This window comes from Streptomyces sp. NPDC111744 (genome assembly GCF_055634995.1).
In genome coordinates this window covers 172,780-520,977 of sequence record NZ_JBVKCG010000005.1, presented here as the reverse complement: position 1 = coordinate 520,977, position 348,198 = coordinate 172,780, and the positions used below count along the sequence as shown (strand labels likewise).

General features: G+C 70.9%; 298 protein-coding genes, 4 tRNA genes and 10 pseudogenes (1 of these 312 only partly in view). 174 read left to right on the top strand and 138 right to left on the bottom strand.

The window, feature by feature from the left end:
- Positions 1-91: 91 nt before the first annotated feature.
- From ACZ7OO_RS15035 to ACZ7OO_RS15015, 5 genes are all read right to left on the bottom strand, one after another.
- Positions 92-457, bottom strand: a complete 366-nt coding sequence (locus tag ACZ7OO_RS15035) for a hypothetical protein (protein ID WP_352221007.1) — start codon at positions 455-457, stop codon at positions 92-94.
- 263 nt (positions 458-720) lie between these two features.
- Complete coding sequence (locus ACZ7OO_RS15030; protein ID WP_471504909.1) at positions 721-2,061, bottom strand: DEAD/DEAH box helicase family protein; 1,341 nt, start codon at positions 2,059-2,061, stop codon at positions 721-723.
- Complete coding sequence (locus tag ACZ7OO_RS15025) at positions 2,058-3,647, bottom strand: hypothetical protein (RefSeq protein ID WP_471504908.1); 1,590 nt, start codon at positions 3,645-3,647, stop codon at positions 2,058-2,060. Before ACZ7OO_RS15025 ends, ACZ7OO_RS15030 begins: the two co-directional genes overlap by 4 nt.
- The gene (locus ACZ7OO_RS15020; RefSeq protein WP_471504906.1) at positions 3,638-4,843 is read right to left on the bottom strand and encodes a hypothetical protein; all 1,206 of its coding nucleotides are present in this window, start codon (positions 4,841-4,843) and stop codon (positions 3,638-3,640) included. Before ACZ7OO_RS15020 ends, ACZ7OO_RS15025 begins: the two co-directional genes overlap by 10 nt.
- Positions 4,740-5,693, bottom strand: coding sequence for a phosphatase PAP2 family protein (locus tag ACZ7OO_RS15015; RefSeq protein ID WP_471504904.1), 954 nt, complete (start codon positions 5,691-5,693; stop codon positions 4,740-4,742). Before ACZ7OO_RS15015 ends, ACZ7OO_RS15020 begins: the two co-directional genes overlap by 104 nt.
- Positions 5,694-5,904: 211 nt before the next feature.
- On the opposite strand from ACZ7OO_RS15015, the gene ACZ7OO_RS15010 reads away from it, so the two are divergent.
- On the top strand, positions 5,905-6,501 hold the full coding sequence (locus ACZ7OO_RS15010) for a histidine phosphatase family protein (protein WP_471504902.1): 597 nt from the start codon (positions 5,905-5,907) through the stop codon (positions 6,499-6,501).
- A gap of 223 nt (positions 6,502-6,724) precedes the next feature.
- Here the strand turns inward: ACZ7OO_RS15010 and ACZ7OO_RS15005 are convergent, their stop codons facing one another.
- Positions 6,725-8,203 (bottom strand): hypothetical protein, encoded by a 1,479-nt coding sequence (locus tag ACZ7OO_RS15005; protein WP_471504901.1) that lies wholly within the window; start codon positions 8,201-8,203, stop codon positions 6,725-6,727.
- 255 nt (positions 8,204-8,458) lie between these two features.
- On the opposite strand from ACZ7OO_RS15005, the gene ACZ7OO_RS15000 reads away from it, so the two are divergent.
- Both ACZ7OO_RS15000 and ACZ7OO_RS14995 read left to right on the top strand, forming a co-directional pair.
- Positions 8,459-8,863, top strand: coding sequence for a hypothetical protein (locus ACZ7OO_RS15000; protein WP_471504899.1), 405 nt, complete (start codon positions 8,459-8,461; stop codon positions 8,861-8,863).
- A gap of 36 nt (positions 8,864-8,899) precedes the next feature.
- Entirely contained in the window at positions 8,900-9,772 is an 873-nt protein-coding gene (locus ACZ7OO_RS14995) for a spermidine synthase (RefSeq protein WP_471504897.1), read from the top strand.
- A gap of 4 nt (positions 9,773-9,776) precedes the next feature.
- On the opposite strand, the gene ACZ7OO_RS14990 is transcribed toward ACZ7OO_RS14995, so the two are convergent.
- Entirely contained in the window at positions 9,777-10,295 is a 519-nt protein-coding gene (locus ACZ7OO_RS14990; protein ID WP_471504896.1) for a hypothetical protein, read from the bottom strand.
- Between the two features lie 98 nt (positions 10,296-10,393).
- Between ACZ7OO_RS14990 and ACZ7OO_RS14985 the strand changes: the two genes are divergently transcribed.
- The 4 genes from ACZ7OO_RS14985 (at position 10,394) to ACZ7OO_RS14970 (ending at position 15,489) form a co-directional block, all read left to right on the top strand.
- Entirely contained in the window at positions 10,394-11,104 is a 711-nt protein-coding gene (locus ACZ7OO_RS14985) for a response regulator transcription factor (RefSeq protein WP_352221016.1), read from the top strand.
- Positions 11,101-12,537 (top strand): sensor histidine kinase, encoded by a 1,437-nt coding sequence (locus tag ACZ7OO_RS14980; RefSeq protein ID WP_471504894.1) that lies wholly within the window; start codon positions 11,101-11,103, stop codon positions 12,535-12,537. Before ACZ7OO_RS14985 ends, ACZ7OO_RS14980 begins: the two co-directional genes overlap by 4 nt.
- A gap of 131 nt (positions 12,538-12,668) precedes the next feature.
- Positions 12,669-14,135, top strand: coding sequence for a glycoside hydrolase family 18 protein (locus tag ACZ7OO_RS14975; RefSeq protein ID WP_471504893.1), 1,467 nt, complete (start codon positions 12,669-12,671; stop codon positions 14,133-14,135).
- A 229-nt stretch (positions 14,136-14,364) separates the two neighbouring features.
- Positions 14,365-15,489: an endonuclease/exonuclease/phosphatase family protein gene (locus ACZ7OO_RS14970; RefSeq protein WP_471504891.1), complete on the top strand. Its 1,125-nt coding sequence runs from the start codon at positions 14,365-14,367 to the stop codon at positions 15,487-15,489.
- Between the two features lie 85 nt (positions 15,490-15,574).
- On the opposite strand, the gene ACZ7OO_RS14965 is transcribed toward ACZ7OO_RS14970, so the two are convergent.
- The 6 genes from ACZ7OO_RS14965 to ACZ7OO_RS14940 form a co-directional block, all read right to left on the bottom strand.
- A complete protein-coding gene (locus ACZ7OO_RS14965) occupies positions 15,575-18,148 on the bottom strand; it encodes a glycoside hydrolase family 3 protein (RefSeq protein WP_471504889.1) in 2,574 nt (857 codons plus the stop codon).
- Between the two features lie 22 nt (positions 18,149-18,170).
- The gene (locus tag ACZ7OO_RS14960; protein WP_471504888.1) at positions 18,171-19,784 is read right to left on the bottom strand and encodes a PIG-L family deacetylase; all 1,614 of its coding nucleotides are present in this window, start codon (positions 19,782-19,784) and stop codon (positions 18,171-18,173) included.
- Complete coding sequence (locus tag ACZ7OO_RS14955; RefSeq protein ID WP_471504886.1) at positions 19,678-20,997, bottom strand: sugar efflux transporter; 1,320 nt, start codon at positions 20,995-20,997, stop codon at positions 19,678-19,680. The genes ACZ7OO_RS14960 and ACZ7OO_RS14955 overlap by 107 nt, the downstream gene beginning before the upstream one ends.
- Complete coding sequence (locus tag ACZ7OO_RS14950; protein ID WP_471504885.1) at positions 20,994-22,571, bottom strand: FAD-dependent oxidoreductase; 1,578 nt, start codon at positions 22,569-22,571, stop codon at positions 20,994-20,996. The genes ACZ7OO_RS14955 and ACZ7OO_RS14950 overlap by 4 nt, the downstream gene beginning before the upstream one ends.
- Positions 22,572-22,607: 36 nt before the next feature.
- Complete coding sequence (locus tag ACZ7OO_RS14945) at positions 22,608-23,945, bottom strand: radical SAM protein (RefSeq protein WP_471504883.1); 1,338 nt, start codon at positions 23,943-23,945, stop codon at positions 22,608-22,610.
- A 162-nt stretch (positions 23,946-24,107) separates the two neighbouring features.
- The gene (locus ACZ7OO_RS14940) at positions 24,108-24,923 is read right to left on the bottom strand and encodes an AfsR/SARP family transcriptional regulator (protein WP_471504882.1); all 816 of its coding nucleotides are present in this window, start codon (positions 24,921-24,923) and stop codon (positions 24,108-24,110) included.
- 634 nt (positions 24,924-25,557) lie between these two features.
- Here ACZ7OO_RS14940 and ACZ7OO_RS14935 point away from each other — a divergent pair.
- The 8 genes from ACZ7OO_RS14935 to ACZ7OO_RS14900 all read left to right on the top strand — a co-directional run bounded on the left by ACZ7OO_RS14935 (position 25,558) and on the right by ACZ7OO_RS14900 (position 35,058).
- Positions 25,558-26,520, top strand: a complete 963-nt coding sequence (locus ACZ7OO_RS14935; protein ID WP_471504880.1) for an aldo/keto reductase — start codon at positions 25,558-25,560, stop codon at positions 26,518-26,520.
- A gap of 927 nt (positions 26,521-27,447) precedes the next feature.
- A complete protein-coding gene (locus ACZ7OO_RS14930; RefSeq protein ID WP_471504879.1) occupies positions 27,448-28,404 on the top strand; it encodes a UbiA prenyltransferase family protein in 957 nt (318 codons plus the stop codon).
- 33 nt (positions 28,405-28,437) lie between these two features.
- Complete coding sequence (locus tag ACZ7OO_RS14925) at positions 28,438-29,454, top strand: glycosyltransferase (RefSeq protein ID WP_471504877.1); 1,017 nt, start codon at positions 28,438-28,440, stop codon at positions 29,452-29,454.
- Positions 29,451-30,455, top strand: a complete 1,005-nt coding sequence (locus ACZ7OO_RS14920; RefSeq protein WP_471504875.1) for a lysylphosphatidylglycerol synthase domain-containing protein — start codon at positions 29,451-29,453, stop codon at positions 30,453-30,455. Before ACZ7OO_RS14925 ends, ACZ7OO_RS14920 begins: the two co-directional genes overlap by 4 nt.
- Positions 30,452-31,882 (top strand): aspartate aminotransferase family protein, encoded by a 1,431-nt coding sequence (locus ACZ7OO_RS14915; protein ID WP_352221030.1) that lies wholly within the window; start codon positions 30,452-30,454, stop codon positions 31,880-31,882. The genes ACZ7OO_RS14920 and ACZ7OO_RS14915 overlap by 4 nt, the downstream gene beginning before the upstream one ends.
- A 5-nt stretch (positions 31,883-31,887) precedes the next feature.
- Entirely contained in the window at positions 31,888-32,961 is a 1,074-nt protein-coding gene (locus tag ACZ7OO_RS14910; RefSeq protein WP_471504942.1) for an NAD-dependent epimerase/dehydratase family protein, read from the top strand.
- A gap of 46 nt (positions 32,962-33,007) precedes the next feature.
- Positions 33,008-34,039 (top strand): glycosyltransferase family 2 protein, encoded by a 1,032-nt coding sequence (locus ACZ7OO_RS14905; RefSeq protein ID WP_471504872.1) that lies wholly within the window; start codon positions 33,008-33,010, stop codon positions 34,037-34,039.
- Positions 34,036-35,058, top strand: a complete 1,023-nt coding sequence (locus tag ACZ7OO_RS14900; protein WP_471504870.1) for an endonuclease/exonuclease/phosphatase family protein — start codon at positions 34,036-34,038, stop codon at positions 35,056-35,058. The genes ACZ7OO_RS14905 and ACZ7OO_RS14900 overlap by 4 nt, the downstream gene beginning before the upstream one ends.
- Positions 35,059-35,115: 57 nt before the next feature.
- On the opposite strand, the gene ACZ7OO_RS14895 is transcribed toward ACZ7OO_RS14900, so the two are convergent.
- The 4 genes from ACZ7OO_RS14895 to ACZ7OO_RS14880 form a co-directional block, all read right to left on the bottom strand.
- Positions 35,116-36,552 carry a GH1 family beta-glucosidase gene (locus ACZ7OO_RS14895; protein ID WP_471504869.1) on the bottom strand — a complete coding sequence of 479 codons (1,437 nt, stop codon included), beginning with the start codon at positions 36,550-36,552 and terminating at the stop codon, positions 35,116-35,118.
- A 98-nt stretch (positions 36,553-36,650) separates the two neighbouring features.
- Entirely contained in the window at positions 36,651-37,556 is a 906-nt protein-coding gene (locus ACZ7OO_RS14890) for a carbohydrate ABC transporter permease (protein ID WP_471504868.1), read from the bottom strand.
- Between the two features lie 11 nt (positions 37,557-37,567).
- Entirely contained in the window at positions 37,568-38,578 is a 1,011-nt protein-coding gene (locus ACZ7OO_RS14885; RefSeq protein WP_471504866.1) for a carbohydrate ABC transporter permease, read from the bottom strand.
- A 5-nt stretch (positions 38,579-38,583) separates the two neighbouring features.
- Positions 38,584-39,909 (bottom strand): ABC transporter substrate-binding protein, encoded by a 1,326-nt coding sequence (locus ACZ7OO_RS14880; protein WP_471504864.1) that lies wholly within the window; start codon positions 39,907-39,909, stop codon positions 38,584-38,586.
- A gap of 340 nt (positions 39,910-40,249) precedes the next feature.
- Here ACZ7OO_RS14880 and ACZ7OO_RS14875 point away from each other — a divergent pair, with 340 nt between their 5' ends.
- Entirely contained in the window at positions 40,250-41,305 is a 1,056-nt protein-coding gene (locus ACZ7OO_RS14875) for a LacI family DNA-binding transcriptional regulator (RefSeq protein WP_471504863.1), read from the top strand.
- A gap of 197 nt (positions 41,306-41,502) precedes the next feature.
- On the opposite strand, the gene ACZ7OO_RS14870 is transcribed toward ACZ7OO_RS14875, so the two are convergent.
- On the bottom strand, positions 41,503-41,922 hold the full coding sequence (locus ACZ7OO_RS14870) for a PIN domain-containing protein (protein ID WP_471504861.1): 420 nt from the start codon (positions 41,920-41,922) through the stop codon (positions 41,503-41,505).
- Positions 41,922-42,176, bottom strand: a complete 255-nt coding sequence (locus ACZ7OO_RS14865; RefSeq protein ID WP_471504860.1) for a type II toxin-antitoxin system VapB family antitoxin — start codon at positions 42,174-42,176, stop codon at positions 41,922-41,924. The genes ACZ7OO_RS14870 and ACZ7OO_RS14865 overlap by 1 nt, the downstream gene beginning before the upstream one ends.
- A gap of 424 nt (positions 42,177-42,600) precedes the next feature.
- On the opposite strand from ACZ7OO_RS14865, the gene ACZ7OO_RS14860 reads away from it, so the two are divergent.
- The 4 genes from ACZ7OO_RS14860 to ACZ7OO_RS14845 are packed head-to-tail and all read left to right on the top strand — an operon-like array spanning position 42,601 to position 50,974.
- A complete protein-coding gene (locus ACZ7OO_RS14860) occupies positions 42,601-44,133 on the top strand; it encodes a TIGR02677 family protein (protein WP_471504859.1) in 1,533 nt (510 codons plus the stop codon).
- Positions 44,134-44,164: 31 nt separating this feature from the next.
- Positions 44,165-45,589: a TIGR02678 family protein gene (locus ACZ7OO_RS14855; protein ID WP_471504858.1), complete on the top strand. Its 1,425-nt coding sequence runs from the start codon at positions 44,165-44,167 to the stop codon at positions 45,587-45,589.
- Entirely contained in the window at positions 45,586-49,698 is a 4,113-nt protein-coding gene (locus tag ACZ7OO_RS14850; RefSeq protein WP_471504856.1) for a TIGR02680 family protein, read from the top strand. The genes ACZ7OO_RS14855 and ACZ7OO_RS14850 overlap by 4 nt, the downstream gene beginning before the upstream one ends.
- Positions 49,688-50,974 (top strand): TIGR02679 family protein, encoded by a 1,287-nt coding sequence (locus ACZ7OO_RS14845; protein ID WP_471504854.1) that lies wholly within the window; start codon positions 49,688-49,690, stop codon positions 50,972-50,974. Before ACZ7OO_RS14850 ends, ACZ7OO_RS14845 begins: the two co-directional genes overlap by 11 nt.
- Before the next feature lie 233 nt (positions 50,975-51,207).
- On the opposite strand, the pseudogene ACZ7OO_RS14840 reads toward ACZ7OO_RS14845, so the two are convergent.
- From ACZ7OO_RS14840 to ACZ7OO_RS14815, 6 genes and pseudogenes are all read right to left on the bottom strand, one after another.
- Positions 51,208-51,427, bottom strand: a pseudogene (locus tag ACZ7OO_RS14840) (transposase); the annotation flags it as partial.
- A gap of 205 nt (positions 51,428-51,632) precedes the next feature.
- Positions 51,633-52,232: an endonuclease domain-containing protein gene (locus tag ACZ7OO_RS14835; protein ID WP_471504853.1), complete on the bottom strand. Its 600-nt coding sequence runs from the start codon at positions 52,230-52,232 to the stop codon at positions 51,633-51,635.
- Between the two features lie 417 nt (positions 52,233-52,649).
- Positions 52,650-52,722, bottom strand: a tRNA-His gene (locus tag ACZ7OO_RS14830).
- A 114-nt stretch (positions 52,723-52,836) separates the two neighbouring features.
- Entirely contained in the window at positions 52,837-53,439 is a 603-nt protein-coding gene (gene orn / locus ACZ7OO_RS14825) for an oligoribonuclease (protein WP_471504852.1), read from the bottom strand.
- 118 nt (positions 53,440-53,557) lie between these two features.
- The gene (locus tag ACZ7OO_RS14820; protein ID WP_352220759.1) at positions 53,558-54,727 is read right to left on the bottom strand and encodes a helix-turn-helix domain-containing protein; all 1,170 of its coding nucleotides are present in this window, start codon (positions 54,725-54,727) and stop codon (positions 53,558-53,560) included.
- Positions 54,728-55,104: 377 nt separating this feature from the next.
- Positions 55,105-55,434: a hypothetical protein gene (locus tag ACZ7OO_RS14815; RefSeq protein WP_471504850.1), complete on the bottom strand. Its 330-nt coding sequence runs from the start codon at positions 55,432-55,434 to the stop codon at positions 55,105-55,107.
- A 349-nt stretch (positions 55,435-55,783) separates the two neighbouring features.
- Between ACZ7OO_RS14815 and ACZ7OO_RS14810 the strand changes: the two genes are divergently transcribed.
- On the top strand, positions 55,784-56,311 hold the full coding sequence (locus ACZ7OO_RS14810) for a universal stress protein (RefSeq protein ID WP_384998628.1): 528 nt from the start codon (positions 55,784-55,786) through the stop codon (positions 56,309-56,311).
- A gap of 153 nt (positions 56,312-56,464) precedes the next feature.
- Entirely contained in the window at positions 56,465-57,031 is a 567-nt protein-coding gene (locus ACZ7OO_RS14805) for a GPR1/FUN34/YaaH family transporter (RefSeq protein ID WP_471504849.1), read from the top strand.
- 185 nt (positions 57,032-57,216) lie between these two features.
- On the opposite strand, the gene glmS is transcribed toward ACZ7OO_RS14805, so the two are convergent.
- The gene (glmS, locus tag ACZ7OO_RS14800) at positions 57,217-59,034 is read right to left on the bottom strand and encodes a glutamine--fructose-6-phosphate transaminase (isomerizing) (protein ID WP_471504847.1); all 1,818 of its coding nucleotides are present in this window, start codon (positions 59,032-59,034) and stop codon (positions 57,217-57,219) included.
- A gap of 19 nt (positions 59,035-59,053) precedes the next feature.
- Complete coding sequence (locus ACZ7OO_RS14795) at positions 59,054-59,311, bottom strand: hypothetical protein (protein WP_471504845.1); 258 nt, start codon at positions 59,309-59,311, stop codon at positions 59,054-59,056.
- A gap of 164 nt (positions 59,312-59,475) precedes the next feature.
- Between ACZ7OO_RS14795 and ACZ7OO_RS14790 the strand changes: the two genes are divergently transcribed.
- Positions 59,476-61,041, top strand: coding sequence for a purple acid phosphatase family protein (locus ACZ7OO_RS14790; RefSeq protein ID WP_471504843.1), 1,566 nt, complete (start codon positions 59,476-59,478; stop codon positions 61,039-61,041).
- Positions 61,042-61,089: 48 nt separating this feature from the next.
- Here ACZ7OO_RS14790 and ACZ7OO_RS14785 read toward each other — a convergent pair whose 3' ends face one another.
- Positions 61,090-61,947, bottom strand: coding sequence for a DUF4429 domain-containing protein (locus tag ACZ7OO_RS14785; RefSeq protein ID WP_471504841.1), 858 nt, complete (start codon positions 61,945-61,947; stop codon positions 61,090-61,092).
- A gap of 165 nt (positions 61,948-62,112) precedes the next feature.
- Between ACZ7OO_RS14785 and ACZ7OO_RS14780 the strand changes: the two genes are divergently transcribed.
- Positions 62,113-63,684: a beta-N-acetylhexosaminidase gene (locus tag ACZ7OO_RS14780; RefSeq protein ID WP_471504840.1), complete on the top strand. Its 1,572-nt coding sequence runs from the start codon at positions 62,113-62,115 to the stop codon at positions 63,682-63,684.
- A gap of 76 nt (positions 63,685-63,760) precedes the next feature.
- On the opposite strand, the gene ACZ7OO_RS14775 is transcribed toward ACZ7OO_RS14780, so the two are convergent.
- The 6 genes from ACZ7OO_RS14775 to ACZ7OO_RS14750 form a co-directional block, all read right to left on the bottom strand.
- A complete protein-coding gene (locus ACZ7OO_RS14775; protein ID WP_471504838.1) occupies positions 63,761-65,530 on the bottom strand; it encodes an IucA/IucC family protein in 1,770 nt (589 codons plus the stop codon).
- On the bottom strand, positions 65,527-66,069 hold the full coding sequence (locus ACZ7OO_RS14770) for a GNAT family N-acetyltransferase (RefSeq protein WP_471504836.1): 543 nt from the start codon (positions 66,067-66,069) through the stop codon (positions 65,527-65,529). The genes ACZ7OO_RS14775 and ACZ7OO_RS14770 overlap by 4 nt, the downstream gene beginning before the upstream one ends.
- A complete protein-coding gene (locus tag ACZ7OO_RS14765; RefSeq protein ID WP_471504835.1) occupies positions 66,066-67,343 on the bottom strand; it encodes a lysine N(6)-hydroxylase/L-ornithine N(5)-oxygenase family protein in 1,278 nt (425 codons plus the stop codon). Before ACZ7OO_RS14765 ends, ACZ7OO_RS14770 begins: the two co-directional genes overlap by 4 nt.
- Positions 67,327-68,772 (bottom strand): lysine decarboxylase DesA, encoded by a 1,446-nt coding sequence (gene desA / locus ACZ7OO_RS14760; protein ID WP_471504833.1) that lies wholly within the window; start codon positions 68,770-68,772, stop codon positions 67,327-67,329. The genes ACZ7OO_RS14765 and desA overlap by 17 nt, the downstream gene beginning before the upstream one ends.
- A gap of 132 nt (positions 68,773-68,904) precedes the next feature.
- The gene (locus ACZ7OO_RS14755; protein ID WP_471504831.1) at positions 68,905-69,738 is read right to left on the bottom strand and encodes a siderophore-interacting protein; all 834 of its coding nucleotides are present in this window, start codon (positions 69,736-69,738) and stop codon (positions 68,905-68,907) included.
- Positions 69,739-69,781: 43 nt separating this feature from the next.
- Entirely contained in the window at positions 69,782-70,828 is a 1,047-nt protein-coding gene (locus ACZ7OO_RS14750; protein WP_471504829.1) for an ABC transporter substrate-binding protein, read from the bottom strand.
- Between the two features lie 142 nt (positions 70,829-70,970).
- Between ACZ7OO_RS14750 and ACZ7OO_RS14745 the strand changes: the two genes are divergently transcribed.
- On the top strand, positions 70,971-71,369 hold the full coding sequence (locus ACZ7OO_RS14745) for a nuclear transport factor 2 family protein (RefSeq protein WP_471504828.1): 399 nt from the start codon (positions 70,971-70,973) through the stop codon (positions 71,367-71,369).
- 16 nt (positions 71,370-71,385) lie between these two features.
- On the opposite strand, the gene ACZ7OO_RS14740 is transcribed toward ACZ7OO_RS14745, so the two are convergent.
- From ACZ7OO_RS14740 to ACZ7OO_RS14725, 4 genes are read right to left on the bottom strand one after another with little or no spacing between them, the layout of a single operon-like run.
- A complete protein-coding gene (locus ACZ7OO_RS14740) occupies positions 71,386-72,546 on the bottom strand; it encodes an acyl-CoA dehydrogenase family protein (protein ID WP_471504826.1) in 1,161 nt (386 codons plus the stop codon).
- A 5-nt stretch (positions 72,547-72,551) separates the two neighbouring features.
- Positions 72,552-73,481 (bottom strand): hydroxymethylglutaryl-CoA lyase, encoded by a 930-nt coding sequence (locus ACZ7OO_RS14735; RefSeq protein WP_471504940.1) that lies wholly within the window; start codon positions 73,479-73,481, stop codon positions 72,552-72,554.
- 8 nt (positions 73,482-73,489) lie between these two features.
- The gene (locus ACZ7OO_RS14730) at positions 73,490-75,406 is read right to left on the bottom strand and encodes an acetyl/propionyl/methylcrotonyl-CoA carboxylase subunit alpha (RefSeq protein ID WP_471504825.1); all 1,917 of its coding nucleotides are present in this window, start codon (positions 75,404-75,406) and stop codon (positions 73,490-73,492) included.
- An 11-nt stretch (positions 75,407-75,417) separates the two neighbouring features.
- On the bottom strand, positions 75,418-77,034 hold the full coding sequence (locus tag ACZ7OO_RS14725) for a carboxyl transferase domain-containing protein (RefSeq protein WP_471504823.1): 1,617 nt from the start codon (positions 77,032-77,034) through the stop codon (positions 75,418-75,420).
- A gap of 87 nt (positions 77,035-77,121) precedes the next feature.
- On the opposite strand from ACZ7OO_RS14725, the gene ACZ7OO_RS14720 reads away from it, so the two are divergent.
- The 6 genes from ACZ7OO_RS14720 to ACZ7OO_RS14695 all read left to right on the top strand — a co-directional run bounded on the left by ACZ7OO_RS14720 (position 77,122) and on the right by ACZ7OO_RS14695 (position 81,914).
- Positions 77,122-77,724, top strand: a complete 603-nt coding sequence (locus ACZ7OO_RS14720; RefSeq protein ID WP_471504822.1) for an SACE_7040 family transcriptional regulator — start codon at positions 77,122-77,124, stop codon at positions 77,722-77,724.
- Positions 77,725-77,775: 51 nt separating this feature from the next.
- On the top strand, positions 77,776-78,351 hold the full coding sequence (locus tag ACZ7OO_RS14715; protein WP_471504939.1) for a Uma2 family endonuclease: 576 nt from the start codon (positions 77,776-77,778) through the stop codon (positions 78,349-78,351).
- Positions 78,352-78,477: 126 nt separating this feature from the next.
- The gene (locus tag ACZ7OO_RS14710) at positions 78,478-79,635 is read left to right on the top strand and encodes an acyl-CoA dehydrogenase family protein (RefSeq protein ID WP_352220738.1); all 1,158 of its coding nucleotides are present in this window, start codon (positions 78,478-78,480) and stop codon (positions 79,633-79,635) included.
- Positions 79,636-79,670: 35 nt separating this feature from the next.
- The gene (gene tesB / locus ACZ7OO_RS14705) at positions 79,671-80,537 is read left to right on the top strand and encodes an acyl-CoA thioesterase II (protein ID WP_471504820.1); all 867 of its coding nucleotides are present in this window, start codon (positions 79,671-79,673) and stop codon (positions 80,535-80,537) included.
- Positions 80,538-80,546: 9 nt separating this feature from the next.
- Positions 80,547-81,500, top strand: coding sequence for a cation diffusion facilitator family transporter (locus ACZ7OO_RS14700; protein ID WP_471504819.1), 954 nt, complete (start codon positions 80,547-80,549; stop codon positions 81,498-81,500).
- Positions 81,501-81,623: 123 nt separating this feature from the next.
- Entirely contained in the window at positions 81,624-81,914 is a 291-nt protein-coding gene (locus ACZ7OO_RS14695; protein WP_471504818.1) for a hypothetical protein, read from the top strand.
- Between the two features lie 103 nt (positions 81,915-82,017).
- On the opposite strand, the gene ACZ7OO_RS14690 is transcribed toward ACZ7OO_RS14695, so the two are convergent.
- Both ACZ7OO_RS14690 and ACZ7OO_RS14685 read right to left on the bottom strand, forming a co-directional pair.
- On the bottom strand, positions 82,018-82,806 hold the full coding sequence (locus ACZ7OO_RS14690) for a phosphatase (RefSeq protein ID WP_471504816.1): 789 nt from the start codon (positions 82,804-82,806) through the stop codon (positions 82,018-82,020).
- Positions 82,807-82,872: 66 nt separating this feature from the next.
- Positions 82,873-84,339: a PucR family transcriptional regulator gene (locus ACZ7OO_RS14685; protein WP_471504815.1), complete on the bottom strand. Its 1,467-nt coding sequence runs from the start codon at positions 84,337-84,339 to the stop codon at positions 82,873-82,875.
- 124 nt (positions 84,340-84,463) lie between these two features.
- Between ACZ7OO_RS14685 and ACZ7OO_RS14680 the strand changes: the two genes are divergently transcribed.
- The 4 genes from ACZ7OO_RS14680 to ACZ7OO_RS14665 all read left to right on the top strand — a co-directional run bounded on the left by ACZ7OO_RS14680 (position 84,464) and on the right by ACZ7OO_RS14665 (position 89,492).
- Positions 84,464-85,921, top strand: coding sequence for a sodium:solute symporter family protein (locus tag ACZ7OO_RS14680; RefSeq protein ID WP_471504813.1), 1,458 nt, complete (start codon positions 84,464-84,466; stop codon positions 85,919-85,921).
- A 57-nt stretch (positions 85,922-85,978) separates the two neighbouring features.
- The gene (gene speB / locus ACZ7OO_RS14675; RefSeq protein WP_471504812.1) at positions 85,979-86,947 is read left to right on the top strand and encodes an agmatinase; all 969 of its coding nucleotides are present in this window, start codon (positions 85,979-85,981) and stop codon (positions 86,945-86,947) included.
- Positions 86,944-88,629 (top strand): thiamine pyrophosphate-binding protein, encoded by a 1,686-nt coding sequence (locus ACZ7OO_RS14670; protein WP_471504810.1) that lies wholly within the window; start codon positions 86,944-86,946, stop codon positions 88,627-88,629. Before speB ends, ACZ7OO_RS14670 begins: the two co-directional genes overlap by 4 nt.
- A gap of 83 nt (positions 88,630-88,712) precedes the next feature.
- The gene (locus ACZ7OO_RS14665; protein WP_471504809.1) at positions 88,713-89,492 is read left to right on the top strand and encodes an SDR family NAD(P)-dependent oxidoreductase; all 780 of its coding nucleotides are present in this window, start codon (positions 88,713-88,715) and stop codon (positions 89,490-89,492) included.
- 47 nt (positions 89,493-89,539) lie between these two features.
- On the opposite strand, the gene ACZ7OO_RS14660 is transcribed toward ACZ7OO_RS14665, so the two are convergent.
- The 6 genes from ACZ7OO_RS14660 to ACZ7OO_RS14635 all read right to left on the bottom strand — a co-directional run bounded on the left by ACZ7OO_RS14660 (position 89,540) and on the right by ACZ7OO_RS14635 (position 96,039).
- Positions 89,540-89,896 carry a peptidase inhibitor family I36 protein gene (locus ACZ7OO_RS14660; RefSeq protein ID WP_471504808.1) on the bottom strand — a complete coding sequence of 119 codons (357 nt, stop codon included), beginning with the start codon at positions 89,894-89,896 and terminating at the stop codon, positions 89,540-89,542.
- Between the two features lie 142 nt (positions 89,897-90,038).
- On the bottom strand, positions 90,039-90,845 hold the full coding sequence (locus tag ACZ7OO_RS14655; RefSeq protein ID WP_471504806.1) for an endonuclease I family protein: 807 nt from the start codon (positions 90,843-90,845) through the stop codon (positions 90,039-90,041).
- Between the two features lie 136 nt (positions 90,846-90,981).
- Positions 90,982-93,279, bottom strand: a complete 2,298-nt coding sequence (locus tag ACZ7OO_RS14650; protein WP_471504805.1) for an ArnT family glycosyltransferase — start codon at positions 93,277-93,279, stop codon at positions 90,982-90,984.
- A 129-nt stretch (positions 93,280-93,408) separates the two neighbouring features.
- Positions 93,409-94,464, bottom strand: coding sequence for an esterase-like activity of phytase family protein (locus ACZ7OO_RS14645; protein ID WP_471504804.1), 1,056 nt, complete (start codon positions 94,462-94,464; stop codon positions 93,409-93,411).
- A gap of 64 nt (positions 94,465-94,528) precedes the next feature.
- Entirely contained in the window at positions 94,529-95,374 is an 846-nt protein-coding gene (locus tag ACZ7OO_RS14640; protein ID WP_471504802.1) for a serine hydrolase, read from the bottom strand.
- A 62-nt stretch (positions 95,375-95,436) separates the two neighbouring features.
- Positions 95,437-96,039, bottom strand: a complete 603-nt coding sequence (locus tag ACZ7OO_RS14635; RefSeq protein WP_471504937.1) for a dihydrofolate reductase family protein — start codon at positions 96,037-96,039, stop codon at positions 95,437-95,439.
- 191 nt (positions 96,040-96,230) lie between these two features.
- Between ACZ7OO_RS14635 and ACZ7OO_RS14630 the strand changes: the two genes are divergently transcribed.
- Positions 96,231-99,965 carry an ABC transporter ATP-binding protein gene (locus ACZ7OO_RS14630; RefSeq protein ID WP_471504800.1) on the top strand — a complete coding sequence of 1,245 codons (3,735 nt, stop codon included), beginning with the start codon at positions 96,231-96,233 and terminating at the stop codon, positions 99,963-99,965.
- A 183-nt stretch (positions 99,966-100,148) separates the two neighbouring features.
- Complete coding sequence (locus ACZ7OO_RS14625) at positions 100,149-100,541, top strand: hypothetical protein (RefSeq protein ID WP_471504798.1); 393 nt, start codon at positions 100,149-100,151, stop codon at positions 100,539-100,541.
- 70 nt (positions 100,542-100,611) lie between these two features.
- Here the strand turns inward: ACZ7OO_RS14625 and ACZ7OO_RS14620 are convergent, their stop codons facing one another.
- The 3 genes from ACZ7OO_RS14620 to ACZ7OO_RS14610 form a co-directional block, all read right to left on the bottom strand.
- A complete protein-coding gene (locus ACZ7OO_RS14620) occupies positions 100,612-100,728 on the bottom strand; it encodes a LacI family DNA-binding transcriptional regulator (protein ID WP_471504796.1) in 117 nt (38 codons plus the stop codon).
- 53 nt (positions 100,729-100,781) lie between these two features.
- Positions 100,782-101,399, bottom strand: coding sequence for a hypothetical protein (locus ACZ7OO_RS14615; RefSeq protein ID WP_471504795.1), 618 nt, complete (start codon positions 101,397-101,399; stop codon positions 100,782-100,784).
- A 76-nt stretch (positions 101,400-101,475) separates the two neighbouring features.
- The gene (locus ACZ7OO_RS14610) at positions 101,476-103,308 is read right to left on the bottom strand and encodes a glycoside hydrolase family 3 protein (protein WP_471504793.1); all 1,833 of its coding nucleotides are present in this window, start codon (positions 103,306-103,308) and stop codon (positions 101,476-101,478) included.
- A gap of 617 nt (positions 103,309-103,925) precedes the next feature.
- Here ACZ7OO_RS14610 and ACZ7OO_RS14605 point away from each other — a divergent pair.
- Positions 103,926-104,075: pseudogene (locus ACZ7OO_RS14605) on the top strand (3-phosphoshikimate 1-carboxyvinyltransferase); the annotation flags it as partial.
- Between the two features lie 84 nt (positions 104,076-104,159).
- On the opposite strand, the gene ACZ7OO_RS14600 reads toward ACZ7OO_RS14605, so the two are convergent.
- Positions 104,160-104,960, bottom strand: coding sequence for a sugar phosphate isomerase/epimerase family protein (locus ACZ7OO_RS14600; protein WP_471504791.1), 801 nt, complete (start codon positions 104,958-104,960; stop codon positions 104,160-104,162).
- A gap of 17 nt (positions 104,961-104,977) precedes the next feature.
- Entirely contained in the window at positions 104,978-105,913 is a 936-nt protein-coding gene (locus tag ACZ7OO_RS14595) for a bifunctional helix-turn-helix transcriptional regulator/GNAT family N-acetyltransferase (RefSeq protein ID WP_471504789.1), read from the bottom strand.
- 378 nt (positions 105,914-106,291) lie between these two features.
- Here ACZ7OO_RS14595 and ACZ7OO_RS14590 point away from each other — a divergent pair, with 378 nt between their 5' ends.
- Both ACZ7OO_RS14590 and ACZ7OO_RS14585 read left to right on the top strand, forming a co-directional pair.
- On the top strand, positions 106,292-106,684 hold the full coding sequence (locus ACZ7OO_RS14590; protein ID WP_471504787.1) for a hypothetical protein: 393 nt from the start codon (positions 106,292-106,294) through the stop codon (positions 106,682-106,684).
- A gap of 128 nt (positions 106,685-106,812) precedes the next feature.
- Positions 106,813-108,063 (top strand): FAD-dependent monooxygenase, encoded by a 1,251-nt coding sequence (locus tag ACZ7OO_RS14585; protein WP_471504785.1) that lies wholly within the window; start codon positions 106,813-106,815, stop codon positions 108,061-108,063.
- A gap of 290 nt (positions 108,064-108,353) precedes the next feature.
- Here the strand turns inward: ACZ7OO_RS14585 and ACZ7OO_RS14580 are convergent, their stop codons facing one another.
- The gene (locus tag ACZ7OO_RS14580) at positions 108,354-109,400 is read right to left on the bottom strand and encodes a LacI family DNA-binding transcriptional regulator (RefSeq protein ID WP_471504784.1); all 1,047 of its coding nucleotides are present in this window, start codon (positions 109,398-109,400) and stop codon (positions 108,354-108,356) included.
- A 227-nt stretch (positions 109,401-109,627) separates the two neighbouring features.
- Between ACZ7OO_RS14580 and ACZ7OO_RS14575 the strand changes: the two genes are divergently transcribed.
- Genes ACZ7OO_RS14575 through ACZ7OO_RS14565 form a run of 3 tightly spaced genes read left to right on the top strand, consistent with a single transcriptional unit; the run spans position 109,628 to position 112,766 of the window.
- Complete coding sequence (locus ACZ7OO_RS14575; protein WP_471504782.1) at positions 109,628-110,785, top strand: Gfo/Idh/MocA family protein; 1,158 nt, start codon at positions 109,628-109,630, stop codon at positions 110,783-110,785.
- On the top strand, positions 110,782-111,933 hold the full coding sequence (locus ACZ7OO_RS14570) for a dihydrodipicolinate synthase family protein (protein WP_471504781.1): 1,152 nt from the start codon (positions 110,782-110,784) through the stop codon (positions 111,931-111,933). Before ACZ7OO_RS14575 ends, ACZ7OO_RS14570 begins: the two co-directional genes overlap by 4 nt.
- Before the next feature lie 32 nt (positions 111,934-111,965).
- Entirely contained in the window at positions 111,966-112,766 is an 801-nt protein-coding gene (locus tag ACZ7OO_RS14565; RefSeq protein ID WP_471504936.1) for a sugar phosphate isomerase/epimerase family protein, read from the top strand.
- 88 nt (positions 112,767-112,854) lie between these two features.
- On the opposite strand, the pseudogene ACZ7OO_RS14560 reads toward ACZ7OO_RS14565, so the two are convergent.
- The 3 genes and pseudogenes from ACZ7OO_RS14560 to ACZ7OO_RS14550 all read right to left on the bottom strand — a co-directional run.
- Positions 112,855-113,415, bottom strand: a pseudogene (locus tag ACZ7OO_RS14560) (transposase); the annotation flags it as partial.
- Positions 113,416-113,757: 342 nt separating this feature from the next.
- Positions 113,758-113,982 (bottom strand): DUF397 domain-containing protein, encoded by a 225-nt coding sequence (locus ACZ7OO_RS14555; RefSeq protein ID WP_471504779.1) that lies wholly within the window; start codon positions 113,980-113,982, stop codon positions 113,758-113,760.
- The gene (locus tag ACZ7OO_RS14550; protein ID WP_471504777.1) at positions 113,972-114,793 is read right to left on the bottom strand and encodes a helix-turn-helix domain-containing protein; all 822 of its coding nucleotides are present in this window, start codon (positions 114,791-114,793) and stop codon (positions 113,972-113,974) included. The genes ACZ7OO_RS14555 and ACZ7OO_RS14550 overlap by 11 nt, the downstream gene beginning before the upstream one ends.
- A gap of 129 nt (positions 114,794-114,922) precedes the next feature.
- Here ACZ7OO_RS14550 and ACZ7OO_RS14545 point away from each other — a divergent pair, with 129 nt between their 5' ends.
- The 3 genes from ACZ7OO_RS14545 to ACZ7OO_RS14535 are packed head-to-tail and all read left to right on the top strand — an operon-like array spanning position 114,923 to position 116,548.
- Positions 114,923-115,147 (top strand): hypothetical protein, encoded by a 225-nt coding sequence (locus ACZ7OO_RS14545; RefSeq protein ID WP_471504776.1) that lies wholly within the window; start codon positions 114,923-114,925, stop codon positions 115,145-115,147.
- On the top strand, positions 115,144-115,419 hold the full coding sequence (locus ACZ7OO_RS14540) for a hypothetical protein (protein ID WP_471504774.1): 276 nt from the start codon (positions 115,144-115,146) through the stop codon (positions 115,417-115,419). The genes ACZ7OO_RS14545 and ACZ7OO_RS14540 overlap by 4 nt, the downstream gene beginning before the upstream one ends.
- 49 nt (positions 115,420-115,468) lie before the next feature.
- The gene (locus tag ACZ7OO_RS14535; RefSeq protein ID WP_471504772.1) at positions 115,469-116,548 is read left to right on the top strand and encodes a DNA polymerase III subunit beta family protein; all 1,080 of its coding nucleotides are present in this window, start codon (positions 115,469-115,471) and stop codon (positions 116,546-116,548) included.
- Between the two features lie 284 nt (positions 116,549-116,832).
- Here ACZ7OO_RS14535 and rbsD read toward each other — a convergent pair whose 3' ends face one another.
- The 5 genes from rbsD to ACZ7OO_RS14510 form a co-directional block, all read right to left on the bottom strand.
- The gene (gene rbsD, locus ACZ7OO_RS14530; RefSeq protein ID WP_471504770.1) at positions 116,833-117,222 is read right to left on the bottom strand and encodes a D-ribose pyranase; all 390 of its coding nucleotides are present in this window, start codon (positions 117,220-117,222) and stop codon (positions 116,833-116,835) included.
- Positions 117,219-118,121 carry a ribokinase gene (locus ACZ7OO_RS14525; protein ID WP_471504769.1) on the bottom strand — a complete coding sequence of 301 codons (903 nt, stop codon included), beginning with the start codon at positions 118,119-118,121 and terminating at the stop codon, positions 117,219-117,221. The genes rbsD and ACZ7OO_RS14525 overlap by 4 nt, the downstream gene beginning before the upstream one ends.
- A gap of 72 nt (positions 118,122-118,193) precedes the next feature.
- Positions 118,194-120,140: an ABC transporter permease/substrate-binding protein gene (locus ACZ7OO_RS14520; RefSeq protein WP_471504767.1), complete on the bottom strand. Its 1,947-nt coding sequence runs from the start codon at positions 120,138-120,140 to the stop codon at positions 118,194-118,196.
- Positions 120,130-121,653 (bottom strand): sugar ABC transporter ATP-binding protein, encoded by a 1,524-nt coding sequence (locus ACZ7OO_RS14515; protein WP_471504766.1) that lies wholly within the window; start codon positions 121,651-121,653, stop codon positions 120,130-120,132. Before ACZ7OO_RS14515 ends, ACZ7OO_RS14520 begins: the two co-directional genes overlap by 11 nt.
- A complete protein-coding gene (locus ACZ7OO_RS14510) occupies positions 121,650-122,681 on the bottom strand; it encodes a LacI family DNA-binding transcriptional regulator (protein WP_471504764.1) in 1,032 nt (343 codons plus the stop codon). Before ACZ7OO_RS14510 ends, ACZ7OO_RS14515 begins: the two co-directional genes overlap by 4 nt.
- Before the next feature lie 212 nt (positions 122,682-122,893).
- On the opposite strand from ACZ7OO_RS14510, the gene ACZ7OO_RS14505 reads away from it, so the two are divergent.
- A complete protein-coding gene (locus ACZ7OO_RS14505; RefSeq protein WP_471504763.1) occupies positions 122,894-123,127 on the top strand; it encodes a hypothetical protein in 234 nt (77 codons plus the stop codon).
- Here the strand turns inward: ACZ7OO_RS14505 and ACZ7OO_RS14500 are convergent.
- A complete protein-coding gene (locus ACZ7OO_RS14500; protein WP_471504762.1) occupies positions 123,120-123,977 on the bottom strand; it encodes a PhzF family phenazine biosynthesis protein in 858 nt (285 codons plus the stop codon). The two genes, ACZ7OO_RS14505 and ACZ7OO_RS14500, sit on opposite strands and share 8 nt — an antisense overlap.
- A gap of 91 nt (positions 123,978-124,068) precedes the next feature.
- On the opposite strand from ACZ7OO_RS14500, the pseudogene ACZ7OO_RS14495 reads away from it, so the two are divergent.
- Positions 124,069-124,314 (top strand): annotated as a pseudogene (locus tag ACZ7OO_RS14495) (LysR family transcriptional regulator); the annotation flags it as partial.
- A 95-nt stretch (positions 124,315-124,409) separates the two neighbouring features.
- On the opposite strand, the gene ACZ7OO_RS14490 reads toward ACZ7OO_RS14495, so the two are convergent.
- The 8 genes and pseudogenes from ACZ7OO_RS14490 to ACZ7OO_RS14455 form a co-directional block, all read right to left on the bottom strand.
- Positions 124,410-125,192 carry a VOC family protein gene (locus ACZ7OO_RS14490; protein ID WP_471504760.1) on the bottom strand — a complete coding sequence of 261 codons (783 nt, stop codon included), beginning with the start codon at positions 125,190-125,192 and terminating at the stop codon, positions 124,410-124,412.
- Positions 125,193-125,466: 274 nt separating this feature from the next.
- Complete coding sequence (locus ACZ7OO_RS14485; RefSeq protein WP_471504759.1) at positions 125,467-125,880, bottom strand: arsenate reductase ArsC; 414 nt, start codon at positions 125,878-125,880, stop codon at positions 125,467-125,469.
- A 25-nt stretch (positions 125,881-125,905) separates the two neighbouring features.
- On the bottom strand, positions 125,906-126,631 hold the full coding sequence (locus ACZ7OO_RS14480) for an aquaporin (protein WP_471504757.1): 726 nt from the start codon (positions 126,629-126,631) through the stop codon (positions 125,906-125,908).
- 28 nt (positions 126,632-126,659) lie between these two features.
- Positions 126,660-127,005 (bottom strand): annotated as a pseudogene (locus ACZ7OO_RS14475) (ATP-binding protein).
- Between the two features lie 146 nt (positions 127,006-127,151).
- Positions 127,152-127,676, bottom strand: coding sequence for an AAA family ATPase (locus ACZ7OO_RS14470; RefSeq protein WP_471504755.1), 525 nt, complete (start codon positions 127,674-127,676; stop codon positions 127,152-127,154).
- Entirely contained in the window at positions 127,673-128,773 is a 1,101-nt protein-coding gene (locus tag ACZ7OO_RS14465) for a hypothetical protein (RefSeq protein WP_471504754.1), read from the bottom strand. Before ACZ7OO_RS14465 ends, ACZ7OO_RS14470 begins: the two co-directional genes overlap by 4 nt.
- Positions 128,770-129,222 carry a hypothetical protein gene (locus ACZ7OO_RS14460; RefSeq protein WP_471504753.1) on the bottom strand — a complete coding sequence of 151 codons (453 nt, stop codon included), beginning with the start codon at positions 129,220-129,222 and terminating at the stop codon, positions 128,770-128,772. Before ACZ7OO_RS14460 ends, ACZ7OO_RS14465 begins: the two co-directional genes overlap by 4 nt.
- 279 nt (positions 129,223-129,501) lie before the next feature.
- Positions 129,502-130,443: an RNA-binding protein gene (locus tag ACZ7OO_RS14455; protein WP_471504751.1), complete on the bottom strand. Its 942-nt coding sequence runs from the start codon at positions 130,441-130,443 to the stop codon at positions 129,502-129,504.
- Positions 130,444-130,778: 335 nt separating this feature from the next.
- Between ACZ7OO_RS14455 and ACZ7OO_RS14450 the strand changes: the two genes are divergently transcribed.
- The 4 genes from ACZ7OO_RS14450 (at position 130,779) to ACZ7OO_RS14435 (ending at position 135,762) form a co-directional block, all read left to right on the top strand.
- Entirely contained in the window at positions 130,779-131,618 is an 840-nt protein-coding gene (locus tag ACZ7OO_RS14450; RefSeq protein ID WP_471504750.1) for a DUF5753 domain-containing protein, read from the top strand.
- A gap of 8 nt (positions 131,619-131,626) precedes the next feature.
- Positions 131,627-131,821 carry a DUF397 domain-containing protein gene (locus tag ACZ7OO_RS14445; protein WP_471504748.1) on the top strand — a complete coding sequence of 65 codons (195 nt, stop codon included), beginning with the start codon at positions 131,627-131,629 and terminating at the stop codon, positions 131,819-131,821.
- A gap of 142 nt (positions 131,822-131,963) precedes the next feature.
- A complete protein-coding gene (gene recD2 / locus ACZ7OO_RS14440; protein ID WP_471504747.1) occupies positions 131,964-134,294 on the top strand; it encodes an SF1B family DNA helicase RecD2 in 2,331 nt (776 codons plus the stop codon).
- Positions 134,295-134,472: 178 nt separating this feature from the next.
- Positions 134,473-135,762, top strand: a complete 1,290-nt coding sequence (locus tag ACZ7OO_RS14435; RefSeq protein ID WP_471504745.1) for a citrate synthase — start codon at positions 134,473-134,475, stop codon at positions 135,760-135,762.
- A gap of 599 nt (positions 135,763-136,361) precedes the next feature.
- Here ACZ7OO_RS14435 and ACZ7OO_RS14430 read toward each other — a convergent pair.
- From ACZ7OO_RS14430 to ACZ7OO_RS14420, 3 genes are all read right to left on the bottom strand, one after another.
- Positions 136,362-138,638, bottom strand: a complete 2,277-nt coding sequence (locus tag ACZ7OO_RS14430) for a heavy metal translocating P-type ATPase (protein ID WP_471504743.1) — start codon at positions 138,636-138,638, stop codon at positions 136,362-136,364.
- A 118-nt stretch (positions 138,639-138,756) separates the two neighbouring features.
- Complete coding sequence (locus tag ACZ7OO_RS14425; protein ID WP_471504741.1) at positions 138,757-138,996, bottom strand: heavy-metal-associated domain-containing protein; 240 nt, start codon at positions 138,994-138,996, stop codon at positions 138,757-138,759.
- 73 nt (positions 138,997-139,069) lie between these two features.
- Positions 139,070-140,020, bottom strand: a complete 951-nt coding sequence (locus tag ACZ7OO_RS14420) for a PrsW family intramembrane metalloprotease (protein ID WP_471504739.1) — start codon at positions 140,018-140,020, stop codon at positions 139,070-139,072.
- 381 nt (positions 140,021-140,401) lie between these two features.
- Between ACZ7OO_RS14420 and ACZ7OO_RS14415 the strand changes: the two genes are divergently transcribed.
- Positions 140,402-141,445, top strand: coding sequence for a zinc-dependent alcohol dehydrogenase family protein (locus tag ACZ7OO_RS14415; RefSeq protein ID WP_471504737.1), 1,044 nt, complete (start codon positions 140,402-140,404; stop codon positions 141,443-141,445).
- 40 nt (positions 141,446-141,485) lie between these two features.
- On the opposite strand, the gene ACZ7OO_RS14410 is transcribed toward ACZ7OO_RS14415, so the two are convergent.
- A complete protein-coding gene (locus ACZ7OO_RS14410) occupies positions 141,486-141,686 on the bottom strand; it encodes a helix-turn-helix transcriptional regulator (RefSeq protein WP_471504735.1) in 201 nt (66 codons plus the stop codon).
- A 387-nt stretch (positions 141,687-142,073) separates the two neighbouring features.
- Between ACZ7OO_RS14410 and iolC the strand changes: the two genes are divergently transcribed.
- The 10 genes from iolC (at position 142,074) to ACZ7OO_RS14360 (ending at position 157,362) form a co-directional block, all read left to right on the top strand.
- Positions 142,074-143,024, top strand: coding sequence for a 5-dehydro-2-deoxygluconokinase (gene iolC, locus ACZ7OO_RS14405; protein WP_471504733.1), 951 nt, complete (start codon positions 142,074-142,076; stop codon positions 143,022-143,024).
- Between the two features lie 59 nt (positions 143,025-143,083).
- Positions 143,084-143,959, top strand: a complete 876-nt coding sequence (locus tag ACZ7OO_RS14400) for a Cgl0159 family (beta/alpha)8-fold protein (RefSeq protein ID WP_471504935.1) — start codon at positions 143,084-143,086, stop codon at positions 143,957-143,959.
- A 7-nt stretch (positions 143,960-143,966) separates the two neighbouring features.
- Entirely contained in the window at positions 143,967-144,791 is an 825-nt protein-coding gene (gene iolB / locus ACZ7OO_RS14395; RefSeq protein WP_471504731.1) for a 5-deoxy-glucuronate isomerase, read from the top strand.
- On the top strand, positions 144,788-146,665 hold the full coding sequence (gene iolD / locus ACZ7OO_RS14390; RefSeq protein WP_471504729.1) for a 3D-(3,5/4)-trihydroxycyclohexane-1,2-dione acylhydrolase (decyclizing): 1,878 nt from the start codon (positions 144,788-144,790) through the stop codon (positions 146,663-146,665). Before iolB ends, iolD begins: the two co-directional genes overlap by 4 nt.
- Before the next feature lie 14 nt (positions 146,666-146,679).
- Positions 146,680-148,182, top strand: a complete 1,503-nt coding sequence (gene mmsA, locus ACZ7OO_RS14385; protein ID WP_471504727.1) for a CoA-acylating methylmalonate-semialdehyde dehydrogenase — start codon at positions 146,680-146,682, stop codon at positions 148,180-148,182.
- A gap of 329 nt (positions 148,183-148,511) precedes the next feature.
- A complete protein-coding gene (locus ACZ7OO_RS14380) occupies positions 148,512-149,909 on the top strand; it encodes an APC family permease (protein WP_471504725.1) in 1,398 nt (465 codons plus the stop codon).
- A 237-nt stretch (positions 149,910-150,146) separates the two neighbouring features.
- Positions 150,147-152,795, top strand: a complete 2,649-nt coding sequence (locus tag ACZ7OO_RS14375; protein ID WP_471504723.1) for a CocE/NonD family hydrolase — start codon at positions 150,147-150,149, stop codon at positions 152,793-152,795.
- Positions 152,792-153,646, top strand: coding sequence for an ABC transporter permease (locus ACZ7OO_RS14370; RefSeq protein ID WP_471504721.1), 855 nt, complete (start codon positions 152,792-152,794; stop codon positions 153,644-153,646). The genes ACZ7OO_RS14375 and ACZ7OO_RS14370 overlap by 4 nt, the downstream gene beginning before the upstream one ends.
- A 157-nt stretch (positions 153,647-153,803) precedes the next feature.
- A complete protein-coding gene (locus tag ACZ7OO_RS14365; protein WP_471504719.1) occupies positions 153,804-155,300 on the top strand; it encodes a vWA domain-containing protein in 1,497 nt (498 codons plus the stop codon).
- Positions 155,301-155,451: 151 nt separating this feature from the next.
- On the top strand, positions 155,452-157,362 hold the full coding sequence (locus tag ACZ7OO_RS14360) for an AMP-dependent synthetase/ligase (protein WP_471504717.1): 1,911 nt from the start codon (positions 155,452-155,454) through the stop codon (positions 157,360-157,362).
- 51 nt (positions 157,363-157,413) lie between these two features.
- Here ACZ7OO_RS14360 and ACZ7OO_RS14355 read toward each other — a convergent pair whose 3' ends face one another.
- Positions 157,414-157,812, bottom strand: coding sequence for a rodlin (locus ACZ7OO_RS14355; protein WP_471504716.1), 399 nt, complete (start codon positions 157,810-157,812; stop codon positions 157,414-157,416).
- Positions 157,813-158,057: 245 nt separating this feature from the next.
- On the opposite strand from ACZ7OO_RS14355, the gene ACZ7OO_RS14350 reads away from it, so the two are divergent.
- From ACZ7OO_RS14350 to ACZ7OO_RS14340, 3 genes are all read left to right on the top strand, one after another.
- Complete coding sequence (locus ACZ7OO_RS14350; RefSeq protein ID WP_471504714.1) at positions 158,058-158,456, top strand: rodlin; 399 nt, start codon at positions 158,058-158,060, stop codon at positions 158,454-158,456.
- A 288-nt stretch (positions 158,457-158,744) separates the two neighbouring features.
- Positions 158,745-158,972, top strand: a complete 228-nt coding sequence (locus tag ACZ7OO_RS14345; RefSeq protein ID WP_471504934.1) for a chaplin — start codon at positions 158,745-158,747, stop codon at positions 158,970-158,972.
- Between the two features lie 118 nt (positions 158,973-159,090).
- Positions 159,091-159,798 (top strand): chaplin, encoded by a 708-nt coding sequence (locus ACZ7OO_RS14340; RefSeq protein ID WP_471504712.1) that lies wholly within the window; start codon positions 159,091-159,093, stop codon positions 159,796-159,798.
- 169 nt (positions 159,799-159,967) lie between these two features.
- Here the strand turns inward: ACZ7OO_RS14340 and ACZ7OO_RS14335 are convergent.
- Positions 159,968-160,353 (bottom strand): annotated as a pseudogene (locus ACZ7OO_RS14335) (FAD-dependent oxidoreductase); the annotation flags it as partial.
- 91 nt (positions 160,354-160,444) lie between these two features.
- Complete coding sequence (locus ACZ7OO_RS14330; RefSeq protein ID WP_471504710.1) at positions 160,445-161,806, bottom strand: carboxylate--amine ligase; 1,362 nt, start codon at positions 161,804-161,806, stop codon at positions 160,445-160,447.
- A gap of 170 nt (positions 161,807-161,976) precedes the next feature.
- Here ACZ7OO_RS14330 and ACZ7OO_RS14325 point away from each other — a divergent pair, with 170 nt between their 5' ends.
- The gene (locus ACZ7OO_RS14325; protein WP_471504709.1) at positions 161,977-163,317 is read left to right on the top strand and encodes a glycoside hydrolase family 26 protein; all 1,341 of its coding nucleotides are present in this window, start codon (positions 161,977-161,979) and stop codon (positions 163,315-163,317) included.
- Here the strand turns inward: ACZ7OO_RS14325 and ACZ7OO_RS14320 are convergent.
- From ACZ7OO_RS14320 to ACZ7OO_RS14280, 9 genes are read right to left on the bottom strand one after another with little or no spacing between them, the layout of a single operon-like run.
- The gene (locus ACZ7OO_RS14320; RefSeq protein ID WP_471504707.1) at positions 163,314-164,432 is read right to left on the bottom strand and encodes a GNAT family N-acetyltransferase; all 1,119 of its coding nucleotides are present in this window, start codon (positions 164,430-164,432) and stop codon (positions 163,314-163,316) included. The genes ACZ7OO_RS14325 and ACZ7OO_RS14320 overlap by 4 nt on opposite strands.
- Complete coding sequence (locus ACZ7OO_RS14315) at positions 164,429-165,076, bottom strand: YveK family protein (protein ID WP_471504705.1); 648 nt, start codon at positions 165,074-165,076, stop codon at positions 164,429-164,431. The genes ACZ7OO_RS14320 and ACZ7OO_RS14315 overlap by 4 nt, the downstream gene beginning before the upstream one ends.
- The gene (locus ACZ7OO_RS14310) at positions 165,073-166,224 is read right to left on the bottom strand and encodes a glycosyltransferase (RefSeq protein WP_471504703.1); all 1,152 of its coding nucleotides are present in this window, start codon (positions 166,222-166,224) and stop codon (positions 165,073-165,075) included. Before ACZ7OO_RS14310 ends, ACZ7OO_RS14315 begins: the two co-directional genes overlap by 4 nt.
- Positions 166,225-166,914, bottom strand: coding sequence for a polysaccharide deacetylase family protein (locus ACZ7OO_RS14305; protein ID WP_471504933.1), 690 nt, complete (start codon positions 166,912-166,914; stop codon positions 166,225-166,227). It abuts the gene before it with no gap.
- A gap of 49 nt (positions 166,915-166,963) precedes the next feature.
- The gene (murJ, locus tag ACZ7OO_RS14300; RefSeq protein ID WP_471504701.1) at positions 166,964-168,652 is read right to left on the bottom strand and encodes a murein biosynthesis integral membrane protein MurJ; all 1,689 of its coding nucleotides are present in this window, start codon (positions 168,650-168,652) and stop codon (positions 166,964-166,966) included.
- Positions 168,649-169,944, bottom strand: a complete 1,296-nt coding sequence (locus tag ACZ7OO_RS14295; protein WP_471504699.1) for an O-antigen ligase family protein — start codon at positions 169,942-169,944, stop codon at positions 168,649-168,651. The genes murJ and ACZ7OO_RS14295 overlap by 4 nt, the downstream gene beginning before the upstream one ends.
- A 2-nt stretch (positions 169,945-169,946) precedes the next feature.
- Positions 169,947-171,368, bottom strand: coding sequence for an exopolysaccharide biosynthesis polyprenyl glycosylphosphotransferase (locus tag ACZ7OO_RS14290; protein WP_471504698.1), 1,422 nt, complete (start codon positions 171,366-171,368; stop codon positions 169,947-169,949).
- Positions 171,365-172,498: a glycosyltransferase gene (locus ACZ7OO_RS14285; protein WP_471504696.1), complete on the bottom strand. Its 1,134-nt coding sequence runs from the start codon at positions 172,496-172,498 to the stop codon at positions 171,365-171,367. The genes ACZ7OO_RS14290 and ACZ7OO_RS14285 overlap by 4 nt, the downstream gene beginning before the upstream one ends.
- A gap of 56 nt (positions 172,499-172,554) precedes the next feature.
- Positions 172,555-173,655, bottom strand: a complete 1,101-nt coding sequence (locus ACZ7OO_RS14280; RefSeq protein ID WP_471504695.1) for a DUF3344 domain-containing protein — start codon at positions 173,653-173,655, stop codon at positions 172,555-172,557.
- Between the two features lie 258 nt (positions 173,656-173,913).
- Between ACZ7OO_RS14280 and ACZ7OO_RS14275 the strand changes: the two genes are divergently transcribed.
- The 8 genes from ACZ7OO_RS14275 to ACZ7OO_RS14240 all read left to right on the top strand — a co-directional run bounded on the left by ACZ7OO_RS14275 (position 173,914) and on the right by ACZ7OO_RS14240 (position 179,059).
- Positions 173,914-174,153 (top strand): chaplin, encoded by a 240-nt coding sequence (locus tag ACZ7OO_RS14275; protein ID WP_471504932.1) that lies wholly within the window; start codon positions 173,914-173,916, stop codon positions 174,151-174,153.
- 267 nt (positions 174,154-174,420) lie between these two features.
- Complete coding sequence (locus ACZ7OO_RS14270) at positions 174,421-175,260, top strand: hypothetical protein (protein ID WP_471504693.1); 840 nt, start codon at positions 174,421-174,423, stop codon at positions 175,258-175,260.
- 161 nt (positions 175,261-175,421) lie between these two features.
- Positions 175,422-175,712 carry a hypothetical protein gene (locus tag ACZ7OO_RS14265; protein ID WP_471504691.1) on the top strand — a complete coding sequence of 97 codons (291 nt, stop codon included), beginning with the start codon at positions 175,422-175,424 and terminating at the stop codon, positions 175,710-175,712.
- A gap of 128 nt (positions 175,713-175,840) precedes the next feature.
- Positions 175,841-176,140, top strand: a complete 300-nt coding sequence (locus ACZ7OO_RS14260; RefSeq protein WP_471504690.1) for a DUF5949 family protein — start codon at positions 175,841-175,843, stop codon at positions 176,138-176,140.
- Positions 176,140-176,724, top strand: a complete 585-nt coding sequence (locus ACZ7OO_RS14255) for a vitamin K epoxide reductase family protein (RefSeq protein ID WP_471504689.1) — start codon at positions 176,140-176,142, stop codon at positions 176,722-176,724. The genes ACZ7OO_RS14260 and ACZ7OO_RS14255 overlap by 1 nt, the downstream gene beginning before the upstream one ends.
- A 117-nt stretch (positions 176,725-176,841) precedes the next feature.
- Positions 176,842-177,357, top strand: a complete 516-nt coding sequence (locus ACZ7OO_RS14250) for a hypothetical protein (RefSeq protein WP_471504687.1) — start codon at positions 176,842-176,844, stop codon at positions 177,355-177,357.
- Between the two features lie 366 nt (positions 177,358-177,723).
- Entirely contained in the window at positions 177,724-178,209 is a 486-nt protein-coding gene (locus ACZ7OO_RS14245; RefSeq protein ID WP_471504686.1) for a tyrosinase family oxidase copper chaperone, read from the top strand.
- On the top strand, positions 178,193-179,059 hold the full coding sequence (locus ACZ7OO_RS14240) for a tyrosinase family protein (RefSeq protein ID WP_471504684.1): 867 nt from the start codon (positions 178,193-178,195) through the stop codon (positions 179,057-179,059). Before ACZ7OO_RS14245 ends, ACZ7OO_RS14240 begins: the two co-directional genes overlap by 17 nt.
- A 64-nt stretch (positions 179,060-179,123) precedes the next feature.
- Here ACZ7OO_RS14240 and ACZ7OO_RS14235 read toward each other — a convergent pair whose 3' ends face one another.
- From ACZ7OO_RS14235 to ACZ7OO_RS14220, 4 genes and pseudogenes are all read right to left on the bottom strand, one after another.
- Positions 179,124-179,408: a chaplin gene (locus ACZ7OO_RS14235; RefSeq protein WP_471504682.1), complete on the bottom strand. Its 285-nt coding sequence runs from the start codon at positions 179,406-179,408 to the stop codon at positions 179,124-179,126.
- 122 nt (positions 179,409-179,530) lie between these two features.
- A pseudogene (locus tag ACZ7OO_RS14230) lies at positions 179,531-180,489 on the bottom strand (D-2-hydroxyacid dehydrogenase family protein).
- Between the two features lie 224 nt (positions 180,490-180,713).
- Entirely contained in the window at positions 180,714-181,643 is a 930-nt protein-coding gene (locus ACZ7OO_RS14225; protein ID WP_471504680.1) for an NAD-dependent epimerase/dehydratase family protein, read from the bottom strand.
- A gap of 27 nt (positions 181,644-181,670) precedes the next feature.
- Entirely contained in the window at positions 181,671-182,639 is a 969-nt protein-coding gene (locus ACZ7OO_RS14220) for a ScbA/BarX family gamma-butyrolactone biosynthesis protein (protein ID WP_471504678.1), read from the bottom strand.
- A gap of 459 nt (positions 182,640-183,098) precedes the next feature.
- On the opposite strand from ACZ7OO_RS14220, the gene ACZ7OO_RS14215 reads away from it, so the two are divergent.
- Together ACZ7OO_RS14215 and ACZ7OO_RS14210 are read left to right on the top strand one after the other, a co-directional pair.
- Positions 183,099-183,905 carry a response regulator transcription factor gene (locus ACZ7OO_RS14215; RefSeq protein ID WP_471504676.1) on the top strand — a complete coding sequence of 269 codons (807 nt, stop codon included), beginning with the start codon at positions 183,099-183,101 and terminating at the stop codon, positions 183,903-183,905.
- 158 nt (positions 183,906-184,063) lie between these two features.
- Positions 184,064-184,672, top strand: coding sequence for a ScbR family autoregulator-binding transcription factor (locus ACZ7OO_RS14210; protein WP_471504674.1), 609 nt, complete (start codon positions 184,064-184,066; stop codon positions 184,670-184,672).
- Between the two features lie 138 nt (positions 184,673-184,810).
- On the opposite strand, the gene ACZ7OO_RS14205 is transcribed toward ACZ7OO_RS14210, so the two are convergent.
- Positions 184,811-185,392, bottom strand: a complete 582-nt coding sequence (locus ACZ7OO_RS14205; protein WP_471504672.1) for a TetR family transcriptional regulator — start codon at positions 185,390-185,392, stop codon at positions 184,811-184,813.
- A gap of 470 nt (positions 185,393-185,862) precedes the next feature.
- Here ACZ7OO_RS14205 and ACZ7OO_RS14200 point away from each other — a divergent pair, with 470 nt between their 5' ends.
- The 41 genes and pseudogenes from ACZ7OO_RS14200 (at position 185,863) to ACZ7OO_RS14000 (ending at position 228,412) form a co-directional block, all read left to right on the top strand.
- Positions 185,863-186,414, top strand: coding sequence for a hypothetical protein (locus tag ACZ7OO_RS14200; protein ID WP_471504670.1), 552 nt, complete (start codon positions 185,863-185,865; stop codon positions 186,412-186,414).
- Positions 186,411-186,617 carry a hypothetical protein gene (locus tag ACZ7OO_RS14195; protein ID WP_471504668.1) on the top strand — a complete coding sequence of 69 codons (207 nt, stop codon included), beginning with the start codon at positions 186,411-186,413 and terminating at the stop codon, positions 186,615-186,617. Before ACZ7OO_RS14200 ends, ACZ7OO_RS14195 begins: the two co-directional genes overlap by 4 nt.
- A gap of 390 nt (positions 186,618-187,007) precedes the next feature.
- Positions 187,008-187,379 carry a dehydrogenase gene (locus ACZ7OO_RS14190; protein WP_471504666.1) on the top strand — a complete coding sequence of 124 codons (372 nt, stop codon included), beginning with the start codon at positions 187,008-187,010 and terminating at the stop codon, positions 187,377-187,379.
- A complete protein-coding gene (locus tag ACZ7OO_RS14185; protein ID WP_471504664.1) occupies positions 187,376-188,398 on the top strand; it encodes an ester cyclase in 1,023 nt (340 codons plus the stop codon). The genes ACZ7OO_RS14190 and ACZ7OO_RS14185 overlap by 4 nt, the downstream gene beginning before the upstream one ends.
- 102 nt (positions 188,399-188,500) lie before the next feature.
- Entirely contained in the window at positions 188,501-188,911 is a 411-nt protein-coding gene (locus tag ACZ7OO_RS14180) for a nitroreductase family deazaflavin-dependent oxidoreductase (protein ID WP_471504662.1), read from the top strand.
- Positions 188,908-189,501, top strand: a complete 594-nt coding sequence (locus tag ACZ7OO_RS14175) for an NADPH-dependent FMN reductase (protein ID WP_471504660.1) — start codon at positions 188,908-188,910, stop codon at positions 189,499-189,501. Before ACZ7OO_RS14180 ends, ACZ7OO_RS14175 begins: the two co-directional genes overlap by 4 nt.
- Before the next feature lie 217 nt (positions 189,502-189,718).
- Complete coding sequence (locus ACZ7OO_RS14170) at positions 189,719-191,026, top strand: cation:proton antiporter (protein WP_471504659.1); 1,308 nt, start codon at positions 189,719-189,721, stop codon at positions 191,024-191,026.
- Between the two features lie 410 nt (positions 191,027-191,436).
- Positions 191,437-192,909, top strand: coding sequence for an MFS transporter (locus tag ACZ7OO_RS14165; RefSeq protein ID WP_471504657.1), 1,473 nt, complete (start codon positions 191,437-191,439; stop codon positions 192,907-192,909).
- Between the two features lie 201 nt (positions 192,910-193,110).
- Positions 193,111-194,028 carry a MarR family winged helix-turn-helix transcriptional regulator gene (locus ACZ7OO_RS14160; protein WP_471504656.1) on the top strand — a complete coding sequence of 306 codons (918 nt, stop codon included), beginning with the start codon at positions 193,111-193,113 and terminating at the stop codon, positions 194,026-194,028.
- Positions 194,029-194,171: 143 nt separating this feature from the next.
- The gene (locus ACZ7OO_RS14155) at positions 194,172-195,884 is read left to right on the top strand and encodes an NAD(P)/FAD-dependent oxidoreductase (protein ID WP_471504654.1); all 1,713 of its coding nucleotides are present in this window, start codon (positions 194,172-194,174) and stop codon (positions 195,882-195,884) included.
- An 802-nt stretch (positions 195,885-196,686) separates the two neighbouring features.
- Positions 196,687-197,559 (top strand): glucose-1-phosphate thymidylyltransferase RfbA, encoded by an 873-nt coding sequence (rfbA, locus tag ACZ7OO_RS14150; protein ID WP_471504652.1) that lies wholly within the window; start codon positions 196,687-196,689, stop codon positions 197,557-197,559.
- A gap of 501 nt (positions 197,560-198,060) precedes the next feature.
- On the top strand, positions 198,061-198,720 hold the full coding sequence (locus tag ACZ7OO_RS14145; protein WP_471504650.1) for a hemerythrin domain-containing protein: 660 nt from the start codon (positions 198,061-198,063) through the stop codon (positions 198,718-198,720).
- A gap of 446 nt (positions 198,721-199,166) precedes the next feature.
- Positions 199,167-200,435 (top strand): nucleotide disphospho-sugar-binding domain-containing protein, encoded by a 1,269-nt coding sequence (locus ACZ7OO_RS14140; RefSeq protein ID WP_471504648.1) that lies wholly within the window; start codon positions 199,167-199,169, stop codon positions 200,433-200,435.
- A 6-nt stretch (positions 200,436-200,441) separates the two neighbouring features.
- The gene (locus tag ACZ7OO_RS14135; RefSeq protein WP_471504646.1) at positions 200,442-201,041 is read left to right on the top strand and encodes a dTDP-4-dehydrorhamnose 3,5-epimerase family protein; all 600 of its coding nucleotides are present in this window, start codon (positions 200,442-200,444) and stop codon (positions 201,039-201,041) included.
- A 205-nt stretch (positions 201,042-201,246) separates the two neighbouring features.
- Positions 201,247-202,842 carry an MFS transporter gene (locus tag ACZ7OO_RS14130; protein ID WP_471504645.1) on the top strand — a complete coding sequence of 532 codons (1,596 nt, stop codon included), beginning with the start codon at positions 201,247-201,249 and terminating at the stop codon, positions 202,840-202,842.
- A 1,030-nt stretch (positions 202,843-203,872) separates the two neighbouring features.
- Positions 203,873-204,838 (top strand): dTDP-glucose 4,6-dehydratase, encoded by a 966-nt coding sequence (gene rfbB, locus ACZ7OO_RS14125; RefSeq protein ID WP_471504643.1) that lies wholly within the window; start codon positions 203,873-203,875, stop codon positions 204,836-204,838.
- 53 nt (positions 204,839-204,891) lie between these two features.
- On the top strand, positions 204,892-205,833 hold the full coding sequence (locus ACZ7OO_RS14120; protein ID WP_471504642.1) for an NAD-dependent epimerase/dehydratase family protein: 942 nt from the start codon (positions 204,892-204,894) through the stop codon (positions 205,831-205,833).
- A gap of 126 nt (positions 205,834-205,959) precedes the next feature.
- Positions 205,960-206,787 (top strand): NmrA family NAD(P)-binding protein, encoded by an 828-nt coding sequence (locus tag ACZ7OO_RS14115; RefSeq protein ID WP_471504640.1) that lies wholly within the window; start codon positions 205,960-205,962, stop codon positions 206,785-206,787.
- Between the two features lie 205 nt (positions 206,788-206,992).
- On the top strand, positions 206,993-208,180 hold the full coding sequence (locus ACZ7OO_RS14110; RefSeq protein ID WP_471504638.1) for an acyltransferase family protein: 1,188 nt from the start codon (positions 206,993-206,995) through the stop codon (positions 208,178-208,180).
- A gap of 194 nt (positions 208,181-208,374) precedes the next feature.
- Positions 208,375-209,181, top strand: a complete 807-nt coding sequence (locus tag ACZ7OO_RS14105) for an SAM-dependent methyltransferase (RefSeq protein WP_471504637.1) — start codon at positions 208,375-208,377, stop codon at positions 209,179-209,181.
- 76 nt (positions 209,182-209,257) lie between these two features.
- A complete protein-coding gene (locus ACZ7OO_RS14100) occupies positions 209,258-209,389 on the top strand; it encodes a hypothetical protein (protein WP_471504635.1) in 132 nt (43 codons plus the stop codon).
- A gap of 146 nt (positions 209,390-209,535) precedes the next feature.
- A complete protein-coding gene (locus tag ACZ7OO_RS14095) occupies positions 209,536-210,117 on the top strand; it encodes a flavin reductase family protein (protein ID WP_471504633.1) in 582 nt (193 codons plus the stop codon).
- A 1-nt stretch (position 210,118) separates the two neighbouring features.
- Positions 210,119-211,583 (top strand): annotated as a pseudogene (locus ACZ7OO_RS14090) (acetyl-CoA carboxylase biotin carboxylase subunit); the annotation flags it as partial.
- 62 nt (positions 211,584-211,645) lie between these two features.
- Positions 211,646-211,876 (top strand): annotated as a pseudogene (locus tag ACZ7OO_RS14085) (acyl-CoA carboxylase biotin carboxyl carrier protein subunit); the annotation flags it as partial.
- Between the two features lie 55 nt (positions 211,877-211,931).
- Positions 211,932-212,846: a hypothetical protein gene (locus ACZ7OO_RS14080; protein WP_471504632.1), complete on the top strand. Its 915-nt coding sequence runs from the start codon at positions 211,932-211,934 to the stop codon at positions 212,844-212,846.
- A 59-nt stretch (positions 212,847-212,905) separates the two neighbouring features.
- On the top strand, positions 212,906-214,372 hold the full coding sequence (locus tag ACZ7OO_RS14075; RefSeq protein ID WP_471504630.1) for an FAD-dependent monooxygenase: 1,467 nt from the start codon (positions 212,906-212,908) through the stop codon (positions 214,370-214,372).
- 110 nt (positions 214,373-214,482) lie between these two features.
- Positions 214,483-214,812 (top strand): TcmI family type II polyketide cyclase, encoded by a 330-nt coding sequence (locus tag ACZ7OO_RS14070; protein ID WP_217549284.1) that lies wholly within the window; start codon positions 214,483-214,485, stop codon positions 214,810-214,812.
- Positions 214,809-216,083 (top strand): beta-ketoacyl-[acyl-carrier-protein] synthase family protein, encoded by a 1,275-nt coding sequence (locus ACZ7OO_RS14065; protein WP_471504629.1) that lies wholly within the window; start codon positions 214,809-214,811, stop codon positions 216,081-216,083. Before ACZ7OO_RS14070 ends, ACZ7OO_RS14065 begins: the two co-directional genes overlap by 4 nt.
- Positions 216,080-217,288 carry a ketosynthase chain-length factor gene (locus tag ACZ7OO_RS14060; RefSeq protein ID WP_471504627.1) on the top strand — a complete coding sequence of 403 codons (1,209 nt, stop codon included), beginning with the start codon at positions 216,080-216,082 and terminating at the stop codon, positions 217,286-217,288. The genes ACZ7OO_RS14065 and ACZ7OO_RS14060 overlap by 4 nt, the downstream gene beginning before the upstream one ends.
- 232 nt (positions 217,289-217,520) lie before the next feature.
- On the top strand, positions 217,521-217,796 hold the full coding sequence (locus ACZ7OO_RS14055; protein WP_471504625.1) for an acyl carrier protein: 276 nt from the start codon (positions 217,521-217,523) through the stop codon (positions 217,794-217,796).
- 108 nt (positions 217,797-217,904) lie between these two features.
- Positions 217,905-218,690, top strand: coding sequence for a 3-oxoacyl-ACP reductase FabG (fabG, locus tag ACZ7OO_RS14050; RefSeq protein ID WP_471504624.1), 786 nt, complete (start codon positions 217,905-217,907; stop codon positions 218,688-218,690).
- Positions 218,691-218,723: 33 nt separating this feature from the next.
- The gene (locus tag ACZ7OO_RS14045) at positions 218,724-219,662 is read left to right on the top strand and encodes an aromatase/cyclase (RefSeq protein WP_471504622.1); all 939 of its coding nucleotides are present in this window, start codon (positions 218,724-218,726) and stop codon (positions 219,660-219,662) included.
- Positions 219,663-219,665: 3 nt separating this feature from the next.
- Positions 219,666-221,930, top strand: coding sequence for an SDR family oxidoreductase (locus ACZ7OO_RS14040; protein WP_471504620.1), 2,265 nt, complete (start codon positions 219,666-219,668; stop codon positions 221,928-221,930).
- A 4-nt stretch (positions 221,931-221,934) separates the two neighbouring features.
- Positions 221,935-223,461 carry an MFS transporter gene (locus ACZ7OO_RS14035; protein WP_471504619.1) on the top strand — a complete coding sequence of 509 codons (1,527 nt, stop codon included), beginning with the start codon at positions 221,935-221,937 and terminating at the stop codon, positions 223,459-223,461.
- Between the two features lie 2 nt (positions 223,462-223,463).
- Positions 223,464-223,919: an acyl carrier protein gene (locus ACZ7OO_RS14030; protein WP_471504617.1), complete on the top strand. Its 456-nt coding sequence runs from the start codon at positions 223,464-223,466 to the stop codon at positions 223,917-223,919.
- A gap of 8 nt (positions 223,920-223,927) precedes the next feature.
- Entirely contained in the window at positions 223,928-224,773 is an 846-nt protein-coding gene (locus ACZ7OO_RS14025; RefSeq protein WP_471504615.1) for a 4'-phosphopantetheinyl transferase family protein, read from the top strand.
- 103 nt (positions 224,774-224,876) lie between these two features.
- Positions 224,877-226,388: an acyl-CoA carboxylase subunit beta gene (locus ACZ7OO_RS14020; RefSeq protein WP_471504931.1), complete on the top strand. Its 1,512-nt coding sequence runs from the start codon at positions 224,877-224,879 to the stop codon at positions 226,386-226,388.
- Positions 226,385-226,630, top strand: coding sequence for an acyl-CoA carboxylase subunit epsilon (locus ACZ7OO_RS14015; RefSeq protein ID WP_471504613.1), 246 nt, complete (start codon positions 226,385-226,387; stop codon positions 226,628-226,630). The genes ACZ7OO_RS14020 and ACZ7OO_RS14015 overlap by 4 nt, the downstream gene beginning before the upstream one ends.
- A gap of 35 nt (positions 226,631-226,665) precedes the next feature.
- Positions 226,666-227,241, top strand: coding sequence for a nuclear transport factor 2 family protein (locus tag ACZ7OO_RS14010; RefSeq protein ID WP_471504611.1), 576 nt, complete (start codon positions 226,666-226,668; stop codon positions 227,239-227,241).
- Between the two features lie 4 nt (positions 227,242-227,245).
- Complete coding sequence (locus ACZ7OO_RS14005; protein ID WP_471504610.1) at positions 227,246-227,554, top strand: acyl carrier protein; 309 nt, start codon at positions 227,246-227,248, stop codon at positions 227,552-227,554.
- A 168-nt stretch (positions 227,555-227,722) separates the two neighbouring features.
- Complete coding sequence (locus ACZ7OO_RS14000; RefSeq protein ID WP_471504608.1) at positions 227,723-228,412, top strand: GAF and ANTAR domain-containing protein; 690 nt, start codon at positions 227,723-227,725, stop codon at positions 228,410-228,412.
- A gap of 220 nt (positions 228,413-228,632) precedes the next feature.
- On the opposite strand, the gene ACZ7OO_RS13995 is transcribed toward ACZ7OO_RS14000, so the two are convergent.
- From ACZ7OO_RS13995 to ACZ7OO_RS13985, 3 genes are all read right to left on the bottom strand, one after another.
- Positions 228,633-228,806, bottom strand: coding sequence for a hypothetical protein (locus ACZ7OO_RS13995; protein WP_471504607.1), 174 nt, complete (start codon positions 228,804-228,806; stop codon positions 228,633-228,635).
- A gap of 238 nt (positions 228,807-229,044) precedes the next feature.
- Positions 229,045-230,106: a sodium:calcium antiporter gene (locus ACZ7OO_RS13990; protein WP_471504605.1), complete on the bottom strand. Its 1,062-nt coding sequence runs from the start codon at positions 230,104-230,106 to the stop codon at positions 229,045-229,047.
- Between the two features lie 327 nt (positions 230,107-230,433).
- Positions 230,434-230,820, bottom strand: coding sequence for an ArsR/SmtB family transcription factor (locus ACZ7OO_RS13985; RefSeq protein ID WP_471504604.1), 387 nt, complete (start codon positions 230,818-230,820; stop codon positions 230,434-230,436).
- 95 nt (positions 230,821-230,915) lie between these two features.
- Between ACZ7OO_RS13985 and ACZ7OO_RS13980 the strand changes: the two genes are divergently transcribed.
- The 3 genes from ACZ7OO_RS13980 (at position 230,916) to ACZ7OO_RS13970 (ending at position 234,236) form a co-directional block, all read left to right on the top strand.
- Entirely contained in the window at positions 230,916-232,913 is a 1,998-nt protein-coding gene (locus tag ACZ7OO_RS13980; RefSeq protein ID WP_471504602.1) for a heavy metal translocating P-type ATPase, read from the top strand.
- On the top strand, positions 232,910-233,323 hold the full coding sequence (locus ACZ7OO_RS13975) for a (2Fe-2S) ferredoxin domain-containing protein (protein ID WP_471504601.1): 414 nt from the start codon (positions 232,910-232,912) through the stop codon (positions 233,321-233,323). Before ACZ7OO_RS13980 ends, ACZ7OO_RS13975 begins: the two co-directional genes overlap by 4 nt.
- Positions 233,324-233,705: 382 nt before the next feature.
- A complete protein-coding gene (locus ACZ7OO_RS13970) occupies positions 233,706-234,236 on the top strand; it encodes a tyrosine-type recombinase/integrase (RefSeq protein WP_471504599.1) in 531 nt (176 codons plus the stop codon).
- Between the two features lie 249 nt (positions 234,237-234,485).
- Here the strand turns inward: ACZ7OO_RS13970 and ACZ7OO_RS13965 are convergent.
- Positions 234,486-234,561 (bottom strand) — tRNA-Arg (locus ACZ7OO_RS13965).
- A 320-nt stretch (positions 234,562-234,881) separates the two neighbouring features.
- Here ACZ7OO_RS13965 and ACZ7OO_RS13960 point away from each other — a divergent pair.
- From ACZ7OO_RS13960 to ACZ7OO_RS13930, 7 genes are all read left to right on the top strand, one after another.
- On the top strand, positions 234,882-236,489 hold the full coding sequence (locus ACZ7OO_RS13960; protein ID WP_471504597.1) for a dynamin family protein: 1,608 nt from the start codon (positions 234,882-234,884) through the stop codon (positions 236,487-236,489).
- A gap of 3 nt (positions 236,490-236,492) precedes the next feature.
- Positions 236,493-238,736, top strand: coding sequence for a YfjP family GTPase (locus tag ACZ7OO_RS13955; RefSeq protein WP_471504595.1), 2,244 nt, complete (start codon positions 236,493-236,495; stop codon positions 238,734-238,736).
- Between the two features lie 791 nt (positions 238,737-239,527).
- Complete coding sequence (locus ACZ7OO_RS13950) at positions 239,528-239,998, top strand: single-stranded DNA-binding protein (RefSeq protein ID WP_471504594.1); 471 nt, start codon at positions 239,528-239,530, stop codon at positions 239,996-239,998.
- Positions 239,999-240,369: 371 nt separating this feature from the next.
- Positions 240,370-241,752 carry a Cys-Gln thioester bond-forming surface protein gene (locus ACZ7OO_RS13945; protein WP_471504592.1) on the top strand — a complete coding sequence of 461 codons (1,383 nt, stop codon included), beginning with the start codon at positions 240,370-240,372 and terminating at the stop codon, positions 241,750-241,752.
- A gap of 348 nt (positions 241,753-242,100) precedes the next feature.
- On the top strand, positions 242,101-243,765 hold the full coding sequence (gene ettA, locus ACZ7OO_RS13940; protein WP_471504591.1) for an energy-dependent translational throttle protein EttA: 1,665 nt from the start codon (positions 242,101-242,103) through the stop codon (positions 243,763-243,765).
- A 6-nt stretch (positions 243,766-243,771) separates the two neighbouring features.
- Complete coding sequence (locus tag ACZ7OO_RS13935; RefSeq protein ID WP_471504589.1) at positions 243,772-244,185, top strand: acyl-CoA thioesterase; 414 nt, start codon at positions 243,772-243,774, stop codon at positions 244,183-244,185.
- A complete protein-coding gene (locus tag ACZ7OO_RS13930) occupies positions 244,182-244,850 on the top strand; it encodes a DUF8010 domain-containing protein (protein WP_471504587.1) in 669 nt (222 codons plus the stop codon). Before ACZ7OO_RS13935 ends, ACZ7OO_RS13930 begins: the two co-directional genes overlap by 4 nt.
- A gap of 15 nt (positions 244,851-244,865) precedes the next feature.
- Here ACZ7OO_RS13930 and ACZ7OO_RS13925 read toward each other — a convergent pair whose 3' ends face one another.
- Positions 244,866-245,270, bottom strand: coding sequence for a globin (locus ACZ7OO_RS13925; protein ID WP_352220601.1), 405 nt, complete (start codon positions 245,268-245,270; stop codon positions 244,866-244,868).
- Positions 245,271-245,349: 79 nt separating this feature from the next.
- Between ACZ7OO_RS13925 and ACZ7OO_RS13920 the strand changes: the two genes are divergently transcribed.
- Entirely contained in the window at positions 245,350-246,342 is a 993-nt protein-coding gene (locus tag ACZ7OO_RS13920; protein ID WP_471504586.1) for a methyltransferase domain-containing protein, read from the top strand.
- A 23-nt stretch (positions 246,343-246,365) separates the two neighbouring features.
- On the opposite strand, the gene ACZ7OO_RS13915 is transcribed toward ACZ7OO_RS13920, so the two are convergent.
- The 4 genes from ACZ7OO_RS13915 to ACZ7OO_RS13900 form a co-directional block, all read right to left on the bottom strand.
- Positions 246,366-248,063 (bottom strand): FHA domain-containing protein, encoded by a 1,698-nt coding sequence (locus ACZ7OO_RS13915; protein ID WP_471504584.1) that lies wholly within the window; start codon positions 248,061-248,063, stop codon positions 246,366-246,368.
- A 64-nt stretch (positions 248,064-248,127) separates the two neighbouring features.
- On the bottom strand, positions 248,128-249,468 hold the full coding sequence (locus ACZ7OO_RS13910) for a vWA domain-containing protein (RefSeq protein WP_471504583.1): 1,341 nt from the start codon (positions 249,466-249,468) through the stop codon (positions 248,128-248,130).
- A gap of 140 nt (positions 249,469-249,608) precedes the next feature.
- The gene (locus ACZ7OO_RS13905) at positions 249,609-250,961 is read right to left on the bottom strand and encodes a PP2C family serine/threonine-protein phosphatase (RefSeq protein WP_471504581.1); all 1,353 of its coding nucleotides are present in this window, start codon (positions 250,959-250,961) and stop codon (positions 249,609-249,611) included.
- Positions 250,962-253,109 (bottom strand): serine/threonine-protein kinase, encoded by a 2,148-nt coding sequence (locus tag ACZ7OO_RS13900; RefSeq protein WP_471504580.1) that lies wholly within the window; start codon positions 253,107-253,109, stop codon positions 250,962-250,964.
- Positions 253,110-253,119: 10 nt separating this feature from the next.
- Here ACZ7OO_RS13900 and ACZ7OO_RS13895 point away from each other — a divergent pair, with 10 nt between their 5' ends.
- Entirely contained in the window at positions 253,120-253,479 is a 360-nt protein-coding gene (locus tag ACZ7OO_RS13895) for a hypothetical protein (protein ID WP_471504578.1), read from the top strand.
- A 7-nt stretch (positions 253,480-253,486) separates the two neighbouring features.
- On the opposite strand, the gene ACZ7OO_RS13890 is transcribed toward ACZ7OO_RS13895, so the two are convergent.
- The 10 genes from ACZ7OO_RS13890 to ACZ7OO_RS13845 all read right to left on the bottom strand — a co-directional run bounded on the left by ACZ7OO_RS13890 (position 253,487) and on the right by ACZ7OO_RS13845 (position 265,407).
- Positions 253,487-254,815 carry a hypothetical protein gene (locus ACZ7OO_RS13890; protein ID WP_471504576.1) on the bottom strand — a complete coding sequence of 443 codons (1,329 nt, stop codon included), beginning with the start codon at positions 254,813-254,815 and terminating at the stop codon, positions 253,487-253,489.
- Between the two features lie 46 nt (positions 254,816-254,861).
- Positions 254,862-255,899 (bottom strand): glutamate ABC transporter substrate-binding protein, encoded by a 1,038-nt coding sequence (locus ACZ7OO_RS13885; protein ID WP_471504574.1) that lies wholly within the window; start codon positions 255,897-255,899, stop codon positions 254,862-254,864.
- 14 nt (positions 255,900-255,913) lie between these two features.
- Positions 255,914-257,335: a hypothetical protein gene (locus tag ACZ7OO_RS13880; RefSeq protein ID WP_471504572.1), complete on the bottom strand. Its 1,422-nt coding sequence runs from the start codon at positions 257,333-257,335 to the stop codon at positions 255,914-255,916.
- Between the two features lie 236 nt (positions 257,336-257,571).
- Positions 257,572-258,543 (bottom strand): N-acetylglucosamine kinase, encoded by a 972-nt coding sequence (locus tag ACZ7OO_RS13875; RefSeq protein WP_471504571.1) that lies wholly within the window; start codon positions 258,541-258,543, stop codon positions 257,572-257,574.
- Positions 258,534-259,802, bottom strand: a complete 1,269-nt coding sequence (locus ACZ7OO_RS13870; protein ID WP_471504569.1) for a 6-phospho-beta-glucosidase — start codon at positions 259,800-259,802, stop codon at positions 258,534-258,536. Before ACZ7OO_RS13870 ends, ACZ7OO_RS13875 begins: the two co-directional genes overlap by 10 nt.
- 7 nt (positions 259,803-259,809) lie before the next feature.
- The gene (locus ACZ7OO_RS13865; RefSeq protein WP_471504567.1) at positions 259,810-260,706 is read right to left on the bottom strand and encodes a carbohydrate ABC transporter permease; all 897 of its coding nucleotides are present in this window, start codon (positions 260,704-260,706) and stop codon (positions 259,810-259,812) included.
- 2 nt (positions 260,707-260,708) lie between these two features.
- Positions 260,709-261,650 carry a carbohydrate ABC transporter permease gene (locus ACZ7OO_RS13860; RefSeq protein WP_471504566.1) on the bottom strand — a complete coding sequence of 314 codons (942 nt, stop codon included), beginning with the start codon at positions 261,648-261,650 and terminating at the stop codon, positions 260,709-260,711.
- A gap of 2 nt (positions 261,651-261,652) precedes the next feature.
- Positions 261,653-262,990, bottom strand: a complete 1,338-nt coding sequence (locus tag ACZ7OO_RS13855; RefSeq protein WP_471504929.1) for an ABC transporter substrate-binding protein — start codon at positions 262,988-262,990, stop codon at positions 261,653-261,655.
- Positions 262,991-263,080: 90 nt separating this feature from the next.
- Positions 263,081-264,292, bottom strand: a complete 1,212-nt coding sequence (locus ACZ7OO_RS13850) for an ROK family transcriptional regulator (protein ID WP_471504564.1) — start codon at positions 264,290-264,292, stop codon at positions 263,081-263,083.
- A 281-nt stretch (positions 264,293-264,573) separates the two neighbouring features.
- Positions 264,574-265,407, bottom strand: a complete 834-nt coding sequence (locus ACZ7OO_RS13845; protein ID WP_471504563.1) for a hypothetical protein — start codon at positions 265,405-265,407, stop codon at positions 264,574-264,576.
- Between the two features lie 252 nt (positions 265,408-265,659).
- Between ACZ7OO_RS13845 and ACZ7OO_RS13840 the strand changes: the two genes are divergently transcribed.
- The gene (locus ACZ7OO_RS13840; protein WP_471504561.1) at positions 265,660-266,196 is read left to right on the top strand and encodes a hypothetical protein; all 537 of its coding nucleotides are present in this window, start codon (positions 265,660-265,662) and stop codon (positions 266,194-266,196) included.
- A gap of 12 nt (positions 266,197-266,208) precedes the next feature.
- On the opposite strand, the gene ACZ7OO_RS13835 is transcribed toward ACZ7OO_RS13840, so the two are convergent.
- On the bottom strand, positions 266,209-266,829 hold the full coding sequence (locus ACZ7OO_RS13835; protein ID WP_471504559.1) for a Uma2 family endonuclease: 621 nt from the start codon (positions 266,827-266,829) through the stop codon (positions 266,209-266,211).
- Positions 266,830-266,962: 133 nt separating this feature from the next.
- Positions 266,963-268,066 carry a mechanosensitive ion channel family protein gene (locus ACZ7OO_RS13830; RefSeq protein WP_471504557.1) on the bottom strand — a complete coding sequence of 368 codons (1,104 nt, stop codon included), beginning with the start codon at positions 268,064-268,066 and terminating at the stop codon, positions 266,963-266,965.
- 320 nt (positions 268,067-268,386) lie between these two features.
- Between ACZ7OO_RS13830 and ACZ7OO_RS13825 the strand changes: the two genes are divergently transcribed.
- Positions 268,387-268,923: an HNH endonuclease gene (locus ACZ7OO_RS13825; protein WP_181805740.1), complete on the top strand. Its 537-nt coding sequence runs from the start codon at positions 268,387-268,389 to the stop codon at positions 268,921-268,923.
- A gap of 89 nt (positions 268,924-269,012) precedes the next feature.
- On the opposite strand, the gene ACZ7OO_RS13820 is transcribed toward ACZ7OO_RS13825, so the two are convergent.
- Genes ACZ7OO_RS13820 through ACZ7OO_RS13810 form a run of 3 tightly spaced genes read right to left on the bottom strand, consistent with a single transcriptional unit; the run spans position 269,013 to position 271,611 of the window.
- Complete coding sequence (locus ACZ7OO_RS13820; RefSeq protein WP_471504555.1) at positions 269,013-270,386, bottom strand: ABC transporter permease; 1,374 nt, start codon at positions 270,384-270,386, stop codon at positions 269,013-269,015.
- Positions 270,383-271,081 (bottom strand): ABC transporter ATP-binding protein, encoded by a 699-nt coding sequence (locus tag ACZ7OO_RS13815; protein WP_471504554.1) that lies wholly within the window; start codon positions 271,079-271,081, stop codon positions 270,383-270,385. Before ACZ7OO_RS13815 ends, ACZ7OO_RS13820 begins: the two co-directional genes overlap by 4 nt.
- The gene (locus tag ACZ7OO_RS13810) at positions 271,078-271,611 is read right to left on the bottom strand and encodes a PadR family transcriptional regulator (protein WP_471504552.1); all 534 of its coding nucleotides are present in this window, start codon (positions 271,609-271,611) and stop codon (positions 271,078-271,080) included. The genes ACZ7OO_RS13815 and ACZ7OO_RS13810 overlap by 4 nt, the downstream gene beginning before the upstream one ends.
- 32 nt (positions 271,612-271,643) lie before the next feature.
- Here ACZ7OO_RS13810 and ACZ7OO_RS13805 point away from each other — a divergent pair.
- From ACZ7OO_RS13805 to ACZ7OO_RS13790, 4 genes and pseudogenes are all read left to right on the top strand, one after another.
- Positions 271,644-271,784: pseudogene (locus tag ACZ7OO_RS13805) on the top strand (XRE family transcriptional regulator); the annotation flags it as partial.
- 303 nt (positions 271,785-272,087) lie between these two features.
- The gene (locus ACZ7OO_RS13800; RefSeq protein ID WP_352220787.1) at positions 272,088-272,297 is read left to right on the top strand and encodes a hypothetical protein; all 210 of its coding nucleotides are present in this window, start codon (positions 272,088-272,090) and stop codon (positions 272,295-272,297) included.
- A complete protein-coding gene (malQ, locus tag ACZ7OO_RS13795; RefSeq protein WP_471504551.1) occupies positions 272,298-274,388 on the top strand; it encodes a 4-alpha-glucanotransferase in 2,091 nt (696 codons plus the stop codon).
- 105 nt (positions 274,389-274,493) lie between these two features.
- Positions 274,494-274,760: a hypothetical protein gene (locus ACZ7OO_RS13790; protein ID WP_352220583.1), complete on the top strand. Its 267-nt coding sequence runs from the start codon at positions 274,494-274,496 to the stop codon at positions 274,758-274,760.
- Positions 274,761-274,872: 112 nt separating this feature from the next.
- Here the strand turns inward: ACZ7OO_RS13790 and ACZ7OO_RS13785 are convergent, their stop codons facing one another.
- A complete protein-coding gene (locus ACZ7OO_RS13785; protein ID WP_471504550.1) occupies positions 274,873-275,472 on the bottom strand; it encodes a TetR/AcrR family transcriptional regulator in 600 nt (199 codons plus the stop codon).
- Positions 275,473-275,700: 228 nt separating this feature from the next.
- Here ACZ7OO_RS13785 and ACZ7OO_RS13780 point away from each other — a divergent pair, with 228 nt between their 5' ends.
- Entirely contained in the window at positions 275,701-277,179 is a 1,479-nt protein-coding gene (locus ACZ7OO_RS13780) for an FAD-dependent monooxygenase (protein ID WP_471504548.1), read from the top strand.
- A 26-nt stretch (positions 277,180-277,205) separates the two neighbouring features.
- Here the strand turns inward: ACZ7OO_RS13780 and ACZ7OO_RS13775 are convergent, their stop codons facing one another.
- The 5 genes from ACZ7OO_RS13775 to ACZ7OO_RS13755 all read right to left on the bottom strand — a co-directional run bounded on the left by ACZ7OO_RS13775 (position 277,206) and on the right by ACZ7OO_RS13755 (position 286,140).
- Positions 277,206-277,658 (bottom strand): DUF5707 domain-containing protein, encoded by a 453-nt coding sequence (locus tag ACZ7OO_RS13775; RefSeq protein ID WP_471504547.1) that lies wholly within the window; start codon positions 277,656-277,658, stop codon positions 277,206-277,208.
- A gap of 190 nt (positions 277,659-277,848) precedes the next feature.
- On the bottom strand, positions 277,849-280,431 hold the full coding sequence (gene pepN, locus ACZ7OO_RS13770; protein WP_471504545.1) for an aminopeptidase N: 2,583 nt from the start codon (positions 280,429-280,431) through the stop codon (positions 277,849-277,851).
- Between the two features lie 115 nt (positions 280,432-280,546).
- Complete coding sequence (locus tag ACZ7OO_RS13765) at positions 280,547-281,335, bottom strand: SDR family NAD(P)-dependent oxidoreductase (protein ID WP_471504544.1); 789 nt, start codon at positions 281,333-281,335, stop codon at positions 280,547-280,549.
- A gap of 85 nt (positions 281,336-281,420) precedes the next feature.
- The gene (locus ACZ7OO_RS13760; protein ID WP_471504542.1) at positions 281,421-282,440 is read right to left on the bottom strand and encodes an aspartate-semialdehyde dehydrogenase; all 1,020 of its coding nucleotides are present in this window, start codon (positions 282,438-282,440) and stop codon (positions 281,421-281,423) included.
- 400 nt (positions 282,441-282,840) lie between these two features.
- Positions 282,841-286,140, bottom strand: a complete 3,300-nt coding sequence (locus ACZ7OO_RS13755) for a S8 family serine peptidase (RefSeq protein ID WP_471504541.1) — start codon at positions 286,138-286,140, stop codon at positions 282,841-282,843.
- Between the two features lie 227 nt (positions 286,141-286,367).
- On the opposite strand from ACZ7OO_RS13755, the gene ACZ7OO_RS13750 reads away from it, so the two are divergent.
- The 6 genes from ACZ7OO_RS13750 to ACZ7OO_RS13725 all read left to right on the top strand — a co-directional run bounded on the left by ACZ7OO_RS13750 (position 286,368) and on the right by ACZ7OO_RS13725 (position 293,312).
- A complete protein-coding gene (locus tag ACZ7OO_RS13750; protein WP_471504927.1) occupies positions 286,368-286,814 on the top strand; it encodes an NUDIX hydrolase in 447 nt (148 codons plus the stop codon).
- Between the two features lie 267 nt (positions 286,815-287,081).
- The gene (locus ACZ7OO_RS13745) at positions 287,082-288,860 is read left to right on the top strand and encodes a TIGR03767 family metallophosphoesterase (protein ID WP_471504540.1); all 1,779 of its coding nucleotides are present in this window, start codon (positions 287,082-287,084) and stop codon (positions 288,858-288,860) included.
- A gap of 102 nt (positions 288,861-288,962) precedes the next feature.
- Entirely contained in the window at positions 288,963-290,114 is a 1,152-nt protein-coding gene (locus ACZ7OO_RS13740) for a serine hydrolase domain-containing protein (protein ID WP_471504538.1), read from the top strand.
- 118 nt (positions 290,115-290,232) lie between these two features.
- Positions 290,233-290,652, top strand: a complete 420-nt coding sequence (locus ACZ7OO_RS13735; protein ID WP_471504536.1) for a YciI family protein — start codon at positions 290,233-290,235, stop codon at positions 290,650-290,652.
- The gene (locus ACZ7OO_RS13730) at positions 290,649-291,797 is read left to right on the top strand and encodes an RNA polymerase sigma factor (protein WP_471504534.1); all 1,149 of its coding nucleotides are present in this window, start codon (positions 290,649-290,651) and stop codon (positions 291,795-291,797) included. The genes ACZ7OO_RS13735 and ACZ7OO_RS13730 overlap by 4 nt, the downstream gene beginning before the upstream one ends.
- Before the next feature lie 312 nt (positions 291,798-292,109).
- Positions 292,110-293,312, top strand: a complete 1,203-nt coding sequence (locus ACZ7OO_RS13725) for a glycosyltransferase (RefSeq protein WP_352220571.1) — start codon at positions 292,110-292,112, stop codon at positions 293,310-293,312.
- A 76-nt stretch (positions 293,313-293,388) separates the two neighbouring features.
- Here ACZ7OO_RS13725 and ACZ7OO_RS13720 read toward each other — a convergent pair whose 3' ends face one another.
- Complete coding sequence (locus ACZ7OO_RS13720) at positions 293,389-294,426, bottom strand: hypothetical protein (RefSeq protein ID WP_471504533.1); 1,038 nt, start codon at positions 294,424-294,426, stop codon at positions 293,389-293,391.
- A gap of 219 nt (positions 294,427-294,645) precedes the next feature.
- Complete coding sequence (gene pepN / locus ACZ7OO_RS13715; RefSeq protein ID WP_471504532.1) at positions 294,646-297,225, bottom strand: aminopeptidase N; 2,580 nt, start codon at positions 297,223-297,225, stop codon at positions 294,646-294,648.
- Between the two features lie 136 nt (positions 297,226-297,361).
- Here pepN (ACZ7OO_RS13715) and ACZ7OO_RS13710 point away from each other — a divergent pair, with 136 nt between their 5' ends.
- A complete protein-coding gene (locus ACZ7OO_RS13710) occupies positions 297,362-298,024 on the top strand; it encodes a mycothiol-dependent nitroreductase Rv2466c family protein (protein ID WP_471504530.1) in 663 nt (220 codons plus the stop codon).
- A gap of 104 nt (positions 298,025-298,128) precedes the next feature.
- Here ACZ7OO_RS13710 and ACZ7OO_RS13705 read toward each other — a convergent pair whose 3' ends face one another.
- From ACZ7OO_RS13705 to ACZ7OO_RS13675, 7 genes are all read right to left on the bottom strand, one after another.
- On the bottom strand, positions 298,129-299,517 hold the full coding sequence (locus ACZ7OO_RS13705) for an amino acid permease (protein ID WP_471504529.1): 1,389 nt from the start codon (positions 299,515-299,517) through the stop codon (positions 298,129-298,131).
- A 113-nt stretch (positions 299,518-299,630) separates the two neighbouring features.
- Positions 299,631-300,530: a TauD/TfdA dioxygenase family protein gene (locus ACZ7OO_RS13700; protein WP_471504528.1), complete on the bottom strand. Its 900-nt coding sequence runs from the start codon at positions 300,528-300,530 to the stop codon at positions 299,631-299,633.
- Positions 300,531-300,552: 22 nt separating this feature from the next.
- A complete protein-coding gene (locus ACZ7OO_RS13695) occupies positions 300,553-301,887 on the bottom strand; it encodes an LLM class flavin-dependent oxidoreductase (RefSeq protein WP_471504526.1) in 1,335 nt (444 codons plus the stop codon).
- Positions 301,884-302,597: an ABC transporter ATP-binding protein gene (locus ACZ7OO_RS13690; protein ID WP_471504525.1), complete on the bottom strand. Its 714-nt coding sequence runs from the start codon at positions 302,595-302,597 to the stop codon at positions 301,884-301,886. The genes ACZ7OO_RS13695 and ACZ7OO_RS13690 overlap by 4 nt, the downstream gene beginning before the upstream one ends.
- On the bottom strand, positions 302,573-303,415 hold the full coding sequence (locus ACZ7OO_RS13685; protein ID WP_471504523.1) for an ABC transporter permease: 843 nt from the start codon (positions 303,413-303,415) through the stop codon (positions 302,573-302,575). The genes ACZ7OO_RS13690 and ACZ7OO_RS13685 overlap by 25 nt, the downstream gene beginning before the upstream one ends.
- Positions 303,412-304,479, bottom strand: coding sequence for an ABC transporter substrate-binding protein (locus ACZ7OO_RS13680; protein ID WP_471504522.1), 1,068 nt, complete (start codon positions 304,477-304,479; stop codon positions 303,412-303,414). The genes ACZ7OO_RS13685 and ACZ7OO_RS13680 overlap by 4 nt, the downstream gene beginning before the upstream one ends.
- A 206-nt stretch (positions 304,480-304,685) precedes the next feature.
- Positions 304,686-305,870, bottom strand: coding sequence for an ROK family protein (locus ACZ7OO_RS13675; RefSeq protein ID WP_471504521.1), 1,185 nt, complete (start codon positions 305,868-305,870; stop codon positions 304,686-304,688).
- A gap of 443 nt (positions 305,871-306,313) precedes the next feature.
- Here ACZ7OO_RS13675 and ACZ7OO_RS13670 point away from each other — a divergent pair, with 443 nt between their 5' ends.
- Positions 306,314-306,898, top strand: coding sequence for a biotin transporter BioY (locus ACZ7OO_RS13670; protein ID WP_471504519.1), 585 nt, complete (start codon positions 306,314-306,316; stop codon positions 306,896-306,898).
- Between the two features lie 65 nt (positions 306,899-306,963).
- On the opposite strand, the gene ACZ7OO_RS13665 is transcribed toward ACZ7OO_RS13670, so the two are convergent.
- A complete protein-coding gene (locus tag ACZ7OO_RS13665) occupies positions 306,964-307,674 on the bottom strand; it encodes an LPXTG cell wall anchor domain-containing protein (RefSeq protein ID WP_471504518.1) in 711 nt (236 codons plus the stop codon).
- A gap of 233 nt (positions 307,675-307,907) precedes the next feature.
- Here ACZ7OO_RS13665 and ACZ7OO_RS13660 point away from each other — a divergent pair, with 233 nt between their 5' ends.
- A complete protein-coding gene (locus tag ACZ7OO_RS13660; protein WP_471504516.1) occupies positions 307,908-309,626 on the top strand; it encodes a serine/threonine-protein kinase in 1,719 nt (572 codons plus the stop codon).
- Between the two features lie 3 nt (positions 309,627-309,629).
- Here ACZ7OO_RS13660 and ACZ7OO_RS13655 read toward each other — a convergent pair whose 3' ends face one another.
- The gene (locus ACZ7OO_RS13655) at positions 309,630-311,102 is read right to left on the bottom strand and encodes an amino acid permease (protein WP_471504514.1); all 1,473 of its coding nucleotides are present in this window, start codon (positions 311,100-311,102) and stop codon (positions 309,630-309,632) included.
- 204 nt (positions 311,103-311,306) lie between these two features.
- Here ACZ7OO_RS13655 and ACZ7OO_RS13650 point away from each other — a divergent pair, with 204 nt between their 5' ends.
- Both ACZ7OO_RS13650 and ACZ7OO_RS13645 read left to right on the top strand, forming a co-directional pair.
- On the top strand, positions 311,307-311,792 hold the full coding sequence (locus ACZ7OO_RS13650) for a ribose-5-phosphate isomerase (RefSeq protein WP_352220556.1): 486 nt from the start codon (positions 311,307-311,309) through the stop codon (positions 311,790-311,792).
- Positions 311,793-312,104: 312 nt separating this feature from the next.
- Positions 312,105-312,908 carry an Fpg/Nei family DNA glycosylase gene (locus ACZ7OO_RS13645; protein WP_471504512.1) on the top strand — a complete coding sequence of 268 codons (804 nt, stop codon included), beginning with the start codon at positions 312,105-312,107 and terminating at the stop codon, positions 312,906-312,908.
- A gap of 9 nt (positions 312,909-312,917) precedes the next feature.
- On the opposite strand, the gene ACZ7OO_RS13640 is transcribed toward ACZ7OO_RS13645, so the two are convergent.
- Entirely contained in the window at positions 312,918-314,159 is a 1,242-nt protein-coding gene (locus ACZ7OO_RS13640) for a GNAT family N-acetyltransferase (protein WP_471504510.1), read from the bottom strand.
- Between the two features lie 175 nt (positions 314,160-314,334).
- On the opposite strand from ACZ7OO_RS13640, the gene ACZ7OO_RS13635 reads away from it, so the two are divergent.
- Together ACZ7OO_RS13635 and ACZ7OO_RS13630 are read left to right on the top strand one after the other, a co-directional pair.
- On the top strand, positions 314,335-315,498 hold the full coding sequence (locus tag ACZ7OO_RS13635) for a SpoIIE family protein phosphatase (protein WP_471504508.1): 1,164 nt from the start codon (positions 314,335-314,337) through the stop codon (positions 315,496-315,498).
- Positions 315,499-315,853: 355 nt separating this feature from the next.
- Positions 315,854-316,321, top strand: coding sequence for an HD domain-containing protein (locus tag ACZ7OO_RS13630; RefSeq protein WP_471504506.1), 468 nt, complete (start codon positions 315,854-315,856; stop codon positions 316,319-316,321).
- A 6-nt stretch (positions 316,322-316,327) separates the two neighbouring features.
- On the opposite strand, the gene ACZ7OO_RS13625 is transcribed toward ACZ7OO_RS13630, so the two are convergent.
- On the bottom strand, positions 316,328-317,446 hold the full coding sequence (locus ACZ7OO_RS13625) for an acyltransferase family protein (protein WP_471504504.1): 1,119 nt from the start codon (positions 317,444-317,446) through the stop codon (positions 316,328-316,330).
- 460 nt (positions 317,447-317,906) lie between these two features.
- Here ACZ7OO_RS13625 and ACZ7OO_RS13620 point away from each other — a divergent pair, with 460 nt between their 5' ends.
- A complete protein-coding gene (locus ACZ7OO_RS13620; protein ID WP_471504502.1) occupies positions 317,907-318,101 on the top strand; it encodes a hypothetical protein in 195 nt (64 codons plus the stop codon).
- Positions 318,102-318,318: 217 nt separating this feature from the next.
- Here ACZ7OO_RS13620 and ACZ7OO_RS13615 read toward each other — a convergent pair.
- Positions 318,319-318,389: transfer RNA gene (locus ACZ7OO_RS13615), tRNA-Gly, on the bottom strand.
- 162 nt (positions 318,390-318,551) lie between these two features.
- Here ACZ7OO_RS13615 and ACZ7OO_RS13610 point away from each other — a divergent pair.
- The 5 genes from ACZ7OO_RS13610 (at position 318,552) to clpX (ending at position 323,401) form a co-directional block, all read left to right on the top strand.
- Positions 318,552-318,628 (top strand) — tRNA-Pro (locus ACZ7OO_RS13610).
- Positions 318,629-318,815: 187 nt separating this feature from the next.
- Positions 318,816-320,210 carry a trigger factor gene (gene tig, locus ACZ7OO_RS13605; RefSeq protein WP_471504500.1) on the top strand — a complete coding sequence of 465 codons (1,395 nt, stop codon included), beginning with the start codon at positions 318,816-318,818 and terminating at the stop codon, positions 320,208-320,210.
- A gap of 371 nt (positions 320,211-320,581) precedes the next feature.
- Positions 320,582-321,187: an ATP-dependent Clp protease proteolytic subunit gene (locus ACZ7OO_RS13600; RefSeq protein WP_390040446.1), complete on the top strand. Its 606-nt coding sequence runs from the start codon at positions 320,582-320,584 to the stop codon at positions 321,185-321,187.
- A gap of 72 nt (positions 321,188-321,259) precedes the next feature.
- Complete coding sequence (locus tag ACZ7OO_RS13595; protein ID WP_471504498.1) at positions 321,260-321,925, top strand: ATP-dependent Clp protease proteolytic subunit; 666 nt, start codon at positions 321,260-321,262, stop codon at positions 321,923-321,925.
- Positions 321,926-322,114: 189 nt separating this feature from the next.
- Complete coding sequence (gene clpX, locus ACZ7OO_RS13590) at positions 322,115-323,401, top strand: ATP-dependent Clp protease ATP-binding subunit ClpX (RefSeq protein WP_351319384.1); 1,287 nt, start codon at positions 322,115-322,117, stop codon at positions 323,399-323,401.
- A 79-nt stretch (positions 323,402-323,480) separates the two neighbouring features.
- On the opposite strand, the gene ACZ7OO_RS13585 is transcribed toward clpX, so the two are convergent.
- The gene (locus ACZ7OO_RS13585; protein WP_471504496.1) at positions 323,481-324,485 is read right to left on the bottom strand and encodes a hypothetical protein; all 1,005 of its coding nucleotides are present in this window, start codon (positions 324,483-324,485) and stop codon (positions 323,481-323,483) included.
- 137 nt (positions 324,486-324,622) lie between these two features.
- Here ACZ7OO_RS13585 and ACZ7OO_RS13580 point away from each other — a divergent pair, with 137 nt between their 5' ends.
- The 12 genes from ACZ7OO_RS13580 to ACZ7OO_RS13525 all read left to right on the top strand — a co-directional run bounded on the left by ACZ7OO_RS13580 (position 324,623) and on the right by ACZ7OO_RS13525 (position 342,684).
- Positions 324,623-327,247 carry a valine--tRNA ligase gene (locus ACZ7OO_RS13580; protein ID WP_471504494.1) on the top strand — a complete coding sequence of 875 codons (2,625 nt, stop codon included), beginning with the start codon at positions 324,623-324,625 and terminating at the stop codon, positions 327,245-327,247.
- Between the two features lie 165 nt (positions 327,248-327,412).
- The gene (locus ACZ7OO_RS13575) at positions 327,413-329,911 is read left to right on the top strand and encodes a SpoIIE family protein phosphatase (RefSeq protein WP_471504493.1); all 2,499 of its coding nucleotides are present in this window, start codon (positions 327,413-327,415) and stop codon (positions 329,909-329,911) included.
- A gap of 9 nt (positions 329,912-329,920) precedes the next feature.
- Positions 329,921-331,423, top strand: coding sequence for a bifunctional tetrahydrofolate synthase/dihydrofolate synthase (gene folC / locus ACZ7OO_RS13570; RefSeq protein ID WP_471504491.1), 1,503 nt, complete (start codon positions 329,921-329,923; stop codon positions 331,421-331,423).
- A gap of 2 nt (positions 331,424-331,425) precedes the next feature.
- Positions 331,426-331,791: a DUF4233 domain-containing protein gene (locus ACZ7OO_RS13565; protein ID WP_471504490.1), complete on the top strand. Its 366-nt coding sequence runs from the start codon at positions 331,426-331,428 to the stop codon at positions 331,789-331,791.
- 68 nt (positions 331,792-331,859) lie between these two features.
- Positions 331,860-332,273: a nucleoside-diphosphate kinase gene (gene ndk / locus ACZ7OO_RS13560; protein WP_471504488.1), complete on the top strand. Its 414-nt coding sequence runs from the start codon at positions 331,860-331,862 to the stop codon at positions 332,271-332,273.
- 326 nt (positions 332,274-332,599) lie between these two features.
- Positions 332,600-333,619, top strand: coding sequence for a rod shape-determining protein (locus tag ACZ7OO_RS13555; protein ID WP_189314032.1), 1,020 nt, complete (start codon positions 332,600-332,602; stop codon positions 333,617-333,619).
- A 161-nt stretch (positions 333,620-333,780) separates the two neighbouring features.
- Complete coding sequence (gene mreC, locus ACZ7OO_RS13550; RefSeq protein ID WP_471504487.1) at positions 333,781-334,728, top strand: rod shape-determining protein MreC; 948 nt, start codon at positions 333,781-333,783, stop codon at positions 334,726-334,728.
- 13 nt (positions 334,729-334,741) lie between these two features.
- On the top strand, positions 334,742-335,419 hold the full coding sequence (gene mreD / locus ACZ7OO_RS13545; RefSeq protein ID WP_471504485.1) for a rod shape-determining protein MreD: 678 nt from the start codon (positions 334,742-334,744) through the stop codon (positions 335,417-335,419).
- 94 nt (positions 335,420-335,513) lie between these two features.
- Complete coding sequence (gene mrdA / locus ACZ7OO_RS13540) at positions 335,514-337,763, top strand: penicillin-binding protein 2 (RefSeq protein WP_471504483.1); 2,250 nt, start codon at positions 335,514-335,516, stop codon at positions 337,761-337,763.
- Positions 337,764-337,791: 28 nt separating this feature from the next.
- Positions 337,792-338,991 carry a rod shape-determining protein RodA gene (gene rodA, locus ACZ7OO_RS13535; RefSeq protein WP_471504481.1) on the top strand — a complete coding sequence of 400 codons (1,200 nt, stop codon included), beginning with the start codon at positions 337,792-337,794 and terminating at the stop codon, positions 338,989-338,991.
- A 130-nt stretch (positions 338,992-339,121) separates the two neighbouring features.
- The gene (locus tag ACZ7OO_RS13530; RefSeq protein WP_471504479.1) at positions 339,122-340,627 is read left to right on the top strand and encodes a CYTH and CHAD domain-containing protein; all 1,506 of its coding nucleotides are present in this window, start codon (positions 339,122-339,124) and stop codon (positions 340,625-340,627) included.
- 74 nt (positions 340,628-340,701) lie between these two features.
- Complete coding sequence (locus ACZ7OO_RS13525; RefSeq protein ID WP_471504477.1) at positions 340,702-342,684, top strand: TIGR03960 family B12-binding radical SAM protein; 1,983 nt, start codon at positions 340,702-340,704, stop codon at positions 342,682-342,684.
- Positions 342,685-342,797: 113 nt separating this feature from the next.
- Here the strand turns inward: ACZ7OO_RS13525 and ACZ7OO_RS13520 are convergent, their stop codons facing one another.
- Entirely contained in the window at positions 342,798-343,421 is a 624-nt protein-coding gene (locus tag ACZ7OO_RS13520; protein WP_471504926.1) for an SDR family NAD(P)-dependent oxidoreductase, read from the bottom strand.
- Between the two features lie 168 nt (positions 343,422-343,589).
- Between ACZ7OO_RS13520 and ACZ7OO_RS13515 the strand changes: the two genes are divergently transcribed.
- Genes ACZ7OO_RS13515 through ACZ7OO_RS13505 form a run of 3 tightly spaced genes read left to right on the top strand, consistent with a single transcriptional unit; the run spans position 343,590 to position 345,525 of the window.
- Entirely contained in the window at positions 343,590-344,105 is a 516-nt protein-coding gene (locus ACZ7OO_RS13515) for an isochorismatase family protein (RefSeq protein ID WP_471504475.1), read from the top strand.
- Positions 344,095-344,847, top strand: a complete 753-nt coding sequence (locus ACZ7OO_RS13510) for an SDR family oxidoreductase (RefSeq protein ID WP_471504473.1) — start codon at positions 344,095-344,097, stop codon at positions 344,845-344,847. The genes ACZ7OO_RS13515 and ACZ7OO_RS13510 overlap by 11 nt, the downstream gene beginning before the upstream one ends.
- A gap of 60 nt (positions 344,848-344,907) precedes the next feature.
- Positions 344,908-345,525, top strand: coding sequence for a VOC family protein (locus ACZ7OO_RS13505; RefSeq protein ID WP_471504471.1), 618 nt, complete (start codon positions 344,908-344,910; stop codon positions 345,523-345,525).
- A gap of 189 nt (positions 345,526-345,714) precedes the next feature.
- Here the strand turns inward: ACZ7OO_RS13505 and ACZ7OO_RS13500 are convergent, their stop codons facing one another.
- Entirely contained in the window at positions 345,715-346,323 is a 609-nt protein-coding gene (locus tag ACZ7OO_RS13500; protein WP_471504469.1) for a DJ-1/PfpI family protein, read from the bottom strand.
- 128 nt (positions 346,324-346,451) lie between these two features.
- On the opposite strand from ACZ7OO_RS13500, the gene ACZ7OO_RS13495 reads away from it, so the two are divergent.
- Positions 346,452-346,688: a DUF6400 family protein gene (locus ACZ7OO_RS13495; protein WP_471504468.1), complete on the top strand. Its 237-nt coding sequence runs from the start codon at positions 346,452-346,454 to the stop codon at positions 346,686-346,688.
- Positions 346,689-346,817: 129 nt separating this feature from the next.
- Positions 346,818-347,279 carry a hypothetical protein gene (locus tag ACZ7OO_RS13490; protein WP_471504466.1) on the top strand — a complete coding sequence of 154 codons (462 nt, stop codon included), beginning with the start codon at positions 346,818-346,820 and terminating at the stop codon, positions 347,277-347,279.
- A gap of 53 nt (positions 347,280-347,332) precedes the next feature.
- Here the strand turns inward: ACZ7OO_RS13490 and ACZ7OO_RS13485 are convergent, their stop codons facing one another.
- A complete protein-coding gene (locus ACZ7OO_RS13485) occupies positions 347,333-347,686 on the bottom strand; it encodes a DUF805 domain-containing protein (protein ID WP_471504464.1) in 354 nt (117 codons plus the stop codon).
- Positions 347,687-347,867: 181 nt separating this feature from the next.
- Between ACZ7OO_RS13485 and ACZ7OO_RS13480 the strand changes: the two genes are divergently transcribed.
- Positions 347,868-348,198, top strand: partial view of a hypothetical protein gene (locus ACZ7OO_RS13480; protein WP_471504462.1) — the start only. It continues 515 nt past the right edge of the window; 331 of the gene's 846 nt are visible here — the first part of the coding sequence; its start codon is at positions 347,868-347,870; its stop codon lies beyond the right edge, outside the window.

The window sequence follows — 348,198 nt, the reverse complement described above, 5'->3', positions numbered from 1 at the left end:
ACACCTGGCACCTCGCCCCGGCCACCGCATAACGAAAGAGGGCCGCCCGGCCTACGGCCGGACAGCCCACGACAAGATCTTCAGCAACCTTCTAGACGGGCTCTGCCGGCTCCGCGTCCTCGCTGCCCGTCAGCAGGTCCCGGCCGAACTCGACCATCTTCTTCGCGTAGTCCTCGGTCCACTCGGCCTGCTCGGCGATGTCGGCCGGGGTCAGACGGTCGAAGCGGCGCGGGTCGGCGAGCTGGGCGGCGGCCATGGCCTGGAACTCCACCGCCCGGTCGGTGGCCACGCGGAACGCCTGGGTCAGCTCGGTCGCACGGGCCAGCAGCGCCCCGGGGTCGTCGATCGACTCCAGACCGAAGAAGTGCTCCGGGTCGGCGACCGCTTCCACTGGCTCGAAGAGCAGGGGCGCGGGGCGTAGCCGCGGTTCGTTCCGACGCGGCGTGGGCTCCGCCATGTCTGGTCCTCCTCGTACGGTTCGGTGCCTACGTTTCGATGGCCACCGTCCATTCTCTCGCGCCCGCGCAAGCCCACCCCAAGGCCGTCGGCTCACTCTGCGCACGGCCGGGTGTCCGTCAGGGTCGTCGGGTCACTCGGTGCCCGGTCAGGTGGGCCGTGACCGCGTGGTTGGCCTCCCAGCCGTCCGGGCTGTATTGATCGGCCGCCTGCGGCGGCGTGCCGGACTCCGTCCGGCGGATGGGCCGGTGAGCCGGGCCTCCGTCAGGGTCGCCAAGTCACTCGGTGCTCGGCCAGGTGGGCCATGACCGCGTGGTTGGCCTCCCAGCCGTCCGGGAACTTCACGATCGTGCCCAGCTGGACGGGTTCCGTCGACGGGTAGTCGTCCAGGAGGTCGGTCACGCCGGCGCGGCAGACGACGATGCAGGCCTGGCGGTGCCGGGAGGCGAGGACGCACAGGCGGCCCGTCTCCAGGTGGAAGGCGGTGGCGTCGGGGCGGCCGGAGAGGGGGTGGAGGACGACTGTGACGTCGTACTCGCGGCCCTGGAGGCGATTCGCGGTGTCGACGGTGACCTCCGTCACGCCCAGCTCCGCCAGGGCCGCGCGGACCGCCGCCGCCTGGTCCCGGTGGGCCGTGCCGACCGCGATCCGGTCGGCGGTGAGCGGGGACGGGTCGGGCGAGCGTTCGGAGAGAGCCGCCCCGCCACGGCCGAGGAGCCGTCGTACCACCGTCGCCACCGCCCGGACCGCCTCCGGGTCGGTGCGCGGGGTGTGCCGGGCGGGCAGCTCCAGCAGGCCCCAGCCGGACTCCGCCGCCTCGTCGATCACCCGGTCGGGTCCGGAGCCGTCGGAGGGGACGGCGAAGGTCAGCCGCCGGTCGCCGTGGTCGGTGCCGCTGCGGAACGGGGTGTACGGGTAGAACGCGCCCGAGACGAGAGGGGCGGCGGAGGCGGGCAGCCGCCAGGAGACCGGGAGCCGGTGCTGGGGGAGGCCCGGGTTGTGGGCGAGCAGTGTGGAGACCGCCGACGCCGAGGGGTCGTACGACAGGCCCGCCCACTGCTCGCTGCCCACGGTCGCGAACGGGTCCAGCTGGCCGGGGTCGCCCACGAACAGCGCCCGTTCGAACAGCCCGGCCACCGCGAGCAGCGAGTCCGAGCGCATCTGGTACGCCTCGTCGACGATCGCGTGCCGCCAGGGCTCGTCCACGGTGACGTGCGCCCACTTCGCGGCGGTGGACAGCACGACCGACGCCTCCTTGAGGTCGGCCGCCTTCGCCGACTTGCGGACGTTCGGCAGGTCGTCCAGCGCCTTGTCGTACGGGTCGGCGTCACTGCTGTGCAGCCGGCCCACGGGCAGCTCCGGATTCTTCTCGGCGAGCCTGAGGACCAGGTCGTCGACCTGCGCGTTCGTCTGCGCGACCACCATCAGCGGGCGGCCCGCGTCGGCGAGTTCGAGCGCGGCGCGGACCACCAGCGTGGACTTGCCGGCGCCCGGCGGGGAGTCCACGACCACGCCCCGGTCGGTGCCGTGCAGGGTGTCGTGGAGGATCGCGGTGGTGGCGCGGGTGGCGGCCGCACCCGGGTCGAGATCGACGTCGGCCGTCACAGCACATCCTCCTCGGTCACCGTGTCGGCCGCCTCCGGTGCGGCCTCGCCCGGCGGGCCGCCGTGGGTCCACGGGGTCGCCTCCGGGTCGGGCAGCTTCGCCCCGCCGCGCTGCTCGTGTTCGAACAGGGTGAAGGTGAGCCGGTCGCCCTTCTCCGGGACGGACCCCTCCTCCGGCTCCCTGCCCCGGCCCATCTTGTCCAGGACCCGGAGCACCAGGACTCCCTCGGCCTCGTACCCGACGAACTCCATCGACTGAGGCTTGCCGCCCAGCGAGCGGTACGCCTTCGCACGCTCCCCGAGATGCGGCCGGTCGTCCGTGCGCACGGTCACCAGCGGGCGCGGGCTGGGCCGCTTGCCCTCGCTGTACGCCATGACGACATCGAGGACCTCCCCCGCGAACGCCTCCCCCGTCAGCCGCCGCCCCGCCATCACCAGGGGATCGTCCAGTGCCTCCTGGGCGTCCAGGCGAGCCTGTTCGCGCTCGCGGGTGGCCAGCTTGTTGGCGGCGGTGACCGCGTCGTCGCGGCGCGGCTGCGGCGGCTCACCGGCGAGCACCCGGTCGCGGTGGCCGGTGAACGACCAGCGGTCGCGGGTCCACCGCTCCTCGACCCGGGCGCCCTCCGGTAGCCGGTGCAGCAGATCCAGCCCACGCCAGACCGCGTCCCAGGTGGGCCGGGTCCGGCTTGCGACGAGGTCGCGGATCTCCCGCTCGGCGGCGGTGAGGATGGCCAGCCGGTTGTCGGCCTGGAGGCCGTCCTCGGCGCCGGCCAGGGCGGTGCGGGCGCGGTCGTAGCGCTCGAAGGCGGGGGCCAGCAGCTTGTTGTCGAACGCCGGGTCGGTGGCCGGGCCGGCCGGCGGGCACAGCAACTGCCCTTCGCCGTCCCGCGCCAGCTCGGCGTGGCGCGCCGCCTCCGCGCCCGAGGTGCCGGCCGGCGGGCTGATCCACGCGAGCAGCGCGCCCAGGTGCTGGTCCTCGACGCCGGACTGCCCGGTCGCCCAGTGCCGGGAGAGCAGGTCCGTCATGGCGAGGAGGAGGGAGGAGCCGGGGACGCGGGCGCGCTCGCCGAAGTGGGTGAGCCAGCGGCCGAGCAACGGCACGCGGGGCGGGGCCGGGTAGGGCGCCTCCGGGTCCTGCTCCGCCGTGCGCCTGAAGCGCATCGACCGCCCCAGCAGCCGTACGTACTCGATGCCCGTGCGGCCCGGGACGATCAACTGGGGGGCGTCCGCGCACAGTTCCACCTCGACCTTGACCCGCTTTCCGGTCTCCGGATCGGTCTCGGTGCGCTCGGCGGCCTCGACCGAGTCGGCGTAGGAGTCCAGGTACGGCAGGACGATGTCGGCCAGCTCGGCGAGGAACGCGAACCGCAGATCACGGTCGCGCGGCTGCGGTACCACCAGCAGGCGCGGGGCGTCCCGGTCGGTGCCGACCAGGGCGCCGAGGGGTGCTCCCGCCTCACCCGAGGTGGTGAGCGGCACGAAGACGAGGGGGCGCTCGGACAGGTGCCGGTGGCGGACGGTCGCGGCGGGCTGGGCGGTGCCCGTGCTCACGGCTTCGAGACGGGCGAGGGTGGTGATCAGGGACACGCGGCCTCCTGGAGGGCCTCGGCGCGCAGGGCAGCCGCACGGCGCAGGGCCGCGACCGCCGGATCGCCGGGGTCGCCGCTCTCGCCGCGTGCCGCCGACAGGACGTCCTGGACGGTGGTCAGCCCGCCCAGCTCGGCCCGGACCGCGCGGCCGAGCGTGGTGACCTCGTCGGCCGCGCGGGAGCGCTGCCGGCAGTGGAAGGCCAGTTCGCAGGCGGACAGGCACTCGGGCGCGTAGGCCGCCGGGACCGCGTCGACGGCCGCCGTCAGTTGCTCGGTGGGCAGACCGGGGGCGAAGCAGGTGCCCTCCGGAAGGGTGTCGGCGATGTCCTGGACGCGGGTGAGCCGGGCCAGTTGGCGGGCGGTGACCGCGCGCTGCTTGCGGACGTCGACGGCGGAGGCGGTGGGCAGGTTGGAGAAGTCCTTGGGGCAGACCAGCAGCACGTCGTGCCGCACCCGCGGGGTGGGGTCGAGCCGGGCCGCGACCTCCTCAAGGGCCAGCACGTACACCGCCGCCTGCCGGGCGGCCGCCCCCACCTTCGCCGGGTCCGCCGAACCGTCCAGCATCGGGAAGGACTTGATCTCCACGACCGTCCAGCTGCCGTCGGGGTGCACGACCACCGCGTCCGGCTCCAGGAACGCCGGGGAGCCGGCCACCTGGAGGGCCAGCATCGGATGGTCGAGGAGAACCCAGCCGCGTGTCCCGTCCGCCTCGCCGTGCGTCTCGCTGGTCTCGGCGGCCTCGCGCAGCGCCAGTGCCGTACGGGCCGTACGCCCCTCGGGGCCGATCGCGGACAGGTCGGGCACAGCGGCCCGCTCGGCCGGCTCGGCGCCCGGATCGAGGTGCTTGCGCACCAGCCGCAGCAACTCCGCACCGCCGTCCGCCTTCACCCTCGCCTCGAAGGCGTTGCCCCGGGTCAGCGCGAACTGCGACTGGCCGAAGGCCGACGGTGAGCCGAGGGCGCTCGCCAGCGCGGTCTTGTCCACCCCGGCCCCGTCCAGGATCGCCCGCCGCCTGCACCCGGGGTTCGCGGCGAGCGCCGCGAGGGCACGCGCGTCGAGGGCCTTGGCGGGGACGTCGGGGCCGCGCAGCTCAGCGAGCCGGTGCCGGAGCGCCGTCCCCCGCGTCGGTGGGGGAGACGTCCGGTTCGGCTCCGGAGGCGAGCCGGGACTCGCGCTGCGATGGAATTCGCTCACCCGCCGAAGTCTGGCATCCACCACTGACAATCGGGGAAACTGCGCCGCCGGAGCGTGCTGCGACCAGTGAGGTGCCCCGGGTCACCCGGACCCGGATGAGGTCCGCGACCCGCGTCACGTACGGCGAGATCAGGTAACCGACGCCCATCACGAACACGCCCGCGACCGCGTCCAGGAAGTAGTGGTTGGCGGTGCCCATCACGACGATCGCCGTCAGCAGCGGGTAGGCCACGCCGAGCACCTTGGTCAGCCGGTTGCCGCCGTGGCGCCACAGCATCACCCCGCACCACAGCGCCCAGCCGCAGTGCAGGCTCGGCATCGCCGCGTACTGGTTGGTCATGCCGCCGAGACCGCGCGGGGCGCTGGCGTCGCCGCCCCACCAGCCGTACGAGCTGTACTGCGCCATCGAGTCGACGAAGCCGTACTTCGTGTCCAGCAGCCGGGGCGGGCAGGTGGGCAGCAGGGTGAAGCCGATCAGACCGATGAACGTGGACGTCATCAGCCAGGTGCGGGCCCGCCGGTAGGCCTCGGCGCGCATGCGGAACAGGAAGACCAGGATCACCGGGGTGACCAGGTAGTGCAGTGAGGCGTACCAGAAGTCGGCCGGTATGCCGAGCCATGCCTCGCGCGTGAGCAGGCGGTTGAGCGGGTGCTCGGCGTTGAGGTGCAGGGCCTTCTCGACGCGCAGGATGGCCAGGCCGTGGTCGATGGCGGTGGCGTTGTCGCCACGGGCGAGCAGACGGCCGGCCGTGTAGCAGCCGTACACCAGCAGGATCAGCGGCAGTTCGGTCCACCAACGCAGCGGGGTTCGCGCAGTCACCTCGGTGCCCGGTTTCTCGGTCTGCGGCATCCGACTGCCTCCCCCTTCTCGTCCCTGTCTGCGCGGCGCCCGGCTGGCCGACCGTGACACTTTACGTTGCGCGCATTCCCGCCCATGCGGGGCGCTCAGCCCTCAAAGACGCGGAGACCGGCCGCCGGGTTGCCCGCTCCCTGCGTCTTCCCGGCGTGGGTGATGATGGAGGTGTCCCGCTTCCGAATTTCTCCCGAAAGGCTCACTCTCCATGGCACCGCGCATCCTGCTGGCCCGGCACGGACAGACGGAGTGGTCGCTGTCCGGCAAGCACACCGGCAGGACCGACGTACCGCTTCTGGAGGAGGGCCGGCGTGGGGCCAAGCTGCTGGGTGAGCGCCTGCACCGGCCGCCGCTCGACGGCCTCGCGGACGCCGAGATACGCACCAGTCCGCTGGCACGCGCGCGTGAGACCTGCGAGCTGGCGGGGTTCGGCGACCGTGCGATCCACTGGGACACGCTGATGGAGTGGGACTACGGCGCGTACGAAGGCCTGACCCCGGCCGAGATCCAGGCGTTCCGGCCGGGCTGGCTGATCTGGCGCGACGGTGTCCCCGAGGGCGAGACGATCGCGGAGGTCACCGCGCGCGCGGACGAGGTGGTGGCGTGGGCGCGCGCCGCCGACCGGGACGTACTGGTCTTCGCCCACGGGCACATACTGCGGTCGATCGGGGCGCGGTGGCTGGGGCTGGGGCTGGACTTCGCGGCGCGGATCCGCTTGAACCCGACATCGCTGTCGGTGCTGGGGTGGGCTTACGGGGAGCCTGCGATCGAGAGCTGGAACGACTTGGGGCACCTGGCCGGCTGAACGGCGGGGTGTCGCTTACCGGCGCCGGCCGGTGCCGCTGCGCCCACCCTCCCCCACTCTCGGCTTCGCTTAAGCGGGGGGACCCCCATCGCCCAAGCGGCACGACTGCCCGCAGCTGTGCAGCGGACGCGACTGCAGCCCCCTCAGGGGCGCGGGGAACTGCGCGACCGGCCCCCACCGGCCCGCAGTCGCCGCCCACCGGCCCTCACCACCGGTCTCGGCCCTACACCCCCCGCGGTGTAGACGCATGCCGGTCCAGGAACTCCTGGACCCCGCTCGCCCGCCGATGCGGCAGCAGTACCCGCGCCGTGCCCGCCAGCATCCCCTGGATCCGGGACGACTGGACCTGGTCCAGCAGGTCCAGGACCCGCAGCCCCGCCATCGCCGCCTCGTCGGGGCGCCCCCCGCGGGCGAGGTCGTCCGCGAGCTCCGCCGTGTACAGCGCGATGTTCCTCGTGAAGTGCGGATTCTGCAGCTCGGCGGCCCTGCGCGCATGCCGTGAGGCCCGCCGCCAGTCGCCCAGCGTGGACCAGCACTGCGCCTCCAGGCCCTCCAGCTCGGCCTCTCCGTAGAAGCTCATCCACTCGGGGTCGGCGTCCGAGTGGCCCCGCTCGAAGAGGGCCTGCGCACGGGCCAGCGCCTGCTCGCAGCCCGTGCGGTCGGCGAGCCCCGCCCAGCCGCCCGCCTCGCGCAGCGCGAGCAGGGACATCAGGCGGGCCGAGCCCAGGGGCCGGCCGACCCGCTGCGCGGCCTGGGCCGCGCGCACCGCTTCCCTCGGCCGCCCCGCGTCCCGCGCGAGGAACGCCGTGTTGCAGAAGGCGTGCGCCTCCAGCCCCGGGTCCCCGGTCATCCGCGCCGTCGCCAGTGCCTCCGCGTAGTGCGAGCGGGCGTCGTCGAAGCGGCCGGAGTCATGGGCCAGCCAGCCCACCGAGATGGCCAGTTCACCGGCGCCCGAGTGCAGCCGGTCGGCGGTCGTCTGCCGGGTCGCGCCCGCGTCCAGCAGCGCGTACGCCGCGCGCAGCGGAGCCGCCGCGCGCCGGTACAGTCCGTCCGCGCCGTGCCGGTCGTCGAGCAGCCGGATCCGGCGTACGGCCTCTTCCAGGGCGGCCGCATGCGAGGACCCGGCCCGGTGTACCGGCCGGTTCGCCGCCACGGCGTCGATGGTGGACCCCAGGGGGCCCAGCGTGGCGGCGGCCACTGTGGCGCCTCCGCCGGTCATGAATAGGCGACGCAGCACGTCGCTCTCCTCGTAGTTGTCGTGCGTCTCGTACGTGTCCTGCGGGTGATGCGTGTCCTGCGGTTGAAACGTGTCCTGCGGCTGAATCCCGTCCTGCGGGTGATACGGCGCGGTGGCCCCTTGCGTCTCACCTCTCACGAGTGCGAGAGGCGCGTCGTCGTTCGGCCGTGCCCCGCGTCCGCGGACGGACGAGCGGGGCGCGAAGCCGAGGTCGGCGAGCGTGCGACCGGGGAACATGTGCAGGAACACCCGTTCGTACGCGTAGTTCGGGCAGCGGATCTCACCCGCCTCGACCCGGCCGATATAGCGCGCGTCACAGCTCACCCGCTCGCCGATCTCGCGGGCGGCACGCCGAACCAGCGCGGCGAACTCGGCCGGCGAGTGCCGGCCGCGCAGTTGCCGGAAGGCGAGGTTCGGCCGTACCGGCCGATCGGGCTGCGACGGGGTCGTGGTTGACGACGCCATGGCCGGGTCCTCTCGTGCGAACCGTCGAACCATGCCGGGCTCATGGTGAGTTGTCCGAGTGGACCCTTGATTCCGGCGGGCAAGAACGTACCTGCTGTGTCGGACCCGTGACGCTGCGTTTGGCTACAAACCGGATATCTCATGCACGATCTGCCATGAACTGCCATCCTTTGCGGCTGACTTCCGCCGTAGCCGTTGACGCGCTGGCGCGTTGGACGTCATGGACCACAAGAGGGCTGCGCGGTGGAGGCCGGGATGGAGACCAGCCAGAGCAACGATCCTTGTACGCCGTCGAGGACTTCGGCGGCAGACGATGCGGGATGTGACCTTGTGACGGTGCCGGCCCGGCAGGGCCTGGAGGCGGTCGACATCCTGCGCCGGGGGGCCGGGGACGCGGTGGGGCCCGTGCTTCACGACGACGGGGCGGACACGCTCGGCTTCGTGGTGCCGGCCGGTACGGCGGCGGGCTGGGACGTCCCCGGCAGCACCTGTACCGGGACCGACGGGCGCGGACTGCGGCTCAACCCCGAGCCGCCGGTCGAGGGCTCCGACTGGCTGCTGCCCCCCGACGAGGCCGACCTCGCGACGGACCCGGTGCTGCTGCGCCGGGCGCTCGGGGAGGCGGCACGGCTGATCAAGGCCGCGGACAGCTGCTGCTGAATTCCCTGTACGGCTACTGCCTGCGAAGATGGCGGGATGGGCAAGTCCAGGAACTCACGGCGCCGGTCGGCTGCCGCTGCCGAGGCCGTGGTCGAGGCCGTCGACGGCGGCCTCGCCCAGCTCATACCCGACCCCGAGCGCAGCCGCGCCTGGACCCTGCTCATCGACGGTGCCCCGCAGTCGCACGTCGACCTCGACGATCCCGCGTACCTCTCCTTCGAGTACCAGCGCCGCCTCGGCCATGTGATCGACCTGGTCGCACCGCCGGGCAAGCCGGTGCAGGTCCTGCACCTCGGGGGCGGGGCGTTCACGCTGGCGCGGTATGTCGCGGTGACCCGGCCCAGGTCCACGCAGCAGATCGTGGAGCGGGACGCGGCCCTCGTCCAACTGGTCCGGCGGGAGCTGCCGGTGGATCCGACCGCGCGGATACGGGTGCGGTCCGTGGACGCCCGGGAAGGGCTGGCCAAGGTGCCGGAGGGATGGGCGGACCTGGTCATAGCGGATGTGTTCAGCGGGGCACGCACGCCCGCGCACTTGACGTCCACGGAGTTCCTCGACGAGGTACGGAGGGTGCTGCGGCCGGGGGGTGTGTACGCGGCGAACCTCGCGGACGGGCCGCCGCTCGCGCACCTCAGGGGGCAGATCGCCACGGCGGTGGCGCGGTTCGCGGAGGTCGCGGTGGTGGCGGATGCGGGGGTGTGGCGGGGGAAACGGTTCGGCAACGCGGTGCTGGTCGCGGCCGACGTCCAGCTGCCTGTGGGGGAGCTGACCCGGCGCTGTGCTTCCGACTCTCACCCCGGGCGCGTCGAACACGGGCGGGCGTTGAGGGACTTCACCGGTGGGGCGGTCGCCGTGACGGATGAAGTGGCTGTGGCTTCGCCCTATCCGCCGCCTTCGGTGTTTCGGTGAGCGATCAGTAGGTCTCGACCTGCACTTGCGGCGGGCCGTTGTGCCATGTGCAGAACACCGACACCCGGTCCGTGCTCTTGCCGAACTCGATGCGGATCCAGGACTCCGTCTTCCACACCTGCATCGACCAGCCCGTCCCCGGTGTCGCCGAGACGAGGGTCGCGCTGGTCTTCCCCAGATCGAAGACCGCTCGGCCACCGTCCGTGTCGTAGGCCTTGACCTCCCCGGACGCGGTGGCGGACGGGGCCGGAGTGGCCGCGGGGGTGCGGGAGGGCGTCGGGGTGGGAGTCGCCGACGGGCGGGGGGAGACGGTGGGCGAGGGCCTCGGCGGGCGGGACGTGGCCGACGCCGGCGGCTTGGAAGCCTGCGTCGTCGGGTCGTCGCCCACCGCCGTGATGGGCAGGGCGCGCGGCGGGTCGTAGGCCGTGCCCGCCATCACCGTGTGGACCCCCCACCACGACAGCGTGACCGCCGCGCCCGTGGCGAGCAGCCAAGCCAGTACGTGTACGAGTCCTCTGCGCATCGCGGGCCATACTGCCTCAGGGGTACCGCCGTGCGCACCCGACCCCAGTTGTCCACAGGCTCCGACCGGCGCCGACCGCATGGCGTACGGTGCGGCGCATGGCAAGTGTGCTCGTGGTCGAGGACGACCAGTTCGTACGCTCGGCGCTGATCCGGCATCTCACCGACGCCTCGCACACCGTGCGCAGCGTCGGTACGGCACTGGAGGCGCTGCGCGAGGTCGCCCATTTCCGTTTCGACGTGGTCGTCCTGGACCTCGGGCTGCCGGACCTGGACGGCTCCGAGGCCCTGAAGATGCTGCGCGGGATCACCGACGTACCGGTGATCATCGCCACCGCCCGGGACGACGAGACGGAGATCGTCCGGCTGCTCAACGCCGGTGCGGACGACTATCTGACCAAGCCCTTCTCCGTGGAGCACCTGTCGGCGCGGATGTCCGCCGTGCTGCGCCGGGCGCGGTCGGGCGGGGGAGAGGCGGCGCCGTCCAGTGTGCTGCGGGTCGGCGGGCTGACCGTCGATCCGCTGCGCCGGCAGGCCGAGTTGGACGGGGTACGGCTGGATCTCACCCGGCGCGAGTTCGATCTGCTGGCGTTTCTGGCCGGGCGGCCCGGTGTCGTCGTACCGCGCAAGGAACTGCTGGCTGAGGTGTGGCAGCAGTCCTACGGGGACGATCAGACCATCGACGTGCACTTGTCCTGGCTGCGGCGGAAGTTGGGGGAGACGGCGGCCCGGCCGCGTTATCTGCACACACTTCGGGGAGTCGGTGTGAAGCTGGAGCCACCGGGCGGGGAAGCGAGGCCGGTCGGATGAGATGGGCACTGGTCAAGGTCTGTCTGGCGGTCACCGCGATGGTCGTGGTCGCCTTCGCGGTCCCGCTCGGTCTGGTCGTAAAGGAGATGGCCCGGGACCGCGCCTTCTCCAACGCCGAGCGGGAGGCGGCCGCCGTCGCCCCCGCCCTGTCCATCACCACCGACCGGGACAAGCTGGAGCGGGTGGTGGCCTCGGCCGGCGCCGACCGGGGGATGGCCGTGCACATACCCGCGTCGGGAGACGGTGCCGCCGTCGACATAGGCCGGCAGCGCGCCGCCGACGGGGACATCGCGACCGTACGGAAGCTGGGGCGTGCCTCCACGACCGGGGTCGCGGGCGGCTCGACCCTGTTGCAGCCCGTAGCGCTCAGCTCCGGTGCCATCGCGGTCGTCGAGGTGTACGTCCCCGAGTCCGAGGTGACCAACGGCGTCTCCACGGCCTGGGCTGTGCTCGCCGCCGTCGGCCTGGCGCTGATCGTCGGCTCAGTCGCCGTCGCCGACCGGCTGGGCGTACGGATGGTGCAGCCGGCCCAGCGGCTGGTCGAGGGTGCACATGAACTGGGGGAGGGCAAGCTGGGGTCGCGGGTGCCCGAGGAGGGGCCGACCGAACTGCGGCTGGCGGCAGTCGCGTTCAACTCGATGGCCGACCAGGTCGTACAACTCCTGGCGAACGAGAGGGAGCTGGCAGCCGATCTGTCGCATCGACTGCGGACCCCGCTCACCGTGCTGCGGCTCAACACCGCCTCGCTCGGGGACGGGCCGGCCGCCGAGCAGACCCGGGCCGCCGTCGCCCAGTTGGAGCGTGAGGTCGACACCATCATCCGGACCGCACGGGAGGCCAAGCCGCAGACGGCGGCCGCCGGGCCGGGCGCCGGATGCGACGCGGCAGAGGTGGTGCGGGAGCGAATGGGGTTCTGGTCGGCGCTCGCGGAGGACGAGGGCCGCAAGTGGCGGGTGGCCGGTGTCGACCGGCCGGTGCGCATACCCGTGGCCCGCGCCGACCTGGCCGCCGCGCTCGACGCGCTGCTCGGCAATGTCTTCCGGCACACCGCCGAGGGCACCGCCTTCGCGGTGGACGTGCACAACGGGGACGACGCCGTCATCGTGCTGGTCTCCGACGCCGGGCAGGGCATCCGGGACCCGGAGGCGGCGATGGCCCGCGGGCGGGGTTCGGGGTCGGCCGGGTCGACCGGGCTCGGCCTGGACATCGTGCGCCGGCTCGCCGAGTCGACCGGCGGGGACGTGCGGATCGGCTCGTCGGTGCTCGGCGGGACCGAGGTGCGGATCTGGATCCAGCTGGACGGCAGGAAGCCGGAGCGGAAGGGGCATCGGGGGTCGGTGCGCAGGCGCCGTTCGCGCAGGCAGCCGGGGGAGGCGGGGGAGGCGGGCAGGAGAGGAACCGGGGAGACCAGGAAAATTGGTCTTGACCTTTAATCGGTCCCGATCCCTTCCTTAAGCGCACCCTAAGATCCCCAACGCCCGTCCCTATCAGGCCGTTTGTCCGTTTCTCGGTCGCTAGCGTGCTGCCGCACCCCCCATTTCGGCAGGCGAAGGCAGGCACGCGCATGAGCACGCACCGGCGCAGCATCAGTGGCAGGAACAAGGCGATAGGCGGTCTGGTCGCCGCGGCCGTGGTCGGTGGCGGGGCGATCCTGTTCACCGGGATCGCGCAGGCGGCCGGGGTCGGCGCCGCGTACACCAAGACCAGCGACTGGTCGACCGGGTACACCGCGCAGTACGTCGTGACGAACAACAGCGGCGCGACGGAGAAGGACTGGACCCTGGAGTTCGACCTGCCGGCCGGCGCGAAGCTCAGCTCGCTGTGGAACGCCGAGTCCACGGTCAGCGGTCAGCACGTGACCGTGAAGCCGGCGAAGTGGGACACGGACGGCCTCGCGGCCGACGAGTCGGTCACCGTCGGCTTCGTGGTCAACGGCAGCGGGGACCCGACCGGTTGCCGTATCGACAACGCGAGCTGTTCGGCGGACGGCACGGCGACCCCGGAGCCCAGTGGCCGCCCGACGCAGTCCACCACGCCGACCGCGACCCCGACCGCCACGACCCCGACCCCGACCGCCACGGCCTCCGCCACCTCAACCCCCACCGCCCCCACGCAGAGCAGCGGCACCGGCACCACCGCCTCCGCCGGCTTCGCCCCGTACGTCGACACCTCCCTCTACCCGGCGTTCGACCTCCTCGCGGCCGCCGACGCGACCGGTGTGAAGAACTACAACCTCGCCTTCATCACCGACGGCGGCGGCTGCACGCCCAAGTGGGGCGGGGTGACGGACCTGGCCAGTGACGGCGTCGCCTCCCAGATCGGCGCCCTGCGCGCCAAGGGCGGTGACGTCCGGGTCTCCTTCGGCGGTGCCTCCGGCTCGGAGCTCGCGACCACCTGCTCCTCGGCGGACGCGCTGGCGACGGCGTACGGCAAGGCTGTGGACGCCTACAAACTGACCAAGGTCGACTTCGACGTGGAGGGCGGCGCGCTGCCCAGCACCACGGCGAACACCAACCGCGCGAAGGCCATCGCCAAACTCCAGGCGAGCCACCCCGACCTGGACGTCTCCTTCACCCTCCCGGTCATGCCGGAGGGCCTCACCCAGGACGGCGTGAACCTGCTGTCCAACGCCAAGGCCAACGGTGTGAGGATCAGCACCGTCAACATCATGGCGATGGACTACGGCGCCTCGTACAACGGCGACATGGGCACCTACGCCACCCAGGCCGCCACCGCCACCCAGGCCCAGGTCAAGAGCGTGCTCGGCCTCTCCGACGCCGCTGCCTGGAAGACGGTGGCCGTCACCCCGATGATCGGCGTCAACGACGTCTCCACCGAGGTCTTCAAGGTGGACGACGCCACCCAGCTCGTCGACTTCGCCAAGTCCAAGGGCCTCGGCTGGCTGTCGATGTGGTCGGCCACCCGCGACAAGCAGTGCGACGGCGGCGCCAAGCCCACCGCCGACGCCACGTGCAGCTCGATCGCCCAGGACAAGTACGCCTTCTCGAAGGCGTTCGCCGCGATCGGCTGACGCGACCGCCAGGGCCCAGAAGCTCCGGCCCTCCGAAGCCCCCGAACCCGCCAGGTCCGCCCGGCCCGCCCATGGGCGGGCCGTGGTGGTGGAAGCCCGGTTGCTGTGAGGTGCCCAGAGGGACGCAAGAGAGGCGCGGCAGGGGAGCAGGACCGTCGTTGCCGTACCCGACGGTGGCTCACATGCTGGGTTCGGTGCCCGTCGCGGAGCGCCGGAGAGAGGTGGTCAGGTGTCCGTCGGGACGAGTGACGAGGTGTCCGTCGAGACGAACGGCCCAGCCGTGCCCGGGCGTTCGGGCCGCTGGGGCGCCCTGCTGACCCGGGTGTCGGTGGGCGTGGCCGCGGGCTGGCTGGTGCTGCTTGCCGTCCGGCCGCTGCTCGGCGGCCGGGTGTGGTGGTGGGTGCTGGTCGACCTGCTGCCGCCGCTCGCCCTGCTCCTGGTGCCGGCCGGGTTCCTGGTGGCCGAGGGTGTGGTCCTGCTGCGCCGGCGCGGCCGTCCGAGCCGGCGGCACCGCCGGCTCGTCGGACTGGCCGCGCTCGGCCTGGCCCTCGCCGTCCCGCAGTCGGGAGTGAACTGGCGAGCCCTCGGGCCCCACGACCGGGCCCCTGCCGACGCGCTGAAGGTGGTCTCCTGGGACACCCTGGAGTGGCACCAGGGCAATGACCCCGACGCCTTCTACCGCTATCTGAAGAGCAGCGGGGCGGACGTCTACGTGCTTCAGGAGTACATGGAGATACGCGACGGCGAGCCGGTACCCGTGGACGACTCCGCCCGGCTGCGTGCGGCCTTCCCCGGCTATCACTTCGCCTCCGCCGGGGAACTGCTCACCATCTCCCGGTATCCGATCACGACCCGGACCGTCGTCCGGGCGCCGCTGCCCGCACCTCTGACGTCCTGGGACGACTACTGGAACATCAGGGCGCTGCGCACGGACATCGAGGCCGACGGCAAGGAGATCTCCCTCTACAACGTCCATCTCCCCGACCAGTTCTCGCTGGAGTCCAGCCCGCTCTCCACCGGGTTCTACCGGATCGTCGACGACCTCGACCACCGCCGCCGGGCGGTGCTGCGGGCGCTCCAGGAGGAGATCGCCGGCAACCCCCGGCCCAAGCTGGTGGCCGGTGAGTTCAACGTGGTGCCGGGCTCCGGCGAACTGCGTTGGCTGGACGGCCTGACGGACGGGGCGCACTCCTCGCGTTCCCTGTACCCGGTGTCGTTCTGGGTCGGCAAGCTCCAGGCCTGGCGGCTGGACTGGGCCTTCTCCGGTTCCGGGGCCCGGATCGACGAGTACCGGCTGACCGATCCCGGGCCGCTGTCGTCGCACCGGGCCCAGGAGTTCCGCTTCTCCGGCTGAGGGCCGAGGGCCGAGCAGCACGCGCCGACGCCGCAACGCTCGTACGACATCGACGTCGTACGACCGTTGCGGCGTTGCCCGTCTCTCAGTCCGTGCCGTCGGCGGACTCCGGCGGCAGCCAGCGCACCCGGCCGAGGTCGAGCCGGGCCGTGCCGTCGGTGTAGAGCATGAATGGCACGTCCACATGGCGCAGATCGGAGCCGATCGCGCGCAGCGCCTCCACCGGCACGGTCACCGTCGACCACTCGCCCGTGGGCAGTTCGGCCAGGGTGGTGGAGATGTCCACGGCCGGCTGGGCGGGATAGTCGTCGTGGCAGGCGAGGTAGAGCGACTCGGACGGCGCCTCCCACACCCGTACCTCGGCCTCGACCAGCGCCCCGGCGTCGGCGTACCCGCGCAGGTCGGCGGGGTCGCCGGAGGCGAACTGGGCGTAGACGAAGGCCGGCAGGCCCGGGCCCTTGAAGCGCAGCGCGAGGGCGTTCGGCCGGTCCGGCTCGGTCAGCGGTTCGCTGCCCACCACCAGGACCTCCGTCGGTTCGGCGAAGGAGATCTCCGGGCGCGACCAGGTGTTGTGGCCGCCGATGCGGTAGACGACGTCGGTGCCCGTGCCGCCGTGGATCTCCAGCGGGCCGGTGACGGGGGGCACGGGGGTCGTGTCCTGGTAGGTGTCCTCGGGCAGCGGGCCGGCCGGTGAGCTGTCGGTCATGCTCAGGCCGTAGCCGTACGGGAAGAGCGGCTCGTGTTCGCCCTCGGGGGCCTGTTCCTCCGCGGGCACCCGATAGCCGGGGATGTGCGGCGGGACGCGGTTGACCGCGTGCGAGCGGGTGGTGCGCGGCCAGGAGGAGCCGAGCCTGCCCTGGAAGTCGTGCCCGGTGCCGCCGTCGGCCGCGCGGAACAGCACGTCCGTGATCCCGCCGGCCTCGGTGCCCGGCAGCCAGGCCGCCACGAAGGCGTCCGAGAGGTTGATCTCCTTGGTGAGGTAGAGCGCGCGTCCGCCGAAGTAGACCGTGACGACGGTGATCCCCTGCTCGCGCAGGCGGCGCAGGATGTCCAGGTCGCGGGCGTACGACTGCTTGAGGCCCGCGTACGACAGGGTCCCCCACGGTTTGATCGTGCCGCGCATCTCGGCGTAGGAGTCCTCGCCCAGCACCATCAGGGCCACGTCGTGGCCGGCCAGGTCCGCGGTGTTCAGGCCGGGGTCGACCGTGCAGTTGGCGTCGCCGACCACCGTGCGGACCGCCTGTGCCACGGTCGTCGCGCCGGGCAGGTCGTCCAGGTTGACGTCGTTGCCCTGCCAGGTGAGGGTCCAGCCGCCGGCCTGCTTCTGGATGTCGTCCGCGCCGCTGCCCGTGACGAGCACCCGCGCGGAGCGGGACAGCGGCAGCGTTCCCGCCCGGTGCTTGAGCAGGACCAGCGACTTGCGCACCGCCTCCCGGGCCAGCGCCCGGTGCTCCGCGCAGCCGAGCACATCGGTGCGCACGGCCAGCGACCGCTCCCGGGGCCGGGGCTTCTCCCACAGCCCGGCCCGCGTCTTCACCCGCAGCACCCGGCGTACGGCGTCGTCGATCCGCTCCTCGGGGATCCGGCCCGCGCGGACGTGTGCGCAGGCCGTGCGGTGCACGGACTGCCAGGCGTCCCGTCCGGCGACCATCAGCACGTCGATGCCGGCGTTGATGGCGTACCCGGCGTCGCCGACGGTGCAGCCGGCGACCTCCGCGTGCGCGTCCCAGTCGCTGATGACGATCCCGTCGAAGCCCATCTTTCCCTTGAGCACGTCGGTGATCAGATAGCGGCTGCCGTGGACCTTGTGGTTGTAGGCGGGGCCGGTGTCCGGGCTGTGGTCGTAGTTGGCGGGAGACTCCCAGCTGCTGAAGGAGACCATCACGGACTGCGCGCCCGAGGCCAGGCCGGAGAAGAATCCCACCGCGTGGATGTTGCGGACCAGGTCCTCGGCGCAGACGGCGGTGCCGCGGTCGGCCCCGTGCACGGTGCCGCCGTCGGCGACCCAGTGCTTCACACAGGCCACCACGCGGGTGTCGGCGGTGAGTTCGCCCGCCTCGCCCTGCAGACCCCGCACCATGGCCGGCGCGTAGTCGTGGACGACCTCCGGATCCTCGGCGTAGCCCTCGTAATAGCGGCCCCAGCGGCGGTCCCGGGGAGTGGTGACCGTGGGAGCGAACGTCCAGTCCATGCCGGTGGCGGCGATCTCGCGGGCGGTCGCCTCCCCGATCCGGCGCAGCAGGTCGGGGTCGCGGGCCGCGCCGAGGCCGATGTTGTGCGGGAAGACGGTGGCGCCGCGGACGTTGTTGTGGCCGTGCACCGCGTCGGTCGCCCACATGAACGGGATACGGAACGGCCGCCCCTCGTACCTGCTCTCGGCCGCCTCCCAGAAGGCGTCGACGGTCTTGATCCAGTCGTCCTGGCCGGCCTGCCGGTTGCCCTCCGGCCAGATGCCGGCGCCGTTGAGCGCGGAGCCGATGTGGTAGTCCCGCACGTCCTGCGCGGTCAGTTCGGCCAGTTCGGGCTGGATCATCTGGCCGATCTTCTCCTCCAGCGTGAGCTGGGCGAGGATCTCCTCGATGCGCCGCTCCCGTTCGGGCGGCAGCGGGATCGCGGAGCCGGCCTTGGGCCAGTCGGTGTGGTGGGTCAGTCGGCTCATACTCGTCTCCTGCTGCGTGTGCTCAGTGGTCGGCAACCCAGAACTCCTCGATGTCGCGTTCGCAGACCCGCTCGACGAACTCCGGGGGCACGACGGTCCGCGTCTGGCCCGGCGCGTAGAGGTCGACCTGGGTGCGGTGTTCCTGGAGCGCGGTCCGTTTGACGGGCAGCTGGGGCGCGATGTCACGGACGAGGAGCCGCTCGTCGGTCCTCCGCTCCGGGGCCGGCTCGTTGCGGTTGACGAACACGAACTCGGCCTCGGTCCGCTCGTCCCACACCACGTACTTGTGGACCCGCGGGGTCATGCCGAGGGCGGCGAGGCAGTCGAGGACGATCTCGCCGGTGAGCCGGTGGTCGGCGTTCAGCTCCTTGACGTCGTGCGGCAGATAGACCTCGGCGACCTCGCGGTTCTCCGCGAGGAGTTTGAGGACCTGGGCGCGGAAGTCGGGCAGGCTGTCGGCCAGGGCGGTGTCGGTGAACCCGAGGAAACGCAGGTCGGCGTCGTCCACCCCGAGCCGGCGGGCGGCCGCCCGGGCCTCGCCCTCGCGTATGACGGTCAGCTCCTCGGGGCTGGGGGTGTCCATACCGAGGACGGCGGAGTGCGAGCGGGAACCGTCGGTCGAGTAGACGATGCCGACCCGCCGGCCGCACGCGGTCCGGCGGGCGATGGTGCCGCCGCAGGCGATCACGTCGTCGTCGGGATGCGGCGCGAACACCAGGACGGATCCCGCCTCGGGGTCGGCGGAGGCCAGGTACTCGGGGCAGGACGGGAGCCGTCGCTCGGCCACGATGTCGTTGATCTCGAAGAAGTGGTTGTCCGGGACCAGCCGGGTGATCGGGGTGTCGAACTTCTCCGCGAAGTAACGGTAGTTGGCGGCGACCGCCCGCATGTTCTCGCTGTAGCTCTTGGGATGCGGCACATGGATCGCGGCGGCCGCCCGGTTCAGCACGAAACGGGCCCCGGCCCGGTGCAGCCGGTAGCTCAGGTCGATGTCCTCGGCGCCCCAGGCCCGGTAGGCCTCGTCGAAGCCGCCCACCGCCCGCAACCGGTCGGTGCGCGCCGAGACGTTGCAGGTCCACCAGACCAGCCAGGGCGCCGGCAGCCCGGCGAAGTCGTCGCCGTACTTGGCGTAGAACTCCTCCCGGATGTCCAGCCAGCGGCCCCGCCCGGCGAGGTCCGCCATGGTGGCGTCCGGGTCGGCGTAGTCGATGGCCCGCTCGATGAGCGCGCCGTCCTCGTTGTCCTCGTTGAAGCAGTACACGTATCCGCACACGGCGACCGGTCCGGCCGGGTCGCGGTGGCTGTCCAGGTGCGCGGCTAGGGCACCCGAGTGCAGGATCACCCCGGAGTCCACGAACACGGTGACGGGCGCCTGGGCGTGGGCCAGCCCCAGGTTCCGCGCGGCGGCGACCCGGTAGCCCTCGTCCTCCTGGCGCAGGTAGCTCAGCCGCAGCCGCTGCCCGAACTCGGCGGCCACCTCGGCGCTGTCGTCGCTCGACCCGTCGTCGGCGACCAGCACCTCGAAGTCGTCAGTCGGCAGCGTCTGCCGGGTCAGCGACTCGAGGGTGAGCCGCAGCAGCCGTGCCCGGTTGTACGTCGGCACGACCACGCTGCACTGCGGTGTTGTCGGTTCCATGGCCCCTCCCGAGAGCGAGTAGCAGGGTGGCCGCCGCCGCCAGCAGGGCGCACACCCAGAAAACGTTGGTGAAGCCGGCCCACTCGGTGACCACCCCTGTGGTGGCGCCGCCCAGCAGGATCCCGGCCTTGAACGCCCCGGAGTACAGCGAGGAGGCGACCCCCACGCGTTCGGTCATGGCGTCCTGGAGGATGGTCACGGGGACGCTGAGCACGACCGAGGTCCACAGGGCGTTGAGCAGCTGGAGCGCGATCAGTTCGGCCGTCGACCGGGCCAGCGGCAGCAGACAGAAGAACAGTGCGGCGCACGCGGCGGCGGCCGCCGTCACCCGCCACAGCCCGAGGCGTTCGGCCCGCGCCCCGAGGACGAACATCACCGGCACCTCCAGCGCCGCGGCCACGCCGAGCAGCACCCCGGTGAAGCCGGTACCGAGGCCGAGGTCCCTGGTGACGAACAGGGAGATGTCGATCTGGTAGGCCTGGTTGACGGCGAGCAGCAGCACGATCGCGGTCAGCAGCAGCCAGATACGGGGTCCGAGACCGGCGTACGGCCGGCGCACCCGGTCGCGGTCGCCCAGGGCCAGGTTGGGCAGCCCCCACAGGCACACCGCCCCAGCCGCGAGATAGAGCAGCCCGGCCGTGCAGAACAGCACGGCGAAGCCGCGCGCGGCGATGAGGAAGAACGCCAGCGGCGGGCCGACGATCCAGGCGACCGAGGTGACCGAGCGCAGGGCCGCGTTGAAGAAGGCCGGATCGAGCGCCCGGTGGTCGGCGAACTCCCTGGTGTAGGCGAACAGTTGAGAGAAGCAGGCGCTGCCGAGACCGAAGAAGACCGCACCGGCCGCGAAGAGCAGGTAGTAGTCGCGCAGGACCATGTAGCTGAACGCCCCGGCCGCCGACAGCGCCGAGCAGATCGCGAGCAGGGTGCGGCGGTTGCCGATCCGGTCCGACAGCACACCGACCACAAGGTCGGAGCTGATTTCCAGGACGGCCCGGCCGGCGAAGAACAGGCCGATCAGCAGCGGGGCCGCCCGCACGTCGTCGGCGAGGAAGAGACTGACCGACGAGGTCACCATGGCCCCGCCGACCCCGATCAGCCCGGTGGAGCCGACCAGCCCGCCGAGCGCCCGGTCGCCGAGCAGTTCGGCGGCGCCCGCGCGCACGGCGGCGAACCGCCCCCGCGCGGGCACCCCTGGCTCGGCCGCCGCGCTCACCCCCGGCCCCGCGGTGCCGCGTCCGCGAACACCTCGTCCGCCGCCTCGCGCTGGCGGTACGGCAGCTCCGGGCCGATCCGGCGTCCGGGCGGAACGCGCTCGGCCCCGGCGGCCTCCTCGGCCGTGATCTGGCCGCAGGCCAGCAGGCCGGCGCGCGCGCCTGCGGGCAGTGCGGCCAGCACCCGGTGCTTGAGGGCAGCCGGGTCGAACAGGGCGTGGTCGTGTGCGGCGGGCCGCGGCTCGGGGCCGTCCGGCCGCAGCCCGGCCGGGTCGACCTGGTGGGAGACGATCCGCCAGTACGCCGTGAAGTCCCGCTCGGGGTCGGGCAGGGTGCCGGCGGCCAGGCCGATCCGGACGGTCTCCAGCCAGCAGTCGTAGTAGCGCCGGTCGGTCAGCCGGGCCATGTGCCGCGCACACCAGTCGGCCCGCTCCGCGAGCGGCGGCAGCACGGCCTCGCCGGTGAACACCCGCAGCGCCCAGCCCGCGATGGCCTCGAAGTACGGGCAGGCGGTGCCGAACGCCTCGGTGTCGACCGGGGTGTTGATCACCGCGAGGGTGGGGTCGGGCAGGTGGAAGAAGTGCTCGTACAGCTCCTCTCTGCGCAGCTCGGGCACGAAGTCGTAGTTCGGCATCCCGTATCCCATGCAGAGCAGCACGGTGTCGTAACGGCCCTCGAAACCGTCGGCGAGGACGACCCGGCCGTCCTCCTCGAAGCGCTCGAAGGCGGGTACGACCGTCACCGCGCCGCTGTGCACGGCGGGCACGATCCGGTCGTTGACGTGGACCGCGCCGTGGAAGCCGCTCTCGGGCAGCAGTCCCGTCGCCCGGTACTGGGCGAAGTACTCCGGCAGCAGGCTCTCCAGCCACTTCAGGTAGTCCTGGTAGGACAGCTCCTCGACGGCGACCCGGCCGATGTAGGAGAGCAGGGCGTCGTTGTAGTGGTCCCCGCACCAGCGGGGCAGGAACAGGGCGCGGCGCCGCACCGACCAGTCCACCGGGGTGCCGTGGGCGGCGAGTTCGGCCGCGATGTCGGCGCCGCTCACCCCGCCGCCCACCACGAGCACCCGCCGCCCGGCCAGGTCCTGCGGCCGCCGGTAGTCCTTCGCGGTGAGGACCCGTACGCCGGTCGAGGCGTCCGGGACGAAGGCGGGCCGCCGGGGCTCCCACAGTTCGCCGCTGGCCACCATCACCGCGTCGAACGCGTCGGTGGCCGGGCCCCGGAGGGAGTCCGCCGTCACCTGCCAGGCGCCGTCCCGCTTGACCACCTCCGTCACGGTGTGGCCGAACCTGATCGTCTCCAGCGCGCCGGACCGCCGCGCGTAGTCGCGGAGGTAGCCGTGGAGTTCGCCGCGGGTGGCGAAGTCCGTGCCGAAGCCCGGCGCGAAGTCCGAGTACGGGAAGCTCATCCGGGAGCTCTGCATGCGGACGCCGTCGTAGGCGCCGCCCGAGTCGGGGTTCCAGATGCCCCCGACGGTGTCCGTCCGCTCGTACAGGACGACCCGGTGTCCGGCCGCCAGCGCCTGCTTGGCGCTGGTCAGTCCGGCCGGACCCGCGCCGATCACGCCGATTCGCACAGCGGTGCCCCTCCTTTCCTTCGGTGCGGGAACGGGTCAGATGAAGGGATCGAAGTCCGGCACCAGCGTGTGCGGCCGGTTCCGCGGCTCGGCGAGGTGGCCGATCGCGGTGTTGGTGGCGTGCCGGGCGCACTGGAACCGGCAGTCCTTGCGCGGGTCGATGACCGTGGTGTCGGCCTGCCGCCACAGTTCGGCGAAGGACGTCTCCCTGATGTCGCCGATCCGCCCCTTGGGGTTGCCGCGGTGGTAGGGGCAGACGTAGACACCGGTCGGGGTCACCGTGGTCCGCAGTTCCGCGACGGCGCAGGTGGCGTACTCCTTGGGCTGGTAGGGGTCCGCGCCGTGCCGCACGGCCTCCCAGTTGGACGACCGCAACAGGTGGAACGAGTCGTCCTCCAGTTCCTTCAGCCGCTCCCACTGCTCGTTGACCCGGTCGACGTACTGCTCGTCCTGGTTGACCGTGTAGTGGTCCTGGTCGAGCATCGCCTTCAGCTCGAAGTAGTCGCAGCCGGTCTCCTTGGCCAGCCGGCCCGCCGTGTACACCTCGTCGTAGTTGGAGGCCTCGACTGTGCCGTCCTTCCCGAAGCGCTGCATCAGCAGGAACGAGTAGCCGAGCCGTCCCGCCTTGCGCTCGGCGAGCAGCCGCATGTTCCCCACCACGAGCGGGAACATGCTGCGCCCGCCGCGGCTGGGACGGAACTTCGGGTACGTCTCCTCGGTGCCCGCGTCCACCGACACCCGGACCCACGACAGCATCTCGGCGAGCCGGTCGATGTGCCGGTGGATCTGGGTGCCGTTGGTGACCAGACCGATCCGGATACCGGCCCCGTGCAGGGTCTCGATCACGGTGCCGATGGCCCGGTGCAGCAGCGGCTCACCGCCGCCGATGAGGATGACGGCCCGTACGCCGGTCCGGGTCAGCTCCTCGGCGAGTTCGACGATCCGGTCCTTGGACAGTTGCCCGTGGTGCAGCACGTCGGCGCTGATGCACTCGGGGCAGGCCAGGTCGCACACCGTGGTGGGGTCCAGGTCGACCACCAGCGGCGAGTCCAGGCGCTCGCTCCTGGCGACGCTGAGCACGCTGGGGAAGACGGACTCCTGGTAGATCTTGCCGACCAGGTCCAGGTTGTCGGCCACCTGAGCGGTCGCGAGCGGCACGGCCGGCCGCTGTGGCGCTTCCGGCTGTTGCGGGGTTTCGGGCCGCGGCGCGTCCGGAGCATGGGGCTCGTCGGGGTGGTCAGGGACGTCGGGCCCGTGCTGGGCGGGCGCGGTCGGTTCGGCCGGGTGCTGCTTCCCCGCGAGCCAGGCGGCGCGCAGTGAGGCGCCGTGGGCGAATGCGTTCCCTGCGGGTGCGGGATTTCGTTCCTTGGGCATGGATGTAGTCCCCCTGTGGATACCTCTGGACCTCTGGATCGGCCGGTCGGTCAGCTGCGAGGACCGGCCAGGTGAATTTCTGGGCAACCGTGCACGGCCGCGCGAGGAACTCGCTCGGTGACTTCCGCCATACGAATGCCGTAAGAAGTGGAATAACCGGTGTCAGGTGCTGACCTGGAGATCCCGGTAGTCGATGCGATCCAAATTCTTGGGTCTTGTTTTGATGATTTCCTGCTGCAACAGGGTGAGCCGCGCGGACGGTTCCAGACCGAGTTCCCCGACGATGCGCTTGCGCAGCGAGTGATAGGTCTCCAGCGCCTCGTTGCGCCGGCCCGCCTGGAACAGGGCGATCATCAGCTGTCCGTGCAGGTTCTCGTGGAGCGGGTGGCTGGCAGCCAGTTCGCGCAGATCGCTGAGGACCTCGAGATGGTTGCCGAGCCGGAGCTCCAGCGAGATCAGCTTCTCGGTGACGTTCAGATGCGACTCGTCGGCGCGGTCGGCCCACACCCGCAGGACGGAGCCGCAGTTGATGTCCGCCAGGGCCGGCCCGCGCCACAGCCGCAGCGCCGCCCGGTAGTGAAGAACCGCCTGCTCCGCCTGGCGGGCGTGGCGGGCCGCGTCCGCCTTCTCCAGCAGTTCGTGGTACTTCGCGGCGTCGTGCAACTCCGGTGCCACCCGCAGCAGGTAGCCGCCGGGGTGGGTGGTCAGCACCCGCTCCGAGACGTCCTGTGGGGCGGCTTCGAGGGCCCGGCTCAGGGCGCGGCGCAGTTGGCCGACGTAGGTCTGCACGGTGGCGGCGGCTGTACGCGGGGGTCGGTCTCCCCACAGCTCCCGGTAGAGGTCTTCGGCGAGGGTGAGCCGGTTGGCCCCGACCGAGAAGAGGGCCAGGACCTGGCGCTGCTTCGGGGCACTCGGTGTTGCGTTGCGCTGTGCCGCTGAAACGGCTAAGGATCCCAGAACGTTGGCTGATATTTCCATGACGAACTCTCCCCGTTGTACTGGCCCGCAGGGGGCCCGTGACACCGTTGTCGTGGCCCTGCAGTGCCGTAACGTGACGTGCTTGAGATCGTGTCGCTGGACCAGCTCCCCCTCGTCGTCAATGCCTGGAAACTATCATCCTTCGATAGTGGGGGGCGATAATTTTTCGCTTTTCTGGAATTGCTTTACGTTGGCTGGATCGGCTTCTTTTTCGGGCGGTTCCGCCGCGGACTCCAGAGATATTGAGGTGTCTCCGGGGGCGGAATTCCAGATTCCCTTGGGTCGCGCTGTGCGGATCCGGGGGGCGCCCGCCCGGGCCTGTCGGGTGGCGGGGAACGATCGTCCGCTGCCGGGGTGATCGCGGTGGACGCGGCATTTGCGCTGGTGGATGTGTGGGGTGAGCGGGTCCGGTGGGGGCGTGGAGGAGGGGGCGGGGGCACGGGAGCGCTCCCACCGTACATGGGAGCGCTCCCCTTCAAGGGTCGGCCGCCGACCGGCCGACAGACGTCCGTCGACTTTCGGCCATGTGTTCCGCGCGCATTGTGACGCGAGGGCGACGATCACGCCCGGGCTGCTTGCCAGGATCCCCTACAGTGCCCACGCCCTATCGGCGAGGAGAGGACGAGGACAGAGCATGAGGCAGTTACGGATCGGCGGGGACCGGGGTCTGGACGTCAGCGCCCTGTGTCTGGGAGGCATGCATTTCGGGACCTCGACCGACGAGGCGACGGCGTTCGCCGTGCTCGACCGGTTCCTGGAGGCCGGAGGCACCTTCATCGACACCGCCAACACCTATGCCTTCTGGCCGGAAGGCGGCACCGGCGAGGAGAGCGAGGAGCTGATCGGCCGCTGGCTGCGCAGCCGCGGGGTCCGCGACCGGGTCGTGCTGGCCACCAAGGTGGGCGCCCTGCCGGTGCCCCTGGACGCGCCGTGGCCGGAGGCCGCCGAAGGGCTGTCGGCGGAGGTGATCGGGCGTCAGGCCAAGGCCAGCCTGGAACGACTGGGCACCGACCGGATCGACCTCTACTACGCGCACATCGAGGACCGGCACACCCCCCTGGAGGAGACGGTCGCGGCCTTCGGCGAGCTGGTGGAGCACGGCACCGTCCGGTTGCTCGGCTGCAGCAACCACGCGGCCTGGCGGATCGAACGGGCCCGCACCCTCGCCCGGGAGGCGGGGGTGGCCGGCTACACCTGCGTCCAGCAGCGGGTCACCTACCCGCGACCCCGGCCGGGCGCGGACTTCGGCGTCAACCCGCACGTCAGCGACGAACTCCTCGACTACGTGGCCGCGGAGCCGGACCTGACCCTGCTCGGCTACTCCACCCTGCTCGGCGGTGCGTTGTCGCGGCCGGACCGCCCCGTCCCGGAGCAGTACGACCACCCCGGCACCCCGGCACGGCTGGCGGCGCTGGCCCGGGTCGCGGACGAGGTCGGCGCCACCCCCAACCAGGTGGCCCTGGCCTGGCTGATGAGGGGCACACCCGCCGTCCTTCCGGTCATCGGCGTCAGCTCGGTGGCCCAGCTGGAGGAGTGCCTCGCCGCGGTGGACCTGGAACTGGGCTCCGGCCACCTGGCACGCCTCGACGCGGCCTGACGGCCCGGAGGCACCCCGGCCCGACCCGCTGCCCCGCGCCGCACTCCGGCCGGGGCAGCGCCGTGTGCGCCGCCCGGCCGACGCCCGCAGCACCGCACCAGCCGCGGGTGTGGCGTGGCCGCAGGCGTTCCAGAGCCGGGGCGGGCGACGGGCTGGAGAGCCACCAGAGGACGACATGCGAAACGCCTCAGGGGCGGTCGGCCGCCCGGTCCGGCGCCGGTCCGGAAAAACGTTTCCGACCGGGGAGTTCGTGTTCGGCGGGAGGAGCGGTGGGCGGGGGGCGGCGGACCGGGCCCGGTCGTGGTGAGGCCGGGCGCGGCGCGGGGAGCGTACTTGTCGGCCTCCGCACGGCAGTGCAGTCTCGGCACGTCTCCCCGGAGCCGACCGCGCCGGCCACGGCCGTACCCCGGCCGGCGCGGCACGGCTTCGGCGGTACGACCAAGGCCGTCCAACCCGGTCCGGCACGGCCACGGTCGTACCGGCACGGCCACGGTCGTAGGGCCAGGGCCACGGTCGTACGGCCAGGGCCAGGGCCACGGTCGTACGGCCACGGCCACGGTCTCCGGCCGGTGGCCATGGCTTCGGTGGTCGGACTGGGGCCACGGCCGTGACTTCGGTCGTCGGAACACGGCCATGGCCTTGGGCGTTCGACCGCAGCCGCAGCCGCAGCCGCAGCCGCAGCCGCAGCCGCAGCCGCAGCCGCAGCCGCGGTTCCCGGCCCCGGATCCACCCGGGCCGGTGCTGTGACCGCCGTGTGCCGCGGCCGGCCTTGGTCGCATGCCCGTCCGTAACTCCTCCCTTCCCCGGCGTCGCGCGAGTGCGCGTTCGGCCGGGCCGCCCGCAAAGGAGAGTCATGACCATGCGCCACCCGCTCGCGGCCCTACCCGTGAACCGTTTCCGCCGAGCCGACTCCGGTTGGGCGCCGCGATGACCTTCACGGCGGAACCGCGCCTGCGCGAGCCCACGGCCGCGCGCACCGGCCGGGCGCGGGATCTCCTCCGGCTGCTGCGCCCCCGCCAGTGGCCGAAGAACGTGGTCGCCGTCTCCCTGTCACTGGCCGGCGGCGGCCACTGGAACTGGTACACCCTCTCCCGCACAGGCTGGGCGATCGGGGTGTTCGTACTGGCCTCCTCGATCGTCTACGTCGTCAACGACGTGGCCGACCGGGAACGCGACCGGCTGCACCCCGTCAAGCGGTCCCGGCCGATCGCCGCCGGCCGTGTCTCCGTCCGGCGGGCCCTGCTGTGCGCGGTGGTGCTCGCCGCGGCGCTGGCCGCGCTCACCGCCGTGGGCCCGTGGCGGACCGCCTGGCCGGTCGTCGGCTACGTCGTGCTCAACGTGCTGTACAGCCACCGGCTCAAGCACATCGCCCTGGTCGACGTCTTCGTCGTGGCGGCCGGCTTCGCACTGCGGGTCGTCATGGGCGCCCTGGCGGGCGGTATCCCGCTGTCGGTGTGGCTGGTCCTGTCCGTGTACGCGGCCTCGGTGATGCTGAGCCTGGGCAAGCGGCGTCACGAGCTGGAGCTGGGAGCCGGCGCCGGCCGCCACCGGCCAACCCTGGAGGGGTACTCGCGCCCGCTGCTGGACCAGGCGGTGCTGGTCAGCGCGGGCGTCGCGATGCTGGGCTACACCTGCTTCCTGCGCAGCGACGCGACCCAGCCCTTCGGTCAGGTGGCCCTGCTGCTGACCATTCCATTCGTGCTGTACGGGCTGTTCCGCTACCTCCAGATCGTCATGGTGGAGGGCGGCGGCGGTGACCCGGCGGAGACGCTGTTGCGGGACCGCCCCGTGGTCATGAGCGCGCTGCTGTGCTGCGCCTGCCTCGCCCTCACCACGCTCCTGTCCGCGCATCCGGGACTCGTCGCCGGACTTCCGAGCCACTGACCCATGCCCCGGACAAGCCCTGGGAAAGGCGAGATGCGACCCGAGAAACCGACCGTTTCCGTCATCATCCCCAACTACAACTACGAGAAGACGCTCCCGGCGTGCCTCGACGCCGTCTTCGCCCAGACCCTCCAGCCGCTGGAGGTCATCGTGGTGGACGACGCCAGCACCGACCGCTCCAGGGACATCATCCGCAGGTACTCCTGCACCCTGATCGAGAACGCCGGCAACAGCGGTGTCTCGGCGGTGCGCAACCGGGGCGCGGCGGCGAGCCGCGGAGACATCCTCTTCTTCGTCGACTCCGACGTGGCGCTCGCCCCCGACGCGCTGGAGAACGCGGTCCGTGTCCTCACCGAGGACCCCGGCTGCGGCTTCGTACACGGAGTGCCCGCCGACCGGCCGCTGTACGACGACGGTCCCGTCGAGCGCTACCGGGTGCTGCACGCCCACTACTTCCACCGGCGCAGCGTCGGCGTGGTGGACTCGGCGTTCTTCATGCTCGGCGCGGTGCGCCGGGAGGTCTTCGAGGCCGTCGGCCCGCTGAACGAACGGCTGCGCGACTCCGAGGACCTGGAGTACAGCGACCGGTTGCACGGCCGCTGCCGGATCCGGCTGACCGAGACCGTCACGGGCCGGCACGACGACGCCGACCGGCTGTGGGGCCTGCTGCGCGAACAGGCCCGGCGCGCCCAGCTGCTCATCCCGTTCGCCGCCGCGCACCGGGCCCGGAAGAACGCGATCCGCGCGCACAGCATGACCGGTGTCCTCGGCGCCGCCCTGACCATGGCGACCCTGCCGCTGGTCCCGTTCGCACCGCTCCTCCCGGCCGCGTGCCTGGTGGTCGCCGTCTGCTCGGAACCCCGGCTGTCCCGCTTCGTACTGAGGGAGCGCGGCCCCGCGTTCCTCGTCTACTTCACCGGCGTCCATCTGCTGGTGCAGTCGGCGATCGCGCTGGGCGCCGCCTGGGGCGGGCTGCGGATGCTCACCGACCGGGGCTTCGGCCGGCCGTCCCTCGCCCCGCCCGGCCGGGACACCAGGGTGTCGGCATGACCACGGCCACCGAGTCCGAGACGGTCGGCCAAGGACGGGGGATCCGGCGGACGGTGCTGTCGGCGGTGTTCTTCCTGGCGGCCACGGCAGGGCTGTGGCTGTCGCTGCACGACCGTATCGGCACGTTCGCGGACCTGGCGCTGCGCCCGCACTCCGTGCCGTACCTGCTGGCCGCCTTCGCCGTCAACGGGGTGGGCGTGCTGATCTCCCTGCTGACCTGGCGCGCCCTGCTGACCGGCCTGGGACCGCCGACCCCGCTGCCGGTCGCCGCCCGTATCTACTTCACCTCCTTCCTCGGCAAGTTCGTCCCCGGCCGGGTCTGGGGCCTGCTCGCCCAGCTCCGGCTGGGCCGGGCCGCCGGTTTCTCCAACGCGGTCATGACCGGGGTGTTCCTGCTGAACCTGATGGTCGGAACCCTGACCGGGCTCGCCCTGGGCCTGGTCTGCGGTCCGGCGCTGCTGGGCGGCCGGGTCTGGTGGCTGGCGGTGCCGACCGGCCTGCTGGTGGTGTGGTTCGTCCGGCCGGCCCTGCTGGGCCGGTTCGTGCGGGCCGCCCTGCGCCTCGCGCGCCGCAGGCCGCCCGAGGCGTTCGCGACCGAGGCGGGCATGCGGCGCAGCATGGCCGCCGCCACCTCCTCCTGGCTGGTGTCCGGGCTCCATCTGTGGCTGCTGGCCATCCTGTTCGGCGCCGACGTGCCGCGCGCACTGCCGCTGTGCGTCGGCGGGTTCGCCCTGGCCACCGCCCTCAGCAGCCTCGCCGTCGTCCTGCCGGACGGCTGGGGCGCCCGCGAGGCGATCCTCATGCTCGCCCTCTCCGCCGTACTGCCGTGGTCCACGGCCGGTGCGGTCGCGCTGACCAGCCGGGTCGTCTGCACCGCGAGCGAGGTCGCCGTCGCCGGCGGCGCACTGCTCTACGCCCGCACCCGCACCGGAGGCGGTACCGCCGCCCGCCCGGATCCCGCTCCCGTACCCGAACCGCACTCACCACGAGGGGAACGATGACCAAGCTGCTGTCCATCGACGACGCCCAGGCCATGACGGCGAAGCAGGTCCACGACCTGTACCGGCGGCATGTCAACCGCAGTCAGGTGTCCTTGATGACCTCCTTCGGGTTCGGCCGGGAACTGGTCGACCACGCCGAGGGCGTCTGGCTCCACCAGCGCGACGGCCGCCGCATCCTCGACTTCACCGGCGGGGTCGGCGTCCTCAACCACGGCCACAACCACCCGCGCATCCTGGCCGCCCGCCGGCGCTTCCAGGAGGAGCACCGGATGGAGGTGCACAAGACCTACTTCTCGCCCTACGTCGCCGCCCTCGGCCACAACCTGGCCCAGCTCCTGCCCGGCGACCTGAACATGTCGTTCTTCCCGAACTCCGGCGCGGAGGCGGTCGAGGGCGCGGTCAAGCTCGCGTACAAGTACCACAACGGCACCCGGCAGCGGGTCCTGCGCGCCGACATCGCCTTCCACGGCAAGCTGCTCGGCTCGGGCAGCCTCACCGGACAGGCCCAGGAGACCTTCAGGTTCCCCGGGATCAACGGCGTGTCCGTCTTCCCGTACGGCGACCTGGACGCGATCCGTGCCGAGGTTCGCGCGTCCCGTACCCGCGGCGGCGAGAGCGATGTGTACGCCATCCTCGTGGAGCCCTTCAGCGCCTCCACCATGCGCTGGTGCTCGGAGGAGTTCCTGCGCGGCCTGCGCGCCCTGTGCACCCAGGAGGACATCGTCCTGGTCTTCGACGAGATCTACACCGGCTGGGGCAAGACCGGCAGCCTCTTCTACTTCATGCGCTACCCGGACCTCGTCCCGGACATCGTGACGACGTCCAAGTCCTTCGGCGGCGGCAAGTCCTCCGTCTCCGCCTACGTCGCCCGCGAGTCCGTCTTCCGCAAGGCGTACGACAACATGATGGACGCCCTGCTGCAGAGCACCAGTACCACCTACTACGGCTTCGGCGAGGAGACCGCCACCGCCATCGAGGCCGTCAACATCGTGGTGGAGGACGACTATCCGGCCCGCGCCCGCGCCATCGAGCGGGTGCTCGGGCCCGGTCTGGAGCGCATCGCGAAGGAGCACGCGGAGACCGTCGACGACGTCCGCGGCGCCGGGGCACTGCACGGCGTCTTCCTCCGGGAGGGCCCGAAACTCCTGGAACTGGCGGCCCGGCTGGTGCCCGGCGGCATGACCAAGGACCCGCGGTTCCTCACCAAGCTGATCACCTCCTCGGTGGTCAACGCCTTGTACCGCGAGCACGACATCTATGCGTACTACACCCTCAACGGGAAGAACCCGCTGGTCGTTGGCCCCTCCCTGATCGTGGAACAGCCCGAGCTGGAACGGTTCCTGGAGGCCCTCGACCAGACCCTGGCCAAGGGACTGCCCCGGCTGCTCACCAAGTTCGTCCAGGAGAAGGTGTCGTCGCTGTGGTGAACGCCGTGGTGAACAGGGTGGTGGTGACCGGCGGGGCCGGCATGCTCGGCGGCACCCTCATCGGCCGGCTGCTCGCGGAGGGGCACCACGTCCGCTGTGTGGACCTGCGCGCCCCCGACCCCTCCCGCTGGGCGGGCACCACCGGTGAACTCGCCGTGACGGTCGCCGACGTCCGCGACGGCGCGGCCATGAAGGACGCCCTCGCGGACGCGGACGCGGTGGTGCACTGCGCCGCCGCGCTGCCCAGCTACCCGGCGGACCAGATCCGCTCGGTGATAGTCGGCGGCACCCGCAGCGTCCTCACCGCGGCCGCCGCCCAGCGGGTGCCCCGCTTCGTGCACATCTCCTCGACGGCCGTCTACGGCCTCCCGACGGTGGTGCCCACCCCCGAGACCTACCCGCGCCGCCCGGTCGACACCTACAGCGCCGCCAAGGCCGAGGCGGAGGAGGTGTGCGAGGAGTTCCGCGGCCAGGGCATGTGCCTGCCGATCCTGCGCCCGAAGACCTTCCTCGGACCGGGCCGGATGGGGTTGTTCGCGATGCTCTTCGAATGGGCCGAGGAGGGCCGCAACTTCCCCGTGCTGGGACGCGGCGACGTCCGTATCCAGATGTTCGACGTGGACGACCTCGTCGGTGCCGTGGTCACCGCGCTGCACGCCTCCGCCGAACTGGCCGACGACACCTTCAATCTGGGCGCCACCGACTTCGGCACCATCCGGGAGGACTTCCAGGCGGTCCTGGACGCGGCCGGCCACCGCCGCCGTGTGGTGTCGCTGCCCGCCCGGCCCGCGCTGGCCGCGCTGCGCCTGCTGGAGCGCAGCCGGCTCTCCCCGGTCTACGGCCGCCTGCTGCACAAACTCCTCGACGACTCCTTCGTCAGCACCGCCAAGGCCCAGGAGCGCCTGGGCTTTCGCCCCCGCTACTCCAACCAGGAGTCCATCCTCCGTACCTATGACTGGTGGCGGGAGCAGCGGCGCCGCACCGGGCCCGCCGACGGCCGCACCCCGGCAGCAGGCGGCGTCACCAGCGTCGAGCCCTGGCGGCAGGGCGCCCTCTCCCTCGCCAAGGTCTTCTTCTGATCCCCGTCCACCGCCCCCGTCCGACCACGAATCGAAGGGCAGACTCTTGTCCGACCATCAGCCCCTGGTATCGGTCATCGTGCCGAACTACAACTACGCCCGTTCCCTGCCGCTCTGCCTCGGCGCGATCCAGGACCAGGACTACCCCGCCATAGAGATCGTCCTGATAGACGACTGCAGCACCGACGACTCCGTGGCCGTCGCCGCGGCCATGGGAGTCACCGCGATCAGCACCCGTGGCAACGGGGGCGTGGCGGTGGCCCGCAACCTCGGCGCGGAGCGGGCCACCGGGGAGATCCTGGTCTTCGTCGACTCCGACGTGGCCCTCGCCCCCGACGCCGTCTCCCAGTCCGTCCGGCTGCTGCTCGCCGACCCGTCCCTCGGTGCGGTCTGCGGCATCTACCACCCCGACCCGCTCATCCGGGACAGCCGCATGGAGGAGTACCGCTGCCTCCAGCAGTACTACGCGCTCATCGAGTCCGAGGGGCGCATCAGCACCGTGCACACCAACACCTTCGCCATCCGGGCGGAGGTCTTCGCCGAACTCGGCGGCTTCAACCCGCTGCTCCGGCACACCGAGGACCAGGACTTCGGGCTGCGGCTCTCCTCCCGGTACGCGGCGCTGAGCACCTCCGCCGTGGTGGGCCGGCACGACAACGACGACACCCTGCGGCTGGTCCTGCGCAAGGTGTACCAGCGCACCTACCTGGCCATCCCGCTGTATCTGCGGCGGCGCGGCCTGCCCGGCGGATACGCCACCGGCCCGCGCGCCTGGGCCAGCGCGGTCACGCTGCTGTGGGCGGCCACCCTCCCGCTGCCGTTCCTGCTGGGCCCCGCCTGGTGGGTGCTCCCGCTGCTCCTGCTGGTGGCCGCCCTCGCCTGCGACACCGGCCTGTACCGGTGCGTGCTACGGCACCGGGGGTGGGGCTTCCTCGGTTTCTTCGCCGCGGTCAACGTCCTGGTGAACCTGGCGGTGGCGGCCGGGGTGATCGCGGGCGGCCTGGGCTGTCTGTTCTCCCGCCGGTTCCGGGCCGTCTACGACTCCGCGCTGACCGCCGGGGTGGCGACGCCCGCATGACACGGTTCGACGCCGTGCTGACGGCCGTCGCCGTCGGCTGGCTGCTCTTCCAGCTCGCGGACCGGCTGCTGACGAACGGGCCCTGGTGGTGGGCCCTGACGGACGTCCTGCCGCCGCCGGTCTTCCTCGTGGTGCCCGCCGCTCTGCTGGCGGGCACCACGGCGGCGTCGGCCGGCGTCCGCCCGTGGACCGCCGCCCTCGCCGTGCTGTCCCTGCTCCTCGGGGCACGGCACTGCGGACTGAACCCACGGGCACCGCTCGCCCTCCGCCGCACCCCCGCCGACGGCGTCCGCGTCGTGTGCTGGAACACCCAGCACTGGGACGAGGAGGTCGACACGGAGGCCTTCTACGCCTTCCTGCGCCGGCTCGACGCGGACGTCTACCTCCTCCAGGAGCACATATACGACGCGGGAGTGCACGCGCCGCCGGTGCCGGTCGACTTCCGCGCCCGGCTCGAGCGGGAGTTCCCCGGCCACCGGGTGCTGATCCGGGGGCAGTTCGTCACGCTGTCCCGCTTTCCCGTGGTGGCCGTCCCCGACCTGGGGGCGCCCGAGGTGTTCCGGGTGGACCTGCGGGTGGACGGCCTGCCGGGCGCGCCGGTGCTGTCCACCTACAACGTGCACCTGCCGGTCCACGTCTTCCTGGAGAACCCGCTGCGCCGGGCCCTCCGCCAGGAGGTCAGGGACCGGCTGGCCAGCCGCAACCGGCAGCTCGACCGGCTGATCGACGACCTCCGCGACAACGGCCTCCCGGCGGTGGCGGCGGGGGACTTCAACCTCAGCCGGTCCCAGGGCGACATCGCCCGCCTCTCCACGATCGCCACCGACGCGCTGCGCGCCTGCCCCGCCGCCTACCCGCTCAGCTGGCACCGCGGCACCTGGTGGCTGCGCTGGTGGCGGCTGGACCTCGCTTTCACCGGCAACGGCGCGAGCGCCCACCGCTACCGCTTCCTCGACCCGCGTGGCCTGTCCGACCACGCAGTGCAGGAACTGGTCCTCGGGGTGCGCAAGGACCCCTGACCGGTGGGGCGTTCCGGAGGACTCCCCACTGTCCCCCGGAACGCCCCGTCCCCGGACTCACGCCACCGGGACCTCCGGCAGCGCCCCCGTGCGGGCCACCTCCCCGTACCAGCGGGCGCTCGACTTCGGCGTCCGCTCCAGCGTCGCGTAGTCGACGTGCACCATGCCGAACCGCTTGGCGTAGCCGTACGCCCACTCGAAGTTGTCCATCAGCGACCACAGGTAGTACCCGCGGACGTCCGCCCCGTCGGTGATGGCCCGGCGCACCGCGGTCAGATGCGCGCGCAGATAGGCGATGCGCTCCGGGTCGTGCACTCGTCCGTCGGCGTCCACCTTGTCCTCGTAGGCCGCGCCGTTCTCCGTGATGTACAGCGGCAGACCGGGCGCCTCCCGCGCGTACCGCATGATCAGCTCGTGCAGGCCGGACGGATCTACCGACCAGCCCATCTCGGTCCGCTCGCCCGGCGTCTGATGGAACGCCACGTCCTCCGCCCCCGGCCACGGCGAGAAGGAGCTGGCCCCGTGGCCGTCGGCGCGAGGGCCGTCCGGGGCCCCGTCCGCCGCCGACACCAGCGTCGGCGTGTAGTAGTTGAGCCCGAGCGCGTCCAGCGGCTGCTGGATCGTACGCAGATCGCCGTCGAGGACGTACGACCAGTCGGTGACCGTCGAGGTGGCCTCCAGCAGCGTCGCCGGATACGCCCCGTGCAGCACCGGCCCGTGGAAGACCCCGTTGGCGAGGTCGTCGATCCGGCGGACCGCGGCCAGGTCGGCGGGGCTTGGCGAAAGCGGCCGTACCACCGAGGAGTTGAGGCTGATCGCCACCTGGTTGCGGGTCGGCATCACCGAGCGCAGGGCCGAAGTCGCCAGGCCGTGCCCCAGGTTGAGGTGGTGCGCGGCGCGCAGCGCGGCCGCCGGATCGGTCCGGCCGGGGGCGTGCACCCCGGAGCCGTAGCCCAGGAAGGCGCTGCACCACGGCTCGTTCAGAGTGATCCACTGCTCGACACGGTCGCCGAGCGCCTCCCCGACGATCTGCGCGTACTCGGCGAAGCGCCGCGCGGTGTCCCGCTCCGGCCAGCCGCCCGCGTCCTCCAGTTCCTGTGGCAGATCCCAGTGATAGAGGGTGAGCGCCGGCCTGATGCCGCGCGCCAGCAGCTCGTCCACCAGCCGGCGGTAGAAGTCCAGCCCCACCTGGACGGCCGGACCGCGCCCCGTCGGCTGCACCCGCGACCAGGAGACCGAGAACCGGTAGGCGTTCAGGCCGAGTCCGGCCATCAGCGCCACGTCCTCGGGATAGCGGTGGTAGTGGTCGACAGCGATGTCACCGTGGTCACCGTCGGCGGTCTTGCCCGGGGTATGGCTGAAGGTGTCCCAGATGGAGGGGGTGCGGCCGTCCTCCCGCACCGCCCCCTCGATCTGGTACGCGGAGGTCGCGGCGCCCCAGACGAAGGCGGGAGGAAAGGTCACCGGGGTCGCCGGCTGTGCGGAATCGGACATGGAAGCGCTCCCATGAGGGTCGTGGAAACCGACGGACAGGATGGGGATGGGACGAACGGGGCCGGGGCGGCGCTGCCCCGGCCCGGGCGAGGCGCGGCTCAGCCCTTGACCGCGCCCTGCATGATGCCGCCCACGATCTGCTTGCCGAAGATCGCGAAGACCAGCAGCAGCGGCAGCGTGCCGAGCAGCGCACCCGCCATGATCAGGGACTGGTCGGGGGTGAAGCCGCGGCCCAGCCCCGCGACGGCGACCTGCACGGTCGGATTGCCGTTCTGGGACAGCACCAGGAACGGCCACAGGAAGTCGTTCCACGCCTGCACGAACATCAGCATGCCGAGCACGGCCATCGCCGGCCGCGCCGCCGGGAACACCACGTGCCACACCACGCGCCAGCTGCTCGCGCCGTCCACCCGGGCGGCCTCGATCAGCTCGTCCGGCAGCGCCTGCAGCAGGTACTGCCGCATGAAGAACACACCGAACGCGCTCACCAGCGACGGCAGGATCACCGCCTGCAGCTGGTCGGACCAGTTCAGCTTCGCCACCATCATGTACAGCGGGATGATGCTGAGCTGCGGCGGCACCATCATCGTGCCGATCACCACCAGCATCAGTCCGTTACGGCCCCGGAAGCGCAGCTTGGCGAAGGCGAACCCGGCGATGGTGGACAGGAACACGATGGTCGCCGCCGACACCCCCGCCACGATGGTCGTGTTGAGGAAGGCCTTGCCCAGATTGGCGTCCGACCAGGCCACCTTGAGGTTGTGCATCAGGTTCGAGCCGAACCAGAACGGCGGCGGGGTCTGCGCCAGCCGGTTGTTGTCGCGGGACGCGGCGATCGCCGTCCACACCAGCGGGAACAGCGAGCCGATGGTGAACAGCACCAGGACCGCATAGGCGACGGGACCGGCGTACGACTGGCCGCCGGCCCGCCCGGCCTTGGTCCGCCGTACGCGCGCCGCCTTGGGCGGCGCCTCGCCGGAAGGGTTCGTCAGGGTCGTCGTCACGGCTGGTTCTCCTAACTGCTGGCACGCAGCCGGCGCGAGATGACGTAGTTGACGACCCCGATCACGATGAGGATCAGGAACATCGTCCAGGCGATCGCGGAGGCCCGGCCCAGGTGCTGGTTGATCCAGCCCTGCTCGTACAGGTACAGGCCCAGGGTCTGGAACTGGTGGTTCGCACCGCCGGACGCGCCCTTGATGGAGTCGAACATCAGCGGCTCGCCGAACAGCTGGCTCGCGCCGATGGTGGACACCACGGCGGTGAACAGGATCGTCGGCCGCAGCTGCGGCAGCGTCACATGGAAGAACTGCTGCCAGCGGTTGGCGCCGTCCAGCGCCGCCGACTCGTACAGGTCCTGCGGGATCGCCTGCATCGCGGCCAGGTAGATCAGCGCGTTGTAGCCGGTCCAGCGCCAGATGACCACGGACGAGACCGCGATCTGCGAGGACCACTTGTCGTTCTGCCAGTCGATCTTGTCGACGCCGACGAAGTGCAGCGCCCAGTTGATCACGCCGTAGTCACGGCCGAACAGCAGCACGAAGACCAGGGAGGCCGCGGCGATCGAGGTGGCGTACGGCGCGAGCATCGCGACCCGGAAGAAGGTGGAGCCGCGCAGCTTGTAGTTGAGCAGGTGGGCGAGTCCCATCGCCATCAGCAGCTGCGGGACCGTGGAGATGATGCCGATGGTCAGGGTGTTCTTCGCCGCGTTCCAGAAGAAGTCGTCGTCGAAGATCCGGGTGTAGTTGTGCAGGCCCGCCCACTGCATGTCGGTGGGCGCGGTCAGCTCCACCGTGTGCAGCGAGGCCCAGCCGGTGTAGATCAGCGGGAACAGGCCGAACGCGGCGAAGAGCAGGAAGAACGGGGAGACGAAGGCGTACGGGCTCCAGCGCATGTCCCGCTGCCAGCGCCGGGACAGCCGTGACCGGCGCTTCTGCTCCGTCGGTGCGTCGGGTGCCGCAGGACCGCGGGCGGGGGCCGCGCCCCTGTCCTGCACAAGGGGCGCGGCGGTGTCGTGCCGGGACATACCGGTCACTTCTCCAGGTTGTTGTCGATCGTCTTGGTGGCCGTCTTCCAGGCCTCCTCGGGAGACGTGCCCTTGGCCACGAGGATCACTCCGTTGTCACCCAGACCGGCCCCGATGATCTGGTCCTTCGGGCCGATGGGCTGGAGCGGGATGGCCTTGGCGGCGTCGGCGAAGATGGTGCCGATCGGCGAGTCACCGGTCATCGCGTTCTTGGCGTCCTTCACCTGGGGCAGCTCGTAGGCGGCCGGAGCGCTCGGGAAGCTGCCCTGGACGCTGAAGAGCTTGGCCTGCTGGGCCGGTGCGGTGAGCCAGGCGGCGAGCTGCTCCGCCTCCTTCACGTGCTTGCCGCTCTTGGGTACGGCGAGGAAGGTGCCGCCCCAGTTTCCGGCCTGGGGTGCGGCGGCCACGTCCCACTTGCCGGCGGCGTCGGGCTTCGACTGGCCCTTGAGGTAGCCGAGCATCCACGGCGGGCAGGCGACCGCGGCGAACTTGCTGTTGGCTATCGTCTGGTTCCAGGACGGCTGGAACTGGGTCTCCGAACCGGCCAGTCCCTCCTTGGCGGCTTTGGCGGCCAGGTCGAAGCTGGTCTTGACGGCCGGGTTCGTCTTGTAGACGACGTTGCCGGAGGAGTCGTAGAACTTCTCCTTCAGGCTGGAGAGGATCGCGTTGAGCAGACCGCCGGGGGAGTCCATGAAGTAGGTGCCGCCGGGGGCCTTCTTCTTGTACTGCTCGCCGACGGTGACGAGCTTGCTCCAGTCGCCCGCCCACAGCTTGCCGACCGCGTCCCGGTCGGTGGGCAGACCGGCCTTCTGGAAGAGGTCCTTGCGGTAGCAGATCGCCATCGGGCCGATGTCGGTGCCGAGGCCGATGGTCTGGCCGTCCTTGGTGGTGGCCTGCTGCCACTTCCAGGCCAGCCAGCTGCTCTTGTTCACCCCGGCGACCTTGGAGAGGTCCTCCAGCTTGCCCGCCTGGGTCTGCACGACCTCGGCGATGTTGCCGACCTCGACCGCCTGGATGTCCTGCAGTCCGCTGTTGGTGGTGAGGTGGTTGACCAGAGCGGGGTAGTAGTTCTCGTTCCGCTCGGTGACGTTCTCCGTGATCTTGATGTCGGGGTGGAGCTTCTCGTACTCGGCGTACAGTCCGGCCTCCTTGAAGCCCTGCGTGCCGAAGAGACCCATGCTGATCGTCGTCTTGCCGCTGCCTCCGCCGCTGGTGTCGTTACTGCCGCCACCACTGTCGTTGGCACAGCCGGCCAGCAACGCTCCGCCCAGCGACACGACGGCCGCCAGTACGACCGCCCTGCGGGAGGCGGTTCGGGTACGTGCTCGCATTACGTCCTCCTGTTGCCCTGACGTGCCGACCCCCCGGCCAACTGCACTGTTGGGCCCGTATGTTTCTCGCTGCGGCTCGGGCGGGGAACGTGCGGGATGTGTATGAGTCAGGTACTGTGGGAGCGCTCCCACCAGTGATGTGTTGAAGAGTCGTCGGTTCGAGGCGGGGTGTCAAGGGAGTGGGCGCGGCGAACCGGCTCCAGTTATCGGCCCGTTAGCTAACTCCGACGGGTGAGCGGACAGCGGAACATGTCATGACAAAACGGCCGCGATCGCACCGGCGGACGGCACTGTTAGATTCCAGGCCAGCGAGTTAACGTCGGCGAGGAGGGCAAAGCCCATGGCAAGCCACGGAGCGCGGGGGCGTAGCGGTGGTCGGCCCACCCTCGAAGAGGTCGCCGCCCGGGCCGGGGTGGGGAGAGGGACCGTGTCGCGGGTGATCAACGGCTCGCCCCGGGTCAGCGACGCCACCCGGGCCGCCGTCGAGGCCGCGGTCGCCGAACTCGGCTACGTTCCGAACACCGCCGCCCGCGCCCTCGCGGCCAACCGCACCGACGCCATCGCCCTCGTCGTCCCCGAGCCGGAGACCCGGTTCTTCGCGGAACCGTACTTCTCGGACATGCTCCGCGGTGTCGGCGCCGAACTCTCCGACACCGAGATGCAGTTGCTGCTGATCTTCGCGGGCAGCGACCGGGAGCGGGAACGGCTCGCCCAGTACCTCGCGGCTCATCGTGTCGACGGCGTGCTCCTTGTGTCCGTCCACGCCGACGACCCGCTGCCCGACCTCCTCGCCCAGCTGGAGATCCCCGCCGTGATCAGCGGCCCGCGCTCCGCCGCCGAGACGCTGACCTCCGTCGACTCCGACAACTACGGGGGTGGCCGCTCGGCCGTCGAGCACCTGCTGGCCGGCGGCCGCCGGACGATCGCCCACATCACCGGCCGCCTCGACGTGTACGGCGCCCAGCGCCGCGTCGACGGCTACCGCGACGCCCTGCGTGACGCAGGCCAACGGGTTGACGAACTCCTCGTCGAGCCGGGCGACTTCACCGAGGAGGGCGGCCGGCGCGCGATGACCCGGCTGCTGGAACGCGAGCCCGCCGTGGACGCCGTCTTCGCCGGCTCGGACGTGATGGCGGCGGGCGCCCGCCAGGTGCTGCGGGAGCTGGGCCGCCGGATCCCCGACGACGTGGCGCTGGTCGGATACGACGACTCGGCCATCGCCCGCCATATGGACCCACCGCTCACCAGTGTCCGCCAGCCCATAGAGGAGATGGGCCGCGCGATGATCGACCTCCTCCTCGCAGAGATCGCCGACCGCCGCCCGGCCGCGTCCCGGGGCCTGGAGCGCCGGCAGGCGGTACTGCCGACGAAACTGGTGGCCCGCGCGTCTTCCTAGTCTGCGCAGGGGCGGCCCGTGTTGCGGTTCGTGGCGGACTTGCGGCTATCGCTCTTCCCCGGACGACTCGAATCGCGCGCGGTTGGGCCGTGGTTCGGCCGTGGCCAAACGCCGGACAATGGCATGGCTGATGTCGCTACGGAACGCGTGACCGAGGCTTCCGGCCGCCGACCTCGCCCGGTAGACGGGCGGCCCGCTCAACGGTCGGCGCTGCCGGGCGGTACGACCCATTCGGCGGGTTGTCCCGTCAGGGAGGCGATCATGTCGAAGTCGCCGTCGTAGTGGAGGACCGTCCGCTGGTGCAGTTCTGCCGTGGCGGCGATCAGTAGGCCGGGGAGGGACAGTTCGCGGTGGAAGCCTGCGTTCAGAGCGTGGCGCTGAACTTCCAGGGCGCGGACGAAGGTGTGGTCGTCAGCGTGGATGTAGTCGAAGGCGTGGAGCCAGGTGCTGATCCGGGTCACCTCGGAGCTGTCCCGTGCGGAGTGGATCATCTCGTACTCGGTGGGCTGGCACACTGCGAGAAGGTAACGCTCGTGGAGGGGCTTGAGCACCTCCTTGACACCCGGTTTCGTCCAGCGGGCGAGGGCGGACTTGTCGATCAGGTAGCGGTCCTGCATCAGGCGGCCCGGCCTCCGTCGCGGTCGCCGTCGTGCTTGAGAGAGCCGTCAGCGTTGCGGGGGCCGGTGTTCTCGACGATCTCACCGAAGTCGAACTCGCCGGCCTCCATGGCGTCGAAGCCCTCCTGTCGCAGGTGCCTCTTGACGGCGTCTTCCATGGCGAGGCGGACGGCTTTGGCCTTCGTTTTGGCTCCGAAGATGCGCATGGCCTCGGTGACCATGTCTTCATCGAGGTCGATGACTGTTCTGGCCATGTGGATGGTCCCTCCGCTGCTAGCCCTGCCAATGAAACGATACCTTTTATTGTCCAAAATCGATGTCGTTTCGGTCGGAGGTCTCATCGTGGATGGACGACCCTGGCACCGCGACAGCGCTGGGGAAGGCGGACCGCAGCGAGGTTTGCCGCGGCGAAGATGGGGGTGGCTGGCCGCGGGCGGCTCATCGGTGTGGCTGGGGGGCGTACGCAGCGATCTGCCGCTGAGCCGGCCGCCGGGTGGATCCCCGACGGCACCCACCGCCCGGTAGGTGGTGTGAGAGGGGCGGACGCATAGCACAGATGGAAAGAGTCGGGGTGCGACTTACCCGAGCTGGTCGGGGTACGGCAGACTGGTGCGGATCCGGTGGTGTCCGGCGGACGTGCACCGGCCGAAACAGGGGAAAAGGGAAGCCTGCAGATCCGTGAGTGACGAGCTCGACGCCTCGGAGCCCGTTGACGAGGGCGCGTTCGGCATCGACGCGTTCTCCGTCGACGACCGGCTGCGGTTGTTCCACTTCGCCGCCGCCGAGAAGCGCCACGAGTACCTGTGGCTGCTGCGGGCATTCGACCGCGGGCGTGCCAACTACCAGGTGCTGCTGCACGCTTCGGACGTGGTGAGGCTGCTGGAGCGGCTCGCCGTCGACCACCCCGCTGCGGGCGCCGTCGGCGGGCCCGCCGGTGTGCAGCCGCTGCTCGACGCGCTCGCGGAGTGGCAGGTCCTGGACCGGTCATACGACGGGACGCGCGCCGCGAACCTTGCCGAGTACCGCAACCGCCACTACGTGTACCAGTTCACCCAGGCCGGATACCGGGCTTACCGGGCGGTGGAGGACGTGCTCGGCGCCAGCCTGGAGGACGCCCAGCTCTCCCGCCTCGTCTTCCCCGACATTCTCGGCGACCTGCGCGCCCTGGCCGAGGCCAACACCGCGGGCGACGGCGAGGAGGTGTACCGCAAGCTCGGCCGTCTCGACTCGGTGCTGAACGAGATGGCGCAGCGCGCCGCCCGCTTCTATCTCATGCTGGGCGACCTGGCGCGCACCAACGACACCCGGCCCGAGGTGTTCCTCGCCCACAAGGACACGCTCCTCGCGCACATGCGGGAGTTCACCGCCGAACTCGGCCGCTACGCCCCGCTGCTTGCCGAGGCCGTCGAGAAGGCCGCGGCCACCGGCGTGGACCGCATGATCGAGTACGCGGCCGAGGCCGACGAGCGGCTCTTCCGCAGCCCCGCCGAGCGCCTGGCGGACTGGCGGCATCGGTGGGACGGCATCGTCCACTGGTTCGCGGAACGCGAACACAGCGAGACCGAGCGGCTGCAGAACGCCACCGTCACCGCGATCCGCTCCGTCCTCGCTCTGCTGCGCCGGGTCACCGAGGCGCGCCGTGGCGGAGTGAGCCGGGAGAGCCAGCTGCGCCATCTCGCCCAGTGGTTCACCTCCTGCGAGAGCGACGAGGACGCGCATGCCCTGTTCCAGGTGGTTTTTGGACTCGGTGCACCCCGCCACATCGCCGTCCCTTACGCCGATCCCGAGCTGATCCCGGGGCGTACGTCCTGGTGGGAGGCGGAACCGGTCGAACTCGCCCGCACTCTGGTCCAGTCCGGCCGCACCCCCGCCCTGCACGGCCCCGGCCGCATCGAACGCGACGACGACCGGCGGGCCCTGCTCCGCGCCGAACAGCTCAAGGAACAGGCCGAGCGCCGGGGTGCCGCGAACTCTCTCGCCTCGGACGGTGTGTACGGCCGGACGCTCGACGAGCCCGAGACACGGGCTCTGCTGGCCCTGCTGGACGTGGCCCTCGCCGCCCGCGTCCCCGCCAGCCGCCGGGTCACCGCCGCTTCCGGCTCGGCCCACGGGGTACGGCTCACCCTCGCCCCCGCCGAGGGTTCCACCACCGTTGACACCGTGCGCGGGCGTCTCCATCTCGACGGGCTGCGCCTGGAGGTCACCGCATGAACCGTACGAGCCGTCACCTCGGCAGGACCGCATGAGCCGTGTCGCAGGGGGCGTCTCCCCGCTCGAACTCGCCGACTACCAGAAGGCGGTACGGCTCGTCCTGCGGCATCCGCTGATCACACCCGGGTACCCGGACAAGGTGGCGCTGGCGACCGTGCGCCGCTGGGCCGATCAGCTGCGCACCGACCTGATGGAGGTGCTCGGTTACCGGCTCGTGACCACCGCTGACACCGCCCGGCTCCAGCGCGCCCAGGACGGCCTGGACGCCACCCGCCCGGCCCTCACCCGCGCGGGACGCCCCTTCGACCGCCGCCGCTACGCCTACCTCGTGCTCACCCTCGCGGCGCTGGGCCGCCACGGCGCGCAGGTGGCGCTCGGTGAACTGGCCGACGCGGTCGCCGCCGACGCCGTACGCATCGACGGACTCGGCCTCGACACCGCGCGCAAGCCCGACCGGGACGCCTTCGTCGACGCCGTCACCTGGCTCACCGAGCGCGGCGCGCTCACCCTCGCCGACGGCTCCGCCACAGCCTGGGCCAGCGACCCCGAGCGGGCCGAGGCCCTGTACGACATCGACCGGGAGATCCTCCTCGCCGTCCATCACCCGACCCGCGTCCTGCAGCACCTGACCTCGGTCACGGCGCTCCTGGACTCGGCCGGTGCGCTGGGCATGTCCGCGGGGCGTGCGGCCCAGCGTCGCGACCAGGCCCGCCGGGCCCGCCGTCTGGTGCTGGAGAATCCGGTCGCGTACTACGCCGACGCCGACACCGAACTCCTGGGCCAGCTGCGGGCCCCCGCCCTCGCCGAGGACTTGGAGCGCCTGACCGGGCTGACGGTGGAGCGGCGGGCCGAGGGCGTGGCGCTCATCGACACCTCCGGCAGGCTGTCCGACATCCGTTTCCCCGGCGGCGGTACCGTCGCGCAGGCTGCGCTGCTGCTGGCCGCCCGGATCAGCGCCGCCATCCAGCGTTCCGGACGGCACGCCCTCGAACTGCTGCCCGCGCCCACCGCCGCCGAACGCCTCGCGGCGCGCGCCCGGCGTATCGACGCGGCTCTGCCGTCGCGTGGTCCGGTCGCCGAACTCGCCGGACTCGCAGAGCCGGACGAGGCGTCAGCGTACGCGGCACCCGGTGACGAGGGGGAGGAGCCGGAGGAGACCCGATACCCCTTCGTCACGGACTCCTGGCTGCGGGGCAAGCTCAAGGAGATCACCGCCGAGTACGGCGCGGGCTTCGCCGCCGACCTGCGCGGCGACCCCGACCGGCTGCTGGACCAGGCGCTCGGTCTGCTGGCCGCCATGTCGCTGATCGCCCGGGTCGACGGCGGGGCCCTCGCGCTTCCCCTGCTCGCCCGCTACCGGGGGGTCACCGCCCGCGTGAGAACCCGCACGGCAGCCCAACCGCCCTCCCGGACACCCCTGTTCACCGACGACATCGCCAAGGACCCGACTCCGTGAGCACCCCCGCTCCCACCCAGGCCCCCGCCTCCTCAGCCCGGTTCGTCCCCACCCGCGCCGGGATCATCAACCTGTGGGACTACCGGGACGAGGAGTTCTCCTTCGCGGGCGGCTGGTTGGTGCTGCGGGGCCCCAACGGGTCCGGGAAGACCAAGGCGCTGGAGGTTCTGTTCCCGTTCGTCCTCGACGGCCGTATCGACCCCAAGCGGCTCAACCCGTTCGCCGCCGAGGACCGCACGATGAAGTCCAACCTGCTCTTCCGCGGGCAGGACAGCGCGCTCGGCTACGTCTGGATCGAGTTCACCCACCGGGAGACCGGCGAGGCCGTCACCTGCGGCATCGGGCTGCACGCCCAGCGGCACCGCGACACACCCGCCCGCTGGCACTTCGTCGCCGACGGCCGCGTCGGCGAGGACTTCTCCCTCCTCACCCGCGACGACCGGCCGATGACGAGGAAGCAGCTCGCCGCCGAGCTCGGACGTGAGCTGATCACCTCCGCGGCCGACTACCGTGCTGCCGTCGACCAGCGCCTGTTCGGCCTCGGCCCGGAGCGGTACGAGCAACTGCTCACCCTGATCCTCACCCTGCGCCGCCCGCAGCTCGCCAAGAACCTCGACCCGGCCAAGCTCTCCGACACCCTCACCGCCGGCCTGCGCCCGCTCGACGACGACCTGATCGCCGAGGCAGCCCGTTCCTTCGACGACATGGAGTCCGTGCAGCGCACGCTGGAGGGGCTGGCCGCCGCCGACGACGCCACCCGCGCCTTCCTCGCGAGCTACTCCACCTATCTGCGGGTCCATGCCCGCTCCGCCGCGGACCGGCTCACCGCCCGCCGCGCCGAGACCGCCGAGCGCGCCGCCGCGCTGCGCACCGCCACCACGGACCTGGCGGCGGCCCGGGAACAGCAGGCCGCCGCCGAGAAGCGCGCCGAGTCGGCCGACGCCTCGCTCGCCGCCCAGCGCGCCCGTCTCGACCAGCTGCGCTCCTCCGCCGCCTATCAGGCCGTCGAGCAACTGGCCGACCTGGAACGCCTGGTGCGCACCTGCGAGCAGACCGCCAGGCAGGCGAGCGCCGAACGTGAACGCCGCACGGCAGCCACCGGCCGCGCCCGCGCCGAGGCCGAACACGCCGCCCGGCTCGCCGCCGAACTCGACGCCGCTGTCTCCCGGGACGCCGCCGCCGTCGCCGACCACGCCCACTCCGCCGGCCTCCCCTGGACCCCGGCCGACGCCGAGCCCGCCCACCTCGCCGAACGCTCCGCCGCACTCGCCGCCGCCCGCCACGAGGGCGTCCGGGCCGTGCGCGCCGCCCAGCAGGCGGCCCGCGGCGCCGAGCAGACCCGTGACCTTGCCCGGGTCTCCCTCGACCGTGCGCAGGAGGCCGTCACCGCGGCCGAGACCGCGGAGACCGCCGCCGAGTCGGCCCTCGAATCCGCCCGCGAGCAGGCCCGTACGGCACTTGGCCAGTGGACGCAGGCGCACGGCGAGCTCCTGGCCGAGGAGGGGGCCGGCCGACTCGCCGAAGCCCTCGAACGCACCGGCGAGGCCGAGGCGGTCACGCTCGCCGACGCCTTCACCGAGGCCACCGCTCCCGCCGTGCAGGAACTGCGCGACACCCTCGCCTCCCTGCGCGCACGGCGCACCGACGTCGAGCGCCGCCGTGCCGAGACGGAGGCCGAACGCGACCGGATCGCCGCCGAACACGACGACGCCCCGCCCCCGGCCCGTGGCCGCGGCGCCGACCGGGCGGCTGGTGACGGCGTCCCGTTGTGGCAACTCGTCGACTTCGAAGAGAACCTGACAGAACGTCAACGAGCGGACCTGGAAGCGGCCCTGGAGGCGTCGGGCCTCCTTGACGCACTCGTCACCGCCGAGGACACCCCCGTGGCGGCCGGGCGTAGCGAAGGCTACCTGCGTGCCGGCGCCCCGGTGAACGGACCGAGCCTCGCCGATCTCCTGAGCCCCGAGAGCCCCGAGAGCTCTGGAGTCGGCATCGCGATCCCGACCGCCGCCCGGATCACCGCCGTACTGCGCTCCGTCGCCGTCACCGGCGACCTCGACACCGGCATCCCGCACATCGGCCCCGACGGCCGGTACGCGGCCGGTGTCCTGGTCGGCGCCCACACCAAGGAGCACGCCGAGTACGTCGGAGCGACCGCCCGCGCCCGCCGGCGCGCCGCCCGGATCGCCGCCTGCGTGGCGCTGCTGACCGAACTCTCCGCCCAGCTCGACGAGTTGGCGCGCCTGCAGGCCCGTACGGACGCCGCCCTGGAGGCGTACGCCGCCGCCCGCGCCGCCCTGCCCCGCACCACCGGCATCACGCAGGCGCTGCGCGAGCTCGACCGGGCCGCGGCGAGGCTGCGCGCCACCCGCGACGCCGCCGACGCCGCCCAGGGCTCGTACGACGAGTCGGTGGCCGCCTGCTCGGTCGCCGAACGCGCTCTGCGCCGCACCGCGGCCGAGCACGCCATCGAGACCGAACGCGTCGACGCCGTCGAGACCGCCACCCGAGCCTTCGAGACGACGGTCCGCGAACTCGCCGCCCGCCGCCGCGAACACGCCCGCCAGAGCGAGGCGGCCGAGGCCGCCGCCGAGCGGCTCGGCGCCGCCGCCGAGGACGAGGAGGCGGCGGCGGACACCGAGCGCGCGGCGCGCCGCAGGCACACCGAAGAGGCCGCGGGACTCGAAGCCCTCCACACGGCCGTCGGGGCCGAGGCACAGGAGGTGATGCGCCAGGTGCAGGAGACCGAGGACGGGGTCGACGCCCTGGCGAGGGAGGCCGAGGCGGCCCGTACGGCCCAGCACGCCGCCATCGCCGGCACCGCGGCGGCCGAGGCCCGCCGTACGGCCGCCGCCGAGGCCGGCGCGGTCGCGGCGGCGGAGGAGAAGGACACCGCCCGCGGGCTGCGCCCGTACGCCGCCCGTGAACTCCTCGACATCCTGCGCTGCCCGCCCGGCCTCGCCTGGCCCGCCCAGGAGGCCGACTGGACCGGAGAGACACTCCCGCCGGCCGTGGTCGCCGTCCACGAGGCGATCCTGTCCGCCACCCGCGACCTCACCCCCACCGAGACCAGCCTCAAGCAGTCCGTCACCCGTCTCACCAGGGCCCTGGACGACCTGCAGGCACAGCTCGCCGCCGCCGGACAGGACTACCGGCCCGAATGGGACGGATCCGACGGCGTCATCGTCGTCCGCGTGGCCGACGAGGAGGGCCCGCTGCCCGTGGCGGCCTTCGCTGAGAAGATCGCCTCCCACCGCCGTGACCAGGCCGAACTGCTCTCCGAGTCCGAGCAGCGCATCCTGGAGGACGCCCTGCTCACCCGGCTCGCCCAGCAGATCCACGACCGCACCGTCGACGCCCGCGACCTGATCAGGCGGATGAACACCGACATGCGCCGGCGCACCATGTCCTCGGGGACCACGGTCGGGGTGAGCTGGCTGCTCGCCGACCACCTCGACGACGAGCAGCGCGCCGTCTGCGCCCTCCTCGACGCCGACGCCGCTCGCCTCGGCCCCGACGGTCTCGCCCGGGTGCGCACCCACTTCGCCGCGCAGATCAAGACCGCCCGTGCCCGCCACCGCGACCAGCCCTACCGCGAACTGCTCGCCGAGGTCCTCGACTACCGGAGCTGGCGGCAGTTCGCGTTCCAGCTGGTACGCCCCGACAAGACGGAGGAGAGGCTCACCCGCGCCCGGCACAGCCGCCTGTCGGGCGGTGAGCAGTCCGTGTCGCTGCACCTGCCGCTGTTCGCCGCCGCGCACGCCATGCTCAACTCCGCCGACCCGCACGCCCCGCGCCTGCTCGCCCTCGACGAGGCCTTCGCCGGAGTGGACGACACCGGGCGCGGCGAACTCATGTCACTCGCCGCCCAGTTCGACCTCGACCTGTTCATGACCGGCTACGACCTGTGGGCCGCCCACGCCTCCGTGTCCGCCGCCGCCCACTACGACCTCGCGCACACCGCCGTCGACCACACCGTCTCCGCTCTTCTGCTCGTCTGGGACGGCGACCGGCTCCTCACCGACGACACCGGCGACCTCACCGCCGCCCTCGGCTCGCCCGGCACCCGACGCGCCTCGACGCCCGAGGAGGCCGCGGTTGTCGGCTGAGCAGCGTGAAAGCCATGGGTACAACGAGTTGCGGGGCGAGGGATGGACCCGTCTGCTCGCCGCCGCCCGCCGCAGACTGGAGCGCACCGGCGGCGCGCTCGACGGCGACATCGGGCTCATGGGGCCCAGCGAGGCCGAGCGCCGCACCGTCATCGGCATCACCGGCCGCTACCGGCCCGAGACCGTCAAGCGCCTCGCCGTACCCCTGCGTGACCTGGACGGGTATCTGTACGACCGTTATGGCACCGGTCTCCTCCAGACCCTCGGCCGGCTCCACGGTCCGCTGCGCGACCGGCCGGCCGAACGGGCCGACGAACAGGCCCGCCGGGAGCAGGCCCTGACGTCGGCCCACTCCAGCCGGCTCGCCGGGCAGGGGTGGTTCGCCGCCTGGCTTGACCGCATCGCCGCCGACGGCACTCTCACCCGTCTTGTACGCCGGGGGGACGCGCCGCTCCTGGACGCGGCGGTACGCGTCCTGGAGAGACTGACCGGTGACGGGGACCACCGTGCGGGCTCCCCGAGCCGGGGCCCCGGTGTCCTGCCGCTTCCGGTGCTCGCCGAGTGGGCCACCGGCGACACCAAGGCCCTCGTGCCCGGCGCCCCGCTCGAACAGCTCGTCCTGCGCGCCCTCGCCCAGCGCGCCGGCGACGGCCGCGACGTCCCGCGCGAGCGGGCCGGGCGGCGAGCCCTGTGGGAGAGCGCCGGGGCCATCGCCGACGACCTCGCCAGCCAGGTACTCGTCCTCAACATCGGGGCCGAGGGCGACACCGTGGTCTGCGACTGGCTGCGCGATGCCGCCGACTTCGGCATCCCCTTCCGGCTCACTCTCCACCAACTCGCCACCGCCCCCGTCGTCCCCGCCGCCCGCACCATCTACGTCTGCGAGAACCCGGCCGTACTGCGCGCCGCCGCCGGTGAACTCCAGGACACCGGTGCCGCCCTCGTGTGCACCGAGGGCGTCCCGTCCGCCGCCTGCCACAAACTGCTCGGCGACGCCGTACGAGCGGGATCCCGGCTGCACTGGCGCGCCGACTTCGACCGGGCCGGACTGCGCATCACCGCGGACGCCGTGGCCCGCCACGGTGCCCAGCCCTGGCGGATGACCGCCGCCGACTACACGGCGGCACTCGTCGAGGGCGAGTCCACCCCGCTCGCGGGACCGCCCGCGGCCAGCCCCTGGGACCCGGGACTGACCCTCGCGATGGAGGAGTCGGGCAGTGCGGTCATGGAGGAACGCCTCCTGACCGCGCTCCTGTCCGACCTCACCCGCGCCTGAACCGGCGTCCGGTGGTGGTCGGATCGATCCGTCCACCACGGTGTGCCGGTCGGCATCCACCGGCGAGTCGGCGTCAGTGCCAGAGCCCCCTGGGGCTGACTGGAACGACGGTGTCATCTCAGGGAGCGGGCGACGTCGAGTCCACGCTGACCAGGCTGAGATCGACGTCGTCGCGGGCCGCCGCCTCGGCGATCACCGCTTCCATGAGGGCCTGGAAGGTCTCGTCACACGGCACCCGGATGCTCGCGCAGCCACGTGTCCAGCGTGTCGGCCGTGCGGTCGGGCAGCACGTCGATCCGCTCATGGGTCTCGGCGTCGATCACCACGGTGGCATGGCGGTGCCGCCGGCGCAGGGCGAAATCGTCGACGCCGATCACGCGGGGCACCCCCGGTGGGCAACGGGATGCGCAGCAGGGTACGCGGGGCCGTGTGACGGGACAGGCCCACCGCGAGTGCGACGGCGGCGATTCCATCGTGACCGAGTCGCCGGGTCTCCGCCCCGTTACGGCAGCTGCCGCTGACGCTCGTTCAGATGCGGTGGGACCGCTCGCGGCTTCGCCCGCAACGGACCGATCAACTCATCGAAATGCCGCACACCACGTCAACAAGTCGAAGTGCCGGAAGCAACCCGTAGATCTTCGACGGCTCCGGTGCCCGCTCAAAACAGTTCCAGGTCCTTGCCGCCGGTGTCCGCGATGACTGGCCGGAAGTGGTCAGGGAGGTCGTCCAGGCGGTCAGGACCGGCCGCGGCGGCCACGGCGGGGGCCGTCTCGGCCAGCCAGGCACGAAACCGCTCGACGGCTTCGCGGTAGGGGACTCGCGCCAGGACGCGGTGCTCGCCGGAGGGGCAGAAGTCGACGGCGACGGTGAGCAGGCAGGAACGGGGCGCCTTCTGACTGCCCGTCCAGGACACGCGCAGGACACCGCAGGGCTTGCGCCCGCGGGGGGCGCGGTGGGTCGGGCGCAGCGGTCGGCAGGCTATGTGGGCGGTCCATGCGGCGAGGTGCGGCAGGGGCAGGGTGGCGCGTGCGCGGCAGCCTGGGCAGCGGTGCCAGTGGTGGAGCCAGTCGTCGGTGTAGGTGTGGAAGAGGCGTGTGTAGCGGTTCGCCACGCGGACGTCGTTGCTGTACAGGTGGTCGGGGCGTTCCAGCGTGTTGCAGGACTGGCAGACGGGGGCGCGGATGTAGCCGTGTTCGTGGCAGTGGTCGAGCACGGTGGCGGGTGCGGTGCGGCAGACGGCGCACGCCCACCCGGCCACCCTGCGGGGAGGTACCGGGCTTCCTGCTGAGCACCGAGTACAACTGGCCTTCCAGCTCCTTGTCGTACGGGCGCGGTGAGGTGGCGGGGCCCTCGGGGCTCGTCGTCTGCCGATCGTCGGCGTCTCGGGCCTGCCGGGGGTGGGAGGGCGGCTCGGTGACGGCTGCGCAGGCCTGGCGGGTCCGCGCGGCTTGCACCCACTGCGTTTCGGCGTGCTCGGCCGCGTCGAGCAGCCTGACCACAGCGCGCGGCAGCCACCATGTGCGCTGCGTCCCGTCGCGGGTCTGCTCCACGAGTATCTGTCGCCAGTCGATCCCCGACGTACCCCACCCGTGCATGGGCAGGAGAGCAGGGCCACGGCCGAACGCCGGACAGGCCCGTGATCTGCGTTTCCGCAGGTCACGGGCCTGTCCCGAAGGGTGAGTGACGGGACTCGAACCCGCGACATCCTGGACCACAACCAGGTGCTCTACCAGCTGAGCTACACCCACCACGACCGGCGGTGATTCTGTGGTTTCTCCGACCGGCCGAGAAAAAGTGTACAGGGTCCGAAGGGGTGCTCGCGCACGGCTTTCCGGGGGCCCCTTCGGGGGCCTCCTGAACGCCTATTCCGCAGGCAGGACGTGCTTGGCCGCGATCGCCTTCGCGGTGTCCGAGTCCGGGCCGGGCTGCGGTACGAAGATGGCCTCGCGGTAGTAGCGCAGTTCGGCGATCGACTCGCGGATGTCGGCGAGGGCGCGGTGGTTGCCGTTCTTCTCCGGGCTGTTGAAGTACGCCCGCGGATACCAGCGCCGGGCCAGCTCCTTGACGCTGGACACGTCGACGATCCGGTAGTGGAGGTATCCCTCCAGGGCCGGCATGTCCCGGGACAGGAAGCCGCGGTCGGTGCCGACGGAGTTGCCGCACAGCGGGGCCTTGCTCGGTTCCTTCACGTGCTCCCGTACATAGGCCAGGACCTGCTCCTCGGCCTCGGCGAGCGTCGTGCCGCCGGCCAGCTCGTCGAGCAGGCCTGACGTGGTGTGCATCTGCCGCACCACCTCCGGCATCGTCTCCAGTGCCTTGGCCGGCGGACGGATGACGATGTCCACGCCATCGCCGAGCACGTTCAGCTCGGAGTCGGTGACCAGTACGGCCACCTCGATGAGCGCGTCGTCGGACAGCGAGAGGCCGGTCATCTCGCAGTCGATCCACACCATGCGATCGTTCATGCGACCACCCTAAAGCTGACGTCGGCTTTTGTGGCCCCCGCGGTCGGCGCCGAGGCTTCCCGGGCCGGGAAGGCATGGCCGCGGCCCACCCGAGCGGGTCGGGTGGGCCGGTGGGACGTCAGCTGCCGGTGCGCGGGCCCGGCAGGCTGGGCGACAGGCCTACCGCCGCTGTCCTGCGGGTCTGCATCGGCAGTACCCCCTCGGGGTACTGGATCAGCGGGCCCGTCGGTGGCAGCGGTGCCGGTTCCGGGGTGTCGGGGCGGTCGGACTGCGGCCGGCGTGCCCGGTAGGCCGCCCGGTACGCCGCCGGAGACGAACCCAGCTGGCGGCGGAAGTGGCCGCGCAGGGCGACGGGGGAGCGGAAGCCGCAGCGGCCCGCCACCTCGTCCACCGAGTAGTCCGACGTCTCCAGCAGACGCTGCGCCTGGAGCACCCGTTGCGTGATCAGCCACTGCAGCGGGGCGCTACCGGTCAGCGAGCGGAAGCGGCGGTCGAAGGTCCGGCGGCTCATGTACGCGCGTGCCGCCAGCGTCTCCACGTCGAACTGCTCGTGGAGGTGCTCCAGCGCCCAGGCGACGACCTCGGCGAGCGGGTCGGCGCCGATCTCCTCTGGTAAAGATCGATCGAGGTAGCGCTCCTGACCGCCGGAGCGGCGGGGCGGGACCACCAGGCGCCGGGCGAGCGCACCGGCCGCCTCGTTGCCGTGGTCCGTCCGCACGATGTGGAGACAGAGGTCGATTCCGGCCGCCGTACCGGCGGACGTCAGGACGTCGCCGTCGTCCACGAACAGTTCGCGTGGGTCGACGTGCACCGACGGATAGCGCTTGGCCAGCGTCGGCGCGTACATCCAGTGGGTGGTGGCCGGGCGGCCGTCCAACAGTCCGGCGGCCGCCAGTACGAACGCGCCGGTGCACAGCCCGACTATGCGGGCCCCTTCCTCATGGGCGCGGCGCAGCGCGTCCAGGGCTTCTTCGGGCGGTGGCGCGGTGATCGAACGCCAGGCCGGTACGACGACCGTGCCGGCGCGGGAGATCGCCTCCAGGCCATGTGGCGCGGTGAGTTCCAGGCCCCCTGTGGTCCGCAGCGGGCCTTCCTCACCACCGCACACCAGCAGTCGGTAGCGTGGCACTCCGGCGTCCTGGCGGTCTATCCCGAACACCGACAGTGGTATGGAACTCTCGAAGATGGGGCCGCCGCTGAACAGCAGCACCGCGACGATCTCCTTGCGGCGTCGCCCGGAAAGTTTCCGGGCCGCGGCTTCCGGCGCGGCAGTGGAGTCGTGGCTCATCCTGCTAAGCCCCCCTCGGTGGTCGCGGCTCCTCGGTTGTGTCGCTCCTGCACGTTTCCCCTCGGTCCTGCACCAGTCCCCCGCCGTAAGACGTCAAGATCGAATCTACTGGTTTCCGCGGTGTCGCGGTGACCAGTTCGACACGCCGTAGATTGTCGACATGACAACTTGGCGTGAAGCATTCGATCACGAAGCGTTGCACTCACGGGCCGTGCAGGGAAGTGCGCCTCGCGGCAGTGGCCAAACCGCGTAGGGCGCGAAGGGTCCCCTGGACCCTTTCCGTGCAGGTGGAACGGGGGTTGGAGGGTGGTCGGGGCCCCTCTTGCACAGGGTCGGGAAGTTGGCTGAAAAGAAGCGTTCCCGTGCGCGGAAACCGGTCAGTCGACCGGTGTAGTGCCCCTAGTGTGACGTCCGCCTCCCCGGCCCGCTCCGCGGGGTGCCCGGTGCGGGGTCCGGTGCGGCGCCGCGTGGCGTGTTCCGTGGCGTGTCTCCTGTGCCCTCCCGCGCTCCGAGCGGCGCAGCAGATACCGGCATACGGCGGTCACGGCGGCCAGCCCGAGGGCGGTGCCGGCGGTGCCGGCCAGCGAGGTGCCGTACCAGAGGAGCACCACGGGGACGAGGACGCAGGAGAACGCGGCCCAGCGGACGACGTCACCCGTAGTGTCCTGGGCGGGGCGCGGGCGGGGTTTCGCGCGCGGTCCGGGCATGTGTGTGTCTCCCTGGCTGGTGCTCCTGCCGGCTCCCTGGTGGTACCTCTCCGGGGTTCAACGCGTGTTCGAGCGGTCGGTCACCGTGCGTGGCCCAGCTCCTGTCCGAATCCTGTGCAAACCGCCTGTACGGGGCAGCAACCATTGCGTTACGGGTGCGGCTCGTGCATGCTCCCTGGAACCCCTAACCGACTCCGGGGAAGGTCCCCTACGGAGAGTGCGCGGGATCTGGGCTGAGGAGGCGTGCCGCCGTACCCTTGGGGGTATGGGGTTGGGAAGATGTTTCCCGGACACAGCTCCGCCGCACACTGTCGTCCCTCCCACAAAGGATCACAACGCCGAGACAGCCATGGCCGGTCACGAATTCTTCGATCCAGCGGACCGCAAGCGGCCGGTCGCCGATCCCACGGCGGCCGATGCGCTGGCGGCGGAAGAGCCACGCCCTTCCTGCGACCCCGCCTTCAAACACGGAGTGGTCGTCGGCTTCGATGGCTCCACCTCCAGTGAGCGCGCTCTCGCCTATGCGATCGGGATGGCACACCGCTCCCGCGCAGGGCTGATCATCGTCCATGTCGCCAACCGACTGCCGACCACCGTGTGGGCCGGCTGCGAGCCGCCCGTCTTCGTCGACGTGCCGGACCACCGCACCGAGGTGCTCGGTCTCGAACTCGCCTGCGCCGACTACCTGGCCGAGGTGCCCTGGATCCTCGTCGAGCGCGGCGGTGACATCTGCCACGAACTCGAAGAGGTGGGGCGGGAGTACGAGGCCGACGCGATCGTCGTGGGCTCGACCCACGGGATCGTCGGGCGGATCTTCGGCTCCGTCGCGGGCAGACTCGCCAAGCGGGCCAAGCGGCCCGTCGTTGTCATTCCGTAACTCCGCCTTCTCCCAGGTGAGATGCGCCGTGGGAACGGTCCGGCTCCCTTTGTGCCGTGCGTAAACCTACTCGCGCGTAGAGGTGTTTGTGCCCTTGTGAAGGGCATATATCGGTCACCGCGCGCAACTGCACAAGCATGAAGGGAGCCCGCCGTGAACAATGACGTCTCTGCGGGAAGCGGAACCACTACCGTGGCCGGCCGACTCGCCCTGGGGATCACCCTGTTGGCGTTCGGCCTCGGCACCACCGGCGTGATCGACGGCGTCACCACGTCCGACGCCGTGTCAGTCGCCCACTACGTGGGCGGAGTCGCCCTCTTCCTCGTCGGCCTGCTGGCCTTCCGTGACCGTGACACCGTGAACGGCACGGGCTATGTGGCCCTCGGCGCCCTCTGGTTCACCTGGGCCGTCTCGTCCGGCGGCAACGCCTCGGCCAACGCGGCCGGGCTCTTCCTGGTCCTCTTCGCCCTCGTGGCACTGTCGTTGACCCTCGCGGGCGGCGACACGCTCGGACAGGCCATGCACGGGCTGCTGTTCCTGTCGATGCTGCTGCTCGCTGTCGCGAACTTCGCCGACAGCTCCTCGCTGGTCAAGGTGGGCGGCTGGGTCGCCGCGGCGGCGGGGGCGGTGGCCTGGTACGCCGCGACGGCCGCGCTCGCGCACTGGCCGACGGTCCTTCCCAGGCGGGCTGCCGGTCGGGGGGTGACGGCCCACGGCTGATACGGCAGCCGACGCCGGGGAGTTGGGCGTCCCCGGCGACATATGGAGCGGACCCCCTGGTGGCCGGTGGCCCACCTAGGGGTCCGCTCCCCTTTTTGCGCCTGAACCGGCGCCGCTCTCGCGGACCTGGTTGCTCGCCGTGGGGGTTACTCAACTGTCGCTACGGCCGTCGGGGCGAGAAGAACCTATTCAACCGTCACCGACTTCGCCAGGTTCCTCGGCTTGTCGATGTCCCTGCCCAGGGCCTTCGCCGTGTGGTACGCGAGGAGTTGGAGGGGGATGCCCATCAGGATGGGGTCGAGTTCGTCCTCGTTCTTCGGGACGACGATCGTGCGGTCCGCCTTCTCCTGGTGCTGGTGGGCCACCGCCAGGATCTTGCCGCTGCGGGCCTTGATCTCCTCCAGGGCCGCGCGGTTCTTCTCCAGGAGGTCGTCATCGGGGACGATCGCCACCGTGGGGAGCGCCGGCTCGATCAGGGCCAGCGGGCCGTGCTTCAGCTCGGACGCCGGGTAGGCCTCCGCGTGGATGTAGGAGACCTCCTTGAGCTTCAGGGAGGCCTCGCGGGCCACCGGGTAGCCCCTGACGCGGCCGATGAAGAGCATCGAGCGGGCGTCGGCGTACTCCTTCGCCAGCTTCTCGATCTCCGCCTCCTGGTCGAGGATCTCGGCGATCTGGGCGGGCAGCCTGCGCAGGCCGTCGATGACCCGCTTGCCGTCGCGGACCGAGAGGTCCCGGATGCGGCCCAGGTGCAGGGCGAGGAGTGCGAAGGCGACCGTGGTGTTGGTGAAGCACTTCGTCGAGACGACGCAGACCTCCGGCCCGGCGTGCACGTACATGCCGCCGTCCGCCTCACGGGCGATCGCCGAGCCGACCACGTTCACCACGCCCAGCACCCGCGCGCCCTTGCGCTTCAGCTCCTGGACGGCGGCGAGGACGTCGTACGTCTCACCGGACTGGGAGACCGCGATGTAGAGGGTGTCGGGGTCGACGACCGGGTTGCGGTAGCGGAACTCGGAGGCGGGCTCGGCGTCCGCGGGGATACGGGCCAGCTCCTCGATCATCTGGGCGCCGATCATGCCCGCGTGGTACGAGGTGCCGCAGCCGAGGATCTTCACCCGGCGCACGGCACGCGCGTCGCGGGCGTCCAGGTTGAGGCCGCCGAGGTGCACGGTGGAGAAGCGGTCGTCGATCCGGCCGCGCAGCACGCGGTCGACCGCGTCGGGCTGCTCGAAGATCTCCTTGTGCATGTAGGTGTCGTGGCCGCCCATGTCGTACGACTCGGCCTCCCACTCCACTGTGGTCGGCTCGGCCGTCGTCCGGGTGCCCTCGGTGGTGTAGGTCCGGAAGTCGTCGGCCTTGAGGGTGGCCATCTCGCCGTCGTCGAGAGTCACTATCTGGCGGGTGTGGGTGACCAGGGCCGCGATGTCGGAGGCGACGAACATCTCCTTGTCGCCGATGCCGAGGACGACCGGGGAGCCGTTCCTGGCCACCACGATGCGCTCGGGGAAGTCGGCGTGCATCACCGCGATGCCGTAGGTGCCCTCGATCAGGCGCAGGGCCTGGCGGACCTTCTCCTCCAGGGTCTCCGCCTGGGAGCGGGCGACGAGGTGGACGAGGACCTCGGTGTCGGTCTCGGAGAGGAACTCGACGCCGTCCGCCTCCAGCTTGCGGCGGAGGTCGGAGGCGTTGTCGATGATGCCGTTGTGGACGACGGCGACCCTCTGGTCGGCCGACATGTGCGGGTGGGCGTTCACGTCGGAGGGTGCGCCGTGGGTGGCCCAGCGGGTGTGGGCGATACCGGTGGTGCCCTTGAAGCGCGCCGGTACCTTGGCCTCCAGGTCCCGGACCCGGCCCTTGGCCTTGACCATCTTCAGGCCGGCCGCCTTCGGCGAGGTGACGACGATGCCCGCCGAGTCGTAGCCGCGGTATTCCAGTCGCTGCAGCCCCTCGAGGAGAAGGGGAGCCACATCACGCTTACCGATGTATCCGACAATTCCGCACATATATAGGTGTTCCGTATTCTCAGCCGTAGACCATGCGGCGCAGTTGCCGGAGGGTGAGCTCCGGCGGGGCGACCGCCCTGTACTTCAGATCCGCCTCGATCCGTTCGAAGATCTCCGCGTTCACCAGGCCTTCCGCCTGCAGTTCGCGGTGGCGGCGCCGGACGTAGTCCCCGGCCGTCTCGTCGAAGTAGGCGAGCACGTCCTGTACCACCCGCAGCGCCTCGCCCCGGCTCAGGAGCGTGGACCGCGTCAGATGATCAACCAGTTCGTCGTGCACCCGTAGATCCTGGAGTACGGGATGGCGGTTACGCAAGAATCCTGCCCGATTCCGGGCAACGGCCTGTTGAATCTCTTTTGGGTTCTGTTCGTAGCCTGTCCATCCTGTGTCTTGCGCGACGTTGCTTGTGAAGACGAGTTTCAGACGTCATGGACATTCCTCGTATGGGAGTACCCGAACAGCTGGCCGAGCGTATGAGCATGGCCGAGCAGCACGAGTACCTGCGCGCCAAGTTCTCCCGGCGCTCGATGATCAGAGGCGGCGCCGTGACTGTCGGCGCCGTCACGGGTGGCTCGTTCGTGCTGGGCGGCACCGCCCGGGCGGCCGTTCCCACCCAGGCCTCCGCCCCGGCCGCCGAGTACGTCGACGGCGCCTTCGTGGCGCCGTTCGGCCGTCACCTCGCCTACGGTAACGACGCCAGCACGGAGATGACGATCTCCTGGCAGGTCCCGGTCGCGGTGAAGAAGCCCTTCGTCCGCATCGGCACCCACGCCTCGCACCTCTCCGTCAAGATCCCGGCAGAGATCCGTGCCCTCTACACCCCGGCCGGGGTGGGCGCGAGCGGCGACCACACCCAGTACTACGTGCACGCCAAGCTGGCCAACCTCAAGCCGGGCCGCACCTACTTCTACGGCGTCGGCCACGACGGCTTCGACCCGGCCGCCACGCAGTTCGCCGGCACCATAGGCACCTTCACCACCGCGCCCTCGCACAAGGAGCCGTTCACCTTCACGGCCTTCGGCGACCAGGGCGTCAGCTACCACGGCCTGGCCAACGACAGCCTGATCCTCGGCCAGAACCCCAGCTTCCATCTGCACGCCGGCGACATCGCGTACGCCGACCCGGCCGGCCAGGGCAAGTCCGCCGACACCGGCTTCGACTCGCGGGTGTGGGACCAGTTCCTGGCCCAGACCGAGTCGGTCGCCAAGTCGGTGCCGTGGATGGTGTCGTACGGCAACCACGACATGGAGGCCTGGTACTCGCCGAACGGCTACGGCGGCGAGGAGGCCCGCTTCACCCTGCCCGACAACGGGCCGGACAAGAAGAACCTGCCGGGCGTCTACTCCTTCGTCCACGGCAACACGGCGATCATCTCGCTGGACCCGAACGACGTCTCCTTCGAGATCCCGGCGAACCTGGGCATCTCGGGCGGCACGCAGACCACGTGGTTCGAGGGGCAGCTGAAGAAGTTCAGGGCCTCGAAGGACATCGACTTCATCGTCGTGTTCTTCCACCACTGCGCCTACTGCACCTCCACGGCGCATGCCTCGGAGGGGGGCGTGCGACAGGAGTGGGTGCCGCTGTTCGAGAAGTACACGGTGGACCTGGTCATCAACGGCCACAACCACCAGTACGAGCGCACCGACGTCATCAAGGGCAACCAGGTCGTCAAGAAGCTCCCGATCGGCGAGACGGCCTACTCCGAGACCGAAGGTGTCGTCTACGTCACCGCGGGCGCGGCCGGCCGCAGCCTCTACGCGTTCACCGCGCCGGACTCCTACGAGGGCCACCTGAACGAGGTCGACTCCGTGGCCTCCTTCATCAACACCAAGAACGGCAAGGTCAACGAGACCGTCACCTGGTCCCGGGTGCGCTACCTCAACTACTCGTTCCTGCGCGTGGACGTCGAGCCGGCGCCGCGCGGCCAGTACGCCAAGCTGAAGGTGTCGGGCATCGCCGAGACCGGCGACCGCATCGACCACTTCACAGTGGCCCGCAAGGCCAAGTAAGGGCCTACGCCCGGAAGGCAGGGCGTAAGGCGCACCCGCAGGCGGTCCTCACATGCGTTTGAGGACCGCCTGTTTGGCCATCGCGAACTCCTCGTCCGTGAGCACGCCCTCGCGATGCAGCTCACCCAGTTCGCGCAGGCGCCGCAGCAGCGCGTCATGATCGGCCTCGGGCTCCTCCACCGCCGTGGGCGCAGGCGGTACGGCCGTCGACGGATGCGGCAGCCGCGCCTGCACCGCCGCCGCGACCAGCGCCATCAGCGGATCCCGCTTGAACCCCCACAGCTCCACCGCGTTGGGGTCGTACTTGGCCCGTACCCTGGCCGGCGCGCCGCGCACCCGGAACCGCAGATGGCCGTTCTCCAGCCCGGCGGAGGGCTGCCACTCCACGGCTAGGATGTCCGCCAGGGCCAGCGTGCGGGGACCGGCGGCGGCCTTCGTGTCCTCCGTCTTCCAGTTCCACTCCAGCCGCACCCGCTCCCCGTCGAAGCCGGCCGTGCCGTCCCCGGCGGAGACCGACAGCGGCAGCCGCGGACCGGGCAGCAGATACCCGCTCACCGGCGTGTTCGGAACCTGCTCCAGCACCAGCGCGTCACGCACCTCGTCCGTGAAGTACTCGGCGACGCCGTACCGGTCCGGCTCCACGGCCAGCTGATACGGGTCGTGGGTCTCGGCGAGACGGCCACCGGTGGCGTGCAGCAGCGGATCGGCGCCGTCCCGCAGCCGCAGCCTCAGCCGCCCCGACCTACGGCCCTGCTCGAACGAGATCCCCGCCAACGCACCCAGCGGGACGTCCAGTTCACCCAGCATCCGGCGCAGCACACTGACGTTCTTGTCCCGGCCGGGGGTCAGCCGCAGGGCGTCCCCGTCGAAGACCCAGATGCCGTCCTTCTGGATGATTTCCGCCATGCGGGGATTGTTCCACCGGAAGTACCGCCGGTTGGTCTCGACCAATCCCGCACTGTGGTGCATCCTCGGCCGAGGCCCCTGCACTGAGTTCTGTCGAAGGGAGCGCACGTGAGACGGCACCACAGAACGACTCCCCGAACTTCCCGCACCTCCCGTACTCCCCGCATGGCCCGCGTCCTCGGGTCCCTGCTGCTGGTCGCGGCGGCCGGCACCTTCACGGTCGGCGCCACCCCGGCGACACCGAGGCCCGCGCCGGCCCCACTGGACCGGGTCGTCCCGGCGCCCGCCTCGGTCAAGGCGGGCGGAGCGCCGTACCGCATCACCCGCGACACCGCCATCCGCGTCAACGGCTCCCGGGAGGCCCGCCGGGTCGCCGAGTACCTCGCGGACCTGCTGCGCCCGTCGACCGGCTACCGGCTGCCCCTGACCACCCATGGCGGCTCGGGCATCCAACTCCGTCTGACCAAAGGCCCGTTCGGCGCCGAGGGCTACCGCCTCGACAGCGGCCGCGACGGCGTCACCCTCACCGCCGCCGAACCCGCCGGCCTCTTCCACGGCGTCCAGACCCTGCGCCAGCTGCTCCCGGCCGCCGTCGAGAAGGACACCGCGCAGCCCGGCCCCTGGCTGATCGCGGGCGGCACCATCACCGACCGCCCCCGCTACGCCTACCGGGGGGCGATGCTCGACGTCTCCCGGCACTTCTTCACCGTGGCCCAGGTCAAGCACTACATCGACGAGTTGGCCCTCTACAAGATCGACGAGCTGCATCTGCACCTCAGCGACGACCAGGGCTGGCGCATCGCCATCGACTCCTGGCCCCGCCTGGCGGCCTACGGCGGCTCCACCCAGGTCGGCGGCGGCAAGGGCGGCCACTACACGAAGGCCGACTACCGGGAGATCGTCCGCTACGCCGCCTCCCGCTATCTCGAAGTCGTCCCCGAGATCGACATGCCCGGCCACACCAACGCGGCCCTCGCCTCCTACGCCGACCTGAACTGCGACGGCACCGCACCGCCGCTGTACACCGGCACGGAGGTCGGCTTCAGCTCGCTGTGCGCGTCGAAGCAGGTGACGTACGACTTCGCGGACGACGTCATCCGCGAACTGGCCGCCCTCACCCCGGGCCGCTGTCTCCACATCGGCGGCGACGAGGCGCACTCCACCAGCCACGAGGACTATGTGGCCTTCATGGACCGGGTGCAGCCGATCGTCGCCGAGTACGGCAAGACGGTGATCGGCTGGCACCAGCTGACCGGCGCGCACCCGGCGCCCGGGGCCATCGCCCAGTACTGGGGGCTGGACGACACCAGTGCGGACGAGAAGGCCCAGGTGGTCAAGGCCGCGCAGCACGGCACCGGGCTGATCCTCTCGCCCGCCGACCGGGTCTACCTCGACATGAAGTACACCGAGGACACCCCGCTCGGCCAGGACTGGGCCGGTCTGGTCGAGGTGAAGCGGTCGTACGACTGGGATCCTGGCAACTACCTTGCCGGAGTGCCCGGTTCGGCCGTCCGGGGCGTCGAGGCGCCGCTGTGGACCGAGACCATCGTGACCAACGCCGACATCGACTACATGGCCTTCCCGAGGCTGCCCGGGGTGGCCGAGCTGGGCTGGTCGCCGTCCGCGAGCCACGACTGGGACGCCTACAGGGTGCGGCTCGCCGCGCAGGCGCCCCGCTGGGACGCTCTCGGCATTGACTACTACCGCTCTCCGCAGGTGCCCTGGCCTGCGAAGTAAGCTGAAGAACAAGCTGAACCGGAAAGACCGGCGGGCTCCCCCGAGGACCGTACTCGGGGGAGCCCGTCCGCCTGGATCAGAACCCCGCGACGGGATTTTTCAGGGTTCCGACCAGCTGGAGGGCGCCTGACGGGTCCGCCAGGTCCACCATCTGCCTGTTGTTGCGCAGCTGGAGCCGGTTGAGGCAGGACAGCGCGAACTCGGGCGCGAACATGTCGTACTGCGCGAACCTGTCGGCGAGTTCGGGCGCCGACTCCTGGTACTCGCGGGTGACCTCGGCGACCGTCCGCCAGAAGTCGTCCTCCTCCAGGACCCCTTCGGCCGCGAGGTTCGCGGCGAGGAAGCGGAAGAAGCAGTCGAAGACGTCCGTGAAGACGGAGAGGAGTTTCTTGTCCTCGGGGACCTCGACGCGCAGCCGCTCGACCGTCGGCGGCAGCACCGCGTCCGGGTCCATGACCGCGATCTCCTCGGCGATGTCCTTGTAGACCGCCCGCTGGACCACGCCGTCCTTCAGGACCAGGATGACGTTCTCGCCGTGCGGCATGAACACCAGGTCGTAGGCGTAGAAGCTGTGCAGGAGGGGCGTGAAGTAGGCCCGCAGGTAGGCGCGCAGCCACTCCCGCGGCGGCAGCCCGCTCTGCTCGACCAGCGCGGCCGCGAAGGAGGCGCCCTCGTGGTCCACGTGCAGCAGGGAGGCCATCGTCGCGAGCGACTCACCCTCCTGGAGGGACGGCACCGGGCTCTCCCGCCAGAGCGCGGCCAGCATCTTCCGGTACGGCGAGTAGCGGTCGGTCGCCTGCTCGTACTCAAGGTGCCGGTAGCCCACGGCCGCCCGCTCCCGGATGATCGACAGTCCGGTGGACCTGAGCACCGGGTCGTTGTCGATGAGCTGGGCCAGCCAGTCGTTGATCGCCGGGGTGGCCTCCATGTAGGCGGCCGAAAGGCCGCGCATGAAGCCCATGTTGAGGACCGACAGGGCGGTCTTCACGTAGTGCTTCTCGGGGTGGCTGCTGTTGAAGAAGGTCCGGATGGACTGCTGGGCCAGGTACTCGTCGTCGCCCTCGCCCAGGCACACCAGGTGACCGCGCGCGACCTCGGCGGCGAAGGTGACGGTGAGCTTGTTCCACCACTGCCAGGGGTGGACCGGGATGAAGAGGTAGTCGGCGGGATCCAGGCCCCGGTCGCGCAGGACACCGTGGAAGCGCTCGACGGTCTCCTCGCCCAGCTCGTCGCGTACGAAGGACTCGTACTCGATGCCGACCCCCGCGGTGAACGCGGCGCGCGAGGTGTGGGCCGCCAGCCAGACCAGCCGGACCGGGCTCGCGGTCTCGGGGGCGTACGACAGGTACTCGTGGATGCCGAAGCCGAGCCGGCCGTTGTTGGCGACGAAGCAGGGGTGGCCCTCGGTCATCCCGGTCTCGATCGCCTGGAAACCGGCCCGCGCCAGCTCGGCGGCCGGTATCTGCGGCTTGGTGAGCTTGTAGCAGGTACCGGAGAGGGTGGAGGAGATCTCCTCCAGATAGACCGGCAGGATCTCGTCGCTCAGGCCCAGGGACTTCTTCAGCTCGATGAAGAAGTCCAATGCGGCGAGGGGGAGTTCGACCCCGTCGCGGACCCGGCTGATGGAGTCGGCGTCCACCTGCCAGTGGTCCAGGGCGCGACGGACGGCGGTGAAGCGGTAGCGGGTGAACCCGTCGTCGCTGCGGATGACGTAACCGGTCCCCTCCTCCTCCGGGGTGATCAGGCGCTCGTGGGCGAACTCCGCGAGCGCCTTGCGTATCAGGAGCCGGTTGGCCTTCTCCCAGCGCTCGGGCGAGAGATGGGAGACCGTGTCTGCGAGGGTCATACGGACACCGCCTTCTCGAACTGCTCCCGGGTGCAGAAGCTCAGCAACGCCTTCTTCTCCGGCTTCTGTATCTCGCGTACGGGCACGAACCCGACGGCCTCGTTCAGCGCGAGCACGGCCGTGTTGCGCACATCCGGCTCGACGACGATCCGCCGGGTCGCGGGGTCCTCGAAGAGGTGGGCCACCACGGCCGTGATGACGGCCTTGGTGAAGCCGTGTACGGGCGTGTCGGTGGCCGGGGTCAGGAAGTGCATCCCGACGTCCCCCGGCTCGGGCTCGTACAGCCCGACCAGCTCGCGGTGGGCGGGGTCGTACTTCTCCATCAGGAAGGCGGGCTCACAGTCCTCGCCGAGCCCCAGCAGCGCGTGGTGGTGCTCGTCGGCCGCGATCTCCATGTACGCCCGCTCGACGTCCTCCAGTTTCGCGCCCTGCATCATCCAGTAGGCCGCCTTGGGGTGCGTCACCCAGCGGTGCAGCAGCTCGGCGTCCTTGAGGGGGTCGAGGGGGCGGAAGGTGAACGTCGTGGTCATCGTGCTCATATCGCGAACTCCTGGAAGGCGATCGTCTTCTCCACCGGGTAGTACTCCGAGCCGAGCAGCTCGCGGATGATGTACGCGTTCCGGTAGGGGCCCATGCCCAGGTCGGGGCTGGTGATGCTGTGGGTGTGGACGCCGGCGTTCTGCAGGAACACACCCCGGCCGGTGACGTCGATGGCGTAGTTGCGGGCCACGTCGAAGTTGCCGTGGGTGTCGTAGCGCAGCCGGTCCCGGACGGGCTTGAGGAACTCGGGCTCGGCGTACCTGTAGCCGGTGGCCAGGACCAGACCCTGGGTCTCGATCTCGTAGTCCTTGCCCTGCTCCTCCTGGCGGAGGGAGAGGGTGTAGGTGCCGTTGTCGTAGGCTGCCGCGTTCAGCGAGGAGTTGGTGAGCAGCCGGGTGGGGACCGGCCCGCCGAGGCTCTTCTGGTAGAGCAGGTCGAAGATCTCGTTGATCAGGTCGCCGTCGATCCCCTTGAACAGGCCCTTCTGCTCGGCGGTGAGCCGGTAGCGGGTCTGCTCGGGCAGGGCGTGGTAGTAGTCGATGTACTCGGGGCTGGTCATCTCCAGCGTGAGCTTGGTGTATTCGAGGGGGAAGAAGCGCGGGGAGCGGGTCACCCAGTTCAGCCGGTAGCCGTGGACGTCGATCTCCCCGAGCAGGTCGTGGTAGATCTCGGCGGCGGACTGGCCGCTGCCGACCAGCGTGATCGACTCCTTCGACTGGAGCGCCTCGCGGTGCCGCAGGTACTGCGAGTTGTGGATGAAGTCCCCGTTCAGGCCCTGGCAGGCCTCCGGGATGTGCGGTGGGGTGCCGGTGCCGAGGACCAGATGGCGGGCGCGGTAGGTGTCACCGGCGGCCGTGGAGACGACGTACAGGCCGTCGTCGTACCGGACGTCGGTCACCGTCGTGCCGAAGCGGACGTTGGTCAGTTTGTTCGCGGCCCAGCGGCAGTAGTCGTCGTACTCGACCCGCAGCGGATAGAAGTTCTCGCGGATGTAGAACGAGTACAGTCGGCCCTTCTCCTTCAGGTAGTTGAGGAAGGAGTACGGCGAGGTGGGGTCCGCCAGGGTGACCAGGTCCGACATGAACGGGGTCTGGAGGTGGGCGCCGTCGAGGAACATCCCTGCGTGCCACTCGAAGTCGGGCTTCGAGTCCAGGAAGACACCGTCCAGTTCGGCGATCGGCTCGGTCAGACAGGCGAGGCCGAGGTTGAAGGGGCCGAGCCCGATACCCACGAAGTCATGGGCTTTGGACGGGCGTTCAGGACGCGCGGTCAAGGGACTCTCCTCCCAGGTACTGCTCGGCGTGGCCGGCGATCAGGTCGAGGACGGCGGCGATGTCGGCCGTCGTGGTCTCGGGGTTGAGCAGGGTGAACTTGAGGTAGTGGCGGCCGCCGACCTTGGTGCCCGCGACCACGGCGTCGCCGGAGGCGAACAGGGCCTTGCGGGCGTACAGGTTGGCGCGGTCGGTCTCGGCCGGGTCGGTGACGGCCGCCGGGATGTACCGGAAGACGAGGGTGGACAGGGTCGGCTCGACGACCACGTCGAAGCGGGGGTCGGCGGCGAGCAGCTTCCAGCCCTCCGCCGCCAGGTCGCAGACCTCGTCGAAGAGTTCGCCGATGCCGTCGGCGCCCATGGTGCGCAGGGTCATCCACAGCTTGAGGGCGTCGAAGCGGCGGGTGGTCTGCAGGGACTTGTCGACCTGGTTGGGGATGCGCTCGGTGACCATCCGGCGCGGGTTGAGGTACTCCGCGTGGTAGGTGGCGTGGCGCAGGGTGGAAGCGTCCCGGACCAGCACGGCGGACGAACTCACCGGCTGGAAGAAGGACTTGTGGTAGTCGACGGTGACCGAGTCGGCGCGCTCGATGCCGGCGATCCGGTTCCGGTGCTTCAGGGAGGCGAGCAGACCGCAGCCGTAGGCCGCGTCCACGTGCATCCAGACGCCGTACTGCTCGCACAGCTCGGCGATCTCCGGCAGCGGGTCGATGGAGCCGAAGTCGGTGGTGCCGGCGGTGGCGACGACCGCCATGGGGATGCGGCCGTCGCGACGGCAGCGCTCCAGCTCACGGGCGAGGGCAACGGTCTGCATCCGCTTGTCCTGGCCGACGGGGACGCAGACCACCGCGTCCTGGCCGAGGCCCAGCAGTTTCGCCGACTTCCTCACGCTGAAGTGGCTGACCTCGGAGGCGAAGATCCGCGGTTTGGCCGGACTGTCGGTCTTCGCCTCCTCGCGGGCCAGCAGCAGCGCCTGGAGGTTGGACTGGGTGCCGCCCGAGGTGAAGACACCGTCGGCGGCCTCGCCGAGGCCGATACGGGCGGTCGTCCAGTCGATCAGTTTCCGCTCGATGAGGGTGCCGCCGGCCGACTGGTCCCAGGTGTCCAGGGAGGAGTTGACCGCGGTGAGCACCGCCTCGCCGAGCACCGCCGGGATGACCACCGGACAGTTGAGGTGGGCGAGGTAGCGGGGGTGGTGGAAGTAGACGGCGTCCCGGAGGTAGACGTCCTCCAGCTCGTCCAGGACCGCGGTGGTGTCGTGCAGCGGCTGGTCGAGGTCGATGCCGTCGATGAGCGGGGAGAGGGTGTCGACGGTGACACCCGTGAACGGCCGGTCGGTGGTGGCGAGTTTGGCCGCCACCCGCTCCACTCCTTCGGTCACGGAGCGGCGGTAGTGCTCCGCGGTGAGGTCATTGAGCAGGTGCGAGCGCATAGGGGGGTCCTCCGGGGACGATCCGGGCGGGGGAGGGGAGTGGAGCTCCTGGATGAAACTTAGGTTAGCCTAACCTAAGTAACGTGATGGAAACGCTGCCCGCCCGTGACAGCCGTCACTTCGGCCGCGCAACTACTCGCCCGCGGCCCGGAGCTGCTCCTCCGTCAGGCCCCGCCGCCAGTAGCCGACGAAGGTGACCCGGCGCCGGTCCACCCCGCGCTCCCCGACGAAGTGCCGACGCAGCTCCTTCACCCGGCCGGACTCACCGGCGATCCAGACGTACGGGCGTACCGCGGGCGGGAGTTGGGCGTGGCGAAGCGCTTCCATGGAGGTGCCGCCCACTGCCCACTCGATCTCCGCGTCGGCGAGGGTGACCACGTCCTGGACGTCCCCGGCGTGCGGCACCTCCAGCCAGGCGCGGACCGGGGTGCCTGCGGGGAGGGATTCGAGGATGGCGGTCGCCGCGGGTACGGCGGTCTCGTCGCCCCAGATCAGCACAAGATCGGTGTCCTCGGGCGGCCGGAAGCGGATCGCCCGGTTGTCGGCGACCGCCGGGCCGAGCAGGATCACCCGGTCCCCGGCGGCGGCCCGCGACGCCCAGCGGGACGCGGGCCCGGCGGGGGTGGCTGCGTCCGGCCCGACGCCGTGCAGCGCGAAGTCGATGTCGACCTCGTCCGGATCGCGGCGCAGTTCCCGGAGCGTGTACGAGCGCATCACGGCCCGTACGTCGTCCGGGAGTTCACGCCACCCCTGCCACCAGCCGTCGCCCAGTTCGATGGGCACGGCGGGATCGGTGTGCCCATCGGCGGGGATGAACAAGGACAGGGACTGATCGCGTCCGTGGGAGTGGAAGTGCTCCAGATCGGCGCCGCCGAAGGTGACGCGGACCAGAGACGGACCGAGCCGCCTCGTCCGTACGACCTGGAGGGAGAAGAAACGGAACGGGGCGGCTACGGCCGTCGCCATATGAACTCCTGGGGCTCAGGAAGTGTGTGCATTATTTGAGAGGTCAGCTGACCTTCTTCGCCGTCTCCAGCGCCTTGGCGAGGTTCTCCACCATCGCGACGCACTTGTCGTAGGAGAAGATCGGCTCGGGGGAACGGGCGATGACCTGGCCGGCCTTGACCGCGGGGAGCTTCTTCCAGGTGGCCTCGGTGATGTCGGCCGGCTGGATGGCCGCCGAGCGGTCGTCCATCATGATCACGTCGGCCTTGTACTTGTCGACGTTCTCCCAGCTCAGATCCTCGTACCAGCCGCCGCTCGCCTTCAGCACGGACGCCGACGGCTCGACGAAGTTCACCCCGAGGGCCTTGAAGTACTCCAGGTCCACCGAGAGGTTGGTGCCGGAGACGTAGAACAGGTCCTGGGCGGCCGAGCCGGCCAGCACCTTGATGTCGGGGTGTGCCTTGGCGGCGGCGCGCAGCCGGGAGGACGCCTTCTCGAAGCGCTTCTTGGCGTCCGTGACCTTGCTGGCCGTCATGTCCGCGCCGAGCGACTCGGCGAGGGCCCAGACGCGCTGGAGGGGGACGGTCAACTGGCGGTCGTAGGCGGAGATGCCGACGCTCGGAGCCAGTTTGGCGATCTTGTCCTTGGACTCGTCCGGGACGTACCAGAGGGTGCCGGCGCCGTCGAACATCGTGGTGACGAGGACCTCGGGGGCGAGGGCCGCGTACTTCTCGACGTTGAACTGACCCCAGGTGTTGCCGAGGACGGTCACCTTGCTGATGTCCATGTCACCGGCCTGGACGTCGGCCTTGCCGTCCTTGGTCTTCGTCGGAGCGAACACGCCCTTGACGCCGATGCCGTAGTCGTACAGCGCGGCGGCGACGCCGGTGAACGCGACGATGTTCGTCGGGACCTTGTCCAGCTTCACCGTGGTCCCCCGGTCGTCCTTGAACGTCCAGGGACCGGACTTGGCGGCCGTCGCCTCCTTGCCGGAGGAGCCGCTTTTCGCGTCGCCGTCACCGCAGGCCGCGAGCACGGCGCCGAGACCGAGGGCGCCACCGGCGGCGAGGATGCCACGGCGGGTGAGGTGGGCTGCTCTGACGTTGGACATAGGTGTGGCTGCTTTCGGACGTGCGGAAACACCGCCGGACAAGTCGCTGCTTAGGTTAGCCTAACCTTATGAGCTGTCCAGTGCCCGGAGTGCATGCAGAGGGCGTTCAGCGGGTACCTCGGGTGCTCAGGAGGTCGCCACCATGACGGACGCTGCACACGCCACCGCCGTACCCGACTGGGTGCTGGAGTTCATGAAAGCCATCGACACCCTGGAGTTCGGGGACGGTTTCGCACCGCTCACCGAGGACACCGAGATGTACTTCGGCACCGCGCACCTCCACGGTGCCGAAGCCATCAATGAGTTCTTCGTCAAGATCGACGGCCCGCTGGACATCGCCCACGAGGTCCTGGAGTTCTGGACCGCGGGCGACGGTGTCCGACTGCTGCGCGGCGAGGCGACCATGGCGAAGAAGAGCGAACCGGACCGGGTGGTCCGCGCTCCCTTCATGCACGTCTTCTACCTCGACTGCGAGGACCCGGTGCGCATCCGCACGCTCCGCGTCACCGCGGGCCCGCTCCAGACCGACGCGGTGCTGTGATCCGGCCCGGGCCGCCTCAGCCCACCAGCCCCAACTCCCGTGCGATCAGCATCCGCTGGACCTCGCTCGTGCCCTCGCCGATCTCAAGGATCTTGGAGTCGCGCCACATGCGGGCCACCGGGTACTCGTTCATGAAGCCGTAGCCGCCGTGGACCTGGGTGGCGTCGCGGGCGTTGTCCACGGCGACGGTGGAGGAGTAGAGCTTGGCGAGTGCCGCCTCCTTCTTGAAGGGGTCCCCGGCGACCAGTCGCGATGCCGCGTCCCGCCAGGCCAGACGGGCCGTGTGGGCCTTCATCTCCATGTCGGCGATCTTGAACTGGATGGCCTGGTTGGCGCCGATCGGGCGGCCGAAGGCGTGGCGTTCCTTCGCGTAGCGCACCGACTCGTCGACGCAGCCCTGGGCCAGTCCGGTGGCGAGGGCCGCGATGGCGATCCGGCCCTCGTCCAGGATCCGCAGGAACTGGGCGTAGCCGCGCCCCTCCTCGCCGAGGAGGTTGGCGGACGGGACCCGGACGTCGGCGAAGGACAGCTCACGCGTGTCCGAGGCGTTCCAGCCGACCTTCGAGTAGGGCGCGGCGACCGTGAAGCCCGGCGTGCCCGAGGGGACGATGATCGAGGAGATCAGCGGCTTGCCGTCGGGCTTGCGGCCGGTCACGGCGGTGACGGTCACCAGACCCGTGATGTCCGTGCCCGAGTTGGTGATGAAGCACTTGGTGCCGTTGATCACCCATTCGTCGGTGGCGGGGTCCAGCCGGGCCGTCGTACGGGTCGCGCCCGCGTCGCTGCCCCCGTCGGGTTCCGTCAGTCCGAAGGCGCCCAGGATCTCGCCCGCGCACAGGCGGGGGAGCCACTCCCGCTTCTGCTCCTCCGTGCCGAAGAGATGCAGCGGCATCGCGCCCAGCGAGACCCCGGCCTCCAGGGTGATCGCCACCGACGAGTCGACCCGGGCCAGTTCCTCCAGGGCGATACCGAGCGCGAGATAGTCGCCGCCCATCCCGCCGTACTCCTCGGGGAACGGCAGCCCGAACAGGCCCATGCGGCCCATCTCGCGGACGATCTCGTACGGGAACTCGTGCCGCTCGTAGAAGTCGCCGATCTTCGGCGCCACGACGTCGTGCGCGAACTCCTCCACCGTGCGGCGGAGTTCTTCCAGTTCGGGGGAGAGGCGGTGGTCCATGGTCGTCACTCCTGGTGGGAGAGGGCGCGGACGGTACGGGACGGGCTGGGTCGGCCCAGTTGTTCGGCCATCCACACGCTGGTGGCGGTGAGTCTGCCGAGGTCGACTCCGGTCTCGATGCCGAGGCCCTGGAGCATCCAGACCAGGTCCTCGGTGGCGAGGTTGCCGGTGGCGGACTTGGCGTACGGGCAGCCGCCGAGCCCGCCGGCGGACGCGTCGACCGTCGTCACGCCGTGTTCCAGGGCCGCGTAGGTGTTGGCGAGCGCCTGGCCGTAGGTGTCGTGGAAGTGCACGCCGACGACGTTCGTCGGCACGCCTTCCTCGTTCAGCAAAGAGAGCAGTTCGAGGACATGGCCGGGGGTGGCCACGCCGATCGTGTCGCCGAGGCTCAGCTCGTCGCAGCCCATGTCCCGCAGCGCCTTGCAGACGCGGACCACCTGGTGGAGCGGGACGGCGCCCTCCCAGGGGTCACCGAAGCACATCGACACATAACCGCGGACGTGCGCGTCGGCGTCCTTCGCCTGGCGCACCACCGGGTCGAAGACCGCGAGGGACTCGTCCACCGTGCGGTTGAGATTGGCCTTGGCGAAGGACTCGGTGGCGCTGGCGAAGACGGCGACCCGGCGGGCGCCGAGAGCGAGCGCCCGGTCCAGGCCGCGCTGGTTGGGCACGAGGACGGGAAGCTCGGCCCCGAGATCGGTGACGAGGGGGAACAGCTGCTCCGCGTCGGCCAGTTGGGGCACCCACTTGGGGTGGACGAAGCTGGTCGCCTCGATCGTCGTCAGTCCCGCGTCGGCCAGGCGGTGGATGAACTCGGCCTTGACCTCGGTCGGCACGGTCGACTTCTCGTTCTGCAACCCGTCGCGCGCGCCGACCTCGTGGATCCGTACCCGCGCGGGCAGATCCGTCGCCGGTACGACCATGGGAAGCGGCATGGGGAGCGTCATTTCTCCTCCTCGTGCGGGGCGATCACGGCCAGCACCTGGTCCATGGCGACCGTGGCGCCCGGTTTCACATCGAGCTCGGCGACCGTGCCGGCGTGCGGGGCGGAGATGACGTGCTCCATCTTCATCGCCTCCACCACCAGCAGGCTCTGCCCGGCGGTGACCTCGTCGCCGACGGCGACCTTCACCACCGTCACCGTGCCGGGCATGGGCGCGGTGAGGGAGTCGGCACCGGCGTGGGCGGTGCGGTTGAGGGACGCGGCGACCGGGTCGTGGTCGCGCACCTGCCAGGCGTCGCCGTCGCGGCCGATCCAGTCGGCGGCGCGGTGGAAGGTGTGGCGGACTCCGTCCAGGGTGACCGACACGCGGTCCACCGTGACCGAGTGGGTGCCGCGCGGGACGTACTCCACCGGCTCCTGCACCCGGAGGTGGAAGCCGACCGGCTTCGGCCTGCCGCCGAGCCGCCAGCCGCTCGGCACGGAGAACGGATCCGTCCAGCCCCCACCGACGACGGGCTTCAGCGCCTCCAGGCGTACGGCCGCCGCCGCCTCGTACACCTCGTCCGGTACGTCGGTGGAGACCAGCTCGTCCACCACCCGCTCCACCAGCCCGGTGTCCAACTCACCCGCCACCACCGCCGGATGGCCCAGCAGCCGGCGCAGGAACCCGGCGTTGGTCTGCACGCCCAGCGTGACCGTCTCCGCGAGGGCCCCGCGAAGCTTCCGGAGCGCGGTCTCCCGGTCCGGGCCGTAGGCGATCACCTTGGACAGCATCGGGTCGTAGAGGCTGCCGACCTCGGTGCCCTCGCTGAGACCGGAGTCGGTGCGGATGCCGTCGCCGTCAGGCTCCCGCAGAAGGATCACCGTGCCGCCGGTGGGCAGGAAGCCGCGCGCGGGGTCTTCGGCGCAGATCCGGGCCTCGACCGCGTGCCCGGTCAGCCGTACGTCTGGCTGCCCGAAGGGCAACGGCTCGCCGGCCGCCACCCGCAGCTGCCACTCCACCAGGTCGAGGCCGGTGACGAGTTCGGTCACCGGGTGCTCCACCTGGAGGCGGGTGTTCATCTCCATGAAGTAGTACGACGAAGGGTCACCGCCCGGCACGATGAACTCCACCGTCCCCGCGCCCCGGTACCCGCACGAGCGCGCCGCCTGCACCGCCGCCTCGCCCATCGCGGCCCGCGTCTCCTCGTCCAGCAGGACCGACGGCGCCTCCTCGATCACCTTCTGGTGCCGGCGCTGCAACGAGCACTCGCGCTCGCCCAGATGCACCACGTTCCCGTGGCCGTCGGCCAGCACCTGGATCTCGATGTGCCGGGGCCGGTCGACCCACCGCTCGACGAGCAGGGTGTCGTCGCCGAAGGAGGCGCGGGCCTCGCGGCGGGCGGCGGCGATCTCCTCGTCAAGGAGCGTCAGGTCCCGCACCAGCCGCATGCCCTTGCCGCCCCCGCCCGCCGAGGGCTTGAGCAGCACGGGTGCCCCCAGCGCGCGGGCGGCCTTTGCGAGTTCGGGATCACGGCCACCGGGCACCACCGGCACCCCGGCCGCGCTCACCGTCTCCTTCGCGCGGATCTTGTCGCCCATCAGCGCGATCGCGTCCGCGGGCGGGCCGACGAAGACCAGCCCCGCCTCCTCGCAGGCACGCGCGAACCCGGCGTTCTCGGCGAGGAAGCCGTACCCGGGGTGGACCGCCTGGGCGCCGCTCACGGCGGCCGCCGCCAGCAGCCGCTCCACCGACAGGTAGCTCTCGCTCGCCGGCGCCGGCCCGAGCCGTACCGCCGTGTCGGCCTCCCGGACGTGCCGTGCGTCCGCGTCGGCGTCGGAGTAAACCGCCACCGAGCGCACGCCCAGCGACCGCAGCGTACGGATGACCCGGACGGCGATCTCGCCCCGGTTGGCCACGAGTACGGTGTCGAACACGAGTCCCCTCCTCACATCCGGAAGACGCCGAACTGGGGGTCGCCCAGCGGCGCGTTGCCACAGGCCGTCAGAGCGAGGCCCAGCACCTGGCGGGTTTCCAGGGGGTCGATGACCCCGTCGTCCCAGAGCCGGGCGGTCGCGTAGTAGGCGTTCCCCTGGTGTTCGTACTGCGCGCGGACGGGAGCCTTGAAGGCCTCTTCGTCCTCGGCCGGCCAGGACTCTCCCCGCGCCTCCAGCTGGTCCCGCTTCACCGTCGCGAGGACCGACGCGGCCTGCTCGCCGCCCATCACCGAGATCTTGGCGTTCGGCCACATCCACAGGAAGCGGGGGGAGTAGGCCCGGCCGCACATGGAGTAGTTCCCGGCGCCGTACGAGCCGCCGACGACGACGGTCAGCTTCGGGACCCGGGTGCACGCCACCGCCGTCACCATCTTCGCGCCGTGCTTGGCGATGCCGCCGGCCTCGTAGTCCCTGCCCACCATGAAGCCGGAGATGTTCTGCAGGAACACCAGCGGGATCCCGCGCTGGTCGCACAGCTCGATGAAGTGGGCGCCCTTCTGGGCTGACTCGGAGAAGAGGATGCCGTTGTTGCCGACGATCCCGACGGGATGGCCGTGGATCCGGGCGAAGCCGGTGACCAGGGTCTGCCCGAACTCGCTCTTGAACTCGGCGAAACGGGAGCCGTCCGTGATCCGGGCGATGATCTCGCGGACGTCGTAGGGGGTGCGGGAGTCGACGGGGACGGCGCCGTAGAGGCCGTAGGGGTCGACCTTCGGCTCGACCACCGGGGCGACCTCCCAGGGCAGGTCGCGGCGGGCGGGGAGGGTGGCGACGATGTTCCGCACGATCCGCAGGGCGTGCGCGTCGTCCTCGGCGAGGTGGTCGGTGACGCCGGAGACGCGGGAGTGGACCTCGCCGCCGCCCAGCTCCTCCGCCGTGACCACCTCACCGGTGGCCGCCTTCACCAGCGGCGGGCCGCCGAGGAAGATCGTCCCCTGGTTCCGGACGATCACCGCCTCGTCGCTCATCGCCGGTACGTAGGCGCCACCGGCGGTGCACGAGCCGAGGACGGCCGCGATCTGCGGGATCCCCGCTCCCGACATCCGGGCCTGGTTGTAGAAGATCCGCCCGAAGTGCTCGCGGTCCGGGAAGACCTCGTCCTGCATGGGCAGGAAGGCGCCGCCGGAGTCCACGAGGTAGAGGCAGGGGAGCCGGTTGTCGAGAGCCACCTCCTGCGCCCGCAGGTGCTTCTTCACGGTCATCGGGTAGTACGTGCCGCCCTTGACCGTGGCGTCATTGGCGACGATCACGCACTCGCGTCCGCTGACCCGTCCGATCCCGGCGATCACTCCGGCCGCCGGGGCCGCCCCGCCGTACATCCCCTCGGCGGCCAGCGGGGCCAGCTCCAGGAACGGCGACCCGGGGTCGAGCAGCGCGTCCACCCGGTCCCTGGGCAGCAGCTTTCCGCGCGCGGTGTGCCGGGCGCGGGCCTTCTCGCCGCCGCCGAGCGCGGCCGCGGCGAGCTTGGTGCGCAGCTCCTCGACGAGGACGCGGTGCGCGTCCTCGTTGGCCCGAAAGGCCTCCGAGGCGGGGTCTGCCGCGCTCGTCAGCTCCGGTGCCTGGTCCATGCCGCGATCCCCTCACCTTGTTAATGAGCGTTAACGCATTTCCCCTCAGGTTAACGACCGCTAACCGCCCTGTCTAGAATTGCCTTCATGGTCACGAGAACCGATGCCCCGACCCGTCGCGAGCAGATCCTCAAGGAGGCTGCCCGGCTGTTCGCCGAGCGCGGCTTCCACGGTGTCGGCGTGGACGAGATAGGCGCCGCGGTCGGCATCAGCGGGCCCGGTCTCTACCGGCACTTCGCGGGCAAGGACGCGATGCTCGCGGAGCTGCTGGTCGGGATCAGCGGGCAGCTGCTGAAGGGCGCGAAGCGCCGCCTGGCGGAGGCCGACGGGGACAGCGTGCCCGCGGCGGTCCTGGACTCCCTCATCGAGGGCCATATCGACTTCGCCCTCGACGACCGCCCACTGATCACCCTGCACGACAGGGAGCTGGACCGCTTGCGCGAGAGCGACCGCAAGCTGGTACGACAGCTGCAGCGGCAGTACGTCGAACTGTGGGTGGAGGTCCTCCGCGAGGTCTACCCCACCCTTCCGGAACCCGCTGCCCGCTCGGCCGTCCACTCGGTCTTCGGCCTCCTCAACTCGACCCCGCACCTGGGCCGGCCGGGCTCCCTGCCGGGGCGGGGGGCGACGGCGGTGCTGCTGCACCGGATGGCACGGGGTGCGTTCGAGGCGGCGGCGGACGGCGGCTGAGCCGAGGCGCGGGGCGGTGTCGGACGGTCTCGCTACGCTGGGTCCATGGGCATGGACTACGCGAAGATGCGCGCGATCGCCGAGGACCTCGGGGCCTACGCCGAGCGCCTTGAAGGGGCTTGGAGCGTCGAGATCGGGCCGTCAGGTCCGATACTGGCCATGATGTGCCCCTCGAAACGGCACGAGGGCACGGCCCACCGCATCCGCGAGCAGCTGAACAAGCAGGTGCCGATCACTCATCCGGGTTACATCTGCGCCACCGGCCCCGAGATCGAGCATCCCGCACTCGGCCGGATGCGCCTCCCCGACGCGGTCGTCATTCCTGAGGAGACTCTCGATGAGGAGGGCATCGCCGTCGATGCGACCCGGGTGCTCGCGGCTGTCGAGATCGTCTCGCCGTCCAATCCGAACAACGACTACGTCGAGAAGCTCGACGACTACCCGGCCATGGGTATCGCCCACTACATGATCGTCGACCCGCGCACCGGCACGATCGAGGTGCACTCCGATCCGTACAAGGGCCGCTACACCCGGAAGGACCCGTATATCTACGGGGACTCGGTACCGTTCGGTCCCTGGACGGTGGAGACCTCCGCCTTCCGCCGCTACGGCAAGGCCGGGGACTGACATCTCGCATCCCGCCATCCGTGCCCACGGGTGGGCAAGGTCACCCTGGACGCCTGAACGTACTCGCCGGTACCTTGGTGTCTGAGCAAGCGCTTAGACATACCGAAGCCGGTGGAGGTGGCGGCCGTGCGCCGTACGTTGTTCAACGAGGATCACGAGGCGTTCCGGGAGACCCTCCGCGCCTTCATCGAAGCCGAGGTCGTACCCGTGTACGACGAGTGGTTCGCGGCCGGCCAGGCGCCCCGTGACTTCTACTACAAGCTCGCCGAGCTGGGCGTCTTCGGGATCCGTGTCGACGAGGAGTACGGCGGCGCCGGCATCGACTCCTACAAGTTCGAGGCCGTCCTGTACGAGGAGACCGCCCGCGCCGGCGTCTCCTTCGGCGGTTCCGGCGTCCACGTGCTGCTCGGCCTGCCCTACATAAAGCTGCTCGCCACCGAGGAGCAGAAGAAGCGCTACCTGCCGAAGTTCGTCTCCGGCGAGGAGATGTGGGCCATCGCGATGACCGAGCCGGGCACCGGCTCCGACCTCGCGGGCATGAAGACCACCGCCAAGCTCAGCGAGGACGGCACGCACTACGTCCTCAACGGCGCCAAGACCTTCATCACCGGTGGCGTCCACGCCGACCGCATGATCGTCTGCGCCCGCACCTCCGCGCCCACCAAGGAGGACCGCCGTCACGGCATCTCCCTGTTCGTGGTGGACACCAAGGCCGAGGGCTACTCGGTGGGCCGCAAGCTCGACAAGCTGGGCCTGAAGACCTCCGACACCGCCGAGCTCGCGTTCGTCGACGTCAAGGTGCCCGTCGAGGACCTCCTCGGCGAGGAGAACAAGGGCTTCTACTACCTCGGCCACAACCTCGCCTCCGAGCGCTGGGGCATCGCCTTCGGCGCCTACGCGCAGGCCAAGGCCGCGGTCCGGTTCGCCAAGGAGTACGTGCAGCAGCGCGTCGTCTTCGGCCAGCCCGTCGCCGCCTTCCAGAACACCAAGTTCGAGCTGGCCGCCTGCCAGGCCGAGGTGGACGCGGCCGAAGCCGTCGTCGACCGCGCCACGGAGGCCCTCGACGCCGGTGAGCTGACCCCGGCCGAGGCCGCCAGCGCCAAGCTGTTCACCACCGAGGTCGCCCACCGCGTGATCGACCGCTGCCTCCAGCTGCACGGCGGCTACGGCTTCATGAACGAGTACCCGATCGCCCGCCTGTACGCGGACAACCGCGTCAACCGCATCTACGGCGGCACCAGCGAGATCATGAAGACGATCATCGCGAAGGACATGGGTCTGTAAGGTCCACGTAATTACCGGACAGTAGAAAAGGTGCCATGAACGAGGCACTGAATGATCTCCTCGATCTGCTCGACCTGGAGCAGATCGAGGAGAACATCTTCCGCGGCCAGTCCCGGTCCGCCGTCGTCCCGCGTGTGTTCGGCGGGCAGGTCGCGGCCCAGGCGCTGGTCGCCGCCGGGCGCACGGTCCCGGCGGACCGGCACGCCCACTCGCTGCACGCGTACTTCCTGCGCGCCGGCGATCCGGGCGCGCCCATCGTCTACAACGTCGAGCGGATCCGCGACGGCCGCTCCTTCACCACCCGGCGCGCGGTCGCCGTCCAGCACGGCAGGCCGATCTTCGCGCTCTCGGCGTCCTTCCAGACGTACGAGGACGGCCTCGACCACCAGACCCCGATGCCGCCCGCGCCCGACCCGGAGACCCTGCCCACCTCGGCGCAGCGGCTGCGCGGCTACGACCATCTGCCGCCCGCCGTCGTGGAGAAGTTCCTGGAGGCCCGCGAGGCGATCGACCTGCGGTACGTCGACGAGCCGCCGTACGGGAAGTTCGGCGAGCCGCGTGAGCCGCACAGCCAGGTGTGGTTCCGGACCGACGGCAAGCTCGACGACGACCCGCTGCTGCACGTCGTCCTCGCGACCTACGTCTCCGACATGACCCTGCTCGACTCCGTCCTGCTCGCGCACGGCCGCGGCGGCTGGGCCGTCGGGGACGTGGTGGGGGCGTCGCTGGACCACGCCATGTGGTTCCACCGGCCGTTCCGCGCCGACGAGTGGCTGCTGTACGACCAGGAGTCCCCGTCGGCGTACGGGGGCCGCGGGCTCGGCCAGGCGCGGATCTACACCCAGGACGGTTCACTGGCCATTTCCGTGATCCAGGAGGGTGTCGTCCGCGTCCCCCGGTAGAACTGGGGCATGTCCCAAGCCGAACAGAGTGGCGGCGAGAGCACCGTCACGGTGATCGTCGCCGCCGTCGCCAACCTTGGGATCGCCCTCGCCAAGGTGGTCGCCGGGTTGATCAGCGGGTCCAGCGCGATGCTCTCCGAGGCGGCGCACTCGGTCGCCGACACGATCACCGAGCTGCTGCTGCTCACCGCGCTCAAACGCAGCGAGAAACCCGCCGACGAGGAACACCCGCTCGGCTACGGCCCCGAGCGGTACATCTGGGCCATGCTGGCCGCCGTCGCCACCTTCGTCGGCGGCGCGGTCTTCTCCTTCTACGACGGCGTCCACACCCTGGCCGCGGGCGAGGAACTCGGCGACCCGCTGGTGTCGTACATCGTCCTCGCGGTCGCCTTCGTCCTCGAGGGGTTCTCCCTGCGCACGGGGCTCAAGCAGGCGTACGGGGAGGCGGCCCGGTCCCGGGTGCCGTTCAGGCTGTATCTGCGGCGCACCCCCGACACCGCCGTGAAGGCCGTGGCGATGGAGGACTCGGCCGCGCTCGTCGGCCTGGTGCTCGCCGCGGGCGGTCTGCTCAGCGGGCAGCTCACCGGCTCCGGCGTCTGGGACGGCCTCGCCTCCCTCCTCATCAGCCTGCTCCTGCTGTACGTCGCCTGGGTGCTGGGCCGGTCGAACGCCGAGTTCCTCATCGGGCGGCCGCTGCCGAGGCCCGTGCGGGAGCGCATCCGGGCGGAACTGCTGAAGTCCGATCACATGGTGGCCGTACTGGAGCTGACCACCCTGGTGCAGGGCCCGCAGGAGGCGCTGGTCGCCGCCAAGGTGGACTTCCGGGACGTGTCGACGGCGGCCGAGGTCGAGTGGGCCTGCGAACGGGCCGAGCAGCGGCTGCGGGCCGCGTTCCCCATGATCGGCCGCGTCTACCTGGATCCCACCCCGGGGCCCGGGACCTCGGTCGATCACGGTCGGTGAACACTCGAAGTGCCGGGCGGCTTGTCCGAGATTAAGCTCTATGAGTGAAATGCCGCACAGTGCATGTGCCGCATAGCGGACGTGCCGCGTAGCGGACGTAAGTCCGGCAGAAAGGTATTTCCCATGCGAGTACAGCGCGCGAGGCGCATCGCCGCGATGTCCGCCGCCGGCCTGCTGCTGGCCGGTGGGGCCGCGATCGGCGCCGCGGGTACCGCCTCGGCGGCCCCCGCCTCCCACCAGAACGTGGTCGCCGGCGGTTACGGCTGCAACTCCCGGTTCGGCGGCGGGTTCTACAACAACTGCCGTTACGGCGGCTACGGGTACTACCCCGTCGCGGTCGTCCCCGTCGTGGTCGTCCCCGCATACGGCTACGGCTACGGCTACGGCGGCTTCGGGTTCGGCGGCGGGTTCTGAGCCACCGACCGCGCAGACAGACCAGGGATTCAGGATCCAGGACCAGGCCACGAGGTGCGGTTCCCCTCCCCGGGGGGCCGCACCTCGCCCGGTCCGGCCCGTGTTACGCCAGTCCCGCTTCCGCCAGCAGGTACGCGGTCATCGGGTCGTAGTACCGCGGGCTGAGCACGTGGTCGTCGAGCGGTACGGCCACCTGGAGGGTGCCCTCCGCCTCGGCGAGGAACAGCGCCGGGTCGTTGCAGTCGGCGTATCCGACGGAGTCCAGGCCCGCCTGCGCCGCGTACCCGGCCCAGCCGTGGTCGGCGACGACCAGGTCGGGCAGCGGACGTTCCCCGCGCTCGAGCCCGTCCAGGACGGCCTTCATCGGGTCACCGGAGTGGGTGTGCCACAGCGTCGCCCCGTGCTCGAGGACGGCCACGTCGGCGAACTGCATGACGTATCCCTCGTCCGTCTGCAGCAGGTCCGGGATGACCACGATCTCGCAGCCGGCGGTGCGCAGCGCGGCCGCCGTCGCCCGGTGCACATCCAGCAGGCCGCCCGGGTGCCCGGTCGCGAACAGCACCCGCTGCCGGCCCTCGGCCGCCTTGCGCAGCCGTGCCGCCAGCCGGTTCAGGCCGTCCACGGTCAGCTCGGGGTCGATGGTGTCCTGGCCGTACCGGTACTCGGGGTCGTCGTTCACTCCGACCCGCTCGGCCATCACGGCCAGCACGTCCTGCTCGTCGGTCCAGCGGTCGCCGAGTTCCAGTCCCAGCCACCAGTTGCGCTCGCCGTTGGCCAGCTTGCGGTAGTGGAGCAGGTTGTTCTCGCGGGGCGTGGCGACATCGCCCGCGATGCGGGTCTTCACAAGGTGCTCGACGAGCTCGGCGCGGCTGGGTGTCCCGGGTATCGGCATGCCCTCCATTGTGAGGCAGGGCGCTGTGCGATTCCCCTGCGTATCGCCCGCTGGGACGTGGGTCACTCAGTCCTGTCCGAGTGCGAACCACAGCTCCATCCGGACGTCCGGGTCGTCGAGTTCGGCATCGAGCAGTGCCGCGCAGCGGGCGATGCGCTGTCGCACGGTGTTGCGGTGGACGGACAGCGCCACCGCCGTCCGGTCCCAGCTGCCGTGCAGGGAGAGCCAGGTGCGCAGGGTCCCGGCGAGGGCGGGCTGTGCGGCGAGGGGTGCGAGGAGGGCGCGGGCGTGCGCTCGCGCCTTGTCCCTGGGAACCAGGTCGTCGAGGCCGGGGCGGGCGCCGTGCCGGGCCAGCGGGGCGCGCGTCGCGCGGGCGCGGGCCAGGGCGCGGCCGGCCTGGGTGTCGGCGGCGGCCCACTCGGACGGCTCGACGGCCGCGCTCACCCCGAGCGTCCAGCCAGGCTGCGGCTCCGGTTCCCGGGCCGCGGGGACGAGGAGTCGTACGACGTCGGGCCCCAGGTCGAGCAGCGCGGACCCGAGGGCCGCGCCGAGCGCGGAGGCGGCGACCGCTTCCGGTGCCCCCGGCGTCTCCGGCCGTGCGTGTACGACCAGCCAGCGGCCCTCGCCCAGGAGCGGCGCCACCTCCGACGGGCGCTCGCCCAGCAGCAGGCGTACCAGCGCGGAGGAGCGGGCCGCGCCCGCCGTGCTCTGCTGCTCGCCGGTGAGCAGGGTCAGCAGGACCGCCGCCACCGAGGCGATCGTGTGGTCGCCGGGTTCGCGGCCCGGGGCGGCGACACCGAGGACGAAGCCCCGGCCGGTGCCGAGGGCGTAGGCGGCGAGGTGGGTGCCGGCGGTGGCATGGGTGGCGGAGGTGGGAGTTCCGGGGCCCGACGGCCGTACGACCTCGGACAGCTCGGACAGGGACGCGCGTGCCGGCTCGTCGGTCGTGCGGCCCGCCGACGCGATCTCCGTGCCCTCCGGACCGTACAGCGCCGCCCAGCCGCCGAGCCGGGTCGCCAGCTGGCGCAGCACCGAGGGGACCGGGTCGGGGCGGGCCGCGGCGGCCGCGAGGCTCTGCTGGGCGTCCGTGACCCGGCGCAACTCGGCGAGGCGGGCCTGCGCCATCAGCTGCCACACCGCACGGGCGACGGCGGAGAAGGTGGTCTGCGGCGGCACCTCTACGAGCGGGAGGTCGTACGCCTCGCAGGCCGCGACCAGGGCGCGCGGCACCGTGTCGTGCACCGGAGCCACCCCGAAGCCGAGGGCGGCGCCGCCCGCCGCCACGATCCGTGACACATAGTCGTCGAAGTAGGTGCCCGAACCCGCCGCGTCCGGGATGTGCACCCCGGCCGTCAGCAGCAGCTCACCGCCCAGCAGATACGGGTACGGGTCGGCCATCTCCGAGGTGTGCACCCAGTGGACGACCAGGGACGGGTCGGACGGTCCGGCGATCTGGCGCAGGGCCAGGTCCTCACGGGCCAGAAGGGCCGCGAGGGGCACCGGGGGCGTGGGGGGAACAGCGGGGTCCGGCATGGTGTGCGTTCCCTCCATCCCGTGGGGCTCGAATGGATGAAACGTACACTTCGCAGTCGCTTTCCGGCCACCTAGTGTCGGTGACCGTCACCCACCGGCGAGACCCCCAGTGAAGGAGGGCCCTGTGGCCGTCGACTACGCAGTGATCGTGATCTATCTGGCCGGCATGCTGGCTATGGGCTGGTGGGGCATGCGCCGCGCCAGGTCCAAGAGCGAGTTCCTGGTGGCGGGCCGCCGCCTGGGCCCCGCCATGTACTCCGGCACCATGGCCGCGATCGTCCTCGGCGGCGCGTCCACCATCGGCGGTGTGGGCCTCGGCTACCAGTACGGCCTCTCCGGCGCCTGGATGGTCTTCACCATCGGCCTCGGACTGCTCGCCCTGTCGGTCTTCTTCTCGGCCCGGATCGCCCGCCTCAAGGTGTACACGGTCTCCGAGATGCTGGATCTGCGGTACGGCGGCCGGGCGGGCGTGATCTCGGGCCTCGTGATGTGGGCCTACACGCTGATGCTCGCCGTCACCTCCACCATCGCGTACGCCACGATCTTCGACGTCCTCTTCGACATGAACCGGACGGTCGCGATCGTCATCGGCGGCTCGATCGTCGTCGCCTACTCGACGCTCGGCGGCATGTGGTCGATCACGCTGACGGACATGGTGCAGTTCGTCGTCAAGACGATCGGCGTGCTGCTTCTGCTCCTGCCCATCGCGGTGGTCAAGGCGGGCGGCTTCTCCGAGATGAAGGCCAAGCTGCCGACGTCGTACTTCGACCCGCTGGGCATAGGCGGCGAGACGATCTTCACCTACGTACTGATCTACACGTTCGGGATGCTCATCGGGCAGGACATCTGGCAGCGCGTGTTCACGGCCCGGGGCGACCGGACGGCGAAGTGGGGCGGCACGGTCGCCGGCACCTACTGCCTGGTGTACGCCCTCGCCGGTGCCGTGATCGGTACGGCCGCCAAGGTGCTGTACCCGAAGCTGGGCAGCCCGGACGACGCCTTCGCGACCATCGTCAAGGACGAACTTCCCATGGGCGTGCGGGGGTTGGTGCTGGCCGCCGCGCTCGCCGCCGTGATGTCGACGTCCTCCGGCGCGCTGATCGCCTGCGCGACCGTCGCCAACAACGACATCTGGTCGCGGATTCGCGGAAAGGCCAGGTCCGGTGACCATGACGAGGTGCGGGGCAACCGCGTCTTCATCCTGATCATGGGCGTCGGGGTGATCGGCACGGCCATCGCGCTCAACAACGTCGTCGAGGCGCTGACCGTCGCCTACAACCTGCTCGTCGCCGGCCTCCTCGTCCCCATCCTCGGCGGACTGCTCTGGAAGCGCGGCACGGTCCAGGGCGCCCTCGCCGCCGTGACCGTCGGCGGCCTCGCGGTGATCGGCCTGATGGCGGGCTACGGCATCCTCGCCAACGAGCCCGTCTACTACGGCCTTCTCTCCTCGCTGGCCGCGTATGTCGCCGTCTCCCTGGCGACGAAGCCCACCGACGCGACCGTGCTGGCCAACTGGCGCGAGCGGCTCGCGGGCCGCGGTGCTCCCGAACTCGTGTCCGAACCGGTCCCGGCCGCCCAGTAAAGTCGTAGACAGAAGCAGTACATACGCGACCAAGCGTAGGAAAGAAGGCATTCCCTCATGAGCAGCAACGAGACGCCCCGCGGCCCCGTCGACTCCTCCCGCATCCCGCGGTACGCCGGTCCCGCGACCTTCGCCCGGCTGCCCCGCCTCGACGAGGTCGGCACCGCCGACGTCGCGGTCGTGGGCGTGCCGTTCGACTCCGGTGTCTCGTACCGGCCGGGCGCCCGCTTCGGCGGCAACGCCATCCGCGAGGCGTCCCGGCTGCTGCGCCCCTACAACCCGGCGCAGGACGCGTCCCCGTTCGCGCTGGCGCAGGTCGCGGACGGCGGGGACATCGCGGTGAACCCGTTCAACATCAACGAAGCGGTCGAGACGATCGAGGCGGCGGCCGACGACCTCCTCGGCACCGGCGCCCGCCTGATGACCCTGGGCGGAGACCACACCATCGCCCTGCCGCTGCTGCGCTCGGTGGCCAAGAAGCACGGTCCGGTCGCCCTCCTCCACTTCGACGCCCATCTCGACACCTGGGACACCTACTTCGGCGCCGAGTACACGCACGGCACCCCGTTCCGCCGGGCGGTCGAGGAAGGCATCCTCGACACCTCGGCCCTCTCCCACGTCGGCACCCGCGGCCCGCTGTACGGCAAGCAGGACCTCACCGACGACGAGAAGATGGGCTTCGGCATCGTGACGTCGTCGGACATCTACCGCCGGGGCGCCGACGAGGTGGCCGACCAGCTCCGCCAGCGCATCGGCGACCGCCCGCTGTACATCTCGATCGACATCGACTGTCTGGACCCCGCCCACGCTCCCGGCACCGGCACGCCGGAAGCGGGTGGTATGACTTCCAGGGAGCTGCTGGAGATCCTGCGCGGACTCTCCTCCTGCAACCTCGTCTCGGCGGACGTCGTCGAGGTGGCCCCCGCGTACGACCACGCGGAGATCACGTCGGTGGCGGCCTCGCACACGGCGTACGAACTGACCACGATCATGACCCGTCAGATTGCCGAGGCTCGTTCGAAGTGACCCACGACCACGACCTGGTACTCCGCCCGACGGAGGCGCAGACAGCCGCCGCCCTGAACCCTCCCGCCGGCCGCAACGGCGGAGACCTGGTCGTGGAGACGCTGGCCGGGCTCGGCGCGACCACCGTCTTCGGCCTGCCCGGCCAGCACGCCCTCGGCATGTTCGACGCACTGCGCCGCTCGCCGCTGCGCTATGTCGGCCTGCGCGTGGAGAACAACGCGGGCTTCGCGGCGGACGCCTACGGCAGGATCACCGGCGAGGCGGCCCCGCTGCTGCTGTCGACGGGGCCGGGCGCCCTGACCTCGCTGGCCGCGCTCCAGGAGGCGGCCTCGGCCTCCGCCCCCGTGCTGGCGATCAGCAGCCAGATCCCCACGGCCGGCCTGGGCGGCGGCAGGCACGGGTATCTGCACGAACTGCCCGACCAGGCGGCCTCCTTCCGGGGCGTGGTGAAGTCGGTCCACACGGTCCGCACCCATTCGCAGATCCCGTCGGCGCTCGCGGCGGCCTGGAAGTCGGCCCTTTCCGCCCCGCACGGCCCGGTGTGGGTGGAGATCCCGCAGGACGTGCTGCTGTCCGCGACGTCGATCCCGGTGGTGACGGCGATGGACGCGACCCCGGACGAGCTGGCGCCGCGCCCCGAACTGACCGCGGTGGCCGCCCACTTGCTCTCGCACGCCACCCGCCCGGCGATCATCGCGGGCGGGGGAGTGGTACGGGCGGACGCGTCGGGCAAGCTGAGGCAGCTGGCCGAGACGCTGAACGCCCCGGTCGTCACCACCTTCGGCGGCAAGGGCGCCTTCCCCTGGCACCACCCGCTCTCCCTCCAGTCCTGGCTGGAGGACCGCCACACCACGGACTTCCTGGAGGACGCGGACGTCCTCCTGGTCGTGGGCTCGGGCCTGGGCGAACTCTCCTCGAACTACCACACGTTCAAGCCACGGGGCCGGGTCGTCCAGATCGAGGCGGACCTCGGCAAGCTGGAGTCCAACCACCCGGCACTGGGCATCCACGCGGACGCCCGGCCGGCGCTCCAGGCCCTGCTGGAAACGGTGTCGCCCCGCGAGGACGACACGGCGGCCGACCGGGTACGGGACCTGCTGTCCCGCGTCTCGGAGCGCATCACCTCCCAGGAACTCACCCTGGAACAGGACATGTTGGCGTCGGTCCGGCGCGCCCTCCCGGCCGGCTCCCCGTCCTTCTGGGACATGACGATCCTGTCCTACTGGGCATGGTCGGCGTTCGACGCCCAGGCTCCGAACCTCATGCACTCGGCCCAGGGTGCCGGCGGCCTCGGCTACGGCTTCCCGGCGGCGCTCGGCGCGGCCGCGGCCGACCCGACCCGCCCGGTCCTCGCGGTGTCCGGCGACGGCGGCGCCCTCTACTCCATCGCGGAACTGGCGACGGCGAGGCAGCACGACCTCCCGGTCACCTGGCTCATCGTGGACGACGGCGGCTACGGCATCCTGCGCGAGTACATGACGGACACCTTCGGCGAGCCCACGGCGACGGAACTGACCCGCCCCGACTACGTCGCCCTGGCGGAGTCCTTCGGCGTCCCCGGCATCCGCACCACGCCCGAAACCCTGGAAACGGACCTGGCGAAGGCCCTGTCCACACCCGGCCCTTCGGTGGTGGTGCTCCCGGCGCTGCTACGGATGTTCGCGCCGACGCATCTGGGCTGAGTACCCGTCCGGCGGAGGCGGTCCCGCGCTCCGGAGGGAAGGCTCGGGGAGTGGCAGGACCGAGCGGGACGAGGAGCGGGCGCATGACAGGTGAACTGCAGGACAGGACGGCCGTGGTCACCGGCGCGAGCAAGGGCATCGGCCTGGCCGTGGCCGAGGCGCTGGTGGCGGCGGGGGCCGAGGTGATCGCGGCGGCCCGGACCTCGTCGCCCGGGCTCGACGCCCTGGCGAAGGCGGGCGGCGCCCGGTGGGTCGGGGTCGATCTGACCGAGCCGGACGGCGCGGAGCGCCTGGCGGAGGCGGCCGGGCCGCGCATCGACGTCCTGGTCAACAACGTGGGCGCCGCCCCGGCCCGGCCGGGCGGCTTCCTGGGGGTGAGCGACGCCGAGTGGCGCCGGACGTTCGAGGTCAACTTCTTCGCCACGCTCGCGGTCACCCGGGCGGTCCTGCCGCGCATGCTGGAGGCCGGCCGTGGCTCCATCGTGAACATCGGCTCGGTCAACGCCGAACTGCCGGATCCGCTGGTGGTCGACTACAGCGCGGCCAAGGCGGCGCTGGTCAACTTCTCGAAGGCCCTGTCGAAGGAGTTCGGGCCCCGGGGTGTACGCGTCAACAGCGTCAGCCCCGGGCCGGTCGAGACGGACCTGTGGCTCGGCGGCGGAGGCGTTGCCGACACGGTCTCGGCGTCTTCGGGCCTGCGCCCCGACGAGGTCATGGCACAGGCCGCGGCGGCGACCGCCAGCGGCCGCTTCTCGCGGCCGTCGGAGATCGCCGACCTGGTCGTGTTCCTGGCCGGTGACCGTGCGGCCAACATCGTCGGCAGCGACGTGCGGATCGACGGCGGCTTCGTCCCGACCTGGTGAGCGCGGCCGTACGGCCCGGCTCACCAGGTGCCGGGACGGTGACCGGTTCAGCAGGCGCCCGCGCCCACTCCGTCGATGCGGCCGCCGAAGTCGCCGAGGTACTGGGAGCGCCAGTCGCCGTTGAAGACGTCGCGCTTCTCGGTCGGGGACCAGTTGACGAGGCAGGCGCGGGTGGAGGCGACGAAGGAGCCGACGTGGTCGTGGAGGCCCGGCGGCATGTCGCGGTAGCCGCTGCGGGCCGTCCACTCCCAGTAGTCGCCGCCGAATCCCTCCCCGCTCCAGAAGCACACCGAGCCGTCGGGGCAGGAGGGGGCGGCGGCCGACTGCGCGGAGGCGCTCTGCGCGGGTAGCACCAGGGCAGTCAGGGCGAGAACGGCGGCGACGGACCGGGTACGAAGCTTCACGGGGCTCTCCGGTGACGGGAGTTGGGGACGCCCCGGCGGAACTGCCGGGGCGCCCTCATGCTCCTGGGCGGTCACGCGGACACGCCCGAGCCCAAGATCGGCCCCAACTGTGTGGGTGAACTAGTCGTTCAACCTCACCGGCTCACCAGATCGCGTCGACCCACTCCGGGTGGTCGATGAACGGGTTCCGGTTGTGCTGGTAGGTGCTGTAGATGACGTTGTTTCGGTTCTCCTCGAAGGAGTCCGGCGGGTCCTCGTCGTTCCACTGCTTGAGGACCGAGAGCCTGCCGATGTACGGGGTTGAGCCGTTGTTGACCTTGTCGTCGGGCTCCAGGTCGGCGAAGCCGTCGCCGCCCTCGTAGCGGACCGCCATGTAGAGGATCATGCGGGCCACATCGCCCTTGACCGCGCCGCGCGGCTCGAAGGAGTCCGAGTCGGCCTTGCTGCCGCCGCTGTTGGTGAAGGTGGAGCCGCCCTCGTCGAAGTCGAGGTTGCCGCGCTTGCCGTTGACCGCCACGTCCTCGGGACGGATGTGGTGCAGGTCCGTGCCGGGGCCGGTGGAGGTGGTGAGGTCGCCGTGCGAGATCGCCCACACGTGCTCACGGTTCCAGTCGCCGCTGTCACCGCCGTTGAGGGTCTTGCTGCGCGAGATGCCCGAGTACAGCAGGATCACGTTGTTGCTGTTGTCCGGGTCCTGGTCGGTCTTCTTCAGGGCATCCCACAGGGCCGAGTACGACAGCTTGGTGACGTTCGCGCTGATGATCGTGTGCAGGGACGACTTCAGGCTCGTCCCCGACTTGCCGATCGCGTTCTTGTAGTACGTCGAGTCGTACGCGGTCGTCGTGGCCGCGGCCGGGGTCGCCGTCAGTGCCGGGGCGGTCAGGCCGACCAGGACGGCGGCGGTCGTCAGTGCCACCGACTTCCAGCGCCGGATGTGTGTCGCCAGCATAAAGAGTTTCCCATCTACGCGGGTTGATGAGGCGGCAGGATGAGAGTGACATGAACATGAGAACAGCGCGGTGAACGGGACGTGAAAAGAGGCCCCCGACCGTGTGGTCGGGGGCCTCTTCCGATGCCGGATTACGTCAGCTGACGTCCGACGGGTCCAGCCGGTAGAGCGTCGAGGTGTTGCTCCGGGTGGTGGAAGTGGAGCCGGAGGATTTGGAGTTCGAGGTCGAGCTCCCCGTCGTGGACTTGCTGTACGCGCTCTCCTTCACCACCGTCCCGTTCTTCTGCACCCAGCTGGTCACCTCGGAGTTGAGCGTGCTGTTGCCGCCCATTCCGCCCCCGCCGAGCTGGATGTAGTGCAGCTTGCCCGCCTTCACCAGTTCCTTCAGCTTGGCGACGGTCATCGCCTTGTCGGATCCGGTGAAGCCCCACATGGAGATCACGGGCTCCCGCGCACTCAGCTCGATCTGGGCCGCGGACTGGGAGTTGGAGACCGCGAGCAGCCAGGTGGCGCCGTCCATGTGCTTCTTCAGATACGCGATCAGGTCGCTGCTCACGCTGCCACCCATACCGCCGCCGAAACCGCCTCGCCGACCGGCGCCGCCTGCCTCACCGGTGCTGCCGGTTCCGCCCGTGCCGTTCGGTGGGGTGCCACCGGTACCGCCGGCTGCACCGCCCGGCATCTCGCCGTTCGTGCCGCCGGGGAAGCCGCCGCCCTGCTGGGTGCCGCCCGGCGCCTGGCCGTTCGTACCGCCAGGACCGCCGGTGCCGCCGGTCGCGCCCGTACCGCCGCCCGGCGCCTGGCCGTTCGTGCCGCCGGGGAAGCCGCCGCCCATCTCGCCGCGGGCCTCGGCGTTCCGGCCGCCCGGGAAGCCGCCCCGGCCGCCGCCGCCGAAGCCGCCGCTGCCCGTCGAGGGGCCGGCCGTCGGGTTCGTACCGCCCATGCCACCGCCGCCGGAGCCGCCGAACGGCTCCGCCGCCGCGTACGCCGTCGGGCCGGCCAGCGCCGCGATCACGGCTGCCGCCACCGAGGCGGTGAGCAGCCGGGCCCGGTTGCCGGGCCGGAAGAGGATCATGCCGACGATGCCGGCCACCGTCAGCACGCCGATCGTCGGCCACAGCCAGGTGTTCCAGCCGGAGGCGCGACGGAGGAGGACGATCGCCCAGATGCCGGTCACGCCGAAGGCGGCCGGGAGGACCCAGATCCACCGCTTGTCGGTGCGGAACGCGTGCAGCAGCATCACGCCACCGCCGCCGCACAGCGCCGCGATGCCGGGGGCCAGCGCGGTCGTGTAGTACGGGTGCATGGTGCCCTGCGCGGTCGCGAAGATCACGTAGTGCAGCAGGGTCCAGCCGCCCCACAGGACCAGCGCCATCCGGCGGAGGTCCGTGCGCGGGGCACGGCCGCACAGCACCAGGCCGCCGACCAGGGCGATCGCGGAGAAGGGGAGCAGCCAGGAGATCTGGCCGCCGAGGATGTCGTTGAACATCCGGCCGAGACCGGCGGAGCCGGAGAAGCCGCCGCCACCGCCTCCGCCACCGGCGCCGTTGCCCTCGCCGCCGAAGACGCGGCCGAGACCGTCGTACCCCATGATCAGGTTCCAGGCCGAGCCGTCCGTGGAGCCGCCGATGTACGGGCGGTCGGAGGCCGGGACCAGGGAGACGGCGATCGCCCACCAGAAGCTGGAGACGGCCAGCACGACCGCGGCGAGCGCGAGGTTGACGATCCGCTTCACCCAGGGGGCCTTCGACGCGTACAGGTAGAGCGCGAAGACGGCCGGGAGCGCGATCCAGCCCGCGAGCAGCTTGGTGTTGAAGGCGAGGCCGAAGCAGGCCGCCGAGCCGAGCAGCGGAAGCAGCTTCTCGTCACGGGTGGCGCGGAACGCCAGCGCCGCGCCCGCCACCATCAGGAAGACCAGGAGCGTGTCGGGGTTGTTGTCGCGGTTGATCGCGACGGTGATCGGGGTCAGCGCGAGCACCAGCGAGGCGACCGTCGCCGCGCCGTGGCCCCAGATCCGCTTCACGTTCGTGTGCAGGATCCAGATCGCGGCGAGGCCGGCCGCGACCTGCGGCAGCATCATCTGCCAGGTGCCGAAGCCGAAGATCCGGCACGACAGGCTCATGACCATGGTCGCGAACGGCGGTTTGTCGACGGTCAGGAAGTTGCCCGGGTCCAGCGAGCCGAAGAACCAGGCCTTCCAGCTCTTCGTACCGGCCCAGATGGCGCCGCTGTAGAAGGTGTTCAGGCTGGAACCGGAGAGGTTCCAGGAGTAGAGCACCGCCGCCAGGATCAGGATCGCGATCAGCGCGGGCAGCGACCAGCGTGGTGCCTTGTCCGGCAGGGGAGCCGCGGGGGTGGCCGTGGGGGACGCCGTGGGCGGGCCCCAGTCGGGGGACACGGGCGTGTGGGGGACGGGATCGGTGGCAGATGTCACCATCCCACCATGCAGACGGCCGATGGGTGAGGGCTGTGCCGATCCTGGGCGCAGGCTGTGGGTGGATGAGATGTGGGTAAGAGAGCGGCCGGTGATCCTCGGGTACGACCGCCCTCCGAGGCCGCTGTCTCAGTGTGTGCGGACCGACAGCCGGTAGAACCGCGTCGTCTGGGCCGCGTTCTGGTTGTCGTCGCTGACCAGGAGGACCTTGTACGCGCCCTTCGAGCGGCCCGTGACCACCATGCCCTCGATGTTGTCGAGGAGCGGGTTGGGCTGTGGCTGCTTGGCCGTGGCGCCCAGGGTCGGGCAGGTCGCGATGTCCGTGAGCAGCGTCTTCTTGACCAGGCGGACGCCGGCCTGTCCGGTGAGGTTCTCGATGTCGCTGGTGTCCGTGGCGTGCCGCGGGTCGGCCACGAAGAGGCGGACGGTGTTGCCGACACCGGCGGTGAAGCCGCGCTCCAGGACGAGGAGGCGGCCGTCGGGCAGCGCCTGGACCTCGGGGACGCCGAGGATCGGGTCGTCGGTGCGGTAGGCGTACTGGGCCGACAGCCTGAAGTGGTCGCCCTTGGTGCGCTGCCAGGTCTGGAAGCGGACGATCCCGGCGGTGTCGCCGGAGAGGGCGTACTCCATGGAGGCCAGCAGGGTGCGGCCACCGTTGAGGAGGGTCAGGCCCTCGAAGGTCCGGTTGGTGGTGGCCCGGCCGGCCGGGGAGACCAGCAGCGACGACGGCACGGGGAGCCGGTCGAGGATCTTGCCGTCCACCGAGTAGCGGCGGATCGACGGCTCGGTCTCGGAGGTGATGAGCCGGGTGCCGTCGCGGTCCACGACCAGACCCTCGGAGTCCAGCGCGGCGCCGTTCTCGTCGGCGAGCTGGACGACCTTCCTCGGCGCGAGCGTCTTCGCGTCGAGGTCGAAGAGGGAGGACCGGTCGGAGAGGGCGACGAGGGAGCCGTGCCGGTCCAGGGCGAGCGCGGAGAAGTTGCCGACGAAGGTGCCGTCGAAGGTCGTCTTGTCGAGGGCGTCGGAGAACCCGTCGATGGAGACCGAGGACGAACACGCGTGGGCGGTGCCGGTGTTGGTCGCGTCGGTGCCGGTCGCGACGGCGTTGGCGGACCCGGCGGCGGACAGACAGGTGGCCGCCGCCAGGCCGGCGGTGACGGTGGCGAGTACGGTTCGCAGGCGCATGGCCGTCACCGTATGGGGATTCGGTGACGGGCGGGAGGCCCGTCAATGAAAGATCGGACCGGGGTCAGCTCGCGGCCAGGTCCTTGTGAACGACCTTTGCGATGCCCTGGATCGTGGTGATCCCGTAGTTCATGGTGCTGTTGTCGTGGGTCAGCACGGACATCATGTAGTCGTGGCCGCCGCCGGTGAACGTGCCGAGGCTGTGCACCCGCCAGCCGTGCGTGGAGCGCTGCAGCCAGCCGTTCTTGACGTGCACGGAGACCCCGGACGGGGCGCCGTACGGCGTGCCCCACCGCTGGGACGAGATGACCTGCCCCATCAGCTTCAGGATGTAGGCCCGCGAATTGTCGCTGAGCACAGTGTTCTTGGCGGTGACGAGCGCGAGCAGCCGCTGCTCGTCGTGCACGTCGATCTGGGTGAGGCCCCAGTAGCCGTTGGCGCCCGGGGTGGTCTGGGTCATCCCGGCGGCCGTCAGGAACGCCTTGATCTTCGTCAGGCCCAACTGCTTCCACAGCTTGCTGGTCGCGTCGTTGTCCGACTTGGTGATCATGGCCTTGGTGAGCGTCTGCTCGGTGGTGGTCAGGTACCGGTTGTGCTTCTTCGCGTCCCACAGCAACGTGGCGAGGACGGTCACCTTGACCGCGCTGGCCGAGTCGTAGTGCGTGGTGTCGCGGAGCGTGCAAGTCGTCTTCGTGGAACGGTCGTAGAGTCCGACGGCGATGGTCCCCTTGCGGTTCGCCATCGCCGCGGTGATGTCCTTCTTCAGCTTCGCGGCCAGGCCCGCCTTCGCGGACGTGCAGCTGATGGTGGGAGCGGCTGCCGAGGCGGGTGCGGCCACCCCCGCGGTGAACGCGGCCCCGCCGACAATCGTCGCCAGCACCCTGGCGCGTCTGGATATCCGGTGAGTCATAACCGGATTGACACGTGAGTCCGCACGAATGGTTGTACGGGCTGGGAGGGTTTGACGAGTCGTTATCGGCCGCCGTCAGCTGTTCGGCCCACGCAGCCCCGTCCTGGCGCCACGCGGTAGCGGAGGTGGACGACCCTTGAGCCGAAGGTGCGGGTCCCGACGAGTTCGAGGTCCACCCGGCGCTCGCGCCGGGGAAAGAACGGAATGCCACCGCCGGCCGGCACCGGGTGGACCCTGGCCCGGTACTCGCCGATCAGACCCGGCGCTGCCGCCTCGGCGGCGAGAGCCGCGCCGCCGATCGCGATGTCGCCCTCCTCGGGCTCGGCTCGCAACCGCTCGATCTCCTCCACCAGGCCGCCGGAGGCCAGGCGGGCATTGCCCTGCACCGCCGAGGGCGTGGTGGAGAAGACCACCTTGGGGAGCGGCTTCGAGAGCGCGGCCCACTCGAGCATTGGGCCGTCGAGCGAGGGATCATGGTCGGCGGTCTCCCGGTACAGCATCGTCTCGTACAGCCGTCGTCCCAGCAGGTGGACGCCGACCTCTCGAATCTCGTCGGTGACGAAGCGGAAGACCTCCTCGTCGGGCGCCGTCCAGTCGAAGCCGCCGTCGGGCCCGACGACGTAGCCGTCAAGTGAGACGCCCATCGAATACGTCACGCTGCGTATCGGACGTCCTCCGCGGCAGGGGTTCGACAGTACGGCCGACGGACGCCGCAGGACTCGTCGCCGCTCGCGGGGTGCCCTCGGATCTCCAGCCCTCCTCGTCCCCAGGTCCCGGATTTGTTGCGGAGGGATGAAATCCGGTTCCGTCCGTGTTGTGGTCATGCGGCAGAGCAGGGCGAACGGAGGGCGGTCGCGTGGCAGCGCAACAGGGGGAACCACAGGGCTGGGCGCGCAGGCTGGCAGGGTACGCCTGGCGGCACCCCAAGGACGTCGTACTCGCGCTCGGGTCCTCGCTGGCCGGCATGGCCGTACTGGCCCTCGTGCCCCTGATCACCAAGGTGATCATCGACGACGTGATCGGCGACCACAGCCGGTCCATGGGCCCCTGGGCCGCCGCCCTGATCGGCGCCGCCGTCCTTGTCTACGCGGCCACCTACGTCCGCCGTTACTACGGCGGCCGGCTCGCCCTCGACGTCCAGCACGACCTGCGGACCGAGATGTACGGCACCATCACCCGGCTCGACGGACGGCGGCAGGACGAGCTGTCCACCGGCCAGGTGGTCGGCCGCGCCACCAGCGACCTCCAGCTGATCCAGGGCCTGCTCTTCATGCTGCCGATGACCATCGGCAACGTCCTTCTCTTCCTGATCTCCCTCGGGATCATGGCCTGGCTGTCGCTGCCGCTCACCCTGGTCGCCCTCGCCGTCGCCCCGGCCCTGTACTGGATCGCCAAGCGCAGCCGCAGCAAGCTCCACCCCGCCACCTGGTACGCCCAGGCCCAGGCCGCCGCCGTCGCCGGCGTGGTCGACGGCGCCGTGAGCGGTGTACGCGTGGTGAAGGGCTTCGGGCAGGAGGAGCAGGAGACCGGCAAGCTCCGGGAGGTCGGGCGGAAGCTGTTCGCGGGGCGGCTGCGCACCATACGGCTGAACAGCAGGTTCACCCCGGCCCTGCAGTCCGTCCCGGCTCTCGGCCAGGTCGCCATGCTGGCCCTCGGAGGCTGGCTGGCCGTCCGCGGTCACATCACCCTCGGCACCTTCGTGGCCTTCTCCTCCTACCTCGCCCAGCTGGTCGGCCCGGTCCGGATGCTCGCCGTCGTCCTCACCGTCGGCCAGCAGGCCCGCGCCGGCACCGAACGCGTCCTGGAGCTGATCGACACCGAGCCGACCCTGCGGGAGGGGACCAGGACCCTGCCCGCCGACGCGCCCGCGACCGTCGAGTTCGACGACGTGTCCTTCGGCTACGACCATGAGCGCCCGGTCCTCAAGGGGCTGAGCTTCGAGATCCGGCCGGGCGAGACCCTCGCCGTCGTCGGCTCCTCCGGCTCCGGCAAGTCCACGGTCTCCCTGCTCCTGCCGCGCTTCTACGACGTCACCCACGGTGCCGTCCTGGTCGGCGGCCACGACGTCCGCGAGCTGACCTCCGACTCGCTGCGGGCGGCCATCGGCCTGGTCCCGGAGGACTCCTTCCTCTTCTCCGACACGGTCCGCAACAACATCGCCTACGGCCGCCCCGACGCGACCGACGAGGAGATCAAGGAAGCCGCCCGCGCCGCCCAGGCCGACCGTTTCATCACCGAGCTGCCCGAGGGCTACGGCACCAAGGTCGGCGAGCAGGGCCTCACCCTCTCCGGCGGCCAGCGCCAGCGCGTCGCCCTCGCCCGCGCCCTGCTCACCGACCCCCGGCTGCTGGTCCTCGACGACGCCACCTCGGCGGTCGACGCCCGCGTGGAGCACGAGATCCACGAGGCGCTCAAACACGTGATGCGCGGCCGCACCACCCTCCTCATCGCGCACCGCCGCTCCACCCTCAACCTCGCCGACCGCATCGCCGTACTCGACGGCGGCCGCCTCGCCGACATCGGCACCCACGAGCAACTCCAGGAGCGGTCCCCCCTCTACCGGCGGCTGCTCACCGACCCCGACGAGCTGGGCGGTGTCTCCCCGGGCCACGCCCTCCCCGAGATCCCGCACGAGGACACGTCCGTGCGGGACGAACTGGACGCGGAGTTCGACGCCGAGCGAGGAGTGACCCCGCGCCTGTGGACCGGCGACCGTACGCCCAGGGACCTCGCCCTCGCCGGCACCCCGGCCACCCCCGAACTCCTCGCCCAGGTCGACGCGCTGCCCCCGGCCACCGACACCCCCGGCATAGACGAGGCCCGGGCCGTACGCCCCGAGGACTCCTACGGTCTGCGCCGGCTGCTGCGCGGCTTCGGGCGCCCCCTTCTCGTCAGCCTCGCCCTGGTCGCCGTGGACGCGGGCATGGGCCTGCTGCTGCCCGTGCTGATCCGGCACGGCATCGACCAGGGCGTCACCAAGATGGCGCTCGGCGCGGTCTGGGCGGCCTCGCTGCTGGGGCTGGTCGCGGTACTCGCCCAGTGGGCGGCCCAGGTCGGCGAGACCCGGATGACCGGCCGTACCGGCGAACGCGTCCTCTACTCCCTCCGGCTGAAGATCTTCGCCCAGCTCCAGCGGCTCGGACTCGACTACTACGAGCGGGAGTTGACCGGCCGGATCATGACGCGGATGACGACCGACGTCGACGCCCTGTCGACCTTCCTCCAGACCGGGCTGGTCACCGCTTTCGTCTCCGTCGTCACCTTCTTCGGCATCATGGTCGTCCTGCTGGTGATCGACATCCAGCTCGCGCTGGTCGTCTTCGCCACCCTGCCCCCGCTGATCGTCGCGACCTTCTTCTTCCGCCGGGCGAGCGTGAAGGCGTACGAACTCGCCCGTGAGCGGGTGTCGGTGGTCAACGCCGACCTCCAGGAGTCCGTGTCGGGCCTGCGGATCGTGCAGGCCTTCCGGCGCGAGCGGGACAGCGGCCGCCGTTTCACCGAGCGCAGCGAGAGCTACCGCAAGGCCCGCATCCGCGGCCAGTGGCTGATATCGGTCTACTTCCCGTTCGTCCAGCTGCTGTCGTCGGTGGCCGCGGCGAGTGTGCTGATGGCGGGCGCCCACCGGGTGGAGGCGGCGACGCTCACCACCGGTGCGCTGGTCGCCTACCTCCTCTACATCGACCTGTTCTTCGCGCCCGTCCAGCAGCTCTCCCAGGTCTTCGACGGCTACCAGCAGGCGACCGTCTCCCTCGGCCGTATCCAGGAACTGCTCCGCGAGCAGACGACGACGCGGGCGGCGGACCAGCCGCTGGAGGTGCCCGAACTCCGAGGCGAGATCGCCTTCGAGGACGTGCACTTCGCGTACGGCGACGACGAAGAGGCCCTGAGCGGCATCGACCTGACCATCCCCGCCGGGCAGACGGTCGCCTTCGTCGGCGAGACCGGCGCCGGCAAGTCGACGCTGGTCAAGCTGGTCGCACGGTTCTACGACCCGACAGGCGGCCGGGTGACGGTCGACGGCACGGATCTGCGCACCCTGGACCTCACCTCGTACCGCCATCGCCTCGGGGTCGTTCCGCAGGAGGCGTACCTCTTCCAGGGGACCGTCCGGGACGCCATCGCCTACGGCCGCCCGGAAGCGACCGACGCCGAGGTGGAGGCGGCGGCCCGTGCGGTCGGCGCCCACGAGATGATCGCCACCCTCGAGGGCGGCTACCTCCACGAGGTGGCCGAGCGCGGCCGCAACCTCTCGGCGGGCCAGCGCCAGCTGATCGCCCTGGCCCGCGCGGAACTCGTCGACCCCGACGTCCTCCTCCTCGACGAGGCGACGGCGGCCCTGGACCTGGCGACGGAGGCCCAGGTCAACCTGGCAACGGACCGGCTGGCGGGCCGTCGTACGACGCTCGTGGTCGCCCACCGGCTGACCACCGCCGCCCGCGCCGACCGGGTGGTGGTCATGGACCACGGCCGGGTCGCCGAGGACGGCACCCACGACGAACTCCTCGCCCGCGACGGCCGTTACGCCGACCTGTGGCGCACCTTCATCGGCCAGGCAGAGGAGCCGGAGGAACCGGTGGGCGCGACCCGCTGACCTCTCTTGTGGCACGACTGCTCCTGGTTTCCGGCTCGAAGCAGGGCACGCAGCCGATCAACACATCGCAGGGGGGGCGGACTCGCGTTCCTGACGGACGTGCAACCATCCGACATACGTCGGGCGTCCGTACATCAGTACGGCCATGGCTGGTGCGCGGTTGCGGTACAGGAGGGGACGACTGTGGACAGAGGGGTCATACGCCGGGGGCTCGCGCTCGGCGCGGCCGTGCTGGCCGCCTCCGGGGCGCTCGCCCTCGTGGCACCGGCCGAGGCCCAGGCCGTGACGGCGGCCGACTGCGCCGGACGCGAGGTGCGGACCCTGCCCTTCGCCACCGGCACCGTGCACATCTACCGGCAGGGCGCTTACGTCTGCGCGATCACGCTCCCCAAGAAGTCCGGCGGCAAGCGCGTGATGTCCGTCAGCGTCCAGGCCCGCGGCAACCGCCCGGTCGTCGACAAGGGCGAGTACAGGTACCACGCGGGCCCGGTGACCGTGCACGCCGGGCATCGGTGCGTGTGGGTGAAGGGTGCGGTCGGCCGCAGCTCGGCGAGTTCCGGCTGGATTCTGTGCTGAACGCCCTTACGTCCCCTCAATCCCCCCTGGTGTGACGGCAGTTGCTCCGATAGCTTCCGGCGCACATCTGTCACACAGATTCCAGGGGAGTGCGCAAACGCCCGGTGTCCCGGACCACGTGGGACACGGTCCGCATGGACACCCCGGCCCGCTCGGCCACCGCCTTGAGCCCGATCTCCGCACGCATCGGGCCACTTCAGGGGGCGGAACCCGGCTGTGGCCGAGGCCGACATGGAGCGTTCACAAGCGGCGGGCGCAGCCCACCGGCCGTTCGCCGCCGAGCTGGACGTACAGGGCCGTCGACGCCGGGCACCGGTCCCGCGCGGTCACCGCCCGCACCACCTTGTACTGCGGTTTCCGCTTCCCCGAGCCGTCACAGGCGGTCTCCCGGACCTGGCCGTGGCCCGAGCCGTAGACACAGTCGCCGACGATCGTGCGCGGCCCGCCGCCCCCGCCGGGGTCCCCGGGGTGCGGCGGCTCCAGGTTGCGCATACAGGCATAGCCCTGCGGGATCGTTCCGTCACCGCCCACGTCGCCGCTGGTGCGCTGGGCGCCGATGTGCAGCACGAAGTCGGTGGTGGCCGGGCACGCCGATCCGGCGGCGATGCCGCCGTCGTACCGGGCGACGACCCGGGCCGCCGCCCGCTCGCTCGTGCAGGGCACCTCGGTGAAACTGGCGGTCCCGAACGAGCTGCACTCGTCGACCGCGAGAAACCGTGCACCGTACCCGGACACCGTCGGACGCGCCGTCGACCGCGCGCTGCCCGCCGGCTCCCCTGGCGAGGACGGCCGGCACCCGGCCGACAGCAGGGCGACGGCGAGCGTCACCAGCACCCCCGAAAGACGTCTGCTCCTCATACCCACCCCCTGCCAGCGTGGCCCGTGACCACGGCCCATGCCAGCTGTGCGGCAGGCTTTCCGCCTGTTAGGGGTATTACGCCCGATCCATTACGTACGTCTCATACGTCAGCCCATGGCCGATCGGGTACAGCACCTGCGCCGGATCGTCCGCCCGCTGCACCGGCACCGGCAGCCTGCCGCGCGGCGCGACCCGCCCGGCGATCACCCGCGCCGCGGCCCGCAGTTCGACGTCCGTCCAGGAGTAGGACGCCAGACAGGCCTTCACAGTGGGCAGTTGGGCGATGTCGTACGGATTGCGCACGGCCACCGCCACCACCGGCCGGCCGGTCGCCACGAGCTGCTCCACCAGCCGCTGCTGTCCGCCGGCCGCCGTCACGTTGTACGTCCCGACCACCACCGCGTCCACCCCCTGCGCCGCCGCGACCGCCTTGTCGATCGTCGCCGCGGAGGGTGCCGTACCGGTGGACAACGCGCTTGCGGCGAAGCCGAGTTCGGTGAGGGCGGAGGCGAGCACGCCGGTGGGCGGGCCCGTCGTACCGGACGGGGAGGCCGGGTCGGCGCCCACCACCAGCACCTTGCCGTGCGTGCGGCGGGACAGCGGGAGCAGCCCGCCCTCGTTGACCAGCAGGGTGGTGGTGCGCTCGGCGATCCGGTCGGCGGTGGCGAGGTGCCGGGCCGTGCCCACCACCCGGCCGACCTCCTTGGCGTTGACGTACGGCCGGTCGAGCAGCCCCAGCCGGGACTTCAGCCGCAGGATCCGCAGGATCGACTCGTCAAGGCGCGCCTCGGTCAGCTCCCCGTCCTGTACGGCCTTCAGGACGGCGTTCCAGGCCACGTCCAGGGTCGGCGGGTTGAGGAGCTGGTCGGCGCCGGCCTTCAGGGCGAGCACGGGCACGCGGTCGTCGCCGTACTTGGTGCGCACGCCCTCCATCCCCAGCGAGTCGGTCACCACGACCCCGTCGTAGCCGAGTTCGCCGCGCAGGATGCCGGTGAGGACGGGGTGGGAGAGGGTGGCCGGGTCGCCGGAGTCGTCCAGCGCCGGGAACTGGATGTGCGCGGTCATGATCGAGTCGATGCCTGCCTTGACCGCCGCCCGGAACGGGACCGCGTCCAGCTTCTCCCACAGCTCCCGGCTGTGCGTGATGACCGGGAAGCCGAAGTGGCTGTCCACGGAGGTGTCGCCGTGCCCCGGGAAGTGCTTGGCGGTGGCCGCGACCCCGGCGTCCTGGTAGCCCTGCACCTCGGCGGCGACAAGCGCGCCGACCGCGTCCGGGTCGGCACCGAAGGACCGTACGCCGATGATGGGGTTGGCCGGGTTCACGTTGACGTCGGCGTCGGGGGAGTAGTCCTGACGGACGCCCATCGCCCGCAACTCCGCGCCGGAGACCCGGCCGAGGGTACGGGCGTCGGCGCGTGAGCCGCCCGCTCCCATGGCCATCGCACCCGGGAAGAGCGCGGCGGGCCTGCCGATCCGGCAGACGGCGCCGTGCTCCTGGTCGGTGGCGACGAGGACGGGGAGGCCGCGCGGCTGGTCCAGGGAGGCCCGCTGGATCCCGTTGGACAGTTCGGCGATCTGCCGCGGATCCCGGGTGTTGTGCGCCCAGGTGAAGTAGATGATCCCGCCGACGCGGTACCGGGCGATCAGCTCGGCGGCGGTACGGACACCGATCTCCTTGAGGTTGGCGTCGATGTCGGCCTGGTCGGGGGCGGTGGCGGAGTGGCCGTAGACCCGCATCACGAACAGCTGGCCGACCTTCTCCTCAAGGCTCATACGGGAGATGAGGGAGCGGAGCTTCGCGTCGTCGGAGCTCTTGTCGTCGGAGCCGAAGGCGTACGCGCTGTGGCCGACGGTCAGTCCCGCGGTGACGCCCGCGGTCGCGGCGAGGACGGTGCGTCTGGAGGGCACGTGCGCTCCTTCCGGTGGAGAACCGGCTGAAGGAAACTTCCGTAGGCACACCAATATTCGGGAAGTTTCTTTCCGTCAAGGTAATGCACAGGGCCTGCCCGGTGCGTCAGCCCGAAGGACAGGAACGGCACCCGTTCGGCGGACGTGGGCGGGGTGTGGTGCGTGCGGCTGCAAGGCGGAGGAGGCGTGGACATCAGCCGCTGCCGCGGCGGGCGACGCGGTGGGGGCACCCCCGGCCGAAGACCGGGGGACGTCGGCGAGTGACGACAACGCCGCTGGGGGTCCCCCCCCTCTGGGGGAGCGCGTGCCACACCCCGCGTCCTCGGGCTGACGCACCGGGCAGGCCCCGACCGGAAAGGGGCCGCCATCGGCGCATTGGAAGGGGGGCACGTCGATGGCGGCGGGCCGGCGGCCGTGGTGCGGCGGAGAGGGTGGGTCAGCGATCGCAGCCAGCAGCGAGGGCCGACACCACACCACGGAGACTCTTCCGACAGCCTGAGGGTTGGACGGACGGGGCGGATGCCGGGTTCCCGACTTCGGGAAGTCGGGAGCGGAGGGATTGAAGGTACGTCAGTGAAGCGCCCCGGAAGGGGCGCGGTGCTGCGTCGACATGCGGCATCGCCGCGGACCGGACGACCGTCCGCGGCACTGGGCGGCTCCACGGCCTCACCGTCAACATGCGGGACTTCTCCGACACCATGTCCACCCTCGCGGCGATCGCCCCGTTCGCGGATGGTCCCGTACGGATCGATGACGTGGCCAACACGGTGGCGGAGTGGCCGCGGTGCCGTAAGCGACTGGAGGACCGGGTGGCGAGGTTCACCGCCCCACGCTGAGCCGACGAACCGTGCTCACGCCGACTCGTTGAGCAGCCGTGCCAGGTGCTCCCGGCCCGCCGGCAGCAGGCCGGGCAGCGGGGCCGCCGCCTCGTACCAGCGCTTCTCGTACTCCCAGCACAGCCAGCCGTCCCAGCCGTGCCGGGAGAGCACCTCCACGCAGTCGGAGAGCGGCAGTATCCCGGCGCCGAGCGGCAGCGGTGTGGTGTCCTCGGCCGAGGCGATGTCCTTGACCTGCACATAGCCGAGGTGCGGGGCGAGGGCCGCGTAGGTCTCCGCGGGCTGCTCGCCGCCCAGCCAGGTGTGCATGACGTCCCAGAGGGATCCGACCATGCGGTGGCCGACCGGGCCGAGCACGCGGATCGCGTCGGCGCCGGTGCGATGCGAGTCGTGTGTCTCCAGCAGGACCCGGACACCGAGCGCGGAGGCGTCCTCGGCGACCGTGCCGAGCCGCCGCGCGGCGATCGCGTCGGACTCGGCGGTGGGCAGTGCCGGATCGGCGCCGGGGAAGACCCGGACGAAGGGGGCGCCCAAGTCGTGGGCCAGCTGGAGGAGTTGGCGTACCTCGTCGAGGACCGGGGCGTCCTCGCCGGGGGCCGCGACACGCGCGTACCCGGCGACGCCCAGGACCTCCACCCCGGCCGCCTTGAACTCGGCGGCCACGTCCGCCCGCGCGGCCGGGCCGAGGCCGGGATGCACCGGTTCCTCCGGATGGGCGCGCAGTTCGACGCCGTGATAGCCGTGGGCGGTGGCGAGCGCCAGCACGTCCGACACCGGCAGACCGGGAACCCCGAGGGTGGAGAAGGCGAACCTCATGCTCACCAACCTACTTCTCACTCGCCGGTTCCGTGCAGATCCAGTCGCCAGTCCTGCCCGACCAGATCCCTGCCGAAGGAGCGGTGAGGTGTCTCGGCGGTGAGGACGAAGCCGTGCCGCTGGTAGAGACGGCGGGCGGCGGCGAGGACGTCGTTGGTCCACAGCACCAGCTCCCGGTAGCCGACCCCTCGCGCGAAGCCGATCACGGCGCCGACCAGCCGGTCCCCGATGCCGAGCCCCCGGGTCTCCGGCTCGACGAGCAGCAGCCGCAGCCGTGCGGTGCCCGGGGCGTCGTCCCGTACGCACATCACACAGCCCACCGGCCGCCCGGCCCGCTCGGCGATCCAGGTCCGCTCCAGATGCGGGTCGTGGTCCTCGGCGTAGTCGGCGACGATCCGCGCCACCAGGCCCTCGTAGTCGGTGTTCCAGCCGTACTCGGCGGCATACAGCGCGGCGTTGCGCTGCACGATCCAGCCCAGGTCGCCGGGGTGCGGTTCGCGCAGCACGACCTCGCCGGCGCCGTCGGGGGCGTGCGCGTCGCCCAGGATCGTACGGATGGTGCGCATGGCCTCGGCCAGCCGTGGCCGCTCACCGGGGTCGACAGCCCCCAGCAGCGAGCCGACCGTCTCCCGGGCCCGCTCGTCGAGCAGCTCGGCGGCGGACCGGCCGCCCGCGGTGAGCGACACCCGCCGGCGCCGCGGGTCCTTCTCCGAGGGTGAGCGCTCGATCAGCCCGGCCTCCTCTAACTTGTTGAGGATCCGGCTCAAGTACCCCGCGTCCAGTGCGAGGTCGGCCCGCAGGTCGGCCGCGTCGGTGTCGGCGGAGTGCGCGAGCTCGTACAGCACCCGGGCCTCGGTGAGGGTGTACGGGGCGTAGAGGTGGCGGCCGTAGTCGAGGGCGCCGATGACGTTGGTGTAGAAGCGGTTGAAGGCACGGATGTCCTGGACGGTCATGGCTGGACCCCGATGGTTGACTGAGTCAGAGATGCCGTGCCTCCGAGGCTATCCCGCCATCCCGCCCGGCCGGAAGGTCCGAACGGCGGTCCCGCGGCCTTTACTTGTTCTCGCTGTCCGGCTTCTGTCGTGCTTTTGACTTCGTGTCGCCTGCGCCGTAGGTTTATACACGAACGTCACTAATGTCCGTTTCAACCTCGGATATGGCGTGGTCCGCCAGAGAGAGCCCGTGCGGTGCGGAGAACCGGCATCAAGGGCGGCGGACGCGCTCAGAGCTGCGCGCAGGCTCTGGAGCGCACGCAGGGCGGCCCCTTCTGCGGTCGCCGTAAACACCATACCCTCGGAGAGGGGCGAACCATGCGCGCGCACAGCAGACGTATGAAGAGAGCGGCCATCGCTGCGATCTCGGCACCCATCCTGGCGCTCGCTGCCGGAGCCGGAGTCGCCAGCGCAGCCACCAGTTCCGCGCCCGACCACGTCGTCACTTACCAGGACGACGGCGGCGGCGGTCACGGTGGCGGCGGCCACGGCGGCGGCGGCGACCACGGCGGCGGCGGCGGCCACGGCGGCGGCGGAGACCGCGGCGGCGGCGGCCACGGCGGCGGCGGAGACCGCGGCGGCGGCGGCGACCACGGCGGCGGAGACCGCGGCGGCGGCTGGGGTGGCGGAGACCACGGCGGCGGCTGGGGCGGCTGGGGCGACAGCTACCGCGACAACGGCGGCGGCTGGGGTGGCGGCGGCGGTGGCTGGGGCGGCGGCTGGGGAGACTAGCCAAGCCACAGCCATTGACGCTCTCTGACAGCAAAGGGTGGATCCGGGTGCCCGGCCTTCGGGCACCCGGACCCATGCATCAAAACCCCTGCGGGCCCCGGCCCGGGGGCCGTGGAGGCGGTGACCGGATGAGGATCGTCTGTGTGGGCGGAGGCCCGGCCGGCCTGTACTTCTCGATCTCGGCGAAGCTGCGGGACGCCGGGCACGAGATCATCGTTGTGGAGGCGGACCCGCCCGAGGCCACCTACGGCTGGGGCGTCGTCTACTGGAACGATCTGCTGGACATCCTGTACCGCAACGACCCCGAGAGCGCACGGGCGGTGAGCGCCGGCTCCGTGCTCTGGCAGCAGCAGGACATCCACGTGCACGGCAACCGTTACGACGGCACCGCGCACTTCGGCGGCTACGGCTACAGCATGGGCCGCGCGGCCCTACTCGGCGTCATGACCCGGCGCGCCCAATCCCTCGGCGTGGACGTACGGCAGGGCGAGCGCCTCGCCGACCCCGCCGACCTGCCTGACGCCGACCTGGTCCTGGCCGTCGACGGTGCGGGCAGCCGGCTCCGGCAGAGCCGCGCCGAGCACTTCGGCCCGCGCATGGAGACCGGCCGCAACCCCTACATCTGGCTCGGTACCGACCGGCAGTTCGACAGCTTCGTGTTCGCCTTCGAGGAGACCGAGGCCGGCTGGATCTGGTTCCATGCCTATCCGTCGTTCAAGGGGATCAGCACCTGCATCGTGGAGTGCTCCCCCGAGACCTGGCAGGGCCTCGGCCTCGACACGATCGACGAGGAGGACGCAGTACCCCTGCTGGAGAAGATCTTCCACCGCGCCCTGGACGGCCACTCCCTGATCAGCAGATCACGCGGTGCGCCGGCGAAGTGGCAGCGGTTCACGCACATCAGCAACAAGACCTGGGTCGACGGCACCGACGCAGGCCCGCCCGTCGTACTGGCCGGCGACTCCGCCCACACCACCCACTTCACCCTGGGTTCCGGTACCCGGCTCGCCATGATCGACGCGATCGTACTGGCCTCCGCCCTGAAGGAGTTCCCGGATCCTCGGACCGCGCTGCGCGAGTACGACAAGCGCCGCCGCGCGGAACTGCACCCCGTCCAGGCGGCGGCGCGCACCAGCATGGCCTGGTTCGAGCACCTCGACGACTACCTGGACCGCGATCCTGTCGACTTCGCCTATGCGATGGCAGTCCGCCAGGGCCGCCAGGCCCCCTGGCGGTACCAGGCCCACCTCGCCACCCAACTGGCACCGGTACGGCACGCCCGACGGGCCTACGACACGGGGAAGCGCTGGTACCGCGACCGGAAGAGGGGCGAGGCACCGCTGCCGCTGCTGGGGCGGTCCGTACGGGGCAAGCGCTGAGACGAGCACGGGAGCGCCCGGGGGCGCCTGAGCCGCGCCCCTCCTCGCCGATGCCGCCGAAGCGCGACACCGAGGACTGGCCGGAACCGCCGAACGACCGCCGCACGGAGGCCATGACGGCCGCGGCGTCCGGCCCCCGAGAAGCCTGATGAACCGTTCCTGCCGGGCGGCCACCCCGCGATTCACCTGCTCGGCCCCCGGGACCATCTGCTCGGGCACGCTCTCCACCTGCTCAGCCTCATGAGCCATCCGCTCAGGCCTGGGGCCATCCGCTCAGGCCCACAGCCCCCTCAGCCCCGCGGCACCCCCGAAGACCCCCGTACCATCAGCTCCCCCCGGACCGTCGCGATGCCGCCCGGCGGGGGCTCCTCGCGGCCCATGGCGATGCGGCCGGCCCGTGCCCCCGCCTCCGCCAGCGGCAGCCGTACCGTCGTCAGCGAAGGCACGGCGTCGATGCTGAACGGGAGGTCGTCGAAGCCGGCCACCGACACGTCCGCCGGGATCCGCAGTCCCGACTCCCGCAGCGCCGCGCACGCCCCCAGCGCCACCGAGTCGTTCGCGGCCACCACCGCCGTCAGCGACGGGTCGCGGCGCAGTAGTTCGAGCGTCGCCTCGTACCCCGCCCGCCGGTCGTAGCGCCCGTGCACGGTCCAGCGCGGGTCCTCCTCGACGCCGGCCGCGGCCAGGGCCTCCCGGTGGCCCTCCAGACGGTGCCGGGTGGTCGTCCGCTCCTCCGGACCCGCGATGTAGCCCAGCCGCCGGTGGCCCAGGCCGATGAGGTGCTCGGTCAGCTGCCGGCCGCCCCCGCGGTTGTCGAAGGTCAGGGCCACCGCGTCGGTCTCCGGCGCCGGCGGCCGCCCGCACAGCACCACGCGGGTCCCCGCCTCCGCCAGCTTCCGCAGCTTCGCCGCCACCGCCGCCGCGTGCGGCGCGTCCTCCACGGCCCCGCCGGTCAGTACCACCGCCGCCGCCCGCTGCCGTTGCAGCAGGGTCAGATAGGTCAGTTCCCGCTCCGGCGACCCCCCGGTGTTGCAGACCACCGCCAGCCGCTCGCCGCCCGCGCGCCCGCCCGGCCCGCCGATCTCGGCCTGGATGGCGCTCGCCATGATCCCGAAGAAGGGGTCGGCGATGTCGTTGACGAGGATGCCGACCAGGTCGGAGGTGGCCGCAGCGAGCGCGCTCGCGGGCCCGTTGAGGACGTAGTCCAGCTCGTCCACCGCCCGCAGCACCCGCTCCCGCGTGGACGCCGCCACGGGGTAGTTGCCGTTCAGTACGCGCGACACCGTCGCGGGCGAGACCTGGGCGCGGGCCGCCACGTCCGCCAGGGTCACCGTCATCTCGTCGTCCTCCGGTCGCGCGTCTCTTCGTACGCCGTCGTACACAGCCTGATCAAAGGAAGCCCCCTTGCCGTGCAGACCATAAGGCCATTCACTCCTGTTGTTCGCCCCCTCGAACAACTCGACCCCATCACGGTCTTGTACGGACCAGTGGTGAAAGGCTAGCTTCAGACCATATAGAAAGCGCTTGCTGCGTTGCTGAGACGCATGCGGACGAAGGGATTCACGTGACACGCAAGACGGTGCGTATCGCCATGAACGGCGTGACCGGGCGCATGGGCTACCGCCAGCACCTCGTCCGCTCGATCCTGGCGCTGCGCGAGCAGGGCGGTCTCGACCTCGGCGACGGCACCGTGCTGTGGCCGGAACCGATCCTCGTCGGCCGCCGGGAGTACGCGCTCCGCGACATCGCCGACCGGCACGGACTGTCCGACGAGCACATCTCCACCGACCTGGACTCCGTGCTCGCCGATCCGACCGTGGACATCTACTTCGACTCCCAGGTCACCTCCGCCCGCGAGGAGGCCATCCGGCAGGCCGTCGTGGCCGGAAAGCACATCTACACCGAGAAGCCGACGGCGACCGGTCTGGAGGGTGCCCTGGAGCTGGCCCGGCTGGCGAACGCGAAGGGCGTCAAGCACGGCGTCGTCCAGGACAAGATCTTCCTGCCGGGCCTGCTGAAGCTGAAGCGGCTCATCGACGGCGGCTTTTTCGGCCGGATCCTGTCCATCCGCGGCGAGTTCGGCTACTGGGTCTTCGAGGGCGACTGGCAGCCCGCGCAGCGCCCGTCCTGGAACTACCGCGCGGAGGACGGCGGCGGCATCGTCGTCGACATGTTCCCGCACTGGGAGTACGTGCTGCACGAGCTGTTCGGCCGGGTCAAGTCCGTCCAGGCCATCGCCACCACCCACATCCCGCAGCGCTGGGACGAGACCGGCAAGCCCTACGACGCCACCGCCGACGACGCCGCCTACGGCATCTTCGAACTCGACGGCGGTGCCATCGCCCAGATCAACTCCTCCTGGGCGGTCCGCGTCAACCGTGACGAACTGGTCGAGTTCCAGGTCGACGGCACCGAGGGCTCCGCCGTCGCGGGCCTGCGCAAGTGCCGTGCCCAGCACCGGTCCGCGACCCCCAAGCCGGTGTGGAACCCGGACATCCCGGCCACCGAGGTCTTCCGCGACCAGTGGCAGGAGGTCCCGGACAACGGCGAGTTCGACAACGGCTTCAAGGCCCAGTGGGAACTCTTCCTCAAGCACGTCTACGCCGACACCCCCTACCACTGGGACCTGCTGGCCGGCGCCCGCGGTGTGCAGCTCGCCGAGCTGGGCCTGAGGTCCTCGGCGGAGGGCCGCCGTATCGACGTACCGGAGATCGCGCTGTGACCATCCAACTGCCCGGCGCCGAAGGGGAACTGCGGACCTACGAGCCGCGCGGCGAGCCGCTCGCCGTCACCCCCGGCACCCCCTTCGCCTCCCGTACGGTCTTCTCGGCGGCCCATGTCGTCGCCGACCCGTTCGCCGACGTCTCACCGGACTCGCCCGCCGCCGTCGACTGGGACGCCACCCTCGCCTTCCGCCGCCACCTGTGGTCCCACGGCCTCGGTGTCGCCGAGGCGATGGACACCGCCCAGCGCGGCATGGGCCTCGACTGGGCGGGCGCGGCCGAGCTGATCCGCCGCAGCGCCGCCGAGGCGAAGGCGGTCGGCGGCCGGATCGCCTGCGGGGTGGGCACCGACCAGATCACCGGGGGCACGCTCGCCGGGATCCGGGCCGCGTACGAGGAGCAGCTCGCGGTCGTCGAGGAGTCGGGCGCCCAGGCCGTCCTGATGGCCTCCCGGGCGCTCGCCGCCGCGGCCTCCGGCCCCGACGACTACCTGAACGTCTACGGCCACCTCCTCCGCCAGGCAGCCGAGCCGGTGGTCCTGCACTGGCTCGGCCCGATGTTCGACCCGGCGCTGGCGGGCTACTGGGGATCGAGCGACCTGGACGCGGCGACCGACACCTTCCTGGAGGTCATCGCCGCCCACCCCGACAAGGTCGACGGCATCAAGGTCTCACTGCTGGACGCGCAGCGGGAGATCGACCTCAGGCGCCGCCTCCCGCAGGGCGTCCGCTGCTACACCGGCGACGACTTCAACTACCCCGAGCTGATCGCCGGCGACGAGCAGGGATTCAGCCACGCCCTGCTCGGCATCTTCGACCCGCTGGGCCCGCTGGCGGCGGAGGCGGTACGAATCCTGGACACGGGCGACACCGCGGGCTTCCGCGCGCTGCTCGACCCGACCGTGGAACTCTCCCGCCACCTCTTCCAGACCCCCACCCGCTTCTACAAGACGGGCGTGGTGTTCCTGGCCTGGCTCGCCGGCCACCAGGCACACTTCGCCATGGTCGGCGGCCTCCAGTCGGCCCGTTCCCTGCCGCACCTCGCCCGCGCCTACGAACTCGCCGACGGCCTGGGCCTGTTCCCGGACCCGAAGCTGGCCGAGGACCGGATGAAGACCCTCCTCGCCCTGTACGGAGTGACCCAGTGACCGGCGATCTGTCCCGCTTCTCGATCAACCAGATGACGGTGAAGCAGCTGTCGCTGCCCGAACTCGCCGACGCCTGCCTGGAGCTGGGCGTTCCCGGCGTCGGCCTGTGGCGCGAGCCGGTCCAGGCGTACGGCGTCGACGCGACCGCCAAGCTGGTCCGCGAGGCGGGCCTGACCGTCACCACCCTGTGCCGGGGCGGCTTCCTCACGGCGATCGACCCAGAGGCGAGGGCGGCGGCCCTCGCCGACAACCGGCGGGCGGTCGAGGAGGCGGCGACCCTCGGCACGGACACCCTCGTACTGGTCTCCGGCGGCCTGCCTGCGGGCTCCCGGGACCTCCACGGGGCGCGGGAGCGGATCGCGGACGCGCTGGGGGAGCTGGGCCCCCACGCGGAGCGGCACGGGGTCCGGCTGGCCATCGAGGCGCTGCACCCGATGTACGCCTCCGACCGCTGTGTGGTCTCCACCCTCACCCAGGCCCTGGACCTCGCGGAACGCTTCCCCGCCCACCAGGTCGGCGTCACCGTCGACACGTACCACATCTGGTGGGACGACCAGGCGCCCGCGCAGATCGCCCGCGCCGGTGCGGGCGGCCGTATCCACACCTTCCAACTCGCTGACTGGACGACCCCGTTGCCCGAGGGGGTCCTGAACGGCCGCGGCCAGATCGGCGACGGCGCGATCGACATGCGGGAGTGGAAGGGGTACGTGGAGGCGGCCGGTTACACCGGTCCCATCGAGGTCGAGCTGTTCAACGATGGGCTGTGGGCGAGGGACGGCCGCGAGGTGCTCGCCGAGACCGTGAACCGCTTCGTGGCGCACACGGCGGACTGACGGGTCGGTGGCCTGCCCGCTTCGTGGGCGGAGGGGCAGGCCACCGCCCTAAGAGGGCGTTTGATCGAGGTGGATTGCCCTGTACGCCCTAGTAGGTTCCTCGCCAGGTTGGCGTGGTCTCGTCCGTTATGCGTTTGGCGAGGTTGTCGATCGAGGCGATGTAGATCATGGCTTCGGAACTGGCAGCGAGGGTCTCGTAGTCGCGGGCGAGACGGCGGTGCATCATGATCCAACCAATGCTTCGCTCTACTACCCAGCGCCTCTTCACGACGTGAAATCCGCGCTTGTCCGGGTTTCTGTTGACTACTTCGACGTCGATTCCGAGGCGGGCGCCGTGTTCGGTGACGGCATTTTTGAATCCGGTGTCGACCCAACTCTTGGAGATGGTTGGGTACTTCTCTTTCGCTTGGTCGAGGAGGCGTATTCCCAGGGCGTTTTCCGAGAGGCTGGCGGCGGTGACGGTCACGGCGAGGATGAGGCCGATGGTGTCGGTGAGGATGCCGCGCTTCCTGCCGACGATCTTCTTGGCGGCGTCGGTTCCCTGGCTGGTCAGGGGTACGTTGGCGGAGGTCTTTACGCTCTGGGTGTCGATCACGGAGGCGGTCGGTTCGGGCTTGCGGCCGTCCTTGACGCGGGCCAGGCCGGTCACGCCGGGTGGACGGTGCTCGCCGGGCGCAACGGCTCGGGCAAGACGACGCTGCTGCGGGCCATGACGCTGGCGCTCAGTGAGCCGGGGGTGGCCCGCAGTCTGGTGTCGGTGTTCGAGAACTGGGTGACCGAACAGAGTGCGGCGGGTCAGGTCGAGGTCGAGATCAGCCGGGACGCGCAGCACGACCGGTGCTCGCAGGGCCGCCCGCCTGCCGGTGCCTTCTGGGCCGGGCTTCGCTGGAAGAGTCACGTTCCACCAGTCCGGCCATCCGGCGGCCGATGCCCTGTTCGCGGGGGAGGAGGAGATTCTCGACCTCCTCCGCGACTCCGAACTTCCGGGGGGTCATCTACTGATACGGCCGTCCCGCACGGCCCCGACGAACGCGGCCCAGCCGTCCGCCGAGAAGACCAGCGCCGGGCCATTGACGGCCTTGCTGTCGCGGACGGGCACGCCGACGTGGCCACGGGCTGCTTCGAGGCACTCGCCCTGGCTGCCGCCGCTGTAGCTGGACTTGTACCACCCCGTGAGGGTGGACGCGTCAGAGACGGTGTGCTCACTACTGGACATGTGCGTGTTCCTCCGCTGCCGCTCTGACGAGGGCAAGTGACTCCTGCTGCGACAACGCGTCGCTCAGCGCTAGAGCGTAGGCGGTCTGAGAGGCGCTCACCAGGGCCGGATCATCCATCAGGTTGCCGGTCAGCAAACCCTCGACGTATGCCACCGGGGCGGAGTCCTCGAAGCTCATCAGCGTGAGCAGACTCTCCATGAGCGCGTGCGCGCCGACGCCGTACGGGATGACGTGCAGGCGCACCCTTCCGATCTCGGCCAAGTCCGCGATCTTGTGCATCTGTTCGGCCATGACCTGCGGGCCGCCGACGCGGCGTCGTAGCACGGACTCGTCGAGCAGTGTCCAGACGACCGGCTTCAACGGCCCGTCGAGAATCCGGGCACGCTTTGTTCGAATGACAACGGCTTCGTCAAGTTCCTCCATGGTGTGGTTCGACCGGTATGCGCGAAACAACGCGCGCGCATAGCCCTCGGTCTGGAAAACACCTGGCACCAGCGAGAGCGCGAACTGTTGGATCAGCGTGGCCTGTTGCTCAAGCTCGGCCACGGCCGCGAAGTAGTCGTTGAACTTCGACCCCAGATCCTCCAGCCACCGCTCGAAGAACCCGTCCGTCTTGAGAGCCCGGTCGATCCGGCGCGCGTCGTCCGGCTTCGGCAGCCGCCTCCCCGCCTCGAAGTGGCTGATCAGTGTGGGCGAGCACACGACCAGTTCACCCAGTTCCTCCTGGGTGAGACCGGCCGCCGTCCGCCGCAGCCTCAGCTCCTCTCCGTACTTCTCCCGTTGCGTCCGAGGCTTCTGGCGCTCGCTCATGCGGCCAACTCCCGTTCCTGACAAAGGCTCTGTCAAGTCCCCGCCTCTAGAAGCGTAGCCATCCCCGACCCCACTCTGTGAGGGAATCGCAACACAGCGAAGTCGTCGCAGGTGAGAAAGCAGGTTGGCATGACGTATCTCCTGGCCCGGCTGATCGAGCCGTTGCTTCGGATCTTCCTGCCCGCCCGCGGACGACGGCGCCGTAGCCAGGCCGTACCGCTCGCGTACACGTATCCGTACTCGTGCCCGTATGTCGGCCGCCCGACGACGTACCGCCGGGGCGAAGCCCCCTTGCGCGGCGAGGACAGCCCGCTCGTCCGCCCCTATCTCGACCACGTGGAGACCTACGCATGAGCGGGCGCCTGCTTCCGTGGACCGGTGCGGACGGCAAGCCCTGTTACCTCGTGGGTGATGGCGAAGGTCATGTCTCCCGACTCGCGGACCAGATCGAGGGTCTGCAACTCGGCATGGCGGACGGCCTGCTGGACCATGCGGCCGCACTCCTCACGGAGCACCGCCTGACCGGCGAGGAACTCCGCTACCTCGCCCGGCGGCTGAGTGAATCACTGAGGGACGTCAAGCGGGTCGCCGAGAGCCGCGGTGCACGGTTGCCGTCCGGTCGCTGACCTCGGCCGGATTGACCCTCGACCTGGTGCAGGGCCCAGAGTGCCGGGTGTGGAGAACGAACTGCGCAGCATCGGGGAGACGGCCCGCGACAGTGGCCTGGGCGTGAGTGCCCTGCGGTTCTACGACCGTGCCGGTGTGCTGGTCCCTGCCTGGGTGGATCCGGTGAGCGGTTACCGCTGGTACGAGCCCGGGCAGCTGGAAGAGGCCCGGCTGCTGGCCTCCCTGCGCCGGGCCGGGATGCCGCTGGCGGATATCCGGCTGGTGCTGGCCGGCTGGTCCGGCCCGGACACCGATCTGGTTCGGGAGCTGCTCAGGGCGCACCTGCGCCGTCTCGAACAGGGGCTGTCCGATGCCCGCGGTGAGTTCTCCGCGCTCCGAGCCCTACTCGATCACCGGGAGAACGTCATGACCTCGCTCCGTATCGCCTCCGTCCGTCTGTCCGTCGCCGCGCCGGAGCTGGCAGCCGTGCTGGACACGGTTCGCTTCGCGGCGAGCACCGACCCCGAGCTGCCGATGCTCGGCGGGGTTCTGTTCGACATCGAGGGCGAGAGCCTGCATGCCGTGGCCACCGACCGGTACCGGATGGCGGTCGCGCGGGCCGGTGTCGCCGGGTACGACGGGAGCCGGGTGCAGGTCATCGTGCCCACTCCGCTCATCGACGCGATGCGTGCGCTGTCGGATGGCGAGGGACCTGCGCAACTCTCTCTCGACGGTGACCGCGTGACGCTGGAGGCCGGGGACCGGCAGGCGGCCGGCCGGTGCCTCGACCACGACTTCCCCGACTACCGTCGTCTCCTGCCCCGGGCCGGCGGACGCCGCACCGTCGTCGAGGTGGCGGCCTTCAGGAACGCTCTGGAGACGGGTCCTGTCCGCTCCGGGGAGGGCGGGGCACCCGACCTCAGCGTGCTCAGGGTGGAGGACGACGGCATGGTGACCCTCTGCGCCGATGTCGACGAAGACCCGAACCGTGTCGCCGTCAACCGTGAGTTCCTGCTGGCCGCGCTGGCCGCCGGGGCCCGTGAACGGCTGATTCTGGAGTTCGGCGCGCCCGCCGCGCCGATCGCGATTCGCCGGCCCGAGGACGAGGGTGCCTTCTCGCTCCTTATGCCGGTCCGGCTGGAGAACTGACGGGGTACCTGTGTGAGGAGTTCTTCACAAAGGTTTTCTTCATGTCTGCTGCTCAGCGTTTTCCGCGTTTCGGCGGAGAAAAATCTCGGAACGGCGTACAACCCTTCCCCCACCTTGCCGGTCGTACTTGGCATCAGGGCTTTCGGAGGGGGATCCGGGGGGATCGCGGGGGTTCTGATACGGAGGGGAAAGCCGAGGGGGTTCGGTCGACGGACCGGGCCCCCTCGAAGCGTCCGCTCTGTGTTGCCCCTGAGAGCGGGGTGAGCCGTAGCAGCCGTACCGGCCTAGAAGAACACCCCGCACCGCAGCAGCACGTTCGCGTACGGCCGGGCCTCGCCCGTGCGGACGACCAGGTGGGCGTCCCACGACAGTTCCTTCAGGCGTTCGTGCGGGACCAGGGCCAGGTCGGGGAAGTGCCCGTCCAGCAGCCTGGCGGCGGCCGGATTGGCCCCGCGTATCTCGGTCGCCGCCGTCGCGCCCTCCACGACCAGCTCGGACAGCAGCCCCTCCAGCACCTCCGCGAAGGACGGAACCCCGGCCCGGAAGGCGAGGTCCACGACCCGCGGCCCCCGCGGGATCGGCATCCCGGCGTCGCAGACCAGCACCCCGTGCCCGTGCCCCAACTCGGCGAGCGCCCCGGAGAGATGCCGGTTGAGGATCCCCGCCCTCTTCACAGGGCCTCGACCTCCGCCATCGTCGGGTACGACTCCTGCGCGCCCCGCCTCGTCACCGCCGCTGCCCCCACCCGGGCCGCGAACCGAGCCGCCTCCACCAGCGACGCGCCCGCCCCCAGCCGTACCGCGAGGGCCGCCGTGAACGCGTCCCCGGCGCCCGTGGTGTCCACCGCGTCCACCTTCACGGACGGGACGGACTCGACCCCGTGACCGTCGGCGACCAGCGCGCCCTCCGCGCCCAGCGTCACCACCACCGACCTCGGGCCCTTGGCGAGCAGCAGCCGCGCCCAGTCGGCCGGTTCCTCGCTCACGCACGCCGCGCCGAGAATCACCTTCGCCTCGTGCTCGTTCACGATCAGCGGGTCGCAGGCCGCGAGGACCTCGCCCGGAAGGGGCCGCGGCGGCGACGGGTTGAGCACGAACCGGCTGCCGGGGGCCAGGTTCCGTACCACCTCCACCACCGTCTCCAGCGGGATCTCCAGCTGCGCGGAGACCGCCCGGGAGGCGTGGAAGAGGCTGACCGCGGCCCGTACGTCCGCCGGTGCGAGACGGCCGTTCGCGCCCGGGGAGACCACGATGCTGTTGTCTCCCGAGGGGTCCACGGTGATCAGCGCGACGCCCGTCGGCGCCCCGCCCACCAGCACGCCCACCGTGTCCACCCCGGCGGCCCGCTGCGAGTCCAGCAGCAGCCTGCCGTGGGCGTCGTCGCCGACCCGGGCCAGCAGGGCGGTGCGGGCACCGAGCCGGGCGGCCGCGACCGCCTGGTTGGCGCCCTTGCCGCCGGGGTGCGTGGCGAGGTCGCCGCCGAGCACGGTCTCACCGGCGGCCGGACGCCGGTCGACCCCGATCACCAGGTCGGCGTTGGCCGATCCCACGACCAGGAGGTCGTAGTCGTACATCGATTGACTCCCTGTAGGAACGAGTTGAGGCGGCCGGCCCTCAATTGAACCGCCGGCCGCCTCCTTGGTGGCTCAGCCCGAGAAGCCGGCCACGTTGTCCTTGGTGACCACCTTCACCGGCACCTTGATCGTCGACTCGACCTTCTTGTTCTGGATGGCCTTGAGCGCGTTGTCCACGGCGATCTTCCCGAGCTGGCTCGGCTGCTGGGCGACCGACGCGTACAGCGTGCCGTTCTTGACCGCGGTCAGGCCGTCCGGGGTGCCGTCGAAGCCGACCACGGACACCGATGTGCCGGCCTTGGAGCCCAGCGCCTTGATCGCGCCGAGGGCCATCTCGTCGTTGGCGGCGATGACGCCCTGGACGTCGGGGTGGGCCTGGAGCAGGTTCGACATCACGTCGAGGCCCTTGGTGCGGTCGAAGTCGGCGGGCTGCTGGGCCACCACCTGGATCCCGGGGTAGGCCTTGAGGCCGTTGGCGAAGCCCTGCGCCCGCTCGCGGGCGGCGGAGGTGCCGGCCTGGCCCTGCAGGATCACGATCTTGCCGTGGCCGCCGAGCTTCCCGGCGACCGTCTTGGCGGCCAGCTCACCGCCGGTGACGTTGTCGGAGGCGATCAGGGCCTCGGTCTGGGCGTTGTTGACACCCCGGTCGACGGCGACGACCGGGATGCCGGCCTTGTCGGCGGCCTTCACGGAGTTGCTCGCCGCGTCCGAGTCCACCGGGTTGACGATGATCGCGCCCAGTCCCGAACTGGTGAAGTTCTGCAGTTGGTTGGCCTGCTGCGAGGCGTCGTTCTGGGCGTCCGTGACGGTCAGGTCCACACCCAGCTTCTTGGCCTCGGCCTGGGCGCCGGAGCGGATCTGCACGAAGAACGGGTTGTTGAGGGTGGACAGGGACAGACCGACCTTCGGGTTGCTCGAGGAGGAGCCGGTGTGCAGGAGGGAGGTCGCGGCCACCAGCGCCACGGTGACGACCGCCGCGAGCGCGTAGGTCCCGGCCTGCTTGCCCTTGTTCCCGCCGGTTCCGGCGGCCAGGGGAGTCGCCCCGGCCTTGCGGCGCACGGTGTCGAGGAGCACCGCGAGCGCGATGACGACGCCGATGACCACCTGCTGCCAGAAAGCGGACACGTTGAGCAGGTTGAGCCCGTTGCGCAGCACCGCGAGGATCAGCGCGCCGATCAGCGTGCCGGACGCCTTGCCGGTGCCGCCGGCCAGGGAGGCGCCGCCGATCACGACCGCGGCGATGGCGTCCAGTTCGTAGCCGTTGGCGGCCTGCGGCTGCGCGGAGGACAGCCGGGCGGCGAGCACGATGCCGGCGACGGCCGCGAACAGCCCGGACAGCGCGTAGATGGCGAGCTTCTGCTTGGACACCCGCAGCCCGGACAGCCGGGCGGCCTCCTCGTTGCCGCCGATCGCGTACATCGAGCGCCCGATGTACGTCCGGCCGAGGACGAAGGCGGCGATCAGCCCCATGGCGACCATGACCAGCACCGGTACCGGCAGCCAGCCGCCGAGCGTGTCGCCGAGATGCGAGACCGAGTCCGGGAAAGCGATCGGCGAGCCCCCGGAGATCACCAGCGCCAGACCCCGGCCCACCGAAAGCATCGCGAGCGTCGCGATGAACGGCGGCAGCTTGCCGTACGCGATGAGGAAGCCGTTGACGAGACCGGCCGCGACACCGGTCAGGACCGCCAGCACCACCGATATGACGACCGGGACCCCGTGCTGGGTCGCGGTCCACGCCAGCACGGTGGCCGACAGGGCCGCCACCGAGCCGACCGACAGGTCGATGCCCGCCGCGACGATCACGAAGGTCGCGCCGAAGGCGAGGATGGCCGTCACGGCCGCCTGGACGCCGACGTTCAGCAGGTTGTCGGTGGTGAGGAAGTCGCCCGACAGCGCCGACATGGCGATGACGAGGACGATCAGCGCGGTGAGCGCGCCGTTGTCGAGGAGCAGTCGGCGGACCGCCGCGGCGCCGCCACCGGCGCCCGATGTTCTCTTGAGCGTGTCAGTGGCCACGAGCGGCCTCCTTGTCGGTTGTGGTGGGGTTGCTGACGGCGAGTGCCATCACGGAGTCCTGGGTGGCCTCGCCCGCGGCCAGTTCGCCCGCGATCCGCCCCTGGGCCATCACCAGCACCCGGTCGCTCATCCCGAGGACCTCGGGAAGATCGCTGGAGATCATCAGTACGGCGGCCCCGGCGGCCGTCAGCTCGTTGATCAGCTGGTAGATCTCGACCTTGGCGCCGACGTCGATACCGCGCGTCGGCTCGTCGAGGATCAGCACCTTGGTGTCGGCGAGGAGCCACTTGCCGATGACGACCTTCTGCTGGTTGCCGCCGGAGAGCGTGCGCACATGCTGACCGAGCCCGGCCATCCGCACGCCCAGCTGCCCGGCGATCCGCTCGGCGGCGACATGCTGCGCCTTGAGGTCGACGATCCCGGCCCGGGTCGCCCGGCGCAGGGTCACAAGGCCGAGGTTCTCCTCCACGGAGGCGTCGAGGACCAGCCCCTGCCCCTTGCGGTCCTCGGGGACGAGCCCGATCCCGGCCGTCATGGCCGCGTTGACGTCGGACCGCCTGAGCACGCTTCCGGAGACCTTGACGGCCCCCTTGTCGTACGGATCGGCGCCGAACACCGCGCGCACGACCTCGGTACGGCCGGCGCCCACAAGGCCCGCGATGCCGACGACCTCACCGGCGTGCACCTCGAAGCTCACGTCGTGGAAGACACCGTCCCGGGTGAGCCCTTCCACGGACAGCAGCGCGGCACCGGTCTCGGCCCGCTCGCGCGGGTACTGCTGCTCGATGGACCGCCCGACCATGAGCCTTACCAGCTCGTCCTGCGGGGTGTCGGCGGCCACCTGCCCGACCGACTTCCCGTCCCGGATGACGGTCACCCGGTCCCCGATCGCGGCGATCTCCTCCAGGTGATGGGTGATGAAGACGATCCCGACCCCGTCCTCGCGCAGCTGCCGCACGATCGTGAAGAGCTTCTCCACCTCCTCCGAGGTGAGCACGGCGGTCGGCTCGTCCATGATGAGCACGCGCGCGTTCAGGCTGAGTGCCTTGGCGATCTCGACCATCTGGAGGCGGGCGATACCGAGTTCGCGCACCCGCGCGCGGGGCGACACGTTCACACCCACGCGCGCGAGCAGCACCTCCGCGTCGGCTTCCATCCTCTTTCGGTCGATCATCCCGAGGCGGCGCGGTTGCCGGCCCAGGAAGATGTTCTCGGCGACCGTGAGATCGGGTACGAGGTTGAACTCCTGGTAGATGGTGGCTATCCCGAGGCGCTCGGAGTCCTGCGCACCATGGATGCGCACCTCCTCGCCGCCGGCCAGGATCCGCCCCTCGTCGGGCGTGTAGGCGCCGGAGAGCATCTTGATGAGGGTGCTCTTGCCCGCGCCGTTCTCACCGAGGAGTACGTGCACCTCGCCCCGGCGCAGATCGAAGTCGACGCCGTCGAGCGCGACCACGCCTGGGAAGGACTTCCGTATGCCCTCGATACGCAGCAACTCTTCCGGGTCGCTCACGACGTGCTCCTTTGCACAGGGGTCTGGTTGTCGCCGGGGTTCGCGCCGCACGAGCGGCGTACGACGAGCCGGGCGGGGAGGGTGACGGACTGCGGAGGCCGCCCCTCGATACTGTCGATCAGTGCGCGTACGGCGGCACGCCCCAGCTCGCCCGTCGGCTGGGCGATCGCGGTGACCGGCGGATCGGTGTGCACGAACCACCGGATGTCGTCGAACGCGGCGAGCGCGATGTCGTCCGGCACCCGCAGGCCCCGCGCGCGTACGGCGTCGAGCGCGCCGAGCGCCATCAGGTTGTCCGCGGCGAAGACGACCTCGGGCGGCTCGGGCAGGTCGAGGAACCCCTCGGTGACCCGCCGCCCGCTCTCCACCTGGAAGTCGCCCTGGCCTATGTAGGCGTCGGGGAGGGGTACGCCGTACTCGGCGAGGGCCTCCCGGAAGGCCTGCACGCGCTCACTGCCGGTGGTGGTGGCCGCCGGTCCCGCGATGATGGCGAGCCGCCGGTGCCCCAGCCCGTGCAGATGCGCGACGAGATCCCGTATGGCGGCCCGTCCGTCCGCCCGCACCACCGGCACGTCGACGCCGGGGATCCAGCGGTCGACGAACACCATCGGCGTCCCGCCGCGCGCCGCCTCCAGCATCAGCGGGGAGCCGCCGTCGGTGGGGGAGACGAGCAGTCCGTCGATACGGCGGTCGAGTAGCGTCCGTACGTGATGGTCCTGCAGCTCGGGCCGCTCGTCGGCGTTGCCGATGATCACGCTGTAGCCGAGCGCGCGGGCCTCTTCCTCGACCGAGCGGGCCAGCTCCGTGAAGTACGGGTTGAGCACGTCGCTGATGACCAGGCCGAGGGTGCGGGTCTGGTCGGTGCGCAGCGAACGGGCGACGGCGTTCGGGCGGTAGCCCAGCGTCTCGACGGCGGCCAGCACACGGGTACGGGTGTCGGCGCTGACCGACGGATGGTCGTTCAGGACACGGGACACCGTGGCGACGGAAACGCCCGCCTCGGCGGCCACGTCCTTGATGCTCGCCATCGCCGCCTCCACCTCCTCGTGGAACTCATGGAATCGATTACACGCACTGCGTACCGAGGATTGGAATCGATTACACGGCTGGGGGGCAAGGGGTGGGAGGTGGCCGAAACCGAATCGTGACCCTGGCCGGTTCGGTGCGCCGCGTGCCGAACAGGCGGGGCGGCAGGGTGACCGGACCGGCCGGAGCAGCCGGAGCAGCCGGAGTCCCGAGGATGACCCTCGGCGACGCACGCGAAGCACGCGAAGCACGCGAAGGCGTGACGCTGCTGTTCGTCGCGGTGCTGGAGGTGTCCGTGATCATCGGCGGGAAGCTCTCCGTCGCCTGGGCGATCACGGTGGTCGCCATGTATCTGGTCTTCCTGCTGGCCTACGTGCGCGGCCTGGTGCGCCGCCGCCGGGGACTCCCGGCGCGCGGCTCGGCCACCGGTGTCGATCGCTTCAGCTGATGCGGGTCCCCGTGCCGCTGACGCGGACGCGCGGGTCACCCGCGTGCAGCGTCACCGTGAGTTCGCCGGGGCGGCCCAGGTCCTCGCCCTGGTGCAGGGTGAGGACGGCGTCCTCGGCGACCAGGCCCAGCTCACGGGCGTACGCACCGAACGCGGCGGCCGCGGCACCGGTCGCCGGATCCTCGACGACGCCCCCGACGGGGAACGGGTCGCGGACGTGGAAGACGGTGGCCGACTCGCGCCACACCAACTGGACCGTGGTCAGGTCCAGGCGGTGCATCAGGGCTTCGAGGCGTGCGAAGTCGTACGCGAGATCCGCGAGGCGCGCCCGCGTCGCCGCTGCGAGAACGAGATGGCGGGCACCGGCGAACGCGACCCGGGGCGGGAAGTCCGGGTCGAGATCGCCGGCCGGCCAGCCGAGCGCGGCGAGCGCCTCCGCGAGGTCGGCGTCGGCGATCTCCTCTACGTGCGGCTCGACGCTGGTGAGCGTGGCGGTGACCGTCCCGGCCGCCTCGGTCACCTCCACCGGAACCGTGCCGGCGCGCGTCGCGAACACCAGTTCCCCGGGGCCGATCCGCTCGGCGAGCGCGATCGCGGTCGCGATGGTGGCGTGCCCGCAGAACGGCACCTCGGCCTTCGGGCTGAAGTAACGGATGGTGTAAGCCCGTTCCTCCGAAGAGGCGGTCAGGAACGCGGACTCCGAGTACCCGAGGTCGGCGGCGACGGCCAGCATGCCGGCGTCGTCCATGCCACTGGCGTCCAGTACGACACCGGCGGGGTTCCCACCCTCGGGGCGGCTGGAGAAAGCGGTGTATCGCAGTACCTCGGGGCGCGGCGCATTCGTCGTCATGACCGCCCAACGCGGGGCGCTCTCACGGCTATTCCGGCTATGCCCCCGTACCACCCGGCGTCCGCGCGAACTCGGGCTGGTCGAGCAGGCGCAGCGGCGAGTCAGCCTGCGCGACCTGATGAGCTACCCGATCGTGTGCATGCCGCCCGGCACCGGCCTGCGCGCGGTGTTCGACCAGGCCTGCGCCGCGCAGAACCTCCAACCCGGGATCGCGCTGCAGGCCGGCGCCGCGGATGCCATCGCCCTGATCTGGAAGAGCGCGCACAACCCCTCGGTGCGCGAGCTGCTGGCGCACAGCCGACGGGCATTCACCAGGTCCGACTCCATCCGGCGGTAGCACATTCGAGACGCGGCACCCACTTCAAGGACGGCCGGGGCGGCACCATTACCCACGGCAACGCCCCGTACGTCTACCGGGGTTACAGGGTCGCCTTACATCGGCTTCGGCTTGAAGACCGCGAAGGTCGCGCCCTGCGGGTCGGCGACCACCGACATCCGGCCCGCCATCATCTCGAACGGCGGTGCGAGGACCGTTCCGTTCCGCTTGACCAGGGCGTCCACGGTGGAGTCGACGTCGTCCACCGCGAAGTACGTCAGCCAGTGCGGCGGAACGCCGGGCCGGTCATCGCCGAGCCTGGTGGCACCGCCGACGCCCCTGCCGCCGACGTTCAGCGTCCAGTAGTTCCCCTCGGCGCCCTCCATCGGCCGGATCTCGATCCCGAAGACCTCGCCGTAGAAGCCGGTGGCGCCGGGTACGTCGCTGGTGTTCAGCTCGTTCCAGATCAGCGTGCCCGGCTCGTTGACCAGCCCGGCGCCGTGGAACTCGCCCGGCTGCCACACCCCGAACACCGCGCCCTGCGGGTCGGCGGCGATCAGCATCCGGCCCAGGGAGCCGACGTCCATCACCGGGGCCAGCAGGGTGCCGCCCGCCGAGACGATCGTGTCCTGGGTGGCCTGCGCGTCGGTGCTGGCCAGATAGGTGGTCCATACGGTCGGCGCCTCCGGCTGCCCCTCGGGCCCCATGGAAGGACCGATACCGGCCACCGGCTTGCCCCGCAGCGTGCAGACCGCGTACCCGCCGTACTCACCCGGGCCGGCCTGGCCCTGCCAGCCGAACAGGTCACGGTAGAAGTCCAGCGCGGCCTGCTGGTCCTGCGCCATCAGATCGACCCAGCACGGGGTGCCGGTCGGGTACGGAGTGGTGATCTCGGGCATCTCCAGCCTTCCTGCGCCTTGGGTCCCCCGCCGCCCACCTTCACCGCCCGGCGCCGATCCCGCCACCCGGGCGGCATGAAATGAACCTCCTTGGCCGACGGAGTCCGCCAAGGAGGCCGATGCTCGGTTCACCGGCGAACGGCCGGCAGCCCCAGCCGCCGGTGGTGCCACAGCGCCTGACGGGGAGCTCAGCCGGGCCTGACCGCCATTCCGTGACGACTGCGGCGAGACGTCTGGTCCTGAACCGCGTTGTCGAGCGGACGCGGGCCGGTCGTCAGTCGGGCGCCACTTCTGAGATCAGTTCGCGAACGCGCGTCTCGATCGTGTCGCGGATGGCTCGGGCGGCCTCGACGCCCTGCCCGGCGGGGTCGTCGAGTTGCCAGTCGAGGTACCGCTTGCCGGGGAAGACGGGGCAGGCGTCGCCGCACCCCGTGGTGATCACGACGTCGGACGCCTGGACGGCCTCCACGGTGAGGATCTTCGGGGTCTCGGCGGAGATGTCGATGCCGACCTCGCTCATCGCCTTGACAACGGCCGGGTTGACGGTGTCGGCGGGGGCCGAGCCGGCCGAGCGGACCTCGATGCGGTCGCCCGCGAGATGGGTGAGGAAGGCGGCGGCCATCTGGGAGCGGCCGGCGTTGTGGACGCAGACGAACAGCACCGACGGGCGCGAGGAAGAAGTGCTCATGGTGGGTGACTTCCGTGGGGCATGGTCAGGAGGAGACGGGTTCGGGTTTGCTGATCGCGGGGCGAGCCGGGGCGGCTTGCGGGCCGTAGACGGCGGTCACGGTGCCGAGCCCGAGCGCAGCGCCGAGCACCTGGGCGGCCACGAACGGGGCGACGGAGACGGGCGCGATCCCGGCGAAGGTGTCGGTGAAGGCCCGGCCGACGGTCACCGCCGGGTTCGCGAACGAGGTGGAGGAGGTTAACCAGTAGGCGGCCCCGATGTAGGAGGCCACCGCGATCGGGGCGAGTGCGGCGCGGCCGATCCGGTCCAGGCCGAAGACCAGCAGGATCAACCCGGCCGTGGCGACGACCTCGCCCAGCCACAGGTGCCCGGCGGAGCGCTCATGGGTGGAGAACCTCACCAGTGGCTCGCCGAACATCGTGTCGGCCAGGACCGCGCCGCCGATCGCCCCCGCGATCTGGGCGGGCACATACGCAGCGACGTCCCGCGGTGTGAACCCGTCCGGGGCGTGGCGTTCGGTGAACCAGACGGCGAGGGTGACGGCCGGGTTGAAGTGCGCGCCGGAGACCGGACCGAACACAGTGATCAGCACGCCCAGGCCGAACACGGTGGTGAGGGAGTTGGCGAGCAGTTGCACGCCGACGTCGTGCGACAGCTCGGTGCCTTGGATGCCGGAGCCGACCACCACCGCCACCAGCAGCCCGGTCCCGATCATCTCCGCGGCGACGCGGCGGCCGAGCGGGGCGTTCACGCGTCGGCTCCGGCGCTCTGCCGGGTGGTCAGAAACGCGGCAAGCCGGTCCCCCACAGATCCGAGCATGCCCGCACCAACGCCAGCCCCCGTCCCTCCTCCAGCTCCCAGAGCCCCTCCAACGGAACGGGCGGCTCGGGCGGTTCGAGCGCCGATCCGCAGGGTGCCGGGCGGCGACCAGCGAACCCGCAGGGCGGCGGGCCCCTTCGTATGCCGTACGGCGTTGGAGACCAGCTCGGTGGCGAGCAACTCGGCGACATCGAGGAAGCGGACGAGTCCGTGCGCGGTGAGGACCAGCCGGAGGGTGTGACGGCTGACGGTGACGGCACGGAGGTCGTTGGGGATGGTGAGGGTGTACTCCCAGGCTTCGGGCATGCGTCATCAACTCCGGTGGTGGTGGGGGAATTTCACGCACGGTGGCATTGCCGCAGCCGTCATGGCAGGAGGGAGCGGTGAGCCGAAGCACGGTAGTTGTCACATAGGCAGCCTTGTTGTCACCTGCGAGGTTCGACCGGAAGGTCTCAACTCTTGACGGCCTCTGCGATCTGCTGGGCGGCTTGGGCGGGGGTGAGGTGCGTGGTGTCGATGACCTCGGCCTCGGCGTGCAGCCACGTGCGGGCCGCCTCGGCGTAGGGCTCGAGGTATTGGAGACGGAACGGGGAGTTGGGGCCGAGAACGGTGTCGCCCGCGATGCGCGCGCGTAGGGTGTCCTGGTCGGCATGGAGGACGAAGTGCCGGACCGGAATATCGTGCTGGGTAAGGCCCGAGCTGATCTCGCGCCAGTACTGCTCGACCAGGACGGTCATGGGCATCACCAGGGTTCCGCCGGTGTAGTCGAGGATGCGTCGGGCGGTTTCGACCACGAGGGGCCGCCATGGCGGCCAGTGCTGGAAGTTGTCCGTCGCGGGCAGTCCTGGCTTGATGTCCATGAGTGTCTCGCCGACTTTCTCGGCGTCGAACACCCGGGAGTCCGGGATCAGCTGTTGGACGAGTGCGCTAGTCGTTGTCTTGCCTGCGCCGTGGGTGCCGTTGAGCCATACGATCATGGACTTGACGCTAGCGTCGTGCGGGCCGCGGGGACAGGCAGAGCAGAAGATCTGGTGCGGTCGATCGCCTTGGCGAGTTGCTTGGCGTGGTCTTCGAGTAGCGGCTTGAGGGCGCCGTAGTAGGGCTGGTGGTCCGCTTTGTGGAGCCAGTGGAAGACGTTGTGTCGCTCCCGGGTCCAGATGGCGCGTAGCGCTGGATCGGGTGCGATGTGCGGTGGGCAGGGGGCGAAGTCGGGCTCGCCTTCGGTGGCGCGGGGCCAGATGTAGGCGCTGACGGCCAGGCGTCTGCGGTCGTCGCTGATGGGTTTTCGGTGGCTTGTGAGGACCGGGAGCTGAGCGAGGATGTGCTGCCAGTTCTCGGGTTCCAGGGTCCAGGTGGCGAGGGCCTCGCGTCGGCGCTGGTAGTCGATGACAGGGCCGGCGAGGAGTTCGGCGGTGATGGCGTCGAGGGCCTGTTCGAAGTCGCGGGCCGTACCGCTGTGTCGGAGATGGCGGTTCAGCAGCTGTGTGTAGCCGTTCCTCTTGCCCTGGGGGTTGATCCCGAGGAATTGGGCGGCTTCGTCGAGGCTGCCGCCGCGTGCGCGCCGGACGAGGAAGACCGAGGCACTGCGTCGGCGCATCTTGGGGGCGATGGCCGAGAGGAAGTTGAGGTGATGTTCGGCGAGCGCTTGGGGCAAGAACGCGGGGATGTGTTCGGGTCGCAGGCCGACACCGGTGGAGGGGAGGCGGAGTCCGCCTTTGCCGGTGCGTCGGAAGGTGGGAACGATCGTGACGGCGGCGTGCTGGAAGCGTTCGGAGCATGCGCTGCGGTGCTTCTTGAAGTTCTTGTCCCAAATCAGGTGCCGTGTGGGCGGGATCCCGCTGCGGGTCCGGTTCTCCTCGGGTGCGAGCGCAGAGAGCGCTTCGCGCAGGTCGTCGGCGGCCAAGAGGCGATCGGTGACCTGGAGGAGGCCGGCGCAGGCGAACGCGTCAACGGGCGCCCCAGTGGAGCGGTAGGGACGGGAGTCGGTTCCTTCATGGATGGCGAGGTGCTGGGCGACGGCTTCGGCGAGTTGGCGGGTGGTGCCGACCGGCTGGACGCGCGGCCAGCAGATCATGACCAGTCCCGCGAGCAGGATGAGCTCGGTGAAGTACTGCTGTGCCGGCTGTTTCGGTCCACCCGGCCGGAGTAGTCGAAGGATCCGTAGTCGGGGGTATGGGAGCGGCGCTTCCCGCAGGTCGCGAAGGATATCTTCAGCGGCTGCGAGACGACGTCGACCACGTCGCCGGCGAAGTCCAGGGCCAGCAGCACCCGGCTCTCCTCCAGGCTCTCCGCGCCGTGGTGACGGCCGGTGCTGGTCAGGAACTGCAGGCCAGGACGGTGCCATTGGTCCCGGCGCCAGGTGAAGTGCCGCATCGGGTGGCTCGTGAGCACCGGTTCCTGTACGAGATCGTGCACCGAGCAGGACGCATCGTCCCCGCCTGCCCGCCACGAGACCGTCCACCGTCTCGTCCAGTCGTCGCCCAGATCCAGGCCGGACCTGCCCGCGTCGACGTCCGTCGGCACGAAAAGGTCCTCCCAGCTGCACTGATGCGACCAGACGGGTCCGGTGTCAGCGGGTTCGGCTACTCTTCCCGACCCAGCACGTGTAGCGGACATGAGCTCATCGAAGCGCTGTGGAGAACCTCAGGCTCCCGATCTTCGTTTCTGGTGACAGAAAGACTGCTGAATGAGCGTCTGTGACAAGTCGGATGCCTCGTGTGGCAACCAGGCTGCCTCGACCATCCCCGTTTGCCAGCTCAGCCGGTGCCGTGACAACTTCTGAGCTTCGGCTCATGAATCGGGTCACCATCGTGCGCGCAGCACGCCGTCGCTGTCGGGTAGAACGGCTTGGAGCAGTGGACTGCGTTCGTCGGTGTAGAGGGACAGGGCGCGGGCCGCTCGCGCGTCGGCTACCAGGGCAGCGAGCTCCTGGTACTGGGTCTCATCGACGGTCACGTCTCTGATCGTTCCGTCCTTCGTCTCCCAGACGAACTCGATGTGCCATTCGGACGGCAGTGCGGTCAGGACCGCGCCGACGTCGGGTTGCAGGTCGGGCCAGACGGTCAGCAGGGCGCGCGGGCCGAGACCGGCGCGCACCGTGTTGAGGTTTTCCGTGGTGAGACGGTGCCAGCGTGTGGCGTTGACGATGTGGGTTTCCTCCAGGAGCAGGCCCTGTCGCCTCGCCAGCTCGGTGCGTACCGTCGCCCAGAAGCCTTCGTCGGCGGCTTCTGTCACCTCTGGTTCCGCGGCGTAGGGGGAAGCCACCAGCGGTTCCGCGAAGAGGCCGAGTTCCCGCGTACGGGCCACGGCGTCCGTGCAGGGTCGGTCGCTGCCCACGTACACGTACTGGTCCCATCCGACGTGCACGGTAAAAACGTCTCCCGCCTCCAGCCGACACCAGGCGCCCTGCTCACGGAGCATGACGCGGATCAGCTCCAGGGCCACCGCCAAGGAGACCTCGGCCCCGTCGTGGTAACCGGTGAGGTCAGCCGGGAAGAGACCGCTAAGACCGTGTCCCTCGACCGCCGGCTGGGCACCGAAGTGGACGAGCCCGGTGACGGAGGGCTCACGGATCTCCAGCCGGTCGATGCCCGCAGCTTCCGCGAACGCGGAGATTGCCTCCAGGTACGCGGCCTCGACTGGCCCGTGGTCACTGACCGCCTCCTCCGCGCCCCGGTAGCTGCCGTGCTCGTCACGGTCGGCGGGGTCGTACTTCGTGATCCGGTGAACGAAGGCAGGCGGCACGCTACTCCTAGACAAGGTGGAAGGTAGCGCCAGCGTAGGTCCCGAGCCGAACTCGCAGTTCCCAGTTCCGCCGCACAGCCCGACAGATCTTTCTGGTGACAGAAAGACTGCCGAATGGGCGCCTGTGACAAGTCGGATGCCTCGCGTGTGACAACCAGGCTGCCTCGGTCATCCCCATTCACCAGCTCAGCCGGTCCCGCTGGTGACAACTCCTGAGCTTCGGCTCAAGCGGTGCGCTTCCGCTGCGTGTGCGTTGCGTCACCGACGGTAGGGGTAATCTGTTACCCGTGGGCAAGCTGATCGTGTGATCCGCCCCCGAAAGAGGAGAGCAACGCATGGTCCAGCGGCGCGAACCAACGGCACGTCAGGTGCGCCTGGGGACTGAGCTCCGGAGGCTCCGCGAGGCGGCGGGCATGAACGCCGCGCAGGCCGCGGCGCTTCTCGGGGCGAACAGGGTCCAGATCAGCCACATCGAGTTGGGGCTCACGGGCGTGAGCGAGGAGCGGGTGCGCCGACTGGCATCCCATTACGCCTGTACGGACGCGGAGTTCGTCGAGGCCCTGGTCCTGATGGCCACCGATCGGACGCGGGGCTGGTGGGAGGAGTACCGGGGGCTGTTGCCCACGTCATTCATGGATCTCTCGGAGCTCGACCACCATGCTGCGTTTCAGAAGGATGTGGCCATTCTGTACGTGCCGGGCTTGCTTCAGACGGAGGACTACGCGCGTGCGGTCTTCTCCTCCCGCCTGCCGGAACTGACCCACGAGGAGCTTGAATTGCGGGTCAGCCACCGCATGACACGCCAGACCAAGGTCGGCTTCCCGCACGAGGTTGTGATCCACGAGGCTGCTCTACGCATCAGAGTCGGCGATCGCGCTTCCGCTCGGGCGCAACTCATCCGGCTCCTGGAACTGTCAGAGGCGGATCGCATCACGTTGCGGGTCATCCCCTTCGACCTGGATGGCTTTGCCGTGGCGTCGAGCACTATGACGTACGTGGGCGGCCCAGTCCCCAAGCTGGACACGGTCTCGCGTGACGCCCCACATGGCTCGCTTTTCCTCGATTCCGAGGCCCAGCTCAGTACTTATCGAACGCGCTTCCGTAGAGTAGAAGAGGTTTCGCTTGAACCGGATCGGTCGCGCGAGTTCATCCACAAGCTGGTGAAAGAGCTGTGAGGGGTCATATGGACAACTGGCGGAAGTCGTCCTACTCCGGCGAGGGCGACGGCAACAACTGCGTGGAAGTGGCCACCACCCTCACCCACACAGCCATCCGCGACTCCAAAACCCCCACCCGAGCCACCCTCACCTTCCCCACTCCCGCCTTCGCCACCTTCCTCGGCGCCCTGAAGGGGGCCTCCCACCACCCGGCCGGGTAAGTAAACAGGGGAGGACCCCTGTCGGCGCCCGAGCGTTGGGTGGGCCCTGCCTGGAGAGGCGGCCCTGGTTACAGCCGACTCGCACCCGCAGGTCCTTTCCCCGCCCGCCTCCACTGTCACACCTCACCGGTACCGTCGGTTCATGGCTCAGCAGACGGGGACCCCCACCGGCGAACGACGACTCGCCACCGTCGAAGGCGTGCTCGAACGCATCACCTACGCCAATGAGGAGAACGGGTACACGGTCGCCCGTGTCGACACCGGCAGAGGCGCCGGTGACCTCCTCACCGTCGTCGGCGCGCTGCTCGGCGCCCAGGTGGGGGAGTCGCTGCGGATGGAGGGGCGGTGGGGGTCGCATCCCCAGTACGGCAAGCAGTTCACCGTCGAGAACTACACGACCGTGCTGCCGGCCACCGTCCAGGGCATCCGGCGTTACCTCGGCTCGGGTCTCGTCAAGGGCATCGGGCCGGTCTTCGCCGATCGGATCACCCAGCACTTCGGCATGGACACCCTCCGGATCATCGAGGAGGAGCCGAAGCGGCTGATCGAGGTCCCCGGCCTCGGTCCCAAGCGCACCAAGAAGATCGCCGACGCCTGGGAGGAGCAGAAGGCGATCAAGGAGGTGATGCTGTTCCTGCAGACCGTCGAGGTGTCCACGTCCATTGCGGTCCGCATCTACAAGAAGTACGGGGACGCCTCCATCTCCGTCGTGAAGAACCAGCCCTACCGGCTCGCCGCCGACGTCTGGGGCATCGGGTTCCTCACCGCCGACAAGATCGCCCAGTCCGTCGGGATTCCCCATGACAGTCCGGAGCGGGTCAAGGCGGGGCTGCAGTACGCCCTGTCCCAGTCCGCCGACCAGGGGCACTGCTATCTCCCCGAGGAGCGGCTGATCGCGGACGCGGTCAAGCTGCTCCAGGTCGACACCGGATTGGTCATCGACTGCCTCGCCGAGCTGGCCGCACCGCCCGAGGACGGGGAGGACCCGGGTGTCGTACGGGAGAAGCTGCCCGGGCCCACCCCCGACGCCGAACCGGTCACCGCCGTCTACCTCGTTCCCTTCCACCGGGCGGAAGTGGCGCTCGCCTCACAGCTGTTGCGGCTGCTCCGGACCGGCGACGACCGTATGCCGTCGTTCCGGAACGTCGCCTGGGACAAGGCTCTCGCCTGGCTGAAGGACCGGACCGGCGCCGACCTCGCCCCCGAGCAGGAGGCCGCCGTCAGGCTCGCGCTGACCGAGAAGGTCGCCGTGCTGACCGGCGGGCCGGGCTGCGGCAAGTCGTTCACCGTGAGGTCGATCGTGGAGCTGGCCCGGGCCAGGCGTGCCAAGGTGGTGCTCGCCGCCCCCACCGGCCGTGCCGCCAAGCGGCTCGCCGAGCTGACCGGCGCCGAGGCCTCCACCGTGCACCGCCTGCTGGAGCTGAAGCCCGGCGGTGACGCGGCCTACGACCGGGACCGGCCGCTCGATGCCGACCTGGTCGTGGTCGACGAGGCGTCGATGCTCGATCTCCTCCTCGCCAACAAGCTGGTGAAGGCCGTGCCTCCCGGTGCGCACCTCCTCTTCGTCGGGGACGTCGACCAGTTGCCCAGCGTCGGGGCGGGGGAGGTGCTCCGCGATCTGCTCGCCGAGGACAGTCCCGTCCCCGCCGTCCGTCTCACCCGAGTCTTCCGGCAGGCCCAGCAGTCGGGGGTGGTGACCAACGCGCACCGGATCAACGCGGGGCAGCATCCGGTCACCGACGGCATGAAGGACTTCTTTCTCTTCGTGGAAGACGAGACCGAGGAGGCGGGGCGGCTCACCGTCGACGTCGCCGCCCGTCGGATTCCGGCCAAGTTCGGGCTCGATCCCCGGCGGGATGTGCAGGTGCTCGCGCCCATGCACCGGGGGCCGGCGGGAGCGGGCGTGCTCAACGGGCTCCTTCAGCAGGCCATCACGCCCGGCCGGCCCGACCTCGCCGAGAAGCGGTTCGGCGGGCGGGTCTTCCGGGTCGGCGACAAGGTCACCCAGATTCGCAACAACTACGAGAAGGGCAAGAACGGGGTCTTCAACGGCACCGTGGGTGTGGTCACCTCGCTCGACCCGGTCGACCAGCGCCTCACGGTGCTGACCGACGAGGACGAGGAGGTCCCGTACGAGTTCGACGAACTGGACGAACTGGCCCATGCCTACGCGGTGACCATCCACCGTTCGCAGGGAAGTGAATATCCCGCCGTGGTGATCCCGGTCACCACCGGAGCCTGGATGATGCTCCAACGGAACCTCATCTACACGGCGGTCACCCGGGCCAAGCAGCTGGTCGTTCTCGTCGGTTCACGCAAGGCGATCGGTCAGGCGGTGCGCACGGTGTCGGCCGGTCGGCGCTGTACGGCACTGGACTTCCGGCTCCGCGACGGCTCCGCGACGGCCCATAGGCGGGCCGTAGAGGACTCCTCCAGGTCCATCACAAAAAATGATCGATCAAATGAGTCGTGAAGGTCACAGAGCACTTCCAGATGGGGAAGCAACGGGGCAGGATGAGCAGGTTGGCGGCACTGAGTGCCGCCGATGGGCCTAATGGTCGACCCCGAGTGCACTCTCCTGAGCCAAATGGGGGATGGTAGAGACAGTCAGGGCACCTCGAAGATGAGGCACTACGTCGGTGAGGGAAGACGTGAGCGACAACTCTGTAGTACTGCGGTACGGCGACGGCGAGTACACCTACCCGGTGGTTGACAGCACCGTCGGCGACAAGGGCTTCGACATCGGGAAGCTCCGCGCCCAGACCGGTCTGGTGACCCTGGACAGCGGATACGGCAACACTGCCGCCTACAAATCTGCCATTACTTACCTCGACGGCGAGGCGGGCATCCTTCGGTACCGCGGCTACCCGATCGAGCAGCTGGCGGAGCGCTCCACCTTCCTGGAGGTGGCGTATCTGCTGATCAACGGTGAGCTGCCGACCGTCGACGAGCTCACCGCGTTCAAGAACGAGATCACGCGGCACACCCTGCTGCACGAGGACGTCAAGAACTTCTACCGGGGCTTCCCGCGTGACGCCCACCCGATGGCCATGCTGTCGTCGGTCGTCTCGGCGCTGTCCACCTTCTACCAGGACAGTCACAACCCGTTCGACGCGAAGCAGCGCGACCTCTCCACCATCCGGCTGCTCGCCAAGCTTCCGACGATCGCCGCGTACGCGTACAAGAAGTCGGTCGGCCACCCGTTCGTCTACCCGCGCAACGACCTCTCCTACGTGGAGAACTTCCTGCGCATGACGTTCTCGGTGCCGGCGCAGGACTACGAGCTCGACCCGGTCGTCGTCTCGGCGCTCGACAAGCTGCTGATCCTGCACGCCGACCACGAGCAGAACTGTTCGACGTCGACGGTCCGTCTGGTCGGCTCGTCGCAGGCGAACATGTTCGCGTCGATCTCCGCCGGTATCTCCGCCCTCTGGGGACCCCTGCACGGCGGCGCCAACCAGTCCGTCCTGGAGATGCTGGAGGGCATCCAGGCGAACGGCGGCGACGTCGACTCCTTCATCCGCAAGGTGAAGAACAAGGAGGACGGCGTCCGTCTGATGGGCTTCGGCCACCGGGTCTACAAGAGCTTCGACCCGCGCGCCAAGATCATCAAGGCCGCCGCGCACGACGTCCTCTCCGCCCTGGGCAAGTCCGACGAGCTGCTGGACATCGCCCTGAAGCTGGAGGAGCACGCGCTCTCCGACGACTACTTCGTCTCGCGCAACCTCTACCCGAACGTCGACTTCTACACCGGCCTGATCTACCGCGCCATGGGCTTCCCGACCGAGATGTTCACGGTCCTGTTCGCCCTCGGCCGGCTGCCGGGCTGGATCGCCCAGTGGCAGGAAATGATCAAGGAGCCGGGCTCCCGCATCGGCCGCCCGCGCCAGATCTACACGGGCGTCGTCGAGCGCGACTTCGTGCCGGTCGAGAAGCGCTGACACCAGCCGGTCACCGGTCAGGGGGCGCCGTCTCGGCGGTGCCCCCGCCGCACGGGCAAAACAGAAGGCGCCCTGGAGCGCCGGTCCCCCCACGGGCCGGCGACCAGGGCGCCTTCCCGTGTCCCGGTGCGGATTCCCCCCACGGGATCCGGCCGGGCGCTCGGTATGGCAGCGCCTGAATTCGCTGCTTTGAGCACAACGAGCAGAACTCGCCGTACTGCATGTCGTGCTCCAGTGATGCGGTGCGATCTGCCGGGACCCGTACGGCATGGGAGGGCCGCTCAAAGCTTCCCGTCGTACGTGTCCCGGCAACGCATCTCTGAGGAAGTCCCCCAAGACATCCTCAGATGCCAGGTCAGCGCCCCCCAAGACGCTGGTCTGACATCGCCAACTTAGACCTTCGAACCCCTTCGATGGTTACGTTCACATCACTGTGATCTGCGTCTCTTGCATATGTCCGTTAGATGCGCAAGAGCCCCGATACGGCGATCGGAGCTCAAGCGTAAGGATGATGCGCGAGCCTTGTGAAGAGCTTATGTGAGGTGCGCGTTGGACTCCAGGGGGACTTCCGCATCCGCTGCCGCGAACCGGCGGTAACTTCAGCGGAAGGTGCGCAGCCGCAGGCTGTTGGTCACCACGAACACGGACGAGAAGGCCATCGCTGCCCCCGCGATCATCGGATTGAGCAGCCCGGCGGCGGCCAGTGGGAGCGCGGCCACGTTGTAGCCGAAGGCCCACACGAGGTTGCCCTTGATGGTGGCGAGAGTCCGCCGGGAGAGCCGGATCGCGTCCGCCGCCACCCGCAGATCGCCGCGCACCAGGGTCAGATCGCCGGCCTCGATCGCCGCGTCCGTCCCCGTGCCCATCGCGAGCCCCAGATCGGCGGCGGCCAGTGCGGCCGCGTCGTTGACGCCGTCGCCGACCATGGCGACCGTGCGCCCCTCGCGCTGCAGCCGTCGTACGACGTCCACCTTCTCCTCGGGCAGCACCTCGGCGATGACCTCGTCGATCCCGGTCGCCCGGGCGACCGACTCGGCCACCGCCCGGTTGTCCCCGGTCAGCAGCACCGGCGTCAGCCCGAGCGCGCGCAGTTCGCGTACCGCCTCGGCGCTGGTCTCCTTGACCGTGTCGGCTACGGCGAGGACGCCGCGCGCCTGCCCGTCCCAGCCGGCCAGGACCGCCGTACGACCCTCCCGCTCGGCCCGGGAACGGGCGGTGGCCAACTCCTCCGGTACGGCGTCGAAGAGGCGCCCCACGGCCACCTCGCGGCCGTCCACGCGCCCGCGCACGCCCCGCCCGGGTACGTTCTCGAAGTGCTCGGCCGGCGGCAGGGCCCCGACCCGCTCCTCGGCCCCCGCGGCGATCGCCCGCGCCACCGGATGCTCGGAGGCATGTTCGAGCGCGCCCGCGAGCCGCAGCACCTCGTCCTTGTCGGCGCCTTCGGCGACGTACACCTCCTGGAGGCTCATCCGCCCGGTGGTCACCGTGCCGGTCTTGTCGAGCACGACGGTGTCGACCCGGCGCGTGGACTCCAGCACCTCCGGCCCCTTGATGAGGATGCCGAGCTGCGCGCCCCGCCCGGTGCCGACCATCAGCGCGGTCGGCGTGGCCAGGCCCAGGGCGCACGGGCAGGCGATGATCAGCACGGCGACGGCGGCCGTGAACGCGGCGGCCGTGTCACCGGTGAAGCCCAGCCAGACCCCGAAGGTGCCGAGCGCGATCAGGATGACGGCGGGGACGAAGACGGCGGATATCCGGTCGGCCAGCCGCTGCACCTCGGCCTTGCCGTTCTGCGCGTCCTCCACCAGCTTCGCCATCCGCGCGAGCCGGGTGTCGGCCCCGACCCGGCCGGCCTCGACGACCAGCCGCCCGCCCGCGTTGACGGTCGCGCCCGTGACGGCGTCGCCCACACTCACGTCCACCGGCACGGACTCGCCGGTCAGCATGGACGCGTCCACGGCGGAGGCACCCTCGACCACCGTCCCGTCGGTCGCGATCTTCTCCCCGGGCCGTACGACGAACCGGTCGCCGACCGCAAGGGACGCCACCGGAACCCGCACCTCGCGCCCGCCCCGCAGCACCGCCACATCCTTGGCGCCCAGCTCCATCAGCGCCCGCAGGGCGGCCCCCGCGCGCCGCTTGGAGCGGGCCTCCAGATAGCGGCCGAGCAGGATCAGCGCGACGACCCCGGAGGCGACTTCGAGGTAGATCGACGCCCCCCCGATACCGCCCCCCGTGCCGCCGTCCATCCGCGAGACGGTGAACCGGAACTCGTCGTGCATGCCGGGCATGCCCGCGTCTCCGAAGAACAGCGCCCACAGCGACCAGCCGAACGCGGCCAGCGTGCCGACCGAGACCAGGGTGTCCATGGTGGCCGCGCCGTGCCGGGCGTTGGTCCAGGCGGCCCGGTGGAACGGCAGGCCGCCCCAGACGACGACCGGAGCGGCGAGCGTCAGGGACAGCCACTGCCAGTTGTCGAACTGCCACGCCGGAACCATGGCGAGCAGCGCGACCGGCGCGGCCAGCAGGGCGGAGACGAACAGGCGCCGGCGGAGGGCGGCGAGTTCGGGATCCCGCTCGGGCCGGGCTTCCTGTTCGGGCTCCGGCTCCGGTGGCGTGGGCTCCTCGGCGGTGTACCCGGTCTTCACGACCGTGGCGATCAGATCGGCGACCTGTACCCCCTCGGGGTATGTCACCCTCGCCTTCTCGGTCGCGTAGTTCACGGTGGCGGTGACGCCGTCCATGCGGTTGAGCTTCTTCTCGACCCGGGCGGCACAGGAGGCGCAGGTCATACCGCCGATGAGGAGCTCGACCTCGGCCACCGGGGCGGCGGCCTGCTCGGCTATCTGTGTCTCTGCGGTGGTGGTGCTGGTCATGTCCGGACTCCAGGCAACGGATCGGACCGCACGGATCCAGTATCAGCTGGTCGGCACGGCCCGGCGGAGAGATGCGTTTCCGTCGTACGTACTGCTCGTGCTGCTCGTGCCCTTGACCTCAGATACGGCCGACGAGCTCGAAGCCCGCCTCGTCGACGGCGGCGCGGACCGCCTCCTCGTCGAGCGGGGCCGCGGAGACGACCGTGACCTCACCGCTGGCCGCGACGGCCTTCACCGAGCTGACGCCGGGCAGTTCGGCGATCTCGGCGGAGACGGAACCCTCGCAGTGTCCGCAGCTCATGCCGGTCACCTTGTAGACGGCGGTCACGGAGCCGGGGGTGTCGGTCTGGGCGGTCATGTCGTTCTCCTCGTGGAGGCGTGTGGGGCCGGTGGGGCCCGCGAGGGAACCCCACTGTTTTCACAGTATACCCCTAGGGGGTATTTATCCAAGAGGAGTCCCGGCGCGCCAGCGAGCTGACCCAGGCGATGCCGAGCAGCGAGACGAGCACCAGCAGTCCGACCGAGAACAGTGTGAAGAGGTGCTCCTGTGTCGCGGTGGGGCGCGGGATGTACCCCTCGGCGAACAACCGCCTCTCCAGTCCGGTACCCGCCAGTTGCGCGACCAGCCAGATCGCGATGCCGTGCGTGGAGTCCCACAGGGCGTGCAGCAGGGCCACACCGAGACAGGTGCCCACGACCGGGCGGGTGAGGCGGAAGCGGCCGTTCGGGCGACGGCGGGAGAGCAGGGCACCGCCGGCGATCGCCGTCCACAGGCCGTGCCCGAAGGGGGCCGGCACTCCGCGCAGTATCTCCGTCTCGATCAGCGCTCGCAGATCGATGCCCTCGGTGGAGACCGCCGCGTTGAAGGCGTAGCCGGCGCTCTCCAGGGCCGCGAAGCCGAAGCCGACGGCGGCGCCGAGCACCAGCCCGGCCCGTATGCCCCGGATGCCGGGCAGTCGGCTCAGCACGAACATCAGCGCGCCGAGCTTCACCGCCTCCTCGATCAGGCCGACGGCCACGAACATCACCCAGGAGGGGTGGACCAGGTAGTACTCCATGACGGAGGCGCCCAGCACGCCGAGCGTGCCGCCGGTCAGGAAGCAGCCGAGGATCGCGCTGACGCCGAGGTCGCGGCCGTGCCGCTCGTACGCCCACAGCACGAAGGAGACCGGGACGAGAAAGCTGCCGAGCAGGATGAGCGTCGGCAGCAGCGTGGTGTTCTTCGTCGTGTACGTCGCCACCGCGGTCAGCGCCCACAGGGCGAACCCACCGCCGAGGCAGCGCTTCCACAGGCCGGCGCGGATACGGGGGTACGGCGGTGGCGGCTGCTGCGGACCGGGAATACGGGCCTGCGGCCGGCGGGGCGACGGAGAGTGGGTCACGGCGTGGTCCCCCTGGGGTGTCCTGCGGGTGCGGATGACGCTTGACGGGACGGGACTGGGGTGAACTGGGGCGATTACCCGCACTTTAGGCATATGTGCGGGATGTCGCAGTCCGAGGAGGGTGAGGGGGCACCCCCGGTCCAGGCGATGCCACGCACGGAGCGGACACGGTGAGGGCGCGCGGCGGGCCCGCCCCAACGGACGCCGTGCCGTGCCGATATACGGCTCCGCCGCGCGCCGGACAGCCCCACGGTCGCCGTCCCGTCACCGCTGACCGCGGCGGCGATCGGGGCGCGACCGCCCCCCGAGCCGGAACCGGCGCTGCACGACCGCCCCCGGGCCGCCTAGCCTTCGCGCAGCCCCCGAAAGGAGCACGCGCGCATGCGAGCAGTCGTCTTCGAGCGCTACGGCACCCTCGCCGAAGTACGGGACGTCCCTGACCCCCACCCCGCCCCGCACGGAGTGGTGGTCCGTGTCGAGGCCACCGGCCTGTGCCGGAGCGACTGGCACGGCTGGGCGGGCCACGACCCGGACATCACGCTTCCGCATGTGCCCGGTCATGAACTCGCCGGTGTGGTCGAGGCGGTCGGCGCCCAGGTGACCGGCCGGCGCCCCGGCGACCGGGTCACCGTCCCCTTTGTCTGCGCCTGCGGCAGCTGTCCGTTCTGCTCGGCCGGCGACCAGCAGGTCTGCGAACGCCAGACCCAGCCCGGTTTCACGCACTGGGGCTCCTTCGCCCAGTACGTGGCCCTGGACCACGCCGACGTCAACCTGGTGGCGATCCCGGAGGACATGGCGTACGCGACGGCGGCCTCCCTGGGCTGCCGCTTCGCCACGGCGTTCCGTGCGGTGGTGCAGCGGGGCAGGGTCGCGGCGGGGGAGTGGGTGTCGGTGTACGGCTGCGGAGGCGTGGGCCTGTCGGCGGTGATGATCGCGGCGGCCGCCGGAGCCCGGGTGGTGGCGATCGACGTATCGCCCCAAGCCCTTGACCTGGCAAGGAGCTTCGGCGCGGCACACTGCGTGGACGCGACGGACGGCGACGACCCGGCGGCGACGGTCCGCGAGCTGAGCGCCGGGGGAGCCCATCTCTCCCTGGACGCCCTCGGCTCACCGCCCACCGCCGCCGCCTCGGTCAACTCCCTTCGCCGCCGCGGCCGTCACGTCCAGGTGGGCCTGCTGCCCTCCCCGGACGGCAACACCCCCGTACCCCTGGCCCGCGCGCTCGCCCTGGAACTCGAACTCCTGGGCAGCCACGGCATGGCGGCGCACGCCTACCCCGCCATGCTCGAACTGGTCCGCGCGGGCACTCTCCGCCCCGACCTCCTGGTGACCTCGACGATCACCCTGGACGCGGCCCCGCAGGCCCTGGCGGCGATGGGCGGGGCGCCGGGGGCGGGGGTGACGGTCATCGAGCCGTGGGCCTGAGCCTCCCGCGCCCGCCCCCGACGGACCGGGCGGGCGCGGTTCAGAACTCGCTGCGGTTTCTGTTGCCCGGTCGGGAGGCGACCCAGGCCCGGACCGTGTCGGCGTACCAGTAGGGCTTGCCCCTCTCGACGTGGTCGGGTGGCGGGAGCAGCCCGTGTTTGCGATACGAGCGGACGGTGTCGGGCTGCACCCGGATGTGTGCCGCGATCTCCTTGTAGGACCAGAGCCGTCGGTCGGTCATGAGATGCACCTCCCTGCGCGCACCGCGGGGGCGACCGGAGTCGGTCGTCGGGGGGCCGGGCGCTGCGCTGGCGATCACAAAGCCTGTGCCCGGTGAACGACGGAGAGTGACCGTGAGTCAGCTGCTGTGGACCTGATGTGACCGAAAGCCCGCGTAGGTGCGACATGTGTGACACAAGAGAGGCTTTTGTGACACGGCTGGGGCACAGGCGCGTGCCGGTGTGTCGGCGGGGCGCGTTGACATGCGGGCGAGCGGTGCGGACGGCCGGACCGCTATGCCCAGGGCCCGCCCCTCCGCCCACTCTCGTCCGAATGTCCGGACAAACCATTGACACGACCTCCTGTCCAGGACTACAAACCGGGGGAGAGCCGTGACGAAGGGAAGCCGATGGCGTACGACCTGATCACCATGGGGCGGATCGGGGTGGACCTCTATCCGCTCCAGGCCGGTGTCCCGCTCGCCCAGGTGTCGTCCTTCGGCAAGTTCCTCGGCGGGTCGGCGACGAACGTGGCCGTGGCGGCCGCCCGCCTCGGCCGGAACACCGCCGTCATCACCCGCACCGGGGCGGACGCCTTCGGCGCCTATCTGCACGAGGCGCTGCGCGACTACGGCGTGGACGACCGCTGGGTCACCGCCGTGCCCGGGCTGAACACCCCGGTCACCTTCTGCGAGATCTTCCCGCCCGACGACTTCCCGCTGTACTTCTACCGGCAGCCCAAGGCCCCGGACCTGGAGATCGACGCCCACGACCTGGACCTCGACGCCGTCCGGGACGCCCGTATCTTCTGGGTCACCGGCACCGGCCTGAGCGAGGAGCCCAGCCGTACGGCGACCCTCGCGGCCCTCGCCCACCGGGCCAAGGCCGGGACCACCGTCTTCGACCTCGACTGGCGGCCGATGTTCTGGCAGGACCCGGACGCGGCCCGCCCCTTCTACGCCGAGGCCCTCAAGCACACCACCGTCGCCGTCGGCAATCTCGACGAGGTCGAGGTGGCGACCGGCGTGCGGGAGCCGCAGGCCGCCGCCCAGGCCCTCCTGGACGCCGGCGTCGAGATCGCCGTCGTCAAGCAGGGGCCCAAGGGCGTCCTCGCCGTCCACCGCGACGGCGACTCCGCCGAGGTGCCACCGCTGCCCGTGCACGTCCTCAACGGGCTCGGCGCCGGTGACGCCTTCGGCGGCTCCCTCTGCCACGGCCTCCTCGAAGGCTGGGACCTGGAGAAGATCATGCGGCACGCCAACGCGGCCGGCGCCATCGTCGCCTCCCGCCTGGAGTGCTCCTCCGCCATGCCGACCGGCGAAGAGATCGCGGCCGCGCTCGCCGCCGGAGCCGTGCTGTGAGGGCCGGCCGCGTCGCGGGCGCGCACCACGACGGCACAGCCCCCGCCAGGCAGCCGGGCGTGGACATCGCGGCCCTGGTCCACACCCGCACCCACCACCCCGAGGCCATCGCCGAGGCGGCCACGCGAAGAACCCGCCGTCCGCTCCTCGAAGAGGACGGCAGGCTGATGATCGTCGCCGCCGACCACCCGGCCCGCGGCGCCCTCGGCGTGGGCGGCGACAAGCTCGCCATGGCCAACCGGGCGGAACTGCTGGAGCGGCTCTGCCTGGCCCTGTCCCGGCCCGGTGTCGACGGCGTCCTCGCCACCGCCGACATCCTCGACGACCTGCTGCTGCTCGGCGTCCTCGACGGCAAGGTCGTCATGGGCTCGATGAACCGCGGCGGACTGCAGGGCGCCCGGTTCGAACTCGACGACCGGTTCACCGGCCACCGCGCCGAGGACATACAGCGCCTCGGGTTCGACGCCGGCAAGCTGCTGCTGCGGATCGACTACGACGACCCGGGCTCCCTGACCACCCTGGAGTCCACCGCCCGCGCCATCGACGACATGGCCGCGCGCCGACTCCCCGTCTTCGTCGAGCCGTTCATCAGCCGCCGCACCACCGAGGGCAAGGTCAGGAACGACCTGTCCGCCGAGGCGGTCACCCGGTCCATCGCCATCGCCTCGGGTCTTGGCGGCACTTCGGCCTACACCTGGCTGAAGCTCCCCGTCACCGACAACCCCGACGACATGGCCCAGGTCATGGAGACGTCCAGCCTGCCCGCAGTGCTCCTGGGCGGGGAGGTCGGGGACGACCAGGACGGTGCCTACGAGAAGTGGCGCAGCGCCCTCCAACTCCCCACCGTGCGCGGCCTGGTGGTCGGCCGCTCGCTGCTGTACCCGGCGGACGGCGACGTGGCCGCCGCCGTGGACACCGCCGTAGGACTTCTGTGAGGCCCTGATGACGACCAACGAGCTGCACCTGAGCAAGGGTGTGACCGCGAACGCCCAGTACGTGCTCGACATCGACCCCAAGCGGGCCGGCTGGGCGCACAGCAGCCTCCGGATCGTCGAACTGCCGCCTGGCGGTAGCCACTTGTTCACCACCGGGGACAGTGAGTGGATCGTGCTTCCGCTGCAAGGCGGTTGTACGGTGCGAACAGAGGGAACAGAGTTCCAGATCCTGGGCCGGGAGAGCGTGTTCGCCGGAGTCTCCGACTTCGTCTACGTGCCCCGGGACACCCAGGTCCAGATCGCCTCCGGCGCGGGAGGCCGCTTCGCCCTGGCAGGAGCGAAGTGCGAGCGACGACTCCCCGCCCGCTACGGCCCCGCGCCGGAGGTCCCCGTCGAAGACCGCGGCAGCGGCACCAACGCCCGCCGGGTGCGCAACTTCGCCTCCGCCGACTCCTTCGACTGCGACAAGCTGATCGCCGTGGAGGTGATCACCCCCGGCGGCAACTGGTCCTCGTACCCGGCGCACAAGCACGACGAGCACCGGCCCGGCGAGGAGTCGGAGCTGGAGGAGATCTACTACTTCGAGATCGACGGACCGAACGGTTTCGGCTATCAGCGCGTATTCCCCTCCCGTGAGGGCGGTACGGACGTCCTCGCCGAGGTCCGCTCCGGCGATGTCGTGCTGGTCCCCGACGGATGGCACGGCCCGTCGATCGCGCAGCCCGGCCACGACATGTACTACCTGAACGTCATGGCGGGGCCCGGTGAGACGCGGGAGTGGCGGATCTGCTTCCACCCGGCCCACGTAGAAAGCGCAGAGGGGTATCGATGACGATACGGCTCACCGTCGCGCAGGCGCTTGTCCGCTTCCTCGCCGCCCAGTACACCGAACGGGACGGTGAGCGCCGCCGCCTGATCGGCGCCGTCTGGGGCATCTTCGGCCACGGCAACGTGGCCGGCCTCGGCCAGGCCCTCCTGGAGTACGCGGACGACATGCCCTACCACCAGGGCCGTAACGAACAGGCCATGGTGCACGCGGCCGTCGGCTACGCGCGTCAGTCGAACCGTCTCGCCACACACGCCGTCACCACCTCCATCGGCCCCGGCGCCACCAACCTCGTCACCGGCGCCGCCCTCGCGACGATCAACCACCTCCCGGTCCTGCTCCTCCCCGGCGACGTCTTCGCGACCCGCCCCGCCGACCCGGTCCTCCAGCAGCTCGAAGTACCGAACGCCGCCGATGTGTCGGTCAACGACACCCTGCGCCCGGTGTCCAGGTTCTTCGACCGGATCACCCGCCCCGAGCAACTGATCCCGTCGGCCCTGCACGCCATGCGCGCGCTCACCGACCCCGTCGACACCGGCGCCGTGACCCTGGCGCTCCCGCAGGACATCCAGGCCGAGGCGTACGACTGGCCGGAGGAGTTCTTCGCGGAGCGGGTGTGGACCGTACGGCGGCCGGGCGCCGACCCCGTCGAACTCGCCGCCGCCGTAAGGGCGATCAGGGATGCCCGCCGACCCCTGCTCATCGCGGGCGGCGGTGTCCACCACAGCCGCGCCGAAGCCGTCCTCGCCGAGTTTGCGGAGGCCACCCGCATCCCGGTCGCCGCCACCCAGGCCGGCAAGGGCTCGCTGCGCTGGGACCACCCGCAGGACGTCGGAGGCGTCGGCCACACCGGCACCGCCACCGCCGACGAACTCGCCCGCACCGCCGACCTGGTGATCGGCGTCGGCACCCGCTACACCGACTTCACCACGGCCTCCGGCACCCTCTTCGAGAACCCGGACGTCCGCTTCCTCAACCTCAACATCGCGCCCTACGACGGTCACAAGCTCGCCGGCCTGCCCCTGATCGCCGACGCCCGCAGCGGCCTCGCCGAACTCACCCAGGCGCTGGTCCTGCACGACCACAGGGCGGCCGACTCGTACGTCACCGAGTACACCGAGGACAAGGAGCGCTGGGAACAGCGCGTCGACGCCTGCTACGAGGCCGAGGAACCGGACATCCGGCCGACCCAGCCCCAGGTCCTGGGCGCCCTGGACGCGCTCGTCGACGAGACGGACGTACTGGTCAACGCGGCCGGCTCCCTCCCCGGCGACCTGCACAGGATGTGGCGGACCCGGTCGCAGGACCAGTACCACGTGGAGTACGGCTACTCGTGCATGGGCTACGAGATCCCGGCCGCCATCGGGGTGAAACTCGCGGCGCCCGAGCGGAACGTCTGGGCGCTGGTCGGCGACGGCACGTATCTGATGATGCCGACCGAGATAGTGACCGCCGTGCAGGAGGGGACAGCCATCAAGGTGCTGCTGGTGCAGAATTACGGCTACGCCTCCATCGGCGGACTGTCCGAGTCGGTGGGCGGCGAGCGGTTCGGCACCGCGTACCGCTTCCCCGCGGACGACGGCACCTTCACCGGCGCCCCGCTCCCCGTCGACCTCGCCGCCAACGCGGCCAGCCTCGGCATGCGCGTACTGCGCGCCAAGACCGTCCGTGACCTGCGCTCGGCGCTCGCCGAGGCGCGGGCCGCCGACACTCCCACATGTGTCTACGTGGAGACCGAAACGGCCGACACTGTGTCGGGCCCGCCTCCCGCGCAGGCCTGGTGGGATGTACCTGTGGCCGAGACCGCGACCCGATCGTCCGCGGTCAAGGCACGTGAGCTGTACGAACGGCACGTCTCCACCCGACGCCGCCATCTGTGAAGGAGTAACCGGTCATGACGAAGATCGTCAACCACTGGATCGGCGGCAAGTCCGTCGACGGCACGTCGGGCAACTTCGGGCCGGTCACCGACCCGGCCACCGGCGCGGTCACCACGAAGGTCGCGTTCGCGTCGGTCGACGAGGTCGACGCGGCGGTCGCCGCAGCGAAGGACGCCTACGCCTCCTGGGGCCAGTCCTCGCTGGCCAGGCGCACGGAGATCCTTTTCCGCTTCCGCGCCCTGCTGGACGCCAACCGGGACGCGATCGCCGAGCTGATCACCGCCGAGCACGGCAAGGTGCACAGCGACGCACTCGGCGAGGTCGCCCGCGGCCTGGAGATCGTGGACCTGGCCTGCGGTATCAGCGTGCAGTTGAAGGGCGAGCTGTCCACGCAGGTGGCGAGCCGGGTGGACGTCTCCTCCATCCGGCAGCCGCTCGGTGTCGTCGCGGGCATCACGCCGTTCAACTTCCCGGCGATGGTCCCGATGTGGATGTTCCCGATGGCCATCGCGTGCGGCAACACCTTCGTGCTGAAGCCGAGCGAGAAGGACCCGTCCGCCTCCATCAAGATCGCCGAACTGCTGGCAGAGGCCGGTCTGCCCGACGGTGTCTTCAACGTCGTACATGGTGACAAGGTTGCGGTGGACCGCCTCCTGGAGCACCCGGACGTCAAGGCCGTCTCCTTCGTCGGCTCGACCCCGATCGCCCGCCACATCCACACCACCGCTTCCGCGAACCACAAGCGTGTGCAGGCCCTGGGCGGCGCCAAGAACCACATGCTGGTCCTGCCGGACGCCGACCTGGACGCGGCGGCCGACGCGGCCGTCTCCGCCGCCTACGGCTCGGCGGGCGAGCGCTGCATGGCCATCTCGGCGGTCGTCGCCGTCGGTGCGATCGGCGACGAACTGGTGGAGAAGATCCGCGAGCGCGCCGAGAAGATCAAGATCGGCCCCGGCAACGACCCGACGTCCGAGATGGGCCCGCTGATCACGGCCGTACACCGCGACAAGGTGGCCTCCTATGTCGAGGGCGCGGCCGCCGAGGGCTGCGAGGTCGTCCTGGACGGCACCGGCTACACGGTGGACGGCTTCGAGGACGGCCACTGGATCGGCATCTCGCTCCTCGACAAGGTGCCGACCAGCGCCAAGGCGTACCGGGACGAGATCTTCGGCCCGGTGCTGTGCGTGCTGCGCGTGGACACCTACGAAGACGGTGTGGCCCTCATCAACAGCTCGCCGTTCGGCAACGGCACCGCGATCTTCACCCGGGACGGCGGCGCGGCCCGCCGCTTCCAGTTGGAGATCGAGGCCGGCATGGTCGGCGTGAACGTCCCGATCCCGGTCCCCGTCGGCTACCACAGCTTCGGCGGCTGGAAGGACTCCCTCTTCGGCGACCACCACATCTACGGCAATGACGGCACCCACTTCTACACCCGCGGCAAGGTCGTCACCACCCGCTGGCCCGACCCGTCCGAGGCCCCGGCCGGCGTCGACCTGGGCTTCCCCCGAAACCACTGATGTGACCGACTGACCCTGTCGAGGCCGTCCGGATACCGGACGGCCTCAACTTTTTTTGTAAGCCGTACTGCGGTTCCCGTGGAGACGGGATGAAACGGATGACTTAAGTCTTCTTGATGCATGACCTTCGAAACCAAGGTCATGCGAACAAGAGGCTTGATGATTACTTCACCAAGGCGTTCGACCCTACGAAAGCGATGTGACCCCGCTCGCCTTAAGAGTGCGGAATCCGAAGGTAAACGGCCATTGACGCAGCGGTTTTCGTCGGGGTTCCATGCAGCACGGCCCAACCGCCGGAGGCATCCGCACGACGCGATCGGAACCGCCGCATGACCGACACGCTCCGCCCTGTCGAGACCGCCCTCCCAGAGGTGCCCGACAGCCCCAAGACGCTCAAGCGCTCCATCGGCGTGGTCGGCGGCACCCTCCTGACCCTCTCCTGTGTGACACCCGCCTCGACGCTCTTCGTGGTCGTCCCGGACCTCTTCGGGTCCCTCGGCACCGCCACCGCCCTGACGATCGCCATCGGCTCCCTCCTCTGTATCGCCGTGGCGTTCTGCTACTCGGAGCTGGGCACGCTCATCCCGAGCGCGGGCGGCGAGTACGCGATGGTCTCGACGATGGCGGGACGCCTGGCCGGCTGGCTGGTCTTCGTCCTCTCCCTCCTCGTCGTGATGATCGTGCCCCCGGTGATCGCGATGGGCACGGCCGACTACCTGTCCCCGATCGTCCACCTCGACCCCGCCATGACCGGCGCCGGCGTGATGCTCCTCGCGACCCTCGCCGGCCTCCTGGACCTGCGGGCGAACGCCTGGATCACCGGCATCTTCCTGGTCCTTGAGGTCATCGCGGCGGGCGTCGTGGCCGTGCTGGGCTTCTCCCACAGCCACCGGGGAGCCGGCAGCCTCACCTCCATGCAGGTGGCGGACACGGGAGGCCACACCACCACCGTCACCGCGATGCTGGTGGTCTCCGGCCTGGCCATCGCCCTCTTCGTCACCCAGGGCTTCTCCACGGCGGTCTACCTCTCCGAGGAACTGGAGCACCCGCGCCGCAACGTCGCCCGTACGGTCCTGGCCACCCTCGCCATTTCCACGGTGATCATCCTGGTCCCGGTGGCGGCGATCACCATGGGCGCGTCCGACCTCAGGGAACTCAGCGGCGGCGACATCAGCAGCATGGTGACGGCGTGGTCCAACTCCGCGGTCGGCACGTTCGTCAGCCTCTGCGTGGCCCTCGCGATCATCAACGCGGGCATCGTCATGGTCATCCAGAACTCCCGCGTCCTGTTCGCCTCGGCCCGCGACAAGGCCTGGCCCACCCCGGTCAACACGGCCCTCTCCCGACTCGGCCGCTTCGGCTCCCCCTGGGTGGCCACCCTCGCGGTCGGCGTCCCCGGCGCGCTGCTCTGCTTCGTCAACCTGGACACCCTGTACGGCGTGACGGGCGTGTCGGTGACCGGCATGTACCTCCTGGTGGCAGTGGCCGCCCTCCTGGCCCGCCGAGGCGCCCACAAGCACACCCCGGCCTGGCGCATGCCCCTGTGGCCGGCGATGCCGATCCTCCTGATCGCCGTCCTCGCCTACATCCTCACCCAGCAGGAAACGACCTACCTCCTCTGGACAGGCGGCATCACAGCAGCGGCAACCCTCTACTGGGCCTTCTACCTCCGCCCCCGCAAGACCACCCGCTGGCTGGTATCAATCCCGGAAGACACCCAGCCCTAGAGACCCCCACAAGGGACGCGGGAACCGACCCGCAACCGTCCACACGCACGGAGGCGCCCCCGGTAGGGGCGCGGGGAACGGCGCAAACGCGGCTCACCGGACGCACGTTCGAAAATGCGCCCCACCCGCCGTACCGCGCTCGAAGTACACCCAGACCTCCCGTACTACCGAGGGATGGCCAGGGGTTCACCCCTCCGTGGGCATCGGATGTCAGTCCAGGCCCGTACCGTTGAGGGCATGGATCTTCGACCCCCCGGCCTACGAGCCCTGCTTCGGCGGCCGCGGCGACTACTGTCGGCCGCGGCCGCCGTCGTGGTGCTCGTGGGCGCCGGCACATGGACGGCCGTCGCGTCCGACGACCCGCCCCCGGTGCACCGGTCCGACAAGGTCATGGCGGTGGACGGGGTGCATCTGGACACCTCGTTCTTCACCACCGCCGGCACCGGCCGACGCCCCGCCGTCCTCCTCGCCCACGGCTTCGGCGGCTCCAAGGCCGACATGCGCCAGGAAGCCGAGGACCTCGCCCGCGACGGCTACGCGGTCCTCACCTGGTCCGCCCGCGGCTTCGGCAAGTCGACCGGCAGGATCGGCCTGAACGACCCGAAGGCCGAGGTCGCCGACGTCTCGCGGCTGATCGACTGGCTGGCGAAGCAGCCCCAGGTCCAGCTCGACAAGCCCGGCGACCCCCGCGTCGGCATGGCGGGCGGCTCGTACGGCGGCGCGATCTCCCTCCTGACCGCCGGCTACGACCAGCGCGTGGACGCGATCGCCCCGTCGATCACGTACTGGAACCTCGCGGACGCCCTGTTCCCGGACGGCGTCTTCAAGAAGCTGTGGGCCGGGATCTTCTTCAACACCGGTGGCGGCTGCGCCAGGTTCGAGCCGGCGCTGTGCGCGATGTACGACCGGGTCGCCGAGTCGGGCAGGCCGGACGCGGCCGCGGTCAAGCTCCTGGAGGAACGCTCACCGTCGGCCGTCGGCGCCCGCATCAAGGTGCCCACCCTGCTCTTCCAGGGCCAGACCGACTCCCTCTTCACGCTCGCCCAGTCCGACGCCGCCGCCAAGGCGATCCGGGCCAACGGCGCCCCCGTCGACGTCGACTGGATCGCCGGCGGGCACGACGGCGGCGACCTGGAGACCAGCCGCGTCGAGGGCCGGGTCACCTCCTGGTTCGACCGCTATCTCAAGGGCGACAAGGCCACCGGCACCGGCCCGGCCTTCCGGATCACCCGCACCGGAGGCATCGACTCCACCGACGGCACCGCCCTGCTGCGGGGCGCGACCTCGGACAGCTACCCCGGCCTGGAGAGCGATCGGAAGTCCATCGCCCTCACGGGCGGCACACAGCGCGTCCAGAACCCGGCGGGCGCCACCCCGCCCGCCGTCTCCGCACTGCCCGGCCTCGGCGCCGCCGGCGGCCTCACCCAGCTCTCCTCCCTGGGCGTCGGCGTCTCCCTTGACTTCCCGGGCCAGTACGCCCGCTTCGACTCGGCGCCCGTCGCCGACAACGTGCAGATCACCGGCTCACCCACGGCCACCGTCCACATCACGTCGACCAGCGACGACGCAGTGCTCTTCGCCAAGGTGTACGACGTCGGCCAGGACGGCACCCAGCAGGTGCTGCCCTCCCAGCTGGTCACCCCGATCCGCGTCGAGGGAGCCGGGTCCGGCAAGGACGTCACGATCACCCTCCCGGCGATCGACCATGAGGTACAGAAGGGCCACCGCCTGCGCCTGGTCCTCGCCTCCACCGACCTTGGCTATGCCTCCCCGGCCGCCCCGGCGACGTACACGGTCTCCCTCAAGGGCGCCCTCGCCGTGCCGACGGCACCCCAGGTGGACACGGCCGCCGCAGCGCTGCCCGCCTGGGTGTGGTGGCTGCCGCTGGCCGGAGCGGTCGCCGCCCTCGCCCTGCTGCTCACCGGCCGCCGTCGTACCGCCACCCCGGCACCGGCCCCCGAGCTCGCCGAAGTCCCGCTGCAGATAACGGACCTGAGCAAGCGCTACGCGCGCTCCACGGACCGGTACGCGGTACGGGAGCTGTCCTTCCGCGTCGAGAAGGGCCAGGTCCTCGGCCTGCTCGGCCCGAACGGCGCGGGCAAGACCACCACACTCCGCATGCTGATGGGCCTGATCAAGCCGGACGGCGGCGAGATCCGGGTCTTCGGCCACGCCATCCGCCCGGGCGCCCCCGTCCTCTCCCGGGTCGGTGCCTTCGTGGAGGGCGCCGGCTTCCTGCCGCACCTCTCCGGCCGGGAGAACCTGGAGCTCTACTGGCAGGCCACCGGCCGCCCGGCGGCGGACTCCCACATCGAGGAGGCCCTCGAGATCGCGGGCCTCGGCGACGCACTGGCCCGCGCGGTCCGCACGTACTCCCAGGGCATGCGCCAGCGCCTCGCCATCGCCCAGGCCATGCTCGGCATGCCGGACCTGCTCATCCTCGACGAACCGACCAACGGGCTCGACCCGCCGCAGATCCGCGAGATGCGCGAGGTGATGATCCGGTACGCGGCCGCCGGCCGTACGGTGATCGTCTCCAGCCATCTCCTCGCCGAGGTCGAACAGTCCTGCACCCACCTCGTGGTGATGGACCGCGGCCGGCTGATACAGGCCGGCCCGGTCGCGGAGATCGTCGGCTCCGGCGACACCCTGCTCGTCGGCACCGGCGTGCCCGTGGAGGAGCCGGTGGTGGAGAAGGTGGCCGCGCTGCCCGGCGTCGCCTCGGTGGTCGGTACCGACGACGGCCTTCTCGTCCGCCTGGAGGCGGGCGGCAGCGCACCACGCCTGGTCGCCGAGCTGGTGCGGCTGGACGTGCCCGTGGCGTCGGTGGGCCCCCACCGCCGTCTCGAAGACGCCTTCCTGACCCTGATCGGAGGTTCCGCATGAGCACGCTCACCGAGGTCGCCTCCGGCTATCAGGCGGGCCGCACCCTGCCGTTGCGCGTCGAGCTGATCCGCCAGCTGAAGCGGCGCCGCACGCTGGTGATGGGCGCGATCCTGGCCGTACTGCCGTTCGTGCTGCTGATCGCGTTCGCGATCGGCGGCCAGCCGGGCGCCCGGAACGGCCAGGTCACCCTGCTGGACACGGCCACCGCGTCCGGCGCCAACTTCGCCGCCGTCAACCTGTTCGTGTCGGCGGGTTTCCTGCTGGTCATCCCGGTCGCCCTGTTCTGCGGGGACACCGTGGCCTCGGAGGCCGGCTGGTCCTCCCTGCGCTATCTGCTCGCCGCACCCGTGCCGAGGGCCCGCCTGCTGTGGTCCAAGCTCGTCGTCGCCCTCGGCCTCAGCCTGGCCGCGATGATCCTGCTGCCGCTGGTCGCCCTGGCCGTCGGCACCGCCGCCTACGGCTGGGGACCGCTCCAGATCCCGACCGGCGGCGAACTCGACACCGGCACGGCGGCCCAGCGCCTCGCGGTCGTGGTGGCGTACATCTTCCTGTCCCAACTGGTCACCGCGGCACTGGCGTTCTGGCTCTCCACCAAGACGGACGCGCCCCTCGGCGCGGTCGGCGGCGCGGTCGGCCTGACCATCGTCGGCAACGTTCTCGATCAGGTGACGGCCCTCGGCGACTGGCGCAACTTCCTGCCCGCCCACTGGCAGTACGCCTGGGCGGACGCCGTACAGCCGCATCCCGAGTGGTCCGGGATGATCCAGGGAACCGCGATTTCCATAACGTACGCCCTGGTGCTGTTCGCCCTGGCCTTCCGGGCTTTCGACCGCAAGGACATCGTCTCCTAGGTCACCGGACGATCTCCCTCCGGCCTCGACGGGCCTGGTCCGTGGCCGCTTCGAGATCCATCCGCAACGCATTCGGGCGCACGTTCCGGCCCCCTGCGCCGTCAGAGTCGACAGAAAGCCAGGAAGTCGACTCCGACCGGCACAGGGGGCACACACGATGGACCGACACCGGATCAGACGACAGAGGTGCGGGGCGCTCCTCGCCCTGACCACCGCGGGCGCAATGCTGCTGACGGCCTGCGCCGCGGGCCAAGACCACGCGAACGGCCCGGACTACGCCATCGGCGGCCCGACCCCCGCCCCCTCCCGGGCCCAGGTCGACGCATCCACCCCGTCCTCCGACTACCTCTCCACCTTCGCCCTCGACGTCGACACCGCCTCCTACGGCTACGCCCGCCGCACCCTCGCCGACGGCCGTCGCCCCGACCCCTCGACCATCCGGCCCGAGGAGTTCGTCAACAGCTTCCGCCAGGACTACCGCACCCCCGGGAACAACGGCTTCACGGTCACCGTCGACGGCGCCCGCACCAGCGACCCGGACTGGTCCCTGGTCCGCGTGGGCCTCACCACCCGCCCCTCCACGACCACCGGCGAACGGCCGCCGGCCGCCCTCACGTTCGTCATCGACGTCTCCGGCTCCATGGACGAACCGGGCCGACTGGACCTCGCCAAGAAGTCCCTGGACACGATGACCGACCGGCTGCGCGACGACGACTCGGTCGCGATCGTCGCCTTCAGCGAACACGCCGACACAGTCCTGCCGATGACCCGCCTCGCCGGCCACCGCGCCGAGATCCACGACGCCGTCGACGGCCTCGCCGCCCTCTCCTCCACCAACCTCGGCGACGGCGTGGAGACCGGCTACGCCACCGCCGTCGAGGGCCTGCGCAAGAACGCCACCAACCGGGTCGTCCTGATCTCCGACGCCCTCGCCAACGACGGCGAGACCGACCCCAACGCCATCCTCAAGCGTATCGACAGCGACCGCCGCGAGTACGGCATCACCCTGTTCGGAGTGGGCGTGGGCAGCGACTACGGCGACGCGCTGATGGAACGCCTCGCCGACAAGGGCGACGGCCACACGACGTACGTCTCCGACACCGACACCGCGACCGAGGTCTTCTGCCGGCAACTACCGCAGAACATCGACCTGGTGGCCCGCGACGCCAAGGCCCAGGTGGCCTTCGACCCGCACACGGTCGCCTACTTCAGGCTGATCGGCTACCAGGACCGCAAGGTGGCCGACCAGGACTTCCGCAACGACCACGTGGACGGCGGCGAGGTCGGCCCCGGCCACACGGTGACAGCCCTCTACGCCGTCCGCACCAGGCCCGGCACGGAGGGCCACCTGGCCACCGCCACGGTCCGCTGGCTGGACCCCGAGACCCGCGACCCGCACGAGAACACGGGCGCCATGGAAACAGCCGCCCTGCACGACTCGGTCTGGACCGCGTCCGCCCGCTTCCAAGTAACCGCGGTGGCGGCGTACTTCGCGGACGCGCTGGGAGGAGGGGGCTACGACATGCCGGGGAGCCCGAGTCTCAGCACTCTGGAATCCCACGCCACCAACCTGGCGCAGATGACCGAGGACAAGGACGTATCCGGCCTGGCGACGGCCATTCGGGAAGCAAGTCATTCCGACGCCGCAAGCTGAGGCGCCCCCTCAGGGGCGCGGGGCTGTATCACCATGCGGCTACCGCCGCGTGGGCGCGACCAGCCACGACGCACCGGCACCCGGCGAACGACCGCAGCCCCTACGGCGAGACCCATTGACCTTTCCTTACTTGTGAGTAAGTTGACGCCCCATGGGCGTACGCAAGGACCTCAAGCGGGCAAGGCAACGCACCGACCTCGCCGCCCGGGGCAAGGTCGAAGTCATCAAGGACGAGGCCGGCGTCGTACGGGAGGTACGCCAGGCGAATCTCGCCCCACCCCTCACCACCGGCTCCCTCGCCGACCTCCCCTACGCCAACGCGGCCGAGGAACCCGGCGCCACGGCGCTACGGCGCCCCGACGGCCAGGTCAGCGCCGCGGCCTTCGCCGCCCAAGTGACCGCCGTGGCCAAGGGGCTGATCGCCGCCGGGCTCGAACCCGGCGGCCGGATCGCCGTGATGTCCCGCACCCGCTACGAGTGGACGGTCCTCGACTTCGCCATCTGGTCGGCGGGCGGGGTGAGCGTCCCGATCTACCCCACCTCCTCCGCCGAGCAGGTGGAGTGGATCGTCAGGGACTCCGGCGCCCGCCATGTCGTCACCGAGACCCCGGAGAACACCGCCACCGTCACCACCGGCACCGCCCACCACCCCCGACTCCCGCGCATCTGGGAACTCGACGGCGGCGCGGTCGCCGACCTCACCGCCCTCGGCGAGGGCATCCCGGACGAGGACGTCACCAAGCGCCGCGGCACCCTCATCCCCGACTCGACCGCGACGGTCTGCTACACCTCCGGCACCACCGGCCGCCCCAAGGGCTGTGTCCTCACCCACGCCAACCTGCATGCCGAGGCCGCCAACACGGTCGAGCTGCTGTACCCCGTCTTCCGTGCGGTCACCGGCCAGACCGCCGCCACCCTGCTGTTCCTCCCGCTCGCCCACATCCTGGGCCGTACGCTCCAGATCGCCTGCCTGATGGGCCGGATCGAGATGGGTCACTTCCCCAGCGTGAGGCCGGACGAACTCCGGCCCGCGCTGCGGGAGTTCAGGCCTACGTTCCTGGTCGGGGTGCCGTATCTCTTCGAGAAGATCCACGACACCGGGCGGGCGACGGCCGAGAAGATCGGCCGGGCCGCCTCCTTCGACCGGGCGGAACGGACCGGCGTGCGCTTCGCCGAGGCCTACCTGAACAAGTTCCTCGGCCGCGGAAAGGGCCCCGGCCCCGGCCTGTACGCCGCCTGGGCGTTGTACGACCTGCTGGTCTACCGCCGTATCCGCAAGGAACTCGGTGGCCGGATGCGGTACGCCATCAGCGGCGGCTCCCCGCTCGACCGGGACCTCAACCTGTTCTTCCACGCGGCCGGGATCGTCGTCTACGAGGGCTACGGCCTGACCGAGACCAGCGCGGCCGCCACCGTCGTACCGCCGCTTGCGCCCCGCCCCGGCACGGTCGGACAGCCGATCCCCGGGACGGCCGTCCGGATCGCCGACGACGGCGAGGTGCTGATCAAGGGGCCGGTGGTCTTCGGGTCGTACTGGAACAACCCGGCGGCGACCGCCGAAGTGCTGCCGGAGGACGGCTGGTTCGCGACCGGCGACCTCGGCGCGCTCGACGAGGACGGCTATCTCACCATCACCGGCCGCAAGAAGGACATCCTGGTCACCTCTGGCGGCAAGAACGTCTCCCCTGCCGTCCTGGAGGACCGGCTGCGCAGCCGCGCGCCCGTCGGCCAGTGCCTGGTCGTCGGTGACAACCGGCCCTTCGTCGCCGCCCTGATCACCCTGGACCCCGAGGCGGTCGCCCACTGGCTGTCCGTACGGAAGCTGCCGTCGGACACCCCGCTCGCCGAGCTGGTGCGCGACGAACGGCTGCGGGCCGAGGTGCAGAAGGCGGTCGACCACGCCAACGCGGCTGTCTCCCGCGCCGAGTCGATCCGCTCCTTCGCCCTGGTCGAGGGCGAGTTCAGCGAGGACAACGGCCTGCTGACGCCCTCGCTCAAGGTGAAGCGGCACGCCGTCGCGGCGGCCTACGCCGAGCAGATCGAGGCGCTGTACCGCCGCTGACACGCCGAAGCGGGCCGCCGAACCACTCGGCGACCCGCTTCGGTCACTGGATCAGCTCTCACCGTTCGTGGACAGGACCGACACGTCCTCCAGGAGGTGTGCCAGCGCGCCGTCGCGCTTGACGTTCGAGGAGTTCTCGGTGCACTGCTGCTGCATGTGGTCGGACAGGATCGGAATGTCCTGGACTCCGACGCCGATGGCCCCGGCGACGGAGGCCGGAATGTCGTTCACGGCGACGCACGGCTTGTTGAAAGAGCCCTGGATCAGGGCGAGCTGCGGGCTCATCTTCCCGTACGTGGTCGAGTTGCCGAAGGCCTGCCATCCCGCGTTGCCGTTCGCGACGTTCGGTCCGGTGTCGTTCCCGATCGCCAGAGCCTGCGGTGCCGCGGCAGCGGAGGCGCCCAAGGCGGAAGCGGCGACGGCCGCGGTGGCAACAAGTTTCTTGATCACTTGCCAGTCCTTTCTGAGGAAACCCCGTACCGGAGCGTGATGGTCAACTCTGCGGGCCGCCGGTGGTTTCTCCTGTTCACCCTGTCGGCCGATGGGGTGGACTGCGGTGTGTTTTCCGGATCGGTGACTTATCGTCGCCACCCGGGCGTTTACGCTCCAACCGAGTGAATCAGCGGAACCATTCCCTATGCGCCGGGTTGATGAGGCCGTAGGGCATGAGTCGCATACGAGGAAAGGAACGCGAAGTGCTCAAGAAGGCAATGTTCGCCGCCGCGGCCGCCGCTTCTGTCGTGGGAATGGCGGTGGCGGCCGCGCCGCAGGCGCTTGCCATCGGCAACGACGACGGGCCGACCGTTGTGAATGGCAACGGCTCCGTGTCGTCGTTCGGCAACTCGGCGACCAAGGGCGACATGAGCCCGCAGCTCTCGCTGGTGCAGGGCTCGCTCAACAAGCCGTGCCTGGGCGTCCAGGACGTCGATGTCGCCGTCGACGCGCTCGTCGGTGCCACGGTCCAGGACGTCCCGGTTCTCTCGGACCACCTGCAGCAGCAGTGCGCCGAGAACTCCTCGAACGTCAAGCGCGACGGTGCGCTCTCGCACGTCCTGGAGGACGTGTCGGTTCTCTCGGCCGTCACCGAAAGCTGAGTCGACCTTGGCCGGCTCGGGCTGCCCGCTGCATCGTCTGCGGGCTGCCCGGGCCTTTTTCGTGGAATTCAGGCGAGTGAAAACGCAAGAATGGTCGGCGCCATCCTGGCGCTAACATGTCAATCCGTGTGGGCGTTTCGAGTGAATTACCGGACGGCGCGCGTTCCATAGTTTCTTCGGCTGTCTATTCCTCGTTCTACAGTCTGCCGGTCATGGTGCGAGCCGTTCATGCTGTGCTCGCTCGGTTTCGGCCGTCACACGGGCATGACCGCAGAGAAGGGAAAGTTCATGAAGAAGACCGCTGCTGTCGCTGCCGGCGCAATCCTGGCCTTGGGCGGTGCCGTCCCGGCCTTCGCGGATGCGGGTGCCGAGGCTGCTGCCATCGCTTCCCCGGGCGTTCTTTCCGGCAACGTGATCCAGGTTCCGGTCCACGTTCCGGTCAACGTCTGCGGCAACACCGTCAACGTCATCGCGCTGCTGAACCCCGCGTTCGGCAACGTCTGCGCCAACGACTGACGAGGTCACCGCAGCGCACCAGCCGTCCGGCTGAGTCACGGCCGGCCTCGGACCGTCGATCCTTCGTATCCGCGCTCCGAGGCCGGCCTTTCCACTTCTGAGCAGGAAGACAACGAGATTGCGACAGACCCTCAGCAGGGGAATGGTCGTGGCCGCCGCCGCGGCCGGCATTCTGGCCCTGTACGTCAGTCCCGCGCTCGCCGACTCGGACGCGACCGGCACCGCAGGCGGCTCACCGGGTGTCGTCTCCGGCAACAACGTCCTGGCTCCGGTGAACGTGCCGGTCGACGTCTGCGGCAACTCGGTCGACGTGGCCGCCGCGTTGGACCCGGCCTTCGGCAACTCCTGTGCGAGCGCGTCGGCTTCGGCCGAGCCCACCGGCGACCGCGCACACGAGACGTCCTACGGCGACTCGGGCTACGGCACCGAGACCGGTGCCACCCCGCCGTCCGACGTCTGCGGGACCCCACCGGCCTACGGCGACGCGACCCCTCCCGCGTACGGCGACAACGCCCCTCCCGGGTACGGCGAACAGACTCCGCCGTGCGCCGAGACTCCACCGCCCAGGTCGACGCCTCCGGCCGAAACGACCCCGCCGAGCCAGTCGACGCCTCCGGCCGAGACCACCCCGCCGAGCCAGTCGACCCCTCCGGCCGAGACCACCCCGCCGAGTCAGACCACCCCGCCCGGTGGCCCACCGCCCTCCCTGCCGCACACCGGCAGTGACCGTGAGGCCATGCTCGCGGCCTCGGCGGCCAGCGCCGCACTGATCGCGGGCGGCACGATGCTCTACCGACGAGCCCGAGCCGCGTCTCGCAGGTCCTAGTGCTCCGGGTGCCGGACGCCTCCATCGGGGTCCGGCACCCGTGTCCGTCAGCTCCGAACCGTGTCCGGTGCCGGCTCCCGGTGGTCCGCCGTGATGCCCCAGCCGGCCGGACCCGAGCGCAGTCGTCGCCGTACCCCGCGCACCAGCGTGCCGCGGTGAAGCCGGCGCGGCCGAGCAGCACCTCCACCCCGGACTCCACCCGCTCCCGGACCCACCAGGCGCCGGCCGGGCCGAGGGCCGTGGCCGCGATCCGCGCCCCGGGTCGGCTCCGCGGGCCGCCGGTACAGGCCCGGCCGCTCGGAGTAGAACCAGTTGCGCCAGCCGGGGCCGAGGCCGCTGTGCGGGGCGCGCGCCGACTGCCACAAGGGGCGCTCCCAGGGCGGCGGCACCTCGTTCCGGCACAGCCGGTCCGCGCGCACCAGCACCCGTACCCGGCTGCCCCTGTTCGGCGAGGAGCGCGGCGGTCTCCAGGGCCGCCCGGCCGCCGCCGATCACCGTGACGTCCCGGTCCCGGAAGCGGTCGAGGTCGGCGTGGTGGCTGCTGTGCGAGACCAGGTCAAGACACGCACGTTCAGGCCCGCTGCCGCGGCGTGGGACGCGATGGACAGGCCGTACGGCCCCGCGCCCACCACCAGCAGGTCGTACATCAGCAGCTGCTCGTCTTCTCGTCGTCGGACCGGTCGGGCAGACCGGCGAGGCTGGAGACACCGGACACGCCGGACACACTGGACACACCGGAGAGTTCCTCGTCCAGGGCGGCCGGGCAGCGTTCCCCGGCCGGCTCCCCGGCCTGACGGACCACGGCGGAGGACGGCGGCAGGGCCGGGGCCGTACGGGGGCCCAGCCGGTCGAGGAGCCGGCCCGCCACATGCCGGCCCCACAGCGCCCACATCGCCAGGCCCGGCACCCGGTCGTCCGGCGCGCTCCAGGCCAGCTCGCGCCCGCGCGGGGCCGGCCGCAGCGCGCTCAGCGGCGCGTAGTTCTCCACCACGAACGCCCGCCCGGCCAGTGGCGCCCCGGCGGTCAGCGGACGGTGGGTCAGATCCAGGTGCAGGGCGCGTACGACGTCCAGGCCCACGCTGTCGGTGAAGAGCCGGAACTGGGCGCCCGGACGGGGGTTGAAGTCGAGGAGGTGGTAGCGGCCGGTGGTGCCGCAGCGGCGGAAGTCCAGGTCGAAGATGCCGCGGAAGCCCAGTTCGCCGGTGAGCCGCTCGGCCAGCCCCTGGACCTGCGGGTTGGGCGTCCATAGCCCGACCGCCGTCAGGCCCGCCCCACGTGGCCAGGCCAGCTGCTTACGGCCGGGGCCGCCCGCGCGTACCGTCCCGGTGCGGTCGGCGTAGCCGTGGAAGAACCAGTCGCGGTCCGGGCCCGGCGGCAGGAACTCCTGCAGCAGCAGCCGGCTGCCCGCCTCCTCCGCCCGCAGGAACAGCTCCCGGGCCTCCCGCGCCGAGCGCACCACCACCGTGCTGCGCAGTCCGGACCCGGCCGGCACCAGCCAGGGCCGGCTCCACTTGGCGACCACCGGAAGCCCGAGCCGCCAGGCGACGGCGGCGGCCTGCTCGGCGCTGTCCGGGACGAGGGTCTGCGGGTGCGGGATTCCGGCCGCCGCGCACACCTCGGCCAACCGGGCCTTGTCGGCGACCTGTTCGGGGAGCGTAGCGGGCTGCTGAGGCAGCAGGTAGGCGGGTGCCAGGTCCTCGCGGAGCCGGCCGACCGCGATCGCACTCGCGTCGTCCATCGGGATCAGCACCGCCGGACGGGCGATCCGCGCCGCCACCCGGCGCAGCACGGCCACGATCTCGGCGGGGGACGCGCCCGGCGCCGGCGGCGGATGCAAGCGCCGTACGAAACGGGACCTGCCGACCGGACTGCCGGTGGAATCGGCGACCACATGGACTTCCACGCCGGCTCTGCCGAGCGAGCGCACGGCCCCCAGGGTGCCGTGGTGAAAGGGATTTCGGTCGATCCGCAGCAGAACCGCGGGAACCCGGATGTCTAGCAGCGACACGGACCTTTTCCTTTGCGTCGGTTCACCCGTGCGGGCGTTCGGGGCGCCCGAATGCCGCAGCCGCACTGGCGGAATTCATACTGATATGACTGAGTGTCAGTAACTGGCACTTTCTCAGCGAATGTGCGAACGGACGAGAACTGTCAGAACTGGCGGAGAAAGGAGCAGGCATGGCTCCACAGCAGCGAAAGCGGCCGAGGGCCCGGTCGCGCCGGCCGGCTGTGGTCGCGGTGGCCGCGGCGGTCCTGGCCGCCTCGGTGACGCTGGCGACCGGTTCGGGATTCGCCGAGGGTGCGGTGGTGGCGCGGGTCATGGAGCCGACGCCGGCTCCGACACCCACGACGTCCGTCCCGGCGTCGGCGGCACCCCTGCCGGCAGCGGTGAGTCCCGCACCGGTACCGGTGAGTCCGGTAGCGGTGAGTCCGGTACCGGTGAGTCCCGCGCCGGTCGTGTCCGTGCCCGCCAAGGCGCCGCCCCCGGCCTTCGGGGCCTTCCTCGACTCCGGTCCGCTGGGCGTGGCCCGCATGGCCCAGCTGAGCGGCTGGCTCGGCGGCACCGAGCTCAAGGTGGCGCACACATATCTGCCCGGCGACCGCTGGAGCGACATCGAGGGCGCGCCGGGTTTCCTCGACGTCTGGGCGCACTGGCGGCGGCAGAAGGCCGACCGGATGCTCGTCCTCAACGTGCCCATGCAGGAGCGCAACGAGGACCACATCGACGACGCCGAGGTCCGCCGGCTGCTGTGGCAGGGCGCGGTCGGCCATTTCGATCAGCACTTCCGGGCCCTGGCCGAGCGGCTGGTGGAGCTGGAGGTGCCGGACACGGTCATCGTGCTCGGCTGGGAGATGAACGGCACCACCTACACCCATCGTTGCGGGCCGGACCCGGAGTCCTGGAAGAAGTACTGGAACAGGATCGTCACCACCATGCGTTCGGTGCCTGGCCAGAAATTCCGGTTCGACTTCACGCCCAGCCGGGGCCGCGACGCCGTACCGTGGACGCAGTGCTATCCCGGGGACGACACGGTCGACATCGTCGGCATGGATTCCTATGACCAGCCGACCGGTCATTCCTTCGACGAACAGGTCCGGGAGCCCTACGGACTTCAGCAGCACGTCGATTTCGCGAAGGCCCACGGGAAAGCCGTCTCCTACCCGGAATGGGGCCTCTTCCGCAACGGTGACAACGCCGAATACATGCGACGGATGCTCGCCTGGATGGACGACCACAAGCCGCTCTACAACACGCTGACGGACTACTGCCCGCACGGTGTCTGGCAGTGCTCGGACAACCCGCGCTCGTCGCGGGTCTACCGCGCGGCCCTCTCCGGCCGGACCGACACCACGACACCGACACCGACACCGACCGGCTCGACCCCGACCCCCACTCCCGCTCCCAGCACCACGCCCCCGGCCGACTGCGCGCCGATGGACCTGGGCGACTGGGTCGAGTACTGGCTCGGCGGGAAGCTCTGCATCCGCCTCGACTGGTGGTCGCGCTCGCGGAGCTAGTCCTGCCGGTGTTCCTTCCATCGGTGCAGCACCTCCTTGACCCGCTGCCGGGCGGCCGCGTCGCACAGCGCCGCCGTCAGCAGCGGGGCGGTGCGGCGCCGGGCCAGCAGCAGGCGCTGGTTGACGACCTGCTGCGGCCGCCAGTGGTGCTTGTACGGCTCGTTCCCGCGCAGCAGGCTCAGTGCGCCCCGCTCACTGGCGCCGGTGTGCTGGGTGCAGGCGTCCAGGAGCATCACCGCCACGTCCGCCTTGCACTCGCGCAGCCGCGGATGCGCCCCGTACAGATAGCCGCCGGCCAGGCTCGGCGACAGCAGGGTCAGATCGACGGCGACCACCTCGTCGTCCAGCCGGAACTCGGTGACCACCGCGTCCCCGGACCGCACCATCGGCCCCACCGAGCGCACCAGATGCTCCCGGAACCGCGACTGGAGGTGTTCCGTCGTCACCTTCCGCCCCTGCCACTGGAGCCGGTGCAGCTCGATGAGACGGCCGAGCGCCGTGTCGACGCCCTCCGGCGCTACGGCGTCCCGGCGCACCCCGAGCGAGCCCAGCCTGCGCAGCTTGGCGCGCACCCGCTGGGCCTGTTTCGAGGGCAGCCGGGCGACCAGCTCGTCCATGGACACGGCGGGCAGCTCCAGGCACAGCGAGTCGGGCACCTTCCGGCACGGGCCGTCCCAGCGGTCGTACACCCGCTCCACCGCACCGCCCGGACGCACCTCACGGAAGTCGATCAGTGCCGTCCGCGCCGCCTGGGCGAGCTCCTGGGTGAGGGCGTCCGCCGCCCGGCCGTCGTCGGAGTCGGCGAGCAGTACGTCCGTGTAGTCGGAGATCGCCCCGCCCAGTGGCACCAGCGTGGGCAGCGGCCGGCGCACCAGCATCAGCGGGGCCGCGCCGACCAGCTCACCGCCGTAGCGCACCAGGACCAGGCGGAGCCGCCCCGGGACGCCGTAGGAGCGCCACCAGGAGTGCAGCCAGGCGTGGCTCTGGAACGGGGTGGCCGTGCCGCACCGCCGGTAGAGGCGGCCCCAGGCGGGGGCCAGGGCGGCGAAGGCGCGTTCGTCGGTGACCAGTTCGGTGGTGTGGGCGGCGAGCGTCGGGTAGGCCGTCGTCGTCACAGCTGTCCGTGTACGTCGGCGGCGACGGCAGGTCCCGGGACGGAGGCCTGCAGGGCGTTGTCCTCCTCGCGGCGCCGGGGCCGCACCAGCAGCACAAGGCCGCTCAGCAGCCCGCCCGCGCTGGCGCCCACCAGACCGGTCACCTTCGGGGACGCCGAGGTGGGCGCGGTCGGCTTCAGTGCCCGGGAGAACTGCAGGAGTTCGACGTGTGTGTCGCCCTTGGTGTCGTTGGCGTGCTGGGTGAGCGAGCGGGCCACCGCGTTCGCCATGTCGGCGGCCTGGAGGGGGTGCGGCGAGGTGGCCGAGACGGCGACCATCGGCGCGTCCGGTGAGGTCTCCGTCTGCACGCTCTGTCGCAGCGTGTTCACCGGCACCCCGGCCCACACCTGGGCGTCCCCGAGCACCGCCAGCTGGGTCGCGACCCGGCCGTAGGCCTGCGCGAAGCCCTGCGCGGTGGCGGTGTCCGACCTGTCGGCGGGGACGGCGATGACGTAGCTGGTCGCGGTGTAGCTGGCCGGCGTGAGCACGCCGTAGGCGCCGCCCAGCAGACCGCCGGCGACGACCCCGGCCGCCAGCAGCGTCCAGGGCGGGACCGCGCGGGCGCGGGCGAAGGGGCGGGCTGCCCTGGGGGTGTTCTCGGTCATGGCGTACTGGCTCCCTGAGGGGTGGTGGCGAGTGCGGCTGCGTAGACGTCCATGAGCTGGGCGGCGCTGCGGGTGATGCAGTAGTGGCGGGCGGCCTCCGGCGCGGTGCGGGGCCCGGGCCCGGCGGCGCGGGCGGCGGCCAGCGCCTCGGCGTAGGGGCGGGCACCGCCCTCGACACGGCGGGCGCCGGGGGCGGCGGCGGGGGGCAGGTCCTCGACGGCAGGGCAGGAGCTGTAGAGCACGGGCAGCCCGGCGGCCAGCGCCTCGACCACCGCCAGCCCGAAGGCCTCCTCGGCGGAGGGCGAGGCCAGTACGTCCATGGCGGACGTGAGAGAGGGAAGGTCGGGGTCGGTCGAACCGTCCGTCGAGCTGTCGGAGACATAGGGCCGCTCGCCGGTGAACAGGACCCGCCCCGCGACCCCGGCCTCCTCGGCGGCACGGCGCAGGGCGCCCTCCTCCGCGCCCCCGCCCACCAGCAGCAGACGGCAGTCCGACGGGAGTCGGGCGAGTGCCCTGATCAGGACGTCGAACCGCTTGCCGGGCGTGAGCCGCCCGATGCCGCCCACCACGAAGGCGTCCGGCGGAATCCCGAGGCGGGCGCGGGTGCGGAGCCGCCGCTCCGGGTCGAAGCGGAAACGTTCCAGGTCGATGCCGTTCGGTACGACCTCGATCCGCGGTCCGGGCACCCCCCACCGGCGCAGCCGTTCCGCGACGGTGGGGGAGACGGCGACCGTGGACCGGCCGAGCCGCTCACCGGCGAGGTACAACGCCCGTACCCCGGCGGTCAGTTCACGCCCCTCCAGCTGTACGTCGCCGAGGGAGTGCTCGGTGGCGACGACGGCCCGGACGCCCGCGAGGCGCGCCGCGATCCGGCCGTAGAGGCAGGCCCGGTAGAGGTGGGTGTGGACGAGGTCGTAGCGGCCCCGGCGGATGAGCCGGACCAGGCGGGGCAGCGCGGCCAGGTCCCGGTTCCCGGCCATCCCGAGGTGGACCACCCGCACCCCGTCGGCGGTCAGCCCCCGGGCGACAGGGCCGGGGTTGGTGAGCGTGACGACGTCGCAGGAGACGGGCAGATGGCGCAGCAGCAGCCGGAGTTGCTGCTCCGCCCCGCCGACCCCCAACCCCGTGATGACATGCAGGGCCCTCATTCACAGCCCCTTGACGGGACGGCGGCGCAGCCGGTGCAGCCGGTACTTCAGGAAGAGGCGCAGCGCGTGGTCGTTCTGCCCGATGTGCACGCGGGGCAGGGTGTGGACGCCGGTCTGGTCGCCGGGGTCGATGGCGCAGGCGTAGCCGTAGCCGGCGTCCCGTACGGCGTCGACGACACGCTGGTCGATGGTCCCGTAGGGGTAGCAGAAGCCGTTGACGGGGGACTGGATCAGCTCCTCCAGGTGGGCCCGGCTGTCGGCGGTTTCGGCCCTCAGGGTGTCCGCGTCGGCCTGCGTCAGATCGACATGGGTGAGCCCGTGCGAGCCGATCTCCACGCCGGCCGCCGCCGCCCGCCGGACCCCGTCGGCGCTGAGCAGCGGCTTGCGCGGGCCGAGCGAGTCCCAGCGGTTGTCGCTGCCGAGCCGCCCGGGCAGCACGAACAGGGTGGCGCCGCAGCCCCAGCGGTCGAGCAGGGGCAGGGCCTGGTCGAGGAAGTCGGCGTAGCCGTCGTCGAAGGTGAGCCCGACCAGCCGCCGTCCCTCGCCCCGGGCCCGGGCGGCGAGCAGCTGGGCGACCGACACCCCGCGCAGCCCCCGCCGGCGCAGCCAGCTCAGCTGTCTGGCCAGGCGGTCGGGGGAGACGGTGACGTGGTACGGATCGTCCGAGCAGTCGCCCACGGAGTGGTACATGGCGACCCAGGGGACCGGGCCCGCCAGGTGTCTGACCTTCTCGGCGGACTCAATGGAAGACGGCATGCGCGAGCCTTCGGGTGACGGTGCCTACGGAACGGAGTGCGGGTGCGAAGCCCTGGGCGTCCAGTGCCCAGCCGAGCAGGACGAAGATCGCGGTCACGGCCGTGACCCCGGCGGCCAGCCCGGTGAGCGGATTCGCGGGCTGTCCGGCGACGAACGTCCCGACGACCGTGGCGATCACGGCGGCCCGCACCGGCCGGCTCAGCTCGGCCAGCACCTGCCGGGTGCGGATCGGGACGCTGCGCGGGCCCATGCCGGACAGCAGGAGTACGGCGGTGACGGTGATGCCGGTGGCGTTGGCGGCGGCGATGCCGGTGACGCCGTACGGGCCCACCGCCAGGGCGCCGATCCAGGAGGTCACGACGATCCCGGCGGCCATGGCGCCGACCGGGTACCAGGTGGCGCGGCCCGCCGAGAAGTAGGAGCGGACCAGCACCCCGACCAGGGTCTGCCCGAGCAGCCCGAGCGCGTAGACGCGCATCACCCCGGCGGTGGCGGCGGTGTCCGCCGCGGAGAACGCCCCGCGCTGGAACAGGAGATGGATGAGCTGCGGCGCACACGCCATGACCACGGCCGCGCCGAGCAGTACGACGCTAGCGGCCACCGACAGATCACGCTCCACCCGGCGCCGGGCCCGCTCGGTGTCGCCCTCGGCCAGTGCCCGGGCCACCACCGGGAAGGTGACCGTGCACAGCATCATCGACATCGTCATCGGGATCTGCGCGACCTTCTGCGCGTAGTTGAGGTGGGAGATCGCCCCGGAGTGCAGATGCGAGGCGAGGAACCGCTCGATCAGCACCTGTGACTGCCGGCACAGCGCGAACAGCAGCACGGTGGCCATCAGGACGAGGTTCAGCGGCTCAGCCTCGGCGACCGGGTCACCGGCGGCGGGCTTGACCCTGCGCCTGAACTGCCGGAACAGTGAGGGAACTTGTACGGCGACCATCAGACAGCCCCCGGCAGCGACCCCGAACGCGGCCGACCGCACGCCCCAGTGGGAGCCGAAGGCGAACATCGCCGTGATGATCCCGGCGTTGTAGGCGACGTAGATCGCGGCCGGGGCGAGGAACCGCCGGTGGGCGCGGAGGGCGGCGCTGCAGTACCCGGCCAGCCCGAAGGTCAGCACACAGGTGGCGGTCAGCCGGGTGCAGTCGACGGCGAGCGCGGGATCGCGCAGACCGGGCGCGAGCGCCTCGACGAGCTGCGGTGCGCCCCCGATGAGGAGGGCGCCGACGGCCGTGAAGGCGAGGGCCAGCCTGGGCAGCGTCCCGGCGACCAGCGCCCGTACGGGGTCGCCGGGAACCCCTTGCGCCCGCCGGGCGAGGGCCAGGCTGAAGGCGGGGACCAGTGCGAAGGCGAGGCCGTCCTCGATGAGAAGCGTGGCGGCGAACTCGGGAACGGTCCAGGCCACGAGAAACGCGTCGGTGTCCCGTCCGGCCCCGAACAGCCGGGCGAGGGACTGGTCCCGCATGAGCCCGAGGAGAGAGCCGACGACGGAGAGGGAGGCGGTGACAAGGGTTGCCTTGGCAAGGAAACCCCGGGAGGCAGGCGCCCCTTCAGGGGCGCGGGGCTGTGAGATGTGCGGCTCCGCCGCGTGGGCGCGATCCGCCCCCACTGCCCCGTAGTCGACATCCGACCCCTGCTCCCCTGAAACCCGAGAAGGCGTAACCGTCATGGCGAACGCTCCGCCCCCACCAACGCCCACCAGGCCACCGCCCCGAACACCACCGCCGTGAGCACGGTCGAAGGCCCCCCGATGTCCGCGTACGCGAAGTCCACGAGCTGCCAGATCAGCAACCCGCACCCCACCAGCGCACAGTCGAGCCCGTCACCACCGCGGACCCGCCACAACCCCCGCAGCCCGCACACCAGCAGGGCAAGCCAGCAGCCCCCCAGGGCCAGTGCCCCGAGCAGCCCCTGCTCGCTCAGCACCAGCAGATACATGTTGTGCGGCGACAACAGCGGCTGTTTCCGGTAGGCGGCCCCCGCCCCCTCCGTGTCGCTCCCGGAGGACAGCGCCAGTGAGGCGTGCCCGTCCCGGTACGCCGGGAAGTTCTTCAACCCGACGCCGATGAGGGGGTGTTCGCGCCACATCCCGGTCGCCGCCGCCCACAGCGTGTAGCGGTCGACCACGGACTGGTCCGGCGCGTCGGTCACCTGCCCGATGCTGGTGAGCCGCTCCTGGAGCATCGCCGTACCGACCCCGAAGCCCCCCACCAGCACCACACCCGCGGCGATGGCGACCGCCGCCACCTTCAGCGCCCGCCGCAGCCCGGCCAGCGCCAGCTGCACACCGCAGGTGAACACCGTCGCGATCCAGGCCCCCCGGCTGAAGGACACGGCCAGCGGCAGCAGCAGGGCGAGCACGCACGCGCCCGCCGCCACCCGCTGCCGTACCGGTGACCGCCCCAGCGCCAGCCCCAGCGCGCACACGAGCCCGAACGACACCACCGTCGCCATGCCCATCACGTCCTGCGGCCCGAACGTGCCGACCGCGCGGATCTCCTCGCCCTGGTACGACGCCCCGGTCCCGGTGACGTACTGGTACACCCCGACCGCGCCCTGCCACCCGGCGAGCCCCACGAGCGACCAGGCCAGCAGCCGGAAGTCGGCACGGTCCCGGATCAGCAGCAGCACAGCGGTGGGGACCAGGACGAACACCTGGAGATAGCGGCCGAGGCCGGTCAGCCCGGACCCCGGCGAGGACGCGCCGGCCGCGGCGACGGCCAGCCCCACGACCGGCATGCCCAGCACCACCGCGGCCGTCGCCGACAGCGGCCGCCGTCGCTCCCGTACCGCCCGCAGCGCGGCATACAGCACCACCAGCGCGGACACCGCGTCCGCCGGGCCCGCCCCGCTGTCCCCGCCGCCCGGGGCGAGCGGCAGCGCGAGGACCGCGAGCACGGCGGCCGCGGCGAGAACCGGCGGCAGCCGCAGGGGCCTGGCCGGCGAGAGTGCGAAGCTCATCGTCAGCTCCCCGTCGAGCGCATGAGCGCGGCCGCGGTGCGCAGCAGGATGCAGATGTCCTGCCACAGCGACCAGTTGTCGATGTAGGCGTTGTCGAAGCGGGCCCGGTCCTCGATGGAGGTGTCGCCGCGCAGCCCGTGGATCTGGGCGAGTCCGGTGATGCCGGTCTGCATCCGGTGGCGGGCCGCGTAGCCCGGGTACGTCTGGCTGAACTGGCCGACGAAGTACGGCCGTTCGGGCCGCGGGCCGACCAGGCTCATGTCGCCCCACAGCACGTTCCACAGCTGGAGCAGCTCGTCCAGGGACGTCTGGCGCAGGAAGCGGCAGAACGGGCTCATCTCGCGTTCGCCCGCCACGCTCCAGCGCGTCGCGGCCTCGTGCGCGTCGACCGGACGGTGGGTGCGCAGCTTCAGCAGGGTGAAGGGGCGCCCGTTCCGGCCGATGCGCTCCTGCCGGAAGACCACGCCGGGCCCGTCGGTGAGGCGCAGTACCGCCGCGCACACCAGGAGCAGCGGACTGACCAGGACGAGTGCGGCCCCGGAGACGACGATGTCGAGGATCCGCTTGCCGACGCTGCCGCGCCGCCGCGAGCTCATCTCCAGCCGGCGGCAGGAGAACCCGGCGAGCTGGTCGCGCATCTCGTACGCCGGTGAGTCCGCGTCGACCTCCCAGACCACGCAGCCCGACTCGGCCAGCGCCCGCAGCAGCGGGCCCTGTTCGGTGCGGACGGCGGGGTGGACGGTGAGGACGGCCCGGACCCCGTTCTGGATGAGGGCCCGCTCGACCTCCTCGCCGGTGGTCAGCACGGGCAGCCCTTCGGGGCCTTCGGGATGCTCGGCGACGACACCGACCGGCCGTACGCCGAAGTCCGGGTGGCGCAGCACCGCGGCGGCGACCCGCTGGGCGGTGGCGGCGGGGCCGATGACCAGGGCGGCGCGCGGATGGCGAAGCAGGGCAATGCGGCGGCGCCAGTGCACCAGGCCGCGGCCGGCGCAGGCCGCCGCCGCGTGCAGGGCGCAGCCCAGCAGCAGGGTGCGGGCGGGCAGCGCGCGGTCCGGGTCCCAGGCGGCGAGGGCGGCGGCGAGGCCCAGCCAGACGACGGCGATCCGGCCGCAGACCGCCGGGAGTTCGTCCAGGATCCCCGCCACCCGCCCAGTGGGCTGCGGGCGCAGCAGTATCGCCCCGGACATCAGCAGGCCGACCAGGGCGGGCCGGCGTACGGCCTCGTCGAGGGCGACCGCGCCGAGCAGTGCGGCGCACAGGTCGGCGGCCAGCAGCGGCACCGGAGAGGCGGGCCGCGCGGGCGGCCGCCGCAGCGGGAACCGGAAGCCGCCGGCGGTCCGGGCCGGCAGGACCGACACGGGCGAGAGTCCGTGGTCCCGTGGCTGCGGGCCGGGGGAGGGGACGGTGCTTTCCGCGGTCACGAGTGGATGGACTCCCTGCACTCAAAGGACATGAGCGGCCATCCGCCGAGGAGTTCGCGGTACAGCTCCGCGACCGCCTCCGCCGTGCGCCGCACATCGTGCGTGGACTGGACGTGCCGGCGCCCCCGGTCGCCGAGCGACGCGAGCAGCTCCGGGTCGAGCAGCAGCCCGGCGACGGCACCGGCCAGCGCGCCCGGCCGTCCCGGCGGCACCAGGCAGTGCGCGGCCTGCCCGGGCGGCAGGCTCTCGCGGGCGCCGTCGACATCGGTGACCAGCACCGGCCGCCCGCAGGCCATCGCCTCCAGGGGGGCCAGCGCCATGCCCTCCCAGCGCGAGGGCAGCACCACCAGGTCGGCGGCCCGGTACCAGGGGCGGACGTCGTCGACGGCGCCGGCGAACTCGACCGAGGCGGGGGCGATCCGGCGCAGCGCCTCGCCGTCCGGTCCGTCGCCGACCAGCGCAAGCCGGGCGCCCGGAACCTGGCGCAGCACCTCGGGCCAGGCTCGCAGCAGCACGTCCTGGCCCTTCTGGCGGCACAGGCGGCCGACGCAGACGACCAGGGGAGCCCGGGACTCGGTTCGGCCCGGGGTGAAGTACTCGGTGTCGATGCCGTTGGGGACGACGGCGTACCGGGCGCGAATCCCGGCGTGCACGCCGGTCGTGCGCTCCGCCTCGCTGACACACACCACCCGGTGCGCCCAGCGCGCCCCCCATCGCTCCCACGTCAGCGCGAGCGCGGCGGTGACTCCGCCGACCGCCTCGAAGGACCAGGCGTGCGGCTGGAAGAGGGTCGGGACGCGTCCGCGCACGGCCAGGCGTCCGGCGAGGCCCGCCTTGGCGCTGTGCGCGTGCACCAGATCGGGGCGCACCTCGCCGAGCAGGTGGGTGAGCCGTCGTACCTCGTCCCGGAGACCGGCGCCCGGGGACCGGTCGGCGCGCCACCCGCGCACCTCGGCGCCCAGTTCCCGCGCGCGCTCGGCCAGTTCACCACCGGGGCACGCCACCGTGACCCGCAGACCGGCCGTGAGCTGGGCCTTCGTCAGATCCAGGACCACCCGGGCCACCCCGCCCCCGACCGGTTGCGCCAGGTGGAGGACCCGTGGCCGAGGGTCGGTTGCTGATCGGTGCATACGCGGATTCCTCGCTCACGGGGGGCGCTCGGGACTGCGGGCTGGGACGCAGCGCACTACTGCACGTCCACAGCGGCGAAGAGCGCGCCCGCCCACGCCGCGTCGCGCTGGGAAACGAGCCGGAAGGTCAGCTGGTCACCGCCCTGCGCGAGAGCGGTACCGAGATCGAACACATCCGAGTCGTAGCCGAGCGTGTTGTCGTACGCGGGCTCACGCCGGGCGCGTACCGGGCCGGGGTCATTGATCGTGGAGTTGAGTACGTCGTCGGCCGGGTCGGCGGAGTCTGCGAGCGGGACGGAGCCGCAGCCGGCAGTGGTGTAGGTGAGCGAGTCGCCGGTGCCGCCCCGGTCGCCGTTGTAGGCCACCAGGCCCACCCGGCCGTGGGCGCCACGCGGGACACGTAGCCCGTTCAGCCGTACCTCGGCCGCTCCGTCGAGGGAGTCGAAGCCGTCCCAGAGGGCGAGCGTGCGCAGCGGCTCCGTCGGGTTCTCGTACGCCACCACCAGCGTCCAGCCGCCCCAGGCACCGGACCTGGACCTCCCCGTGGCCGCGTTCAGCTGGCCGACGGTCCACAGCCCTGGGCCGCTCGACCTGACCAGGTCGGTGATCTCCGCCGAGGCCTGGAAGGCGTCCGTGCCGCCCGCCGCCCGGTGGCCCACCACCGTGTCGGCGAGCAACTCCTTGTACCGGCCGCCGGGTTCGGCGATCAGCACCCGCGCGTTGTCCCCGGCCGGCCTCTGCTCGCCGGCCAGCAGGTTGCCGCCCCAGTACAGCCGCGCGTACGTCACCCGGGAGCCCTCCGGCAGCCGGAGCTCGGCGCGGGAGGAGTTGTAGGTGTGGGGGTCGTCGTCGACATCGACGTAGGACATGTCGAAGTTCCCGTTCACCGCTGGGACCCGGCCCTCTCGCGCGGCCGGGCAGGGCGGCTCGGACGGGTCGCCGGCCGTCGCACGGCAGCTGACGGACGCGTTGGCCGCGCGGGCGAAGCCGCCTCGCTGCACCACGTGGTAGCGCTCGGCGAAGGGGATGCGCGGGGCCTCGGGCGAGGGCGGGGCGGTCGGAGCGGTCGCCCGGGCGGTGCCCGGTGCCCAGATCGCGGCGAGGGCGAGCGCGCCCACCGACGCACGGCGCAGCGGTGGGCCCAGGGGATTGCGCATGACCGGCTTCGCCCTTTCGGGAAAGGAGGGGGAGGCGGAAAGAGTGCGATGTGATGCCAATACGGGTAAGTCAGGAGGCCCGCAACTCTAGTCGCTACCCGTCCTAATAGGGTGAAACGGGGCAAGTGTGTCGGAATAGTGAAGGAGAGCTTGCGGGAGACCACTCCTTTGGCGGCACAACCCGAGCCGGTGCCGCGCGTTGACACGGCGCTGGGCATCCGCCCGGATGTTTGTTTCGACCCCAAGGAGCACCTCTCCATGTCGCGTATCGCGAAGGGCCTGGTCCTGTCCACCGCCGCCGTCGCGGCCGTCGCCGGCGGCGCCGGTGTGGCCGCCGCCGACAGCGGCGCGAACGGCGCCGCTGCCCAGTCCCCGGGCGTGCTGTCTGGCAATACGATCCAGGTTCCGATCCACGTGCCGATCAGCGTCTGCGGCAACACCGTCGACGTGATCGGCGCGCTGAACCCCGCTTTCGGCAACACCTGCCTCAACGACTGACGCCTCGGCTTTTCCCTTCGGCCGGCCGTCCGCCTGCGCACCCCGCGGACGGACGGCCGGTTCGTGCGTCCAGGTACGGTTCCACGCGGTCCCTCGAACGGCCTGAGCCGCGGCGGAAGTTGCGAGGCGGCCTTGACGGTGCCTCATCAGGCACAATGCCGGCGTCTCGGAAAGCGATCGGTGACAGCGGGCGAGCGAGCGGTTGCAGGCCGGCACGGGTGATTTCACGGTGGGCAGCAGGTCCGATGCACATCGAAAGGAACACCCATGCGTGCTCTGCCCACACGGCGTCTCGCGTCCACCGCGCTCTGCGCCCTTCTTCTGGCCGGGATCACCGGTCCGGCGGCCGTCGCCGCCGACTCGGCCCATGAGCGCGCCCACGCGACCTCCCAGGCGCCCGTTCCCGGGGCCGACGCGCTGATCGCCCAGGTCAAGTCGCTGGGCAACCTCGGGACCGTGCTCAAGCCGGTCACCGACCTGCTCAACACCGTCCTCGGTGCGGACAACGGCCAGCTGACCGCCGATCAGGCGACCCAGCTCGGCGACGCCGTGAAGGCGGCCATCGCCCAGATCACGGTGCCGGCCCCGGCCGCGGCCCCGACATCCGCTGCCTCCCCCGCGGCGGCGAAGCCGGCGACCCCGGCGGCCACCCCGACGACGCCCGCGCCCTCCGCCCCGCCCGCGCCCTCCGCCCCGCCCGCGCCCTCCGCCCCGCCCGCGACCCCGGCCGCCCCCGCGACCCCGGCCCGGCCGTCGGCGTCGGGCCTGCCGTCGGCGTCAGCGGTGCCGAGTGCCCCCGCCGTGCCGGCCGCGTTCGCGGTGCCGGCCCCCGACCAGGCCAAGGGCTTCGGTGGCGCCCCCTCCGCCAAGGACCTGACCGGCGACGCGCTGACCGCCCTGCAGACCGCGGTCGACAACCTCCTCAAGGCCGCCACCTCCGGCGACGTCAGCCAGGTGCTGCCGGCCGCCACCGCCGTAGTGACCGGCCTGGTCAACCTGGTCGCCGCGATCCTGCTCGGCAGCGGCCTGCCCGCGCCCAACCTGCCGGGTCCGCCCGCCGTGCCCGGCCTGTCGGCCTCCACGCCGCTCCCGCTGCCCCCGGCCTGACCGACCGGAACGTCCTCCCCTTCCTTTCGGGGATCTCATATGTCTTCTGAGCGCGGGGTTTCCGGCCCGCCGGGGCGTCGTTAGGCACGGCGTCAGCATTTCCCCTGGTGGCTTCCGTTGCGTGGCTCGCGCCGCCGAAAGTCGCCGAAGAAAGGAACACGATGAAGTCTCTGAAGGCTGCCGCTGTCGTTGCCGGTACCGTGGCCCTCGCCGGCTTCGCCGCGCCCGCGTTCGCCTACAACAACGCCGACCTCACACCCACCAGCCTCAACGGTGCCGTGAACACGCTCACCAAGGGTCCCCTCACCCTGGACCAGGCGATGCCCCTGAAGCACCAGTCGGACGCTCTCAACACCGAGAACAAGAAGTCCGTGCTCCACAAGGTCAAGGGTGCGACCGGCGCCGTCAACCAGCACGCCCCGCTGCTCGGCGGTCTGCCGCTGCAGGGCTGAGGCCGGGCGGGAACGGTTCGGGGGACGCCGCTACGGCGTCCCCCGTTCGTGTGGCCGCGCGGCCGGCTGTCCGCCGGCCGGGTGAGCGGGCACCCGGCCACCCCGCGGCCCGTCGATAAGGTCACGCGGTGACCTCAACCCCGAGCGGAGCCCGCCCCTTTTGCCTCGCCGACCTCGGCACGGTCGCCGAGGGCGGCGCGGAGGCCACCTCTGCCGCCGTCGAGGCGCCGCCGGGGAACAACGGACTGCCGATCGGCGGCGACCTCGTCGACGGCACCGCCCGGCCCGGCCTGCCCGTCACCCTGCTGGTCGAGGCCGGTACGGCCGTCCTCGACCTGGCCCCGCTCAAAGCCCAGTACTCCGCGCCCGAGGAAACCCTCACGGCCGCCGCGCAGATCGTGCTGCCCGCCCGCAGCCTGCGCGGCTGATGCCGGGGACCGCAGCCGCCGGCCGGGGGTTCGCGCTGCTCACGGTGGTCGCGGGGGCGGCCGGGCTGCTGGCCTCCTGGGTCATCACCCTCGACAAGTTCAAGCTGCTGGAGAACCCGCACTTCGTCCCCGGGTGCAGCCTGAACCCGGTGGTGTCCTGCGGCAGCGTGATGAAGAGCGACCAGGCCGCGGCGTTCGGGTTCCCCAACCCGATGCTGGGCCTGGTGGCCTACGGCATCGTGATCTGCGTCGGCATGAGCCTGCTGGCCGGAGCCCGCTTCCCCGCCTGGTACTGGCTGACCTTCGACGCGGGGTGCCTCTTCGGCGTCGGCTTCGTGTCCTGGCTGCAGTTCGAGTCGCTGTACCGGATCAACGCGCTGTGCCTGTGGTGCTGCCTGGCCTGGGTCGCCACCATTCTCCTGTTCTGGTACGTCACCTCCTTCGCCGTACGCCGTCGATTCCTGCCCGCGCCCACCTGGCTGCGGGAATTCCTCGGCGAATTCACCTGGGTGATCCCGCTGCTGCACATCGGTGTCGTCGGCATGCTGATCCTGACCCGCTGGTGGGACTTCTGGACGAGCTGATGAGTGACCAGCCGACTAATGCTGCACCCGGGCGAAATGTGAACTGATGCCGTTTTCCGGCTCGTTACCCGGTACGGATGTCGCTCCTCCCGCCTCCTGAAAGGGCCCGTACCCGACATGAAGCCGACCACCCGAGGAACCCTTGCCGCCGTCGTCACGGGCGTCGCGGTCGCAGTGGGCGCCGCCGCCACGCCCGCCGCCGCGACCGGGACGATTCCCATCCCCGTGCCGCTGGACGGCCTCGGGAAGTCCCTCGACATGGAGGTGCCCAAGCTCGGCATGGAGATGCCGCTGATCATCCCCGGCGCGCCCGAAGGGCCGCGCTACACCGAGGGCCGGCTCCTCCCGGACCGGACGCTGCCGCAGGTGCCGGTCAACGGCGGGCTGCCGGGCGTCGGCCTCAGGGCGCCGCTGCCGCACGTCCTCGGCGAGGGCTTCGACCACGTCGGCATCGACGCCCCCGCCTCCGACCTGCGCACCCTCACCCCCGGACTGGCGCTGGTCGCCCCGCTCACCCGGCCCGACCCGAAGCACTACGGCCTGCCGACCACGCAGATGCCCGCGGCCGGCGTGCTCGCCCCGGCCCTGCGGACGGTCGTCGGCGGCGACCTTGGTGCCGGCCCCGGCCTGTGACCCGCCGGTGAGGCACGGCCCCGTCGGCCGCTGCCCAGGCCTCCGGTCGTGCGCCGGATGGCGGCGCGTGAGTGCGGCCGTGCCCGCGGCTCCCGGGTTCCGGTCGTGTGTCGGATGGCGGGGGTGAGGGAGGTCTTGCCGGTCGCTTTCCGGGGTCCGGTCGTGCGCTGGATGGCGGCGTGTGAGTGCGGCCGTGTCCGCCGCTCCCGGGTTCCGGTCGTGCGCCGGATGGCGGGGGTGAGTACGGTCTTGCCGGTCGCTTCCCGGTGCCGGCCCTGCGCCGGATGGCGGCGTGGTGGTGACCGTGCGGCCCCTCGGACGGTTACCGGTACCGACAGCGATCGGTGAACCGTACGAGGAGTGGGCATGGTCGTCGGAGTCGGTGGTGTGGCGCTGGGCGCGGAGCCGGGGGCCGGGCAGCCGGGCAGAGCCGGGACGGGCAGACCGACGCGGCGCGAGGTGACGCGGGGGCTGCTGGCCGCCGCGGCCGCCCTGGCGCTCGCCCCGGTCGTCGCCGCCTCCCGCCCGGTGCCCCCGGCGGACGGGCCGGCGGGCAGCTCCTTCGACGAGACCTACCGGGGCCGCCGTATCCACGGTGTGCCGGTCGGGCAGTCCGTCGGCCAGGGCGAGTGGCAGGTCACCGTGGACGACCGGCCGCTGCATCTGATGCGGCGGGCCGACGGCACCTGGCTGAGCATGGTCGACCACTACAGCTCGTACCCGACCCCGCTGGAGGCGGCCCGGGCGGCCGTCGACCAGATCGGGCCCGGGCAGCGGCTGCGCGACCTGGCCCCGGGACCGATGGGCGGGGGACACATGCACATGGGGGGAGACCATGGCGTACGTGCGTAAGAACGTCGGCAGGCTGACGGCCACCGAGCGCAGACGGCTCGTCAACGCGTTCCTGGAGGTCAAACGGCGGGGCGAGTACGACGAGTTCGTGCGGATGCACATCCAGCACTACACAGCCGACGGCGAGCGGGGGCTGCGCACCGCCCACATGGCCCCCTCCTTCCTGCCCTGGCACCGCCGCTTCCTGCTGGAACTGGAGCGCGCCCTGCGCCGGGTCGACTCCTCGGTGACCGTGCCTTACTGGGACTGGACCAGGGACCGTACGACGTCCTCCGTGCCGTGGACGCGCGACCTGCTCGGCGGGAACGGCCGGCCCCGGGACCGGCAGGTGATGACCGGCCCGTTCGCCTACGCGGCCGGGCACTGGACCATCAAGGTGGGCATCACCGACGGCGAGTTCCTCGCCCGGGACCTGGGCCGGGCCGGCGACCCGATCGCCCTGCCCACCAGGGCCCAGCTCGCCCAGGCGCTGGACGACCCGGTGTACGACGTCGCCCCCTGGGACTCGACCGTCAGCCGGGGCTTCCGCAACAAGCTGGAAGGCTGGGGGTCCGGCAGCGGCAGCGTGTCCTGGCGCAACCACAACCGGGTGCACCGCTGGGTCGGCGGGGCGATGCTCGGCGGCGCCTCCGTCAACGACCCCGTGTTCTGGTTCCACCATGCCTTCGTCGACCTGCAGTGGGAGCGCTGGAAGGCCCGGCACCGCGGGCAGCGCTATCTGCCGGCCCGGCCGCCCGGCGCCGGCGACCCGCAGCACCGACGGGTCGTCGCCCGCGGCGAGAGGCTGCCGCCGTGGGACGTCACCCCCCAGTCACTGGAGGACCTGAGCCGGATCTACCGGTACGCCTGAGACGCCCCGGACACGGGAAGAGCCCCGACGCCCAGGGCGCCGGGGCTCTTCCGCGGGCGGTGGCTCAGTTGCCGTAGCCGCCGTTCTTGTGGTCGCCGGTCTTGAGGTGGCCTTCGTTGGCGCAGGTGTTGCCGAAGGCCGGGTTCAGCAGACCGATCACGTCGACGGTGTTGCCACAGACGTTGACCGGGATGTTGACGGGCACCTGGATGACGTTCCCGGACACTACGCCGGGGGAGCCGGCCGCCTCACCCTGGGCGCCCGCGTCGGCCAGAGCCAGGCCGGCTCCGCCGATCACCACAGCGCCGGTGCCAAGGGCTACGACGGTGGCCTTCGCGATGCGAGACATCACGTTCTCCTTCTTGTTGCTCGGGGAGTGCGGCGGCAGGACCAGCCGCCGCACTCCCCGTTCAACGCCCCGACCTGCGGCTGGTCACGCCGATCAGCGGACGATCACTCCAAGGGCCCGAGTCAGGGCAGGCGCCGGACCGGGGAACCCGCCAGGAAGGCCCGGATGTTCTCCACCGCCTGGCCGTAGTACGTCGTGTAGTTGGCGTGGGAGACGTAGCCGAGGTGCGGCGTGGCCAGGAGCCGGGGTGCGGTGCGCAGGGGGTGGTCGGCGGGGAGCGGCTCGATGTCGAAGACGTCGACGCCGGCGCCCGCGATCGGCCCTCGTGCAGCGCGGCGAGCAGGGCGTCCTGGTCGACGATCGCCGCGCGGGAGGTGTTGACGAGGTAGGCGGTGGGCTTGAGGAGGGCGAGTTCGGCGGGGCCGAGCAGGCCGCGGGTACGGTCGCCGAGCGCCAGGTGGACCGACACGAAGTCGCTCCCGGCCAGCAGTTCCTCCTTGGTGGGCGCGAGGTCGACCCCGACCTCCTCAGCGCGCTCCTTGGTGAGGTTCTGGCTCCAGGCACTCACCCGCATCCCGAAGGCGAGCCCGATCCGGGCGACCCTGGCGCCGATCTTCCCCAGCCCGAGCAGCCCGAGCCGCCGCCCGTACAGATCGGCACCGACGGTGGACTGCCAGGGCCCGTTCGTACGCAACGCGGTGCTCTCCTCCACCAGCCCCCGGGCCAGCCCCAGCAACAGCGTCCAGGTCAGCTCGACCGGAGGGGCCGAGGAGGACGCCGTACCGCACACCGTGACCCCGTTGGCCTCGGCGGCCGCGTAGTCGATGACGCTGTTGCGCATCCCGGAGGCGATCAGCAGCCGCAGCCGGGGGAGCCGGTCGAGGAGGGAGGCGGGGAAGGCGACGCGTTCGCGAAGGGTCACGACGATGTCGAAGTCGGCGAGAGCGGTGGCGAGTTCGTCCACATCGCCGAAATGTTCACGGAAGGAGACGGTCTCGACCTTGTCGGACAGGGACGACCAGTCCCCGAACTCCCCCGCAGTCCCCTGGAAGTCGTCGAGCACAGCACACCGAAGACGCATTGCCTCACAGTAACGGCCCTCGTCAGCGCCTCCGAAGGGGGCGCGGGGGCGGACGCGTTGCTGCACGGCACCGGCCGTCGTCAGCGGCCCCGTAGGGGCGCGGGGCCGTGTCGATGCGCGGCTACCGTCAGTGGGGGGGACCGGCCCAGACGCACCCGCGGCTGCCCAACGGACCCGGCCGGCACCGCGCGGCCCGCAACGCGCGGCGCGTGCCGGGCCCGTGGTCAGACTCCTGCCAGCGTCGACCGGTACCACCGTTCCGCGCGGCGGAAGCAGCTCGCGAAGCCCGCGGCCGGCGGCTCGCCGAGGTCGGACCAGAGTGCGTCCGCCTCGAAGAAGTGGTCGGTCGTCAGGATGTCGAGCGTGGCCGGCGGCACGCCCTTCGCCGCGAGGATCGCCTTGGCCCCCTCGACGGTGAGATTGTCGTGCGGCCAGGCGATCCCGGCGCACTCGGCGACCGCCCGCAGCGCGCTGTCCACGGTGACCGGCAGCGGATGCGCCGCGTGGTACACCGGCGAGGTCAGTGCCGCGTCCGGCGCGAGCGCCGTGGCCACCAGCAGCCGGGCCAGGTCCGGCGCGGTGATCACCGACGCCCGCGCCGGCCAGCCTGCCACCACACCCGGCAGGGCGCGCAGCAGCCGGGCCAGGTTGGGGCCGACCCACAGGTCCCCTTCGCCGAAGACCAGATGGGGGCGGAGCACCACACCGCCGGCGGCGAGGACCGCGTCCTCGGCCGCCGCGCGGGTGCGGGAGGTGACGGAGCCCGGATTGCGGGTGAGCTCCTCGGGGCGGGAGCCGCGGAACGTGCCGCGGCCGTAGACGGAGGCGGTGCTGAGCTGGACGATCCGGCGTACCCCCGCGCGCCGGGCTTCGGCGACCAGCGCCGCCGTACCACGTGCGTTGACGGCCTCGTTGGTCTCCGCACTGCCGCCGATCTGCGAGGCGCAGTGCAGCAGGACGTCGACCCCGTCGCAGACCCCGCGCAGCGAGCCGGGGTCGGTCAGATCGGCGGACACGGTCCGCACCCCGGAGCAGGTCCGGGGCAGGGTCCTGCGGTGGGTCATGAGCCTGAGCTCGGCGCGCCGCAGTCGCGCCTCGTGTGTCACATGCGCCCCGACGAACCCGGACGCGCCGGTGATGAGGATGGTGGGCACGGGGACTCTCCCGGAAGGCGGTCGGGGTCAGCGGACACGTGGCCGCAGGACGAGTTGGGCGGTGAAGACCGTCTCCTGCCGCTGGCTGCCGCGCACCCGTACCAGTAGGTCGCCGGCGCTGCCGTACGGTTCGGGGTCGGCCGTGATCCAGCAGGGCGCGTCGAGTTCGGCGTACCGCACGAACTCGCTGCGCATGTCGAGCAGGAGGGCGCCGGGCACTCCGGTGCGGGCGTGCGCGGCCTGCCGGGCGGCCTCCAGGAGGAACATGCCGGGTATGTGGTCCACGGGGTGGTCGAAGTAGGTCGGGTGCGCGGTGTCGACCCGCAGTTCCCATCGGCCGCGGGTGCCCGGCGCGGGCTCGCCGAGGACGACATGCCGGGGGCCGGCGTGGCCCACGGCGGCCGGGTCGAGAGCCTGCGGCGGGGTGCCGCCGGTGGTGGTGGGGCGCTCCCCGCGCATCCGCCGGTACACGTCCGGGCTCATGCAGCGGAACGCGGCCGATGCGGTGGCCCGGGCGCCGTTCTCGCGGAGCACCGTCACGTCGTAGCGCATCTCCCGCAGCCGGCCCGCGCGGCGGACGACGTCGCGGCAGACCGTGTGCATCTCGACATCGGTGGGGACCGAGTCGGCGACGAGCAGCTCCGGCTCGGTGGTCACGGACATGTCAGACATGAGGAACTGGTGGCCGAACGGCACGTCGAACTCGGCGTGGGCGAGCAGGGATCCGATCTGGCGGACGGACTCGATCAGCAGCATGGGGTCCTGGTAGCCCCGGTCGGGGGCGAACAGGGCGTGGCAGCGCGGCCACTGGGCCCGGACGACGAAACCGGCGTCGTCGCCGACGCCCCGGGGGGCGTCGGGGGACTCGTCGGGTTCCCAGCCGGTGAGGAGGACCTCGGAGACGGCCGCGCGATGGACGTACTCACGCGGCACGGTCGTGGTCAGTCCGGGGAGCAGGGGCTTCTGGGCGAAGGCCCGGTCGGTGAGGTGCGGCATGTGCAGCGCTCCTGTGTCGGTGTGACGGGAGGGGGCAACAAGCCGTACGTCGGCTGTCACCCCCGTGGCCGACGTTCTAGCCACAAGATACAGACAGGTCGGTCCGGTTCTGCAAGAGCTGAGCCGATTTCTTGTAGGAGTCCGGAACTCCGGGCGTCCGGCCGCTGTAGGCCGCCAACCGTTATGTCTGGATTGCATCCGCGAAATAAACAGGGCTGTATGGTTTATTGAAGAGGCATAGTCCTTGGTCAAGTCTCTCCGTGGGTTGTCTGAGTGGAGTCCCGCCTCCCACTTGTCCGGTAATCCGATGGAATCGCAGCTCATCGCGGCGCGAGTGTTGCTGGGCCGGCGCGGTGCGACGCCTCACCTTGGCAGTTGACAATCAGACAAGTCTGTTTGGTACGGTCTTGGTCGTGACCCGTAGTCCGAGATGACGTGGATGTGCCTCAGGGGGAACAGATGAACCGCCAGTACGCGGATCTCGTGGCGCCGTCAGCGCGGCGCCACCGCTCGCACGGCCCGCTCGTCCCGCTCGCCCAGGGCGGCCACCCGGCCCCCCCGGCCCCCGCGCAGGGCGTCTCCCGGGCTCCGGGCCTGAACATCCTGGTCGTCGAGAACGACCCCCGGGCCGCCGACACCCTCCGGCAGGGTCTGGTCCGGCACGGGTACGCCACCCATGGCGTGACCACCGGCGCCCAGGCGCTGCGCGGACACCGCGAAGCCGACCTGGTGCTGCTCGACCTCGATCTGCCCGACCTGGACGGTCTTGAGGTGTGCCGGGGCATCCGGGCGGTCAGCGACCTGCCGATCATCTCCGTCACCGCGCGCGGCTCGGAGCTGGACTGTGTGCTCTGCCTGCAGGCCGGCTCGGACGACTACATCGTCAAACCGTACGGATTCCGGGAGTTACTGGCCCGGATGGAGGCGGTGCTGCGGCGGGTGCGGGTGCAGCCGGCGAGTCAGCCGGCCGCCGGCCGGGTCGTCGCCCACGGGCCGCTGCGCATCGACCCGGGCGCCCGGACGGCCACCCTCGACGGACGGCCGCTGGACCTGACGCGCAAGGAGTTCGATCTCCTCCACCTGCTGGCCTCGCAGCCCAGCACGGTGATCCCGCGCCGCCAGATCATGGCCCAGGTGTGGGACGACGCGTGGTCCCCGCGCGGCCGCACGGTCGACACCCACGTGGGCACCCTGCGCGGCAAACTGGGCTCCAGTGCCTGGATCGTCACCGTCCGGGGGGTCGGTTTCCGGATCGGCACTCCCTAGGGCTCCCGCGCGTTCTGCGAGGTCATGCCCGGTTCCGGCGCCAGGAGCCGGAACCGCTTTCTGAACAACTCCCGCCGTGGTACTGACCGTGGGCCGCGAAAGCGGCTTACGATACAGACAAGTCTGTTGAATTCTGTGGGAGAGCGTAGGGATCTGGCATGGCTCAGCAAGAACGCGGCAAGCGGTCACGGCGGTCGATCCTGGAGGCGGCGGCCCAGGTCTTCGACGAGCGCGGCTACGACGCCGCCAGCACCAACGAGATCCTGGCCCGCACCGGACTCACCCGCGGTTCCCTCTACCATCACTTCCCCTCCAAGGAAGCCATCGCGCTCGCCCTGGTGCAGGCGCACGCCGAAGCCCTGGAAGTGCCCGACCGGCCGGTCAGGCTGCAGTCGGTGATCGACCTGACCCTGGAGTTCGCCCGGCGCCTCCAGCACGACGCGGTGCTGCGCGCGAGCGTGCGGCTGACCATAGAGCAGACCTCGTTCGACTGCCCCCCGCAGACCACCTACGAGCAGTCCACGGACACCATCCTGACGCTGCTGCAGGAAGCCGAGAAGGGGGGCGAGATCCTGCCCGGGGTGGATGTGCGCGAGGTCACCTCGCTCATCGTCGGCTCCTTCACCGGCCTGCAGATCATGTCCCAGGCCTACTCCGGCCGCGCCGACCTGTCCGAACGCACGAGCGTCTTCTGGAAGTTCCTGCTGCCCGGCCTCGCCACGCCCGGCCTGGTCGGTCGGCTGCGCACCACGCCGCCGACGGACTGACCGGCCCTGCCAACCGGTCCCCGGCCCGCGCGCAGGCGTGCTGCGGGGCGGACCGGCGTCGGGTGCTGCGGGGCGGACCGGCGTCGGGTGCTGCGGGGCGGACCGGCGGCGGGTATTGCGGGGCGGTCCGGCGGCGGGTCAGATCCGGCGCTCGCCGCCCCGGTTGGGCCGGTCGCGGTCGAACAGCGGGCGCAGCAGCCGCCACAGCCGCTGAGTTATCTCGCCGTCCCACCAACTCGAGTCGGTGTGCCCCAGGGTCTCGATACCCGCCGCGATCACCACGGCCAGGTCCGCGAGGTCCTCGGACGGATCCTCGGCCTCCTTCTGTGCCTCGGTGACCCGCTCGTGGACCGCGGCCAGCAGGTCGTCGCGGAGCCGGGGCGGCCCGGCCGAGCCGTCCGCGGCCAGCTGCATGCCCGCCCGGACGATCTTCTCGGTGCGCATGGCCTCGCCGAGCGCGAGCAGAAAGCGCTTCGGCGCGTCCGCCACCGGACCCGCGAACGCCTCCTCGGTCAGCGCCTCCACCCGCCGTCGGGCCTCCTCGTACACGGCGGCGGTCAGGGCCGTGGTGGAGGAGAAGTGGTGGTAGAGCGCTCCCCGGCTGACGCCGGCCCGGCGGCAGATGTTTACCAGCCCCGCGTCGGACAGCCGGCCGTCCGCGATCAGCTCGGCGGTGGCATGGAGGAGAGCCTGACGCGTCTGCTCGGATCGCGCCTGCATCAGGTCGCACCCGCCTTCCCTGCCAACAGAGTGCCCGGTGCGCGCCGCGCTCACGGACACCGATGTCAATGATCACAAGAATCATACAACCGTGCCTGTTTCATGGGAGGACCCCGGTGGGGACCTACCTCTGCGTGATCTGCGTAGAATCCGAACCCCCAGGCGGCAAGGGTGGTTGTCTGGAAACATGCGCAACGAGGAAGGGTTCGAGTTGGCCCCCAATCAGACAGGTCTGTTTGTAACGGTCACTGTATCCGGCCACTTGACGCGGGTTTGACACTCTGCTGACAGAGCTGCGGAGGATTGTGGGAACCCTGAACCGCCGTGCGTTGAAAGGCCCGGCGACCCTCGTGAGACTGAGGGAAGTTCCGCAAGGACCATGGATTCGGGGGATCCGAATGGAAGAGTTCGAGCGACTCACGGACGAGCACCGAAGCCGCGACTGCAGACGGCGCTGCGGACGGATCTGCGTGCGCTGCCTGGACCGCATCGACGGGGCTCTGCGTACCCTCCTCGACCTGTACCGGGAGAGCGACCAGGCACTGGCGCCCGGCGGACCGGTGCTGCGGGAGCGGGTGAGCGGCAGCCGCGCCACCGTCGGCATCGTGCTCGACGAACAGGCCCTCGCGCTGCGCACCCGGACCGCCGAGGTGATGGCGTTGTGGGCGCGGTTGGTCGTGGACGAGCGCACCGGCACCCGGCCCGCCGACCGCGGGATGGGCGCGCTGGTGCGGTTCCTGCGCCGGCAGCTGCCCTGGCTCGCCGGGCACCCGGCGGGCCCGGACTTCGACGAGGAGGTCGCCGAACTGCTCGGCGACCTCCGCGCCCTGCTCGGCCCCGGCCCGGTGCGCCGGTTCGCCCTCGGCCCGTGCACCCGGGCGGAGTGCGCCGGAACGCTCTACGGCGTGCTGCCGGCGGACGGCGGCGACCGGGTGCCCGGCCATGTCGCCTGCGACGACGGCCACGCGCTGCCGCCGCGCCAGTGGCTGCTGGTCGCGGACCGGATGCGGGAGGCGGCATGACCGAGCCGACACGGCCGGCGGGCGGGGCGGCGAAGCCGCGCCGGGTGCCGACGGAGCTGGCGGCCCTCGCGATGGGCGTCACCCAGGCGACCATCCGCAAATGGGCCAGCCGGGGCAAGATCACCCGGCACGGCGTCCCGCGGCGGGCGGAGTACGACCTGGACGAACTGTTCGCACTCGCCCGGCGGGGTGAGTCCGAATAACCCGGACCGGGGGAACGAGAGCAACAGCGTGACCGAATCCGAGTGACCGATCCGGAGGGCCGGTAGACAGCGCGCCCAGGATTTCCAGACCACCACCCGCAAGAAACCGGATCCGTGCGGGCATCCGGTCCGAAGCAGCCCCCGCGGCCATCCCCCTGCCGCGGGGGCCGCTTCACGTGCCTCTGGCCCAACTCCCGTAATACCAGAGCAAGTTGACGCCTCCGAACAGAGGTGTCACACTCATTTCGGCGCCCTCATGCCCTGACGGCGGTGGCGCTTCACCCGGGCTCCTTCTGAGGAGCCCGTGGCTTCTTTCTCGAAATCCGTGTCCCGTCCCCGGGGCGCGGATTTTTTGTTTCTCTCCCGCCCCGACTTGAGGAAGTGTGGTCGATGCCTGTTTCCACCTGGACACCCGTCGGTCAATGGACGGGTACGGTCACGCACGACGGCGAGGCCGACCAGTACACCGTCGCCTTCGCCCCGGACGGCTCGCTCTCGGTCACCACGCAGAAGAGCACCGGCACCGGCTCCTGGACCGTCACCGGCGACGACTCCGTGGAGTTCTCCCTGCGCGAGGACTTCAACCTCGACATCACCCAGATCAGCCCCAACGGCCACCGGGCCGCGTACATACAGATCGACATCACCGCGCGGCACGAGGACGGTGCGCTCACCGGCGAGGGCAAGGCCGTCGTGCACGGCCCCGACGACGTCGTGATCTACGCGACGGACGCCCGGACCGAAGCGCGCCGGGTGTCATGACGGCCGAGGTCGCCCGGCTCACCGACGTGCTGAGCCTGCGGGACCTGGCCGGGCGCTATCTGGCCGGCCTCGACGAGGGCGGCTTCGACGAGACCTGGGCGCGGTCCCTGTTCACCGAGGACGTCGAGATGACGTTCCCGGTGGGCAGCCACCAGGGCCTGGCCGGGGTGGCAGGCTTCACCACCGAGATCATGGCGCGCTGGGGCCGTACCCACCACCACGGCTCGGAGAGCCAGGTGGAGGTGGACGGCGACACAGCCCGGCTCAGCTGGAGCCTGATCGCCTCCCATGTGCACCACGACTCACCGCTTCCCCCGGACCCTACCCGGTACTTCCAGCTCGGCGGCCGTTTCACCGGCACCGCCCGGCGCACCCCCGACGGCTGGCGCTTCGACCGGCTGCGGCTGCGGATCGTGTGGACCACCGGCGCCGTGCCCAGGGGAGTGACCCAGGTCGACCGAAAGACCCTCGACACCCGAGGAAACACGGTCACTTCAGCTACTTCAGCCGCTTCAGCCGCTTCAGCCACTTCAGCAGAGGAGAACCCGCCCATGCCCACCACGCTCACTCCGGACCAGCAGAAGGAACTGATCGAGAAGGTCTTCCACGAGGGCCTGGACCTGGGCGACCTGTCGGCCGCCGACCGATACCTCACCGCCGACTTCCGCAACAACGGCAGCCACGACGACTCGATGCGCGGCCCGGAGGCGTTCAAGCACACCATCAGGATCCAGCAGTCCGCGTTCAGCGAGATCAAGTACGAGATCCTCGACTTCATCTCGATGGGCGACAAGGCCGCCATCCGCTGGGTCATGCACGGCAAGCACACCGGCCCCTTCATCGGCATCAAGCCGACCGGCCTCCAGGTGCAGCACCAGGCGATCATCTGGTTCCGCTTCGAGGGCGACAAGATCGCCGAGCGCTGGGGCATCGTCGACAACTTCTCCCTGCAGAAGTTCCTCCAGTCCGGCGGCAAGCCGGTCGGCCCGCTGACCCCGGCGGGCAAGCCCGCGGCCTGAGTCGCCGCCCGGCCGAACGCACCCGGCCCCCGCTGACGGCGGCGGGGGCCGGGCCGCACTCTCACGGAATCGAAGTGCCCGACGGAGCAAGGGACTTGAGACATGCCGATCGACAGGAAAGTCGCCCGCTTCAACCGGCGGTTCGCCAACCATCTCGTCGGGCCGCTGTTCAGCCGGCTGCCCGGGTTCGGGAAGGTCCACCACCGCGGCCGCAAGTCCGGGCGGGAGTTCGCCACGCCGGTCAAGCTGTTCCGGCGCGGCGCCGACATCGTCATCACGCTGCCGTACGGACCCGGCTCCGACTGGGTCAGGAACGTACTGGCGGCGGGCGGCTGCGAGATCACCACGCGCGGCCGCCGTATCCAGGTCGGCAACCCGGTGGTCTTCAGCGACGACGGTACGACGAAGATGCCCGCCCTCACCCGGCGGATCCTCTCCCGGGTCGAGGCCACCGAGTTCATCGCGCTGACCCCGGTCCCGGCGCCCGCGCAGGTGCCGGCGGGCCGGACATGACCGCCGTCGGCCAGGTCGCCCGCCCGCTGCGGGTGGCGCTGCTGGTCGGCTCCGCGCGCGACGGGCGGCTCGCCCCGGACGTCGCGGGCTGGTTCGCGCGGGTGACCGCGCGCCGGGACGACCTCGTCCTGGACGTCGTCGACGTCGCCGAGCACCCGCTGCCGGCGAGCCTCGACGCGGACGACCCCCGGGCGGCGGCGCTGCGCCCCCGGCTGGCCGGGGCCGAGGCGTACGTCGTGGTCGTACCGGAGTACAACCGCAGCGTCCCGGGGCCGCTGAAGACCCTCATCGACAGTTTCCAGTCGGAGTGGGAGGCCAAGCCGGTCGGCTTCGTCGGCTACGGGCTCGGCATGGCCGGCGGGGTGCGGGCGATCGAGCATCTGCGGCAGATCTTCGCGGAGTTCCACTGCGTGGGGATGAAGGACGTGGTGACGTTCCCACGGGTGCTGGAGCACTACGACGCGGACGGCAACTTCCCGGCGGAGCCGGAGGGGGCCGAGGCCGCGGCCAAGCTGATGCTGGACCAGCTCCTGTGGTGGGCGGCCGCGTTGCGCGAGGCCAAGGCTCTTCGTCCGTACAGCGCCCCGTAAGAGGCGCGGAGCACTGCGCGATCACCCACGGCCGAGCTGTGGACGGTCGACAACAGGTCCCGGCACTTGCTGCGAGGCGCCGCGCCGCGCACGGTCCGTAGCCGACCGCGGGGACCGTCGTGGCTGCTCGCGCCCGCGCGGCGGTAGCCGCACATCGGTACAGCCCCGCGCCCCCAGAGGGGGCGCGTCATCTGACCCCTCCTCACAGGAGAACGTGATGGCAACTGCTGCCGCCCCCGATCCCCTTACCCCCCTCCTGGTCGCCGTGCCCGTGGTGATCCTCGCCTGCCGGGCCGGGGCACAGCTCCTCAGGCGGCTCGGTCAGCCGCCGGTCGTCGGCGAGATACTCGTCGGCATCCTGCTCGGCCCCTCGCTGCTGGGCTGGGCCTGGCCCGGCGCACAGACCTGGCTGTTTCCGCAGTCGGCGCTGCCCTATATCGGCGTGCTCGGGAACATCGGCCTGCTCGTGTTCATGTTCCTCGTCGGGCTGGAACTCGACCTCAAGTCACTGCGCGGCAACAGCAGAACCGCCGTCGCCGTCTCGCAGGCCGGGATCGCGCTGCCACTGGTGCTGGGCGTGCTGCTGGCGCTCGGCATGTACGGCAGGTTCGCCCCGGACGGCACCGAGAAACTGCCGTTCGTGCTGTTCATCGCCGTGTCGATGAGCATCACCGCGTTCCCGGTGCTGGCCCGCATCCTGACCGACCGGGGCCTGTACCGGACCCGGGTCGGCGTGCTCGCGATGGCCAGCGCGGCGGTCGACGACGTCACCGCCTGGTGCCTGCTGGCCGCCGTCGTCGCCGTGACGAAGAGCGGCTCGCCCACGGACGCGCTGGTCACCGCGGGCTACGCGGTCGGCTTCGCGGCCGTCATGTTCGTGGTCGTACGACCGCTGCTCGCCCGGTGGGCCGCGCGGGCCGAGCGGCGGTACGCCGACGGCGTCGTGCTGGTCGTGCTGTTCGGCGGGCTGAGCCTGTCCGCGTACGCCACCGACCGGATCGGTGTGCACGCGCTGTTCGGCGCCTTCCTGTTCGGCGTGATCACGCCGCGCGGCAGCCGGCGGATCGAGGTCACCGCGGCCCGGATGCGGTCCTTCGCCGTACCGGTGCTGCTGCCGCTGTTCTTCGTCAGCACCGGGCTCAAGACCGACGTCGGGCTGCTCGGCGGCAGCGCCGTCCAGTGGCTGTGGGCGGGCGCGGTGCTCGCCGTCGCCGTGGCCGGCAAGTGGGGCGGCGGCACGCTCGCGGCCCGGCTCTCCGGCCGTGACTGGCGGGACTCCATGTCGCTGGGCGCGCTGATGAACTGCCGCGGCCTGACCGAGCTGATCGTGCTCAACATCGGGCTGGGCCTCGGTGTCATCGGCCCCGAGCTGTTCACCGTCCTCGTACTGATGGCCCTGCTCACCACCGCCATGACCACCCCCGCGCTGAGCCGCATCCGCAAGGGGATCGATGAGGACCTCGGGCAGGAACCGGCCGGAACCGGCCAGGACGAGCTCGCCCTGCAGTCCACGAGAAGCCGCTGACCTGTGCCTTCGGCTGGTTCGGTGACGTCTTCCCACGTCCGGGGACATATAGTTCAGTAGCTGATGATTGGAAGCTTGTCGATTGGAGCATTGATAGATAAGCTAATTGACAATACTTAGGGGGCCGGCAACGTGGTGGTGAGGCACTGAGCGGAGACGGAGACGGTGACGAGTTCGGGAGCCGGCCCTGCCGGATGCGATGGAGGCCGAGCGCGCGGTCATCGACCCGTTGCTCGACGACATCGACGCCGCCGAGGTCGCCAACACCCTCGGCAAGATGCCCGAGTCGCTGCTCGACGCCTTCGAGGCGCTGGACACATGGCGCGTCAAGACGGCTCCACCAGCCGCTGACCCCCGGGCCCCGCACATTCCCCCAACCGTGAAGCACCCAGAGACATCGGAGACATCTCGTGTCGCTGCAAGACCGCACTCAGGCCGTCCCCGAGGACACGGCTCCGCCGCGGCAGGACGGCAAGCTGGGCCTCGCTCTGCTGGTCATCGCCACGGCCCAGCTCATGCTCGTCCTCGACAACACGATCGTCGCCGTCGCCCTGCCGAGCATGCAGAGCGCACTGGGCCTGAGCGAGTCCAGCCTCGGCTGGATCGTCACCGCCTACGCGCTCGCCTTCGGCGGTCTGCTACTGGCCGGCGGGCGCGCCGGTGACCTCTTCGGCCGCCGCCGCGTGTTCCGCACCGGCCTGATCCTGTTCGTCGCCGCCTCGCTGCTCGGCGGCCTCGCCCAGAGCGGGGAACTGCTGATCGCGGCCCGCGTGATCCAGGGCGCGGGCGCCGCCATCGCCGCACCCACCGCCCTGTCCCTGCTGGCCACCACGTTCCCGGCCGGGCCCGCCCGCAACAAGGCGCTCGGCGTGTACGGCGCGATGGGCGGCCTCGGTTCGGTCGTGGGCCTGCTGCTCGGCGGCGCGCTCACCGAGTACCTGAGCTGGCGCTGGGTGATGTTCGTGAACATCCCGATCGCTCTCGCCGTCCTGATCGGCACCAAGGTCCTCGTGGACGGCGAGCGCGAGCGCGGCAAGGTCGACGTGCTCGGCGCCCTCACCGCGACCCTCGGTTTCGGCTCGCTCGTCTACGCCATCAACCGCGCCGGCGACAAGGGCTTCGGCGACACCGTCACGCTGGTCGGGCTGGGCGCCGCGCTCGTGCTGATCGCCACCTTCGTCGCCATTCAGCGCAGCAGCCGCTCGCCGATGATCCCGCGTGGTGTGCTGGCCGACAAGAGCCGCGTCGGTGCCAACCTGGTCATGTTCCTGGTCGGGGCCGGCATGCTCGCCACCTTCTACTTCCTGACCCTCTACATGCAGGTCGTCAAGGGGTACGCGCCGATGGTCACGGGCGTGGCCTACCTGCCCTTCGCGCTCGGCATGGGCATCGCGGCCGGGGGTATCGGCCCGCAGCTGCTCGCCAAGCTGCCCGAGCGCAACGTGATCGCGCTCGGCCTGGTCATCGGCATCGCGGGAATGGTCTGGTTCAGCTTCGTGGCCCCCGGCCAGAATCCCTGGGCCGCCCTGCTGCCGGCCCAGCTGGTCGCCGGTCTCGGACTGGGCATGGTCTTCGTGGCGGTCACCATCGTCAGTGTCCGCGGTGTCGCCCCGCAGGCGACCGGTGCGGCCTCCGGCCTGGTCAACACGGCACAGCAGATCGGCGGCGCCATCGGCCTGGCCGGGCTGGCGGCGGCGGCCACGGCCGTCACCGACCACGAGCTGCCGGGCAGCATGCCGCACGCGCTGACCGCCGGTTACTCCTACGGATTCCTGCTCGGCGGCGGCCTGTACCTGCTGGCCCTGATCACAGCCCTGGTCACCCTGCCGGGCACGGCCCCGCAGTCCCTCCAGGACGGCGAACACACCCCCGCCGTCCTGTGAACCCCCACCCGGCGGCCCCGCGTCCAACCGCACGGACGGGGGCCGCCGGCCAGTGCCAAGGCCAGGTGCACAAGCGTTCCCTCGCTCTCTGGAAGCGGATTTCAGGGGCGCGGTCAGGGGCCGTACGGCGTATGCGCCGCCGCATATACTCGAACAGGAGGTGCTGTCGTGCGGCGTGAAGGTGACGAAGGGCGAGGTCCGGTGACCCGGACCGAGGAGACCGCCGAAGTCCCCGGTGTCCTCCCGGAAGAGCTGACCGGCTTCATCGGCTATCTCCTGCGCCGGGTGTACGCCCAGTTCTCCGCGAACGAGGACGGCGGCGACAGCGACTCGCGCGACTTCCTGGTCCTCGACGCGCTCACGGGCCGGGACTGGGAGTCCCAGCTCGACCTCGCGGAGCGGCTCGGCATCAACCGCACCATCATGGTGGCGGTGATCGACCATCTGGAGTCCCGCGGTGAGGTGCAGCGCACCCGCAACCCGGACAACCGGCGCCAGTACGTCCTGTCCCTGACCGACCAGGGCCGGGAGGGCGTAGAGGTCAGGCGCCGGGCGGTGGCCGAGCGGGGCGCGCGGCTGACCTCCGTACTGACTTCGGAGGAGACCGCGCGGCTCGACGAGTTGCTGGCCCGGCTGCTGCCCGAGTCGGCGCAGCCCCTGGTGCAGGGCACCGAGTACCTGGTGGCGCAGGCCCATCACCGGCTGCGCAAGCACGGCGACGACAAGCTGGCCGGGACCGGACTGCGCGTGCGCCACTACGGCCCGCTGTCCGCCCTGGCCGTGTTCGGGCCCATCGCACAGCAACGGCTCGCCGACCTGCTCGCCATCACCGGACCCGCCGCCTCCCAACTGGTCGACGAACTCGTGAAGTCGGGTCTGGTGAGCCGGGGCCGCGACCCGCACGACCGGCGTCGCTACGCGCTCGAAGTGACCGAGCTCGGCCGCGAGAGTCTCACCGTCGTCGCCGGTGCCGTCGCCGAACTCGCCACGGACGTCTCCGACATGCTCGGACCGGGTGGCGAAGACGAATTGCGGGCGCTGCTGCTGAAACTCCTGGCTCCGACGCATTCCGGCCCCGCATTCGTGGACGCCAAGCCGTCTGTTTCTGCCAGGGGTTGACTCTCTGGCCAAGGAATGTCACGCTAAATTGAGCGGTTGAACCGCGCCATTTTTCAGGCTCTTCGTATTCGCGAAGGGCCTTTTTTCATGCGGAATTCCCGTCGTGCACCGCCCCTCGACGCCTTCGACGAAGGAGACAGCTCATGGTCGCGAAAAAGACCGACGGCTCGCCGGAACCGGCGCGCATATCCGAGGACATGACCTTCGACGTCGTCATCCTCGGCTCGGGACTCGCCGGTTCCGTGACCGGCGCGATCCTGGCCAAGCACGGCGCCAAGGTCCTGCTGGTCGACGCGGCCGCGCACCCGCGCTTCGCCATCGGCGAGTCCATGACCCCGCAGCTCGTGGAGTGGATCCACATCCTCTCCGAGCGCCACGACATTCCCGAGCTGAAGAGTCTGGCCAGTGTCCAGGCCTCCACCCGCGACATCGGTCCCACCTTCGGCACCAAGGCGCACTTCGGGTTCATGAAGCACGAGGTCGGCAAGGAGCCCGATCCGCGTGAGGCCACCCAGCTCGCGCTGCCGAAGATCTTCCACCAGAACAGCCACATGTTCCGCCAGGACAGCGACGCCTTCATGTTCCATGTGGCGATCAAGTACGGCTGCACACCCCGGCAGAACTGGCGGGCCAGCGAGGTCGAGTTCGACGACGACGGCGTGACCGTGGTCGGCAGGAGTGCTGCCCCGGGCGCGCAGCCCGAGCTGTACCGGGGGAAGTACCTGGTGGACGCCTCCGGCTTCCGCTCCCCGCTGGCCGACAAGTTCGACCTGCGGGACAAGCCGGCCCGGTTCAAGCACCACTCCCGGTCCATGTTCACCCACTACGTCGGCATCAAGCGGTTCGACGACGTCAGCGGGCACCCGCAGGACCTGCGTCCGCCGGTCGACTGGCACACCGGCACGATGCATCACCTCATCGAGCGTGGCTGGTTCTGGATCATCCCGTTCGACAACCACGAGAAGTCCCGCAACCCGCTGTGCAGCGTCGGCCTGACGATGGACGAACGCACCTACCCCAAGCCCGGGGACCTCGCCCCCGAGCAGGAGTTCCAGCTCTTCCTCGACAGGTACCCGGCGGTCAAGCGGCAGTTCGACGGTGCCACCCGGGTGCGCGAGTGGATCTCCACCGACCGGCTGCAGTACTCCTCGAAGCAGACCATCGGTGATCGCTGGTGCCTGATGTCGCACGCGGCCGGCTTCCTCGACCCGCTGTTCTCCCGCGGTCTGTCGAACACCATGGAGGTTGTCGACGCGTTGACCTCCCGGCTGGTGGCCGCTCTCAAGGACGGTGACTTCTCCGCCGAGCGTTTCGAGTACGTCGAGCGGGTGGAGCAGGGGCTGCTCCAGTACAACGACGACCTGGTCAACAGTTCTTTCATCTCCTTCTCGCACTTCCGGCTGTGGAATGCGGTCTTCCGGATCTGGGGTTCCTTCATCACCCCGGGCACCATGCGGCTGACCCGGGCCCGCCTCAGGCACTTCCGTGACCACGACGATCGGCACTTCGACGAGCTGGAGAGCGTCGCCCACCCGGGACTGTGGTGGCCGCAGAGCGACTCGTTCAAGAGGCTGCTGGAGGCCACCGCGGAGACCTGCGAGAAGTACGAGGCGGGTGCGCTGACCGGTGACGAGGCCGCCGACATCGTCTTCGGGCTGCTCCAGGACTCGCCCGTCGTCAACCCGGTCTTCGGCTGGAAGGACGAGAAGCGGCGCTTCATCTACCCCTCGACAGCGACGATGGCCCGCTTCCTGTACTGGGCCTCGGTCCAGGCCCCGGCCGAGATGAACAGCGTCGGCCGCGACTTCCTGCTCGGGATCGTCAAGGCCGGGGCGAAGGTCCGCAAGCTCCTCTGACGCGCGCGGCGTTCAGGGAGTCTTCCGGATCAGCTCGGAGAAGTGCGGTCTGGCACGTGTTCCCCCGGAGGGGGCACCTCCAGCTGCGTTGTGGACCTCACGTCTCACCCGACTCCACGCCACCCCCGCCGCCGCACTGTGACGGAGGGACACCGGACACCTCAACGACGGTCGTGGCGTTGACCCAGGTGTCCGGCACGGCCGTGGCAGGTGGGATTACCTGCAGTGTTTCAGTGAGGCGTCGACGCGGCCGGGGTGGTCGTGGCCGTTCGGGGCCGAGGGGCCCGCTGCGGTGGACGGCCGCCGCGTGCATCAGCACTCTCACTCTGGTGTAGACGGCCAAGTGTGCGCAGATTCCCTGGAACACCGGCTCAGGGCTCCTGTCGGGCATCCGAGATGCCGACGGACAGGGGCAGACCGGTCCGCTCGGTGGCGAGGTGGATCTTCGAGCCGTCCTTGTCCCGGTCGACAGGGAGAGCGTGTGAGTTCACCGAGTCGATCGCACACCGAGACCGGTCCAGACGGTGGAGCTTTGCCCACGCCCTGGCCTACGTCCATTCGGTGAGGCGGCGGTGGGCCGTCGCGCCGGACAGCCCGAACGATTCGGCGGGCAACTGCTGCCGGGTACGGCACGGGCGTCGCTACGAACACGGTGGCAGCCGGCAGTTCACGGTGACCGTGTCTTAGCCGGCCACCGCGCGATCGGAGCGGCACGCCTGCGTGCGCAAGGCCGTCCGGGCCCGCGGGCGTTTCCCCAATGAGGCCACGGCGCTGAAGTTCGTCAATTCCACGGAGGTAGCAGGTGAAAGGCATCATCCTGGCCGGAGGCAATGGGACACGTCTGCACCCCATCACTCTGGGCGTTTCCAAGCAGTTACTTCCTGTCTACGACAAGCCCATGATCTATTACCCTCTCTCGGTGCTGATGTTGGGCGGGATCACTGACATCCTGCTGATTTCGGCACCTGACGATCTGCCGGGTTTCAAGCGGCTGTTGGGGGACGGATCCGATCTCGGTCTGCGCCTTACGTATGCGGAGCAGGATGAACCGCGCGGGCTCGCGGATGCGTTTGTGATCGGCGCGGACCACATCGGTGACGATGATGTGGCTCTCATCCTGGGGGACAACATCTTTCACGGGCCGGGTTTCGGTGGCCTGCTCAAGGCCAGGGTGCAGCAGCACGAGCAGGGCTGTGTCCTCTTCGGGTACCCGGTGCGTGATCCACACCGTTACGGAGTGGGAGAGGTGGACGCTTCCGGGCGGCTGGTGTCGATCGAGGAGAAGCCGCAGCGGCCTAAGTCCAATCTCGCGATCACCGGTTTGTACCTGTATGACAACGACGTCGTGGACATCGCCAAGAACCTGCACCCGTCCGCCCGTGGTGAGCTGGAAATCTCCGACGTCAACAACGACTACCTGCGGCGCGGCAAGGCCGAGCTCATCTCCTTGGGGCGAGGTTTCGCCTGGCTGGACACCGGAACGCATGACTCACTCACCGAGGCCTCCCAGTATGTGCAGATCCTGGAGCGCCGTCAGGGGGTGCGGATCGCCTGTGTGGAGGAGATCGCCTGGCGCCAGGGCTTCATTGACCGGGAGAGCTGCCGCCGGTTGGGCAGCCGGCTCGCGAAAACCCCCTACGGTCAGTACGTGATGGACATCGTGGACGCGAGCTGAATGCTGACACAGCGTCGATCAGAGCGTTGCTCAACTGCCGCTGAAAAATGAACCGTTGACGATCTCGCTTCGTATGTGTCACGCTGATCGAGACGGATTCGTGCTGCCCTGAAACGGGCAACCGGTCCCCTTCTTCTCGTCCCTTCCTGTTCCTCTTTCTTCGCTTTCCCCGCGCTTGAACTCCGGCCGGGACTGCGGCGTTCGTGTATACGCCCAAGGGCGGGCTCTGCCCCGCGCCTCGGGCGCGCGTGTTGTTCGGGAAGACCGCCTCGCCCCGAGGGACAACATGCAGAGGGATCGGGATCCGGTCGGCAATCAGCTCGGAATCGGCCAAGAAGGGCCGGTCCTGCAGCCCTCCGGAGCACACCGAAAGCCCATCTGACCTGCCCTTCCATCGTTCGATGGGGTGTTGATGGTTGGCGGGCTGCTAGTTAAGCGCCTTGATGCATAGGTAAGTTGACGATATTCTGGTCTGACAACGCGGCACCGAGGGAGACAGTGATGAGCCAGGAGTTCAAGAACCACGACATGACGATGATGCTCACGATCCACGCCGCCCTGCGGCGTGAGGTGGAGCGGATCGCCCGGATCACGGCCCGGGTCGACGGGGACCCCCGTCATGTGCTGAGTACCGCGGTCGGCTGGGAGTTGTTCAAGAAGTTCCTGACGATCCACCACACCGCCGAGGACGTCACCGTGTGGCCGGTGATGCAGAAGGCGCTGGCCGGCAAACCCGACGAGCTGGCCCTGCTGGCTGACATGGAGGCAGAGCATGCGGTCATCGACCCGCTGCTCGCGGACATCGACGCGGCCCTCGCCGACCGGGACTCCGGCCTGGAGCGCCTGGGCGGCCTGACGGACGCCCTGCACACACAGCTCAACGCCCATCTCGACCACGAGGAGGGCGAGGCTCTCAAGCTCATGGACATCACCATGACCAAGGAGGAATGGGCGGTGTTCGCCGTCGCGGGGCGCGACCGCATCGGCGACGACGCCCGCCGCTACCTCCCCTGGCTGCTCGACGGCATGCCCGCCGACCAGCTGGCCGCGTTCGTCTCCAACATGCCCGACGCTCTCCGTATCCCCTACGAGACCGAGTGGCGCGCCGCCTACGAGGCTCTGGACATCTGGAACGCCAGGTCCGGCTCCGCCGCCCGCTGACACACGGTCCCAGGTACTCCCGTGAGCTGCGCTGATCCCGCTCGCTGGGGGCCGGATCAGCGCCCGGCCGTCGAACGACCGCCGGGCGTCGGCCCCGATCCACCACGTGACGGGTGCCGTTCGGTGCGCGGTCTACGCGGTGTTCACCGCGTTCGGAGAACCGCCGGCGCGGCGAATGGCGCGGGTACGGTCGCGGACGCCTCCGGACGGCCGCCGCACAGCGCATGGCCGCCCGGCACTACGCGCTGCCCGCGCTCGAAGGTAACACCGGAACCCCGCCCCAGATCGAAGATGGTCGAAGACGAGAACTCACGCGGTGGATCGAGGGTCAGGTAGGCCCGTTCCCTTCCGGCATCGCCGCTTTACGCGTCCGTGGCATAGCGCTTCCTCCGGCTCCAGTTCCTCGCGCCGGCCCATTACTGATTTACCGACGAAAGGGAACTGCTATGCGTGTTCTGATGGTGGTCGCGCCGCTGACAGCCCATCTGTACCCCAGCGTTCCGCTGGCGTGGGCGCTGCAGAGTGCCGGCCACGAGGTGCGGCTGGCCAGCGGCACGGAACTGGCCGGGCAGATCTCCGCGGCCGGCCTCACCGCCGTCCGGCTCGGCGGTGATCCGAGTTCGACGCTGCCGCACATCTCCGAAACGGAGTTGGACCGATTCAGTGAGGCGCTCGGGTTCGAGGCCGGCTCCGACTTCGGCCGGCTCTGGCAGGCGATCCGCTACTACCTGGTGGCGAACGTTGCGCGTTACTACCCGGACGCCGAGGGCCGGCAGCCGCTCGCCGACAACCTGGTCGAGTTCGCCCGGGACTGGCAACCGGACCTGGTGATCTGGGACGTGGCCAGTCCCGTGGGGTCGGTCGCGGCCCGTGAGTGCGGGGCCGCGTCCGCCCGGCTGCTGTGGGGTCCCGACTACTTCGGCTGGATACACGGGCGGCTGACCGAGCGTGCGGCGCGGCGCGGTGCACAGGTGAACCCGCTGGCCGAGACCATGGCGCCGATATTCGGGCGGTACGGCTACGACTACTCGCAGGAGATGGTCCTGGGCGACTTCACCGTCGACCCGCTCCCCACGCACACGCAGCTGCCCCGCTCGGCAGGGCAACGCGTCGTACCCATGCGCTTCGTGCCGTACAACGGGGCGGTCCCGGTGCCGGAGTGGCTGTCGCATTCTCCGTCGCGGCCCCGGGTGTGCCTGTCGCTCGGCGTCACCAAGCGCAAGGTCACCGCCGGCCGGGACGAGCGGCTCGCGGCCGTACTGGAGGCGGTGGCCGAAATGGACGTGGAGGTGCTGGCCACGGTCAATGCCGATCAACTGGGGGAGGAGCAGAAGGTGCCCGACAACGTACGGATAGTCGACTACCTCCCGCTCACCCAGGTGGCACCCACCTGCTCGGCGATCATCCACCACGGCGGCTTCGGCACGTTCTTCGCCGCAGCCGAGCACCGGGTGCCCCATATGATCATCACGGAAGAGTTGGGTACCGGGCTGTCCAGCAGCCGCTACCTGGAGGCCAGGGGCGCGGGAGTCGCCCTCCATAGCGATGATCTGACCGCGGCGGAGGTGAGCCGTGAGCTTTCCAGGCTGCTGACCGAGCCGTCGTTCCAGCAGGGTGCCGCAGCCGTGTACGCGGACATGGCCGCAGCGCCGAGCCCCGGCGAGATCGTACCGATTCTGGAGCGGATGGCCGCGCAGTACCGGACCGGGGACTGATCGGCCATGGACGTGGTCGAGACCCGGGTACCCGGCGCGTTCGTGTTCACGCCGCAGCAGATCCGCGATGAACGGGGCTCGTTCGCTGAAGTGCTCCGCTGCGACCGAGTCGAGGCGGTCACCGGGCGTCCGTTCCGGCCGGCGCAAATCAACTGCTCGGTGTCCCGGCGGAACACCCTCCGCGGTATCCACTCGGTGACCACACCGCCGGGACAGGCGAAGTACGTCACCTGCGTGCGCGGGGCGATCCGCGACATCATCGTCGACCTGCGGGTGGGCTCGCCCACCTTCGGTGTGCACCACGTGGTCCTCCTCGACGCCGACTCCGGGCGCTGCCTGTATGTGCCGGAGGGGGTCGGCCACGGGTTCCTGGCGCTCACCGACGACACCTGCGTCTGCTACGCGGTCTCCACGCGCTACGTGCCGGGCACCCAGATCGAGATCGACCCCCTGGATCCGGAATTGGCACTCCCGTGGGCATACCCCGAGCCGCCGGTGATGTCGGCGAAGGACGCGCAGGCGCAGGGAATGCGTACAGCGCTCGCCGCAGGGCTGCTTGCGGACTGGCGGGATGTCGCGAGGGCGATTCCCGCCGGCAAGCACTGACGCGGAGATACGAAGTGTGGCTTCCTCCCCGGGCCACGGTGGTCCGGCCGTCCGGCCCACCGGCTCCCCCCACGGCACCCGGCTGTGCGCCACGTGCGACTTGCCAGGTTCCTGACGTCACCTCAACTTCGTTGACCTAAAGCGCAGTTGAGGTTCTACGGTTTCGTCATTCAGCGTCGTCAACGACAAGGCAAGGAGATCTGCGTTGAGTACCGACATCGGTCCGGCGGCACCACCGCGGGCGACCCGAAGGGAATGGCTGGGGCTGCTGGTCCTCGGGCTTCCCACCATGCTCATGGCCATGGATCTGACCGTGCTGCATCTGGCACTGCCCGCCCTCACCGAGGACCTGCGGCCCAGCAACACCGAGTTGCTATGGATCGTGGACATCTATGGTTTCCTCACCGCCGGTCTCCTGATCACCATGGGCGCGATCGGGGACAGAATCGGCCGTCGGCGGCTGCTGCTGATCGGCGCGGTCGTGTTCGGGGTGGCGTCGGTGCTCTCCGGATTCGCGGTCAACCCGGCGATGCTCATCGCCTCCCGGGCGCTTCTGGGCATCGCGGGCTCCACGCTGATGCCCTCCACCCTCTCCCTGATCCGGGTCATGTTCCAGGACCCCAAGCAGCAGGGTGCCGCGATCGGCGCCTGGACTGGTTTCTTCGGCCTCGGCACGGTGATCGGCCCGCTGGTCGGCGGCACGTTCCTGCAACTGTTCTGGTGGGGATCGGTCTTCCTGATCGGCGTCCCGGTCATGCTGCTGCTGGTCGTGTGTGGCCCGATCCTGCTGCCGGAGTACCGGGACGAGTCGGTCCGCCGCCCGGACTTCGTGAGCGCGATCCTGTCCATCGTCGGGATCCTCGGCCTGATCTACGGTCTCAAGCGGATCGCTGTGGACGGTCTGGGCCTGGAGTCGGGCGGTGCCATCGTCATCGGCCTGGTGCTGGGAGCGCTCTTCATCTCCCGCCAACACCGACTTGAGCAACCCCTGGTCGAACTCTCGTTGTTCCGGAGCAAACTGTTCGGCAGCGCCCTCGGCATGCTCCTCCTTGCGACCCTGCTCAACTCGGCCGCGCAGTTCTTCGTCATGCAGTACCTGCAGTTGGCGCACGGGCTGTCCGCGATCCACGCGGGGCTCTGGTCACTGCCTACCACCCTCGCGGTCATGGTCGGCGCCATGGCGGCCCCTGCCCTCGCGAGCCGCATGAAGCTGAGCACACTGCTCGCCGGTGGCCTGGCGGTCGCCGCGGCCGGCATGCTCGTGCTGGCCCAGGTCAGTGATCCCTCCGATCTGTATGTCGTGGTGGTAGGCGCGGCCGTCATCGGACTCGGGCTCGGGCCGATGATCTCGCTGGGTACCGGACTGATCGTGGGAGCCGCACCGCCCGAGCGGGCCGGTGCCGCCTCCGCGATGGCGGCGACCGGCACCGACCTCGGCGCGTCGCTGGGCATCGCCGTGATCGGCAGCGTCGGCTTCGCGGTGTACCGGGCAAACCTGACCGACAACCTTCCCGGGGGGCTGCCGAAGGGCGTCGCCGAGACGGCCAAGCAAACCCTCGCCGCCGCGGTCGACGTCGCCGGTACGCTGCCGGGCGCTGAGGGATCCCGGCTGCTGTCGGTGGCCCGCGAGGCATTCGTGCACGGCTTCCAGACGACCGCGCTCGTCGGCGCGGTGATCGCCGCGCTGCTGGGTGTGGGGGCCGCGACCCTGCTGCGCGGCGCCCGGATGCCGGGCCCGCCGCCGACCGCGGAGGTGGATGTGGAGGGCGAGGCGAAGTCCCCCGCAGCAGTGGACAACTGACACGCTGCCGCCGACCAGTCGGGCCCCCTGCTGGTACGGACCGGCACCTCGACCGGGTTCACAAGGGACCGCCTTCGCCGACGGGCCAGTGTCGGCGAAGGCGGTCCCCGCGCCGTTGGTCGGCGCGCCGGCGGTGATGTGCCGACGGCGGAGGTGGCCGGCTGCAGTCCGGATGGCGGTGGTCGTGGTCGTCGACCAGCCGGCCTCCGGCGGCGGCCCGCCAACGGCCGTTGGCCCGCGCCAGGGCTGCGCAGCCGTCTGTCGGCCGGATCTGACGACGCGGCGGATCGCCGGCATCTCTTCCGGCGAGAAGGCGAGGCTGGGACTGACACCCGCGACACGCTCATCACCGCGGATGCGGATGCGGCCCGGGCGATGCCCGCACACCTTGCGCTCGGTCGTATCCGACGACGAGACGATCTCCGAGCCGGAGATGCCGGCGGGGTCGACGACGACCTCGGCTCCGAGGCGGACCGGCTCTCCAACCGGCTGCGGGACCTCTTCACGCAGATCCTCCCGCGCCTCGAACGTGTGCCGGGACCGGGTATGCAGCACCCGGTCGTCGTGGTCCTGCCGGTCCGGTCCGGTCCCCGGGCCCGGTCGGCCGGCCAGGACGGCGTCGGATCACCAACGGATACGCCTCAAGGCCCCGCGGATCCGCGGATGGCGAGCTGCCTGACCGAGGGAATCCTCATCGCGCACGATGACCAGAGCGTCCCCGGCACCGACGTGGTCACGCTGATCGTCCCCGGCATCGCCCGGTCCATGACGGCGCCTTCTGGCAATCACCAACCCCAGTCGCCTCTTGACCGAAGTCATATCTCACCTGTGCGTGCGCGGGTCGGCTCCGGCCGAGCGGGCCGCCGCGCCCAGGGCGGCCGGCGGTGCGACACGGCCCGACGTCAGCCAGGGACAGCGGAAGGAGAGATGCAGTGAAGGCTTTCATCAACCACGAGGTGGAGGTGCCCCCGGCGCCGCACACACCCCGCGCACATCGACTGGTCCTCGGCGATCACAGCAAGGGGCAGACATGCGCATACTCGTGACCGGCGCCGCCGGCTTCATCGGATCGGCCTATGTACGGGAGCTGCTCGCCGGTGCCTACCCGGCCTGGCAGGGCGCTCAGGTGACCGTGCTCGACCTGCTCACCTACGCGGGCAATCTCGCGAACCTGGCCCTGGTGGACGGGCAGTTCACCTTTGTGCACGGCGACATCGGCGACACCGGCCTGTTGGACCGGGTTGTGCCGGGGCACGACGTGGTGGTGAACTTCGCGGCCGAGTCCCATGTGGACCGCTCGATCGCGCAGGCCGCCGACTTCGTGCGCACCAATGTCCTCGGTGTGCAGAGGCTCTTCGACGCTTGTCTGGAGGCCGGGGTCAAGCGCGTCGTCCATGTCTCCACCGACGAGGTGTACGGCTCCATCGCGTCCGGCTCCTGGGACGAGACCGCGCCCCTGGCACCGAACTCACCGTACGCCGCCGCCAAGGCCGCTGGCGATCTGCTCGCGCGCGCTTATCACGTCACCCACGGGCTGCCCGTGGTCATCACCCGGTGCGGCAACAACTACGGGCCCTACCAGTACCCGGAGAAGGTCATCCCGCTCTTCGTGACCCGGCTGCTCACCGGGGGGACGGTGCCGCTCTACGGGGACGGCGGGAACGTGCGGGACTGGATCCACGTCACCGACCACTGCCGGGGCATCCAAGTCGCCGCCGAGCATGGGGAAGCCGGCGAGGTCTACCACATCGCGGGCACCCGCGAGCTGACCAACGTCGAGCTGACGGACCAGCTCCTGGCCGCCTGCGGGGCGGGCTGGGACAGGGTGCAGAGGGTGCCGGATCGCCTCGGCCATGACCGACGGTACTCGCTGACCGACGCGAAGCTGCGAAAGCTCGGCTATGCGCCCCGGATCCCGTTCGAGCAAGGGCTGGCCGACACCGTTCGCTGGTACGCCGAGCACGCCGCGTGGTGGCAGGAGAGGGGGCAACAGTGAGGAGCGATCACGTGCACAGCGACGTCACGAGTGGCGGGACAGGGGCTTCACCGGTGGCTGACGACCGGTCCGGTGAGCCGCGGCCGGCCGTCGCAGTCTTCGGGGCCAACGGCTCCATCGGCAGGCATGTCGTCTCGGCTTTCGGGACAACGGGCTACCGTGTCCTCGCGGTTGCCAGGAAGCGTCCGCCGATGGCCGCCGGGAGCGGGTTCGTCGAGCTGGATCTTTCGGCGACCCCGCCTGCGGAGATCGCCGAGGTCCTGACGACGGCCGGTGCCCGGCTGATGGTGAACGCCGTCGGAGGGTGGTTCGCGTCGGCGGAGGACAACCAGCACGCTCATGTCGAGCTCGTCCAGCGCCTACTGGACGCCGCCGGGCTGATGCCCGCACCACCGCGGCTCGTGCAGATCGGTTCCGTCCACGAATACGGCCCGGTGCCGCACGGCACGGTGACGGGCGAGTCGTACGAGCCGAAACCACGAACGCCGTACGCACTCTCGAAGCTGGCCGGCACGGACGCCGTGTTGCGGGCGACTCGGGCGGGTCAGGTTCAGGGGGTCGTGCTGCGCGCGGTGAACGTGTTCGGCCCGGACGTGGCGGATGGCAGCTTCCTCGGTTCGGTGGTGCGCAGGCTCCGCGAACTTCCGGCCGGTTCCCGGCTGCGGCTTGAGGTGAGCCAGGACAAGCGGGACTACGTCGACGTACGGGATCTGGCCGATGCGGTCGTACGGGCGGCAGAGTCCTCGCTTGCCGGGCGGATCGTCAACATCGGGCGGGGCGAAGCGCTCGACATGCGCCGGATGCTCGAGCTGCTCGTCGCCGAAGCCGGACACGACCCTGACGTGCTCGATCTGACGACCGGATCGGTGAGCTCGAACGGAGGTGCCTGGACCCAGGCCGATATCCGCAGTGCGCGTCGACTTCTGGGCTGGGCGCCGAAGATCCTTCTCCGGCAGTCGTTGCGGGACATGTGGGAGGCCGCCGCCGAACTCTGACGGCTCAGCGCCGCGGGCGTCCGCGCCCTTAGTGAACACCCCGCTGGCAGGCCGCGACGCGGCAACAGCGGTAACGACGGCCCGTCACCGCACGTCCCTGCCCGGGCACGCTGAAAGAGGACTCTCATGATCTTGGTCACCGGCTCCACCGGAAACGTCGGCCGCAACATCGTCCGCGAACTCCTCGCCGCGGGTGAGCAGGTGCGCGCGCTCACGCGGAACCCCATTGGCAGCGGCCTGCCGGCCGAGGCCGAAGTGGTCGAAGGCGATCTCACTCAGCCCGATACGCTGTCCGCCGCGCTCGACGGGGTGCGGCGGGCCTTCCTCTTCCCGCTCTTCGGGGAACTCGAGGCCTTCCTCGGCCACGCACGCCGAAGCGGTCTCGACCGGATCGTGCTGCTCTCCTCCTCGGCGGCGACCTTCCCCGTCCCGGGGTGGATCGGCGAAGCACACCAGCACAACGAGGCGCAGGTGCGAGCCTCAGGGATCGACGCCACCTTTGTGCGCCCCACCCTCTTCATGGCGAACGACCTTTCCTGGGCGGACCACATCGCTTCGGCGGGAGTCGTCCGCGGTCCTTACGCCAAAGCCGCCACGGCTCCCGTGGACGAGCGTGACATCGCTGCGGTGGCGTCCGTGGCCTTGACGTCCGCCCAGACCCTCGACCACGTCTCGCTCACCGGGCCCGAATCGCTGAACCCGGTGGAGCGCGTACGCATCATCGCCGAAGTGCTCGGCGTGACGGCAGAGTACGAGGAGATCTCGCGCTCCCAGGCACACGCGCACCTGGTCCGGCACATGCCGCCCCAAGCCGCCGACTTCATGCTCGACCAGCTCAAGGACGCGGCCGACGGCAGGGCGGAGCCGGTCTCCACCGCTGAGTCCGTCATGGGCCGGGCGGCACACACGTACGCGTCCTGGGTCGAGCACCGCGTCGCCGACTTCCGGCGATGAACCCTCCCTCCGGCGTGAGCACCTACGGGAACGCCCTGGCGGACTCGCTCGGGCAGGGCTCGGGAGGTGAAGTCGCGTAACAGGCTCGTGGCCTGGCACCCCATCGCCATCGACACCGCACCGCAGGCTTTCCGGCCCGTCGTGCGGTGTTTTTCGTGCCGCGAAAGCGGCTCCTTGTCGTTCATGCCATCCGAAGGAGGGATCCATGACCACCACGCAGTACCCCCAAGCGGCCCCACCCGGCCGATCCGGGCGGGCGCCGTCGCTGACCTCGCTGCCGTCACTGACGGGGCTCCGGTTCTATGCGGCGACGGCCGTGTTCATCTGCCACGTCACCACCGCCAACATGGGCCTTTTCAGCGGGGAAACCGGGAAAGAGATCGCCCGGGTGTTCAACGTCGCGGGCGGCCTCGGAGTGTCGTTCTTCTTCATCCTCAGCGGGTTCATCCTCACCTGGTCCGCCCGCCCCTCGGACACCCCACGCCTGTTCATGCGCCGCCGCGTGGTCAAACTGTTCCCCAACCACCTGGTCACCTTCGTGCTCGCACTGGTGGTCTTCGCCGGCGCGACCATCACCTCCTGGAAGCAGTGGCTGCCCAACCTGTTCCTTGTGCAGACCTGGGTCTGGGACCCGTCGGTGACGTTCAGCGTCAACCAACCGAGCTGGTCGCTGGGTTGTGAGCTCGTTTTCTACCTGTGCTTCCCGCTGCTGTACCGCGCGGTGAACAAGATCTCCCCGGCGCGGCTGTGGGCCTGGGCCGTGGCCTTCCTGGCCGTCATCGTCGCGATACCCGTGTTCGCGTCCGCCGTGCTGCCCAGTGACGTGCACCTCCCCGGCTGGCAGACGAACGAGATCCAGAACTGGTTCGTCTACAACCTTCCACCGGTGCGGATGCTGGAGTTCGTGCTCGGCATGCTGCTCGCCCGGATCGTGCTGACCGATCGGTGGCTGGGCGTGCGGATGTGGCAGGCGGTGGGGCTGACCGCCATCGCGTACTACGCGGCACTCAAGGTACCTCTCCTGTACGCCCTTTGCGCGATCTGGGCGGCCCCGATAGGCCTGCTCATCGCCGCCGCCGCGGTCGCCGATATCCGCGCAGAGCGCTCGCCGTTCCGCGGACGGGTGATGAAGTGGCTCGGCGAAGTGTCGTTCGCGGTCTACCTGCTGCAGGCCACCGTGCTGATCGGAGCGGAGCGCCACTTCCTCTCCAAACACGGCCCCTACACCCTCGCCGAGGGGGTCGGACTGGCACTGCTGCTCTGGGTCGTCACCACCGTGCTTGCGTACCTGCTGTACGCGCTGGTCGAGCGGCCGGCCATGAAACGCTTCAGCCGGCCTCGCCGAAAGGACGTCGGGGTGCCCGCAACCGGGCCGCTGGAAAACGCCCGTTGACATGGTGAGCGTGCACAGGCCACGCTCACGATGTGAAACATTTTGTCATAAGAGTGAATGATTGAAGCAATATCAACCCTTAATCGCGGGTTGATATTGCTCTTTCTGTTTCCGCTCCCCACTCCCCGCTCCGCGATGTCTTGCGCGGGCTACCCGTTCGAACTCTGCAATCCCCGACCAAAGGATGTGCCGACATGTCCGAGACCCATACGTCCCAACAGTTCCCGAACTCCGCGCGGATCATGGACTACTTCCTCGGCGGCTCGGAGAGCCTCCCCGTGGACCGCGCCGCGGCCGACGGCATCGTGAAACTGCTGCCCGGCGGCCCATTGGGTGCGCGCGCCAACCGGCGCTTCCTCAACCGGGCGGTCCGTACCGCCACCCGGCGCGGCGTCAGCCAGTTCCTGGACCTCGGCAGCGGTATCCCGGCCGTCGGTGCCACGCACGAGATCGCGCCTGAGGCCAAGGTCGTCTACAACGACAACGACCCGGTCGTCGGGGACATCGCCCGCCGCATCCTGGGCGAGTCCTCAGACGGCCGCACGGCGTACGTCGACGCGGACTTCCGCGACCCCGACGCCGTGCTCTCGGCCCCAGCCACCAAGGAACTCCTCGACTTCTCCCGGCCGGTGGGAGTGTTGTTCGGCGCGCTACTGCACTTCGCGGTCGCCGCCGACGACCCGTACGGCACCGTCGAGCGCTACAAGGAGGTGCTGGCGCCCGGCAGCTTCATCGTCATCACCCACTCCAGCCCCGACTACGTCTCCGCGCCGGTTCGGGCCGCGGTCGCCGATTTGTACACCAACCTCCAGGTCGACCTCGCCCAGCGTTCTCGCTCGGAGATCAGGCAGTTCGTCGACACCGAGGGCTGGACGGTGCTCGAACCCGGTGTGGTGTCCGTCAACGAGTGGGAGACGGAAGAGGAGCGGGCGGCCGACGCGGACTACCAGACCAGCCGGGAGGACGCCGCCGGATTCGCCGCCGTCGCCGTGAAGAACTGATCCCTCGGCGTCGATCCACCGATCGGTGATCGTGGGCGGTGCCGAAGCCGGGCGCGATCACCGTCGGCACGCTGTGGTGGAGCAGGCGACCTGCGCCACCATCGGCAACCACGTCGTCAACACCGTAAAGGACGGTGACTTCTCCGCCGAGCGCTTCGCGTACGTCGAGCGGGTGCGGCAGGGGCTGCTCCCGAGACGGATGCGCTGACCGGTGACGAGGCCGCCGGCGTCGTCTGAGGACGAGAACAGCGTCGGCCGTGACTTCTTGCTCGGGATCGTCGAGGCCGGGGCGAAGGTCCGCAAGCTCCTCTGACCCGCGCGACACCACTCCGACTCTCCATGAAAGGGATGCGCATGTCCGCAGCAGCGCGATCGCTGACCCGGGCCCGAGAGACCGGGCCTATCGAGCCACTGAGTCTGCGCCGCGTGTGCGGCCTGTTCACGACCGGCGTGACGGTGATCACCACCGGCCCGGGCGGCGACGCGGACGGCACCACCGTCAACTCGTTCACCTCGGTCTCGCTGGAACCCCCGCTGGTGCTGTTCTGTCTGCACCAGCAGTCCCGGCTGCACACGCTCCTGGAGCAGAGCGGCGGATTCACCGTCAACTTCCTGTCCGGGCGGCAGCAGTCGCTGGCCCGGCACTTCGCCGGGCGTCGGTCCACCGCCTTCGAGGGCGTCCCGCACCACTTCACCGAGGACGGGCTGCCCGTGCTCAGCGAGGCCCTCGCCTACCTGACCTGCACCACGGTCGACATCCACACGGCCGGCGACCACGACATCGTCATCGGCGAGGTGGTGGAGCTGGGCACGCCCGAGCACGGCCAGGAGCCCCTGGTCTTCTTCGACGGATCGCTGGGGCCGCTCCAGAAAGGTGCGGGGCGCTTCCACCACACCGGACCGGAGTCCCCGGCACAGGCCGGACAGGCGTCCTGACATGCGCAAGGTGCTCATCGCCAACCGCGGCGAAATCGCGGTCCGCGTGGTCCGGGCCTGCCGGGACGCCGGGATCGCGAGCGTGGCCGTCTACGCGGACCCCGACCGGGACGCCCTGCACGTCCGGGTCGCCGACGCGGCCTACGCCCTCGGCGGTGACACTCCGGCCACCAGCTACCTGGACATCGAAAAGGTCCTGAACGCCGCCCGGGAGACCGGCGCGGACGCCGTCCACCCGGGCTACGGCTTCCTGTCCGAGAACGCCGAGTTCGCCCAGGCGGTCCTGGACGCGGGCCTGACCTGGATCGGGCCGTCGCCGCAGGCCATCCGCGACCTCGGCGACAAGGTGGCCGCCCGGCACATCGCCCAGCGGGCCGGCGCCCCCCTGGTCGCCGGCACCCCGGACCCGGTGGGCGGCGCCGACGAGGTCGTCGCCTTCGCGGAGGAACACGGGCTGCCGATCGCCATCAAGGCCGCGTTCGGCGGCGGCGGGCGCGGGCTGAAGGTCGCCCGGACGCTGGAGGAGGTGCCGGAGCTCTATGAGTCGGCGGTGCGTGAGGCGGTGGCCGCCTTCGGCCGCGGGGAGTGCTTCGTGGAGCGCTACCTGGACCGGCCGCGGCACGTGGAGACGCAGTGCCTCGCCGACAAGCACGGCAACGTGGTCGTCGTATCGACGCGTGACTGCTCGTTGCAGCGTCGGCACCAGAAGCTGGTGGAGGAGGCTCCGGCGCCGTTCCTGACGGCGGAGCAGACGGCCCAGCTGTACCGGGCCTCCAAGGCGATCCTGCGGGAGGCCGGCTATGTCGGCGCGGGGACCTGCGAGTTCCTGGTCGGCCAGGACGGCACGGTCTCCTTCCTGGAGGTCAACACCCGCCTCCAGGTCGAGCACCCGGTGACCGAGGAGGTCGCCGGTATCGACCTGGTCCGGGAGATGTTCCGGATCGCCGACGGCGAGGAACTCGGCTACGACGACCCGCAGCTGCGCGGTCACTCCTTCGAGTTCCGGATCAACGGCGAGGACCCGGGCCGCGGCTTCCTGCCCGCTCCCGGCACGGTCACCCGCTTCGACCCGCCGTCGGGTCCGGGCGTACGGCTGGACGCGGGGGTGGAGTCGGGGTCGGTGATCGGGCCGGCCTGGGACTCGTTGCTGGCGAAGCTGGTCGTCACCGGCCGGACCCGCAAGGAGGCCCTGGAGCGGGCCGCCCGCGCCCTGGACGAGTTCCAGGTCGAGGGCATGGCCACGGCGATCCCGTTCCACCGGGCGGTGGTGCGGGATCCGGCGTTCGCCCCGCCGGAGGGGCCGTTCACCGTCCACACCCGGTGGATCGAGACCGAGTTCGTCAACGGGATCGAGCCCTTCACCGCACCGGCCCCCGAGGCCGAGACGGCGGAAGGCGGCCGCGAGACCGTGGTCGTCGAGGTCGGCGGACACCGGCTGGAGGTCTCGCTGCCGGCGGTGCTCGGGCGGGTCCCGGACCGTGTGCCCAGCCTGGTCGGGGCGGCGGCGCCCCGGGGCCGCCGCCGCCCCGCGCCGGCCGCGTCCGGGGACACGCTCACCTCACCGATGCAGGGCACCGTCGTCAAGGTCGCCGTCGCCGACGGGCAGACGGTCGAGAAGGGCGACCTGGTCGTCGTCATCGAGGCCATGAAGATGGAGCAGCCGCTCACCGCGCACCGGTCCGGCACCGTGACCGGGATCGCCGCCGAGGTGGGCCAGGCCCTCGCCGCCGGCGCGGCCGTGTGCGACATCAAGGACTGAAGAGGCAACGGATCGAGGACTGGTCGACTTGGTACACCTCACCTACACCGACGCCATGAACACGGCCCTTGAGCGGCTGCGTTCCGTGGGGTACGAGCACGGGCGCAGCTTCGTCAACCATGCCCCGATGGCCGCCGAGGCCCTGGCACACATGGGATACGCCGACGAGGTGCCCCGCTGGGTGGAGGGGCATCTGCGCAGCCACTCCTTCCACGACGTGCCCGAGCGGCGGTTCACCATCGACCCGGCGGACGAGGCCGACTGGCGCCAGGCGCTCGGTGAGTTCGGCCGGGTCGCCGACTGGACGACGTTGTTCGAGCGGGAGCTGGCCGAGGGCCGGTGGACCGACGTACTGGCCCGCTGGTGGCCCCGGCTGCTGCCCGGCATGTCCGGGATGCTCACACACGGGGTGATCCGCACCGCGCACGCGGTCCGTGCCGTGGTGACCGCGGGCCCCGACAACCGGATGCAACTGGCCGAACTGGCCCACGGGCTCGGTTACTGGGCGGCCCGGTACTCGGACGGCGGGATCGCGGTCGAGGAGCACCCGGGCGGGGACGGCGGCGATGCCGTACGGGCGCTGGACGAGCTCGTCGCCGAGTTCTCCGGGGTCTACGCCACGCTCTCCCACAACCACCCCGTTCCACTGATCCACTCGGTCACCGGACCCGCCGCCGTACGACTGGTGGTGGAGCACCTCCCGGAGGCACAGCGGTGGCCGTCGTACCAGGTCGCGCGGGCCGTCAGCCGCACGATGCTCGACTGGTTCCACGCCGTGCCCCGGCCCTCGGCCCCGCTGCCGGACGCCCCGGGCGTGGCCGACCTGTTCGCCGAGGCCGTGCAGATCGGCGACGAGCACGCCATCAAGCTCGCCGAAGTGGCCGTACGGCACGAGGCGTGGGCGCCCGATCCGCGGCACGCGGCGGCCGCGCACGTGGCGAACCGGGCCATCGGGCGCCGGCACCGCTGACAGCTCATTTTCGACGGTCCCTCAGACCGGACCGTACGGACCCGTTCCCGAGGAGTGTCATGGACGCACAAGTCATCGTCGTGGGCGCCGGGCCGGCCGGCATGATGCTCGCGGGCGAGCTACGGCTCGCGGGCGCCGACGTCATCGTTCTGGAGAAGCTGCCCGCGCGCACCGGAGAGTCGCGCGGCCTCGGCTTCACCGCCCGCACCATGGAGGTCTTCGACCAGCGCGGACTGCTGCCCCGCTTCGGGGACATCGAGGTCAGCAACGTGGGCCACTTCGGCGGCCTGCCGGTCGACTTCGGTGTCCTCGACGGCGCCCACCAGGCTGCCAAAACGATCCCTCAGTCGGTCACCGAGACCGTCCTCGAGGAGTGGGCCGGCCGGCTCGGCGCGGACATCCGCCGCCGGCACGAGGTGCTCTCCGTCAAGGAGAAGGAGGACAGCGTCGAGGTCGAGGTGCGCGGCCCCGAGGGCGTGCACCGGCTGCGCGCCGAGTACCTGGTGGGCTGCGACGGCGGCCGCTCGACCATCCGCAAGGCCGCCGGGTTCGACTTCCCGGGGACGCCGTCGACGCTGGAGATGTACCTCGCCGACGTCAAGGGCATCCAGTTGGAGCCCCGGATGATCGGCGAGACCCTGCCCGGCGGCATGGTCATGGTCGGTCCGCTGCCCGGTGGCATCACCCGGCTGATCATCTGCGAGCGCGGCACCCCGCCGCAGCGCCGGGAGAAGCCGCCCACCTGGCAGGAGGCCGCGGCGGCCTGGCAGCGGCTGACCGGCGACGACATCTCGCACGCCGAGGCGGTGTGGGTGTCTTCCTTCGGTGACGGCACGCGGCTGGTCACCGAGTACCGGCGCGGGCGGATCCTCCTCGCCGGCGACTCCGCACACATCCATCTGCCGGCCGGCGGCCAGGGCATGAACACGAGCATCCAGGACGCCGTGAACCTGGGCTGGAAGCTGGGCGCGGTGGTGCGCGGGCGGGCGCCCGAGGCGCTGCTCGACACGTACCACGACGAGCGGCACCCGGTCGGCCAGCGGCTGATGATGAACACCCGGGCGCAGGGGCTGCTGTTCCTGTCGGGGCCCGAGGTGCAGCCGCTGCGCGATGTGCTGAACGAGCTGATCCGCTATCCGGAGGTCAGCAAGCACCTGGCGGCGATGGTCTCCGGCCTGGAAATCCACTACGACCTCGACGGGGGCGGCCACGGGCTGCTCGGCCGACGGCTGCCGAACGTGCCGCTCGTCGGCCACAAGAGGGTGGCCTCCAGCACGGAGGCGCTGCGCGCCGGGCGGGGTGTACTGCTCGACCTCGCCGACAACGCGAGGTTGCGGGAGCGCGCCTGGGCCTGGCGGGACCGGGTGGACGTGGTGACGGCGGTGGCGGAGGTGCCGGCCGACAGCCCGCTCGCGGGGACCACGGCCTTGCTGGTCCGGCCCGACGGTTATGTGGCCTGGGCGGCGCCGGGCAGTCACGCGGATCTGCCTATGGCTCTTGAGCGGTGGTTCGGGCCTGCGTGGTGAGTGTGCCGCGTCGTGTCGTGCTGCGGCTGCCCCACCGTCGTGGCTGGTCGCGCAGTTCCCCGCGCCCCTGAAGGGGCGCTTTTTGCTGGACCTCTTTGAGGAGAATCCCCATGCACAGCACCCTGATCGTCGCTCGTATGGAGCCGGCTCACAGTCAGGAAGTCGCCCGGTTGTTCAAGGAGTTCGACGAGACCGAGATGCCGCATCTCATGGGCACCCGGCGGCGCGAGCTGTTCGCCTACCGCGGGCTGTACTTCCACCTCCAGCACTTCGACACCGACAACGGCGGTGAGCTCATCGAGTCGGCCAAGACCGATCCGCGGTTCGTGCGGATCAGCGAGGACCTCAAGCCGTTCATCCAGGCGTACGACCCCGCCACCTGGCGGTCTCCCGCCGACGCGGTCGCCACGCGCTTCTACGACTGGGAGGGCCGGGCGTGAACGCCAGGCGAGTGGTCATCACCGGGGTCGGGGTCATCGCCCCCGGTGGTGTCGGCACGAAGAACTTCTGGAACCTGCTCAGCGAGGGCCGCACCGCGACCCGCGGCATCACCTTCTTCGACCCGTCCTCCTTCCGGTCCCGGGTCGCCGCCGAGGTCGACTTCGACCCGGAGGACCACGGGCTCAGCCCGCAGGAGATACGGCGGATGGACCGCGCGGCCCAGCTGGCGGTCGTCTGCGCCCGCGAGGCGCTCGCCGACAGCGGGCTCGACCTGTCCGGCGCCGACCCGCACCGGGTCGGGGTCACCATCGGCAGCGCGGTCGGCGCGACCATGGGCCTCGACCAGGAGTACCGGGTGGTCAGCGACGGCGGCAGGCTCGACCTGGTCGACCACACCTACGCCGTCCCGCACCTCTACAACTACCTGGTGCCCAGCTCCTTCGCCGCCGAGGTGGCCTGGTCGGTGGGTGCCGAGGGCGCGGCCACCGTCGTGTCCACCGGCTGCACCTCGGGTCTTGACTCCGTCGGGCACGCCGTCGAGCTGATCCGGGAGGGCTCCGCCTGCGCGATGATCGCCGGCGCCACCGACGCCCCGATCTCCCCGATCACCCTCGCCTGCTTCGACGCCATCAAGGCCACCACCCCGCGCAACGACGACCCCGAGCACGCCTCCCGCCCCTTCGACGGCACCCGCAACGGGTTCGTCCTCGGCGAGGGCTCCGCGGTGTTCGTCCTGGAGGAGCTGGAGGCCGCGAGGGCGAGGGGGGCCCACATCTACGCCGAGATCGCCGGGTACGCCTCGCGCTGCAACGCCTTCCACATGACCGGACTGCGCCCGGACGGCGCCGAGATGGCCGAGGCCATCACGGTCGCGTTGGACGAGGCGCACCTCAACCCCGACGCCATCGACTACATCAACGCGCACGGCTCCGGCACCAAGCAGAACGACCGGCACGAGACCGCCGCGTTCAAGAAGAGCCTCGGCGACCACGCGTACCGGACCCCGGTGTCCTCCATCAAGTCGATGGTCGGGCACTCGCTCGGCGCGATCGGCTCCATCGAGATCGCCGCGTCCGTCCTCGCCATGGAGCACAACGTGGTGCCCCCGACGGCGAACCTGCACACCCCCGACCCCGAGTGCGACCTGGACTACGTGCCGCTCACCGCCCGGGAGCACCGCACCGACGCGGTGCTCACCGTGGGCAGCGGGTTCGGCGGCTTCCAGAGCGCGATGGTGCTCGCCCGACCGGAGAGGAGCGCGGCAGCATGAGCACGCGCACGGTTGTGACCGGGCTCGGCATCGCCGCGCCCAACGGTCTCGGCACGAACGACTACTGGGCGGCAGCCCGGTCCGGGAAGAGCGGCATCGCCCGGATCACCCGGTTCGACCCGTCCGGGTACCCGGCGAAACTGGCCGGGGAGGTGCCCGGGTTCAGCGCGGGCGAGCATCTGCCGAGCCGGCTGCTCGCCCAGACCGACCACATGACCCGGCTCGCGCTCGTCGCGACGGACTGGGCGCTGGCCGACGCGGACGTCCGCCCCGCCGACCTGCCCGCGTACGACATGGGCGTGGTCACCGCCAGCTCGTCGGGCGGTTTCGAGTTCGGCCAGGGCGAGCTGCAGAAGCTGTGGAGCCAGGGCAGTCAGTTCGTCTCGGCATACCAGTCGTTCGCCTGGTTCTACGCCGTCAACAGCGGCCAGATCTCCATCCGCAACGGGATGAAGGGGCCGAGCGGGGTCGTCGTGTCGGACCAGGCCGGCGGCCTGGAGGCGCTGGCCCACGCGCGCCGGCAGATCCGGAAGGGGACGCAGCTCATCGTCTCCGGGGCGATCGACGCGTCCATCTGCCCGTGGGGGTGGGTGGCGCAGCTGGCCAGCGACCGGCTGTCCACGGCGGAGGAGCCCGAGCGGTCGTACCTGCCGTTCGACGCGGCCGCGGCCGGGCATGTGGCCGGCGAGGGTGGGGCGATCCTGATCCTGGAGGCCGAGGAGACTGCCAAGCGGCGGGACGCCCGGGTGTACGGGGAGATCGCCGGGTACGGCGCGACGTTCGACCCGGCGCCGGGCAGCGGGCGGCCGCCGGGGCTGCGCAAGGCCGTCGAACTGGCGCTCGCGGACGCGGGCGTGGACGCGGCCGACGTGGACGTCGTCTTCGCCGACGCGGCGGCCGTGCCGGAGCTGGACCGGGTGGAGGCGGACGCGTTGAGCGACGTGTTCGGACCGCACGGGGTGCCGGTGACCGCGCCGAAGACGATGACCGGGCGGCTGAACTCGGGGGCCGCGCCGCTGGACGTGGCCACGGCACTGCTCGCGATCAGGGACGGGATTGTGCCGGCGACGGTGCATGTCGAGGCGGAAGCCTCGTACGACCTGGACCTGGTGGTGGGGGAGGCGCGGGCCACCGAGGTGCGCACGGCGCTGGTGCTGGCCCGGGGGTATGCCGGGTTCAACTCGGCGATGGTCGTACGGGCGTAGTCCGCCGACGGTGCGCTGAACTCGCGCCGGTCACACAGCCGCGGGCAGTCGTGCCGCGGGGGCGGCACAGGTGGGCGCGGCGGCACCCTGCCGGCGCCGGTAAGCGCCCCGCCCCCAGCCCCCACCGGCCTCAGCCCCCAAGTCACACCCGCCCTTCCGGCCCACCACTCTCTCCCACGCCCGGGCCGGAAGGGCGGGTGTTCCCATTCGCAGAACCGAAAGGAAGATCACCGTGGCCACCCAGTCCTTCACCCTCGACGACCTCAAGCGGATCCTGCTGGAGGCCGCCGGTGCCGATGAGAGCGTCGATCTCGACGGGGACATCCTCGACACCGACTTCGAGGAGCTCAGCTACGAGTCGCTCGCCATCCTGGAGACCTGCGGGCGTATCGAGCGGGAGTACGACATCACGCTGGACGACGCCGTCGTGACCGAGGCGAAGACCCCCCGAGAGCTGCTCGCCCTCGTCAACACGCAGCTCGGCGACGTCGCCGCCACCGCGGCCTGACCTCTCTCCATCCCCTCCGGCCGCCGGCGCCCGCCCCCGTTCGTTCCGGGCGCCGGCGGCCTCTCCATGCCCGGAAAGACCTGAACGCCCTGAAAGGGAGCGGCAGACATGTCCGAACAGCAGCAGAAGGTCGCCCTGGTCTCCGGGGCCACCAGCGGAATCGGCCTCGCCTCGGCGCGGCTGCTGGCCCAGCAGGGCCACCGCGTCTTCATCGGCTCCCGGGACGCCGCGAACGTGGAGCGGACCGTCAAGGAACTGCGCGGAGAAGGACTGGAGGTCGACGGGACCACCCTCGACGTCCGGTCCGCGCTGTCCATCGCGAACTTCGTCCAGGCGGCCGTCGACCGCTACGGCACCGTCGACGTCCTGGTCAACAACGCCGGCCGGTCCGGCGGCGGGGTGACCGCCGACATCGAGGACGAGCTCTGGTACGACGTCGTCGAGACCAACCTCAACAGCGTCTTCCGCCTCACCCGTGCCGCCCTCACCACCGGCGGCATGCGGGACAAGAGCCGGGGGCGGATCATCAACATCGCGTCCACGGCCGGGAAGCAGGGGGTCGTGCTCGGAGCGCCGTACTCCGCCTCCAAGCACGGGGTCGTCGGCTTCACCAAGGCCCTGGGCAACGAGCTCGCCCCCACCGGCATCACCGTCAACGCCGTCTGCCCGGGGTATGTCGAGACCCCCATGGCCCAGCGCGTCCGCGCCGGTTACGCGGCCGCCTACGACACCTCCGAGGACGTCATCCTCGACAAGTTCACGGCGAAGATCCCGCTCGGCCGCTACTCCACCCCCGAAGAGGTCGCCGGACTCGTCGGCTACCTCGCCTCCGACACCGCCGCCTCCATCACCGCCCAGGCCCTCAACGTCTGCGGCGGCCTCGGCAACTTCTGATCCCGGCCCCCGTACCCGCCAAGGAGTCAACCCATGTCCGAGCCCAAGGAAGTCGAGCACGAGATCACCGTCTCGGCGCCGGCTGCCGAGGTCTACCGGCTGATCGCCGACGTGGCCAACTGGCCGCGGATCTTCCCGCCGACCATCTACGTCGACCACCTGGAGCGCTCCGGCAACGAGGAGCTCATCGGGATCTGGGCCACCGCCAACGGCGACGCCAAGAACTGGACCTCGCGCCGGGTCCTCGACCCCGACGGTCTGCGGATCACCTTCCGGCAGACGGTCTCCACGCCCCCCGTCGCGAGTATGGGCGGCACCTGGATCATCGAGCCGCTCGACGACACCACCGCCCGCATCCGGCTGCTGCACGACTACACCGCCGTCGACGACGACCCGGCCGGGCTCGCCTGGATCGACGAGGCCGTCGACCGCAACTCCCGCTCCGAACTGGCCGCGCTGAAGACGAACGTCGAACTCGCCACCGCCTCCGAGGAGCTGACCTTCTCCTTCGAGGACACCGTCGAGGTCGACGGCTCGGCCAAGGACCTCTACGACTTCGTCAACGAGGCCGACCGCTGGTCGGAGCGGCTGCCGCACGTGGCGACCGTCCGCCTCACCGAGGACACCCCGGGCCTGCAGACCCTGGAGATGGACACCCGCGCCAAGGACGGCTCCACGCACACCACCAAGTCGTACCGGGTCTGCCTGGACGGCCGGAAGATCGCCTACAAGCAGACCACCCTGCCGGCCCTGATGAACCTGCACACCGGCTACTGGACCTTCCGCGAGACGGACGAGGGCACCTTCGCCTCCTCGCAGCACACCGTCGTGCTGCGCCCCGAGAACATCGAGAAGATCCTCGGTCCCGACGCGGGTGTCGCCGAGGCCCGCGACTACGTCCAGGGCGCGCTCAGCACCAACAGCCGCGCCACCCTGAACCACGCCAAGGCGTACGCCGAAGCGAGGCGCTGACCCATGGCCGGTGCCGACGCTGTCGAGACACACGTCGTGGTGGTCGGCGCCGGACCCGTCGGGCTGATGCTCGCCGGGGAACTGCGGCTCGGCGGCGCCGACGTGACCGTACTGGAACGGCTGGACGCCCCGACAACGGAGTCACGGGCATCCACCCTGCACGCCCGCACCATGGAGCTGCTGCGACAGCGCGGCCTGCTCGACGGCCCCGGCGGCTTCGGCGACCCCGAGCCACCCCCCCACGAGCCCCGCGGCCACTTCGGCGGCCTCCCGCTCGACCTCACCCTGCCCAGCAGCCACCCCGGGCAGTGGAAGGTCCCGCAGACCCGCACCGAGGAACTCCTCGGCGCCTGGGCCGCCCGGCTCGGGGCGCGAGTGCTGCGCGGGCACGAGGTCGTCGCCCTGCTGGAGGACGCCGACCGCGTGACCGTGGTCGCCGAACACCAGGGCCGGCGGACGGAGTTCACGGCCCGCTACGTCGTCGGCTGCGACGGCGAGCACTCCGTCGTACGACGGCTCGCGGGCATCTCCTTCCCCGGCAACGGCGCCGAGCGGGAGCTGATCCGCGCCGACGTCGACGGCATCGACATCCCGAACCGGCGGTTCCAGCGGCTGCCGAACGGGCTCGCCATCGCCGCCCGGCGCGGCGACGGTGTCACCCGGGTGATGGTCCACCGTTTCGGCACCCCGCCCCGCGGCTCGGGCGAGGCGGAGTTCGCCGACATCGTCACCGCCTGGCGGGACGTCACCGGCGAGGACATCGCCCACGGCACCCCGCTGTGGGTCAACTCCTTCGGCGACGCCTCCCGGCAGGCCGAGCGGTACCGCGCGGGCCGGGTGCTGCTCGCCGGCGACGCGGCCCACCAGCAGATGCCGATCGGCGGCCAGGCCCTCAACCTCGGCCTCCAGGACGCGGTCAACCTGGGCTGGAAGCTCGCTGCCACCGCCCTCGGCCGGGCCCCTCGGGGCCTGCTGGACAGCTATCACGACGAACGGCACGCGGTCGGGCGCCGTGTGCTGTCCAACATCCGCGCCCAGGCCCGGCTGCTGCTCGGCGGGCCCGAGGTGGACCCGGTGCGCTCGGTCTTCGGCGAACTCACCTCGTACGAGAAGGTCCGGGCGCACCTCGCCGGGATGATCAGCGGGCTCGACGTGCGGTACGGCGACGAGCAGCCCGGGCTCGTCGGCGCGCGGCTGCCCGAGCTGCGGCTCGACTCGGGGGCGACCACCGCCGAACTGCTGCACTCGGCACGCGGGCTGCTGCTCGTGACGGACGAGTCGCTGGCCGGGGCGGCCGGGGACTGGTCGGCCTCCGTCGACACGGTCACCGCACGGCCCCTCGACACCGGCCCGCTCTCCTTCGGGGCCGTGCTGGTACGACCCGACGGTTACGTCGCCTGGGCCGGCGGCTCGGCGGACGGGCTGCGCGAGGCCCTCGGCCGCTGGTTCGCGCCCACCGCGCGTGCCGCCGACCGATCACCACAACTGACTGGCAGGAGAAGGAAGATGGGCAACCTGACCGGAAAGACCGCCCTTGTCACCGGCGCCAGCCGGGGCATGGGCCGGGCCACCGCCGAGCGGCTCGCCGCCGACGGCGCGCTGGTCGCCGTGCACTACGGCACCAGCGAGGAGGCCGCCACCGAGGTGGTCGCCGGGATCGAGAAGGACGGCGGCCGGGCGTTCGCCGTCAGGGCGGAGCTGGGCACGCCCGGTGACGTCCACGAGCTGTTCCTCGCGCTGGAGGCGGGGCTGAAGGAGCGCACCGGCGAGACCGAGCTGAACATCCTGGTCAACAACGCCGGTGTGATGGGCGGCGTCAAGGCCGAGGACACCACCCCGGAGCAGTTCGACCGGATCTTCGCGGTCAATGCCAGGGCGCCGTTCTTCGTCATCCAGCGGGCGCTGGCCAACATGCCCGACGGCGGCCGGATCGTGAACATCTCCTCGGGGCTGACCCGGTTCGCCAACCCGGACGAGATCGCGTACGCCATGAGCAAGGGCGCGGTGGAGCAACTCGCTCTGCACTACGCCAAGTTGCTCGGCCCGCGCGGGATCACCGTGAACAGCGTCGCCCCGGGGATCACCCGCAACGGCAACCCGGTGTTCGGCATCCCCGAGGCCGTCGAGGCCATGTCGGCGCTGTCCACCTTCAACCGGGTCGGCGAACCGCAGGACGTCGCCGACGTCATCGCCTTCCTCGTCTCCGACGACGCCCGCTGGGTCACCGGCTCCTTCGTCGACGCGAGCGGCGGCACGCTCCTCGGGTGACGCGGTGACCAGGACCCTTCCGTCACCGGTCGCCGCCGGCCCGGACGAGCGGTTCGGCCCCCGTCTGTGGGGCCTGCTGCTCGTCCTCGCCGGCAACATGCTCATCGACGCTCTGGAGGTGTCCGTCGCGGTGGTGGCGCTGCCCGCCATCGGCACGGACCTGGGGGTGGCGCCGACCGTCACCCAGTGGGCGATGACCGGCTTCGCCGCCGGCTTCGGCGGGCTGCTGCTGTTCGGCGCCCGGGTGGTGAGCCTGCTCGGCCGCCGCCCCGTCTACCTGGCGGCGCTGCTCGCCTTCGCCGCCGCGTCCGTGCTCAGCGCCCTGGCCCAGGACCCGTGGCTACTCCTCACCACCCGTCTGATCAAGGGCTTCTGCGCGGCCCTGACGGCCCCCACCGGCCTGGCGATCATCACCAGCACCTTCCCCGAGGGCAGGCCCCGCAGCAGGGCGGTCTCGGTCTACACCCTCTTCGGCGCAGGCGGCTTCACAGCAGGCCTGATCCTCTCCGGCTGGCTGACGGAAGCATCCTGGCGCTGGGCCTTCGCCTTCCCGGCGCCGGTGGTGCTGGTGCTGTTCGCCTTTGGACTGAGGCTGATTCCAGGCGCCCCAAAGGGGCGCGGGGCTGTATTGGATGTGCGGCTACCGCCGCGTGGGCGCGACCAGCCCCCACCGAGCCGCACCCGAACGACGACGTTGCAGCGCTACGACATCCCGGGCGCCCTTACCCTCCTGGGCGCCCTGCTGACCCTCGTCCAAGGCGTCACCCAACTCGCCACCCACCGCTGGAGCGACCCGAGAGCCGTCGGGCCGCTCTGCGCCGCAGCCCTGCTGCTGCTCGCGTTCGGGCAGATCGAGCACAGATCGGCCGACCCCCTGCTCAAAGTCGGCCCCGCGCTGCGCAGCAACCCGGCCCTGCTCCGCTCCGCCGCCGGCGCCGCCTGTCTCAACGGCTCCTACCTGGGCCTCCTGTTCGTCCTGACGTACCAGACCCAGACCCTCGCCGGCTGGTCACCCCTGCACGGCGCCCTCGCCCTCGTCCCGGCCGCCGCGCCCCCGGCGCTGACCGCGCTGGCCTCCGGCCGCCTGGTCGCCAGGTTCGGCGCCCCCCGTCTCATCGTGGCCGGCGCCGCCTGCGCCTTCGCGGGCTATCTGCTCCAACTGCGGCCGGATCCATGGCCGTTGGACTACCAGGGCCGGACACTGCCCACGCTCCTGCTGGTCGGCGCCGGTTTCGTGCTGTCCTTCGCCGCGCTGAACATGCAGGCGATGTCCCGCCTCGCGCCCGCCGACAGGCTCACCGGCAGTGGCCTGTACCAGACCGCCGTACAGCTCGCCGCGGTCGTCACGGTCGCGCTCGTCGCCGCCCTGCTCGCCGCCCAGGCGCCCGCGCCCGGTGCCGGACCGGCCGCCGCGGCCGCCGCCTGCCGGCCCGCGCTGACCCTGGTGGCCGTGCTCGGTTTCCTGGGCCTGCTCGTCGGCCTCACCGGCCTGATCCGAACCCCACCCTCCTCACTCCACGACGGGGAATGACCATGGACCAGACAACGCAGACCTGGGTCTTCGACGACCTGGACGACGATCTCGACGACTGGGACTACGAGTTCGAGCACGACCAGATCGTCGAGGTGGTCCCGCCCGGCCTCGAGCACCTCGCCTCCGTCGGCCTCGCCGAGCGCACCCGGATCATCGACGCGTACGTGCGCGGTGAGCTCGCCCGGGTGCTGCGGGTGTCGCCGGAGAGCATTGACACCGTGGGCCGCCCGATGAACAGCCTCGGCATCGGGTCCATCAACGGCCTGGAGCTCCAGTGCCGGATGGAGGCCGCGCTGCGCGTCGACGTCAACCTCAACCAGCTGCTGCGCGCCAACAGCGCCGCCGAGCTGGTCGAGTGCCTGGCCGGGCAGCTCGGCTCGGAGGACAGCCCGCACAAGCACGCCGGGAAGGACGAGTACCACCTGGTCGCGCACGACGTGCCGAGCCCGAGGTGATCGGGCAGATGCCGGTCCTGGAGTTCGGCGCGGCCGCCCTCGCGGCCGGGACCCGGCTGCCGGCGGCCGGGCAGCTGGACGTCTGGCTGATCCGCCGGGCACCGCTGGAGACCGCGGTCGAACTTCTCGACCTGACCGAGCTGAGCGAGGCGGAGCGCAGGCGGACCGCGTCCTTCGTCCGGCCCACGGACGGGGTGACGTACGCCTCCGCGCATGTCGCCCTGCGCCGGCTGCTGGGGGCCTACCTGGGGCTGGCCCCGCGGGACGTGCCGTTCGTGCGGGAGCCCTGCCCGGGCTGCGCCGAGCCGCACGGCCGCCCGGCGGTCGCCCACCCCGACCCGCCGCTGCACTTCTCGCTGGCCCACAGCCACGGCATGGCCGTGGTCGCCGTCTCCCGTACGGTCGTCGGCGCCGACGTGGAGCGGCTGCCGCGGGCCGAGACCGTCGAGGTGTGCACCCCGGCGCTGCACCCGGGGGAGCAGGCGGAGCTGGCGGCGCTCGACGACGCCGGGGAACGGCGTGCGGCCTTCGGCCGGCTGTGGACCCGTAAGGAGGCCTATCTCAAGGCGCTGGGCACCGGGCTGTCCCGCGACCCGGGCCATGACTACCTGGGTGCCGACGCGCACCGCAGGCCGGCCGGCTGGACGCTGCTCGACCTGCCGTCGGGGCCCCGGCACAACGCGGCCGTCGCGGTGCGCGGCGGGGCGCCGGACCAGGTCACCGTGCGCTGGGTGCCGCCGGTCGCGCTGTACGCGGGACAGACGGTCGACCTGGACACCGACGGCACCGTGGGCGTGCCCGTGCGCCGGGGCGCCGACGGCACGACCACCGGAGTATCCGACTGGGGAGCGTGACCCACCAATGTCACTCGAACAGAAAACCGGCCGCCCGAGCCTGCACGACCGTGAGCATCGTGGCCAGTGGACCGCCGCCGAGCGTATCGAGGAGCTCGGCCTGATGAAGGAGGCCGCCCGGCACGGCGACCCGCTGGCCACCGAACGCCAGCACGCCAAGGGCAAACTCACCGCGTACGAGCGTATCGAACTCCTGCTCGACGAGGGGTCGTTCAACGAGGTCGAGATGCTCCGCCGGCACCGGGCCACCGGCTTCGGCCTGGAGAAGAAGCGGCCGTACACCGACGGTGTGATCACCGGCTGGGGCACGGTCCACGGCCGTACCGTCTTCGTCTACGCGCACGACTTCCGCATCTTCGGCGGCGCCCTCGGTGAGGCCCATGCCCAGAAGATCCACAAGATCATGGACATGGCCATGGCGGCGGGGGCCCCGCTGGTGTCCCTCAACGACGGTGCCGGCGCCCGGATCCAGGAGGGCGTCTCGGCCCTCGCCGGCTACGGCGGCATCTTCCAGCGCAACACCCGCGCCTCCGGAGTGATCCCGCAGATCAGCGTGATGCTCGGCCCCTGCGCGGGCGGCGCCGCCTACTCGCCGGCCCTGACCGACTTCGTCTTCATGGTCCGGGACATCGCCCAGATGTTCATCACCGGACCGGACGTGGTCAAGGCGGTGACGGGCGAGGAGATCAGCCAGAACGACCTCGGCGGCGCCGACGTCCACGCCACCGCCTCCGGCGTGGCCCACTTCGCCTACGACGACGTACGCAGCTGCATGGAGGACGTACGGCACCTGCTGTCGCTGCTGCCGTCCAACAACCGCGACCTGCCGCCCAGAGTGCCCGCCGCGGACCCGGCGGACCGCCGGACCGACCGCCTGCTGGAACTCGTCCCCGAGGACCCCGGGCGGGTCTACGACATCCGTACCGTCATCGAGGAGATCGTCGACGACGGCGACTACTTCGAGATCCAGCCCTGCTTCGCGACCAACGTGGTGTGCGCGCTGTCCCGGCTGGACGGCGAGGTCGTCGGCATCGTCGCCAGCCAGCCCGCGTCCTTCGCCGGCGTCCTGGACATCGACGCCAGCGAGAAGGCCGCGCGGTTCGTGCAGTTCTGCGACGCCTTCAACATCCCGCTGGTGACCCTGATCGACGTACCGGGATTCCTGCCGGGCGTGGACCAGGAGCACAACGGCATCATCCGGCGCGGCGCCAAGCTGCTCTACGCGTACTGCAACGCCACCGTGCCGCGCATCTCCCTGGTGCTGCGCAAGGCGTACGGCGGCGCGTACATCGTCATGGACTCCCGCTCCATCGGCACCGACCTGGCGCTGGCCTGGCCGTCCAACGAGATCGCCGTGATGGGCGCCGAGGGCGCGGCGAACGTCATCTTCCGCCGGGAGATCGCGGCGGCGGACGACCCCGAGTCCACCCGCGCCCAGAAGATCAAGGAGTATCAGGCGGAGCTGATGCACCCCTACTACGCGGCCGAACGCGGTCTGATCGACGACGTCATCGACCCGCGGCAGACCCGTAGCACCCTGATCCGCGCCCTCGCGATGCTGCGCAGCAAGCAGGCCGACCTGCCGTGCCGCAAGCACGGCAACCCGCCGCAGTGAGCGCGGCGGAGGGCGTGAACGGCACGGACGGTGCCCTGGTCATCAGGGTCGTGAAGGGCGCGGCGAGCCCCGCCGAGCTGGCCGCGCTGACCACCGTCCTGCTCGCCCGCGCGGCCGCCCTGGCCGCGGTGGACCCGTGCCCGCTCGAGTCCCGCCCAGTGGCCGGCTGGCGCCGCCCGGAACGCCTCGCGGCGCACCGCGACCCCCGCGGCTGGCGTCTCGCGGGCAGTCCAGCGGCATGACCGGCCCCCTCACCCGAATTGGAGCCACGGACCCCATGACGTCCCCGTCCCTCGACCGTGTCGGCACGGTCCCCGAACTGCGTGCCGAACTCGACGCCCTGCGCGCCGAGTTCGCCGTACTCGCGGACCGCGCGGCCGTCGCCGAACTCATCGACCGTTACATCACCCTGCTCGACACCCAGGACGAACACGGCTTCGACCCCGCCTGGCCGGCCACGGTCTTCACCCCGGACTGCCGTCTGGAGTTCCCGGTCGGCACGGTCGAGGGCCGCGACGAGGCCGCCGCCTTCCACTACGACCGCAAGTCCCGTTTCGCCCGCACCCACCACCTGGCCGCCAACTACGGCATCCGGGTCGAGGGGGACACCGCCCGGATCCGCATCCACCTCGTCGCGTCCCATGTGCACCACGAGGACGGTCCCGACCCGGACGGCCGCTTCGACATCGGCGGCCACAGCGAGGGCGAGGCCGTCCGCACCCCGGACGGCTGGCGGCTCAGCCGCTGGCGCTTCCACCTGACGTGGTCCGACGGGGCCGGTCCGCGCCCCGGCCCCGACCCCCGCGAACTGCGCAGTTCCCAGCCACGCCCACGCCACCCGAAAGGACGATGAGACCGTGTCAGGAACCCCGACCACCGCGCTCAACCTGGGCGCACTGCGCGAGACTCCCGGCGACGACCGCCGGCGCGCGTTCGAAGTGTTCCTCTGCCGGAGCCTGGCCCAGCACCTGGACATCCCCCCGGCCCACCGCATCGCCCGCGACCGCCCCCTCTACACCCAGGGCATCGACTCCCTCACGGCCCTGACCCTCCAGCGCACCCTGGAGTCGGCCCTGAACATGCCGGTGCCCGCCCACCACCTCCTGCGCGAGCAGTCGGTGGGCGAACTGGCCGCGACCCTGAGCGACTTGGTCGACCGGACCTGAGACCCCGGCGGCCGCCACCAGGCTCCTGTGCCGTTGAGCGCGAGATGCCCGGCATCTCGGCTCATCGGCCCAGGAGCACCCTCCTGACAACGATGTCATACCTCCCCGAGGCCGACGCCCGCCGCGTGACATGCTGAGAGCGGGACGGACCGAGAGGCGGCGCATGCGATGGACTGGGCTCGGTTCGCACAACAGCTGGCGTCGATGGCGCGGGATCTGCTGGCACAGGAGTCGGTCGACGCCACCCTGGGCCGGATCACCGCTGCGGCCACGGAACTGGTGGAGGGCTGCGACGCAGCCGGCATCCTGGTGCTGCACGGCAAGGAGGTGCGCACGCTCGCCCCCACGGACCAACTGGTCGTCGACAGCGACCGGCTCCAGGAGCGGCTGGGCGAAGGCCCGTGCTTCGACGTCGCCCACACCGAGAACGAGGAGCGGGTGTTCCGCATCCGGGACTTCACCCGGGAGCAGCCCCGCTGGCCCGAATTCGCCCCTCAGGCCCGCCGGCTCGGCGTGGGCAGCATGATGGGCTTCCTGCTGTACACCGAGGACGAGGAACTCGGCGCGCTGAACGTCTACTCCCACCGGCCCGGCGCCTTCACCGAGGCCAGTGAACTGGCCGGCTGGCTGCTGGCCTCCCATGCGGCGGTCGCCTTCTCCAGCGCCCGCACCCAGGCCCAGCTGGAACGGGCCGTCGCCACCAGGCACCTGATCGGCGAGGCCATGGGCATCCTGATGGGCTGCCACCACCTCACCGAGGAGCAGGCCTTCGACGTACTGCGCCGCTACTCGCAGGAGAACAACATCAAGCTCCGCGAGGTCGCCCGCCGGGTCTGCGAAGAGGGCCCGCTGTCGTGACGGGGCGGGCGGGGTCGCTGTCGTGACGGGGTGGGCGGGGTCGCTGTCGTGACGGGGTGGGCGGGGCCGCTGTCGTGACGGCCGGCGTCCCGGGAGCACCCGGTTCGACGCATTCGCCGCCCACCAGCCGAACAGCACCCTCACCACCTGGACCCTCTGGTCCGGCCCCAGCATCGACCAGCCCACCTGGACCGTCACGGCATCCCCGTACACCCCCAGCTCACTGCTGGCCGACCTCTCCGAAACGCTCGCCCACGACACCGGCACCCGCCACGCCCAGCCCGCCGGCCGCGCACGAAAGACCAGCCTCACCACCAGCCCGCTGGCCACTGGTGGTGCCGGTGGCGGTGAGGTGCCACGTCCGGTCGGAGACGGGCGTCTCGTAGGCGGCCACGGTTTAGGCGGCCTCGCGGGGGTCTGCTTGGTGGACGCGCTCGATGCGCAGGGTCTGGGACTCGTGGATGGCATGTGTGGTGTCGTCCGGCCAGGTCCGTTCCCTGTCAGGTTCTGCGTGCCGAACGCCTGCCGTGCGGGACCTTGGCAGCCCGCTGGCGGAGCGCGGCGAGCTGGCAAGGTCCTGGGTCCGACGCACTGCTGATGGTGCGGGCAGCGGAATGCGGGGCTGCCCTCCGTCAGCTGAGGATGGGGACGAGTCCAATGGCGAAGACCACGTAGAACCCTCCGGCCACCGCCAGGCGGCCGGGGGTGAGTTTGTGGGCGCGCATGGTCAGCAGGAGGTAGACGATCGCGGCCATGGTGATGATCCCGGACCACAGCAGGGCGCCGTCGAAGTGCCAGCGGGTGAAAAGCAAGCCCAGGCCGCTGGGCACGGTGGCCTGGATCATCATCGCGCCGGAGATGTTGGCGAGCGCCAGTTTGGTCTTGCCCTGCCGTACCCAGATGACCGCGTTCATGATTTCGGGCAGTTCGGTGGCGATCGGGGACAGCAGCAGCGCGGTGACCGAGGCGGACAGGCCGATCATGGGGCCGATGGAGTCGAGCTGCTTCACGAACAGCTGCGACGCGAAGAAGATCACCACCAGGGTGATCAGCGTCTGGGCGACCACCGCCCAGGTGGCAGGGGAGGCGGCCCTCGGCTGGAACTTCAGCGGCTCCAGCTCCTCACCCTCTTCGTCGTCGTCCTGGCCGCCGCGGATCTCGCGCCAGAAGTAGACCGCGTACGCGGCGAAGAACAGCAGACCGAGAGCGGGCTTGAAGGCGAATGCGACCAGGCCGAGGGCGACCTTTACGACGAAGATCGGCAGGAACCACTTCTGGTCCTTGGCCAGCCGCTTCATGTCCTTGGCGCTTCCCAGGGCGTCCTCGGCATCCGGATAGACATCCGGGTTGGAGGGGGCCATCCCCGTCTCGGCGAGGAGGGCAACGCGCTGCCGGCGCCGCTTGAGCAGCAGCATCGCTCCTGTCACACCGTAGGCGACGGTGGCCAGGGCGAGGGGGCCGCCCATGGCGGCGCCGACGCCGATGTTCTTGGCCTCGTCGGTGGCGCCGGTGGTCACCGCGACCAGGGTGACCACGGACTCGGGCAGGGCGGTGCCGAAGGCGGCCAGGATCGTGCCGACCGCCATCTTCCCCACATTGAGGCGCTCGCCCAGCCACTCCACCGCGTTGACGAACCACTCACAGGAGAGGTAGATCGCCACCGCGCACACGATGAGCAGTATGAAATGGATCACGGGTATCGTCCGGCCTTCCCGCAATCGGCGGGGGCTTCGAGGACGACCAGCGCGCGGGGCGGCAGACGGCTTCGACCCCGCCGACGCGCTGATTTACGTCGTCGACAATGGGCCGAAGGTCTCGCCCACCCGCATCCTCAACGGAGACGGGCCCGGTCACCGGGAACTCGAGGGCTCCAGTGTGTCGACGACCGGTATTGCGGGGCTACTCCCCTTCGCAGGGGCCCACTGTACACAGTCTGTCTGAACACCGTGGCCCGTCACGGGCTCCCTCGGGTCGCTGCGGTGAACGCGCCGCAGAGGCACCGTTTCCGCCGGTGGAGGTGGTCAGGGCGTGGCTGCGGCCATGTTGGTGTCGGCGGGGGCGTCGTGCAGACCGAGCCGCAGGTGTTCCACGTGGTAGAGGGCCTGTTCGAGGAGTTCGGCGACGTGGTTGTCGTACAGGCTGTAGATGATGGAGCGGCCGCGGCGTTCGCCGGTGACCAGGCCGAGGTTGCGCAGCAGCCTGAGCTGGTGGGAGCAGGCGGACTGTTCCATGCCGACCGCGTCGGCGAGTTCACCGGCCGCGCACGGCCCCTCCTGAAGGCGGGCGAGGATGTACAGCCGCGACGGCGTCGCCAGTGCCTGGAGCGTGGAGGCGACATCGGTAGCCCCCGCCGCATCCAGGCGTTCGCGGGGGGTGGCAGCGGTTTTGTCGTCGACTCCATGGCCCATGGCGTCATCCTATCAATGATGAATGAAGACCTATTCATTCATTCCTGTATGGTGAGGGTGTTGCAGTCCCCACACCCGTGAAGGGTCTCTTTGCCATGCCTTCCGCCCTTGTCGAACGCCCGGCACCGGCTGCCGCCGCTTCGGCGCGCGACTCCGCCCCCAAACGCCGCACCCGTGTGTTCGCGCTGGCCGAGGCACGCTGGGCCGCAGCCGCCCTGCTGTTGTTCCTGATTGCGCTGCCGCTCCAGCTGACCGGCGCACCGGCCTGGGCGTGGGGGCCGCTGCTCGCCCTCACCTACGTCACGGGCGGCTGGGAGCCGGCATGGGAGGGCCTCAAAGCTCTCAAGGACAAGACGTTGGATGTGGATCTGCTGATGGTCGTCGCCGCGATCGGTGCGGCGTCCATCGGGCAGGTGATGGACGGCGCGCTGCTGATCGTCATCTTCGCCACCTCCGGCGCCCTGGAGGCGTTGGCCACGGCCCGTACCCAGGACGCGGTCCGCGGCCTGCTCGACCTCGCGCCGACCACTGCCACCCGCCTTGGGGACGACGGCCGCGAGGAGACCGTTGCCACGGCCGATCTGGCTGTCGGGGACACCACCCTCATCCGTCCCGGCGAGCGGGTCGGCGCCGACGGCCGCGTGCTGGACGGGGCCAGTGAAGTCGATCAGGCCACCATCACCGGCGAGCCCCTGCCTGTCGCCAAGGAGGCCGGCGACGAGGTGTTCGCGGGCACCCTGAACGGCACCGGCGCGCTACGGGTCAAGGTCGAGCGGGATGCCTCCGACTCGGTGATCGCCCGGATCGTGGCCATGGTCGAGGAAGCCTCCGAAACCAAAGCCCCCACCCAGTTGTTCATCGAGAAGGTCGAGCAGCGGTACTCCCTGGGCATGGTCGCCGCGACCCTGGCCGTCTTCGCGGTCCCGCTCGGCTTCGGCGCCGACCTCACCAGCTCGCTGCTGCGCGCCATGACCTTCATGATCGTTGCCTCGCCGTGCGCCGTGGTCCTGGCCACCATGCCGCCGCTGCTGTCCGCCATCGCGAATGCCGGACGCCACGGCGTCCTGGTCAAGTCCGCCGTCGTCATGGAACGCCTCGGCCAGATCGACTCAGTCGCCCTGGACAAGACCGGCACCCTCACCGAAGGCACTCCCCGCGTCACTGACATCCGCCCCCTGACCGGCAGCAACCTCGACGAGGACAGCCTGCTGGCTCTGGCGGCCGCCGCCGAGCACCCCAGCGAACACCCTTTGGCCCGCGCCATCGTGGACGGCGCCCGTGAACGCGGCCTGGACATCCCCGGGACGCGGGATTTCAACTCCGCCCCCGGCATCGGCGTGACCGCCACCATCAACGAGGCCGCCATCGCGGTCGGCGCCCCGGCCCGGCTCCTCAACGGCGCCACCGACCCGCGCTCGGCCAGGGCGGCAGCTGTTGCTGAGGAGCTGGAGAATGGCGGCCGCACCACCGTCCTCGTTGAGTGTGACGGCATCCCGGCCGGGATTCTCGCCATCGCCGACCGGCTCCGCCCGGACGCAGCCGCCACCGTCACCGCCCTGAAGGCGCTGACCGGCACCACCCCGATGCTGGTGACGGGCGACAACCCGCGCGCCGCCGCCCGCCTTGCCACCGAGGTCGGCATCGTGGCCGACGACGTACATGCCGGACTCCTGCCGCAGGACAAGGTCGAGGCGGTACGCCGCCTGGAGGCTCGTGGCCGCAAGGTGCTGGTCATCGGCGACGGCGTCAACGACGCCCCCGCCCTGGCCGCCGCCCACACCGGCATCGCCATGGGCCGCGCTGGCTCCGACCTCGCCCTGGAAACCGCCGACGCGGTCATCGTCCGGGACGAACTCGCCACCGTTCCCAAGGTGGTGGCCCTCTCACGTGCGGCCCGGCGTCTGGTGGTCCAGAACCTGGTCATCGCCGGGGTGTTCATCACCGGCCTGGTCATCTGGGACCTGGTCGCCACCCTGCCGCTGCCGCTCGGCGTCCTCGGCCACGAAGGCTCCACCGTCATCGTCGGCCTCAACGGCCTACGCCTGCTGCGCGATGCGGCCTGGAAGCGCGCCGGCACCGAAGGCATCCAGTGAGCAAGCGCACCCGCCGGGCCGCTCCCACCGCGAAGGCGCAGGCGGCCCGGCCCACCGTCACCGTATGCCGGGGCTGCTGCTGCGGCACCCCGGCCAAAGTCCCGCGCCTGGACCACGAAGCCCAGCTCAACGACCTCCGCATCTCGCTTGCCGGTGTCGCCATGGTCCGGCGCACCGACTGCCTCGACGCCTGCGAGCGTGCCAACGTCATCGTCATCCAGCCCTCCATCGAAGGCCGCAAAGCAGGCGGCCGACCCGTCTGGCTCGGCGAGGTCAACGACCCCGACGCCGCCGCCGACATCACCAGCTGGGTCAAGGCGGGCGGCCCCGGCCTCGTCGACCCGCCCGACATCCTCGACCTGTACACCTTCCAGCCCTCGCGTCGCGTCCGGCACGAACTCGACGACTGATCCCCCCAACTGAGGGCATCCGGCGCGGTGCAAGCTGGCCACCCTGCCGCGCTACTCCCCGGTCATCCGTCCGCTCCTCAACAGCGTCGGCGTCGGTGGGACCAGGAATCGGGTCTTCAGCCAGCCCTGCTCGGACTGGGGTACGGCCACGGACAGAGCTGGGCCCCTGAGCGCGGCTCACGGGATCCGATGGGGCCGCGGCTGCGTCGCAGGCCATCGAGAAGCGGTGCCTGCTGAACCGCGACCTGGTTGCCCAGATGCTGGACTGGATAGGCAGGCGTCCGCGTCGCGGACGCCTCTACCGGGCCTTCTTCGCCACCCTCTACTACGCGGGTCTCCGCACTACGCGGGTCTCCGCCCCGAGGAGGCCGTCGCCCTCCGTGTGGGTGACGCGACCTTGCCGGAGACGGGCTGGGGCGAGTTCCTCGTCCATGAAGCCCAGCCCGAAGTCGGCAGTCAGTGGACCGACACTGGTGACGTCCACGAGGAACGGGACCTCAAGGGCCGAGGCGAGGGTGACACGCGCACGGTCCCCATCCATCCCTCCCTGGTCGCACTCCTCCGCGAGATCATCAAGGAGTACGACCTCAAGCCCGCCGCCCTCCTCTTCCCGGGAGAGAAGGGGGGCATGCTGGCGGGTTCGGTCTTCCGGCGTGTCTGGGCGAAGGCACGCGAGGAGATCCTGGACGAGCACGAGTTCAAGTCACCGACCGGCAAGCGCGTGTACGACTTGCGTCACACCTGCCTGACGACATGGCTCAACAACGGCATCCCACCCGCCCGGGTCGCCGAGTGGGCCGGAAACAGCGTGCCGGTGCTGCTGGCCATTTACGCACGCTGCATCGTCGGCCAGCTGGATGACTACCTGAAACGGATCGAAGACGTCCAAGACCTCCCGAAGGTAGCGGCGTGAAGGGCGGCCTCGGAACCCCACGAAGATGGGCTCCGAGGTCGCTCTCTTGTGTGCTCGGAGGGGCGCAGAGAACGGCCTCGCGACCCCAGATTTTGTGGGACGTATATGGGACGGACACCCGTAGGGGCCCGGTTTTGGCCGGTGCCAGCCGGACTCGCCCCCAGCGCAGGCGAAGAATCCGATTAACGTGGAAGACCAGGGAAACGCAGCCTGACCTGCGAAAACATCGCCAGCCTGACCGGTGGTCGGTGGCGCCCCCGGCAGGACTCGAACCTGCGGCCAAGCGCTTAGAAGGCGCCTGCTCTATCCACTGAGCTACGGGGGCCGGCTGTGCTGGCCTCGTACGTACTGCCCGGTGCGGGCCGGTCCGTGACGTTGCCGGGGACAAGGATAGAACTCCCCGGTCCTCGTCCCAGTTGCTTCGCCTCCGTGGCTCAATGTGGAGGTTCGGTGAAGCGGTCCTGATAATCGCAGGCAGGTACGAATCGTGCATCGCTTTTGGCGCCTGGCGCACCGGGTGTTGTGCACTCGTTATGCCTGGACTGTGCCTCCGTCCCGGTCGTCCCTTCCGCCCGTTGTGTTCTGTCGGCGCGCAGACATGTCTATATGCTTCAGAATTCCCCTAAAATTGGGCATTCTTCGCATGTGGTGACCTTGGACGTACGGCCCCAGCTGCTCGACACACTCTCCGCTCTGCGCGACCGTGTCGCCGCCGCACGCTTCCCGCTGCCCCTGGCGGGGGCCGCACGCGCGCGTGCCAATCGCGACGAACTGCTCGCACAGCTCGACGACTATCTGGTGCCCCGGCTCAAAGAGCCCGAAGCGCCCTTGCTGGCCGTCGTGGGCGGATCGACCGGTGCCGGCAAGTCGACCCTTGTCAATTCTCTGGTGGGCCGCCGGGTCAGTGAGGCGGGCGTGCTGCGGCCGACCACCCGCACGCCGGTCCTGGTCTGTCATCCGGAGGACCATCACTGGTTCAGCGGCATGCGCGTGCTGCCCGACCTCACACGCGTGTGGGTACCGCACCAGGAACCCGGCGACGACCCCCTCCTCCCCGGTGAGAACCCCCCGCGCGCGCTCCGCGTCGAGACCGTCGACACCCTTCCGCGCGGCCTTGCCCTTCTCGACGCCCCCGACATCGACTCCCTGGTCGTCGACAACCGCGTGCTCGCCGCCGAACTGATCTGCGCCGCCGACATCTGGGTGATGGTCACCACGGCCGCGCGCTACGCCGACGCCGTCCCCTGGCATCTGCTGCGCACGGCCAAGGAGTACGACGCCACCCTGGTGACCGTCCTCGACCGGGTGCCCCACCAGGTCGTCTCCGAGGTCTCCCGGCAGTACGGCGCCCTCCTCACCAAGGCCGGGCTCGGCGACGTACCCCGGTTCACCGTGCCCGAGCTCCCCGAGTCCGCGTGGGGCGGCGGACTGCTTCCGGCCACCGCCGTCGCCCCGCTGCGCGCCTGGCTCCTGCAGCAGGCCCATGACCCCGGCGCCCGCCAGCACACCATGGCCCGCACCGCCCACGGCGTCCTGGACTCCCTCAAGGCCCGGATGCCCGAGCTGGCCGCAGCCACCGCCGCCCAGTACGCCGCGGCCCTGCGGCTGACCTCCGCGGTCGAGACGGCCTACGACAGCGAGCACGCGCGCGTGCGCGGCCGGCTGCAGAACGGCGCCGTCCTCGCCGGTGACGCCCTCAAGCGCTGGCGCGCCTTCCCCGTGGACTGCACCGCCGGTGAACTGCTGGACGCCCTGGTGGAGAGTCTCGCCGCGCTGCTGCTGTGCGCCGTCACCGCCGCCGACGAACGCGTCGACGACTCCTGGCGCCGCGAACCCGCCTCCGCCGCCCCCGGACTCACCGACCGCGACCCCTCCCTGGAGAGCGCCGAGCACCGCATCGGTATCGCCGTCCGGCGCTGGCGGCGCGAACTGGAGGAGTACGCCGACGACGAGGTGCGCGAGCTCGACCGCAGTGTCGCGCCGGACCCCGAGGCCGTCGCCGCCCTGGTGGCCACCGCGCTGCTCGGTGGCCGCCGCACCCGGGTGGCGGGGGAGCGGCTCGCCGAGCGCATCGGTGCCCACGGCGCGCTGCGGCTGCGCGACCGCGGGGGACGGCTGCTCACCGAGCACGTGGACCGCGTCATGCACATCGAACGTGAACGCCGCCTCGCCCCGCTGGACGCCCTCGACGTCCACCCCGAACCCCAGGCCGAACTCATCGCCGCCCTGTCCGTCCTCCAGAAGGAGAGGTGACCGGTGACCGCCGTCACTGACCACGACCACACGGATCACATGGAACGCATGGATCACACCGGTGACTACACGGGTGACTACACCAGTGACTTCGAAGGCGGCCGGACCGCGGCGGACTCCGCGCCGGACGCCGTACGGGAGCCGGGGCGGGAGCAGGGACGGCCGGGACGGGATCCGGTGCCGGACCTCGCTCACGACTCCGTTCCGGACCCGGTGAGGGAATCTGCGACGGGCGCTGCGAAGGGCGCCGCGAACGGCGCTGCGAAGGGCAGCGTGACGGAGCCGGTGAAGGACTCGGTCACCGGCTCGGTCACGGGCTCGGTGAAGGACTCCGCGCCGGAGTCCGTGAAGGACCCAGAACAGCGCCTCGCGAAGGACTCCGTACCGGACGGGCCCCAGGACCGGAACGGGGCCGAGGCGGAGCCCGCCGACCAGGCCGAGGGCGCTGCCGAGACCGAGACCGTCCCGCACGCGCGCGTGCGGGAGCAGCGGGAGGAGCGGCAGCAGCGGGAGCCAGGTGACCAGGGCGGCGACGACCCGGCCGGCGCCGACGACGTCTGGGACGACGGCCTCATCGCCCGCCGGGTCACCGAGACCGCCAAAACGGCCGCCCCCGCCCTGGAGGCCCGGGGCCCGGGCGCCCCGCCCCCCGCCCCGCTGGCGTACGACGGCAAGCTGCGCTCCCGTCTCGACGCGCTGCGCGAACTCGTCGGCCTCTCCCGCACCCGCCTCGACAGCCGCACCCTCGCCGAGGCCGGCCGGGTCCTGGACGAGGCGGCCGCCCGGCGCAGGCTCTCCGGCCAGCACACCGTCATCGCCATCGCCGGTGCCACCGGAAGCGGCAAGTCGCAACTGTTCAACGCGCTCGCCGGAGTCGCCATCTCGGAGACCGGCGTACGGCGGCCCACCACCGCCGCGCCCATCGCGTGCAGCTGGAGCGACGGCGGCGCGGCCCTGATCGACCGGCTCGGTATCCCCGGCCGGCTGCGTCGCCGCCCCGTGCACAACCCGGAGGCGGACGCGCAGCTGCGCGGGCTGGTCCTGATCGACCTGCCCGACCACGACTCGGCGGTGGTGCAGCACCGCGACCACGTCGACCGGATCCTGAAGCTGGTGGACGCGGTGATCTGGGTCGTCGACCCCGAGAAGTACGCCGACGCGGTCCTCCACGAGCGCTATCTGCGGCCCATGGCCGGTCATGCGGAGGTCATGTTCATCGTCCTCAACCAGACCGACCGGCTCCCCGGCGAGGCCGCCGACCTGGTCCTCGACGATCTGCGCCGGGTACTCGACGAGGACGGCGTCGCGCTCGGCGAGTACGGGGAACCGGGTGCCACCGTGCTCGCCCTGTCCGCGCTCACCGGGGACGGCATCGGGGAACTGCGCGAGGCCCTCGGCCAGTTCGTCTCCGAGCGGGGCGCGGCGGTCCGCCGTGTCGCCGCCGACGTGGACGCCGCGGCGGCCCGGCTGCGGCCCGTGTACGGCACCGGGCGCCGCGCCGGGCTCAGCGAGGAGGCGCGCGACGACTTCGCCGCGCGGCTCGCCGACGCGGTGGGTGCCACGGCCGCAGGCGAGGCCGCCGAACGCGCCTGGCTGCGCAATGCCAACCGGGCCTGCGGCACCCCCTGGCTGCGGCTGTTGCGCTGGTACCAGGGGCGCGGCGAGCCGCCCACGGGACGCCTGCAGCAGGCCCTGCCGGAGGAGGAGGCCACCGCGCGGCAGCGCGTCGAGCACGCGGTGCGCACGGTCTCCGAAAGGGCCTCGGCCGGACTGCCCGCGCCCTGGGCGCAGGCGGTGCGCGAGGCGGCCGTACGCGGCTCACAGGGCCTGTCGGAGGCTCTCGACGACCTGGCCGCACGGGCCGGGCTGCCACCGGGGCGGCCGCCGCGGCCGGGCTGGTGGCCGGTGGCGGTGCTCGCCCAGGCCGCCATGACGCTCCTCCAGGTGGTCGGCGGGCTGTGGCTGGTGGGCCAGATCACCGGGGTGATGGCGCCCAACCTGGGCGTGCCGGTGCTGCTGATGGTCGCCGGGATCGTCGGCGGCCCGCTGGTCGAGTGGGGCTGCCGGATGGCGGCACGGGGGCCGGCCCGGCGCTACGGCCTGGAGGCGGAACGCCGACTGCGCGAGGCGGCGGCCGGCTGCGGGCGGGCCCGGGTACTGGATCCGGTGGCAGCCGAGCTGCTGCGGTACCGCGAGGTACGGGAGCAGTACGCCAGGGTGACGCGGGCGGGGGCGGGGGTGGGGTGACGTAGGCGGGGGCCGGGGCGTGGTGACATCGGCGGGGGCCGGAGTGGTGTGACGTCGGCGGAGGGCCGGGGGCGAGGTCTGAGCTCAGCGGCGGTGGCTGGGGGGGTGAGGTCTGAGGTCCGCGGCGGTGGCTGGGGGTGCGGCGGGCCCGTGGCGGTGGCTGGGGATGTGGTGAGGCCGGCGGCCGGGGCCTCACGACACCCCCGGCCCTGGTCACGGGCCTCAACCACACCCCCGGCCCTGGACGGGCCTCAACCCGACCCCCGGCCCCGACCGCGGGCCTCACACCTCCGGCCTCGACCGCGGGCCCCAACGCACCCCCGGCCCCGACCGCGGGCCCCAACGCACCTCCGACTCCGGTCACGGGTTTCCCCCCGGGCGCCGCAGCGGGCCCCGCCACACCTCCGCCCCCCCCGGCCCCGGGCACGGGCACCACACGTCCGAGCCGGCCGAGAGCCTCCACACCTCCGGCCACCGCCGCCGCCCCCACAACACCTCAGCCCCACGGCGGGGGCGGAGATGGGTGCGGCCCGAGGCCGGAGGCGCGGTGTGGCCGGCAGGAGCCGGGGCAGAGCGAGGTCCGCCGTGGGGACATGGGTCACTCGTTCGGGTGGTGGGGTTTTCCACAGGTCACCGGCGGTCCACAGCGCTCGGCGGCCCCGGCCCGGCCGCGGCAGTCTAATCCCGCGGCGATCGCCACGAGGGCGGCCGCCGCGGTGGACACAGCCGTACGGGACGGCCCCGTACGCGGATCCGCCCCGGCCCGGCGGCCGGGGAGGGAGGGGTTCGTGATGAACGAGACGTTGGTCTGCGCGGTGGGAAACGTGGCGACGCAGCCGGTCTACCGGGAGCTGGCGGCGGGACCGTCGGCGCGGTTCCGGCTGGCGGTGACCTCACGCTACTGGGACCGCGAGAAGAGCACCTGGACGGACGGCCACACCAACTTCTTCACGGTGTGGGCCAACCGGCAGCTCGCCACCAACGCGGCGGCCTCGCTGTCGATCGGCGACCCGGTCGTCGTACAGGGGCGGCTGAAGGTGCGCACCGAGACCCGGGAGGGCCAGCAGTGGACCTCCGCCGACATCGACGCGGTGGCGATCGGCCACGACCTCGCACGCGGTACGGCGGCCTTCCGGCGGGCCGGGAAGCCGGAGACGGCGGCACCGGCACCGCCGCCCCGGCCGGAGCCGAACTGGGAGACGCCGGCGGAGTCTCCCGACACCACCGCGCAACAGCAGTCGGAACCGCTGGCGGTGACATGAAGTCGGCCCGAGGGACGAACCGTTGACCACGGCCCGACCGAACTACGGCCGTCTGGCCGCCCGTTGACGGCTTGTCGGCGAATACACCCCGAACCGCCCGCCGCGACGGCCGGGTGGATTTGTCGATAAGCCCTGCTCATCCGCGGTTCCGCGATAACGATTACGGATCGGATCGCTCATCGGACCATCTCACCTGGAATAGGCGGTCCGGCTGATCCATAGGATGCCTGGCGTGGCCTCTGGGGTCGCTGATTCTGCTGGTGGGACCGCCCCCCACGTTCAAGGGGTCCTGCTCGAAGGGGAATTCTGTGTTCGCTGCGTTCTCTGGTTCCTCGGCGCCCCGCGCGTCCGCCAGGCACTCCGGCACGGCCGTGTCCGCGCGAGATGTGGCCCGCCTCGCCGCCGCGACGCTGGCGTCCGGGCTGGTGGCCGCCGCCGTGCTGACCGGCGCCGGCCGGGCCGCGGCCGACGGCGGGAGCGCCCAGAGCCAGACCGGGGCGACTGCGACCATAAGCGGCCTGAAGACCTACGGCGAGGCCGTCGTGCACGACGACAGCGGCGACGAGCAGGTGGCCGCGGGCCTGTTCGAGATGTCCGTGGAGGGCGGCGGCACGCTTCAGACGTACTGCGTCGACCTCCACAACCCCACCCAGCGGGACGCCAAGTACCACGAGACGGCCTGGAGCGGCACCTCGCTGGGCGCCAACAAGAACGCCGGCAAGATCCGCTGGATCCTGCAGAACTCCTACCCCCAGGTCAACGATCTCGCCGCGCTCGCCCGCAAGGCCGGAGCCGGCAGCCTCACCGAGCAGGACGCGGCGGCCGGCACCCAGGTGGCGATCTGGCGCTATTCGGACGGCGCGGACGTCGACGCCGTCGACCCGCAGGCCGAGAAGCTCGCCGACTACCTGGAGAAGAGCGCCCGCGGCCAGACGGAGCCGCAGGCCTCGCTGACCCTGGAACCGCCCGCGGTCTCCGGCCGGCCGGGCGACCTGCTCGGCCCGGTCACCGTCCACACCAACGCGGGCACGGTCACCGTGATCCCGCCCGCCGACGCGGCCCTGACCGGCGTACGGATCGCCGACAAGGCCGGCAAGCCGGTCACCGCGGCGCAGGACGGCAGCGAGCTGTACTTCAAGGTCCCGGACGAAGCCACGGACGCGTCCGCCGAACTCACCGTCCAGGCGTCGACGACCGTCCCGGTGGGCCGCGCCTTCACCTCCGAGAGCCGCAGCCAGACGCAGATCCTGGCCGGCTCCAGCGAGTCCACGGTCACCGCGACCGCGGACGCGACCTGGGCCGACCAGGGTGCGATACCGGCACTGTCGGCCGAGAAGAACTGCGCCGAGAGCGGTGTGGACATCACCGCGGCCAACACCGGCGACAAGCCGTTCACCTTCGAGCTGATGGACGCCGAGCACACCATCCCCGCGAACACCTCGCGGACGGTGACCATCCCGCTCCAGGAGGACCAGGCCTACGACTTCACGATCACCGGTCCCAACAGTCTCGAACGGCGCTTCACCGGCGTCCTCGACTGCAAGACCCAGGCCGGTGAGAGCAGCCTCACCACCCAGACCCTCAGCGAGCCCAGCCCGGCCTCGGTCGGCGGCACCGCCTCCGACGTCAACCTCGCCGCCACCGGCGGCGACTCCGCGACCGGCGTGATCACGGGCGTCGCCATCGGCCTGGTGGTGATCGGCGGCGCGGTCCTGGTGATCCTCCGCCGACGGGAAAACCCGACGGGCGACTGATCCCCACCGAAACAACGGCGAGCCGACAGCTCCGCCGCGCAGGATGCCCTCGTGACCCAGTCACCCCACAGCACCTCCTCGGACTCGGTGCAGTCCCTGTGGTCGCAGGACTCGGTACTGCCGATCCGCTCGGTGGGGTCGCCTGGCGGCGAGCGCTCTGCTCCTGCACCGGGCCCTACAGGCCCCTTCCGACCACCACGGCCGCCCGTGACCCCCGCCCCGCCACGACCACCCACGAACCCCCAGCTCACAGCCCCCTGACCAAACGGGTTAACACCCAGCGCTGGACGTCAGGCAAGATGGGGTGTATCTGCCCACTGCCAGATTCAAGCTGCCGGACGGTTTCTCTTGGCTGAGTTCATTTACACCATGCGCAAGGCGCGCAAAGCGCACGGCGACAAGGTGATCCTCGACGACGTCACCCTGAGCTTCCTGCCGGGGGCGAAGATCGGCGTCGTCGGTCCGAACGGCGCCGGTAAGTCGACTGTGCTGAAGATCATGGCGGGGCTGGAGCAGCCGTCCAACGGTGACGCCTTCCTCTCGCCCGGTTACAGCGTCGGCATCCTGATGCAGGAGCCCACGCTCACCGAGGACAAGACCGTCCTGGAGAACGTCCAGGAGGGCGTCGCCGAGATCAAGGGCAAGCTCGACCGGTTCAACGAGATCGCCGAGCTGATGGCGACGGACTACTCCGACGCCCTGCTCGACGAGATGGGCAAGCTCCAGGAGGAGCTGGACCATGCCAACGCCTGGGACCTCGACGCCCAGCTGGAGCAGGCCATGGACGCGCTGGGCTGCCCGCCCGGCGACTGGGCCGTCACCAACCTCTCCGGTGGTGAGAAGCGCCGCGTCGCGCTCTGCAAGCTGCTCCTGGAGGCCCCCGACCTGCTGCTCCTCGACGAGCCCACCAACCACCTCGACGCCGAGTCGGTGAACTGGCTGGAGCAGCACCTCGCCAAGTACGCGGGCACCGTCGTGGCCATCACCCACGACCGGTACTTCCTGGACAACGTCGCCGAGTGGATCCTCGAACTCGACCGCGGCCGCGCCTACCCGTACGAGGGCAACTACTCCACCTACCTGGAGACCAAGGCCACCCGCCTCAAGGTCGAGGGCCAGAAGGACGCCAAGCGGCAGAAGCGCCTCAAGGAAGAGCTGGAGTGGGTCCGCTCCAACGCCAAGGGGCGGCAGGCCAAGTCCAAGGCCCGTCTCGCGCGGTACGAGGAGATGGCCGCCGAGGCCGACAAGATGCGGAAGCTGGACTTCGAGGAGATCCAGATCCCGCCGGGCCCGCGCCTGGGCAACGTCGTCGTAGAGGTCGACAAGCTCAACAAGGCATTCGGGGAGAAGGTCCTCGTCGACGGGCTCTCCTTCACGCTGCCGCGCAACGGGATCGTCGGGGTCATCGGCCCCAACGGCGCCGGCAAGACCACGCTCTTCAAGATGATCCAGGGGCTGGAGACGCCGGACTCCGGTGACATCAAGGTCGGCGAGACCGTCAAGATCTCCTACGTCGACCAGGGCCGCTCCAACCTCGACCCGAAGAAGACGCTGTGGGAGGTCGTGTCCGACGGGCTCGACTACATCAACGTCGGCCAGGTCGAGATGCCGAGCCGGGCGTACGTGTCGGCGTTCGGCTTCAAGGGCCCGGACCAGCAGAAGCCGACCGGCGTCCTCTCCGGCGGTGAGCGCAACCGCCTCAACCTCGCGCTCACCCTCAAGCAGGGCGGCAACCTGCTGCTCCTCGACGAGCCGACCAACGACCTGGACGTGGAGACCCTCTCCAGCCTGGAGAACGCGCTCCTCGAGTTCCCGGGCTGCGCCGTGGTCGTCTCCCACGACCGCTGGTTCCTGGACCGTGTCGCCACCCACATCCTCGCCTACGAGGGCGAGTCCAAGTGGTTCTGGTTCGAGGGCAACTTCGAGTCGTACGAGAAGAACAAGATCGAGCGGCTCGGTCCGGACGCCGGCCGCCCGCACCGTGCCACCTACAAGAAGCTGACCCGGGGCTGATCGGTCTTGCGCCACATCTATCGCTGCCCCCTGCGCTGGTCCGACATGGACGCGTACGGCCATGTCAACAACGCGGTCTTCATCCGCTACCTGGAGGAAGCCCGCATCGACTTCCTGTTCCGCCCGGAAAAGGATTTCAAGCAGGGGTCGGTGGTGGCCCGCCACGAGATCGACTACAAGCGGCAGCTCGTCCACCGGCACCACCCGGTCGACATCGAGCTGTGGATCACCGAGATCAGGGCCGCGTCCTTCACCATCACCTACGAGGTGAAGGACGACGACCTGATCTACGTACGTGCCTCCACCGTGGTCGTGCCGTTCGACTTCGAGACGGGCCGGCCGCGCCGGATCACCGCCGAGGAGCGGGACTTCCTGGAGGAGTACCGGGATGACGCCAAGGAGGAGGCCGTCGCCGTATGACGGTGCTCCACCTGGCCGACGACGGGGAGGCGGCGGACCTCGCGGCCTTCCTCTCCCGGCTGCTCCACTACGACCGCTCAGCCGCCGTACGCCTCCAGGCGGCAGGCACCGCGCTCGCCGTCTTCGGCCGGCCCCCGTCCTTCGAGGTGCTGGCGATCCGCGCGGTGCGGCTGGCGAAGCCGTACGAGCGGGGTCTCGACGTCATGCTCGATGTGACCGTCTCGGCAGGGGAGTTGCTGGAGTCGGTGGACGAGCAGGCCGCCACGGCCGGGGTGCCGGGGGCGGTCACCGGACCGCCGTGGGCGGGTGTGCTGCCCCCGCGCGGTGGCTGGCAGCCCGAGCCGGGGCTGCCCGGGCCCCAGGCGCTACAGGCCACGGTGGCGGCCGCGGTGGGTGAATTCCGGTCCCGCACAGCGGGGTTGGCGCCGCAGAGCCGTACCCGGGCCGAACTCGACCGGATCGGGCGGGACATCTGGTCCCGGACGGTCGGCGATACCGGGCTTCCGGTACGCGCCGTGCACGCGGCCCAGTCGCTGCGCTTCCTGCGCCCGGCCGAAGAGGCCGTGCTGCTCTCCGCGGGAGCATGGCTGCGGCTGCGCACGCCGTTCGGCTCGATCGCCGTACGGCGCGCCGGGCTCGGGGCGCTGGACGTCAGCGTCCGCTGAGCCGACGTCCCGCGGTCACTCCGGGGTGTTCACCATCGAGGCGGCCGCGTAGGTGAGGTAGTTCCAGAGGGTCTCCTGGTGCTCCTCGGAGAGGCCCAGCTCGTCCACGGCCACCCGCATGTGCCGCAGCCAGGCGTCGTGCGCCGCCCGGTCCACGGTGAACGGGGCGTGCCGCATCCGCAGCCGCGGGTGGCCGCGGTTGTCGCTGTACGTCGTGGGGCCGCCCCAGTACTGGATGAGGAACAGGGTGAGCCGCTCCTCGGCCGGACCCAGGTCCTCCTCCGGGTACATCGGCTTGAGGAGCGGGTCCCCGGCGACGCCCTCGTAGAAACGGTGGACCAGCCGACGGAAGGTCTCCTCCCCGCCGACCTGCTCGTAGAAGGTCTTCTCCTGAAGCGTGCCGCGCCGAATCTCTCTCACCCCTACATGGTCTCAGACGCGGTGACCGAGGACTCAAGGCTTAGGACCTGCCGCAGGGGCGGGGCTCTAGGGTGGACGCATGGGCGCCCATGACCCGGAGATCCCGGAGATTTCGGACATCGAGGGGCTTGCCGCCGTGGCGCGGGGCGAGCTGGTTCGCGAGATCGACGCCGAGGGGGTCTGGGCGGCCGAGCCGGTGTGGCGGGAGGCGTTTCAGGCGGTGCCCCGGCATCTGTTCGTGCCGTACTACTACGTCGCCGGGGCGCGCGGCTGTGAGCGCCGGTGGGGCCAGAGCCCCGATCCCGAGGCCCGGGAACGCTGGGTGCGGGGTGCCTACGAGGACGCTCCGCTGGCCACCCGGCTGCGCGACGGTGAGCTGCTGTCATCCAGCAGCCAGCCCTCGCTGATGGCGCGGATGCTCGTCGCGCTGCGGGTGGCCGACGGTGACCGGGTGCTGGAGATCGGGGCGGGGACCGGGTACAACGCGGCGCTGCTGGCCCATCGGCTCGGCGACGACGATCTTGTGACCACGGTGGATGTGGATCCGGAGATCACCGAGTCGGCGCGGCGGCATCTGGCCGCGGCCGGTTGCCGGCCGGCCGTCGTCACGGGGGACGGCGCGCGGGGGGTGCCCGAGCGTGCGCCGTTCGACCGGATCATCGCGACGTGTGCGCTGCCGAGTGTGCCACGGGCGTGGGTCGCTCAGTGCGTGGCGGGGGCGCGCATTCTCGCGCCGGTGGCCACGGGGTTGCTGGCGCTGACCGTGCGCGGTGGAGGGTGCGCCGAGGGCCGGTTTCTGCCGTCCGCCGCGTTCTTCGTGCCCTTGCGCGGGGTGGGGAGGGCGGGGGCGGGGGATGTCGGCGGGGTGCCGTTCCGGGCTCTTGAGGACGAGCTGTTCCAGTTCCTGGCGGAGCTGACCCGGGGGGTGCTCAGCCCTCGGGAGGCCTACGAGGTGTGGGAGCGGGAGGGGATGCCCGGGCGGGAGCGGTACGGGGTCACGGTGGAGAAGGACGGGGAGTGGGTGTGGCTGGACGACCGGGAGGGGCCGTGCGTCTGGCCTCTCCCGGTCTGAGCCCCGTACGGGGTGCTACAAGCTCAGCCTCGCCGGACGGTGATCGTCGTCCAGGCGCCCACGTGGACCCGGTCCCCGTCCTGCAACGGCACCGGGACGAACGGCTGGATCGGTTCCTCGCCGCCGTTCACCGTCGTGCCGTTCGTCGAGTTCTGGTCGACGACCGCCCAGCTGCCGTCCGGCTGCTGGACCAGTACCGCGTGCTGGTGCGAGACGCCCGGGTCCTCCGGCGGCACCGACAGGTCGATGTCGGGGGTGTCGCCGGTGGAGTGCCGGCGGCGGCCGATGGTGACCTGGTTGCCGGCGAGCGTGCGCTGCTGCTCCGGGGAGTACGCGGGCAGGTTGAGGCCGGCCGCCTCCGGGCCCGAGCGCTGCATCATCGCCATGAAGTACTCACGGTCCGGGCCGATCGTCGCCGTCCAGGTCGCCGGGCCCTGAGGGGCCTGCGGGAAGCCGGAACCGGCCGGGCCGGGCTGCGGGTAGCCGTAGCCGCCGCCGGGACGGGCGCCCGGGGCGCCGGACGCGCCGGGCGACGGCGGGGAGATCACCCAGTCGTCGTCGGCGCCGCCGAAGGACGGCCCGCCGGCCGGAGGCCTGCCGGTCTCCTGCGGGAAGCCGGGCGGCGCGGGCGGGGCCGACTGCTGGAAGGCACCGGGAGCGCCGCCGGCGGTCGCGCCGGGAGCGCCGGGCGGCGGGACCGGCGGCCGGGACGGATCCCCGCCGCCGAAGGGACCGGCGGCCGGGCCACCGGAAGGGTCGCGGGTGAAGGGGCCGGAGGCCTGTCCGGCACCGGGGGCGCTGCCGAAGGCGGAGGGGCCGCCGGCGTTCTGGCCCGGAGCGCCACCGAACGACGGAGGCGGAGCCGAAGGACCACGCTCGCCACCGAAGGGCGGCGGCCCCGACTGACCACGGTCACCACTGAAGGCCGAGGCAGCGGGCGGGCCGGAGGGGTCGCGGTCGCTTCCGAACGCCGGGGGTCCGGACTGGCCGCGGTCGCCACCGAATGCGGGCGGGCCGGAAGGGCTCCGGTCGTTGCCGGGCCCGGACTGGCCGCCGCGGTCGCCGCCGAACGCCGGAGGAGCGGGCGGGCCGGAGGGGTCGCGGTCGCTTCCGAACGCCGGGGGTCCGGACTGGCCGCGGTCGCCACCGAACGCGGGCGGGCCGGAACGGCCCCGGTCGTTGCCGAAGGCCGGAGGCGCCGGCGGACCCGACGGGCCGCCGCCGCGCTCGTTCGCGAACGGGGTCGGCCCCGAGGGCTCGCTGCCGAAGGAGGGGATCGGCTCGGCCGGACGGTTCATCTGGGACGGTCGCGAGCCCTGGTACTCGTACGAGTCGGTGTTCCCGCCGTACGACGGCGGGGTGGGCGGCCGGAAGGTCGGCGCGGCCGGGCCGCCGCCCGCGGGCGGGCGCGGGGCGGCCGGGGTGTACGAGGTTGCCGTGTTGGTCAGGAAGTTCCAGCGGCACTCCTCGCAGAACGGCGCACCGCCCTCCCGGGGCGTGCGGCACTGCGGGCACAGCTCCGGCTCGGGCGCGTTCGGCACGGCGGACAGGTGCCGGTTACCGGCGGGGCCGCCGGCCGGGGCGCCGGGCGCGGGCGGCGGGAAACCGTAGCCGCCGGCGGTCGGCGGGGGCGGCGGGGGCACGGCACCGGCCATGCGGTGACCGCACACCTCGCACCAGTCGTCGGAACCCGACTGGTGTCCGTTCGGGCAGGTCGGCATGTCGGTGGTTCCCTCTCTGTCAGGTTTGTCCTGAGCCTGTCTGGGTGTCGCGTGTGCTGTCAGGTCACTTCTTTACACGAACAGTCTTTGTGGACCTTGTCTCGAGAGTCATCTCGTCGGCCTCCGCAACCCTCGCCTTCAATCGCACAGTACCTGTCCGGGCGTCGACCACGTCCACCACCTTCGCAAGCAGTTTCGCAGTATCCGCGTTCCCGGAGGCACTGGCGAGCTGAACGGCTCGGCCCAGTTTGGCCGTTGCTCCATCCATATCGCCCGCTTTGCGAAGGTCGAGCCCTTGTTGGATGGCTTGTGCCAGTTCGGCCTGGCCGGTGTAGTGGGCGACCTGGGGGTTGATGGAGGTCGAGGCGACCATGTCGTCCGTCCACACCGCCCTGATCAGCCCCTGGGCGCCCAGGTTCTGGACGCTGCCGTCGGGCTGCGGGACGACCAACGACACCCGGGCGGCGAGCATTTCCTGGCCGAGGCCGGCCGTCGGGACCTCCACGCAGATGTGGTAGTCGCGGGACTCGTCGCCCCAGGAGCCGGTCGGGTAGTCCCCGGCGCGCGGCCCCGCCTCGGTGCGGCGACCGGTCAACTCCTCGACCGTGGGCGCCACTTGCTTGACGAACTTGATCGTCGTGCCGACCGGGGTCCACAGGCGCAGCGCTACGTCCGCGACCTCCTTGCCCATCGCCGTCTCCATCATCTGTGTGAAGTCGGCTGCCAGGCCCGTGGGGTCGGCGACGATGTCGGCGGTGCCGAGGAGTGCGGAGGCGATCCCTGTGACTTCTTTCACTTCCCAGTCGGTGCCCACACCGCGGGCGTCACAGGTGAACCGTCCGGCGCAGGAGTCCAGGGCGGCTTTGAGGTCCTCCGGCGACTCGTGCTCGTTACGGCCGTCGGTGAGCAGGATGCCGTGCCGGATCGTGACGTCCGCCGAGGACAGCAGCCGGTCGGCGAGGCGCAGCCAGGTCCCGATCGCCGTACCGCCGCCCGCGCTCAGCCTGCGCAGTGCCTGCTTGGCCTGCTCCCGGGTGGTGCGGTCGGCCACCGCGAGCCGGCCGCCGCCCGGGTAGACCTCCTTGGCGACGTGCGTGCCGCCGATCACCGCGAAGTGCGTGCCGTCGCGCAGGGTGTCGATCGCGGCCGCGGTGGCGTCCCGCGCGTTGCGCATCTTGGTCGGCGGGTAGTCCATCGAGCCCGAGCAGTCGACCATGACCGCCACCCCGGCGGCCGGCCCCTGCCCGGGCGCGTACGACGTGCCGACCGCGCTGCCGACGGTGCCGCCGCCGGTCGACGTCACCGTGGCGATCGCGTTGACCTCGCGGCCCCCGTCCGGCAGGTACTCGTTCTGGTACACGTCCACCGAGAACTGCGGCGCGTTCGACTTCGAGAAATTGGCCATGACTGCTCTGGTCCCCCTCCACCCCACGCGTGGTGGGTGCTGACGGTGTGCGGACCGGTCCCCTCCGGTCCGCGGGTGCTTCCCCTGTGCTGCCCCGAAACCCGCTCCTGGTTCCCCGTTTACGGCCGTTTTGCGCGGCCTCAGGCGGATCCTGCCCCCTGCGGCGGCGCCGGGAACGGGAGCAGCGCCACTGTTACGTTGTCGTGGCCCCCGCCGTCCAGGGCGTGGCCGACCAGGACCCGGGCCGCGTGCAGCGGCCGTACGGCCGCGTCGGCGGGGACGACCTCGGACATCTCCTCGGCCGACTCCGCGTAGTTCCACAGGCCGTCCGTGCACACCACCACCACACCAGGCCGGTCCGGCTTGAAGGAAGCAGTGTGCGGCTCCAGTTCGTAGGCGTCCGCGCCGAGCCAGCCGGTGATCGCGTGGGCGCGCTCGTCGGCGTACGCCTCGGCCTCGCTCATCAGTCCCGCGGCCACCATCTGCGCCGCCCAGGAGTCGTCCTCGGTGAGCCGGGCCGCCGGTGCGCCGCGGTCCACCGGCACCCAGTAGGCGCGGCTGTCGCCGACCCACCCGACGACCAGCAGGCCCGCGGTGACGATCGAGCCGACGATCGTGCACGCCGGGGCGTTCTGGTGCGGGGTGTGCTCGCGGGCGGAGGGAGGCTCCTCGGCGAGGGCGTTGACGGCCTGGGAGGCGACGACGATCGCCTCGTGCATCGCCGCCTGCGGGTGTGTGCCCTGCGGCAGCGCGGCCAGCAGCGCCTCGGACGCGGCCCGGGAGGCGGCCAGCGAGGCCTCGTCGGGACGGGTCGCCGAGGAGACGCCGTCGCAGACGACCGCGAGCACCGCCGGGGTGCCGTCGGGCAGCGCGGTGCGGCCGACGGTGAACGCGTCCTCGTTGCGGTGGTGGCGCAGCCCGCGGTCGCTGACGGCGGCCACCGGGCCGGACTCCTGCTCCATGTGATCGCGTTCGCGCGGCTGAGCGTGCCCGCAGTTCTCGCAGTAGCCGTCGTCGTCGACCCGGCCCGCCCGGCAGGCCACGCACACCTTCGGCAACTCGGCGGTCTCGGCGGTGTCGGCGGTGTCGGTGGTCTCCGCGGTCTCCGTGGCGGAGGCGGCCACCCGCGGGTCCGGCGCCTGCAGCGCGTAGTCCTCGTCGGGCTCCGGCGGCCGGTCGAAACGCACCCCGGGGGCCGGCGGCACCGGCGAACCGTACGCCGGCGTCCCCGGCAGCGGCGTGCCGCCCGAGTCCGTGCCGGGCAGGTCCGTCGGCAGATGCGGGGCCGCGGACGGGCCCGAGCTGTCCGGCTCGGGCGGTGGCCAGTCCACGCCGGAGGCACCCATGGTGAGGGTCGGGTGGTCCTGCGGCGCGGCGGGCACGGCCGACAGGTCGTACCCGCACGCACCGCAGAACAGGTCACCCGATTCGAGCGGCTCCGCGCAGCTCGGGCACTTCGCCGGTGCGGCCTGCTGGGGCATCTGCGACATCAACTACACCCACGTCCGGGGGCGGTAACGGTTGGCCCGTTCCACCAGGTCGATCCTCTCCTCACCGCCGGTCGCCAGTCTGGCCAGCGTGCGGTACGAGCGCTCCAGGCCGAAGCGGAGGCCCCGCTCGTCCAGACCGCTGCCGAGCAGCACCCGGCTGCCGACGGCGGGCTGTACGCCCTGGCCTCCGGAGAGTATCCAGTCCAGCGCGCAGCCGAGGACTTCCGCCGACAACTGCTCGCGGCGTGCCGGATCCAGACCGTACGCGTCCAGCGCCTCGATCTGCCCCGCGGCGGCCGTCAGATCCTCCAGGAACGGAGTGTCGTCGGGCGTCGCGGTCCGGTGCCGCAGCCGCGCCCGTACGGCCGCCACCCGGGCCGCCGTGTAGTGGGTCGACGCCTCCGGCACCGATTCCAGGGTACGCACGGCAGCGCGCCGGTCCCCGGCCGCCAGCTGCACCCGGGCCAGACCGAAGGCGGAGCTCACGAAGCTCGGGTCGGTCGCCCACACCAGCCGGTAGTACTCGGCCGCGTTGTCCAGCTGGCCGAGCACCTCCGCGCACAGGCCGAGCGCCAGCTTGGGCGCGGTCTCGCCGGGGAAGGCGTCGTAGATCGCGTCGAAGGACAGCGCGGCGCCCTCGAAGTCCCCGGTGACCAGGGCGGTCACGCCCCGGTACCAGACCACCCGCCAGTCGTCGGGCTGTTCGTCCTCCAGCCGGCCGAGCGTCGACAGCGCGGCCTCGAAGTCGCCGTTCTCCAGCCGTGCGCGGATCTGGCGCAGCCGGGTCTCGACCGACTGTGTCGGCGCCGCGGTCAGCGCGCCGATCAGGCTGACCTCGCCCGCTCCCGTGGTCGTGAGGCCTGCCAGGAAACCGGCGTTCGGGTCGTTCGGGTCGACCAGCGGGACCGGCAGGGCGAGGGCGGCGGCCGGTGTGGGGACGGGCCTGACCAGGGCGGGGGAGGCCGGGACGCCCCCGTTGGCCCGGGCTTCGGCCGCTCCCGGTGGCTCCAGGGCGAGTGTTCTGGAGGCCACCGCCCGTGCTCCCAGCCGGGACACCTCGCCGTCCAGCTTCGGGAACAGCTCGGTGTCCGTGACCTTGACCTCGGGCCCGAACAGCGTCGACAGGGCGGGCCGGGCCTTGCCGGTCTGCACCGACACGACCTCGCGCAGCACGCCGGTCAGCTGCTCGGCCATCTCCTGCGCGGAGGCGAACCGGCGGGCCGGGTCGGGGTCGGTGGCCCGGACCAGCAGCCGGTAGAAGGACTCGTACTGCCGGAACACCTCGATGTTGTCCGGGTCGGGCAGCGAGTCGACGAAGACGGTCGTGTAGCCCTGGAAGTCGAAGGTGAGAACGGCGAGCGTACGGCCGACGGTGTACAGGTCGGACGCGACCGACGGGCCGGCCTCGGCGACCTCCGGGGCCTGGTAGCCGACCGTGCCGTAGATCGCCGACTCGTCGTCGTCCATGCGGCGCACCGCGCCCATGTCGATCAGCTTGAGCTGGTCCTCGGTCTGGATGGCGTTGTCGACCTTGAAGTCGCAGTACAGCAGGTTGCGGCTGTGCAGATGGCCGAGGGCTTCGAGCGCCTCGATGCCGTAGGCGCACGCCTGCTCCACCGGCAGCGGGTCGCGGCGGCCCTCCGGGGTACGCCGGTCGTTGGCGATCTCCTTCAGGGACTTGCCGCCGACGTACTCCATGACGATGTAGCCGTCGAGCGAGCCGGTGCGCTGGTCGAGATGCTCGACGAAGTTGTAGATCCGGACGATGTTGGCGTGCTCGATCTCCGCGAGGAACCGCCGCTCGGAGATCGCGGCGGCCATCGCGTCCTGGTCGCCGGTGTCGAGCAGGCCCTTGAGCACCACCCAGCGGTCGGACACGGCCCGGTCCACGGCGAGGTAGATCCAGCCGAGCCCGCCGTGTGCGATACAGCCCACGACCTCGTACTGGCCGTGCACGACGTCAGCGGCCTTCAGCTTCGGCACGAACGAGTACGGGTTGCCGCACTTGGTGCAGAACCCCTCGGTGCGGCCCGGCCGGTCACCGCGGCCCCGGCCGACCGGCGCCCCGCAGTCCGAACGCGAGCAGAATCGCTTCCGCTCGGGCACCTCGGGGTTCTCGAGGACCATCGCGCGCGGGTCCGGCTTGGGCACCTGCGGGACCGTGACCAGCCCCGCGCCCAGCCTGCTGCGCCCCGATGCGCTCGTCGACGAACCGGAGCTGCGCACCGACACCGAACGGCCCGTCGACTTGCCCGACAGGGACCGCGAGAGCCGCCCGGAGACCGAGCGCCGTGACTTCGACGACTGCGACGAGGTACGCGCGCTGCGGCTGCTGGAGCGTGAACTCCCGCTGCTCGCCGACTCCCGGCCGCCGGCCGTGATCCCGGTGGGCGGCGAGCCGACCATCCCGCTCCCCGAGACGACCGGGGCCAGACCGCAGGTGTCGCAGTACAGCTCTCCGCCGCCGACGTCCTCGTACGCCCCCTCGCAGCCCGGCCGCTGGCACGACTGTCCCGCCTGACTCATGGCTACTTCTCCCCCCTACGGTCCTCGGGACCGCTCTGCTGCGGCACCCGCGGCGTGCCCAGCGCCTCGGCCGCCGCCTGCTGGTAGCGCAGCACCGCCTGCTCCGCGACCCGCAGATCGCAGGGCGCGCTCCACAGCATCCGCCGGGCCGCGTCGTACCGCTCGATCAGGAACGGGTCCTCCGCCAGCCCGTGCCGGGTCACCTTCGCCCGGTACGCGTCCAGTCGGCCGCGCAGCTCCGCGCGCACCGCCAGCGGCGCGGTGACCGCCGTCAACGACTCACGGGCGCGCAGCAGTTCGTCCTCCGCCTTCTGCTCCAGGGACTCCAGGAGCGGCGATAGCCGGTGCCACTGCGCCGTCCTGCGGTACTCGGCGGCCGTCGCCAGCTGCTCCTGCAGCGCGGTCGGCGGGCCGCTGACCACCGGTACCTCGGTCGCCGCGATCTTCGCCAGCACCTCGCCGCGCGCGGTACGTGCCTCGGCGAGCGTGCGGTCCGCGCGGGACAGCACGTCCCGCAGCCTGATCAGCCGGGCCTCCGCGTCCTGCCGTACCGTCAGCACGGCGTCGATCTCCCGCCGCACCTCCTCCAGCGCCCGCGCCTCCCGGTCGTACACCGTGGTGTCCGGCCGGCCGCCGCCCGGCGCCGAACTGCCCTGCGCCGGAACCCAGAAGCCCAGCGGGTCCGACACGACGTCCTCGCGGAGCCTGGTCAGGGTGCGGGTGATCCGCTCCAGGTCGTCGCCCGCCGGGTGCTCGCCCGGGCGCACCCCGACGGAGTGCGCCAGCTTGCGGGTGCGCTGCAGCTCGGCGGCGAGTAAATCGATCCGCGCGGGCAGCGCCGACCACACCGCGTCGGCGGTGACGACCATGTCCAGCGAGGTCGCGTACAGCTCGTTCATCCGGTCGACCAGGGTCACCAGCGAGAAACGCTCGCTGAGCCGGCCGGCCGCCGACAGCGGCGTCGGCGCGTTCGCCGTCGCCGTGGCGCTGCCCGCCACCGTCACCGACTCGCCGCGCAGCAGCTCGGTCAGCTCCACCAGGTCCTCACGGCTGGACCAGCGGCGCCGCGCCCTGATCTCCCGGGCGCTGCGCAGTATGTCCGTGTACGCGTCGAAGTACGCCCACAGCAGGGTGATCGACGCCTCGGCGGTCGTCCACCGCTCCCGGGTGGTCCCGGTCAGCTCGGCGCCTTCGAGGAGCCGGCGGCCCGCGTGGTCCTGAAGGGCGAGCAGCGAGGTCTCGATCGCCTCGTGCTCCGCGCCGAGCCGCGCCAGCGCACGGTCCACCTCGTCCCGGTCCATCACCGGCCCGGCGGGGTCCGTGACGCCCATCGATCACCTCTCGCTTGCTTGTCGGGACCGGCCCTGCGGATGCGGGTCAGCTTGTGCGCAGGTACTGCGGCGCGGATGGTTTCGACGCCGTCGAGTCCGCTCCCAGTGTCGCCGACAGCCACTTGTCGTACGACGCCTGCCAGCCGTCGGCCCGGTAGTCCACCAGGATCTGATTGACCCGGCGTACCAGATCGGTCGCATCCTTCTTCATCGCCACGCCGTAGTACTCGGTGGTGAAGGCCGCGCCCTTGAGTTCGATCGTCGGGTCCTGGGCGGCCTGGCTCGCCGCCAGCGCGCCGTCGGTCACCACGGCGTCGACCTCACCGAGCTGGAGCCTTACCAGACAGTCCAGTTGGTTGGGGACGACGGTGATCCCGAGCGACGAGGGCAGCTTCCCGGACTTCCGGTCGGCGTCCACCTTGGCGTAGGCCGTCGAACTGGCCGCCGTGCAGACCCTTTTGTTCACCAGTGTCGCGTTGTACCCGGTGACCGGCGACGACTTGGGCGCCAGCACCTGCTGGCCGGTCTTGAAGTACGGCGCGGAGAACGCCACGTCCTTCAGCCGGTCGCAGTTGATGGTCATCGTGCGGACCACCATGTCGACCCTGCCGTACTGGATCGCCGGTATCCGCTGGCTGGTCGGAATCGCCTTGAACTGCACCGCGTTCGGGTCGCCGAGGATGTCCTGGGCGATCCGGTGCACCAGGTCGATGTCGAAACCCTCCAGCTCCGCACCCGAGTTGTTCGGATTGCGGTAGCCCCAGCGGTAACTGTTCTGGTCGACCCCGACGACCAGCTTCCGCTTGGCACCCGTACGGGCCTTGATGGCGTCGATCGTCGTACCGTCCGCGCCCGACGGCGACCAGGTCTCGTTCTGCGCCTGGGAGTCGACACAGCCGTCGGCCTTCGCCGGGCTGCCGGTCGCCAGCCCCGGACCGCCCAGCCCCTCGCCCGGGCCGCTCCGCCCGGCGGACTGGGCGAGGGGCAGCAGCAGGACGAACGCCAGCGCCAGAGCGCAGCCGACCGCCATCGCGCCCACTCCGCCCCAGCCGCGCAGGGAGGCCCTCATTCTCTGCACGAACATCGCCACGCCCCCTCTCACCGGTACTCCGAAAGCCTGCGCCCGATGCCGAACAGCGCGCCCGACGCCGCCGCCACACCCAGCATGGCGGCACCGATCGGCAGCCCGGACATCGCGTCCCGCCCGTCGGTGGCCCGCGACTGGAACTCGGCCTCCTCGTGGGCCAGAGCGTTCTTCAGGTTCGTGTCGACGCTGTCGAAACACTCGGCGGTCGCGCCCTTGGCGCCTATCACCTTGTCCAGCGCCGCCTGGTAGTCGCCGTTCTCGTCCGCGGTGCGGGCGTCGGTGTGCCGCTCCTTCCACACCTTCATGTTCCCCTCGGCCGCCTGCACGGGCTTGCTGCCCGCCGAGTCGTCGGCGAGCGCCGCGGCCTGGGTGAGGCCCTTGCCGAGGGCGGTCATGTCCTTGTCGAAGTCGTAGTAGTACGCGTCGTACGTCTCACCGTCGACCGTGACCGTCTCCGCGCCCCGCGCGACCAGGCTGAGGTTCTCGTTCCCCCGGGCCTTCAGGGAGGCGATCCGGGCGTCGTGCAACACGTTCAGCGAGCGGACGCCGTGGTCGTAGGAGCCGTCCAGGCCGGCGCGGGCGAAGGTGTGGCCGACGACCAGCCACAGCAGCGTGACGACGGTGGCCGCGGAGGCGGCGACCAGGCCCTGGTTGAGCACACGGTTCGTACGGCGGTAGTGGCGCAGCTGGGCCCAGGCGAGCGCGGCGAGGGCGAGGAGGCCGAGGACCATGGCCGCCCACGGGTACGGGGTCGCGTCCGCGTAGTCGGACGACAGCCGCGCGTTCTCCTTCGTGTAGAGATCCTCCGCCGCCGGGAGCATCTCCTTCTGCATCTTCTCGTTCGCGTACCGCAGATAGGCGCCGCCGACCGGGTAGCCCTGCCGGTTGTAGACCCTGGCCCGCTCGACGAGCCCCTTGTACTCCGGGAGCAGCTTGTTCAGCTTCGTCACGGCCGCCTCGGAGGGGGAGCCGGACTCGGAGTTGGCGGCGGCGGTGACCAGCTTGGCGGCGGCGGTCCGGATGTCCGTCTCGTACCGCTGCCGGGAGGCGGCCGTCTCCTGGCCGCCCGCCAGGAAGCCGCTGGAAGCCGCGGTGTTGGCGTCCGCGAGCGAACGGTAGATGTCGGCCGCGCCCGAGCTGAGCGGCTGGCTGCGGTGCAGCACGTCGTCGGCGGCGGCCGCGCGGTCGGTCATCTGCCAGGCGGTGACGGCACCGAAGGCGACGATCAGGACGGCCAGGACGGCGCCGATGACGCGCAGCCGGCCCGGTTCCGTCGTCGTCGCCGCCCGCAACCGGTCGACGGCTTCCGCGAATGCGGTGCGGCGCGCCGCGGTGGGGGAGGGCGGACGGTACTGGGCGGGCACGGCTGGCCGGGTGGGCAGGGCGGAGCCTGCGCCTGGCGGTGCCGCGCTCTTGGTCGGCGGGTGTGTCACTTGACCTCCCCCATGGTCATCCGGTCGCCGCCCAGTATCGCCGCCCGGACTGACATTGGGCACCGGCCTTCACTGGATCTTGATCCGATCGCAGCGGAACCCCTGCCCATGAATACGCCGGGGGAATCGGTTCGGTTCCGGAGGGGTGAATCGGTGGCGTTCGCGGCGCGGGTGGGCGCAGCGGCACCCGGTCGGGCCGGTGAGCGACCCCACCCGCCCGCGGCCCCCACCCACCGTCACCCTTCGAAGTACGCCCGCACCCTCCCCTGCACCTCGGCCCCCAGCCCCACCGCGTCCAGCCCCAGCAGCGCAGCTCCCAGCACCGGTCGCGCCGTCACCACTCTCGGTACCGCTTTCGGCGCACGCGCCGCCAGCAGCTCCCGTACGCCGTCGTCCAGTTGTGGGTGACCGCCCGTCAGTACGCCGCCCCCCAGCAGCACCGGCGTCTCCTCGTCCAGCAGGTCGAGGCGGGTCAGGGCGACCGTGGCCATCGTCGCGACCTCCTGTGCCAGCCGGTCCACCACCGAGCGGGCGACGGGATCGCCGTCGGCGGCCGTGGCGAACAGGACCGGTGTCAGCTCGTGCCGGCGGCCGTGCTCGACGTGCTCCAGGTGCAGCGCCTCGATCAGCGCGTACATGGACGGCAGCCCGAAATGGGCCGGGAGGGTGCGGACCAGGGCCGTCGGCTCGCCGCGGCCGTCCTCCGCCCGAGCCGCGTACCAGAGGGCCTCCTCTGCCAGGCCCCAACCGCCGCCCCAGTCACCGGAGATGCGCCCGATCGCGGGGAAGCGGGCGGTGCGGCCGTCGGGGCGCATGCCGACGCAGTTGATGCCCGCCCCGCACACCACGGCAACGCCCCGGGGCTCGGCCACGCCCGCCCGCAGGATCGCGAAGGTGTCGTTGCGGACGGTCACCGAACCGCCCCAGTCACGAGCGGCCAGCGCGGCGGCCAACTGCTTCTCCTCCACCGGCAGATCGGCGTTGGCGAGGCAGGCGGAGACATGGGCGACCGAGGTGACACCGGCGGCGGCGTACGCCTCGGCGACCGCCGCCGCCACCTCGTCCACGGCCTGCTCCACACCCACCACCGGCGGCCGGAAGCCGCCGCCGCGCGCCGTGGCGAGGACCTCGCCGTCCGCCGCCACCACCGCGACATCGGTCTTGCTGTTGCCCGCGTCGATGGCGAGGACACTTGCGGTCAGGCCCACGCGAGGTGCTCCCGGTTGTGCGCGATCAGCTGGTCGGTGAGGGCTTCGGCGTACTCGTACTGGCCGATGAGGGGGTGCGAGAGGAGGGCCCGGAAGACGCGGTCGCGGCCGCCGCGCAGCGCCGCCTCCAGGGCCAGTTCCTCGTACGCCGTCACGTTCGCGACCAGGCCGGCGAAGAGCGGGTCGACGTCCGGTACGGGCAGCGGTACGGGGCCGCCCGCGCCGACCGCCGCCTGTACCTCGATCACCGCGTCGTCGGGGAGGAAGGGGAGCGTGCCGCCGTTGTAGGTGTTCACCACCTGGTAGGGGTTGCCGGCGCCGCCGAGCAGCGCCGCCGCCAGGTCCACCGCGGCCTCCGAGTAGTACGCGCCGCCCCGCTTGGCGAGCAGCTCGGGCTTCTCGTCCAGGGCCGGGTCGCCGTACATCTCCAGCAACTGCTTCTCCATCGCGGCCACTTCGGAGGCACGGGACGGCTTGGTGCGCAGCTCCCGTACCACCTCGTCGTGCGCGTAGAAGTAGCGCAGGTAGTAGGAGGGGATCACGCCGCCCAGGCGGTCCAGGAGTGCCGTCGGCAGCTTCAGGTCCGCGGCGATCGTGTCGCCGTGCTCCGCGAGCAGCTTGGGCAGGACGTTGTCGCCCTCGGGACCGCCGAGGCGGACCGCCGTCTCCCAGGTGAGGTGGTTGAGGCCGAGGTGGTCGAGATGGATCTCGGACGGCGTGACACCGAGCAGCTTCGCGAACTTCCGCTGGAAGCCGATCGCCACGTTGCACAGTCCGACCGCCCGGTGCCCGGCCTGGAGCAGGGCGCGGGTCACGATCCCCACCGGGTTGGTGAAGTCGATGATCCAGGCGTTCGGGTTGGCCCGCCGGACGCGTTCGGCGATGTCCAGGACGACGGGGACGGTCCGCAGGGCCTTGGCGAGCCCGCCGGCGCCGGTCGTCTCCTGGCCGATGCAGCCGCACTCCAGCGGCCAGGTCTCGTCCTGCTGCCGGGCCGCCTGGCCGCCGACGCGCAGCTGGAGCAGCACCGCGTCGGCTCCCTCGACACCCGCGTCCAGGTCGGAGGTGGTGACGACACGGCCGCTGTGGCCCTGCTTGGCGAAGATACGGCGGGCCAGCCCGCCCACCAGTTCCAGGCGCTCGGCGGCCGGGTCCACCAGGACCAGTTCCTCGATGGGCAGGGTGTCCCTGAGCCGTGCGAAGCCGTCGATGAGTTCGGGGGTGTAGGTCGAGCCGCCGCCGACCACGGTGAGTTTCATACCAGGGTTAACCCTTCACTCCGGTGAGCGTGACGCCCTCGACGAACGCCTTCTGGGCGAAGAAGAACACGAGGATCACGGGGGCCATGACCAGTACGGTCGCGGCCATGGTGAGGTTCCAGTCGGTGTGGTGCATGCCCTTGAACGACTCCAGGCCGTAGGACAGCGTCCAGGCGCCCGGGTTCTCCGAGGCGTAGATCTGGGGGCCGAAGTAGTCGTTCCAGGCGTAGAAGAACTGGAAGAGGGCGACGGCGGCGATGCCCGGTTTCGCCATGGGGACCACCACCCGCAGCAGGGTCCGCAGGTCGCCGCAGCCGTCCACCTTCGCCGCGTCCAGGTACTCGTTCGGGATCGTCGTCAGGAACTGGCGCAGCAGGAAGATGGAGAACGCGTCGCCGAACGCCATCGGGACGATCAGCGGCCACAGGGTGCCGGAAAGACCGAGCTGCTTCGCCCAGAACAGGTACATAGGGATGATGATCACCTGCGGTGGCAGCATCATCATCGAGATCACCAGCATGAGTGAGAGATTCCGGCCCCGGAAGCGGAACTTCGCGAGCGCGTACGCCACCGGCAGCGAGGAGACGACGGTCAGGACGGTGCCCAGACCGGCGTAGAAGAGCGTGTTCCGCCACCAGGTCAGAAAGCCGGGGGTGTCGAAGACCTTCCGGTAGTTGCCCCACTCCCAGGTGTGCGGGATCAGGTCCCGGCTGAGCGCCTGGCTGTCGCTCATCAGCGAGGTCAGGAAGACGAACACGAAGGGGAGGATGAAGAAGAGGGCGGCGGCGACGCCGAGGGAGTGGACCGCCACCCAGTTCAGCAACGCCTTGCGGCGGGCGGTGCGTTCGGCCGCCGTCATCGGTTGCGGGGTCACGTCCACCGGCCGGTCCAGTACCTGGGCCATGTTCAGTCACCTGCCTGGATGAGACCGCCCCGGCGCCGCATCAGAAACGCGGTGAACACCATGGACAGGACGAAGAGGACGAGGGCGACGACACACGCGGAGCCGTAGTCGAAGCGCTGGAAACCGAGGTTGTAGACGAGCTGGGGCAGGGTGAGCGTCGACTTCTCCGGATAACCGGGCTCGAACTGCGTGCCCGCGCCCTGGATGACACCCGAGGCGACCTTCCCGGCGATGAGCGGCTGTGTGTAGTACTGCATCGTCTGGATGACACCCGTGACGACCGCGAACATCACGATCGGCGAGATGTTCGGGAGCGTGACGTACCGGAAGCGCTGCCATGCCGACGCGCCGTCCAGCTCCGCCGCCTCGTACTGCTCCGCCGGTACGTCGAGCAGCGCGGCCATGAAGATGACCATCAGGTCGCCGATGCCCCACAGCGCCAGCAGGGTCAGCGCCGGCTTGGACCAGGTGGGGTCGTTGAACCAGCCCGGGGCCGGGATGCCGATCTTCTCCAGGATCGAGTTGACCGGGCCCGTACCGGGGTTGAGGAGAAAGGCGAAGGCCATGGTGGCCGCGACCGGAGGGGCCAGGTAGGGCAGATAGAAGAGGGTGCGGAAGACACCCGTACCCGTCTTGATCTTCGTGATGAGCATGCCGATGCCGAGGCCGAAGACGACCCGGAGCGAGACCATCACGACCACGAGCCACAGGGTGTTGCGCATCGCGGGCCAGAAGTAGGGATAGTGCTCGAAGACGTACGTCCAGTTCTTCGTGCCGTTCCACGTCGCCGGTTTGAAACCGTCGTAGTGCATGAAGGAGAAATAGACCGTCGAGATCAGCGGATACGCGAAGAAGACCGCGAAGCCGATCAGCCAGGGCGACATGAAGGCGAGAGTCCGAAGCGCCGACCGGCGGCGCTTCGACGCCAGTGTGATCGTGCTCATCGCTACTTCGCCTGCGCGATGTCCGTGTCGATCTGCGCGGCGGCCTGCTTCAGGCCCGCCTTCAGGTCGGTGACCTTGCCGCTCTCGTAGTCGTAGCCGAGCTGCTGGATCGTCGTCAGGTACACACCGCCGTTGACGGAGGCGGGTGCCGTCGTGGAGTCCGGGTTCGCGGCGATGTCCAGGAACGTCTTGAACCGCGGGTCGTACTTCAGTTTCGGCGACTTCAGGGCGGCCAGTGTGGACGGCACGTTGTGGATGGCGTTGGAGAAGTCCACCACCGCGCCCGTGTCGGTGCTGATGTACTTCACGAACTCCCAGGCCGCGTTCTGCTTCTTGCTGGTGGCGGCGATGCCGGCGATGGTGCCGGTGATGTAGCCCTTGCCGTACTGGGCGGCCTGGGCGTCGGGGACCGGCATCGGGGCGACACCTATGTCGAAGTTCGGCTTGGCGGCCAGGGCCATGCCCAGGCGCCACTCACCGTCGAGCTGCATGGCCACCTGGCCGGTCTGGAAGGGGTGCTTGGGGCCCCATTCGTCGCCGAGCGTGGCGCGGAACGTCTCCAGCTTCTTGTAGCCGCCGAGCTCGTCGACAAGGTGCTTCTGGACCGTGAAGGCGTCGGCGAAAGCGGGGTCCTTGGCGACGTTCGACTTTCCCTGGCTGTCGAAGTACGTCGGCGAGAACTGCCCGAGGTAGTGCTCCGTCGTGGTCTCCCAGCCGTGGTAGTTCGGCATGAAACCGAGCTGCTTGAAGCTGTCGCCCTGAGCGATCGTCAGCTTCTTGGCATCGGCCGCGAATTCGGTCCAGGTCTTCGGCGGGCTGGTGATACCGGCCTTCTTGAACGCCGTCTTGTTGTAGTAGAGCCCGTAGGCGTCCCCCAGCAGCGGTACCGAGCAGCGGTTGCCGTCGAACTGGGTGTACTCGTTCATCGCCTTCGGGAACGTCGTCTCCGGGTCGATGTCCGACTTCTTGAAGAAGGGGTTGAGGTCGACGAGCGCACCCGAGTCGCAGAACTTGCCCACGCTGTTGGTGGTGAAGGACGAGATGACGTCCGGGGCCTTGTCGCCGCCGGTGCGCAGCGCCTGGTTCATCTTGTCGTCGGTCATGTTGCCGACGACGTTGACGTGGATGTTGGGGTGCGCCTTCTCGAAGCCGGCGATCAGCGCGTTGACGGCCTTGACCTCGCTCGGTGCGCTCCAGGCGTGCCAGAAGTTGATGGTGGTGTTCGCGGAGGCGTCGTCGGTGGCGCCGGAGGAGGACTGGCCGGTACAGGCGGTGAGAAGGGCGAGCGAACCGGTGAGGGCGGTCAGGGCAAAAGCCGTCTTTCGGGCAGCGGAGGGCATGGGCATGGCAGGGTCTCCCAGGGGCGGGCGGTGAGGGAAGGGGCCGGTGCGGGGGGTGAAGGGCCGGTACGGGTCCGGGTGTTACGCGGGTCAGCGCGAGGTGTCGAAGATCTCGTCGCGGGTGGTCGCGAGCGCGCTCTCCAGCGCGCCGCGCAGCACGGGGTGTTCCTGGACGTCGCCGACGACGAGCCGTGGCCGGGCTGCCGCCAGTTCCTCCAGCTCGGCCTGGACCAGGGCGCGGAGCACTTCGCCGCCGGAGGTCAGGACGGTGCCGCTGAGGACGACGAGTTCGGGGTCGAGGACGGAGACGAGGGAGGCGAGACCGGTGGCGACCCGGGTCGCGTAGGTCCGCAGGAGTTCGTGGTGCGGGCCGCTGCCGTGGTCGGCGGCGCGGGCGACGAGCGCGGCGGCCACCTCGGAGTGCGACCCGGTCGGCAGGTCCCCGATGCCGAGCGCGCCGGCCAGCCTGGGCAGCGACTGCGAACCGGCGAGTTCCTGGTAACCGCCGCTGTTGGCCTTGGTGACCTGGCGGACCAGCGGGGTGCCCGGCACCGGCAGGAAGCCGACCTCGCCGGCGCCGCCGGTCCAGCCGCGGTGCAGCCGGCCGCCGAGGACCAGTGCGGCGCCCAGGCCCTCCTCGTTCCACAGCAGGACGAAGTCGCCGTGGCCGCGGGCCGCGCCGAGCCGCTGTTCGGCGATGGCGACGAGGTTGACGTCGTTCTCGTACTCGACGGGCATCGGCAGCGCGGCGGCGAGGTCGTCGAGCAGCGCGGGGGAGTGCCAGCCGGGCAGGTGCGAGGCGTAGCGCAGCCGGCCGGTGTTGGGGTCGAAGGCGCCGGGTGTGCCGATGACCAGCCGGCGGACGTCGTCGCGGGCCAGTCCGGCCGCCTTCACGGCACCGTCGAGGGCGTCGGTGACCTGCCGTACGACGGACTGGGCCGACCGACGTCCCGGGGTGGGGAGTTCGTACTCGCCGACGGTGCGGCCGGTGACGTCGGCGACGGCGGCCCGGATCCGGGCCGGGTTGACGTCGAGCCCGGCGGCGTGGGCGGCGGCGGGATTCACCGAGTACAGCTGGGCGTTGGGGCCCGGCCTGCCCTCGCTCGTCCCGGTCGCGAGCACCAGGCCGGCCGCCTCCAGGCGGGCCAGCAGCTGGGAGGCGGTCGGCTTGGAGAGGCCGGTGAGCTTGCCGATCCGGGTGCGCGACAGCGGACCGTGCTCCAGCAGCAGGTCCAGTGCGGCGCGGTCGTTCATGGCGCGCAGCACGCGCGGGGTGCCCGGCGTACCGGCGGTTCCTGCCATGCGGTTCGACACCTGCCTCTCCAGCCGCTCAGTTTCCCAGTGACCTGGGCGATCGGTCCACCCGGGTGAGTCACCCGGATCACTCGTCCGGGTCGTTCGTCCCGAACGCTCGGCCGTTGATCACTGTTAGGAAAGTTTCCTGTTGGCTGGAAAACGTAGGCCGCCGGAAGGAGAGCGTCAATAGCCCGCCTGCGCGGCAACGCACTCGTTACCTGGGCCCGGACACCCGAAGGGCCCGCCCGGAAGACCGGACGGGCCCTGAGATGAGGCGACCGCAGGTACTACTTGACCTTGATGAAGTCGCCCGTGGCCGTCGCCGCGGCGGTGGTCGTCGTACCGGCGAAGACATAGCGGTAGTAGCCGCTCTTCGACGCCTTCACCGTGGTGGACAGGGCGCCGTTCGTGCCGGAGGTGATGCCCTTGACGTTCGTGTACGTACTGCTGCCCTCGGCGCGGAACTGCAGGACGGCCTTCTGCCCCGTGTAGCCCTTGTACGCGACGGCGTTCCAGTCCGCCCGGGTCAGCTTGCCCTTGACCGTGATCGTCTTCCCCTTGGTCACCGGCTCCGGGGAGGCGTCGGCGGTCAGCTTGGCCGCGCGCTGCACCTTGGCCGTGCCGAGGTTGCCCCAGATCGCCATGCCGGAGTTGGAGCTGAGGAAGTCGTCCGAGCTGGTGCGGTCCATGTAGCTGTAGGCGCCGCCGGCCTTCCAGGTGGTGGCGTCGGCGGCCTCGAACAGGTCGCCCTTCGGGTCGATGACGATCTTCTCGGAGCAGTTCGCGGTGACGGTCGTGTCCGTCGTCGCCGTCGTCGTGCAGGTGGGCAGGTCGTCGGGTCCGACCAGGTTGTCCAGCGACTTCAGGGTGCCGCGGTAGAGGATCACGCCGGCGAACGACGTCTCACCGTCGACGTCCACGTCCACGGGCCGGGTCAGGGTGTACGTCACCGGCACGCTCACCGTCTTGGTGGTGCCGACCGCGATGGCTTTGCCGCTGTTCACCTTGATGTCGGTGAACTTCAGATCGGGCGTGCTCGTGGCCGCGGAGGCGGCGGGCGCCGCGATACCGGCCAGGGCCAGGGCACCGGACAGGGCGGCGCCTATGGCGAGCTTTCTCATGTATCCCCACATTCGAGACGGGTCCCCCGGCGGCTTCGCGCTCCAGATCAAGGACCCGTGGTGGGGCGACCCTAGATCACCGTGTGATGCGCGGAGAATGCGGGGGGCCTGTGAAGAACCTCTGAATCCGACCGGGCCTCGCTCCGTGATCACGACTCCGTCACGATCTTCGTCATCCTTGGTCAGGCGCGCCCCGGGTACGGCTTCCTGCTCCTGTACCCCGACACCGACCAGGAGAGCGGCGGCTGAGACGTGACCCCTCTGAAAGGGTTGTTCCTACGGCTGCTGTGGAGCACGTTCACCGACTTCGTGCCCCCGCTGCTGGTGATGTGGGTCCTCGCCTTCGTCGACGACGGCATCACCTGGTCGGCCGTGGGCGAGGCGGCCCTGCTCGCGCTGACGTGGTGGCTGCTCGCCCTGCTGTGGGCGGCCTGGCGGACCCGCTCGCTCGTGCGGGCGGCACGAGGGCTGGACGTAGAGGTCTCAGGGAACGCCCTCGACGGCATCCAGGCGCACACCCTCACCGGTGTCCCGCTCTCCCTCGTCCGTGCCGAACTGGGCGCGGCCCCGAGGGCGTTGGAGGTCGGCGGCGGCAACCCGGTCTGGTTCCGGTGGCGTCCGTTTTGGAGTCGGGCATCCGCCGAGGGGACGGTCGCCTGCGAGGAGTCCACCCAGGAGGCTCGCGTCGAGGTCCGCGCCGGCAAAGGGCTCAGGGGTGATGCCGTCCTGCTCCGGGGCGCCGTCTTCATCGCGCTCTGCCAGATAGTGCGCACACTCGAAGGCCGTTGAGCCGAGGGCCGCTCAGTCGCCGAGGAAGGGGGCCGTGTCGAGGGTGGGATAGGGCGCCGGGAGGGGGAGCGGGTCGCCGAGGCTCACCTTCTCGTCGGTCTGGTAGTAGGCCTCGGTGGGGTCGTCGCCGGGGAAAACGGGGTCGGTGTAGCAGTGGGCGGTCTTGGTGTGGCGGTCGATGAGGACGTAGACCGGGATGCCGGCGGCGGCGTACGCGCGGAACTTGGGGCCGGTGTCGGTCTCGTGATTCGTCGAGGTGACCTCTCCCACCAAGGTGATCATGTCGGCCGGGTACCAGCCTTTGTGCGCTTTGCGGTACGACTCGTCGAGTTCGGTGGACCTGCGGCGGCGGACGTAGAAGTCCGGGACGAACAACGCCATGGTCTTGCCGTCCTTGTGGGCGGCGCGGTAGCCGTTGCCCATGCCCACGAGGCGGATACCGGCGGCGCGGAACTGGAACCCCAGCTCGAATGTCCCGTGGTTATGGTTGTCGTTCGCCGTCGGTGGCACGATGGCCATCCCCTCGATGTACTCGGGTCGAATCGGCGCCACCGACGCCTCCTCGATCGCGATCAGCAGATCGATGGGGTCCTGCTCCGTCATGACCGTCTCCATGATCGGTTCGGCGCTCATCCCTGGTTCTCCTCACGCTGCTGCCAGGCTAAGCCCGCGCCGGGCGCCCCGGCAGAACGATGGGGCACCCCGCACGTCGTGAGACGCCGGAATGCCCCACCGTTCACTCGAACGAGTGTGCTGAACCGTTCCGCTACTTCCCTGTCGTCGCCGGCCGCTGCGCGGCGATCGGTGTCGTCGCCGCCACCTGCGGGGAGTCCGCGTTGGAGAACGCCGACGGTGCCGCCACGGCCGCCGTCGGATCCGGGGTCTCGTCCTCCGAGAGCGCGGTGGGGACGCCGCCGACGATCCGGATGTCCGCCTCGTCGAAGGCCCGCTTGATCCGCCAGCGCAGCTCGCGCTCCACGGTCAGCGCCTTGCCCGGCATGGTCTTGGCGGAGAGGCGGACCACCATCGAGTCGATGAGGACGGAGTCCAGGCCGAGGATCTGGATCGGGCCCCACAGCAGCTCGTTCCAGGGCTCCTCCTTGGCCATCTTCTCGGCGACCTCGTCGAGGGTGGCCCGGACCCGGTCCAGGTCCTCGCTGGGCCGGAGGGTGACGTCGACGCCGGCCGTGGCCCAGCCCTGCGAGAGGTTGCCGATGCGTTTGATCTCGCCGTTGCGGACGTACCAGATCTCGCCGCTGTCGCCGCGCAGCTTGGTCACCCGCAGGCCGACCTCGACCACCTCGCCGGAGGCGACCCCCGCGTCGATCGAGTCGCCGACGCCGTACTGGTCCTCCAGGATCATGAACACGCCGGACAGGAAGTCCGTGACCAGGTTGCGGGCGCCGAAACCGATCGCCACACCGGCGACACCGGCCGAGGCCAGCAGCGGCGCCAGGTTGATCTGGAAGGCGGACAGCACCGTCAGCGCCGCCGTGCCCAGGATCACGAAGCTCGCCACCGACCGCAGCACGGACCCGATCGCGTGTGAACGCTGCCGCCGCCGCTCGGCGTTGACCAGCAGCCCGCCGAGGGTGGTGCCCTCCGCCGACTCGGCGGTCCGGTTCATACGATCGATGAGCTTGGTTATCGCCCGCAGCACGACCCTTCTGAGGACCACCGCGATCACCAGGATCAGCAGCACCTTCAGGCCTATCGCCAGCCATGTCGACCAGTTCTGCTCGACCCAGCTGGCCGCGTTCGTGGCGCTCTGCTGGGCGTCCTGGAGCGTGGGTACCGCCGGGGTGGGCGACCCCGAGGGGGTCGGTGACGGCGACGGACCGGCGGCCAGTAGGACGGCGGGCAAGGACACGGCGGGTACCTCCAGGCGGTGCGGTACTGCCCTCCGACACGGCGTTCAAGGTCACGGAAAGGTCACCGGACGGGCAGGATCACCACACTAACGGGGCATCGTGTGTGGGCCCGACCGTTACGAGAAGGAGAGACCGCGCTCACTCCCGCCTGAGCTGGCCCGCTTGGAAAGGGGGGTATCCGGGGGATGAATGCGGTGTGGTCGAAAACACTCCCAGCCCGTTACGTGGACATGGTGGCGCGTCCACCAGGCAAGAGGAGAGACTGGCCACAAATCGTCCCGGCGCGAGCCACGCGCCGCCGACGCCCAAGGAGGCCCCCGTGCCGCACGTCCTGGTCCTCAACGCGTCGTACGAGCCGCTCGGCGTCGTACCGCTCCGCCGCGCGCTCGTCCTCGTCCTGGAGAACAAGGCTGTCGCCTTGGAGGAATCCGGCGCCTATATGCACAGCGCAACCGTCACAGTCCCCGCACCCAGCGTGGTCCGGCTCAAGCGATTCGTACGGGTTCCCTACCGGGGGCCCGTTCCTCTGACCCGAAGGGCGCTCTTCGCGCGCGACGGGGGCCGGTGCATGTACTGCGGTGGCGTCGCAACCAGCGTCGACCACGTCATCCCGCGCAGTCGCGGGGGTCAGCACGTCTGGGACAACGTGGTCGCGTCGTGCCGCCGCTGCAACCACGTCAAGGCCGACCGCCATCTCTTCGAGATCGGCTGGCGGCTGCGGCACAAACCAGCCCCACCCACCGGCCTGGCCTGGCGCATCATCGGGACCGGCCACAGGGACCCGCGCTGGCTGCCCTACTTGCAACCGTACGGCGCGGACGACGCCCTGGCCCGGATCGACGGCATCTCCGCCTGACGATCCGGGCTTTCGCATACCCGGGCGCCCGGGTGCTCCGGCCTCCGGGGGTCCCCTGTGCCCCCGGAGGCCGGACACTCATCCGGCGGTCATGCGTAGCGCAGCTCAGCCGGATGCACCGAGCGGTGCAACAGCGGGAGCGCGGTGGCCGCTGCCAGCAGACAGGCGCCGTAGACCGCGAGCGGAACCAGCAGGGCCGGGTACGGCACGGCCGGCGAGGTGTACGTCGTGGCGGTGGAGGCGTACCAGACGCCGACGGCCATGCCGCCCGTGCCCGCCACCAGGACCGCCGGGGCCAGCGGCAGCGCGGTCTCCAGGAGCAGCGCCCGGCCCAGCACGCCGCGAGGCACTCCGGCGGCGGCCTGCGCGGCCAGGCCCCGGCGCCGGGTGGCCAGCGACTCGGCGGTGCCGACGGCGAGACCGGACAGGACGATCGCCAGGGCGACGAGGATCGCGGCAGCCGTGAGGTCCAGACCCGTCGTGTAGTACGCGAGGTCCATGCCGAGCTGGTCTGCGCGGTCCATGGCGTGCAGAACCGCGAGCAGCACCTGCCGCACCCCCACGAATCCGGTGCCCACGACGGTCACCAGCAGGACGGCCGCGTGCGTGCGGGCCGCCGCCCACGGGTCGTCGCGCAGCCGTTCCGCCGCGATCAGCAGCGCCGGGCTCTGCGCACGGGCGGCGAGCACCCGGCCCAGCCACCGGGACGACCAGCCCGCCAGCCACACCGCCGAGGCGCCGACCAGCAGACAGGCGGCGAAGACCGTGAGCGGGCCGAGAGCGAGCCCGACGAGGGGGAACGCGAAGGAATCACCGACGAGCGCGGTCATCGCGACCAACACCGCCAGCACGGTCAGCAACCCGGTCGCCACCCGGAACGCCCGCCCCGGACCCCTGGTCGGCCGCGCCCGTCGGATCCAGCCCAGCGGCGAAGTCACCACCCGGCGCAATGCCAGAGCGCTCACGGCCGCGCCCAGCACCGGCACCAGCACGGCCACCACGGCGATGCCGGCCCAGGCCAGTGGATCGGGACCGTGCCACAGACGCAGCAGGGACAGCACGGAGAACACGGTGGCCACGGCCGAGCCGGCCAGGCAGGCCAGCCCCGACTCCAGCGCGGCGATCCGCCGCACCTGCACGGGCGTGGCACCTGCCAGCCGCAGCGCGGCCAGCCGCCGGTCGCGGTGCACCGCGCCGACCCGCGCGCACTGCCCGAGGAATCCGAACACCGGGATGAACAGCAGCATCAGCACGGTGATCACTCCGTCGCGCGTTCCCGGCTGGTCCAGCAGCCCGGAACCGACCGGGACGCTGTACTGGCCGTCCATCGGGACGAGCACCGCGATCACCAGCCCGATGCCCGTCGCCAGCGCCGCCCCGATAGCCGTCAGCAGGACCCGCCACCACTCCCGTCGGTCCGACCCCCGGGTGAGCAGCAGCGCCAGTCGCAGATCGGCCCTCACGCCGCCACCCCCACAGGCGCCACGGTCCCGTCGCTCAGCCGCACCTCGCGGTCCGCGTACGCCGCGACCTGGGCGTCGTGGGTGATCAGCAGCACGGCCGTGCCCGACTCGCGGGCCGTGTGCACCAGCGACGTCATCACCTGCTCGCTCGCCAGCGAGTCCAGAGCCCCCGTCGGCTCGTCCGCGAAGACCACCTTCGGGCCGGTCACCAGCGCTCGTGCCAGGGCGGTCCGCTGCGCCTGGCCACCGCTCATCTCGCCCGGCCGCAGCTCCTCCTGTCCGCGCACCCCGAACCGCTCCAGCCACTCGCCGGCCCGTGCCCGGGCTTCGGTGCGGCCCGCTCCGGCCAGCATCAGCGGCAGCGCCACGTTGTCGAAGGCGGTCAGTTCCGGGATCAGCTGCCCGAACTGGAAGACCACGCCGAAGTCGGAGCGCCGCAGCTCGCTCAGCCGCTTCTCCGGCAGCTGGTCGAGCCGCAGACCGTCGTAGGCCACCGAGCCCGCGTCCGGTCGTACGATCCCGGCCAGACAGTGCAGCAGGGTGGACTTGCCGCTGCCGCTGGCCCCCGTCACGGCGAGGATCTCACCGGCGCGCAACTCGACGGAGGCGCCACGCAGTGCCTCTGCCCTGCCGTGCGCCTTGACGAGGTCCCGGCCCGCCAGAAGCGGCACCGAGGAATCCCCCTGGTTGCTCATGCTGCGTCGACCTCCGCGGTCAGAGTGGTCAGCCGGGCCGCCGTGGTGTTCATCCAGCGGAGGTCGGCATCGAGGTGGTTGAGGGCGTAGTCCGCCGAGAGCACGGTCGCCAGGTCGGTGCCCCGGGCCGTCTTCACGGCCGTGAGCTCCCGCATCCGTTCCATGTGCGCGGCGCGCTGGGCGCCCAGGTAGGCGGCCGGATCACCACCGGCCAGGATCGAGACGACGACCTTGGCGAAGATCTCGTTCGCCACGAAGGGCGCGGGCGGCGCGATCTCCCCGGCCCAGCGGGCCAGTTCACGTGCCCCGTCGTCCGTCGACCGGTACAGCGTCCGCTCCGGCCCTCCGTCGGCGTCGGTCCCTTCGAGCTCGGCGAGACCGTCACGGACCAGGCGTTGCAGGGTCGTGTACACCTGCCCGTAGGCCAGCGGACGGGCCTGCGGAAAGCGTTCGTCGTGGCGCCGCTTGAGGTCGTAGCCATGACTCGGCCCTGCCTTCAGCAGCCCCAGAAGGATGTGCCGGGTGCTCATGGAGACCAGTATGCACTGGATACATGTACTGAGTGAATAGTCCTCTGGGAATCGCCGGCAGTTCCTGGGGCGATCCCGATGAGACCGAGCACTTAGTCGAGGTCAAGCAGCGGCGCCGGGAGCGGCTCTTCGGCGAGCGCCCGCTCCAGTACCACGCGGCGCTTCGGGAAGCGGCGCTCCGACCACACCGTCGCCGTTCGCGGCTCCGAAACCTTCGACGGCCCGATACCCCGCCTCGCCCCGATGGCCTGGGTGGGGTTCGTCGCGTCGCAACGCTGATCGCCGTCCGCGGTCGTCCACAGTCAGGTGCCGACCGCCACCTCATGACGAAGGTCACGCCCTGTCCGTCGATCACTCGGACGCGGTCGGATCGCGGGCCGGTACCCGGCCGTCACGCGTGCCCTGGCGACGATGGGGTAGGGCTCCTCTCACCCGGCAGCCGCCGCGGTACCCGACGCCCAGACAAGGAGGCCACCGTGGCCGCAACGGTTCACCATCCGATCCCGGCCCAGTTCAAACCCCTGGTGGAGACCGAGGAGGAGTCCCTGCTGTGTGTGTTCAGCGCCGAGAGCGTGTGCGCGGAGGCGCCGCTGACCAGTGAGCCGCCGCTGCCCGACGCCGAGCCCCTCACCAGCGAACCGCCGCTCGCCGACCTGGCCCCACTGACCAGTGAGCCGGGGTTGTAGATGAGCGAAGCCCTGGACCGGGGGTTGTGCCGGCTCGCCGAGCTGCACGGCGTCGCCACCTCCTACAGCCCGTCCCCGGACCGTACGGTCGCGGCCTCCGCCGGAGCCGTGATTGCCGCGCTGGCCGCCCTGGGCGTCGACGCGAGCGGCCCGGAGGCCGTCCGCACCGCCCTCGCCGACCGGGAGCGGGATCTCGCCGAACGGCTGCTGCCGCCGACGCTCGTCCACTGGGCCGGGTCCGGCGACCCCGCCCTCGACCTGCCCGCCGGCACCCGGCTGGAGGTGCGCACGGAGGACGGGGAGACCCGGGACGACGTGCGGGGCCTGCCGACGGGGGTGCATCTGCTGACCGCCGCCGCGCCCGACGGCCGTACCGCCCGCGCCCACCTGATCGTCGCCCCCGACCGGCTGCCCACCCCCGCCGGCCGTACGTACGGACTCCTCGTCCAGCTGTACTCGCTGCTCTCCCGCCGCTCCTGGGGCATGGGCGACCTCGGTGACCTCGCCGAACTCGCCGACTGGGCCGGACGCACCACCGGGGCCGGATTCGTCCAGGTCAACCCGTTGCACGCGGCCGTGCCCGGCCCCCCGACCGACCCCTCCCCGTACCGCCCCTCCTCCCGCCGCTTCCCCGACCCGGTGCATCTGCGGCTGGAGTCCGTCCCCGAGTACGTCCCGGACCCCGCGCTCGAGGAACGCGCCGGACGGCTGCGCGCCGCCGTCCTCGACCAGGGCGCCCACATCGACCGGGACGCGGTCTGGGCGCTGAAGCGGGAGGCGCTGGAGGCGCTGGCCGCCGTACCGCTCACCCCCGCACGGCAGGCCGCCTACGACGCCTTCCTCGCCGAACAGGGACAGGCCCTGGAGGACCACGCCACCTGGTACGCGCTCGCCGAGCGGCACGGCTCCGACTGGCACCGGTGGCCGGAGGCCCTGCGCGACCCCCGCTCACCGGAGACCGCCCGCGCCCGCGCCGGGCTGCGCGACCGCGTCGCCTTCCACTCCCGGCTCGCCTGGCTCACCGACACCCAGCTCACCGCCGCCCAGCACACCGCCCGCGAGGCCGGGATGCCGGTCGGGATCGTGCACGACCTCGCCGTCGGCGTGCACCCCCAGGGCGCGGACGCCTGGGCGCAGCGCGCGTTCTTCGCCGCCGGGATGTCCGTCGGCGCCCCACCCGACGCCTTCAACGCCCGCGGCCAGGACTGGGGCCTGCCGCCCTGGCGCCCTGACCGCCTCGCCGCCTCCGGCCACGCCCCCTACCGCCAGCTCCTGCGCGCCCTCTTCCGCTACGCGGGCGCCCTGCGCATCGACCATGTGATGGGCCTGTTCCGGCTGTGGTGGGTACCGGAGGGCCGGCCGCCCACGGAGGGCACCTACGTCCGCTACGACGCCGAGGCCATGCTCGCCCTGCTGGCCATCGAGGCGACCCGGGCCGGAGCGGTGGTGATCGGGGAGGACCTGGGGACCGTTGAGCCGGGGGTGCGCGAGACACTCCAGCGGCACGGGGTGCTCGGTACGTCGGTGCTCTGGTTCGAACGGGACTGGGACGGCGACGGCCGCCCGCTCCCCCCGGAACGCTGGCGCGCCGACTGCCTCGCCACCGCCACCACCCACGACCTGCCGTCCACCGCCGCCCGCCTCACCGGCGAACACGTCGAACTCCGCGACCGGCTGGGCCTGTTGACCCGCCCGGTGGAGGAGGAGAGGGCGGACGCGGCGGCCGACGCGGCCGAGTGGCTGGCCCTGCTGACCCGCCTGGACCTGCTCGCGGCGTCCGACGCCGGTGACGAGGAGGCCGAGATCCAGGCCGTCCATCGCTTTCTGCTCCACACCCCGGCCCGCATGATCGGCGTCTGGCTCCCCGACACCGTCGGCGACCGCCGCCCCCAGAACCTCCCCGGCACCTGGGACCAGTACCCGAACTGGCGCCTGCCGATCGCGGACGCGACGGGCCGGCCGGTGACATTGGAGGAGTTGATGGAGTCGGGGAGGGCGCGGGCACTGCTGGAGGTTCTGCGTTCGGACAACCGGCCCGACCCGGAGGACGACGGCCGCCAGGTGTCGCTTTCCGGGCCGTCCGGGGTGTGAGGGCGGTGGGGAGCGGTGGCCCCCGGGACGGTCACCGCAGCGCCGGGCACCGCGTACAGGTACCCCGGCCGCGCGCCCCTCAAGTCGGCCCGCTAGTTTGGCAGTGTGGACAAGAAGAACGCCCTGCGCGCCGGCGCCCTGGCTGCCGGTACGACGCTGATGATGCTGCTCATGTCGTCGCCTGCCCTCGCGCTCACGCGTGACGACGGTGACGATCCCGGCAAGGGCCTGAGCGTCATCGAGACGCTGGGCCTCTACGTCCTGACCCCGCTCGTGCTGTTCGCGGTCATCGCGGGCCTGGTGATGGTGCTGGACAAGTCCAAGATCCGGGTCACCAAGCCGGGCGCGACGAAGGCCAAGGCGAAGGCCTGACCTCCGCTTCGAAGGCCTGACAACCTCCGTTTCTCCACCGAGGGCGCCGGTCGCCTTCCGTACCTGCCTCAAGGGGACGTACGGGAGCCGACCGGCGCCCTCGGTGCGTCGCTCAGGGGCTCGGCGCGGTCAGATACCGCTGCAGGGTCGGCCCGAGCCACGCCAGGATCTCCTCAGGGGCCAGCGCCACCACCGGCGGCAGCCGCAGCACATAGCGGGTGAGTGCGAGCCCCATCAGCTGCGCGGCACACAGCCCCGCCCGCGTCTGTACCTGCTCGGGGTCGGGGCACACCCGCTCGGCCACCGGCACCACCTGCTCCCGGAAGATGCCCTGCAGGCGCTCGGCCCCCGCCTTGTTGGTGATGCCGACACGCAGCACCGCGGTGAGCTCCTCGTTCGTCTCCCAGACGGTCAGGAAGTGGGCCACCAGCGCCCTTCCGACCTCGGTGCGTGGCGTCTGGGACACGTCGGGCATCCGCAGATCGAGCGCGACGGCCGCCGCGAACAGGCCGTCCTTGTTGCCGAAGTAGCGCATGACCATGGAGGGGTCGATATGCGCGTCCTTGGCGATGGCGCGGATGGTGGCGCGCTCGTAGCCGTCGGTGGCGAAGCGCTCCCGGGCGGCGGCCAGGATGGCGGAGCGGCTCGCGTCGGAGCGGCGCGCCGCCGAGCCGTTCGTGGGCTCTTTGTTTCTACTGGGGGTGCCGGTCATGCCAACGAGCGTAGGCCAACATCTGTGGGCCAACAAGCGTTGGCCAACGGGTGCGGGTCAACGGATGTGGGTCGACGGCCGTAGGTCAACGGGTGTAGGCCAACAGGTGTTGACTCCGCTATCGCACCGTCCTACCCTTGCCAACAAGTGTTGACCAACAAGCGTTGACCAACGCCCGTAGGTCCTCAATCGTTGGCCAACGAGCGCTGCCCACCCCAGGAGGCACTCATGAACGGCTCGACTGGCACCACCCCCGCCGCCACCAGCCCCGTCGGCCCCGCCCCCCGAACCCCCCGCGTGATCGTCGTCGGCTCCGGCCCCACCGGCCTCCTCCTGGCCGGTGACCTCGCCGACGTCGGCATCCCGGTCACCCTCCTGGAGAAGCGCCCCCACAAGACGAGCAACCTCTCCCGCGCCTTCGCCCTGCACGCCCGCGCCCTGGAGCAGCTCGACGCCCGCGGTGTCGCCGACGACCTGGAGGCCATCGGCCGGCCCCTCACCCGGCTCAACCTCTTCGACGGGCTGACCCTCGACCTCGGCACGCTCCCCTCCCGCTACCGGCACGTGCTCGTGCTCCCGCAGTACGAGGTGGAGAAGGTGCTGGAGCGCCGCGCCGTCGAGGCGGGTGTCGACTTTCGCTACGAGTCCGAGGTGACCGGACTGACCCAGGACGCCGACGGGGTCACCGTGCACATCAGGGGTGGCGACGACGTGCGGGCCGCGTACGTCGTCGGCGCCGACGGGATGCACAGTGCCGTGCGGGAGGCGGTCGGGCTGCCGTTCCCGGGAAGGTCGGCCATCCGGTCCGTCGTCCTCGCCGACGTGCTGCTCGCCGAGAAGCCCGAGACGCTGATCACGGCCGCCGCGGTCGGTGACGCGTTCGCCTTCGTCGCGCCCTTCGGCGACGGCTACTACCGTGTCATCTGCTGGCACCGCGGCCGCGATGTCCCCGACCACGAGCCGGTCGACCTCGACGAGGTCAGGGAGATCATGCTGCTGGCCCTGGGCCGGGACTACGGGATGCACGAGGCCCGCTGGATGTCCCGCTTCCACAGCGACGAGCGGCAGGCGCCCAGCTACCGGGCCGGCCGGGTCTTCCTGGCCGGCGACGCGGCGCATGTGCACACCCCGGCCGGCGGCCAGGGCATGAACACCGGTCTGCAGGACGCGGCCAACCTGAGCTGGAAGCTCGCCGCCGTCCTGCACGGCCACGCCACCCCCGACCTGCTCGACACCTACCAGACCGAACGCCACCCCGTCGGCAGGTCGGTCCTGCGCAGCAGCGGCGCGCTCGTGCGCCTGGCGATGGCCAAGGGCTGGCAGTTGCCCGTGCGTGCCGCGCTCCTCACCGCCTTCGGCCACGTCGCCCCCGTCCGCCGGAGGATCGTGGGCCAGATCACCGGCCTCGGCTACAGGTACCGGGCCCCGAGGGGCGCCCACCGCCTCACCGGCACACGGGTCCCCGACCTCGCGCTGGCCGGCGGCGGCCGTCTCCACGAGGCCCTGCGCGGCGGCCGGTTCGTCCTGGTCACCCCGGGTTCGTACGAGGCAGCGGGCGGGGGGCGCGCGGACCGGCTGGCCGTGGTGCACTGGGCGAGCGACCGCGGTACGACGCTGCTGGTGCGCCCCGACGGATACGTGGCCTGGGCAGCAGAGGGCGCCCGGGCCGAGGACATCGAGGCGGCGCTGGCGACACACGTCGGCTGAGCGGACACCATCGGTGGCGGACCGGCTCAGCCGATGGTGAAGCCGGCCGCCTTGGTGTCCAGGGTGGTGCTGCCGTCCTGGGCGGTGGCGAGTACGGCGATGTGCCAGGCGCCGCGCGGGGACGACGCGGCGTCGGCGGCGGACACCACGGCCTTGTACGCGCACGGCGCGGTGTCCTCTTCGGCCGGCGCACAGGCCGCCGACTCCACCGCTGCCATGTCCTTGGCGGTCGGCGGCTTCTTCGCGAACTCCGACTTCTCCGGCCACGCCAGCACCTTCAGGCTCTTCACACCGGAGGACGCGGTGACCTCGGTGGAGAAGCTGAGCGAGCCGTTGCGGCCGCTGTCGGGCGCGGTGTAACGGGCGGTGCTGTGCGCGAGGGCGGGCGGCTGGTCCCCCGCGTAGGCGAGGGCGAAGGCCCCGGCGCCTCCGAGGACGACGACACCGGCGGCGATGGACAGAGCGATACGACGGGACATGGCGGGTTCTCCGAAACTGTCTGAGTGCCTCGACTGGACGAACCGGCGCTCTGTGCCGCGCCGTTGCACCGATGCTCGCAACGCACGGGCACCCCGGGCGTGAGCACAGGTACTCAACTCCGCCTAGGTGATGGGGAGCACGACAAGGGGGCGCCCGGTCCGCCGGGCGCCCCCTTCGTCGTACCGTCGGCTACTGGGCCGCCGCGTCCGCCGCCTGGGCCCGCAGGGCACGTTCGACGCCCGCGCGGGACTCCGAGACGAGGCGGGCGAGGGCCGCGTTCGGCTGGGCCGCGGTCAGCCAGGTGTCCGTCTTGGTGACGGTCTCCTCGGAGACCTGAAGGGCCGGGTAGAGGCCGATCGCGATCTGCTGGGCGATCTCGTGGGAGCGGGAGTCCCACACCGACTTCAGTACCTCGAAGTACCGGTCCGTGTACGGCGCGAGCAGCTCACGCTGGTCGGTCTGGACGAAGCCGTTGATCACCGCCTCCTGCACGGCGTTCGGCAGCTTGTCGGACTCGATGACCGACGCCCACGCCTCGGCCTTCGCCTCCTCGGTCGGACGGGCGGCGCGGGCGGTGGCCGCGTGGCGCTCGCCGGCCGCCGTCCGGTCGCGGTCGTACTCACCTGCGATCTCCGCCTCGTCGAACCGGCCGACCGCGGCCAGCCGCTCCACGAACGCCCAGCGCAGATCGGTGTCGACGGCCAGGCCCTCGACGGTGTGGGTGCCGTCCAGCAGACCTTCGAGGAGGTCCAGCTGCTCCGGGGTGCGGGCCGTGGCCGAGAAGGCGCGGGCCCAGGCCAGCTGGTGGTCGCTGCCCGGCGCGGCGGACCGCAGATGGGCGAGGGTGGCGTCGGTCCAGCGGGTGAGCAGCGCCTCGCGGGTCGTCGGGTCGGCGTACAGCTCGATGGCGAGCTTCACCTGGCGCTGCAGGGACTGCACCACACCGATGTCCGACTCCTTGCCGATGCCGGAGAGGACGAGGGCGAGGTAGTCCCGGGCGGGCAGTTCGGCATCACGGGTCATGTCCCAGGCCGACGCCCAGCACAGGGCGCGGGGGAGCGAGGACTCGAAGTCGCCCAGGTGCTCGGTGACGAAGGCCAGGGACTTCTCGTCCAGGCGGACCTTGGCGTACGACAGGTCGTCGTCGTTGAGCAGGAAGACATCCGGGCGGCGGCGGCCGGCCAGCTCCGGTACGGCCGTCAGCTCGCCGTCCACGTCCAGCTCGATCCGGTCCTCGCGGACCAGCCGGCCGCTGTCCTCGTCGTACGCGTACAGGCCGATCGCGATCCGGTGCGGGCGCAGGGTCGGCTCGCCCTTGGCGCCGGCCGGCAGCGCCGGGGCCTCCTGGCGGATGGCGAAGGAGGTGACGACACCGTCGGCGTCCGTCTCGACCTCCGGGCGCAGGATGTTGATGCCGGCCGTCTCCAGCCACTTCTTCGACCAGGTGCTCAGATCACGCCCGGAGGTCTCCTCCAGGGCGCCGAGCAGGTCGGACAGGCGCGTGTTGCCGTACGCGTGCCGCTTGAAGTACGCCTGCACGCCCTTGAAGAACTCGTCCATGCCGACGTAGGCGACGAGCTGCTTCAGGACGGACGCGCCCTTGGCGTACGTGATGCCGTCGAAGTTGACGAGGACGTCGTCCAGGTCGCGGATCTCGGCCATGATCGGGTGCGTGGAGGGCAGCTGGTCCTGCCGGTACGCCCAGGTCTTCATGGAGTTGGCGAACGTCGTCCACGAGTGCGGCCAGCGCGAGCCGGGCGCGTACGCCTGGCAGGCGATGGAGGTATAGGTGGCGAACGACTCGTTCAGCCACAGGTCGTTCCACCACTCCATGGTGACCAGGTCGCCGAACCACATGTGGGCCAGCTCGTGCAGGATGGTCTCGGCCCGCGTCTCGTACGCCGCGTCGGTCACCTTGGACCGGAAGACGTACTGGTCGCGGATGGTCACCGCGCCCGCGTTCTCCATCGCGCCCGCGTTGAACTCCGGCACGAACAGCTGGTCGTACTTCCTGAACGGGTACGCGTAGTCGAACTTCTCCTGGAACCAGTCGAAGCCCTGCCGGGTCACCTCGAAGATCGCGTCCGAGTCGAGGAACTCGGCGAGCGAGGGCCGGCAGTAGATGCCCAGCGGCACGCTCTGCCCGTCCTTCTCGTACACGCTGTGCACGGAGTGGTACGGGCCGACGATCAGCGCGGTGACGTACGACGAGATGCGCGGCGTCGGCTCGAAGGCCCATACGTTGGGCAGCGAGCCCTTGGGCTCGGGCGTCGGCGAGTTGGAGACGACCGTCCAGCCGGCCGGCGCCTTCACCGTGAACTGGAAGGTCGCCTTGAGGTCCGGCTGCTCGAAGCTGGCGAAGACCCGGCGGGCGTCCGGCACCTCGAACTGGGTGTAGAGGTAGGCCTGCTCGTCGACCGGGTCGACGAACCGGTGCAGACCCTCACCCGTGTTGGTGTACGCGCAGTCGGCCACGACCCGTAGCACGTTACGGCCCTGCAGCAGGCCCGGCAGCGCGATCCGGGAGTCCTCGAAGACCTCGGCGGGGTCGAGCGGATCACCGTTCAGGGTGACCTCGTGGACCGCCGGGGCCACCAGGTCGATGAAGGACGCGGCGCCGGATTCGGCGACGTCGAAGCGCACCGTGGTCACGGACCGGTAGGTACCGCCCTCCTGCGCGCCGGAGAGGTCGAGATCGATCTCGTACGAGTCAACGGTGAGCAGCTTCGCCCGCTGCTGCGCCTCTTCGCGAGTCAGGTTTGTGCCAGGCACGCGGTCATCTCCTCGTTATGTGTGGGTTGCGCCATCCTTCCACGGCAGCATGGCCGCGGGCGACGAGGGAAAACCCCACAGATCGCTTGGTCAGGCGTCCGGCACGCCAGGGGCGTCAGGCGGCCGTCGTGCCGCCGTCGACCGGCATCGCCGCGCCGGTGACGAAGGACGAGCGGTCGCTGCACAGCCACAGCGCGGCCTCGGCGACCTCGGCGGGTCCGGCCATCCGCTTCTGGAGCGTCTCACCCTCGAACCGCTCCCGCAGCTCCGGCAGCGTCCGCACGGCCCGGTCCATCATCTCGGTACGGGTGCTGCCCACCACCAGCGCGTTGACGCGGATGCCGCGCTGCGCGTACTCGGCCGCGGCGGCCCGGGTGAGCCCGAGGACGGCGTGCTTGGCGGCCACGTAGGCCGCGGACGCCCCGGTCGCCCGCTGCCCCGCGACACTCGACGTGTTGACGATCGTGCCGCCGCCGGACCCGAGCATCTCGGGGATCTGGAAGCGCAGACAGTTCCATACCCCGCGCACATTGACGTCCATGGTCTGCTCGTAGACGTCCTGGCCGGTCTCGTGCAGCTCGGTGCCGGCGGTGCCGAACCCGGCGTTGTTGAAGGCGCAGTCCAGGCGGCCGAAGGTGTCGACGGCCGTGCGGACGACCCGCTCGACGTCCTCGGCCGAGGCCACGTCCGCCGGCACGGCCAGGGCCCGTCCGCCGCCGGCGCCGATCTCCTCGGCGAGCGCCCGCAGCCGGTCCGCGCGCCGGGCCGTCAGCACGACGGCCGCACCCTCCCGGGCGAACAGCCGCGCGGCGGCCGCACCGATCCCGCTGGACGCGCCGGTGATCATGGCGACCTTGCCGTCGAGGACGCGCGAGGTGGCACAGGACGGCTGGGCGTTGCTCATGGTGTGGTGGCTCCCGCTGAGTGAACGAGCTCTACCGGCTGCGCAGGCTCTGCTACGAGGCACGGCCGCGGCCGGAATCCCTGTCTTACCGCGCCGACAGCTCTTCGGCCACCAGCTCCGCGATCTGCACGGCGTTCAGCGCGGCCCCCTTGCGGAGGTTGTCGTTGGAGATGAACAGGGCCAGACCGTGCTCGACCGTCTCGTCACGGCGGATCCGGCCGACGTACGACGGGTCCTTGCCGGCCGCCTGCAGCGGGGTCGGGATGTCGGACAGCTCGACGCCCGGGGCGTCCGCGAGCAGCTCGGTCGCGCGCTCGGGGCTGATGGGGCGGGCGAAGCGGGCGTTGACCTGGAGGGAGTGGCCGGAGAAGACCGGGACGCGGACGCAGGTGCCGGAGACCTTCAACCCGGGGAGTTCCAGGATCTTGCGGGACTCGTGGCGCAGCTTCTGCTCCTCGTCGGTCTCGTTGAGACCGTCGTCGACGAGGTTGCCGGCGAAGGGGAGGACGTTGAAGGCGATGGGCCGCTTGTAGACGCCGGGCTCGGGGAAGTCGACGGCCTCGCCGTCGTGGGTGAGCCTGTCGGCGTCGGCGGCGACCTTCTGCACCTGCCCGTGCAGCTCGGCGACGCCCGCCAGACCGGAACCGGACACCGCCTGGTAGGTGGCGACGGTCAGCGTCTCCAGGCCGGCCTCCCGGTCCAGCACCTTCAGGACCGGCATCGCGGCCATCGTGGTGCAGTTCGGGTTGGCGATGATGCCCTTGGGCCGGTCGGCGATCGCGTGCGGGTTGACCTCGGAGACGACCAGCGGGACCTCGGGGTCCTTGCGCCAGGCGGAGGAGTTGTCGATGACGACGGCACCCTGGGCGGCGACCTTCTCGGCGAGCGCCTTGGAGGTGGCCCCGCCCGCCGAGAACAGCACGATGTCCAGGCCGGTGTAGTCGGCGGTCGCCGCGTCCTCCACGGTCACGCCGTCCAGCACGGTGCCGGCGGAGCGGGCCGAGGCGAACAGCCGCAGCTCGGTGACCGGGAAGTCGCGCTCCGTGAGGATCCTGCGCATGACCGTGCCGACCTGACCGGTGGCTCCGACGATTCCGACCCTCACGGTGACTCCCTTGCATACGGTGACGTGTGTCTGCGGCCTTTCCATCATGCGGCCGACCCGGGTCAGCCTGTCCAATTCTTTGCCCGCCATGCCCGCAGAACGGACCTGCCGGCCCGTGGAACTCCCGTCGGCGCCCGCGCTGAGCTGCAGAAATTGGCTCTCCGCGGCCTTCGTACCGCAAGCTGTGCTGCGGGGCGCCGGTGTGACGTACGCCTCGGAAAAGATTTCCGGAGCCGTCCGAACGTTTCCGGGGCCCGCGGAGATCGCCCCGCAGCGGAACTGGATCGTCCGCGACCTGCCCGCGTCGCGCACCATGAGCTTGCCGAAAGTGAAGGGGCGGGCGCCCCGCAGGACGCCCGCCCCAGCACCGGTTCTCTTACCGCTACTGCGTGACCTTCCGCTACTGCGTGACCTTCTCGATCCTCACGCTGCCGACACCCGCGACCGTGCCGCGCGCGTCGACCAGCTGGACCCGGCCGAAGAACTCACGTCCCTCGGGGGCCGCCGTGGCCGCCGTGACCTGGCCGGTCACCGTGGCCGAGGCGCCCGTGTCGAGCTTGACCGGCGTCGACTCGTCGACCGTGACCGCGCCGAGCGTGGCGGAGAAGAAGACGTCCCGGTAGTCGTAGTCGGTGGAGCCCGACGGGACCGAGTAGCCGACGACCTCGATGGTGTACGTGCCGGCGGCCGGCGAGGCGATGGACACCGCCTCCTCCGAGTCGCCGTCGGCGGACTGCGCGACCTGCTTGCCGGACGCGTCGTACACGGTCAGGTCGAGGTCGGCCGCCGTGTCGGAGACGTTGCCGATGGCCACGTCCAGCGACTTCGCGCCCGCGGGCACGGTCACCGTCGAGGTCTGGGTCTCGCCCTCCTTGATCGACGGGCGGGCCGTCTTCGAGGAGCCGAGCGGACCGCCGACCAGCTTGCCGTCGAGCGCGGCGAACTTGTTGGTCACCTTCCAGGAGGCGCTGACCGGGGTGCCGGCCTTGGCCTCGGGCACGGTCACGGTCTCCGGGTCGAAGGCCGCGCCGAGCACGGTGACGCCCAGCTTGTACGGGTTGTCGAGCAGCGGCGAGGTGCGGCGTGCCTCGACCTCGATCTCCCAGACGCCGGCCTGCGGGTCGGCGTACGAACGGACGTCGGGCTTGCAGCCGTTGCCGTTCAGGTAGTTGTTGTAGCAGTACGGGGTACCGGTGTTGTCGACCGGAACGCCGTACGGGTGGATGGCGATGAAGCGCGTCTGGCTCTTGTCGGCCAGCCCGCTCATCGCGACCTCGAGGGACTTGGCGCCCTCGGGCACGGTCACGAAGTACGACGTGGAGCTGTTGCGCTGTACCGAACTCGAAGCCGAGTAGGTGTAGTTCACCGGAGTGGACACGACGACGGTCGTCAGGATCTGCTTGTCGACGCCCTCGGTCCTCGGGTCGTCGACTTCAAGGATCGCCGACTTGATGCCCGCACTCTTCGGCCTGGCCTGCACCTTGACCGTCACCGGCTGGTTCAGCGGCAGCATGACCTCGTCCGAGCCGAGGATCTTGAAGGTGTGCCCGGCGTTGTTCTCGAAGTGCAGCTCGTGCCGGATCGCCTTGTCCGCGCCGGAGGTCCGGGTGATCGTGATGTCGTATGTCTTCTTCTGCCCGGCCTTCAGGCCACCCTCACGGTCGTACAGGCCGGTGCCGTAGCCCGGGGTCTTCAGCGCGGAGTCGATCGCGGTGTCGACGGGCGCCTTGACGGTGTAGTCGTGCGCGGTGGCGTGGGCCCTGATGGACTTCCACGCGTCGACGATGTTGATGCGGCCCGCGCCCTCCTCGTACGCCTGCACGTCCTTGATGTGGTCGGCGGTCGAGGTGAGGGCCGTGCGCAGGTCGGCCGGGGAGAGGGCGATGCCCTTCTCCTTGGCGGCGCTCAGCAGCAGCGCCGTGGCGCCGGTCGCCTGCGGGGACGCCATCGAGGTGCCCTGGAGCATGGAGTATCCGGCCGGCAGCGAGTAGCCCGCCTCGGCGACCGGGGAGCCCGGCAGCCAGGTCTGGGTGGAGTTGATCGCGGCGCCGGGCGCGACCAGGGTCGGCGTGAAGCCGCCGTCCTCACGCGGGCCGCGCGAGGAGAAGGGCAGCAGCTGGTACTTCGTGGTCACCTGGGAGCCGTAGTTGGCGGCCCAGGTCTCCCTGGAGATGGCCGCGCCGACCGAGATGACCTTGTCGGCGAGCCCGGGGTCGCCGATGGTGTTCGCGCCCGGCCCGGAGTTGCCCGCGGAGATGACCAGCTGCACGCCGTAGGTGTCGATGAGCCGGGTGTACAGCTCGGCGCGCGCGTTGTTGCCGTCGTTCAGCGCCGGCAGGCCGCCGATCGACATGTTGACGATGTCGACGCCCCGGTTGGCGACCAGGTCGATCATGCCCTCGGTGAGGGCGACGTTGGTGCAGCCGCCGGTCCAGGTGCAGGCCCGGGAGGAGACGATCTTCGCGCCCGGAGCCGCGCCGTTCATCTTGCCGCCGAACAGGCCGTTGGCGGCGGTGATACCGGCGACGTGGGTGCCGTGCTCGGACTCGATGACGCCGATGTTGACGAAGTCGGCCGTCTTGCCGACCCAGGACCCGCCGTACGGGTCCATCGGGACGTCCTTGCGGATCTGCACGACGAACGGCTGCCGCTCGACGACGTCGGTCGCCGGGTTGTCGGTGCCGAAGTAGCCGACCTGGTACCCGTCCTTGTACGGCTTCATCGGCGTGTCGTCGGAGAAGTCGTTGTTGTTGTTCAGGTCGACGGTGACCGTGCCGGCCGCCGGGTCGTAGAGCACGCCCCAGCTGTCGGTGGTGTCGCCGTCCCGGTTTGCGTCACCGGCCGCGTCGCCACCCGTGGTGTACGACTCCTTGAACGTGCTGATCTCGTACGACCCGGCGGGTGCCGTCCAGGTCTTGCCTCCGTAGCCGAAGCTCGGCCCGGACACGGCGGTGACCATGGGCCGCCAGGTCTGGTCGCTGTCGACGATCGGGTCGGTCGAGGTCACCCAGTCGACGATCTTCCGCTCGCCCGTGGTGGTCTTCTGCAGCGCCGGGTGACCGAGATCGACACCGGAGTCCAGGATGCCGATGGTGATGCCCCGGCCGTCCGCCTTCGGGTGGTCCTTGACGAAGTCGACGGCGCCCGTCTCGAAGGAGGGGTTGTACGGGTTCTCGGCGGGGGTGTTCTTGTCCGGCCCCGAGTAGGTGGCCTTGACGCTCTTGGCGTTGGCGTCGCTCACCGTCGGGTCGTCGAGCTGGATCTCCTGGCGCAGGTCGATCGCGTGCACCGAGGACAGCTTCGCGGCGGCGGCGATCGCCGAGTCCGCCCGGCCCGTGGGGACGGTGGCGCGGACATAGCCGAGCTTGTCGTACGTACGGCCCACCGAGCCGCCCTTGACGCCGTCCAGCTCCTGGGCGACCTGCTCGGTCTGCCCCGGTGCGGTCGCGATCATCATCGTGACGTTCTTGGCGCCGTCGGCCTTGGCCTCCGCGAGCAGTTCGGCGTCCTCCGAACCGAGCTTGTCATGGGCCGACTTGACGCCGGGGTCGGCGGTGGCGGCGGAGGAAGCGGGGGCCGTGGCGGCGGCCAGGGGTATCGGCCCGGCGGCGGAGAGCGCGGCCACGACACCGACGGCCACGGCTATCCGGGCCAGGCGTCTGTGGCCCGGTATCGGGTCGTGCTGGGGGCTGAGGGTCATCTGCATCCCTTGTAGGTAAAGGAACGAGCACGAAACGACCGGACTTGGTCGTGTCCGGCGCGTAGGCGCACAGCTTTCCCCAAGAGAACGCTCTTTTGGGAACGTTGACCGAATTGATATGAACGTATGGGGAAAACCCCCGGTCATCTCCCGGACCTGTCGCGGAAAACCCGGTGGCAGTCGCTCCCCGCGCCCCCTACCGTGCCGATGTGCGCGAGAAGCTGAGGGTGGCGGCCTACGCCGTGTGTGTCCGCGACGGACAGATTCTGCTCGCCCGGTCACCCGCCGCCGACGGCACACCCGAATGGGTCCTGCCCGGCGGCGGCATGGAACACGGCGAGGACCCGTACGACACGGTCCGCCGCGAGCTCATGGAGGAGACCGGCTACCGCATCGAGGTGACCGGGCTGCTGGGCATCGACTCCCGCCGCCATCGCTTCGCCCGGGAGAGCCTGCTGGCCCGCATCACCGACCACCACCATGTGCGGATCATCTACACCGGCGAGATCGTCGGCGGCGAACTCCGCAACGAGGTCGACGGCTCCACCGACATGGCCGCCTGGCAGGACCTGGACGCCGTACCGGATCTCCGGCACATCCGGCTGGTCGATGTCGCACTGCGGATGTGGCGGGAGCGGCCGGTGGCGGGGCGGTTTGCAGAAGAGCAGTCGTAAGCGCCGAAGCGCGGCCGTACGCGCCGGAGACCCATCCCCTACCCCGGCAGATGAACGCGGAGCAACCGGCCCCCGGCCGCCCGAAATCCGCTCCATGACCGGACCCCACCTCACCTGATCCACGTACGGTGATCGGCGTTGCGCGTTGCCGCCGAGTTCACGCGCAGGCCATCCCCGGTGCCAACGATCCAGAGCGAGCGGGAAGTTCGCGGAAGCGATCGCCCCGCGACCACTGCCGGACGCGTTCGCACTCGGGGAGACCGCGCCATGTCGCGCATACGCTCAGTCGCCACCTCCGCCGCCCAGAAGGGCCGCGAGGCACTGGAGATCAACCGCCGTACCGTGCTCGCCGCCGCCGGAGCCGTCTCGCTCTCCGCGGGCGTCGGCTACGCCCTGCGCCCCACCGGCAGTCAGGCCGCGCCCACCGCGATCGAGGAGCAGGAGCCGGTCGCCGAGGGCCGCAAGGCCGCCGCGGCCCCCCTCACGCCGTACACCAAGGGCACGACCCTCGCCTCCGTCGCCGCGCCCCGCAACGGCTCGGGCTACCGCCGGCTCGGTGACGGCGCCGGCTGGTCGCGCATGCTCCGCTCCGACCTGGCCACCGCCAAGTCCGGCCGGGAGAACCGCCGTACCGCCCTCGCCGCGTTCGTGCAGTTCACCGACCTGCATCTGATGGACGTCCAGCACCCGCTGCGCCTCGAATACCTGCGCGCCCACGACCCACACGCCTGGCGCCCCCACGAGGCGCTCACGGTGCCCGGCGCCATCTCCCTCGTCGAGCGCGTGAACGCGCTGCGCGGCGCCCCCGTCACCGGCTCCCCGCTGCACTTCGTGATGACGACCGGCGACAACACCGACAACAACGCCCACTCCGAGCTGGAGTGGTTCATGAAGGTGATGAGCGGCGGCCGGATCACCCCCAACAGCGGGGACCCCAAGCACTACGAGGGCGTGCAGAACAGCGGCCTGAAGCTGTACTGGCAGGCGAGCTCCACGGTCCGCGACGGCGACAAGGCGCTCGGCTTCCCGCACCTGGCGGGCTTTCTCGCCGCCGCGATCCGCGAGGTGAACAGCCCCGGCCTCAACCTCCCCTGGTACTCCACCGTCGGCAACCACGACTCCCTGCCGCTCGGCTGCTTCGGCTCCCACGCCGACCCCTACCTCGCCGCGGCCGCGGTCGCCGGCAAGAAGCTGATGACGGCGACCGACGCCGAGGCCAGGAAGCTCCAGGACACCATCCGCAAGGCCCAGGACCCCAAGGGCAGCGGCTACCGTGACTTCCTCAAGGCCCACGCCCGTTCGACGCGCTCGGTCACGGCGGACGAGAAGCGCGCCCCGTACACGGCCGCGGACTACCTCAAGGCCCATCTGGACCCGGCCTACCAGGGCCTCGGCCCGGTGGGCCACGGCTACTCGACCGCCAACGTGGCCGCGGGCACCCAGTACTACGCCTTCCGTATCTCCGACGACGTCATCGGCATCAGCCTCGACACGACGGACGCCGGCGGCCACTACGACGGATCGATCGGTACGGCCCAACTGTCCTGGCTGGAGCGGACCCTGAAGGAGAACAAGGACTCCTACGCGGTCGTCTTCAGCCACCACACCAGCCGGACGATGACCAACACCCGCCCCGACCCGGCCCACCCGAGCGACCGCCGCCACACGGGCACCGAGCTGGTCACCCTCCTCAACCGCCACGCCAATGTGCTGGCCTGGGTGAACGGCCACATCCACCGCAACCTGATCACCCCGCACAAGGCCTCCAACGGCAACTCCTTCTGGGAGATCACCACCGCCTCGCACGTGGACCGCCCCCAGCTGGCCCGGGTCGTGGAGCTGGTGGACAACAAGGACGGCACGGTCTCGCTCTTCACCACGCTGATCGAGTCGGCGGCTCCGCACCGCACGGACTTCTCCGACCTCTCCCAGACCGGCCTCGCGGCCCTCTACCGCGAACTGGCCTTCAACGCCCCCGGTTCCAGCAAGGTCCTGGGCGGCAACGCCGTGGACCGGAACACGGAGCTGGTCCTGAAGAAGGGCTGAAACTCACCCAACCGGCCTACAGCAGGCAACCTCGCCGATCACGGCGGTGTCCCTCCCCCCGACCGAGCCCGACGGCTGCGCTGACCCGACTGGGGGAGAGACATGTTCGTACGTACGACACTGATGGCGGCCACGGCAGTGGCCCTGTCGGCGGCACTGGCGGCGGCACTGGCGGCACCGGCGGTGGCGGCGGTGGCGGCACCCGACGCCGGCCACTCGGCCACCCGCAAGGCGGTGAAGGCCGCGGTCGCGGCGGGCGTACCCGGGGTGACGGCCACGGCCCGTGACCCGCACGGTACCTGGTCGACGACGGCCGGGGTGGGCGACACCCGGGCGGGCGCCCCGCGTTCCGCGTCCGACCACTACCGGGTCGGCAGCATCACGAAGACCTTCGTCTCCACGGTTCTGCTCCAACTGGAGGCGGAGGGCCGCCTGTCCCTGGACGACAGGGTGGCCAAGTGGCTGCCGGGGGTGGTCCGGGGCAACGGCAACGACGGCCGCCGCATCACCGTCCGCCAGGTCCTCAACCACACCAGCGGCATCTTCAACTACACGGCGGACGAAGACTTCGGCCGCATGTACTTCACGAAGGACGGCTTCTTCCAGCACCGCTACGACACGCTGACGCCCGCCGCACTGGTGGGGATCGCGATGAAGCACAAGCCGGACTTCGCACCGGGCACGAGCTGGTCGTACTCCAACACGAACTACGTCCTGGCGGGCATGGTGATCAAGGCGGTGACGGGCCACTCGTACGCCGAGGAGATCACGAACCGCGTGATCAAGCCCCTCCACCTGACCGGCACGTCCCTCCCCGGCACCCGCACCAACCTCCCGCGCCCGAGCAGCCGCGCCTACTCGAAGTTCGCGCAGCCGACAGGTCCGACCTACGACGTCACCGCCCTCAACCCCTCCATGGCCGCCTCGGCCGGCGAGGTGATCTCCACCTCCGCCGACCTGACCCGCTTCTACGAGGCACTGCTGCGCGGCAGCCTGCTCCCTGTGCGCCAGCTGAAGGAGATGAAGACCACGGTCCCCGTCCCCGGCGACCCCAACAGCGCCTACGGCCTCGGCCTGATCGGTCACACCCTCTCCTGCGGCGTCCACGTCTGGGGCCACGAAGGCGGCATCCACGGCTCCACCTCCACTGCGGCCACCACCGCCGACGGCCGTCACGCCCTGGCCGTGAACTTCAACGGCGACTGGACGGGCGACCCGGGCACGGTCCTCGACGCGGAGTTCTGCGGGAGCTGAGCCTCTTCCACGGGCGCCCGGAAAAAAGTTCCGGCGGTGACGTCGAGAACCCGCGGCCGGCTCCGTCCCCGGGGTGAAGGCGGCCACACTGGGTCGCACGAGCACCGAGGAGAACATCATGGCCAAGTACCTGCTGCTCAAGCACTACCGGGGCGCCCCGGCCGCGGTCAACGACGTGCCCATGGACCAGTGGACGCCGGAGGAGATCTCGGCGCACGTCCAGTACATGAACGACTTCGCGGCCCGGCTCGAGAGGACCGGCGAGTTCGTCGACAGTCAGGCCCTCGCTCCCGAGGGGATGTGGGTCCGGTACGACGGCGAGGGGCGCCCGCCGGTCACGGACGGTCCGTTCGCCGAGACCAAGGACGTCATCGCCGGCTGGATGGTGATCGACGTCGACAGTCACGAGCGCGCCGTCGAGCTGGCCGGGGAGCTGTCCGCCGCCCCGGGGGCGAGCGGCAAGCCGATCCACGAGTGGCTCGAGCTGCGCCCCTTCCTGGGCGTGCACCCCACCGTCACGGAGTGCCATTTCAAGTGAACGAGGTCCTGCTCCGGAGCCTCACACCGAGTGTGCTCACCGTCCTCGTCCGCCGCGGAGCCGACTTCGCGGCGGCCGAGGACGCCGTGCAGGAGGCGCTGATCGAGGCGGTCCGCGCCTGGCCGGCCGACCCGCCGCGGGACGCGAAGGGCTGGCTGGTCACCGTGGCCTGGCGGAAGTTCCTCGACGCCACCCGCTCGGACGCTGCCCGCCGCCGGCGCGAGGACCTCGTCGACGAGGAGCCGAAACCCGGACCGGCGCCCGCGGTCGACGACTCGCTCCAGCTCTACTTCCTGTGTGCCCACCCGTCCCTCTCCCCGTCCTCGGCGGTCGCGCTCACGCTGCGTGCCGTCGGCGGGCTCACCACCCGGCAGATCGCCCAGGCCTACCTGGTGCCCGAGGCGACCATGGCGCAGCGCATCAGCCGGGCCAAGCGCACCGTCTCCGGCGTGCGGTTCGACCGGGCCGGCGATGTCGCCACCGTGCTGCGCGTCCTCTACCTGGTCTTCAACGAGGGCTACTCCGGCGATGTCGACCTCGCCGCCGAGGCCATCCGGCTCACCCGGCAGCTCGCCGCCGCCATCGACCACCCCGAGGTCGCGGGGCTGCTCGCCCTCATGCTGCTCCACCACGCCCGGCGCGCCGCCCGCACCGCGCCCGACGGCAGCCTGGTCCCGCTCGCCGAGCAGGACCGGAGCCGCTGGGACACCCGCCTGATCGCCGAGGGCGTCCAGATCCTCCAGACGGCCCTCGCCCGCGACCGGCTGGGCGAGTTCCAGGCACAGGCCGCCATCGCCGCCCTCCACGCCGACGCACCCACCGCCGACGAGACCGACTGGGTCCAGATCGTCGAGTGGTACGACGAGCTCACGCGCCTGACCGACAGCCCGGTCGTCCGGCTCAACCGCGCGGTCGCCGTGGGCGAGGCCGACGGACCCCGCGCCGGCCTGGCCGCGCTCGCGGCGCTGGACGCCGCACTGCCCCGGCACACCGCGGTGGCGGCCTACCTCCACGAACGCGACGGCGACCTGGCGACGGCGGCACGGCTGTACGCCGAGGCGGCCCACAAGGCACCCGACCTCGCCGAGCGCGACCACCTGACCCGCCAGGCCGCCCGGCTCAACGCCCGCCGGAGCCGCCGCTGACAACCGTCGTACGTTCGGGTGTTCCGCTTGCCGATTTTTTGCCGTCGGCCGGGTCGGTACCGGGCCTCCCGCCGCCTCGGCCGTTCCTGTAAAAACTGCAGGTCACAAGGGTGACGGCGGGGGGCGTCGGAGGATTCCGCCGGTGACCGTTCCGGTACTCGCCGTGTAAATGAATCGGACTCCCGTACGAGACATACCGTTCATCCGAATGAAACGTCCGTACCGCCTCATATCGGCTAACCCGCGGTTCCCGGGGATGGCTCGATTTGGTGCAAGGCTGGTGATCGTGTGGGCGCTCGGCTCGGACTTCGTGTGCTCTCGGTCTACGAGGGATTCTTCTCCGGGGGTGCCCGGATCGTTCACAGTGATGTACTGCTGGGGCTCGTCGAGGGCGGTCAGCAGTGGCATCGCGTACTGAGTCTGCACGGTGAGGTCCACCGAGAAGCCACGACGCAGCGGATGGAGGACGACGCCTGCTATCGCGCGCTCACGGCCGGTGGCATCGATGTCGCCTCGCTCGGCCGCACCGCGGGCCTCGTCGACGGCACGGTGGCGGCGTCGGTTTTCAGCGGGCCCGAGTTGGCCGATACCGCCCGGGCGATGGCCGGTGCGGACGTCATCCTCTCCCTGAAGGAACAGCCGCTCGCGCTCCTCAACCAGGCCGGGCTGCCCCGTCGCCCCGTCGTCGTCTGCCTGCACCGGTCCGACCCGGAGAACCAGGGCCCGGCGCTGGACGAGCTGAAGACCGCCATCGCGGACGGCAAGGTCGTGGCGTGCGTGTGCTGCGCCGAGTCGACGCGGGACGCGTACGAGGCGGCCGGCATCCCCGGTGAGCTGCTGCACGTCATCCCGAACGGGGTCGATCTGCTCCGCTTCCGCCCGGACGCTGCGGTGCGGCTCGCGTTCCGTGAGTCCGCCGGGATCCCCGCCACCGCCCCCGTCGTCGTCTTCGCCGCCCGGTACGCCGGTATGAAGAACGTGCCGCTCTTCCTGCGGGCGGCCAGGGCGTGGCTGGCCCGCGAGGGCGGCGGCCACGTGGTCATGTGCGGCGCCGGGATGACCGAGGACAACCCCGCCCTCTGGGCCGACATGGAGATCGCCTTCGGCGCCGACCGGGCCGCCCTCGGCGACCGCGTGCACCTCCTCGGCGTACGGCACGACATGGAGGCCGTCTACGCCGGCTCCGACGTCGTCGCCCTCACCTCCGCCTCCGGCGAGGCGGCGCCGCTCTGCCTCATCGAGGGCATGATGTGCGGCGCCGTACCGGTCACGACGGACGTCGGCGACAGCGCGTCGATCGTCGAGGGCCACGGGCTCGTGACGCCCTTCGACCCCGACGCGATCGCCTTCGCGTGGTCGGCGGCGGTGGCCGAACGGGACGCCTTCGCACCGGCGCTGCTCGCCAGCCGCGAGCGGTTCAGCCGTACGCGGATGATCGCCGCGTACGCCGACCTGCTCGACCACGTCGCCGGCGACGTACGCGACGAACTGCGCCCGGGCGTCAGCGGGCAGTAGGAGAGCGAGGAGGGGCCGTCGGTCCCCCTCCGGACCGGCGGCCCCTCCTCTCCCCTCCTGGTGACGGCCCCCCTCGCTACCGGGGCAGCACCACGACATACGCGGCCGGGTCGCGGTCGTCGGCCGCCATCAGTGCCGTACGGACCACCGCCGCCTGCTGCTCCATCGAGTCGCGGAGCTTCTTCGGGGTCAGGTAGACGACCGTGATGCCCAGCCGCTCCAGGTGCTCGCGCTTGCGGGCGTATTCGGACCACAGGGCGTCCTCGTCCTGGCGCGGGGCCCGGGTGTCCAGTTCGACGGCGACCGCCTGCTGGGGCCAGTAGGCGTCGAGGCCGCCCAGGTGGGGGCCGCCGGGGAGACGCAGGTCCACGTTCCACACGGGGTCGGGGAGGCCGTACTCGTGGACCATCCGGTAGAGGCGGTCCTCGGCGATGGCCCGGCCCTCGGCGACCAGGGAGTCGACGGCGTCGACCACATGCGGGCGGGACAGCAGCTTCGCCTGGTTCAACGCCCGTACCACCGCGGCAGGTTCGCAGTGGTGTCCGCGTACCGCCTCGGTCAGCAGCCGTCGTACCGCCTCCGCGTCGGTCAGGTCCGCCACCGCGTCCGCGAGGGCGCGCGGGACCGGGGCGACGGGCAGGCCCGTAACCGGCTCGGGGGTCGGCAGGGCCGGGGTGCGGAGCACGCGGACGTAGGAGGTGGAGCGGATGCGGCGCATGCGGGGGACCAGGACGTCCACGTGGTCCAGGGAGAGCAGCGGCGGGGTGGAGGAGAACCCGTGGAGGGTCAGCGCGGCCAGGCCCGTGATCATCGTCTCCGCGTAGACCGGGCGGTGGGGGGAGTCGGGGCTCGGCTGGGTGGGGACGCCGGGGGCGGGCTCGCGGGCGGCGAACAGCAGGGCTCCGTGCAGGCGTTCCTCGCTGGTCGGCGGGCCGGGGTGGAGCAGGATCACGCCGGGGAGCAGTTGCTGCCAGGGGCTGCCCGGCCGGCACTGCTCGGCGATCTCGGTGGCCGCGACGCCGTGGGAGCGGAGCTGAGCCGTCGTCATCACCCGGCGGCGGACGTCCGCGAGATGGCGGAGGGGGCGGGGGGAGAGTGGGGTGTTGTGGGTCATGGCCACGAGATTCCCGGGTCCGGTCTGCCCCTTAACCGCTGTTACGTTCCTGTTGAAGAATGCGGACAACACGGCACTAAAGGTCAGGTGTTCGAGTGCCGAGTAGGAGGCGAAAACCCCTGGTCCGATCGGGTGCGGACCAGGGGTTACGGCCATGATTGACTGAATTCCGTAACGGTCACCCGGCGGGAAAGCTCAGGCCAAAGCTCAGGCCGAAGGTCAGTCGCTGACGGCCGCCGCGTCGCACTCCTGTCCGCGCAGCGTCCGGGCCAGGTCGTCCCGGGCCTCCAGGACCAGCCGGCGCAGCGCCGGGGGCGCGTCGGCGTGGGCCGTCAGCCAGGCGTCCGTCGCCTCCAGCGTCTCCGGGCGGTCCTGGAGCGAGGGGTACAGGCCCCGGACCACGTCCATGCCGATCTGGATCGAGCGGTCCTCCCAGATCCGAGCGATGACCTCGAAGTACTTCTCCGCGTACGGCGCCAGCAGGTCCCGCTGCGACGGCTGGGCGAAGCCCGCGATCGTCGCCTCCACCAGCGCGTTGGACAGCGCCTCCGACTCCACGACCTGCGCCCAGGCCTGCGCCTTCACGGCCGCCGAGGGGCGGGCGGCCAGGCAGCGCACCTGGTGGCGCTTGCCGGACGCGGTGTCGTCGCGGGCCAGTTCGGCGGCCAGCACGGACTCGTCGGCCGCGCCGTGCGCGGCGAGGGGTTCGAGGAACGCCCAGCGCAGCTCCTGGTCGACGTCCAGGCCGTCGATCGTGGCCGTCCCCGACAGCAGCTCCTGGAGCAGCTGGAAGTCGGCCCCGTCCACCGCCGTCGACGCGAAGAACCGCGCCCACGCCAGCTGGTGCTCGCTGCCCGGCGCCGCCTGCCGCAACTCCCGCAGGGCGCCCTCCGCGAGCCGCCGCCCGGCCGTCTCCCGCCACTCCGGCGCCACATAGTGCACCAGCGCCGAGTCCGCCCACGCGTGCAGCATCTGCAGCACCCCGATGTCCGACTCGCGGCTCGCGAACCGCAGCACCAGGTCGATGAAGTCCCGGGCCGGCAGCAGCGCGTCCCGGGTCAGGTTCCACAGCGCCGACCAGCACAGGGCCCGGGCGAGCGGGTCGGTCAGGGCATCCAGGTGGTCCCGGAGCGTCGCCAGCGAGGTGTCGTCGAAGCGGATCTTGCAGTACGTGAGGTCGTCGTCGTTGACCAGGACCAGCTCCGGGGCCTCGGCGCCCGCCAGGTCGGCGATCACCGTGCGCGGCCCGTCGACGTCCGCCTCCACGCGCGCGTACCGCTCCAGAGCGCCCTCGGCCGTACGGCGGTAGAGGCCGATCGCGACCCGGTGCGGGCGCAGTTCGGGGTGCGACTCCGCGGCCTCCTGCACCACCGCCACCTCGGCGATCCGCCCGTCGGCGGCCAGCAGCACCTGCGGGGTCAGCGAGTTCACCCCCGCCGTCTGCAGCCAGGACCCCGCCCAGGCGCTCATGTCCCGGCCGCTGGTCTCCGCCAGGACCGACAGCAGGTCACCGAGGCGCGTGTTGCCGTACGCGTTGCGCTTGAAGTAGCGGCGGGCGCCCTCCAGGAACGCGTCCTGGCCGACGTACGCCACCAGCTGCTTGAGGACGGAGGCGCCCTTGGCGTAGGTGATGCCGTCGAAGTTGAGCTTGGCGTCCTGGAGGTCGCGGATGTCGGCCGTGATCGGGTGGGTGGAGGGCAGCTGGTCGGCGCGGTAGGCCCAGGCCTTGCGACGGTTGGCGAAGGTGGTCCAGGCGTTGGTGAAACGGGTCGCGTTGACGTTCGCGAAGGCGCCCATGAAGTCCGCGAAGGACTCCTTCAGCCACAGGTCGTCCCACCACACCATGGTGACCAGGTCGCCGAACCACATGTGCGCCATCTCGTGCAGGATGACGTTGGCCCGTGCCTCGTACGACGCCTGCGTCACCTTGCCCCGGAAGATGTACTCCTCCCGGAACGTCACCAGACCCGGGTTCTCCATCGCGCCGAGGTTGTACTCGGGTACGAAAGCCTGGTCGTACTTCCCGAACGGGTACGGGTAGTCGAAGTGGTCGTGGAAGAAGTCCAGGCCCTGCTTGGTGACCAGGAAGACGTCGTCCGCGTCGAAGTAGGGCGCGAGACCCTTGCGGCACATCGCGCCGAGCGGGATCTCCAGCGTCGACCCGTCGGGGAGCGTGCGGGAGTACGCGTCCGTCACGTAGTGGTACGGTCCCGCCACCACGCAGGTGATGTACGTCGAGATCGGCTTCGTCTCCGCGAACCGCCACACCCCGTCGGTGAGTTCGCCCGCCCCGTTGCTCCACACCGTCCACTCCTGTGGTGCCCGCACCTCGAAGCGGAACGGCGCCTTGAGGTCCGGCTGCTCGAAGTTGGCGAAGACGCGGCGGGAGTCGGCCGGCTCGTACTGTGTGTAGAGGTAGACCTCGCCGTCCTCGGGGTCGACGAAGCGGTGCAGGCCCTCGCCGGTGCGGGAGTAGGCGCACCGGGCGTCCACCACCAACTCGTTCTCCGCGGCCAGGTCCTCCAGGGCGATCCGGGTGCCGTCGAAGACCTCGCCCGGGTCGAGGTCCTTGCCGTTCAGCGTCACGGCGGTCACGCTCGGCGCGACCAGGTCGGCGAAGCTCGACGCGCCCGGCTCGTTGCAGCGGAAGCGGATCGTGGTGACCGAGCGGAAGGTGCGCGGCTCGCCGTCGCCCTCGCCGACGGCGGACCGCACGTCCAGCGACACGTCGTAGCCGTCGACCGACAGCAGGGCGGCCCGCTCCCGGGCCTCGTCGCGGGACAGATTCTCACCGGGCACGGGCGGCACTCCCTCATCGTTGTCGGTACGCCGGAACAGCGCCGATCCTCCCATGCGCCCCTGACAGCGGACATCGGGAATGGGGTGGCCGGTGCCGGTGTTGCCGCCGGAAAAGGACCGTATACCGAGGAGAACCATGTCCGAGAGCGTGACGAGTTCCGGCAAGACCCCCGTCGACTTCTGGTTCGACCCGCTGTGCCCCTGGGCGTGGATGACCTCCCGGTGGGTTTTGGAAGTGGAGAAGGTCCGCGACATCGAGGTCCGCTGGCACATCATGAGCCTCGCGGTGCTCAACGAGCCCAAGCTGGACGAGCTGCCCGAGGAGTACCGCGAGTTGCTGGAGACCAAGGCGTGGCGGCCGATCCGCGTGGTCACCGCCGCCTGGCAGAAGCACGGCGCCGACGTCCTCGGCCCGCTGTACACCGCGCTGGGCACCCGCATCCACAACAACGGCGAGGGCCCGACCGTGGAGGCCGTCGCGGGCGCGCTCGCGGACGTCGGTCTGCCGGCCGACCTGATCGACTACGCCGACCAGGAGGACTTCGAGTTCGACGCGGAGCTGCGCGCCTCCCACAAGGAGGGCATCGACAAGGTCGGCCAGGACGTCGGCACCCCGGTCATCGCCGTGCCCGGCCCGGACGGCGAGCAGATCGCCTTCTTCGGCCCGGTCGTCACCCCCGCCCCCAAGGGCGAGGAGGCGGCCCGCCTGTGGGACGGCACCCTCGCGGTCGCCTCCGTCCCCGGCTTCTACGAGATCAAGCGGAGCCGCAGCAAGGGCCCCGACTTCAGCAACCTGTAGACCCGCCTGCCTCCGCCGAGGAGGCAAGCCCTGACGAGCCAGTACGGGAAGGCCCCCGCGAGTCACGTCCTCGCGGGGGCTTCACTCTTCGGGCTCTCTTCGGGTCAGCCGCCCGCGCGCCGCCGCTGCCGTAGGTAACCCACCGCGGCGAGTACGGCGGTCATCCCGCCCGTGTAGTAGAGCTGCACACGGGTGTCCGCCTCCCGGGCCATCAGGACGAAGATCGCCGTCATACCGGCCAGCGCCAGCCACGTCAGATACGGGAACGCCCACATGCGGACGACCAGCTTCTGCGGACTCTCCCGTTCCAGGCGGCGGCGGAGCAGCAGCTGGGAGACGGCGATGAAGATCCAGACGACCAGGATCACCGCGCCGATCATGTTGAGGAGCCAGGGAAAGACGTCGTCGGGGCGCCAGTAGCTGAGCACGACACAGACGAAACCGAAGCCACAGGACGTGAAAACCGCCAGGCGCGGGACGCCTCCGGAGACCCTGGCCAGTGCGCTGGGGCCCTGGCCGCGCTCCACCAGGGAGTATGCGATGCGCGAGGAGCCGTAGATGTTGGCGTTCATCGCGGAGAGCAGCGCGACCAGGACGACCACGTTCATCAGCCGGCCGGCGCCGGGGATGCCGAGATGGTCGAGGGCGGCGACGTACGGGCCCTTCTCGACGACCTCCGCCGAGTCCCAGGGGACCAGGGTGACGATGACCGCCATGGAGCCGACGTAGAAGAGGGCGATGCGCCACATGGCGGTGCGGACCGCGCTCGCCACGCCCCGCACCGGGTTCTCCGACTCGGCCGCCGCGATGGTGACCGTCTCCAGGCCGCCGTACGCGAAGACGGAGGCGAGCAGGCCGATGATCAGGCCCTCGCCGCCGTTCGGGAGGAAGTCGGTGAGGTTGGCGGCGCCCGGGGAGTCCGTGCCGGGGAGTACACCGGCGATCGCCAGCACGCCCAGGACCAGGAACAGGCTGATCGCGCCGACCTTCAGCGCCGCGAACCAGAACTCGAACTCGCCGAAGTTGCGCACCGCGGCCAGGTTCGCGGCACAGAAGACGACCATGAAGAGGGCCACCCACGCCCACTCCGGTGTCCCCGGCAGCCAGCCCGTCACGATCTTCGCCGCCCCGATGCCCTCCAGGCCGACGGCCGTGCACAGCAGCACCCAGAACGACCAGCCGGCCGTGAAGCCGGCCCACGGTCCCATCGCCCGCTCGGCGTGCGCCGAGAAGGAACCCGAGGACGGGTGGGCGGCAGACATCTCGCCCAGCATCCGCATCACCAGCATCACGATCAGGCCGGAGAGGGTGTAGGCGACGACGATGGACGGCCCGGCGGCGGCGATACCCGCGCCGGAGCCCACGAACAGACCCGCGCCGATGACACCTCCCAGGGCGATCATCGAGAGGTGGCGCTGCTTGAGGCCGTGGGAGAGCGTGGCACCGCCGTCCTGTGTCGGCGGTGTCTCGACCGTGGTGGTGCTGTGCGGCATGGGCGCGGCTCGTCCAGTGCGGTAGATGGGCAAAAACGCCCACAGTCTGGGCGGCCGCTCCGCTCGGAGGGAGCGGCCGCCCACTATCCGGACACGCCGGGTGCGGGGAGTGACTACGCGGCTACGGCCACGGTCGTGTAGTGCGAGGCGTCCCCCTCGATCGAGTAGCTCTCCTTGCCCTCGATACCGACCGGGATGTCACCGGCGACGGTGACCCGGTGCAGCCGGCGCGGCAGGCCGTCGTAGTTGTCGACCGCGTAGTGCTGGGTGATGCGGTTGTCGAAGAGGACGAGCTGGTTCTCGGACCAGCGGTGGCGCAGGATGTTCTCCGGCCGGGTGACGTAGGGCTGCAGCAGGTCGAGTATCTTGCGGCCCTCGCCCGGCGACAGCCCGACGATCCGCTGGGCGAACCCGCCGATGAACAGCCCGCGTTCACCGGTCAGCGGGTGGACGCGGACCACCGGGTGGACCGTGCGGTACTTGATGGACGTGAACTGGGCGCGCTGGGCGGCGTGTTCCTCGTCGAGGTCCTCCTCCGGAACGGCGTAGTCGTAGTCGTTGGTGTGCTCGGCCCACAGAGTGTCCGCCAACTGGCGCAGTGAATCCGGCAGTTGGCGGTACGCGGCGGCCGAGTTGGTGATCAGGGTCTCGCCGCCGTACGGCGGGAGGGTGACGGAGCGCAGGGTGCTGGCCTGCGGCGGGTTGAGGACGAAGGTCACGTCGGTGTGCCAGTGGTTGGCGGCCCGGCCGCGCTCACTGTCGACGGGCAGGACGTTCGGGACGCCGTCGACGGAGGAGACCGTCGGATGCGCGGTGGTGACGTCACCGAAGTGGCGGACGAAGGCCTGCTGGGTGTCGTCGTCGAGGTGCACGTCGTCGAAGACGAGCGCCTTGTGCGTGTTGAGGGCCTCGCGGATCGAGGTGGCGGTCTCCGCGCCGAGGGGCCGGGAGATGTCGACGCCAAAGACCCGGGCGCCGATGTTCGCGGTGATCTTGGTGATCTGGAGGGACATCGCGGTTCCTTTCGGATGAGCGTCAGATGAGCACAGGTCCGGCGTACTGGTTGGCGGGGCGGGGGAGGCCGTAGCGCTCCCGCAGGGTCTGGGGCGGGCCGTACTCCGTGCGCAGCAGGCCGCGGGCGCGCAGGATCGGTACGACGTGCTCGACGAAGGCCTCCAGACCGGAGGGCAGCACCGGCGGCATGATGTTGAAGCCGTCGGCGGCGCCCTGGGTGAACCAGGTCTCGATCGCGTCGGCGATCTGGTCGGGTGTCCCGGCGAAGGTCAGATGGCCGCGGCCGCCGCCGAGCCGGCCGATCAGCTGCCGTACGGTGAGCTGATCGCGGCGGGCGAGTTCGACGACCAGGGTGTAGCGGCTCTTGGCGCCCTCGACGGCGTCCTCGGACGGAAGGTCGGTCGGCAGCGGCGCGTCCAGCTCCAGGGTGCCGGGGGCCAGTTGCAGGAGCCGCTCCAGGCGGTCGACGCCGTACCGGTGCACGATGTGGTCCTCGAGGAGCCGCTCGTTCGCCCGCGCCTCGGTCTCGGTCGAGCCGGTCACCGGGACGATGCCCGGCAGCACCTTGATGTGGTCCGGGTCCCGGCCGGCCGCGGCCGTGCGTGCCTTGAGGTCGGCGTAGAAGGCCCGGGCGTCCTCGATGGTCTGCTGCGCGGTGAACACGGCCTCGGCGTACCGGGCCGCGAACGCCTTGCCGTCCTCGCTGGAGCCCGCCTGCACGAGAAGTGGGTAACCCTGCGGGGACCGGGGCACGTTGAGGGCGCCCTCGACACTGAAGTACGGCCCCTGGTGCCGGGGCGGGTGGATCTTCGCGTCGTCACCCCAGACGCCGGCCGCCTTGTCGGCGACGATGGCGTCGTCCTCCCAGCTGTCCCAGAGTTTCAGCGCCACGTCGAGGAAGTCGGCGGCCCGGGCGTACCGCTCGGCGTGCGCGGGCTCCGCGTCCAGACCGAAGTTCCGGGCCGCCTCCGCCCCCGCCGTGGTGACGATGTTCCAGCCCGCCCGGCCGCCGCTGACGATGTCGAGGGAGGCGAACCTGCGGGCCAGGTTGTAGGGGGAGTTGTAGGAGGTGGAGGCGGTGGCGATCAGGCCGATGTGCTCGGTGGCGGTCGCCAGCGCGGTGAGCAGGGTGAGCGGTTCCAGGGCGCCGGAGGGCCGCTGGGCGACACTGCCCCACAGATGCGGGCCGTCGGCGAGGAAGAGCGAGTCGAAGGTGCCGCGCTCGGCGGTCCTGGCCAGCCGTACGTAGTGCGCGAGGTCGGTGTGTGCGTAGGGGTCGCTCTCCGGGAGGCGCCAGGAGGCCTCGTGGTGGCCGGTGTTCATGAGGAAGGCGTTGAGATGGAGCCGGCGGGTCATGCGGGGTCCTCCGTGACACCGAGGGCGGCGAGCAACTGCTTGCGGTAGAGGGCGCTCGGCCGGCCGCGCTCCACGGTCAGGTCCAGGCCGATCCGGCCGTTCTCCAGGACCAGCACGCGGTCGGCGAGGACGATCGCCTCGTCGACGTCGTGGGTGACGAGCAGCACGGACGGCCGGTGCCGCTTCCACAGCTCGCGCAGCAGATGGTGCATCTTGATGCGGGTGAGGGCGTCGAGCGCACCGAACGGTTCGTCGGCGAGGAGCAGTTCGGGCTCGCGGACCAGGGAGCGGGCGAGCGCGGCACGCTGCGCCTCACCGCCCGACAGCTCGCCCGGCCAGGCCCGCTCCCGGCCGCCGAGACCGACCTCTTCGAGCGCCGACCGGCCCTGCTTGGAGGCGTCCCTGCCGTCCAGTCCCAGCACGACGTTGTCGAGCACCCGGCGCCAGGGCAGCAGCCGGGAGTCCTGGAAGACCACCGACACCCGCTCGGGGGCGGTGAGCCGACCGCTGCCGGGGACCCCGTGGTCGAGTCCGGCGACCGCCCGCAGCAGGGTGCTCTTGCCGGAGCCGCTGTGCCCGAGCAGGGCGGTGAACTGTCCGGCGGGCAGGTCGAGGTCGATGCCGTCGAGGACCGTACGACCGCCGAACGACCTTGTGAGTCCCCGCAGTTGTACGGCCGGACGGGTCAGCTGCTCAGTGTGCGGCGCCATGACAGCACCCTCCGTTCGATGCGGCGAACCACGGTGTCGGAGACCAGGCCGAAGACGCCGTAGATCAGCAGACCGACGAGGATGATGTCGCTGCGCCCGTAGTTCTGGGCCTGGAACATCATGTAGCCGAGGCCGCTGGTGGCGTTGATCTGCTCCAGGACGACCAGACCGAGCCAGGATCCGGTGACGCCGAGCCGGAGTCCCACGAAGAATCCGGGCAGCGCGCCGGGGATCACGATCTGCCGGATGAACTGGAGCCTCGTCAGGTCCAGGACCTCGGCGAGTTCGACGTACCGGCTGTCGATGGCGGACAGCGCGGCATGCGTGTTCAGGTAGACCGGGATGTAGACGACGATCGCGATGATGGCGATCTTGAAGGTCTCGCCGATGCCCAGCCAGAGGATGAACAGCGGGATCAGGCCAAGGGTGGGGATCGCCCGGTTGATCTGCACGGTCCCGTCGATCAGGGCCTCCCCGACCCGGCTGAGCCCGGCGGCCAGGGCCAGCAGCACCCCGGCGGTCAGTCCGATCGCGAAGCCGTATCCGGCTCGTTCCACGGAGGTCAGCACATCGGTGGGCAGCGTCCCGTCCGTCCACAGACGGCCGGCGGTCTTCACGACGGTCCAGGGCGCCGGGACCGCATTCGGGTCGAGCTGTCCGGCGGCGGAGGCGATCGCCCAGGCGGCGAGGAAGACGATCGGACCGGCCAGCCGGGCGGCGGGCAGCCGGCGGCCGGGGGAGAGCCGGCGACGCGGCCGGACCGGACGGGCCTTGTCCTCGACGGGAACCGCGGCGGCGGTCGTGGTCACGGCGGTCATTTCCGGTACTCCGCTGCCACGGCCTTCGCGGCGATGCCCTCGAAGCGGTGGTCGAAGAGCGAGGAGACGTCGGTCTTCTTCACGAAGCCGCCCTCCGCCAGCAGATCGGCGGTCTCCTGCTCCCACTTGATCGCCTCGTCCCAGCTGGGCGGGAAGAGCGGCTTGTTGGCGATGTCGGTGATGCTCTTGGCCTGGGCGAGGGTCAGGTTCTGGGTCTTGACGTAGAACTCCTCGTCCCAGACGTCCGGGTTCTCCCACTGCCAGACCAGGCCCTTGGCCCACTGCGGGATGTACGCGGCGATCGCGGCCGCCTTCGCCGGGTCGTTCAGCACCGAGACCGGCGCCCACAGCAGATTGAGCAGGTCGACGACGTCGGTGGTGATCGTGCGGGCGCCCTTCGAACCGTACTGCTGGATATAGGCCGGTGCCTGGGTGTTGGCCAGCGGGGCCACGTCCACCTGGCCGGACTGGAGGGCGGTGAAGAACTGGTTGCTGGTCAGCGGGACGAGCTGTACGTCGTCGTAGGCGAGCCCGGCCTCCTTGAGTGCCCGCAGCAGTACGACACCCTGAGCCTGCCCCTGCGAGAAGGCGAGCTTCTTCCCCTTGAAACCGGCGACCGTGCGGATGTCGCTGCCCGGCCTGGTGGCGAACAGATAGTTCGGTTTGCGGGTGATCTCGATCGCCACGATCTTTGCCGCGAAACCCTGGAACTGCGCCTGGATCGGCGGGATTCCCGCGTTGTTCGCGAGGTCCAGCGACTTGGCGCGGAACGCGTTGATGACATCGGGGCCGGCCCCGATGTTCGCCCAACTCGACACCGTGAACGGCAGCTTGGGCAGCTTCGCCAGCTTGAACTGAATCTGCTGGGTGTTCAGATACGAGGCGATCTTCAGGCTGGTGCCGGCCGGCACCCTGGCGGCCAGCGGGGCGGTGGAGGCGGCCGCGGTGTCGGCGGCGGCGCTGCCACCGGCGCAGCCGCTCAGCCCGGCCACGGCCGCCGAGGCGCCGAGCAGCGAGGTGAGGAAGAGCCGGCGGTCGATGCCGGAGGAGGACGCAGAAGGCATGGGAGGGCTCCCGGGAGAAAAGCAGCTGAGAAGCGGCAGAAAGGCAGGGAGAATTCCCGGCGACGGAAGGCCGGAAAGAAAGATCTCACGCAGAGGGAAATGCGCGCTCGGGGCGCGTCAAGACGTCAGCAACAGAGGGTGCGACAGGTCATGAGAAGGATGTTCCTTGCCGCGGGCGACGGCTGTCAATATTCCGAGATTCTGAATTAAATAAGCCATGGTGACGCGCTCAACGGGTCCCGGTACAGCACGTCGAGGACCACCGAACCGCCCGCCACCGCCAGCACCCGGTCACCGAAACTGGTCGGCGCGACCACGGCCGCCCGCTCCGGTCCGACCGCCTCCCGCAGCGCGGCGAGACAGTCCTCCCGGTGCAGCACACCCACCTCGGTGACCACCACGCTCTCCGGGTTGAGCACGTCGAGCAGCAGCCCCGCCGCCCGCCCGGTCAGCCGCGCCCGCTCCACAAGGAGCCGCACGGCCACCGGGTCACCGGCGCCGGCCGCCGCGAGGACGTCCATCGGATTGGAGCCGTCGACGACCCCGGCCGCCCGGGCCCGCCGCACCAGCGTCCGCTCGCTCAGCTCCACCTGGAGACAGCCGGTGCGTCCGCAGCCGCAGGGCTCGGTGCCGCCCGGCACCGGGAGATGGACGATCGTGCCCGCCTGGGAGCGCGGGCCGTGGTGCACCTCGTCGCCGGTGGCGAATGCCGCGTCGACCACGTTCCCGACGAACAGGTGCAGCACGCTCCGGCTGCCCCGGGCCCGTCCGAAGAGCCGCTCGCCGTTGACCAACGCCCGGGCGTGCCCGTCCACATGGACCGGCAGCCCGGTGTGCGCGCCGAGCAGTTCCCGCACCGGCACCTCGCGCCAGCCCAGCAGGGGATGCTCGACGACGGTCCCGGAGTCCCGGTCCACCCAGCCGCCGACCGCGACCCCGACGCCCAGCGGCCGGCTCCCCCGCACCCCGTCGAGCAGCGCGGCCAGTCCGGCGGCCGCCCGCTCCAGCACCCCGCGCGGTTCGGTGTCCCGGTGCTTCAACTCCCGCCGTACGACGACCCGTCCACGCAGGTCGAGCAGCGCGACCGTGGTGTAGGGCACGGCCACATGCACTCCGCCGACCACGAACCGCGAGTCGTCCAGGTCGACGGGAACATGCGGCCGGCCCACCCCGCCGGCCCGGCGGGGCGCCACCGCCTCCCGGATCAGGCCGAGTTCGGTGAACCGGGCGCAGTAGTCGGTGACGGACGCCGGGGAAAGCCCGGTCAGCCGGGCGATGGTGGAGCGGGCCACCGGCCCGTGCTCCAGTACCGACCGCAGGACCACGCTGGCGCTGGTCCGCCGCCGGTCGCCAGGGGGAGAGATGAGCGGGGGTGCCGCGGTACGGGGCATGGGAAACCGTCCTCGGGAACGGGGCCGACACGTCTCGGGGTGCGAGGCGCGCCGGACCGGTCTCCCGCCGCGCGGCCTCAGGCCGGACGGCGACAGGTGGCAGCCCCTTGCCGCCGCAGGTCGACATAGCGACGCGACGTGAGGTTCAGGGACTGGGCGACCATGTCCGAAAGCGTAGGCCGACAACCCGGAATCCCACCAGACCACTGGGATTCGATTGGGGGAACTCCACAGACCTGTTCAACGCCGTTGACGTGACTGAAACATCTCTGCCTCAGTGATCGGCGTCACCTCAAGACATGTGTAACCCGCACCTTTTGTGGGGAGCCCACCAAGCGTCCGTCACGGCCTTTGTCGACCGCTGACGTGTTCGGCTCAGGTGAGCCGGGATAGCGTCACGGTGTCCCCTGCTTGTCTGCCCACCCTCACCTCGCGGAGTCCCCATGAGCACCGCCACCGCAGCCCCGTCGACCCGCACGGGCGCCGTCCTCGCCGACCTCCTGCCCGCGTCCCGGGTACGCGATGCCGCCCTCGTGGTCGGCGGCGCCGCGCTCACCGGCCTCGCCGCCCAGATCGCCGTCCCCGTGCCGGGCTCCCCGGTGCCGGTGACCGGCCAGACCTTCGCGGCCCTGCTCGTCGGCACCGCCCTCGGCGCCCGCCGCGGCCTGCTCTCCCTCGCCCTGTACGCGCTGGCGGGTCTCGCGGGCCTGCCCTGGTTCGCGAGCGGCACCTCCGGTGTCTCCGTCTCCTTCGGCTACATCCTCGGCATGATGCTCGCCTCCGCCGTCGTGGGCGCCCTGGCCCGGCGCGGCGCCGACCGCAACGTGCTGCGGATGGCGGGCACGATGGTGCTCGGCGAGGCGATCATCTACGCGATCGGTGTGCCGTACCTGGCCTACGCCGCCGACATGTCCGCGTCCGCGGCGATCGCCGCCGGCCTCACCCCGTTCCTGATCGGCGACGCGGTGAAGGCGGCCCTGGCGATGGGCGCGATGCCGACCGCGTGGAAGCTGGCCGACAAGGGCTGACGGGACCGAGACCATGAAGGGGCCCGAGGCGCATCAGCGCCTCGGGCCCCTTCACATCGTGATGCCTAGTCGGTCCGCCGCCGCGACCACCACACGCCCGCCGACCCGGCCGCGATCAGCGCCGCGCCGGCCGCAGCGAGCGGCAGTACGTCACTTCCCGCGCCGGTCTTCGGCAGTTGGTCGCCGCTCGGCCCGACCGGCTTGTTGTCGGTGCCCAGCAGCAGCGGGGTGGCCGGGGCGTTCGGCGACGGGTTCGTCGTACCGAACGGCACCGGGCCCTGCTGCCAGAACGTCCTCTTCCCGTCCGCGCTCTGCACGGGCAGACAGATCTTCCCGGTCCTGCCCGGATCGAACGTGGCGTCCACCGGATACGACTTCGACCTGCCCGCGCCGAGCGCGCCGACCGGGCAACTGAAGCCGCTGTTCGAACCGGTCGGCAGATCCTTCTCCGCGATGGCGTCGCAGCCCTGCACGTTCGTGACCTTCAGGCCGTCGAAACCGACCACCAAAAGCCTGATTCCGTCGCTGTCCTTGGTTCCTTCGTTCTTTACGGTGGCGGTAATCGCCGTTTTCTGCGAACTGTTGTCGACCGAGATCCTCTCGGGCAACGTGGTCGTCAGCTTCACACCCGCCGGTGCCTGGTCAACCGCCTTTCCCCCCTTGCCGCTTCCCGGTCCCTGGTCATCGGCGGCGGCCGTGAACGGGAGGATCATCACGGCCGAGAAAGATGCCATGACCAGCGATCCCGCGACGACTGCCCTACGACGAGAACTCATGTTCGCCCCCCTTGCAACCCCCTGACCGCGCCTGAATTCGCGGTCACTTGAAGAGGTACCACAAGATTTCTCCGCACTATGCTGGTACGGCCGTAAGTGTGACCATTGTGTGTCGGCAGGGGCGGTCGTTGAGGGGGTGCAGCGAATTGCCGGAGAATTCAGGGAGTTCAGGGAATTCAGTTGGTCCAGGGAATTCGGAGAGCGCGGGGCGCGGTGGTGTCCCGGGGCTGCTGGTGACCGGTCGCTACCGGCTGGTCGAGAGTATCGGGCAGGGGGGAATGGGGCGGGTGTGGCGGGCCGTCGACGAGACGCTCGACCGGCAGGTCGCCGTCAAGGAGATGCGGATCGACGGCCTCGACGCGGAGGACACCCGCACCCGCCGCGAACGCACCCTGCGCGAGGCCAGGGCCACCGCCAGGATCGACCACCCCCACGTCGTACGGGTCTACGACGTCGTCGACGAGGGCGAACGCCTGTGGATCGTGATGGAACTGGTCAACGGCCGCTCACTGGAGTGGATCATGGCCGAGGAGGGGGCGCTGAGCCCGCGCGCGGCCGCCCGGATCGGCCTCGGCCTGGTCGCGGCGCTGCGCCAGGTGCACGCCGGGGGAGTGCTGCACCGCGACATCAAACCCGGGAACGTTCTCGTCGAGAACGCCGCCGGCCGGGTCGTCCTCACCGACTTCGGTATCGCGGCGATCCAGGACGCCAAGGCGCTCACCATGGTCGGCATGCTCGTCGGCTCCCCCGACTACATGGCACCCGAGCGGATCTCCGGCCGCCCGCAGGGCCCGCCGTCCGATGTCTGGTCGCTCGGCGCGACCCTGTGCGCGGCCCTCGGCGGCCGCTCCCCCTTCTCCCGCGACACGACCCTGGCCACCCTGCACGCCGTCCTCTACGAGGAGCCCGAACTCCCCGCGGCGGCGGGCCCGTTGCACGACCTGCTGGCAGCGCTGCTGGCGAAGGAACCGACGGCGCGGCCGGCCCTGGCGGAGGTGGAACAGACGCTGCGACCGGTGGCGTACCCGACACAGACACCGACGGAGACGTATCCGGCTCCGGTGGCCGAACGGCCCACCCCGACGTACGTGGACCTGACGAAGCTACGCCTCCCGGCACCGGAGGACGAACGCCCAGAGACGCCGGCACCCCCGCCGGTGAGTGCATCGACGGAGGCGGCGACGGAACGCTCCGCGGTCCGCTCGGAGACTCCGTCCGGCAACTCCGTCGGTCCCACAGTTCCGGCCGGCCCCAACTCCCCAAGGTGGGCGGGGCTGCATCCGTCGGCGGCTCCGCCGCGGAGCGCGACCGGCCACCACGCACCCGCAGCGACCCATCGACACGGGCCCCCCGTACGCACAGCCCTCCTCGCCGCACTCGGAATCGCAGCCGTAGTCACCGCCGTCGCCATCCTCCTCACCACCACAACAGGCGGCGGCGACAGCGACACAGCAGCCGGCACCTCCCCAACCCCCTCAGCCTCGATCTCCCCCTCGGCCACCGTCGCGGGCACCGCCCGCCCCCGCAGCCTCGCGCCCGGCGCCCACGAGGAGGCCGGCGGATTCGCGTGGGTGACCCCGAAGGGCTGGCGCAGGGACGTGAAGACCGGCGCCGAGGTGCACTACACCTCCCTCGACGGCAGCCAGGAACTCGTCGCCAAGTCCGCCCTGGCTCGCGGCGACCTCATGGACAGCTGGAGCGCCTCCGAACGCAGCGCCCACCAGGGCCGGGACTACACCAAGATCCGGCTGGTCGGGACGACGTTCCGCGGCTACCCGGCGGTGATCTGGGAGTACACCTTCACCCTCAAGGGCGTCCGCTGGCACGCACGGCTGCTGGGCTTCGACGCCGACGGGAAGTCGTACCAGATCAACACCTGGTACCAGCCGGCGATCGAAACCCAGGCCGTGAAGACGTACGAGCAGGTCAAGGAGGGCTTCACCCTCTTGTGAGCGTCAGCCGACGGACACCTTGTCGGCGGGCTCGCCGGCCTCCGCGGCGGTCACCGCCACCCGGCCTCCCGTGACCTTCTGCTTCACCACGGCGACGGCGATCACCACCGCCGCGACGAGCAGCGACAGCAGCACGGTCGTACGACCGCTGCTCGCGCCCTCCGTGTCGGTCAGCATGTAGCCCAGGACGAACACGATCAGACCGGCCGTCGCCCAGGTCAGGTACGGGTACAGCCACATCTTCACGACGAGCTTCTCCGGCGCCTCGGCCTGGATGATCTTCCGCATGCGCAGCTGCGAGAAGCAGATGACCAGCCAGACGAACAGGGCGACCGCGCCCGAGGAGTTGACGAGGAAGAGGAAGACGGTGTCCGGGAACCGGTAGTTGAAGAAGACGGCGACGAACCCGAAGACGACGGAGGCGACGATCGCGGCCATCGGCACACCCCGGGAGGTGGTCCGGGCGAACGCCTTCGGCGCGTCGCCGCGCTGCCCGAGCGAGAACGCCATCCGGGAGGCCGTGTACAGACCGGAGTTGAGACAGGACAGCACCGATGTCAGCACGATGAAGTTCATGATCTGACCGGTGTGCGCGATACCGAGGGAGTCGAGGGCGGCGACGTACGAGCCCTTCTCCTTGATCGACGGGTCGTTCCACGGCAGCAGCGCGACGACGATGAGGATCGAGCCGAGGTAGAAGACGCCGATCCGCCAGATGATGCTGTTGGTCGACTTGGTGACCGCCCGCTGCGGGTTCTCGGACTCACCGGCGGCCAGGGTGGCGATCTCGCTGCCCATGAAGGAGAAGACGACCAGCAGCACACCGGTGAGGATCGCGCCGGGGCCATGAGGCAGGAAGCCGCCGTGGTCGGTGAGGTTGGCGAAGCTCGCCTTGTCGGTGTGCACGCCGGGCAGCACACCGAGGACGGCCAGCAGGCCGACGACGATGAACGCGCCGATCGCGACGACCTTGATCCCGGCGAACCAGAACTCGAACTCGCCGTACGAGCCGACCGAGACCAGGTTGGTGGCGGTGAGCACCACCATCACGATGAGCGCCCAGCCCCACTGGGGCACGGCCGGGATCCAGCCCTCCAGGATCTTGGCACCTGCGGTGGCCTCCACCGCCAGCACCACGACCCAGAAGAACCAGTACAGCCAGCCGATGGAGAACCCGGCCCAGCGGCCGAGGGCGCGGTCCGCGTGCGCGGAGAACGAACCGGACGTCGGATTGGCGGCCGACATCTCGCCGAGCATCCGCATCACGAGGACGACGAGGGTGCCTACTAGGGCGTACGACAGCAGGATGCCGGGTCCTGCGGTGGCGATACCTGAACTGGAACCGACGAAGAGACCGGCGCCGATGACACCGCCGATGGCGATCATCGACAGATGACGGTTCTTGAGTCCTGCGTGCAGACCGTTGCCGGGGTCGCCGGCCGAGGACGGGGCAGTCGGGGTCGGCTGCGAAGTCATGGGGGAATTCCTTTGCGCCGTTGAGCGGGGTCCCCGTACGAGCGGCGTACGAGTTGGTCCAGTGAAACGGAGGCGAGCGAATTCCTGAACCTTTGAATCCAGATCGTTACTTGAGGTTTTCCTGAGGTTCTGTAGTGTTGCTCACACTTTCCGGGGCGTGGCCCCGGGACTGCCGTGCGTTAACGGGCATGTCACACTCGTCCCATGCGCGTGTATCTCGGCTCCGACCATGCGGGCTTCGAACTCAAGAACCACCTCGTCGAGTGGCTGAAGGAAGCGGGTCACGACCCCGTCGACTGCGGCCCCCACATCTACGACGCCCAGGACGACTACCCGCCTTTCTGCCTCCGCGCGGCCGAGCGAACGGCGGCGGACCCCGAGTCCCTCGGCATCGTGATCGGCGGCTCCGGCAACGGTGAGCAGATCGCCGCGAACAAGGTGAAGGGCGTGCGTGCGGCGCTGGCCTGGAGCGAGGAGACCGCGTCGCTGGGCCGGCAGCACAACAACGCGAACGTCGTCGCGGTGGGGGCGCGGATGCACACGCAGGAAGAGGCGACGAAGTTCGTCGAGACATTCCTGAACACGCCGTTCTCGCAGGGCGAGCGCCACATCCGCCGCATCGAGATGCTGACGGCGTACGAGACGACGGGCGACCTCCCGCCCATCCCGGCGCACCACCCCCAGCCGTAGCCTCTGTCCACCCACCCGGCCGCGGGCGTCCTGCCGGGCCGGGCGGTAGCCGTCCCGCTGCGGGCCGGTGGGGGCTGATCGCGCCCACGCGGCGGAGCCGCACATTGATACAGCCCCGCGCCCCCTACGGGGCGCTGACCGCGGCGTGCCTGACCGGGGGCACCCTCGACCCTTACGGCGTCCTGCCCCGGCCTGCAGTGGGGCTCTGGCCGGCCACTGCGCCCTTCTCCATCAGCTCGGGATCTTCTGCCCCTCGACGTTCGCCTCTCCACTGAGCGAGTCGGGTGGGTGGGTGCGAAAGGAATTGGCCTCGTGCCAGAAGGGCACACCATTCACCGGCTTGCGGTGGACTACCGTCGGCTCAGCGGACCTGTGCGGGTCAGCAGCCCGCAGGGCAAGTTCTCCGACGCCGCCCAGTTGATCGATGGCGCCCCCCTCACCCGTACCGAAGCCCACGGCAAGCACCTCTTCCTCGGCTTCCGCGACAGCGACTGGGTGCACATCCATCTCGGTCTCTTCGGCAAGGTCACCTTCGGAGACGCCCCCGCACCCCCGGCCACCGACACCGTCCGGCTCCGCCTCGCCGACGCCACCTCGTACGTGGACCTGCGCGGCCCCACCACCTGCGCCCTGATCACCGACGCGGAGAAGAACGCCATACACGCCCGGCTCGGGCCGGATCCGCTCCGTGACGACGCCGACCCGAGCCTGGCGTACCGGAAGATCTCCCGCAGTCGTACGACCGTCGCCGCGCTTCTGATGGACCAGAAGGTCATCGCGGGGGTCGGCAACGTCTACCGGGCCGAGGTGCTGTTCCGGCACGGGATCGATCCCTACCGCGCCGGCAGGGAGATCACCCCCGCCGAGTGGGACGCCGTGTGGGCCGATCTCGTCGAGCTCATGCACGAAGGCGTCCGGAACAACCGGATCGACACCGTCCGGCCCGAGCACACCCCGGAGGCGATGGGACGCCCACCACGCGTCGACGACCACGGCGGCGAGGTGTACGTCTACCGCCGGGCCACCCTGCCCTGCCACATCTGCGGCACCGAGATCCGCACCGCCGACCTCGCCGCCCGCAACCTCTTCTGGTGCCCCCGCTGCCAGAACCGCTGAGCGGGCGCGCTAGAAACCGTGCGGCAGCCACGGCAGTACCGCTGAGCCGAACGCCGTAGAAGCCTCCGCCAGTACCCCCGGCCGCAGCTCCCGCACCCGGCCGGCGCGCGCCAGCGACAGCAGGGAGACACCGCCGAGATACGCCGCCCCCAGCTCCCGTACGGACAGGGCGAGCTCGGCCGTGTCCGTCGTACGCTCGCAGGACGCACCCTTGGCGTCCCCGCTCAGCCGCCAACGCCCCGTGTTCCAGGGGCAGAAGGCGTCGTCCACCTCCAGCACCACGTCCACCGGCGCCTGGTAGGTCCGCGCCGCGAGCGCCTTACCGACGTCGACGAGACGGACGTACCCCATGTCCCGCACCCGCGTCCTACAGCGCCGGATGTCGGAGACCAGGTACTGCCAGGCGTCGTCGACCGGCCGCCCCCGTACTGCCAGCGTCGACATCAGGTCGATGCCGAACAGGAACCGCCACAGCGCAGCGTCGCTCGCCGGGTCCAGCGCGGCCAGGGCGTCCAGCGTGACCGTGCCGTCGTGCCCGCTCGGCCCCCAGCCCAGTTTCGTGCGGAACCGGGCGTACCCGGTGATCCTCCCGCCCCGCTCGGCGACCACGCACTGCAGCGCCGACGCGCCGTCCCGCTCGCTCTCCGGGTCCAGCAGCCCCGCCCGCTCCCAGCCGGGCTGCCGGGCCAGCATCCCGGGCCGCAGCGGCACCAGCTCCGCGTACACCGCCTCGCACGCGTCGAGCACATCGGCCGGCCCCGCGTACCGCAGCCGTACGTCGTCGGTGCCGGCCGGTACCGCCAGAGTCACCCGGCTCGTGTCGATCTCGGCGTGCAGCTGGTAGATCGCGGCGTCGTACCCGAAGCGGCCGTAGATCGCCGGCTCGGAGGCGGTCAGCGCGGCCAGGGGCTCGCCCCGCTCCCGTACGTCGTCCAGCTGGCGGCGCATCATCGAGGTCAGCACCCCGCGCCGCCGGTGGGTCGCGGACACGCTCACCATGGTGACGCCCGCGGCGGGCACCACGGCGCCGCCCGGCACGGTCATCCGGAAGCTGAACGCCCCTCCCGTCCCGACGAGTTCGGGCCCGTCCCAGACGGCCAGCGAACGCTCGAACTCCGTGAGGGAGCGGTCCAGTTCGCGCTCCTCGGCCGGTGTCGGGCCGGCACCGAAGGCCCGCACCAGGTGGTCCCACCACCCGTCGAACTCCTCGGGACGCAGCACCTTCACTTCGGTCGTACGGTCGGTCGCCATACGCCATGCCTAGCAGGGGCGTTGCAGGACGAGCCAGCGATTTTCTCCCGGACGGCGACGCGGGGGCGTCCGGTGAAGTTCACTGTGAAGTCGCACCCGAAGGCGAACCTCGGACGGGGGACAAGTGGGACCTCCCGTGCCAAGCAGCTGGTCCGATGGATAGGGTCCCGAACTGATGGCAGTAGACCGAGAGCGGCGGGGAAAGGCCGAGACGTTCACGGCCCGGTGGAAGATGCAGTGGCACCGGGCCCGCGTCGGCCTGCGCAGAAGCGCCGTGGACTACTTCCGCGGCGACGGCTCCGACTGGATCGCGCTCGCCGGACTCCTGCTGACCGTCCCGGTCCTGGCGGCCATGACCCTCGCCAACTCGGTGTGGTTCTCCCCGGCCTCCCTGGTCCTGCCGATCATCGCGGGCGGCCTGCTGCTGCGCCCGGCGAGCCTGCTCGGCCTGTACGCGGCGGCGGCCACGGCACTGATCGTGGAGTCGGTACGCCTCGGCCCCTACACCGAGGGCCCGTCGCGGGTCACCCCGGGAGTGGTCCTGGTCGTGGCGGCCTGCGGCTTCTTCGGTCTCCTCACCGCCCAGTTCCGCAGCCGGGTCGGCGTGCCCTGGCGGCGCGGCGGCACCATGCTCTTCGACCTGCGCGAACGCATCCGGGTGCAGAGCAAGCTGCCGAAGCTGCCGCCGGGCTGGCACCGCGAGATGGCCCTGCGGCCGGCCGGCGGCCAGTCCTTCTCCGGCGACTTCGTGGTCGCGGCCCGTACCAACAACGGCCGCACGATGGAGGTCGTCCTCACGGACGTCTCCGGCAAGGGCATGGACGCGGCGTCCCGCGCGCTGCTGCTGTCCGGGGCGTTCGGCGGCCTCCTGGGCTCCCTGCCGCCGCACGCCTTCCTCACCGCAGCCAACGGCTACCTCCTGCGCCAGGACTGGGACGAGGGCTTCGCCACCTCGATCCACCTGGTCCTCGACCTGGACTCCGGCGACTACGAGCTGTACTCCGCGGGCCACCCGCCGGGCCTCCAGCTCAGCGCCGGCAGCGGCCGCTGGGAGGAGAAGGCGGCGGAGGGCCCTCTCCTGGGCGTGTACGACGGCGCGCAGTTCGACTCGGTCAAGGGCTCCCTGCGCCCGGGCGATGTCCTGATGCTCTTCACGGACGGCCTGGTGGAGACGTCGGACCGCGACATCGTGGAGGGAATCGACCGCCTCACGGGAGAGGCCGACCGCTATGTCGCCGGCGGCTTCCACGGCGCGGCCTGGCACCTGATCGAGGCGGTGGCGAAGGACGTGAACGACGACCGGGCCCTGCTGCTGATCTGCCGCGAGGCGGCACGCTGACCCGGGGGACCGCGGCCGACGTTCACCTGCCGGTGGGTGGGGGCTGATCGCGCCCACGTGACGGAGCCGCACATTGGCACAGCCCCGGGCCCCTAGGGGGGCGCTTGCTCAGCGGCATCTTCACGGACGTGGGCGTGTTGGATGCCCACTCGCCTGCGGCCGGTGTGGGAGCTGATCACGCCCGTGGCGGAGCCGCACATTGACACAGCCCCTGTGCCCCTTACGGGGCGCTGCAGTCGCGTCAGCCACGAAGCCGCGGGCAGTCGGGCCGCTGGGACGGCACGGGTGGGCGCGGCGGCACCCTGCCGACGCCGGTAAGTGAAACCCCGCGCCCCCGCCACGGCATACTCGCACCGTGACCCGGACCCCTCTCTCCCTTCCCGAAGTCGAGGAGCTCGCCCGAGCAGCTCACGCGGCGCAGACCGACAAGGCCGGCCGCCCCTACGCCGAGCACCTCGCCGCCGTCGCCGAAGGCGTCCGTGTCCGCGGCGGTGACCCGGAGCAGATCGCCGCCGCCTGGCTGCACGACTCCGTCGAGGACCACGCCCTCACGGCGGACTGGCTCGCCGCGGCCCCGCTCAGCGCCCGCACCAGGGCCATCGTCCTCGCCGTCACCAAACGCCCCGGCGAGCCCCCGGAGGCGTACGCCCGGCGCATCCTCGACACCCCGGGCGCACTCCTGGTCAAACAGGCCGACCTCGCGCACAACGCCGACCCCGGCCGTCTCGCCGTACTGGACGAGGACACCCGGAACCGGCTGACCGAGAAGTACGCCCGGATGCGCGCCCTACTCGGTCTGCCCGCGTCAGCGGAATCCGCGTAGGCGGAATCACGCGTTGGCCATCTCCCGGCTCTGCCGCCCCCGCTCCCGCGCCAGTTCCGCCGCGTCCTGCCGGAACGCCCAGGCCATCCTCGGCTCCATGGCGAACCGGAACACCCGCTGGACGGGCCGGGAGCACAGCAGCGTGACAGCGGCGCCGGCGAGCGCGGTGACGAGGATCTCGCCGAGCGGACCGTGCAGCCACCTCGGGTCGAACCAGCCCGCGTGGTCGCCGTACTTCACCACGAAACCGTGCAGCAGATAGCCGTACAGCGTGCCCGCGCCCAGTGTCGTGAACCACATCCGCCGGCCCGGCACCCAGGAGAGGAAGCAGGCCGTCAGCACCATCGAGCAGCCGAACATCGCGAGCACCATCACCGGCCCGCACCACCACGGCGCACCCAGCTCCTGCGCGGAGTCCCGGTGGTAGAACCACGCGGTGTTCATCCGCGGCACCGACCACCAGGCGAACGCCAGCGCGACCGCGAACACCGGCACCGCGGCGACCCGCACCGACCACCGGCGTACCAGCCGGAAGTGCTCGGGCCGCAGGCACAGGCCGAGCACGAAGTACGGCAGGAACTGCAGGACCCGCTGAAGGTCCAGGTCGTCCCCGATGGTGGGCGACACGGACGCCAGCATCGCGATGCCGAAGGCGACGGGAAGAGGGTGGCGGACGGTCCTCCAGATCGGCGTGGTCAGCCGCCAGACGAACAGCGCGCACAGGAACCAGGTCAGGTACCAGGGGTCGAGCAGACTGATGTCCTGGCCGGGGGAGTCGTCGACGTACCGCTGGAACAGTGAATAGGCGGTCTCGAACAGGACGTACGGCACGACGACACCGGTGACCAGCCGCTTCAGCCGGTCCGGGCGCATGTCGAAGTTCCGGGAGAAGTAGCCGGAGATGATGATGAACGCCGGCATGTGGAAGGCGTACACGACGGAGTACGCCGCCTCCAGGACGCGGCTGTCGCCCTTCAGCGGCTCCCAGGAGTGACCCATCGCCACGAGCACGATCGCCAGGTACTTGGCGTTGTCGAAGAACGCGTCGCGCGGTCTGTCCACCGGCGGACGGGCCGGGGGGCGCGGTGTGGGGTTCTGGCCGGGGGACGTGGCGGCGTCGGACATCTGAAGGACCCTAGCGTCGCCTGTGGGATTTCGTAAAACCGCCGATGGGAATCCTGGATATCCGCCGTGACCGCCCGTGAACCGCCCGTGGATTTAACGGGGTCGACTCCTGTACCCATGCGGTTCCATGCGGCACTTACATCCGTGATGTCCCTATTCATCCTGACTAATTGGTGCATAACGGCGGCGTGTGACCGGGTGTTGCGGTGTCTGTGTCAACAATTCGAATTGGCTGCGCGTGGTTTGTGTGGACACCGAATCCATGTCCGCCAATTACCCTGGATCTACGGCCGGGTGGACCCTCGAATTGCTGTGCGGGCGGTGGCCGGTGGGAGGCGCGTTGTCGACGTTGTGTCACGGGCCGCATAGTGCGGCCGGGTTGGTGGCACGATGGTTCTGGCGGGGGTGCGGGGTCGTACCCCCGGGCCGGGAGCGGAACCGACCGAGGGCGTGATCAGTTGTGGCCATTTCACTGTCTGTGGTGCTGCTGTTGGCGATCATCCTGGTGGTGATGATCAGAGGGGGGAACATCAAGGCCGGTCCCGCGATCGTCGCCGTCCTCTTCGGCTTCTTCCTCGCGTCGACCGGAATGGCCCCGTCCATCCAGCGTTTCCTCGACTCGATAGCGCAGACCATCAACTCGATCAACTTCTGACCGCCGGCTTCCGACCGCCTGGCGAGGGCCACGCCCGGACCGCACCAGGAGGACGGCGACGTACATTCCGTACGCCCCGTACGGCAGCCGCCCCGGCCGCTCCGGCCGTACGGCCGGGTGTGCCCGGCCGGCGAGAGATGGCCCAGCCCCGGACCCCGGATACGCCGAAAGGCCCAGGGGGAGATCGGAATCTCTCACCTGGGCCTTCGCCACGCGGAGCGGGCGACGGGAATCGAACCCGCGTAGCCAGTTTGGAAGACTGGGGCTCTACCATTGAGCTACGCCCGCACAACACGCGCCGCAAGTCCGTGACCGCGGCACAGAAGGCATCGTAGCGGGTCGTCCGCCGCGTAGGCCAACGTGTTGGTCTGCGGGGAGTCGGTCCGGCGCGGGTGAACAAAGCGGCCGACGCGGGCGGCCCGGGCATGTACCCTACGTGTCGCACCGAAACGGGGTGTGGCGCAGCTTGGTAGCGCGTCCGCTTTGGGAGCGGAAGGCCGTGGGTTCAAATCCCGCCACCCCGACCACTGGATGACGGCGTCCGTCTTGATCGCCTTTTGGGGCGCTGAGCGGCTGCGGTTACTATGCAAGCTGCGCGCCCGCGTGTCCCGGCCCCCGTCACGGCGGCCTACGAACTCCTCCGGGCGGCGAAACTCCGCCGGGCCCCTCTGGCACCGGCAGAACCCAAGCAGTCAGCCACAAGGAGACCGAACCGTGAAGAGCGCCGTGGAGACCCTGAACCCGACTCGGGTTCGGCTCACTGTCGAGGTGCCCTTCGAGGAGCTCAAGGACAGCCTCGACGCGGCGTACAAGAAGATCAACCAGCAGGTCACGGTGAAGGGCTTCCGTAAGGGCAAGATCCCGGCCCGCGTCATCGACCAGCGGTTCGGCCGCGGTGCGGTGCTGGAAGAGGCCGTCAACGACGCGCTTCCGAAGTTCTACACCGAGGCGGTCAACGAGGCCGAGCTCAGCCCGCTGGGACAGCCCGAGGTCGACATCACGGAGCTGAAGGACGGCGAGACGCTGAACTTCACCGCCGAGGTCGACATCCGTCCCTCCCTGGAGATCCCGGACTACTCCGGTATCGAGGTCGAGGTCGACGCCGTCGAGGTGACGGACGAGGACATCGAGAAGTCCGTGGAGCAGCTCCGCGAGCGCTTCGCGTCCACCTCTCCGGTCGAGCGTGCCGCCGAGGAGGGTGACGTCGTCACCATCGACCTGGAGGCCAAGGTCGACGGCGAGGTGCTGGAGGACGGCATCGCCAACGGCGTCTCCTACACCATCGGCTCCGGCGAGCTCCTCGAGGGCATCGACGACGCCGTGAAGGGCCTGGAGGCCGGTGGCGAGGCCACCTTCACCTCCGAGCTCAAGGGCGGCTCCGCGGCCGGCCGCGAGGCCGAGGTCACCGTCAAGGTCACCCAGGTCGCCGCGCGGGAACTCCCCGAGCTGGACGACGAGTTCGCGCAGCTCGCCTCCGAGTTCGACACCCTGGACGAGCTGAAGGCCGACAGCCGCAAGCGCCTGGCCGACATGAAGACGTACGACCAGGCCACGCAGGCCCAGGAGCGCGTCCTGGAGAAGCTTCTCGAGCTCGTCGAGGTGCCCGTCCCCGAGAAGCTGCTCGAGGACGAGATCAACACCCGCAAGCACAACCTGGAGCACCACCAGCTCGGCCAGATGGGCCTCGACCTCGAGAAGTACCTCGAGATCCAGGGCAAGACCGCCGAGGAGTTCGAGACCGAGACCCGTGAGGCCGCGGTCAAGGGCATCAAGACCCAGTTCGTCCTCGACGAGCTCGTCAAGGTCGAGAAGCTGAACGTCAACCAGGAGGAGCTCACCGAGCACCTCATGCGGCGTGCGGCCTCCTCCGGCATGTCCCCCGACCAGTTCGCCCAGGCCGTCGTCGAGGGCGGCCAGGTTCCGCTCCTGGTCGGCGAGGTCGCCCGCGGCAAGGCCCTGGCCGTCGTGGTCGAGGCCGCCACGGTGAAGGACACCAACGGCGAGCTCGTCGACCTGGACGACGAGGACGAGGACGAGACCGAGGCGGAGACCGCCGAGGCCGCCGCCGAGTCCCCGGCCGCCCCGGACGAGGAGAAGACCGAGGGCTGAGCCCTACGGCGCCCGTAACGGCGTACAAGGGGCTCCTGGGATCCGTTCCCGGGGGCCCTTTGCCGTCACCGGGCCGGGGCGCGCCCTCGAAGGCGGCGAAGCCGCCGCCGGGGGGCGCGGGGAACTGCGCGCCAAGCCACGAAGGCGCCGCACGCGCCCACCCCCGGGCACCGTCACGGCGGGTTGACAGCGGCCCTTCCGCCGGAGGCACCCGCGCTACGCCCCCGGCGAACAGCCCTCTTACCGGGATTCCCCGAAGGGACCATCGCGTTAGGGTCCATGAGTACGAGGGCAGCCAAGCCCCCGGCTACGGAAACGCGAGACGGCCCGGCGCCGTCGTAAGACGAGCAGGTGGATACGTGACGAATCTGATGCCCTCCGCCGCCGGCGAGCCTTCCATCGGTGGTGGCCTCGGCGACCAGGTATACAACCGGCTGCTCGGCGAGCGGATCATCTTCCTGGGTCAGCAGGTCGACGACGACATCGCCAACAAGATCACCGCGCAGCTGCTGCTGCTGGCGGCCGACCCCGCCAAGGACATCTACCTCTACATCAACAGCCCCGGTGGCTCGGTGACGGCCGGCATGGCGATCTACGACACCATGCAGTACATCCCGAACGACGTGGTGACCATCGCGATGGGCATGGCGGCCTCGATGGGCCAGTTCCTGCTCACCGGCGGTGCCGCCGGCAAGCGCTTCGCGCTGCCCCACGCCGACATCATGATGCACCAGGGCTCCGCGGGCCTCGGCGGTACCGTCTCGGACATCAAGATCCAGGCCGAGTACCTGCTGCGCACCAAGAAGCGCATGTCCGAGCTGACCGCGCAGCACTCCGGCCAGACCGTCGAGACGATCATCCGCGACGGCGACCGTGACCGCTGGTTCACCCCGGAAGAGGCCAAGGAGTACGGTCTCATTGACGAGATCATCACGCATGCCTCCGGTGTTCCGGGAGGCGGCGGCACCGGCGCCTGACCCCAGGCCCGGCCACGCCACGCTCCGCCGAGACTCCAGCCCCCGAACGCCACCAGGACGGTGAACACCCTCATGAGCAACATCCCCGGCGCCGCTGACGCCCGCTACGACGGGCCCCGGCCCGACGCCCGATACGTCATCCCGCGCTTCGTCGAGCGCACCTCCCAGGGCATCCGCGAGTACGACCCGTACGCGAAGCTCTTCGAGGAGCGCGTGATCTTTCTGGGCGTCCAGATCGACGACGCCTCCGCCAACGACGTCATGGCGCAGCTGCTGTGCCTGGAGTCGATGGACCCCGACCGGGACATCTCGATCTACATCAACAGCCCGGGCGGCGACATGACCGCCCTCACGGCGATCTACGACACGATGCAGTTCGTGAAGCCCGACATCCAGACGGTCTGCATGGGCCAGGCGGCCTCCGCCGCGGCCATCCTGCTGGCCGCCGGCACGCCCGGCAAGCGCATGGCGCTGCCGAACTCCCGTGTGCTGATCCACCAGCCGGCCGGTTCCACCGGCCGTGGCCAGCTCTCCGACCTGGAGATCATTGCCAAGGAGTTCACGCGGATGCGTGACCAGCTGGAGACCATGCTGGCCAAGCACTCCAACCGGCCGATCGAGCAGGTCCGCGAGGACATCGAGCGCGACAAGATCCTCACGGCCGAGGAGGCGCTGGAGTACGGCATCGTGGACCAGATCATCTCCACCCGGAAGATGAACAACGCCGAGGTCCTCTGACAGAGGATGTAGTCTCTGCCACCCTTGGCCCGGTTTGACCGCGCGCCAGGCAAGGTGCACGTCAAAGTGAACCGTGCCAAGGGGGGCCCGTACGGGGGGCCCGGCAAGGTACCGTCGACATAAGGCAGCACCAGGAGTCGCTGGATTCGGAAGAATCCAGGCGTCTCCCAGGCGAAGGGGAAGCACACCGTGGCACGCATCGGTGACGGCGGCGATCTGCTCAAGTGCTCGTTCTGCGGCAAGAGCCAGAAGCAGGTCAAGAAGCTCATCGCAGGGCCCGGTGTGTACATCTGCGACGAGTGCATCGACCTCTGCAACGAGATCATCGAGGAGGAACTCGCCGAGACGAGCGAGGTGCGCTGGGAGGAACTCCCGAAGCCCCGCGAGATCTACGAGTTCCTGGAGGGCTACGTGGTCGGCCAGGAGGCCGCCAAGAAGGCCCTCTCGGTCGCGGTGTACAACCACTACAAGCGGGTCCAGGCCGGTGAGAACGGCGGCGGCCAGAGCCGCGAGGACGCGATCGAGTTGGCGAAGTCCAACATCCTGCTGCTGGGTCCCACGGGCTCCGGCAAGACGCTCCTGGCGCAGACCCTGGCCCGCATGCTGAACGTCCCGTTCGCGATCGCCGACGCGACCGCGCTGACGGAGGCGGGCTATGTGGGCGAGGACGTCGAGAACATCCTCCTCAAGCTGATCCAGGCGGCCGACTACGACGTCAAGAAGGCCGAGACCGGGATCATCTACATCGACGAGATCGACAAGGTCGCGCGGAAGAGCGAAAATCCGTCGATCACCCGGGACGTCAGCGGCGAGGGCGTGCAGCAGGCCCTGCTGAAGATCCTGGAGGGCACGACCGCGTCGGTCCCGCCGCAGGGCGGCCGCAAACACCCGCACCAGGAGTTCATCCAGATCGACACGACGAACGTGCTGTTCATCGTGGGCGGTGCGTTCGCGGGCCTGGAGAAGATCATCGAGTCCCGGGCGGGTGCCAAGGGCATCGGCTTCGGCGCGACCATCCGCTCCAAGCGCGAGCTGCAGTCCAAGGACCAGTTCGAGGACGTCATGCCCGAGGACCTGGTGAAGTTCGGCATGATCCCCGAGTTCATCGGCCGGCTGCCCGTCATCACCTCGGTCCACAACCTGGACCGCGAGGCTCTCCTCCAGATCCTGATCGAGCCGCGCAACGCGCTGGTGAAGCAGTACCAGCGCCTCTTCGAACTCGACGGCGTGGAGCTGGACTTCGAGCGCGAGGCCCTGGAGGCCATCGCCGACCAGGCGATCCTCCGCCAGACCGGCGCCCGCGGCCTGCGCGCCATCATGGAAGAGGTCCTGATGTCCGTGATGTACGAGGTGCCGTCCCGCAAGGACGTGGCCCGCGTCGTCATCACGGCCGACGTCGTCCACTCCAACGTCAACCCGACCCTGATCCCGCGCGACGCGCGCGGCCGGGGCGCGGGGGAGCAGAAGTCGGCGTAACCCGTCAACACCGAAGCGCCGGGCCCTCCTCGGAGGAGCCCGGCGCTTCGTCGTTCACACGTTCACCTGTCTGACCGGCCTACTTGGCGACGCGCACCTCCGCGCGGACATCGGCGGCGATCTTCGCCGACTCGTCGACGCCGTACGTCTTCACACCGGCCGTCGGCTCCACCATGCCGATCGTGCTGTAGTCCGCCCAGATGCACAGGTACGCCGTCTGGTTCTTGCCGGTGAGCTGGCTCTTGCCCTGCGCCTGCTGGCACTTCATCACCGCGCCGTCGAGTCCGTCGGGGGACACCGACTGCGCGTCACCGACCAGCTTGACGCTTTTGCCGCTGGAGGTGCCGGCCTTCTTCATCTGCACGAAGGTGGCGTCCAGCGCGGCCTGCGGGTCCTTCACCGAGCCGTAGACCCCGAACAGGGTGATGTTCTCGGCGGTCTGCGCCTTCGCCAGATCCGTCGGGTCGGTGGCGTCGAGGGACTCCAGATCGACGGTCGAGTAGATCGCGGTGACCGACGTGGCATCGGTGACACCGGACTTGGCGAAGTCCTCGGCGTCGCTCGAACTCGCCTTCTCCTCGCTGGGGGCGCCCACCCGCTTGTACTTGGCGGACAGCAGCGAGGCCGGCGCGGTGAGCTTGTGCGGCCCGTCGTCCTGGAGTCCGCCGCTTCCGCTCCCGGCGAGCCCGAAGTACGCGCCCACCGCCACGGCGGCCACCACGGCCACCGCGCCGATGATCAGACCCGTCTTCTTCCGGTCGCCGCCCGGAGCCGGCGGCTGCGGAACGCCGTAGGGCTGCTGACCGTACGGAGGCTGCCCGTAGGGCGGCTGCTGCTGGCCGTACGGGTTCTGCGGGGGGACAGGGGGAACACCCTGCGGCGGGTGGCCGTAGCCCGGCTGCGGGGGCTGTGGCGGGGGCTGCTGGGGGTAGCCGTAGCCGGGCTGGGAGCCGTAGCCGGGCTGGGAGCCGTAGCCGGGCTGGGGCGCCTGCGGCGGCGGCCCGTATGGACCCGGCTGCTGTCCGTACGGTCCGGGCTGCTGCGGCGGCGGCCCACCGTACGGGCCCGGCTGGTTGTAGCTCATCTCTGGGTTCCCCTCCAGATGCTTATGCGATCCTGACATCCTGGCTCAGCCACCGGTGACTCATGGCACGGGGCTGCTCACCGTTACAGAACAAACGCGTTTCGGGACTGCCCCGTGACACCTCTAAACTGAGCCCCGTGACCGAGAACGCTCAGCAGCAGCCACCAGCGCCCAGCACCGAACTGCCGACCCAGTACGCGCCGGCCGACGTAGAGGGGACGCTGTACGAGCGCTGGGTAGAGCGCGGTTACTTCGCGGCCGACGCCAAGAGCGACAAGCCCGCGTACACCATCGTCATCCCGCCGCCGAACGTCACCGGCTCCCTGCACCTGGGCCACGCCTTCCAGCACACGCTGATGGACGCGCTGACCCGCCGCAAGCGCATGCAGGGCTATGAGTCGCTGTGGCTGCCCGGCATGGACCACGCCGGTATCGCCACCCAGAACAAGGTCGAGCAGCAGCTCGCCGAGGAGGGCAAGTCCCGTCAGGACCTCGGCCGGGAGGCGTTCGTCGAGCGCGTCTGGCAGTGGAAGGAAGAGTACGGCGGCAAGATCCTCGGCCAGATGCGCCGGCTCGGCGACGGCGTCGACTGGGACCGTGAGCGCTTCACCATGGACGAGGGCCTGTCCAAGGCCGTCCAGACCATCTTCAAGAAGCTCTACGACGACGAGCTGATCTACCGCGCCGAGCGCATCATCAACTGGTGCCCCCGCTGTCTGACGGCCATCTCCGACATCGAGGTGGAGTACCAGGAGGACGACGGCGAGCTGGTCTCCATCAAGTACGGCGAGGGGGACGAGACGCTGGTCGTCGCCACCACGCGTGCGGAGACGATGCTCGGCGACACCGCCGTCGCCGTCCACCCGGACGACGAGCGGTACCAGCACCTGGTCGGCAAGCGCATCAAGCTCCCGCTGACCGACCGTACGATCCCCGTCGTCGCGGACACGCATGTCGACCCGGAGTTCGGCACGGGTGCCGTCAAGGTCACCCCGGCCCACGACCCGAACGACTTCGCGATCGGTCGGCGCCACGGCCTGGAGTCCATCACCGTGATGGACGAGCGCGCGGTCATCACGGTCCACGGTCCCTTCGAGGGGCTGGACCGTTTCGAGGCGCGTTCCGCGATCGTCGCGGCGCTGCGCTCCCAGGGCCGGATCGTCGCCGAGAAGCGGCCGTACGTCCACAGCGTCGGCCACTGCTCGCGCTGCAAGACCACCATCGAGCCGCGGCTGTCCATGCAGTGGTGGGTCAAGGTCGGCCCGCTGGCGAAGGCGGCCGGCGACGCGGTCCGCGACGGGCGGGTCAAGATCCACCCGGAGGACATGTCGAAGCGGTACTTCGACTGGGTCGACAACATGCACGACTGGTGCATCTCGCGGCAGCTGTGGTGGGGCCACCGCATCCCGGTCTGGTACGGCCCCGAGGGCGAGGTCGTCTGTGTCGGCCCCGACGACGAGGCCCCCACCGGTGAGGGCTGGAAGCAGGACACCGACGTCCTGGACACCTGGTTCTCCTCGGGCCTGTGGCCGTTCTCCACGCTCGGCTGGCCCGAACAGACCGCTGACCTGCGGAAGTTCTACCCGACCGACGTCCTGCTCACCGGCCACGACATCATCTTCTTCTGGGTCGCCCGGATGATGATGTTCGGTCTCTACGCGATGGACGGCGAGGTCCCCTTCCGCACCATCGCCCTGACCGGTCTGGTCCGTGACGAGCGCGGCAAGAAGATGTCGAAGTCCTTCGGCAACGTCGTCGACCCGCTGGACTGGATGGACAAGTACGGCTCCGACGCCGTCCGCTTCACGCTGGCCCGCGGCGCCAACCCCGGCACCGACGTCCCGATCGGCGAGGACTGGGTCCAGGCCTCCCGCAACTTCGCCAACAAGATCTGGAACGCGACCCGCTTCGCGCTGATGAACGGCGCCACCGTCGAGGGCCCGCTCCCGGACGCCTCCGAGATGTCGGCGACGGACCGCTGGATCCTCTCCCGGCTCAACAAGACGGTCGCCGAAGTCGACGCGTTCTACGACGACTTCCAGTTCGCGAAGCTGTCCGACTCCCTCTACCACTTCGCGTGGGACGAGGTCTTCGACTGGTACGTCGAGCTGTCGAAGACGACGTTCCAGGCGGGCGGCCGGGGCGCCGAGGTCTCCCAGCGCGTCCTGGGCGAGGTCCTCGACGTCACCCTGAAGCTGCTCCACCCGGTGGTCCCGTTCGTCACGGACACCCTGTGGACCACGCTGACGGGCGGCGAGTCGGTGGTCATCGCACAGTGGCCGGAGGACTCGGGCTTCCGTGACGAGGCGGCGGAGAAGGAGATCGAGAGCCTCCAGTCCGTCATCACGGAGGTCCGCCGCTTCCGCGCCGACCAGGGCCTGCAGCCCGGCCAGCGGGTCCCGGCCCGTCTCACCCTCGACGGCACGGCGCTCGCCCGGCACGAGGCGGCCATCCGCCAGCTGCTGCGCCTCCAGCCGGAGGGCGACGCCTTCGCGGCCACGGCCACCCTGCCGGTCGCCGGTGCCACGGTCGCCCTCGACCTCTCCGGCACGATCGACGTGGCGGCCGAGCGCAAGCGTCTCGCCAAGGACCTCGCGGCGGCCGAGAAGGAGAAGGCCCAGGCGACGGCCAAGCTGGGCAACGAGGCGTTCCTGGCGAAGGCCCCGGACAACGTGGTCGACAAGATCCGCGGCCGCCTGGCGAAGGCGGACGAGGACATCGCCCGCATCCAGGCCCAGCTGGACCGCCTTCCGCAGGCGTAACCCGAGCGTCCCCGCAGGCGTCCGGCAGCCCGTTCCCGGGTCGCCGGACGCCTGCGAGCGTTTTACCCGTCACCAAGCGGGGGCCCGTCACCGCCCTACAATCCAAAAGTAGGGACATGACTTTAATGTCCCGTTCTGGTGCTTTGTGGCGGAGGGAACGTCCGCATGCTGCGCAGGGGCCGAACGAAGACACCTCCGCACAGGGGACTGGTCCCCCTGACGGCCGTCGCGGGCGGCCTTCTCGCCGTGCTCATGGGCCTCGTCTTCCTGATGCTGCTGATGGCCATCCAGGACGCCCGCGGCTCCCTGCTGTCGGTGCGCAGCGGCAGGCCGGCCCTGGACCAGGTCGGCGTGGTCGAGGAGACCCTCCTCGACATGGAGGGCGGCCAGCGGGGCTACGTCATCACCCGGCAGGACGAGTTCCTCAAGCCCTGGCGGGCGGCACGGGCCGCGTTCCCTGCGCGGGCGCAGCGGCTCGTGGACCTCAGCACCTCCCCCGACCTGCGCCGGCTCGCCCTTCGGATCCGGCAGGACGGGCAGTCCTTCATCGACGACTACTCGGTCCCGCTCGTCGACGAGGTCCGGCACGGCAACCCCGCCGCGAGCAGTACGGCACGCACGATGGAGGGCAAGCGGCGCGTCGACGCGCTCCGGAACGAGCTGCTGGACTATCTCGTCGCCGAGCGTGTCGTCATCAACAAGCGCGAGCACGCCCTCGAGCGCCGGATGGACATGCTGACCTTGGCCGCGTCCGTCGGAGTCGCGGGGGCGGTCATCCTGATCGTCGGCTACGGGGCCTATGTGACCCGGGTGATCGTCTGGCCGGTGCGCAGGATGGCCGGCACCGCGACCCGGCTCGCCGCCGGTGACCTGAGCGCCCGGGTGCCGCTCTCCGGCAGACGGGAGATCGGGCAGCTGGAGAGGGCGTTCAACACCATGGCCGCCTCCCTCGAGAAGAGCCACCGGCGCCTCAGACTGCTCTACGACGCCGGTACGGCCGTGGGCACCACCCTCGATGTGCGCCGCACCGCCGACGAACTCGTCCGGGTCGCCGTCCCCCGCTTCGCCGACCACGTCACCGTCGACCTGGCGGCAGCCGTCCTGACCGGCGGGGAGCCGGCGAACGACGATGACGCGGTCCTGCGCCGGGTCGCCCGGGGCGGCATCCGCGACGAGTCGCCGCTGGACCCGGTCGGCGCACCGGCCGCCCCCTGCCTGGCCGCCCCCGGGACCGGCGCGGCCCTCCACTCCGACCTGCGCACCGCCCCCGCGGGGTGGGCCACCGACACCCGGTGCGCGGACCGGCTCCTCGCGTACGGCATGGGCTCGCTGATCACCGCGCCGCTGTCGGCGCAGGGCGTCCCGCTGGGGGTGATCGCCTTCTGGCGGACCCGGGACTCCCCGCCGTTCGAGAAGGACGACCTGTCCGACGCCGAGGAACTGGCCGCGAAGACCGCGGCCGCCATCGACAACGCGCGGCGCTACACCCGGGAGCGCGAGACCGCGCTGGCCCTCCAGCACAGCCTGCTGCCGCACGGCCTGCCCGCCCGGCCGGCCGTCGACATCGCCTACCGCTACCTGCCGACCGGCACCCGGATCGGAGTCGGCGGCGACTGGCTCGACGTGATCCCGCTGTCGGGCACCCGGGTGGCCCTGGTCGTCGGAGACGTCGTCGGCCACGGCATCCAGGCCTCGGCCACCATGGGCCGGCTGCGCACGGCGGTCCGCACCCTCGCCGACGTCGACCTGCCGCCCGAGGAACTCCTCACCCACCTCGACGACCTCGTCCTCCACCTCGACGACGGCGCCCTGGAACCGGCCGGAGAGATGGGCTCGACCTGCCTGTACGCCGTCTACGACCCGATCTCGCGGCGCTGCTCCGTCGCCAGCGCGGGCCATCCGCTGCCCTTCGTGATCACCCCGCAGGGCGCGGTGGAGAAGGCCCCCGGCCAGGCCGGCCCCCCGCTCGGGCTCGGCGGACTGCCCTTCGAGACGACCGAGCTGGACCTCGCCGACGGCACCACCCTCGCCCTGTTCAGCAACGGCCTGGTGCACTCCCGCAGCCTCGACCTGAGCCAGGGTCTCGACCGGCTCCGCCGTGCGCTGGCGATGCCCGGGGAGTCGCTGGAGGCGACCTGCGACCACGTGGTGGGCGCGCTGCGCACCGGCGAACCCGCCGACGACGTCACCCTGCTGCTCGCCCGCACCCACGCCCTGCCCTGCGACCAGGTGGCCACCTGGGAGATCCCGGCGGACCCCGAGCACGTCGCCCGGGCCCGGATCCTGACCACCGACCAGCTCGGCGCCTGGCAGCTGGAGGATCTGTCCTTCACCACCGAACTGGTGGTCAGCGAGCTGGTCACCAACGCCATCCGCTACGGCGGCACCCCGATCCAGCTGCGGCTCATCCGGGACACCACGATGCTGATCTGCGAGGTCTCCGACGGCAGCAGCACCGCCCCCCACCTGCGGCGGGCCCGAGTCTTCGACGAGGGCGGCCGCGGCCTGCTGCTGGTCGCCCAGCTCACCCAGCGCTGGGGCACCCGGCAGACCTCCGTCGGCAAGACCATCTGGTGCGCGCAGACCCTGCCCGCCCCGGGGCCCATGACGCCTCCCAGCCCTCCTGGCCCTCCTGGCCCGCCGGGCGTGCGCCGGGCTCCGTAGACTGGTGCCGTGAGTGATCTGCCCCCGCGCGACCCCAATGAGAGCTTCGACGAGATCATCGAGGCCGAGACGGAACGCGACCCCGATCTCGCGGTGATCGAGGCCGGCAGCCGGACCCTGCGAACCCAGGGCGGCCCGGCGCAGGCCGACGTCCCGGCCCGCCCCGAGGACCCCGAGGTCGACCGGGCCCTTCGCGAGGTCGAGGCGGAGCTGGCCACCCGCTGGGGCGAGACCAAGCTGGAGCCGTCGGTCACCCGGATCGCCGCCCTCATGGACGTGCTGGGCGAGCCCCAGCGGTCGTACCCCTCGATCCACATCACCGGCACCAACGGCAAGACCTCCACCGCCCGCATGGTCGAGGCCCTGCTCGGCGCCTTCGACCTGCGCACCGGCCGCTACACCAGCCCCCACGTGCAGTCGATCACCGAGCGGATCAGCCTCGACGGCGCCCCGATCGGTGCCGAGCGGTTCATCGAGACGTACCAGGACATCAAGCCGTACGTCGAGATGGTCGACTCCCAACAGGAGTACCGGCTCTCCTTCTTCGAGGTGCTCACCGCCATGGCGTACGCGGCCTTCGCGGACGCCCCGGTCGACGTGGCCGTCGTCGAGGTCGGCATGGGCGGCTCCTGGGACGCCACCAACGTGATCGACGGGGACGTAGCCGTCGTCACCCCCATCGACCTCGACCACACCGACCGGCTCGGCGGGACCACCGCCGAGATCGCCGGCGAGAAGGCCGGGATCATCAAGCAGGACGCGACCGTGATCCTCGCCCAGCAGCCGGTGGACGCGGCCCAGGTGCTGCTGAAGAAGGCCGTCGAGGTGGACGCCACCGTGGCCCGCGAGGGCCTGGAGTTCGGTGTGGTCGCCCGCCAGGTGGCCGTCGGCGGCCAGCTGCTCACCCTGCGCGGCCTCGGCGGCGAGTACGACCAGGTCTACCTCCCCCTGCACGGCCCCTACCAGGCCCACAACGCGGCCGTCGCGCTGGCGGCCGTGGAGGCGTTCTTCGGCGTCGGCTCCCAGCGCCCCGAGCCACTCGCCGTCGACACGGTCCGCAAGGCGTTCGCCGCGGTCACCTCGCCGGGCCGGCTCGAGGTCGTACGGCGCTCTCCCACCGTCGTCCTGGACGCCGCGCACAACCCGGCCGGCGCCCGCGCCACCGCCGAGGCCGTCGGCGAGGCCTTCGACTTCAGCCGGCTGATCGGCGTGGTCGGGGCCAGCGGCGACAAGAACGTCCGGGGCCTCCTGGAGGCCTTCGAGCCGATCTTCGCCGAGGTCGTGATCACCCAGAACTCCAGCCACCGAGCGATGGACTCGGACGAGTTGGCCGCGGTCGCCGTCGAGGTGTTCGGCGAGGACCGTGTCCAGGTCGAGCCGCGGCTGCCCGACGCCCTGGAGGCCGCGATCACGCTGGCCGAGGAGGAGGGCGAGTTCGCGGGCGCCGGTGTGCTGGTCACCGGTTCGGTCATCACGGTCGGCGAGGCCCGGCTGCTCCTCGGGAGGGTCTGACGATGCGTACGCTCTGCTCCTCCACCCTGATCGGCGAGTTCTTCGTCATCGGCTTCGCCGCGTTGGTCGCCATGAAGGACCCCGACCTGTCCACCTCCACGGTGTGGCTGGTCAGCGGCATCGCGATGTTCCTCTGCGTGGCCCTGTGCGGTGTGCTCACCCGGCCCGGAGGCATCGTCCTCGGCTGGGCCCTGCAGATCGCGCTGATCGCCTCCGGTTTCTTCGTGCCGACGATGTACTTCCTGGGCGTGGTCTTCGCCGCCCTGTGGTGGGCGTCGGTGCACTACGGCAGGAAGATCGACGAGGCGAAGGCGCGCTTCGCGGCAGAGGCGGCCCGGTCCACGGCCTCGGGAGCTGACGCTGCGTGACGGGCGCCCAGGGCCGCCCTGTAGCCTCTCCTCACCGCACACGTAAGTACCGCGAAGGAGCCCCTCACGTGACTCAGCGCACCCTCGTCCTCCTCAAGCCCGACGCCGTCCGTCGGGGCCTGACCGGCGAGATCATCGGCCGTATCGAGCGCAAGGCCGACTGGCGGATCACCGCGCTGGAGCTGCGCTCCCTGGAGCGGGCGACGCTGGAGCAGCACTACGCCGAGCACGTCGGCAAGCCGTTCTACGAGCCGCTGGTCGAGTTCATGGCCTCCGGCCCGGTCGTCGCCCTGATCGTCGAGGGTGAGCGGGTCATCGAGGGCATCCGCGCGCTGGCCGGCCCCACCGACCCGATCGCCGCCGCGCCGGGCTCCATCCGCGGCGACTTCGGTGTGATCGTCCGCGAGAACCTGATCCACGCCTCCGACTCCGAGGAGTCCGCCGAGCGCGAGATCAAGATCTTCTTCCCGAACAGGCCCTAGCTCCGCGGGGCGGACGCGCCCCTTACGGAGTTTTCGTGGATATTTTTGACGGGGCGTCAGTCCGATGGGCGGCGTGACCTGGGGCGGTCGAATGATTTCGGCCGTCCCTCGGCATATGCGTGCCGATCGGGGGAACGAGTGGCCCCGTTGGCCCGTCTCCACAAGCGAGGCGCCCCCGTACATGGTGACAATGGCGAAGACCCTCGCGCAGTGTTCGTGCAGGCGCGTCTACGATGGAAGCCTTCACGTCACAGCACCCGCTTCGCCGACCTGAAATGCCCTCAAAAGCTCCCGGGAAGGCCAGACGAATCCTGATGGGGAACTCAATGTCGTTCATCGGCCGTGACATGGCTGTCGACCTCGGGACCGCCAACACGCTGGTGTACGTCAGGGGTCGCGGGATCGTACTCAACGAGCCGTCCGTCGTCGCGATCAACACGAACACCGGTGGAATTCTCGCAGTCGGCGCGGAGGCGAAGAAGATGATCGGGCGCACGCCCGGCAACATCGTCGCCGTCCGTCCGCTGAAGGACGGCGTGATCGCCGACTTCGAGATCACCGAGCGGATGCTCCGCTACTTCATTCTGAAGATCCACAAGCGGCGGTACCTGGCGCGGCCGCGGGTGGTCGTGTGCGTGCCCTCCGGTATCACCGGTGTCGAGCGCCGCGCGGTGATCGAGGCGTCGTCGCAGGCCGGTGCCCGCCAGGTGCACATCATCGAGGAGCCCATGGCGGCCGCCATCGGCTCCGGCCTGCCGGTCCACGAGGCCACGGGCAACATGGTGGTGGACATCGGCGGCGGCACCACGGAGGTCGCGGTCATCTCGCTGGGCGGCATCGTCACCGCCCAGTCCATCCGTGTCGCGGGCGACGAGCTGGACAACGCGATCATCCAGCACATCAAGAAGGAGTACAGCCTCCTTCTCGGTGAGCGGACGGCCGAACAGATCAAGATCACGATCGGTTCGGCGTACGACCTCGACGACGACGAACACACCGAAATCCGCGGCCGGGACCTGGTGTCCGGGCTACCGAAGACCGTGGTCATCTCGGCCGCCGAGGTCCGCAAGGCGATCGAGGAACCCGTCAACGCCATCGTCGACGCCGTCAAGACAACGCTCGACAAGTGCCCGCCGGAGCTGTCCGGCGACATCATGGACAGGGGAATCGTTCTGACCGGCGGCGGAGCACTGCTGCGCGGTCTGGACGAGCGGCTGCGCCGGGAGACCGGCATGCCGATCCACATCGCCGAGGACCCGCTGGACAGCGTGGCGCTCGGCTCCGGCAAGTGCGTCGAGGAATTCGAGGCGCTCCAGCAGGTCCTGGACGCCCAGCCGCGCAGATGACGTAACCCTTCGATTCCGCCGTACGAGATGATCTCCTCTCGTACGGCGGATCGTTGATATGGAGGCATAGGCTCACACGAACGAGCTCCGCCCCCGACTTCCCTGCGACTCACAAAACAAGCTCACTTAAGTTCCTATTGAGGAAGGCACGGCCGCCGCACGTGAGGGACACGAAAGAGAGCCGGCTGCTCCTGGTGCTGCTGATCGCCATCGCGTTCGCGCTGATCACGGTGGACATCCGAGGTGGCAGGAACTCCCCGGTCGACGGCGCCCGGCAGGCCGCGGCCGCGGTCTTCGGCCCGATCGAGAACGGCATGTCGACGGTGGTGGACCCGGTGGGCAACGCCGTCTCCGCCGTCCGCGACTCAGGCGAACGGCACGACCGGCTGGCCCGCCTGGAGAAGCAGAACGCGACCCTCAAGGCGAAGCTCGGCAGCGACGACCGCAACCGCAGCCGCCTCAGCCAGCTCGACAAGATGCTGAAGATGGCCGGCGAGGGCCAGTACGGCATCAAGGGTGCCCAGGTCATCGCCATAGGGTCGGCGCAGGGCTTCTCCTGGACCATCACCATCGACGTCGGCGCCAACGACGGCATCAAACGGGACATGACCGTGCTGAACGGCAACGGCCTGGTCGGCCGCGTCACCACCGTCGGCCCGGACGCCTCCACCGTCCTGCTCGCCAACGACCCCGACTTCACCGTCGGCACCCGCATGGAGGGCAGCGACGAACTCGGCTTCGCCTCCGGCCAGGGCGACCGCCCGCTGCGCGTCGAACTCCTCAACGGCAAGGCCGAGGTGAAGAAGGGCGACCGGCTCGTCACCTTCGGCTCCCAGGCCGACCGGCCCTTCGTGCCCGGTGTCCCGGTCGGCACGGTCTCCAGCGTCGCCCCGTCCAACGGCGGCCTCACCCGCACCCTGTACGTCACGCCGTTCGCGTCCTTCACCAAGCTCGACATCGTCGGCGTGGTCGTCGAGCCACCGAAGAAGGATCCGCGCGACGAGGTGCTCCCGGCCAAACCGAAGCCGACCCCGACCCCGACGGTGACCGTCACCGTCACCCCGTCCGCGAACGCGAACGCGACCAACACCACCGGCCAGCAGCAGTAGGAGCTCAATCCCCATGCGTGTCAACCGGATCCTGCTCTCCTCCGCCCTGGTCGTCGTCGCCCTGGTGCTCCAGGTGAGCGTCCTGGGCCGTCTGCACCTGCCCGGCGCCGTCCCCGACCTGATGCTGCTCACCGTCCTCGGCCTCGCCATGGTGTACGGCCATGTGGGCGGCGCCCTCGTCGGCTTCGGCGCCGGACTGCTCGCCGACCTCGCCCCGCCGGCCGACCACGCGGCAGGCCGCTACGCCCTGGTGCTGTGCGTCGTCGGCTACTTCGCGGGCCTGACCAAGCCGGAGAACGGGCGGCTGAAGTCCGCGACCGGGCCGATGGTCGTCGTGGTCGCCGCCGCCATCGGCTCCACCCTGCTGTACGCGGGCGTCGGCGCCCTCGTCGGCGACACCGCCGCCCGCCATGTCGGCATGACCAGCCTGCTGATCACCGCCGCCCTCTACGACCTGCTGCTCGCCCCCTTCGTGGTCCCCGGCATCATGGCGCTGGCCCGCCGCGCCGACAACGACCCGCTGACGGAGGCCAACTCCGGCACCAAGGCGGGCGACATCTCCTCCGGCTGGCTCTCCTCCGGCACCGGGCTGCGCGTCGGCGGCCAGCGCGGCGGCCTCGGCTCCCTGAAGGCGAGGGCCCGCAGCCGCAGCGTTCGCGTCGGCCGGATCAAGGGGGTCAAGCGCCTGTGAGTGCACGGGAGTTCACCCGGCGCCCCGGTGACGCCGCCCACAGCTTCGTCGTATATGACACAGACACACATCACTGAGAGGGGGAGGCAACCCAGTGACCAATATTCCCGAGACCGGTCGGACCCTACGGGTCCAGATCCGTCTCGTCGTCATCCAGATCCTCGTCCTCTCCCTGCTCGGCACCCTCGGCGGCCGCCTGTGGTACCTGCAGATCCGGCAGGGCGCCGAGTACCAGAAGGAAGCCTCCGGCAACCACGTCCAGCAGGTCGTCGACCCCGCCGTACGCGGTTCGATCCTGGACGCGCGCGGAGTCCCGCTCGCCGACAACGAGACCCGGCTGGTCGTCTCCGCCTCCCGTACCGACCTGCTCAAGCAGAAGGACGACGGCAAGGCGGTCCTGACCAAGCTCGCGGGCGTCCTGGGGATGAGCCCCACGGAGGTCATGCAGAAGGTCCGGCTCTGCGACTCCAATACCCCCCGGCCCTGCTGGAACGGCTCGCCCTACCAGCCGATCCCGATCACCGACAAGGCCACCGCCAAGCAGGCCCTGCAGATCCGCGAGCGCGCCGAGGACTTCCCCGGTATCACCGCCGAGCCCGAGGCCGTGCGCCGCTACGCGAGCCCCGGCAAGTCCAACAGCGCACAGGTCCTCGGCTATCTCTCCCCGGTCACCGACGCCGAGATCCAGCAGGCCCAGAACACCGACTCGCCCTATCTGCGCTCCGACCAGGTCGGCCGCTCGGGACTTGAGCGCGAGTACGACAAGGAACTGCGCGGCAAGGCCGGCGTCACCCGCTACGAGGTGGACAACCTCGGCCGGGTCATCGGCAAGGCCGCCTCCGACGCCGCCGAGCCCGGTTCCGACCTGGTCACCAGCATCGACTCCCGGGTGCAGCGGGTCGCCGAGTACGAGCTGGACAACGCGATGAAGATCGCCCGTACCCAGTACGACAAGATCACCGGTGAGAACTACAAGGCCGACTCCGGCGCCGTCGTCGTGATGGAGGCCAAGACCGGCCGGATCGTCGCCATGGCCTCCGCGCCGACCTACGACCCGAACGTCTGGGTGGGCGGCATCTCCGCCAAGGACTACAAGGCCCTCACCGGCAAGGACTCCGACTACCCGCTGCTGAACCGGGCCATACAGGGTCAGTCCGCGCCCGGTTCGACCTTCAAGGTGGTCTCCACGGCCGCCGCGGTCGAGGCCGGCTACGTGTGGGACGGCGGCTACCCCTGCACCAGTTCGTACTCGGTCGGCGGCCAGGTCTTCAAGAACTTCGAGGGCGAGAACTTCGGCCCCATCTCGCTGGGCCGCGCGCTCGAGGTCTCCTGCGACACCGTCTTCTACGGTCTCGCCGACCGTGAGTGGAAGAAGGACGGCGGCATCAACCCGAAGCAGGGCCAGCCCAAGGACTACTTCTACAAGGCCGCCCACCAGTTCGGCCTCGGCAAGGAGACCGGTGTCGACCTCCCCAACGAGGTCACCGGCCGCGTCCCCGACCGCCAGTGGAAGCTCGACTACTGGAAGGCCAACAAGGACGCCTGGTGCAAGTCCGGGAAGAAGGACGGCACCTACGTCGAGAAGATCGCCTACGAGAACTGCCTCGAAGGCAACAAGATGCGCGAGGGCGACTCGATCAACTACTCCATCGGCCAGGGCGACACCCTCGTCACGCCGATCCAGGAGGCCATGATCTACGGGGCGCTCGCCAACGGCGGCACCGAGTACGTCCCGACCATCGGCAAGGCGATCGTCAGCGCCGACGGCAAGACGGTCAAGGAGATCAAGCCGAAGGTCAAGGCCAGGCTCCCGGTCACCCAGGCCACGCTCCAGGGCATGGACAAGGCCCTCGCGGGCGTCATCACCAGCGGTACCGCGGCCTGGAAGTTCCAGGGCTGGCCGCAGGACAAGATCGAGCTGCACGCCAAGACCGGTACCGCGGAGGTCTACGGCAAGCAGACCACGTCCTGGCTCGCCACGTACTCCAAGGACTACACGGTGGTCATGACGATCGCCCAGGCCGGTACCGGTTCCGGTGCCTCCGGTGAGGCGGTCCGCAACATCTACAGCGCGCTGTACGGCGTCGGCGCCGACGGCTCCATCGACAAGTCGAAGGCGCTGCTGCCCACCCCGCAGCAGGGCCTGCCGAAGATCCGCACGGACGGCACCATCGCCTCGCCGAAGATCTCCAAGGACCCGGCGAAGGACTTCCAGGCGAGCCAGCAGGGCGACAAGGGCGCCGGCGGCCAGCAGACCCCGGCCGCCACGTCCTCACCGTCGACGGGCAACCGCAACACCCGAAGGCGGGCGCGCGGAAGGGGAAGCCGGAGGATGCCGACGTGACGAGCGTTTCTGGTGGGAGGTTCCCGGCATGACCGGCGTCAACAGCTTCTCCGTCTCCGGATACGGTCCCGCGCGGGCCGGCTGGACCCGGGTCTTCGCCCGTGACTCGCTGGCCCGCCGCCTGGACTGGCCGATGCTGATGGCGGCCCTGGCCCTGTCCCTGCTGGGCTCGCTGCTGGTGTTCTCGGCGACCCGCAACCGCACCGAGATCAACCAGGGCGACCAGTACTACTTCCTGATCCGGCACCTGATGAACACCGGCATCGGACTCGCCCTGATGATCGGCACGGTCTGGATCGGCCACCGCCAGCTGCGCAACGCGGTACCGATCCTCTACGGCCTGTCGGTGCTCGGCATCCTCGCCGTACTCACCCCGCTGGGCTCCACCGTCAACGGCGCGCACTCCTGGATCGTGCTCGGCGGCGGCTTCTCGCTCCAGCCGTCCGAGTTCGTCAAGATCACGATCATCCTGGGGATGGCGATGATACTGGCGGCCCGGGTCGACGCCGGCGACAAGAAGTACCCCGACCACCGCACGGTGCTGCAGGCCCTCGGCCTCGCCTCCGTACCGATCCTGATCGTGCTCCTCATGCCCGACCTGGGCTCGGTCATGGTCATGGTCATCATCGTCCTTGGCGTGCTGCTGGCCTCCGGCGCCTCCAACCGCTGGATCTTCGGCCTGCTCGCGACCGGCCTGCTGGGCGCGATCGCGGTCTGGCAGCTGCACATCCTGGACGCGTACCAGATCAACCGCTTTGCGGCCTTCGCCAACCCCAACCTCGATCCCGCGGGCGTCGGCTACAACACCAACCAGGCCCGGATCGCCATCGGTTCCGGCGGCCTGACCGGCGCGGGCCTGTTCCACGGCTCGCAGACCACCGGCCAGTTCGTCCCGGAGCAGCAGACCGACTTCGTCTTCACGGTGGCGGGGGAGGAGCTGGGCTTCGTCGGCGCGGGCCTGATCATCGTGCTCCTCGGCGTCGTCCTGTGGCGCGCCTGCCGTATCGCCCGTGAGACGACCGAGCTGTACGGCACGGTCGTGGCGGCGGGGATCGTGGCGTGGTTCGCGTTCCAGTCCTTTGAGAACATCGGCATGACCCTCGGGATCATGCCGGTCACCGGCCTTCCGCTGCCGTTCGTGTCGTACGGCGGCACGTCGATGTTCGCGGTGTGGGTGGCGGTGGGGCTGCTGCAGTCGATCAGGGTGCAGCGCCCGATGTCGGCCTAGCCGGACGCTCTGAGGGTGAGGTGAACGCGCCGTTTCCCGCGCGTTCACCTCACCCTCATTTTCATGTTTCTTCCGATTTACCTACTGTGCCCGCTGTCCCTCCGGTGCCGGGGGCCACTAGATTCGGTTCATGGCGGATGCGAAGCGTGAAATCGAGCGCAAGTACGAATCCGATGAGAGTGGACTGCCCGACCTGACCGGAGTCGCCGGCGTGGCGAACGTCGTGGACAAGGGCACCGCCGAACTCGACGCGACCTACTACGACACCTCCGACCTGCGCCTGGTCTCGGCCGGAGTCACCCTGCGCCGCCGCACCGGAGGCAGCGACGCCGGCTGGCACCTCAAACTCCCGGTGGCGCCCGGCATCCGCGACGAGATCCACGCCCCGCTCTCCGACACCGTCCCCGACGAACTGGCCGCCCTGGCCCGCTCCAGGGTCCGCGAAGGCCAGCTGGTCCCCGTGATCCGGCTGCGCACCGCCCGCGACATCCAGCACCTCGTCGACGCGGACGGCGCCCTGCTCGCCGAGGTGAGCGTGGACCGCGTCCGGGCCGAGCGGCTCTTCGGCGGCGAGGGCAAGGCCCAGTGGACCGAGATCGAGGTGGAACTCGCCGACGGCGTCGACCCGTCCTTCCTCGACAAGGTGGAGAAACGGCTGGGCAAGGCAGGCGTACGGCCGTCGAAGTCCCCCTCGAAACTGGCCCGCGCACTGGCCGAGACCAAGGGCGGCAAACCCCACCCGCCGAAGCCGGACTCCGGTGCACCGGTCACGGCCGGCGACCACATCCTCGCCTACGTCCGCGCCCAGCGGGACGCGATCGTCGAGCTCGACCCCGCCGTACGCCTGAACAACGACGAAGGCGTCCACGACATGCGGGTGGCCACCCGCCGACTGCGCAGCACCTTCCGCTCGTTCCGCAAGGTCCTCGACCGGGAGGTCACCGACCCCGTCGCGGACGAGCTGAAGTGGCTGGCCGGGGAACTGGGCGTGGGCCGCGACCTGGAAGTCCTCGCCGAACGCCTGATGACGGCCCTGGAGAAGGTCCCCCGCCCCCTCGTCTCCGGCCCCGTCCACGACCGTCTGCGCGCCTGGGCCGAGGCCGGCGAGCGCGGCTCCCGGCGCCGGCTGCTCGGCGTCCTCGACTCCAAGCGCTACCTGGACCTCCTGGACACCCTGGACGCCCTCGTCGCCGACCCGCCGCTGCGGAAGGCGGCGGCCGGGAAGCCGGAGAAGGTGCTCGCCAAGGCCGTGCGCAAGGACTTCGCGAAGGTGACCGACCTGATCGAGACGGCCATGGAGCAGCCCCCCGGCCACGACCGCGACCTCGGCCTGCACGAGGCCCGCAAGAAGGCCAAGCGCACCCGCTACGCGGCCGAGGCGGCCCGCCCCGCCCTCGGCAAGCCGGCGAAGACCATGGCCAAGTCCATGAAGTCACTGCAGAGCATGCTCGGCGAGCACCAGGACAGCGTGATGGCCCGCGAGACCCTGCGCGAGCTGTCCGCGGTGGCCCACGCCGCCGGGGAGAGCGCGTTCACGTACGGGCTGCTGTACGGCCGCGAGGAGCAGCGGGCGGTGGCGGTGGAGGCCGAGACACCGGGCCTCTGGAAGGAGATCAAGAAGAATGCGCCCGTCTGAGCGGGCGTACGGGGGACACCGCCGGGCGCGTTAGTCTGGATGGTCACCCATGTCAGCTCACAAAGGTCCGCGAGATGCCTGCCGAAGCCGCCGCCCAGGTCGCCGAGTCTGTGTTCCCGCAGCTCGAAGCTCTGCTCCCGCATGTGCAGAAGCCGATCCAGTATGTCGGCGGAGAGCTCAACTCCACGGTCAAGCCATGGGAGTCCTGCGACGTCCGCTGGGCACTCATGTACCCCGACGCATACGAGGTCGGCCTGCCCAACCAGGGCGTCATGATCCTCTACGAGGTCCTCAACGAGCAGGAGGGCGTCCTCGCCGAGCGCACATACAGCGTGTGGCCGGACCTGGAGGCGCTGATGCGCGAGCACCGCGTCCCGCAGTTCACGGTGGACAGCCACCGGCCGGTCGGCGCCTTCGACGTGCTGGGCCTTAGCTTCTCCACGGAACTCGGCTACACCAACATGCTCACGGCCCTGGACCTGGCCGGCATCCCCCTGGAGTCGAAGGACCGCGGCCTGGACGACCCCATCGTCCTGGCGGGCGGCCACGCGGCCTTCAACCCCGAACCCATCGCCGACTTCGTCGACGCGGTGATCATCGGCGACGGCGAGCAGGCCGTCCTCGACATGACGAAGATCATCCGCGAGTGGAAGGCGGAGGGCCGCCCCGGTGGCCGCGAAGAGGTCCTCTTCCGCCTGGCGAAGACGGGTTCGGTGTACATCCCGGCGTTCTACGACGTCGAGTACCTGCCGGACGGCCGTATCGCGCGCGTGGTCCCCAACAAGTCGGGCGTCCCGTGGCGGATCAGCAAGCACACCGTCATGGACCTGGACGAATGGCCGTACCCGAAGCAGCCGCTCGTCCCCCTGGCCGAGACGGTCCACGAGCGCATGTCCGTGGAGATCTTCCGCGGCTGCACGCGCGGCTGCCGCTTCTGCCAGGCCGGCATGATCACCCGCCCCGTGCGCGAGCGCTCGATCACGGGCATCGGCGAGATGGTCGACAAGGGCCTGAAGGCGACGGGCTTCGAGGAGGTCGGCCTGCTCTCCCTGTCCTCCGCGGACCATTCGGAGATCGGCGACATCGCGAAGGGCCTGGCCGACCGCTACGAGGAAGACAAGATCGGCCTCTCCCTCCCCTCCACGCGTGTCGACGCCTTCAACGTCGACCTGGCGAACGAGCTGACCAGGAACGGCCGCCGCTCCGGCCTCACCTTCGCCCCCGAGGGCGGCTCGGAACGCCTGCGCAAGGTCATCAACAAGATGGTCTCGGAAGAGGACCTGATCCGCACGGTCGCCACCGCCTACGGAAACGGCTGGCGCCAGGTGAAGCTGTACTTCATGTGCGGCCTGCCCACGGAGACCGACGAGGACGTCCTCCAGATCGCCGACATGGCGATGAACGTCATCCAGAAGGGCCGCGAGGTCTCCGGCCAGGGCGACATCCGCTGCACGGTCTCGATCGGCGGCTTCGTCCCCAAGCCGCACACCCCCTTCCAGTGGGCCCCGCAGCTGAGCGCAGAGGAAACGGACGCGCGCCTCGAAAAGCTCCGGGACAAGATCCGCGGCGACAAGAAGTACGGCCGCTCGATCGGCTTCCGCTACCACGACGGCAAGCCCGGCATCGTGGAGGGCCTGCTCTCCCGCGGTGACCGCCGCATCGGCGCGGTGATCCGCGCGGTCTACGAGGACGGCGGCCGCTTCGACGGCTGGCGCGAGCACTTCTCCTACGACCGCTGGATGGCCTGCGCGGAGAAGACGCTGCCCGCCTTCGGCGTGGACGTCGACTGGTACACGACGCGTGAGAAGACGTACGAGGAGGTCCTGCCCTGGGACCACCTCGACTCGGGCCTCGACAAGGACTGGCTCTGGGAGGACTGGCAGGACGCCCTCGACGAGACGGAGGTCGAGGACTGCCGCTGGACGCCCTGCTTCGACTGTGGGGTGTGTCCGCAGATGGACACGGCCATTCAAATCGGCCCGACCGGCAAGAAGTTGCTGCCCCTTACGGTCAAGAACGCGGGTCCGACGCCGACTCCGACCGGTCACACGCACTGACGTGAGCGAGGCACTCGATCGGGTGGTTGAGGCGCTGGCGGGGGAGAGCGAAAACGTCGTCCTCATGGACGTCAGCCGGGAGCGCCGCAGAGTGGATCTTGCCCGGCGGTCGGCTACCAGTTGATCTCGGTCAGGAGGAAGGGCTTGTCCTCCGGGGCTTGCTTGCGGGCCCGTAGGGCTTGTTCGGCGGGTGGGCCTACCGGTACGCGCAGCGGTGGGTCGGGCCGCTCGATCGTCTGCGCCACGGTGACGGCCACGTCCTCCGGGGTGACCGCCTCGCCGCGCAGGGCGCCCAGTGACTCGTACAGCGGGCTGTAGGGGTCGTTCTCCTTGAGGAACACCTTGGCGCGTTCGGCGCCGCCCGAGGAGACCGCGCCGGGCTGGACGATGCTCACCTTGACGCCGAGGTGGCCCGTCTCGATGGCGAGCGTCTCGGCGAGTGCCTCCAGCGCCCATTTGCCGGCGCCGTAGGGGCCTGTCAGCGGTAGTACCAGGCGGCCCTGGATGCTGGAGACGAAGACCAGGCGGCCCGCGCCTCTCTCCCGCATCGCGGGGAGCACGGCTTGCGTCACGCGCAGCGCACCCAGGGTGTTGAGCTGTAAGGGCTGATCGAACTCCGGGAGCGGGACGCTCTCCAGTGGCGCCCGGATGGTGGTGCCGGCGTTGCTGACCAGTACGTCGATCTCGCCGGCCTGCCGAATCGCCTGGTCGACGGTCTCCTGGTCGGTGACGTCCAGGCGCAGACGCTGGTCACGCCGTCGCCCTCCCGCGGTTGATCACCTGGCCTGATCACGTGATCACGGGGAGGTGGTCCGGATGCCGTTCCGCCGGGGGAGTGACAGACTGGGTCTTCTGAGTCGGCGGGCTGTGGCGGAGGCCGGTCGCTGACCAGTTGGGAACCGTCCATGACTGCTGAGAGCCCCGAAGTGCGGTACTCGCTGGACGAAACCGCTCTTCTGATCGTCGACCCCTACAACGACTTCCTTTCCGAAGGCGGCAAGTTGTGGCCCCGGGCGAAGGAGGTGGCGGAGGGCGCAGGCCTGCCCGACCATATGCGGACCGTACTCGCAACGGCCCGTGGCCAGGGATTTCGTGTCTTTGTCGTGCCTCATCATCGGACGACGCCGAGCGACTACGCCACCTGGGACCACCTGTCCCCGACAGAAATCGTGCTGATCGGGATGCGGGCCAACACCTGTGTGGACACCACCGCCCGCTACGGCCAGGAGCTGGGGTACCACGTGACCCTCGTCCGCGATGCCATCGCCTCCTTCAGCTGGGAGGAGATGACCGCGACCTTCGACCTCAACGCACCCCTGTACGCCCATGCCGTCGTCACCACCGAGGAGTTCGTCCGGACGGCGGGCGGCGGCGCCGGCGAAGGCTCCCGGGAGAACGGAGGTGACGGTCGTGAGCGGTGATGAGCGGGGCGGCGCGCCCGGCGAACTGGGCGGCCAGACGGTCGTGGTGGTGGGCGGCAGCGCGGGCATCGGTCTGGAGACCGCGCGGCAGGTGCGGGCGGCGGGTGGTGAGCTGGTGCTCGTGGCGCGCAACGCCGAGCGGCTCCAGCGGGCCGCGCAGGAGTTGCATCCGCTGAGCACGGCTGTTTTCGACGCCCACGACACCGAACGGCTGGAGCGTTTCATCGGGGAGCTGCCCGGGCGGGTCGACCATGTGCTGGTCACGGCGGGCAGCCCGTCGTACACCCCTCTCGACGAGCTTGATCTGACCGAGGCCGCGCGGGACTTCGGCGGTCGTCTCGCGATGGTGCTGGCGGTGGCGCGGGCGAGCCGGGGGAAGGTCAGGGCCGGCGGAACGCTGCTGTTCATCGGCGGGACGGGCGGCCGGCGGCCCGCGGCCGGGATGGCGGTGACGGGCGCCCTCACCGCGGCGCTGCCCGCACTGACCGCCAACCTGGCGCTGGAGGTCGCGCCGATCCGGGTCAACCTCATCGCGGCCGGGTTCGTGGACACACCGCTGTCGGCCTCCCTGCTGGGCGACCGACTCGAAGCGCGACGCGAGGAGTTGAGGAGGACGCTGCCCATCGGGCGGGTGGTCGGTCCGGCGGACGTCGCCGCCCTCGCGGTGCACCTCATGGTCAACGACGCCCTCACCGGCGCCACCTATGACATCGACGGCGGCCAGCAGCTCCTCGCGCACTGACCGGCCGTACCGCGGGTCCGGTCGTCGCCGGTGTCCCATCCGAGACGGGAAGTGCAAGCCATGGACATGAAACTCGAGGTCGTCGTGGTGCCGGTGTCCGACGTGGACCGGGCCAGGGACTTCTACACGGCGCTGGGCTGGCGGCTCGACGCGGACGTCGCCACCGACGGGGAGTTCCGGGTGGTGCAGGTGACCCCACCGGGTTCCCCGGCGTCGGTCATCTTCGGCGAGTCGGTCACCGAGCAGGCGCCCGGCTCGGCCCGGGGGCTGCACCTGGTCGTCGACGACATCGACACCGCCCACGACGAGCTGGCGCGGCACGGCGCCGACCCGAGTGAGGTGTTCCACGACGCCGGCGGTGTCTTCCACCACGCCGACGGTGACGCCCGGGTGCCCGGTCCCGAACCGCACCACGGCAGCTACGGTTCCTTCCTGTCGTTCAGCGACCCGGACGGCAACGGCTGGCTCCTGCAGGAGGTCACCGACCGGCTGCCGGGACGGCTGGATCCCGCGGCCACCTCGTTCGCCTCGGCCGAGGACCTGGCGGATGCCCTGCGGCGGGCCACGGCGGCGCACGGCGAGCACGAGGCCCGCACCGGGGCGGAGGACCCCAACTGGCCGGACTGGTACGCGCGGTACATGGCGAGCGAGCAGGCCGGGACGGAACCGCCCGCGTGATCCGGTGCTTCGGAGACAGGGCCGGCGCGGCAGCGCCCTGCTGCCCCCGACGTCCTGCGGCGGTTCCGGATCGAACCGAACCTGACCGTGCCGTGCCCCGCCGGCGCCGTACCGCGCCAACGCCGTACAGCGCGGCCCCGCACCTTCCGGTGGCGCGAGAGGGCCTTACGCTCTGAGCTTCGGCTGCCGTCAGCTCAGTGCGGTCTCGGCCGTGCGGACGGCGCGCAGGGCGCGGTCGACCGTTTCCTGGTTCTCGCCGACCGGGGCCACGTAGTCGAGGACCCCGCGGGCGGCGTCCTCGCCGAGAGTCCGGGTGATCACCCACGTGGCGAGGTACTGGGACGCCAGGCAGCCACCGGCCGTGGCGATGTTCCCCTCGGCGTGGAACGGCGTGTCCAGGACGGTGACCCCGGACGCCTCGACGAAGGGCCGGGTCTTGCGGTCCGTGCAGACGGGCATGCCGTCCAGCAGACCGAGCCGGGCGAGCACCAGCGCGCCGGAGCACTGCGCGCCGATCAGCTGCCGGGAGGGGTCGAGCCGCAGCCGGGAGATCAGCCGGTCGTCGGCGACCACGTCCCGTGCCCGCACTCCGCTGCCGACCAGCACGACGTCGGCTTCGGTCACGAACTCCATCGGGCGCTGCCCGGACACCTCGACGCCGTTCATCGACGTGACCACCGGCGTCGGTGTCGTGATGAAGGCCTCCAGGCCGTCCTTGCGGCACCGGTTGATCAGCGCGGCGGCGATGAAGCTGTCGAGTTCGTTGAATCCGTCGAAGGTGAGTACGGCTACCTGCATGGCATCTCCTCGGACCACAGCGCGGACCCCGATTTTCGCAGGAGGCCCACGCAATGCACCGATGACCTGCTGTGACGTGTCCCACGGACTCTTGTCGCGGGGCGACCCCCCTGCCTAAATTCGGTCATATGTCCAGTCCTGATGCCGCCCTTCCCGTCGAACCGGTCGACTTCGCCGTCGATCTCACCGGGCACGAGCTGACCCGGCGTGCCCACGTCATGGCGGCTCTCGGCGCCGACTGGGATCCCGTCGAGAGCATGCGCGGTGAGGAGGAGGCGTACGACATGCTGTACTCCGGGCTCGACGAGGAACAGCAGAGGCTGTACGACTCGCTCGTCGCGGCCGGGGTGCTGCCCCGACGCTGATTCCCGTCCCTCTTCCGGTGCGCGACAGCCTGCGGTGAAACCGTGACACGACCGCCATGGAAGGTGCACCGGCCCGGCCGCACAATCGGGGAGACCGAAGGCCGGCGACACGCGGGGGAGTTGGCGGGCATGGAACTGGAACTGGGCTACGACCTGCTGGGCAGACTCCGCTTCATCGGGGACGTCCAACTGACCTACGGTCGGTGGGGCGGCAGGCCTCAGGCGCTCGGGCCGCATCCGCTGGAGTACGACATGCTCGGCAGCCGGCTGCGGTGGATCGGCGACATCGAGATCGGGTACGGCCGCCTCGGCAGCGTCCCGAGGACGTTCGGGACGTGGGACGTCGAGTGCGCCGCCTGGTCCGGGATTCCGCGCCGCATCGGGCCGTACCCCGTGGAACACCCCAGGTTCAGCGGCCGGGCGAGCGCGATCGGCCCGCTCGCCGTGTCGTACCACGCCCTCGGCAGCCGCCCCCGCCGTATCGTGCTCCCCAAGGACCTGCACACCCTCCCGGACGACCTCCTCCGCGTCCTCTTCCTGGTCCTGCACCTCCAGGCGGAACGCAACAAGAGGTCGTCCGCGGCCTCATAGACAGGCGAAGGCCCCGCCGGACGGATCCGGCGGGGCCACGAGGTGACGGCAGGTCAGACGGCGGGCTCGTACTTCGGGTTGTCGCCGTACTGGTTCTGCTCCGGCTTGCTGTCGGAGGCGAGCCAGACCAGCACGAAGATCCAGCCGACCAGCGGGATGATGCCGACCAGGATCGCCCAGCCCGAACGGCCGGTGTCGTGCAGTCGGCGGACCGCGACCGCGAGGCCCGGCAGGAAGACCGCCAGGCTGTAGATCGCGCCGAGGGCGGCGAACCCGATGACCCGCCCGATGACCGCCAGCACGATGCTGATGATCAGGTTGAACAGGAAGAACATCCAGTATTCCTGCCGGCGCGCACGGCCGCTGAACACCGCGTACTTCTTCAGTACGTCCACGTACCAGTTCATTACTCGTCCCCCAAGGATCAAGAATGGTTCAAGATTTCGCTGGTGCTCAGCAAATCAAGCCGCCCTGGCCGGATCCATTCAGATTGGCGTGTGCGGGTCAACCGTTACCGTGTCGCCGCCGTTCGGTGATCAAGGGCGGCCGAATCGCATCCGCGTGGCACGCGATAGCGTCTCTTCGGCCATGGACATGCAAAAACAGACGCAGCGGCGCCCACAACCGCAGGCGCAGCACCCCGAGGGGTGTCTCGTCGTAGCGATCAGGATCCCCGTCCGAATCTTCGTGTTCCTGGTGGTGCTGCCGGTACGCCTGCTCTGGGACGCGTTCGGGGCCGGCGCACGGTTCCTGTGGCGCCACCCCGTCGTCCCGGTCGCACGATTCCTCTGGCGGTACGTCCTGACCCCCGCCGGCCGCACCATCGGCCGGCTCCTGCACGTGCTCCTTGTCGTCCCGCTGATCTGGCTGTACCGCTACCTGCTCACCCCCCTCGGTCACGCCCTCGGGTGGCTCCACG

Bases quoted from the DNA above. Each gene is read 5' to 3' on its own strand.
- speB (WP_471504812.1), top strand. From the start codon at position 85,979: ATGAGCAGCAACGAGACGCCCCGCGGCCCCGTCGACTCCTCCCGCATC.
- ACZ7OO_RS14175 (WP_471504660.1), top strand. From the start codon at position 188,908: ATGACCGCCGTCGGCCAGGTCGCCCGCCCGCTGCGGGTGGCGCTGCTG.
- ACZ7OO_RS14450 (WP_471504750.1), top strand. From the start codon at position 130,779: ATGGTCCAGCGGCGCGAACCAACGGCACGTCAGGTGCGCCTGGGGACT.
- ACZ7OO_RS14880 (WP_471504864.1), bottom strand. From the start codon at position 39,909: ATGCGAGCACGTACCCGAACCGCCTCCCGCAGGGCGGTCGTACTGGCG.
- ACZ7OO_RS13930 (WP_471504587.1), top strand. From the start codon at position 244,182: ATGACGGTGCTCCACCTGGCCGACGACGGGGAGGCGGCGGACCTCGCG.
- ACZ7OO_RS14135 (WP_471504646.1), top strand. From the start codon at position 200,442: ATGGACGTGGTCGAGACCCGGGTACCCGGCGCGTTCGTGTTCACGCCG.
- mreD (WP_471504485.1), top strand. From the start codon at position 334,742: ATGCGTGTCAACCGGATCCTGCTCTCCTCCGCCCTGGTCGTCGTCGCC.
- ACZ7OO_RS14510 (WP_471504764.1), bottom strand. From the start codon at position 122,681: ATGGCGAGCATCAAGGACGTGGCCGCCGAGGCGGGCGTTTCCGTCGCC.
- ACZ7OO_RS14770 (WP_471504836.1), bottom strand. From the start codon at position 66,069: ATGAGCACGATGACCACGACGTTCACCTTCCGCCCCCTCGACCCCCTC.
- ACZ7OO_RS14690 (WP_471504816.1), bottom strand. From the start codon at position 82,806: ATGCCGATACCCGGGACACCCAGCCGCGCCGAGCTCGTCGAGCACCTT.
- ACZ7OO_RS14185 (WP_471504664.1), top strand. From the start codon at position 187,376: ATGACGGCCGAGGTCGCCCGGCTCACCGACGTGCTGAGCCTGCGGGAC.
- ACZ7OO_RS14935 (WP_471504880.1), top strand. From the start codon at position 25,558: ATGAGGCAGTTACGGATCGGCGGGGACCGGGGTCTGGACGTCAGCGCC.
- ACZ7OO_RS14785 (WP_471504841.1), bottom strand. From the start codon at position 61,947: ATGGCGGAAATCATCCAGAAGGACGGCATCTGGGTCTTCGACGGGGAC.
- ACZ7OO_RS14145 (WP_471504650.1), top strand. From the start codon at position 198,061: ATGAGCCAGGAGTTCAAGAACCACGACATGACGATGATGCTCACGATC.
- ACZ7OO_RS14980 (WP_471504894.1), top strand. From the start codon at position 11,101: ATGAGATGGGCACTGGTCAAGGTCTGTCTGGCGGTCACCGCGATGGTC.
- ACZ7OO_RS14915 (WP_352221030.1), top strand. From the start codon at position 30,452: ATGACCAAGCTGCTGTCCATCGACGACGCCCAGGCCATGACGGCGAAG.
- mmsA (WP_471504727.1), top strand. From the start codon at position 146,680: ATGACGAAGATCGTCAACCACTGGATCGGCGGCAAGTCCGTCGACGGC.
- ACZ7OO_RS13690 (WP_471504525.1), bottom strand. From the start codon at position 302,597: ATGGCGCCGCACACTGAGCAGCTGACCCGTCCGGCCGTACAACTGCGG.
- ACZ7OO_RS14500 (WP_471504762.1), bottom strand. From the start codon at position 123,977: ATGACGACGAATGCGCCGCGCCCCGAGGTACTGCGATACACCGCTTTC.
- ACZ7OO_RS14540 (WP_471504774.1), top strand. From the start codon at position 115,144: ATGAGCGGGCGCCTGCTTCCGTGGACCGGTGCGGACGGCAAGCCCTGT.
- ACZ7OO_RS14900 (WP_471504870.1), top strand. From the start codon at position 34,036: ATGACACGGTTCGACGCCGTGCTGACGGCCGTCGCCGTCGGCTGGCTG.
- ACZ7OO_RS14810 (WP_384998628.1), top strand. From the start codon at position 55,784: ATGGCCGGTCACGAATTCTTCGATCCAGCGGACCGCAAGCGGCCGGTC.
- ACZ7OO_RS14095 (WP_471504633.1), top strand. From the start codon at position 209,536: ATGTCCGCAGCAGCGCGATCGCTGACCCGGGCCCGAGAGACCGGGCCT.
- ACZ7OO_RS13635 (WP_471504508.1), top strand. From the start codon at position 314,335: ATGGCAGTAGACCGAGAGCGGCGGGGAAAGGCCGAGACGTTCACGGCC.
- ACZ7OO_RS14780 (WP_471504840.1), top strand. From the start codon at position 62,113: ATGGCCCGCGTCCTCGGGTCCCTGCTGCTGGTCGCGGCGGCCGGCACC.
- ACZ7OO_RS14775 (WP_471504838.1), bottom strand. From the start codon at position 65,530: ATGACCCTCGCAGACACGGTCTCCCATCTCTCGCCCGAGCGCTGGGAG.
- ACZ7OO_RS13640 (WP_471504510.1), bottom strand. From the start codon at position 314,159: ATGGCGACCGACCGTACGACCGAAGTGAAGGTGCTGCGTCCCGAGGAG.
- ACZ7OO_RS13835 (WP_471504559.1), bottom strand. From the start codon at position 266,829: ATGAGCGCCGAACCGATCATGGAGACGGTCATGACGGAGCAGGACCCC.
- ACZ7OO_RS15000 (WP_471504899.1), top strand. From the start codon at position 8,459: ATGGAGACCAGCCAGAGCAACGATCCTTGTACGCCGTCGAGGACTTCG.
- ACZ7OO_RS13595 (WP_471504498.1), top strand. From the start codon at position 321,260: ATGAGCAACATCCCCGGCGCCGCTGACGCCCGCTACGACGGGCCCCGG.
- ACZ7OO_RS14205 (WP_471504672.1), bottom strand. From the start codon at position 185,392: ATGCAGGCGCGATCCGAGCAGACGCGTCAGGCTCTCCTCCATGCCACC.
- ACZ7OO_RS14030 (WP_471504617.1), top strand. From the start codon at position 223,464: ATGGACCAGACAACGCAGACCTGGGTCTTCGACGACCTGGACGACGAT.
- ACZ7OO_RS14425 (WP_471504741.1), bottom strand. From the start codon at position 138,996: ATGACCGCCCAGACCGACACCCCCGGCTCCGTGACCGCCGTCTACAAG.
- ACZ7OO_RS14190 (WP_471504666.1), top strand. From the start codon at position 187,008: ATGCCTGTTTCCACCTGGACACCCGTCGGTCAATGGACGGGTACGGTC.
- ACZ7OO_RS13735 (WP_471504536.1), top strand. From the start codon at position 290,233: ATGGCCAAGTACCTGCTGCTCAAGCACTACCGGGGCGCCCCGGCCGCG.
- ACZ7OO_RS14105 (WP_471504637.1), top strand. From the start codon at position 208,375: ATGTCCGAGACCCATACGTCCCAACAGTTCCCGAACTCCGCGCGGATC.
- ACZ7OO_RS14360 (WP_471504717.1), top strand. From the start codon at position 155,452: ATGGGCGTACGCAAGGACCTCAAGCGGGCAAGGCAACGCACCGACCTC.
- ACZ7OO_RS14550 (WP_471504777.1), bottom strand. From the start codon at position 114,793: ATGAGCGAGCGCCAGAAGCCTCGGACGCAACGGGAGAAGTACGGAGAG.
- ACZ7OO_RS14275 (WP_471504932.1), top strand. From the start codon at position 173,914: ATGTCGCGTATCGCGAAGGGCCTGGTCCTGTCCACCGCCGCCGTCGCG.
- ACZ7OO_RS14180 (WP_471504662.1), top strand. From the start codon at position 188,501: ATGCCGATCGACAGGAAAGTCGCCCGCTTCAACCGGCGGTTCGCCAAC.
- ACZ7OO_RS14655 (WP_471504806.1), bottom strand. From the start codon at position 90,845: ATGCTGGCGACACACATCCGGCGCTGGAAGTCGGTGGCACTGACGACC.
- ACZ7OO_RS14295 (WP_471504699.1), bottom strand. From the start codon at position 169,944: ATGAGCTTCGCACTCTCGCCGGCCAGGCCCCTGCGGCTGCCGCCGGTT.
- ACZ7OO_RS14865 (WP_471504860.1), bottom strand. From the start codon at position 42,176: ATGGCCAGAACAGTCATCGACCTCGATGAAGACATGGTCACCGAGGCC.
- ACZ7OO_RS13855 (WP_471504929.1), bottom strand. From the start codon at position 262,990: ATGCCCTCCGCTGCCCGAAAGACGGCTTTTGCCCTGACCGCCCTCACC.
- ACZ7OO_RS13985 (WP_471504604.1), bottom strand. From the start codon at position 230,820: ATGGGCCATGGAGTCGACGACAAAACCGCTGCCACCCCCCGCGAACGC.
- ACZ7OO_RS14220 (WP_471504678.1), bottom strand. From the start codon at position 182,639: ATGCCGCACCTCACCGACCGGGCCTTCGCCCAGAAGCCCCTGCTCCCC.
- ACZ7OO_RS14430 (WP_471504743.1), bottom strand. From the start codon at position 138,638: ATGACCAGCACCACCACCGCAGAGACACAGATAGCCGAGCAGGCCGCC.
- ACZ7OO_RS13505 (WP_471504471.1), top strand. From the start codon at position 344,908: ATGGACATGAAACTCGAGGTCGTCGTGGTGCCGGTGTCCGACGTGGAC.
- ACZ7OO_RS13515 (WP_471504475.1), top strand. From the start codon at position 343,590: ATGACTGCTGAGAGCCCCGAAGTGCGGTACTCGCTGGACGAAACCGCT.
- ACZ7OO_RS13980 (WP_471504602.1), top strand. From the start codon at position 230,916: ATGCCTTCCGCCCTTGTCGAACGCCCGGCACCGGCTGCCGCCGCTTCG.
- ACZ7OO_RS14505 (WP_471504763.1), top strand. From the start codon at position 122,894: ATGACCCTCGGCGACGCACGCGAAGCACGCGAAGCACGCGAAGGCGTG.
- ACZ7OO_RS14685 (WP_471504815.1), bottom strand. From the start codon at position 84,339: ATGCCGGACCCCGCTGTTCCCCCCACGCCCCCGGTGCCCCTCGCGGCC.
- ACZ7OO_RS13785 (WP_471504550.1), bottom strand. From the start codon at position 275,472: ATGACCGGCACCCCCAGTAGAAACAAAGAGCCCACGAACGGCTCGGCG.
- ACZ7OO_RS14580 (WP_471504784.1), bottom strand. From the start codon at position 109,400: ATGACGGTGACCCTGGCGGACGTGGCGGCCCGCGCCCAGGTCTCGCCC.
- ACZ7OO_RS13850 (WP_471504564.1), bottom strand. From the start codon at position 264,292: ATGGCAGGAACCGCCGGTACGCCGGGCACCCCGCGCGTGCTGCGCGCC.
- ACZ7OO_RS14365 (WP_471504719.1), top strand. From the start codon at position 153,804: ATGGACCGACACCGGATCAGACGACAGAGGTGCGGGGCGCTCCTCGCC.
- ACZ7OO_RS14485 (WP_471504759.1), bottom strand. From the start codon at position 125,880: ATGAGCACTTCTTCCTCGCGCCCGTCGGTGCTGTTCGTCTGCGTCCAC.
- ACZ7OO_RS14960 (WP_471504888.1), bottom strand. From the start codon at position 19,784: ATGGAACCGACAACACCGCAGTGCAGCGTGGTCGTGCCGACGTACAAC.
- ACZ7OO_RS13555 (WP_189314032.1), top strand. From the start codon at position 332,600: ATGTCGTTCATCGGCCGTGACATGGCTGTCGACCTCGGGACCGCCAAC.
- ACZ7OO_RS13745 (WP_471504540.1), top strand. From the start codon at position 287,082: ATGTCGCGCATACGCTCAGTCGCCACCTCCGCCGCCCAGAAGGGCCGC.
- ACZ7OO_RS14240 (WP_471504684.1), top strand. From the start codon at position 178,193: ATGGCGTACGTGCGTAAGAACGTCGGCAGGCTGACGGCCACCGAGCGC.
- ACZ7OO_RS14925 (WP_471504877.1), top strand. From the start codon at position 28,438: ATGCGACCCGAGAAACCGACCGTTTCCGTCATCATCCCCAACTACAAC.
- ACZ7OO_RS14945 (WP_471504883.1), bottom strand. From the start codon at position 23,945: ATGCCCAAGGAACGAAATCCCGCACCCGCAGGGAACGCATTCGCCCAC.
- ACZ7OO_RS14115 (WP_471504640.1), top strand. From the start codon at position 205,960: ATGATCTTGGTCACCGGCTCCACCGGAAACGTCGGCCGCAACATCGTC.
- ACZ7OO_RS13680 (WP_471504522.1), bottom strand. From the start codon at position 304,479: ATGCCTTCTGCGTCCTCCTCCGGCATCGACCGCCGGCTCTTCCTCACC.
- iolB (WP_471504731.1), top strand. From the start codon at position 143,967: ATGACGACCAACGAGCTGCACCTGAGCAAGGGTGTGACCGCGAACGCC.
- ACZ7OO_RS14210 (WP_471504674.1), top strand. From the start codon at position 184,064: ATGGCTCAGCAAGAACGCGGCAAGCGGTCACGGCGGTCGATCCTGGAG.
- ACZ7OO_RS14305 (WP_471504933.1), bottom strand. From the start codon at position 166,914: ATGTACCACTCCGTGGGCGACTGCTCGGACGATCCGTACCACGTCACC.
- recD2 (WP_471504747.1), top strand. From the start codon at position 131,964: ATGGCTCAGCAGACGGGGACCCCCACCGGCGAACGACGACTCGCCACC.
- fabG (WP_471504624.1), top strand. From the start codon at position 217,905: ATGTCCGAACAGCAGCAGAAGGTCGCCCTGGTCTCCGGGGCCACCAGC.
- ACZ7OO_RS13915 (WP_471504584.1), bottom strand. From the start codon at position 248,063: ATGCCGACCTGCCCGAACGGACACCAGTCGGGTTCCGACGACTGGTGC.
- ACZ7OO_RS13695 (WP_471504526.1), bottom strand. From the start codon at position 301,887: ATGACCCGCCGGCTCCATCTCAACGCCTTCCTCATGAACACCGGCCAC.
- ACZ7OO_RS13565 (WP_471504490.1), top strand. From the start codon at position 331,426: ATGCGTACGCTCTGCTCCTCCACCCTGATCGGCGAGTTCTTCGTCATC.
- ACZ7OO_RS14410 (WP_471504735.1), bottom strand. From the start codon at position 141,686: ATGACCGACCGACGGCTCTGGTCCTACAAGGAGATCGCGGCACACATC.
- ACZ7OO_RS13485 (WP_471504464.1), bottom strand. From the start codon at position 347,686: ATGAACTGGTACGTGGACGTACTGAAGAAGTACGCGGTGTTCAGCGGC.
- ACZ7OO_RS15035 (WP_352221007.1), bottom strand. From the start codon at position 457: ATGGCGGAGCCCACGCCGCGTCGGAACGAACCGCGGCTACGCCCCGCG.
- ACZ7OO_RS14725 (WP_471504823.1), bottom strand. From the start codon at position 77,034: ATGGACCAGGCACCGGAGCTGACGAGCGCGGCAGACCCCGCCTCGGAG.
- ACZ7OO_RS14235 (WP_471504682.1), bottom strand. From the start codon at position 179,408: ATGTCTCGCATCGCGAAGGCCACCGTCGTAGCCCTTGGCACCGGCGCT.
- ACZ7OO_RS14885 (WP_471504866.1), bottom strand. From the start codon at position 38,578: ATGTCCCGGCACGACACCGCCGCGCCCCTTGTGCAGGACAGGGGCGCG.
- ACZ7OO_RS14445 (WP_471504748.1), top strand. From the start codon at position 131,627: ATGGACAACTGGCGGAAGTCGTCCTACTCCGGCGAGGGCGACGGCAAC.
- ACZ7OO_RS14740 (WP_471504826.1), bottom strand. From the start codon at position 72,546: ATGGACCACCGCCTCTCCCCCGAACTGGAAGAACTCCGCCGCACGGTG.
- ACZ7OO_RS13815 (WP_471504554.1), bottom strand. From the start codon at position 271,081: ATGAGCAACCAGGGGGATTCCTCGGTGCCGCTTCTGGCGGGCCGGGAC.
- ACZ7OO_RS14070 (WP_217549284.1), top strand. From the start codon at position 214,483: ATGCACAGCACCCTGATCGTCGCTCGTATGGAGCCGGCTCACAGTCAG.
- ACZ7OO_RS14895 (WP_471504869.1), bottom strand. From the start codon at position 36,552: ATGTCCGATTCCGCACAGCCGGCGACCCCGGTGACCTTTCCTCCCGCC.
- ACZ7OO_RS15015 (WP_471504904.1), bottom strand. From the start codon at position 5,693: ATGCCGCAGACCGAGAAACCGGGCACCGAGGTGACTGCGCGAACCCCG.
- iolC (WP_471504733.1), top strand. From the start codon at position 142,074: ATGGCGTACGACCTGATCACCATGGGGCGGATCGGGGTGGACCTCTAT.
- ACZ7OO_RS15005 (WP_471504901.1), bottom strand. From the start codon at position 8,203: ATGGCGTCGTCAACCACGACCCCGTCGCAGCCCGATCGGCCGGTACGG.
- ACZ7OO_RS14020 (WP_471504931.1), top strand. From the start codon at position 224,877: ATGAAGGAGGCCGCCCGGCACGGCGACCCGCTGGCCACCGAACGCCAG.
- ACZ7OO_RS15010 (WP_471504902.1), top strand. From the start codon at position 5,905: ATGGCACCGCGCATCCTGCTGGCCCGGCACGGACAGACGGAGTGGTCG.
- ACZ7OO_RS14245 (WP_471504686.1), top strand. From the start codon at position 177,724: ATGGTCGTCGGAGTCGGTGGTGTGGCGCTGGGCGCGGAGCCGGGGGCC.
- rodA (WP_471504481.1), top strand. From the start codon at position 337,792: ATGACCGGCGTCAACAGCTTCTCCGTCTCCGGATACGGTCCCGCGCGG.
- ACZ7OO_RS14265 (WP_471504691.1), top strand. From the start codon at position 175,422: ATGAAGTCTCTGAAGGCTGCCGCTGTCGTTGCCGGTACCGTGGCCCTC.
- ACZ7OO_RS14985 (WP_352221016.1), top strand. From the start codon at position 10,394: ATGGCAAGTGTGCTCGTGGTCGAGGACGACCAGTTCGTACGCTCGGCG.
- ACZ7OO_RS14250 (WP_471504687.1), top strand. From the start codon at position 176,842: ATGAAGCCGACCACCCGAGGAACCCTTGCCGCCGTCGTCACGGGCGTC.
- ACZ7OO_RS14595 (WP_471504789.1), bottom strand. From the start codon at position 105,913: ATGACCGTCCAGGACATCCGTGCCTTCAACCGCTTCTACACCAACGTC.
- ACZ7OO_RS14025 (WP_471504615.1), top strand. From the start codon at position 223,928: ATGCCGGTCCTGGAGTTCGGCGCGGCCGCCCTCGCGGCCGGGACCCGG.
- ACZ7OO_RS13625 (WP_471504504.1), bottom strand. From the start codon at position 317,446: ATGTCCGACGCCGCCACGTCCCCCGGCCAGAACCCCACACCGCGCCCC.
- ACZ7OO_RS14155 (WP_471504654.1), top strand. From the start codon at position 194,172: ATGGTCGCGAAAAAGACCGACGGCTCGCCGGAACCGGCGCGCATATCC.
- ACZ7OO_RS14075 (WP_471504630.1), top strand. From the start codon at position 212,906: ATGGACGCACAAGTCATCGTCGTGGGCGCCGGGCCGGCCGGCATGATG.
- ACZ7OO_RS13720 (WP_471504533.1), bottom strand. From the start codon at position 294,426: ATGACCCACAACACCCCACTCTCCCCCCGCCCCCTCCGCCATCTCGCG.
- ACZ7OO_RS14270 (WP_471504693.1), top strand. From the start codon at position 174,421: ATGCGTGCTCTGCCCACACGGCGTCTCGCGTCCACCGCGCTCTGCGCC.
- ACZ7OO_RS14820 (WP_352220759.1), bottom strand. From the start codon at position 54,727: ATGAGCCACGACTCCACTGCCGCGCCGGAAGCCGCGGCCCGGAAACTT.
- ACZ7OO_RS13525 (WP_471504477.1), top strand. From the start codon at position 340,702: ATGCCTGCCGAAGCCGCCGCCCAGGTCGCCGAGTCTGTGTTCCCGCAG.
- ACZ7OO_RS14600 (WP_471504791.1), bottom strand. From the start codon at position 104,960: ATGAGGTTCGCCTTCTCCACCCTCGGGGTTCCCGGTCTGCCGGTGTCG.
- ACZ7OO_RS14545 (WP_471504776.1), top strand. From the start codon at position 114,923: ATGACGTATCTCCTGGCCCGGCTGATCGAGCCGTTGCTTCGGATCTTC.
- ACZ7OO_RS13670 (WP_471504519.1), top strand. From the start codon at position 306,314: ATGAGCACCGCCACCGCAGCCCCGTCGACCCGCACGGGCGCCGTCCTC.
- ACZ7OO_RS13665 (WP_471504518.1), bottom strand. From the start codon at position 307,674: ATGAGTTCTCGTCGTAGGGCAGTCGTCGCGGGATCGCTGGTCATGGCA.
- ACZ7OO_RS14310 (WP_471504703.1), bottom strand. From the start codon at position 166,224: ATGAGGGCCCTGCATGTCATCACGGGGTTGGGGGTCGGCGGGGCGGAG.
- ACZ7OO_RS14755 (WP_471504831.1), bottom strand. From the start codon at position 69,738: ATGGCGACGGCCGTAGCCGCCCCGTTCCGTTTCTTCTCCCTCCAGGTC.
- ACZ7OO_RS14325 (WP_471504709.1), top strand. From the start codon at position 161,977: ATGGCTCCACAGCAGCGAAAGCGGCCGAGGGCCCGGTCGCGCCGGCCG.
- rfbB (WP_471504643.1), top strand. From the start codon at position 203,873: ATGCGCATACTCGTGACCGGCGCCGCCGGCTTCATCGGATCGGCCTAT.
- ACZ7OO_RS14645 (WP_471504804.1), bottom strand. From the start codon at position 94,464: ATGCGCCTGCGAACCGTACTCGCCACCGTCACCGCCGGCCTGGCGGCG.
- ACZ7OO_RS14875 (WP_471504863.1), top strand. From the start codon at position 40,250: ATGGCAAGCCACGGAGCGCGGGGGCGTAGCGGTGGTCGGCCCACCCTC.
- ACZ7OO_RS14990 (WP_471504896.1), bottom strand. From the start codon at position 10,295: ATGCGCAGAGGACTCGTACACGTACTGGCTTGGCTGCTCGCCACGGGC.
- ACZ7OO_RS13685 (WP_471504523.1), bottom strand. From the start codon at position 303,415: ATGACCGCCGTGACCACGACCGCCGCCGCGGTTCCCGTCGAGGACAAG.
- ACZ7OO_RS14640 (WP_471504802.1), bottom strand. From the start codon at position 95,374: ATGACTCACCGGATATCCAGACGCGCCAGGGTGCTGGCGACGATTGTC.
- ACZ7OO_RS14620 (WP_471504796.1), bottom strand. From the start codon at position 100,728: ATGCGTGCGGAGATCGGGCTCAAGGCGGTGGCCGAGCGGGCCGGGGTG.
- ACZ7OO_RS13530 (WP_471504479.1), top strand. From the start codon at position 339,122: ATGGCGGATGCGAAGCGTGAAATCGAGCGCAAGTACGAATCCGATGAG.
- ACZ7OO_RS14525 (WP_471504769.1), bottom strand. From the start codon at position 118,121: ATGTACGACTACGACCTCCTGGTCGTGGGATCGGCCAACGCCGACCTG.
- ACZ7OO_RS13500 (WP_471504469.1), bottom strand. From the start codon at position 346,323: ATGCAGGTAGCCGTACTCACCTTCGACGGATTCAACGAACTCGACAGC.
- ACZ7OO_RS13860 (WP_471504566.1), bottom strand. From the start codon at position 261,650: ATGAGCACGATCACACTGGCGTCGAAGCGCCGCCGGTCGGCGCTTCGG.
- ACZ7OO_RS14195 (WP_471504668.1), top strand. From the start codon at position 186,411: ATGACCGAGCCGACACGGCCGGCGGGCGGGGCGGCGAAGCCGCGCCGG.
- ACZ7OO_RS14790 (WP_471504843.1), top strand. From the start codon at position 59,476: ATGGGAGTACCCGAACAGCTGGCCGAGCGTATGAGCATGGCCGAGCAG.
- ACZ7OO_RS14920 (WP_471504875.1), top strand. From the start codon at position 29,451: ATGACCACGGCCACCGAGTCCGAGACGGTCGGCCAAGGACGGGGGATC.
- ACZ7OO_RS13780 (WP_471504548.1), top strand. From the start codon at position 275,701: ATGAACGGCTCGACTGGCACCACCCCCGCCGCCACCAGCCCCGTCGGC.
- ACZ7OO_RS14565 (WP_471504936.1), top strand. From the start codon at position 111,966: ATGACGGTGAAGCAGCTGTCGCTGCCCGAACTCGCCGACGCCTGCCTG.
- ACZ7OO_RS14280 (WP_471504695.1), bottom strand. From the start codon at position 173,655: ATGCGCAATCCCCTGGGCCCACCGCTGCGCCGTGCGTCGGTGGGCGCG.
- ACZ7OO_RS14465 (WP_471504754.1), bottom strand. From the start codon at position 128,773: ATGATCTGCTGGCCGCGCGTCCAGCCGGTCGGCACCACCCGCCAACTC.
- malQ (WP_471504551.1), top strand. From the start codon at position 272,298: ATGAGCGAAGCCCTGGACCGGGGGTTGTGCCGGCTCGCCGAGCTGCAC.
- ACZ7OO_RS14930 (WP_471504879.1), top strand. From the start codon at position 27,448: ATGACCTTCACGGCGGAACCGCGCCTGCGCGAGCCCACGGCCGCGCGC.
- ACZ7OO_RS13740 (WP_471504538.1), top strand. From the start codon at position 288,963: ATGTTCGTACGTACGACACTGATGGCGGCCACGGCAGTGGCCCTGTCG.
- ACZ7OO_RS14590 (WP_471504787.1), top strand. From the start codon at position 106,292: ATGAAGAGAGCGGCCATCGCTGCGATCTCGGCACCCATCCTGGCGCTC.
- ACZ7OO_RS14010 (WP_471504611.1), top strand. From the start codon at position 226,666: ATGACGTCCCCGTCCCTCGACCGTGTCGGCACGGTCCCCGAACTGCGT.
- ACZ7OO_RS14255 (WP_471504689.1), top strand. From the start codon at position 176,140: ATGCCGGGGACCGCAGCCGCCGGCCGGGGGTTCGCGCTGCTCACGGTG.
- ACZ7OO_RS14615 (WP_471504795.1), bottom strand. From the start codon at position 101,399: ATGAGGAGCAGACGTCTTTCGGGGGTGCTGGTGACGCTCGCCGTCGCC.
- ACZ7OO_RS13675 (WP_471504521.1), bottom strand. From the start codon at position 305,870: ATGCCCCGTACCGCGGCACCCCCGCTCATCTCTCCCCCTGGCGACCGG.
- ACZ7OO_RS14750 (WP_471504829.1), bottom strand. From the start codon at position 70,828: ATGTCCAACGTCAGAGCAGCCCACCTCACCCGCCGTGGCATCCTCGCC.
- ACZ7OO_RS13705 (WP_471504529.1), bottom strand. From the start codon at position 299,517: ATGCCGCACAGCACCACCACGGTCGAGACACCGCCGACACAGGACGGC.
- ACZ7OO_RS14040 (WP_471504620.1), top strand. From the start codon at position 219,666: ATGGCCGGTGCCGACGCTGTCGAGACACACGTCGTGGTGGTCGGCGCC.
- ACZ7OO_RS13890 (WP_471504576.1), bottom strand. From the start codon at position 254,815: ATGGGCGTCACGGACCCCGCCGGGCCGGTGATGGACCGGGACGAGGTG.
- ACZ7OO_RS13490 (WP_471504466.1), top strand. From the start codon at position 346,818: ATGGAACTGGAACTGGGCTACGACCTGCTGGGCAGACTCCGCTTCATC.
- ACZ7OO_RS13950 (WP_471504594.1), top strand. From the start codon at position 239,528: ATGAACGAGACGTTGGTCTGCGCGGTGGGAAACGTGGCGACGCAGCCG.
- ACZ7OO_RS13495 (WP_471504468.1), top strand. From the start codon at position 346,452: ATGTCCAGTCCTGATGCCGCCCTTCCCGTCGAACCGGTCGACTTCGCC.
- ACZ7OO_RS14870 (WP_471504861.1), bottom strand. From the start codon at position 41,922: ATGCAGGACCGCTACCTGATCGACAAGTCCGCCCTCGCCCGCTGGACG.
- ACZ7OO_RS14995 (WP_471504897.1), top strand. From the start codon at position 8,900: ATGGGCAAGTCCAGGAACTCACGGCGCCGGTCGGCTGCCGCTGCCGAG.
- ACZ7OO_RS13910 (WP_471504583.1), bottom strand. From the start codon at position 249,468: ATGGCCAATTTCTCGAAGTCGAACGCGCCGCAGTTCTCGGTGGACGTG.
- ACZ7OO_RS13865 (WP_471504567.1), bottom strand. From the start codon at position 260,706: ATGGCCCAGGTACTGGACCGGCCGGTGGACGTGACCCCGCAACCGATG.
- ACZ7OO_RS14940 (WP_471504882.1), bottom strand. From the start codon at position 24,923: ATGGAAATATCAGCCAACGTTCTGGGATCCTTAGCCGTTTCAGCGGCA.
- ACZ7OO_RS13810 (WP_471504552.1), bottom strand. From the start codon at position 271,611: ATGAGCACCCGGCACATCCTTCTGGGGCTGCTGAAGGCAGGGCCGAGT.
- ACZ7OO_RS14110 (WP_471504638.1), top strand. From the start codon at position 206,993: ATGACCACCACGCAGTACCCCCAAGCGGCCCCACCCGGCCGATCCGGG.
- desA (WP_471504833.1), bottom strand. From the start codon at position 68,772: ATGCGCTCGCACCTGCTCAATGACCTCACCGCGGAGCACTACCGCCGC.
- ACZ7OO_RS14965 (WP_471504889.1), bottom strand. From the start codon at position 18,148: ATGAGCCGACTGACCCACCACACCGACTGGCCCAAGGCCGGCTCCGCG.
- ACZ7OO_RS14855 (WP_471504858.1), top strand. From the start codon at position 44,165: ATGAGCCGTGTCGCAGGGGGCGTCTCCCCGCTCGAACTCGCCGACTAC.
- ACZ7OO_RS13600 (WP_390040446.1), top strand. From the start codon at position 320,582: ATGCCCTCCGCCGCCGGCGAGCCTTCCATCGGTGGTGGCCTCGGCGAC.
- tesB (WP_471504820.1), top strand. From the start codon at position 79,671: ATGAACGAGGCACTGAATGATCTCCTCGATCTGCTCGACCTGGAGCAG.
- ACZ7OO_RS13585 (WP_471504496.1), bottom strand. From the start codon at position 324,485: ATGAGCTACAACCAGCCGGGCCCGTACGGTGGGCCGCCGCCGCAGCAG.
- ACZ7OO_RS14000 (WP_471504608.1), top strand. From the start codon at position 227,723: ATGGACTGGGCTCGGTTCGCACAACAGCTGGCGTCGATGGCGCGGGAT.
- ACZ7OO_RS13870 (WP_471504569.1), bottom strand. From the start codon at position 259,802: ATGAAACTCACCGTGGTCGGCGGCGGCTCGACCTACACCCCCGAACTC.
- ACZ7OO_RS14060 (WP_471504627.1), top strand. From the start codon at position 216,080: ATGAGCACGCGCACGGTTGTGACCGGGCTCGGCATCGCCGCGCCCAAC.
- ACZ7OO_RS13710 (WP_471504530.1), top strand. From the start codon at position 297,362: ATGTCCGAGAGCGTGACGAGTTCCGGCAAGACCCCCGTCGACTTCTGG.
- ACZ7OO_RS14215 (WP_471504676.1), top strand. From the start codon at position 183,099: ATGAACCGCCAGTACGCGGATCTCGTGGCGCCGTCAGCGCGGCGCCAC.
- ACZ7OO_RS13775 (WP_471504547.1), bottom strand. From the start codon at position 277,658: ATGTCCCGTCGTATCGCTCTGTCCATCGCCGCCGGTGTCGTCGTCCTC.
- ACZ7OO_RS13650 (WP_352220556.1), top strand. From the start codon at position 311,307: ATGCGCGTGTATCTCGGCTCCGACCATGCGGGCTTCGAACTCAAGAAC.
- ACZ7OO_RS14700 (WP_471504819.1), top strand. From the start codon at position 80,547: ATGTCCCAAGCCGAACAGAGTGGCGGCGAGAGCACCGTCACGGTGATC.
- ACZ7OO_RS14585 (WP_471504785.1), top strand. From the start codon at position 106,813: ATGAGGATCGTCTGTGTGGGCGGAGGCCCGGCCGGCCTGTACTTCTCG.
- ACZ7OO_RS14415 (WP_471504737.1), top strand. From the start codon at position 140,402: ATGCGAGCAGTCGTCTTCGAGCGCTACGGCACCCTCGCCGAAGTACGG.
- ACZ7OO_RS13655 (WP_471504514.1), bottom strand. From the start codon at position 311,102: ATGACTTCGCAGCCGACCCCGACTGCCCCGTCCTCGGCCGGCGACCCC.
- ACZ7OO_RS14815 (WP_471504850.1), bottom strand. From the start codon at position 55,434: ATGCCCGGACCGCGCGCGAAACCCCGCCCGCGCCCCGCCCAGGACACT.
- ACZ7OO_RS14140 (WP_471504648.1), top strand. From the start codon at position 199,167: ATGCGTGTTCTGATGGTGGTCGCGCCGCTGACAGCCCATCTGTACCCC.
- ACZ7OO_RS14470 (WP_471504755.1), bottom strand. From the start codon at position 127,676: ATGATCGTATGGCTCAACGGCACCCACGGCGCAGGCAAGACAACGACT.
- ACZ7OO_RS13920 (WP_471504586.1), top strand. From the start codon at position 245,350: ATGGGCGCCCATGACCCGGAGATCCCGGAGATTTCGGACATCGAGGGG.
- ACZ7OO_RS13755 (WP_471504541.1), bottom strand. From the start codon at position 286,140: ATGACCCTCAGCCCCCAGCACGACCCGATACCGGGCCACAGACGCCTG.
- orn (WP_471504852.1), bottom strand. From the start codon at position 53,439: ATGAACGATCGCATGGTGTGGATCGACTGCGAGATGACCGGCCTCTCG.
- ACZ7OO_RS14490 (WP_471504760.1), bottom strand. From the start codon at position 125,192: ATGCCCGAGATCACCACTCCGTACCCGACCGGCACCCCGTGCTGGGTC.
- ACZ7OO_RS14665 (WP_471504809.1), top strand. From the start codon at position 88,713: ATGACAGGTGAACTGCAGGACAGGACGGCCGTGGTCACCGGCGCGAGC.
- ACZ7OO_RS14715 (WP_471504939.1), top strand. From the start codon at position 77,776: ATGGACTACGCGAAGATGCGCGCGATCGCCGAGGACCTCGGGGCCTAC.
- ACZ7OO_RS14735 (WP_471504940.1), bottom strand. From the start codon at position 73,481: ATGCCGCTTCCCATGGTCGTACCGGCGACGGATCTGCCCGCGCGGGTA.
- iolD (WP_471504729.1), top strand. From the start codon at position 144,788: ATGACGATACGGCTCACCGTCGCGCAGGCGCTTGTCCGCTTCCTCGCC.
- ACZ7OO_RS14370 (WP_471504721.1), top strand. From the start codon at position 152,792: ATGAGCACGCTCACCGAGGTCGCCTCCGGCTATCAGGCGGGCCGCACC.
- glmS (WP_471504847.1), bottom strand. From the start codon at position 59,034: ATGTGCGGAATTGTCGGATACATCGGTAAGCGTGATGTGGCTCCCCTT.
- ACZ7OO_RS14045 (WP_471504622.1), top strand. From the start codon at position 218,724: ATGTCCGAGCCCAAGGAAGTCGAGCACGAGATCACCGTCTCGGCGCCG.
- ACZ7OO_RS13575 (WP_471504493.1), top strand. From the start codon at position 327,413: ATGCTGCGCAGGGGCCGAACGAAGACACCTCCGCACAGGGGACTGGTC.
- ACZ7OO_RS14380 (WP_471504725.1), top strand. From the start codon at position 148,512: ATGACCGACACGCTCCGCCCTGTCGAGACCGCCCTCCCAGAGGTGCCC.
- ACZ7OO_RS13765 (WP_471504544.1), bottom strand. From the start codon at position 281,335: ATGAGCAACGCCCAGCCGTCCTGTGCCACCTCGCGCGTCCTCGACGGC.
- ACZ7OO_RS14170 (WP_471504659.1), top strand. From the start codon at position 189,719: ATGGCAACTGCTGCCGCCCCCGATCCCCTTACCCCCCTCCTGGTCGCC.
- murJ (WP_471504701.1), bottom strand. From the start codon at position 168,652: ATGACGGTTACGCCTTCTCGGGTTTCAGGGGAGCAGGGGTCGGATGTC.
- ACZ7OO_RS14695 (WP_471504818.1), top strand. From the start codon at position 81,624: ATGCGAGTACAGCGCGCGAGGCGCATCGCCGCGATGTCCGCCGCCGGC.
- ACZ7OO_RS14285 (WP_471504696.1), bottom strand. From the start codon at position 172,498: ATGCACCGATCAGCAACCGACCCTCGGCCACGGGTCCTCCACCTGGCG.
- ACZ7OO_RS14345 (WP_471504934.1), top strand. From the start codon at position 158,745: ATGAAGAAGACCGCTGCTGTCGCTGCCGGCGCAATCCTGGCCTTGGGC.
- ACZ7OO_RS14555 (WP_471504779.1), bottom strand. From the start codon at position 113,982: ATGTCCAGTAGTGAGCACACCGTCTCTGACGCGTCCACCCTCACGGGG.
- ACZ7OO_RS14745 (WP_471504828.1), top strand. From the start codon at position 70,971: ATGACGGACGCTGCACACGCCACCGCCGTACCCGACTGGGTGCTGGAG.
- ACZ7OO_RS14375 (WP_471504723.1), top strand. From the start codon at position 150,147: ATGGATCTTCGACCCCCCGGCCTACGAGCCCTGCTTCGGCGGCCGCGG.
- ACZ7OO_RS14975 (WP_471504893.1), top strand. From the start codon at position 12,669: ATGAGCACGCACCGGCGCAGCATCAGTGGCAGGAACAAGGCGATAGGC.
- ACZ7OO_RS13700 (WP_471504528.1), bottom strand. From the start codon at position 300,530: ATGTCCCTCCAGATCACCAAGATCACCGCGAACATCGGCGCCCGGGTC.
- ACZ7OO_RS14080 (WP_471504632.1), top strand. From the start codon at position 211,932: ATGAACACGGCCCTTGAGCGGCTGCGTTCCGTGGGGTACGAGCACGGG.
- ACZ7OO_RS13845 (WP_471504563.1), bottom strand. From the start codon at position 265,407: ATGAGAAAGCTCGCCATAGGCGCCGCCCTGTCCGGTGCCCTGGCCCTG.
- ACZ7OO_RS13885 (WP_471504574.1), bottom strand. From the start codon at position 255,899: ATGTTCGTGCAGAGAATGAGGGCCTCCCTGCGCGGCTGGGGCGGAGTG.
- ACZ7OO_RS14315 (WP_471504705.1), bottom strand. From the start codon at position 165,076: ATGACCGAGAACACCCCCAGGGCAGCCCGCCCCTTCGCCCGCGCCCGC.
- ACZ7OO_RS14720 (WP_471504822.1), top strand. From the start codon at position 77,122: ATGGTCACGAGAACCGATGCCCCGACCCGTCGCGAGCAGATCCTCAAG.